This window comes from Enterocloster sp., from assembly GCF_057861365.1.
In genome coordinates, this window is sequence record NZ_DBMACH010000001.1 from 1 (window position 1) to 457,110 (window position 457,110).

The 457,110-nt window shown below is 46.1% G+C and carries 459 protein-coding genes, 4 tRNA genes, 3 pseudogenes and 2 riboswitches (1 of these 468 only partly in view); of the genes and pseudogenes, 393 read left to right on the forward strand and 73 right to left on the reverse strand.

The features are described 5' to 3' along the window. Nucleotides 1-410 precede the first annotated feature (410 nt). From ACZM6M_RS00005 to deoD, 19 genes and pseudogenes are all read left to right on the forward strand, one after another. Nucleotides 411-1,868, forward strand: a complete 1,458-nt coding sequence (locus ACZM6M_RS00005; protein ID WP_489489297.1) for an NAD(P)/FAD-dependent oxidoreductase — start codon at nucleotides 411-413, stop codon at nucleotides 1,866-1,868. A 3-nt stretch (nucleotides 1,869-1,871) separates the two neighbouring features. Next, a complete protein-coding gene (locus ACZM6M_RS00010; RefSeq protein ID WP_337933543.1) occupies nucleotides 1,872-3,134 on the forward strand; it encodes an NAD(P)/FAD-dependent oxidoreductase in 1,263 nt (420 codons plus the stop codon). Then, complete coding sequence (locus ACZM6M_RS00015; protein ID WP_489489299.1) at nucleotides 3,128-3,508, forward strand: DUF1667 domain-containing protein; 381 nt, start codon at nucleotides 3,128-3,130, stop codon at nucleotides 3,506-3,508. The genes ACZM6M_RS00010 and ACZM6M_RS00015 overlap by 7 nt, the downstream gene beginning before the upstream one ends. Before the next feature lie 147 nt (nucleotides 3,509-3,655). Beyond that, on the forward strand, nucleotides 3,656-3,910 hold the full coding sequence (locus ACZM6M_RS00020) for a hypothetical protein (RefSeq protein ID WP_337433365.1): 255 nt from the start codon (nucleotides 3,656-3,658) through the stop codon (nucleotides 3,908-3,910). A 94-nt stretch (nucleotides 3,911-4,004) separates the two neighbouring features. Beyond that, nucleotides 4,005-4,499 carry a deoxycytidylate deaminase gene (locus tag ACZM6M_RS00025; protein ID WP_066545737.1) on the forward strand — a complete coding sequence of 165 codons (495 nt, stop codon included), beginning with the start codon at nucleotides 4,005-4,007 and terminating at the stop codon, nucleotides 4,497-4,499. A 5-nt stretch (nucleotides 4,500-4,504) separates the two neighbouring features. Beyond that, a complete protein-coding gene (locus ACZM6M_RS00030; protein WP_489489301.1) occupies nucleotides 4,505-6,355 on the forward strand; it encodes a B12-binding domain-containing radical SAM protein in 1,851 nt (616 codons plus the stop codon). A 34-nt stretch (nucleotides 6,356-6,389) separates the two neighbouring features. After that, nucleotides 6,390-6,560: pseudogene (locus tag ACZM6M_RS00035) on the forward strand (LacI family DNA-binding transcriptional regulator); the annotation flags it as partial. 8 nt (nucleotides 6,561-6,568) lie between these two features. After that, nucleotides 6,569-6,898, forward strand: coding sequence for an MgtC/SapB family protein (locus tag ACZM6M_RS00040; RefSeq protein ID WP_417045582.1), 330 nt, complete (start codon nucleotides 6,569-6,571; stop codon nucleotides 6,896-6,898). A gap of 198 nt (nucleotides 6,899-7,096) precedes the next feature. Then, the gene (gene nth, locus ACZM6M_RS00045) at nucleotides 7,097-7,783 is read left to right on the forward strand and encodes an endonuclease III (protein WP_418763644.1); all 687 of its coding nucleotides are present in this window, start codon (nucleotides 7,097-7,099) and stop codon (nucleotides 7,781-7,783) included. After that, nucleotides 7,783-8,562, forward strand: a complete 780-nt coding sequence (locus ACZM6M_RS00050; RefSeq protein WP_337433397.1) for a 3'-5' exonuclease — start codon at nucleotides 7,783-7,785, stop codon at nucleotides 8,560-8,562. Before nth ends, ACZM6M_RS00050 begins: the two co-directional genes overlap by 1 nt. Nucleotides 8,563-8,750: 188 nt before the next feature. Then, on the forward strand, nucleotides 8,751-10,430 hold the full coding sequence (locus ACZM6M_RS00055; protein WP_337433373.1) for a VanW family protein: 1,680 nt from the start codon (nucleotides 8,751-8,753) through the stop codon (nucleotides 10,428-10,430). After that, a complete protein-coding gene (locus ACZM6M_RS00060; RefSeq protein ID WP_337433374.1) occupies nucleotides 10,427-11,020 on the forward strand; it encodes an AIR synthase-related protein in 594 nt (197 codons plus the stop codon). Before ACZM6M_RS00055 ends, ACZM6M_RS00060 begins: the two co-directional genes overlap by 4 nt. Nucleotides 11,021-11,063: 43 nt before the next feature. Then, nucleotides 11,064-11,546, forward strand: a complete 483-nt coding sequence (locus tag ACZM6M_RS00065) for an Lrp/AsnC family transcriptional regulator (RefSeq protein ID WP_066545765.1) — start codon at nucleotides 11,064-11,066, stop codon at nucleotides 11,544-11,546. Continuing rightward, entirely contained in the window at nucleotides 11,543-12,712 is a 1,170-nt protein-coding gene (locus ACZM6M_RS00070) for an aminotransferase class I/II-fold pyridoxal phosphate-dependent enzyme (protein ID WP_066545768.1), read from the forward strand. Before ACZM6M_RS00065 ends, ACZM6M_RS00070 begins: the two co-directional genes overlap by 4 nt. Nucleotides 12,713-12,717: 5 nt before the next feature. Next, the gene (locus tag ACZM6M_RS00075; RefSeq protein ID WP_337433375.1) at nucleotides 12,718-13,227 is read left to right on the forward strand and encodes a tRNA (cytidine(34)-2'-O)-methyltransferase; all 510 of its coding nucleotides are present in this window, start codon (nucleotides 12,718-12,720) and stop codon (nucleotides 13,225-13,227) included. Nucleotides 13,228-13,335: 108 nt separating this feature from the next. Further along, nucleotides 13,336-14,595 (forward strand): PTS sugar transporter subunit IIC, encoded by a 1,260-nt coding sequence (locus ACZM6M_RS00080; RefSeq protein ID WP_489489304.1) that lies wholly within the window; start codon nucleotides 13,336-13,338, stop codon nucleotides 14,593-14,595. An 85-nt stretch (nucleotides 14,596-14,680) separates the two neighbouring features. Then, nucleotides 14,681-16,624 carry an HTH domain-containing protein gene (locus ACZM6M_RS00085; protein ID WP_489489306.1) on the forward strand — a complete coding sequence of 648 codons (1,944 nt, stop codon included), beginning with the start codon at nucleotides 14,681-14,683 and terminating at the stop codon, nucleotides 16,622-16,624. A 16-nt stretch (nucleotides 16,625-16,640) separates the two neighbouring features. Then, nucleotides 16,641-16,937, forward strand: coding sequence for a PTS sugar transporter subunit IIB (locus ACZM6M_RS00090; protein WP_337933525.1), 297 nt, complete (start codon nucleotides 16,641-16,643; stop codon nucleotides 16,935-16,937). A gap of 15 nt (nucleotides 16,938-16,952) precedes the next feature. Then, entirely contained in the window at nucleotides 16,953-17,690 is a 738-nt protein-coding gene (gene deoD / locus ACZM6M_RS00095; RefSeq protein ID WP_337433379.1) for a purine-nucleoside phosphorylase, read from the forward strand. A 90-nt stretch (nucleotides 17,691-17,780) separates the two neighbouring features. On the opposite strand, the gene ACZM6M_RS00100 is transcribed toward deoD, so the two are convergent. From ACZM6M_RS00100 to ACZM6M_RS00110, 3 genes are read right to left on the reverse strand one after another with little or no spacing between them, the layout of a single operon-like run. Beyond that, nucleotides 17,781-18,398: a hypothetical protein gene (locus tag ACZM6M_RS00100; protein WP_337433380.1), complete on the reverse strand. Its 618-nt coding sequence runs from the start codon at nucleotides 18,396-18,398 to the stop codon at nucleotides 17,781-17,783. Nucleotides 18,399-18,400: 2 nt separating this feature from the next. Next, nucleotides 18,401-18,721, reverse strand: a complete 321-nt coding sequence (locus ACZM6M_RS00105; protein WP_337433381.1) for a PTS sugar transporter subunit IIA — start codon at nucleotides 18,719-18,721, stop codon at nucleotides 18,401-18,403. A gap of 14 nt (nucleotides 18,722-18,735) precedes the next feature. Next, on the reverse strand, nucleotides 18,736-20,064 hold the full coding sequence (locus ACZM6M_RS00110; RefSeq protein WP_337433382.1) for a 6-phospho-alpha-glucosidase: 1,329 nt from the start codon (nucleotides 20,062-20,064) through the stop codon (nucleotides 18,736-18,738). A gap of 198 nt (nucleotides 20,065-20,262) precedes the next feature. Between ACZM6M_RS00110 and ACZM6M_RS00115 the strand changes: the two genes are divergently transcribed. The 5 genes from ACZM6M_RS00115 (at nucleotide 20,263) to prfA (ending at nucleotide 24,881) form a co-directional block, all read left to right on the forward strand. Beyond that, a complete protein-coding gene (locus ACZM6M_RS00115) occupies nucleotides 20,263-21,321 on the forward strand; it encodes a spore coat protein CotS (protein WP_337433383.1) in 1,059 nt (352 codons plus the stop codon). Between the two features lie 287 nt (nucleotides 21,322-21,608). Continuing rightward, nucleotides 21,609-21,815 (forward strand): 50S ribosomal protein L31, encoded by a 207-nt coding sequence (gene rpmE / locus ACZM6M_RS00120; RefSeq protein ID WP_176254104.1) that lies wholly within the window; start codon nucleotides 21,609-21,611, stop codon nucleotides 21,813-21,815. Between the two features lie 111 nt (nucleotides 21,816-21,926). Beyond that, nucleotides 21,927-22,874, forward strand: a complete 948-nt coding sequence (locus tag ACZM6M_RS00125) for a DUF1385 domain-containing protein (protein WP_296035594.1) — start codon at nucleotides 21,927-21,929, stop codon at nucleotides 22,872-22,874. Further along, a complete protein-coding gene (prmC, locus tag ACZM6M_RS00130; RefSeq protein ID WP_066545782.1) occupies nucleotides 22,871-23,788 on the forward strand; it encodes a peptide chain release factor N(5)-glutamine methyltransferase in 918 nt (305 codons plus the stop codon). Before ACZM6M_RS00125 ends, prmC begins: the two co-directional genes overlap by 4 nt. A 19-nt stretch (nucleotides 23,789-23,807) precedes the next feature. Further along, a complete protein-coding gene (gene prfA, locus ACZM6M_RS00135) occupies nucleotides 23,808-24,881 on the forward strand; it encodes a peptide chain release factor 1 (protein ID WP_066545785.1) in 1,074 nt (357 codons plus the stop codon). A 122-nt stretch (nucleotides 24,882-25,003) separates the two neighbouring features. Here the strand turns inward: prfA and ACZM6M_RS00140 are convergent, their stop codons facing one another. From ACZM6M_RS00140 to ACZM6M_RS00150, 3 genes are read right to left on the reverse strand one after another with little or no spacing between them, the layout of a single operon-like run. Beyond that, on the reverse strand, nucleotides 25,004-26,305 hold the full coding sequence (locus tag ACZM6M_RS00140; protein ID WP_066545791.1) for a TRAP transporter large permease: 1,302 nt from the start codon (nucleotides 26,303-26,305) through the stop codon (nucleotides 25,004-25,006). A 4-nt stretch (nucleotides 26,306-26,309) separates the two neighbouring features. After that, a complete protein-coding gene (locus tag ACZM6M_RS00145; RefSeq protein WP_317438568.1) occupies nucleotides 26,310-26,807 on the reverse strand; it encodes a TRAP transporter small permease in 498 nt (165 codons plus the stop codon). A 15-nt stretch (nucleotides 26,808-26,822) separates the two neighbouring features. After that, entirely contained in the window at nucleotides 26,823-27,854 is a 1,032-nt protein-coding gene (locus tag ACZM6M_RS00150) for a TRAP transporter substrate-binding protein (RefSeq protein ID WP_337933517.1), read from the reverse strand. Nucleotides 27,855-27,948: 94 nt separating this feature from the next. On the opposite strand from ACZM6M_RS00150, the gene ACZM6M_RS00155 reads away from it, so the two are divergent. The 22 genes from ACZM6M_RS00155 (at nucleotide 27,949) to ACZM6M_RS00260 (ending at nucleotide 51,537) form a co-directional block, all read left to right on the forward strand. Beyond that, on the forward strand, nucleotides 27,949-29,241 hold the full coding sequence (locus ACZM6M_RS00155; protein WP_489489310.1) for a serine hydrolase domain-containing protein: 1,293 nt from the start codon (nucleotides 27,949-27,951) through the stop codon (nucleotides 29,239-29,241). Continuing rightward, complete coding sequence (locus ACZM6M_RS00160; protein WP_489489311.1) at nucleotides 29,219-31,105, forward strand: sensor histidine kinase; 1,887 nt, start codon at nucleotides 29,219-29,221, stop codon at nucleotides 31,103-31,105. The genes ACZM6M_RS00155 and ACZM6M_RS00160 overlap by 23 nt, the downstream gene beginning before the upstream one ends. Beyond that, nucleotides 31,074-31,823 carry a response regulator transcription factor gene (locus ACZM6M_RS00165; RefSeq protein ID WP_317438572.1) on the forward strand — a complete coding sequence of 250 codons (750 nt, stop codon included), beginning with the start codon at nucleotides 31,074-31,076 and terminating at the stop codon, nucleotides 31,821-31,823. Before ACZM6M_RS00160 ends, ACZM6M_RS00165 begins: the two co-directional genes overlap by 32 nt. 131 nt (nucleotides 31,824-31,954) lie before the next feature. Next, nucleotides 31,955-33,307, forward strand: a complete 1,353-nt coding sequence (locus ACZM6M_RS00170) for an ABC transporter substrate-binding protein (RefSeq protein WP_317438573.1) — start codon at nucleotides 31,955-31,957, stop codon at nucleotides 33,305-33,307. 24 nt (nucleotides 33,308-33,331) lie between these two features. Further along, nucleotides 33,332-34,279: a carbohydrate ABC transporter permease gene (locus ACZM6M_RS00175; RefSeq protein ID WP_066545806.1), complete on the forward strand. Its 948-nt coding sequence runs from the start codon at nucleotides 33,332-33,334 to the stop codon at nucleotides 34,277-34,279. Between the two features lie 8 nt (nucleotides 34,280-34,287). Further along, nucleotides 34,288-35,130, forward strand: coding sequence for a carbohydrate ABC transporter permease (locus ACZM6M_RS00180; protein WP_207653719.1), 843 nt, complete (start codon nucleotides 34,288-34,290; stop codon nucleotides 35,128-35,130). A 21-nt stretch (nucleotides 35,131-35,151) separates the two neighbouring features. Next, complete coding sequence (locus tag ACZM6M_RS00185) at nucleotides 35,152-37,200, forward strand: hypothetical protein (protein ID WP_418496394.1); 2,049 nt, start codon at nucleotides 35,152-35,154, stop codon at nucleotides 37,198-37,200. Continuing rightward, entirely contained in the window at nucleotides 37,200-38,606 is a 1,407-nt protein-coding gene (locus tag ACZM6M_RS00190) for a family 4 glycosyl hydrolase (protein ID WP_066545812.1), read from the forward strand. The genes ACZM6M_RS00185 and ACZM6M_RS00190 overlap by 1 nt, the downstream gene beginning before the upstream one ends. 197 nt (nucleotides 38,607-38,803) lie before the next feature. Further along, nucleotides 38,804-39,628: a threonine/serine exporter family protein gene (locus tag ACZM6M_RS00195; RefSeq protein WP_337934104.1), complete on the forward strand. Its 825-nt coding sequence runs from the start codon at nucleotides 38,804-38,806 to the stop codon at nucleotides 39,626-39,628. Continuing rightward, the gene (locus tag ACZM6M_RS00200; protein WP_337433388.1) at nucleotides 39,625-40,086 is read left to right on the forward strand and encodes a threonine/serine exporter family protein; all 462 of its coding nucleotides are present in this window, start codon (nucleotides 39,625-39,627) and stop codon (nucleotides 40,084-40,086) included. Before ACZM6M_RS00195 ends, ACZM6M_RS00200 begins: the two co-directional genes overlap by 4 nt. A gap of 2 nt (nucleotides 40,087-40,088) precedes the next feature. Then, the gene (locus ACZM6M_RS00205; protein WP_296035620.1) at nucleotides 40,089-40,820 is read left to right on the forward strand and encodes a copper homeostasis protein CutC; all 732 of its coding nucleotides are present in this window, start codon (nucleotides 40,089-40,091) and stop codon (nucleotides 40,818-40,820) included. Continuing rightward, on the forward strand, nucleotides 40,820-41,683 hold the full coding sequence (locus ACZM6M_RS00210; protein ID WP_418493850.1) for a YitT family protein: 864 nt from the start codon (nucleotides 40,820-40,822) through the stop codon (nucleotides 41,681-41,683). The genes ACZM6M_RS00205 and ACZM6M_RS00210 overlap by 1 nt, the downstream gene beginning before the upstream one ends. Nucleotides 41,684-41,804: 121 nt before the next feature. Then, entirely contained in the window at nucleotides 41,805-42,713 is a 909-nt protein-coding gene (rfbA, locus tag ACZM6M_RS00215; RefSeq protein ID WP_066545827.1) for a glucose-1-phosphate thymidylyltransferase RfbA, read from the forward strand. A 5-nt stretch (nucleotides 42,714-42,718) separates the two neighbouring features. Then, nucleotides 42,719-43,741 (forward strand): dTDP-glucose 4,6-dehydratase, encoded by a 1,023-nt coding sequence (gene rfbB, locus ACZM6M_RS00220; protein WP_066545829.1) that lies wholly within the window; start codon nucleotides 42,719-42,721, stop codon nucleotides 43,739-43,741. A gap of 114 nt (nucleotides 43,742-43,855) precedes the next feature. Next, nucleotides 43,856-44,716: a dTDP-4-dehydrorhamnose reductase gene (rfbD, locus tag ACZM6M_RS00225; RefSeq protein ID WP_066545836.1), complete on the forward strand. Its 861-nt coding sequence runs from the start codon at nucleotides 43,856-43,858 to the stop codon at nucleotides 44,714-44,716. Between the two features lie 61 nt (nucleotides 44,717-44,777). Next, nucleotides 44,778-46,130: a phosphoglucosamine mutase gene (glmM, locus tag ACZM6M_RS00230; protein WP_066545846.1), complete on the forward strand. Its 1,353-nt coding sequence runs from the start codon at nucleotides 44,778-44,780 to the stop codon at nucleotides 46,128-46,130. A 160-nt stretch (nucleotides 46,131-46,290) separates the two neighbouring features. Further along, nucleotides 46,291-47,958 (forward strand): 2-isopropylmalate synthase, encoded by a 1,668-nt coding sequence (gene leuA, locus ACZM6M_RS00235; RefSeq protein WP_340276524.1) that lies wholly within the window; start codon nucleotides 46,291-46,293, stop codon nucleotides 47,956-47,958. 178 nt (nucleotides 47,959-48,136) lie between these two features. Further along, nucleotides 48,137-48,727, forward strand: a complete 591-nt coding sequence (locus ACZM6M_RS00240; RefSeq protein ID WP_337433392.1) for a biotin transporter BioY — start codon at nucleotides 48,137-48,139, stop codon at nucleotides 48,725-48,727. A gap of 13 nt (nucleotides 48,728-48,740) precedes the next feature. Next, the gene (locus ACZM6M_RS00245) at nucleotides 48,741-49,553 is read left to right on the forward strand and encodes a TraX family protein (RefSeq protein ID WP_340276522.1); all 813 of its coding nucleotides are present in this window, start codon (nucleotides 48,741-48,743) and stop codon (nucleotides 49,551-49,553) included. 86 nt (nucleotides 49,554-49,639) lie between these two features. After that, complete coding sequence (gene glf, locus ACZM6M_RS00250; protein ID WP_337433394.1) at nucleotides 49,640-50,737, forward strand: UDP-galactopyranose mutase; 1,098 nt, start codon at nucleotides 49,640-49,642, stop codon at nucleotides 50,735-50,737. Between the two features lie 17 nt (nucleotides 50,738-50,754). Next, nucleotides 50,755-51,318, forward strand: coding sequence for an NUDIX hydrolase (locus ACZM6M_RS00255; RefSeq protein WP_066545867.1), 564 nt, complete (start codon nucleotides 50,755-50,757; stop codon nucleotides 51,316-51,318). Further along, complete coding sequence (locus ACZM6M_RS00260; RefSeq protein WP_340276518.1) at nucleotides 51,319-51,537, forward strand: DUF3791 domain-containing protein; 219 nt, start codon at nucleotides 51,319-51,321, stop codon at nucleotides 51,535-51,537. It abuts the gene before it with no gap. 309 nt (nucleotides 51,538-51,846) lie between these two features. Here ACZM6M_RS00260 and ACZM6M_RS00265 read toward each other — a convergent pair whose 3' ends face one another. Next, the gene (locus tag ACZM6M_RS00265; protein ID WP_489489315.1) at nucleotides 51,847-53,661 is read right to left on the reverse strand and encodes an aminotransferase class I/II-fold pyridoxal phosphate-dependent enzyme; all 1,815 of its coding nucleotides are present in this window, start codon (nucleotides 53,659-53,661) and stop codon (nucleotides 51,847-51,849) included. A gap of 18 nt (nucleotides 53,662-53,679) precedes the next feature. Continuing rightward, nucleotides 53,680-54,636 (reverse strand): glycosyltransferase, encoded by a 957-nt coding sequence (locus ACZM6M_RS00270; protein ID WP_337433530.1) that lies wholly within the window; start codon nucleotides 54,634-54,636, stop codon nucleotides 53,680-53,682. 211 nt (nucleotides 54,637-54,847) lie between these two features. Between ACZM6M_RS00270 and ACZM6M_RS00275 the strand changes: the two genes are divergently transcribed. Then, nucleotides 54,848-56,332, forward strand: coding sequence for an oligosaccharide flippase family protein (locus tag ACZM6M_RS00275; RefSeq protein WP_489489316.1), 1,485 nt, complete (start codon nucleotides 54,848-54,850; stop codon nucleotides 56,330-56,332). Nucleotide 56,333: 1 nt separating this feature from the next. Further along, nucleotides 56,334-57,230 (forward strand): LicD family protein, encoded by an 897-nt coding sequence (locus ACZM6M_RS00280; protein WP_337433532.1) that lies wholly within the window; start codon nucleotides 56,334-56,336, stop codon nucleotides 57,228-57,230. Between the two features lie 81 nt (nucleotides 57,231-57,311). Here the strand turns inward: ACZM6M_RS00280 and ACZM6M_RS00285 are convergent, their stop codons facing one another. Next, nucleotides 57,312-58,823, reverse strand: coding sequence for a L,D-transpeptidase (locus ACZM6M_RS00285; RefSeq protein WP_337433533.1), 1,512 nt, complete (start codon nucleotides 58,821-58,823; stop codon nucleotides 57,312-57,314). Between the two features lie 145 nt (nucleotides 58,824-58,968). On the opposite strand from ACZM6M_RS00285, the gene ACZM6M_RS00290 reads away from it, so the two are divergent. The 10 genes from ACZM6M_RS00290 to ACZM6M_RS00335 all read left to right on the forward strand — a co-directional run bounded on the left by ACZM6M_RS00290 (nucleotide 58,969) and on the right by ACZM6M_RS00335 (nucleotide 68,179). Beyond that, nucleotides 58,969-59,979, forward strand: coding sequence for a glycosyltransferase family 8 protein (locus ACZM6M_RS00290; RefSeq protein ID WP_340276506.1), 1,011 nt, complete (start codon nucleotides 58,969-58,971; stop codon nucleotides 59,977-59,979). A gap of 7 nt (nucleotides 59,980-59,986) precedes the next feature. Further along, entirely contained in the window at nucleotides 59,987-60,946 is a 960-nt protein-coding gene (locus ACZM6M_RS00295; RefSeq protein WP_337932246.1) for a glycosyltransferase, read from the forward strand. A 27-nt stretch (nucleotides 60,947-60,973) separates the two neighbouring features. Then, nucleotides 60,974-61,684, forward strand: coding sequence for a glycosyltransferase family 2 protein (locus ACZM6M_RS00300; protein WP_489489319.1), 711 nt, complete (start codon nucleotides 60,974-60,976; stop codon nucleotides 61,682-61,684). 6 nt (nucleotides 61,685-61,690) lie between these two features. Continuing rightward, a complete protein-coding gene (locus ACZM6M_RS00305; protein ID WP_489489320.1) occupies nucleotides 61,691-62,986 on the forward strand; it encodes a lipopolysaccharide biosynthesis protein in 1,296 nt (431 codons plus the stop codon). Nucleotides 62,987-63,006: 20 nt separating this feature from the next. Next, on the forward strand, nucleotides 63,007-63,963 hold the full coding sequence (locus tag ACZM6M_RS00310; RefSeq protein WP_296035662.1) for a glycosyltransferase family 2 protein: 957 nt from the start codon (nucleotides 63,007-63,009) through the stop codon (nucleotides 63,961-63,963). Between the two features lie 37 nt (nucleotides 63,964-64,000). Then, nucleotides 64,001-64,405 carry a DUF2304 domain-containing protein gene (locus ACZM6M_RS00315; protein WP_066545905.1) on the forward strand — a complete coding sequence of 135 codons (405 nt, stop codon included), beginning with the start codon at nucleotides 64,001-64,003 and terminating at the stop codon, nucleotides 64,403-64,405. A 1-nt stretch (nucleotide 64,406) separates the two neighbouring features. Beyond that, nucleotides 64,407-66,065, forward strand: a complete 1,659-nt coding sequence (locus ACZM6M_RS00320; protein ID WP_489489323.1) for a DUF2142 domain-containing protein — start codon at nucleotides 64,407-64,409, stop codon at nucleotides 66,063-66,065. A 122-nt stretch (nucleotides 66,066-66,187) separates the two neighbouring features. Beyond that, nucleotides 66,188-66,742: a dTDP-4-dehydrorhamnose 3,5-epimerase gene (rfbC, locus tag ACZM6M_RS00325; protein ID WP_066545911.1), complete on the forward strand. Its 555-nt coding sequence runs from the start codon at nucleotides 66,188-66,190 to the stop codon at nucleotides 66,740-66,742. 18 nt (nucleotides 66,743-66,760) lie between these two features. Beyond that, complete coding sequence (locus tag ACZM6M_RS00330) at nucleotides 66,761-67,573, forward strand: ABC transporter permease (RefSeq protein WP_317438592.1); 813 nt, start codon at nucleotides 66,761-66,763, stop codon at nucleotides 67,571-67,573. A gap of 6 nt (nucleotides 67,574-67,579) precedes the next feature. Then, on the forward strand, nucleotides 67,580-68,179 hold the full coding sequence (locus ACZM6M_RS00335) for a M48 family metallopeptidase (RefSeq protein WP_489489325.1): 600 nt from the start codon (nucleotides 67,580-67,582) through the stop codon (nucleotides 68,177-68,179). Between the two features lie 98 nt (nucleotides 68,180-68,277). Here the strand turns inward: ACZM6M_RS00335 and trxA are convergent, their stop codons facing one another. Genes trxA through ACZM6M_RS00350 form a run of 3 tightly spaced genes read right to left on the reverse strand, consistent with a single transcriptional unit; the run spans nucleotide 68,278 to nucleotide 69,872 of the window. Continuing rightward, complete coding sequence (gene trxA, locus ACZM6M_RS00340; protein WP_407408207.1) at nucleotides 68,278-68,637, reverse strand: thioredoxin; 360 nt, start codon at nucleotides 68,635-68,637, stop codon at nucleotides 68,278-68,280. A gap of 60 nt (nucleotides 68,638-68,697) precedes the next feature. Then, on the reverse strand, nucleotides 68,698-69,282 hold the full coding sequence (locus tag ACZM6M_RS00345) for a chromate transporter (RefSeq protein ID WP_066545930.1): 585 nt from the start codon (nucleotides 69,280-69,282) through the stop codon (nucleotides 68,698-68,700). Next, nucleotides 69,279-69,872: a chromate transporter gene (locus ACZM6M_RS00350; RefSeq protein WP_066545933.1), complete on the reverse strand. Its 594-nt coding sequence runs from the start codon at nucleotides 69,870-69,872 to the stop codon at nucleotides 69,279-69,281. The genes ACZM6M_RS00345 and ACZM6M_RS00350 overlap by 4 nt, the downstream gene beginning before the upstream one ends. A 169-nt stretch (nucleotides 69,873-70,041) precedes the next feature. Here ACZM6M_RS00350 and ACZM6M_RS00355 point away from each other — a divergent pair, with 169 nt between their 5' ends. The 12 genes from ACZM6M_RS00355 to ACZM6M_RS00410 all read left to right on the forward strand — a co-directional run bounded on the left by ACZM6M_RS00355 (nucleotide 70,042) and on the right by ACZM6M_RS00410 (nucleotide 81,941). After that, nucleotides 70,042-70,944 (forward strand): LysR family transcriptional regulator, encoded by a 903-nt coding sequence (locus ACZM6M_RS00355; RefSeq protein WP_489489327.1) that lies wholly within the window; start codon nucleotides 70,042-70,044, stop codon nucleotides 70,942-70,944. 186 nt (nucleotides 70,945-71,130) lie between these two features. Then, nucleotides 71,131-71,439, forward strand: coding sequence for a PTS fructose transporter subunit IIB (locus ACZM6M_RS00360; protein ID WP_417046127.1), 309 nt, complete (start codon nucleotides 71,131-71,133; stop codon nucleotides 71,437-71,439). Between the two features lie 28 nt (nucleotides 71,440-71,467). Then, complete coding sequence (locus ACZM6M_RS00365; RefSeq protein ID WP_417046128.1) at nucleotides 71,468-72,568, forward strand: PTS fructose transporter subunit IIC; 1,101 nt, start codon at nucleotides 71,468-71,470, stop codon at nucleotides 72,566-72,568. A 20-nt stretch (nucleotides 72,569-72,588) separates the two neighbouring features. Continuing rightward, nucleotides 72,589-73,473, forward strand: a complete 885-nt coding sequence (locus ACZM6M_RS00370) for a class II fructose-bisphosphate aldolase (RefSeq protein WP_417046129.1) — start codon at nucleotides 72,589-72,591, stop codon at nucleotides 73,471-73,473. A gap of 62 nt (nucleotides 73,474-73,535) precedes the next feature. Further along, nucleotides 73,536-75,500: a BglG family transcription antiterminator gene (locus ACZM6M_RS00375; protein WP_417301258.1), complete on the forward strand. Its 1,965-nt coding sequence runs from the start codon at nucleotides 73,536-73,538 to the stop codon at nucleotides 75,498-75,500. 11 nt (nucleotides 75,501-75,511) lie between these two features. Beyond that, nucleotides 75,512-75,961 (forward strand): PTS sugar transporter subunit IIA, encoded by a 450-nt coding sequence (locus ACZM6M_RS00380; protein WP_417046110.1) that lies wholly within the window; start codon nucleotides 75,512-75,514, stop codon nucleotides 75,959-75,961. Nucleotides 75,962-75,996: 35 nt separating this feature from the next. Continuing rightward, a complete protein-coding gene (locus tag ACZM6M_RS00385; RefSeq protein ID WP_418496401.1) occupies nucleotides 75,997-77,151 on the forward strand; it encodes an iron-containing alcohol dehydrogenase in 1,155 nt (384 codons plus the stop codon). Between the two features lie 10 nt (nucleotides 77,152-77,161). Continuing rightward, complete coding sequence (iolC, locus tag ACZM6M_RS00390) at nucleotides 77,162-78,181, forward strand: 5-dehydro-2-deoxygluconokinase (protein ID WP_417046112.1); 1,020 nt, start codon at nucleotides 77,162-77,164, stop codon at nucleotides 78,179-78,181. Between the two features lie 5 nt (nucleotides 78,182-78,186). Then, entirely contained in the window at nucleotides 78,187-79,176 is a 990-nt protein-coding gene (locus ACZM6M_RS00395) for an aldo/keto reductase (protein ID WP_417046113.1), read from the forward strand. A 33-nt stretch (nucleotides 79,177-79,209) separates the two neighbouring features. Continuing rightward, nucleotides 79,210-79,884 carry an RpiB/LacA/LacB family sugar-phosphate isomerase gene (locus tag ACZM6M_RS00400; RefSeq protein ID WP_418496402.1) on the forward strand — a complete coding sequence of 225 codons (675 nt, stop codon included), beginning with the start codon at nucleotides 79,210-79,212 and terminating at the stop codon, nucleotides 79,882-79,884. Between the two features lie 168 nt (nucleotides 79,885-80,052). Then, nucleotides 80,053-80,823 carry an SDR family oxidoreductase gene (locus tag ACZM6M_RS00405; protein WP_418496403.1) on the forward strand — a complete coding sequence of 257 codons (771 nt, stop codon included), beginning with the start codon at nucleotides 80,053-80,055 and terminating at the stop codon, nucleotides 80,821-80,823. A gap of 29 nt (nucleotides 80,824-80,852) precedes the next feature. Further along, a complete protein-coding gene (locus ACZM6M_RS00410) occupies nucleotides 80,853-81,941 on the forward strand; it encodes an iron-containing alcohol dehydrogenase family protein (RefSeq protein WP_484073851.1) in 1,089 nt (362 codons plus the stop codon). Between the two features lie 96 nt (nucleotides 81,942-82,037). Here the strand turns inward: ACZM6M_RS00410 and ACZM6M_RS00415 are convergent, their stop codons facing one another. Beyond that, nucleotides 82,038-82,523, reverse strand: coding sequence for a helix-turn-helix domain-containing protein (locus ACZM6M_RS00415; RefSeq protein ID WP_489489332.1), 486 nt, complete (start codon nucleotides 82,521-82,523; stop codon nucleotides 82,038-82,040). Nucleotides 82,524-82,694: 171 nt separating this feature from the next. Between ACZM6M_RS00415 and ACZM6M_RS00420 the strand changes: the two genes are divergently transcribed. From ACZM6M_RS00420 to ACZM6M_RS00490, 15 genes are all read left to right on the forward strand, one after another. Further along, on the forward strand, nucleotides 82,695-84,119 hold the full coding sequence (locus ACZM6M_RS00420) for an ABC transporter ATP-binding protein (RefSeq protein ID WP_296035699.1): 1,425 nt from the start codon (nucleotides 82,695-82,697) through the stop codon (nucleotides 84,117-84,119). After that, on the forward strand, nucleotides 84,112-88,134 hold the full coding sequence (locus ACZM6M_RS00425; protein ID WP_489489334.1) for a glycosyltransferase: 4,023 nt from the start codon (nucleotides 84,112-84,114) through the stop codon (nucleotides 88,132-88,134). The genes ACZM6M_RS00420 and ACZM6M_RS00425 overlap by 8 nt, the downstream gene beginning before the upstream one ends. Nucleotides 88,135-88,257: 123 nt before the next feature. Next, nucleotides 88,258-88,965 carry a nucleotidyltransferase family protein gene (locus ACZM6M_RS00430; protein WP_066545948.1) on the forward strand — a complete coding sequence of 236 codons (708 nt, stop codon included), beginning with the start codon at nucleotides 88,258-88,260 and terminating at the stop codon, nucleotides 88,963-88,965. Nucleotides 88,966-88,988: 23 nt separating this feature from the next. Beyond that, complete coding sequence (locus ACZM6M_RS00435; RefSeq protein WP_066545950.1) at nucleotides 88,989-90,059, forward strand: GHMP family kinase ATP-binding protein; 1,071 nt, start codon at nucleotides 88,989-88,991, stop codon at nucleotides 90,057-90,059. 13 nt (nucleotides 90,060-90,072) lie between these two features. Further along, nucleotides 90,073-90,648: a D-glycero-beta-D-manno-heptose 1,7-bisphosphate 7-phosphatase gene (gene gmhB / locus ACZM6M_RS00440; RefSeq protein ID WP_337433544.1), complete on the forward strand. Its 576-nt coding sequence runs from the start codon at nucleotides 90,073-90,075 to the stop codon at nucleotides 90,646-90,648. A 43-nt stretch (nucleotides 90,649-90,691) separates the two neighbouring features. Next, nucleotides 90,692-91,342, forward strand: a complete 651-nt coding sequence (locus ACZM6M_RS00445; RefSeq protein WP_337433545.1) for a D-sedoheptulose-7-phosphate isomerase — start codon at nucleotides 90,692-90,694, stop codon at nucleotides 91,340-91,342. Beyond that, a complete protein-coding gene (locus tag ACZM6M_RS00450; protein WP_489489337.1) occupies nucleotides 91,332-92,117 on the forward strand; it encodes a glycosyltransferase family 2 protein in 786 nt (261 codons plus the stop codon). Before ACZM6M_RS00445 ends, ACZM6M_RS00450 begins: the two co-directional genes overlap by 11 nt. A gap of 15 nt (nucleotides 92,118-92,132) precedes the next feature. Further along, the gene (locus ACZM6M_RS00455; protein ID WP_489489339.1) at nucleotides 92,133-94,514 is read left to right on the forward strand and encodes a hypothetical protein; all 2,382 of its coding nucleotides are present in this window, start codon (nucleotides 92,133-92,135) and stop codon (nucleotides 94,512-94,514) included. A gap of 39 nt (nucleotides 94,515-94,553) precedes the next feature. Then, on the forward strand, nucleotides 94,554-96,416 hold the full coding sequence (locus ACZM6M_RS00460) for a hypothetical protein (RefSeq protein ID WP_489489341.1): 1,863 nt from the start codon (nucleotides 94,554-94,556) through the stop codon (nucleotides 96,414-96,416). A gap of 37 nt (nucleotides 96,417-96,453) precedes the next feature. Then, complete coding sequence (locus tag ACZM6M_RS00465) at nucleotides 96,454-97,926, forward strand: hypothetical protein (protein ID WP_484076327.1); 1,473 nt, start codon at nucleotides 96,454-96,456, stop codon at nucleotides 97,924-97,926. A gap of 13 nt (nucleotides 97,927-97,939) precedes the next feature. Then, on the forward strand, nucleotides 97,940-98,737 hold the full coding sequence (rfbF, locus tag ACZM6M_RS00470; RefSeq protein WP_066545966.1) for a glucose-1-phosphate cytidylyltransferase: 798 nt from the start codon (nucleotides 97,940-97,942) through the stop codon (nucleotides 98,735-98,737). Then, nucleotides 98,734-99,795, forward strand: coding sequence for a CDP-glucose 4,6-dehydratase (gene rfbG, locus ACZM6M_RS00475; protein ID WP_340276481.1), 1,062 nt, complete (start codon nucleotides 98,734-98,736; stop codon nucleotides 99,793-99,795). The genes rfbF and rfbG overlap by 4 nt, the downstream gene beginning before the upstream one ends. Nucleotides 99,796-99,878: 83 nt before the next feature. Further along, entirely contained in the window at nucleotides 99,879-101,228 is a 1,350-nt protein-coding gene (gene rfbH / locus ACZM6M_RS00480; RefSeq protein WP_179297097.1) for a lipopolysaccharide biosynthesis protein RfbH, read from the forward strand. A 23-nt stretch (nucleotides 101,229-101,251) separates the two neighbouring features. Beyond that, nucleotides 101,252-102,094 carry a LicD family protein gene (locus tag ACZM6M_RS00485; protein WP_066545977.1) on the forward strand — a complete coding sequence of 281 codons (843 nt, stop codon included), beginning with the start codon at nucleotides 101,252-101,254 and terminating at the stop codon, nucleotides 102,092-102,094. A 23-nt stretch (nucleotides 102,095-102,117) separates the two neighbouring features. Further along, the gene (locus ACZM6M_RS00490; RefSeq protein ID WP_337932287.1) at nucleotides 102,118-103,074 is read left to right on the forward strand and encodes a glycosyltransferase family 2 protein; all 957 of its coding nucleotides are present in this window, start codon (nucleotides 102,118-102,120) and stop codon (nucleotides 103,072-103,074) included. A gap of 86 nt (nucleotides 103,075-103,160) precedes the next feature. On the opposite strand, the gene ACZM6M_RS00495 is transcribed toward ACZM6M_RS00490, so the two are convergent. Both ACZM6M_RS00495 and ACZM6M_RS00500 read right to left on the reverse strand, forming a co-directional pair. After that, entirely contained in the window at nucleotides 103,161-103,649 is a 489-nt protein-coding gene (locus tag ACZM6M_RS00495; protein WP_337932289.1) for a hypothetical protein, read from the reverse strand. Further along, nucleotides 103,646-103,852 (reverse strand): helix-turn-helix transcriptional regulator, encoded by a 207-nt coding sequence (locus ACZM6M_RS00500; RefSeq protein WP_317438860.1) that lies wholly within the window; start codon nucleotides 103,850-103,852, stop codon nucleotides 103,646-103,648. The genes ACZM6M_RS00495 and ACZM6M_RS00500 overlap by 4 nt, the downstream gene beginning before the upstream one ends. Before the next feature lie 284 nt (nucleotides 103,853-104,136). On the opposite strand from ACZM6M_RS00500, the gene ACZM6M_RS00505 reads away from it, so the two are divergent. From ACZM6M_RS00505 to ACZM6M_RS00520, 4 genes are all read left to right on the forward strand, one after another. Further along, on the forward strand, nucleotides 104,137-104,769 hold the full coding sequence (locus tag ACZM6M_RS00505) for a TetR/AcrR family transcriptional regulator (protein WP_066545985.1): 633 nt from the start codon (nucleotides 104,137-104,139) through the stop codon (nucleotides 104,767-104,769). A 40-nt stretch (nucleotides 104,770-104,809) separates the two neighbouring features. Continuing rightward, on the forward strand, nucleotides 104,810-106,030 hold the full coding sequence (locus ACZM6M_RS00510; protein ID WP_489489344.1) for a TolC family protein: 1,221 nt from the start codon (nucleotides 104,810-104,812) through the stop codon (nucleotides 106,028-106,030). A gap of 25 nt (nucleotides 106,031-106,055) precedes the next feature. Further along, entirely contained in the window at nucleotides 106,056-107,276 is a 1,221-nt protein-coding gene (locus tag ACZM6M_RS00515) for a TolC family protein (protein WP_489489345.1), read from the forward strand. A gap of 295 nt (nucleotides 107,277-107,571) precedes the next feature. Then, nucleotides 107,572-107,811 (forward strand): HPr family phosphocarrier protein, encoded by a 240-nt coding sequence (locus ACZM6M_RS00520; protein WP_489489346.1) that lies wholly within the window; start codon nucleotides 107,572-107,574, stop codon nucleotides 107,809-107,811. Nucleotides 107,812-107,961: 150 nt separating this feature from the next. Here ACZM6M_RS00520 and ACZM6M_RS00525 read toward each other — a convergent pair whose 3' ends face one another. Then, a complete protein-coding gene (locus tag ACZM6M_RS00525) occupies nucleotides 107,962-109,473 on the reverse strand; it encodes a BCCT family transporter (protein WP_242962966.1) in 1,512 nt (503 codons plus the stop codon). Nucleotides 109,474-109,715: 242 nt separating this feature from the next. Between ACZM6M_RS00525 and ACZM6M_RS00530 the strand changes: the two genes are divergently transcribed. Together ACZM6M_RS00530 and ACZM6M_RS00535 are read left to right on the forward strand one after the other, a co-directional pair. Then, nucleotides 109,716-110,267 carry a hypothetical protein gene (locus ACZM6M_RS00530; protein WP_340276473.1) on the forward strand — a complete coding sequence of 184 codons (552 nt, stop codon included), beginning with the start codon at nucleotides 109,716-109,718 and terminating at the stop codon, nucleotides 110,265-110,267. A 13-nt stretch (nucleotides 110,268-110,280) separates the two neighbouring features. Next, a complete protein-coding gene (locus tag ACZM6M_RS00535) occupies nucleotides 110,281-111,339 on the forward strand; it encodes a ComEC/Rec2 family competence protein (protein WP_489489348.1) in 1,059 nt (352 codons plus the stop codon). Between the two features lie 175 nt (nucleotides 111,340-111,514). Here ACZM6M_RS00535 and ACZM6M_RS00540 read toward each other — a convergent pair whose 3' ends face one another. Next, the gene (locus ACZM6M_RS00540; protein WP_489489350.1) at nucleotides 111,515-113,002 is read right to left on the reverse strand and encodes an alanine/glycine:cation symporter family protein; all 1,488 of its coding nucleotides are present in this window, start codon (nucleotides 113,000-113,002) and stop codon (nucleotides 111,515-111,517) included. 197 nt (nucleotides 113,003-113,199) lie between these two features. Between ACZM6M_RS00540 and ACZM6M_RS00545 the strand changes: the two genes are divergently transcribed. Further along, nucleotides 113,200-114,180 carry a zinc dependent phospholipase C family protein gene (locus ACZM6M_RS00545; protein WP_066546002.1) on the forward strand — a complete coding sequence of 327 codons (981 nt, stop codon included), beginning with the start codon at nucleotides 113,200-113,202 and terminating at the stop codon, nucleotides 114,178-114,180. A 136-nt stretch (nucleotides 114,181-114,316) separates the two neighbouring features. Then, the gene (locus ACZM6M_RS00550) at nucleotides 114,317-114,904 is read left to right on the forward strand and encodes a biotin transporter BioY (protein ID WP_407407263.1); all 588 of its coding nucleotides are present in this window, start codon (nucleotides 114,317-114,319) and stop codon (nucleotides 114,902-114,904) included. Here the strand turns inward: ACZM6M_RS00550 and ACZM6M_RS00555 are convergent. Genes ACZM6M_RS00555 through ACZM6M_RS00570 form a run of 4 tightly spaced genes read right to left on the reverse strand, consistent with a single transcriptional unit; the run spans nucleotide 114,858 to nucleotide 118,109 of the window. After that, on the reverse strand, nucleotides 114,858-115,424 hold the full coding sequence (locus tag ACZM6M_RS00555; RefSeq protein WP_337433559.1) for a nucleoside-triphosphatase: 567 nt from the start codon (nucleotides 115,422-115,424) through the stop codon (nucleotides 114,858-114,860). The genes ACZM6M_RS00550 and ACZM6M_RS00555 overlap by 47 nt on opposite strands. After that, a complete protein-coding gene (locus ACZM6M_RS00560) occupies nucleotides 115,421-116,260 on the reverse strand; it encodes a class I SAM-dependent methyltransferase (protein ID WP_484076317.1) in 840 nt (279 codons plus the stop codon). Before ACZM6M_RS00560 ends, ACZM6M_RS00555 begins: the two co-directional genes overlap by 4 nt. After that, entirely contained in the window at nucleotides 116,253-117,065 is an 813-nt protein-coding gene (locus ACZM6M_RS00565; protein WP_483201703.1) for an ABC transporter ATP-binding protein, read from the reverse strand. The genes ACZM6M_RS00560 and ACZM6M_RS00565 overlap by 8 nt, the downstream gene beginning before the upstream one ends. 6 nt (nucleotides 117,066-117,071) lie before the next feature. After that, the gene (locus ACZM6M_RS00570) at nucleotides 117,072-118,109 is read right to left on the reverse strand and encodes a FecCD family ABC transporter permease (RefSeq protein ID WP_337932308.1); all 1,038 of its coding nucleotides are present in this window, start codon (nucleotides 118,107-118,109) and stop codon (nucleotides 117,072-117,074) included. 140 nt (nucleotides 118,110-118,249) lie between these two features. On the opposite strand from ACZM6M_RS00570, the gene ACZM6M_RS00575 reads away from it, so the two are divergent. After that, nucleotides 118,250-119,413 (forward strand): ABC transporter substrate-binding protein, encoded by a 1,164-nt coding sequence (locus ACZM6M_RS00575; RefSeq protein WP_484076316.1) that lies wholly within the window; start codon nucleotides 118,250-118,252, stop codon nucleotides 119,411-119,413. An 86-nt stretch (nucleotides 119,414-119,499) separates the two neighbouring features. Here the strand turns inward: ACZM6M_RS00575 and ACZM6M_RS00580 are convergent, their stop codons facing one another. Then, nucleotides 119,500-120,915: a sodium-dependent transporter gene (locus ACZM6M_RS00580; protein WP_484076315.1), complete on the reverse strand. Its 1,416-nt coding sequence runs from the start codon at nucleotides 120,913-120,915 to the stop codon at nucleotides 119,500-119,502. Nucleotides 120,916-121,196: 281 nt separating this feature from the next. Here ACZM6M_RS00580 and ACZM6M_RS00585 point away from each other — a divergent pair, with 281 nt between their 5' ends. The 3 genes from ACZM6M_RS00585 (at nucleotide 121,197) to ACZM6M_RS00595 (ending at nucleotide 123,309) form a co-directional block, all read left to right on the forward strand. Beyond that, nucleotides 121,197-121,919, forward strand: coding sequence for a helix-turn-helix domain-containing protein (locus ACZM6M_RS00585; RefSeq protein ID WP_296035777.1), 723 nt, complete (start codon nucleotides 121,197-121,199; stop codon nucleotides 121,917-121,919). A 28-nt stretch (nucleotides 121,920-121,947) separates the two neighbouring features. Continuing rightward, entirely contained in the window at nucleotides 121,948-122,331 is a 384-nt protein-coding gene (gene gloA2 / locus ACZM6M_RS00590) for an SMU1112c/YaeR family gloxylase I-like metalloprotein (protein WP_417045267.1), read from the forward strand. Nucleotides 122,332-122,457: 126 nt separating this feature from the next. Next, complete coding sequence (locus tag ACZM6M_RS00595; RefSeq protein WP_417045268.1) at nucleotides 122,458-123,309, forward strand: GTP pyrophosphokinase; 852 nt, start codon at nucleotides 122,458-122,460, stop codon at nucleotides 123,307-123,309. 24 nt (nucleotides 123,310-123,333) lie between these two features. On the opposite strand, the gene ACZM6M_RS00600 is transcribed toward ACZM6M_RS00595, so the two are convergent. Next, complete coding sequence (locus ACZM6M_RS00600) at nucleotides 123,334-124,299, reverse strand: CFI-box-CTERM domain-containing protein (protein ID WP_417045269.1); 966 nt, start codon at nucleotides 124,297-124,299, stop codon at nucleotides 123,334-123,336. A 208-nt stretch (nucleotides 124,300-124,507) separates the two neighbouring features. Here ACZM6M_RS00600 and guaA point away from each other — a divergent pair, with 208 nt between their 5' ends. Further along, nucleotides 124,508-126,049 carry a glutamine-hydrolyzing GMP synthase gene (guaA, locus tag ACZM6M_RS00605; RefSeq protein ID WP_066546037.1) on the forward strand — a complete coding sequence of 514 codons (1,542 nt, stop codon included), beginning with the start codon at nucleotides 124,508-124,510 and terminating at the stop codon, nucleotides 126,047-126,049. 83 nt (nucleotides 126,050-126,132) lie between these two features. Here guaA and ACZM6M_RS00610 read toward each other — a convergent pair whose 3' ends face one another. From ACZM6M_RS00610 to ACZM6M_RS00630, 5 genes are all read right to left on the reverse strand, one after another. Continuing rightward, on the reverse strand, nucleotides 126,133-127,635 hold the full coding sequence (locus tag ACZM6M_RS00610; protein ID WP_268802960.1) for a site-specific integrase: 1,503 nt from the start codon (nucleotides 127,633-127,635) through the stop codon (nucleotides 126,133-126,135). Nucleotides 127,636-127,951: 316 nt separating this feature from the next. Further along, nucleotides 127,952-128,503 carry a helix-turn-helix domain-containing protein gene (locus ACZM6M_RS00615; RefSeq protein ID WP_268802961.1) on the reverse strand — a complete coding sequence of 184 codons (552 nt, stop codon included), beginning with the start codon at nucleotides 128,501-128,503 and terminating at the stop codon, nucleotides 127,952-127,954. 10 nt (nucleotides 128,504-128,513) lie between these two features. Continuing rightward, entirely contained in the window at nucleotides 128,514-129,038 is a 525-nt protein-coding gene (locus ACZM6M_RS00620; protein WP_173878630.1) for a hypothetical protein, read from the reverse strand. Nucleotides 129,039-129,077: 39 nt separating this feature from the next. Next, nucleotides 129,078-129,431 carry a helix-turn-helix domain-containing protein gene (locus ACZM6M_RS00625; protein ID WP_489489353.1) on the reverse strand — a complete coding sequence of 118 codons (354 nt, stop codon included), beginning with the start codon at nucleotides 129,429-129,431 and terminating at the stop codon, nucleotides 129,078-129,080. A gap of 154 nt (nucleotides 129,432-129,585) precedes the next feature. Next, entirely contained in the window at nucleotides 129,586-129,801 is a 216-nt protein-coding gene (locus tag ACZM6M_RS00630) for a hypothetical protein (RefSeq protein WP_489489355.1), read from the reverse strand. A gap of 117 nt (nucleotides 129,802-129,918) precedes the next feature. On the opposite strand from ACZM6M_RS00630, the gene ACZM6M_RS00635 reads away from it, so the two are divergent. From ACZM6M_RS00635 to ACZM6M_RS01010, 76 genes are all read left to right on the forward strand, one after another. After that, complete coding sequence (locus ACZM6M_RS00635; protein ID WP_225084604.1) at nucleotides 129,919-130,128, forward strand: helix-turn-helix domain-containing protein; 210 nt, start codon at nucleotides 129,919-129,921, stop codon at nucleotides 130,126-130,128. Nucleotides 130,129-130,160: 32 nt separating this feature from the next. Beyond that, nucleotides 130,161-130,637, forward strand: coding sequence for an XRE family transcriptional regulator (locus ACZM6M_RS00640; RefSeq protein WP_173878622.1), 477 nt, complete (start codon nucleotides 130,161-130,163; stop codon nucleotides 130,635-130,637). Nucleotides 130,638-130,650: 13 nt separating this feature from the next. After that, nucleotides 130,651-130,866: a transcriptional regulator gene (locus ACZM6M_RS00645; RefSeq protein WP_173878620.1), complete on the forward strand. Its 216-nt coding sequence runs from the start codon at nucleotides 130,651-130,653 to the stop codon at nucleotides 130,864-130,866. 13 nt (nucleotides 130,867-130,879) lie between these two features. Continuing rightward, nucleotides 130,880-131,047: a hypothetical protein gene (locus ACZM6M_RS00650; protein ID WP_268802963.1), complete on the forward strand. Its 168-nt coding sequence runs from the start codon at nucleotides 130,880-130,882 to the stop codon at nucleotides 131,045-131,047. After that, the gene (locus ACZM6M_RS00655) at nucleotides 131,044-131,400 is read left to right on the forward strand and encodes a hypothetical protein (RefSeq protein WP_173878618.1); all 357 of its coding nucleotides are present in this window, start codon (nucleotides 131,044-131,046) and stop codon (nucleotides 131,398-131,400) included. The genes ACZM6M_RS00650 and ACZM6M_RS00655 overlap by 4 nt, the downstream gene beginning before the upstream one ends. Beyond that, nucleotides 131,385-131,624 (forward strand): hypothetical protein, encoded by a 240-nt coding sequence (locus tag ACZM6M_RS00660; RefSeq protein WP_173878616.1) that lies wholly within the window; start codon nucleotides 131,385-131,387, stop codon nucleotides 131,622-131,624. The genes ACZM6M_RS00655 and ACZM6M_RS00660 overlap by 16 nt, the downstream gene beginning before the upstream one ends. 40 nt (nucleotides 131,625-131,664) lie before the next feature. Then, nucleotides 131,665-132,783 carry a ZZ-type zinc finger protein gene (locus tag ACZM6M_RS00665; RefSeq protein WP_268802964.1) on the forward strand — a complete coding sequence of 373 codons (1,119 nt, stop codon included), beginning with the start codon at nucleotides 131,665-131,667 and terminating at the stop codon, nucleotides 132,781-132,783. Further along, nucleotides 132,783-133,199 carry an SAM domain-containing protein gene (locus ACZM6M_RS00670; protein WP_489489360.1) on the forward strand — a complete coding sequence of 139 codons (417 nt, stop codon included), beginning with the start codon at nucleotides 132,783-132,785 and terminating at the stop codon, nucleotides 133,197-133,199. The genes ACZM6M_RS00665 and ACZM6M_RS00670 overlap by 1 nt, the downstream gene beginning before the upstream one ends. Next, nucleotides 133,196-137,038, forward strand: a complete 3,843-nt coding sequence (gene sbcD / locus ACZM6M_RS00675; RefSeq protein WP_489489361.1) for an exonuclease subunit SbcD — start codon at nucleotides 133,196-133,198, stop codon at nucleotides 137,036-137,038. The genes ACZM6M_RS00670 and sbcD overlap by 4 nt, the downstream gene beginning before the upstream one ends. Nucleotides 137,039-137,049: 11 nt before the next feature. Further along, nucleotides 137,050-137,856 carry a phage replisome organizer N-terminal domain-containing protein gene (locus ACZM6M_RS00680; protein WP_268802967.1) on the forward strand — a complete coding sequence of 269 codons (807 nt, stop codon included), beginning with the start codon at nucleotides 137,050-137,052 and terminating at the stop codon, nucleotides 137,854-137,856. Between the two features lies 1 nt (nucleotide 137,857). Further along, on the forward strand, nucleotides 137,858-138,469 hold the full coding sequence (locus tag ACZM6M_RS00685; protein WP_173878606.1) for a replicative helicase loader/inhibitor: 612 nt from the start codon (nucleotides 137,858-137,860) through the stop codon (nucleotides 138,467-138,469). Continuing rightward, nucleotides 138,466-139,308, forward strand: a complete 843-nt coding sequence (locus tag ACZM6M_RS00690; RefSeq protein ID WP_173878604.1) for an N-6 DNA methylase — start codon at nucleotides 138,466-138,468, stop codon at nucleotides 139,306-139,308. Before ACZM6M_RS00685 ends, ACZM6M_RS00690 begins: the two co-directional genes overlap by 4 nt. Beyond that, the gene (locus ACZM6M_RS00695) at nucleotides 139,293-140,264 is read left to right on the forward strand and encodes a Cas9 inhibitor AcrIIA9 family protein (RefSeq protein ID WP_489489363.1); all 972 of its coding nucleotides are present in this window, start codon (nucleotides 139,293-139,295) and stop codon (nucleotides 140,262-140,264) included. Before ACZM6M_RS00690 ends, ACZM6M_RS00695 begins: the two co-directional genes overlap by 16 nt. Nucleotides 140,265-140,276: 12 nt before the next feature. After that, a complete protein-coding gene (locus tag ACZM6M_RS00700; RefSeq protein WP_489489365.1) occupies nucleotides 140,277-142,439 on the forward strand; it encodes a PcfJ domain-containing protein in 2,163 nt (720 codons plus the stop codon). Further along, nucleotides 142,439-142,627: a hypothetical protein gene (locus ACZM6M_RS00705; protein WP_173878598.1), complete on the forward strand. Its 189-nt coding sequence runs from the start codon at nucleotides 142,439-142,441 to the stop codon at nucleotides 142,625-142,627. Before ACZM6M_RS00700 ends, ACZM6M_RS00705 begins: the two co-directional genes overlap by 1 nt. 2 nt (nucleotides 142,628-142,629) lie before the next feature. Then, nucleotides 142,630-142,794 (forward strand): hypothetical protein, encoded by a 165-nt coding sequence (locus ACZM6M_RS00710; RefSeq protein ID WP_173878596.1) that lies wholly within the window; start codon nucleotides 142,630-142,632, stop codon nucleotides 142,792-142,794. Further along, a complete protein-coding gene (locus ACZM6M_RS00715) occupies nucleotides 142,766-143,764 on the forward strand; it encodes a DUF5131 family protein (RefSeq protein ID WP_173878593.1) in 999 nt (332 codons plus the stop codon). Before ACZM6M_RS00710 ends, ACZM6M_RS00715 begins: the two co-directional genes overlap by 29 nt. Beyond that, on the forward strand, nucleotides 143,754-144,062 hold the full coding sequence (locus ACZM6M_RS00720) for a hypothetical protein (RefSeq protein ID WP_226973323.1): 309 nt from the start codon (nucleotides 143,754-143,756) through the stop codon (nucleotides 144,060-144,062). Before ACZM6M_RS00715 ends, ACZM6M_RS00720 begins: the two co-directional genes overlap by 11 nt. Continuing rightward, nucleotides 144,046-144,582, forward strand: coding sequence for a Holliday junction resolvase RecU (locus ACZM6M_RS00725; protein WP_173878592.1), 537 nt, complete (start codon nucleotides 144,046-144,048; stop codon nucleotides 144,580-144,582). The genes ACZM6M_RS00720 and ACZM6M_RS00725 overlap by 17 nt, the downstream gene beginning before the upstream one ends. Next, entirely contained in the window at nucleotides 144,579-145,652 is a 1,074-nt protein-coding gene (locus tag ACZM6M_RS00730) for a DNA polymerase III subunit beta (RefSeq protein ID WP_173878590.1), read from the forward strand. Before ACZM6M_RS00725 ends, ACZM6M_RS00730 begins: the two co-directional genes overlap by 4 nt. After that, on the forward strand, nucleotides 145,649-146,143 hold the full coding sequence (locus tag ACZM6M_RS00735) for a hypothetical protein (protein WP_489489368.1): 495 nt from the start codon (nucleotides 145,649-145,651) through the stop codon (nucleotides 146,141-146,143). The genes ACZM6M_RS00730 and ACZM6M_RS00735 overlap by 4 nt, the downstream gene beginning before the upstream one ends. 16 nt (nucleotides 146,144-146,159) lie before the next feature. Then, a complete protein-coding gene (locus ACZM6M_RS00740) occupies nucleotides 146,160-146,573 on the forward strand; it encodes a hypothetical protein (RefSeq protein ID WP_173878586.1) in 414 nt (137 codons plus the stop codon). Between the two features lie 20 nt (nucleotides 146,574-146,593). Beyond that, on the forward strand, nucleotides 146,594-146,950 hold the full coding sequence (locus ACZM6M_RS00745; protein WP_173878584.1) for a hypothetical protein: 357 nt from the start codon (nucleotides 146,594-146,596) through the stop codon (nucleotides 146,948-146,950). Between the two features lie 15 nt (nucleotides 146,951-146,965). Beyond that, complete coding sequence (locus tag ACZM6M_RS00750) at nucleotides 146,966-147,280, forward strand: hypothetical protein (protein WP_173878582.1); 315 nt, start codon at nucleotides 146,966-146,968, stop codon at nucleotides 147,278-147,280. Beyond that, nucleotides 147,277-147,732, forward strand: a complete 456-nt coding sequence (locus tag ACZM6M_RS00755) for a hypothetical protein (RefSeq protein WP_226973321.1) — start codon at nucleotides 147,277-147,279, stop codon at nucleotides 147,730-147,732. Before ACZM6M_RS00750 ends, ACZM6M_RS00755 begins: the two co-directional genes overlap by 4 nt. Before the next feature lie 262 nt (nucleotides 147,733-147,994). Then, nucleotides 147,995-148,216 (forward strand): hypothetical protein, encoded by a 222-nt coding sequence (locus ACZM6M_RS00760; RefSeq protein WP_268802971.1) that lies wholly within the window; start codon nucleotides 147,995-147,997, stop codon nucleotides 148,214-148,216. Nucleotides 148,217-148,228: 12 nt separating this feature from the next. Then, nucleotides 148,229-148,615 carry a hypothetical protein gene (locus tag ACZM6M_RS00765; RefSeq protein ID WP_268802972.1) on the forward strand — a complete coding sequence of 129 codons (387 nt, stop codon included), beginning with the start codon at nucleotides 148,229-148,231 and terminating at the stop codon, nucleotides 148,613-148,615. A 5-nt stretch (nucleotides 148,616-148,620) separates the two neighbouring features. Continuing rightward, nucleotides 148,621-149,046 carry a hypothetical protein gene (locus tag ACZM6M_RS00770; RefSeq protein ID WP_268802973.1) on the forward strand — a complete coding sequence of 142 codons (426 nt, stop codon included), beginning with the start codon at nucleotides 148,621-148,623 and terminating at the stop codon, nucleotides 149,044-149,046. 15 nt (nucleotides 149,047-149,061) lie between these two features. After that, entirely contained in the window at nucleotides 149,062-149,253 is a 192-nt protein-coding gene (locus ACZM6M_RS00775; RefSeq protein ID WP_416887342.1) for a DUF6011 domain-containing protein, read from the forward strand. Nucleotides 149,254-149,257: 4 nt separating this feature from the next. Beyond that, the gene (locus ACZM6M_RS00780; RefSeq protein ID WP_268802974.1) at nucleotides 149,258-149,437 is read left to right on the forward strand and encodes a hypothetical protein; all 180 of its coding nucleotides are present in this window, start codon (nucleotides 149,258-149,260) and stop codon (nucleotides 149,435-149,437) included. Continuing rightward, nucleotides 149,415-149,642: a hypothetical protein gene (locus tag ACZM6M_RS00785; RefSeq protein ID WP_268802975.1), complete on the forward strand. Its 228-nt coding sequence runs from the start codon at nucleotides 149,415-149,417 to the stop codon at nucleotides 149,640-149,642. Before ACZM6M_RS00780 ends, ACZM6M_RS00785 begins: the two co-directional genes overlap by 23 nt. Before the next feature lie 4 nt (nucleotides 149,643-149,646). Then, nucleotides 149,647-149,922, forward strand: coding sequence for a hypothetical protein (locus ACZM6M_RS00790; RefSeq protein ID WP_268802976.1), 276 nt, complete (start codon nucleotides 149,647-149,649; stop codon nucleotides 149,920-149,922). Further along, nucleotides 149,900-150,481, forward strand: coding sequence for an HTH domain-containing protein (locus tag ACZM6M_RS00795; protein WP_268802977.1), 582 nt, complete (start codon nucleotides 149,900-149,902; stop codon nucleotides 150,479-150,481). The genes ACZM6M_RS00790 and ACZM6M_RS00795 overlap by 23 nt, the downstream gene beginning before the upstream one ends. Nucleotides 150,482-150,690: 209 nt before the next feature. Further along, a complete protein-coding gene (locus ACZM6M_RS00800) occupies nucleotides 150,691-152,079 on the forward strand; it encodes a sodium:solute symporter family protein (protein WP_268802979.1) in 1,389 nt (462 codons plus the stop codon). Then, a complete protein-coding gene (locus ACZM6M_RS00805) occupies nucleotides 152,060-152,842 on the forward strand; it encodes a phosphoadenosine phosphosulfate reductase domain-containing protein (RefSeq protein WP_173878561.1) in 783 nt (260 codons plus the stop codon). Before ACZM6M_RS00800 ends, ACZM6M_RS00805 begins: the two co-directional genes overlap by 20 nt. 61 nt (nucleotides 152,843-152,903) lie before the next feature. Continuing rightward, nucleotides 152,904-153,533: a ParB/Srx family N-terminal domain-containing protein gene (locus ACZM6M_RS00810; RefSeq protein WP_268802980.1), complete on the forward strand. Its 630-nt coding sequence runs from the start codon at nucleotides 152,904-152,906 to the stop codon at nucleotides 153,531-153,533. Continuing rightward, nucleotides 153,524-154,675 (forward strand): phosphoadenosine phosphosulfate reductase domain-containing protein, encoded by a 1,152-nt coding sequence (locus ACZM6M_RS00815; protein ID WP_268802981.1) that lies wholly within the window; start codon nucleotides 153,524-153,526, stop codon nucleotides 154,673-154,675. Before ACZM6M_RS00810 ends, ACZM6M_RS00815 begins: the two co-directional genes overlap by 10 nt. Then, a complete protein-coding gene (locus ACZM6M_RS00820) occupies nucleotides 154,665-155,186 on the forward strand; it encodes an IbrB-like domain-containing protein (RefSeq protein WP_173878555.1) in 522 nt (173 codons plus the stop codon). Before ACZM6M_RS00815 ends, ACZM6M_RS00820 begins: the two co-directional genes overlap by 11 nt. A 100-nt stretch (nucleotides 155,187-155,286) precedes the next feature. Next, on the forward strand, nucleotides 155,287-156,099 hold the full coding sequence (gene terS / locus ACZM6M_RS00825) for a phage terminase small subunit (protein WP_489489376.1): 813 nt from the start codon (nucleotides 155,287-155,289) through the stop codon (nucleotides 156,097-156,099). Then, nucleotides 156,092-157,561 (forward strand): DEAD/DEAH box helicase family protein, encoded by a 1,470-nt coding sequence (locus ACZM6M_RS00830; RefSeq protein WP_268802983.1) that lies wholly within the window; start codon nucleotides 156,092-156,094, stop codon nucleotides 157,559-157,561. Before terS (ACZM6M_RS00825) ends, ACZM6M_RS00830 begins: the two co-directional genes overlap by 8 nt. A 10-nt stretch (nucleotides 157,562-157,571) precedes the next feature. After that, entirely contained in the window at nucleotides 157,572-157,880 is a 309-nt protein-coding gene (locus tag ACZM6M_RS00835) for a hypothetical protein (protein ID WP_173878551.1), read from the forward strand. A gap of 15 nt (nucleotides 157,881-157,895) precedes the next feature. Continuing rightward, nucleotides 157,896-159,278: a phage portal protein family protein gene (locus ACZM6M_RS00840; protein ID WP_268802984.1), complete on the forward strand. Its 1,383-nt coding sequence runs from the start codon at nucleotides 157,896-157,898 to the stop codon at nucleotides 159,276-159,278. Nucleotides 159,279-159,281: 3 nt separating this feature from the next. Further along, a complete protein-coding gene (locus ACZM6M_RS00845; RefSeq protein ID WP_268802985.1) occupies nucleotides 159,282-160,223 on the forward strand; it encodes a phage minor head protein in 942 nt (313 codons plus the stop codon). 5 nt (nucleotides 160,224-160,228) lie between these two features. Then, nucleotides 160,229-160,735, forward strand: coding sequence for an XkdF-like putative serine protease domain-containing protein (locus tag ACZM6M_RS00850; RefSeq protein ID WP_268802986.1), 507 nt, complete (start codon nucleotides 160,229-160,231; stop codon nucleotides 160,733-160,735). A gap of 147 nt (nucleotides 160,736-160,882) precedes the next feature. Beyond that, nucleotides 160,883-162,124 (forward strand): hypothetical protein, encoded by a 1,242-nt coding sequence (locus tag ACZM6M_RS00855; protein ID WP_268802987.1) that lies wholly within the window; start codon nucleotides 160,883-160,885, stop codon nucleotides 162,122-162,124. Nucleotides 162,125-162,139: 15 nt separating this feature from the next. Beyond that, complete coding sequence (locus tag ACZM6M_RS00860; protein WP_272111746.1) at nucleotides 162,140-162,589, forward strand: structural cement protein Gp24; 450 nt, start codon at nucleotides 162,140-162,142, stop codon at nucleotides 162,587-162,589. A 21-nt stretch (nucleotides 162,590-162,610) separates the two neighbouring features. Next, the gene (locus ACZM6M_RS00865) at nucleotides 162,611-163,636 is read left to right on the forward strand and encodes a hypothetical protein (RefSeq protein ID WP_173878540.1); all 1,026 of its coding nucleotides are present in this window, start codon (nucleotides 162,611-162,613) and stop codon (nucleotides 163,634-163,636) included. Between the two features lie 18 nt (nucleotides 163,637-163,654). Then, the gene (locus ACZM6M_RS00870) at nucleotides 163,655-164,098 is read left to right on the forward strand and encodes a hypothetical protein (RefSeq protein WP_173878538.1); all 444 of its coding nucleotides are present in this window, start codon (nucleotides 163,655-163,657) and stop codon (nucleotides 164,096-164,098) included. Then, nucleotides 164,098-164,505 (forward strand): hypothetical protein, encoded by a 408-nt coding sequence (locus ACZM6M_RS00875; protein ID WP_268802989.1) that lies wholly within the window; start codon nucleotides 164,098-164,100, stop codon nucleotides 164,503-164,505. The genes ACZM6M_RS00870 and ACZM6M_RS00875 overlap by 1 nt, the downstream gene beginning before the upstream one ends. Nucleotide 164,506: 1 nt before the next feature. Continuing rightward, on the forward strand, nucleotides 164,507-164,857 hold the full coding sequence (locus ACZM6M_RS00880; RefSeq protein WP_173878534.1) for a hypothetical protein: 351 nt from the start codon (nucleotides 164,507-164,509) through the stop codon (nucleotides 164,855-164,857). Continuing rightward, nucleotides 164,854-165,243 (forward strand): HK97-gp10 family putative phage morphogenesis protein, encoded by a 390-nt coding sequence (locus ACZM6M_RS00885; RefSeq protein WP_268802990.1) that lies wholly within the window; start codon nucleotides 164,854-164,856, stop codon nucleotides 165,241-165,243. The genes ACZM6M_RS00880 and ACZM6M_RS00885 overlap by 4 nt, the downstream gene beginning before the upstream one ends. Before the next feature lie 12 nt (nucleotides 165,244-165,255). Then, a complete protein-coding gene (locus tag ACZM6M_RS00890) occupies nucleotides 165,256-165,531 on the forward strand; it encodes a DUF5026 domain-containing protein (RefSeq protein ID WP_173878530.1) in 276 nt (91 codons plus the stop codon). Between the two features lies 1 nt (nucleotide 165,532). Further along, nucleotides 165,533-166,402, forward strand: a complete 870-nt coding sequence (locus ACZM6M_RS00895; RefSeq protein ID WP_268802991.1) for a hypothetical protein — start codon at nucleotides 165,533-165,535, stop codon at nucleotides 166,400-166,402. Between the two features lie 5 nt (nucleotides 166,403-166,407). Beyond that, complete coding sequence (locus ACZM6M_RS00900; protein WP_173878526.1) at nucleotides 166,408-166,641, forward strand: YqzN/YkzM domain-containing protein; 234 nt, start codon at nucleotides 166,408-166,410, stop codon at nucleotides 166,639-166,641. Then, complete coding sequence (locus tag ACZM6M_RS00905) at nucleotides 166,641-168,056, forward strand: phage tail sheath subtilisin-like domain-containing protein (protein WP_268802992.1); 1,416 nt, start codon at nucleotides 166,641-166,643, stop codon at nucleotides 168,054-168,056. Before ACZM6M_RS00900 ends, ACZM6M_RS00905 begins: the two co-directional genes overlap by 1 nt. Nucleotides 168,057-168,072: 16 nt before the next feature. Further along, a complete protein-coding gene (locus ACZM6M_RS00910) occupies nucleotides 168,073-168,531 on the forward strand; it encodes a hypothetical protein (RefSeq protein ID WP_268802993.1) in 459 nt (152 codons plus the stop codon). 56 nt (nucleotides 168,532-168,587) lie between these two features. Then, on the forward strand, nucleotides 168,588-169,145 hold the full coding sequence (locus ACZM6M_RS00915) for a phage tail assembly chaperone (RefSeq protein WP_173878520.1): 558 nt from the start codon (nucleotides 168,588-168,590) through the stop codon (nucleotides 169,143-169,145). 156 nt (nucleotides 169,146-169,301) lie between these two features. Next, the gene (locus tag ACZM6M_RS00920; RefSeq protein WP_418985617.1) at nucleotides 169,302-174,146 is read left to right on the forward strand and encodes a phage tail tape measure protein; all 4,845 of its coding nucleotides are present in this window, start codon (nucleotides 169,302-169,304) and stop codon (nucleotides 174,144-174,146) included. Nucleotides 174,147-174,158: 12 nt separating this feature from the next. Further along, nucleotides 174,159-174,848: a LysM peptidoglycan-binding domain-containing protein gene (locus tag ACZM6M_RS00925; protein ID WP_268802995.1), complete on the forward strand. Its 690-nt coding sequence runs from the start codon at nucleotides 174,159-174,161 to the stop codon at nucleotides 174,846-174,848. Between the two features lie 15 nt (nucleotides 174,849-174,863). Beyond that, nucleotides 174,864-176,108 carry an XkdQ/YqbQ family protein gene (locus ACZM6M_RS00930; RefSeq protein WP_173878510.1) on the forward strand — a complete coding sequence of 415 codons (1,245 nt, stop codon included), beginning with the start codon at nucleotides 174,864-174,866 and terminating at the stop codon, nucleotides 176,106-176,108. A 12-nt stretch (nucleotides 176,109-176,120) separates the two neighbouring features. Next, nucleotides 176,121-176,465 carry a hypothetical protein gene (locus tag ACZM6M_RS00935; RefSeq protein WP_173878508.1) on the forward strand — a complete coding sequence of 115 codons (345 nt, stop codon included), beginning with the start codon at nucleotides 176,121-176,123 and terminating at the stop codon, nucleotides 176,463-176,465. 13 nt (nucleotides 176,466-176,478) lie between these two features. Next, a complete protein-coding gene (locus tag ACZM6M_RS00940) occupies nucleotides 176,479-176,919 on the forward strand; it encodes a DUF2634 domain-containing protein (protein WP_268802996.1) in 441 nt (146 codons plus the stop codon). 16 nt (nucleotides 176,920-176,935) lie between these two features. Beyond that, the gene (locus ACZM6M_RS00945) at nucleotides 176,936-178,069 is read left to right on the forward strand and encodes a baseplate J/gp47 family protein (RefSeq protein WP_268802997.1); all 1,134 of its coding nucleotides are present in this window, start codon (nucleotides 176,936-176,938) and stop codon (nucleotides 178,067-178,069) included. Between the two features lie 10 nt (nucleotides 178,070-178,079). Then, the gene (locus ACZM6M_RS00950) at nucleotides 178,080-179,087 is read left to right on the forward strand and encodes a putative phage tail protein (RefSeq protein WP_489489385.1); all 1,008 of its coding nucleotides are present in this window, start codon (nucleotides 178,080-178,082) and stop codon (nucleotides 179,085-179,087) included. A 15-nt stretch (nucleotides 179,088-179,102) separates the two neighbouring features. Then, nucleotides 179,103-179,426 (forward strand): hypothetical protein, encoded by a 324-nt coding sequence (locus ACZM6M_RS00955; RefSeq protein WP_173878502.1) that lies wholly within the window; start codon nucleotides 179,103-179,105, stop codon nucleotides 179,424-179,426. Further along, a complete protein-coding gene (locus tag ACZM6M_RS00960) occupies nucleotides 179,426-179,917 on the forward strand; it encodes a hypothetical protein (RefSeq protein WP_173878500.1) in 492 nt (163 codons plus the stop codon). Before ACZM6M_RS00955 ends, ACZM6M_RS00960 begins: the two co-directional genes overlap by 1 nt. Nucleotides 179,918-179,919: 2 nt before the next feature. Next, nucleotides 179,920-180,090 carry a hypothetical protein gene (locus ACZM6M_RS00965; protein WP_173878498.1) on the forward strand — a complete coding sequence of 57 codons (171 nt, stop codon included), beginning with the start codon at nucleotides 179,920-179,922 and terminating at the stop codon, nucleotides 180,088-180,090. Further along, complete coding sequence (locus tag ACZM6M_RS00970; RefSeq protein ID WP_173878496.1) at nucleotides 180,090-180,455, forward strand: hypothetical protein; 366 nt, start codon at nucleotides 180,090-180,092, stop codon at nucleotides 180,453-180,455. Before ACZM6M_RS00965 ends, ACZM6M_RS00970 begins: the two co-directional genes overlap by 1 nt. 3 nt (nucleotides 180,456-180,458) lie before the next feature. Beyond that, on the forward strand, nucleotides 180,459-181,532 hold the full coding sequence (locus ACZM6M_RS00975; protein WP_489489386.1) for an SUMF1/EgtB/PvdO family nonheme iron enzyme: 1,074 nt from the start codon (nucleotides 180,459-180,461) through the stop codon (nucleotides 181,530-181,532). 155 nt (nucleotides 181,533-181,687) lie between these two features. After that, the gene (avd, locus tag ACZM6M_RS00980; RefSeq protein WP_173878492.1) at nucleotides 181,688-182,026 is read left to right on the forward strand and encodes a diversity-generating retroelement protein Avd; all 339 of its coding nucleotides are present in this window, start codon (nucleotides 181,688-181,690) and stop codon (nucleotides 182,024-182,026) included. A gap of 325 nt (nucleotides 182,027-182,351) precedes the next feature. After that, nucleotides 182,352-183,461: a reverse transcriptase domain-containing protein gene (locus ACZM6M_RS00985; protein WP_226973313.1), complete on the forward strand. Its 1,110-nt coding sequence runs from the start codon at nucleotides 182,352-182,354 to the stop codon at nucleotides 183,459-183,461. Beyond that, the gene (locus ACZM6M_RS00990; RefSeq protein ID WP_268803000.1) at nucleotides 183,451-183,669 is read left to right on the forward strand and encodes a hypothetical protein; all 219 of its coding nucleotides are present in this window, start codon (nucleotides 183,451-183,453) and stop codon (nucleotides 183,667-183,669) included. Before ACZM6M_RS00985 ends, ACZM6M_RS00990 begins: the two co-directional genes overlap by 11 nt. Before the next feature lie 165 nt (nucleotides 183,670-183,834). Continuing rightward, nucleotides 183,835-184,389: a hypothetical protein gene (locus tag ACZM6M_RS00995; protein WP_268803001.1), complete on the forward strand. Its 555-nt coding sequence runs from the start codon at nucleotides 183,835-183,837 to the stop codon at nucleotides 184,387-184,389. Between the two features lie 108 nt (nucleotides 184,390-184,497). Then, nucleotides 184,498-184,848 (forward strand): hypothetical protein, encoded by a 351-nt coding sequence (locus tag ACZM6M_RS01000; protein ID WP_268803002.1) that lies wholly within the window; start codon nucleotides 184,498-184,500, stop codon nucleotides 184,846-184,848. Nucleotides 184,849-184,894: 46 nt separating this feature from the next. Further along, nucleotides 184,895-186,661: a glucosaminidase domain-containing protein gene (locus ACZM6M_RS01005; RefSeq protein WP_268803003.1), complete on the forward strand. Its 1,767-nt coding sequence runs from the start codon at nucleotides 184,895-184,897 to the stop codon at nucleotides 186,659-186,661. 105 nt (nucleotides 186,662-186,766) lie between these two features. Beyond that, nucleotides 186,767-187,051, forward strand: coding sequence for a helix-turn-helix domain-containing protein (locus tag ACZM6M_RS01010; protein ID WP_173878481.1), 285 nt, complete (start codon nucleotides 186,767-186,769; stop codon nucleotides 187,049-187,051). A 12-nt stretch (nucleotides 187,052-187,063) separates the two neighbouring features. Here ACZM6M_RS01010 and ACZM6M_RS01015 read toward each other — a convergent pair whose 3' ends face one another. Both ACZM6M_RS01015 and ACZM6M_RS01020 read right to left on the reverse strand, forming a co-directional pair. Next, nucleotides 187,064-187,519, reverse strand: a complete 456-nt coding sequence (locus ACZM6M_RS01015; protein WP_173878479.1) for a gamma-glutamylcyclotransferase family protein — start codon at nucleotides 187,517-187,519, stop codon at nucleotides 187,064-187,066. 16 nt (nucleotides 187,520-187,535) lie between these two features. Beyond that, nucleotides 187,536-188,459, reverse strand: coding sequence for an amidoligase family protein (locus tag ACZM6M_RS01020; protein WP_489489389.1), 924 nt, complete (start codon nucleotides 188,457-188,459; stop codon nucleotides 187,536-187,538). Between the two features lie 192 nt (nucleotides 188,460-188,651). Here ACZM6M_RS01020 and ACZM6M_RS01025 point away from each other — a divergent pair, with 192 nt between their 5' ends. Genes ACZM6M_RS01025 through ACZM6M_RS01035 form a run of 3 tightly spaced genes read left to right on the forward strand, consistent with a single transcriptional unit; the run spans nucleotide 188,652 to nucleotide 189,289 of the window. Then, nucleotides 188,652-188,894: a hypothetical protein gene (locus tag ACZM6M_RS01025; RefSeq protein WP_268803005.1), complete on the forward strand. Its 243-nt coding sequence runs from the start codon at nucleotides 188,652-188,654 to the stop codon at nucleotides 188,892-188,894. After that, the gene (locus tag ACZM6M_RS01030; RefSeq protein ID WP_173878473.1) at nucleotides 188,881-189,093 is read left to right on the forward strand and encodes a helix-turn-helix domain-containing protein; all 213 of its coding nucleotides are present in this window, start codon (nucleotides 188,881-188,883) and stop codon (nucleotides 189,091-189,093) included. The genes ACZM6M_RS01025 and ACZM6M_RS01030 overlap by 14 nt, the downstream gene beginning before the upstream one ends. Before the next feature lie 25 nt (nucleotides 189,094-189,118). Next, a complete protein-coding gene (locus ACZM6M_RS01035) occupies nucleotides 189,119-189,289 on the forward strand; it encodes a hypothetical protein (RefSeq protein WP_173878471.1) in 171 nt (56 codons plus the stop codon). A gap of 341 nt (nucleotides 189,290-189,630) precedes the next feature. Here the strand turns inward: ACZM6M_RS01035 and ACZM6M_RS01040 are convergent, their stop codons facing one another. Then, the gene (locus tag ACZM6M_RS01040) at nucleotides 189,631-190,158 is read right to left on the reverse strand and encodes a helix-turn-helix domain-containing protein (protein ID WP_340277643.1); all 528 of its coding nucleotides are present in this window, start codon (nucleotides 190,156-190,158) and stop codon (nucleotides 189,631-189,633) included. A gap of 323 nt (nucleotides 190,159-190,481) precedes the next feature. On the opposite strand from ACZM6M_RS01040, the gene ACZM6M_RS01045 reads away from it, so the two are divergent. The 8 genes from ACZM6M_RS01045 (at nucleotide 190,482) to dgt (ending at nucleotide 196,839) form a co-directional block, all read left to right on the forward strand. Continuing rightward, nucleotides 190,482-190,661 (forward strand): MerR family transcriptional regulator, encoded by a 180-nt coding sequence (locus ACZM6M_RS01045; protein ID WP_117509452.1) that lies wholly within the window; start codon nucleotides 190,482-190,484, stop codon nucleotides 190,659-190,661. Between the two features lie 20 nt (nucleotides 190,662-190,681). Beyond that, nucleotides 190,682-191,782, forward strand: coding sequence for a site-specific integrase (locus ACZM6M_RS01050; protein WP_340277637.1), 1,101 nt, complete (start codon nucleotides 190,682-190,684; stop codon nucleotides 191,780-191,782). Beyond that, a complete protein-coding gene (locus ACZM6M_RS01055; RefSeq protein ID WP_340277635.1) occupies nucleotides 191,766-192,089 on the forward strand; it encodes a plasmid mobilization protein in 324 nt (107 codons plus the stop codon). The genes ACZM6M_RS01050 and ACZM6M_RS01055 overlap by 17 nt, the downstream gene beginning before the upstream one ends. Further along, nucleotides 192,086-193,216 carry an AAA family ATPase gene (locus ACZM6M_RS01060; RefSeq protein WP_489489391.1) on the forward strand — a complete coding sequence of 377 codons (1,131 nt, stop codon included), beginning with the start codon at nucleotides 192,086-192,088 and terminating at the stop codon, nucleotides 193,214-193,216. Before ACZM6M_RS01055 ends, ACZM6M_RS01060 begins: the two co-directional genes overlap by 4 nt. 96 nt (nucleotides 193,217-193,312) lie before the next feature. Continuing rightward, nucleotides 193,313-193,546: a complexin-2 gene (locus ACZM6M_RS01065; RefSeq protein WP_340277655.1), complete on the forward strand. Its 234-nt coding sequence runs from the start codon at nucleotides 193,313-193,315 to the stop codon at nucleotides 193,544-193,546. 107 nt (nucleotides 193,547-193,653) lie between these two features. Then, nucleotides 193,654-193,857: a hypothetical protein gene (locus ACZM6M_RS01070; RefSeq protein WP_390469313.1), complete on the forward strand. Its 204-nt coding sequence runs from the start codon at nucleotides 193,654-193,656 to the stop codon at nucleotides 193,855-193,857. 169 nt (nucleotides 193,858-194,026) lie between these two features. Next, nucleotides 194,027-195,319, forward strand: a complete 1,293-nt coding sequence (locus ACZM6M_RS01075) for a plasmid recombination protein (RefSeq protein WP_489489612.1) — start codon at nucleotides 194,027-194,029, stop codon at nucleotides 195,317-195,319. A 134-nt stretch (nucleotides 195,320-195,453) separates the two neighbouring features. Beyond that, nucleotides 195,454-196,839: a dGTP triphosphohydrolase gene (gene dgt / locus ACZM6M_RS01080; protein WP_340277630.1), complete on the forward strand. Its 1,386-nt coding sequence runs from the start codon at nucleotides 195,454-195,456 to the stop codon at nucleotides 196,837-196,839. Nucleotides 196,840-197,260: 421 nt separating this feature from the next. Here the strand turns inward: dgt and ACZM6M_RS01085 are convergent, their stop codons facing one another. Continuing rightward, complete coding sequence (locus ACZM6M_RS01085) at nucleotides 197,261-197,899, reverse strand: hypothetical protein (RefSeq protein ID WP_489489393.1); 639 nt, start codon at nucleotides 197,897-197,899, stop codon at nucleotides 197,261-197,263. Nucleotides 197,900-198,181: 282 nt separating this feature from the next. Here ACZM6M_RS01085 and ACZM6M_RS01090 point away from each other — a divergent pair, with 282 nt between their 5' ends. The 3 genes from ACZM6M_RS01090 to ACZM6M_RS01100 all read left to right on the forward strand — a co-directional run bounded on the left by ACZM6M_RS01090 (nucleotide 198,182) and on the right by ACZM6M_RS01100 (nucleotide 204,981). Continuing rightward, a complete protein-coding gene (locus ACZM6M_RS01090; protein WP_489489394.1) occupies nucleotides 198,182-199,396 on the forward strand; it encodes an IS110 family RNA-guided transposase in 1,215 nt (404 codons plus the stop codon). A gap of 197 nt (nucleotides 199,397-199,593) precedes the next feature. Then, nucleotides 199,594-203,694, forward strand: a complete 4,101-nt coding sequence (locus ACZM6M_RS01095; protein ID WP_337434620.1) for a TIGR02680 family protein — start codon at nucleotides 199,594-199,596, stop codon at nucleotides 203,692-203,694. Between the two features lie 3 nt (nucleotides 203,695-203,697). Then, the gene (locus ACZM6M_RS01100; protein WP_337434619.1) at nucleotides 203,698-204,981 is read left to right on the forward strand and encodes a TIGR02679 domain-containing protein; all 1,284 of its coding nucleotides are present in this window, start codon (nucleotides 203,698-203,700) and stop codon (nucleotides 204,979-204,981) included. A 54-nt stretch (nucleotides 204,982-205,035) separates the two neighbouring features. On the opposite strand, the gene mgtE is transcribed toward ACZM6M_RS01100, so the two are convergent. Together mgtE and ACZM6M_RS01110 are read right to left on the reverse strand one after the other, a co-directional pair. Further along, nucleotides 205,036-206,424 carry a magnesium transporter gene (gene mgtE / locus ACZM6M_RS01105; protein WP_337434618.1) on the reverse strand — a complete coding sequence of 463 codons (1,389 nt, stop codon included), beginning with the start codon at nucleotides 206,422-206,424 and terminating at the stop codon, nucleotides 205,036-205,038. Nucleotides 206,425-206,745: 321 nt separating this feature from the next. Further along, nucleotides 206,746-207,597, reverse strand: a complete 852-nt coding sequence (locus ACZM6M_RS01110) for a MerR family transcriptional regulator (protein ID WP_337434617.1) — start codon at nucleotides 207,595-207,597, stop codon at nucleotides 206,746-206,748. Between the two features lie 81 nt (nucleotides 207,598-207,678). Between ACZM6M_RS01110 and ACZM6M_RS01115 the strand changes: the two genes are divergently transcribed. The 5 genes from ACZM6M_RS01115 to ACZM6M_RS01135 all read left to right on the forward strand — a co-directional run bounded on the left by ACZM6M_RS01115 (nucleotide 207,679) and on the right by ACZM6M_RS01135 (nucleotide 213,891). Continuing rightward, a complete protein-coding gene (locus tag ACZM6M_RS01115) occupies nucleotides 207,679-208,218 on the forward strand; it encodes a GNAT family N-acetyltransferase (protein ID WP_066546209.1) in 540 nt (179 codons plus the stop codon). A 220-nt stretch (nucleotides 208,219-208,438) separates the two neighbouring features. Then, the gene (locus tag ACZM6M_RS01120) at nucleotides 208,439-209,473 is read left to right on the forward strand and encodes a transglutaminase domain-containing protein (RefSeq protein ID WP_337434615.1); all 1,035 of its coding nucleotides are present in this window, start codon (nucleotides 208,439-208,441) and stop codon (nucleotides 209,471-209,473) included. A gap of 5 nt (nucleotides 209,474-209,478) precedes the next feature. Continuing rightward, nucleotides 209,479-211,335 carry a DNA helicase RecQ gene (recQ, locus tag ACZM6M_RS01125; RefSeq protein WP_337434614.1) on the forward strand — a complete coding sequence of 619 codons (1,857 nt, stop codon included), beginning with the start codon at nucleotides 209,479-209,481 and terminating at the stop codon, nucleotides 211,333-211,335. 1 nt (nucleotide 211,336) lies between these two features. Continuing rightward, on the forward strand, nucleotides 211,337-212,494 hold the full coding sequence (gene rsmH, locus ACZM6M_RS01130) for a 16S rRNA (cytosine(1402)-N(4))-methyltransferase RsmH (RefSeq protein ID WP_418762646.1): 1,158 nt from the start codon (nucleotides 211,337-211,339) through the stop codon (nucleotides 212,492-212,494). Nucleotides 212,495-212,562: 68 nt separating this feature from the next. Next, on the forward strand, nucleotides 212,563-213,891 hold the full coding sequence (locus ACZM6M_RS01135) for a replication-associated recombination protein A (RefSeq protein ID WP_489489613.1): 1,329 nt from the start codon (nucleotides 212,563-212,565) through the stop codon (nucleotides 213,889-213,891). On the opposite strand, the gene ACZM6M_RS01140 is transcribed toward ACZM6M_RS01135, so the two are convergent. Genes ACZM6M_RS01140 through ACZM6M_RS01150 form a run of 3 tightly spaced genes read right to left on the reverse strand, consistent with a single transcriptional unit; the run spans nucleotide 213,888 to nucleotide 217,963 of the window. Further along, nucleotides 213,888-214,328, reverse strand: a complete 441-nt coding sequence (locus ACZM6M_RS01140) for a MarR family winged helix-turn-helix transcriptional regulator (RefSeq protein ID WP_337434613.1) — start codon at nucleotides 214,326-214,328, stop codon at nucleotides 213,888-213,890. The two genes, ACZM6M_RS01135 and ACZM6M_RS01140, sit on opposite strands and share 4 nt — an antisense overlap. 18 nt (nucleotides 214,329-214,346) lie before the next feature. Continuing rightward, nucleotides 214,347-216,239 (reverse strand): ABC transporter ATP-binding protein, encoded by a 1,893-nt coding sequence (locus ACZM6M_RS01145; protein ID WP_489489397.1) that lies wholly within the window; start codon nucleotides 216,237-216,239, stop codon nucleotides 214,347-214,349. Beyond that, nucleotides 216,239-217,963 carry an ABC transporter ATP-binding protein gene (locus ACZM6M_RS01150; RefSeq protein ID WP_337433677.1) on the reverse strand — a complete coding sequence of 575 codons (1,725 nt, stop codon included), beginning with the start codon at nucleotides 217,961-217,963 and terminating at the stop codon, nucleotides 216,239-216,241. Before ACZM6M_RS01150 ends, ACZM6M_RS01145 begins: the two co-directional genes overlap by 1 nt. Before the next feature lie 225 nt (nucleotides 217,964-218,188). Here ACZM6M_RS01150 and ACZM6M_RS01155 point away from each other — a divergent pair, with 225 nt between their 5' ends. From ACZM6M_RS01155 to thiI, 11 genes are all read left to right on the forward strand, one after another. Then, nucleotides 218,189-221,071: a sigma 54-interacting transcriptional regulator gene (locus ACZM6M_RS01155; protein WP_337433678.1), complete on the forward strand. Its 2,883-nt coding sequence runs from the start codon at nucleotides 218,189-218,191 to the stop codon at nucleotides 221,069-221,071. A 57-nt stretch (nucleotides 221,072-221,128) separates the two neighbouring features. Continuing rightward, nucleotides 221,129-221,770 carry a bifunctional 4-hydroxy-2-oxoglutarate aldolase/2-dehydro-3-deoxy-phosphogluconate aldolase gene (locus ACZM6M_RS01160; protein ID WP_066546243.1) on the forward strand — a complete coding sequence of 214 codons (642 nt, stop codon included), beginning with the start codon at nucleotides 221,129-221,131 and terminating at the stop codon, nucleotides 221,768-221,770. Nucleotide 221,771: 1 nt separating this feature from the next. Then, nucleotides 221,772-222,248: a PTS sugar transporter subunit IIA gene (locus ACZM6M_RS01165; protein WP_066546246.1), complete on the forward strand. Its 477-nt coding sequence runs from the start codon at nucleotides 221,772-221,774 to the stop codon at nucleotides 222,246-222,248. A gap of 3 nt (nucleotides 222,249-222,251) precedes the next feature. Beyond that, nucleotides 222,252-222,530 (forward strand): PTS sugar transporter subunit IIB, encoded by a 279-nt coding sequence (locus ACZM6M_RS01170; RefSeq protein ID WP_066546250.1) that lies wholly within the window; start codon nucleotides 222,252-222,254, stop codon nucleotides 222,528-222,530. A gap of 46 nt (nucleotides 222,531-222,576) precedes the next feature. Further along, the gene (locus tag ACZM6M_RS01175; protein WP_178276073.1) at nucleotides 222,577-223,938 is read left to right on the forward strand and encodes a PTS transporter subunit IIC; all 1,362 of its coding nucleotides are present in this window, start codon (nucleotides 222,577-222,579) and stop codon (nucleotides 223,936-223,938) included. A 31-nt stretch (nucleotides 223,939-223,969) separates the two neighbouring features. Continuing rightward, nucleotides 223,970-225,607, forward strand: a complete 1,638-nt coding sequence (gene ilvD, locus ACZM6M_RS01180) for a dihydroxy-acid dehydratase (RefSeq protein ID WP_066546255.1) — start codon at nucleotides 223,970-223,972, stop codon at nucleotides 225,605-225,607. Nucleotides 225,608-225,967: 360 nt separating this feature from the next. Next, nucleotides 225,968-226,723, forward strand: a complete 756-nt coding sequence (locus ACZM6M_RS01185; RefSeq protein ID WP_081422903.1) for a sulfite exporter TauE/SafE family protein — start codon at nucleotides 225,968-225,970, stop codon at nucleotides 226,721-226,723. Nucleotides 226,724-226,779: 56 nt separating this feature from the next. Continuing rightward, the gene (gene prmA, locus ACZM6M_RS01190) at nucleotides 226,780-227,736 is read left to right on the forward strand and encodes a 50S ribosomal protein L11 methyltransferase (RefSeq protein ID WP_417301113.1); all 957 of its coding nucleotides are present in this window, start codon (nucleotides 226,780-226,782) and stop codon (nucleotides 227,734-227,736) included. Nucleotides 227,737-227,739: 3 nt separating this feature from the next. Next, complete coding sequence (locus ACZM6M_RS01195) at nucleotides 227,740-228,489, forward strand: 16S rRNA (uracil(1498)-N(3))-methyltransferase (RefSeq protein WP_296035007.1); 750 nt, start codon at nucleotides 227,740-227,742, stop codon at nucleotides 228,487-228,489. A gap of 15 nt (nucleotides 228,490-228,504) precedes the next feature. After that, a complete protein-coding gene (locus ACZM6M_RS01200; protein WP_066546272.1) occupies nucleotides 228,505-229,659 on the forward strand; it encodes a cysteine desulfurase family protein in 1,155 nt (384 codons plus the stop codon). Nucleotides 229,660-229,694: 35 nt separating this feature from the next. Further along, nucleotides 229,695-230,876 carry a tRNA uracil 4-sulfurtransferase ThiI gene (gene thiI / locus ACZM6M_RS01205; protein ID WP_066546274.1) on the forward strand — a complete coding sequence of 394 codons (1,182 nt, stop codon included), beginning with the start codon at nucleotides 229,695-229,697 and terminating at the stop codon, nucleotides 230,874-230,876. 63 nt (nucleotides 230,877-230,939) lie between these two features. Here thiI and ACZM6M_RS01210 read toward each other — a convergent pair whose 3' ends face one another. Further along, nucleotides 230,940-231,173, reverse strand: coding sequence for an HPr family phosphocarrier protein (locus tag ACZM6M_RS01210; RefSeq protein WP_066546276.1), 234 nt, complete (start codon nucleotides 231,171-231,173; stop codon nucleotides 230,940-230,942). Nucleotides 231,174-231,311: 138 nt separating this feature from the next. On the opposite strand from ACZM6M_RS01210, the gene mtaB reads away from it, so the two are divergent. The 17 genes from mtaB to ppdK all read left to right on the forward strand — a co-directional run bounded on the left by mtaB (nucleotide 231,312) and on the right by ppdK (nucleotide 251,709). Next, nucleotides 231,312-232,685 carry a tRNA (N(6)-L-threonylcarbamoyladenosine(37)-C(2))-methylthiotransferase MtaB gene (gene mtaB, locus ACZM6M_RS01215; protein ID WP_337433683.1) on the forward strand — a complete coding sequence of 458 codons (1,374 nt, stop codon included), beginning with the start codon at nucleotides 231,312-231,314 and terminating at the stop codon, nucleotides 232,683-232,685. Nucleotides 232,686-232,779: 94 nt separating this feature from the next. Next, a complete protein-coding gene (locus ACZM6M_RS01220) occupies nucleotides 232,780-233,040 on the forward strand; it encodes an IreB family regulatory phosphoprotein (protein ID WP_066546281.1) in 261 nt (86 codons plus the stop codon). Nucleotides 233,041-233,348: 308 nt separating this feature from the next. Then, nucleotides 233,349-233,819, forward strand: a complete 471-nt coding sequence (gene ruvX / locus ACZM6M_RS01225; RefSeq protein WP_066546287.1) for a Holliday junction resolvase RuvX — start codon at nucleotides 233,349-233,351, stop codon at nucleotides 233,817-233,819. A 1-nt stretch (nucleotide 233,820) separates the two neighbouring features. After that, nucleotides 233,821-234,099, forward strand: a complete 279-nt coding sequence (locus tag ACZM6M_RS01230; protein WP_066546290.1) for a DUF1292 domain-containing protein — start codon at nucleotides 233,821-233,823, stop codon at nucleotides 234,097-234,099. 441 nt (nucleotides 234,100-234,540) lie between these two features. Beyond that, the gene (locus ACZM6M_RS01235; RefSeq protein ID WP_489489614.1) at nucleotides 234,541-236,175 is read left to right on the forward strand and encodes a ribonuclease J; all 1,635 of its coding nucleotides are present in this window, start codon (nucleotides 234,541-234,543) and stop codon (nucleotides 236,173-236,175) included. Nucleotides 236,176-236,208: 33 nt separating this feature from the next. Further along, nucleotides 236,209-236,763: an endolytic transglycosylase MltG gene (locus ACZM6M_RS01240; RefSeq protein WP_337433684.1), complete on the forward strand. Its 555-nt coding sequence runs from the start codon at nucleotides 236,209-236,211 to the stop codon at nucleotides 236,761-236,763. A 3-nt stretch (nucleotides 236,764-236,766) separates the two neighbouring features. Next, nucleotides 236,767-237,420 (forward strand): O-methyltransferase, encoded by a 654-nt coding sequence (locus ACZM6M_RS01245; RefSeq protein ID WP_337433685.1) that lies wholly within the window; start codon nucleotides 236,767-236,769, stop codon nucleotides 237,418-237,420. 9 nt (nucleotides 237,421-237,429) lie between these two features. Next, complete coding sequence (locus ACZM6M_RS01250) at nucleotides 237,430-238,656, forward strand: peptidase U32 family protein (protein WP_066546297.1); 1,227 nt, start codon at nucleotides 237,430-237,432, stop codon at nucleotides 238,654-238,656. Between the two features lie 19 nt (nucleotides 238,657-238,675). Further along, entirely contained in the window at nucleotides 238,676-239,500 is an 825-nt protein-coding gene (locus ACZM6M_RS01255; protein ID WP_066546300.1) for a YdcF family protein, read from the forward strand. A gap of 30 nt (nucleotides 239,501-239,530) precedes the next feature. After that, nucleotides 239,531-242,479 carry an insulinase family protein gene (locus ACZM6M_RS01260; RefSeq protein ID WP_489489405.1) on the forward strand — a complete coding sequence of 983 codons (2,949 nt, stop codon included), beginning with the start codon at nucleotides 239,531-239,533 and terminating at the stop codon, nucleotides 242,477-242,479. A gap of 19 nt (nucleotides 242,480-242,498) precedes the next feature. Beyond that, complete coding sequence (gene era / locus ACZM6M_RS01265) at nucleotides 242,499-243,410, forward strand: GTPase Era (RefSeq protein ID WP_489489615.1); 912 nt, start codon at nucleotides 242,499-242,501, stop codon at nucleotides 243,408-243,410. A gap of 14 nt (nucleotides 243,411-243,424) precedes the next feature. Further along, the gene (gene recO / locus ACZM6M_RS01270; protein WP_417045694.1) at nucleotides 243,425-244,075 is read left to right on the forward strand and encodes a DNA repair protein RecO; all 651 of its coding nucleotides are present in this window, start codon (nucleotides 243,425-243,427) and stop codon (nucleotides 244,073-244,075) included. A gap of 164 nt (nucleotides 244,076-244,239) precedes the next feature. Then, nucleotides 244,240-244,884, forward strand: coding sequence for an outer membrane protein assembly factor BamD (locus ACZM6M_RS01275; RefSeq protein ID WP_417045695.1), 645 nt, complete (start codon nucleotides 244,240-244,242; stop codon nucleotides 244,882-244,884). Nucleotides 244,885-244,938: 54 nt separating this feature from the next. Beyond that, nucleotides 244,939-246,327 (forward strand): glycine--tRNA ligase, encoded by a 1,389-nt coding sequence (locus tag ACZM6M_RS01280; protein WP_066546315.1) that lies wholly within the window; start codon nucleotides 244,939-244,941, stop codon nucleotides 246,325-246,327. A gap of 208 nt (nucleotides 246,328-246,535) precedes the next feature. Beyond that, complete coding sequence (locus ACZM6M_RS01285) at nucleotides 246,536-248,032, forward strand: sensor histidine kinase (RefSeq protein WP_337433688.1); 1,497 nt, start codon at nucleotides 246,536-246,538, stop codon at nucleotides 248,030-248,032. Continuing rightward, on the forward strand, nucleotides 248,029-248,718 hold the full coding sequence (locus tag ACZM6M_RS01290) for a response regulator transcription factor (protein WP_066546324.1): 690 nt from the start codon (nucleotides 248,029-248,031) through the stop codon (nucleotides 248,716-248,718). The genes ACZM6M_RS01285 and ACZM6M_RS01290 overlap by 4 nt, the downstream gene beginning before the upstream one ends. A gap of 357 nt (nucleotides 248,719-249,075) precedes the next feature. Next, nucleotides 249,076-251,709, forward strand: coding sequence for a pyruvate, phosphate dikinase (ppdK, locus tag ACZM6M_RS01295; RefSeq protein ID WP_066546328.1), 2,634 nt, complete (start codon nucleotides 249,076-249,078; stop codon nucleotides 251,707-251,709). 272 nt (nucleotides 251,710-251,981) lie between these two features. Here ppdK and istA read toward each other — a convergent pair. Next, nucleotides 251,982-252,977, reverse strand: a pseudogene (istA, locus tag ACZM6M_RS01300) (IS21 family transposase); the annotation flags it as partial. Nucleotides 252,978-253,090: 113 nt separating this feature from the next. On the opposite strand from istA, the gene ACZM6M_RS01305 reads away from it, so the two are divergent. Both ACZM6M_RS01305 and ACZM6M_RS01310 read left to right on the forward strand, forming a co-directional pair. Further along, entirely contained in the window at nucleotides 253,091-253,318 is a 228-nt protein-coding gene (locus tag ACZM6M_RS01305) for a transposon-transfer assisting family protein (RefSeq protein WP_417045696.1), read from the forward strand. An 86-nt stretch (nucleotides 253,319-253,404) separates the two neighbouring features. Continuing rightward, nucleotides 253,405-253,644 carry a hypothetical protein gene (locus tag ACZM6M_RS01310; protein ID WP_418762639.1) on the forward strand — a complete coding sequence of 80 codons (240 nt, stop codon included), beginning with the start codon at nucleotides 253,405-253,407 and terminating at the stop codon, nucleotides 253,642-253,644. A 408-nt stretch (nucleotides 253,645-254,052) separates the two neighbouring features. Here ACZM6M_RS01310 and ACZM6M_RS01315 read toward each other — a convergent pair whose 3' ends face one another. Then, the gene (locus ACZM6M_RS01315) at nucleotides 254,053-254,907 is read right to left on the reverse strand and encodes a helix-turn-helix transcriptional regulator (protein ID WP_418762638.1); all 855 of its coding nucleotides are present in this window, start codon (nucleotides 254,905-254,907) and stop codon (nucleotides 254,053-254,055) included. 232 nt (nucleotides 254,908-255,139) lie between these two features. Between ACZM6M_RS01315 and ACZM6M_RS01320 the strand changes: the two genes are divergently transcribed. From ACZM6M_RS01320 to ACZM6M_RS01385, 14 genes are all read left to right on the forward strand, one after another. Continuing rightward, nucleotides 255,140-256,507 (forward strand): MFS transporter, encoded by a 1,368-nt coding sequence (locus ACZM6M_RS01320; RefSeq protein ID WP_177958409.1) that lies wholly within the window; start codon nucleotides 255,140-255,142, stop codon nucleotides 256,505-256,507. Between the two features lie 58 nt (nucleotides 256,508-256,565). Continuing rightward, nucleotides 256,566-258,464, forward strand: coding sequence for a glycoside hydrolase family 2 TIM barrel-domain containing protein (locus tag ACZM6M_RS01325; protein ID WP_418762637.1), 1,899 nt, complete (start codon nucleotides 256,566-256,568; stop codon nucleotides 258,462-258,464). Then, nucleotides 258,448-259,401, forward strand: a complete 954-nt coding sequence (locus ACZM6M_RS01330) for a beta-galactosidase small subunit (protein WP_489489409.1) — start codon at nucleotides 258,448-258,450, stop codon at nucleotides 259,399-259,401. The genes ACZM6M_RS01325 and ACZM6M_RS01330 overlap by 17 nt, the downstream gene beginning before the upstream one ends. A 210-nt stretch (nucleotides 259,402-259,611) precedes the next feature. Beyond that, nucleotides 259,612-260,427: an AraC family transcriptional regulator gene (locus ACZM6M_RS01335; RefSeq protein ID WP_489489410.1), complete on the forward strand. Its 816-nt coding sequence runs from the start codon at nucleotides 259,612-259,614 to the stop codon at nucleotides 260,425-260,427. Beyond that, the gene (locus ACZM6M_RS01340) at nucleotides 260,424-261,515 is read left to right on the forward strand and encodes an IS66 family transposase (protein WP_418926435.1); all 1,092 of its coding nucleotides are present in this window, start codon (nucleotides 260,424-260,426) and stop codon (nucleotides 261,513-261,515) included. The genes ACZM6M_RS01335 and ACZM6M_RS01340 overlap by 4 nt, the downstream gene beginning before the upstream one ends. A 202-nt stretch (nucleotides 261,516-261,717) precedes the next feature. Beyond that, nucleotides 261,718-261,930: a FeoA family protein gene (locus tag ACZM6M_RS01345; protein WP_066546330.1), complete on the forward strand. Its 213-nt coding sequence runs from the start codon at nucleotides 261,718-261,720 to the stop codon at nucleotides 261,928-261,930. A 78-nt stretch (nucleotides 261,931-262,008) separates the two neighbouring features. Beyond that, the gene (gene feoB, locus ACZM6M_RS01350) at nucleotides 262,009-264,006 is read left to right on the forward strand and encodes a ferrous iron transport protein B (RefSeq protein ID WP_066546332.1); all 1,998 of its coding nucleotides are present in this window, start codon (nucleotides 262,009-262,011) and stop codon (nucleotides 264,004-264,006) included. 321 nt (nucleotides 264,007-264,327) lie between these two features. After that, nucleotides 264,328-264,765 carry a transcriptional repressor gene (locus ACZM6M_RS01355; RefSeq protein WP_081422996.1) on the forward strand — a complete coding sequence of 146 codons (438 nt, stop codon included), beginning with the start codon at nucleotides 264,328-264,330 and terminating at the stop codon, nucleotides 264,763-264,765. Nucleotides 264,766-264,885: 120 nt separating this feature from the next. After that, nucleotides 264,886-265,107, forward strand: a complete 222-nt coding sequence (locus ACZM6M_RS01360) for a heavy-metal-associated domain-containing protein (RefSeq protein ID WP_337433689.1) — start codon at nucleotides 264,886-264,888, stop codon at nucleotides 265,105-265,107. Nucleotides 265,108-265,326: 219 nt separating this feature from the next. Then, a complete protein-coding gene (locus ACZM6M_RS01365) occupies nucleotides 265,327-265,623 on the forward strand; it encodes a DUF6110 family protein (RefSeq protein WP_337932158.1) in 297 nt (98 codons plus the stop codon). Next, entirely contained in the window at nucleotides 265,624-267,711 is a 2,088-nt protein-coding gene (locus ACZM6M_RS01370; RefSeq protein WP_337433690.1) for a heavy metal translocating P-type ATPase, read from the forward strand. Nucleotides 267,712-267,909: 198 nt separating this feature from the next. Beyond that, nucleotides 267,910-268,020, forward strand: a riboswitch (TPP riboswitch). 148 nt (nucleotides 268,021-268,168) lie between these two features. Then, complete coding sequence (gene thiD, locus ACZM6M_RS01375; RefSeq protein WP_066550623.1) at nucleotides 268,169-268,960, forward strand: bifunctional hydroxymethylpyrimidine kinase/phosphomethylpyrimidine kinase; 792 nt, start codon at nucleotides 268,169-268,171, stop codon at nucleotides 268,958-268,960. A gap of 146 nt (nucleotides 268,961-269,106) precedes the next feature. Beyond that, nucleotides 269,107-269,850, forward strand: coding sequence for a peptidylprolyl isomerase (locus ACZM6M_RS01380; RefSeq protein ID WP_489489413.1), 744 nt, complete (start codon nucleotides 269,107-269,109; stop codon nucleotides 269,848-269,850). A gap of 138 nt (nucleotides 269,851-269,988) precedes the next feature. After that, entirely contained in the window at nucleotides 269,989-271,410 is a 1,422-nt protein-coding gene (locus ACZM6M_RS01385) for a L,D-transpeptidase family protein (protein ID WP_489489414.1), read from the forward strand. 65 nt (nucleotides 271,411-271,475) lie between these two features. On the opposite strand, the gene ACZM6M_RS01390 is transcribed toward ACZM6M_RS01385, so the two are convergent. Next, complete coding sequence (locus ACZM6M_RS01390) at nucleotides 271,476-272,699, reverse strand: AfsR/SARP family transcriptional regulator (RefSeq protein ID WP_489489416.1); 1,224 nt, start codon at nucleotides 272,697-272,699, stop codon at nucleotides 271,476-271,478. Between the two features lie 171 nt (nucleotides 272,700-272,870). Between ACZM6M_RS01390 and ACZM6M_RS01395 the strand changes: the two genes are divergently transcribed. The 5 genes from ACZM6M_RS01395 (at nucleotide 272,871) to ACZM6M_RS01415 (ending at nucleotide 277,287) form a co-directional block, all read left to right on the forward strand. Next, a complete protein-coding gene (locus tag ACZM6M_RS01395; RefSeq protein ID WP_489489417.1) occupies nucleotides 272,871-273,731 on the forward strand; it encodes a hypothetical protein in 861 nt (286 codons plus the stop codon). Then, a complete protein-coding gene (gene srtB / locus ACZM6M_RS01400) occupies nucleotides 273,728-274,612 on the forward strand; it encodes a class B sortase (RefSeq protein ID WP_489489419.1) in 885 nt (294 codons plus the stop codon). Before ACZM6M_RS01395 ends, srtB begins: the two co-directional genes overlap by 4 nt. 201 nt (nucleotides 274,613-274,813) lie before the next feature. After that, nucleotides 274,814-275,689 (forward strand): transporter substrate-binding domain-containing protein, encoded by an 876-nt coding sequence (locus ACZM6M_RS01405; protein WP_337932146.1) that lies wholly within the window; start codon nucleotides 274,814-274,816, stop codon nucleotides 275,687-275,689. Nucleotides 275,690-275,737: 48 nt separating this feature from the next. Beyond that, entirely contained in the window at nucleotides 275,738-276,535 is a 798-nt protein-coding gene (locus ACZM6M_RS01410; RefSeq protein ID WP_066546361.1) for an amino acid ABC transporter permease, read from the forward strand. Beyond that, nucleotides 276,535-277,287, forward strand: coding sequence for an amino acid ABC transporter ATP-binding protein (locus ACZM6M_RS01415; protein WP_066546364.1), 753 nt, complete (start codon nucleotides 276,535-276,537; stop codon nucleotides 277,285-277,287). Before ACZM6M_RS01410 ends, ACZM6M_RS01415 begins: the two co-directional genes overlap by 1 nt. An 85-nt stretch (nucleotides 277,288-277,372) precedes the next feature. Here ACZM6M_RS01415 and ACZM6M_RS01420 read toward each other — a convergent pair whose 3' ends face one another. After that, nucleotides 277,373-277,558 (reverse strand): hypothetical protein, encoded by a 186-nt coding sequence (locus tag ACZM6M_RS01420; protein WP_337932144.1) that lies wholly within the window; start codon nucleotides 277,556-277,558, stop codon nucleotides 277,373-277,375. A gap of 208 nt (nucleotides 277,559-277,766) precedes the next feature. Between ACZM6M_RS01420 and ACZM6M_RS01425 the strand changes: the two genes are divergently transcribed. From ACZM6M_RS01425 to ftsH, 3 genes are read left to right on the forward strand one after another with little or no spacing between them, the layout of a single operon-like run. Further along, nucleotides 277,767-278,114 carry a DUF2500 domain-containing protein gene (locus ACZM6M_RS01425; RefSeq protein ID WP_483201082.1) on the forward strand — a complete coding sequence of 116 codons (348 nt, stop codon included), beginning with the start codon at nucleotides 277,767-277,769 and terminating at the stop codon, nucleotides 278,112-278,114. A gap of 28 nt (nucleotides 278,115-278,142) precedes the next feature. After that, complete coding sequence (locus tag ACZM6M_RS01430) at nucleotides 278,143-278,286, forward strand: hypothetical protein (protein ID WP_167544868.1); 144 nt, start codon at nucleotides 278,143-278,145, stop codon at nucleotides 278,284-278,286. Nucleotides 278,287-278,335: 49 nt separating this feature from the next. Beyond that, the gene (gene ftsH, locus ACZM6M_RS01435) at nucleotides 278,336-280,315 is read left to right on the forward strand and encodes an ATP-dependent zinc metalloprotease FtsH (RefSeq protein WP_489489617.1); all 1,980 of its coding nucleotides are present in this window, start codon (nucleotides 278,336-278,338) and stop codon (nucleotides 280,313-280,315) included. Between the two features lie 223 nt (nucleotides 280,316-280,538). Here the strand turns inward: ftsH and ACZM6M_RS01440 are convergent, their stop codons facing one another. Further along, nucleotides 280,539-281,402 carry a helix-turn-helix domain-containing protein gene (locus ACZM6M_RS01440; protein WP_337433699.1) on the reverse strand — a complete coding sequence of 288 codons (864 nt, stop codon included), beginning with the start codon at nucleotides 281,400-281,402 and terminating at the stop codon, nucleotides 280,539-280,541. 172 nt (nucleotides 281,403-281,574) lie between these two features. On the opposite strand from ACZM6M_RS01440, the gene dapF (ACZM6M_RS01445) reads away from it, so the two are divergent. From dapF (ACZM6M_RS01445) to lacZ, 7 genes are all read left to right on the forward strand, one after another. Beyond that, nucleotides 281,575-282,438, forward strand: coding sequence for a diaminopimelate epimerase (dapF, locus tag ACZM6M_RS01445; RefSeq protein WP_066546372.1), 864 nt, complete (start codon nucleotides 281,575-281,577; stop codon nucleotides 282,436-282,438). A gap of 129 nt (nucleotides 282,439-282,567) precedes the next feature. Beyond that, on the forward strand, nucleotides 282,568-283,899 hold the full coding sequence (glnA, locus tag ACZM6M_RS01450) for a type I glutamate--ammonia ligase (protein ID WP_489489423.1): 1,332 nt from the start codon (nucleotides 282,568-282,570) through the stop codon (nucleotides 283,897-283,899). A 30-nt stretch (nucleotides 283,900-283,929) separates the two neighbouring features. Beyond that, the gene (locus ACZM6M_RS01455; protein WP_418926487.1) at nucleotides 283,930-284,478 is read left to right on the forward strand and encodes an ANTAR domain-containing response regulator; all 549 of its coding nucleotides are present in this window, start codon (nucleotides 283,930-283,932) and stop codon (nucleotides 284,476-284,478) included. A gap of 9 nt (nucleotides 284,479-284,487) precedes the next feature. Next, on the forward strand, nucleotides 284,488-285,327 hold the full coding sequence (dapF, locus tag ACZM6M_RS01460) for a diaminopimelate epimerase (RefSeq protein WP_418926488.1): 840 nt from the start codon (nucleotides 284,488-284,490) through the stop codon (nucleotides 285,325-285,327). A 223-nt stretch (nucleotides 285,328-285,550) separates the two neighbouring features. Beyond that, the gene (locus ACZM6M_RS01465) at nucleotides 285,551-286,336 is read left to right on the forward strand and encodes an N-acetylmuramoyl-L-alanine amidase (protein ID WP_337932135.1); all 786 of its coding nucleotides are present in this window, start codon (nucleotides 285,551-285,553) and stop codon (nucleotides 286,334-286,336) included. 144 nt (nucleotides 286,337-286,480) lie between these two features. Then, nucleotides 286,481-288,298, forward strand: coding sequence for a beta-glucuronidase (gene uidA / locus ACZM6M_RS01470; RefSeq protein ID WP_337433703.1), 1,818 nt, complete (start codon nucleotides 286,481-286,483; stop codon nucleotides 288,296-288,298). Next, the gene (gene lacZ, locus ACZM6M_RS01475) at nucleotides 288,288-291,371 is read left to right on the forward strand and encodes a beta-galactosidase, LacZ type (RefSeq protein ID WP_417301098.1); all 3,084 of its coding nucleotides are present in this window, start codon (nucleotides 288,288-288,290) and stop codon (nucleotides 291,369-291,371) included. Before uidA ends, lacZ begins: the two co-directional genes overlap by 11 nt. Before the next feature lie 21 nt (nucleotides 291,372-291,392). Here lacZ and ACZM6M_RS01480 read toward each other — a convergent pair whose 3' ends face one another. From ACZM6M_RS01480 to ACZM6M_RS01490, 3 genes are read right to left on the reverse strand one after another with little or no spacing between them, the layout of a single operon-like run. After that, nucleotides 291,393-293,210: a heparinase II/III domain-containing protein gene (locus tag ACZM6M_RS01480; RefSeq protein ID WP_066546392.1), complete on the reverse strand. Its 1,818-nt coding sequence runs from the start codon at nucleotides 293,208-293,210 to the stop codon at nucleotides 291,393-291,395. A 4-nt stretch (nucleotides 293,211-293,214) separates the two neighbouring features. Continuing rightward, a complete protein-coding gene (locus ACZM6M_RS01485) occupies nucleotides 293,215-294,843 on the reverse strand; it encodes a response regulator (protein WP_418494327.1) in 1,629 nt (542 codons plus the stop codon). Then, nucleotides 294,840-296,699: a sensor histidine kinase gene (locus ACZM6M_RS01490; RefSeq protein WP_417046164.1), complete on the reverse strand. Its 1,860-nt coding sequence runs from the start codon at nucleotides 296,697-296,699 to the stop codon at nucleotides 294,840-294,842. The genes ACZM6M_RS01485 and ACZM6M_RS01490 overlap by 4 nt, the downstream gene beginning before the upstream one ends. Nucleotides 296,700-296,965: 266 nt before the next feature. On the opposite strand from ACZM6M_RS01490, the gene ACZM6M_RS01495 reads away from it, so the two are divergent. From ACZM6M_RS01495 to carB, 10 genes are all read left to right on the forward strand, one after another. Then, nucleotides 296,966-298,318, forward strand: coding sequence for an ABC transporter substrate-binding protein (locus tag ACZM6M_RS01495; protein WP_066546406.1), 1,353 nt, complete (start codon nucleotides 296,966-296,968; stop codon nucleotides 298,316-298,318). Nucleotides 298,319-298,401: 83 nt separating this feature from the next. Continuing rightward, a complete protein-coding gene (locus ACZM6M_RS01500; protein WP_066550637.1) occupies nucleotides 298,402-299,475 on the forward strand; it encodes a carbohydrate ABC transporter permease in 1,074 nt (357 codons plus the stop codon). A 15-nt stretch (nucleotides 299,476-299,490) separates the two neighbouring features. Further along, entirely contained in the window at nucleotides 299,491-300,327 is an 837-nt protein-coding gene (locus tag ACZM6M_RS01505; RefSeq protein WP_066546408.1) for a carbohydrate ABC transporter permease, read from the forward strand. Between the two features lie 42 nt (nucleotides 300,328-300,369). Then, nucleotides 300,370-301,551 (forward strand): glycoside hydrolase family 88 protein, encoded by a 1,182-nt coding sequence (locus ACZM6M_RS01510; protein ID WP_066546410.1) that lies wholly within the window; start codon nucleotides 300,370-300,372, stop codon nucleotides 301,549-301,551. Nucleotides 301,552-301,591: 40 nt separating this feature from the next. Further along, nucleotides 301,592-303,607 carry a heparinase II/III family protein gene (locus ACZM6M_RS01515; protein ID WP_066546412.1) on the forward strand — a complete coding sequence of 672 codons (2,016 nt, stop codon included), beginning with the start codon at nucleotides 301,592-301,594 and terminating at the stop codon, nucleotides 303,605-303,607. Between the two features lie 129 nt (nucleotides 303,608-303,736). Beyond that, the gene (locus ACZM6M_RS01520) at nucleotides 303,737-304,315 is read left to right on the forward strand and encodes a 5-formyltetrahydrofolate cyclo-ligase (RefSeq protein ID WP_296035121.1); all 579 of its coding nucleotides are present in this window, start codon (nucleotides 303,737-303,739) and stop codon (nucleotides 304,313-304,315) included. Between the two features lie 100 nt (nucleotides 304,316-304,415). Then, a complete protein-coding gene (locus tag ACZM6M_RS01525) occupies nucleotides 304,416-305,666 on the forward strand; it encodes a peptidoglycan-binding protein (RefSeq protein WP_417301095.1) in 1,251 nt (416 codons plus the stop codon). A gap of 147 nt (nucleotides 305,667-305,813) precedes the next feature. Beyond that, the gene (locus ACZM6M_RS01530; RefSeq protein WP_337433710.1) at nucleotides 305,814-306,284 is read left to right on the forward strand and encodes a PTS sugar transporter subunit IIA; all 471 of its coding nucleotides are present in this window, start codon (nucleotides 305,814-305,816) and stop codon (nucleotides 306,282-306,284) included. 256 nt (nucleotides 306,285-306,540) lie between these two features. Beyond that, on the forward strand, nucleotides 306,541-307,614 hold the full coding sequence (locus ACZM6M_RS01535) for a carbamoyl phosphate synthase small subunit (RefSeq protein WP_066546429.1): 1,074 nt from the start codon (nucleotides 306,541-306,543) through the stop codon (nucleotides 307,612-307,614). Further along, a complete protein-coding gene (gene carB, locus ACZM6M_RS01540) occupies nucleotides 307,614-310,832 on the forward strand; it encodes a carbamoyl-phosphate synthase large subunit (RefSeq protein WP_337433711.1) in 3,219 nt (1,072 codons plus the stop codon). Before ACZM6M_RS01535 ends, carB begins: the two co-directional genes overlap by 1 nt. 133 nt (nucleotides 310,833-310,965) lie before the next feature. On the opposite strand, the gene arcC is transcribed toward carB, so the two are convergent. Then, a complete protein-coding gene (gene arcC, locus ACZM6M_RS01545; RefSeq protein WP_337433712.1) occupies nucleotides 310,966-311,898 on the reverse strand; it encodes a carbamate kinase in 933 nt (310 codons plus the stop codon). Between the two features lie 151 nt (nucleotides 311,899-312,049). On the opposite strand from arcC, the gene ACZM6M_RS01550 reads away from it, so the two are divergent. Both ACZM6M_RS01550 and ACZM6M_RS01555 read left to right on the forward strand, forming a co-directional pair. After that, nucleotides 312,050-312,499 (forward strand): CPBP family glutamic-type intramembrane protease, encoded by a 450-nt coding sequence (locus ACZM6M_RS01550; RefSeq protein ID WP_419043065.1) that lies wholly within the window; start codon nucleotides 312,050-312,052, stop codon nucleotides 312,497-312,499. A 45-nt stretch (nucleotides 312,500-312,544) separates the two neighbouring features. Next, on the forward strand, nucleotides 312,545-313,564 hold the full coding sequence (locus tag ACZM6M_RS01555) for a glycosyltransferase family 2 protein (RefSeq protein WP_296035152.1): 1,020 nt from the start codon (nucleotides 312,545-312,547) through the stop codon (nucleotides 313,562-313,564). Between the two features lie 79 nt (nucleotides 313,565-313,643). On the opposite strand, the gene ACZM6M_RS01560 is transcribed toward ACZM6M_RS01555, so the two are convergent. Next, nucleotides 313,644-314,309: a phosphatase PAP2 family protein gene (locus ACZM6M_RS01560; RefSeq protein ID WP_066546445.1), complete on the reverse strand. Its 666-nt coding sequence runs from the start codon at nucleotides 314,307-314,309 to the stop codon at nucleotides 313,644-313,646. Nucleotides 314,310-314,541: 232 nt separating this feature from the next. Here ACZM6M_RS01560 and ACZM6M_RS01565 point away from each other — a divergent pair, with 232 nt between their 5' ends. The 3 genes from ACZM6M_RS01565 to ACZM6M_RS01575 all read left to right on the forward strand — a co-directional run bounded on the left by ACZM6M_RS01565 (nucleotide 314,542) and on the right by ACZM6M_RS01575 (nucleotide 318,426). Next, nucleotides 314,542-315,402 (forward strand): MurR/RpiR family transcriptional regulator, encoded by an 861-nt coding sequence (locus ACZM6M_RS01565; RefSeq protein WP_066546447.1) that lies wholly within the window; start codon nucleotides 314,542-314,544, stop codon nucleotides 315,400-315,402. Nucleotides 315,403-315,576: 174 nt separating this feature from the next. Then, nucleotides 315,577-316,497 carry a 1-phosphofructokinase gene (gene pfkB, locus ACZM6M_RS01570; RefSeq protein WP_066546450.1) on the forward strand — a complete coding sequence of 307 codons (921 nt, stop codon included), beginning with the start codon at nucleotides 315,577-315,579 and terminating at the stop codon, nucleotides 316,495-316,497. Nucleotides 316,498-316,500: 3 nt separating this feature from the next. Further along, entirely contained in the window at nucleotides 316,501-318,426 is a 1,926-nt protein-coding gene (locus ACZM6M_RS01575) for a PTS fructose transporter subunit IIABC (RefSeq protein WP_417301092.1), read from the forward strand. Between the two features lie 60 nt (nucleotides 318,427-318,486). Here ACZM6M_RS01575 and ACZM6M_RS01580 read toward each other — a convergent pair whose 3' ends face one another. Beyond that, nucleotides 318,487-318,909 carry a bacteriohemerythrin gene (locus tag ACZM6M_RS01580; RefSeq protein ID WP_066546460.1) on the reverse strand — a complete coding sequence of 141 codons (423 nt, stop codon included), beginning with the start codon at nucleotides 318,907-318,909 and terminating at the stop codon, nucleotides 318,487-318,489. 409 nt (nucleotides 318,910-319,318) lie between these two features. Beyond that, nucleotides 319,319-320,122 (reverse strand): hypothetical protein, encoded by an 804-nt coding sequence (locus tag ACZM6M_RS01585; RefSeq protein WP_489489429.1) that lies wholly within the window; start codon nucleotides 320,120-320,122, stop codon nucleotides 319,319-319,321. Nucleotides 320,123-320,223: 101 nt separating this feature from the next. On the opposite strand from ACZM6M_RS01585, the gene ACZM6M_RS01590 reads away from it, so the two are divergent. From ACZM6M_RS01590 to ACZM6M_RS01615, 6 genes are all read left to right on the forward strand, one after another. Next, nucleotides 320,224-320,391, forward strand: coding sequence for a toxin-antitoxin system protein (locus ACZM6M_RS01590; RefSeq protein WP_489489430.1), 168 nt, complete (start codon nucleotides 320,224-320,226; stop codon nucleotides 320,389-320,391). Between the two features lie 419 nt (nucleotides 320,392-320,810). Next, on the forward strand, nucleotides 320,811-321,137 hold the full coding sequence (locus tag ACZM6M_RS01595) for a hypothetical protein (protein ID WP_489489431.1): 327 nt from the start codon (nucleotides 320,811-320,813) through the stop codon (nucleotides 321,135-321,137). Continuing rightward, nucleotides 321,134-321,877, forward strand: coding sequence for a hypothetical protein (locus ACZM6M_RS01600; protein ID WP_489489432.1), 744 nt, complete (start codon nucleotides 321,134-321,136; stop codon nucleotides 321,875-321,877). The genes ACZM6M_RS01595 and ACZM6M_RS01600 overlap by 4 nt, the downstream gene beginning before the upstream one ends. A 1-nt stretch (nucleotide 321,878) precedes the next feature. Further along, nucleotides 321,879-322,589: a helicase HerA domain-containing protein gene (locus tag ACZM6M_RS01605; protein ID WP_489489433.1), complete on the forward strand. Its 711-nt coding sequence runs from the start codon at nucleotides 321,879-321,881 to the stop codon at nucleotides 322,587-322,589. Between the two features lie 103 nt (nucleotides 322,590-322,692). Next, nucleotides 322,693-323,622: a rolling circle replication-associated protein gene (locus ACZM6M_RS01610; protein ID WP_489489435.1), complete on the forward strand. Its 930-nt coding sequence runs from the start codon at nucleotides 322,693-322,695 to the stop codon at nucleotides 323,620-323,622. A 206-nt stretch (nucleotides 323,623-323,828) separates the two neighbouring features. After that, nucleotides 323,829-325,142: a tyrosine-type recombinase/integrase gene (locus tag ACZM6M_RS01615; protein WP_489489437.1), complete on the forward strand. Its 1,314-nt coding sequence runs from the start codon at nucleotides 323,829-323,831 to the stop codon at nucleotides 325,140-325,142. 61 nt (nucleotides 325,143-325,203) lie between these two features. On the opposite strand, the gene ACZM6M_RS01620 is transcribed toward ACZM6M_RS01615, so the two are convergent. Both ACZM6M_RS01620 and ACZM6M_RS01625 read right to left on the reverse strand, forming a co-directional pair. After that, nucleotides 325,204-325,277: transfer RNA gene (locus ACZM6M_RS01620), tRNA-Met, on the reverse strand. An 18-nt stretch (nucleotides 325,278-325,295) separates the two neighbouring features. Beyond that, nucleotides 325,296-325,368: transfer RNA gene (locus ACZM6M_RS01625), tRNA-Val, on the reverse strand. Between the two features lie 319 nt (nucleotides 325,369-325,687). Here ACZM6M_RS01625 and ACZM6M_RS01630 point away from each other — a divergent pair. From ACZM6M_RS01630 to ACZM6M_RS01695, 14 genes are all read left to right on the forward strand, one after another. Further along, entirely contained in the window at nucleotides 325,688-326,614 is a 927-nt protein-coding gene (locus ACZM6M_RS01630; protein WP_337433715.1) for a diacylglycerol/lipid kinase family protein, read from the forward strand. 76 nt (nucleotides 326,615-326,690) lie between these two features. Continuing rightward, a complete protein-coding gene (ispF, locus tag ACZM6M_RS01635; RefSeq protein WP_296035165.1) occupies nucleotides 326,691-327,239 on the forward strand; it encodes a 2-C-methyl-D-erythritol 2,4-cyclodiphosphate synthase in 549 nt (182 codons plus the stop codon). A 38-nt stretch (nucleotides 327,240-327,277) separates the two neighbouring features. Then, complete coding sequence (cysS, locus tag ACZM6M_RS01640) at nucleotides 327,278-328,687, forward strand: cysteine--tRNA ligase (protein ID WP_337933499.1); 1,410 nt, start codon at nucleotides 327,278-327,280, stop codon at nucleotides 328,685-328,687. Next, nucleotides 328,672-329,127 (forward strand): Mini-ribonuclease 3, encoded by a 456-nt coding sequence (locus tag ACZM6M_RS01645; protein WP_066546474.1) that lies wholly within the window; start codon nucleotides 328,672-328,674, stop codon nucleotides 329,125-329,127. Before cysS ends, ACZM6M_RS01645 begins: the two co-directional genes overlap by 16 nt. Before the next feature lie 14 nt (nucleotides 329,128-329,141). Then, nucleotides 329,142-329,885, forward strand: a complete 744-nt coding sequence (rlmB, locus tag ACZM6M_RS01650; protein ID WP_066546476.1) for a 23S rRNA (guanosine(2251)-2'-O)-methyltransferase RlmB — start codon at nucleotides 329,142-329,144, stop codon at nucleotides 329,883-329,885. A 23-nt stretch (nucleotides 329,886-329,908) separates the two neighbouring features. Then, nucleotides 329,909-330,877, forward strand: a complete 969-nt coding sequence (locus tag ACZM6M_RS01655; protein ID WP_337433717.1) for a transglutaminase-like domain-containing protein — start codon at nucleotides 329,909-329,911, stop codon at nucleotides 330,875-330,877. A gap of 17 nt (nucleotides 330,878-330,894) precedes the next feature. Further along, nucleotides 330,895-331,953: a type II secretion system F family protein gene (locus ACZM6M_RS01660; protein WP_417045603.1), complete on the forward strand. Its 1,059-nt coding sequence runs from the start codon at nucleotides 330,895-330,897 to the stop codon at nucleotides 331,951-331,953. Nucleotides 331,954-332,034: 81 nt separating this feature from the next. Further along, the gene (locus ACZM6M_RS01665; RefSeq protein WP_417301027.1) at nucleotides 332,035-332,298 is read left to right on the forward strand and encodes a hypothetical protein; all 264 of its coding nucleotides are present in this window, start codon (nucleotides 332,035-332,037) and stop codon (nucleotides 332,296-332,298) included. 11 nt (nucleotides 332,299-332,309) lie between these two features. Next, nucleotides 332,310-332,840 (forward strand): DUF4860 domain-containing protein, encoded by a 531-nt coding sequence (locus ACZM6M_RS01670; RefSeq protein ID WP_066546491.1) that lies wholly within the window; start codon nucleotides 332,310-332,312, stop codon nucleotides 332,838-332,840. Further along, complete coding sequence (locus ACZM6M_RS01675) at nucleotides 332,837-333,247, forward strand: hypothetical protein (protein ID WP_419504529.1); 411 nt, start codon at nucleotides 332,837-332,839, stop codon at nucleotides 333,245-333,247. Before ACZM6M_RS01670 ends, ACZM6M_RS01675 begins: the two co-directional genes overlap by 4 nt. 25 nt (nucleotides 333,248-333,272) lie before the next feature. Next, nucleotides 333,273-333,746: a hypothetical protein gene (locus ACZM6M_RS01680; protein ID WP_337433718.1), complete on the forward strand. Its 474-nt coding sequence runs from the start codon at nucleotides 333,273-333,275 to the stop codon at nucleotides 333,744-333,746. Nucleotides 333,747-333,761: 15 nt separating this feature from the next. Continuing rightward, nucleotides 333,762-334,823 carry a type IV pilus twitching motility protein PilT gene (locus ACZM6M_RS01685; protein WP_489489440.1) on the forward strand — a complete coding sequence of 354 codons (1,062 nt, stop codon included), beginning with the start codon at nucleotides 333,762-333,764 and terminating at the stop codon, nucleotides 334,821-334,823. Between the two features lie 78 nt (nucleotides 334,824-334,901). Continuing rightward, nucleotides 334,902-335,846, forward strand: coding sequence for an L-lactate dehydrogenase (locus ACZM6M_RS01690; protein ID WP_296035186.1), 945 nt, complete (start codon nucleotides 334,902-334,904; stop codon nucleotides 335,844-335,846). Nucleotides 335,847-335,966: 120 nt separating this feature from the next. After that, entirely contained in the window at nucleotides 335,967-336,515 is a 549-nt protein-coding gene (locus ACZM6M_RS01695; protein WP_417301018.1) for a Uma2 family endonuclease, read from the forward strand. Between the two features lie 85 nt (nucleotides 336,516-336,600). Here the strand turns inward: ACZM6M_RS01695 and ACZM6M_RS01700 are convergent. The 3 genes from ACZM6M_RS01700 to ACZM6M_RS01710 all read right to left on the reverse strand — a co-directional run bounded on the left by ACZM6M_RS01700 (nucleotide 336,601) and on the right by ACZM6M_RS01710 (nucleotide 337,811). Further along, nucleotides 336,601-336,673 (reverse strand) — tRNA-Thr (locus ACZM6M_RS01700). 95 nt (nucleotides 336,674-336,768) lie between these two features. After that, nucleotides 336,769-337,110: a branched-chain amino acid transporter permease gene (locus tag ACZM6M_RS01705; RefSeq protein ID WP_177271807.1), complete on the reverse strand. Its 342-nt coding sequence runs from the start codon at nucleotides 337,108-337,110 to the stop codon at nucleotides 336,769-336,771. Then, the gene (locus ACZM6M_RS01710; protein WP_417301019.1) at nucleotides 337,107-337,811 is read right to left on the reverse strand and encodes an AzlC family ABC transporter permease; all 705 of its coding nucleotides are present in this window, start codon (nucleotides 337,809-337,811) and stop codon (nucleotides 337,107-337,109) included. Before ACZM6M_RS01710 ends, ACZM6M_RS01705 begins: the two co-directional genes overlap by 4 nt. Nucleotides 337,812-338,023: 212 nt before the next feature. Here ACZM6M_RS01710 and ACZM6M_RS01715 point away from each other — a divergent pair, with 212 nt between their 5' ends. The 3 genes from ACZM6M_RS01715 to ACZM6M_RS01725 all read left to right on the forward strand — a co-directional run bounded on the left by ACZM6M_RS01715 (nucleotide 338,024) and on the right by ACZM6M_RS01725 (nucleotide 342,176). Further along, nucleotides 338,024-339,718 (forward strand): glutamine--tRNA ligase/YqeY domain fusion protein, encoded by a 1,695-nt coding sequence (locus tag ACZM6M_RS01715; protein ID WP_337933962.1) that lies wholly within the window; start codon nucleotides 338,024-338,026, stop codon nucleotides 339,716-339,718. 130 nt (nucleotides 339,719-339,848) lie between these two features. Then, nucleotides 339,849-341,249: a MocR-like pyridoxine biosynthesis transcription factor PdxR gene (gene pdxR / locus ACZM6M_RS01720; RefSeq protein ID WP_337433729.1), complete on the forward strand. Its 1,401-nt coding sequence runs from the start codon at nucleotides 339,849-339,851 to the stop codon at nucleotides 341,247-341,249. Between the two features lie 45 nt (nucleotides 341,250-341,294). After that, a complete protein-coding gene (locus ACZM6M_RS01725; protein ID WP_489489442.1) occupies nucleotides 341,295-342,176 on the forward strand; it encodes a hypothetical protein in 882 nt (293 codons plus the stop codon). 51 nt (nucleotides 342,177-342,227) lie between these two features. Here ACZM6M_RS01725 and ACZM6M_RS01730 read toward each other — a convergent pair whose 3' ends face one another. The 3 genes from ACZM6M_RS01730 to ACZM6M_RS01740 all read right to left on the reverse strand — a co-directional run bounded on the left by ACZM6M_RS01730 (nucleotide 342,228) and on the right by ACZM6M_RS01740 (nucleotide 343,715). Next, nucleotides 342,228-342,887, reverse strand: coding sequence for a hypothetical protein (locus ACZM6M_RS01730; RefSeq protein ID WP_337433725.1), 660 nt, complete (start codon nucleotides 342,885-342,887; stop codon nucleotides 342,228-342,230). 140 nt (nucleotides 342,888-343,027) lie between these two features. Then, nucleotides 343,028-343,363, reverse strand: a complete 336-nt coding sequence (locus tag ACZM6M_RS01735) for a helix-turn-helix domain-containing protein (protein ID WP_417301020.1) — start codon at nucleotides 343,361-343,363, stop codon at nucleotides 343,028-343,030. Between the two features lie 7 nt (nucleotides 343,364-343,370). Further along, nucleotides 343,371-343,715 (reverse strand): AraC family ligand binding domain-containing protein, encoded by a 345-nt coding sequence (locus ACZM6M_RS01740; protein WP_418496603.1) that lies wholly within the window; start codon nucleotides 343,713-343,715, stop codon nucleotides 343,371-343,373. 150 nt (nucleotides 343,716-343,865) lie between these two features. Here ACZM6M_RS01740 and ACZM6M_RS01745 point away from each other — a divergent pair, with 150 nt between their 5' ends. The 4 genes from ACZM6M_RS01745 (at nucleotide 343,866) to ACZM6M_RS01760 (ending at nucleotide 349,313) form a co-directional block, all read left to right on the forward strand. Then, nucleotides 343,866-345,455 (forward strand): glycoside hydrolase family 2 protein, encoded by a 1,590-nt coding sequence (locus ACZM6M_RS01745; RefSeq protein WP_337433399.1) that lies wholly within the window; start codon nucleotides 343,866-343,868, stop codon nucleotides 345,453-345,455. Between the two features lie 198 nt (nucleotides 345,456-345,653). Then, entirely contained in the window at nucleotides 345,654-345,938 is a 285-nt protein-coding gene (locus ACZM6M_RS01750) for a co-chaperone GroES (protein ID WP_066546627.1), read from the forward strand. Between the two features lie 45 nt (nucleotides 345,939-345,983). Continuing rightward, a complete protein-coding gene (gene groL / locus ACZM6M_RS01755; RefSeq protein WP_066546631.1) occupies nucleotides 345,984-347,606 on the forward strand; it encodes a chaperonin GroEL in 1,623 nt (540 codons plus the stop codon). Nucleotides 347,607-347,822: 216 nt separating this feature from the next. Next, nucleotides 347,823-349,313: a serine hydrolase gene (locus ACZM6M_RS01760; RefSeq protein ID WP_337933951.1), complete on the forward strand. Its 1,491-nt coding sequence runs from the start codon at nucleotides 347,823-347,825 to the stop codon at nucleotides 349,311-349,313. A gap of 115 nt (nucleotides 349,314-349,428) precedes the next feature. Here the strand turns inward: ACZM6M_RS01760 and ACZM6M_RS01765 are convergent, their stop codons facing one another. Continuing rightward, nucleotides 349,429-351,195: an acid phosphatase gene (locus ACZM6M_RS01765; protein WP_337933949.1), complete on the reverse strand. Its 1,767-nt coding sequence runs from the start codon at nucleotides 351,193-351,195 to the stop codon at nucleotides 349,429-349,431. Between the two features lie 145 nt (nucleotides 351,196-351,340). Then, nucleotides 351,341-352,282: an AraC family transcriptional regulator gene (locus ACZM6M_RS01770; protein ID WP_081422911.1), complete on the reverse strand. Its 942-nt coding sequence runs from the start codon at nucleotides 352,280-352,282 to the stop codon at nucleotides 351,341-351,343. Nucleotides 352,283-352,455: 173 nt separating this feature from the next. Between ACZM6M_RS01770 and ACZM6M_RS01775 the strand changes: the two genes are divergently transcribed. The 21 genes from ACZM6M_RS01775 to ACZM6M_RS01875 all read left to right on the forward strand — a co-directional run bounded on the left by ACZM6M_RS01775 (nucleotide 352,456) and on the right by ACZM6M_RS01875 (nucleotide 392,589). Then, entirely contained in the window at nucleotides 352,456-355,515 is a 3,060-nt protein-coding gene (locus tag ACZM6M_RS01775) for a glycoside hydrolase family 2 TIM barrel-domain containing protein (protein WP_489489446.1), read from the forward strand. A gap of 19 nt (nucleotides 355,516-355,534) precedes the next feature. Beyond that, nucleotides 355,535-356,689, forward strand: coding sequence for an MFS transporter (locus ACZM6M_RS01780; protein WP_337933944.1), 1,155 nt, complete (start codon nucleotides 355,535-355,537; stop codon nucleotides 356,687-356,689). A gap of 34 nt (nucleotides 356,690-356,723) precedes the next feature. Next, complete coding sequence (locus ACZM6M_RS01785) at nucleotides 356,724-359,942, forward strand: alpha-mannosidase (RefSeq protein WP_489489448.1); 3,219 nt, start codon at nucleotides 356,724-356,726, stop codon at nucleotides 359,940-359,942. Between the two features lie 169 nt (nucleotides 359,943-360,111). Further along, nucleotides 360,112-361,434, forward strand: coding sequence for an ABC transporter substrate-binding protein (locus ACZM6M_RS01790; RefSeq protein WP_066546664.1), 1,323 nt, complete (start codon nucleotides 360,112-360,114; stop codon nucleotides 361,432-361,434). A gap of 234 nt (nucleotides 361,435-361,668) precedes the next feature. Next, nucleotides 361,669-362,772: a beta-galactosidase BglB gene (gene bglB, locus ACZM6M_RS01795; RefSeq protein ID WP_066546667.1), complete on the forward strand. Its 1,104-nt coding sequence runs from the start codon at nucleotides 361,669-361,671 to the stop codon at nucleotides 362,770-362,772. Between the two features lie 24 nt (nucleotides 362,773-362,796). After that, on the forward strand, nucleotides 362,797-363,684 hold the full coding sequence (locus ACZM6M_RS01800; RefSeq protein WP_066546670.1) for a carbohydrate ABC transporter permease: 888 nt from the start codon (nucleotides 362,797-362,799) through the stop codon (nucleotides 363,682-363,684). Continuing rightward, on the forward strand, nucleotides 363,684-364,520 hold the full coding sequence (locus ACZM6M_RS01805) for a carbohydrate ABC transporter permease (RefSeq protein ID WP_066546680.1): 837 nt from the start codon (nucleotides 363,684-363,686) through the stop codon (nucleotides 364,518-364,520). The genes ACZM6M_RS01800 and ACZM6M_RS01805 overlap by 1 nt, the downstream gene beginning before the upstream one ends. A gap of 15 nt (nucleotides 364,521-364,535) precedes the next feature. Beyond that, the gene (locus tag ACZM6M_RS01810; protein ID WP_418496608.1) at nucleotides 364,536-366,179 is read left to right on the forward strand and encodes a hypothetical protein; all 1,644 of its coding nucleotides are present in this window, start codon (nucleotides 364,536-364,538) and stop codon (nucleotides 366,177-366,179) included. A gap of 39 nt (nucleotides 366,180-366,218) precedes the next feature. Next, nucleotides 366,219-367,181, forward strand: a complete 963-nt coding sequence (locus ACZM6M_RS01815; protein WP_337433407.1) for an ROK family protein — start codon at nucleotides 366,219-366,221, stop codon at nucleotides 367,179-367,181. Nucleotides 367,182-367,272: 91 nt separating this feature from the next. Further along, a riboswitch (cobalamin riboswitch) is annotated at nucleotides 367,273-367,482 on the forward strand. 40 nt (nucleotides 367,483-367,522) lie between these two features. Beyond that, nucleotides 367,523-368,557: an ABC transporter substrate-binding protein gene (locus tag ACZM6M_RS01820; RefSeq protein ID WP_296035242.1), complete on the forward strand. Its 1,035-nt coding sequence runs from the start codon at nucleotides 367,523-367,525 to the stop codon at nucleotides 368,555-368,557. 50 nt (nucleotides 368,558-368,607) lie between these two features. Further along, nucleotides 368,608-369,624, forward strand: a complete 1,017-nt coding sequence (locus ACZM6M_RS01825; protein WP_317439153.1) for a FecCD family ABC transporter permease — start codon at nucleotides 368,608-368,610, stop codon at nucleotides 369,622-369,624. Further along, nucleotides 369,621-370,415, forward strand: a complete 795-nt coding sequence (locus ACZM6M_RS01830; protein WP_296035247.1) for an ABC transporter ATP-binding protein — start codon at nucleotides 369,621-369,623, stop codon at nucleotides 370,413-370,415. Before ACZM6M_RS01825 ends, ACZM6M_RS01830 begins: the two co-directional genes overlap by 4 nt. 103 nt (nucleotides 370,416-370,518) lie before the next feature. Further along, a complete protein-coding gene (locus tag ACZM6M_RS01835) occupies nucleotides 370,519-372,108 on the forward strand; it encodes a potassium/proton antiporter (RefSeq protein WP_418496609.1) in 1,590 nt (529 codons plus the stop codon). 358 nt (nucleotides 372,109-372,466) lie between these two features. Then, nucleotides 372,467-373,633 carry an efflux RND transporter periplasmic adaptor subunit gene (locus tag ACZM6M_RS01840; RefSeq protein WP_418496640.1) on the forward strand — a complete coding sequence of 389 codons (1,167 nt, stop codon included), beginning with the start codon at nucleotides 372,467-372,469 and terminating at the stop codon, nucleotides 373,631-373,633. A gap of 2 nt (nucleotides 373,634-373,635) precedes the next feature. Beyond that, complete coding sequence (locus ACZM6M_RS01845) at nucleotides 373,636-374,403, forward strand: ABC transporter ATP-binding protein (protein WP_337433411.1); 768 nt, start codon at nucleotides 373,636-373,638, stop codon at nucleotides 374,401-374,403. Further along, the gene (locus tag ACZM6M_RS01850; RefSeq protein WP_337433412.1) at nucleotides 374,372-375,583 is read left to right on the forward strand and encodes an ABC transporter permease; all 1,212 of its coding nucleotides are present in this window, start codon (nucleotides 374,372-374,374) and stop codon (nucleotides 375,581-375,583) included. The genes ACZM6M_RS01845 and ACZM6M_RS01850 overlap by 32 nt, the downstream gene beginning before the upstream one ends. A 19-nt stretch (nucleotides 375,584-375,602) precedes the next feature. Then, nucleotides 375,603-376,796: a TolC family protein gene (locus tag ACZM6M_RS01855; protein WP_337433413.1), complete on the forward strand. Its 1,194-nt coding sequence runs from the start codon at nucleotides 375,603-375,605 to the stop codon at nucleotides 376,794-376,796. 18 nt (nucleotides 376,797-376,814) lie between these two features. Continuing rightward, nucleotides 376,815-377,945, forward strand: coding sequence for a hypothetical protein (locus ACZM6M_RS01860; protein WP_489489453.1), 1,131 nt, complete (start codon nucleotides 376,815-376,817; stop codon nucleotides 377,943-377,945). A 338-nt stretch (nucleotides 377,946-378,283) separates the two neighbouring features. After that, nucleotides 378,284-390,568 (forward strand): SpaA isopeptide-forming pilin-related protein, encoded by a 12,285-nt coding sequence (locus tag ACZM6M_RS01865; protein ID WP_489489455.1) that lies wholly within the window; start codon nucleotides 378,284-378,286, stop codon nucleotides 390,566-390,568. 290 nt (nucleotides 390,569-390,858) lie between these two features. Then, the gene (locus ACZM6M_RS01870; protein ID WP_066546717.1) at nucleotides 390,859-391,551 is read left to right on the forward strand and encodes an iron-sulfur cluster assembly scaffold protein; all 693 of its coding nucleotides are present in this window, start codon (nucleotides 390,859-390,861) and stop codon (nucleotides 391,549-391,551) included. Nucleotides 391,552-391,578: 27 nt separating this feature from the next. Beyond that, nucleotides 391,579-392,589 (forward strand): GGGtGRT protein, encoded by a 1,011-nt coding sequence (locus ACZM6M_RS01875; RefSeq protein ID WP_066546720.1) that lies wholly within the window; start codon nucleotides 391,579-391,581, stop codon nucleotides 392,587-392,589. Between the two features lie 146 nt (nucleotides 392,590-392,735). Here ACZM6M_RS01875 and ACZM6M_RS01880 read toward each other — a convergent pair whose 3' ends face one another. The 4 genes and pseudogenes from ACZM6M_RS01880 to ACZM6M_RS01895 all read right to left on the reverse strand — a co-directional run. Next, entirely contained in the window at nucleotides 392,736-393,926 is a 1,191-nt protein-coding gene (locus ACZM6M_RS01880) for a tyrosine-type recombinase/integrase (protein ID WP_489489457.1), read from the reverse strand. A gap of 184 nt (nucleotides 393,927-394,110) precedes the next feature. Next, nucleotides 394,111-394,644 carry a hypothetical protein gene (locus tag ACZM6M_RS01885; protein WP_489489458.1) on the reverse strand — a complete coding sequence of 178 codons (534 nt, stop codon included), beginning with the start codon at nucleotides 394,642-394,644 and terminating at the stop codon, nucleotides 394,111-394,113. Between the two features lie 49 nt (nucleotides 394,645-394,693). Next, nucleotides 394,694-395,434, reverse strand: a complete 741-nt coding sequence (locus tag ACZM6M_RS01890) for a S24 family peptidase (RefSeq protein WP_489489619.1) — start codon at nucleotides 395,432-395,434, stop codon at nucleotides 394,694-394,696. A 30-nt stretch (nucleotides 395,435-395,464) separates the two neighbouring features. Continuing rightward, nucleotides 395,465-395,656: pseudogene (locus ACZM6M_RS01895) on the reverse strand (helix-turn-helix domain-containing protein); the annotation flags it as partial. Between the two features lie 133 nt (nucleotides 395,657-395,789). Between ACZM6M_RS01895 and ACZM6M_RS01900 the strand changes: the two are divergent. Then, nucleotides 395,790-395,993, forward strand: coding sequence for a helix-turn-helix domain-containing protein (locus tag ACZM6M_RS01900; protein WP_489489459.1), 204 nt, complete (start codon nucleotides 395,790-395,792; stop codon nucleotides 395,991-395,993). A 37-nt stretch (nucleotides 395,994-396,030) separates the two neighbouring features. Then, complete coding sequence (locus tag ACZM6M_RS01905) at nucleotides 396,031-396,759, forward strand: ORF6C domain-containing protein (RefSeq protein WP_489489461.1); 729 nt, start codon at nucleotides 396,031-396,033, stop codon at nucleotides 396,757-396,759. 106 nt (nucleotides 396,760-396,865) lie between these two features. Here ACZM6M_RS01905 and ACZM6M_RS01910 read toward each other — a convergent pair whose 3' ends face one another. Then, nucleotides 396,866-397,690, reverse strand: a complete 825-nt coding sequence (locus ACZM6M_RS01910) for a hypothetical protein (RefSeq protein WP_489489463.1) — start codon at nucleotides 397,688-397,690, stop codon at nucleotides 396,866-396,868. A 91-nt stretch (nucleotides 397,691-397,781) separates the two neighbouring features. Here ACZM6M_RS01910 and ACZM6M_RS01915 point away from each other — a divergent pair, with 91 nt between their 5' ends. The 41 genes from ACZM6M_RS01915 (at nucleotide 397,782) to ACZM6M_RS02115 (ending at nucleotide 426,274) form a co-directional block, all read left to right on the forward strand. Beyond that, complete coding sequence (locus tag ACZM6M_RS01915; RefSeq protein ID WP_296035305.1) at nucleotides 397,782-398,000, forward strand: helix-turn-helix domain-containing protein; 219 nt, start codon at nucleotides 397,782-397,784, stop codon at nucleotides 397,998-398,000. Then, on the forward strand, nucleotides 397,981-398,205 hold the full coding sequence (locus ACZM6M_RS01920) for a hypothetical protein (RefSeq protein ID WP_489489466.1): 225 nt from the start codon (nucleotides 397,981-397,983) through the stop codon (nucleotides 398,203-398,205). The genes ACZM6M_RS01915 and ACZM6M_RS01920 overlap by 20 nt, the downstream gene beginning before the upstream one ends. A 15-nt stretch (nucleotides 398,206-398,220) precedes the next feature. Further along, the gene (locus tag ACZM6M_RS01925; RefSeq protein WP_489489468.1) at nucleotides 398,221-398,547 is read left to right on the forward strand and encodes a hypothetical protein; all 327 of its coding nucleotides are present in this window, start codon (nucleotides 398,221-398,223) and stop codon (nucleotides 398,545-398,547) included. Between the two features lie 45 nt (nucleotides 398,548-398,592). Continuing rightward, nucleotides 398,593-398,802 carry a hypothetical protein gene (locus ACZM6M_RS01930; RefSeq protein WP_340277912.1) on the forward strand — a complete coding sequence of 70 codons (210 nt, stop codon included), beginning with the start codon at nucleotides 398,593-398,595 and terminating at the stop codon, nucleotides 398,800-398,802. Beyond that, nucleotides 398,784-398,951 (forward strand): hypothetical protein, encoded by a 168-nt coding sequence (locus ACZM6M_RS01935; protein WP_489489470.1) that lies wholly within the window; start codon nucleotides 398,784-398,786, stop codon nucleotides 398,949-398,951. The genes ACZM6M_RS01930 and ACZM6M_RS01935 overlap by 19 nt, the downstream gene beginning before the upstream one ends. Further along, complete coding sequence (locus ACZM6M_RS01940) at nucleotides 398,948-399,739, forward strand: hypothetical protein (protein ID WP_489489472.1); 792 nt, start codon at nucleotides 398,948-398,950, stop codon at nucleotides 399,737-399,739. Before ACZM6M_RS01935 ends, ACZM6M_RS01940 begins: the two co-directional genes overlap by 4 nt. A gap of 3 nt (nucleotides 399,740-399,742) precedes the next feature. Next, a complete protein-coding gene (locus ACZM6M_RS01945; protein WP_489489474.1) occupies nucleotides 399,743-400,336 on the forward strand; it encodes a hypothetical protein in 594 nt (197 codons plus the stop codon). Further along, nucleotides 400,320-400,607 carry a phosphoenolpyruvate carboxykinase gene (locus ACZM6M_RS01950; protein ID WP_418763571.1) on the forward strand — a complete coding sequence of 96 codons (288 nt, stop codon included), beginning with the start codon at nucleotides 400,320-400,322 and terminating at the stop codon, nucleotides 400,605-400,607. The genes ACZM6M_RS01945 and ACZM6M_RS01950 overlap by 17 nt, the downstream gene beginning before the upstream one ends. Nucleotides 400,608-400,701: 94 nt before the next feature. Next, entirely contained in the window at nucleotides 400,702-401,049 is a 348-nt protein-coding gene (locus ACZM6M_RS01955; RefSeq protein WP_489489476.1) for a putative PDDEXK endonuclease, read from the forward strand. A 12-nt stretch (nucleotides 401,050-401,061) separates the two neighbouring features. Continuing rightward, nucleotides 401,062-401,925 (forward strand): hypothetical protein, encoded by an 864-nt coding sequence (locus ACZM6M_RS01960; protein ID WP_417300857.1) that lies wholly within the window; start codon nucleotides 401,062-401,064, stop codon nucleotides 401,923-401,925. Further along, nucleotides 401,915-403,531: a hypothetical protein gene (locus ACZM6M_RS01965; protein ID WP_489489478.1), complete on the forward strand. Its 1,617-nt coding sequence runs from the start codon at nucleotides 401,915-401,917 to the stop codon at nucleotides 403,529-403,531. Before ACZM6M_RS01960 ends, ACZM6M_RS01965 begins: the two co-directional genes overlap by 11 nt. 2 nt (nucleotides 403,532-403,533) lie before the next feature. Then, on the forward strand, nucleotides 403,534-403,689 hold the full coding sequence (locus tag ACZM6M_RS01970) for a hypothetical protein (protein ID WP_296035342.1): 156 nt from the start codon (nucleotides 403,534-403,536) through the stop codon (nucleotides 403,687-403,689). Next, nucleotides 403,664-404,164 carry a DUF551 domain-containing protein gene (locus tag ACZM6M_RS01975; protein WP_489489480.1) on the forward strand — a complete coding sequence of 167 codons (501 nt, stop codon included), beginning with the start codon at nucleotides 403,664-403,666 and terminating at the stop codon, nucleotides 404,162-404,164. Before ACZM6M_RS01970 ends, ACZM6M_RS01975 begins: the two co-directional genes overlap by 26 nt. Before the next feature lie 3 nt (nucleotides 404,165-404,167). After that, entirely contained in the window at nucleotides 404,168-404,860 is a 693-nt protein-coding gene (locus tag ACZM6M_RS01980) for a DNA methyltransferase (RefSeq protein WP_417300862.1), read from the forward strand. A gap of 103 nt (nucleotides 404,861-404,963) precedes the next feature. Then, on the forward strand, nucleotides 404,964-405,149 hold the full coding sequence (locus ACZM6M_RS01985; protein ID WP_489489481.1) for a hypothetical protein: 186 nt from the start codon (nucleotides 404,964-404,966) through the stop codon (nucleotides 405,147-405,149). Then, nucleotides 405,146-405,283: a hypothetical protein gene (locus tag ACZM6M_RS01990; protein WP_489489483.1), complete on the forward strand. Its 138-nt coding sequence runs from the start codon at nucleotides 405,146-405,148 to the stop codon at nucleotides 405,281-405,283. Before ACZM6M_RS01985 ends, ACZM6M_RS01990 begins: the two co-directional genes overlap by 4 nt. 4 nt (nucleotides 405,284-405,287) lie before the next feature. Next, nucleotides 405,288-405,518, forward strand: a complete 231-nt coding sequence (locus ACZM6M_RS01995; RefSeq protein WP_489489484.1) for a hypothetical protein — start codon at nucleotides 405,288-405,290, stop codon at nucleotides 405,516-405,518. Further along, nucleotides 405,515-405,949, forward strand: a complete 435-nt coding sequence (locus ACZM6M_RS02000) for an RNA polymerase subunit sigma-70 (RefSeq protein ID WP_489489486.1) — start codon at nucleotides 405,515-405,517, stop codon at nucleotides 405,947-405,949. Before ACZM6M_RS01995 ends, ACZM6M_RS02000 begins: the two co-directional genes overlap by 4 nt. A gap of 172 nt (nucleotides 405,950-406,121) precedes the next feature. Next, nucleotides 406,122-406,194 (forward strand) — tRNA-Asn (locus ACZM6M_RS02005). Between the two features lie 210 nt (nucleotides 406,195-406,404). Continuing rightward, the gene (locus ACZM6M_RS02010) at nucleotides 406,405-407,241 is read left to right on the forward strand and encodes a DUF2806 domain-containing protein (RefSeq protein WP_489489487.1); all 837 of its coding nucleotides are present in this window, start codon (nucleotides 406,405-406,407) and stop codon (nucleotides 407,239-407,241) included. Between the two features lie 218 nt (nucleotides 407,242-407,459). Beyond that, entirely contained in the window at nucleotides 407,460-408,161 is a 702-nt protein-coding gene (terS, locus tag ACZM6M_RS02015) for a phage terminase small subunit (protein WP_489489489.1), read from the forward strand. Further along, entirely contained in the window at nucleotides 408,154-409,524 is a 1,371-nt protein-coding gene (locus tag ACZM6M_RS02020; protein ID WP_489489491.1) for a PBSX family phage terminase large subunit, read from the forward strand. Before terS (ACZM6M_RS02015) ends, ACZM6M_RS02020 begins: the two co-directional genes overlap by 8 nt. Nucleotides 409,525-409,536: 12 nt before the next feature. Then, on the forward strand, nucleotides 409,537-410,916 hold the full coding sequence (locus ACZM6M_RS02025; protein ID WP_489489493.1) for a phage portal protein: 1,380 nt from the start codon (nucleotides 409,537-409,539) through the stop codon (nucleotides 410,914-410,916). A gap of 4 nt (nucleotides 410,917-410,920) precedes the next feature. Next, nucleotides 410,921-412,714, forward strand: coding sequence for a phage minor capsid protein (locus ACZM6M_RS02030; protein WP_489489495.1), 1,794 nt, complete (start codon nucleotides 410,921-410,923; stop codon nucleotides 412,712-412,714). After that, nucleotides 412,696-412,824 carry a hypothetical protein gene (locus tag ACZM6M_RS02035; protein WP_489489496.1) on the forward strand — a complete coding sequence of 43 codons (129 nt, stop codon included), beginning with the start codon at nucleotides 412,696-412,698 and terminating at the stop codon, nucleotides 412,822-412,824. The genes ACZM6M_RS02030 and ACZM6M_RS02035 overlap by 19 nt, the downstream gene beginning before the upstream one ends. Nucleotides 412,825-412,884: 60 nt before the next feature. Then, nucleotides 412,885-413,151: a DUF6275 family protein gene (locus ACZM6M_RS02040; RefSeq protein ID WP_340278008.1), complete on the forward strand. Its 267-nt coding sequence runs from the start codon at nucleotides 412,885-412,887 to the stop codon at nucleotides 413,149-413,151. 36 nt (nucleotides 413,152-413,187) lie between these two features. Beyond that, complete coding sequence (locus ACZM6M_RS02045) at nucleotides 413,188-413,334, forward strand: hypothetical protein (protein ID WP_489489498.1); 147 nt, start codon at nucleotides 413,188-413,190, stop codon at nucleotides 413,332-413,334. A gap of 182 nt (nucleotides 413,335-413,516) precedes the next feature. Further along, nucleotides 413,517-414,050: a phage scaffolding protein gene (locus ACZM6M_RS02050; RefSeq protein WP_177968365.1), complete on the forward strand. Its 534-nt coding sequence runs from the start codon at nucleotides 413,517-413,519 to the stop codon at nucleotides 414,048-414,050. Nucleotides 414,051-414,063: 13 nt separating this feature from the next. Continuing rightward, on the forward strand, nucleotides 414,064-415,257 hold the full coding sequence (locus ACZM6M_RS02055) for a phage major capsid protein (RefSeq protein WP_489489500.1): 1,194 nt from the start codon (nucleotides 414,064-414,066) through the stop codon (nucleotides 415,255-415,257). A 17-nt stretch (nucleotides 415,258-415,274) separates the two neighbouring features. Further along, on the forward strand, nucleotides 415,275-415,643 hold the full coding sequence (locus tag ACZM6M_RS02060; RefSeq protein ID WP_489489501.1) for a head-tail connector protein: 369 nt from the start codon (nucleotides 415,275-415,277) through the stop codon (nucleotides 415,641-415,643). A gap of 1 nt (nucleotide 415,644) precedes the next feature. Continuing rightward, nucleotides 415,645-416,025: a DUF6751 family protein gene (locus tag ACZM6M_RS02065; protein ID WP_489489502.1), complete on the forward strand. Its 381-nt coding sequence runs from the start codon at nucleotides 415,645-415,647 to the stop codon at nucleotides 416,023-416,025. A gap of 9 nt (nucleotides 416,026-416,034) precedes the next feature. After that, on the forward strand, nucleotides 416,035-416,460 hold the full coding sequence (locus ACZM6M_RS02070) for a minor capsid protein (protein WP_489489504.1): 426 nt from the start codon (nucleotides 416,035-416,037) through the stop codon (nucleotides 416,458-416,460). Beyond that, nucleotides 416,457-416,912 (forward strand): hypothetical protein, encoded by a 456-nt coding sequence (locus ACZM6M_RS02075; protein WP_489489506.1) that lies wholly within the window; start codon nucleotides 416,457-416,459, stop codon nucleotides 416,910-416,912. Before ACZM6M_RS02070 ends, ACZM6M_RS02075 begins: the two co-directional genes overlap by 4 nt. Next, nucleotides 416,913-417,431: a hypothetical protein gene (locus ACZM6M_RS02080; RefSeq protein ID WP_489489507.1), complete on the forward strand. Its 519-nt coding sequence runs from the start codon at nucleotides 416,913-416,915 to the stop codon at nucleotides 417,429-417,431. It abuts the gene before it with no gap. A 12-nt stretch (nucleotides 417,432-417,443) separates the two neighbouring features. After that, entirely contained in the window at nucleotides 417,444-417,905 is a 462-nt protein-coding gene (locus tag ACZM6M_RS02085) for a hypothetical protein (protein ID WP_489489509.1), read from the forward strand. After that, nucleotides 417,880-418,440 (forward strand): Gp15 family bacteriophage protein, encoded by a 561-nt coding sequence (locus tag ACZM6M_RS02090; protein WP_489489510.1) that lies wholly within the window; start codon nucleotides 417,880-417,882, stop codon nucleotides 418,438-418,440. The genes ACZM6M_RS02085 and ACZM6M_RS02090 overlap by 26 nt, the downstream gene beginning before the upstream one ends. A gap of 45 nt (nucleotides 418,441-418,485) precedes the next feature. Then, a complete protein-coding gene (locus ACZM6M_RS02095; protein WP_489489511.1) occupies nucleotides 418,486-422,310 on the forward strand; it encodes a hypothetical protein in 3,825 nt (1,274 codons plus the stop codon). Beyond that, complete coding sequence (locus tag ACZM6M_RS02100) at nucleotides 422,310-422,711, forward strand: hypothetical protein (RefSeq protein WP_489489512.1); 402 nt, start codon at nucleotides 422,310-422,312, stop codon at nucleotides 422,709-422,711. Before ACZM6M_RS02095 ends, ACZM6M_RS02100 begins: the two co-directional genes overlap by 1 nt. Nucleotides 422,712-422,714: 3 nt before the next feature. Continuing rightward, nucleotides 422,715-424,814 carry a hypothetical protein gene (locus tag ACZM6M_RS02105; RefSeq protein WP_489489513.1) on the forward strand — a complete coding sequence of 700 codons (2,100 nt, stop codon included), beginning with the start codon at nucleotides 422,715-422,717 and terminating at the stop codon, nucleotides 424,812-424,814. Next, entirely contained in the window at nucleotides 424,811-425,224 is a 414-nt protein-coding gene (locus tag ACZM6M_RS02110; protein ID WP_489489514.1) for a hypothetical protein, read from the forward strand. Before ACZM6M_RS02105 ends, ACZM6M_RS02110 begins: the two co-directional genes overlap by 4 nt. A 3-nt stretch (nucleotides 425,225-425,227) precedes the next feature. Further along, nucleotides 425,228-426,274: a hypothetical protein gene (locus tag ACZM6M_RS02115; protein ID WP_489489515.1), complete on the forward strand. Its 1,047-nt coding sequence runs from the start codon at nucleotides 425,228-425,230 to the stop codon at nucleotides 426,272-426,274. Between the two features lies 1 nt (nucleotide 426,275). Here ACZM6M_RS02115 and ACZM6M_RS02120 read toward each other — a convergent pair whose 3' ends face one another. Continuing rightward, complete coding sequence (locus tag ACZM6M_RS02120; protein WP_489489517.1) at nucleotides 426,276-426,701, reverse strand: hypothetical protein; 426 nt, start codon at nucleotides 426,699-426,701, stop codon at nucleotides 426,276-426,278. A 63-nt stretch (nucleotides 426,702-426,764) separates the two neighbouring features. Here ACZM6M_RS02120 and ACZM6M_RS02125 point away from each other — a divergent pair, with 63 nt between their 5' ends. From ACZM6M_RS02125 to ACZM6M_RS02150, 6 genes are all read left to right on the forward strand, one after another. Beyond that, nucleotides 426,765-427,100 (forward strand): hypothetical protein, encoded by a 336-nt coding sequence (locus tag ACZM6M_RS02125; protein WP_489489519.1) that lies wholly within the window; start codon nucleotides 426,765-426,767, stop codon nucleotides 427,098-427,100. A 14-nt stretch (nucleotides 427,101-427,114) separates the two neighbouring features. Continuing rightward, complete coding sequence (locus ACZM6M_RS02130; RefSeq protein ID WP_483202221.1) at nucleotides 427,115-427,345, forward strand: holin; 231 nt, start codon at nucleotides 427,115-427,117, stop codon at nucleotides 427,343-427,345. 89 nt (nucleotides 427,346-427,434) lie between these two features. Continuing rightward, nucleotides 427,435-427,602 carry a hypothetical protein gene (locus tag ACZM6M_RS02135; protein WP_489489521.1) on the forward strand — a complete coding sequence of 56 codons (168 nt, stop codon included), beginning with the start codon at nucleotides 427,435-427,437 and terminating at the stop codon, nucleotides 427,600-427,602. A 70-nt stretch (nucleotides 427,603-427,672) separates the two neighbouring features. Next, nucleotides 427,673-429,601 (forward strand): hypothetical protein, encoded by a 1,929-nt coding sequence (locus tag ACZM6M_RS02140; protein WP_489489523.1) that lies wholly within the window; start codon nucleotides 427,673-427,675, stop codon nucleotides 429,599-429,601. A gap of 10 nt (nucleotides 429,602-429,611) precedes the next feature. Continuing rightward, a complete protein-coding gene (locus tag ACZM6M_RS02145) occupies nucleotides 429,612-430,055 on the forward strand; it encodes a hypothetical protein (RefSeq protein ID WP_489489525.1) in 444 nt (147 codons plus the stop codon). A gap of 11 nt (nucleotides 430,056-430,066) precedes the next feature. Continuing rightward, nucleotides 430,067-430,870 carry an N-acetylmuramoyl-L-alanine amidase gene (locus tag ACZM6M_RS02150; RefSeq protein ID WP_489489526.1) on the forward strand — a complete coding sequence of 268 codons (804 nt, stop codon included), beginning with the start codon at nucleotides 430,067-430,069 and terminating at the stop codon, nucleotides 430,868-430,870. Nucleotides 430,871-431,284: 414 nt separating this feature from the next. Here the strand turns inward: ACZM6M_RS02150 and ACZM6M_RS02155 are convergent, their stop codons facing one another. The 7 genes from ACZM6M_RS02155 to ACZM6M_RS02185 form a co-directional block, all read right to left on the reverse strand. After that, complete coding sequence (locus tag ACZM6M_RS02155) at nucleotides 431,285-432,430, reverse strand: helix-turn-helix domain-containing protein (RefSeq protein ID WP_489489528.1); 1,146 nt, start codon at nucleotides 432,428-432,430, stop codon at nucleotides 431,285-431,287. After that, on the reverse strand, nucleotides 432,427-433,056 hold the full coding sequence (locus ACZM6M_RS02160; RefSeq protein WP_489489529.1) for a hypothetical protein: 630 nt from the start codon (nucleotides 433,054-433,056) through the stop codon (nucleotides 432,427-432,429). The genes ACZM6M_RS02155 and ACZM6M_RS02160 overlap by 4 nt, the downstream gene beginning before the upstream one ends. An 888-nt stretch (nucleotides 433,057-433,944) precedes the next feature. Next, nucleotides 433,945-435,075: a tyrosine-type recombinase/integrase gene (locus ACZM6M_RS02165; protein ID WP_489489530.1), complete on the reverse strand. Its 1,131-nt coding sequence runs from the start codon at nucleotides 435,073-435,075 to the stop codon at nucleotides 433,945-433,947. After that, nucleotides 435,062-435,637, reverse strand: coding sequence for a hypothetical protein (locus ACZM6M_RS02170; protein WP_489489532.1), 576 nt, complete (start codon nucleotides 435,635-435,637; stop codon nucleotides 435,062-435,064). The genes ACZM6M_RS02165 and ACZM6M_RS02170 overlap by 14 nt, the downstream gene beginning before the upstream one ends. Further along, nucleotides 435,615-436,019, reverse strand: a complete 405-nt coding sequence (locus ACZM6M_RS02175; RefSeq protein ID WP_489489533.1) for a helix-turn-helix domain-containing protein — start codon at nucleotides 436,017-436,019, stop codon at nucleotides 435,615-435,617. The genes ACZM6M_RS02170 and ACZM6M_RS02175 overlap by 23 nt, the downstream gene beginning before the upstream one ends. Continuing rightward, on the reverse strand, nucleotides 435,931-436,224 hold the full coding sequence (locus ACZM6M_RS02180) for a hypothetical protein (RefSeq protein ID WP_489489534.1): 294 nt from the start codon (nucleotides 436,222-436,224) through the stop codon (nucleotides 435,931-435,933). Before ACZM6M_RS02180 ends, ACZM6M_RS02175 begins: the two co-directional genes overlap by 89 nt. A gap of 41 nt (nucleotides 436,225-436,265) precedes the next feature. Next, nucleotides 436,266-436,631, reverse strand: coding sequence for a helix-turn-helix domain-containing protein (locus tag ACZM6M_RS02185; protein WP_489489536.1), 366 nt, complete (start codon nucleotides 436,629-436,631; stop codon nucleotides 436,266-436,268). 241 nt (nucleotides 436,632-436,872) lie between these two features. Between ACZM6M_RS02185 and ACZM6M_RS02190 the strand changes: the two genes are divergently transcribed. The 29 genes from ACZM6M_RS02190 to ACZM6M_RS02330 all read left to right on the forward strand — a co-directional run. Beyond that, complete coding sequence (locus tag ACZM6M_RS02190) at nucleotides 436,873-437,289, forward strand: helix-turn-helix transcriptional regulator (RefSeq protein WP_117483429.1); 417 nt, start codon at nucleotides 436,873-436,875, stop codon at nucleotides 437,287-437,289. A 43-nt stretch (nucleotides 437,290-437,332) separates the two neighbouring features. After that, a complete protein-coding gene (locus ACZM6M_RS02195; RefSeq protein WP_242989877.1) occupies nucleotides 437,333-437,812 on the forward strand; it encodes a helix-turn-helix domain-containing protein in 480 nt (159 codons plus the stop codon). A 31-nt stretch (nucleotides 437,813-437,843) separates the two neighbouring features. Beyond that, a complete protein-coding gene (locus ACZM6M_RS02200) occupies nucleotides 437,844-438,449 on the forward strand; it encodes a cell wall hydrolase (RefSeq protein ID WP_489489538.1) in 606 nt (201 codons plus the stop codon). 249 nt (nucleotides 438,450-438,698) lie between these two features. After that, nucleotides 438,699-438,953, forward strand: coding sequence for a hypothetical protein (locus ACZM6M_RS02205; RefSeq protein ID WP_270187386.1), 255 nt, complete (start codon nucleotides 438,699-438,701; stop codon nucleotides 438,951-438,953). Next, on the forward strand, nucleotides 438,932-439,162 hold the full coding sequence (locus tag ACZM6M_RS02210) for a hypothetical protein (RefSeq protein WP_489489540.1): 231 nt from the start codon (nucleotides 438,932-438,934) through the stop codon (nucleotides 439,160-439,162). The genes ACZM6M_RS02205 and ACZM6M_RS02210 overlap by 22 nt, the downstream gene beginning before the upstream one ends. Continuing rightward, entirely contained in the window at nucleotides 439,163-440,074 is a 912-nt protein-coding gene (locus ACZM6M_RS02215; protein WP_489489542.1) for a recombinase RecT, read from the forward strand. Between the two features lie 11 nt (nucleotides 440,075-440,085). Next, nucleotides 440,086-440,883, forward strand: coding sequence for a PD-(D/E)XK nuclease-like domain-containing protein (locus tag ACZM6M_RS02220; RefSeq protein ID WP_118389559.1), 798 nt, complete (start codon nucleotides 440,086-440,088; stop codon nucleotides 440,881-440,883). 19 nt (nucleotides 440,884-440,902) lie between these two features. Continuing rightward, nucleotides 440,903-441,682: a phage replisome organizer N-terminal domain-containing protein gene (locus tag ACZM6M_RS02225; RefSeq protein WP_489489544.1), complete on the forward strand. Its 780-nt coding sequence runs from the start codon at nucleotides 440,903-440,905 to the stop codon at nucleotides 441,680-441,682. Nucleotides 441,683-441,684: 2 nt separating this feature from the next. After that, nucleotides 441,685-442,533, forward strand: coding sequence for an ATP-binding protein (locus ACZM6M_RS02230; protein ID WP_489489546.1), 849 nt, complete (start codon nucleotides 441,685-441,687; stop codon nucleotides 442,531-442,533). A gap of 4 nt (nucleotides 442,534-442,537) precedes the next feature. After that, nucleotides 442,538-442,807, forward strand: coding sequence for a hypothetical protein (locus ACZM6M_RS02235; protein WP_489489548.1), 270 nt, complete (start codon nucleotides 442,538-442,540; stop codon nucleotides 442,805-442,807). A 10-nt stretch (nucleotides 442,808-442,817) separates the two neighbouring features. Beyond that, on the forward strand, nucleotides 442,818-443,267 hold the full coding sequence (locus tag ACZM6M_RS02240) for a RusA family crossover junction endodeoxyribonuclease (RefSeq protein WP_117502411.1): 450 nt from the start codon (nucleotides 442,818-442,820) through the stop codon (nucleotides 443,265-443,267). A 10-nt stretch (nucleotides 443,268-443,277) separates the two neighbouring features. Further along, nucleotides 443,278-444,402: a DUF1351 domain-containing protein gene (locus ACZM6M_RS02245; protein ID WP_489489550.1), complete on the forward strand. Its 1,125-nt coding sequence runs from the start codon at nucleotides 443,278-443,280 to the stop codon at nucleotides 444,400-444,402. Continuing rightward, on the forward strand, nucleotides 444,402-445,073 hold the full coding sequence (locus ACZM6M_RS02250; RefSeq protein ID WP_489489552.1) for a hypothetical protein: 672 nt from the start codon (nucleotides 444,402-444,404) through the stop codon (nucleotides 445,071-445,073). The genes ACZM6M_RS02245 and ACZM6M_RS02250 overlap by 1 nt, the downstream gene beginning before the upstream one ends. Nucleotides 445,074-445,075: 2 nt before the next feature. Then, complete coding sequence (locus ACZM6M_RS02255) at nucleotides 445,076-445,387, forward strand: hypothetical protein (RefSeq protein ID WP_489489554.1); 312 nt, start codon at nucleotides 445,076-445,078, stop codon at nucleotides 445,385-445,387. A gap of 1 nt (nucleotide 445,388) precedes the next feature. Continuing rightward, nucleotides 445,389-445,727, forward strand: coding sequence for a hypothetical protein (locus tag ACZM6M_RS02260; RefSeq protein WP_489489556.1), 339 nt, complete (start codon nucleotides 445,389-445,391; stop codon nucleotides 445,725-445,727). Nucleotides 445,728-445,736: 9 nt separating this feature from the next. Continuing rightward, nucleotides 445,737-445,961 (forward strand): hypothetical protein, encoded by a 225-nt coding sequence (locus tag ACZM6M_RS02265; RefSeq protein ID WP_489489558.1) that lies wholly within the window; start codon nucleotides 445,737-445,739, stop codon nucleotides 445,959-445,961. 4 nt (nucleotides 445,962-445,965) lie between these two features. Then, entirely contained in the window at nucleotides 445,966-446,352 is a 387-nt protein-coding gene (locus ACZM6M_RS02270; protein ID WP_173862390.1) for a hypothetical protein, read from the forward strand. Between the two features lie 272 nt (nucleotides 446,353-446,624). Beyond that, nucleotides 446,625-446,831 carry a hypothetical protein gene (locus ACZM6M_RS02275; RefSeq protein WP_012742957.1) on the forward strand — a complete coding sequence of 69 codons (207 nt, stop codon included), beginning with the start codon at nucleotides 446,625-446,627 and terminating at the stop codon, nucleotides 446,829-446,831. A gap of 89 nt (nucleotides 446,832-446,920) precedes the next feature. Beyond that, nucleotides 446,921-447,517 carry a MerR family transcriptional regulator gene (locus ACZM6M_RS02280; RefSeq protein WP_489489561.1) on the forward strand — a complete coding sequence of 199 codons (597 nt, stop codon included), beginning with the start codon at nucleotides 446,921-446,923 and terminating at the stop codon, nucleotides 447,515-447,517. A 279-nt stretch (nucleotides 447,518-447,796) separates the two neighbouring features. Continuing rightward, on the forward strand, nucleotides 447,797-448,312 hold the full coding sequence (locus ACZM6M_RS02285) for a hypothetical protein (RefSeq protein WP_489489563.1): 516 nt from the start codon (nucleotides 447,797-447,799) through the stop codon (nucleotides 448,310-448,312). Between the two features lie 273 nt (nucleotides 448,313-448,585). Continuing rightward, nucleotides 448,586-450,004 (forward strand): putative antirestriction adenine methyltransferase, encoded by a 1,419-nt coding sequence (locus ACZM6M_RS02290; RefSeq protein ID WP_302765536.1) that lies wholly within the window; start codon nucleotides 448,586-448,588, stop codon nucleotides 450,002-450,004. Beyond that, nucleotides 449,953-450,876: a ParB/RepB/Spo0J family partition protein gene (locus ACZM6M_RS02295; RefSeq protein ID WP_012742953.1), complete on the forward strand. Its 924-nt coding sequence runs from the start codon at nucleotides 449,953-449,955 to the stop codon at nucleotides 450,874-450,876. Before ACZM6M_RS02290 ends, ACZM6M_RS02295 begins: the two co-directional genes overlap by 52 nt. A gap of 7 nt (nucleotides 450,877-450,883) precedes the next feature. Beyond that, nucleotides 450,884-451,345 carry a helix-turn-helix domain-containing protein gene (locus tag ACZM6M_RS02300; protein ID WP_161117601.1) on the forward strand — a complete coding sequence of 154 codons (462 nt, stop codon included), beginning with the start codon at nucleotides 450,884-450,886 and terminating at the stop codon, nucleotides 451,343-451,345. Beyond that, entirely contained in the window at nucleotides 451,345-452,793 is a 1,449-nt protein-coding gene (gene terL, locus ACZM6M_RS02305) for a phage terminase large subunit (RefSeq protein ID WP_118389538.1), read from the forward strand. Before ACZM6M_RS02300 ends, terL begins: the two co-directional genes overlap by 1 nt. 11 nt (nucleotides 452,794-452,804) lie before the next feature. Next, a complete protein-coding gene (locus ACZM6M_RS02310; RefSeq protein WP_489489566.1) occupies nucleotides 452,805-454,283 on the forward strand; it encodes a phage portal protein family protein in 1,479 nt (492 codons plus the stop codon). A gap of 184 nt (nucleotides 454,284-454,467) precedes the next feature. Continuing rightward, on the forward strand, nucleotides 454,468-455,160 hold the full coding sequence (locus ACZM6M_RS02315) for a phage minor head protein (protein WP_273391552.1): 693 nt from the start codon (nucleotides 454,468-454,470) through the stop codon (nucleotides 455,158-455,160). Between the two features lie 4 nt (nucleotides 455,161-455,164). Next, on the forward strand, nucleotides 455,165-455,644 hold the full coding sequence (locus ACZM6M_RS02320; RefSeq protein ID WP_489489568.1) for an XkdF-like putative serine protease domain-containing protein: 480 nt from the start codon (nucleotides 455,165-455,167) through the stop codon (nucleotides 455,642-455,644). A gap of 85 nt (nucleotides 455,645-455,729) precedes the next feature. Continuing rightward, nucleotides 455,730-455,942 (forward strand): hypothetical protein, encoded by a 213-nt coding sequence (locus tag ACZM6M_RS02325; RefSeq protein ID WP_117483403.1) that lies wholly within the window; start codon nucleotides 455,730-455,732, stop codon nucleotides 455,940-455,942. A gap of 29 nt (nucleotides 455,943-455,971) precedes the next feature. Beyond that, nucleotides 455,972-457,110, forward strand: partial view of a hypothetical protein gene (locus ACZM6M_RS02330; RefSeq protein ID WP_117483402.1) — the 5' portion only. Its footprint extends 118 nt past the window's final position; 1,139 of the gene's 1,257 nt are visible here — the first part of the coding sequence; it begins with the start codon at nucleotides 455,972-455,974; the stop codon falls past the right edge of the window.

The following is a 457,110-nucleotide window of genomic DNA, read 5'->3' on the forward strand; positions in this document are numbered from 1 at the left end:
TTGATTCTGTGCCATAGGTTTTTCTCCTGTTCTCGTATTGATTATGATTATATATCAAAATCCTTGAGAATAGGGTGTCAACTTTATTTATACACCATCACCTTAATTTTACCACAAATGGATGCTCTTTTTCCGTTCACTTAAAAAGTGAAAAGTAATATGCAATTAAAATACAGTAACTATGTGGTTTTCAGCCATATTCACGGTTTTGCCGTGAATATTTTAGGCTGGTTCAAATATTCTCCCTGCCCTTTGGAATGGAAGCGGCAGGGTTTTTGTTTGCGAACCATATTCATCCTATAAATATTTTGAAATACCTCAAAACACATTGACTTATTCCCGCCAATATGCTAAAAATAAACTATAATTTATAGGATGAATATTCACCCAATAAAAGGAGGAGCAGGAACATGAAAGAACTATATGATGTGCTCGTCATCGGCGGAGGCATAGTGGGGAGCGCCGTTGCCAGAGAGCTGTCACGATATCGTTTAAGGATCGGCGTTCTGGAGAAAAATCTGGATGTCTGCAATGAGACCAGCGGGCGCAATTCTGGCGTGGTTCACGGCGGCTTTGCTTATGACAGAGGAAGTTTAAAGGCAAAGCTCTGCGTAGAGGGAAACCGGATGATGGGAGACCTGGCTAAGGAACTGGATTTTCGCTTTATCCGCTGTGGAAAGGTGCTGGTCGGCAATACGGATGAGGACATGGAGACCTTAAAGCGCACGATCCGCCAGGGAGAGGACAATGGGGCCTCAGGATTAGAGCTCATTGACGAAAAACGTCTCCACGAGCTGGTACCTGCGGTAGTGGGAAAATTTGCCATGTATTCAAAGAACAGCGGGATTGTAGATCCCTTTGGCTATACCATTGCCCTGGCAGAAAATGCCCATGCGAACGGGGCTGAGTATCATTTTGGATGTGAAGTAATGGATGTTTCACGGGACGGAGACGGAAATTACTGTATTTCCACTTCCGGGGGAACCTTTTACAGCCGCTGGGTGGTAAACAGTGCAGGCCTTGGATGCGGAAAAATTTCCGATCTCCTAGGAATTACGGGATACCATATCATCGGCTCCAAGGGCGATTACATTATTCTGGATAAGCGTACCGGCCCGCTGCTTCCTATGCCCGTTTATCCGGTTCCAAGCAATACATATATGGGAATTCATGTGACGAATACCACAGACGGAAATGTTATTATCGGGCCAAATGCGGATCTGGTGACGGATTTCACCTACTATGGAGTGCCGCAGGAAAATATGGATTATCTGGCTAACAGCGCTTCGGATCTGTGGCCCTGTATCCGTAAGCAGGATTATATCCGCAATTATTCCGGTATCCTTCCAAAATGGGTGGATAATCAGGGAGTGATCCAGGATTTTAAGATTGAGATACGGGATGATCTTGCGCCCAGGGCCATCAATCTGGTAGGAATAGAGTCTCCGGGACTGACAGCAGCAGTACCCATTGCGCGGTATGCCATTGAAATGATGAAGGAAAGGGAAAAACTGGAAGAGAATCCTGATTTTAATCCGGAAAGAAAGGGAATCCGCCGCTTTGAGGAATGTTCCATGGAGGAACAGGCCCGATTGATTGAAGAAGATCCAGATTATGGAGAGGTGATCTGCCGCTGTGAGAAGGTTACGAAGGCGGAAATTTTAAAGGCTATCCATAATCCTCTGGGAGTGGATACCATGACAGGCATCAAATACAGGACACGTTCCATGATGGGGCGCTGTCAGGGCGGTTACTGCCAGATGCGGATCGAGCAGCTCATCGAACAGGAGCTGGGTAAACAAGAAACCCAGGTGCAGTATGAGCGGGAAGGTTCACAGGTATTGTTCGGAAAGGTTCGGGAGGTGTAGGATATGGGACAGTTAGAGCATGAGATCGTCTGTGAAGCAGTGGATGCAGTCATAGTGGGCGGCGGTCCGGCAGGATTGGCGGCAGCAGTGCGGCTGTATGAAAAAGGGATTACGAATATTCTGATTCTGGAGCGGGAGAAACATCTGGGCGGTATCCTGCGCCAGTGTATCCATGACGGGTTTGGCCTGACCCGCTTTGGCCTGACCCTAAGCGGCCCGGAATATGCACAGAAATTTATCGACCGGGTGCATGAACTTAAGATTCCCTATCTGACGGACGCCACGGTTTTAGAGGTGACAAAGGAACATGTGGTTACTGCAGCTACGCCTCAGGGCTTAAAGCAGTGGAAGGCGAAGGCAGTGATCCTTACTATGGGCTGCAGAGAGCGCACCCGCGGGGCTCTGGGGATTCCGGGAGAAAGGCCCGCAGGCGTATTTACTGCAGGAGTGGCTCAGGCATATATCAATCTGTATAACCGGATGCCTGCAAAGGAAGTGGTGATTCTGGGTTCAGGTGATATCGGTATGATTATGGCACGACGCCTTACGTTAGAGGGAGCCCATGTAAAGGCTGTATTTGAGATCCAGCCATATCCAAGCGGCCTTCCCAGAAATATTGAGCAGTGCTTAAACGACTATGGAATCCCCCTTTATCTGAGCCATACGGTTACAGCCATCCACGGGGATAAACGTCTGACCGGTGTGACGGTTTCTCAGGTAGATGAGCATATGAAACCGATTCCTGGAACGGAAAAAGAGTATGATTGCGATACGCTGATCCTGTCGGTAGGCCTGATTCCTGAAAATGAGCTTTCCCTGGATGCCGGCGTAACCTTGGATGGAAGAACGAAGGGCGCAGAAGTAGATGAGTATTTCCAGACGGATAGGCCCGGTATCTTTGCAGCAGGAAATGTGCTCCACGTCCATGATCTGGTAGACTTTGTGTCCATGGAGGCGGAACGGCTGGCGGATGCTGCAGCGGAATATGTAGATAAGGGATGTCTGCCGGAGTGTCCCGTTGTGATTCGTACCGATTGTTTTATCAATCACACAGTGCCGCAGCGTATTTCCGGAAAAGAGGACTGCAGATTGTCACTGCGTGTAAACAGGCCATTTAAGGACTGCCGTATCGTAGTACGTCAGGATGGAACGGAGGTGGCTTTTAAAAAGATGAAAAAAGCCATTCCGGCAGAAATGATTCAGATCCCATTAAAGGCAGAGAAGCTGTCAGGCTGTAAAGAACTGGAGGTGAGTGTGGAATGGTAAGAGAATTTACCTGTATTATCTGTCCAAATGGCTGTGAGATCACAGCAGAACTTGAGAAAACGGAGGATGGAGCCTGCCGGATCCGTTCCATAGAAGGAGCAGCCTGTCCAAGAGGGAAAGCTTATGTGGAGCAGGAGCTCACCGATCCCAGAAGAAATATCGCAACCTCCATTTCGGTAGAGGGAGGAGAGCTGCCCCTTACAAGTGTCCGCCTCACGACCCCCATACCAAAGGCAAGGATCTTTGACGCCATGGAAGAAATCCGCAGATGCCGCGTCACCGCACCAGTGAAAGCAGGGACTGTAGTGATAGAAGGACTTTTAGGATACGATTCCGATGTGATCGTGACGAAGACGGTGGAGAAACAGAAATAAAATCATGTATACAGACAGCCGGACCAGTGGTGAAAACGGGTTCGGCTGTCTGTATTTAAGAAGGGTTTTTAAATGAATGCCCTTAACATTCTGGATGAAATATGGTATTTTTTAATGAAAGAACGATTACAGAAGGAGGAGAAATGCATGAGCCTTTTCACTGGAAAGACAGAACTGGTATATTCCACCTCAGACAGCTTCCAGAAGGAACGGGTACAGGAAATTCTGAATGAAAATCATATAGAATACAAGATTCGGGCCCGGGATGATTCAAGACGAAATCCGTTTGATCAGGCCGGACTTGGAAGCCTGGGAAATAACAGGCTTCTGGTTACATATTCCTTTTATGTGGATAAAAAGGATGCAGAGTGGGCAGTGAGGCTGATTCATTCACAGGTGTAGAGCCCATCTACAAACCTTCTCCATCCTTGCATTTTCCCCCAATCTATTATATAGTGGAATGCAGAGAGAAAATATACGAAACAGGAGGAAACGTATGTCGGGAAAGCGCGAGGATTATATTACATGGGATGAATATTTTATGGGAGTGGCCTGTCTGTCGGGGAAACGCTCTAAGGATCCCAGCACCCAGGTGGGAGCCTGTATCGTAAGCCAGGACAACAAGATCCTTTCTATGGGCTACAATGGTTTCCCCAAGGGCTGTTCAGATGACGAATTTCCCTGGGAGAAGGAGCATGAGGCGGACGATCCCTACCATGCAAAATACTTTTATTCTACCCACAGCGAATTGAATGCCATTTTAAATTACAGAGGCGGAAGCCTGGAGGGCAGCAAGCTTTATGTGACCCTTTTCCCCTGCAATGAATGTGCCAAGGCCATTATTCAGGCGGGAATTACAACGATTGTCTATGGGGAAGACAAGTATGCCGATACGCCTGCCGTGCGGGCTTCCAAGCGGATGCTCAATGCAGCCGGAGTAAGGTATTATCAGTATCAGCCTACAGGGCGTAAAATTGAAATAGAGGTTTAGGGAAAATGAAGGTTCTTCTGGCAGCGGTAAATGCCAAATATATCCATTCCAATCTGGGGATCTACAGCCTGAAGGCTTACGGTGAGAAGATGCTGGCAGAGCAGGGCTTTAAAAGAGAACAGATACAGATCGAGCTGGCGGAGTATACCATCAACCACCAGTTAGAACAGATTCTTAAAGATCTGTACTGCAGGAAGCCGGATGTGATCGGTTTTTCCTGCTATATATGGAATATTTCTTATATAAAATGTCTTCTGGCAGATATAAAAAAGGTGCTCCCGGAAGTGAAGATATGGCTTGGAGGTCCTGAGGTATCCTACTGCGGTGAGGAGATTTTAAGGGAACAGCCTGTGGTGGATCTGGTGATGAAGGGAGAAGGCGAGGAAACTTTTGCACAGCTTTTACAGGTTCTGGTGGAAAAGGAGGGATCAGGAGCCTCCTTCAGTGGATATCTGGAAGAAATAAAACAAAAGGGGATTCCCGGACTGGTATTTTTGGACAGGCCGGGCAATAAAGACGGCGCAGCCTGGGGCACTTTTGCGGGCGGTGATAGACAGGCAGGATGGCCCGTTTATGACACCGGTATCCGTCCGCCCATGGATATGAACCGGATCCCCTTTCCCTATGGATTTTTGGAGATGGAACAACTGGAACACAGGATTATTTACTATGAGAGCAGCAGAGGCTGCCCTTTTTCCTGTGCTTACTGCCTGTCGTCCATTGATAAGAGCGTCCGTTTCCGCAGTCTGGAACGGGTAAAGGAAGAGCTGTTCTTTTTCTTAAATGCCAGAGTACCGCAGGTAAAGTTTGTGGACCGGACCTTTAACTGTAAAAAATCCCACGCCATGGCAATCTGGCAGTTTATCCGGAAAAATGACAACGGCATTACGAACTTCCATTTTGAAATCGCAGCAGATCTTCTGGATCAGGAGGAGCTGGACCTCCTTTCTTCCATGCGTCCGGGACTGATTCAGCTGGAAATAGGAGTCCAGTCCACCAATCCGGACACGCTTTCGGCAATCCGCAGAAAAACGGATATCGCAGAAATAAGAAAGATTACTCATCAGATCAACAGCCAGCACAACATCCACCAGCATCTGGATCTGATCGCAGGCCTTCCCCATGAGGATTTAAGCAGCTTTAGAAAATCCTTTAATGAGGTATATGATATGGAGCCGGAACAGCTGCAGCTGGGATTTTTGAAGGTGTTAAAAGGCTCCTATATGGAAGAAATGATTCCTGCCTGTGAGCTGTTATATTCATCTTCCCCGCCCTATGAGGTCTTGTCCACCCGATGGCTTTCTTATGGAGATATCCTGGAGTTAAAGGCTGTGGAAGAGATGGTGGAAGTCTACTATAACAGCCGCCAGTTTACCTGTACACTGGAGCAGCTGAGGCAGGAATTTGATACGCCCTATGAAATGTTTCTGGATTTGGCCGGATTTTACCAGAAGAAGGGATATGGCGGCGTAAATCACAGCCGTCTGGCACGGTATGAGATCCTGTGGGAGCAGGCAGAGGAAATGTTTTCTGACGGCAGCAGAACAGATGCAGAGAGAAAGCGTGAGCAGTACAGAGATGCTCTGATGACCGATCTGTACCTCCGGGAAAATATCAAAAGCCGTCCTTCCTTTGCCAGGAATCTTTCACATTTCAAGGAGCAGATCCGGCGTTTTTTCAGGCAGGAGGAGGACTGCCCCTGCCTGCTTCCGGATTATACGGGATATGATTCCCGCCAGCTGGCAAAGATGGCCCATCTGGAGCCGGCGGGGGACGGAAGTTTTCTGCTGTTTGACTATAAAAACCGCGACCCGCTGACCTATAATGCAAGGATGGTTCGGGTTGAGATTTGCTAAAATGTATTTTTGAGAAGGAGAGACAGAGGCTGATATGCCAACGATTAAAGATATAGCAGCCCGTGCCGGAGTATCCCACGGCGCAGTTTCTAATGTATTAAATAAAAGGGGAAATGTGAGTGCTGAAAAGATCCAGTTAGTGGAGCAGGCCGCCAGGGAACTGGGCTACCAGCTCAATGCCCAGGCCCAGCAGCTGCGGGCAGGAGAACCTATATGCTGGTATGTATGGGAGCCGCCATTGTGATGGCTATGGGCCACTATATGCAGGAGGCGTTTCAGACCGGAGATCCGGCCAGGCTGGGAGCTCAGGTAATCAGCGGCATTGGCTTTTACAGCGCAGGAATTCTGGCTACGCTTGCAGTATATCTGATTATGGCACGGTTTAAGAAGCTGGAATATAAATTTATTCTGGAGGATGTGTACTGCGGCGTCTATGTAGAGTTTAACGGTACAGTGACGATTTCTGATATTGCACAGAGGATCTCGGGTTATGGCCTGGAGATTGAAGAGGTTCAAATGGGAAAGCCGGGATATGGTGCTTAAGCAGATGGAGGCCATAGAGGGCGTCCGGTACGCAAAATACATATTTTAAAGATTATGGAAAAGGCGCTGCCTGTCTGGGATTATCTCAGATGGGTGGTGCTTTTTGCAAAGGCTACAATATAAAAGAAGCTTGAAAAACCGGCATCATATGCCGTATACTGAAATGGACTGAAATATAAGGAATGAGGAGCGTTTTATATGCCAAAGATAAAAAGGGAGACAAAAACGGCCCGCAGCCAGCGGGTTGCTCATATACTGGAAGCCTTGGACCGGGAATACGGCACGGAGCTGATCTGTTATCTGAACCATGAAACACCGTGGCAGCTGCTGATCGCCGTGATTTTAAGCGCCCAGTGTATGGATGCCAGGGTAAATATCGTAACAGCCGACCTGTTTCAGAAGTACCCTTCTCTGGAAGCCTTTGCCGCGGCGGATGTAAAGGAGATGGAGCAGGATATCCATTCCATCGGGTTTTACCATAATAAGGCAAAGAATATCATTCTCTGCGCCAGAGATTTGCTGGAACGGTTTTCAGGAGAGGTACCGGAGTCGCTGGAGGATCTGACCTCCCTTGCAGGCGTGGGAAGGAAAACAGCTAATGTGATCCGGGGCAATGTTTATCATGTGCCGAGCATTGTGGTGGATACCCATGTAAAGCGGATTTCCCGAAAGCTGGGCCTGACCTTGGAGGAGGAGCCGGAAAAGGTGGAGTATGATCTGATGAAGGTGCTGCCAAAGGACCACTGGATTCTGTGGAATATTCATATTATTACATTGGGAAGAACTGTCTGTACGGCCAGAAAACCCAAATGCGGGGAATGCTTTTTAAAGGAATACTGCCCGTCCTGCGAAGAACCGGTGGTTTTTGATGGAGGTAAGGCATGATGATGACTTCTTATATTGCCCTTGATCTGGAGACGACCGGTCTGGAATCAAAGACGGAAAAAATTACAGAGGCAGCGGCCTTAAAGGTGATTGACGGAACGGTGCGGGAGCGGTTTGTGACGCTGATCAATCCTGGAAGGCCTATTTCAGAGAAAATTACGCAGCTTACGGGAATTACAGATGAGATGGTACGGACAGCGCCTCTCATGGAAAATGTGATTGGAGAGCTTTTGGCCTTTTGTGAAGGTCTTCCGCTTTTGGGCCACAATATCCTCTTTGATTACCGATTTTTAAAGCAGGCAGCAGTAAACAGCCGGTTGGAATGTGAGTTTGAGGCGGTCGATACCCTGACGCTGTGCCGTCATCTGATGCCGCCGGATGAGAAAAAGAATTTATCCGCTTCCTGTACCTGGTTTCAGATTCCCCAGTCTGCTGCTCATCGGGCAGAAGCGGATGCAGAATCAGCCCACCTGCTTTATGAAAAGCTTAAGGCCCTTTATGGGAAGGAACGGGAGGAGCTTTTTGTTCCATGTCCGCTGATCCACAAGGCAAAACGGGAGCAGCCCGCTACAAAAAGGCAAAAAGAATACTTGCAGGATTTGATAAAATGTCATAGAATAGACATAACTCTGCAGACGGATACTTTAAGCAGAAGCGAGGCGTCCAGACTGATTGATCAGATCATTCTGCAGCGGGGAAGACTTACAGAGCATTCTCTGTCTTCCCCATATAACGGTTTTGTGGGCGGTTCCGGCAGAAGGAAGGGATCGCAGGATTAAAAGAGGTGAAAAAATGCTGAACATGAGAGACCATAAGACAAAGAAGATCATTTCAACCATTATTGTTGTGATCCTGGTACTGGCTATGATCGTACCGATGGCTTTAAGTGCACTGATGTATTAAAGGATCTGTGATACGGGCCAAAATGCCGGAAAAATGGCTTCCGGAATGAAAAGGATATGTGAGAATGAAAAATAAAATGTGGAAAACAGCCCTGACTGTCCTGGCGGCAGCCGGGGCAGTGTGGGCCTTCCCTGGTACAGCCATGGCGGCTCCTGTACTTCCCGACGGGATTCGTGTACAGGGGCAGGATCTGGCAGGAAAAACCTGTGGGGAGGCCCGTGATGTAATAGAGACTTATGAGGAGGAATTGGGAAACTGTCCGGTTATCCTGACCCTGGACGGACAGGAGAAGGAGACCACGGCAAAGGAGCTGGGACTTTACTGGAGCAATGAGAACCAGATTGAGGAAACGCTTAAGGAGTACGCCGGAGGCAGCCTGATCCGCCAGTATATGGTAAAGAAAGATCTTGCCCGGGCTCCGGTAGAGCTTGCGGTTGAAACAGCAGTAGATCCTGAGAAGGTAACAGCTTTTGTGGATACCCACAGCCAGGATATCCTGACGCAGCCTCAGAATGCCTCCATACGCCGGGAAAACGGCGCTTTTGTGATTACAGAGGCAGTTTCCGGCCGCGCGGTTGATACGGAAGCTACGGTTCAGGCGCTGAATGAGGCGCTGGCTAGACAGCAGGAGGGAACAGTCCGGGCGGACGCGGTGATCACGGAGCAGGAGCCGGAGATCACATCGGAGGAACTGGCGTCCATCCAGGATGTGCTGGGCACCTGTACCACAGACTTTTCCAGCAGCGGAGCAGCCCGTTCCACCAATCTTTCCGTGGGAGCGGCCAAGATCAACGGCAGGGTAATGATGCCCGGAGAAGTGCTTTCTGGCTATGAGTGCCTGCAGCCCTTTACAACTTCCAATGGATACAAGACTGCAGCCGCATATGAAAACGGCAAGGTGGTAGACAGTATCGGAGGAGGCGTCTGCCAGATCGCGACCACGCTGTACGGCGCGTCTCTGGAAGCAGAGGTGGAAATTGTTCAGAGGCAGAACCATTCCATGATCGTTACCTATGTGGAGCCTTCCATGGATGCAGCCATTGCGGGAACCTATAAGGATATTAAAATTAAAAATAATTACAGTACTCCCATCTACGTAGAAGCCTATACTTCCGGGAAAAAGCTGACCTTTACCCTCTATGGAAAGGAAACGCGGCCGGAGGGACGAAAGGTGGAGTATATCTCAGAAACCATAGGTACTACCAGTCCCGGTGAACCTCAGCTGATCGTTGACAATACTCTGGCTCCCGGAGCGAAGGTTCGGGTGCAGTCTTCCCATACCGGACTGCGATCCCGGTTGTGGAAGGTGGTTACGGTAGACGGTGTGGAGACGGAGCGCACGCTGTTAAATAAAGATACCTATAATGCTTCAAAGGCAGTCTACCGTGTGGGTCCGGAAGCGCCGGTCAATGCGCCTGTGCAGACCGATCCCGCAGGAGGACAGACTGCCGGAGCAGGGGAAAATACTTCTCCTGAATCACCCGGTGCAGAAAATGTGGCAGGCGGCCCCGGAATGCCGGGAGAAAGCGGAACTGTCCCGGGAGGCGGCCCGGGAGCACCAGCAGGCGGCACAAGCGGCAGCGGGGCGGCCTCAGGCGGTCCGGGAGCACCGGAGGGTGCAGGAGGAAGCAGCGGAGCAGTTTCCGGTGGAGGCCCCGGAGCATCGCCAGAGGCCGGAGGCAGCGCAGCAGCTCCGGGAGGTGGCCCGGGAGTTCCCGCCCCATCAGGGGAGGTGGCTCAATGAGAACAGCAGGGCAGGGGCCGGGCGGCTTTGAAAAGCGGGACGGCCATATAAATCCGGGACAGGAGCTGATTTTTGCAGGTTCTGCCGGTCTGGCAGGAGCCAGACGCATCCTGGAAGCAAAAAAGGAAATACTTTCCAGGCGATTTGCTCCCTCATTTTTAAGAGAACTGAAAGAAGAGGAATATTCGGTAAAAAGCTGGCTGGATCAGGCGACAGCGGAAAAAAAAAGTCCGGTTACAGCCTGGGAGTTTGCAGGGGAAGGCGGCGTACTGGCAGCACTCTGGAATTTTTCAGGCATCTACTGCACAGGACTGGACGTGGATCTGCGCCTTTTCCCTGTCCATCAGGCGGCAATCGAAGTCTGTGAGCTGTTTGAATTAAATCCCTACCGGCTTTACAGTGAAAACTGTGTGCTCCTTGCGGCAGACAGCGGCAGCCGCCTGGTGCGGGAATTAAAGCAGGCGGGGATTCCGGCGGCAGTGATCGGATGGGCGGAAAAAGGCATTGCAAGAAAGCTCCGCCACGGTGAGGAAGCAGCCGGATATCTGGAGCGTCCCCAGCCGGATGAGCTTTTAAAGCTGGGACTGTAATATATGCCCTCAGGGGATTTTTTTAGCAGAATGGAGGATGGTTATGAGAGAAAAAATTCTTGCGGTGATTGAAAAAAACAGTAGGATCGATATAAAGGATCTGGCGGTTTTACTGGGTGAAAGTGAGATTGCAGTGGCAAATGAGATTGCAGATATGGAAAAAGAGCATATTATCTGCGGTTATCATACCCTGATCAACTGGGATAATACCAGTGAGGAAAAGGTAGTTGCGCTGATCGAGGTAAAGGTAACGCCTCAGCGGGGCATGGGCTTTGACAAGATCGCAGAGCGCATTTACCAGTACAGCGAGGTAAACGCTGTGTATCTGATGAGCGGTTCCTTTGATTTTACCGTATTTATCGAAGGAAAGACCATGCGCCAGGTAGCACAGTTCGTTTCCGACAAGCTGGCTCCCATGGAGGCTGTTTTAAGCACAGCTACACATTTTGTACTGAAAAAATATAAGGATCACGGCACTATTATCAGCGAGCCGGTCCAGGATGAAAGGATGCTGATTACCCCATGAGAAATCCCTTATCAGATAAGATCGTAAGTATCCCTCCGTCTGGAATCCGGAAATTCTTTGATATTGTAAACGAGATGGAGGGAGCCATTTCTCTGGGCGTAGGCGAGCCTGATTTTGACACACCCTGGCATATCAGGGAGGAGGGCATCTATTCTCTGGAGAAAGGACGTACTTTTTATACCTCTAATGCAGGCCTTAAGTCCTTAAAGGACGAGATCAGCCGTTATTTAAGCCGCCGTTTTGATGTAAGCTATGATTCAGACAAAGAGATCATGGTTACGGTGGGCGGCAGCGAAGCCATTGATGCAGCCATGCGTGCCATGTTGAATCCCGGGGATGAAGTCCTGATTCCCCAGCCCAGCTATGTTTCCTATGTGCCCTGTGCCGTGCTGGCGGACGGTGTGCCGGTGGTGATTGAACTGGAGGAAAAGGATCATTTTAAACTGACCCCTGAGAAACTTCTGGAAAAGATTACCGATAAAACGAAAATCCTGGTTCTTCCATTTCCAAATAATCCCACTGGAGCGATCATGGAGCGTCATGAGCTGGAAGAGATTGCTAAGATTGTGGTGGAAAAGGATATTTTTGTAATTTCAGACGAAATCTATTCCGAGCTTACATATACAGATAATCACGTTACCATCGCTTCCTTCCCCGGAATGAAGGAAAGAACGGTATTGATCAACGGCTTTTCCAAATCCTATGCCATGACAGGCTGGCGTCTGGGATATGCGGCGGCTCCGGAGATTATTTTAAAGCAGATGTTAAAGATCCATCAGTATGCCATCATGTGTGCTCCCACTACCAGCCAGTATGCGGCGGTCGCTGCCCTTCGGGACGGGGATAATGATGTGGAAATGATGCGTGAATCTTATAACCAGCGCCGCCGGTACCTCTTAAATGCATTTAAGGAAATGGGGATCGACTGTTTTGAGCCGTTGGGCGCCTTTTACACCTTCCCCAATATCAGCCGATTTGGTATGACCTCTGAGGAATTTGCCACAGCGCTGTTAAAAGAGGAAAAGGTAGCTGTGGTGCCGGGAACGGCCTTTGGAGCGTGCGGAGAAGGGTTTGTGCGTATTTCCTATGCGTACTCCCTTAAGAGCTTAAAAGAGGCCTTAGGCCGCATTGAGCGCTTTGTAAAGAACCATGACGGAAAGGCGTGACAGCTATGATGAATATTGTACTTTTAGAACCGGAAATGCCTTCTAATACAGGCAACATCGGCCGCACCTGCGTTGCAACCAATACAAGGCTCCATCTGATCGAGCCTTTGGGCTTTAAGCTCAATGAAAAGGCCTTAAAACGGGCCGGACTGGATTACTGGGATAAGCTGGATGTAAGCGTATACAGCGATTACCAGGATTTTCTTGAAAAAAATCCACAGGCTGCAGGCAATATGTATTTTGCCACAACCAAGGCCCATAAGGTTTATTCTGACGTAAGCTACAGCCCGGACTGTTATCTGATGTTCGGCAAAGAAAGCGCCGGTATTCCTGAGGAAATCCTGGTGGAAAATGAGGAGCATTGCATCCGCATCCCCATGTGGGGCGATATCCGCTCCTTAAACCTCTCCAATTCTGCCGCCATTGTGCTTTATGAGGCCCTGCGCCAGAATGGATTTGAAAAGATGGAGCTGGCGGGAGAGCTGCATCATCTTTCCTGGAATAGCCAGATCTAATATTTATAAATTTACCTTTTATGTTAGGAATTTAATTATTTGTGATAAAATCCCTCCTATTTTATAATCGCTCTTAGATAAAATACACATCTGAGGAGGGATTCCATTATGAGTGGACTTCAAAAGTGGCTTGAAAAATGGCTGATGCCTATAGCACGTGTTCTGGAGAAACAAAAACATCTTCAGGCCGTGAAAGATGGTATAGTAGGTATTGTGCCAATCATTATCATCGGCTCCTTCTGCCTGGTTCCTACAGGTATTGGCAACCTGGTAGGGGGAGGACTGATGGAATGGGTAAATGCCCACAACAACATTCTTACATTTCCCACATATTTTACAACGAACGTAATGTCTTTGTATGCGGCGCTTTACATTGCCAATTCTCTTGCAAAGCGTTATAAGCTGAAGAATTCGCTGATTGGTGCTTCTGCAATTCTGGTTCATCTGCTGTTATCTGTAACTGTTACAGAGGATGGAACATGGATGGTGACATATTTGGCGGCAGAGGGCTTATTTACTGCTATTATTTCTGCGATTTTTGCTGTAGAGATTACTCGATTCTGTGATAAGAATCACCTGACGATCAAAATGCCCGAGAGTGTACCTCCTATGGTAGCAGACAGCTTTTCTATTCTGGTTCCACTGATTATTGAGGTTCTTGTCGCTACAGGTGTGGCAGCTTTGTGCCAGAATATAGCAGGAATGGTATTTCCGCAGGTGATTATGAAAGTGCTGGCTCCTGCCATTGCGTCCATGGACAGCCTTCCAATGGTGATGCTGGTGGTGTTCCTTACACAGCTTTTATGGATGTTTGGACTTCACGGTCCTGCGATCACATCCAACGTGTGGGCGCCTTTTGCAATCGCCAATGCTACAGCCAATGCAGCAGCAGTAGCTGCCGGACAGGATCCGACACATGTATTTACCTTTGGTTTTTATTACGGATTTTTACAGGTAAGTGGCTCTGGAATTACTCTGGGACTGGTACTTCTTATGATGTTTTCTAAGGCGAAGTCCTTAAAAACCATTGGGCGGGTAGGAATTATTCCTTCTCTGTTTGGAATCAACGAACCGATTATTTTTGGAACGCCAATCATCATGAACCCATTTCTGATGATACCGTTTGTACTTGGCCCTGTACTGATTGCGGCAGTGAATTATCTGGCAATGTCTACAGGTTTGGTGGGACTGCCTCTGTGGGAGGCCCCCGGATTTCTTCCTCCTGGTTTTCAGGCTTTTTTACTTACGCTGGACTGGAAAGCGGCCGTTATGTCTGTGCTGAACGTAGTCGTTATGACGGTTATTTATTATCCATTCTTTAAAATGATGGAGGCAGATGAGCTGAAGAAGGAAATGGCAGGAAAGTGACAGAAACAGCTTTTCAGACAGACTCGGATTTAGTAGTGTGTCCTGAAAAGATATGATATAATTGACAGCAAAGGGAGGGATTCACTTGCTGTCAATACGTCAGAAAACAATCGTACGTTATATTTTGGGCCATCCGGGCGGTGTAGCAGGTCATCAGTTGTCAGAACTTCTGCGTGTCAGCGGAAAAACCATACGCAATGACATTTCAGATATAAACCGTTGGATGAAGGAGTATGAAATACGCATCTGTGCTTCGCAGAAGAAAGGGTATTATATACCAGAGGCATATCGGAATCACATGATGAGCGTTTTGGAAAATCAGGCGGATCCTGATATAAAATGGGAGATACACACGCCTCAGGAACGGCGTCTTGCAATTATGGGCAGAGTTCTGGGGCACCCCGGAATCAGGCTGGATCAGATTGCAGATCGCTTTTGCGTTTCGGAGCAGACGCTATACAAGGATTTTATACATCTTAAAAATACCTTGAGTGAAACCTGCGGCTTTAACCAGTTTGTGATGAAGAGTCATTGTCTGTATGTTCAGGCGGAGGAGTATGATATTTTAAGACTGATCTTTCGCCTGATCTCCAGCTGTATTATGAGCAGCGGTCAGATGATGGATTCTCTTCTCATGCATTGGATGCAGGGGATTGTCAATTTGGGTGAGATATATACATTTTATGGATATACAGTTCAATACTGCCGAGAGAAAAAGCTGATAATTCCTGATCCTGTACTGTATATTTCGTCCTGGCTTATATTTTATGTAAATATGAGACGGGAGGAAGCACATTTTTTGGAAAAGGAAGACAGAAGTCTTCCGGAAGATGAACTTTCCGGTTTTTTGCAGTATATGGATAAAAGTCTGTTTTTGGAACTGGATTCATGTGACTTTGCCTTTCTCTATGATTATTTGAAAGCGATAGGCTTTCCGGCAGAGGGAGGGATGGAGGATCAGGAGGCAGAAGAACTGGCAGCCTGCTTTCAGGAGAAACTGTGGAAGCAGAATCAGATTAAGCTTTCAGAACGGGAAGAGACTGCAGATCTGTATCGATCATTTGTGGGAGATCTGAAAGGTTTGATTCTCAGGATTCATCTGGAAGCGCAATTGTTTGAGTTTACTTCAAAGGCAGAGCAGGATACGCTGAGAGAGGCTTTTGGAGCAATGCTCCTTATGGGTGTTTTGATCAGAGAAAAATATGGCGTGGATGTTACACCGGCAGAATTGAGACGTTTATCCGGTTATATAGAAGCTGGATGCCCCAGTGAACATCTCAGGGTAAGCATTCAGATGGTAACAGGATCTGACAGCAGCTTTTATTATAGTGTATCACGTTGGATCAGAAATAATTTTTCAGAGAATGTTCGCATCTGTGGAGTTTGTCCGGGATATCTTTTGGAATCTTCCATAGAGAAAAATGAACCGGATATTTTAATGGCTGTAACGCCGCTTAATATACAGTCATCGATTCCGCAGATTACCCTTACAATTCCATTTTCGGTGGAGGAGGGTAACAGGCTTTGGAGATTTATAGAGGATCTTTCTCTGAAGAAACAGACAGAGTTTGTTCTGGAAAGTTTTTTTAACCATGATCGAGTGGTGTTTTTGGAGGGCGATCCCTCCTGGGAGGAAATGGCTGGCGCCGGATGTAGAAATTTGGAAAATACGGGGTGTGTCCGAGCGTGGAAGGAGCATTTAAGAGAATTTTCGGAAAAAGAAGCATGGAGTAAAAGTCCTGTGGCAAATGGCTTTTGCTTTTTATATCCCCGCGAAAAAAAAGATCTTAAGGATGGAATCAGTCTCGTGATAGCCAGAAACAGACGGTCTGATATCCGGGTTATGATGGCAGCGGCTTTTGCTCCGGGAAACTATGGAAAGCAGGAAGCTTTGTATGGTTTTTTCAGAAGGTTTTGGAAAGAACAGTTTCTGGCAGAAACGCTTCAGAAAGAAAAAACGGCCTCTGATGTACTGGAAAGAATAAGATCATCTGTTCAGGATGAAATGAAATATAAAATAAAAATTTAGCAGGAGGAAAAAGAAAATGAGGGTTTTAGTTGTATGCAATGCAGGAATGTCAAGTTCGATTTTGGTGAAAAAAATGAAGGATTATGCCGCTTCTCAGGGAGAAGAACTGATGATCAAGGCAGTCTGCAGTGCGGCGGCAGAGGATGAAGCCGGCGAATGGGATGTATGTCTGGTAGGCCCTCAGCTGATGCATGCTGTAGACGAAATTGCAGAAGCAGTAGAAGTTCCTACAGAGGCGGTGGATATGCGTACTTACGCAATGGCTGACGGAGAAGGTGCTCTGAAGCAGGCTAAGGCGCTTTTGGAAAAATAACAGGAGGATAAATCTATGGCGACAATTCATAATGAAGCTGAACCGGAACAGATTGCGCCGGTGGTTTTAATGCCGGGTGATCCGCTTAGGGCCAAGCTGATTGCAGAGGAATATCTGGAGAATTGCATACTGTTTAATCAGGTGAGAAATATGCTCGGTTATACAGGTTGGTATAAGGGCCATAGGATATCTGTTATGGGGGGCGGCATGGGCTGCCCCTCAACTGGTATCTATGCCCATGAACTTTTTTGTAAATACAACGTAGATTCGATTATACGAGTAGGATCATGCGGGGCTTTTTCAGAAGAGGTTGCCATGAGGGATCTGCTTTTGATCCGCTCCTCATGGAGTGAATCATCGTTTGCCAGAGCCTACAGTGGTTTTGAAGGAGATACAGCCTTTCCTTCCGAAGATTTAAACGGACTTTTATCCCAGGCAGCAGAAACATTGGGGCAGTCTTTAAAGCAGGTAAAGGTACATACTGCAGACAGCTTTTACAAAAAGGATAAAGAAGCCAATTTTAAAATCAGGGATCAGTGGGGCTGTGTGGCGGAAGAGATGGAGAGTTTTGCTTTATTTCATGTGGCAGAGGTAAGCGGAAAAAAGGCTGCTGCATTGCTTACAGTCAGCGATCATGCTCTCACCAGAAAGAAGATATCTGCAGAGGAACGTCAGAATTCCTTCCGCTCTATGATTGAAACAGCGCTTTTGGGGGCTGTGCTTAGGTTGGAAGAGATGGAAAAGCGTTTGTAAAATAAAATTCCCATACAAAAACCCGACAGTCCGTCTCAATAGCCGGGACTGCCGGGTTTTATGTAGGTGCTTTCTGCTGCTCAGGCTGTTTTATGCCTGAGCAGGATTATATTTGAAAGCGCCAGGAACATTTTTTGACGGATCATATTCCTCCAAAATTTTGCCGTAGCGTTCTCTATAGTCGTTGTCTACAGGGATTTGTGGGAATACCTTGCAGGCTTCTTCAAAGAAATGTTTGGAACCACGACCCATAGCTTTGCCTCTTACCGTATGTTTGTCAAGAGCCAGATCCATAATTTCAGGCTTTTTGCCCATAGCAGCCTCTTTGATGATAATGTTCTTTAAGAAGTCGCTGGAACGGTCTTTATTGCTGGAACACAGGATGCGGATCGCATGAATGAAGTACATAGGCTGATCGCCATCATCATAAGGGAAATTTTTGCGCATTTCATTCATAGTGTTTACATAGACAGCCGCGTTCAGATTTCCAAAGCCAATGTCTTCAACAGAGATTGTAAGAAGTCTGCGCCAGAGCTTTTCAAGGAAAATAGGGCCAGATACATACAGTTCATAAGCATACTGGCAAGCCTGTTCTTCCATGGCTCTGCGTATGGCTTTCTGAAGACTGGATATAATTTCATCTGCGGCAAAGCCGTTTCTCGTTTGTGATCCGGCCCAGATATTATAATCTTGTGGTTGAATTTCCATAATTAATTCTCCTTTTTCTGATATAATTCAATGAGTTCAATAATAACGGTTTTTAAAGTTTCGGCTCCCATGATCTGATCCTCGGCGTGGCACATCAGAAGAGAAATCTGGGGAGTAAGAGATGTCACTTCTTCTTCCAGAACCCCAATATGGGACTGGTGTGCCTGTGCCATATTGTTATCTCCTTCCTTCAGCAGTTCGCGGGCTTTTTCAAAATTCCCCTTTTTAGCTTCGGAAAGTCCATTCATATAGCAGGATTTAGCCGTGCCTGCATAGGTCACGATGTACATGGCAGTTTCAGCCATTTTTTCAATGTTTACCATTTCAGTACCTCCGTTTATTTTAAGTCAGGCCAGTATCCTTTGTTTGCCTCGATGTATTCATCCAGCAGCTTCTTCGCCACATTAGCGCTGGGAACGGTTTTAGAAAGGGTAAGAGCCTGCCAGAGCTTATGGTAGCTTCCCTCGATCCAGGCATCTACCGTCAGCTTTTCCACAGCAACCTGCTCTTCCATCAGCCCCTTCTGGAAAGTAGGGATTTTTCCGACGGATAAAGGCTCATATCCGTCTTTGCCCACGATACAGGGGATTTCTACCATGGCGTCAGGTGAAAAATTCTCAATAGCGCCGTTGTTTTCTACAATCAGAAGCATACGTTCTCCGGTATTATAGGCCAGAGCAGTAGCCAGATCTACGATAAAGCTGGCATGGATGCCAATTTGCAGGCTGGTTCCTTCGGAGGTTCCTGTCTGAGCAATGCGGGCGCATTCTCCAAATACTCTTTTTTCACGTGTATCAATTACCTGACGGGCTCTTGTGTATTCCGGATCTGTATGTGCTACCATATCATCTGGAAAGAGATAGTACTGAAGATAGGAATTGGGAGAATGGGTTGGATCGAGAGTTACAATGTCCTTGACCTTGCGCGCTGTTTCAAGCCAGCTGTTATCCGTAAAATCTGAGGCATTTTCACTTGCCGCCACATTTCCGTACTTTAATTCATGCTCCAGAAGCTTGTCGATATATTCATTTCCATCCTTATCCTTAATGGAAGTGTACCAGCCGAAATGGTTCAGCCCATAATACCGGATTGTCATATCCTTACGGCTTTCAAAGCCAAGAATCTTTGCAATGCTGTTTTCAATGCCGATAGGCATATCGCAGATATTGATGACTCTGGAGTGGGGACGAAGCCGTCTGCATGCTTCCGCTACAATGGCGGCGGGGTTAGAGTAATTGAGCATCCAGCAGTTAGGAGAGTACTTCTCCATATAGTCAATATTCTCAATAACGCCTCCGATGGAACGCATACCATAGGCAATACCGCCAGGGCCACAGGTTTCCTGGCCTACGACGCCGTATTTTAAAGCGATCTGTTCGTCCTTTTCCCTCATTGGAAGCTGTCCTACACGGATATGGGCCAGACAGAAGTCTACATCTGTATAGGCGGCTTCCGGGTCAGAAGTGGCCAGAAATTCAATTTCCGGATCCTTCTCTTTTACAATGATTTCACAGGCTTTTGCCAGACGATTCTGGCGTTCTTCATCATTGTCATAAAGCTTGATTGAGCGAAGGGGAAGCTTGTCCAGATTATCCAAAAGCATAAGGATAATTTCAGGTGTATAGGTGCTTCCTCCTCCGGCGATTACTACTGAAAATTTTTTCATTGCTGAATGCTCCTTTCTCGTAACATCTGAAGTCAGTATAGCGTGTTTGGATTTTTTCGACAAATCCATTTTTTCCTCTTTATTAGGAAGAAGATTTTAAATATGTAATAATCCCATCTGGCATTACATACGTTAGAATGTGTTTGAAGCTTAGAATAGCGTCTGCCAGGGGGCAGACTTCACAGATGGAGGGGTAGGATGATCGACAGATATTTGGAAGCGCTGGAACAATATGAAATGGAAATCATATCTGTGAGAAAGGGAAGGGGGGCCTGGATCTGCGAGACGGATCAGGGGCTTAAGCTTTTACGGGAATACAGGGGGACTGTGAGAAGACTGGAAATAGAAGACCAGATTCTGGGAATGATAGATACCCGTACAAGCCTGCGGACAGACCGGTACGAGAGAAACCGGGAAGGCGGGCTATTGACTATGGCGGGAGACGGAACACGCTACATATTAAAGGAGTGGTTTTCCGACCGGGAATGTAATATAAGAGACAGCTATGAGGTCCGTCAGTCCATTGCCCGCCTTGCCATGCTCCATGCCCAGCTGGCCCGAATTCCCTTTCAGGAGGAATGGCGCATGGGTTCGGTCTGCAGGGAACAGGCAGGTTCGGAGATGAACCGCCATATCAGGGAAATGCAGAAGGCCAGAAGCTTTATCCGCAGAAAACGGGGAAAGACGGAATTTGAGCTTTGCGTCATTGGAAATTATAATGGCTTTTATGAGCAGGCAAAAGAAGCGGCGGATGAGATGATGAGGCTTTGGGGAAGAAACAGAGCTGCTGCCGGACAACATATAGCAGAGGAAGATGGACAGTTGATGGCAGCAGAGCTGTCCGCAGAGTCTGTTTCAGGCCTTTCTCTCTGCCATGGGGACTTAGACCAGCATCATGTGCTCATGGGGCGGGGATATACGGCCATTGTGGAGTATAACCGGATGCATCTGGGAATCCAGGCATCAGATCTTTACCGCTTGATGAGAAAAGCCCTGGAAAAGCATGGCTGGGATACAGAGCTTGGCCTGTCCATGCTGGATTCCTACCAGCGGGTGCGCCCTATGGACCGGAGGGAGCGAAAGAGTCTGGCCTGTATGTTCCTCTTTCCGGAAAAATACTGGAAGCAGCTGAATTTCTATTACAATACAAACAAGGCCTGGATTCCGGCTAAAAGCACGGATAAGCTCAAAAGCCTGGAGGATCAGGAGCCGGCCCGCCGCCGGTTTATCCGCCGACTGATGGCAGAGTGCGGGTAAGTCCTGAAAATGGTGTGGAAAGCCGGGAAAAATGCAAAAACTCAGCCACATTCCCTCTTGCAATATAAAAAATTCTATGCTATACTGATTAAGCTGTCCTGAATATGGAGAGCAGTTTTAGCGCCTGCGTGAGTCAGGAACTTGCGGTAAGGGCGTGTATAACTTAAAAGATGCTGATATCTGTGCGTTCTGGTGACGGCCCCGGCCGGCTGCCTGCAGTGTACAGAGGCAGATTGGCATACAAGGCCGCGGTCGGAAACCGCAAATAATCAGAGAGGTGAATGAAAATGAGAGAAGGAATCCATCCAAATTACTACCAGGCAAAGGTAGTTTGCAACTGTGGCAACGAGTTCGTAACAGGCTCCACAAAGCAGGACATCCACGTTGAGGTTTGCTCCAAGTGCCATTCTTTCTATACTGGCCAGCAGAAGGCTGCTGCTGCCCGTGGACGTATTGACAAGTTCAATCGTAAGTATGGCATTAACGCCCAGTAATAAGCGAGAAAAAATCAAGGGGTTGAGCCTGAGAGATCAGGCTCAGCCCTTTTGTGTTCTTTTGGCAAAACACAGCCGCAGCTTGCTGCGGCAGGGAGAGGAAATGATACAATGAAATATTCTGGAATCGGCGGTCAGGCGGTGATCGAGGGCATCATGATGCAGAACGGTGACGATTACGCCATTGCAGTCCGAAAGCCTGACGGAGAGATTGAGGTAAAAAGAGATCGGTATGTGAGTCTTACGGAGAAATACCCCATCCTGGGCCTTCCTTTTATCCGCGGCGTTTTCAAATTTGCAGACTCTATGGTGGTGGGGATGCGTGCTTTAACCTGGTCCTGCAGCTTTTTTGAGGATGATGAGGATGCTCAGCCGGGAAAGTTTGAGCAGTGGCTGGACCGGGTATTCGGTGAAAAGCTGGAAAGTATTCTTATGACGGTTGTCATGATTTTTTCTTTTATTATGGCAATCGGCATTTTCATGCTGCTTCCCCTTGGGATCGCCCGTATCTGTAAGCCTTTTATCCCTTCGGAAACGGCGATGGCGGTTCTTGAGGGCGTGATCCGCATTGTGATTTTTATTATCTATATTAAACTGGTATCCCGTATGGAGGATATCCGCCGTACCTTTATGTACCACGGTTCGGAGCATAAATGCATCAACTGTCTTGAGCATGGACTGGCTTTAAATGTAGCCAATGTCCGGGGCAGCTCCAAGGAGCACAAGCGCTGCGGAACCAGTTTTATCATGATTGTAATGATCATAAGTATCCTGTTTTTTATGGTGATTCGTACGGATACAGTCTGGCTGCGCTTTTTAAGCCGGATCGTGCTGATACCGGTGATCGCAGGCGTGTCCTATGAGTTTCTCCGATTTGCAGGCCGCCATGACAGTAAGCTTGTAAACCTTTTGAGCCGTCCCGGCATGTGGATGCAGGGTCTGACCACCACAGAGCCGGATGACTCCATGATCGAAGTGGCGATCGCGGCAGTGGAAGAGGTTTTTGACTGGAAAGCGTACCTGGATGAAAACTTCCCAGGCTGGAAGGAAACAGAATGAGTGCGGAGAGAGTATGGGAAGAGACGACCTTAGGACAGCTTTATGAGTCCGGGAGGAAAAAACTGGAAGAGTCCGGAGTGCCGGACGCTGCGCTGGATGCCAGACTTTTGCTGCTGGAGGCGTTTGATCTGAATTTTGCCTCTTTTCTCACCAGAAGAGACCAGCCTCTTTTTAAACAGGCCATTGGTGGAGAAGAGGAAATTTACAGGCTAAAACAGGCGGCAGAACAGTATGAACAGGCGGTTCTTGCAAGAGCAGAGAGGATTCCCCTGCAACATTTGACTGGCTGCCAGTGCTTTATGGGACTGGAATTTAAGGTAAATGAATGGGTGCTTATTCCCAGACAGGATACGGAAACACTGGTGGAGCGTGTTTTGGAGGAAAACAGAGATAAAAACAGCGCCATACTGGATGTGTGCACCGGCTCCGGCTGTATTGCTATAAGCCTTGTAAAACTGGGGGAATACCGCTCAGTGACCGCTCTTGATATCTCTAAGGAAGCGCTCAAGGTGGCAGAGGCTAACAGGGAAAGGATCCTGGGAGAAGAAAAGGAGCGGCTCCGGCTGATAAAAAGCGATATGTTTGAAGGGCTGGAACCCAAAGCGCAGTTTGACGTTATTGTGTCCAATCCGCCCTATATCCCCTCAGAGGTCATAGAAGGACTGGAACCTGAGGTGCGGGATCATGAGCCGCGGCTGGCTCTGGACGGGGAAGCGGACGGGCTGAAATTTTACCGGATTCTGGCAGAACGTTCCATGGCATATTTAAAGCCCGGAGGGAAGATCTATATGGAGATAGGCTTTGACCAGGGGAAGGACGTTTCAGAGCTTTTTGAACAGGCCGGTTTTGAGGGCCTTAAGGTGATAAAGGATATGGCCGGGCTGGACCGGGTGGTGCAGGCTAAAAGGCCGTGATGATAGGAGAGAGAAGATTATGTTTGATAAACTGGATGATATACTGATCCATTACGAAGAACTGATGCTGATGCTGGGGGATCCTGATGTGACTCAGGATACAAAGCGTTTTACCAGACTGATGAAGGAGCAGGCGGATCTGGCTCCCATCGTAGAGGCATATAAGCAGTATAAGCAGGCGAAACAGGATGTGGAAGACAGCCTTGCAATGCTGGAAGAGGAGAGTGATGAAGATCTTCGGGAAATGGCGAAGGAAGAACTGTCTGACGCAAAGAAGCGCATCGAGGAGCTGGAGCATGAATTGAAGATCCTCCTTCTTCCCAAGGATCCAAATGATGAAAAGAACATCATTCTGGAGATCCGTGCAGGTGCAGGCGGAGACGAGGCAGCCTTGTTTGCTGCCGAGTTGTACCGGATGTATTCCAATTATGCGGACAGCCAGCGCTGGAAGGTGGAGATCGTAAGCTTAAATGAAAACGGGATCGGCGGCTTTAAGGAAGTGGTAGCCATGGTTACGGGAAAGGGCGCATACTCCAAGCTGAAATACGAGAGCGGCGTGCACAGGGTACAGCGTGTGCCTGAGACAGAGTCCGGCGGACGAATCCATACTTCCACAGCGACGGTAGCCGTGATGCCTGAGGCTGAGGATGTAGACGTACAGATCGATATGAATGACTGCCGCATCGACGTAATGCGTGCCTCCGGAAACGGCGGGCAGTGTGTAAATACCACAGACTCTGCCGTGCGTCTTACCCATATTCCCACAGGAATCGTAATCTACAGCCAGACGGAGAAATCCCAGCTTCAGAATAAGGAAAAGGCCTTCCGCCTCCTGCGCTCCAAGCTCTATGATATTGAGCTTGAGAAAAAGCAGAATGCAGAGGCAGCAGAGCGCCGCAGCCAGATCGGTACCGGCGACCGTTCGGAGAAAATCCGTACCTACAATTTCCCACAGGGCCGTGTGACGGATCACCGGATCAATCTGACCCTTTATAAGCTGGATAAGATTTTAAACGGAGATATCCAGGAGATCCTGGATGCCTGCATTGCCGCAGATCAGGCAGCAAAGCTGGCTAAGATGAATGAGAACTGAATAGTTACAACTAAATAAAGAATACGGAACGAACGAATACGAAAGGGCTGGCGCAGAGCTGTGTGGAGATCACCACATAGCTGCGCCAGCCGTCTTTTATGTTATGGAAGAAAAAATATCGGTCAGATCAGTCCGGCCATTGCAGGGAGTCCCAGGCTCACCGCAGGGATATAGGTCACCATGAGAAGCCCTACAAGAATTGCCACATAGTACCAGAGCATATAGGGCATGACGCGGGAAAGGGAACTTCGCCCGACCTTGATGGCTACAAACAGGGTATTTCCCACCGGCGGAGTAATATTTCCGATACAGAGGTTGTATACCAGGATCAGGCCGAACTGAACCGGATCCATGCCAAAGGTCTTAACCACCGGAAGAAACAGGGGAGTGAAGATCAGGATAGCCGGAGTTACGTCCATAAAGGTTCCTGCGATTAAAAGGATGACATTCATGATCAGCAGGATGATAATGGGATTGCTTGTAAGGCCTAAGAGGGCGTCGGAGATGGCCTGAGGGATCTGGGTAAATGCCATGACCCAGCCAAGGATATTGGAAACGCCGATCAGGAATACAACCATACCGCTCATCTTGGCGCTGTCTACTGCGATTTTCCAGAAGGATTTTAAAGTAATGTTGCGGTAGAGGATGCCGAGGATCAGGGCGTAGATTACCGCAATGGCAGAGCCTTCTGTGGCTGTAAACACACCGCCGATGATGCCGCCGATTACCACTACGATCAGGGAAAGGGAGGGCAGGGCTCTGAGGGTGCAGACCCACAGGTTTTTCCAGTCGTATTTTCCAGGGATTCCCTTATAGCCTTTTTTCTTTGAAATGATCACAGCAACTGCCATACAGGCCACCGCCCAGATGATGCCCGGAATATAACCGGCCATAAAGAGTGCTGCCACAGAGGTGCCTCCGGCTGCCAGAGAATAGGTGATCAGGGCATTGGAGGGCGGGATTAGGAGGCCTGAGGGAGCAGAAGCTCCATTGGTGGCAGCACAGAGCGCCTTGTCATAGCCCTGTTCCTCTTCGCCCTTTTCCACCATACTTCCTACGGCTGCTGCGGCGGCAGAGGCCGAACCGGAAATAGCGCCGAAAAGGGCGTTTGCCCCTACGTTTGTCACTAAAAGGGCACCGGGCAGCTTGCCAAGGATTGCCATCACAAAATCAACCAGCCGTTTGGCGATGCCGCCCTGGTTCATCAGGTTTCCTGCCAGGATAAAAAAGGGAATGGCCGTCAGGCTGAATTTGCTCATGCCCACAAAGATACGCTGAGCGCCGGTTACCACCGATACTTCCAAAGGCACGGTCCGCAGGATGGCGATCAGGGCGGAAATGCCGATGGAATAGGAAATCGGTACGCCGACGATCAGGAGCACGGCCAGAACAACAATTATGATAAGCAGAGATTCCATTGCCATAAGTCTATGCCTCCTTTTCTTCCTGCGCCGTAATGACGCCGTTTTTTGAGATATCCACGATGTTGAGAACTGTATAGATCATGTTTAAAATACCGCATAAAGGCATTACCACATAAAACACACCTACAGCAACGCCCAGGGCAGAGGTCATCTGTCCCATGGCGAGGCTTGTGATCTTGATGCCGCCGTATACCAGGATGATCAGGGAAAAGGCAAATGCGATAAGCTCTCCAAAGATTGCGAGGAGCTTCTGGATGCCGGGAGTGAAATGGTCTGTGACAATGGGAATATTCATATGTCCCCGTTCTCCTGTGATGATGGAAGCGCCTAAAAGGCTGGCCCATGCAAAGAGGTAAGCCACAAGCTCCTCAGACCACGGGGACGGATTCTGTAAGATGTATCGGGTAAATACCTGCCAGCAGGTGAGCGCAACCATAGCGATCAGGCTGGCGCCTGCCAGTATATTTAAAAGGGATGTAAGTACATTTCTCAGCTTTTTCATGCCGGTCACCTCCTTTTAGGATTCAGCTGACGGATACTTCTGGTTGTAAGCCTGTATCGCATCATAGATGGGAACAAAATCCGGGTGCTGGCCCAGCATGGATTCATGCATGGGAATAACCGCTTCCTTAAATGGGGCTGTATCCGGGTAGAGGAAATTCACCTTCTGGTCTCCGGAAGCCCGTTTTTTAGCCGCATCCACTGCGATGGTCCATTCCTCTCTCTGGATCTGATTCACGAGGTCAAAGCCCTCATCAAAAATGGCTCGTTCTTCCGGGGACAGACTGTCCAGAAAAGCAATATTTCCGATCAGGATATCAGGGATCATTTGGTGCATATCGTAGGAATAGTATTTGCATACATCTCCATGACCGTTGTCTGTCAGAGCCAGTTCATTATTTTCTGCTCCGTCGATGATCTTGGACTGGAGGGCCGTGTACACATCTCCAAAGCCCATGGGAGTGGCAGAGCCTCCTAAAAGGTTCATCATCTGTACGTTGGTAGGGGACTGCTGGACGCGGATCTTAAGTCCCTTTAAATCAGCAGGAGAATGGATGGGCTTATTTACCGTATAGAAATTCCGGGTGCCTGCATCCAGCCAGGTAACAGCCTCAAAACCAGCTTGTCTGGTTGATTCAAAGATGGGTTCCGTGATGGAAGTATCATCCATGGACGCATGGTAGGCTTCGCTGGAAGAAAACAGATAGGGAAGATTAAACAGAGTGTAGTTCTGGCTGAAGGTTTCCAGAAGAGAGTTGGAAGCCACGCAGAAATTGATGGCGCCTGTCTGCGTCAGCTGAACCATTTCGTTCTGAGAACCTAAAAGCTCGCTTGGAAATACTTCCACATCATATTTGTCTCCCAGCCTGCTTTCGATAAATTCTTCAAAAGCAGCCAATGCTATGTGGGTGGGATGGTTCGTGGACTGGTTGTGACCGATCCGGACGATCATTGTTTCGCCGCCGGAGGCACTGCTGCAGCCGGTAAGCAGTCCGGCAGATAGCGCGGCTGTCAGTGCCAGCGCTGCTGCGCAAAATCTCTTCCTCATAAAAATCTTCCTTTCTGTATTGTATTTTGAGAATCTTCATCACTCCTATTATATCAATTATGGACAGGGGCTTCCAGAAAAATACTGGGAAAATGTGGTAAAATATAGTAAAAATACATTAAGTTCCAGAAGTGGTAAGGTATTAATTAATAGTGGCTTTTTCTTTTGGAATGTTTGTGATAAAATTTATATTAAAAATTCTAAAGCAGTTTTTGGAGAGGGATATATGAAAAGCAGTTTTTGGAAGAAATTAGATACTTATATAGATGAATTATGCAGGGAAACTATTTCGGGATGTTCATGTTTGATACTTCAAAATGGCATAGAACAGTATAGAAAATATGCAGGAAAATGCAATTTGCAAACTGGGGAAGCACCGAATGAGAATACACTTTATCGTATATATTCTCTTACGAAACTTTATACAGCTGTAGCTGCTCTACAACTGATAGAGCAGAAAAAATTACGGCTAGATGCAGCAGTTGCTGACTATATTCCAGAATATAAATATCTTAATGTTAACCATGTTGCGGCAAATGGATGGAATAATATTGAAAAAACCAGAAGCCCTTTGCTGATTTCTCACCTTTTAACTATGCGTTCGGGTATATCCTATTCTTATGACAATGACGGTCCGACTATGTGTCAGACGAAAAGAGAAGTGATCAATTTCCGCCAACAGAAAAAGGATTATACCACTCAGGAATATGCACGACTATTTTCCAGAATTCCTTTAGCCTTTGAACCGGGAACTCATTTTTTATATGGAGCAGGGTATGACGTCCTTGCAGCAATTATAGAAATTGTGTCAGAAATGAGCCTGGGTGATTACTTGCAGCGTTATATATGGGAGCCATTGGAGTTGGAAAATACCATGTTTCGTTTCAGAAGCATAAGGGATAAGGAAAATTTGTGTCAGATGTATCAACGTATGGAAAATGGCGATTTAATACCGGTTGCAGATAAAGATTGGTTTTATCAGCCGGGTCGAAAGTTTGAAGAAGGCGGAGGAGGGGTGCTGTCTACACTGGATGATTATATGAGATTTCAACAATGTTTGCTTGATGGAGGAATATGGAGAAAACATAGAATTTTGTCAGAGGGATATGTAGAAATGATGCATACAAATGTGCTTACACAAGAGCAAATGAGGGATTTTACAATACCAGATTATGGATATGGATATGGAGTAAGAGTGAGAGTGAGAGCGGAGGGAAAGACACCGGTAGGTGAGTTTGGATGGTATGGAAGTTCAGGAAATTATGGATTGATTGATCCGACTAACCGTCTCTGCTTCCTTTATATGCAGCAAATGATTCCGGGAGATGATAAAGAGATTCATCCTAAATTAAGAAGGTATTTATATGAAGATTTTTCAAAAGATTAAACATTCTATTACAAAGAAAATATTTTTACTGATTGTTTTATCAATTGGTGCATCTTTTGCAGTGAGTCTGCTGGTGATAAAAAAATTGGAAAATGCCTATGCTAATTATGTTTATGAAGCAAAGAGGGATTTATTGAACAGTTCTATGGCAGGAATTGAAGATAAACTTGCTGCGTATGAAAATGGAACATATCAGTTTATTACGAATGACCGTATACAGGTATATGCTTCGGCACTGAAGGAAGCATATGATATTCTTGCAGAGATGGAAAGGGCGAAGATGCAGGAAAGCGTTGGTGAAAATCTGCCTTTGATTTTAGAAAAACAGTCAAAAGCAAATCAGGTAAAAACATCCAGTTTGGTTGAAATATTAAAAGAACTGGATACAATACTGGTCAGTGGTTATAAAGTTGATGCAGGATATTTTGTAGATCTGTCAGGGAAGGTATACAATGGCTACGGAGCATCCAAATATAGGATATCGGATAAAAATCTTGAGCTTATTCTTAACAATGCAATGAAAAATAATGGAAGCGCTGGATGCGGAATTATTCAGATTACAGAAAAAAATGGTGAATTATGTAATAAAATATACCTTTCAAGAATTCTTCGTGAAAGAAAGAACCTGAGTATGGAATATTGTGGAACTGTAATCTATCTGATTGCACCAGAGGAATTGGCGGCTTCCCTTTTGATGGAGCATGATGATCTTGTAATTTTAGATGAAAAGAAAAATGTAATATTTTCAAGTTTTCCAATACAGATTGTGCAGAACTTTTTTGAAAATCCACTATCAGAAATAAAAAACTATGAGATTACCGAGTTAGATGGAAAAAAGTATTTTACTACATCTATTCTGTCGCCAAAATTGGGATGGCAGTATTATAATTTTTCAGATTATCTGAGGCAGTTTGCATTTATTCAAAAAATGGATATTTTTTATACAGTAGTTCTTTTAGGGATGTTGATGGTGATAGGGATTCTGGCAGCAGGTGTATCTGTAAATATGGTGCGTCCTATTGTAGAGTTATCGGAACAAATAGATAAAATCAGCCGCGACTCTAATCCGGTAAAAGCACTAAATAATCCGGTAAAAACAAAATTTGAAGAGAGAGATGATGAAATAGGGCACCTTGAGAAAAATTTTGCCAGTATGACAAGACGTCTTGGAGAGCTTATACATGAAAATTATGAACAAAAGCTGTATCTTCAGAATGCGCAACTGTCAGCTCTTCGTTCTAAATTGAATCCTCATTTTTTATACAACACATTAGATACGATACGTTGGATGGCTACAGAGGAAAAATATCATCAGATTCCGGGAATTGTTAAAGCACTGGGAGATATTTTGAGAATTTCTATTAATAGCAGAGAGGCATTAATTCCGATAAAACAGGAAATAGAATATACGAGAGGATATCTTGTTATCCAGAGAGCACGTTTTGGCACACGATTAAATGTTCAAATGGATATAGGAGAAGAAATGATGGAGATTAAAATTCCTGCGTTTAGTCTGCAGCCTCTGGTAGAAAATTCTGTAAAATATGCGATGGAGCAGGTTTCTACTCCCTGTAGGATCAGGATATTCATTAAGGAAATGAAAAATGATATTTTATGCATTGTATCAGATAATGGAAATGGGATGGATTTGGATATTATTAAGAAACTACAAAGTGGGGATATTAAAGCTCAGGGAAATGGAGTTGGATTAATTAATTTGGATGAGCGGCTGAAAAGTCTGTATGGTTTGCATTATGGAGTTATGGTCGAAAAGAATCAGGAAGGTGGAGCGACTGTTTCATTTCGGGTAAAAAAGGAGGCATCTTTGCAAAATGGACAGAATCAGGATTTTATTTGTAGATGATGAGGCAATTGTAAGAGAGGGGCTGAAAAAATGTATTGATTGGGAGGTAAATGGATTTGAAGTGGTTGGTGCAGCGGAAAATGGAGAAAAAGCTTTGGCATATTTGGGGCAATTATCTGTTAACATTGTAGTAACCGATATCAAAATGCCTGTTATGGATGGTTTGGAACTCATTCGAAACAGCAGAGAAAGTGGATATGATTCTAAATTTCTGATATTGTCTGGTTATGATGATTTTCAATATGCACAGAGGGCTCTTAGATATGGAGCAGATGATTATATATTGAAACCAATCAAGGAGGAAGAACTTTTAGACGCGTTAATACGCATCAGGGATTTGCATTTTCCCAAACAGCAGACGACACTTCAACTACATCCCCAAAAGTACTCAGGAACTGTTAAAACAATTATATCTTGTGTAGAAATGAATTTAGATCAGCCGGAATTATCTTTAAAGCAAATTGCTGATGAAGTTTTGTTTATGAGCGGAAATTATTTGTCTAAACTGTTTTTAAAAGAAACAGGATATAAATTTTCTACATTTTTGACGATTAAACGAATGGAGAAGGCGGCGCAGCTGCTTCGGGAAAATTGTGATGTTACGGTTTATGAAGTTGCTGAAAGAACGGGGTTTGGGAATAATCCACAGTATTTTAGTACGGTATTTAAAAAATATTTTGGGAAATCTCCCTCGGAATTACGAGAGAAATCTATATAATTACAAATTATAGAAAACACTTTTTTGCACAAAATAGACATTATTTTGGATTAAAGAAGTGTTTTTTTGTTTGTATAATAAAAATATCAATAAAATCTGTATTTTAAAACAGAGAGAAGGGAAGGTTGTTTATGAAGAAAAGTTTATTGTTTTTAGCAGCAGCAGCGGTAGCAGGAGTGGCAGTGACAGGATGTTCGGGAAACTCGGATGAAAAACCAACGGCTATTCAGAATGAAAATACTCAGGCGGATGCATCAGGGAAAAATGCATCTGCAAATGGAAAGACAGGCGAAGGTATTCGGATAGCATGGTGGGGAAATCAGAAACGGGCAGATGCGACGATTGCGGCATTTGATGCGTTTGCTGAGGCCAACGGTGCTGATTTTACATATGAGTATAACAGTTATGATGCATACTGGGAAACGTTGGCGACACAGTCAGTAGGAAATAATCTTCCTGGTATTGTTCAGCAGGTAACGGATCAGTATGCCGGTTATATTAATAATGGACTTTTACTGGATTTAAATCCATATGTGGAAAGCGGAGCGTTGGACTTAAGTAACTGTGACGATATTTATATTTCCGGAGGAAATTATAAAGATGGGTTTTATGGAGTGTCTCTTGGGGCCAATGTAATGACAATTATGTACAATCAGGATCTTTTTGATGCTGCCGGGGTAAAAACTCCGAAGATGGGTTGGACATGGTCTGAATTTGTATCTGCTGCAAGAGAGATTTATGAAAAAACAGGGGTACAGACAGAGAATGTGGCATTAGGAATGCCGAGATATTTATTAGAACCAATGATTCGTTCCAAGGGACAGGCTTTATATTCTGAGGATGGAAAAGGGTTTGGCTTTGACGATACAACGAAAGCCGAGCTTGTTCAGGTTCTGCAGGATTGCTATGATTTAACACAGGAAGGCGTATTTGTTAATCCGGGAGATCAGCTTTTGTGGAAAGATAATTCAGAAAGAGCGCTCTGTACGGGAGAAGCTGCAATGGGAATGAACTGGAGTTCTCAATTTTCTAACTTTGCAGGCTACTTTGACCAGAATCTGGCAATGACTACACAGCCTTTGTTTGATAATGGGACGGAAAAGGGAATGTATGTAAGGCCGGCTCAGTTCTTTTCCATAACAAAAGATTGTCCTGATCCTGAAACTGCCGCTAAAGCAATCAGTTTCTTTATCAATGATAAGACTGCAAATGAAACATTAAATGGAGAACGTGGAATACCGGCTTCAAAAATAATCCGTGAGGAATTAAAAACCAAAGCAGAGGGAAATGAAAAAAAGGTATATGATTTTATGGATGAGGTAGTGGATTATTGCCGCGATGCAGATCCGGCAGAACCATCTACATCAAGACAGTGTGTAGAGGTACTGAACAATAATGTGAATGAATTGATGTATGGACAGATGACTGCACAGGAATGTGTAGATAGTTGGATGGAGCAGTCGTTGGAAATTCTTGCAAAATAACAAAACAGCCAGGAGGTTAAAGACGTGGAACGTGGCAGAAAAAAATGGTCCATCTATAATGAAAATGTAGTGGGATATGTATTTATTTTTCCATGGCTGGCAGGATTTCTCTGTTTTACATTAGTGCCCTTTATTATGTCCTTTATTTTGTCATTCACTAATTTTAATATTTTGTCTCCGGATACAAAATTTGTTGGATTGGACAATTATGTAAAACTTTTTACACAGGATAAGCTGTTTTTAAAATCACTGTTTGTTACATTTAAATTTGCGTTTATTTCGGTTCCATTAAGATTGATATTCGCTTTGTTTGTAGCTATGATTTTGAACCGTAAAAGCAGGGCAGTTCCAGTTTACCGGGTAGTTTATTACCTTCCATCTATAATCGGCGGATCAGTAGCAGTATCTGTGATGTGGAGAAACCTGTTTACAAAATCAGGTGTTCTTAATAGTATTCTCCAGGCGATGGGGATTAATTGTAAGATAAACTGGTTAGGAAATACAGATACTGCAATTTATGTTTTGATATTGCTGTATGTATGGCAGTTTGGATCGTCTATGCTTATCTTTTTGTCGGGTTTAAAACAGATTTCAACTTCGTACTATGAAGCAGCAGAGGTGGATGGAGCAGGAAAAATAAGGATGTTTTTCTCTATTACGCTGCCCCTTTTAAGTCCTATTATCCTGTTTAATCTGATTATGCAGATTATTAATGGTTTTATGGTATTTACACAGGCACAAATCATTACTGGAGGAGGACCTGTTAATGAAACACTGGTCTATATCCTTTATCTATACCAAAATAGCTTTAAATATTATGAGATGGGATATGGGTCTGCTATGGCATGGATTCTTTTGGTAATTGTAGGATTTTTTACAGCAATGGTATTTCGTTCTTCAAAACAATGGGTATTTTATGAAAATAATACAGATATGGCATCTAAAAAGAAGAAGGGGGTGAGCAGGACATGAAGATGGGAATGAAAACAAAACGCAGATGGAATGCAGTTGTTTTCCATGTGATAGTAGGAGGAATTGCCATTTTCATGTTTTATCCTATTGCATGGATGTTTCTCAGTTCATTTAAGCCCACAGATCAGGTTATGACTACGGCTGCTCAGCTGATTCCGAGTCAATGGACGATTTTAAATTACATAACTGGTTGGAAGGGATTCGGTGGGATCACCTTTGCTACATTCTTCAAGAATTCGATTATAATTACAGTACTTGCAACGATTGGTGCGGTTATTTCTTCAACTATGGTAGCTTATGGTTTTGCAAGAGCTAACTTTACGGGAAAAAGGGGATTGTTTTTTTGCATGATGATTACAATGATGCTTCCGAATCAGGTAATTATGATTCCCCAATATATTATTTTTAATTTGTTAGGATGGGTAAATTCCCCGATGCCAATTGTAGTCCCGGCCTGGTGTGCTAAGCCATTGTTTATTTTTATGATAATGCAGTTTATTGAAGGAGTACCAAAGGATTTAGATGAGGCAGCAAAGATGGATGGATGTAGTCCATATACAATATTTACCAGTATTATGCTTCCGCTTGTAAAACCTGCAATGGTAACGTGTGCGATTTTTGAGTTCTACTGGAAATGGGATGATTACATGGGATCGTTGCTTTATCTTAATTCGCCAGAAAAATATACGGTATCCATTGCATTGAAAAATTTCACCGATCCTATGAGTTCCTCTGACTATGGTGCGATGTTTGCAATGTGCGTACTGTCCCTTATGCCGATTATTATCATTTTTATGCTGTTGCAGAAATATATCGTAGAGGGTGTGGCTTCCAGTGGAATTAAGGGATAAGATGGAGAGAAGGTAACTATTATGAGAAATATATGTCTGTTTTCAGATGATTTTAGGAAATTCCCTATAGGGGAATTTCCTTATGATCCAGATCACTCAGCTGCTGGAGAATATCACTATGTGACACCAAAAGGCGTTTGCGGCGAATGGAAGGATCAGGTATGTAATTACCGTTATAATGGACATGGACCGTCATGGATTGTTACGGAAGAAAACGGAAAGCACTATATGGAACAGAGTCGTATTGAAAAAGGTATTCCACATCGTATTTTTCCAACGCTCCAGACAGGAAATACGGGCTGGAAGGATTATGACGTTTCTGTGTCTATGCGCAGGATTTCAACCAGTGGTATGGCAGGAATTGCATTTTGTATGAATAATAGCATTGATACCCTCGTATTTTCTTTAGAAGAAAAGAAAACAGCAAGACTTGCATGGCGTCACAAGGAAGAAGTCCATATATTAACGGAAAAGAAATTTATGTCTGATTCGGATCAGTGGTATAAAATAAAGGTATCCGTGGATGGGAAAAATGTAAAATGTTTTATAAACAGTACGCTGGTTATGGATATGGATACAGAATTGGCAATGCGTGGAGGAAAGATAGGAATAACGGCCGATTGCCCAACACAGTTTACAGATATATATGTCAGTACGGAAGACAGCACTTTTAGAGAAATTCAATATTTGGAAAAACAAGAGAAGAAACGTTTGAAGAAGCTTCAGGCGTCTTATCCTCATATGAAATTAGTGCGTAAGCTGGATCTTCAGAATTTTGGAACCAGCCGTCAGATTCGTTTTGGACATCTTCTGGGAAATGATGAATGGCAGATTGTAATTCCACAGGCTCAGAAAAGAGTAGATAGAGATGCATATGCTCATATAAGCTGTCTCACAGCTATAGATTTGAATGGAAATATATTGTGGCAGATTGGAGAACCCTCAGAAAACTCAAATATTCTTGGAAAGATCAGCGCGGATCTTCCGTGTCAGGTTTATGATATTGACGGTGATGGATATGATGAGGTAATTACAGCAAAAAATTTTCAAATTCAGATTCTTGATGGAAGGACGGGAAAGATAAAAAAATCAGCAGCTACACCTGTATCAGATGAAGATAACGAAACGTTGATAGGTGTGCCCTATAATCAGTACGCTTTTGATAGAATTAACCCAGATGGAATTCGTATTTGCAATTTTAGAGGTCTGGAAAGGCCGAGTGATATTTTAATAAAAGATAGATATTGCCGTATTTATGCATTAGACAGCAATTTAAATTTATTATGGAAATACCAAAGTCCTAAGAATACAGGCCATTATCCGTTGGCCGTAGATGTAAATGGGGATGGACATGATGAGATTTTAGTGGGTTATACACTATTAGATTGTCAGGGGAATGTTTTGTGGACGTATTCTATAGAACTGGATCATACCGATGAAATTGTGGCTGGTAAATTTAAAAATGATATAGATAAGGGGTATTTTGCATGTGTTTCCGGTACTCAGGGATTTTTTATAGGAGATTTCCAGGGAAATATTTTGAGCAGGGACTATATTGGACATGCACAAAGAATCAGCATTGCCAACTATCTGCCGGAACGTAAAGGATTTGAAATTGCAGTAACTAATTTTTGGGGACATCAGGGAGTGATTTATCTGTATGATTCAGATGGAAATGAGTTATGGGAAAAAGAGAACGAAATGAATGGCAATATACTTGCTCCTGTAAATTGGCTTGGGAATGGAACGGATTTTTTTCTTACGAATGCCGATGCTGAAAAAGGAGGACTGATGGATGGTCATGGAGATATTGCAGTTGTATTTCCAGATGATGGTCATCCAGTTATGTGCTGTGAGGCTATAGATTTACTCGGGGATAGCAGGGATGAACTTGTAGTATGGGATTACCATAGCCTGTATATTTATACACAGGAAAATGAAATAGAAGATAGTTCGTATCATCCAGTCAAATATCCGGTGTATAATGCTTCTAATTATAGAGGCGAATACTCATTTCCGGACATGTCATATATCACATTTAATGAAAATCCAAAGGAGACAAAAGAGTGATGAAACAGCATATAAAAGACTTGAAAATTGCTTATATTGGAGGAGGCAGTCATGCCTGGGCCTGGGTATTTATGACAGATTTGTCCAAAGAAACAAGTATAAGTGGAACGGTACGCTTATATGACATTGACAGAGAGGCGGCTCATGATAATGAAATAATAGGAAAAAGACTGTTTTCACGGGAGGATGTGAAGGGACAGTGGGAGTTTGAAACAAGTGAATCATTGGGAACTGCGTTGGAAGGAGCCGATTTTGTGGTAATTTCAATCCTTCCGGGAACATTTGATGAGATGGAATCAGATGTACATTTACCGGAACGATATGGAATTTATCAATCGGTAGGCGATACTACGGGACCGGGAGGACTGGTACGTGCGTTACGTACTATCCCAATGTTTGCAGAAATTGCAGAGGCGATACATACATATTGTCCTGATGCATGGGTGATAAATTATACGAATCCCATGTCATTGTGTGTTAAGACATTATATCATGTTTTTCCCGGAATAAAAGCGTTTGGATGCTGTCATGAGGTGTTTGGAACTCAGAAGGTTCTGCGCGATATTGTTAGAATGGAAACAGGAATTAAGGAGATAGAAAGAGAAGAAATATTGGTAGATGTGATTGGAATTAATCATTTTACATGGTTTACCAAAGCATCTTACAAGGATATGGATTTATTTCCTGTTTATCAGAATTTTATTGAGCGTAATTTTGAAGAAGGATATCATGATCCGGATAGAAATTGGATGAATGGTACATTTAACTGTGCACATCGGGTGAAGTTTGATTTATTCCGCCGGTATGGCGCAATTGCTGCTGCAGGAGACAGACATCTGGCAGAGTTTATGCCTGGGGAGATGTATTTGAAAGATCCAGAAACCGTAAAGAAATGGAAGTTTGCATTAACTACAGTAGCGTGGAGAAAAGAACGACAGGAACAGAAAAATAGACAGGCGGAGCGACTTGCTGGCGGTTTAGAAAACTTAGAATTAAAGGATACAGGAGAGGAGGGATTGCGTTTAATAAAAGCTTTATGTGGTTTAGAACGTTTTGTAACCAATGTAAATATTCCTAATTTTGCCGGTCAGATTCCAAATTTCCCCAGAGAATCTGTTGTAGAAACGAATGCGGTATTTAGCAGGGATCATATTGCACCAGTTTACGCTGGAGTATGTCCGGAAGAAATCAGAAGACTTACAATGCCTCATATTGAAGGTTATGAAAAAATTTTGCAAGCTGCAATGGAATGTAACTTTGAAAAAGCCTATGAAGCTTTTATGAAAGATCCTTTGGTTCATGGGCGTATCAGTTTTGGAGATGGAGAAAAACTTCTGAAAGAAATGATTGGTAATACCAGAAAATATCTTCCTGAAGAGTGGGAAAAAGTATTTCTTAAAAAATGATATGAAGTAAACAAAAAGGAGTATGATTCAGTTCGTACTCCTTTAATTATTATATTGTGGTATATGTTTTCTTTAAATGCAGCATGAAAAAGGATAAAAGTAATATTCGGATATCCGGATTGCAAGGAATGGTTGTTTTCATGGGGAATTCAGAGTACAATAAAAATATGTGTTTAATAAGCAGGAGATAATATAAAATGATCGAACAGAAACGACTACAGTCCCATCCCCACATCTGCACCGTCCCTGAAGAACAGAAAGAAAAAATCATGGAAATCGCCATGCGTGCCGGGCATATCCTTTTGGAAAATGGGGCGGAGATCTCACGGGTGGAGGAAACTATTGACCGGATCTGCCGTCATTACGGGATTGAATCCGCCAATTCCTTTGTACTGAGCAACGGTATTTTTTCTACCATGGGGAACGAAAGGGAAAGCTTTTTTGCCAGGGTACAGCACATTCCTGTCAGCGGGGCGCACTTAAACCGTGTGGCGGCTGTAAATCAGCTTTCCAGGGAGATTGAAGAGGGAAAGCATACGGTAGAGGAGCTTGGGAGATGCCTGGATGATATTGAACAGATGCCCGGAAAGAGAAAGGGCGTTCAGATCGGGGCTTCGGCGGTGGGAAGCGGGGCGTTCTGCTATCTGCTGGGCGGTGATCTGGCAGACAGCGCAGCTGCTTTTCTGTCCGGCCTTGTGCTGTATGTCTATATTTTATATATAGGGAAAAATCTGTCAAAACTGGTGCAGAATATTCTGGGAGGAGCTCTGGTAACCTTCTGCTGCGTGGTGCTTTACCATCTGGGGCTGGGCCATCACATCAGCTCCATGATCATCGGTTCTGTGATCCCCATGATTCCGGGAGTGGCGTTTACAAACGGGATCCGCGATATTACGGATGGAGACTACATTGCCGGTTCTGTGCGGATGATGGATGCAGGGCTGGTGGTTTTAAGCATTGCCCTGGGAATGGGATTTGTACTTACCATGTACTATAGATTGACAGGAGGAAATCTTTTATGAATGCGTTTCCATGGGGAGAACTGGCAGGGGAAATGGCTGCCGCCGCAGTAGGAACGGCTGCTTTTTCAGTCCTCTTTTCTGTGCCGAAAAAATATTACGTGCTTTGTGCTGCCTGTGGTGCCATCGGCTGGCTGGTGTATTTCTGTTTTCACTGGGACGGACTTTCGCCCGCAGAGTCTACGTTCGTTTCCGCAGCTGCCGTAATCTTTCTGTCCAGGCTCTTTGCGGTCTGGGAGCGCTGTCCGGCTACCCTGTTTATGATTCCAGGTATTTTCCCTATTGTTCCCGGAGCCGGCATCTACTGGACTGCCCACTACATTGTCACCGACCAGCTGGCGCTGGCAAGCCGCACGGGATTTGAGGCCGTGAAGGCAGCGGCAGCCATTGTGCTGGGAATTATATTTGTATTTGAAATCCCCCAGAGGTTTTTTGGGAGGATTGCAAAGAGAAAGGAGTAGTTATGATAGAAATATGCTGCGGAAGCTATGAGGATGCCCTGGCCGCCTGGAAGGGAGGCGCAGAGCGGATCGAATTAAACAGTGCGTTGTATCTGGGAGGCCTGACGCCTTCCATCGGCAGTCTGCGGCTGGTAAAGGAAAATACGGGATTGAAGGTGATTTCCATGGTACGGCCCAGAGGAGCGGGATTTAGCTACACAGAAGCGGAAACAGAGCAGATGTTTGCAGACGCCCGTATTTTGATGGAAAATGGAAGCGACGGGCTTGCTTTTGGCTTTTTGACATCTGAGGGAAAAATTGACAGTGAAAGGACAGGCCGTATGATCCGCCTGATCCATGAATTTCATGGGGAAGCCGTATTCCACAGGGCTTTTGACTGTGTGGAGGATCCATATGAAGCCATTGAGGAGCTGATCCGCCTGGGAACAGACCGTATTCTCACCAGCGGGCTTAAGGAAAAGGCAGCTGCCGGAGCCGGTCTTTTAAAGGAGCTTCAGGAAAACTATGGAAACCAGATCCAGCTTCTGGCAGGAAGCGGCATCAACGCAGATAATGCAAAAGCGCTGTTGGAGGAAACCGGCCTTACCCAGGTTCATTCCTCCTGCAGGGACTGGAAGCGGGATGAAACTACCACAGGCCCTTGGGTGAATTACTGCTTTGCTCCGGTGCCTCATGAAAATGATTACGATGCAGTAAATGAAACGCTGGTAAGAAAGCTGAAAGGGAGTGTATGATGAAAAAGAACAGTAAAACGCTGAGGTATCTGATGACAGCGGCGGCCGTAACTCTTTCCGCTCTTTTGCAGGCCTTTGCTATGAATGTTTTTTTAACGCCTACGGGGATTCTTCCCAGCGGCTTTACGGGAGTGGCCCGTCTGACGGAGCAGATTACAGGCCTGTTGGGGATTCATTTTTCTACTTCCCTGGGAATGATCGCTTTAAATGTGCCGGTTGCCATTTTCTGTTACCGCCACATTGGAAAGAAATTTGTGATTTTCTCTATGATCCAGGTTTTTTTGGCCAGCTTCCTTTTGAAACTCTCCCTGTTTGAGCCTTTGTTTGAGGATGCGCTTTTAAATATCTGCTTTGGAGGCTTTATCTACGGTCTGGCTATTGTGGTTGCATTAAAAGGAAACGCTTCTACCGCAGGGACGGACTTTATCGCCCTTTATGTGTCAAACCGTCTGGGAAAGGCCATCTGGCAGTATGTATTTGCCTTTAACGCAGGAATGCTTTGTGTGTTCGGTTATCTCTTTGGCTGGAAATACGCGGGCTATTCCATTATGTTTCAGTTCATTTCCACAAAGACCATTGACAGCTTTTATCATCGGTATAAGAGGGTAACGCTTCAGGTGACAACGGAGGAGCCGGAAGCGGTGGTAAAGGCGTATGTAGGTCAGTACCGTCACGGAATCTCTGTCCTGGACGGCCACGGAGGCTACAGCGGAAAGAAGATGAGCCTGCTCCACACCGTTGTCTCCGCGTATGAGGTTCAGGATATTGTCCACCTGATGCGCCAGGTGGATCCCCATGTAATTGTAAATGTTCTGCCCACAGAAACATTTTTCGGCGGCTTTTATCAGAAACCCATTGAATAAAAATCCTTAATATTCCCAAAATATTGCTTCCAGTATTTGAAAATCAGGGGATTGTATGGTATAGTGGGGAAAGAAATAATGGTCGGATCCGCTGCGCGGCGGATCTGCAAGGAGGAAATATATGAAGGGAATCATACTTGCCGGAGGAAGCGGAACCAGACTGTATCCGCTGACAAAGGTTACATCCAAGCAGCTTCTGCCTATTTACGATAAACCCATGATCTATTACCCGCTGTCTGTGCTGATGAATGCAGGAATCCGGGATATACTGATCATTTCCACACCGGAGGACACGCCCCGGTTTAAAGCGCTTTTGGGAGACGGACATCCCTTTGGCATCAATTTAAGCTATGCGGTTCAGCCAAGCCCCGACGGACTGGCTCAGGCCTTTATCATCGGGGAGGAATTTATCGGCGGCGATTCCGTTGCCATGGTTTTAGGCGATAATATTTTCCATGGACAGGGTCTTACAAAGCGGTTAAAGGCTGCGGCTGCCAGGGAAAAGGGCGCAACCGTGTTCGGCTACTATGTGGACGATCCGGAGCGTTTCGGCATTGTGGAGTTTGATGAAAAGGGAAAGGCTATTTCCATCGAAGAAAAGCCGGAGAAGCCAAAGTCAAACTACTGTGTCACAGGACTTTATTTTTACGACAATCGTGTGGTAGAGTACGCAAAGAACTTAAAGCCTTCTGCCAGAGGAGAGCTGGAGATCACAGACTTAAACCGCATCTATCTGGAAAACGGCGAGCTGGATGTGATCCTTTTGGGACAGGGCTTTACCTGGCTGGATACGGGAACCCATGAGTCTTTAGTTGAAGCTACCAATTTCGTAAAGACCGTAGAAACCCACCAGCACAGAAAGATTGCCTGCCTGGAGGAAATCGCCTACTTAAACGGCTGGATCACGAAGGAGCAGGTTCTTGAAACCTATGAAGTGCTTAAGAAAAATCAGTACGGAAAGTATTTAAAGGATGTTCTGGACGGCAAATATGTGGATAAGCTGAAGGAACAGCAGAGTTTGGAGGAATAGAATCAATGAAGATCATCGTTACCGGCGGAGCCGGATTTATCGGAAGTAACTTTGTACACCATATGGTAAATAAATACCCGGATTATGAGATCATCAATCTGGATCTTCTGACCTATGCAGGCAATCTGGAGAATTTAAAGCCGGTTGAAAATAAGCCCAACTACAAGTTCGTAAAAGGCGATATTGCAGACAGAGCATTTATCTTCGATCTGTTTGAGAAGGAAAAACCGGATATGGTGGTGAACTTTGCGGCTGAGAGCCATGTAGACCGTTCTATTACTGATCCGGAAGCCTTTGTGCGTACCAATGTAATGGGAACTACTACACTGCTGGATGCCTGCCGTACCTACGGTATCAAGCGCTATCATCAGGTGTCAACGGATGAGGTGTACGGAGATCTGCCATTAGATCGTCCGGATCTCTTCTTTACAGAGACGACCCCTCTTCACACATCCAGCCCTTATTCTTCCTCCAAGGCAAGCGCAGACCTTTTCGTGCTGGCTTACCACAGGACCTACGGGCTGCCTGTGACCGTATCCCGCTGCTCCAACAACTACGGTCCCTATCATTTCCCGGAGAAGCTGATCCCCTTGATCATCAGCCGTGCTCTGGCAAATGAGGAGCTTCCCGTATACGGAACCGGTGAAAATGTCCGTGACTGGCTCCATGTGGCAGACCACTGCGAGGCCATTGATCTGGTGATCCACAAGGGCCGCGAGGGCGAGGTTTACAATATCGGCGGACACAACGAGCGCACCAATCTGGAGGTTGTGAAGACCATCTTAAAGGCCCTGGACAAGCCGGAGAGCCTGATCCGCTTCGTTACAGACCGTCCGGGTCACGATATGCGCTATGCCATTGACCCCACCAAGATCGAGACAGAGCTTGGCTGGAAGCCAAAGTATAACTTTGACACAGGCATTGAACAGACCATCCAGTGGTACCTGGACAATCAGGACTGGTGGAAAAATATTTTAAGCGGCGAGTACAGCAGCTATTTTGATAAAATGTACGGAAACCGCCTGTAAATAAGAGAAACAAACGTATGGCTGACGGCGGCAAAGGCACTTAAAGAGAGTACATTTGCCGCTGCCAGCCTTTGTGCCATAGTAGAGATTCTAAAAGAATGAGGAGTTAAGTATATGAGAGTTCTGGTGACAGGTGTAAAGGGACAGTTAGGCCATGATGTGATGGATGAGCTGGCAGCAAAGGGAATCGAAGGCATTGGCGTGGATGTGGAGGAAATGGATATCACAGACGCAGATGCCTGCCAGAGAGTGATAAAGGAAGCAAAACCTGACGCAGTGATCCACTGTGCAGCATATACTGCAGTAGATGCGGCGGAAGACAATGTGGAGCTGTGCCGGAAGGTCAATGCAGACGGAACCAGAAATATTGCAAAGGTCTGCAAAGAGCTGGATATCAAGATGATGTACATCAGTACAGATTATGTGTTTAACGGACAGGGAGAACGGCCCTGGGAGCCGGATGACCACAGAGAGCCTTTAAATGTCTATGGACTGACAAAATATGAGGGTGAGATTGCAGTAGAGCAGAATGTGGAGAAATTCTTTACTGTCCGCATTGCCTGGGTATTCGGCATTAACGGAAAGAATTTCATCAAAACCATGCTGCGCCTGGGAAAGGAACGGGGAGCGGTGAGTGTAGTGGACGACCAGATCGGTTCTCCTACCTATACCTATGATCTTGCAAAGCTTCTGGTGGAAATGATACAGACTGACCGTTACGGCCGCTACCATGCTACCAATGAGGGACTGTGTTCCTGGTATGAATTTGCCTGCGAGATCTTTAAGCAGGCTGGTATGGATGTAAAGGTAAGTCCGGTGGATTCCTCCAGCTTTCCGGCTAAGGCAAAGAGACCATCAAACAGCCGTATGAGCAAAGAAAAGCTCACAGAGAATGGCTTTGACCGCCTTCCCTCCTGGCAGGATGCTCTGGGACGATATTTAAAGGAGCTTAAGAAGGAAGGACAGGAGATTTAGTATCGGGGAAGGCAGCCTGCATGATGCAGGGAAAATCTGAGACAGAGAGGACATAAAAGAAATGGGAAAATATTTTGGAACAGATGGCTTTCGAGGCGAAGCCAATGTGGATCTTACAGTAGAGCACGCATATAAGGTGGGCCGCTTTTTAGGCTGGTACTACGGACAGAAAAATCCGGGAGAGCGCTGCCGGGTTGTGATCGGAAAAGATACCCGCAGAAGCAGTTATATGTTTGAATACTCTCTGGTATCCGGTCTTACAGCTTCCGGAGCAGACGTATTTCTCCTTCATGTAACAACGACTCCAAGCGTTTCCTATGTGGTGCGCACAGAGGGCTTTCACTGCGGCATCATGATTTCTGCCAGTCACAATCCTTATTATGACAATGGTATTAAGGTCATCAATGAAAAGGGAGAGAAGCTGGAAGAAGCAGTGATTACGGAGATTGAGCGCTATCTGGACGGGAAGATGGAGGAGCTTCCTCTTGCAAAGCGGGATATGATTGGACGTACTGTGGATTTTGCAGCCGGAAGAAACCGCTATATCGGATATCTGATCTCGATTGCAACACGTTCCTTTAAAAACAGGAAGGTGGCATTGGACTGTGCCAACGGAAGCGCTTCTGCCATTGCAAAGAATGTATTTGACGCTCTGGGCGCTCAGACCTTTGTGATAAACAATGAGCCCAATGGCCTGAACATCAACACAGACTGCGGCTCTACCCATATTGAACACCTTCAAAAATTTGTAGCAGAGCAGGGCTGCGATGCCGGTTTTGCCTATGACGGTGATGCGGACCGCTGTATTGCTGTGGACAATGAGGGAAATGTAGTAGACGGCGACCGCATTATGTATATTTGCGGAAAATACATGAAAGAGCAGGGAAGCCTGTTTAACAATACGGTTGTTACGACCGTTATGTCTAATTTCGGACTGTACAAAGCCTTTGACAGAGAAGGGATTTCCTATGAAAAGACAGCAGTAGGCGATAAGTATGTGTATGAAAACATGGCGGCTACGGGAAACTGCCTGGGAGGCGAACAGTCCGGCCATATTATTTTCAGCAAGCATGCGACCACAGGAGACGGTATCCTGACATCCTTAAAGGTAATGGAAGTCATGCTGGAAAAGAAGCAGTCTCTGGCAAAGCTGGCTTCTGAGGTGGAAATCTATCCTCAGGTTCTTAAAAATGTAAGAGTAAAGGACAAAATTGCGGCTCAGGAGGATGAGGCAGTTCAGGCAGAGGTGAAGAAGGTAACAGAAGCTCTGGGAAGCGACGGACGGATCCTCCTGCGTTCCTCCGGCACAGAACCCCTGGTTCGCGTCATGGTGGAGGCGGCTGATATGGAAACCTGTGAGAAATATGTAGATCAGGTGATTTCGGTCATGAAGGCTCAGGGGCACTGCATCTGAGACGGAAATCAGCATCGCTGCAATAAAAAACAGGAATATCAACCATAACTATTATGAATAGTAAAAAGCCTTCCCTTGCTTGTAAGTTATAGCTCACTATGCTATAATAAAGTAACATTCAAAAGCCTTGAGGAAAATGCTGGAAGGGAGGACATGGGAGATGTTAAATTATAAGAGATATAAGAGAGTGCCGGTGGTAGATTTTCCGGAGCGCACCTGGCCCAATAAAGAAATCATGAAAGCGCCGGTATGGTGCAGCGTAGACCTGCGGGACGGGAACCAGGCTCTGGTGGAGCCCATGGTAGTAGAAGAAAAGGTGGAGATGTTCAACCTTCTGGTGAAGCTGGGCTTTAAGGAGATTGAGGTGGGGTTTCCTGCGGCGTCTCAGATCGAATACGATTTTCTGCGTACTCTGGTAGAGCGCAGGCTGATTCCCGATGATGTGGAAGTTCAGGTTCTGGTACAGTGCAGAGAGCACCTGATCCGCCGGACCTTTGAGGCATTGGATGGCGTTAAAAAGGCCATTGTGCACATTTATAATTCCACCTCCACTCTGCAGAGGGATGTGGTGTTCCACAAGGATATGGAGGAGATCAAGGATATTGCCATTGTAGGCACTAAACTGGTACAGCGCTATGCGGCAGACTGTGATACGAAAATCCGTCTGGAGTATTCGCCGGAGAGCTTTACGGGCACGGAACTGGAGTTTGCCCTTGATATCTGTACTGCCGTTCAGGAAACCTGGGGCGCTACAAAGGAAAATCCCATTATCATTAATCTGCCTTCTACGGTGGAGATGACAACTCCCAATGTATATGCGGATCAGATTGAATGGATGAATACTCATTTCAAAAACAGAGAAAGCATTATCTTAAGCGTACATCCTCACAATGACCGAGGCGAAGGCGTGGCTTCTACAGAGCTTGCCATGCTGGCGGGGGCAGACCGTGTAGAGGGAACTCTGTTTGGAAACGGCGAGCGTACCGGAAATGTGGATATTCTGACCGTTGCTTACAATATGTTCTCTCAGGGTATTAACCCGGAGTTAAACATTGAAAATATCCGTGAGATTGCCGAGATCTGTGAGCGGTGCACCAAGATGGACATTCCTCCCAGACATCCTTATGCAGGAAAGCTGGTATTTACCGCTTTTTCAGGCTCCCATCAGGATGCCATCAACAAGGGAATGCAGGCTCTCAGAGAGAGAAACAGCAAGTATTGGGAGGTTCCCTACCTTCCCATTGATCCTTCCGATATCGGGCGGGAATACGAGCCGATCGTCCGCATCAACAGCCAGTCCGGAAAGGGCGGCGTAGCCTTTGTAATGGATACCTTCTATGGCTTCAAGCTGCCAAAGGGCATGCATAAGGAGTTTGCGGATGTGATCCAGAAGATTTCAGAGAAGCAAGGTGAGGTAGCTCCCGAGCAGATCATGGATGAATTTAAGAAGGAATACTTAGAGCGCAAGGAGCCGATCCATTTCCGCAAGTGCCGGATCACGGATACGGAGACGGCAGACGGCGAGTTTGCTACTCTTGCAAAGGTCGTTTATACGGATCATGGCATGGAAAAGCATTTCGACGGCATTGGAAACGGCCCCATCGATGCGGTTCAGCGGGGGCTGGAGGATGCTCTCGGTATCCATATCAAGGTTCTGGATTATACCGAGCATGCCATGGCCTCCGGTTCCGGAGCGCAGGCAGCCTCCTATATCCATCTGGTAGACCAGACCACAGGAAAGGCAACCTACGGCGTAGGAATCAGCTCCAATATTACCCGGGCGTCGATCCGCGGTATTTTCAGTGCGGTGAACCGGCTGTTTTATTAATAACCGGCAATATTCAGGATTGCAGCAGCGGCGGCTTCCACTCAAAGGAAGCCAGCCGCTGTTTTCTATGGAAAAAAATCCTCTTTCCACAGGAGCTGATTCCTGATAGAATAGGAGGGTGACTGAAAATCAGACTTAATAAAAGGGGCTTTTCCGGCCCGGACTTGGAGGAAATATAATGCAGGAAATACATTTAGAGGGACGCCAGAGGATAAAAAGCCAGGAAATGGCATTTACCGGCCTGTTTGCGGCTTTGATCGCAGCAGGAGCCTATATGAGGATCGATATTCCGGTTCAGCCATTTCCCATGCATTTTACGCTGCAGTTCTTTTTTGTGCTTCTGGCAGGCTATGTGCTGGGGGCCAGACGGGGAGCTGCCTGTGTGTGCGTTTACCTGGCAGTGGGATTGGCGGGGATTCCCGTATTTGCAGCAGGCGGAGGGCCGGCGTATCTGATCCGTCCTACCTTTGGTTTTTTGATCGGCTTTGTGGCTGCGGCCTGGATTACAGGAAAGCTGTGCTGGAAGCGTCCGGGGGGAGGGGTGGCCTGGCGGCTTTTTTCTGCCTTTTGGGGCATGATGGCGTACTATCTGTGCGGAATGGTATATTTTTATGTGATCAGTAATTATGTGATCCATATGCCGGTAAGCTGGAAACTGGTGGTAATTAACTGTTTTCTGATTACGGCGGCAGAGGACTTTATCCTGTGTGTGATGGCGGCTGTGGTTGCCAGACGGCTGATGCCTTTTGCACTAGGGCAGTATCGATAGAAAATGGATATTTATGAAAAATAAAATCACGCATGTTACCTGGACGGAACGAGTATGGCCGGAGAGAGGGCTTAACGGAGCGGCCCTTAAATGGATTGCCATGTGCTCCATGTTCATTGACCATATAGGGGCTGTGGTCCTGGAGTATGGACTGTATTATCAGGGCGGAGCAGAACGGATGGATTTCCTTCTGGAACAGTCATGGGGAGTATTTTTATATCCGCTGTCGCTGCTTCTGAGGATTCTCGGCCGCCCGGCCTTTTTGATTTACTGTTTTCTTCTTGTGGAAGGCTTTGTACATACAAGGGACAGGAAGAAATACGGCAGAAACCTTCTTCTGTTTGGTCTGATATCGGAGATCCCGTTTAATCTGGCAGTGGCAAACAGGGTGTTCGATCCCATGTATCAAAATGTGTTTTTTGAGCTTTTTATCGGCTTTTTAATCCTTTGCTGGATAGAACGGGCGGAGAAGAGGACATATGGACCAAAGGAAATGGATCTGGTCTGTCTGTACACCTTTATCGGCTGCGGAGCTGCGGTTCTTGCAGGAGCGGATTATAATGCCGTCGGCATACTGATTATTGTATTTTTATACCGTTTCAGGAACAGCCGGAGGAAGCAGACTGTGGCAGCAGGAGTGCTGGGTTTTATAGAGACGCTGTTCCCTACTCTGGGAGCAGGGGCGCTGGCAGCGGTGCCCATATGGTTTTATAACGGAAAACGGGGAAAGCAGCAGGCAAAGTTTTTGTTTTACTGGTTTTATCCCCTTCACCTTTTTGTACTTTTTTTGATCAGATGGTATTTTCTGGGGATTCCTCTGGCGTAGGAGCGTGACAGCCAGGAAGATAACTGATATAATGCGGGTATAGGATCAATGGTTCGATCACGGATGGGAAAAGGAGCGGCAATCATATGAAAAAATACGATTATATTCTGGTAGGAAGCGGTCTTTATGCAGGCGTATTTGCCTGGTATGCAAAAAAACAGGGGAAAACCTGTCTGGTTCTGGAAAAACGGGATCACATAGGGGGAAATATTTACTGCGAGGATGTGGAGGATATCCATGTACATAAGTATGGAGCCCACATTTTCCATACAAGCAATAAAAAGGTGTGGGAGTTTGTCAATTCCCTGGCAGAGTTTAACCGGTATACCAACAGTCCGGTGGCAAATTATAAGGGCGAGATGTATAATATGCCCTTTAATATGAACACCTTCAGCAAGATGTGGAACATTTCCACTCCTGCCCAGGCGAAGGCGATCATTGAGGAACAGAAAAAAGAAATCCAGGGAGAGCCGAAGAACCTGGAGGAGCAGGCTATCAGTCTGGTAGGCCGGGAAATTTATGAAAAACTGGTAAAGGGCTATACGGAGAAGCAGTGGGGCAGAGACTGCAAGGAGCTTCCTTCCTTTATCATCCGCCGTCTGCCGGTGCGTTATACTTATGACAATAATTATTTCAACGATCTCTATCAGGGAATCCCCATCGGCGGATACAATGTGATGATCCATAAGCTGTTCGAGGGATGCGAGATTGAAACCGGAGTGGACTATCTGGAAAACAGGGAGTATTACAACAGCCTGGGCGGCACGGTGGTCTATACGGGAACCATTGACGGCTTTTATGATTACTGCTTCGGACGGCTGGAATACAGGAGCCTGCGGTTTGAAACAGAGGTGCTGGAGGAAGAAAATCATCAGGGAGTGGCTGTGGTAAATTACACAGACAGGGAAACTCCTTATACCAGGATCATTGAGCACAAGCACTTTGAGTTCGGCACTCAGCCAAAGACTGTGATTACCAGAGAGTACCCCGTATCCTGGCAGGAGGGAATGGAACCCTACTATCCGGTGAATGATGAGAAAAACCAGGCATTATACCAGAAGTATGCAAAGCTGGCAGAGAAAGAGGAGAATGTAATCTTTGGAGGCCGTCTGGGCGAGTATAAGTATTACGATATGGATAAGGTGATCGAATCTGCCATGAAGAAGGCGGAAGAGATATTTTAAAAGAGGGGGCAGACAGGATGGATGAGTTAAGGCAGCTGGTAGAAGCGTATGTTCCGTATAATGAGCAGGAAGAAAGAGATCGGGAGCTGATATTAGAGCAGATTGATTCCGGACGGGATATATTGACGAGAAATAATAAAAATGCCCACATAACCGTTTCCGGCTGGGTGGTAAGCCCGGATCGTAAAAAGGTCCTGATGGCCTACCACAATATTTACCGCTCATGGGCCTGGCTGGGAGGCCATGCGGACGGAGATGAGGATGTAAGACGGGTTATCAAAAAGGAAATACAGGAGGAAAGTGGGCTTACAGAGGTGAAATTCCTTTCGGATGAGCTGTTTTCGCTGGAAATCCTCACCGTGGATGGCCACGAAAAAAGAGGTGAGTATGTATCCTCTCATCTGCATCTGAATGTGACCTTCCTCCTGGAGGGGGATACAGAGGCGCCTCTGGCTGTAAAACCTGATGAAAACAGCCGTGTGGGCTGGATTCCGGCAGATGAGATAGAAAGCCGGTGCAGCGAACCGTGGTTTGCGGAGCGGATTTATTCTAAGTTGGGTGAGAAGGTGAAGAGGATTTGAATGAGCGAACAGAAGGAGAAGATAGGTTTTACCGTTGCCTGTGTAAGTGAATTTGCCCAGCAGCATAATATCAGTTTACAAGAATCATTTCGCTATCTTTTTCAATTTAAGGGCATTGCTTTTATAAAAGAAAATTATGAAGTGGAGCATACGTTAGATTTTGGAACAATCGTGGAAGATCTGGAAATACTGTGCCGTAAAAACGGAGGTATGCTGTGAAAGTGAATCGAAAAACAGGCAGACCATTTTTCGGGCGGATTTTCTATGTATAGAATGGGGGTCGGGAAATAGATAGCCTAAAACAGGGGGGCATTGTGACTGGACAAGTCACAATGCCCCCCTGAAACTTTTCTCTTAAAAAGAGAAAAAGATGGCTAACGATAACTACCTTTCTCTCCGTTCCGTGTTATAATGGAACTATGCTAAAGCAAAATTATTATAACGATTTTTGAAATTGGGAAACAAAAAATTAACTTCTGTTTCTTCAAATTGCATTTACCTGATGACGATTCTGTAAAGAGTTCTTTTTTACACCAAAACCGCTCTCAACGCATCCACCAGAACATCATCCTCTTCCTGGTTTCTCACTGCCAGCCGCAGGAACTGGCGGTTATCAGCAGAGAGTTTGGAGGACAGATCCTTTACCAGACAATGGTACTGATTTAACAGCCGTTCTGTGACCTGGCCGGCGCTGTGGCCGCCTGTAAGCTCGATCATCAGATAATCTGCCTGGGAGGGGATTACACGGATTCCGGGGATTTCGCCCAGGGCTTTCGCGAAGCGTTCCCGTTCTGCCTTTACCTTTACCAGAGCCGCGGCATAATCGTTTCTGTACTTTTCTTCAATCTGCATATAGAACTCCCCTAAGGAGTTGATATTCCAGATCGCTACCTCTTTTTTCAGCAGGCAGATGCGGTCTTTATTGCCGCTGGCAGCAATCCCTAAGCGCAGTCCGGGGATACCGTAGGATTTGGAAATGCTCTTTATAACCGTAAGATGGGGATACTCATCTAAAAGCTCTTCCTGTAAAAGGGTGGCATTTTCCTCATCTGCAAAGTCAACAAAAGACTCATCTGCAATCATATGAATGTTTCGCTCGCCCGTCCATCGGATCAGCCGCAGCATATCCTCTCTGGGAATGTAGTTTCCGGAGGGATTGTCAGGATTGACCACGGTCAGACAGCTGATATCCTTATCCTCAAAAAAGTTTATCAGATCGTCAGCCGTATAGGAAAAGTTATCGTTATCCGGATAATATGGAACAACTTTGTCTGACTCATACCGGTTGGCATATTCTTCAAAGGTCGGACGGATCACGCCAAGTTTTCCAGTTGTATGACCGATGAGAGCCTTGATCAGCTCGGCGGCTCCATTTCCCACCAGAATCTGATCCTGGCGGAGAGAGAAGTTTCTGGCAGCCAGAAGGGAATTTACATACATTCCGGAAGGATACTGGCGGATCAGTACATCAAAATTGGATCGGATTTCATCCAGCATCTTTTTGGGCGGATAGTAGCTGTTTACCAGATAACAGAAATCCAGCATGCCGGGATAGCGCCAGTAGCCTCCGAACCGGCGGCTGATTAAGGCGGTGCGCTCTTTTTCAGGGGCAAACATGGATTCTGCAATATCCAGATCCTGAATATCGTCAATTTCGTACCATTTCTGGTCAGGGCTCAGACGTTTGGCCTTGATGCCGGGATCATCCAGAGCCACCAGCACCTTTAGTACCTGCTCATAGTATTCGTTGTTTCCCAGAGCCTTTGTGTATGCTTCCAGGAAAGGAACGTAGTGGGTACGGGAAAATTCACGGCTGAATTTATAAAGATTTACCGTTTTATAATAATCCTCGATCACTGAGAAACGGAACTGCTTTTTGGAGATCATATCTACGATGTCATCCTGCTCAGACAGGCGCACGCAGGTTCCGTCCATCCAGGATTCGTATTTTGCCACCAGAGCCAGACTGTCTCTGGAATCATTTACAAGACAGTCCAGGACAGAATCCTCAAAGATCACATCCGATTCCAGAAGAAGGGTATCCTCCTCCAGAAGATAGTCCTTTGCCAGAAACAGGGAATAGATATTGTTGGTCTTATTATAAATGGGGTTGTCTACAAAGACCACAGGAGTTTTGATATCAAGAGTGCGGATATGCTCTATGAGTTTCTGGCCTTCATATCCCACCACGATCACGATCCGGGAAAGGGAGCAGCGCTCCAGCTGGCTTAAGGTGCGGTTGATCATGGGAACCCCGTTTACCTTTACCATGCATTTTGTGTTATTTTGTGTCAGCTGCTTCAGGCGTTTTCCCATACCTGCAGCAAGAATTATTGCCTGCATAGTGTTTGTTCTCCTTCGTTATATTCGTTTGCCGCTTCCGGGCAGATAGTCTTTACAGATCCCATTGGGCGTTTGGCGCAGGCCCTTTAATACCGCTTTATAGATTCCGGCCCGGTACCGCCGCATGGCAGGCTGATTTCCCAGAAGGGCCAAAAGGGAGTCCAGCACAATATGAGCCAGATGATTTAAAATAATATAGGCCATATAGAGGAAGGGATGCCGGGAATAGGTTTTCCCGATGTCAATGGCGTTGCGGAAGCCGTAGTAATTTTTCCAGCTGACCGTGGGAGCATCCCCAGGTGGAGCGGTACGGTGGTTTAAAACCGCGGTATTTACATTCAGGATCCGGGATCGGCTGTGAAAGCGCATGCAGTACTCCGTATCGTCAAACCAGATAAAATATTCCGTTTTTGGAAGGCCGATTTCCCGAACCAGAGAAGCCTTTACAAGGAGGCCGCAGAAGGTACTGATATCGTATTCAAAGGAAGGTGTTCCATAGGATGCTTCAGGAACCGGTTTATAGAACATAAACGTGGGGCATTTTAAAAAGCGCCGGTGGCTGGTATCAATGGCTCCCTTTGTGGTGACGGTGCCGGAGTAGGCCAAGTATTCGTGACTCAGGATGGCCTTTTTAAGCTCGGCTATATAGTCAGGTGCGATCATGGCGTCATCGTCAATAATTAAAATCCAGTCGCAGTCCGTGGCAGACAGACGTTTCATTCCATAAGCAAAGCCTCCTGCGCCTCCCAGATTTTCCTTAAGACGGCAGATATCAAAAAAAGGCCCGGTACAGGAGTCGGTTTCAGCCTGAAATGAGGCCGGCAGGTTTTTCAGCCAGTCTGCTGTCCCGTCACTGCTGTGGTTGTCTACAATACATATATTGGAAAATGGTTCGGTCTGGGACAGAACGCAGCTTACGCATTCCTTTAAGAGTGCAAGGCGGTTATAGGTTACAATGATAACTCCGAATTTCAAGGGCTCCTCCTTCCATGATCTGCCGATCCGATTATGGTTCTGATTATAAGTCATTTAAGGGGGTATGTCAAACGGGATTGCAGGCGGCAGCTTCCGCAAGGGGTACAGCACATTGCAAAAGCGGATGAGCTCCAAATCGGATTGCACCCTGCCTGCGAATATGCTACAATTTCAGAAGGCAAATAAATGGAGAGATTGGAGCAGGATCCATATGAATAAAAACAAGTCCGGCAGGACACACAGGATGCCCAGTATCCGTAAAAATTATACCTATAATCTGATTTATCAGGTTATGACGCTTTTGACCCCCTTTATTACCACTCCATACCTTTCAAGGGTTTTAGGGCCGGACGGAACGGGGATCCAGAGCTATACCAATTCCGTGGTTCAGTATTTTGCCATTGCGGCGGCTCTTGGAACAGCCTCCTACGGGCAGAGGGAGATTGCCATGCACCGGGATGATAGGGAAGCGCTGAACCATCTGTTCTGGGAGATTGAGCTTCTCTGCGCAGGGACGACGGCAGTCTGTCTGGTGTTCTGGCTGGGCGTGATCGGATGTTCAAAAGAGTATGCTCCCTATTACGCTGCATTGTCCATGACGCTGATTGCAGTGGCCTTTGATATTTCATGGTTTTTCGGAGGTCTGGAGGAATACGGGCTGATCGTTCTTCGGAATATGGCTGTAAAATGTGTGGGCATTGTCCTTCTGTTCCTTTTTATCCGCACTAAAAATGATCTTCTCTTATATGTGGCTTTAACGGCAGCAACCGGACTTTTGGGAAATATTTCCATGTGGGGCTATTTAAAACCCTTTGTGGGAAAACCGGATATCCGCCAGCTTAAGCCTCTGAGCCATCTAAAGGAAACGCTGGTGTATTTTATCCCCACCATAGCCACCTCTGTCTATACGATCCTGGATAAAACCATGCTGGGATGGTTCACAGATGGGGACAAGTCCCAGAATGGCTACTACGAATACGCCACAGGGTTTGTGAATATGTCAAAGATTTTGATCATGTCCTTTAATGCGGTTATGTCTGCACGGATGTCCTATCTGTTTGGCGCAGGGAAACTGGATGAGGTGAGAGAGCGTCTTCGCGGTTCTCTGGATTTTGTGCTTCTTTTAGCCATTCCGATCACACTGGGACTTTCAGGGATTGCCGCAGGCTTTGTACCCTGGTTTTTAGGTGATGCTTACCTTCCGGTGATCCCTCTGATGTATGTCTGTGCGCCTCTGGTTTTAGTGGTGGGTCTAAGCGACTGTCTGGGAAGCCAGATTTTGACACCGGCAGGGTTAAGGGCTCAGAGCGGCCGTGCGATCGTAGGAGGGGCTGTGGTGAATTTTATCCTGAATTTTATCCTTATTCCTAAATTTCAGTCCTATGGAGCCGCTGCGGCTTCAGTGGCAGCGGAGTGCTTTATCACGCTTTTATATCTCCGGCTTGGCAAAGGCTTTGTAACACTGCCGCTCTTATGGAAATACAGCTGGAGACGCCTGATTGCGGGCGTTTGCATGTTTATAAGCGTAGCTGTGCTGGGCCGTACACTTGTAAAGCTTTGGGGCTATAGTCCGGCAGTGACCTTCTTGCAGATTGGAGTCGGCGCCGTGGTGTATGGCATGATTCTCCTGGTGCTTAGAGATCCCTTTATATGGAAGCAGGTGGAGCGCATTATAAAAAAACAGGAGCATGTTTAAAATGGAAACAGCAGAATTTTATAAAGAAGAAATCCGCTGCGGCTGGAGAGTGGATGAAAAGACAAAGAGGATCTGGGCTGTCCAGCTGGAAATGCTGGACGAGGTGGAGCGGATCTGCAAAAAATACGGTTTGAAATATTTTGCAGACAGCGGTACGCTTATCGGCGCGGTGCGCCATCAGGGATATATTCCCTGGGATGATGATATTGATCTGGCAATGCTCCGGGAGGACTATGAAACATTTCTTAAGGTGGCTCCGGGAGAATTAAAGGAGCATCTGGTGCTACAGACGCCTTACAGGGAGAAAAATTATCTGCGGGCCCATGCCCAGCTGCGAAACAGCCGTACCACAGGCTGCAGCAGGGAGGACAGGAAAGCAGGATATAACTGTGGGATTTTCATTGATATTTTCCCCCTGGACGCCATGCCTGAAGGCCGTGTTCTCTCCAGGATCTGGGCTTTTTCCATCCAGACATTGTGGACGATGCTTTACACCTGGTATCGGTTTGACTATTATGAAAATGCCACGGTATTTGGGAGGATTTTAAACAGGCTTGGAGCCTTCCTTTCGATTCCTATGGAACGGGCTGTTTCCTTTTATGAAGCAGTCTGCAGGAGGTTTAATGGTACGAATGCCACAAGGGTCTGCGATACGGTATTTATCCGCCATCTGGAAAAAAATACCTGGAAGCGCCAGTGGTTTGATGAAATGGTGTATCTTCCCTTTGAAAACCGCCGGATTCCTGCCCCGGCAGGCTATGATGGACGGCTGAAACAGGAATATGGGGATTATATGAAGCCTGCGAAAGCCCCAACCATGCATGGAAGCCTGTTTCTGGATCCGGATGTTTCCTATGAGGAGTATCAAAAAAACAACTGGAGAGGTGCAGAAGAGTGAAGCTGTCGTCTCATTGAAAATGGGCATAAAAATACCGGAGATCTGTCCTGCATCGGCGCGGACAGCCTCCGGTATTTTGTGTTATCTCAGCCCATTTTCCGGAACATTTACATCGGTAGGATCATAGGTCTGTGTTTCAGGGATCATCTTCTGGATGGCCGGACGGTCAAAGGGCCCCGGTACATCTGAATTGTATACATTTACAGTTGTCCCCAGAGCGCAGTGGTCATAAATCCACTTGGCATCCTCTGTGGTATAGCGGATACAGCCATGAGAGGGAGTCGCGCCCAGGTAGTTGTAGGTTACAGGCTTTAAGGTATAGGGATCCGGTCTCTCATAGATAACAGAGTGGAGCAGGATCGGAATTCCCTGATCCAGACGGGTGCAGTACTGGCAGTATTCATCCGTGTTCATCAGTCTCCAGCGGTATTTCTCAGGCGTCTTGTGATCGCCCAGAGGCGTGTCGTCGCCGGTTGAACAAAGGAATGTCTTGTAGGGGATGATAAAGCCGTTTGTACCGTCCTGTATGTAAACCGTGGTACAGTTCATCTGCTTGTTGATCTTAAGCATAAAAGGCCCCTGAGCGTTCAGATAAGGCTCCAGATCCTGTACCAGCTTTCCGTCTGCTTCAAAATAATACTTGTATCCGTCAATGTACTGCCAGCCGGTAACGATCGCGTTGTCTACCACATAGTAGCGGTCTCTGTCATTCCATACCCAGCCGGTGAACAGATCTCCGGTACCGTTGCTGAATACGGGGGTGCCGTTTACAAACTGGATGCCGTCCGGTGCGGCAGATACAAGGGGAGCGTCCATTTTATAGACAGCGCCTTCCGTGCCTTTGCCCCAGAGGGAAAAACGCAGGCCGGTAATGTAGCGTCCGCAGGCCATGGCTCCGTTCGTTCCGCCGTTTTTTGACCAGTCGCAGACCGTTCCATCCGACAGGGTTGCGCAGTAGTATACGTCAAAGCTGTTTCCGAATACGCCGTTTAAACGGATCTGGATCGCTTCAATGGGGCAGTCTGCAGCCCAGGATGTGTGGCCGCCGTTCATGGCCCAGTTACTCCAGCCGCGGGGAGCGCTGTAGGTGCGGTAAAGTACGTCGCCGGGAAGATTATTGGCGTAAATGGACATACTAATAAAGCCGCCTTCACCGGGATAAATGGTGGTATCGTCACGGATGGGATCGGTCCAGGTCATATCCGGACGGAGAAGCTGCACCTGTAAAAAGGCCTGATTGGAAGGAACCTGGGTGCTTTCCTCCGGGGGGACTTCCTGAGCCTGTCCGGCTGTTTCGCCTGAGGCCTGTCCCTCTGTTCCTGCTTCTGGAGCTGGGGTTTCCGTTTCCGGAGAGGCAGTTTCAGACTGGGATGATTCCTGCCCGCCGGTTCCGCTTCCCGGCTCTACGATGATGCCGGGGCCGTTCTGGGTGGTGTCGCCGGAAACGCCGGGAGCCTCCTGCGAAACCTCGGGAGCCTGTGAAACGCCGGGGCCATGGTTGACGTCCTGATCCGCCAGAGCTGTAAGGGCATTTCCTGACAGCAGGGAAGCGGTAAGAACTCCCAAAGCCATATATCGAAGGGATCTTCGCATGATAAAAAACCTCCTGAATGGATGATGTACTGTAACCTAATTTAACATATTTAAAGGAAAAATGCCATAGATGATTTACTTTTTTAAGCTCTTATTGTAAAATCGTAAATAAAATGACCGGAGAATGTAAGAAACAGGTGATCGTATGGCAGAAACAGACTCACGCATCAATATCATATATGCTTCCAATGACGGATACGCAGGCCATCTGGCGGCTTCTCTCTGCTCTCTGTTAGACCATAACCGCAGGGCAGAGCACATCGACATTTATGTTTTGTCTGTAGGGATGTGCACAGAGTATCAGAACCGCCTTAAAAGCCTGGCAGCTTCCTTTGGGCGGAGCCTGAGCGTAGTGGAGCTGGGAAATTTAAAGGAGCGTTTTCCTTATAAAATAGATACAAGAGGCTTTGATATCAGCGCCATGGGTCGTCTGTTTGCACCCAAGGTTCTGCCTGAAAGCGTTGAGCGGGCGTTGTATCTGGACTGTGATACCATTGTGTGCGGTTCGATTGAGCCTCTCTATGAGACAGAGCTGGGGGAATGCCTGACAGGAATGGTGATGGAGCCGACGGTATATCAGGAAATGAAAGAGACCATAGGGATGAAGCCGGAGGATGCATACTTTAATTCCGGGGTGATCCTGATGGATCTGGCCAGATGGAGAGCTGAGGATGTTTTAAAAAAGCTCCTTGATTTTTACGGCGCCCATGCAGGGAGCCTCTTTGCCTGCGATCAGGATACCATAAACGGCGCGTTAAGGGGGAGAATCTGTTCCCTGCCGCCCAAATACAATTTTTTCACCAATTACCGCTATTTTCGCTATCAGACTCTTAAAAAGCTCTGCGCCGCTTATGAAGAGGTGGGAGAGCAGGCGTTTTATGAGGCGAAGCGTGCTCCGGTGGTGATCCATTATCTGGGGGATGAGAGGCCCTGGATCAGGGGAAACCATAATCATTATAAAAAATATTATAAAAAGTATCTTATCAGGACGCCCTGGAAGGATATGCCTCTCACAGAGGGAAAATTCCTCTATATGCAGCTGTGGTGGTGCTTTAACCAGATGACGCGGCTGTGCCCCGCCCTTCGTCTTGCCATAAGCAGACGGCTTGGAATGCGGGTGATCGATGCAAGAAAGACAGGAAAGGAAAGAAAGTAAGTTTACAATGGATAGTGACACGGACAGGGATAAGATCTGCTGTATTATTTTAAACTATAATGATGCAGAAACTGCAGCAGGACTGGCAGAGGAGTTAAAGGAGAGCCGTCTGATTGACGATATCCTTCTGGTGGATAACTGCTCCACCGATGATTCATGGGAGAAGTTTAAGAAGCTGGAGCTTGGATGGAAAAAAGAGGAAAAGGAAGATAAAGAGGATATTCTTCCCAGCCTGTGGCTGATACGGACGGATGAAAACGGCGGCTATGGCAGCGGAAACCAGGCAGGGATTGATTATGCCATGGAGTATCTGGAACCGGATTATATTATAATTGCCAATCCGGACGTTCATTTTTCCGATGACTGTGTAAAACGGCTGAAAGAGGTTCTTGAGGCCAGAGAGGATGGAGCCATAGCATCAGCCATGGTGACAGATCCTGAGGGCCGGGAATTGTTTTCCTACTGGGACCTGCAGCCTATGTGGAAGGATCTTCTGGATACGGCCCCGTTAGCCAGACGGATGTTTGCGCCTGTATTAAAAACGCCTCTTTTGGAACTGCCTGAAGGCGGGGACGGCAATACGCGGATCGTGGGCGCACTGCCCGGGTCTTTTTTTATGATAAAGACAGGCTGCTTTACACCGAGTGATTTAGAGGAGCTGTTTGACAGAAATGTGTTCCTTTACTATGAGGAAAAGATTTTAGGGCAGAAGCTGAAAAACCTGGGTTTAAAGGCACTTCTGGCAGTGGATGCCAGATATGTCCATGCCCATTCAGTAACCATTGATAAATGCTATAAAAAGGCGGCTGACCGTCAAAGGCTGCTCCATGAGAGCAAGCTGTATTATTATAAACATTATCTTCATAAAGGCCCGACTTCCCTGACAGCCGCCGGGATGTTTCTGGGACTTGTACTGGCAGAGGTAAGTGTTTTGACCGGCCTTCTAAGGATTAAGGCCGGAAGATAGGGATTTGAGAAAAAGAGGATGACACAGATGGATAAGGTGCTGCTTGTAATACCGGCATATAATGAGGAAAAGAATATAGAGCGGGTGGTAGATCAGCTTACAGAAAGTTTTCCGGAGCTTGACTATATCGTAGTCAATGACGGCTCTAAGGACCGGACTGCAGAGATCTGCAGAAAACGGGGCTACCGTCTTTTGGATCTTCCGGTCAATCTGGGACTGGCCGGCTGTTTTCAGGCCGGGATGAAATACGCCTGGGAAAAGGGCTACCGCTATGCGATCCAGTTTGACGGAGACGGGCAGCACCGTCCGGAATTTATTAAAACCATGAGAGAGAAGATGGACGAGGGCTACGATATTGTGATCGGTTCCCGGTTTGTGACAGAGAAAAAAGACTGGTCTTTTCGCATGCTGGGCAGCCGTATCATCGGCGCGGCAGTCCGGCTGACTACGGGGGCACACATAAAGGATCCGACCTCCGGCATGCGTTTGTTTAACCGGAAAATGATCGGGGAATTTGCCCTCAATCTGAACTACGGGCCTGAGCCGGATACCATCTCCTTCCTGATCCACCAGGGGGCCAGAGTGGCTGAGGTTCAGGTGACGATTGATGACCGGACTGCCGGGGAAAGCTATCTTAAGCCGGTTACGGCTGTAAAATATATGGTTCGTATGCTCTTATCCATTCTGGTGATCCAGAATTTCAGGAAACGGCAGCAGGATGCAAAAACGAAAGGATAAATGAGAATGAAACGGATGACGCAGGCTCTGTTATATAAGGGGGATCATATAAACCGGGCAAATGTGGTATGGAATATTGCAGGAAGCTTTGTCTATGCATTTGCAAGCATGGTTTTATCCTTTCTTGTAATCCGGCTGGCAGGAGAAGAACAGGGAGGAATTTTTTCCTTCGGCTTTTCGACTCTGGGCCAGCAGCTGTTTTTAGTAGCCTATTTTGGCATCCGCCCCTTCCACATTACAGACGGAGCCGGCGAATATACCTTTGGAGATTACAGGGAGCACAGAAATATAACCTGCCTGATCGCTCTGGCTGCCGGAGCTGTGTTTATGATGATCCGTCACGGGGCGTATCTTCGGGGAGTCGGTGATTATAATGGAGAAAAATGCACCATTCTGCTCCTTTTGGTGGTCTATAAGGTGATTGACGGATACGCGGACGTGTATGAATCGGAGTTTCAGCGCCAGGGAAGCCTGTATCTGACGGGAAAATCCAATTTTTTCCGAACCATTCTTTCCGTATCTGTCTTTACGGTCATACTGGCTGCCTTTGAAAACCTGCTTTTGGCTTGTCTGGCAGCAGTAGCGGCCCAGATCGGAGGAGTCATCCTTTTTAATCTGGATGTGATCCATGCTCTTTCCGCTGTGAAATGGGAGGCAAAAAAGGGACAGTACAGAAAACTGTTTTTAAGCACAGGCTTTCTCTTTGTGTCTGTATTTCTTGATTTTTATATCTTTTCCTCTGCCAAGTACGCCATTGACGCCAGGATGAACAATGCGGCTTCCGGGTATTTTAACTTGATTTTTATGCCTACCTCTGTTATCTATATGGTAGCGAATTTTGTGATCCGCCCCTATCTGACCGTCCTGACAGAATTTTGGGGGAAGGATGACAGGAGGGCTTTTTTTAATACCCTTAAAAGGATCAGCGCGGTGATTGCCGGTCTTACGGTGCTGGCAGTGGGAGGAACCTTATGTCTGGGAAAATGGGTTCTTTCTGTGATGGAGCAGATCATGGGAGGGGATCCGGGCGTGCTGACGGCACATTTCTGGGCATTTACAGGAATCGTGCTGGGAGGCGGTTTTTATGCCTTTGCCAATCTGATGTACTATGCTCTGGTGATTATGCGCAGGCAGAAAACCGTATTTTTCGTATACGGCGCAGGCGCTCTGGCAGCAGCGGTCTTATCAGGCGCTCTGGTAGGAGCCTTTGGGATCGGCGGAGGCGCACTGTGCTATCTGCTTCTTATGGCGGGCCTTTGCGCAGGCTTTGGCATCTGTACGGCAATCGGGCTGAAAAAGTGAGTGTTTAATAAGGAGGGCCTATGGAAGATAGAAAAAAGGTGGATGTGGTGATCCCCACTTATAAACCGGGAAAGAAATTTTCAAGACTTTTGAAAATGCTGCAGCGCCAGACCTGGCCTGTGGGGAAGATCATCGTGATGAATACGGAGAAATCATTTTGGAATGAACACGGGTTTGAGGGAATTAAAAACCTGGAGGTTCACCATCTGACAAAAGAGGAATTTGACCACGGAGAGACCAGAAACAGAGGAATGCGCTTCAGCCGGGCAGACATTGTGGTATTTATGACAGATGATGCGGTCCCTGCAGATGAACACCTGATCGAGGCGCTGGTGAAGGCCTTTGAACAGAGAGGACCTGAGGGAGAGGCTGTGATCATGGCTTATGCGAGACAGCTCCCGGATAAGGACTGCCCTTTGGCAGAGCGGTATACAAGGAGCTTTAATTACCCGGAGGAAAGCTGTGTAAAGACAAGGGCAGATCTGGAGCAAATGGGAATCAAGACCTTTTTTGCCTCTAATGTGTGCTGCGCTTATGACCGGGAGAAATTCTGGTTTCAGGGCGGCTTTATCCGCAGGACGATTTTTAATGAGGATATGATTTTTGCGGGAAAGGCCCTTTTGCAGGATGACTACGCAGTGGCTTATGCTGCCGGCGCCCGTGTGATCCATTCCCACAACTATAACTGCAGGCAGCAGTTTAAACGCAATTTCGATCTGGCGGTGTCTCAGGCAGACCATCCGGAGCTCTTTGGCTGCGTGCGGTCGGAAAGCGAGGGAATCCGTCTGGTGAAATCCACAGCCCATTTTCTGATCCGCCGGGGAAAGCCCTGGCTGGTGCCGGGACTGGTGGTAAAGAGTGGTTTTAAATTTCTGGGTTACCGGGCAGGAAAATGTTACCGGCTGCTGCCAAAGTGGCTGATCTTAAAGCTTACCATGAACCGGGAATACTGGAAAAAGGCCTGTGACAGAGCGTAAAAGGGCGTGAGGACAGGCCTGGAAAGCGGGGTTTTTGATGATGACAGTTATGCTTCGTGTTGCATTGATTTTTGTATCAGTATTTACCATGACATTTATGATGAGGAAGATACGGCAGGCAAAAATGGAGATTGAAGCTGCCCTTTTCTGGGTGATCATGGCTCTTATGCTGGTGGTTTTCGCCGTTTTTCCCTCTGTGGCAGATTTCTGCGCCAGACTTTTGGGAATCTATGCCACAACGAATTTTCTGTTTCTGTTTATGATCTTTCTGCTGATCGTAAAGCTTTTCAGTATGACGGTCCATATTTCCCAGCTGGAAAGCCGCCAGAGGGAGTTGATACAGAAGATGGCTCTTGAAAAGCGGTTCAAAGAGGAGGAAGAGGAAATGAAGGACGGAGATGAAAGGCGGACGGCCGGGACTGTTTCGGAGCAGGTGCAGTAATATGGAAAAAAAAGGGAATATTTTGGGGAATAAGTGGGCGGCCGGGCCTTTGGCGCTGCTGTTTTTCCTGCTGTGGCACAGCCTGGATCTGAAAGCCTCTGTGACAGAAACAGGAAATACCTGGCTGTTTGGCTGGTATGCAGGGCTTGGGGCTTTGGTGCTTGCAGCGGCGGTTTTTCTGGGGTATGAGCTGTTTATCCGCAGGAAAATGACGCTGGAAGCCCTGTTTGCGGTTTCGGTGCTGTGTCTGGGCGGGATTTATTCCCTAGTGCTCCCGCCTCTTTCTGCGCCCGATGAGGTAAGCCACTATATCAGCGCCTATGAGTGTTCCAATCGTCTGATGGGGCTTCCTTCGGTCAATGAAAAGGGGCTGATCCAGATCCGGCCGGAGGACGCCTGGCTTGAAGATGTGGCGGATGTGCTGGCAGATGACGGAAGTGCTGAGGGCGGGGATGAAAAGCCCGTGATTTTAGGACAGAGCTTGACAGAAGAAACCTACAGGCGGATCCATGAAGAACGTTCCGGTGAAAACGAAGCTGTTCATCGGGAGAACGTTCAAAGTTCTTCTTCTCAGGGCGCGGGTCAGATGGCAAGCTCCTATCAGTTTTCTGTGCGGACCACTCCGCTGGCCTATTGGCCTCAGGCTCTTGGTTTTGTCCTTGCAAGGCTTCTGGGACTTGGAAGCCTGATCCTTTTGTATCTGGGACGTCTGTTTAATCTGCTCTTTTTTGCAGCCACAGGCTTTTTGACCTTAAGGCGGCTTCCCTTTGGAAAGACAGCCGTATTTGCCGTATATCTGCTGCCCATGAACCTCCATCTGGTGTCTTCTTTATCGTATGATGTGCTGATTACGGCCTTCTGCGGGTATTTTACGGCAGTCTGCATGGATTTAGCCTATAAGGCGGATAGGGTAAAATGGAAAGATGTGGTTCTTCTGGCATTTTTACTGGCAGTCATGGGACCCTGCAAGATGGTATACGGAGTGATCGCGGGGCTGTGCCTTCTGATCCCGGTGAAAAAGTTTGGGGGCTGGGGCCGGTGGACGGCTTCTGCGGCAGGGGTGCTGGGAGCCTTTGCGGCAGCCATGGCTGCAGTTAATCTGGGAACCGTTTCCATGTATACTCAGGCAGAGGACAGCTATATTGCCTGGGCCGGAGAGACGGGATATACCTTTGCGGAGCTGCTCCACCGTCCTCTTCATGTGCTGAAAATGTGTTATGACACGCTGGCGTGGAAGGGAACGCAGCTGTTTGAAGGAATGATCGGCGGCTCTCTGGGAAATCAGGATCCTGTTTTAAATACACCGACCGTGATCATATTGGCTCTGTGTACCATTTTAGTGGTGCTGGCGTTAAAAAAGCCGGGAGAAGAAGTGATGTTTTCCACAGGAAACAGGCTGTGGATCTGGTTTCTGGCGCTGCTGCTTTTAGGGGCGCTGATGTTTTCCATGCTGTTAGCCTGGACTCCCAGAAGCGCGTCCATGATTGAAGGCGTTCAGGGAAGATATCTGCTGCCCTTCCTTCCGGCGGTTCTGCTTACATTCCGCAGCAGCCGGGTGGTACGGACGGGAAGCGACGACAGAGGGCTGCTTTATGCGGTGATGATGATGGATCTGTATGTGGCGGTGCGGATTTTTGCGGTGGTGTGCCTGCGGCTTTAGAGAGAAGCAGCATAAACAGTTGCACCCTTGTGGATAACGTGGTAAAATTTCCTGATAGATGTGGAAAAGCGGCTTTCGGGCTGCTGAATGACTCAGGATGGATGAAAGAAGGAGAAAGAATCATGGGAAAGATCAAAGTGACAACATGTGAAATTGAAGGACTTTATGTAATTGAGCCTACGGTTTTTAAGGATGAGAGAGGCTATTTTATGGAAACCTATAACCAGAATGACTTTAAGGAAGCAGGCCTTAATATGACCTTTGTACAGGACAATCAGTCCATGTCCGTAAAAGGCGTTTTAAGGGGCCTTCATTTCCAGAAGCAGTATCCTCAGGGCAAGCTGGTACGTGCGGTAAGGGGAACGGTCTTTGACGTTGCCGTAGACCTGCGTTCCGATTCCAAAACCTATGGAAAGTGGTTCGGCGTGACCTTATCTGCTGAAAACAAGAAGCAGTTTTACATTCCGGAGGGCTTTGCACACGGTTTTCTGGTTCTCTCCGATGAGGCGGAGTTTGCCTACAAGTGCACAGACTTCTATCATCCGGGCGATGAGGGCGGCCTTCTCTGGAGCGACCCTGAGATCGGCGTAGAGTGGCCTATCGAGCCGGGAATGGAGCTGATCATTTCCGAGAAGGATAAGAAATGGAGCGGTCTTAAGGATACCTTTAAATTCTGACAGTGAAGGATACGGATTATGAATTATGCAGTTTCTCTGTTAAAGGAGATTATTACAAAGCGAAAGCTCATATGGGATCTTGGAAAGGCTGATTTCAGAAAACGGTTCGTGGGTTCTTACTTCGGTATTGTATGGATGTTTATTCAGCCCATTGTGACCGTAGTCATTTATGCGGTGATTTTCGGAATCGGTTTTAAGTCTCCGCCGCCTGTTCCTGGAGTCAGCTATGTGGCATGGCTGGTTCCGGGCATTGTACCTTGGTTCTTTTTCAGCGAGGCGTTAAACACAGGAACGGGCTGTCTTCAGGAATACAGCTATCTGGTCAAAAAGGTGGTTTTCAAAGTAGAGATCCTGCCGATCATCAAGCTGATTTCCTGTCTGCTGGTCCATGCCTTTTTCGTGCTGATCATGGCGGGAATGTACCTGATCGCCGGGATGCCGGTGCGCGTTACCTGGATCCAGGTTCTCTATTATACCTTTGCAGCCTCTGTGCTGGCGCTGGGACTGGGATATTTTACAGCTTCTGTCAATGTATTTTTCAAGGATATGGCTCAGATCGTGGGAATCTGCCTGCAGTTTGGCATCTGGCTCAGCCCCATTATGTATCATGAATCTATGTTTACAGACCGTATGCCCTGGATGGAACCGATTTTTAAACTGAATCCTTTTTACTATATCGTCACCGGATACAAGGACAGCATGATTACAGGCAACTGGTTCTGGGAGCGGCCGAAGCTGACGCTGTATTACTGGGCCTTCACCCTGATCGTACTTCTTTGCGGACTTAAGATGTTTAAAAAGCTCAGGCCTCATTTTTCCGATGTTCTGTAAGCGGATATGATAGGAAAGATAGGGATTGGCTGGAGACAGGGAGAGCGGGAAGGAACGATCGAGGCACAGGTGGTCTATTCCCGACGCCACAGTCTGGCACTGGAGATAAAGACGGATGGTCAGGTGATCATCCGTGCGCCGGAGGGCATTTCGGAAGGAGCGCTGATGGAGTTTGTACGAACCCGGCAGGAATGGATTCTGAAGAAATGGTTCGATTCGGAAACAAAGAGACGAAATCTGGCTCAGGTATTTCCACATGACTATGAGGAAGATCCAAAGCTTGAGGCGGCTTACCGCAGGAAGGCACGGGAGCGGATTGGGCAGAGGATTGCGTATTTTGCGGCTTTGATGGGAGTAACCTATGGGCGGATTTCCATCCGCAGCGCCAAAACACGCTGGGGAAGCTGCAGCAGTGAGGGGAATTTAAATTTCCACTGGAAGCTGGTGCTGATGCCACCGGAGGTTCTGGATTATGTGGTGGTTCATGAGCTGGCTCACCGAAAGGAGATGAACCATTCCCGGAAGTTTTGGGCAGAAGTAAAGAATGTGCTTCCCGATTATGAGAAGAGAAGAAAGTGGCTGAAAGAATTTGGAGGATACGTGTAGGTACCCTGATTTCCGGCTGCAGGACAATAAAAGAGGATTGAATGCTTCGTTTGACAGATATCGCAGCGAAGGGTTCAATCCTCTTATGTGTTTATGGTTTATTTGGATTTGGCAATGGCATTTTCCAGATCAGCAGGAGAAATGAGTCCTACGGTTTTATTTACGATCTCTCCTCTCTTGAAGTAGAGAAGGGTGGGAACGCTCATGACTCCGAAACGGGATGCCAGATCCATTTCTTCATCAATGTCTACCTTGTAGAAATGTACCTCCGGATGAACCTCTGCCATGCGTTCTACTGCGGGAGCCAGCATTTTGCAGGGACCGCACCAGGTTGCAAAGAAATCAACGACTACTACGTCGTCACCGGCATTTACTGCCTGGTCGAAATCAGCGGATGTGAGATGTGAAAGTGCCATATATATTACCTCCTGTAAATGTGAATTCGTTTTCTGTTGTATATAGGATACCACAGCCGCCCCTCTTTTTATGTGATAAAAGTCACGAAACAGAAAAAATATTTACAGAAGCTTCATAATGAGCTGCATGACAACTTCCGCCCCTCCGGAAAGAAGCATCACATGGATGGGATCCATTTTGAATCTTGCAAGAAGAATCAGGGAAAGCAGAAAGATTCCCACAGCTCTTATATTTGTACTGGAGAGAATGGCATCCAGATGGAGGGAGGAAATGTCATTTCCCCAGAATGCGGTAACCAGAATGCTGACTCCGGCAGCTGCGATCATGGCGATTACGGCAGGACGGAGGGATTTTAAAATGCCTTGAAGAAGGCTTAAACTTCGGTATTTTAAGTAAATTTTTGCCAGAATCGTTACAAGAATGCAGGAAGGGAGCACACAGCCGATGGTAGCTGCCAGCGCTCCGGGAACTCCGGCAATGCGGGTGCCTACAAAGGTTGCGGAATTGACTGCGATCGGGCCGGGGGTCATCTGGGAAATGGTGATCAGATCCGTAAATTCGGACTGGGAAAGCCAGGGATGAAGCTGTACTACCTGATTCTGGATCAGAGGCATTGCCGCATAGCCGCCGCCGAAGCTGAAGGCGCCAATCTGCAGAAAGCTTAAAAAGAGCTGTAAATAGATCATAAGGAACCGCCTTTCTTCTGTTTTTCACGGCTTAAGGTAGTGACGATACCAAGGCCGATGCACAGCAGGATAATGATAATGGCGCTGACGCCGAAGAAGTAGTTGGCAATAAAGGCCGCGGCCATGACAAGAAGGGGAACTGTCTGCTTTTCTTTTATAATGCCAGAGGACATTTCCCAGACTACCTCCATGATTACGGCTCCTACTCCGGCCTGCATTCCGTTTAACATCCAGCCCACATACTGATTGGAGCGGAAGGCGGCATAGCAGAGTGAAATCAGAGAAAGGATGGCAAAGGGAGGGATGACCGTTGCAAGAACGGAGGTCATGACTCCGGGAAGGCCTGCCAGCTTGTAGCCTACCACGATAGCCCCGTTGACTGCGATGGCGCCGGGGCAGGACTGGGCAATGGCTACCAGATCCAGCATCTCTTCCTCATCGATCCAGTGGTACTGATCCACAAAGGTTTTTTTCATCAGTGTTACAATTACATAGCCGCCGCCAAAGGTAAAGGCGCTGAGATAAAAGGTAGAAATAAAAAGCTTTTTTAAGATGACAGACCGCTTTTCATGATGGGATACAGCTTCCATGGGTGAACTCCTTTTAAAACGGGAAGTATTCCCGGTTATTTTGCCGGAAAATCCATCCGGCATTCCTACTATACGCCTTGCAGATACATATGTAAAATACTATAATATTATAATATATATAATGAAAATATTATGAATATACGAATCAGTGAAAGAAAGGAGAAGGATCATGACGCTGCGTCATTTAAGGATTTTTGTCACGGTCTGCGAGACAGGAAGCATGACTGCGGCAGCCCAGATACTCTATATTGCCCAGCCCGCTATCAGTCTGGCTGTTTCAGAGATGGAGGAGCATTACAAAGTTCGGCTCTTTGACCGTATTTCACGCCGTTTGTATCTCACAGACAGCGGGCGGCAGGCCCTGGAATATGCCAGACATATTATCGCGCTTTTTGACGAGATGGAGCAGGGGGTGGGAGGTGGCCAGGCGGCGAAAGAATTGCGGATCGGTACCAGCATTACCATCGGCTCCTGCCTGCTTCCCGGATATATCAGGGAGCTGAAGGAACGTTTTCCGTCGCTGACCGTACAGGCGGCGGTGGGAAATTCAGAGGCCATTGAGCAGAAGCTGCTTGAAAATCAGATCGATATCGGTATCATTGAGGGAATGGTTCACAGTCCCTATATCCACTGTAGGACCTTTCCCGGCGATCGGCTGGTATTTATCTGCCCTCCGGCCCATCCGTTTGCAGGGCATACCTTAAAATCGGCCGAAGAGCTGGCAGGACAGGATCTGATCCTGCGGGAGCGGGGCAGCGCGGGGCGAGAGGTTCTGGACGGGATTCTGGCAGCAGGGGAAATTTCTGTGAAGCCCTTATGGGAGAGCGTCAGCAATGAGGCGGTGCTGGAAGGGGTAAAAGCCGGTCTGGGCTTGTCGCTTCTTCCTTATTATCTGGTTCGGGACAGCCTTGAGAGCGGGCAGATTCAGGAGTTTTTTATAAGAGGGCTTGCACTGTCACGGAAGTTTTCCATTATTTACCATAAGAATAAATTCCTGACAAAGGAGGCCCGGGCTTTGATTGGGCTGGCGGTGGGGGAGGAAGAAGGAAAAGATAATACATCAGGCTATTGACAAAGCTGGTGCTGAAGTTAATCTCCGGCATCAGTTTTTTTGATAAAGATACACAAATAAATGAATGAATTCAGATGGTGTTTTGATGATTTGGCAAAAATTACCGTAACTATTTGCCGCAATATGTTTACTATTTGGAGGAAATAGATGTTATTGTAAATACATCAAAAGAGAGGAGGCTTTTATATGAAAATTTTAGCTATCACAGCATGTACTGCGGGGATTGCCCACACCTACATTGCAAAAGAAAAGCTGGAAAATGCAGCAAAGGAGCTGGGAGACAGTATAAAAGTAGAAACACAGGGATCTATTGGGGTAGAGAATGAACTGACTCCAGATGAAATCAGGGATGCAGATGTGATTCTTATATCTGCAGATATCCGGGTGAATAAGGAGCGATTTAAGGGAAAGGCTGTTGTGGAAATCCCGATCAGCACAGTTATGAAATCGCCTAAGGGAGTTATAAGCAAAATTCACGAAAAGTTGGGAAAATAGAATTGCATACAATAGGGGGAAAACGATAATGGCAAAACAAAGAAATGCGATGAAACATGTTATGACCGGTATTTCCTACATGATCCCGATCGTTGTAGCAGGAGGTATCTTAGGTGCACTTGCAAAAGCGTTTGGAGGCTGGAACATTGGCAGTGCGGTAGAAGCAGGAGCTACTCCATTTTCTAATTTAAATCCGTTCACATGGGTTGGATTCTGGTGGGGTGTAAATAAGCTGAGTTCTTATGCAATGGATTTTGCAGTGGCTGTTATGACAGCCGGTGTGTCATATTCAATTGCAGGACGTCCAGGCATTGTACCAGGTCTTGTGATTGGCTATTGTTCAGCGCAGTCGAAAGCCGGATTTTTGGGCGGACTGCTGATGGCATTTATCATCGGCTGGTTTGTTAACTGGATGAAGACCTGGAAGCTGCCGAAGTGGTGCGAGGGTCTCATGCCTGTTATGTTCATTCCGGTGTTGTCAACGCTTGTATGCGGCATGATATTCCTGTGCGTATTTTCTATTCCTTTGGCCTGGATCATGGATGTGTTCCAGAAGTGGATCATCTCCTTAAACGGCGGAGCAAAATCTGTTATTGGAGGGGTAATCGGCGCGTGTATGGGATTTGATATGGGCGGTCCTGTTAATAAGACGGCATCTATGGCGGCAAATGCATTGGGTGCAGATGGAATAAACGGACCGATGTGTGCAAAGATCATTGGCGGCATGACTCCGCCTATCGGACTTTTTATTGCAACTTTGATCAAAAAGAATAAATTTACGAAGACAGAACTTGAAACTGCCAAAACGGCTCTTCCGATGGGACTGTGCTTTATCACAGAGGGTGTACTTCCTTTTGCAGCGGCAGACCCCGCAAGATTTATTCCGTGCAGTATGTTAGGCTCTGCAGTAGCAGGTGCGATTGCAGTAGGAGCTGGATGTGAATCAGTAGCAGGTCATGGCGGGATTTTTGTAGTACCGATGATGACAAATCCCGGAATGTTTATGGCAGCTCTGTTTGCAGGTTCTATGGCAACAGGCATTGCTTATGCGTTCCTGAAAAAGGATAAGACTCCTGAGACTGTTGAGGAAGAAAATGTGGATATTGATCTGGACATTAACATTATATAAGAAAGAATGAGGATAAGATTATGCTGGTATCTATGAAAACAATTCTTGATGATGCAAATAAGAATTATTACGGCGTTATGGCCATGAACAGCATCAACATTGAAATGGCAAGAGGCGGCATTATGGCGGCGGAAGAGGAGCATTCTCCGATTATCATCCAGTTTGGCCCTGGTCAGATGAAAAATCACGCTCATATGGAGGAAATGATTCCGATTGTCAGAGAACTGGCTGCTAGAGTTCATGTACCGGTGGCGCTGAATCTGGATCATGGTTCAGATTTTTATGTGATCACAGACTGTATCAATGCAGGCTTTACGAATGTAATGTTCGACGGTTCCTCTCTGCCTTATGAGGAGAACGTCAAAAGAAGTGCGATCATCAGCGCTCTGGCTCACGGAGCAGGCTGCTCTGTAGAGGGGGAACTGGGACATGTGGGTCAGGCAGCTGCCTCTGATGATACGGATGTAGATCTGTATACTAACCCAGATCAGGCACTGGATTTTGTGACAAGAACCGGTGTGGATGCTCTGGCCGTGGCGATTGGAACGGCACATGGTGCATATCCAAAGGGAAAAATTCCCAAATTGGATTTTGAACGTCTGCATCTTCTGAAGGAGACATTAAAGATGCCTCTGGTATTGCATGGCGGCTCCGGTTCTGGAGAAGAAAATTTAAAGAAGGCAGTTGCAGGAGGCATTAACAAGATCAATGTTGCAACAGATGCATTTGAGGCAGCAAAGCAGGGGATGGTGAATGCTTTGCAGGAGGATCCAAAACTTGATTATTTGCACTTATGTATGGCGGCAGAGGAAAGTGTAAAGCAGTTTGTAAAGGCATATATGAAGGTAATTGGTTCCAGCGGACGTTATATATACGGAGAGGCTGTGTCAAAAAGCCGCGAATAAATGGGTAAGCCCGGGATTTCGGGCTTACAGTCTTACAGGCGAAGATGGGTTATGGTGGATAGATGAAGCAGGATAAAAATTTACTTTACAATAATCGGATACTTAACTGTCTTTTGAATGAGAAAATCTATACCACGTTAGAAATTGCCAGTAAGGTGGGATTATCTGAAAAAACAGTTCGGACCAGACTGAATGAGATCAATGGCTGGATGGAACAGAATGGTTTTGGGAAAATTCAAAAAAGGCAGGGAGCAGGGATCTGGCTGGAGTGCAGTGAAGAGGAAAGACAAAATCTGGAGAAATATCTGGACGGAAATGGCAGCCTGCCTTGCGAGTTTTCCATGAATGACAGTAAAAAACAGCTGATAGGGACTCTTTTAAAACTGAAGCCCGGAGAGATAACGACACTTCAGTACATAGCAGACAGTTTGTATTTAAGCTCGCCTACTGTAGGAAAGCTTTTAAGAGAGGTTTCCTGCTGGTTTGAGGAACGCGGTCTTAAGATTGTTTCCATGCGCAGAAAAGGCTTTTGCCTTGAGGGAAGTGAATACAGCTTTCGGATTGCGATACGGGATTATATGATGGATATGATGCCTGGAGCATGGGATGCGCTGCTTGAAACATTTGCGCCGCGGATTGATACATCGCGCATCTGGCGGATCATTGTGGAGGCGGAAAACGCATGGCGAATCGAACTGGCGGACAATTCATTTAAAATGGTCTGGCTCATGACCTGTCTTTCACTGGCCAGGAACGGTTCGGTAAATATGGGGTTGTCTCCGGCTGATATGGAGGATATTCAGAATCATAATGAATATTCGTTTGCAGAGTCGATCTACCAGAGAATTGAAAAAGTATACCAGATCGGCATTTCGGAAGAAGATGTAATGATTTTGGCAATTCTCCTTCTGACTGCAAAAAAAATAAAGAGCTTTACAGGGCTTCAGAATCGTGAGTATACAAAAAAGTATGACAGGGATTTAGAGAAATTTGTGAAAATGGTTATCGATATGATCGGTACTGTTTTAGCAGTCGATCTGTCGGATGATGAAATTTTGCAGGAAAGTCTTCTTTTGCATATGAGATCAGCGATTTTTAGAATGAAGTATTCTACAGCAGCAGGAAACAATATAAGCAAATATGTGAAAGAGGAGTATAAGCAGACATTTCTTGCTACCTGGTCGACCAGCAATCTGTTTGAAGAATATTATGATATTCAGGTGACGGAAGATGAACTGGCGGGGATTGCACTTTATATTCAGGCAGCGATTATAAGGCAGAAGAAAGGATTCCCGCTTACAGCCCTTTTATTGAGCGATAAGGGATTGGCGTCCAGTCAGCTGGCTGTGGAGATGGTAAAATACAATATTCCAGAAATCTCAGATATTCAGGTAGCGGGTTCTCATGATTTTTCTTTAGCTATGTACAGGGATAGAGATATTATTATCAATATGTCTGATATGGAAGTGGATGACGAGCGGGTTGTTTGTGTTGGAGGCCGTTTGAATGAGCAGGCTGTTAAGCTGGTTCGTCAAAAGGCGAAGCATATCTTCAGTTATAGAGAAAAACCGGAATTTCATTTCAGCAGTTTATGCCATCAGTTGTTTGAAGTGGATTTATTTTTTATTCATCCGAAGATAACAGATAAAGATGAGCTCATTACTATGATGGTAAAAAAGATGGAAGAAAAAGGGGATGTTACGCCTAATTACCTTTCCAGTGTGTTTGACCGGGAACGGGCTACAACAACCTGTATCGGACGGGGTGTTGCAATTCCCCATGGAAATATGGCAGAGATTAATGAGCCACGGATCGCGGTAGCTATATTGGATACGCCGATTCCATGGTATGAGGATATGGTCGATGTAGTGTTTTTACTGGCAGTAAAAATGACGTCAAATTTTGAGGTAAAGCGGACGAAACAGTTTTATAAGGATTTCCTTCGTTTGACAGATGACGATGAAACGCTGGCGGCGATGAAGACCAAGAACTCTGCATTTGAGTTATATCAGTATTTTATAAAGTGAGGAGAAGCAGTATGGCAGTAAAAGAAATCCTGGATAAACGTGTGATTGACTTAGACATGGATGCGATAGATAAGGATGGTGTTATCCGTCATCTTGCAGGGCTGTTAAAGGCCGCGGGATATGTAGAGGATCTGGAAGGATATATCAGGGATGTATATCTGCGTGAAAGTGAAGGGATTACAGGAATTGGAGGACATGTGGCGATTCCTCACGGAAAATCTGATTATGTAGATCAGGTGGGGATTGCTGTGGGGAGAACCAGAGAGAGGATTGAATGGGAGTCCTATGACGGAGAACCTTCCCAACTGTTTTTTTTATTTGCGGTTCCATCAGACAGCAAAGGGGCTAAGGATCATTTGAAACTGATCGCAGAGCTGGCCGGAAAGCTGGGAAATGATGAAATAATGAAAAAACTGCAGAATGCTTCTACCTATGAAGAGTTGGTTGAGGCATTTTCATAGAGCTGGAACGTTTCAGCAGATAAGGAGAACATACTATGGCAGCTTCATTTATGATGCCGGGGAAAATTATCAGTGGAAGAGGGGCTCTGAAAGCAGCGGGAGAACTGCTTCCTGCTGTTGGAAAAAAGGCGCTGATCGTAACAGATCCAACAATGGAAAAACTTGGGAATTTAGAAAAAGTCACGGATATACTGGATCAAAAAAAGATTGCATATGCTGTGTTTTCGGGGATTTATGGAGAGCCGGATGATGGGATGATAAAGGAGGGGCTGCTCTGCTACCAAAAAGAAAACTGTGATTTTCTGATAGGACTGGGAGGCGGAAGCCCTGTAGACGCCATGAAAGCAATTGCGATGCTGGCTGTGTGCGGCGGGAATCCAATTGATTATATGGGTATGAATATAGATCAGCCGCTTCCCTTTATGGCAGCAGTGCCGACAACTGCGGGAACAGGATCAGAAGCAACCCAGTTTACGATCATTACAGACCGCGCAACGCAGGTAAAGATGCTTTTGAAAGGGCCGTCTCTGATTCCGGATCTGGCAGTTATCGATCCGCAGTTTACCATGACGGTGCCGCCCAAAATTACCGCAGCAACCGGCATAGATGCATTGACTCATGCGATCGAGGCCTATACTTCCAAAAAGGCGCAGCCTTTGTCGGATACATTTGCACTTTCTGCATGCCGAAGGATTTTTGATAACCTGAGAACTGCATGGGAGCAGGGAGATCATGAGGATGCACGGATCCAGATGTCACTGGCTGCATTGGAAGCAGGGATTGCATTTAACAATTCCTCGGTGACTTTGGTTCATGGCATGAGCAGACCGATTGGGGCGCTGTTTCATGTTCCCCATGGAATTTCTAATGCAATGCTTCTGAATATATGTCTTCAGTATGCGGCAGAGGGAGCAAGGGAACGCTTTGGAGCAATTGCAGTAGCCTGCGGCTTTGCCGGAGCGGAGGAAACAAGGGATACAGCCTGTGAGAAACTGCTTTCTCAGGTAGAAATGCTTCTGCATGATATAGAGATTCCGACTTTGGAAGAATATGGGATCGATCGGGATTGTTTTATGGAGTCAGTTCCCAAAATGGCTTCCGATGCAATGGCCTCAGGAAGCCCTTCCAATACCCGAAGGAATTTGGATGCAGATGCCCTGGAGAGGCTTTACCGAAAGCTCTGGCAATAAGGAGGAAACTATGCAGTATATAACATTTGATGAATCAAAGCCATTAGATCTGATTCTGCTGGGGCGTATTGCCATTGACTTTAATCCTTTAGATTATTATAAAACTCTGGCAGAGAGTGAGACTTTTAAAAAGTATGTGGGCGGTTCGCCGGCGAACATTGCGGTGGGATTGTCCAGGCTTGGCAAAAAATGCGGTTTTTTTGCCAGGGTGTCAGATGACAGGTTTGGAGAATTTGTAACAGATTATTTTAAGCGGGAGGGAATTGACGTATCTCATGTGAAAACATGTGAGAACGGAGAGAGCCTTGGGCTTACCTTTACAGAAATCCTGAGCCATGAGGAAAGCAGTATTTTGATGTATCGGAATGGTATTGCAGATCTGTCGCTTAGCCCGGAAGATATTGATGAGGAATATATCAGGCAGGCAAAAGCGGTTCTGATATCAGGCACTGCTCTGGCGGCCTGCCCGTCCAGAGAGGCTGCATTAAAAGCAGTATATCTGGCCAGAAAAAATGGGGTTCGGATCATTTTTGATATTGATTACCGCGCATACAACTGGAAGAACATGGACGAGATTGCGTTGTATTATTCATGTGTAGCCAGAGAAAGCGATGTGATTCTGGGCTCCAGAGAAGAATATGACTTAACGGAACGCTTTCTTGGTCTGGATGGAACGGATGAGTCAACTGCCAGATACTGGAGTTCTCAATGTGCATCAGTGGTAGTAATCAAACATGGAAAATCAGGCTCAACAGCTTATACCGGGGATGGAAAATCCTATTCGATCCGTCCGTTTCCGGTAGAGGCGCTGAAGGGGTTCGGCGGAGGTGATGGATATGCGTCCAGTTTCCTCTATGGCCTGTTTCAGGGATATGAAATTATGGACTGTCTGGAACTTGGTTCTGCGTCTGCCTCCATGCTGGTTGCATCTCATGGCTGCAGTGCAGACATGCCTGTGCTTTCGGCTCTTCAGGAGTTCATCCGCAGGGAAAAGGAACAATATGGCGATATGGTTGCGAGAGTAGAGTGACAAATATGGAAAAGAAAATGATAGGAAAATCCGGACTGGAAGCCAGTGCGTTGTCTTTGGGGTGCTGGGCCATTGGAGGAGGAGAATGGTGGGGAAACAATGATGACCAGATATCCATTGATACCATATGCCGGGCAGTACAGCTGGGTGTAAACTGGATTGATACCGCCAGGGTATATGGGTTTGGACACAGTGAGGAGGTAGTCGGAAAAGCACTGAAATTATTACCGCGCAGGAAAATGATTCTTTCTACAAAGTGCGGGATTCAGTGGTATGACGACGGCGGAGAGCTTCATTTTATGAAAGAAGGACACGCCGTACGGCGAGACCTTGCGCCAAAGGCCATCAGGCGTGATCTGGAACTCAGCTTAAAGACCATGGGAACGGAATACGTGGATGTCTATTATACACACTGGCAGTGCAAAACCTACGGACTGGTTCCGATAGAAGAGACGATGGAAGAACTCCTGAAAATGAAACAGGAGGGAAAGATCCGTGCGATTGGCGCATCTAATACTGATTTGCAGATTTTAGAGGATTATATTCGCGCGGGACAATTGGATGTGATTCAGGAAAAGCTGAGCATTTTAGACCGCAAGAGCGAAGAATTGCTTCCTTTCTGTGAAGAGCACGGCATCATGCTTCAGACATACTCCCCTATTGAACAGGGGCTTTTGGCAGGAAAAGCATCTGATAATTATGTTCCGAAACCGGGAGAAGTGCGGGATGGGAAAACATGGTGGCGTCCAGAAAATATACGCAGAGTGAATGGGATGCTGGCCGGATGGAAGGACCTGACGGAAAAATATCAGTGTACATTGGCGAACCTCTGTATAAAATGGAATTCCATGCTTTCGTCAAATATCAATGTGCTTTGCGGCGCAAGAAAGGTTTCTCAGATTGAGGATATTGCCAGCTCGCTTGATATTGCCCTTTCAAAAGAGGACTTTGAGCGGATGAAGCAGGATGCAGACGCAGTGAGAAAACAACAGTAATTTTATGAAAATAATAAAAGTGAGGAAAACGATATGAAAATTGCAGTTTTAAACGAATTCAGTCAGGCGCCAAAGAACAATATTATTGTAAATGAACTGAAAAAAGTAGTAGAGCCAATGGGGCATGAAGTTTATAATGCGGCTATGGAAGTTCCGTTAAGTACCGAAGACGTACCGGAAGCATACACAGAAGAAAATCCCCGTTTGACTTATCTGCATTTAGGAATCCAGGCAGCTCTGCTTTTGAATTCCGGAGCAGTTGATTTTGTCATCACCGGCTGCGGTACCGGACAGGGAGCCCTGATGTCTTTGAATATGTATCCAGGCGTTGTATGCGGATACTGTATTGAACCGACAGATGCATATCTCTTTTTACAGATCAATAACGGTAATGCATTATCAATTCCCTATGCGAAGGGATTTGGGTGGGGAGCAGAACTGAATTTAAACAATATTTTTGCCAGAGCATTTGGATCTCCCAAGGGAATGGGATATCCAGATGGCAGGAAAGAGGCACAGAACAGAAATGCAACTCTGCTGTTTGATATGAAAAAACAGGTTGCAAGACCGCTTCTGGACGCATTAAATGCTGTGGATGTACAGCTTGTAAAAGAATGTATGATCCCGCGTTTTCTGGATTGTTTCTATGCAGGCTGCAAGGATGATGAACTGAAGGCGTTTGTGGACAGGATTGCAGCAATGAAATAAAAAGCATTCTGTAAGGCGCGATTGTTTTCACAGATGTTTTCTCAGCAGCAGATACACATCATGACGGGGGATCTATTGCACCAGAAAAGCCGGGCGCATAGGCTCCCGTCTGTTTTATGAAAAATGCAAATTTGTGTTTTCACGGCAGATATTTAAGGGGAGATTATCATGATAAAAAATTTTACGGATCTGACAGGAAAGAAAGCAATCGTAACAGGGGGAGCACAGGGACTGTCACGCGGGATGGCAGAAGGATTGATGCAGGCAGGTGCAGAGGTGTGCATTATTGATATCAATCCGCGCACAGAGCAGACGGTACAGGAACTGAAGTATCAGGGATTTTCCTGTTGGGGAGTTCGTGCAGATCTCGGAGATGCAGAGAGTTTAGAGTGTGGTTTTCAGTCAGCCGTAGAAAAATTAGGCGGTCATCTGGATATCCTTGTGAATGGCGCAGGTGTTCAGAAGCGCCATCCTTCAGAGCAATTTCCGTATGAGGACTGGGAATTTGTAATAAATATCAATCTGAATGCAGTATTCCGGCTTTGTCAGATGGCAGGGCGCCAGTTTATGGAACAGAAAAGTGGCGGAAAAATTATAAATATTGCGTCGATGCTGTCTTTTTTTGGCGGTTATACTGTTCCGGCATATGCGGCGTCAAAGGGCGGAGTGGCGCAATTGACAAAGGCATTGTGTAATGAATGGGCTGGAAAAGGGATTCAGGTCAATGCTTTAGCGCCAGGATATATGGATACAGAAATGAATACCGCATTGACTGATAAGACAAATCCAAGATATAAAGAAATTACAGACAGGATTCCCGCTCATGTCTGGGGAACTCCGGAAGATATGAAGGGACCATGCGTTTTCCTGGCATCTTCAGCGTCTGATTATCTGAACGGTGCGATCATTCCGGTAGACGGTGGATATCTGGTAAAATAATTATACAAACATGAGGGGAGAAATGATACATGTCAGTTGCAGCATCCATTTATTTACCGCAGTTTACGATCGGAGAAACTGCTTTTGATGGATTTAAAAATGAAATGGGGAAATTTGGGAATCGTGTAGCGGTGATCCATGGAGAGCGGGCGTGGAAGGCCTCCAGTCAGTACATTTTACCGGCTTTGGAAAAGGCGGAACTGTCAGTAACAGGGACTGTGCTCTATGGTCATGAAGCGACCCATAGGAATGCAGAACGGATTACAGAAGATCCATGTGTAAGAGAGGCGGATATGCTGCTTGCTGTAGGCGGAGGAAAGTGTCTGGATACGGTGAAGCTGGCAGCAGACCATTTGGGCAAACCTGTTTTTACAATTCCGACAATTGCTTCTAACTGTGCTCCAATCACCAAAATCAGTATAATGTATCATGAGGATGGTTCTTTTTGCGATATCCCACGGTTGGCTCAGGTTCCGGTTCACTGCTTTATTGATCCCAGAGTGATATTGGAGGCACCTGTTTGCTATTTCCGGGCCGGAATCGGAGATGCCATGGCAAAATTTGTGGAATCTCAGTGGTCTGCAAAAGCAGGGGAGCGGCTGGACTATGGAAGTGAACTGGGCATTACATCTGGAAGCATGTGTTTCTATCCGATGCTGCGGGATGGTGAGAAGGCCCTGCATGATCTGGAAAAGAAGCAGGTGACAGAGGAACTGGAAAATGTAATTTTAAATATTGTAATTTCTCCGGGAATTGTTTCTGTGTCTGTTCACCCACATTACAATGGAGGAATTGCCCATGCATTATTTTATGGTTTGACCAGCAGAAAACATATTGAGGAAAATCATCTGCATGGGGAGGTTGTTTCTTACGGGACGCTGGTCAGTCTGATGCTGGATAAAGATTTTGAAAAACTTTCAAACGTTTATGAATTTCATCAGGCGATTGGTCTTCCGGTATGCCTGGCGGATCTGGAACTGGAAAAGGAGGATCCCATGAATGATATTCTCAGTGTGACCATGGCGAATCAGGAACTGACACATACGCCTTATCCGGTGAATGCAGATGATATACGAAATGCAATGCAGAAACTTGAGGTTTTTCCTGCTGCACATTAAAATTTTCGGTACACGATAGTGGTGTGCTACCCATCAGGAAGACAATGAAAAATAATAATTTTTCTTCCGTCAGCCAGTAACTGGCTGGCGGTATTTTTACGCTGCCTGCAATGCGAGTTCATGGAATTCCATTGGATCATTATCAACACAGTGTGCCACTCTGGATATACTCTGTTTCATAGGGTGCTTTTTCAGATGGTTGCAAAACGCCGGGCTTGTATATTGAAATCCTCTATCCGAATGAAAAAGCGGATGCGCATCCGGTTCTGAAAACACCGCCTCGTCAAACGTATCCATTATAAGGGCATTATCATCACGGATTTGTCGGTATCCCATATCTGTCTGGAGGTGATGAATCCTTTTGATCAAATCTACAATCGGTTTATTTTTATGCTCGCTTTCACCCTTCGGATACCTCAGCCAATGATAATAGGCAGAACGGCTGATCCCAAGGCAGCGACACATCTGTCTGACCGGATATCCTTTTGTTTCAGCCAGTTTCCTGACTGCCTGATATTCACATAATTTATGTATTAGCGAAAACGATGCCCCCTTTCTAATTCCCTTATTTTTTCCGGACATAAAATACCCCCAAGTAGGTTTTTATATATTTTAGTGTCTTACTTGAGGGTATCATATCACTGTTAAGGCGGTTTTTATTCTTTTTACCAGTATAAAAATTTGCCATTGTATGATATACTTATTCTTAAAGTGGAAAACTATGCAGTTATGCGACTAGATATGGAGAACGATATGGAAGTAAGAGAACAGGAAAATGCCATCAGCGTCCGGGACGTGACCAAGGTCTACCGGCTGTATGACAAGCCCATTGACCGTTTAAAGGAATCGATGAGCATTTCCCATAAAAATTATCACAGGGACTTTTATGCTTTAAGCGGACTTTCCTTTCAGGTAAAGAAGGGGGAAACCGTAGGGATCATCGGTACAAATGGTTCCGGAAAGTCTACCATTTTAAAGATTATCACCGGAGTGCTGACGCCAACCACCGGGCAGGTGGATGTAAACGGCAAGATTTCCGCCCTTTTGGAGCTGGGAGCCGGTTTTAATATGGATTATACGGGAATTGAAAATATCTACATGAACGGCACCATGATGGGCTATACGAAAAAGGAGATGGATGCAAAGCTTCAGGATATTCTGGATTTTGCTGAAATCGGAGATTTTGTCTATCAGCCGGTAAAGACCTATTCCAGCGGTATGTTTGTCCGTCTGGCCTTTGCTCTTGCGATCAACGTAGATCCTGAAATTCTGATCGTAGATGAGGCTCTGTCGGTAGGAGATGTATTCTTCCAGTCCAAATGCTACCGCCGGATGGAGGAGATCCGCAAAAAGGGCACGACCATCCTGATGGTTACACACGATATGGGAAGCATTATCAAATACTGTGACCGGGTGGTTCTGCTTCATAAGGGCGAATTTATCGCTGAAGGGCCTGCGGGCAAAGTGGTGGATATGTATAAGAAGATTCTGGCCGGAAAGCTGGAGGAGCTGAAGGCGGAGCTGGCAGCAGGAGTCCATAAAACGGATCAGCAGTCCGGCACAGAGGATGACCTTTCAGATTTCTCAGGCGGTATGGACGTAGACGGCCTTGTTGATGCACAGCTGGCAAAAAAAACATTTCTTGACAACCATGAGAGCGCCGGAACAACAAATCAGCATCCCAAGGGGCTGATGCGCGACCAGATGACGATCAATTCAGACCGTACGGAATATGGCGACGGACGAGCAGAAATCTATGACCTGGGTCTTTTAGACGCCAGAGGTAATATTACAAATCTCCTGTTAAAAGGAGAGATGTTTACTATCCGTGAATGCATCCGTTTCCATGCGGATATTCAGTCGCCTATTTTTACCTATACCATTAAAGATAAAAAGGGAACCGAGCTTACAGGCACCAACACCATGTTTGAGGGAGCGGATATTCAACCGGTGAAAAAGGGCGAGGAATATGTGGTGGAATTTACCCAGAAGATGACCCTTCAGGGCGGTGAGTACCTGTTAAGCATGAGCTGTACCGGCTTCGAGGCCGGAGAGCATACGGTATACCACCGTTTATATGATGTGACAAATATTACTGTTATTTCCAATAAAAACACTGTGGGCGTTTACGATATGGAATCCCAGGTGAAAGCGGAAAAGAGGAAAGCAGATGAATGATATAAGCTATGAGATTCTGGATCTCTTAAAAAAATACGGCTCCGATCCGGAGGGGATTCAGAAAATCCTTGAAAATGACAGCCGTCCGGAGGTGCTGTATGCTCTTTCCGATGTCCGGAAAAATCTTTTCGACTGGATGGAGCTGGAAAAATGTGAAAATGTACTGCAGCTGGATTCCGGCTATGGGGTTCTCACCGGATTGTTTGCAGAGCGCTGCGCCCATGTGACTGTAACGGACCGCAGGGATGAAAATCTGGTGGTGAATGAGCAGAGAAACAGCAGTGCGGACAATATTTCCTATATAAAAGAAATCGATTGGAAGAAGGAAGACCACAGAGCAGCTTACGATCTTGTGGTTTTAGAATCTTCCCGCCCGGACATGGACTTAAAGGCCGTTGTAAAGGAGGCTTCTCAGTATGTAAAACAGGGAGGCCGTCTGGTGTTTTCCTGTGAAAATGCCCTGGGACTGTGCTTTTTATCTGGTGCTGTCCATGATGAGGATGAGAGTGCATTTACCAAGGGAGAACTGGAGGCGGCTTTTCGTGAGGCAGGCCTTGAAACCGTAGAATTTTATTATCCCATGCCGGAGTATAAGCGGGCTCAGACGGTGTATTCCGACCGGTATCTTCCCGGAAAGGGCGATATTCCCCATGTGACCGCAGTCTATGACCGCCAGCGCTGGGCCTGCATCCATGAGGATGAGATTTCCGATAAGCTGGTTCAGGAAAAGGCCTTTGGACTTTTCGCCAATGCCTATCTGGCAGTGGCCTCTAAGGAGCAGGAGCCCTTTGATACGATTTTTGCAAAATATAACCGGACCAGAAAACCTCAGTTTCAGATCCGCACCCGCATTTTAGAAGAAAATGGAAAGCGATATGTGGAAAAGGCTGCTCTTACAGAGGCATCCGGAGCACATATTGGTTCTATGGAGGAAAAGCATGAGAAGCTCTCCAAGGTAAATCCTGAAGTTCGTGTGCTGGAACCGCATTTTTCTGAGGATAAGCAGGCGGTACGGTTTGAGTTTCTTACAGGAAAGACGCTGGCAGAGGAGCTTGGCGGGCAGATCCGGGGAAAGAAGGCTCCGGTTGAGGCAATTCAGGCAGCGATGGAACAGGTCTTCTCAAAGGCAGCCCTGCGCCCGGAGTCCTTTTATGTGACACCGGAATTTCTGGAGGTGTTTGGAAGGAATCCGGCAGAAGATTCACAGGACAGCGCTTCGGGAGAATTGGAACAGCAGCTGTCTGCCCTGTCGGATGCTTCCTATGCAGTCAGCAATATTGACGGCCTGTTTGAAAATCTGATGGTAAGCGGCGGCAAGCTGTACTGCCTGGATTATGAATGGGTCTTTGATTTCCCTGTTCCGGCAGGTTTTGTCTGCTATAGGAATCTGGTTTATTTCTATTATAAATATGAAGGCCTGATGGACTATGAAAATGCAGCTGATTTCCTGAAGGAATTCGGAATCGGGGAAGAACTGTCCGGGCTGTATGCTGCCATGGAGGAATCCTTCCAGTCCTGGGTACACGGAGACGGCACTCAGGGGTATATGGGTAATTATAAACAGCGTCTGGTGACCTTAGAGGAATTAAAGGCCCAGGAAAAGGAACTGGATCAGGCCAGAGAGCGGATCAACCAGCTTCAGGAAGAGGTGGAGGAGCGCAATATTCAGGTGAAAAAGGATCAGGAGATTCTGCGCCTTACCAATAATCATGTAAAGAACCTGGAAATCATGATTAAGGATCTGCGCCATGAGATTGACGAGCTGGGTAAGCTTGCCACCTATTTGAATGGTCATGAAGCGGCTGTATACAAGCTTCGCAGAAAGCTGGGTGTTCAGGTCAATAAGGCATTCCCAAAGGGAACCAGAAAGCGCAAGGTATTGAACTACTGCTTCCATACGGTGCGCCACCCTGCAAGATACATGAAGATGTATGCCACCAAAGAGGGCCGCAACCTGATTGAGGGTGATTTTAAGATTGGCGAGGGCTATCTCACCGGAGGCCACCTTTCCTTCCCGCAGTATCCGGGAGAGGGAAAAGAGGGAAAAAATGGCTGGGAAGGGCCCTTAGTCTCCATTGTGATCCCCTGTTATAACCAGATCCACTACACCTATGCCTGTCTTCAGTCCATTCTGGAATATACGAAGGACGTGACCTATGAGGTCATCATTGCAGATGATGTGTCAACAGATGCAACGGCGGAAATCAGCCGTTTTGTGGACGGGCTGGTGATCTGCCGCAATCAGACCAATCAGGGCTTTTTAAGAAACTGCAACCAGGCGGCAAAGGCAGCCAGGGGCAAATATATCATGTTTTTAAATAATGATACCAAGGTGACGGAAGGGTGGCTATCTTCTCTGGTGAAGCTGATCGAATCCGACCCGTCTATCGGTATGGTAGGCTCCAAGCTGGTGTATCCGGACGGACGTCTTCAGGAGGCCGGAGGCATTCTGTGGAGCGACGGCTCCGGCTGGAACTATGGGCGGCTGGATGACCCAGATAAGGCAGAGTACAACTATGTAAAGGACGTGGACTACATTTCCGGCGCCGCCATCCTTTTATCCGTTCAGCTCTGGAAGCAGATCGGCGGCTTTGACGAGCGGTTTGCTCCTGCCTACTGTGAAGATTCTGATCTGGCCTTTGAGGTGAGAAAAGCCGGATACCGGGTGGTATATCAGCCTCTATCCAAAGTCATTCATTTTGAAGGGGTGTCCAACGGTACGGATGTAAACGGTACGGGCCTGAAGCGGTATCAGGTGGAAAACAGCAAAAAGCTTCGGGAAAAATGGGCGGATGAGTTTAAGCGTCAGTCTGTCAATGACGGAAATCCCAATCCATTCAGGGCAAGGGAGAGAAGCCAGGGTAAAAAGGTGATCCTGGTAGTGGATCACTATGTGCCTACCTTTGATAAGGACGCAGGCTCCAAGACCACCTATCAGTATCTGAAAATGTTCCTGAAAAAGGGCTATGTGGTAAAATTCCTGGGAGACAACTTCCTCCATGAGGAACCCTATTCCACGGCTCTCCAGCAGATGGGAATTGAGATCCTCTACGGGGATGACTGGGCTTCCGGTATCTGGGACTGGCTGAAACGGAATAAGGATGAAATTGATTTTGCCTATTTAAACCGGCCCCATATTGCCACAAAATATGTGGACTTTATTAAGGAAAATACGAATATCAAAGTGATTTATTACGGCCATGACCTTCATTTCCTGCGTCTGGGACGGGAGTATGCTCTTACAGGCGATATTTCAATCAAGCGTGAGGCTGATTACTGGAAAGCCATTGAGCTGTCCATGATGCGGAAGGCGGCCATTTCCTATTATCCGTCCTATGTGGAGGTAGATGCCATCCACAAGATTGACCCGGAAATCCCGGTAAAGGCCATTACAGCCTATGTATACGATGAATTTCTTGCCAATATCCAGGAGGACTTCGCAAAGAGAGAAGGACTGCTCTTTGTAGGCGGATTTGCTCATCCGCCCAATGCGGATGCAGTGCTGTGGTTCGCACAGGAGATCTTCCCGCTGATCCGGGAAAAACTTCCGGAGATAAACTTCTATGTGGTAGGCTCCAAGGTTACGGATGAGATAAAGGCCCTTGAGCAGCCTGGAAACGGAATTATCATAAAGGGCTTTGTAAGTGAAGAAGAGCTGGCTGAGCTGTATGCCTCCTGCCGCATCGTAGTCGTTCCCCTGCGGTACGGGGCCGGCGTAAAGGGCAAGGTGGTAGAAGCCATCTACAACGGAGCGTCCATTGTCACAACCGGCACTGGAGCCGAAGGAATCCCGGAGGTAGAAACCATACTGGAAATCGAGGATGATCCGGCTGCATTTGCAGAAAAATGTGTATCTCTCTACAACGATCCTGCCCGCTGCCGGAGTATGTGTCACGCCACTCAGGACTATATCCGCAGACACTTCAGCCTCGAAGGCGCATGGAAGGTGATAGAGGAGGACTTTCGCGACAGCAGTGAGCAGTGCAGCCATGCAGAATTTCACGTTGAAAAGTAAGCTCGCTTACTTTTCGACGGGGAAAGCTGCATGGCTATAGGGCGAACGCCCGCGACCGAGGAAACGCGCAGCGTTTTCGAGGTCAGCACTGAGGAATTTAAGTATACATTTAAGGAGAACAAAATGCAGGCAATACTTCTCGCCGGAGGTCTGGGCACCCGTTTACGCAGCGTAGTAAGCGACCGTCCCAAGCCAATGGCTCTCATACAGGAAAAACCATTTATGGAGTACGTTACCAGAGAACTGGTGCGAAACGGCGTCAGGGATATTATTTTTGCCGTAGGCTATAAGGGCTCCATGGTGGAAGAATATTTTAAAGACGGCAGCGATTTTGGCTTTCATGCAGCTTACGCCTATGAGGAAACTCTCCTAGGCACCGCAGGGGCCATTAAAAATGCCGGAAAATTCATTACAGAGGATCGTTTTTTCGTTCTCAATGCAGATACCTTTTACCAGATTGACTATACAAGACTGGTAAGGCAGCAGGATGAGCAGCAGCTGGACATGGCGCTGGTGCTGCGCAGAGTGCCGGACGTATCCCGCTATGGTCAGGCTGTTTTAGATGAAAAGGGCATCCTTACAGGCTTTAATGAAAAGACACAGGAGGCAGAATCCGGCACCATAAACGGCGGTATTTACCTTATGAAAAAAAGCCTTTTAGACGAGATTCCGGAGGGAAAGGTATCTCTGGAAAATGACAGGATTCCCTGCTGGCTGTCAGAGGGAAAGCGGCTGGGCGGCTTTGTAAATGACGGTTATTTCATTGATATCGGTATTCCGGAGGCTTATTTCCAGTTCCAGAGGGATGTAGAAACAGGCGTTGTCCGGTAGGTAAGAAACGGAAGGAGAAAAATATGGTAATCAGAGGCAGAGCACCCCTGCGGGTCAGCTTCGGCGGAGGCGGCACGGATGTAGCCCCTTTCTGCGAGGAGCAGGGCGGCGCAATTATTGGGAGCACCATCAATAAATATGCCTACTGCTCTATCGTACCCAGAGAGGACGATCAGATCATTGTCCATTCTCTGGATTTCGATATGACAGTAAAGTACAATACAAAGGAAAACTACGTCTATGACGGCCGTCTGGATTTGGTAACAGCGGCTCTTAAGGCGATGGAGATCAGCCAGGGCTGCGAGGTATATTTACAGTGCGACGCGCCTCCCGGCTCAGGCCTTGGAACCTCCTCTACTGTGATGGTAGCCATGCTTACGGCTATGGCAAGATGGAAGGGGATCATGATGGACGCCTATGCCATGGCGGATCTGGCCTATCAGGTGGAGCGGCTGGATTTAAAGATTGACGGCGGCTATCAGGATCAGTATGCGGCGGCCTTCGGCGGCTTTAATTTTATTGAGTTCCACGGCAGAAACAACGTAGTTGTAAATCCCTTGAGAATCAAAAAGGACATTATCCATGAGCTGCAATACAACCTTTTACTGTGCTATACGGGAAATATCCATGTATCTGCCAACATTATCAGGGATCAGGTACAGAATTACGAGAAAAAGGATGCCTTTGAGGCCATGTGTGAGGTAAAGGCCCTGGCTTATGCCATGAAGGACGAGCTGTTAAAGGGAAACCTCCACAGCTTCGGAAAACTCCTTGACTATGGATGGAAAAGCAAAAAGCGCATGAGCAGCAAGATCACCAATCCTCAGATTGATATGCTTTATGACGAGGCGATCAAGGCCGGAGCCCTGGGAGGAAAGCTCCTTGGAGCCGGCGGTGGCGGTTATCTTCTCATGTACTGCCCATACAATGTGCGCCACAAGGTAGCGGCCCGTATGGAGCAGGCAGGAGGCCAGCTGGCAGACTGGAATTTTGAACTGCGCGGAGCCCAGAGCTGGGTGGCAGACGAGGAGCGCTGGAAGTACGATCAGGTAAAGGTCCATATGCCAAATAAGATCTATACCTTTGATCTGTAAGCAGGAATGAGATATGGAAAAAATTGTATTTTTGGACCGGGACGGCACGCTGAATGAAGAGGTAAATTATCTGCACCGTCCGGAGGATATGCATCTGCTAGCCGGGGTGCCGGAAGCTTTGAGAAGGCTTAAGGAGGCCGGATTTAAGCTGGTGGTGGTCACCAATCAGGCCGGGGTAGCCAGAGGATATTATACGGAAGAGGATGTAAAAGTCCTTCATCGGTATATGAATGAGCTGCTGGCGGCAGAGGGGGCCGAAATAGACGGCTTTTATTACTGTCCCCACCATCCGGTTCACGGAATCGGGAGCTATAAAAAGGAGTGCAGCTGCCGGAAACCGGGAATCGGTATGTTTTTGCAGGCAGAAGAGCGGTTTACAGCAGATAAGTCCCATTCCTATATGATTGGAGATAAGCTTTTAGACACGCAGGCGGGGAAGAACTACGGTGTGACCTCCATTCTGGTAGGAACGGGATATGGGAAGGAGCTTTATGAAGCCAGTCGGGCGAAGAAGGATGAAGCGCCCTCATATGATTATTATGCAGAGAATCTGCCCCAGGCTGCGGACTGGATTTTAAGGCGGCAGTAAAGCAGAGACGTGATATATTTCAGGAAAAAAGAGAGGTAACAGGATGAACGGCAGTAAGGTAGATTTGATTCTTAAGGAGTTGATGGAGCGCTATCCGGTACTGATGCCTGTAAAAGAGGACATTTTTAAGACATATGAAATTCTCAGGGATGCCTTTTTGCAGGATGGAACGCTTCTCATAGCCGGAAACGGCGGAAGCTGTGCGGACAGCGAGCATATTGTGGGGGAACTGATGAAGGGGTTTGTAAAACGGCGTCCGGTGACTTCTGCCTTTGAACAGAAGCTTAAGGAGGCAGAGCCGGAGCTTGGAGAGGAACTGGCAAAGCGGCTTCAGGGGGCTCTTCCTGCCATTGCCCTTACGGGTCATCCCGCCCTTTCCACAGCCTTTTTAAATGATGTGGACGGAAGCATGGGCTTTGCACAGCAGGTCTATGGTTACGGAAGAAAGGGAGACGTATTTTTAGGAATTACCACCTCCGGAAATTCAAAGAATATCCTGTATGCAGCAGCTGTGGCAAAAGCAGCAGGCTTAAAGGTCATTGGCCTTACAGGAAGGGATGGCGGCCGTTTAAAGGCGATGACGGATGCCTGTATTGTGGTTCCGGAGCAGGAAACCTTTAAGATACAGGAATTTCATCTGCCGGTTTATCATGCCCTGTGCCTGATGTTAGAGGAGTATTTTTATGAGGTATAAGCACGTGTTTGCCATTCCGGCCTATGGGCAGTCGCCCTGGCTGGAAACCTGTATCCGCTCTTTAAAGACTCAGAGCCAGCCGTCGCCGGTTATCCTCTGTACATCTTCTCCCAGTGAATTTTTAGAGCAGATGGCAGAGAAGTATGAGCTGCCCCTTTATGTGCGCCGGGGAGAGAGCAGCATCCGGGATGACTGGAATTATGCCTATGAAATGGCAGATGGGGAATATGTGACGATTGCTCATCAGGATGATGTGTATCATAAGGAGTATGCGGCAGAGCTTTTGAAGGCAGCCGGAAAATGGCCGGATATGACGGTTTTCACAACGGATTACGTGATTACAAAGGGCGGAAAAACCATTACAGGAGACAGGCTTTTGTGGGTGAAACGCATCCTGCGCCTGCCTCTTCGCTGTCCTGCGTTTAATGGCTTTACCTGGGTAAAACGCCTGCCTTTGATGCTTGGAAACTCCATCTGCTGCCCTGCGACCACCTACCACAAGTCCCTGTTGGGAGAACCTCTTGTGCGTTCTGAGTACAGCTACGCGTTAGACTGGGATAATCTGGTGCAGCTTGCAGAGCGTCCGGGCCGTTTTATCTGCCGTGAAAAACCTCTTATGTACTATCGGGTTCACGACGGGGCGGCGACAAAGGCCTGTATGGAGGATAACCGGAGGGCAAAGGAGGAACGGGAAATGTTTGCCCGTTTCTGGCCGGAGCCGGTGGTCCGGTTTTTGATGCGGGGATATGCCTCTGCATATAAGGAATACGAGTAAAGGAAATGTTTCAGGATGTGCGGCATCAGACGAAGAGAGATGAAAATGGTCCTGGTTCTGCTCTGGGCAGCCGGGGCCATTGTGCTGGGAATCGGAGTATTTGAGCTGTTTTTAACCGGTTCTCTGGGGGAGATACTGAAAAAAGAGGAAACAAAGACCATGCTGGCCCAGGTGCTGGCCGTATTTTTATGGAACCTTCTGTGGCTTTCCAGAGTAAAGAACCGTAAAGCCCAGATTTTGGGAATCAGTGTGGGAAGCCTTCTGTTTGCCTGGTGTCATCAGATGCTTGTTCCTGCTGTTATATCAGGAGTGTGGATTGCAGTTTTAATCTGTCTGGGAAGATGGCTGAACGGGTGGCTGATGGGAGGCCGGAAAAGGATGCAGGATCTGACCAGGAAAGAATGGGAGAATATCCACTGGGCAGAGACTCTGGCTCTGGGCCTTGTAACAGGAAGCGCCTTATGGATGGTCATTGTCTGCGTGATTTCCCTTACAGGCCATGGAGGAGTTCCCTTTTGGCGGATTCTGGCCCTGATCCTTACTGCGGGAACACTGGCGGTATGTGCGGCAATCCAAATCAGGAGAAAAAATGAGAGCAGAAAGCAGCAGGAAAGAAAAGCGATTCCGAACAGAGAGGCCTTCTGGCAGGCTGTGCTTCCGGATACCTTCCCACAGGCTCTTTTATGGGCGTTTATCCTTACCATGGTTCTTTTGCAGGCAGGACGGCTGAATATAGAGCTGGATTATGATTCCCTTCACTACGGCCTGCGTTCCGGTTTTGTGCTGGATAATGGGAAGGGAATTTATGAAAACCTGGGAATGAATAATCTGGTGTACAGCTACAGCAAGGGGCTGGAGGTTTTAAACCTTCCGCTGTCAGGTACTCCTACCTATGGTTTCGTCCTGGCTTTTTCCTTCTGGACAACTGTGGGAACAGTGCTTCTGGCTGGACATATAGGCGGGAGAAACGGCGGAAAAACCATGGCTTTGTGGACAGCCGCTGTATGTGCTGCCATTCCGGGCATTATGAATATGGCAGTGTCTGCAAAGAGCGACAGCATTACCCTTTTGTACCAGCTGATCATTTATGATTTCCTCTGCCTTGCCATTGGTAAGAAGGAGCAGGGGAAACAGGCGGTTCCATGGCTGCTCTTTGCAGTGGCGGCTTATATTGTGACCCTTGTTTTCAAGCCTACCGCACTGGTGTTTTCTACGGCACTGGGCGCGGCAGGACTGTTATGCCTGCTGCTTGGGAAAAATTTAAAAATTGGAAATAAAAGGGGAGTTTTCCTCTGGATGCTTCCGCTTATGGCTGCAGCCGGATTGTGGTACCGCACATGGAGGATCACGGGAGTACCGATCACTTCTATTTTTGCCGGAATGTGCGAAAAGATCGGTTTTGAGGTAAAATATCCCTTTAATTTTTCACGGGTCATCGGGGATCCCTGGGCTCTGTCGGCAGGTGAGAAGGCAGAAAGGCTCATGGAGCGTCTGAAAGGGATTCTTCTTGCACCTGTGGGAGAAGATATGGATCATGTGATCATTGCCTGGGGAACGGGGCTTGTGACCATCCTTCTCATTTTGTGGTGCATAAACCTTATTTTCCGGCTTCGCTCAGGAAAGCAGTCCGGGCTTTTTATGAACAGTCATGACCGGTTTGACGGCGTTCTTACAGGAATCCTTCTGGCAGGCTCTGTTTTAAGCATTTATACATTGAGCCAGGTGGACGGAAATTATTTTATGCTGGTATATGCGGTTCTTGGAATCAGCGCAGTGCGCATGACAGGGGCGTGGATAAAAGCCCGGAAAGAGGCAGGGAATCAATGGGCTCACAAAAGCCTCTGTTTTCTGGCGGTTCCATTTTTTCTATTCAATACGCTGGTATCCTGCACCACCAGCTGGGCCGGCACACCGGGCTTTACCCCTGTGAAATGGACCGGGCCGGGCTGCTATAACCACAGGACAGAACAGAACGAGCGGAAAATACGCCGGGGCTATGAAGCGCTGGCAGCCAGCTTTTCACCCAGAGACCGGGTACTGGCTTTTGGATACCACCCTGAGGTGCTGGATTTAAACTGCTGTGTTCAGAGCTATTATGATGTGACCGGCAGCGGGGGAGATGTTTATCTGGTAAAGAAGCTTGCGTATTTTGAAGAATTTCTGGAATATGCAGGGGTTGACTATTTCTTTGTCCAGGCTGGATATCTGGCCGATCGGGCAAGGGCCTTTGAAATCGTTGAAGACATGATCGAAGAGGGAACCCTGCGGGATCTTACCTTTGAGTGGGGAAATATGAAAGCCCGTGTGGCTTTAGATGAAAAAACAGAGGAGCTTCAGACAGAGGAGGCGGAGCGCTTCCGCCAAAACTACTGTATGAGAGAGAACGGATTCCGGTAGGCGTCCGGCAAACACACCTGAATAAAGGAGGCAGAAGCATTGGAAGCAAAGGACAGAATAAAATTCAGGATCGGATTTTCCAGAATGGAGAAAAAATATGAGTGGAAGGATCATCTGATCTTTATGGGACTGCTTTTCGGGCTGGCTGTGTGGGTCAACCGGGGAATCGAGATCAAGGGCCTTTATATGGATGACCTGTATTTCTGGTCCTGCTACGGAGAGCAGAGCTTTCTGCAGTATGTATTTCCCATGGGAAGTACCCGTTTCCGCTTCCTTTATTATCTGGCAGCCTGGCTGGAAATGGCTGTGGTGGGAAATCATGTGTCATGGTTCGTACCCATTAACATCCTTTTAAACGGAGCTCTGGCCTGCTATCTGTATGGAATTGCCTGCAGGCTTTCCGGAGCAAAGGCCATTGGATTTTTTACAGGCGTCATGTTTTTATCCAGCCGTATGGCCTATTATCAGATCGGACAGGTGCTGGGGCTGATGGAAACCATGGCGCTGTGGATGGCAGCGGCAATTTTGTGGAATCTGTACCGGTATATCAATGAAGATCACAGAGACAGCCTGTTTTTAAAGGCCTGTCTGCTGTATTTTGGTGTCTGCTTTGTCCATGAGCGTTATATGGCTCTCTTTCCTCTTCTCATTCTGGCCTTGATCGCGGTCCGGTGCAGACGGCCTGTCTGCATTGTGGGAGCGGTGGGAAGCTTCGGGCTGGTTCAGCTCATCCGGGCCTTTACCATCGGTACGGTGCTTCCGGCAGGAACGGGAGGCACTCAGGTGGCAGAAACATTAAATATCCCTCAGGCCATTGGCTTTGCCTTCAGTCAGGCAGCTTACATTTTCGGGATCAATGCGGGATCGGAGCACTTAAACGGCTGCCACTGGGGCCAGAGCCCTTTTTGGGTTAAGCTTTTGGTGATCCTGGCAGATCTGGCGGTTCTTGCCATTGTGCTTGGTTTCCTTGTAATGTTGTTTGGAAGAAAAAGGAAAGAAAAACGGGCGGCCCTTTGGGTAAATGTCCTTTTATTTACGGGCTTTATTGCGCTTAATGTGGCATCCTCCAGCGTTACGATCCGTGTGGAACTGCGCTGGATCTATGTATCCTTAGCGGGTGCATTGCTGTTTCTGGCCTGGATGTACGGCGAGCTGACAAATGGAGTGAAAAAAGAGCTTTATCTGAAGCGCATCTGGCCCTGGGGCGTGCTCTTTGGAGCCTATGTGCTTTTCATGTTCCCTGTGGAGCTTTTTTACAGAGGCTGCTATCCAAAGCTTTATCTCTGGCCAGATCAGCTGCGCTATAATTCTCTGGCAGAAGAAACTTATGAAAAATATGGGGATGAGATTTTCGGAAAAATCATCTATATCATGGAAGACACCTATGAGATGAGTGATTTTACAGCCAGAACCTTCTTTAAGGTCTTTGACAAAAAGAGACTGGCCGAGGGAACGCAGGTAAAGAAGATTGAAAGCATCCGCGACATCGGACTGGTGGATGACAGTATGCTGGTGCTGCGGGAGGATCCGGAGCACAATGGTTTTCAGGATATTACAGATTTTGTAAGGGATTTAAAGCTCAAGGTGGATTACGGCTACTATGAGGACGGCTGGATGGATGAACACGCCTCTCTGACCGTGATGGCGGGAGAAGAAGGGATCATTGATCTGGAAATCATGTATCCCGGCATTATGAGCGGCGGAGAAATGATTACCATTACAAAGGATCAGGAGGAGCCCTTAAAGCTTCCCCTTCACTTCAGTGTGGTGGATGCGCGCCTTACGGCCAGCCCCTGGCAGCTGGTGCACCTGACCTTTGACTATAATTTTTATATGCAGAATGCGATGGAGCAGAGGGGCGAAGACCGGCTGGCAGCTATTGTTCACATTTCGGCAGAATAAAGCCGGAAATAGCCGGGAATTTTGGAGGTAACGAATCATGAAGGCAGAAACAAACAGAAAAGACGTATACAGAAAGGCGCTCTGCCTTCTGATTCCCGCAGTGGGGCTGGCGTTTCTTTTATGGTACATCAAAAATGCCACCTGCGATGTGGTTTATTCCGATTATATCCGCCTGGTAAACAGCTACCTGCCGGATGTCTATGATCCGGACCGCTTTTTTGTGCCCGATGTCCTGACAAGAATTCCTATTAACTATCTGGGACGGATCATCAATGTGGAGCTGTTTGGCTTTTCCATTACCTTTGACCGGGTTCTGGGGGCTGTAAGCACAGCGCTTGCGGCCTGGGTATTCGGCCTGTATTTTATCCGTCACAAGCTGGGGAGCATATGGCTTTTCCTTATAATGGCCGTGACATTCAGCCTGAATCAATGGGAGATGCTTACAAATGGAAGCGGCTGGTCCCACTTTTTTGCCTTTGCCTGTTTTTATTACCATGAATTGGTTTTTGACCGGGTGTGGACGGGACAGGAGAAGAAAGGAGATACCCTTCGCATGATCCTGCTGCCAGTACTTATTATCCTTGGAACTGCAGGGCCGTACTGCGCAATCTATGCGGTGGTAATGATCCTGGCTTCAGCAGCGGGAATTGTAAGAGACCTGTGGAGAAAAAAACAAAAGCAGTCAGAATGTTCCGCTTTGGAAGGGGAAAAAGGGTTGGGATCTAAGGGGGATTTTCGCAGGTATCTGACATTTCTTTTTGCAGTTTTGATTCCCCTTCTGCTTTATATCCTCAGCAATTCCTTTGCGGTGGAGGAGCACGCCGGAGCGACGGGCCGTTCCCTGGGAGAGCTTTTAATGGATGCGCCCTCCTTTCCGGTGCGTTTTCTTTTAAAGTCTCTGGCGGGAATGCTGATCGGAGGAGAGGAGCTGATCCAGTGGATTTCAGACGGGAAAATCACAGATGGGTTCTGTTATCTTTTGGGGCTTTTTGTGGCGGCAGGCTATCTGTGGGCTTTATGGATGAATCTGCGGCACAAAATTTATGAGAGATCCCTTTTCCCTATGATGCTCCTTACGGGAGGCGCCTTAAATCATGTGCTGATCTTTTTATCCAGATACATTTTTGAAAAGGAAAACTATGCGTTAAGCTCCCGGTATGCCCTGCAGTTTCAGGTGGGGATTCTGGGAATTATCCTGACCTTTGCCCTGGCAGTACAGATGAAAAGCAGGCTCTCTGCAGCCGGCCGCATCTTTGGGGCCGTATTCTGTATTGCAATCCTTCTGGGAAATGGTTATACTACATATCGTGAGATAGAAAAAGCGCCTTACCGGGAAGAACGGTTTGAGATGATGAGGGAGCTTGCCCCCCTGATGCCGCACCTGACCGATGAGGAGATGATGGAGATGAATCCCGCAGCCCCGGATCTGTATGAATACCGCAAGGGAACGGACAAGCTGCGAAAGGCATTTGAGATATTGGAAGAGAATCAGTTGAATGTATTTCGCTAATGGAGGAGATTCGATGAAAGTTGTAATATTAGCAGGGGGCTTCGGCACCCGTATCAGTGAGGAAAGCCACTTAAAACCAAAGCCCATGATCGAGATCGGTGAAAAGCCCATCCTGTGGCACATTATGAAGTATTATTCCGAATTCGGCTACCATGATTTTGTGATCTGTCTGGGCTATAAGCAGTATGTGGTAAAGGAATTTTTTGCAGACTATTTCCTTCACACCTCAGATGTGACCTTTGATCTGGCAAATAACCGGATGGAGGTTCACAATAATTATTCCGAGCCGTGGAAGGTAACTCTGGTGGATACGGGACTTAACACCATGACAGGAGGCCGTGTAAAGCGGATTCAGCCCTATATCGGAAACGAGCCCTTTATGCTTACATACGGGGACGGGGTTTCTAATGTGGACTTAAAGGCCCTGGCAGACTTTCACAAATCCCATGGAAAGATTGCCACGATTACGACCGTAAACCTGGGCCAGTCAAAGGGTGTTTTAAATATTGATGATAATGACAGCGTACTTTCCTTCAGGGAAAAGGATGACAATGACGGAGCGCTGATCAACGGCGGCTTTATGGTGCTGAATCCGGAAGTATTTGAATATTTAAAGGATGATACTACAGTTTTTGAGAGAGAACCCATGGAGCGGCTGGCGGCAGAGGGACAGATGAAATCCTTCTATCACAGCGGATTCTGGCAGTGTATGGATACACAGAGAGAGATGAAAAAGCTGGAGGCCTTATGGCAATCGGGAAATGCGCCTTGGAAAATATGGAAGGATGACAGAAAGGATCTTAAGCCATGACAATTGAGGAATTAAAGGAATTTTATGGAAATAAAAAAGTTCTGATCACCGGACACACGGGCTTTAAAGGTTCCTGGCTTACCCGCATCCTGACTCTTTCCGGGGCAGAGGTTACGGGCTATTCCCTGACTCCGCCTACGGATCCCAGCCTTTTTGAAATTGCCGGTCTGGAGGACACTATAAAGAGTGTGGTTGGAGATATCCGCGACCTGGAGCATTTAAGCCGCGTATTTGAGGAAACCCGGCCGGAGATCGTATTTCATCTGGCAGCCCAGCCCATTGTGCGGGAATCCTATCAGGAGCCGGTTTACACCTATGAAACAAATGTAATGGGTACGGTAAATGTATTAGAGTGCGTCCGCCGGACGGAGAGCGTGCGTTCCTTTTTAAATGTGACTACGGATAAGGTTTATGAGAACCGGGAGTGGGAGTATGGCTACCGGGAGTGTGACAATCTGGATGGCTATGATCCCTATTCCAACAGCAAATCCTGCTCCGAGCTTGTGACCCACAGCTATAAAAAATCCTTTTTTGAGGACGGACGTTGCGCCATTTCTACCGCACGGGCGGGAAATGTGATCGGCGGAGGCGATTTTGCCGCAGACAGGATCATTCCGGACTGTGTGAGGGCAGCTGCGGCAGGAAAGACCATTATTGTCCGCAATCCCTATTCCACCCGGCCGTATCAGCATGTGATGGAGCCTCTGGCTGTTTATCTGGCCATTGCCATGAAGCAGTATGAGGACAGAACCTTTGAGGGGTATTATAATGTAGGCCCGGACGACAAGGACTGTGTGACAACGGGAACGCTGGCAGATCTGTTCTGCGCAGCCTGGGGACAGGGACAGACCTGGGAGAACCGCTGGATGGGCGGCCCCCATGAGGCGAATTTCCTGAAGCTGGACTGCTCAAAGATCAAGCATACCTTTGGCTGGACGCCCAGATATGGCGTAAAGGAAGCAGTGGAGAAAACTGTGGAATGGTCAAAGGAGTATCTGGAGGGAGCGGATATGACAGAGGTGATGGACCGCCAGATCCGCGAATTTTTCATTTCATAGGAAAGGGCGTCCTATGGAATAAAAACGCTCCGCGGGGAGTGCCCTGCGGCGTTCCTATGAAATAGAATCAAGGAGGAAAACATATCATGTTTGAACATATGACCGAAGAACAGGCAAGAGCGCAGATTCTGGAGCAGGTAGCCGGATACTGCGATACCTTTCATAAAAAGGCGCCATACAGAGAAGGCGACAGGATTCCCTATGCGTCCCGCGTTTATGACCATGATGAGATGGTAAATCTGGTGGACAGCGCTCTGGAATTCTGGCTGACTTCCGGACGTTATACGGATGAATTTGAGAAAAAGCTGGCAGGATATCTGGGAGTAAAATACTGCTCGCTGGTAAATTCCGGCTCATCTGCCAATCTTCTTGCCTTTATGACCCTGACCTCTCCGCTGCTTGGAGAGCGCCGCATCAAACGTGGGGATGAGATCATCACCGTAGCCTGCGGCTTTCCTACCACCGTGGCTCCGGCTATTCAGTACGGCGCCGTTCCTGTATTCGTGGATGTAACCATTCCTCAGTATAATATTGATGTAACCATGCTGGAAGCGGCCCGGTCTGAAAAGACAAAGGCAGTGATGATCGCCCACACTCTGGGAAATCCATTTAACCTGAGGGCGGTAAAGGCCTTCTGCGACAAATATGATCTGTGGCTTGTAGAGGATAACTGTGATGCTCTGGGAACCCAGTATACCATGGAGGAGGATGGAAGCGAGGTTACAAGATTTACGGGAACCATCGGAGATATCGGAACCTCCAGTTTTTATCCGCCCCATCACATGACTATGGGTGAAGGCGGAGCTGTGTATACAGACAACGGACTTTTAAACCGCATTATGCGCTCCTTCCGTGACTGGGGACGGGACTGCGTATGTCCTTCCGGCCGCGACAATATGTGCGGACACCGTTTTGACCGCCAGTACGGCGAGCTGCCTTTAGGCTATGATCACAAATATGTATATTCTCATTTAGGCTACAATTTAAAGGCAACCGATATGCAGGCTGCCATCGGCTGCGCCCAGTTAGACAAGTTCCCGTCCTTTGTAGAGCGCCGCCGCCACAATTTTGACCGCTTAAAGGCTGCTCTGGCAGGCACGGAGGACAAGCTGATTCTTCCTGAGGCCTGCGAGCACGCAAGACCCAGCTGGTTTGGCTTCCTCATCACCTGTAAGGAAGGCACAGACCGCAATCAGGTGGTTCAGCATATTGAGAAAATGGGCGTACAGACCCGTATGCTCTTTGCAGGAAACCTGGTAAAGCATCCCTGCTTTGACGAGATGCGAAAGAACGGGGAGGGCTTCCGCGTTGTGGGAAGTCTGGAGCATACGGACCGGATCTTAAAGGATACCTTCTGGGTAGGCGTATATCCCGGTATGACGGACGAGATGATCGACTATATGGCAAAGACCATCCGTGAAGCCATTGCCTGACAGGAACGGAGGTCGAGGACAGTATGGCACAGACATACGATATGACAAAGGTCCATGAGGCCAATTTAAAGATATTAAAGGAGCTGGACCGGATCTGCAGAAAGTATAAGATCCGGTATGCCCTGGATGCGGGAACCCTGATCGGCGCAGTGCGCCACAAGGGCTTTATTCCCTGGGATGATGATGCAGATGTGGTTCTGATCCGGAGCCAGTACGAGGCGTTAAAAAAGGTTATAAAAAGGGAACTTCCCGATACCATGGAGCTTTTGGAGCCGGACAGCTACCGGGGCGGCCGGGCATTTTATGACTTTACTCCCCGTATTATTTATAAAAACAGCCAGGTTCATCCGGACAGCGACCGGATGGACTATTATGAGGGAAAGTTAAACCATCTCTGGGTAGACCTCTTTATTCTGGATAAGCTGCCCGAGGGAAAGCTGGCGTCTGAGATGACCCGCTTTATCCACAAGGCCATCTACGGCCTGGCTATGGGGCACCGCCATGATCTGGATTATAGCAGATACAGCCTGCTTCACAAAATTTTTGTAGGAGGACTTGCCACAGCAGGAAAGCTGATTCCCCTAAAGTGGATCATTTCCATGCAGAAATGGGCTGCCTTAAAAGACAGAAAGAGCAAAGGAAGCCGGTGGTATTACAGTAATTACCAGCCGGATTACCTCTATGTAACTCTGGAGGATGACTGGTGCACCAAGACGGAGGATGCGCCTTTTGAAGATACGCAGCTGATGATCCCAAAGGGGTATCATCAGGTACTTACAGAGGTTTACGGCGACTATATGCAGCTGCCTCCTGAGGACAAGCGGGTTCCAACCCATTCCAGCCAGCAGATCCGGGTATTTGACTGAATATGATAAAGGAGAACCATCCTTTGAGTGAAGATAGAAGCAATCTGAAAAAAAAGATTCTTTCCGTGGTCGTGTCTGTTTACAATGAGGAACAGGCGCTGAAGGAATGTTATACAGAGATGAAGAGAGTGCTGGATACTCTTTCCTGGGATCATGAGCTGATTTTTGTAAATGACGGAAGCTCAGATGGCAGCCTGGAGGTGCTTAAAGCCCTGGCTTCAGAGGATCAGAAGGTAAAGCTTATCAGCTTTTCCAGAAATTTCGGACATGAGGCAGCCATGATCGCGGGTCTGGATTACAGCACAGGCGACGGAGTGGTCTGCATGGATGCAGATCTGCAGCATCCCCCGGAATGTCTTCCCCGGATCATCAGGGCCTTTGAGGAGGGAAACGAGGTAATCAGTATGGTGCGTACCCGAAACAAAAGCGCAGGCCTGATCAAAAATATCACCAGCTCCGGATTTTACTGGCTGATCAACTGCATTTCGGATGTTCACTTTGAGCCTAATGCCTCTGACTTTTTTGCGGTCAGCCGTTCGGTGGCAGAGGTTTTAAAAGGGAATTACCGGGAAAAGGTGCGTTTCCTGCGGGGCTATGTCCAGAACGTGGGCTTTCAGAAAACTACTCTGGAATATGAGGCAGGCGTGAGGGTGGCAGGAGAGAGCAAGTACAGCTTAAAAAAGCTGTTTATCTTTTCGGTTAATACCATCCTCTGCTTTTCCAATATGCCCTTAAAGCTGGGAATTTACGCTGGAATCTTATCGGGAGCAGCCGGGATGGCAGTTCTGGTCTATACGCTCTTTACCCGTCAGGGAGCTCCCAGTGGATATGCTACCATTGTGGTGCTGATCTGCTTTATGTTCGCCATGATGTTTCTGCTCATCGGCATCATCGGAGAGTATATCGCCATCCTTTTTACGGAACTGAAGGATCGTCCGGTATATATTGTGAGGGAGACGGCGAATATAGAACACAATTAAAGATAAATACAAAATACCCTGAAAGCCGTTCAGCCCTTCAGGGTATTTTGCCGTACGGGCCAGTGAGCAGGACGCCCGGTCTACAGCTACATCCTTCGTGAAAGGATCATTCTCCAGATGATAAGGAGACCGGCAAAGGCTGCCATGATGCAGAGCAGAAGCTTTACCATCAGGACGCTTACAAAGCCGGACAGGAGGATCATCACATACAGAAGGATAAACAGGGAGTATCCCGCATAGGCCCAGCTTTTAGTACCGATGGCTTGGCTGCGTTCGTCAAACTCCCGGATTTCCTGCTGCCTTCTGCGCTCCGGATCCTTCAGATAGGAACGGTTTCTTAAAATCAATAAAACTCCGGCAATGATCAGCCCTAGGCCGGTGCCGTAATAGAAGCTTGTCATGAAGCTGCGGCTTTCCGGTTCCAGATAGAGAATGGGAGACGCTCCGGCCGAAGAAGCCAGAGCCGCTGTGAGAGCGGCCGCACCTAAAATCAAAGCAGCTGCTCCAAGAAAGATCCGAAGCCTGCATCTGCGTACCAAACGGGTCTGACCGTTGTTTTTCATAGATTCTCTCATATGTCGTCCTCCTCTTCAAAAATAAAAATTTCTTCGATGGTTCGTCCGAAATACCGGGCGATCTTGTGCGCCAGTCCCAGAGAAGCGTTGTATCTTCCGTTTTCTAAAGAAATGATCGTCTGACGGGTAACGCCGACTGCTTCTGCCAGATCCTCCTGACGGATCCGTCCGGTCCGGCGCAGTTCCTGGATCCTGTTTTTCATCTGTGATCGATCCCACCCTTCTTTTTACTGACAGTATCTTTCATTAATGGTTCCACTTTTACGGATAGAGTGAAATGTAAAGCTAACTGTACAAAATAAGTATAGGAAACTTTACATAAAAAGTCAAGTTCATTTTACATTTTGTGCTTTTTTCAGATACAGTATACAAAATGTTTGGAGAAATTTTATAATTGGGTCATTGACTTTCCGACCTGTAAGTGTTTATAATTTGAAAAGTGACAATATGTCATGTTTACCATTGACTCAAGGAGGCCTTGATTTCTATGCCAACCCAGCGGTTTTTTAAATTAAAGGAAGAAAAAAGACGGCTGATTTTAGAAGCGGCGGCCCACGAATTTTCCCGTGTGCCCTATTCGGCGGCTTCGATCAATCAGATCATAAAGGAGGCGGATATTTCCCGGGGAAGCTTTTATACATATTTTGAAGATAAGGATGATCTGATGCGTTATATGCTCCGGGGAATGCGGGAGCATTTCAGAGAACGGGTGATGCTGCTCTTGAAAGAAATGGGGAGTCCTTTTGCGGTCTGTTTACAGATGGTGCGGGAGTGGATGGATAAGGGAAATGACCATATCTTTTACAAGATCCATAAAAATCTCCTGTCGGATCTGAGCGTTTCCAATCAAAATCAGATCTTTGGCTTCAGAGGATTTACATTAAAGGATGACCCTTATGAGGGTTTTATCAAAGATATTTATGAACACATGGATCGAGAGCATTATCCTATGAGCCTGGAGGCTCTTATTTACGGGGCGGATGTAGCCGCTATGGTATGTATTCGGGCGATGAGCCTTTACTGCCAGAAGCCGCAGGAAAAGGAATCTATTTTACAGGCAACCGAAACAGAGATGAGGATTTTGGAAAAAGGCGTCTGCAGTCTGCAGGCGGCAAAATAGGATGAAACGGATATAAAATCGTATTAGAGGAGAATGAATCATGAAAAATCAGAAAAGAAAGACAGCCGGCCGTCATATGGCCGCGATCACAGCTGCTATTTTGACTATGTCATTTCCCATGAACATCCTGGCGGCATCTAACCGTCCGGATGACAATACCTATCAGGCTCCGGAGGCACCGGCCCCCAATTATAATAAGGATATGAGCCCTGAATTTGCCTACACGGAGGAAAAATGGGCTTCTCTCAGGGATAACGTGATGGAGTATGGGGAGCTGAAGGATCTGATCCATGAGTATAACCCTACAGTCCGCAGCAACCGTTCTGCCTATAAGGATCAGAAGGGAAAAGACTTAAATGACGTATATGAGCAGTATATGAACGATATCGATGATATCTGGGATCAGGCAGATGCGGCTGAGGATGATGTTACCTGGGCGTCCATGCGGTTTTCCGCAGGCCTTCTCACCAAGCAGGCAGACAACAATTACCAGGATGCAGATATGGAAAAGATCCAGTATGACCAGCAGGAGACTGCTCTGGTATATCAGGCACAGCAGATGATGGTATCCTTACAGCAGGCAGAATACAATATAAAGAATCTGGAAAATACAAAGGCTCTTCTTCAGAGTCAGTATGAATTTACCAGGGCTCAGGCTGCCGCAGGCATGGCGACCCAGATAGATGTGCTTACTGCTCAGAAAAGCGTCCAGGATCAGGATACAGCCATCCTTGCTGCCCAGAAGAATAAGGAAAATGTCCACAGAAATCTCTGCCTGATGCTCGGATGGGACGCAGACGCCCAGCCGGAGATCCTTGCAGTACCGGAGCCGGATATGTCCCGTATTGATACCTTAAACCCGGATGGGGATGCCGAGGCAGCGCTTGCCAATAACTATGATGTAAGATATTACGAAAAAAAGGCAGGAAATCTTTCCAGCCAGGATCTGATCGAATCCAATCAGGCTTCCATTCAGAATGCAAAGGATACGGCTGTGCGATCCTTAAAAACGCAGTATAATACTGTACTTACGGCAAGAGATGCCCTGAATGCCGCTCAGTCTCAGCTTGCTGCTGAGCAATCCAAATTAAACAAGGCTTCTGCCAGTCTGGCAGCAGGACAGATTACAAATCTTGAGTATCAGACCACGCTGAATGCTGTAATGACAGCGGAAAGCGATGTAAATACGAAAAAGCTTCAGCTGTTAGTGGCATTAGAAGGCTATGACTGGAATGTGAAGGGCCTTACCACCTCCAATTAAGCAGGATGAAAAGGAGACGATGAACATGAAAACCACATTTTTAAAACGAACGGCAGCAGCGTCCTTAAGCGTGGTTCTGGCAGCATCTGTGCCCTTTACTGTGCTGGCAGATCAGACAGATCCAAATGTGGCCTATGAACAGGAGCAGCAGCTTCTCTCAGACGGACATCTGGATTACGGTGAGATTGAGGAACGTGTAAAAAATTATTACGGACCGATGAAAAGCGCCTATGATATGGCAAAGGGCATGGTAGAGGATCAGGCTGATATTGCTGTAAATGAACGTATTATGGCAAATGACCTTCTGTCCCAGGCGGATGTGGCAGAGGATATGGCAGAGGAACAGACCGGGATGGATCAGGCGATTTCTGCGGCAACTGCCAAAGCACTGCGCCAGTCTGCCAGACAGATGAGAAATGCGGCATCCATGATGGGTCAGTCCTTAAAAAAGACCTCATCTACGGAACGTCAGGTAGACCGCCAGGCCAATTCCCTGATCATGAATGTCCAGTCCATGATGAATCAGTATGAGCAGCTGGTCTCCCAGCGTGCCATGGCTGCAAAGGGAGTGGAACTGGCCCGGACAGCCAGAGCGCTTCAGGATACCATGCAGTCTCAGGGGATGGCGGTGGACAGCGATGTTTTATCCGCAGCGGCTTCTCTTTCCTCTGCGCAGTCCCAGCTGGCCAGTCTGGATGCGGGAATGGAGCAGATCTATAAGCTTCTCTGCAGCTTTACAGGATATGACCCTGCCTCCGGCGTTACCTTTGGAGCAATCCCCTCTGCAGATCTGGCGGCCATTGACGCCATTGACGTAAATGCAGATAAGGAAAAGGCAGTAAATAACAACTATAACCTGATCAGCTTAAGAAGCTCTACCGGAGGCGGTATGACCGATTTTCAGGCCCGTACTACAAAGACGACTACACAGACTGAAAACCGTTTAAGAAATGTAGAGTATTCAGAAAATGCAGTCCGTTCCGATATTCAGGCACTGTACGATCAGATCCTGGAAAAACGCGCTGCCTATGATGCTGCAAAAACCGCTTATGAAAGCGGAAAAATGGTCTGGGATGCGGCTCAGATCCAGAAGCAGAACGGAAGTTTAAGCCAGATCCAATACCTTCAGCAGGAACTTGCATGGCTGACCGCAGAATCAGGATACCACTGTGCAGGTCTGGAACTTCAGCAGGCAATCCAGAATTACAGATGGGCTGTAGCCGGCGCAGCTGTGAGCGTTTCATAAATACAGTTAATAATTAAAAAATCCCTTTGGGAACCGCACTGCGGCGGAGTGGGATTATGCCGCTGATGCGGCCCGCCGCAGGCGGAGAATCCCGCTTGTGGGATTCTTTTGTGTAAACAGAGAAAAAAGAATGAAAGTTATTAAGACTGCATAAAAATATAAATGACGTCATTGATTTTGTTGTGAAAAGATGCTATTATGATTTATAAGAGGAATATATTTTAAGTTAAAGGAGGAAGGTAACCTGCACGTTTTGTTTCTTGTGAATTGAGGTGAGTCTATGGTAACACGGCGTATGGACATAAGGAAAGGAGGAGTTAATCCGATTCCGATTTCTTATCTGATTCAGACAGCGAATCAGTTTGACTGCGACATCTTTGTAACCAATGAAAGTACGACAGCAAATATGAAACATTACGATGAAATGAAGAGATTAAATATGTGTGGTTTTCTTACATTCTGCTTTAAGGGAAGCGACGAGAATGCGGCAGAAAACAGGATACATACCATTTTATGGCAAAATACTAACGGATAAGTAAGGAAGTGTAGCATTTCATGCACAAGACAGAATGACAGGAGGCTGTGTGACCAGGCCTCCTGTTTTTGTGTGGTGGTGCGCCTAGCGGCACATAAAATAAAAGAAAGAGCAGGTGATATGTCAGTTTTTCCTGCTCTTTTTTGTTGCTTATTTTTTTGTTTCATTCAGATAGGATCCCGCATCTTTAAAGAAACTCCATATAATAAGAAGAATGATAAAGCTGATGGGAAAGGCTGCAATGATGGATACGGTCTGCAGGTTGTTCATGGAGTTTTCTGAAAAGATCAGAGCAATGGGAAGAAGCATCAGCGTTACAGCCCAGAAAAGCTTGATGAAGCGGTCCGGTTCCTGTTTCTCATCCAGAGAATGGTAGGAGTAGGAGGAAGCGACCATAGTTAAGGCATCAAAGCTGGTAGCGTAAAAAGCGATCATGGTAAGGGCCAGGAGAAGAAGGCCTGCTTTGGCGAAAGGCATGGTTTCAAAAACCGCCATAATTGCTTCATAGAGGTTCTGGGATTGAACATAAATTGCCATCAGATCCAGCCTTCCATGCATTTGAAGGGACAGCCCGTAATTTCCAAGAATGATAAAAGAAGTAAAGGTGCCGGACAGTCCGAAGAAATATCCACCCAAAACGGTCTGCCGTATGGTACGTCCCTGGCTGATGCTGCCGATAAAAAACGGAGTCGCCACGCACCACACCATCCAGTAGGCCCAGTAAAAAATAGTCCAGTTCTGTGGAAAGGAGGAGGTGCGCAGGGCGTCGGTCCAGGTTGCCAGAGGAATGAAATTCTGGCTCAGGTTTCCCAAAGAGGTAAGACCTGTTTCTACGATATAGCGCATTTCCCCGCCGCCAAAGAAAAAATAGGCTAAGAGGACGAAAAAAAGTCCCACACAGGAAGAAGCCAGGCGGGCCACCCCTTTCATGCCAAAGTACACGGCCATTGTATATACAATGCAGATGGCGATCAGGATCGCAATCGTAAAGGCCGGCGTTTCCGGAATCCCCGTTACACGGCTTAAAGCCATGGATAAAAGGGGCGTTGCCAGAGAAAAAGTGGTAGCTGTTCCGGCTAACAGGGCAAATACGGCAGTGAGGTCAATGATGCGTCCCAAAGCTCCATCTACCCGCTTTCCCAAAACAGGACGGCAGGCTTCGGAGTATTTCTGACGGTTCCGTTTCCGGACATGGAGCATAAAGCCAAAGGCAACAGCTAAAATGATATAAAAACTCCACGGGATCGGTCCCCAGTGAAACAGCGGGTAAACAGAGGCCCAGTCCTGCACAGAACCCATATCGGAGATATGAGGTTCTCCCGCATAGAGCATCCACTCGCAGAGGGAATAAAACAGGATATCGGCTGCCAGGCCGGCAGTAAACATCATGGAGCCCCACTGGAGATTGGAATACCGGGGGGATTTGCCGCCTAGGCGGATGGAGCCAAAACGGGAAAATGCAGCATAGAGAGAACAGAAAAGCGCTCCCAGCCCCATTAAAAGATAAAAGCTTCCAAACTGGTCTCCGAGAAAGAAGCGGATGGATCCCAGCACAGAAGAGGAGTCTTCAGGAAAGGCAATAAAAAGGATACACAAAAAAAGGATGCACAGAAAAGGAACAAGGGTGGTAAGCCAGTCCAGCCTTTTTGTAAGGTGCTTCAAAATGATAACCTCCTTTGATGATACAGGCTTGTATCGTTTTTTTGTTCAAAAATTAAGTAATATAAAGCATATTGAACATAATACCACCGCATTTTGGAAAAATCAAGAAGTTTTTCAAAAAAACTGTATGTGTATACAGAATCCTTTTTCGAATGTGTAACAATTTTGTAAGAAAAAAGGTCTGTTAAATTTTCAGTTTGTCCGTTATAATAGTAACGCTATGAACAAAGGAGGTTTTTGAAATGTTTAACTGGAAGAAAATGTCTCTGGTCCTTTTAGCGGCTGCTTCACTTTTAAGCGGATGTACCAAGAGTAATATCGTGTCTCCTGAGGGAGGTACAAGAGCCGATGACGGACAGCCTGATACAGAGATCGATAAAAATATTAAAATCGACTGGCTGGAAGTGCGGGAGGAGCTGCGGGATCAGTATCTGGAGCCATATGGTGCGTTTGCTGATTATGTGATGGATCTGGATGCACGCTATAATGAAGAAACAGGCGTTCTGACGGTACTGCTGCCTGTAACGCACCAGACAACGCCGGAGGCCGCAGTCGCTTATGCGCAGGATGTCCTGGCTACCATCGGCACTTGTGTACATACCCAGAATTTCTATTACACGGAGCCTGAGACAAACGAAGAAGGCTACACCACCGACTACGGCAGCTTTTTTGATGAGCATGATGTGCTGGTTCAGGTATTCCCTTATGATAAAGAGGGAGAGGTATCCGAGTATATTATCAATGACACCCTAAAGGCGGGAGATGTAAGAGCTCTTGAGCCTGTGAAGAAATAAGGAGGCAGACGCCATGAGAAGGATCGACCGATATTGGAAACGCTGCGCGGCCGGCATGATGGCTGCTCTTATGCTTATGACGGCGGGAGAGGGAGGTTTTACCAGCTTTGCGGCCCAGAGCCTCAATTCCCCTTCCAAGATTGTGATCAGCAATACACAGACCCAGGAAGGAAACGTTTCTGCATTACAGAGCGCACCGGTAACTACGGCAGCTTTTGGAACGGTAACTACACCGGTGACAGACGCATCCTCCTACTTTGGAGCCGGACGCATGACCATGCTGGCAAACCATGACACAAGAGCCCAGCAGCTGGCTGTAATTATCGAAAATGGAGCTGGCGGACTGATCGTGGTAGACGGAGGCTGGCAGGAAAACAGTGCCTATGTATTGGATCAGATCAAGCAGAGGGGCGGTCATGTGGCGGCATGGCTGCTTACCCATCCGGATTCCGATCATGTGGGAGCGCTGGCAGATATTCTTTATAACCACAGCAGTGAGATTACTATTGACGGTATTTATTATTCCTTTTTAGAGGACAGCTGGTATGCCGAGAAGGAGCCGGCGGTGGCTGCCATGGTATCTCATTTAAAGGGAGCCTTTCAGAAGGTAGACCCATCTGTTCTTCACGGAAATATTGCGGCAGGACAGGTGATCGAGGCAGGCCCTGCCAAAATCCAGGTATTAAACCAGGCATATGCGGCAAATAATGACTTTGTCAATAACAGCAGCGTGGCCTACCTTGTATCCTTAAATGGTACGAATGTCGTATTTTTAGGCGATATGGCCAGATCCGGCGGTGAAAACCTGATGGCCAATGTAGATCTGGGGGCATTAAACTGTACCATGGTACAGATGGCTCACCACGGTCAGAACGGTGTTGACTACGAAGTTTACAAGGCGCTCCGTCCATCTGTATGTCTGTGGCCCACACCTCAGTGGCTTTGGGATAATGATAACGGCGGCGGAACGGGAACCGGACCGTGGAAAACCCAGGAAACCCGTAACTGGATGGTCCGTTTGGGCGTAAAGACCTATTTCTGTACAAAGGACGGAGATCAGGTAATTGAGTAGGCGAATAGGGATATTCACATTCTGTTCATAATTCATTCAAAAAGGTTTTACACAATGAACATTTTTTCTTCATCTTTCATGGGTATACTTTAATCATAGATGAGAGAGAAACATTCATCTATCCCCAATATGCTTACAAGATTTTTTTCATAATACTCGAGCTGATAAGTGATTATCAGCTCTCCTCCCTTTTAATAATACTTTTTTCCAGAAAGAGCGTATCATCATCCGGTGATGCGCTTTTTCTGTTATACCGAAGCCTGGATCCTGAGTGCGTCTTTTTCCAGGTTTTGGGGAGAGAGATTTCCCTGGATAAAAACAGAAGGGCAGTCAGATTGGGAAAGGCCATCAGGCCGTTCCAGAGGTCGGAAAAAAGCCAGACTGCTTCAGACTGTATGATCCCTCCGGCTAAAATTGCAGATAAAAAGCACAGAGGATAGAGAAAACGGGAAAAGAGGGCAGGAAGGGAGCAGCGGATCGTAAGATAGGTGAGCGCCTGCTTTCCAAGGTAAAACCATGCTATCACAGTAGCAAAGGCAAATACTGCCATGGAGGCGCTGATAAAGGCTTCTCCCAGATTTCCCAGATGGCACTTAAAGGCCCAGGCGGCCAGGGCAGAGCCTTCATAGGGAAGAGAAGCCAGCCCCGGTGACGCAGCTTCTGCCATACAGAGGATGACAAGGGCAGTGAGCGTGCAGAGGATCACGGTGTCGAAAAACACCTCAAACATGGCCCACATCCCCTGTTTTTCAGGCGTTGTGTGTTCGGCGGGGCCGTGGAGCACGGCCAGAGTTCCAAGGCCGGCCTCGTTGGAAAATACCCCTCTGGCAATACCGTACCGCACGCTGCGGCTGATGAGAAAGCCTCCTGCTCCTCCTGCGGCAGCCCGTATATGAAAAGCAGAGTCGAAAATATCCTTTAATACGCCGGGAAGGACAGGAAGAGAGGAAAGGATCACGGTGAGGGAAAAGAGGACATAGATTGCAGCGGCTGCCGGGACGAGACGCTCTGCTGTACTTCCGATGCTCCGGATCCCTCCCCGGATGACGGCTCTTGTAAGGAGCGTGAAGCACACAGCCGGGAGCCAGAGAGGAAGGTTAAAGGTAAAGGACAGGGCAGTAACAGCAGAGTTCGCCTGGACCATGCTCCCCATGCCAAGGGCGCACATAACGCAGAGTATGCTGTAGAGAACGGCCATAAAAGGGACATTAAGCCCGTGCTCCATATAGAGAAAGGGGCCGCACAGGAAGCGGCCGTCCGGTTCGCGGAGCCGGAAGCGGATCCCCAGACAGGTTTCCCCATAGGCCGTGATCATACCGATAAAAGCAGAAACCCACATCCAGAACAGGGCGCCGGGGCCTCCGGCAGTAAGTGCAGTAGCAACACCGGCAATATTTCCTGTTCCAACGGTAGCAGCCAGGGCCGTGCATACAGACTGGAACTGGCTGATGGTTTCCGGGGAATCTTCATCTGGCGTCCTTTCGTTTGTCGCGTTGTTTTTTTTACCCCGGATGATGCTTCCGGCGGTGGCATCCCACCAGAAGGAAAATCCCCGGAACTGAAAAAAACGGCATTTTACCGTGAGAAATAATCCTGTTCCCAGAAAGATAAGAAGCGTCCATGGTCCCCAGACCATCCCGTGCAGCAGCTTGAGCCATTTCATAACAAAACCTCCAAGAGATATACCCAAAAACAGACTCCGGGTGTTTTAAACAGGCTTTATACTGTGTATTCAGAGCGGGGGAAAAGTATGACAGGAAGAAAATGGAGCAGATTTCCGCCTCGCATTTCCAAATAGAGTGTGATAGAATAAGAGTAACAGCAAAAACTACTGCCCCACAGGCAGAAAAGAGGTGTCTCATGCCGGGATTTACAACCCATTATATATTAGGAATGAAGGCATATAATGACCTTCCTGCCAACTATCTTAAGTTTGTCATTACAAAGTACCGCTGGCTGTATCAGCTGGGACTTCAGGGGCCGGATATGTTTTTTTACAATCTCCCTATCCTGCGCCACAGAGACCACAGAAATGTAGGCTCCTATATGCACGAGCATCGTGTAAATGATTTTTTCCGCTGCGCCTTTGACCGCCTTTCCAGGATTGAATCCAAGCAGCAGAAGGAAGAGGGAATGGCTTTTCTGTGCGGTTTTATCTGTCATTATATTGGAGATTCCATCTGCCATCCTTATGTCTATGGACGGATCGGCTATGATGTACAGAATCCGGGGGGATACTACCATGGCCTTCATGCCAAGCTGGAAAATGATATTGACGCCCTTCTTCTGAAAAAATATAAAAAGAAAAAGCCCTCCCAGTTTAATCAGGCAGCCACGATCTGTCTCAATGGGATGGAAACACAGTTTATTTCCGTATTCCTTTCCGATTGTATCAATGATGCGTTTTACCGTCTGAGCAGCAAAAATCATTATCAGGTAACAGCAGGAATGATCCACCGGTCGATTCTGGCCATGCGCTTTGGCTGCCGCACGCTGGCCGATCCCAACAGCCGGAAAAAGGACCGGATTGAGTTTTTTGAGTCGCTGTTCCTTAAAAATCCCATTGCTTCCAGCAAAATGGTTACAGACGTGGTAGAGGATCCGGTTTGGAGTTTAAATCTGCGTCATGAAATCTGGTGCAATCCCTGGGACAGGAGCATTGCCTCCAGAGCGTCTGTGCCGGATCTGCTGCGACGGTGTCTTGGGAAACTGAGTACGATCTTCTATATGATCAATGAGATCATAGAGGGGTCAAAGGTTCTTCGTCCGGTGGCATTTGAACGGCTTTTGACAGAACTTGGAAATTATTCCTACCACAGCGGCCTGCCATGCAATGATTAAAAACAATGTCAACCATAAAATACAATTGGTTGACAATTGGGACATCCTGTGATATACCATTCCTGTAAGATAAAACAGGTTCCGTTTCAGGCAGATGAAATATCTAAAACGGAACCGGAAAAAGGAGTGGATGGAAATGGATTCAGTTTCTGCAAAAAAATCGAAAAAAATAAGACATAACACTGCTTTTACGACAAGAGAAATGGTATTGGCGGGAATGTTTGCAGCTGTTCTGGCAGTCATCTCCCAGCTGTCAATCCCTACGCCCGCAGGTGTTCCGGTGACGATCCAGGTATTTGGAGTGGCTCTTGTAGGGGCGGTTCTGGGATGGAAGCTGGGACTTTGTTCGGTACTGGTTTATATCCTGATCGGGGCAGCGGGGCTTCCGGTGTTTGCTAATTTTGGCGGCGGCATCCGGTCGCTTATAGGGCTTACGGGAGGTTATATCTGGGCCTGGCCGGTGATGGCGGTGCTTTGCGGGATCCGTCCAGGACTCAAAAACCGGATTTCGGATCTGGCGGTGAGGATTTTGCTCTCTCTTATCGGTCTGGCGGCGGTGGAACTGATCGGCGGTCTCCAATGGGCAGCTCTTTCAGGAGACATGACCACAGGCGCTGTATTTGCCTACTCTATGGTGGCTTTTGTGCCAAAGGATATTGTGATCACCATATTGGGAGTTATTGTAAGCGAGCCGGTAAAACAGATGACTGACAGGATAGGGTAGGCAGAAGGGAAGCGAGCTGTTTTAAAAGTTCCGGTTCATTCCGGTTTTCTTCGGTGATCCGCAGGACGGTCACATCAGGCCTTTGGGCAATTTCCTGCAAAAAGGGAGAGGGGGCCTCCTGAAGAACACCAAGAACGGGAACAGGACCGTCCAGGACTTTAAGAATCATCTGACGAAACCGGACTGCTTCTGCTTCATGGGGGCCCAGTTCATCCATGAGGATCAGATCCTTTTGAAGAAAATCAGACAGCGCATTACAGCCCAGGCGGTCAAACCGTCTGGGCGTTTCATTTGATGAAAGCGGCGAAGACGTGCCGCAGATAAAGAGAAGGTTGGTTTCATCCGGATCTGCAGGGACAGCGGCGGGAAGAAGATGGACAGAAAAGCCGGTTTTTAAATATTCACAGGTACGCAGAGTAAAAAAGCCGCCGATCTGTCCGTCAAACGAGCGTAGTGTTTTTTTTAAAAGGGTGGATTTTCCCACCTGTTTTGCACCGGTTAAAAATACATGGTGTGTCATTGGTTTGTTACCTCCCAGAGAAGACGTCCATAGCAGGAGTCGGTGATTTCCGTTATGGTGCCATCTGTTTCAGTATGATCGGTTAGCCAGGTCATGACAGCGTTTCTGTTTGCATCAGTACGATCGTCAGGCAAAAACATTTTTTCCATAAGGAAATCCAGATATTCCTCATCCGGAACGATCTGTTTTTCACTGTGTCTTGGTTCATAACTGGTTTCTGGTTTGTATCCCATAAGAAACAGCATATTAAAAGCGGCATAAAACCATCGGCCGCTATTTTCATGCCTCATGGCTTTTTCGGGAAAGACTTCGTTCATAATCTGTTCCATGAGCCGGTTTTTGCGGTACAGATGGGAAATGCAGCAGCAACGACCCCGGCTCATTTCCATGGCCTTTAAAAGCTGGCTGTGGCTGCGGACTGCGGGGGTTAAGGAAACGAATACCAGATCGAAAGCCCGTTTGAAGCCTTCTTTTTTCAAATCCAGAGTATCAAAATCACAAAGATGGAACTGGAGATTGGTAAGTCCCAGGCTTTTGGCATATTCTTTTCCCTGAGCGATCATTTCACCGGAAATGTCCAAGGCTGTGACAAAGCGGACTCTGGAAGCGAAGGCAGCTGCAAAGCGGCCCGGTCCGCAGCCGATATCCGCCACTGAGAAATCTTTTTTCAGAAGCCCATGGTTCTCCAGAAAAAGGAAATCTTTTTCCAGACGCTCATCCGTTTTTCGATTGTTTTTTCGCTCATGAGCCCAGGAACGGGCTCGGCGGTCCCAGATATTGGGAGAAGGCTCAGTCTCCTTTTCCATTAAAGAGATAAAATAGGCCAGATCATTCAAGAGAAGTCCGCTCCTTTCCGACAGGTGCTTTTACGGGCATACAGATGGTTCGGGAACGTCCATACCTGTCTTTTACAGTTACAACATCCATTTCAATGCCATAAACGGCCTGAAGATTTTCGGGAGTAATTACCTCTTCGGGAGAGCCGAAAGCGGCCACAGAGCCTTGCTTCATCATAAGCACCCTGGTACCGGCAGAGGCGGGATGTTCGGGACTGTGTGTAGACATAATGATACAGTAGCCCCTGGAAGCAAGATCCTTGATCACATCCATAAGGAGCTGCTGGTTGGCGTAATCCAAGCTGGCAGAGGGCTCGTCCATCACAAGGATTTTAGCAGACTGGCAGATCGCACGGGCGATCAGCGCCAGCTGGCGCTGTCCTCCGCTGAGGGAGGTGTATTTTTTATTGGCAAGCTCCAGGGCATTGACCTTATAAAGAGCCTCAAAGGCTGCATCACGATCGACAGCCTTAGGACTGTCAAAGGCAGAAAAATGGGAGGCACGGCCCATGAGCACCACATCCAGCACGGTATAGGAAAAGACGGGAGAATGGTACTGTGGAATATAGGCGATACGGTTTGCAAGCTCTCTGGGGGAAAGCTTTAAATGATCCTGTCCGTCTATGAGGATACGGCCTCCGGAAAGAGGAATTGACCCCATTATCAGACGGAACAGAGTGGTTTTTCCGCAGCCATTGGGGCCGGCCAGACAGAGAATGTCTCCTTCGTCTGCTTCGCAGCTTACATTTTTTACAATATCGCCTTTCCCATATCCGCCGGAAACATTCTGCAGTTGTAAAAGCATGGTCGTTTACTCCTTTTTCTGAATGATAAGAGATACAAAAAAGGGCGCTCCCATAATAGAAGTTACAACGCCCAGGGGCAGTTCCATGGAAAGAAGGGAACGGGCCAGATCATCCATGAGAACCAGATAGGTGGCTCCCAGCATGGCGCTGGCAGGAATCAGACGGCCGTAGTCGGCTCCGACCAAAGCCCGTGCCATATGGGGGATCATCAGTCCGACCCAGCCGATGAGGCCGCCCAGACAAACGGAGGCAGCGCTGAGGAGCGTAGAAGCAGCAATGAGGATCAGACGGTAAAGACGGATATTGATCCCAAGGCTTTTGGCTTCCTCTTCATCCAGAGTGAGGAGATTGATGCGCCAGCGCAGAAGAAAGATGATGACCAGTCCCGCAGACATGGGGATCAGGCTCCATAAAAAGGAGCGGGTATCGGTTTTTGTAAGGCTCCCCATGAGCCAGAAGGTGATCTGCTGAAGCACATCATTGGGATCTGCCACATATTTGATCATGGTTACACCTGCATTGCACAGCGCCATGATCATGGAGCCGGTGAGAACCAGGCTGAGGGTTATGGAATGGACGGATCTGCGGCTGATCAGATAAGAGGCAGCGACCGCTGCGGTGCCGCCTGCAAAGGCGGAAAGCTGTATAAGCCAGTTAGAGGCGCCGAAAAGGATTGCAAAAGCGGCTCCCAGACTGGCTCCGGAGGAGACTCCCAAGATGTCGGGGGAGACTAAAGGATTGCGGAACATTCCCTGATAGGCTGCGCCCGCTGTGGACAGCGAGGCTCCGATAAAGACTGCGGACAGAATCCGGGGAAGACGAATATTCCAGAAAATGGTAACGGCCTGGGGAAGGATTTCTCCCTCATACCCGAACCGGGATAAAAATGCCGTTACGACCTGAGAGGGGGACAGGGGATAGTAGCCCACCCAGAAGGATAAAAGGACTGCGGTAAATAGAAAGATAAGCAGTCCGGTGATAAGAAGGCCATACCGCCTTCTCTGGGCCGCTTCCTGCTTTACTTCGAAATGATGATTCAACATGGACGTTTCCGCCTTTCCTGATGCTTGACAAAAAAAATTTGCCGTGCTAGTATGAAAATACCGTTATATTTTATAAAAAAGTACGATATTTAAAAATATAACGCATAAAGATCAGAATGTCAATTAAGAGGAGAGGAAAAATGGGACGAGGAAAAAAGATTTTACCGGCAGTGATGGCGCTTACCCTGGCTGCGGGAAGCATTACAGGATGTTCTGCTTCTTCTGCAAAAACAGAAACGGCTAAAGAAAGCATGCAGAGCCAGGCTGAAACGAAAACAGCTGAACAGAGCACTCAGGCAGAGAAAACATCTGAGGCAGCCTATGCGGCGGGAGAGCGGGAGATAACGGATATGGCAGGCCGCACGGTTGTGGTGCCGGATGAAATTGAAACGGTATTCTCTTCCAGTACTGTAACGGCTATTTTTATGTATACGCTGGCTCCGGATAAGCTTCTTGGCTGGAATTATGAGCTGAATGAGCTGGAAAAGAGCATTATTTTGGAAGAATATCACGATCTTCCTAATTTTGGAATGGGCGATTCCATCAATTATGAAGCGGTTATTGCAGCAGACCCCACCATTGCAGTCAATGTGGGAACCATCAATGATAAGATGATATCAGACTGCGATAAGCTGTCAAAGAGTCTGGGAGTTCCGGTTGTGGCTGTGGACGGAAATCTGTCGGCTTCCGCAGAAGCTTACCGCTTTATGGGAGAACTGCTGGGGGAGGAGGAACAGGCCGAAAAGCTCGCTTCCTATGCGGAAAAGACCTTTGCAGATATTGAAAAAATGGAGGTTCCTGAGGACAAAAAGGTACGTATTTATTATGGAAACGGAGAGGATTCCCTGGAGACCGCTCCGGCCGGCTCTGCTCACGGACAGATCATCGATATGGTAAATGCAGTCAATGTGGCAGATCTGGAAATGGGAGAAGGCTCCAGAGTGCAGATTTCTGCCGAGCAGCTTCTTGCCTGGGATCCGGATGTAATTGTGGTAAACGGAGAGCCAAAGGCGGATACGAGCGGCGCTTCGGCTGCTGAGGCAATTCTGGCCAATCCGGATTACGCATCTTTAAAGGCAGTGCAGGATCAGCAGGTATACGGTACGCCAAATACGCCCTTTAGCTGGATGGACCGTCCTATGGGGCCAAACCGTATTGTGGGAATCCGCTGGCTGTCCGGCCTCATCTATCCGGAGTATCTGAATTACAATGTGGATGAAGAAGTAAAGGAATTCTTTGATCTGTTCTACCATGTACAGCTTACAGATGAGAAACTGGAAAATATTTACAGTGGAACGGTATAAAAACGTATTTGACAGAAAATAAAAAAGTCCCTTCCGGTTTTCGTCACAGGACAGAGCGGAAGGGACTTTTTTGCTGATGGCATGAATCAGTCAAACATGTTTTTTATTATTTCAAATACACCGGCAGACTGTAAAAACAGCATAGCCATGATGATCGGAGTCACATACCGGATCATAAAGGCATACATTTTTTTGCGCTTAAAGGTATGTCCGCTGGCTTCCATTTCCTCGCAGATCCACGTCGGCCTGATGATCCAGCCTACAAAGATGCAGGTGAGGAGGGAAATGAATGGCATGAGAAAGCTGTTGCTGATATAGTCCATCAGATCCAGAAGCTGGGCGGATGCTCCGTTTGGCAGCTTCATTTCAAAGTAGAATACGTTATAGCCCATACAGATGATCACGGAGGCTGCCGCAGAGAGTAGTGCGATCACAAGGCTGGTTTTTTTTCGTGTGGAGTGGAAAATCTCCATACAGTTTGCAACCAGTGTTTCCAGAATGGATACAGAGGAGGTAAGAGCCGCAAACACAACCATAAGGAAAAATATCATTCCAAGGACTCCGCCCAGGGGTCCCATGGCTTCAAATACCTTGGGAAGGGATACGAACATCAGGCTGGGACCGGAGGCCATTCCTTCTGTGCCGAAAAATACATAGACCGCAGGGATGATCATAAGTCCGGCCAGAAATGCAACCGTTGTATCGAAAATCTCAATCTGGCTTAAGGATTTGCTTAGGTTTACATCCTTTTTTACATAGGAGCCGTAGGTGATCATGATTCCCATAGAAACACTTAAGGAAAAGAACAGCTGGCTCATGGCATCCAGAAGGATTTCCAAAAATCTGGCAGGAGTAACTCCGTCAAGATTCGGCATAATGTAGACTGTCAGTCCCTGAAGGCCGGTCCGCTCTGTTCCGTCTGCTCCGGTACTGCTTAATGTGAGGGAAAAAAGGCCGATCCCGATAATCATTAAGAGCAGTCCCGGCATGACGATCCGGGAAAATTTTTCAATGCCCTTTTCTACCCCGCGGTATACGACCAGTGCGGTAAAACATAAAAAGATCAGCATGAAAACCACAGGTGATACGGGTGAGGTGATAAAGTCTGTAAAATATCCGTCCTGGGCGGCTGCCTTTCCCGCTCCGGTAAGATAGACAGCCAGATACTTTAAAATCCATCCGCCGATGACGGAGTAATAGGTCATGATAATGGCCGGAACGCAGAAGGTAAGATAACCTAAAAAGCTCCATTTTTTCTGCATTTTCCCAAAGGCGTGAAGGGCGTTTGTCTTGGTGCGCCGTCCGATGGCCACATCTGTGACAAGAAGGGTAAAGCCGAAGGTAAGTACCAGCGCCAGATAGATGATCAGGAATAGTCCGCCTCCGTCCTTGGCGGCCAGATAGGGGAACCGCCAGATATTTCCTACTCCTACTGCGCTTCCTGCTGCTGCCAGCACAAAGCCTAAGGAGCCTGTAAAGCTGCTTTTTTTCTTTGCTTCCATGTTTTGAATACCTCGTTGTCTTGTTGGATTGTAAAAGGGGCCAAATCTGTTTTGACCCAAACAGTATGATTATATCGGTTTGCAGAGAAAAAGCAACCGCCGAAAAGTTTCGTTAAATGAGAAAATATAATATAAAAATTGAATATAACTAGAAAAATACCGGAAAAAGAGGTATAATAGCGGAAATATAGTTGGATAAAATGTAAAATGTATATTTATATGAAACATTTCCCTATTTACCGGGAGAAGGGAGGATAAATACAGATGGGGAGGAAAAAAGGGTGGAGCAGGTGAATCTGTACGTGGGAGCACAGATCCGCAGATACAGAAAAAACAGACAGATGACGCTGCAGCAGCTGGCTGACAGGATCCATAAGAGCCGGGCCAGTGTGAGTAAGTATGAGACGGGAGAGGTTTCTCTGGATATTGTCACGCTGACCGAGATTGCCAGAGTTCTGGAGGTACAGCCGGGGCAGCTGGTGGATCTTCCGGTTCAGGAAGAGGAGGGGGCCAGGCTCCCTTCCGCAAACAGCGGGATCAGCCCGTTTTTTCAGGCGAGACGGCTGTATTTCTATTTTTATGACGGCCGTTATAAACGGCTGAAGGACGGGATCATCGATATCCGGGAAACGAAAGAGGCGGGGAGTTATGAGGCAGATCTGTCGGTGAGTGCTGTCAATCCCTCCGGGCGCAGCAGCAAGCTGTATTACACCGGAAAGGTGATCTACAGTGATATGCTGATCCGTTTTTCGTTTGTAAACCGCTATAATCCTCTGGAGGAGGATCTGCTTTATATTTTTAACCCCTTAGAGCTGCGCGATTCAACGGACGGCCTTCTGTGCGGGATTTCCAGTGCAGATCTTATGCCCTGCGCGTTTAAATGCCTGGTGACGCTGCATCCTCAGGAGCACACAGAGGAGTTTAAAAAGCGCCTTTTGATCACAAGAAGGGAACTGCAGCAGTGGCAGAAACTGAATATGCTGATGGTAGATAATATTGGATAGGAATTTGTTATATGGAGAGAGGAGATATATGAAATTTTCGACCATACATCACATTGCGATCATTGTTTCCGATTATGAAAAATCAAGAGATTTTTATGTAAATAAGCTGGGATTTTCCGTGATACGGGAGAATTACCGGCCGGACAGAGGAGACTGGAAGCTGGATCTTCGGATCAATGACACTACAGAACTGGAAATTTTTGGAGTATCAAATCCTCCCAAACGAGTGACCAGACCGGAGGCAGCCGGACTGCGCCATCTGGCCTTTTATACGGAGGATATAGAGAAAGATGTGAAAGAGCTGAAGGAAAAGGGGATTTTTGTGGAATCCATCCGGCTGGATGAGTTTACGGGAAAGAAAATGACATTTTTTGCAGATCCTGACGGGCTTCCTCTGGAGCTGCATGAATAGAGAAGTGAATTTTTTCCTTGCAAAATACGCTTTGTTTGCAGTATCATAGAAACGGATTTTGCAGTACAGAGCATGAGCATTTCAAATGAAACGTAAATTTGATTTAGCCTGGAAGGAAGTGAAAACGTGTTCGAACGGAACGCATTTTTAAGAGCTTATAATATTGATGAGGCGGATTTTAAGGCAGCCAATGTCCCATGGGAGGAGCTGGCTGCTATTTATGATGACTATTTGTCCATTGAGGGGAAATTAAGGGGAATCGGAAAGGAGTTTGTAAATGATTACCTCTATGATATCGAACGGGCGGGAATCCATTCCTATCGTTACCGCACGAAAAGCCCGGGCCATCTGCTGGAAAAGATTATCCGCAAGCGCAGCGAGCACCCGGGGAGATTTGATCATATTGACCGGACTAATTATCACAAGTATGTTACCGATCTGATCGGAATCCGCGTATTTTTTCTGTACCGGGAGGACTGGATTTATTTTCATAATTATATTACAACGGTGTTTGAAAATGATCCTGAGAACTATGTAGAGGATCGTATCCGGGATTTTGACGAGGATCCGGAGCATTTTTACATTGCCGAACGGCCAAAGGTTTACCGGAGAAACGGAGATACCCGGATTTACGATGAAGAGCTGATCGACATTAAATCGGATGGAATTTACCGGTCGCTTCATTATATTATCAAATACAGGGGCTACTATGTGGAGATCCAGGGAAGAACCCTGTTTGAAGAGGGGTGGAGTGAGATCGATCACGATATCGTATATCCCTATTTTAAAGATGATGAAATGTTAAAGGATTTTTCCACGCTGTTAAACCGCCTGTCCGGAATGGCAGATGAAATGAGCTCCTATTTCCGCCGGATGAAGAGCGTCCGGGAAGAGCCGGGGAAGAACCGGAAGGAGAGACGGGCTCTTACAGGCGGCGGAAATATCTGGACGGAGCAGGAGGAACGTGAGAGAAAATAGGGGCCGGATTGTCTTGTTTTGGTTTTATCTGCCGGATTCCAGCCGGCGGATCAGGGAGTCAAGAATGTGTCTCCAGAAGACATGAAAGGCAGGATTTTTTCCAAAGCAGCGGACCAGGACTGGGCTGACGGCATAGTATAATCGTATAAAGATACGTCCGGCAGGAGTTTTCTTCATATGTTCGTCTCTGAAACGGCGAAGGAGCCGGACCTGAGGGCAGTCATAGGAGCCATAGACGCAGGTTGCGATGTAGCAGCCTTCCTTTTGGGAGGCGGGCTGCGTCTGTTTGTTGGCGGAGGTCTGAGGCTGCTTTGATGCAGCGTGGCTGGATGAAGCAGCAGATGCTCCCGGCAGAGGCGATTCTAAAACCGGCTGTGCAGTCTCTTCGTGTACAGGGGCAAAGTGGTGGATACGCTCAACGGGAAGAGAAGCAAGGGTTTGTGTGATTTTCTTTTTTATATACTCTTCATTTACGCCGTAGGAGGTCCACAGGTTGATCAAGGGGATTCCGGCTTCTTCACAGATGCAGGCCACCTTTTTGTCCCGTTCCCTCCGCTCAGGCAGCCGGTGGGTCTGGTCATTGATCTCTATTACAAGAAGAGGCCGGTATGACAGATCTGTAATGATGAGATCTACATTTCGAAAGAGCTCATTCTGATATTTGGCCCCATCCGTTCTTCTGATAAATGAGGCCAGATTGGCCTGAGCCTGGATCAGGCAGGTATCGGGAAGAAAGGATTTAATACAGTTTAAGTATGCCGTCTCAGTTTTCGTCACAAGAGATGGTTTTGCTTCATATAAAAATGAAAGCTCCGCTTCGGAGGAGGTCCGGGATGCCTGGAAGCCTTCTTCACAGTGGCAGGGGGAGCCGGCAGAGTGCCAGCTTCCGCATTTGACGCATTTTATGATCTCACCAGCTTCCCGTTTGGCATAGCAGGTCCTGCATAAGGGATAGCTTCCGCTTTCACTGCCGCATATTTTACATTTCATAGGCACAGCCCTCCTTATATTTTATAAGAAAATTTTACCACAGTCGGGAAAAAACTGCCAGATCAGGGGAAAAAACTTGAGAAAATATCTTGCTATTTAATCCTCCATCCTTTATAATGTGTGTGTACCAAAGATAAAAGGAGATTGTACTTTCAATGTACAATCTCTTTCGATTTATAAGGAAATAACAGATAGAGGAGATAATCTCATGGCAAGAGAGATGATTATTGTTTTAGACTTTGGCGGCCAGTATAACCAGCTGATTGCCCGCCGTGTCCGTGAATGTAATGTTTACTGCGAGGTACATCCCTATAACATGAGTCTGGATCAGATTCGGGAGATGAATCCCAAGGGAATCATTTTTACCGGCGGTCCCGATGTGGTATTTGAGGATGGAGCACCCCGCTGCTCTAAGGAGATTTTTGAACTGGGTATTCCGGTTCTGGGAATCTGCTATGGCGCTCAGCTGATGAGCTACCTGTTGGACGGCGTTGTTAAAAAAGCCGTTGTAAGCGAATATGGACATACAGAAGTAGACGTGGATACAGCCTCTCAGCTTTTTGACGGTGTATCTCCCAAAACCGTCTGCTGGATGAGCCACGGCGTATATATTGCTGAGGTTCCTGCCGGTTTCCGCATCACTGCTCATACAGAGTCCTGTCCGGTAGCAGGTATGGAGTGTGCCGAGAAGAATTTCTATGCAGTTCAGTTCCATCCTGAGGTCGTTCACACGAAAGAAGGCACAAAGATGCTTTCCAACTTTGTATATAATGTCTGCGGCTGCTCCGGCGACTGGAAAATGGATTCCTTCGTAGATACGACAATCAAGGCTCTTCGGGAAAAAATCGGTTCCGGTAAGGTACTCTGCGCTCTTTCCGGCGGCGTTGATTCCTCTGTTGCGGCTGTTATGCTTTCCAAGGCCATTGGAAAGCAGCTGACCTGTGTTTTCGTAGACCACGGTCTGCTCCGTAAAAACGAAGGCGACGAGGTAGAAGCGGTATTCGGTCCCGAAGGTCCTTATGACTTAAACTTCATCCGCGTGAATGCACAGGAGCGTTTTTACGAGAGATTAAAGGGCGTGGAGGAGCCTGAGGCAAAGCGCAAGATCATTGGCGAGGAATTTATCCGCGTATTTGAGGAAGAAGCCAAAAAGATCGGAGCAGTGGACTATCTGGTTCAGGGAACCATTTACCCCGATGTGATTGAGTCCGGACTTGGAAAGTCCGCAGTGATCAAATCCCATCATAACGTAGGCGGCCTTCCGGAGCACGTTGATTTCAAGGAGCTGGTAGAGCCCTTAAGACTGCTCTTTAAGGATGAGGTACGCAAGGCAGGACTGGAGCTTGGCATTCCTGAAAATCTGGTATTCCGTCAGCCATTCCCCGGCCCCGGTCTGGGCGTGCGCATCATCGGAGAGGTAACGGCAGACAAGGTGCGGATCGTACAGGACGCTGACGCTATCTACCGTGAGGAGATTGCAAAGGCAGGAGCAGACAAGAATCTGGGCCAGTACTTCGCCGCCCTTACCAATATGCGCTCCGTTGGCTGCATGGGAGATGAAAGAACCTATGACTACGCCATCGCCCTCCGTGCCGTGCTCACAAGCGATTTCATGACCGCAGAGTCCGCACAGATCCCCTGGGAAGTCCTGGCAAAGGTCACCAGCAGGATTGTAAATGAGGTCAAAGGCGTGAACCGCGTGCTGTATGACTGTACGGGGAAGCCGCCGGCGACGATTGAGTTTGAATAATAAGCAAATCCCGAGAACCCTTGAAAATAAAGGGCTCCCGGGAATTTTTCCATCCTCGTGATGTTAATGTGATGTTAAAACTTCTATTTTCCACCTATTCCATACAGTTTGCTGTATTTCGGAATCGTTGTATCAACCATAAACTGATCAAGATTTTTTAAGCTTCCCTGCGACAATTCACAAGATGATATGGCATCAGAGTACATGGCCATAATAAGATCTTTGAGAGTTGCCGAAGGTTTAAAAGAAGAAATAGTCTGTATAATTGCATCCCCAAAAGCTATCAAATCCAGATACGTTTCCAGTTTATATCCGTAAACCATTTCTGATTCAATATCAATCCCATATTTTATAAAGATGTTTTTGTTGTTTTTTCGTATATGTTCGTTTCCTTGCTGCTCAGCCGTTGTCAGAGCGTGTTGGCTGATCTGGCCAAGCGGCGAACCAGGTACCATATCTACAACAATGCCATCGTCTTCATTTTCGGCGACGGATGAAGCCTCCTGTTCCTTTTTAATAACAACTTCTATTCGTTGCGCTAACTCCCTGTCTGTTCCGGGATAAAGGTGTGAATAAGTATCCCATGTGGTTTTTATTGAATCGTGTCCGAGGCGGCGGGAGATCTCTTCGATTGCAAACCCCATATTAACCAGCATGGCCACATGGCTGTGTCTCAGATCATGAACTCTTATCTCTTTGTCTCCAGAACGCTTGATCATCCTTTTGAATTCGCTGTAAAGTCCGCCCTTTTTGAAATAGAATATACGTTCTTCTGGTTCAAGGCACATACTGTCTATGAATTCAAGAACTTCTGCATGTATAGAATCTGGTATTGTGATTTTCCGTATGCTCCGCTTTGTCTTTGGAGTTAAAAAATATTCAATACCATCTACTACGGCATAGTTCTTATTTACATCTACAATTGCGGTATCTCGTGGAAAATCTTCCGGTGTAAGCGCAAGCAGCTCCCCCTCCCTCATGCCGCTGTAAAAAAGCAGCTTGAAAGCAACTATATAAGACGGTTTCTGTTCAAACTGCATAACGTGCTCAAATTCTTCTTTGGTCCAGAAATTCATTTCTTCAGCCCGGCTTTTCCCGATGCTTCCTGCGACATAACATGGATTTATTCCAAGTTTGTAGTATTTGACTGCATAGTTAAACACAGCCGAAAGCTGTGAGTTTATTGAGTGCAGATATGTTTCGGCATAAGCCTCACCTTTTTCATTACGATAATCAATTAAGCTATTCTGCCACCTTCTAACAAGATCTGCATCAATGTCGCATATCTGCATTTTCCCAAAGTAAGGAAGCAGCTTTGTTTCGACAATATATTTCTTACCCTTTAATGTTGTCGGCTTCAGTCTGGATTCCATATCTTCCATATAATTTCCGGCCAAAGAGGAAAAGAGGATTGTTGGGCTTTTGGAATACTTATCCAAGAACAGCCGTTCATACTCTTTGGCAGCTCCTTTTGTATCAAATCCACGTTTGCATTTATGCTTTTTTTCGCCGAGCCAGTCTGTATAGTAAAAATTTGCATACCATTTTGTTTTCCCGTCCTTTGTTTGATATTTATATGCAGGCATAACATTTCTCCTTGTTGCATAGTATTTGACAAACGGGAATGTATTGGATATAATGTACTTAACAAGGGAATCGTTGGTCAGTGTACACCTGACCGCCGGTAAAATGTGTAACTATAAAAATAGCGCCTTATCTTACCAGGACAGGGGCGCTATTTTTTGTGCTTCATTATCGTTACGACAAGGGTAATTACAGCACAAAGCATGATGACAAAAGTAAACAAGTCACTGTATGTAACCATAAGCACCAGCCTCCTTTCTTTCGTCCGGCGGCTGTATAGCACCTCAACGGTTCCCCGGTTAAGTACATTATATATTCCTATCTGTCTTTCAGTTTTTCCAAATCTCCCATGAGCATTCGTTTCCCGCTTTTTGACATTCCCCTGTAATAAAGAATAATATCTTGCTCTTCCTCGGAGGATATGATTGTCTGAAACGGGACGGCGCCGATCAAGAAATCAATAGAAGTGTTTAGCACTTTAGAGATCTTGGCCAACACGTCTATATTTGGAGTTATTGCTCCGCTTAAAATTTCCAGAGCAGTTTGTACGGATATTTCTACACGGTTCGCTAGATCTTCCGGAGACATATTCGCATCCTGCATCAGATCAGAGATACGTGATCCGATGCAAGGCATCCTCGTTTCCGGATCAAGCGCAATCCACTGAGATTTTGATTTTCCCAATAAATAATCTGAAGGAACATGGAAAAATTCTGCTATCTTATTTAAAACCTGTGCGGACGGATTTGTATATCCTCTTTCAATGTTTGAAATTACCTGTCCTGAGCACCCGGCATACTCACCGAGCTGCAACTGGGTGGCCCCGGATTCTATCCGCAATTCCTTTATCTTTTCTCCAATATTACTCATACAACCATACCTATTTTAAAGCGTTGTTTAAATACGGAACAATTTTGTTAAAATCTTCTAAGTTTACCATAGAGGTATTTTGTTTGAAGGAACCGTCAGCACCCTTTAATAATTGGAACGAAATCATGTCCAGACCAGTTTCTTCTTCAAGCACAATTATTGTCACGGAATCATACGGAAGCTTTTCTGGATTCTCGCGATAGTAATTACCATATAGTGACAATGAAGATTGTATGTCACTCCATAGAGCCTCAATAGACTTTTCTGATAGAGTATATCCAGTATCAAGAGTAACGTATAAATCATTATCTGATATAGAATATTTTGCTTTTTCTCCAAATGATTCTAAAACCCAAGCCTTTGCTCCAGCTTGCGACATATCTTCTTGAGCCTTTTCTTTTTTTAATTCGGTTAATTCTTTTTGAACCTTTTCTAATTCGCTAACTTTTGTGTCATAATTCTCTTGAGAAACGGAAGATGCACATCCAGTCAACATAGTGGCCGAAATAAACAACGCAATTAAAATCCTTTTCATATTATTTCCTCCTCCCCCTTCGGTACCACTCGAAGGGTATTATTTTGCTTCTTTCAATTTTCTCGAACCCTCATTTTCTTGATTCATTCTCTTAATATATCCTTTTAATTCTCCTTTGAATTCTAATTGGGCGTCCATTGGCAGCTGATGTATTAAAGAAATCCAATCAGCATCAGATTGAGAAATACAGTTATTATGTCGATTTTTTCCATATACGAGAAAATCTAATGAAACCCCAAAATGTTCAGAAAAACGCACAAGCATTTCTCCGCTTGGCAATTTCCCGGATTTCCAATTAGCCATAGAACCTTTGCTCATGCCAAGTTCTGTAAGTAATGTTGTTGGTTTTATGTTCTTTTCTTTACATAGTTTTAAAAGTTGATCGTAAAACAAAAAAACTCCTTTCCTAAAAAAGTTCAAAAAAATGCACATAACTATTGACAAGTGCATTTTAATGCACTATTATTAAAGTGTAATAACCAAATGTTTAAAACATTTTTCAAAAAAGAGTGACGGCAATCACTCAAGGTGTAATGCAACTGAATAATTATTGATTGGCTTCTACTAAAAGAGCCTTGTTATTTTCTTCAATCATAACAGATACAGCTCTTATTATTGCTTCTGCGGAAGCTTGCAATATTGAAGCGTCATTTAGTTTAACGCCGCTGTTTTCGATACTGGACAGAATCTTACGGTTGGCATCTGAAAATTCTGTCAATCCAATATTTTGAAGTTGCTCGGCCCATGATGATGAATTATTCATATCTGATACTCCTTTCTGTGATTGTTAACGTATAACGTTATTCTAAGACAAAATTGAACGAATGTAAACAACAAATGTAATTAACAAATGTTTAAAGACGATAAGGGGGTGGAAAATGTGAAACGAACTCTTCCGACATGGTGCAAAGAAGTTAAAAAGTCCATGATTGATGATGATATAAACATGACGGAACTGGCTGAGCGTGTTGGTATGTGCCGGAATTATGTATCTGGTGTTGTTAATGGTCGAGTTTATGCACCGGAGATTGCGAAGAAGATAAGCCAGGACAGAAATATCACAGTTCCATATACGGAAAATATCGTTTGATTATATTTTAGCTTAGCGAGGAGGAAAATTAAATGGGAAAGCATGCTACGAAAGCGGGGGAAAACATATTTACCCAGGCACGTTACAATGCGGCAAAGTTCAATGACCGCCTAAACAGCAGAGAAGGTGCATCGGAAGAACTTGGAATAGATAGAAGTCGTCTGGCACGCATAGAACTTGGAAGCAAGAATCCATTTCCGGACGAGGTGCTGATGATGTCAGATATTTACAACGCACCAGAGCTGAAATCTTATTACTGTAAAAATATGTGTCCGCTTGGAAAAGATTTTCCGGAAATTAGGGTAGAGGCGTTGGACAGGATTAGTATTAAGGCCTTGTCATCGTTCAGAAAAATTTCTGCTGCGAAAGAACTTCTTCTTGATATTACTGAGGATGGCGTAATAACGGAAGATGAAAAGGAAGATCTCAACAAGATTATCAAGACATTGGACGAGTTGAATAAAATTACACAGAGCTTAAAAATTTGGGCTGAAAAAAATTTAGAGTAAAGGAGGCGGTTGTATGGCTGCTGGCATCGTAAAAGAAATTAACAGTACAAACCGTTCATATTACATGGTAAACGACATAACTGAATTGCTTGGAATAAGCCGGTCAAAAGCGTATGAAATGATTCGCACGATGCGAAAAGAGTGCATCGCATCCGGTAAACTTACAAAGGCTTATCCGTCCGGAAGAATTCCAAAAAAATATTTCAATGAACATTGCATGATTGAGTAGGAGGTGGAAGAAAATGTATTATCGTACATGTCCGGAATGTGGAAGTAATCTGGATCCGGGAGAACAATGTGACTGTAATGAGGAAAAAGAGTTCAGGAAAGAAGAGTCAAAGCGTGTTTCTAGGATGTTAAAAATTGAGGAAAGCGGTCAAATGAGTATTTTATTTGAGGAGGCAGTATGAAGGTACTTAGATTATACGATCTGATAAATGATAAAGAAACAATTATTATTTGCTATAGGTATCCAAGAACTGCCGTCCTTAGGCAGATGGATGCCGAGAAAATAGAGAACGAAAGGAGGAAAAGGAAAAGACAGATTTTCGTAAGAAAGATAAAGGAAGCGGCAATTTCTGCCATTGAGATTGCTGTATCCATAGTAGCTGGTTTGGCATTTTTGCATATCATATCCGAAAAGCTTCTTGAAATACGAGGGTATGAAGCTCTTGGTGGAGAAGTAATAGCGGCAGGATTTATCACATTTTTTACATTTTATGTTTTCGAATGGATAGGAGATCGGATATGGACAAGAAGATGATTGATGATGCAATAGGATTTGAGATACCAGAAGAGCTTTATGAAAACGCTGTGATTTCGGCAAGAAAAAAACTCCAATCACTAATACAGCGTTTTGGCGATTGCAACGGTGTTAGACGGACACCGGGCTATCTGGCTGAATTAGTGATTGAAGCCATTAAGTCAGAACTTTTAACCAAATACACTCTGACGATGGCGATTGCCGATCAGGCGCATGAGAATTAAAAGCAATTTTATTTTAGCACATGAAAGAGAGGAAAGCAATATGAAAGATGTAATGGCATCATTGCCGGAAGTAATAAAAGAGTACAAAGGTTATAATCTGTTAATCCCGACAGCGACAGATGTTCAGCTCAACCCATTCTATAAATTCCATGTGGAAGAAGTTGCGGTGGATTTGAGTGAAACAAGTGGAGATATTTTCAAAGTCGGATCCGTTGACACTGGCAGAAAAGACGACAAAGGAAACAAGATATATGCGGACGCCTTCTCCCTGTCCAAACCGTTACTAAATAAAATGGCTATGGCGGCTGGTATTCAGTTCAATCCCGAACAGACATATGGGGAACGGATCAACCGGGTGACGTACCGGGCACATGCACAGGGTGCTATGCGAAAAGCCGATGGAACCTGTCGAACCGAAACGGACCAGAAAGAAATTTGTCTTGAAGATGAAGAGGAAAAATACAGAATCGAATTCTCTGATAAAGCTGCAAGAGGGATAACCGATGATAAACAGGCAAAAGCCGCAGCTGAGATCTTTAAAGGAACGTGGACTAAAGCAAAGAATAAATGGGGGAAAACAGTTGATGCCTATGTGATTGATGAGGTAGACCGTGAGAAGTACATTGAAAGATCAGTCATGGTAAATATGGCGTTACTAAAAAAGACTTGGGCGGAAAAGGCAATCACAGGAGCAAAACTACGAGTAATAAGAGCCTTGCTTGGCGTAAAAGGTACGTACACAAAAGAGGAACTGAAAAAGAATTTCGCAATTCCTACAGTAGTTTTTTCTCCAGATTACTCGGAGCCGTCGGTAAGACAGGCGATGCTTACCCAAGGGATCAGTTCTGTAAATAATATGTTTGGCGTTGGGGCCCTTCCGGTAAAAAGAATGGATTTTGAAAACGAGGATACATTCGATGCAGAGGCATTTGAAAACAATCCAGCATTTCAAAGTGACGCTTCGGAAGATGACGTAATGGATATTCCGGAAAACATTCCTGATGAACCACATACAAAGGAGCCGACATCTCCGTCGGAGAATGAAGGATATTTCTGTGACGGATGCGGAATTGAAATTAATGAGAGGGTGTACGAATATTCACTGAATAAATACGGACGTCCGCTGTGCATTAAATGCCAGAGAGGGGGCAGCAGGTAATGAATATGATCAAGATTACTACTGGCAATCAAATTTCTGTTCATGACTTTCCGGATGGGAGCATTTCAGAACAAACGAAGTTGCTGTGCAAGTACATAGGACCGGAATGCGAGCTGGTAGAACACGTAATGCCAAAACGATTATATACAGAACTCAATGCTCCTCGTAAAAGAGGAAATTGTGTAAGCATGTTGGTAGATGAAGATGGATATTATCATGAATTATCCCCGAATATAGTCGATTCATGGCTTTATGAAACAGATCAGAATGGTTGCCCAATACTTGGAAACATATTGATTGTAGGCGAACAATGGATAAACGAAGGAATTTCTTTTTGCGGATTAACAGAAGAGCAGTTCTCCCTGCTCTTTCCACAGCTTAGAAATTTAACAGAGAAAGCGAGGAAAAACGGATGAAAATATTACACACAGCAGACTGGCATATAGGACAGTTTAAAGGACCTGTTGAGGATGGAGTAAATCTCCGTTCTCTTGATACCATTAAATGCCTTGAGTATATGGTTAAAGTTGCGGAAGAAGAGAAGCCGGATATGGTGTGCATTAGCGGGGATATCTTCCACCAAGAGCAGATAGGACCGGTTAGGTACTCTGATGAAATGGTTACGGCCACGAGGATTATCGAGGGATTGGCAGAGCGCTCCAAGTTTGTAGTTGTGATGCGTGGAACACCGAATCACGATGGAGCCGGACAGTTTCGGGTTCTGGAAAAGATGCTGTCGAAGAATAAAAAAATTGCAGTTGTCACTACACCGCAGGTTATCTCTACTCCAATAGCGGATGTTGCCTGTATTCCCGGGTTTGACAAACAGGAATTTCGAGCGAAATTCCCTGGCTTGTCTGCAGAGGAAGAAAATCTGACATGGACCAAGTATATATCAGATATGGTTATGGGGTTAAGGGCGCAATGCTCAAATACAAATATCATACCAGATATGACTCCTGCAATTTTGATGGCACATTATACAGTGCCAGGATGCAACATGGAATCTGGACAAACCTCATTCTTTTCAAATTTTGAACCTGTTATTCCAAGAGAAGCCATACAAGCGGCGGATTATTCGGCAGTTCTTTTAGGACACATCCACCGTCCGCAGACCATAGAGGGACTGGAAAACGTATTTTATTCTGGCGCAATAAATGCAATGAATTTTAATGATGAGGGACAAAGCAGAGGGTTCTGGATACATGAATTTGACGGGAGAAGACTTAAATCCAGAAAGCGATATGAGACTCCGTACAGGAAGTTTCAGACGGTAACATGGGCACAAGAGGATGTTGAGAATTATCTCTGCCGGGGAAAGGAGTTTCTCTTTACAGAGGGATATCCGTTCCTTGTATCAGATAAAATTGTCAGAATCAAATATAGCTGTACTGTTGAACAGAAAAAGGCACTTAATATACCGGTTTTGCAGTCTGATTTATATGAGATGGGTGCATTCTATGTAGCTGACATTGAAGCGGAAAGTATGGTTGATGTAGCAAACAGAGGTCTCTTGTCAGAGGAAAGCGATCCGTTGCTCAACTTGAAAAAATGGCTCTCTGAGAAATGTGTAAAAGATGCGGACAAGATCGTTGAACTGGGCGAACCAATTATTTCAGTTGCTATGAAGTCGGAAACGACATCAGAGAACCATGGAGTTTTCCGTCCGGTATCAATCTCGGTTAAGAACTATCGAAATTATAAAGAAGAAGGTTTTGATTTTTCTGATGTTTCATTTTGCTCTATCAATGGTGTAAATGGAGCGGGAAAGAGCAGTCTTTTCATGGATGCTATTGCTGATTGCCTATACGAAGAAACAAGAGAAGGGGATAACAAAGCATGGATCCGAGGGACGGAAGATGCAAGAAGTGGCTCGATAGAATTTGTGTTTGATATTGGGGATAAGCGTTTCCGGGTTGTGCGGACAAGAACGAAGTCAGGCAGGGCAACCTTGAACATTTCGCAAAAGGATGGAGAAGAATGGCTGAACCTGTCTGCAGAGAGAATAAAAGATACACAGGCTGAAATAGAGAAAATCCTTGGTATGGATTCAATGACATTCCGCAGCTGCGCTTTAATCATGCAGGACCAGTATGGGTTATTCTTGCAGGCTAAGAAAGAAGATCGCATGACTATCCTTGGAAATTTATTGGGGCTTTCGGTTTATGGTCTGATGGAACAGGAAGCAAAGAAGCTTCTGGCAGATACAAAGCGGAATCTTCTTTCTAAGAAGGAAGCTGTAAAAGTAAAATCCGAGTTCGTTGCAGAAAAAGGAAATCCGGACGGAGAACTTGAGAATTTGGAAAAAGAGGCTTCTGAATTTGACCAGATACGTAAGATGACAGAACAGGACATTGAGGTATGCAAAAAGCAGATTGCAGACCGTAAAGAGGCACAGGATAAAAGTACTGAACTTTTGCAATCTACTGATACAGCGAAAAAAGAGCTTCTCTCAATACAATCCGAGAAGGAAGCAGCAGAGAAAGAAATGGAAACGTGCGATGTTTTTCTGAAAAATTCTGAAATCATCATGGCGAAAGCGGCGGAATATGAAGCTGCGGAAGAAACCGTAAAAAAACTGGCTCCCGATGTAATGGAATACGAGTCGTGCAAGCGATCTTTGGAAGAAAAACAAAACCAGATCCTGCGTTATGAAAATATTATTAACACAACTCAAATTCAGAACCGATCAATAGAGGAACAACTTTCTAAGATTGAGACTGCAGAGGAAGAACTTATTTCGCAGAAGCTTTCTGAGCTTGAAGACAAACGAAAGGAACTTGCAGAAATACGGGAGAAAAAGGACCGGTGTTCAGCCGTATGTGCAGAGGTAAATAAGAAGCATGGAGAAGTAACCGAAACTGTACATGGTCTTTCTACACAATTGCGGCTCGCAGAGTCGGATCTTGATTCGTACAAGAAACAGCAGGAGTTTATGGATAATTCCGGATGCCCTGATATTGAAAATGCAACATGCAGATTTCTTGAAAAAGCCAGGGAAGATGTTGCGAAAATCAAAAAGACGGAAGAAGAGATAGCGGAAATAAAAGAAAGTATCCGAATTGCCAAAGAAGATTACGCAACGTATGCAGCTGAAAAGAAAAAGGAGATTGCAGAAATCGGGTATTCAGAGGAACAGGAGAAGAACGTTCTTAGTGAAATCACTAATCTGGAGACTTACCAAAAGCGGAAAGATGAGATAGACAGACTGAAAGCTTTAAAAGCCCGTTTAGAAGGGGAGAAAGCCTCTAATGATAAAACAATAGTTTCATGTACTGAAAATGTCTCTACGGTCAAATTAGAAAGCCATAAGATAACGGAAAACGTTTTAAAGCTAACTGAAACAGTTGAAAGATATCAAGAAGCAAAACGAATATCGGAAGAACTGCGGATATATGCAGATCAGAAAACCAATATTCCGGTTTACGCAGAGAGAAAGAAGCATATAGCCGAAAAGCTGAAAGATCTTGAAGAACGGGAACGGCTTAAAAATGAAGAGTGGTCTAAGTTGTGTGCCGAATATATCCGTTTGAACGAAGAACTTGCTGGATTGCCGGAAGGAAAAGAAGAAAAACTTTCCGAGCTGGAAAGAAAGAAGATGGAATTGGAGGAAAAAGCAGCTTCCATGCAAGTCAGAAAAGGGGTGCTGCTTCAGCGGATAGAGGATACAAAAAAAGCAAATGAAGAAATCAACCAGCTTAAAGCAGAGATTTCCCGGGATGCAGAGAAAGCGGCTCGGTATGAGGTGCTGAAACAGGCATTCTCCCAGGACGGAGTGCCGCATCAGATTGTCAGAAATATTATTCCTCATATCACTGATACGGCGAATAACATCCTTGGTCAGATGACCGGCGGAACCATGGGAGTTGAATTTGTAATGGAACGCACCGTAAAAGGAAAGGATGGAGATAAAGCTACTCTGGATGTACTTATCAACGAATACGGAAAAACGACACTGCCGTATGCTTCAAAGTCTGGAGGCGAAAAAGTAAAGTCTTCCCTTGCTGTTATTCTTGCTCTTTCGGAAATTAAGGCGACTGCAGCCGGTATCCAGCTTGGGATGTTGTTCATTGACGAGCCCCCGTTCTTGGATGATGATGGAGCACAGGCCTATGTGGATTCTCTTGAAACAATCCGTAGCAGGTATCCGGATGTAAAAGTGATGGCAATCACACATGATGATGCGATGAAAGCAAGGTTTAGTCAGAGTATCACAGTTATTAAGACTGACGAAGGATCAAAAGTAATCTGCTAGGAGGAAACATAATGGGAAAACGATACTATTGGTTAAAGCTGCCGGAGGGATTCTTCCGGCAGAAGCCGATAAAGAAATTACGGAAGATTGCTGGCGGGGATACCTACACAATCATTTATCTGAAAATGCTGCTTATTGCGATGAAAAATGATGGCAAGCTTTACTTCGAAGGCGTAGAAGATGATTTTTATGAGGAATTGGCACTGGATCTTGATGAAGATTCGGAAAACGTAAAAGTAACGGTCTTATTCCTGATTCGACAAGGGTTAATGGAGTTGGTTGATGAAACAGAGTACCGCCTAACGGAATGCGATAAAATGGTTGGTTCAGAAAGTGCAAGTGCTGAACGAGTAAGAAAACATAGAGAACAGAAAGCGTTACAATGTAACAGCAATGTAACAGGAGTGAAACGCATCGGTAACGTAGAGAAAGAGATAGAGAAAGAGATAGAGAAAGAGATAGAGAAAGATACTATATGTCCGGAGGTAATAACCTCCAGACCGGAAGTGTTCATTTCACTTCCTCTGGTTACTGGATCAGGATCTTTTGATGTCACCTTGGACTACCTCAATTCTCTTAGAAACTTATATCCAGCCATTGATGTTGAGCAGGAGTTTCGGAAGATGTATGCGTGGCTTGACAGCAATCCTAAGAACCGAAAGACAGAAAGAGGGATAAAGCGTTTCATAACTGGATGGCTCGGAAGGGCGCAGGATAAGGCACCGATCATAAAAGCAGGAGGAATGCAGGACAACCGTAGAATGACAACGGGGCAATACATGGAATCTACGGCAAATTGGTATGGAGGTGGAAACTAATATGACACCACAGGAGTTTGATGTGATAAGAGCTGCGATCAAAAGTGCATATCCAACGTTTAACATCATGCCTGACAGGTACAGTATTCAGTTGTGGTACCGAATGCTTGGAGACATCGACTTCAAGATCTGCGAGACAGCACTTCAAGAACTGATCGCAACACAGACGTATCCTCCGCAGATTGCAGAAATAAGAGCGAAATGTGCGGATTATACATCGCCACAAATAAAAGATTCCGGAGAAGCCTGGGGTGATGTACAACGTGCAATCCAGAAATACGGATATTACCGGTCAGACGAGGCGGTGGAAAGCCTGTCTGGTCCGACAAGGGAAGCTGTAGAACGGATGGGCTTCCGGGAGCTGTGCCTGGGAGATAATCCAGTTGCGAACCGAGCACATTTCTTCAAGATTTATGACGCTATTGTACAGCGCAAGATCAATGACAGCCTACTTCCGGAGCTTGTATTGAAAAAGAAATCAGAGTACATGCTTAGCAGCAGGGAACAGGAGAAGAAGACACCGAAAATCGAGGATAAAGACCCAGACTCTGCAAGAAATGTATCAACCCCTGAATTCATAGATAAGCTCATGAGGGAGAAGGGATTGCGATGAAGGCGAAGAAAGAAGTGCAAGAGATACAGGGGACAAAGCAGGAATTCTTAAAAGTCTTTCGGGAAATGTGCTACAGCCGGAGTGCATGGCAGGTTTGGGCAGATCTCATTAGCATGATAGCGTGCTCTCTGGCGAATTCCACAGATCCGGACAAGGCGGGTGTTCGATATTTGGAGAGGGAGCAGGAGTACAAACAATGCGCAGAGCGTCTTGGCGGTGTAGATAAGCCGTCACGGTGCATGGCTGTAATCGTTGAAGCTCTCGAAAGAAACCCGGAACAGGATTTCCTCGGAGAATTGTTCATGGAATTGAAGCTTGGAAATCATTGGAAAGGACAATTTTTCACGCCCTATTGCGTATGCAAGGCAATGTCAAATATGGTTACGGGCGATGTGGACGAGCAGATAGAGCAAAGGGGATATATAAGTGTTTGCGATCCTGCCTGCGGGGCGGGCGCAACACTGATTGCCACCGTAAGTGAGATGAAGTTGTCAAAATATAATTTTCAGAACCATGTCCTGTTCGTGGGGCAGGATGTTGACCGGGTGGCGGGAATGATGTGCTACATACAGCTTTCGCTGCTTGGATGCGCCGGATATATTTGCATCGGAGACACGCTGACAAATCCCGTAACAGGACATGTGCTTTTTCCACAAGAGAGAGAAGGGCAGGAATTTTGGTATATGCCTATGTTTCGGATGGATGTGTGGTCGCTGCGACGGATGTTCCATTGTATCGGAGCCATGAGCGCACCAACAAAGAAGAAAGAGGAGAAATCCACAAAGTATTATATGTTTTTTGATTTTAAGAAGGAGGAAACACAATGGGAGAAAATGTAAAACATTTTTCGTTGGAAGAGAAAAACGACAATACCTACGGCTGGCCATGGAATGAAGTTGTAAAAACATTTCTTCAAAGCCATTACAACGACGAAGAAAAACAGTGCTCAATAAAAATCAGAAACAAAGAGTACAAGATTTTAAAGAGAGAAAGCGTCACAGTATTCTATGACGCTGATGGCAACACATTGTTTGATGTAACCAATGACCGTCTGGAAAAGGAGTACGAATCCGGAGTATCCGATGCAGAAGAGGAATTGGAGAACAATGTACCTGTAGAACCTATGGGGGAAATAATTGAAGAAACCAAGCAGGAAGCATTCGAAGCAGTTATATCCGAAGGAGAAAAAAATACAAAAACTGAGGATTTTGTTCTGATGGGAACCGCATCGCTCGCTGATATAGTGGGTGGTTTACCGACTCCGACGGATGAAACAATAAAGAAAGCGGAGGCTGAGAATGCAAAACCATTAAAACAGAGAGCTAAGGAAAAGCTGGAAGGAGAATTAAAGAACGCCAAAGATAAGAATTTTGCCGATCCGGTTATAACCTATTTGCTGAAGCGCTGTGAAGAAGATGACGGTCTTGCGGAAGACGTTCTTCAAAATCATAAAACATGGGAAAAGTGCTATGGCTATATTTACGAGCAGGCGAGAAAACAGAAAAGTGGAAATTGTGCTGTGGTTCGGGATGATGTGGTTTACGAATGGGCAGAAGATTATTTCCATTTGGATGATAAAGCCATTGAAGAAAAGAAAAAGAAAGAGGAAAAAGAGCGGAGAAAGAGTCAGAAGCAAGAAACTGAGAAACGCAAGCAACAGAACTCCAAACAGAAGCCTGGCAAAGAAAAGACATCGGAAAAGACACCGGATGCGAAATCGGTAAAAGAAGTCAAAAAGAAGACTCCAAAGAAGAATGAGCCAGAAGGACAAATGTCATTATTTGATTTGTTATAGGGAGGGATAGATGTGGAAAAAAGAAAATTATCTGCTATTCCAAGACCAAGCGCAACTAAGGAAATGATAGAAGTTGCAGATCGGCTTGGAGGCATGAGACATATTGTGACAGCAGATCTGGTTGATGATAAAAAGATACTGCTTCTGAATTTCTTTGAGATTAAGGCCCTCAAGAATGGAAAAACAGAAGCAGCTTTCCGGACATTTCTGTCGCACGATGATTATATCACGCAGGATTTGAAAACGTCAAAGGTTAAATGGATTACAGGTTCATTTGATAGGATGGATAACTTTTCTTTAATGGATTATGCGTATAATCAGCAAGAACATAAAAGCTCATATCGGCTCAATGTATTCATGAGATCTGACGAAGAGTTAAAAATAGTAAAGTATTTCTTTAGAGAATACTCCAGGACCGATGATAAATACAGCCCCTGGGTAGAAATACATAGATTTCAGCAAGAGGTTTTAGATAAGCGTTTGGCAGAAAAGCATAAGAAAGAGACTGACAAGATCGATGTGGTAATGAATCCAATAAAGGACGCACCGAAAGAATTTTTCGATTGGGTGTGGAATACAGGAATGAGCTTTGCACGATACCTAATCTACAAGGAAGTGGAAAAAGGTAAGGCATTATGTGAGTGTACACATTGTAAGAAAATCGGAATTGTGGACAGAAAAAATATCCGTCTTCGGAATAACGAGAAAGGAATCTGTCCGTTCTGCGGTAGCAGGGTAACTATTAAGGCAAAAGGACGAATGCCTGCTCGGACACACGATGAACGGTGGTTCGCATATGTGGATCCTACGAAAGACGGTTTTGTCTTCCGGTACTTCAAAGCACATCAATCAATGAGAAGCGACAGATATGTGGACATGTTAATAAATAAAGGCAGAATTGAAAGGTATGTTTCTGAGTACAGTAGGGCTATTTATACGTTCCCGAAAGGAAAACCAAAATGCGAATCATATGAGTGGGGAGTGTATAAGCAGAGAGGAAATTGCCGCTGGTGTCCAGATCAGGGAAAGATCTCCTGCATGGAATGCATATTATATCCCGGAAATCTGCCGCAGGCGTGGGAACACACTCCTATGAAATACTCGGCATTGGAAGTGCTTTCAACCAATATTCCTACAGTTTCCATGAGATATGAGGATGCAATCAAAAAGTATATAGAATTTCCGAAAATGGAATGGATCTGTAAAATGGGGCTCAATAAGATTGCAAAAGGCATTATCAATTCTCGATATAGTGGTTATCAGACCGGTAAGGTCAATGTTAAAGGAAAGACCATATATGAGATTTTAGGACTGACAAAGGTAAATACCAGAGTATTGCAGGTTGTTGATGGAAACCACGATGTACTTCGGCTGTTGCAGGTAGCACAGCAGATTGGCTTGCAGTTTAAACCGGAGCAGATCCAAGAGTATTACGAAACGTTCGGATGTAATACGGATTTATTGAAACAGGCAAACCGGAAGACGACGCTTCATAAAATCGTGAAGTACATTACGAAAGAAAGCGAAAACTATCCAATAGGTGAACAGGGGGTGTGCTGGAGATACTCATACATAAGGTACAAAGAACGGGAAGATCCTCGAATCGAAAGAAAAAGGAATATGGCAAAGGATTGGCTTGAATATTTAGACTGGTGCAAAGATCTCAAGTACGATTTGAATAACATGTTTATTTATATGCCAAAGAATTTCAAAAAGGTACATGACAGGACTGCAGAGGAATTCCAGATTCTTCAAGATAAAAAAGCGGCAGCGGAGAAAAAGAGAAAGGAACAGGAGGCTAAAAGAAGGATGGAGAAGACGAAGAAAGCGTTAGCAGAAATTCTCGGTCAGAACGAAGGGGTGGATGCGTTTTCGATAAAGGGAAAGGGCTTGATACTTGTGGTTCCAAAAACAGGGGATGAGATAAGAGCAGAGGGAGCTGCGCTTCACCATTGTGTCGGAACATATGTAGATCGTGTTGCAAAAGGAGAAACAAGCATATTCTTTATCCGGAAAGCAAAGGAACCGGACAAGCCATATTTTACCATGGAGTGGAAAAACGGAGATATTGTCCAGTGTCGTGGATCACATAACTGCGGAATGCCACCAGAAGTAAAAGCGTTTACGGAAGCGTTCAAGGAGAAAATGACTACACAGATGAGGAGGTGTGGATAATGGATCGCAAGATTATAAGGAGCATTAGAAAAGGATCTGCACAGTGGAATGAAGAAGATAGACTGCAGCTGGTTACTCTGCTTGTGAAAGCGGGGTATTGCGTAAAGATCGGGCGGCGGCCTGTTCCAGGGCAGGAAGATAAGAAAAACGGACAGATGGAGTACACCGTTGAATACTGGGAGGAATGATTATGAAAATTGGAGAAGTTGTGGAGATCTTAATAAGAGTCAAGGATGACTATGGATATTTTGATTACCGAAGACAGGCCGTAGAAGAAGCATGCAATCTTCTCGACAAGCTGCCAAGAATGGAGGAGGCGAGAGAATATGAACCGGTCGAAAATAGAGTGGTGTGATCATACGTTGAATATCATTACCGGATGCCGCCATGGATGTGAATATTGCTATGCAAGGAAGATTAGTCAGCGGTTTTGCGGAAATGTAAAACTGAATAAAACAATGAAAGACAAATACCGGGAAGATGAGGGAGGATACATTCTGGACGAGCCATTCATTGGAGAAAACGGAAAGCAGATCATATATCCGTTTGGTTTTGAACCTACGCTTCACAGGTACCGTATAAACACGCTGGATAAATTAAAGATGGGGCAAAATATTTTTGTCGGCGCTGTGGCCGATGTATTTGGAGATTGGGTGCCGGAATCTTGGATTAGGGAGGTTTTTGAGTGCTGCGAAGAGCATAAGCAGCACAACTACCTGTTCCTTACAAAGAATCCGGAACGGTATGCAGATCTGGATCTTCTGAGTGCTGACAATATGTTTTACGGAACGAGCATAACCAGGGAAGACGAAATGCACAGGTTCAATTTTCTGCCGGCTTTCAGAAACAGATTTGTGAGCATTGAGCCGATACTGGAGGATATGCAGCCAGAGAAACACAACTTGTTATTCCGACAAGTTGACTGGGTAATCCTAGGTGCAGAAACGGGGTTGCGCCGCGGGAAGGTAATACCGGATGCGAAGTGGATCTGGAAAATAGTTGAATTGGCAGATCGTGAGCATACGCCGATATTCATGAAAGACAGCCTCATAAACATTGTTGGGGAAGAAAATATGCGGAGAGATTTCCCAGAGCAACTGCTTGTCAGAAAGAAAAGCGAGAAGGTGCTGAAGAAGCTGATGGGAGAATGTGTGGAGTGCCATGATGAAATGGAGAAAAATAAAATGGTATCTTTGTCAGCCAGATCGAAGCGAGGAGGAAAAACAAGCAGCTTCGCTTATATGTGCCGGCCATGCTTTATCAAATGGTGCAAGGAACATGGGGTTGAAATACCAAAACTGGAAGGATTAGAAAATGAAAAGTAAAGGAGCAGACATGGGTAAGAGTAAGAGAAATTGTAGAAGAACTGAAGATGAGGTGCGGATTCACGAAAAGGCCGTAAAGATGAGGAAAATGACAGATGAACAGCTTGTTCACTATGTCGAGGATAGAGTGGAAAAAGCCAGAAGCGAAGGATTTAATAGCGGGAAGAAGGAATCTGGAAGCGGTAAGGGCACAAGGGAATTCCTTGAAGAACTGCAGACGTCCAAGATTGCGGGAATTGGAGCAGTTACAATCAATAAATTATTAAAGGTGGCAACAGAGCATGGATACATACAGTAGGGCATTAACGGGAAGTAGATCTCGGGCATCGGGAGAATATTTTGAAGGAATGATTAGTGCAGCTTGCCGATTTTATGAAGAAAGAGGGATTTCCGTAATAGAGAAGACGCCAGAACCGATGAAAGTCTTGAAGCCATATGACAGAAGAAGAGGGCAGTTTATCTGCTGTTTTGCAAAACAGGCACAGCCGGATTTTAAAGGTGTATTGATGGATTCAACAATGGTCTTGTTTGATGCAAAACACACCGATAAAGAAAAAATCATGAGAAGCGTAGTTACTGAGGAACAGGAGGAATGCTTTGAAAGATATATGAAACTTGGAGCAATGTGCTTTCTGGTGGTTTCGATAGGGCTTGATAAATTTTATCGTGTTCCATGGGTGGTATTCCGCGATATGAAAAAAATCTATGGACATAAATACATGGACGAAAAAGATCTTGAAGCATACAAAATTAAATACTTAAATGGAGTTCTGCGATTTTTGGACGGCATAGAACTTCGGGAGGGAGAGAAAGAATGAAACTGAAAAAATATGAGTTGGTAAGAGCGATTGACAAAGTAAAAAGTGTTGTTCAGAAAAATCCACAGAGACCGGCTTTGGGAGGGGTTCTGATCAAAGAAGGTTATGTAATAGCTGCGAACAACGAAATAACGATACAGGTCAAGGTAGAGGGTGCTGATGAGGAATCATTCATACTTCCTGCAAAGGCGTTTGATTTGATAAAGAATCTCCCGGAAGGCGAGGTTGAAGTAAAGTGCGATGAGAAGTATGTTGTAACGATACAGATGGAAAAGATTAAGAATAGTTACCAGTCATTTCCTGCGGAAGATTTTATGTATAGCAAGATAGAAACTGGAGAGGAAAACGGGATAATCCTTCCGGGAAAATTATTGATAGAATCGTTTTCTCATGTTCTATATGCAGCTGCAGATAAGTCACCGGGACACCAGGAGTTAGAGGGAATATATCTTGAAGGTGGAGAAGAATGCATGAATCTTGCGGCGACGGATGGGCATGTAATGTGTTGGGACCAGATCAAAGCCTCTGGAGTTTCTGATCTGAAACTGATAGTACCTAAAACAGCAGCTAAAAAACTTACCTCTATGGGAATGGATGATGATGTGAACCTGTCTTACGACAGCAATAGTGCGATTTTCAAGACGGACAATTATGTAATTCACACAAGAATTTATAACGGTAAGTACATACCATATCAGAAGATGTTTATTGAGATGGATAACTACACTATTGTAAATCGTGATGAGCTGATCGGAGCCATGACACGAGCGAAGATGTGTACAGATGAAAATGTTCCGGCTGAATTTGATGTGTCTGACAGAGAAATAAACCTAATACTGAAAGATAAAGTAACGAACTACCAAGAAAAAGTAGCTTTGCAGGAACCGATTAGAAATCCGATACGAATCGGCTTTGATTCTCGGCTTGTTCTGGAGACGATAAAAGCATTCACATGCGAAAACATTACATTGAACTTTTCGGGATCTAAAACTCCGATGATTGTACAGGCGGAGGATTCAGATATGAAAGCGTTGGTTCTTCCGGTAATGCTGAAAGGGGCATCAAAATGAGTAATATAGATGAGAAGGTAAAAAAACTTTTGGAATATGACTTGCAACCTACTCTGCGAGGTGGATGGAAAATAACAGAAGAAATGAGAGCGTTAATCCATGAAATTGCTGAGGAGTGTAACAGCTTAGAAGTAACGCAAAAAATAAATACGGATATACCGGAGTGGCTTGAAGAGGCTGCTCCGGAGGAAATCTATATACACATGCTCAAGAAGATCGTTTCCGCTCCAACAAGGATGCATATGATTTGCGTTCCTCGCGTCTTGATACCGATTATAGATCAAAAGCTTTGCAAAAACGAGGAAATTTTTCCGCATGTTGTCGGGCAGGAAGCGGAGATGTTTGTTAATGGAGAATGGAAAAGGGGAAGAGTTGTTGAAGGGTACAGGTTTAAAGATGGGATTGTGACGATTGAAACTCCGGAAGGGGAACGGATATGGTGTGGGGAAGATAGAAAGGATTTATACCGGCTAGCGAAAGTGGAAGATTAGTCGAGAGGATAATGAGATGGAAGACAGAGAAGATAGATTGTGGTTCCTTTTCCAGTTTCTTCATGATGTTGAGGAGAAAATGTCAAAAGAAGAACAAAAGCAGGTGATGATAGAGAAAGCAATAAACCTAAAGCTCATGTGCGATTATGTTGTAAGCTGCTCCTATCTCGACATAGTGCTGATCATATGCATGTTAAGGGATTACGTCCGGATGGTTGACGAAATAAGAAGAGACGACATTCAATGGTCTGCATATTACCGGGATAAATTCACTAGAATGGCAGATCGGCTTTCGGAACAGATTGAATATAACTATGATGCGGCGAAAGAGAGGTGTCTGGCGAAGCGTCAGAAAGAGGAAACCGCAAGAGATATAGGCGAAGATGCAATGACACTGGCCGTTAAGTACGGAAAAGGAAAGAAAAAATGATGATTTAGGAGGAAAATAGTATGCACAGATTATGTTTTTACGGATATAGCGATGATACATTTGGAGAATATGGTGTGACTGGCGATGATATTGATAACTGCGGAAACTGTGAACCCATTCAGTGTGTGATCGATTGTGGGCAGAATGGCAGACTGATGGTAATAGGACAGTATTCAAGGGCTTCCGCTGACAACGGCTGCTGGATGGTTGGGGTGAGTAAAGTTGATGAATATGATGAGTGGCCGGATTGGGCTATTTCAACTGAGTCCTGCAAAGAAGTAGAATATTCGCCAAAACTTGTTATCGATATTCCGGCTGGAAGGTTTGAATTTACCTGGTACAAAAACGGTGAGAAGGTTGGAAAAACTGACATTTAGGAAGGGGGGACTGACATGACAGTATCGGAGAAGATAAAAGTAAAAGACGTTACAACGCACAGCAAAAACGACAAAGACAGGAAGCCGAGAATTGTTGAACTGGAAGTATGTGGAATCAAGTTCAGAGTTCATAGGTACATACATATTCCGGGGACGTGGTTTCTTTCTTGCAATGAATTCAATATTGATAAAGAGGACATGAAAACGGATGATCTGAAAGAAGCAATACACAATGCAAGAGCATTTCTGGTCGGATATTTGGATGCAATGATTATTCAGTTGCAAAGCGCAAGCAAGATTCTTCAAGAAAGCGAGGAAATTGAAATATGACAACAATAGAAAAAATATTACAGGAGATTGAAGAAATGAAATATCCAATTGATGGCATTGGATGTGGATTGGAAGATGCCGGAATCACAGATAGGTATGAATCGGCTGAATATGGATGGAATGAGGCTGCTGACATGGCATACGATGTAGTTAAAAATCATTTATCTGATACGGAAAATGAAGGATGGATTCTCGTAGAAGATGGACTACCAGAAGAAAGAAACAGTATGTTCGCAAAATGGAAAGGAACAGATAAATGGTCTGAATCCATGTTTGAAAAAATCTCGAGTGATGTGAATGTGACTGTTGAATATGAAGATGGAACAAGACAAACGATAACTGCTCACACATTAGACGGAAAATGGGCGCTTCCGAACAGAGTTGTTAAGCAAAAGGTTATTGCCTGGCGACCGCTTCCAGAATCCTACAATCCAGAGAAAGGATGTGGTTAAAATGAAGAGGGGACATAGAAGGATGCCTGCATATGGAGAATGCGAACATGGAGGACGATATATTTTGGATGATTATACATGGTCAAGAAATCACACCAAGGCTGAAACTATCCGACGGTGGAAAAGAAATCTGAAGAAAAAAGCCAGAGCTGCAAATGCAAGGCTGTCGAGGGAGAGTGAGGAATGAAGTGAAAGATGAATAGTGCAGAGTGTTTGATACGTGCTCAGGGAGAACAGATATTAAGAGGGGAGGAAGGAAAAAATGCCAGACAACATGGGAAAAAACGGGGAAGGATATCCGGATCCTACAGCCGGATTGGCATGGAGAAATATCCGAAAAGAAGAGAATCGGCGGGAGATGGAGAGAGCAGCGGTAATCAGTAACCTTATACCGATTATGAAACAGACTGCGGAGCTGGCGGGATTTGAGGTTGTCGGCCGGATTGTCCTAAAGGACAAGCATACTGGAAAAGAATACAGATAGGAGCGTGGTATTGTGAATGCAAGATATCCGAACTTGGAACTGCTTGAGTACAAAGCAAGAGTAGCATTATCTCAAGATGAAGAGTTTTTGAAGATCTTCGAAGAGAAGAAAAGGAACAATAAATATGCATATGCGGAAATAGATGCCGTAATGTTTCCACAAGTATGGGGGAGCACTTGTACTGGATTTGACGTTACTGAAGATGGAAGCCCAGCCATTGGCGGATGCGCTATGACAAAAGAGTACACTACGGTATTTCACGAATTGCTGACAGATACATATATTATATTTTTTGGCGAAAGGATATGCTATAAGGTCACGAATGCGAATGCGGAATTTTATGAAGATCTGCAAAAAAGGAATATGGCAAGTTTGAGTGAGGCAAAGAGGAGGTATTAACGGATATGAAAAGCAATATCACATTACAGCAGCTTGCTGAGTATATGAGAAATCTTGCGTATGATGATTTTTCGAGGAAAATTAGATGGAGCCTTGGAGTTATTCATCCAAAGACAAATGATGGAGACGTTGGATTTTCTGGAGGGATATGGAATGATCCGCAAGAGGCAACAACCTATATGAGTATCAGTTTCTGTTTTAGCGAGACAAGAGGGATTTATAATTTTAAATCATGGGTAAATAAATCAGAGATTAGATGGGTTTTTGGAGAAACTCCTACGTTCGATGAGTTTAAACAGGCATCGGAAAAAATCTTTATCGAACAAGAATTTTGTACCAAACCAATGTCGCCATACGATAGGACAAGCTCTAAAGTGTATGCTACGGGAAATAAATGGGCAAAGGAGAATTTTGATGCCACTCATAATTAAAGGGAGGGCTGTGTTGTGTACACAAAGTGTCAAAAGTGTGGGAAGAAACTTACGGATCCGGAAAGTATGAGACGCGGATATGGACCGGAATGCTGGTCGCAAGTAAGCGGCTTAGAGAATACTTTTGGAAAAAATGAAATGAATGAAGAAATCCCTGGCCAAATGAATATTTTCGATTTTCCAGAAGCTCTCCCGGATGGAGTGTAAGGATATGGCAAAGATAATATTGTTTCCCACGCACGAAAATTACTGCAGACAGTGCATATATGATGGGAAAAATGGTGAATGCACCAATGAAGAATATATAAAAAATGGATACAAAGTGAATTGTGTATGGAAGTATTGTCCATACAGGAAGGAGAAAAGAGATGGAAGAAGAGAAGGATGTTAAGAAAATAGTGATACATTATGAGGATGGTACAGAAAAGGTTATTGATAAAGGGTTTTTCTGTAACATGAAAGAGGAAGATGGAAGTGCAGTATTGGAATTTACAATGTGTCATGTGTCGGGCAGAGAGATTGAACTGATCGTTGAGGGGTGTCTGCAGCTTGGGTTTAAACTCGGAATGTTTGATAGCAAGAAAGAGGAGGATTGATTCTATGGAAGACCATTGCGTAGCGTGTGGGGAAGTGATACCAGAGGGGATACAGGTATGCCCGATATGTAATAGAAAATATGAGGGAATACCGGCATTATCGAGATTGGACAATAAAACTTTAATTTGCCCGGAGTGCGGGACAGAGCAGGCGCTGGATGCTGCTCTTGGCGATAGCGGTATGTCGGAAAAGGAGAAGGCGGAATTTAAGGAAGGCGTCATACAGGCAATACATAGGCAAGAGGAGGAAATGAACCATGGACACAAAAAGCGGAGTTGAATTTGTTGCTCTTACAAAAGAGGAAATTGAGGATATTATCGCAAAGGCAGCGTTGGCCGGAGCCTCGGTGGCGGCTGAAACAATGGAAAAAGAGCATAGGAAAGCGCAGAAGGAATTGAAAGACAGACGCTTACATAATACCAGATTGCTTCTTAGAAATTACAGGGCTCTGAAAGAAAGTTGTACGAAGGCTGTGTATGAGAGAGAACATGCTGAAAAGACCACCGCAGAGGTGATAGAAGATCTTATGTCTATGAAGGCGAGCGATGGAGTGATTGTAAATTCAATCAAAGAATCCTCTGAAAGAACAAGTATTATCATATCCCATGTGGATAGAATGCTTGATGTGTATCGGATGTATTGCGGGAAGTTTGGGGAAAAAGAAAAACGTCAGTACAAGGTGATCAAAGCTATGTACATAACAAAAGAGCATGCATCGGTAGCAGAATTGGCAAGAAAGCATGGTGTAAGCAAAGTAACAATTTATGATGACATTAAGACGGCAGAGGAAAGACTTTCAGCTTTATTTTTCGGAATAAATGGATTGCATTTTTATTGATTCTATAAGGTTTTTCTAAAAATAACGGATATGGTTAAGTTAAACTTGACTTAATAACGGATAGCGAGTATGATAAGGGAGTAAAATCTTATCATAAAGCCATGAGCCACTGGGGATGCCCGGTGGCTTTTTTCAGTTATTCTGGGGAGGGGGAAGAGAAAAAGAAGATGAGAGAATGCTCCTTTTAAAAAGCGAAAGGAGATTTTACGATGAATGGATTTGCAATCTTAGCAATCTACGCAGTGGTTATGATCACTGCAACACTGATATTTACCAAAAAGGAAAAAAACGTGGAAAGATTCTGCGTTGGAAGCCGTAAGGAAAATTGGATAATGTCTGCTTTAAGTATAGCAGCCACATGGATCTGGGCACCGGCACTGTTTGTATCTACGGAAAAAGCGTATGCGAATGGATTTGTCGGTCTTTTTTGGTTTTTGGTACCAAACGTATTATGCTTGATCCTTTTCATACCGTTTGCGAAAAGGATACGGAGGGAAATGCCAGAAGGAATTACATTGTCTGGCTACATGAGGGATAAGTACAAATCGGACGGAGTTAAGCGTGTATATCTCTTTCAGCTCATGGGGCTTTCTGTATTATCGACCGGAGTGCAGCTCTTGGCCGGAGGCCAGGTTTTAAGCGTGGCGACCGGAACACCGTTTGAACTTGTTACGGTCTTATTGGCTATCATTGCTTTGTCTTACTCCCTCTTTTCGGGAATAAAGGCCTCCATGCTGACGGACGCTATACAAATGGCCTTTATGCTGGCGGCAAGCGTGGCGTTCCTGATCATGGCAATCAGAGCCGGCGGAACTTCTGGAATACTGGAAGGAATACACGGAATATCTGGAAATTATACGTCATTTTGGTCGGAAGACGGTATAGATGTGTTCCTCGCATTTGGACTACCGACTACAATCGGCCTGCTTTCTGGTCCGTTCGGAGATCAATCATTCTGGCAGAGGGCGTTTGCCGTCAAGAGCAATCGAATCGGCCGCGCGTTTTTTGTTGGAGCGATACTATTCGGACTGGTGCCGTTCTCTATGGGTATTCTCGGATTCACCGGGGCAGGGATTGGATATCAGGCGAAAGATCTTGGTGTTATCAATTTTGAGCTGATTCAAGAGATGTTCCCGGCTTGGGCGGTGCTGCCGTTTCTGTTCATGATAGTGTCTGGACTTTTATCAACGGTAGACAGTAATTTATGCGCAGCATCATCGCTTGTGACAGATATGAGTGGTGGAAAGGAACTCAAAAAAACAAAGTTGGCTATGATCTCCCTGCTTTGTGCGGGTATCCTGATTGCCAATATACCGGGGATGACAGTCACGCACCTGTTTCTATTTTATGGAACGTTGAGGGCGTCAACGTTGTTGCCGACCGTCATGACATTGAAGGGAGTAAAGTTTACGCCGAAAGGAATACAGTACGGAGTTATATCTGCCTTGGCCGTAGGACTCCCTATTTTCGCCTACGGAACGGTTTTGAACAGTGGACCATATAAAACCCTTGGAAGCCTTGCAACAGTGCTGTTGGGCGGAATTGTAGGGATGATAGTTACAAAGGTGGAGGTGCGGCATGGAAAGAGTGCTTGGTAAAAAGCAATCAATACAGAATGAGGAATGGTTGAAAGCTGAAAAGCGCATTGAAGAACTGGTTTCAAGAGAGGTACTGGATGAAAAGGTGCGCTCAACCGTTGAGGAAATCCGGCAGATGACTGACGGGAAGAAAGCTGCATACGCATGGTCCGCCGGAAAGGACAGCCTCGTCCTTGGAGAAATATGCCGGGACAGCGGAGTTACTGATTGCATGATGGCGATCTGCAACCTAGAGTACCCGGCTTTTTTGAAATGGGTAGATCGGTACAAACCGAAAGAACTTGAGATTATCAACACAGGGCAGGACCTTGAATGGCTGTCAAAACATTTGAATATGCTGTTCCCGCAGGACAGCGCCACGGCGGCGAAGTGGTTTTCAATCGTTCAACATAGAGCGCAGGCAAAATACTATAAGGCGCATGAGCTGGACTTACTCCTGCTCGGCCGGCGCCGCGCAGATGGAAACTATTGCGGAAGAGGATCGAACATCTATACCGATGGAAAGGGCATCACCAGATATAGTCCTTTAGCTGCATGGAGCCATGAAGAGATACTTGCTTATATCCATTACCATAAACTGGCAATTCCTCCGATTTACGGGTGGAAAAATGGCTTTCTCTGCGGAACGCATCCATGGCCAGCGAGACAATGGACTGGATCCATAGAGAATGGATGGGAGGAAGTGTATGAAATAGACCAAGATATCGTAAAGAAAGCGGCAGAGTTTATAGAAAGTGCCGCAGAATTTTTAAAATCGCTTTAAAAAGGCTATTTGCAGGTAGCCTCATTGCTCCTTCAAATTTTGAGATTTGGAGGAAAATACAATGAAACAATTAACCATGAAGCTGAAAGATCTTATCCGACCGGAACGCAATATTAGAATCCATACAGAAAAGCAGTTGCAGGAGTTTGAAAGAAGCGTCAAAATGTTTGGTCAAATCAGACCTATTGTTATTGATGAAAATAACACGATCTTGGCCGGAAATGGATTGTATGAAACTTTGCTAAGAATGAACCGGGAAGAAGCATTGGTTTACAAGTATGAAGATTTGACGGAAGCACAGAAGAAAAAGCTGATGATTGCTGACAATAAAATCTTCTCTCTTGGAATAGAAAACCTGGATACATTGAACGAATTCTTGGAAGAACTGAGCGGAGATTTGGACATTCCCGGATTCGATGAAGAAATTTTAAAGCAGATGGTCGCTGATGCGGACGAGATCACAGAAAAAATATCTGAGTATGGAACTCTGGATGAAGAAGAGGTAAGAAAAATAAAAGAGGCAAATGAGAAAAGGGAACAAAGAGAAGCATTTGAAAACAAATCCCATCCGGAAGAACCGGTTGAGCATATTGCGGAATCAGAAGAGTGTAATGCGGAATCCAATCAAGCGCCGGCTGAAGCAGGAAGGTTTGTGATATGTCCAAAGTGTGGTGAGAAGATATGGCTGTAAAACGCTGCGAATCCAATATAGATGTGGTAAAAGCTGCTGAGATACGGATAAAGAATGTGTTTAGGAACGGTCTTCCGGTATTCTTTTCATTTAGCGGAGGAAAGGACAGCCTATGTGTCGCTAAGTTAATCATGAATCTTGCAAACCGCGGGGAAATAGACATAAGGCAGTTGACCGTCCAGTTCATAGACGAAGAGGCAATCTTTCCGTGCATGGAAGAAATGACGAAGAAGTGGAGACGTAAGTTTATGATGATGGGGGCAAAATTTGAATGGTTTTGCATAGAGGTAAAACATTTCAACTGTTTCAATGCCCTGTCGAATGATGAGACATTTATATGTTGGGATTCCACGAAGAAAGATGTTTGGGTAAGGCAACCACCGAAGTTTGCTATTAGAAATCATAAATTATTACGGCCAAGAATAGATGCGTATCAAGATTTTCTTCCGAGAACATGTGTTTCCGGAATCACAATGGTAGGCATCCGCACCGCCGAATCATTGCAGCGTTTGCAGAACATCGCAGCAATGACACGGGCCGGGAAGACCATGACGAACAAAAGACAGGTCTTCCCTATATATGACTGGACCAACAATGATGTATGGCTGTACTTAAAACAGGAAAAGGTTGATGTTCCGGAAATATACCTGTTCTTGTGGCAGTCGGGGAGTTCAAAGCAACAGCTTAGAGTGTCACAGTTCTTTTCCGTAGATACGGCCAGATCACTGGTAAAGATGAATGAGTATTATCCGGATCTCATGGAACGGATCATACGCAGAGAGCCAAATGCATATCTGGCGGCACTTTACTGGGATAGCGAAATGTTTGGCCGGAGTAGCAGGAAACGGAGGACGATGGAAGACGGATCCCAGGAAAAAGATTACAAGAAAGAACTCATATACATGTTCTCGAATATGGGCGTGTTCTTTGATACACCGCATAAAAGACATATTGCGGAGAGGTACCGGAACTTTTTCCTTCAGGTATCATCCATTGCAAAACCAGAGGACTTCAAGCACATATACGAAGGTCTCATTTCTGGCGATCCCAAAATGAGGACATTCCGTGCGTTATATCATCGGATTTATGGGAAATACATATCTGAGGCAAAGAAAACGGAGGAAAGCAGACATGGAAAATAAATTATTCGCCCCGCTTGGTACACTGCAATGGATACCGCGGAGCAGATTAAAACCAAATGATTACAACCCGAACAAAGTTTCAAAAGAAAATTTAAAGTTGCTCACGCAGTCCATTCTTACCAATGGATGGACACTCCCGATTGTTGTAAGACCGGATTATACGATTATAGACGGATTCCATCGATGGACTGTTTCTGGCGAAGAGCCGCTGCTGTCTATGCTTGGCGGGAAGGTGCCTATTGTTATCGTTGAACATTCGGAGAGATCGGAGGACATCTATGGTACCGTAACGCATAACAGAGCGAGAGGTACCCACTTGTTAGAGCCTATGAAGGCGATTGTAAAAGAACTCATGAATGAGGGAAAAACCGTAGATGAAATAGGGAAACAGCTCGGAATGAAGCCGGAAGAGATCTTCCGATTATCTGATTTCACAAAGGAGGATTTCTTAAACATGATGACAAAAGGAGTTTCTGGATTCTCGAAAGCAGAATTTGTGACAAAAGTTTGATTTTTGTTATAGAATACATAGAACAAAATCGGCGGGAGGTGAATGAGTGCCTCCCGGTTTTGTGCTATCCGAAAAAAATACGAAAAGGGAGGTGGTGGCTGTGCCGAGAGCAAGAAGCCCTGACAGTATCGAAGCGGAAAAGCTGTTTCATGATGGCATGGCTCTTGTTGATATTGCAAAGAAACTCGGCAAGCCAGAGGGAACAGTCCGTCGGTGGAAATCAACTCAGAAATGGGAAGAGAGTAGTAAAAAAAAAGAAGGCGAACGTTCGCAAAAGAAAGAGAAGGAGAAAACGAACGCTCGCAAACGAGGTGGACAGCCTGGAAATAAAAATTGCAAAGGCAAACAGAATGCAAAAGGACATGGAGCTCCACCTGGAACACAGAATGCTCTGAAGCATGGAGGATATTCCGCAGTCTACTGGGATACGCTCGATGATGAGGAAAAAGAGCTGATTGAAACTATGCCGCAAGATGAAGAGGAAATGCTTCTGAATCAGATTATGCTATTCACAGTTAGAGAGCGCAGAATTATGAAGGCGATCAATAAGTACAAGGACGCAAAAGGCGGTGTATATGTGTCTGGAGTAACGAAGTTTGAGGAGAAGAGGACATTTAAAGATGATGCCGAGAAAGAGCTTTATGAAAGCAGAGTGCTTGATAAAGTGAATAAAGGAGATAGACTTCCAGGAGAACATTACAGTATGCAAACAATGACTGCCTCTACTACCGATCTGGTTGCAAGGCTTGAAAAGGAATTAACATCTGTACAGGCCCAGAAAACAAAGGCGGTGGACGCTCTTGCCAAACTAAGAATGGAGAAGAGGAAAGAAGCCGGGGAGAGCAAGGGGAACGAACTTGTTCGAACCTGGGCGGAAAGCGTCATAAAAGCAAGGAGGGAGAACGATGGATAGTATGAATTGGCTGTCGGACTTCCTTGATGAAAGCATGCCGATATGGAGAGATAATCCTGTCATCTATTTCCGGGAGGTATTGCAGTTTGAGCCTGATGAATGGCAGGCAGAGGCGGCCATGGACTTGGCACACAATCCGAAGGTCAGTATTAAATCTGGACAGGGTGTTGGTAAGACAGGTTTAGAAGCTGCTGTGTTCCTGTGGTTTATCACTTGCTTTCCGTATCCACGTATCGTAGCGACAGCTCCTACAAAACAGCAGTTGCACGATGTCCTCTGGTCTGAGATTTCGAAGTGGATGAGCAAGTCTCCTTTGCTCTCTCAGCTTCTAAAATGGACAAAGACCTATGTTTACATGGTCGGTAATGAAAAGCGTTGGTTTGGAGTTGCTAGGACTGCTACAAAGCCAGAAAACATGCAAGGATTCCACGAGGACAACATGCTGTTCATCGTTGATGAGGCATCCGGTGTGGCCGATCCGATCATGGAAGCTATTCTCGGTACACTCTCTGGAGAAAACAACAAGCTGCTCATGTGCGGAAACCCTACAAAGACTACCGGAACATTCTATGACAGTCATACGCGGGATAGGGCATTGTATAAATGCCATACAGTAAGCTCGGCAGAGAGCAAACGAACAAACAAGGAGAACATTGAATCTCTGATCCGGAAGTATGGGTGGGATTCTAATGTGGTCAGGGTTCGTGTTCGTGGAGAATTCCCCAATCAAGAGGATGATGTGTTTATCGCATTATCTACTATTGAGCAATGCGGCAGTAGGTTGTTTGAATTGGATGATGGGAAACTGCTTCCGTATATTATTTTCGGCGTCGATGTGGCACGATTTGGAGATGACGAAACGATTATCTACCGCAATGCCAGAGGAAAGTTGAGAATCGTAGCGAATAGAAGAGGGCAGGATCTGATGAGAACTGTTGGCGATATTGTACGGCAGTATAAAAAAGCTATCAAAGAGTTCCCAGATTATCATGGAAGAATTTATGTAAATATAGATGATACGGGACTTGGAGGCGGGGTTACGGACCGGTTGCGGGAAGTCAAAAGAGAACAGAAGCTTAACAGGCTGTATGTTATACCCATCAATGCCGCAGAAAAGATCGAGACCGACACAAAAGCTGGAAAAGATGCGGCCGAGCATTACAACAACCTTACAACTCATATGTGGGCTGTGCTAAAAGACCTCATGGAGAACAAAGAAATTGAAATGGAAGAGGATTCAGAAACATTTGCACAGCTTTCTTCACGAAAGTATTTCCTTGCCAGCAATGGAAAGCTGGAGCTTGAGAGCAAAAAGGAAATGAAGAAAAGAGGGCTAGATTCTCCGGATAGAGCTGACTCAGCAGCGTTATCAGTATATCTTGGAAAAATCAAAAAATACACAGGCAGTGCTCCAAGTGCAGATAGTGGACTTGGAAAGAGCAGCTATTGGAAAAATAAGTAGGAGGAATATCATGGGATTGCTTAGCAAAAAAGAGGCATATGTCACAAAAGGTATGCGCTTAATAGAAGAAAAGAGAACTCCAGAAGCAACGATAGTTGTGGTGGATGGGTTGAATGATTACCAGAACAGAATTATTAAAGCATTGAACAGACACCCGGTGGCAGATACGGCACTTGTTGTTGTAGCATTGAGAAATTTGGCTGATTCACTTGAAGAGCAGGAGCCGAGTTGTAAAGGATTGGTTGACTGGCTTAATAAGACGGCTACGAAGCCAGAGTTTCAAAACAGCAAGAGGATTGAAAAAACGAGAAAACGATAGAAAGGGGTGAGAACGATGGCGGAAATAGGACGCATAGGACAAAAGCGATATAACGGTGTGTTCTATGAAGAGTTTCTGAGGGAACTGCAGGGAATTCGTGGCGTGGAAGTGTATCGTGAAATGGCAAACAATGACGATACCGTTGGGGCGATCCTATTCGCCATAAAAATGCTGATACGCCATACCCAGTGGAATATCGAACCAGGAGGAGATACGGCGAAGGATAGGGAAGCGGCAGAGTTTGTGGAGAGCTGCATGGATGATATGCAGAGTACATGGACTGACACGATATCAGAAATACTGTCTTTTCTTGTTTATGGATGGAGTTACCATGAGATCGTGTATAAGCGTCGCATGGGAAAGACAAAAAATCAGAAGACTAAGAGTAAGTATTCTGATGGTCTTATTGGATGGCAGAAACTTCCGATAAGAAGCCAGGACACTTTGTATAAGTGGGAGTACGATCAACATGACAATCTGGTTGGGATGACGCAAATGCCGCCACCGGATTATGGATTTATTACCATACCGATGAAGAAAGCGATGTTGTTTCGTACGGAAAGTGCAAAGGATAATCCGGAAGGCCGTAGTATTCTGAGAAATGCTTACCGCCCATGGTATTTCAAACGCCGGATACAGGAAATAGAGGCAATCGGAATTGAACGTGATCTCGCAGGACTTCCGGTATTCCATGCCCCTGATGGGACAGATATCTGGGATGAAAACGACGATGATATGATAAAGATAAATGCAGCTCTTACAAAGATGGTGAAGTCTATCCGGCGCGATGAATATGAAGGACTGGTGCTACCGCATGGATTTGAGTTTGAGCTGGTAAGTACCGGGGGTGCTAGGCAATTCGATACAAACTCAATCATAAACAGGTATGATACCAAGATTGCAATGACGGTTCTTGCTGACTTTCTGATGCTTGGACACAATAAGGTGGGAAGTTTTGCACTTAGTTCTGATAAAACAGAGCTTTTTTCTGTTGCCATATCTTCGTTCTTGGATGTTATATGCGAAACATTCAATAATCAAGGCATTCCTGCACTTATTGACATCAACGGAGATTATTTCAATGGTATAACAGACTATCCCAAAATGACGCATGGAGAGATTGAAGATGTAGATGTGAAAGCGGCAGGGCAATTCATTAAGGATATGACGGGAATTGGCGTAATTGTACCGGATGATGGACTTGAGGATTATGTACGAGAAATTGGTCATTTGCCGGAAAGAACAACCGACAGCAGGGGAGAAAATCCGGCCAGAACAAAACAACAAAACCAAAATCAACCGCCGGAAGAAGAGCCTGACTCATCAGAAGAAATTGATGACGAAGAAGATGAAAAGAATGCCATGGCGGCGAAACGAAGGCTTGGAAGGGAAGGGTAACAGGTGTATATCTTTAAAAAACCAAAGCCTCTCGGGAAGGCGAAGAAGCGGAGCAAAGAAAATCTCCGATTGTTGAATATGCTTAATAGGTATATTACGGACACGTCCGCTGTTCCGGTTTCTATACTAACGAGATTTTGGGCGGATCAGGCAGCGGCTATTACATACAAAGAGATACGGAAACTCATAGAGGATGAAGAAGTATCGGAAGAAGATCTTCTGAATTGGTCAAAAGACTATTCTTCGTTTGTTACGGACACACTTGAACCTATGTGGCTTGAAGCGATTATCGTAGGGCAGCTTAGTTCTGCGATATTAAATGAGGCAAAGGAACAGGGATTTGAATTTGATGCAACCGATGTTGGTATAAGGAATTGGATAAAGGACCGAGGAAGTGAATTTGTAACAAATGCTGTGCAAGAACAGAAAAAAGCAATACAGAGGCTTGCCATGAAAGCAGTAAGGGAAGAAATGTCACCGGGAGAGCTGGCAAGGGTTATACGGCCATGCATCGGGCTTACTGAACGTCAAGCGCAGGCAAACCTACGGTATTACAACAGCATTAAGGAACAAATGCGCAAGGAGCATCCAAGGATGAAAGAGGAAACGATTGTTAGGAGAGCTCGGGATAAGGCGTTGAAATATGCTGAAAAACAACATAGATACAGAGCTGAAACTATAGCGCAAACTGAATTGGCTGAGGCATACAGTGCCGGCGCTCATAACGGGATAATACAGGCTCAGGAAAAGGGCTATATAGGTCATGTGAGGAAAGTGTGGGTAACGGCAAGGCAAGAGAATGTGTGTAGGTTTTGTGAGGCTGTAGAGGGCGTTAGCAAGGAAATGGAGGAGTATTTCGACGTAGGAAAATGCGGAACAGTTTTATTCCCTCCAGCGCATCCGAGATGTAGATGCGTTGTAAAATATGTGGAAGTGAAGGAGTAATGGAAATGCAAACCATGTATGAGTTGCTTGGAATCCACAAAAAAGTGGACAAGGAAAAGCAGAATGTGGAAAACTCTAAAAACAACAACCAGTCAGTGTTGAAAGGTCGTTTTAAAATCCAAAAATCAGAAGATGACAAACATCTTGCTTTTGGTTGGGCGAGTATATCAATAGATGAGGCCGGAGAACAGCTTGTAGACTGGCAGGAAGATATGATTGATCCGGAAGAATTAGAAAACGCAGCTTATGATTTCGTGCGATTATACCGAGAAGGAGGAGAGATGCACGAAAGAGGAGACTGTGCAATTTTGGTTGAAAGTGTAGTTTTCACAGAAGAAAAAATGGAAGCCATGGGCATTCCTGTTGGGACTATTCCTGTGGGATGGTGGATTGGTTTTCTTGTCACAGATGAAGATGTGTGGGAGAAGGTCAAGGATGGAACTTACTCTATGTTCTCAATTGAAGGAGAGGCAGAAAGAGTGGAGGTAAAAGAAGATGTGGATTCTGATTGATGTTGGGATTTTCTTTCTTGGAGCGTTTATAGGATTTGCTTTAGCTTGTGTGGTAATCGCTGCAAGAAACGATTGAAAAATGGTAATTCAAGAGGCGGTATTACCGCTTTTTGTTTTATAAAAATAAGCGAAAGGAGGAAAGGAAACTTGGCAACAAAGTTAAAAAATTTACATGTAAAAAAGGTGGATTTCGTTGATGAAGGCGCTAACCAACAAGCCGATATCAAGATTTTCAAGAGGAAGGAACAGAGCGCACCTGTTGTGACGGATCTGTTACAAGATCCTATGAAAGAGCAAAAGAGCCTTTTCAAAAGACTTATGCACTCAATCGGGAAAAGCCTTGGATTTAAAGATGAAGAAATTGACGGCTTTTCGGAATTGTCATCTGAAGGGATTATTCAGAAAGGGAATTCGCAAACTTTTGGAGAAAAGATGACGGAAGTTAAGCGGCAGAAGGTGGCTGATGAGATGTGGAGCATTTGTTATGCCCTTCAGTCCTCGCTGCAGTCGATTCTTTACGATGAAGATCTTGACGGAGCAACAGCACAATCCATGATGGAAGAAAGTGTTTCTGAATTCGATGAGATTATTGCTGATGCAATTAGTAGTTGGTCGGCAGGAAAGGTCAGTGGAATCAAAAAGGATATCGGGAAAACGGATGTTGAATCATTGAAAAAGTTTAGAGACCATCTGAACGAAAATATTGAAAAAGCAGCAAACATTGAGAAAGGAGAAGTTGAGGAGATGCTAAAAATTGACAAGAGTAAAATGTCACCGGAGGAAAGAGCCGCTTACGATGAAATCGTAAAGAAATATGGATTTGAAGAGGAGACTGTTGAGAAATCCTCTACAGTAAAACCGGGAGAGAATGACGACGGAGAAGAAGATCTGGACGATGGAAAGAATGGTAAAAAGACAACAACGAAGAAATCGGCAGCATCAGAAGTGGGAGACGATATTTATAAGGGTCTGCATCCAGCAGTTAAGGCAGAGATTGAAGCTCTTAGAAAGTATCGCGAAGCTGCGGAAAACAAAGAATTCATGGAAGTTGCAAAGAAATATGAGATTATCGGTAAAAAACCAGAGGAACTGGCGCCTGTTCTGAAAAGTCTTAGAAATGCTGGTGGTACAGCTTATGACGATATGATTTCAACGCTGGATTCCATGGTTGCCATGGCAGATAGTTCCGGTGTATTTTCTGAGATTGGAAAATCTTGCCGCGGATCTGCCGGAATTGTTGCGAAAGGGAAAACGGAGTCACGTGTAGAGTCTATTGCAAAGGGCTACATTGAAAAAGACCCGTCTCTGAGCTACACAGATGCAGTTGCAAAGGCATGGGAAAACAATCCTGATTTGCTTGCGTCTTATGATGATGAAGCGGGATTTTAAGAAGGAGGAATAAAAATGGGAAAGAATTTTAATGGAACGCTGATTAACGGCTCTCAGACAATTACCGAGAAAGCGGGAGCAGAAATCGCAGATTGTCGCAATAGAATTGTCAAATATGATTCAAACGGAGATGTGGTCCTTGCTACTGCTGGAACAGATATACCCGTTGGTATTGCAATTATTGAGGCTGGATACAACGATATCACTGGAACAGAATCTGGAAAAGTGGCAAAAGGTGATGATGTAGATATCCAGGTCAAAGACATCGGATATGTCATTGCTGGTGCGGCAATTAAGAAAGGACAGGAAATTACATCCGGAGCAGACGGGCTTGCGGCCGTGGCAGCAGCGGGAAATTATATTTTAGGTATTGCTTTAAGTGATGCATCAGCAAATGGATATGTAAGAATTCAGATTTCAAAATATCAGAAAGCAGATGGTGTAGGAGCCGGAGTTGGCGCATAACAAATAAGGAGGAATAAATACATGAGAAATTCAACAAAAGGTATTGCGGCAGAAATTGCAAAAGGGGCATTTAGACCTCATACAGCACTTACAAATATGGCGCTTTCATATTTTCAGAACCCGGGAAATTATTTTGCAAAATCAATTTTCCCGATTTGTCCTGTAGATTTGTCAAGTGATAACTACTATGTTTTTGACAAAGCAGATCTTTTGAGAGACGGATGGAAGAGAAAACCTGCGTATGGAAAGGCAGATCCGACGGTTGTTTCTGAATACACGGAAACATATAACTGCAAAGTTGATCAGATGATTATGGGAGTTGATAATATTCGCCAGACAGATCTTCAGCGTCGCATGGGACCGGCAATTAGAGATCCGCGAATTCAGAGAACAAGAACTATTGCAGAGCAGGCAAACATTCATCAGGATTATTTGTTCGCAGAACATTTCTTTAAAGCTGGTGTGTGGTCTCAGGAGTACACAGGGGTTGATAATACAAGTCCGTCTGGTGGCCAGTTTATTAAGTTCTCAAATGATAACTCCGATCCTGTAAAATTCTTTGATGAGAAAGCAACAGAAATGCAGGAAAAGACTGGAAGAAGACCGAATCGTATTGGTCTGGGGGCAAATGTTTACACTGCTCTTAAAAATCACCCAGGTATTCTTGAGAGAGTAAAATACGGTGGAACTACTGCGAACCCGGCAAATGTAACTTTGAATGTGTTGTCACAGTTATTTGAGATGGAGAGAGTTGTGGCCATGCAGTCTATCGTGAATAAAGCATCGATGGGTGCGGATGCCGATATGGGATTTATTGGAGATCCGAACGCAATCTTACTTGCATATGCAACGAATAATCCAGCTATCGATGAACCGTCTGCAGGGTATATTTTTACATGGGATATGCTTGGGGATGGACAGCTTTTGCCGATTCTTAGCTATCCGGGAGAGCCGGGAACTCATTCTGATTATGTAGAGGGGCTTATGGCAAGTGATATGAAGAAAACAGCGGACGATCTTGGAATGTTCTTCAAAGATGCAGTTTAAAAGTTAAGGAGGTTACGTATGAGGTTAATTGCTAAAAAGCCTTGTTCGTTTGGTGGACGCACATTCTATATCGGAGAAGAAATTCCAACCGAATTTGTCTTAAATCCTAAAGCGCAAGAGAAGCTTGGTGTCATTGCCATTGTTGCTTGCGGAGGAGAAGTAGGAATGAAACAGGAAGATATGGTGGCACAAGTAGGAGAAGTCGAATTCGGCGTACCGATAAGACAAAAAAACGGAAACATGACATTGTATTTGAGTGAAGAGCAGATATGCTCTGCTGTAGAAATAATGCAAATGAGCCCGGCAGAAGCGAAAGAAGCGATTAAAGGCATTGCGTCCGAGAATATCCTGATTCTTTTGAACGCATGCGATTCAAGAAAAGCAATAAAAGAAGCAACGGAGGCTGCAGCCTCCGGGCTTACCGCCGAGGAAGGAGCGGATGAAAGCGAAGGTGATGAGTGATGGCTGGCACCTATACCTACGATCCGTCAAAACTGTCTGATCGAGGAAAAGACCTTATGCGTTTTGAACTCGGAGATACCATGGTGGAGGGGCGTGAGAAAACTTCTGCACTATCAGATGAGGAATATGAGGCATTATTGGAGATGAACAAGAACTGGAAGAGAGCAAAGCTTGCCTGCATAGAGTCTATTTTTAGACGGTTTTCGTACGAACCAGATACCCAAACAGGACCTTTGTCGCTTCAATTTGGAGCAAGGGCAAAACTGTGGCAAGAGGAGTATGAAAAATTAAAAGCATCCATATCAAAGAGCTGCCTGTCTGAATCAGCAATTAAAATGCAAGGGGATTCCTATGGAAGCCCTTATTTTTATACCGGAATGATGTCAATGGAGAAAGAGGGCAGATGAAATGATGTATCTTCGACCAGGAAATTTGTACAAGGATTTTCTTGTAAAAAGAATGAAGAATGATGTTTCTGAGATTGGACTGCCCATTAAAGGCTATACGGATACAGGAGATTTGATAAGCGGTGTGTTGGCGGAAGCTGATACAGATGACAGTGAAAGGAAAAAGCACTTATGGGATCAAAATCAGCATTCGCTTACGCATACGATTGTAAGCGAAGGAAGTCCGCTGGCAAGAAAAGGAGATCTTCTTGTTATGGGCGAGAGAATGTTTCTTGTACTTGTTGTAGATGATGCCGGAGGACTTGGTGTAGCGACAATTTATTATGCAGAAGAAAGGAATGATTTAAGATGACAGCAGGAAATGCATCTGAATCTATTCGTCAGGCGGTGAAAGAGGCCGTAAGAGAGGTAAATCAGCAAACAATGGGAAAGGCGTTCCGTGTATCGAATGCAATGAGAAATAGCGCGATTGAAGTTCTCACCAATCCAAGTCCTTCAGCTCCGGGGAATCCACCTGGAGTAAGAAGTGGATTTCTTCGGAGGGCATGGAAGACTGGAGTGAGAATGAATGGAGGGAATTCATATTCCGGCATATCGGTAACAGCATATGCGGATTCTATGGCTTCATATGCCGGATATTTGCAGGATGGTACAAAGAAAATGGCGGCAAGACCATTTGTTGATCCGATACTTGACGATGTAGAGCCCGAGGTCGATTCTATTTTTTCTGAGTTTTAAAAGGAGGTATGTATGCTGATTATAAGGAATCCAACAAATGTTTTTGATGTAAATGAGGTGCATAGAGGCACCTTGATATATGCAAAGCACAAAACTTGGAGCGATCCGGAAATGGGATTTGTAGTTTCCGTAACTGGAAATAAGCTTATTGTCCAATATCCACCACGAATCGGAAATGTAACAAATCACTTTTTTGTGTATGCTGACGAGGTGGCAAACGGGGATTGGGAAATCCGCTACAGTAATGATCTGCAGGTGATATCAAAACATCCGGACGGAGGAGAATAGGATGAATCTAATAAATCTGATTTATAAAAGATTGCTGGAATCCGAGAAAATAAAAGCGCTGTGTGCTACTTATGCAGGGAAGCCAGCCATATTTAACACAGAAGCCCCAGACGATAAGCAGGAGGGGTGGGGTGGAAAAGTCCAGTACCCAAGGGTTACCTTCTCGTGCGATATGCAGGCGAATGAGGAACGATCAAGCGTAGGCACTCTTAATATCGTAGCTTACACAGAAAGCACCTCTCTGGTCATTTTAGAGATTGAAGCGGCTATTAAGGAGTGCTTTAGGGATATCCTAATTTATCCGGAAGATGGTGGTCCGTATAGCTTTGCGTGGGCGAGGACAGATCCGTTTTTATTGGAGGGGAATATCATAGGTCAAGAGGTTTCCATTGATCTAATGGAATACTCTCCGCAGGAGACTACCGATCCGGATCCGGTTGTTGCATTAAATCAATACATAAAGGAACTTTACCCGGAATCCATTATTATTGGGATGGACAGGTTGAAAGAATTTACAGATACGGCAGAAACCCCGGTGTTTTACAGTAGACTTTGCACCTTAAATAAAGTGGCCGGACATAACATGAATACGGTTGCGTGGATGGACTGCAGAATAGCGGTCCATCTTTTGTGTCCGGATAAGTCAACGAATATAAAGATGATCGCAGCTGTTGCGCAACGGATTTCCGCAGATGAAAGAATTATCTTACTTGACGGTTCTCCAATGAATGTATCGGAGGTTCAGTTGGATAGACAGGCAGACTATCTGAAAACTGGACAATTATACATAACAGGAAGATACGGAATACTGAAATATAAGGCAAAACAGCATGCGATTATGAAAAATATCATTATGAGTAAGGAGGAATAAGCAGTATGGCAGAAACAAAAACGGCGAATGCACAGGCATCAACAAAAGAAAAGGCGCCCAGAAAGAGGGAAGCGGTAGAAACGGTATATACCGCAGAAGAGCTTTCGAATGCGTCAGAACGTTTCGGGACAAGAAAAGAATGTGTCGCAGCAGCCCTTAAATATTACGGGAAAGACAAGGCGACACTTAAAGAGGCAAAAGAACTCGTGAATAAATTTTTGAGTAAGGAGGTCAAATAATGGCTGGTACATTTATTGCTGGTGAAACAAAGATTCGGCCAGGAACATATTTCAATATTCAGAAGGTCGGTGACAATCAGATCGCAGGGGCATCAGATGGAGTTGTCGCTATCTTTTTTAAGGCAGATTTTGGTCCGCTTGCACAGGCTATTGAAATCACACCGTCAGAAGGATATGAAAAATTGTTTGGAACTGCGGGAACAACTAACGCAATCCGTGAGGCAATCAAAGCTGGTGTAACAAAATGTGTTTGTGTTCGTGTTGGAAAGGGCGGTACGCAGGCAACGATTACAATCAAAACAGCCGCTGAAGAACAAGTGGAAGCACTTAAAATTACAGCGAAATATCCGGGAGAAAAGGATTTTGCGATTACAGTAAGAGAAAAACTTTCTGATTCAAAAACGAAAGAGTGCATCATCTATTCCGGTGCAAAAGAATTTGAAAAACTGGAATTCCCTGCCGGTGACGATGAGGTTAAGTCGCTTAATCAGGCTTTTATAAACTCAAGATACTTTACATCTGAAGTTATGGCAAGTGCAACGGGGATTCTGGCAGATGTAAGTGAAGAGGTATTTACTCCAGGAACTGCACCAACCGCAACAAATACTGAATACAGTGATGCTTTTGTTGCAGCAGAAGCGTATCGGTTTAACTGTGTTTGTGTGGATACGGAAGATACGGCAGTACATCAGCTTCTCGCATCCTTTGTTGATCGTATATTTAATGCTGGTCAGCTTGCAATGGCTGTTGTTGCTGAGAAGAAGAATGTCGCACTCACAGAAAGAATGGCACACGCTGCGGCATTCAACAGCGAGAAAATGCACTATGTATTGAATGCATCTGCGGAAATTTCCGGTGAGCTTGTTGAAGGATACCTTGTTGCTGCAAGAATAGCAGGAATGATTGCGGCGACTGCTTCAAATAAGTCCTTGACACATACGGTGATGGAAGGATACACAAAACTGAATGATGCGCTAACACCAACGGAAATTTCAACGGCGGAACAGAAAGGCTGCCTTGTTTTGAGTACGAATACAAACGGCCAGATCTGGATTGACAGTGCAATCAATACGCTGGTAAGTCCGGCAGATAATCAGGATGATGGTTGGAAGAAAATCAGAAGGACGAAAACAAGATATGAGTTGATTACGAGATGCAATGATCAGGCAGATGCCCTGATTGGAAAGGTTGACAATGATGTAAACGGAAGAGCTACTGTTGTAAGCCAGCTTCAAAGTGTAATCAATGCAATGATCAATGAAGGGAAACTGGTGTCCGGAACAGCCTCTGAGAACACAACATATCCGTCTGATGGGGATTATGCATATTGTGACATCGAAGTGATCGATAAGGATTCTATCGAGCACCTGTATCTGACATATAAATTCCAGTTTTCAAGCAGAGTAACAGAATAAGAAGGAGGGAAAATAAATGGCTATTAACGAAAGAGCATCATCAGATGCACGTCATGCTCGTACCGGTAAAGATGCCGGTTTGTATAACGGTACCGGAGATCTTCTCGCCTCCATGGAATCATTTCAGGCGAAGGCTACGTACAACAATGTGAAGTATAAACCGATGGGAGATCCGCAAGAGCATGAGACAAGCGACTCGTACGGTATTACAATAACCGTTACAGAAATTGTAATTGAGGATATTGATATGTTTAGAAAGCTCATGGATTCAATGAAATCCGGAAAGACGCCACAGTTTGTATTCCAGGGCGTACTCCAAGGGCTTAATGGATCTGAAGAACGGGTGGTTTACAGAGAAGCTATTCCTTCTGGCGATATTGATTTGCAGAACATTGCAAATGGGGATGTTATCAAACGTACATGGAATTTCTTTGTAAACGGGAAACCGGATCTTCAGAAGGAACTTACAATTTAATTGAAAATGCAATGAAGGGGGCGAAACGTCCCCTTTTTATTTTAGGAGGATGAACAATGGCAAGATTATCAAGTGTAGAAAACAAGGGACAAGAAGTTAGAGAAGAGAATTTTTCCGAGAAAGAAACCCAGGGACAACTCCTTACTGTTGAAAATGATTTTATCTCTGGAATGCTTGCGGCAGCTGCTTATAAGAACGATGAATTGAGGCAGATTAACATCACCCGTGACGGAAAACTGTATTTTTCGTTTAAAGTGCATGCACTTGGCGAGGAGGAGGCAAACAAATGCCGCAAAAAGTACACCAAGTATGTGCGTAACAAACAGATTGGTATCAAGTTTGCTGAGGAAACGGATACGGCGAAGTTCCGTAGCTCGCTTATTTATCACGCTACTGTCGAAGAAGACAGAATAAAGCTTTGGGACAATCAGCAGGTTTGGGAAGGACTGAGAAAGCAGGGAGTCCTTGTTGTTACTGCTCTCGATGTTATTGAGGCTGTACTTCTTGGTGGAGAGAAAGACCGTGTAATTGATGAGATTAACAAGCTTAGTGGATTTGACTCCGAAAATCTTGAGGAAGTTGAAAACAAGATGGAGGAAGCTGCAAAAAACTAATTTTGGCAGGAGGAAAAACAACCCTCTTGCATCAAATTTTTCAGCGGCTTGGTATAACCCCGGATGAAGTATATGCAAAGCCTGCTGGTGTGCGTGCGTTTATGTTCGCGTCAATGAGAGTACGTCTGGAAGATGACGAGAAAGGAGGAAGATCGGGTGGCGACTAAGGTTATAAAGATAGAGATTCCTATCGAAACAAAGGATAATACTGGACCGGTTGTAGATAGCATATCTGAAAAAATGGAAAACCTTGATTCGGCTGCGAAAAAGGCACAAAAGAGTATGGAAAATACTGTAAATAGTGCAAATAAAGCGGCGAAAGGTTTTGAAAATGCATCAAGACGTGTTTCTGGTTTTGAAAAATCCGTTGGAAGTGGCTTTGATAGTGCATCAAAGAAAGCGTCCGGCTTTGAAAAATCTGTAAATAAGACACAAAAATCGCTTCTTGCTATGATGAAAGAAAAGTATCAACTTCTGCTCGAGGCGAAAGACCGGATCACACCAACTGTAAAACAGGCCATAACTTATGTAAAAAGCCTGACAGGAAAGACGTGGAAGGTTACATTAAAAGCTGTTGATCTAGTAACATCCCCTGTGAGACGTGTATTTGGCCTATTGAAAAGCCCACTCGTGGCGGCTGGCGTTACAATCTCGGCAGGCGCCGGTATTGCTGATACGGTGCAGACGTATGCGGATTTTGAAGCTGCTATGTCTGAGGTAAAGGCAATATCAGGCGCAACAAGCCAAGAGTTTGAGCAGTTAACAGAAAAAGCAAACCAGATGGGGGCTGTTACGAAATTTACGGCATCTGAATCTGCAGAGGCATTTAAATACATGGCTCAGGCGGGATGGGATGTAAGAGAAATGATGGATGGTATCGACGGACTTATGGCTCTCGCAGCGGCATCCGGAGAAGACCTTGGTATAACGGCTGATATCGTAACAGATGCTCTGACAGCATTCGGATTATCTGCGAAAGAAAGCGGAAGGTTTGCGGATGTTATGGCGCAAGCAGCGAGCGCAACTAATACAGATGTGGCAAAAATGGGAGATACATTTAAGTATGTTGCTCCTGTTGCCGGTGCACTTGGATACAGCATTGAAGATACAGCAGTAGCTATTGGCCTAATGGCAAATAGCGGAATCAAAGCTTCACAAGCCGGAACAAGTCTTCGCAGCCTGCTGACCAATCTTACCAGACCAGTTGGACAGGCAGAAGATGCGATAAATGCACTTGGAATAAGCATAACGAATACTGACGGATCCGTAAAACCTCTTTCTCAAACATTACAGGATTTACGAGCGAAATTTGGTGCTCTGACCGATTCGGAAAAGGCTCAATATGCGGCCATGCTTGCCGGACAGGAGGGAATGAGTGGACTTCTTGCTATTGTAAATGCATCTGATCAAGAGTTTGAAAGTCTGACAGAGCAAATAAATAATAGTTCTGGTGCGGCACAGAAAATGGCGGACGTTATGATGGATAACCTTTCTGGTAAATTTGAACTTTTTACGGGCGCATTAGATTCAATGAAAATGTCACTTGGCGAAAAATTTAAACCATATTTGATTGAAGCTCTTGAATGGATGACTGACAAAGTTCCAGATGTGGAGAATGCGTTGCTTACGGCAATGAATTCGTTTGATCATTTTGTTGATAATGCGAAGGCGAAAATAGATGAATTTACTGCTACAGACGAATGGAAAAACGCAGATCTGTTTGGAAAAATCGAAATAGCATGGGATGAACTTGTGGCGGAGCCGTTTTCAGATTGGTGGAATGGGTCTGGAAAACTGAAAGTAGCTGGTGTTGCAAGAGATATAGGCACCGGAATCGGAAGCGCAATTTCTGCTGGTATCTTGGCATTGATGGGAGTAGATGTTTCTTCTGTAATTGACGAAGGAAGTAGCATTGGCCGTCAGTTTGCAGAAGGTTTTTCTGAAGGCATGAGTGGCGTGGATGTATCAGCAGCTCTTGGTACAATGGTAAGCGGAGCGTTTTCGAGTGCCGGAAAACTTCTTCCTGGAGGGACAGCTCCGGATATTGGTTCTCTCTTGTCTGCGGCGGCAATAGCAAAGATCGCGGGACCGTTGATGAGCTTTGGATCTGGAGCATTCAAAGTAGGAAAGGGAATATATAAAAGTGCTACTGGAGGAGTGTTAAAGAAAGCGATAGGAAGTTTCTCAGTGGCAGATGAACTTGCCGGAGTAGGAAATGTTTCCGGAAGCGGACTGATGGGTCTTGCTGGAAAAGCAGGTATGGCACTTGGATCAGGAGCATCGACAGCAACCGGATTGGCGGCTGCCGGAGCTGGCGGAATAGCCGGAGGAATAGTCGGAGGAGCCGCACTTATAAGTGGTGGAATGGATGCTTTTGATGCTTACAATTCCTACAAAGAAGGAAATAAAGACGTTGCGAAAGCGCAAGGAACATCTGCCGGACTGAAAGTCGGCGGAGTAGCGGCCGGAGCAGCAGCAGGAGCCGCTATCGGAAGCGTTGTTCCAGTATTGGGAACAGCAGTCGGAGGATTGATCGGAGCAGGAATCGGCGGTCTCGCTGGCTGGTTTGCCGGAGATAAGGTCAAAGAGGATTATGAGGAAGCAGCGGCAGCGGCGGAAAACCTTGAACAAAAAAGCAAGTACGCTCTCGAAGGTGCAAAATTCGACAGCAAAGAGCTTAAAGAAGCTTTTGATGACACAAATGTATCTGCTGAACAATTTGGTGCTATGATGCAGGAAGCAACCTCAAACAAGATAAGGGATGCCTTTGGTGATATAAAGCTGACCATGCAGGAAATTGAAGAGGCAGCCAAGCAAATTGTTTTTGCGGATCAAGCGGAGGCTCTGAACAAATTCTCGGCAGCTGCGGAGACAGCAGACAGTTCTCTTGCTACGCTACAGAGCTCGTTCCAGACGATGGACAAGCTGAACTGGAAGGCGTCGCTCGGCATGGAACTTGATGAAGGAGATATGTCGGAATATATTTCGGCTGTTGACGCCATGATCGAAAGCTCGAAACAGTATCTCGAAGATAAACACTACGAGGCAACTGCGGCCATAGATCTTTTGATAGAGCCGGGAAACGAAACCGATATGACGTCTGGATTAAACCAGATGTATTCGGACTTACAGACTAAGATCGAGAGCCTTGGGGGAGATCTGAAAGCGAAGGTTAATGTGGCGCTGGAAGATGGAGTAATCACTCTTGACGAACAGGCGGAGATCGCGAATCTGCAAAACCAGATTGCGGATATTACGAACCAGATTAGCCAAGCTGAAACAGAGGCAAGTTTCCAAAGCTTGAAAATCAAGTATTCCGGCGCGTCATTAGATGCGGACTCGTTCGCATCTTTGGTGTCTGAAATCCAGGCAAATGTGCAAGATGCAGCGTCTCAATATGATGAAGCTTTGCAGGTTTCCTTGACGAATTTAAACTTACAGCTTCAAAACGGAGCTATCTCTCAGGAGCAGTTCGACGAGCAGCTTCAGGCGCTTACGGAAGGTTATCAGGCAAAGATTACAGATCTGTCCGTCAGAGTAGAAAGTTTTGAGCTACAGTCGATAGCGGATTCTTTTGGTAGTGAATTGGATGGGATACTTCCGGAGTTAGAAGGAACGGTAGCTGAACGGCTTGGAACTGCCATGCACAATGCAATGGCTAATGGAGTGGATGTGGAAAATTGGGATGTATCTACTGCATCAGAGTGGCTCGATTTGGATGGATTGTCTGCTGAAACGCAATCGGCTATTACTGAAATGATGAGTCAGGTTGCGGCTTCTATGCCGGATCAGATGACATCTGCCCTGGAAGGTAGTGGAGCGAATTTGAGCGAAAGCGTAAATAATATGGTGAAGAGTGGAATAGAAAATGCAGATTTTACAGAAGCAGGGGCAGCCATGAACCAGAAGCTTGGCGAGTCATTAACTCCAACGGATATGTCAGAATCATCTGCCGGATTACAAGATGGATTGCAATCATCTCTCATGGCTTCAGTAGAAAACATTGATCTTACGGAAGCCGGAAGTCTTATGAACCAAAAACTTGGGGAAGCAATGTCTTCTGTGGATATGTCTGAATCTGATGCGGGACTTCAGGAAGGGTTACAGAATTCCTTGACCGCTGCGCTTGAAGGAATAGATTTATCGGAAAGCGCACAGATGATCAATACCTCTATTGTAACGGCGCTATCATCAACCGAAGGGATTGACATGAGTGGCTTCACAGCTTCCATGCAGAGCAGTATTACCTCTTCGATAGAGGGATTGGATTATTCCGGCGTCACGACTGCTGTTGGTTCTGGTATATCGAATGCGATTACTGCAACTATGGGAACCATTCAAGGGGCAATAGACACCCTTTACAGCAACGTTGGATCTGCAATCAACACGGCATTTTCGGCAGGATTTTCTACCACAACAACCGTCACAATTACGGCGAATTATAAGCTCGCAAATCCATCAGCCACTATCAGCTTTAGTGGTGGCGGAACTGGAACAGCTACGGTCAGCGGAAGCATTTCAAGCCATGCGAATGGTGGTTTCGCTTATGGTCCGGAGCTTACGTGGTGGGGTGAGGACGGACCGGAAGTGATCATCCCGCTTGGAAGTAAGAGGCGGCAAAGAGGTTTGGAACTGTGGGCGCAAGCCGGAGAAATGCTCGGAGTTGGAAAGCATGCTGACGGCGGCATTATCGGCTCCGGAGGGGGTACAAGTAAAAATATATGGGATAACACAGAAAGGCTCATAGAGCCAATATCCGAGGGAGACAGCGGCACATCTGATGTATCAACGGTTATTGACAGCGAAAGGAACTCGGATACAAAAGAAGTAAACCTTAGCGTGACTGTAAATCCGCAGTTTGTGATATCGTCAACAAGTCAGAGAGAAGACGATATCCTGCAAATTATCAAAACGCACATGAAAGAACTGGCAGACGACCTTGGCGGAGAGCTTGCTGATCGCCTGGGTGAAGTTTTCTCAAACATGCCGATAAGTAGTTAAGGGAGGCGCTTTATGGATGTTATTTTAACTGAAGTTGAAAACGGTAAAAGCAAATTTATCTTTCCTAGCCTCCCAGAGGAGGTAAAGGGGACGAATCGGACCAATTATCAGTCTTACGATATTCTGTCCTATGGTGAGGTAAAAATCCCAAAGGGGATGAAGCTTACAGAGATTTCATTCGATGGAATATTTTTCGGAGCAGCGAAAAGGAATGAGTCCATTGTAAAACAATGGGTTAAGCCGGCAGAGTGCGAAAAAATTCTGAAAAACTGGCAGGAAAAAGGAACTGTTCTGCGGCTGATGGTCACTGAAACTAATGTCAATATCGATGTTACGATTAGTAGCTTTGAATGTACTGATTACGGCGGATACGGAAACAAGAAGTATTCGCTGGAGTTCGTACAGTATCGATCGCTGAAAGTTTATACGACAGACGAGTTGAAAATCGTAAAGTTCGTAAAGAAGACAATAACGAGACCAGCGGCAGCCTCTCCGTCGAATAAAGGAAGCTACACTATACGGTCGGGCGATACGCTGTGGGCCATTGCCCGAAAATTTTACGGTGGTTCTGGATCGAACTGGACAAAGATATACAGTGCAAACGAATCGACCATTGAGTCCACCGCCAGAAGATACGGGAGATCGAGCAGTGACAATGGACACTGGATTTACCCTGGAACTGTCTTGGTTATCCCGAACTAGAAAGGAGGCGGACACTTGATTGATTTGTCGAAAATCCAATACCGATTTGTCATTATGGACGAAAAGGGAAATCAGTACAATATAAAAGATTATGTGGAAAATCTCGGGTGGGAGCAAGGTGAAGACGAACTCTCCACCCGAATTTCATTTACAACTAAAAATGAAAAGTCGTCAAAAGAGGTGTTCTCGGATATAGCGAAACTTGGATGTTTAGTGGGGATATTCGCCTCTGATGGGGTTGCGGATGAAGAGGTGGCCAGAGGAAACATTATAGACTGGAAACCAGCATATTCTTCAGACGCATATAAGTTTGATGGTAAATGCTACGATAATTTGTATAATCTGCAAGAAAGTCAGGACAACATTTACTATCCCGCGGGTACCGGTACAAAGTCTGCTGTAACGAAGATTTTTGATGACTGGGAAATTCCACTCGGTTCGTATGAAGGACCGAATGAAACACACGCAAAGTTGACTTTTAAGTCACAGGATCTTGCGAATGTAATTGCAGAAATACTGGACGATGCCTACAAAAAAGGCGGCGTGAAATGCGTCGTGCAGGACAGAAAAGGAAAAGCGTATGTGGTTCCGTATGCGAATAATAAGACGGTATATCACTTCGCAGCCGAGAATGTGATCAATGCCACACACAAAAGAAGCACTGCAGGCATGATTACCCGGGTGAAAGTGATAGGTCAGGAAGATGATGACGGTAAAAGCTCGGTGGAAGCTGTGCTGAACGGCAGCACAAAATATGGCGTACGGCAGAAAATTGTTCGCAGAGGAACAGATGAAAGTTTAGAGGATGCAAAGACATCGGCACAGACAATTCTCGATGAAGAAGGAGAAGTGCAGGAGGAGATGACCGTAAAGGCGCCCGATATACCATGGGTACGGAAAGGAGATCTGGTTCACGTAACGGTTGGAACTATGAATGCATACTACTATGTTATCGGCATAAGACATGATGTGGATAGCCACAGCATGACATTGGATCTTCATGTGCCATTCAAAGAATACGAGAAGAAAGCGCAACAGACGGTACAGAAAAAGTCTTACAACGTGGGCGATATTGTGAATTTCCACGGTGGAACGCATTACGTCAGTTCTTATGCGGGATCCCGCGGATATAACGCAAGAGCCGGACGGGCAAAAATAACCATTAAGAATGGATCGGGAAAGATCCATCCGTGGCACCTGATACATGTGGATAGCTCAAGCAATGTATATGGATGGGTAGACGATGGTACATTTGATTAAGGAGGGATGACAATGGCGTTTGATGGGCATGCTGGAGCAAACAAACTGGCAAGGACGCTTCATAAAAGGATGAAAAGCATGTCGGACTTTCCTCTTGTCCTTGATTTTGGGAAGATAGAGTCTGACTATGGGCTGATTACGAATACCTTTCCGGTAAAAATCCCAAGGGGAGATTATACAGTGTGCCGGCATGTGACGGGCATATCACTAGGAACTTCGGGAGGAAACCATGGCGGGCATGAATATGGCGATGGTTCGCATTCGCATTCTATATCGGTTCCAGGATTATCTCCTGGAAATCATGTACTTGTGGCATGGGTACAGAATGAGGCAGTAGTCATCGATGTGATCAATTAGTGGAGGTGGAAGCATGGACGAAGAGAATACACTATTTCCGGTAGAAGAATCCCCCGAATTTATCGATGACGGAGAACGATTAGATCGGGATTACCATTATACGGTTGCGTGGGATGTTGAGAAACAGGATTTTGTCCTCAACGGTAAAGGACAGATGGATCAGTGCGATGGTGTGGAAGGGTATAAAGTGTGGTGTTGCAAAATGGCTCTTACACAGCGCTATGCCTGCGCAGCTTATCCGGACGAAATTGGTACTGAGTTGGATGAGGCTCTTGCAGAGGACAGTGAAAAGGCAGTTGAGTCCGCGATAGAGAGAACGATATCAGAGGCACTGTTGGTGAATCCGAGGACGGAATATGTTAGGCAATTTGAATTTGTTTGGAATGGTGATGCTGTAAGTGTTTCGTTCGTTGTTAAAGGCGTGGATATTGACGAGTTTAAAGTTTCTATATAGCGAGGAGGTGAAATGAGTGAATGCATGGAGTAAAGAATTTACGCCACCGGAATTCGTGGGTTATAGCGAGCCGGAGGAAATACAGCAGAGGATGATGAGTGAACTTCCAGAAGGTATTGATGATATGCCGGGAGGATTCCCTTATGATTTTACAATGCCAACGGCGATTGAAAAGTCAGAACTGATTCAGTTTCATATGGTTCGGACGCTCATGCTCATGTTTCCGATGTGGGCGTGGGATGATTGGCTTGATCTACACGCAGCAGTGGCAGGCATAGAACGCCGTCCGGCTGGTTATGCAAGCGGTAAAATCGATGTTACCGGAGATCCGGGAACCATAATTCCGAAAGGAACAATTTTTTGTACGGAGGCAACAGATGTATCTCCGGCGTTGGAATATTCATCCGATGAATCCATGGCAATACCAGATGATGGGATAGTTGAAATCTCAGTGATTGCTGTTGATCCTGGAAAAGGGTCTAATACAAATGCGAACACAATAAAATTTTTGCTGAATAACATAAAGGGTGTTTCGTCAGTAAAAAATTCTGAAGCGATTACTGGTGGTACGGACATAGAAAGTGACGAGTCTCTGCGGCAGAGAATAGAAGAAAAATGTACGCAGGAAGGAGTAAGCTATATTGGAAATGATGCTGATTATATCCGATGGGCCAAGGAAGTGGTTGGGGTGGGGGATTGCATTGTAGATGCAACATGGAATGGTCCAGGAACGGTTAAACTTATAATTGTAGACTCAAATGGATCTCCGGCCAATGAGAAATTGATACAAGATGTATATGACCATATTGTTTCTCCAAATGATCGTTCGCAACGATTGCTCCCTACAGGAAGCGCAGAGCTGACCATAGTTCCGGCTACTATTAAAAATGTGTCATATACATGTACCGGCTTAGTTTATGATGAAACGACAGACATACCTACTATTATAAGTGCTTTCAAAAATCTTGTCCTGCAGGAATACTCAGAATCAAAATTTGATGGAGTCCTGATTTATAACCAGATTCGCCCTTTTATTACGGATATTCCTGGAGTGTCTGACTTCGATACGTTTTTGATAAACGGGAGCGATGAAAACATTGTCTTAGATAAGGGAGAGTACCCAGCGACAGAAAATGTGGATTTCAGTTAGGAGGGATCTTATGAATATAGAAAATTTCCCGACATCTCAATCTGCCAAAAGGATGATGGGATACATAACAGGAAATGAATTCTATGGAAAATCCTATGTGGGAAAATGGATCTTTCAGGCAATGGGTAAAGAGATGGACGATGCGCATCTTCGCATTGAAGAGGAACTCCCATATCAGGCATTTCCTGAGACGGCAACATGGGGGCTTCGGTATCATGAGGAGAAATACGGCCTTCCGGTAAGAGAGAATTTGAGTTACAAAGAACGTAGAAAGCTCATACTGGAAAAAAGGAATACTAGAGCTCCCATGAATCCATATATGATGGAAAAAATACTGGAAAATATAATAGGAAGAAAGGTTTATGTAAATGACGAAGATACACCTATCAATACTTTTACAGTCGAGATTGAACCTGGAGATAATGCGGTTGATGTTATAGCTGCGATAAAGAAATTAAAAGAAATCAAACAGTCTCATGTGGCGTTTACGTTTTCGTTTACATCGCTTGCCAGAATAGAGATATGTGGTCACACACAAAAATGGAAGACATCGTATGCTCAGTGCGGTACAACACCGATGGTAAGCAACGGCCTTGGACTTGCAGAAACAGGAATAGATGTAGTTCCGTCAACTGATTATTACAAAACAGAAGTACCTCTAACCGGTGAAATACATAAATCCGGTCAATATCCTATCACAAGCGTTGGAATGGAATTGGTGGATAATAATATTTATGTATCAGGACAAGGAAAAGGACTTTCAGTTGTATATCCAAACACGGGTGAACATGTCAAAACGGGAATGTATCCAAATACGCAGGATAGTGTTAGGTATTCTGCCGTGGAAATTGATGCAGAAGCAGAAGCAGAAGGACACATTTATTGCAGTAAATTAACAGGCACAGATCCAAAAGTAAGTGTCCGGTCGGCAGAATCCGATAACGGAGTGGTTCCAGAGGTTTCCACAGAAGCATATCAAATCAGATACAAGCTTTGTGGAGATGCCTTTGAGATATAAAAAGGAGGTATGCAGATGAAACTATTGACAAGCAAGGCAATCCAGGGATATCGCGATTACACGAAACGTACGATTGCCTATGCGAAGTACAAAGTCGGTTCGACTTATCACAAGACGAAGATTGAATCGGTGGATGTAACGGAAGAGGGGATTGTAGAAGTTCGATTTAAGATCGAAGCAGCTACCACAGGTGCCGCTACTGTTACGGAAATCCAATTGTATGACACGAATAATGACTTATGGCTCTCTAAACAGGAATTCTTAGAAATGAATTCTGTTGCAGAGGGCTTTTATTATGTCTGCCAGTTGGAAATCAGTGAAAGGGAGGTTGAAGAATAATGCGAGAACTTGTGAACTGGAAAGATCATGTGGTTCAGTATCCCGGAAGGTTCGAAGAACAGGTTTTGGGCGGAGGGCTTGTGCAACATACACCATCTCCGGGAAAAGTAGAACAACAGGGAACTCCACAGAATGCTACGAATTTGAACACGATGGATCTGGCAGCGTTGGAGGCTATGCTGATGGCATCGGAAAACAGTAGAAATATTCTTCTTATGGGAAGAATCATGGAAGGACTGTCTGGTGACAAAATTCAGGTTACGCTCACAAATTCCCAGGTATATCCGCATAATAACTCAAAGAAGACAGTTCAGCTTCCGGTGACGAAAAATAATATGAAATATACAGTCAGTTGTGAAGTTGTGGAAGTAGAAGGTGGAGCAGTTGGAGAATTTGAGTTTAGCGATAAGCTGCTCAATGGATTCAAGATTGCATATACCGGATCAGCAACCAAAGTTATTGTGAATTGCTATGTGAGAGGAGGTGTATAGGTATGGCGAATGTGATTATCAAAAATGAGAACCGAAAAGCTGATGCAGAACACATCATGAAAGCCTATGGCGTGGACAGAAGAGATTCAGCTATGAGGGAGGCGGCTGAAATTGCAGCGGCAAGAACAAATGAAGCAGTTAGAATGTCACAGAACAGAAGGAGGTATTTCTGATGAAAGTAGTATATCTGCCGGAAGACGGCACAAATTTCATTCCCTACGAAGTAATGGGAAAGAACATTGATTTCAATGATGGAGATTTGATGTTCAATGTTTCAAAGAAGGAAAGGGACTACGAAGTTGTGATTGATATTTGCCAGGATTACACAGGAGCATTAGTTATGGGTACTGATTCCGGCGAAAGATATGTGGCACAACTTATTGTACCGGCAAGAGAGTACATTGAGACAACCACAGTAAATCCGGACTATGATCCGGAAAATGAGGAGAGCATGGAATCTCCGACTATTACAAACAAAGAACCGGTTCCTTTTGATATTAACAAATGCGAACTGAGATTATGGGATATGGAGGTATAAGAGATGCCAAATTTTGATGATTTTAAGTTAGCGATTGAAGCGATGACGGGCGGTAAAAATACCGTCCTTTTTGATGACATGGAAATGCCGTCTGTTATGGTTCCGTTTCCAAAAATGAAAATTGCAGAAATTATGAGCGGCGGCAGTCAGAATATTCATCCGGCTTTTTCTGTGGGTGGCGTAGAGAAGGACGTTCTGTATATATCTAAATTCCAGAATATCGTACTGAATGACAGAGCTTACTCCCTTCCTATGCGTGATCCGAAGGTTTATGTTACGTTCGATCAGGCATTATCGTTTTGTCGCAATAAAGGAAAAGGCTGGAGTTTGAATCCGTATTCGCTGTGGAGTGCGATTGCTCTCTGGTGCAGAAAAAATGGAACTATGCCAAGAGGAAACAATTTCTGGGGTAAAGATTACACATACCAGCATGAAAAAGGTGTTCCCTGTGCATGGGAAAGCAAGGAAGCGGAATCACATCCAGGCGAACCAGTACGTTGCCTTACCGGATCCGGACCAGCCACATGGTATCACAACTGGATGCCAGATGGCATTGCTGATTTGAATGGAAATGTGTGGGAATGGTGTGCTGGTATGCGTGTAAAGAATGGAGAAATCCAAATTATTCCGTATGCGAACAGTATGCTGGCAGAGACAAACATGGGAGATAAGTCAACGGAGTGGAAAGCTATCAAGAAGGACGGAACTCTTGTAGAACCTGGAACAGCAGATACATTGAAGTGGGATTGGGTATCAGGAAAGATTCAGCTTACTTCCGGTGCAGTATCCTACAAGACGGATCAGGGCAATGGTTGTCAGTATAAGGATATGACTCTCAACTCTTCTGTATCGGCAGCACCGGAAATTGCGAAGGCATTGTTGCTCTATCCGGATGAGCCAGGCGGCGATTATGGTAGCGACTATCATTGGGTAAATACTGTCGGCGAGCGGCTGCCGTTATGCGGGGGCAGGTGGTACAGTGGTGCCTCCGCCGGCGTTTTCGGCGTCTATCTGAACTATCCCCGTTCCTACTCCAACTCCGGCGTTGGCTTCCGCTCCGCTTTTGTAGATCTGTAATCTGCTTTACTGTGTTCTGCCCTCTCCCACGATAGTGGGAGAGATATTTTGATATTTGAAGTAATAACAGAATACGATATAAGATAACTTATACAGATTAAAAAGGCTGAAATATGATAATATCGATAAGAAAATGGCATACCGGAGGTTTCCAAGTGGAAGATCTTATTATTTTGCAGAAGGCGTTTGAAATGATGGAATATGGATACACAGCGCTTGCACAGTACCCGAAATCAGAAAAATTTGCTCTTGTAGTAGATATAAAACGCTGTATGCACAAAATATTGGAAAAAATAATTGAGGCTAACAAGAAGTATTACAAAAAGACTACGCTCCAGGAGTTAGATGTGGAAATAATGAAATTAAAAGCTTATTTGCGATTATCGTATAATTTAAAGTTTCTTCCTTCTAAAAAGTATGAAATCTGGAGCAGCAAGTCTGTTGAGTTAGGACGCATGGTCGGCGGATGGATTAAAAGTACCAAAAAAGATTAGTGTGTTTTGGGAATAGGATACAGCGGCTGCCGTTATGCGGGGGCAGGTGGAACAATGGTGCCAACGCCGGCGTTTTCAACGTCAATCTGAACAATCCCCGTTCCAACTCCAACTCCAACGTTGGCTTCCGCTCCGCTCTACCTTCGTTGGTCAGATGTTGCAAACTCAAGGGTTTGCATCCAGAACAGAAGGGTAAAGGATTCTATTTCCATGCTGAATAAGCAAAAAAGGAAGGGACCTGATCCGGCCCCGTTGGATGCGGAATGCCGAGAGTAAGACAATCTGAAATTCGCAATGCCTAAAATTTAAATAATGGAGGGATAGTGTGTCCATAAAAAATATTTATTCAGAAATCTGTTCGTTTGATACATTGCTGCGGGCTGAAAGAAATGTAAGGAATGGAAAACGGTATGGTAGGAAAGAGCTAAGCTTCTGGGCGAATCTCGAAGAGAATATATACCGCATTTCCGAATCAATCAAAAGCCTCGATTTTCCTCCGGACTGTTACACATCTTTTTATGTATATGAACCCAAATTGAGAAAGATTGTGTCAGCAGATTACACGACCAAGATCATACAAAGGGCAGCTTACGATGTCATAAACCCTTTGGTGTGCAAGGGGTTTATATCAGATACATATGCGTGTATAAAAGGCAGAGGGCAGTTAAATGCCATGAAGCGCCTTGCGTCATGGGTGGACTATGTTCACGAAAGTGGAGATACTTGGTATTATCTGAAGATGGATATCGAAAAATTTTTTTACAGAATAGACCACGAAATCTTAATGAAGATCATACGAAAGAAAATAAGTGATAAAAAAGCACTAAGGTTGATGGAACATTATATTTGCGAGGCATCAAGCCCTTTTGGACTTCCGCTTGGAGTCACGAATCCTATGGATATCCCGGAAGAAGATATGCTATGGGACGTTGGCATCACAATAGGAGGCGGATTGTCGCATATGTATGGGAATATGTATCTGGATCCTGCAGATCAGTTAGCAAAAAGAGAGCTTGGAATACAGAAGTATATCAGGCTGATGGACGACTCTGTCATTTTGCATCGGGATAAAGAAAAATTACATCAGTATAAAAAAGAATTTTCCGATTTTTTTGGAGATGTATTGCATTTAAGACTTAATGGAAAAACAGCGATACGCCCAATTAATCAAGGAATGGAATTTGTTGGATATCGTATTTGGCCACATAAAGTGAGACTTAGAAAATCAACGAGTCTGCGAATGAAACGTCGTCTTAAACGAGTGCAGGATGATTATCGAGATTACAGGTTGTCGTTTGAAAAGGCGAATGACACAGTGATGAGTTACGCCGCATTAATGAAACATTGTGATTGCGAAGCCCTTAAAAAGAAAATTTTTGATAATTTTGTCCTTACTCATAATCCGAAGGAGGTAATAACAAAAAATGGGCGATAGCAATTTACTTGAGCTGCTGGACATGTATATTGATATGGTCGAAAAGCAGGACGAGGCCATACATCAATTGTCTGAATTGGTAAAGAAACAGGCTTTTGAAATCGCACATATGAAAAATATTTGCGGATTTGCAGATGAAAAAGCACTAGAACAAACGGAAGGAACTAAACTTGTTCAAGAAGTCTTAGTAAAATATGGAAAACTTTAAATATGGAATGAGGAGAAAAAAGACTCATCAGATGTTAGAGAAAAGATCGGGAAACCGATCTTTTTCTTTTGCGGAAAGGAGGGGGGGATATGAATCTAATAAGGGCAAGACCTGTTTATTATTCATCGACTAAAAATAGACGATAATTTGTAGGGGAGAGTAACTATGGAATATTTGCTACAAGTATTCGGTGGTATGAGGCTTGATACAGCGGTTCTCTTAATTGCTGCCTTGATCTTTATGTGGAAGATATACAAGAAGGTCGAGATGTATTTCAAGGATAAATACGTGATTGAATTCGAAAAAGAAAAGCAGATGAAAGATATTCTGGGGCAGGTACAACAGTATCCTAAGTGGAGAGAACAGAGTATTGAACGTCAGAAAGAGTTTTCGTCTGAAATCAACGATTTAAGAAATACGCAGAAAGAGATAATTAAAGAGCTAAAAGACATCGAGGAGAGAAGAAAAAAGACGAAGAGAAATGAATTGCGTGATAGGTTACTTCAGAGTTACCGCTATTATACCAGTAAAGACAAGAATCCACTGCTTGCGTGGTCAGAAATGGAATCAGATGCTTTTTGGAAAATGTTTGGCGACTATGAAGAAGCGGGTGGAGATGGTGATATGCATACTACAGTACAACCTGCAATGAGATTGTTGGATAAAATTCCTATGCATGAAGAGGAAAGACTATCTGAACTGATGCAGAGTCGCAAATAGAATAGGGTATCTTACGTATTATATTTGATCAGAAAGTGACCAATGACGCAAAAAAAGGAACACAAAAATCTTTAAAGCTCACAGAGCTACATATGAGAGGAGAATACTATGGAATTATTAGAATTTTTGAAACAGATACCACTGCCTATTTTGATTTTGGTTGTCGCAATCTTGCTTATTGTTACGATTGTGATTGCCGTTCAGTATATGAAGGCTAAGGGATTGGATGGAATCAGGGAAGATGTATATCAGCTTATTTTAAAGGCTGAGCATATGTATAATGAGTCTGGAACTGGAAAACAAAAATTACAATGGGTAATTCAGCAGGCAAGAGGGCTGCTTCCGAAGTGGCTACAAGTTCTTGTACCGGAAAAAGCCATGGAGAAACTTATACAGAAATGGTTTGAGGGAGTGAAAGATCTTCTGGACGATGGGAAAGTAAATAATTCACAGAAATAATGAAGAAGCAGTCGGAGAAATCCGACTGCTCTTTTTGGAGGAAACTATGACAGAGAGAGAATTTATTGACAAGATTGGTTCACTTGCGGCTCAAGACATGAAACAGAGCGGTATTTTGGCATCCATTACGGTGGCGCAGGCATGTCTGGAATCGGGATATGGTAGCACAGAACTTGCGGTTAATGCAAATAACCTATTTGGAATGAAATGTTCCCTATCTGGCAATACATGGGACTCTGTGTGGGATGGTGTGAGTAAATATACAAAACAGACACAAGAGCAGAAACTGGATGGAACAATATATACCATTATGGCAGATTTTCGGAAGTATCCAGATATTCTTGCAAGCATCAAAGATCATTCGTGCTATTTGAACGGAGCCATGAACGGGAATCAAAAAAGGTATGAAGGGCTTTCTGGAGAAAAGAACTATCGGAAAGTTGCAGAACTAATTAAAGCTGGAGGATACGCAACAGACATTTCTTATGTTGATAAACTCTGCAGTTTAATTGAAAGATGGAATCTTACACAGTATGACAAGGAGGATAAAGGTATGAGTAATAGTAGTTTAGTAAATTGTGTAGTAAAAAGTCCTAATCACAGTGGAGCGAGGACGCATTCGATTGACCGCATTACACCGCATTGTGTGGTTGGACAATTATCGGCGGAAGGAATTGGATCTTGTTTTCCGGACGGCCGAGAGGCAAGTTGTAACTATGGCATTGGATCCGATGGTCGTGTATGTTTGGTGGTAGATGAGGCTAATCGGAGTTGGTGTTCTTCCAGCAATGCAAACGACCAGAGGGCGGTAACAATTGAGTGCGCAAGCGATATGTCACACCCATATGCTATGACAAATGCAGTGTATGAGAAGTTGATTGCCCTTTGCGTTGACATTTGCCGAAGAAATGGAAAGACAAAGCTACTCTGGTTTGGAGATGAGAATACGTCTCTAAATTACGATCCGAAGCCAAATGAGATGGTTCTGACTGTACATCGTTGGTTCGCAAATAAATCTTGCCCAGGTGACTGGTTGTATTCTAGACTTGGAGATGTGGCAAATAGGGTAACTGCTCAGCTGAGTGGGAGTACCGGTGGTGGAGGATCAACTGGTGGAGGAAGTGGATCCAGCAGCTATAAAACAGGAATGTACAAAGTCAATGTCGGAGACCTCAATATCAGAAAAGGACCAGGAACAAATTACGGAACTAATGGGGTTATTACCGACAAAGGAACTTACACAATTACTGAAATCCAGAATGGCTCATGGGGAAAGCTTAAATCAGGGGCAGGTTGGATTAACGTCAGCGCAGCATATTGTTCTTACGTTGGCGCCTCATCAGGTGGAGGAAGTTCTTCTGGCGGCGGTTCTTCTTCTGGCTCTTCTTACAAGACCGGAACGTACAAGGTTAATGTGGAGGAACTCAATATTCGGAAAGGTCCAGGAACAAATTATGGAATTAATGGATCAATCAAGGACAAAGGTGTCTACACAATTACAGAAATTAAAAATGATTCTTGGGGAAAATTAAAGTCCGGCTCTGGATGGATCAATGTCGATAAAGCATATTGCACCTATAAAGGTGCATCTTCTGGAGGAGGATCTTCATCTGGAACAGGAAACTTTATGGTACAGGTAAATATTTCAGATCTTTATATCAGAAAAGGACCTGGCACTAATTATGGAACAAACGGCTTTTGCCCAAAAGGCACATATACTATTGTGGAAACAAAGAATTCCGGTGGACATACATGGGGAAAACTTAAATCCGGTGCTGGTTGGATTGCCCTTGAATATGCAAAACGGGCATAATAAATTATACAGTAAAAAACGCCATAACCTAATTTGATATAATCTATCAAAATCCACTATGAATTACCATATTATGGTATTTTATAGCGGAAGGAGCAATGGCGAATGATAAAGATTTTACTGTCGAAAAAGCTTGGCGAGTTGCGGCTTACACAGGCGGATTTGGCACGAGCTACCGGCATACGTCCGAATACAATCAATGAGTTGTACCACGAACTCGCGGATCGTGTGAATCTGGAACATCTGGATCTTATATGTGAGGCATTGGACTGCGAGTTAGATGAATTGATTGTACGTATTCCGAACAGAGAATCTAACATTACTCACACAAGGCGTGGAAATCAAAAAACGCAGGGAAAGTGTCGCTGCAACGGCATCACCAAGAAATGAAAAGAGAGAGGCTTAACCCCTCTCTTTTTTCGTTTCTTGAATATTTGTTAATAAGGACGTTCTCAGAAAGTCATAATCAAGTCCAAAGTCCTTGTATCCTTGATATATGGTATCTATATATCTCTCGCTTGGTTGTCCTGGCTTCGCGCCTTTAAACATAATATAAACCATGGCCTTTATGTGCGAATCGTCCGAAATAGTCACGTAGACGTTTTGCTTAGAATAAAACCGAGGATAGCCCTCATATATATCAAGGTTTCTTTCGTCTGAGTGCTGAATGCCCCATACTACAACGGGAACCCGATACCCCTTTTTTCGACGTATTGTTGCGTATGATCCTGTCTTACTTCCCCTGTAAATCAACTCCCAGTTATTCAGATAACCGGTATATACCGGTTTGGCACTTGGACAACGGTGCCTCATTTGTTGTTTGTTCAGATTACTCCCATAAGCTACATATAATTTCATAATTAATCCTCCTCTCTTACGCTGCTATGGTTGCGGTGTTTTCTTTAAGATTCTTCATCATGTGGAATCTGCAAGTTTTAAATTCATCTCCGTACAACCCAAGCCTGTTTGTTAAAATGTGGTACATCAAAGTTACTTTCTTATCAGCAGAGTACCCAGAAACGCTTCTGAAGACAACTTTGCCGGTTGACTCTATTGACCATGCGGACAAAGCGAGACAAAACTGGATGTATGCTTTGATTCGACCAGCATGCAATGTGCTATTGAAAAGCCTAAATTCTACAGTCCCTTTTGAAAAAAAGCTGTGAAGATTAAGTGCATGATATCTTGTTTCATTGTAATGGTTGTGGTTTACGCCGCCCCAATAATGATCGTTCGCCTCGCTATACCAAATTTGCTCTGCTTTATCTTTTGTGAGATTAGATTCCTTTTTCATTGTATCGTAAAGGCTCTTGCAGATTGGTTTGCACCAGCGATTTTTTCTTTCCCCAACTCCCAATGCTTCATATATGATTTCTTGTCTGGATAACATGAAGTTTACCATTCTACGAAGTGATGTGGCTGTGTGGTTTGCACCGTCAATATGGATATGAATACCGCAGCTGCTATGAGGAACGCCGCCGATTTCTTTGAATTTTCGAATGATGTTTTGTAAAGTCTCAATGTCCTCATATTTAAGAGGCGGTGTAACGAATTCGACTCTGTATTCATCTATATTTGCGGTTCCGACATTTGTCTTTGGCGAAATTGAACTATCTCGCATCACTTTCCATGTTCTTCGTTGTGAATCCTTTATGGTTCTTGTGTAGTAAGCATCTCTTTTTGGACCGGAAATTGTTCCGCCAACGATTTCTTGAACAGCCTTTGCGGCCATTTCTCTTGTTATACCGGTGAATTCTACTTCAACTCCAAATTTTTGCTTTTTTAAAAGTTCTGACATAATGCTTCCTCCTTATTCATTCGCCGTCTACGAATGTATGTTCTTGTTTCTGTGGTTGTATATTAACATATGGACAACGAGTGTCAATAGAAAAAATAAAAAAAGTTAGAAAAAATATTTAATAAGTTAGAAGAAATATTGATAATTATAGAAAATATTTGTATTCTATAAAAAAGAGAAGGAGGAGATAAAATGTATATACCAAAAATTCGTTATATCAAAGGAGCACCAAAATCTTATCCTTTATGGGATGCAATAACTCCGGATGCAGAGAGAAGGATTAAGGGATATCATTCGTACCTGGAGGAAAACGGGTATAAGGTAAAGGCGGTTAATATAGCTCAAAAAGGAAAGGAATTATATTGGATACTTTTTGACAGTGAAAAATGCTACTTAGAAAAATACGGGGAGGTGATTGAAAATGATAACGTATAAGCCTCTCTGGAAAACACTAATCGAAAAGGGCATAAAAAAGACGGAGCTGCGAGAGATGGCAGGGTTCAGCAGTGGCACCTTAGCGAGAATGGGGAAGGATCAGTACGTTGAGCTGAAGCATATTGACAAGATCTGTCAGGTCCTGGATTGCGAGATCTCGGATGTAATAGAGGTTGACAATAGCACAACTAAAGAATAAACTACTTTTATAGTAGAGGTGGGAAATGTACAAAATAACTGGGCGCCTGATAGGCGGAGAACCAACTGTAGACGGAACTGGAATAAAAGAAATAGAAAAGGTATATAAAGCAAGGTGGAAACTTACGTTAATCTTTAAAGTTATATATGCTAAATTTTTCTATGATTGGGTAAAAGTTGAAGAATACAAAGAATAAGAAAACAGTATTTGTTTGTGATGTTATTATGATGTTAATAATGAAACGAAATGACAGGAATAAAAAAAATAGAAGAAAAATAATGCAGAAATGCGGACTGCAAAAATAAGAAATTACAAGAAATACTCTGATGAATCTTGAGTTTGAGTGATGAAATGGACTTGGAAAAGCCTTTATTTATGAGGGGTGCAAGCAAATTTATTTAAGTGCTGGCAACGATTTGGCAACATTTAGAGTATCACTCACTGAATAATAGAATACTTCAATAACAGAAAACCTTACTGATTTTCAGAAATAAAGCTGAAAGTCGGTAAGGTTTTTGTACGTTTCGAGGTCGAAAATTAGTCGGATTTGGGTTTCAAGTCCTGTAAGATAAGGTCGCTGAGTTCTTGTGAGGGAATGACCTTTCTCCATTGTTTTGAGGTGTCTAATTCGGGATATTTGTACCGCCACTGGTCGTATTCTTCTTCGGTTATCTCGCCCTGTTCCAGACGGGCAGCCTGTTCCTGCCATGCATGGAACATATCAAACATAGTGGTGTAGGTTGTTCCGGCAGATTTATCTAACCGCAGACACACTTCTCCGTCAATCTCTCCGATTTTTAAGCCATACATATCTTCCAACGCAAAAAGTGTGTGCATAAGTCCGATATAACTGTCTATTTCCGGCACAGTGATTGCACGAGGACTTACATCGAGGAGATGTGCCATTTCTTTTACAAGGTCTTGTTTCGGTGTTCTGGATTCTGATTCGTATTGTGCCATACGGACATCAGAGGTCTTTCCTAGAAAACCGAGGAGTTCGCCTAACTGTTTCTGTGTCATGCCTTTCCGGTTGCGGAAAAAGCGGATTCTTTTGCCGATTGCCATAATAAAACCTCCGATACTAAACATTTCTGTTGAAGTTAGTATAACATGATGAAATAGGAATAGCAAGTGGAACTTAAATAAAAAAAGTTAAGATTTTTCTGCAAACCACTTGACTTAACGGAATTTATTTAGTATCATAAAAGCGCAACTTAAACAAATAGAGTTAATAATTGAATGACCGTCCGAACCGAACAAACGCCATGACCTTTAAAGAAGAAGCGAGCGTCCCTTATGTAGAGGGACTGGCACAGCGCCGAAAAGGGTTGCCTGTCAGAACGGGAAGGAGAGAACGGCAGGAATTTTAGGGAAAGGAGAGGATATAGATGGCAGAAAAATCATTTATGACGGTGGAAGAAGTGGCAACAGAATTAAGGGTATCAAAGTCCAAAGCCTATCAGGTTGTAAGGGAATTGAACACAGAATTGCAGAAACAAGGGTATATGACAGTAGCGGGGCGTGTAAATACTACTTTTTTTCATAAGAAGGTCTGTTACAGTGATTAAGTTGGAAGGAGATGATGGAAATGGCTGTATATAAAGACAATGCTACGGGAACGTGGAGGGTAATTTATCGTTTCACGAATTGGAAAGGGGAACGGAAACAGACACAGAAACGTGGGTTTGCAACAAAAAGAGAAGCACAGGCATGGGAACATGAGGTTATGCTGAAACAGAACTCCAAACTGGATATGACATTTGCCAGCTTTTTTGAACTTTATGAAGCAGATAAAAAGCAGCGTGTCAAAGAAAGTACATGGGAATCTAAAAGCCATGTAATACGCACAAAGATTTTACCTTATTTTGGAAATCGGAAGATTGCAGAGATTGAAGCAAAAGACATTATTGCATGGCAGAATGAATTCATGGCGTATCAGGATGAGAAAGGTAAGCCCTATTCAGCAGATTATCTGAAGACAATACACGCACAGCTTACAGCAATTTTTACCCATGCTGTAAATTTTTATAATCTGCCTTACAATCCGGCAAGACGGGCTGGCACAATGGGAAATGAAATTCCAAAGGAGATGGACTTCTGGACAAAAGAGGAATATCTGAAATTTTCAGAAGCCATGATGGATAAGCCACGTTCCTTTTATGCTTTTGAAATGCTTTACTGGTGCGGTATCCGTTCCGGTGAGCTGTTGGCTCTTACTGCTGCTGATTTTGATTTCCAGAAGCAGACAGTCACGATCAGCAAGACGTATCACCGTTCCAAAGGGCGTGATATTATTACAAGCCCTAAAACAGCAAAAAGCAACCGTACCGTAAAAATGCCCCCGTTTCTCTGCGAAGAAATGCAGGAGTATATCAAAATGTTCTATGACATCAAGCCAGATGAACGGCTGTTTACGGTTACAAAATCTTATCTCAACCATGAGATGGAGCGAGGTGCAAAACAGGCGGGAGTGAAGAAGATTCGGGTGCATGATATTCGGCATAGCCATGTATCGCTGCTGATAAATATAGGATTTTCAGTGCTGGCGATTGGGGAACGGGTAGGACACGAAGCAGAAAAAATCACTTACAGGTATGCACATTTATTTCCAACTGTTCAGACAGAAATGGCAGAAAAGCTGGAAATGGAGCGAATGGAAAAGGAGAACAGCAATGGAAAGAAGTCTTGATTATAAAGGGCGTTGGAGAAATCATACCGTAGCATTTCGGGTATCGGATGAAGAAGCGAAGCTGCTTAATAATTTGGTAGCATTGTCTGGTTTGACAAAGCAGGAATATATCATAAGACGACTGACGTGCAGGGATGTGGTTGTACAGGGAAATCCGAGAGTTTATAAGGCATTAAAAAATCAGATGGCAGCTATTCATGAGGAGTTAAAGCGTCTGGAAACAGTAAGCCCGGATAATGATGAACTGCTTTATACGTTGCAGGTAATTGCAATTACGTTAGAGGGACTGAAAGGAGAAGATGAATGATGGGAAAAATGAAAACGACTGCTCCCGTATCATCTGTTGGCGCAGATGGGGTGCAGCCGAATGAAAAAAATCACAATGAAATTATAGCAAATCCGCAGAAACAAATCAATCAGCAAGCCACCAAAAAACCGGAGAAATCCGGGCGTGGCGGACTGCAAACTATGTCCATGCCGGAATTATACGACACCGTTTTTGTGCCGAGAATACCGATTGTAGACGGCTTTCTCTATGGCGGCATATATCTCTTTGTAGGTGCGCCAAAGGTGGGAAAATCGTTCTTCATGGCGCAGCTTGCCTATCATGTAGCAATGGGGATTCCTTTGTGGGATTATCCGGTACGGAAAGGGACAGTGCTGTATCTGGCATTGGAAGATGATTATGCAAGACTTCAACGGCGGCTGTCCGGTATGTTTGGTATGGAATGTGCGGATAATCTGTATTTTGCAACACAGGCAAAGACCTTGAATGAGGGGCTGGACAAGCAGTTGGAGGAATTTTTGAAAGAGCATAAGGATGCAAGGCTGATTATCATTGATACGCTCCAGAAAGTGCGTGAAGTCGGTGGGGACAGGTACAGCTATTCCAGTGATTATGAGATTGTGACAAAACTGAAATCGTTCAGTGATAAATATGGTATCTGCCTGTTGGTAGTTCATCATACACGCAAGCTGGAATCTGAGGACAGCTTTGATATGATTTCCGGCACAAATGGACTGTCGGGTGCGGCAGATGGAGCGTTTATCATGCACAAAAAGAAACGGACAGACAATGAAGCTGTGATGGACATTGTGGGACGTGACCAGCCGGATCAGGAACTGACCATAGAGTTTGACCGTGAGCGTTGTGTCTGGAAATTCAAGAAGGCAGAAACAGAGTTGTGGAAACAGTCGCCAAACCCTCTTTTGGAAGCAATCAATGCGTTTCTGACAGAGGACAGGCAGGAATGGGAGGGGACTGCAACAGAGCTTGTAAATCAGCTGCCGGATATGCAGCTACAGGCGAATGTGCTTTCCAGAAGGCTGAATACCGTCAACAGTCAGCTACTCAATGACTATGGGATTTTCTATGATAATAAACGGGGACATGAAAGAAAAATCATTCTGAAACGCCTTGAACCAAAGGAGTAAAAGCGACGATATGCGTCGGTTGCGACGGTATTTTTGATAGCAGGCTGGTAAAATATCGACGCTATCGACGCAAACCGACGCAGAAAGGGTGAAATGATGAAGAATGTGCAGATTCCTTATGAACTGTTTATGCTGTTGCTCCGTTATCATCTGATGGAAGATGATACCTGTTTGGAGGAAATCCGGCAGGGATTGGAGAAGAAATTGGATTCCTTGGTGCAGCATGAATTATATGGGAAATATAAGACTGCTCCCACACAGGAGGAACGGGAAAAAGCCAGACAGGAATATTTGGATAGACGTGGAGTGCCGGACAGTTTCCGCTGGTAGTTTTCCTTGATGATAATAGACAGGAGCGTGTCACGCTCCTGTGGATAGCAGACAAAGAGAAAGGTGTGATTGGATGATAATTCAGCCGGAGTGGGGGAACTCGGAACGTGAACAAATATTTTTACGAAAGTGAAACCCGGAGGATAGCTACCCTCAATGAAATATTTGGAGAGGTAGAGGTGACAGAAGATGAACAGCGAACATTGATATGGCTTGCCGGATGGGACGAATATACGATAGAAAATATACTATCGGCTATCCGAAAAGCTATGGCGGTGGAAGCAAAGCGGCTGGAATCCGCCCGTCCGTAGGACGGAAAAGCCCCCGGCAGGGCGCAACAGCACCTTTTGATGGACAGAACGGCTGTCAAAAGTGCTTTTGCGTTACTTTCGACGAAAGTAACAAAGCTTATGCGCCGTATCCGGCGCTGATTACCCGAATAGGGAGAAAGGATATAGATTGAAGCGAACGATTAGTTTTATGATAGGAAAAGGCTCTGTCAATCATAACAGCAGGAAATTTCATGCAAAGAATACAGACCCAGAAAGAAGTTATCTGAATGTGCAATACTGCAACGAAAATGTCAAAGACGTATATCACGAACTGTTTGATGAGGCCCTTGCCCGATATAATGAGAAGCAGACCAGAAGTGACCGCAGGATTGATAATTACTATGAGAAAATCTTATCCGGTAAACAGGAAAAACCATTCCATGAAATTATTCTGCAAATCGGGGATAGAGACAACATGGGTGCAACAACCGAAAACGGACAACTTGCGGCAAAGGTGCTTGATGAATATATGCGTGATTTTCAACGGCGAAATCCTACGTTGTGGGTATTTTCAGCATGTCTCCACATGGATGAAGCTACGCCACATCTGCATATAGATTTTGTGCCATATATGACAGGGAGCAAACGAGGACTTGATACAAGAGTTTCTCTCAAACAGGCATTGTCGGTTCTTGGTTTTAAGGGTGGTACAAGGAGGGAAACAGAATTAAATCAATGGGTATTGTATGAGAAAAAGCAGCTTGCGGCTGTTATGCTGGAACATGGGATTGAGTGGGAGCAGAAAGGAACACATGAAAAGCATTTATCGGTTCTGGACTTTGAGAAGCAGGAACGAGCAAAAGAAGTTGCAGAATTGGAAGCGAAAAAAGAAAGTCTGGAAGAACATAATGTTGCAATACTGGAAGTCAGTGAAAAATGGATGAATGAATTGGAAAATCTTGAGCATGAGATACACTCCGCACAAGAAAATCGTGAGGAAGCAGATAAACAGGCAGAAAAAGCTAAGGAAGAAGCAGAACGATATGATAAAAAACTGACAGAAATTGCTCCTATGGTAAAGGATATGGAACGATTTGCGGTTAAATATTCGTATGATCCAGAGGAAGTGCTGCCGGAAGCTGGAACGCTGGAAAGCGGAAAGACTTACAGAGAGAAAAAGGCAAAGCCGCTGATTGGGAAAATTGTAACAGTTCTACGGTCTGTGTATCGGGAGTATCTGAATATTTCCAACCGATATACAAAACTGCAAGTTGCGTATAGTAGAGGGCGAAGCGGAAATGAGCGGCTGACAAACAGACTGGAAGAAGTTTTAGAAGAAAACCGGGAATTGAGGACGATTGCAACGGATTTTGGACGTGTAAAGTCAGTGGTTGGTGTTGAACAGGTAAACGCAGTTATTGACCGGGCAAAGCAACAGGAACAGATAGAAGCGGAGCAGAAACGGGCTGCAAGGAGAAAGTACAGTAGGGAAGCCCGGTGACAGTTTAAAGGGTTACTCAAAACGCTCTTGGTAACTAGCTGGTAACTCTTTAGATAAAGATATACTTGCAAATAGTAAAAAGAGGTGTTAGAATATTTTTTCTTTAAAATATTAATTTGTGGGAGATGATAATTATGCAGTGGAATGAGCTGTTGTCAGAAAAACATTTTTATATAAACCAGGAAGAAAGTATTATATATGAGAATGATTATGACACAATTATTTGTAGTACATTGTTCCGAAGACTACAGGATAAAGCACAGGTTTTTCCACTAGACGATGATGACTATGTGCGAACACGTCTGACGCATTCTCTGGAGGTTTCAGCTATTGGAAAAAAGATAGGAGAGTATGTATTTTATAAGTTGAGAAAACAGAAAATGGATAGATGGTTTGAAGAACATACAGAGAAAGAATTTTCGGATGTACTTCTATGTGCGGGGTTAGTACATGATATTGGAAATCCTCCGTTTGGGCATTTTGGAGAATACGCAATTCGAGAGTGGTTTATAAAGAATTTAAAATATTTATCACTAGGGGAAAAGAAAGTGGTAGATATTTTGTCTGATTGGCAACAACAGGATTTATATTCTTTTGAGGGAAACGCTCAATCCTTACGTTTGTTGTCGAAGACCCCGCATTTGGGAAGAAAACAAGGGTTTAATCTTTCCTATAAAGTATTAGGAACTATTATAAAATATCCTATCTCATCAGCTGACTTGAAATACAATAATCCAAAACATTATAAGAAAATTGGTTATAACTACTCAGAATGTGAGTTGTTTCAGGATATAAATTTAAGTATGGGGTTGAATGGAAGCCGTCATCCATTATCTTATCTTTTGGAAGCTGCTGACGATATTGCATATCGTACTTCGGATTTAGAGGATGCTATGGTGAAAAAAGTCATAAGTTTTTCTCAGATAATGGGAGCATTTCAAGAGGATAAGAAAGAAGAACCGTTAGGGGACGAAGCAAAAATATATATGGGTAAATTGCAGGAAATGTATCAAGAGGAGCTATTAGCTGATGAGAAAAAGCCTGAATTAACATCTATACAAAGGTGGACTAGGTATATACGGGAAGTTATGATACAAGACGCAGGAAATGCTTTTATTCGATATTACAAGGACATAATGGAAGGCAATTTTAACGGAGAGTTATTTGATAATAGTATTTCGGGGTGTATTATTGATACAATTGCAAAATTGAGTGAGCGATTTATTTACACCAGTTCGATAAAAACACGAACAGAATTATTCGGTCGAAGGGTTATAGATTCCTTATTAACTCAGTTTATGCCAGCAGCTATCGTGTATTCTACAGAAGAAGAAACTACTTTTATAGAAAAAAGAACGATAGATACGGTATCAGAATTTTATAAAGTAATGTATTATAGTGAGTCTTATGGAAAAAGCGAACAAGAGAAACTGTATTTGCGTATCCTTATGATTACAGATTATATAAGTGGAATGACAGACAATTATGCGAAAAAGTTATATCGAGAGCTTTTTATATAAAATTTTTGATGGCACTGCTACGCTTTGGGTATTTTAAAACTTTATTTTTTAGAGACTTCAGGACGTAATGAGTGGGTTTGCGATACCTTATATTTATATTTTTGAAAATGGACTTTTATTGCGTAACATTTTGAAATGTATTGTCAATCTGCGAGGATTTGTTTATAATAAAGGCATGGCAACATTTTGGCAACAGAAAATCAGTAAGCCAGAATAAATGATGTAATTGAAGTAAAAACAGGTGTGTCTTTGTATAAAGCTTAAACAAATATAGTTAGCAACAGCAAAGAACACGCCGAGTTTGAATAACAGTAAAGAGAGAGCCGAGAATCCGTTTAAGCAGCGGATTTCTCGGCTTCTTGAGTGTGAGTGATCTTTTTAGATAGTCGTGTTTTGGTAATGCAATCAATACAGCCATTTATTAGGATTTTAAATCGTTAATACGACAACAAATTTCCGGCATATCCTCATCTTTCAACGAGGAATATTTCAGAATGCTCCATGAGCTTTTCAGCAATATCGTATTCATTTGAATAAGTCCTATGATAGGTGATGCATCTTTGCAGATAATATTATTAAGAATGGACGGTGGAATTAAAATTTCCGGCACTAGTCTTTTCATGGCATGATGCCATAAATAATATCGGGTTTGTAAAAACTCACATGCCGCGATATGAAGCATAGCTGCATATTGCCCAATGTTATTTTCATACCAATGATCACATAATTCTTTAGAAATAGCGGCAATCCAGATAGCAGCGAGTTCTTCTTCGTTTTTTGCAGTCACTAATATTTCAACGGTTTGAATGGTTCCTTTATTTGTAGGCTGGGTAAAATATAGAAATCCCAGAGGGTTCTTTTGTATCAGTTCTTTCCTTGCCTGTGCTGTATTATTTTGAAGCCAGTCAAATCCGTAGATATAACCGTCCCCATCGTATTCCACAAATACTGTTTTGGCAGTCATGGGATCGGAGAGGATTTTAGGAAAATTATAACTTTCATTATTCCAGAGTAAATAAACATCTTCCCATTTCAGTTTCCCAATCATATTAATCTCCATTCCGCCGCCTTCGGCTGGCGGCACAAATAGTAATGAAAGTGTTCCAACTCTCTATACTGTGCTGTAAAATAGTTTGCAAGAAGCTACACTACAAAGCACGGGAGGAGGAGTTGTAATAACTTCCTTCGTTTTAGACAGCATATTAATCAGTGTAAGTTCTGCCTTTTCAAGCACAAATAAGTGGCATCATGAATCTGTACACTAAGAATTGTTTAAGCCTTTCGTTTAATTGTGTGGCAGTTCAGTCAATGGCTTCTTATCATTCACGAAAGGAGTCTGACTATGAAAGTTACTTATCAAACCTGTTGTGGTGTCGATGTTCACAAATCTTTTCTCGTTGCCACAATTGTAAAAACTACCGGCGGCATTGAGCCTTCTTACCAAAAGAAGCGTTTTTCCACCTTTAACAATTCAATTCTTGAATTCAAGCAATGGCTTCTCGACAATGATTGCCATGATGTCTGCATGGAATCCACAGGTAAATACTGGGTTCCTGTCTTTAATCTTCTGGAAGATGATATCAATGTTGTCATTGCCAATCCTAAATGGGTAAAGGCGGTGAAAGGCAACAAAGATGATACAAAAGATTCTAAATGGATTGGGGATTTGTTCCGTCTTGGACTTGTCAAAGGCAGTTATATTCCCTGCAAGAAAGTCCGTATTCTCAGGGAATACACTCGCTATCGTTACAAGCTTGTTTCCTGCCGTTCAAGTGAAAAGAATAGATATCAGAATGCTCTTACTGTTTGCAATGTTGCATTAGATTCTGTTGTTTCCGATATCTTTGGGAAGTCATCCACATCCATTATCGACTATCTGTTTGAACAATCGGGTTCATCCATTAACCACGAAGAAATCGCATCAAAACTTCTTCGGAGCCTCAAATCCAAAGAAGATGCTGTTATAGAATCCGTCGAAGGATATCAGATGACTGATGCCCAAAAATACCGTATGCGCCTTGTCCGCGCACATATGGATTATATCACAGCCGAAATCAATGATGTTGATAAAATGATAGAAAATATGATTTCTTCTAACACTGATTTTGAAAATGCTGTCCAGTTCCTCTGTACCATTCCGGGTGTCAAACGTGATAGTGCAATCACTATCATCTCCGAAATTGGCACTGATATGTCTCAGTTCTCAAGTTCCAGACGTTTATGTTGCTGGGCTGGTTTAACACCTGGCAGCAATGAATCTGCTGGTAAGAAGAAATCTGTCCGGATTACACGTGCCGGAGTCTACCTCAAACCTGCATTAGTACAGTGTGCTCATGCAGCCGTAAAATCTGACAAATCTCCTTACTACAAAAAGAAATATGAATCTCTTGTTAAACGTCGTGGCAAGAAAAGAGCCATTATCGCTATTGCCCGTATGATTCTTACCGCCATCTACCAGATGCTGTCTACTGGTGAGCAGTGGAATCCGAGCGATCTTTACAAAATCGACATGCCTGTAGCTCTTGTTGAAAAACAAAAGGCGAAGGCTATCAAATAAGCCAGGAAACTATTGCAACGAGAAGGATTACTTCCTCCTGATGAACCATTAGCTTCTTGAACTAATTTCCTAACTCTATAACACTTCAAAAAGTTGCCTGCTTTAGACAGCTTATTCAAGTGCGCCAATCTATGGCTTTCCTCTACTTTCTTTCACACTAAAATATCCGGAAGATTTTGGAAAAGAGGACAAAGGCGATGAATAGTGGAAAGTGGCAGATAAACAGGGCAGGACTGGTGGATTTTTGGTACTATGATGAGGAAACGTTTGAATTTTCGGAAGGCCGTATGCTTTTAAGAGGTTCAAATGGTTCGGGAAAATCAGTTACCATGCAGAGCTTTATTCCTCTTTTACTGGATGGAAATATGCGTCCGGAGAGGCTGGACCCATTTGGCTCCCGTGCAAGGAAAATGGAGAATTATCTTTTAGAAGAAAATGATGACCGGGATGAGAGAACCGGATATCTTTATATGGAATTTAAGCGTCTGGGAAGTGAAGAATATCTGACTTTGGGGCTGGGAATCCGTGCAAGAAAGAATAAAAAGCTGGAATCCTGGTATTTTTGTATTACAGATAACAGACGGGTGGGATATGATATCTTTTTGTATAAAGATCTGGAAAATAAAATCACCTGTTCTAAAATTGAGTTAAAAAACAGGATTGGCGATGGCGGGAAGGTGATGGAGACTCAAAGCGAATATGCAGCCTGTGTGAATCGCCTTCTGTTTGGATTTGAAACCCAGGAAGAGTATAAGGAACTGCTGGAGCTTTTGATCCAGCTTCGTACGCCAAAGCTTTCTAAAGATTTCAAGCCTACCGTTATTAATGAAATTCTGAGCAGTTCGCTGCAGACCTTATCGGAAGATGACTTGCGGCCCATGTCTGAGGCGATTGAAAATATGGATAATTTGAAAACAAATATGGACAGCTTAAATGAGAGCATCCGGGGGGCCAGACAGATTGAAAAAATCTACGACCAGTATAACCGGATCGTACTTTATAATAAAGCCCGTATGTTTGCAGAAGCTGGAAACGCCTATGAAGACTGTGAACGTATGGGGAAAAGACAGCTGGAAGAACTGAATGAAAAAACAGTGATGCTGGAAAAAGAAAAACAGCGGTATCAGGAGCTTGCGCGGGAGGAAGAAGTTTTAAAGAAGGAAAAAGAATCCCTCACAAAAAGCGATGCGGCAAAGTTAAAGGAACAGGAACTGAAATTAACGGGAGAACTGCGGGAAAAGGCAGAGGAAAAGTGTGTAAAAGAGAGACAGGAGCAGGAGAAAAAGGATAAGCTGCAGGAAACGGAGAGACGGCTGAAACGGGGAGAGGAAGAAAATGAACGCATCTGGGGAGAGATAGAAACCTGCATTGAGGAAATGGAGGATGAGCTGGAAGACGTACCGTTTGATGAGTTTTCCTTTTTGAAAAAAGAACTTCTGGAAGATAAAAATCCGGATTATTCGTTTGAGTCCCACGTACAGCTTTTGAAAAGGTATACGGAGCAGGCAGAGCGGGGAAAAGAGGGATTGACGGAGGAAAAAAACTGCCAGGAAAAATATGATCGTTATTTAAAGGAACTGGATTTATGCCAGGCAGAACGAAATGGGGCAGAGAGGGAGGTGCAGCAGTATGAACGTCTTTTGCAGGAAACAAAGGCAGAGCTGACAGAACAGGTATATCTCTGGGAACGCAGCAATGAAGAACTTTCTCTCACGCCGGATGTGATGCAGGAGATTTCCAGAAAAATTCAGGGGTATGAACAGGGGAGCGATTATTCTGAAATACGGGAGCTGGCGAAACAAACATTATATGAAAAGGAAAGCGAATTTACCAGAGAACGAATGCTGCTGGAGCAGGAGATGGAAAATGAGAGCGGTGAATTACAGCGATTAGAGGAGGAGCTGACCGAGTGGAAGACGCAGAAAGAGCCGGAACCGGAGCAGCCGGAATGCGTACAGAAAAACCGCAGTCTTTTAAAAGAAAAAGGGATTCCCTATCAGCAGTTTTATAAGACCATAGAGTTTGGAACAGGGATGGAATCACAGCAGGCAGACCGCCTGGAAGAGGCTCTTCAGCAGATGGGAATACTGGATGCATTGATCATTTCGGAAGAATACAGAGACAAAGTGTTAGAACTGGACTGCGGCGTATGCGACAGGTATATTTTTGGCGATGTTTCTCATGTACGGGAAAATTTGACAAAGGTGCTGGATGTAGATAACGGAGAGAATGATATCCTGTTTTATCAGAAGATTTCAGGAATTTTATCTTCCATTGGATTTGGCAGAAGCAACGATCAGGGAAGAACCTGGATTGATGAACGGGGAAATTATCGTCTGGGAGTCCTGGAAGGAACGATTACCGGAGAATACCATGCCAGATTTATCGGTATCAGAGCCAGAGAACAATACAGGAAGGAAAAAATAGAAGAACTGGAAACGCTTTGTCATAACAAAATGCAGCAGGTGGAAACAATAAAGGCTGCATTGGAGAAGAATGGCCTGCGTTTGGAGCTTATTTGGAGAGAGTGGGAGAAATTTCCAAAAGATGAAGATTTAAAAATAGCCGCAAAAGAGCTTGCAGGCTGGGAATACCGTCTGGAACTCGCGGTCAGGCGGGTAGGAGAGCAGCAGGCGCTCACGGAAACAGAACGGAAAAAACTGGATGAAATTCGTATCAAAGTAAGGGAGCTGTGCGCGAAATGTTACCTTTCTCCCCGTCTGGATCTGTTTGTTTCCGTTTTGGAATCGCTGCATAAATATAAAGATCTGCTTGCCGGGCTTCAGGTGTCTTATGGCAACTATCAAAATGGAGTCCTGCATGTGAAAAGCCAGCAGGAGTACAGGGATGATATAGAGCAGGATCTGGATGATATCCGCTATGATTTGAGCAGAATCTTAATAAAGGTCAGGGAACTGGAAGAATTTCTGGTTTCTGTACGAAAACAGCTGGATCTTACCGATTACGAACAAATAAGAGAACGTCTGGATTATTGTATGCAGAGGCTTATTCTTCTGCCCGGTGAGAGAGAAAGCTGTGTAGGAAGGCAGAATCGATTAGAAAATGAAGCAGCTGTACTGCAGGATAAAATACGGGAAAATGAAACGAAAAAAGAACAGCTTTCAGATAAAAAAGAAACATACGGAACCGTGTTTAAGCTGGAATATGGTTTGGGATATACGGAAGATGTAATTGAGGAAACCGACGATATGGACGGATTGGCAAAGGCAGTCTGCGGACAGCTTTCAGGAAGCTGCGGAAATAAAAAGCAGGAGGATGTTTTTGGCAGTTTGCAGGAGGTTTATCATCAGAACCGTGGATTTCTTCTGGATTATCAGATTACACTGTCCTCTCTTTTTGAAGACCTGAATGATGAAAATTCCTTCCTGGATATGAGCGCAAAGAGAATTGATATTTCAGCGAAATACAGGGGAACCGCAGTAAAATTTAAGGAGCTGCTGCAAAAACTCTGTGAAGATGCGGATGGGCTGGCCAAGGTTTTAAGTGAAAGAGACCGGGAACTGTTTGAGGATATTCTGGCGAATACCATCAGTAAAAAAATACGTGCCCGAATTCAGGCAAGCAAACGCTGGGTAGAGAAAATGAACGGACTGATGGAATCCATGCAGACTTCCAGCGGATTGAAACTGAGCCTGCGGTGGAAAAATAAACGGGCAGAAAAAGAAGAACAGCTGGATACCAGAGCTTTGGTGGAATTACTGCAGAAGGATGCCGAAATCATGCGTCCCGAAGAAATAGACAAAATTTCGCTGCATTTCCGTTCCAAGATTGAGGAAGCAAGGAAGCTTGCGGGAGATACAGGAGCAGTGCAGTCCTTCCATGCGACGATGCGGGAGGTTCTGGACTATCGGAAATGGTTTGAATTCCAGCTGGAGTGTCAGAAAACAGGAGAGAAGAAGAAAGAACTTACAGACCGGGTATTCTTTACGTTCAGCGGAGGCGAAAAAGCCATGTCCATGTATGTACCGTTGTTTTCCGCAGTGGCAGCCAAATATGCGGGAGCCCGTGAAGACGCGCCGAAAATGATTTCTCTGGATGAGGCCTTTGCCGGTGTGGATGAAATGAATATCCGCGATATGTTCCGCCTTATAGTAGAGTTTGAATTTAATTTTATGATCAATTCTCAGATTTTATGGGGGGATTATGATACAGTTCCTGCATTGGCAATCTATCAGCTCATCCGGCCGGAAAATGCCAGATTTGTTTCTGTGATCCGCTATCTGTGGAATGGAAAGAAGAAGGTAATGGTAACAGATCAGATGGCTCAGAAAGGATAAAATATGGATGAAACCGGACAGAAAAAGCTGAACGAATGCCTGGATTATTTCCGGCAGCGATCTGTTTATGAAAAGCTCTTTCAAAAATTTAAAGAAAAATATGCCAGCCTGGGACATATGGGAGGAAAAGCAGTTCTGTCCGGGCTTACTTTGGCAGAAAAGCAGGACTTAAGCGGATTCTTACAAAAGGATTATACAGAAAACAAAACAGTAACCGTTTCCGCCGGATTGCTGGAAAAATGTCTCGCTGAAAGCCGGTTTTCCGGGATTTCCGGGGAAATGCTCCTTGAGGCTTATTTTGGAGAAAAATTGACGGTAAAGAAAGAAGAAAAAGAGAAGGAAGAGAAAAAAAGAAAGGATTTCTTTGCTGGGCTGCTGAATGGAAAGGAAGAAGATCCGGTGGGAATGTGGCTGAAAGAGGTTCTGGAAAAACATAGCAATGGCTATGAAATTCTGATGCAGCAGTATCGGGAAAATCCGGAAGGACTGAGGGATATTCTGAAAAATATTATGAAAGCCTATCAGCAGATCTGCATTATAAGAAAAAAACAGCTTCTGGCGGTGTTTGCAGCGCAGGTAACAGGAAATCCCCATTATTTTGACGCCGGGAAAACAGCGGAAAGACTTCTGATTTTATTTCTGAAAGACCAGTTTAAAAGCAGCTTCAGTGATGAGATGTCTCCGGCAGAAGAGAAGAGCTGCCTGCTGTATCAGGCAGGTATTTTAAAGGATGATCTGTCTAATGAAACACTGGCTTATGGTTTGCACGCCTGGAAACAGGATGGATGCATACATAAAGGAATTGAAGGATTTTTAAAAGAGAAGGAGCCTGTTCGATTGACCCTGCGTACCCTTGGAGAACTGGGTAAAGTTACTGCACAGAAGCGGGAAGTATATGTGGTAGAAAATCCGGCCGTATTTTCCATTTTGACAAGCCGGAATCCATCTTGTGCGGCGGTCTGCATCAATGGACAGCCAAGACTGGCATCCTTCCTGCTGTTAGATTTTCTGAGGGAAACGCATCAATTCTTGTATGCAGGAGATTTTGATCCGGAGGGACTTCTGATTGCCCAGAGATTAAAAGAACGGTATGAAGATTCGCTGTATTTATGGAAATATGAGGCAGAGTGGTATAAAAAGTATCTGTCCGGTGTAAGGTTAAGCGGCAGCCGGATCAAAAAGCTGGATCATGTATACAGACCCGAACTGCTGGAAATAAAAAAATGGATGCAGAAAGAGCAAAAAGCCGCTTATCAGGAGGCTATGATCGAGATTTATCTGGATTAGGAATAAACGGTAAGGCCGAAAATGCGGATATACATTTTCGGCCTTATGTTTTTCCTATGGAAGCTGCATAATATTGATTAAAATAATCCAGGACAATCCATAGTAGGAAATGACGGCCACCAGATCGTTTACCGTTGTGATAAGTGGGCCGGATGCTACTGCCGGATCCACTCCTATTTTCTGGAAGAAAATAGGAATGATTGTACCGGATAAAGAAGAGATAAGCATGGCAAGTACCATAGCTGTGCCAAGGCATCCGGAAACCGCAAAGGCAAAGGAGACGGTATTTCCCTTTAGAACCAGATAACCTCCGATTATGAGAAATGACAGGGCACCAAGGATTAAACCGTTGGTCAATCCTACCCGTGATTCCTTTATGATCAGCGCCAGTTTCTGCTTTCCTGAAAGCTGCTTATCCATAAGTACACGGATCGCAACAGCAAGAGACTGGGTTCCTACATTACCTGCCATGTCCAGAATCAAGGACTGAAAACACATAATAACAGGAAGCTGTGCGACGATGGATTCAAAGAGGCCTACGGTTGCCGATACGCCAAGGCCCATTCCAAGCAGGATAAAAAGCCAGGGAAGGCGTTTTTTTACGCTGAGAAAAATGGGTTCCTCCAGATCCTCTTCAGCAGAAAGACCGGCAAACTTTGCGTAATCCTCATTTAATTCGTCTCCAACGACTTCTACCAGATCGCTGGCAGTGATAACACCGATTAGTTTGTTGTCATTATCCAGTACCGGGATAGAATCTTCAGAGTAATCTCTAAGCTGAGGGATACAGTCTTCGATGGATGCACGCGCATAAATGTATGGATAGGAACAGGTCATGATACCTTTCAGATCCGTTCCTTCTCTGGCTATGATCAGATCCTTTAAATCAATAGCTCCATAAAATATATTATATTGATCGACAACATAGATGGTGCTGATATTGTCATTTTCCGCTGCCTGACGAACCAGCTCAGACATGGCTTCTTTGACAGAGGCGTGATCGGAAACAACGATGTAATTAGTAGACATAACGCTTCCGATTTCATCCTCATCAAAGGAACTCAGTAATTTTACGTCGGAGCGTACCTCAGGATCCAGTAAGTCGATGAGCGTTTCCCGTTCCCCTTTTTCCAGGTGCCGGAGTACATCCACTACATCAGAGGTTTCCATACGGGAAAATACATCGACTTTTTTTCGGATGCTTAATTCCTGGACGTATTCTGCAATATGGTCGGAATATTCTAATATATCCGCCAGTGCTTCTGAATCCAGGATCTGATATAATTTTGTGCGTTCTGTTTTATTTAAAAGATCCAGAGCCAATGCGATATCATTTTCATGGTAGGAAGATAATTGTTCCTGCATTCTCTTTGGAGTCAGATTGCTGCGGATCAGCTCTGCGATTTCCAGGCTGTATCCTGCTGCTGTTGTGTTTGCTGCCATTTCATTGTCCTCCTTTACAAGCTGATTTGGGCAAAGGCGGGTACAGAAATTCTGTTCGCAGCAAAAAGGGCATAAAAAAACCACTGCCGGCTGCAAACAAAACAGACTGCAATCGCTTTTGCTTATGTAGTGCTGTGTTGGAACAGACAATGGTATTCACTCATATATACAGACGAAATCAGGCCATGGACAGTCGGAAGCTGTCTGTGTATGTAAATGGTTGGAATACCTTATCCGTACTTCGACTATCACTACCGTCCATGATCTCACCTCACTTTTAATTGTTTTATTATATGACTAAAATGACCTGTATATTATAACCTATTTTTCTGGGAAGCACAACCTTTTTTCTGTTAAATCAGAAACGCTGCATGGAATCGTGATCATGGTGATGTAATCTGCCTGATTTTTAAGTGCCATTTCATTTAGCCCCTCTTCATAGGCATAGCCGGTAAGAAGCAGATGATGCTCTTTGGCATAGGAAAGGATTGACCGGTATACCTGAGGAAGCTTATCCCATGTCCCAATACAGAAGGAGCGCAGATAGGTTCCCGCCGGCAGTATTTCGTCGTATGCCTCGGAGGTATGAGGGCAGTAAGCAAAAAAGGAACTGTAGCTGTTAAAATGCTTTCTTCGGATAGAATCCATAGAAATACGGCTTCCGAAGCTGTCATAAAGATGAAATGTCTCTTTCAGCCTGAGAGAAAAATCAGCAGCAACTGAAAAATCCGCCTCATCATATTTTCCCGTAATGGCAGAAGAAATAAGAATTTTTTGCTGAGCAAGCGAGCACAGCTGAATGGAGCCGTGTTTTGCGTTCATAGCAATTTTAAGACGTTCCGCTTTTTGTTCTAAAAATGACTGTTCAGATAAAAGCTGCTGAATGGATTCTTCAATCCATAATTTCCTTTTCTCCATTATCCGGGAAAAGGAATCGTCCGATGGACTGGAAGCATATTCCCGGATTTCTTCAATGGACAGGCCGATTTTTCGCAGTGTCAGGATCATTTCCAGCTGTGCGAACTGAAAGCAGGTGTAATAGTGATAGCCATTTTCTTCAATGACCTCAGGACAGAATAAGCCGATATCGTTGTAGTAATGAAGAGTTCGTTTGTTGACTCCGGCACGTTTGGCAAATTCTCCGGAGGAGTATAGATAGTGTTTTTGCTCCATAAAAACTCCTTGACTGTACACTTACTGTACATTATATGATAGGGCATATAAGAATAATGTCAATAGGAAGAAGGAGATTGTATGGAATTTACATCAGTTAAAAAGCAGCAGTGGTCGGAAATAAAAGAAATTTATATGGAAGCATTTCCAAAATGCGAAAGAAAGCCCTTTTTTTTACTGCGCCAGTCAATTAAGAGAAAAAAAGCCGTGCTGGCGGTGGCAGCAGAGGGAAATCAGCTTCTGGGATTTACAGTTTTTGTTGTATATAAAGATATGGTTATGATAGATTATCTGGCAGTGTCATCGAAAATACGGAGCAGAGGAACGGGAAGCCGGATTCTGGAACATATATGCGGGCAGTTTCCGGATAAAAAAATCGTGCTGTTAATTGAACGTGTGGACGATATGGCAGAGAATTGTCAGCAGCGGACTGCCCGCCGGAGGTTTTATCTGAAAAATGGTTTCACTTCTTCCGGCATTTTTATAACGGGTGCAGGCGGAGACATGGAAGTTTTAAATTACGGAGGAACTGTTTCGCAGGAGGAATATATGGATTTACAAAGATATGCGCTTGGGAAGCTGTTTTTCCGTTTGTCGCGGATTCAGCTGGCAGAGGTGTGAGTATTTATTTATGATGCAGGAAGGGTGCTTTTAACAAATAAAATATATCAAAAATCTGCAATTCAGTGTTATAATAGGGGTACTGAACTCATTTGACAGGCCGTACGGTAAAATAAGCGGCAAAGGGCTGCAGACCGGTGATGTCATGTCGGCCTGATTCCCCGGCAGGGGGATGACGTTGGACCATTATAAGAACAGAAAGGCCATATAAAACTCGAAAATGGAACCATATTACTACACAAAACTACCCAAACACCATCAGTCCGTCTACCATGCCATTTTCCAGGGGCTTATGAATCTGGAGGATTCCTTTTTAGTCCCCAGAATTGACGGCAGGGAGCTGACAGACCTGTTTTTCCGTCTGCGTCTGGATCATCCGGAGATATTCTGGGCCAGTGGATTTCATTATAAATATTATCAGGATTCGCCCAATCTGATTTTTGAACCGGAGTATCTGTTTGAAAAGGGAAAGATAAAGGAGCATAAAAAGGCACTGGCGTCCCGGGTGGAGAAGCTGATCCGGCCGGCGGCAAAGCTTTCCGAGTGGGAGAAGGAGAAGTATATTCACGATTTTATCTGTGAAAATGTCCGCTACGATAAGCTGAAAAAGGCCTATTCCCATGAGATCATCGGTCCTTTGGGCCAGGGTGTGGGAGTATGTGAGGGGATTGCAAAGGCAGTGAAGGTGCTCTGCGATGGCCTTGGGATCTGGTGCATGATTGCAATCTGCGGAAATAATCCGGAAAAAGGCATCAAGTACCGTCATACCTGGAATATTGTGCAGATCGGAGGCGTGTATTATCATCTGGACACTACCTTTGACAATACGCTGGGAAAGCATAACTGCGCAGAAGGCGGGATCCGGTATGACTATTTTAATCTGGATGACAAGGCAGTATTTCGAGATCATGAGCCGTTAATCGCTCCGGCGCCGTCCTGTACAGACGGGGATCATTTTTATTATAAAGAAAAGAAGCTGTCATTTACAAAGGCAGAGGATGTCTATAAGAGAGCCTGTCAGGCAGCGAAAAAGGGAAAGCCCCTTACTTTTCACTGGAGAGGCGGTTATCTTACCAGGGCTGTGCTGGAGGAACTTTTAGATTTAATGAAAAAAGCAGGAGAAGAACGGGAAAAGACAGCGCGGATTGCGCTTAACTGGCCTCAGGCGGTGATTCGCCTGACCTATGCGGACGGCAGGGCGGAGAGCAGTGTTTCCGTAGACGAGGCTAATGAGGGAGAGCAGGAAGGTACATAACATAAATGACACAACAGGAAATTTTAAAGCATTATTTTGGCTACGACAGCTTCAGGGAAGGGCAGGAGCGTTTAATTGAAGCAATCTTAGAAGGCAGGGACGTATTGGGAATCATGCCTACGGGGGCCGGAAAGTCTCTTTGCTACCAGATTCCTGCCCTTATGATGGACGGGATTACCCTGGTGATCTCGCCTCTTATTTCTCTGATGAAGGATCAGGTGAGCAACTTAAATCAGGCGGGAATCCTGGCAGCTTACTTAAACAGTTCCTTAACCTACGGCCAGTACAGAAAAGCGCTGGAGTTTGCCAGAGCAGGGCGGTATCCTATTATCTATGTGGCTCCGGAGCGGCTGATGACAGAGGAATTTTTACAGTTTGCACTGGATCCTCAGGTAAAGATTGCCATGGTGGCTGTGGATGAAGCCCACTGCGTATCCCAGTGGGGACAGGATTTCAGGCCAAGCTATTTAAAAATCGTGGATTTTATCCGGCAGCTTCCGGTGCGCCCGGTGGTCAGCGCTTTTACAGCTACGGCTACGGCGGAGGTACGGGATGACATCATGGATATTCTGATGCTTCGCCAGCCGGAGGTCCTTACCACAGGCTTTGACCGCGGGAATCTGTATTTTGGCGTGCTGTCCCCTAAGGACAAGTATGCGGCTCTGGTGAATTATCTGGAGCGCCATAAGGGGGAAAGCGGTATTATTTACTGTATTACCCGCAAGGTAGTGGAGGAAGTCTGCGCCAACCTGATCCGGGAGGGCTTTCCTGTGACACGGTATCACGCAGGGCTTGGCGATGAAGAGCGCAGGCACAATCAGGAGGAGTTTATTTACGATCATTCCCCTATTATGGTGGCGACGAATGCCTTTGGAATGGGCATTGATAAGTCCAATGTGCGCTTTGTGGTTCACTATAATATGCCGAAAAATATGGAATCCTATTATCAGGAGGCGGGACGCGCGGGCCGTGACGGAGAACCGGCGGAGTGTATCCTTCTCTATGGAGGTCAGGATGTGATTACCAATCAGTTTTTTATTGACCATAATCAGGAAAATGATGCCTTAGATCCCATGACGCGGCAGATCGTGATGGAGAGAGACCGGGAGCGCCTGCGGAAAATGACATTTTACTGCTTTACAAATGATTGTCTCAGGGATTATATCCTGCGGTATTTTGGAGAATACGGCAGCAATTACTGTGGAAACTGTTCCAACTGCCTGACTCAGTTTGAAACTGTAGATGTGACGGAGATTGCAGAGACGCTCATCCGCTGTGTGCAGACCAGCGGACAGCGCTATGGGATCAATGTGATTATAGATACGGTTCACGGAGCCAACACGGCAAAGATCCGCAATTACCGCATGGATGGAAATATCTGCTACGGAAAGCTGGCAAAAGTTCCCGTATACAGGCTGCGTCAGGTGATGAACCATCTGCAGCTGTCCGGTTTTCTCACCGTTACCAATGATGAATATGCCATTGTGCATCTTACAGAAAGCTCTGGAAGGATTCTTGCAGGAGAAGAGACGGTTATGATGAAGATGGCAAAGGAGCAGGAGCACACAAAGACCGATACGGGAAGCAGAAAGAAGAAGGCAAAAGGTGTTTCGGCAGGTATGGCAGAGGCAGATATGCCCTTATTTGAGCGGCTCAGGGAGCTCCGCGCCCAGACGGCAAGGGAGGAAAAGGTACCGCCCTATATTGTATTTTCCGATAAGACTCTGGCTCATATGTGCGTTTTAAAGCCTGAGGACAGGGAGAAAATGCTGTCTGTTTCCGGCGTGGGCGAATTTAAGTATGAAAAGTATGGAGAGCGTTTTCTGGCCTGCATCAGAGAATGGAAGGAGAAAGAAGCATAAAATGGATCAGGATAAGAGAAAAGAGATCATAAACAGTTCAGAGACACAGGAGGATTTGGGTGTACGGGAGGATGGCGTACAGGTGACAGGTGTACAGGAGTCCGGTATACAGAGTGAATCCGCCGTTCCTCACAAACGCCGTGTCCGCTACAAGGGTACCCACCCGAGGAAATTTGAGGAAAAGTATAAGGAACATCAGCCGGAAAAGTACCGGGATACCATTGAAAAGGTCATCAGTAAGGGCAGCACTCCTGCAGGTATGCACATTTCCATTATGGTAAATGAAATCCTGGATTTCCTTCAGATCCAGCCGGGACAGACCGGGCTGGACGCTACTTTGGGCTACGGAGGCCATACGGGCCATATGCTGGAGCAGTTAAAGGGACAGGGCCATATGTGGGCGCTGGATGTAGATACCATCGAGATGGAAAAAACAAGAAAGCGGCTGGCAGACAGGGGATTCGGACCTGACATTTTGACCATAAAGCATCTGAATTTTGCAAATATTGACCAGGTGGCAGAGGAAGCCGGAGGCTTTGATTTTATACTGGCAGATCTGGGAGTTTCTTCCATGCAGATCGACAACCCGGAGCGGGGATTTTCCTATAAAACCGATGGCCCTCTGGATCTGCGCCTGGATTCTTCCAGAGGGATGACGGCAGCGGAACGATTAAAAGAGCTGGACGAGGAAGAACTTGTGGGGATGCTGGTGGAAAATTCCGATGAACCTTATGCGAAAGAAATTGCCAGAAGGGTGATGCGCGAGCTGAGAAATGGAAATGCCGTTGACACAACTACCCGCCTTCGGGAACTGATTGAGGAAGCCCTGGTATTTCTTCCTGTGGCTGATCGGAAGGAGGCTGTGAAAAAGTCCTGCCAGAGATGCTTTCAGGCACTGCGTATTGACATTAACAGCGAATTTGAGGTGCTGTATTCCTTTTTGGATAAACTGCCGGGAGCCTTAAAGCCCGGAGGAAGGGCTGCGATTTTAACCTTCCATTCCGGAGAAGACAGACTGGTAAAAAGGGCATTTAAAGACGGAAAGAAGGCAGGGCTTTACAGTGAGATTTCCGCTGATGTGATCCGTCCCTCGGCAGAGGAGTGCATAAAGAACGGACGTGCCCGTTCTACCAAGCTTCGATGGGCGATCCGGGGATAAGGTTTTATACGGACCAATTGACTGCAGGAGGTTTTTGCAGAAGGAGAAGGGAGGCATGCAAAATGGACATGGAACAGCTGTCGCTGTTTGATACGGAAGCAGTTTACGATCCGCTGGCAAGCCGGATGCGTCCGGAGGATCTGGATGAGTTTGCAGGCCAGACGAATCTTTTGGGAAAGGGGAAGCTTTTGCGCCAGCTCATTGAGCAGGACCGCATCCCGTCTATGATTTTCTGGGGGCCTCCGGGGGTGGGAAAAACCACGCTGGCAGGGATTATTGCAAAGAGAACCCATGCAGAATTTGTGAATTTCAGCGCTGTCACCAGTGGAATCAAGGAAATCCGCGAGGTGATGGCCCAGGCAGAGGGCAGACGGCGCATGGGCGGAAAAACCGTGCTTTTCGTAGACGAGATCCACCGCTTCAACAAGGCACAGCAGGATGCCTTTCTTCCTTTTGTGGAGAAGGGAAGTATTATCCTGATCGGGGCAACCACGGAAAATCCTTCCTTTGAGATCAACAGCGCTCTTTTGTCACGGTGCCGTGTATTTGTCCTTCACAGCCTTTCAAATGAAGAACTGGTGCAGCTGATCCGAAGGGCGCTCACATCCCCAAAGGGGCTTGGGTACCTGAAGGTGGATATAAGCAGTGAGATGATTGAGAAAATTGCTGCCTTTGCAAACGGAGATGCCAGAACGGCCTTAAATGTTCTGGAGATGGCAGTGGCAAATGGGGAAATTACCGGGGAAAAGACCATTGTGACCATGGATACTCTGATGCAGTGTATCGGGAAAAAGAGCCTGCTTTATGATAAAAAGGGAGAAGAGCATTATAATCTGATCTCGGCTCTTCACAAATCCATGCGCAATTCTGACCCGGATGCTGCGGTATACTGGCTGGCTCGGATGCTGGAGGCAGGAGAGGATCCCCTTTACGTGGCAAGAAGGCTGGTTCGGTTTGCCAGTGAGGATATCGGGATGGCAGACAGCAGCGCCCTTCCTCTGGCAGTGGCTGCTTATCAGGCCTGCCATTTTCTGGGAATGCCGGAGTGCAATGTCCATTTAAGTCATGCGGTCATCTACCTGTCCACCGCGCCCAAGAGCAATTCTTCCTATATGGCCTATGAGGCAGCCAAAGAGGATGCAAAGGAGATGCTGGCAGAGCCGGTTCCTCTTGTGATCCGCAATGCGCCTACAGACCTGATGAAGGAGCTGCATTACGGAGACGGCTATGTGTATGCCCATGATACAAAGGAAAAAATCGTGCGGATGCAGTGCCTGCCAGACAGCGTAAAGAACCGTGTCTATTACAGGCCGGGAATTCAGGGGGATGAAAAGGTCATAAAGGACAGAATGGAACGGATCAAACAGTGGAGAAATAAAGGAGTGCCGGAGCATTAAAGCCCCGGACACTCCTTTAAATTTTTCAGGATACGTTCCAGATTTTTTTTAAGAAGCTCTTGTTCTTCCGGATCCATTCCCTCACAGATTACATCATTAAGACGGTCAAAGCCCTGATGGATCTGGGCCGCCTCTTCACGTCCTGCCTTGGTGAGGCAGATGAGAAAGGATCTTCGGCAGTCCGGATCACGTTCCCGTACCAAATATCCGGATTTTTCCAGCTTATCCAGACTCCGGGACATGGTGGTTGTATCCATACGGCAGCGCCCCGCCAGCTCTGTCTGGGTCAGATGGTCTTCCTCCAGAAGGCAGTTTAAAATCCTGGCATGTCCCTGGCCCAGAGTAAGTCCCAGATTCTGTAAAAATGGCTGTACCAGCCGTTTTCGGGCCTTTTCAATCTGTATCATCAGATCTCTTATATCTGTATTTCCATTCATAATAGAGGGTCCTTTCTGTCAATCCAATTCAAATTGTCCGGTATAAAGCTGATAGTACCGTCCCTTCTGTTCCAGCAGCTCGTCGTGATCTCCCCGTTCCATGATTTCCCCGTGCTCTAATACTATGATCGCCTCGCTGTGGCGCACCGTTGAGAGACGATGGGCGATTACAAATACAGTTCTGCCCTCCATCAGGGCGTCCATACCCTGCTCGATGAGCTTTTCTGTACGGGTGTCAATGGAGCTGGTAGCTTCATCCAGAATCAGAACCGGAGGCCGTGAGATGGCGGCCCTGGCAATGGCTAAGAGCTGTCTCTGCCCCTGAGACAGATTGGCACCGTCGCTGTGGAGCACCGTGTCATAGCCCTGGGGCAGACGGCGGATAAAGGAGTGGGCGTTCGCCACCTGGGCAGCGGCCCGTACATCCTCGTCGCTGGCATCCAGACGTCCGTAGCGGATGTTGTCGGCGATGGTGCCTGTAAATAAATGGGTATCCTGAATGACCATGGACATGGAACGGCGCAGATCATCCTTTCGGATTTCCCTTATATCAATGCCGTCATAGGTGATAGAACCGCCATTTACTTCATAAAAACGGTTTACCAGGTTAATAATGGTAGTTTTTCCTGCTCCTGTAGATCCCACAAAGGCGATTTTCTGTCCGGGCTTGGCATACAGGCTGATGCCGTTTAAGATGGTCTTTTCAGGCACATATCCAAAGACAACATCATTGAAACGGACATCTCCTTTCAGGGGAATAAAGGCAAAGCCATCGGAAACAGGAGCATCCAGTCTGGTTCGTTTTACCATTTCCTCAGGAACCTTCCAGGCAAAGCGGCCGGTAAATTCGCTGCATTCCTTAAGCTGTCCCATCGGATTTTCCCGAACCTGGCATAAGCGTACGTTTCCCTCGTCGATTTCCGGTATTTCATCCATCATGTCAAAAATTCGTTCTGCACCCGAAAGGGCAGACAAAAGAAAGTTAATCTGCTGGGTAAACTGGTTCATGGGCATGGCGCTCTGGCGCACATAGACCAGATAGGAGGCCAGTGTTCCCAGATCCGTCAGGCCGGCCAGTGCAAAGAGGCCTCCCACACAGGCAGAAACGGCGTAGTTAAAATAGGAAAGGGAAACAATGGTGGGGATCGTCATGCCGGAATAGGCTAAAGCTTTTGTTCCGGCATCCCGGAGGGCTTCATTTCTGCGGCAGAATTCTTCAAAATCCTGCGGTTCATGGTTAAAGACCTTTTCCACCTTCTGTCCTGCCACCATTTCCTCTACAAAGCCGTTAATGCTTCCAAGACACTGCTGCTGCCGGATAAAATATTTCCGGTTGCGGCGGCTGTTGTATCGGATGAACAGGGTCATGCAGGCAAGGAAGAAAATGACGATCAAAGAAAGACGCCAGCTTAAAATAAGGAGCATGGTAATGGTACCGGTAATGGTAATAAAGCTCTGGATCATCATGGCAAAGCTGCCGTTTAAGGCCTCTGTCAGAGTGTCCACGTCATTGGTAAAGCGGCTCATGAGCTCGCCGTGGGTATGAGCGTCAAAGTAGGATAGGGGAAGCTTTTGGGTATGCTCAAACAGATCAGAACGGATTTCGCTTACTACCTGCTGGGACATATGGACCATGAGCTGGTTATAGGCCAGACAGGCTGAGGCGCCGAGTGCATACATAAGCCCCATGAGGGCGATCATGCGGATGAGTCCCGGAATATCTCCGGGGAGAATGTAGTTGTTGATCACAGGCTTTAGAAGGTAGGTACCCATGATATTTGCCATGGCGCTTGCAGCTACTAAAAGGGCAATGGCAAACATATACCATTTATGCCGTCCCAGATACCCAAACATCTGCTTGATTGCCCGTCTGGTGTTTTTTGGACGGCTGAAATTTGCTATTCTTGCCATTACAGATTCGCTCCTTCCTGCTGTGAATAATAGATTTCCTGATAAATGGAGTTGTGTTTCAAAAGCTCCTCATGGGTTCCGCACCCGGCCAGCCGGCCGTCCTCCAGGATAAAAATCTGGTCTGCGTGGAGTACCGAGGAGATGCGCTGGGCAATGATGATCTTGGTGGTGTCCGGAAGGCTTTTTGCCAGCCCTTCCCGGATCTTTGCCTCAGTGGCAGTATCCACAGCGCTGGTGGAATCGTCCAGGATCAGAACTTTGGGGGCTTTTAAAATAGCTCTGGCAATGCACAGGCGCTGTTTCTGTCCGCCGGACACATTGACGCCTCCCTGGCCCAGCTCGGTTTCGTAGCCCTTTGCCAGCCGTCCGATAAATTCATCCGCACAGGCGATCCGGCAGGCGGCATCAATTTCTTCATCTGTGGCTGTTTCCTTTCCCCATCGCAGGTTATCCTTTACGGTGCCGGAAAAAAGCGTGTTTTTCTGCAGCACCACAGCAATGGAGTCACGCAGCTCTCTGAGAGGATATTCCCATACGGGATGGCCGTCTACCAGCACCGTTCCTTTTGTAGCCTCATAAAGCCTTGGGATCAGCTGTACCAGTGTGCTTTTGGCAGCTCCGGTCTGTCCGATGATGCCTACGGTCTGTCCCGCCTTAATATGCAGGGAAATGTCAGAAAGCACATCCTCAGAGCTTTCCTTATTGTATTTAAATGACACATGGTTAAATTCAATTTCTCCCCGTTCTACCCGGATGTCTGTTGCCCGGTCTTCTTTGATATCAATGTCTTCATGCATCACTTCCATGATCCGGTGCCAGGACGCCATGGCTCTCGTAATCATTAAAAACACATTGGAAAACATTATCAGGGAATTTAAAACCTGAAGCACGTAGCTTAAAAAACCGGTCAGTTCGCCAACGCCGATGCCTCCGATGGTAAGGATATTTCCACCGAACCACAGGATGGAAAGAATGGTGCCGTACATTACAAACTGCATGGCAGGCATATTTAAGGCTGCCAGCCGGAAGGCCTGTTCAGAGGCGGTCCGGAGCTCGGTGTTTACCTGCTCGAATTTGGCGGTTTCGTAATCTCCGCGTACATAGGATTTTACTACCCGGATGGCAGTCAGATTTTCCTGGATGATCCGGTTGACCTGATCCATGGCACCCTGCATCCGGGAGTAGAGCGGCCGTACATGGCTGATGATGAAAAACAGCATAATGCCCAAAATAGGGGCAGCCACTAAAAAGACCATAGCCAGCCTGGGATTGATCAGAAAGGAAGCGGTCATGGCTGTGAGCATCATGATAGGGGAGCGCAGTCCCGGCCTCAGTCCTGTAGCGACCGAGTTCTGGATGGCAGTCACATCGCCCGTAAGGCGGGTCACCAGAGAAGAGGTGGTAAAATGGTCGGTGTTTGCAAAGGAAAATTCCTGCAGACGGGCAAACTCCGCCCGGCGCAGTTCGGCTCCCAGCCCATGGCCGAACCGGGCGGAAAAAATGGCAGAACCCTGGCCCAGGATCAGGGCGATCAGAGCAAAAAGGATCATCTGTGCGCCTTTTGCCAGAATATAACGCCGGTCTCCGTTCGCCACGCCTACATCCACGATCGAAGCCATTACAAGAGGGATCACCAGCTCAAAAATGGTTTCTGTGACAATGCAGAACGCAGCCAGAATCCCATCCCGGCGGTAAGGGCGCAGATAAGACATAAATTCTTTCATAAATCGTAAGCCTCCTGTTTATGGGTAATAGCAATAGTTGCATATACAACTATTGTAAGGCTGAGGATGGGAAAGGTCAAGATTATTTGGGAAAGTAAGGAAATATATGAAAGCATAAATGAAATCTAATGTGAAAAAGACAGGGGATATGGTATACTTTTATAAAAGACAGGCGTACAAAGGGCGATAGTGACAGCATAAATTACAGAAGTGGAGAGTTCCAATATGAAAGACAAGATCATTCATCTGATTGCATCAGAAGACAGCAGAAATCCCATGACAGATGAGGAAATAGCGGAGACTTTGGGAATTTTTAGAGAAACAGTTACAAATATAAGAAAAGAGGCAGGACTGGGAGATTCAAGGGAACGAAGAAAAGCGGCAGTGTTTCAGGATATGAAGGAGCTTCTCAATATGGATCCGGATCTTACAGAGCGGGGATTAACACGATGTTTGGCTGAACGGGGGTATGTAATTGGAAAATACGCAGTGGGAAAATTAAAGGAAGAGCTTTTAAAGGAGTGGCAGCCTGAACCGGAATATGGGAAAACAGGAGAAGAAATTCAGGATGGGAGCCGCTTTTTTTCAAAGGTGATCGGTTATGCGGGAAGTATGAAAAGCCAGATCAAGCAGGTACAGGCAGCAATCTTGTATCCGCCTAAAGGTCTTCATTGTCTTCTTTACGGTCCTTCCGGCGTAGGAAAGAGCTATCTGGCAGAAATCATGCATGAATATGCAGTGACAACGGACAATTTTGCTTCGGATGCCCCATATTTTGCATTTAACTGTGCAGATTATGCAGACAATCCCCAGCTTCTTTTGTCACAGCTGTTCGGTTATTCCAAAGGTGCCTTTACAGGTGCATCTGAGAATAAAAAAGGAATCGTGGAACAGTGTGACGGGGGAATCCTCTTTTTGGATGAGGTTCACCGGCTTCCACCAGAAGGACAGGAAATTTTGTTTTATTTGATGGATAAGGGGAAATTCCGCCGCCTGGGAGAGACAGAGGCACAGCGGGAAAGTCATCTGATGATTATTGCAGCAACAACGGAAGATCCAAGAAGCTCCCTGCTTCTTACATTCAGGAGACGTATTCCCATGATGATTGAAATTCCATCCCTGAAAGAACGGCCATTAAAGGAAAAGCTGCAGTTTATCCGTCTGTTTTTCTGGATAGAATCGAGACGTTTGAATGCGCCTGTGCTGGTTCGGGCAGAAGTGATCCGCTATATGGCAGATGAGGAATACCAGGGAAATGTGGGGCAGTTAAAGGCAGATATACAAGTCTGCTGTGCAAGAGCCTTTCTGGACGGCAGAACAAAAAGAAGATCAAAGATGATTGTGGGAATGGAGGCTCTTTCTGGAAACAAAACGGAGCCTATATCTTCTGGAGAACATTCCCGTCTGGCGGAGCTGGTACCGGAAGATGAGATATTTACACCGGATATGCCGGCAGTTACGACAGCTGAAACGGATAATGGCTGGGATATTTACCGTGATCTGGAGGAACGCTACAGTGCTTTGACAAAAGAGGGATTAAAAGAAAATGAAATTGAAGAAAAGCTTTTGAGAGAAATTGAGAGCAGTTTTCAGCTCCATATCCGCCAGGTGGAGGAAGCGAGCTTAAGCCTGGAAGAACTTTCTCACATTACAGGAAGCGACGTAATGGAGATGGCAAAAGAAGTGTATGAACTGGCCAGTCAAAGGCTTCCGTATCTGAAGCGGGAGATGATTATTCCGCTGGCAATCCATCTGAAAATGGCCTGTGAACGGTTAAAACAGCAGGAGCGGATCGTAGAGAAGGGAATTAAGAATCTGGGAGAACTTTACAGGGATGAATATGAGGCTGCAAAAGAAATCCTGAATTATATCTGCAAAAAATACTATGTTTGTTTTTACAAAGAAGAAGCCGGATTTTTAGCAATGTATTTTCACCGCTTTCAGGAAAAGCACAGGAAGGAAGGCTGTGTGGGTGTTGCGGTAGTTTCCCATGGGCCTGTAGCCAGCGCCATGGCAGAGGTAGCCAACTCTATTATGGGAGTCAGTCATGCGGTAGGAGTGGATATGGGGATCAAAGATACGCCGGTTCAGATGGCGGAACGAACAATGGAAGCCGTGCGCCGGATCGACCAGGGAAAAGGCGTTTTGATTCTGGCGGATATGGGTTCCCTTTTAGATATGGAAGAAAAGGTGAAAAAGGAAACAGGAATTACTGTAAAAATTGTAGGAAGAACGGATACAATGATGGTTATTGAAGCAATCCGAAGAACCTACTGGACAGATGAAAGCCTGGAAACAATTGCAAAGGTACTTGACTGGAAGCAGTTCTCACCTGCAAAGCGTCAGACGCGTAAACCCAGAGAAAAAGCAGTTCTCTGTTTGTGTATTACGGGCGAGGGAGCTGCCAGAATGTTAAAGAGCTATCTGGAAGAGCGTTTAAAAAGCACTCTGGGGAACGTGAGGATCATTACAAAAGGATATATTGAAAATACGGATATTACAGAGCTGATCCGCGCATCCGAAGAAGAATATGAAATTTTAGCTATTGCGGGAACCATTGACCCAAAGCAGACGCAGTACCCGTTTTTATCGGTTTCAGAAATTTATGCAAAAGAGGGAATCAGGACACTGCGTCAGATTTTGAAACGCCATTTCTTCAAAGAGCAGAATTGCCTTCAGGATGTGATTTTTAGAGATCTCATTTTTATACAGGAAGATTTTGCTTACAAGGAGCAGATTTTAGATCAGTGTGTGGAAGCAATGGCTGAAAAGGGATTGGTTCAGTCGGAGTTTCTTTTAAGCGTTTATAAAAGAGAGGGCATGATGCCTACATTTTTGAAGGGAGGGATCGCAATTCCCCACGGTGCGGGAAATCTGGTTACAAAACCAGTCATATGCATTACAAAATTGGACAAACCCATTGTCTGGGATGGATTTAATACGGTAGATCTTGTATGTGTTCTGGCTTTAAATGAAAAATCGACAAAATATTTTGAGCAGTTTTATCAGGTTATTTCTGATGAAATCATGGTTTCCAGAATACGCTCATGCCATACCCCAGATGAGATATATGGAATTTTGTGTAATTATACAAAAACAGTCAAATAAGTTGGCATCATTCTTGCTCATATATAAGGTATAACGAGCAGGAAAGGAGCTGATTAAATGAAAGTAAATGATTTTCCCAAAGTAACTGTTATCTTAAGAGGCTATACCTACGATCAAATACATACCGTTGTAAAAAATCTGATAGGGACAGAGCTTAAGGCGGTTGAAATTACCATGAACACGCCTGGAGCTTTGGAAACGATTCGGAAAATCCGTGAGGAATTTGGAGATTCCATTCTGGTAGGAGCTGGAACGGTTCTTACATACACGGAAGCGCAGCAGGCAATTGATGCAGGTGCAGCCTTTTTACTTTCTCCAACTGTATTTGATAAGGAAATACTGGATTTGTGCAGAGAAAGAGGTGTTATATCAGTTCCGGGAGCATTCTCACCATCGGAAATATGGAAAAGCATTCAGGATGGAGCAGATATCGTAAAGGTATTCCCGGCAGGACGACTGGGAAGCAGGTTCTTTTCAGATATCCAGGCGCCTCTTGGCAGACTGCCTCTGATGGCAGTAGGAGGAGTAAATGTGGAAAATCTGGAAGAATTTTTTAATGCAGGAGCATCATTTGCGGGAATCGCTTCCGGTATTTTTAACCGTCAGGATATCATTGAGCAGAGAGAAGAACACTTAAGAACATCAATCAGGGAAGCAGAAAAGAAAATCAGGCAGTTAAGGGAAGCACAGGAGGAATGAAATGAGTGCAATTATATTTGATGAATCGTTTATTTTAAGATTCGACACCCATTTAACGAATACAGAGGTATTATCGGCTATGGCCGATAATCTCTGCAAAAGGGGAATTGTAAAAGAAACATATAAAAAGGCAATTTTAGACCGGGAACAGGAGTTTCCAACAGGGCTTAATACAGGGGGAATTAACGTGGCAATTCCTCATGCAGATATCAGCCATGTAAATAAAGCGGCAATCTGCGTCGGTATTTTAAAGGAGCCCGCAGCCTTTCATGCAATGGATGAGCCGGATTATGATGTTCCGGTAAAGCTGGTTATTATGCTGGCTCTTACAGAAGCTCACGGACATATTGAAATGCTTCAGAAGATCGTTGGCCTGATTCAGGATCAGGCAGCAGTAAAAGAGATTACAGAAACAGATGATTCAGAAAAAGCAGGAGAGTTGATCAGCAGATTTTTATTAGAGGAAAAGGAGAATTAAGAGATGAAGAGAATATTAGTGGCATGTGGAAATGGGATCGCAACATCAACCGTAGTAGCAACAAAGATCCGTGAGAAATGTGAGGAAAACGGCATTGCTGTTACAGTCACACAGTGTAAGCTTTTAGAGGTAAATGCCAAGGCAGATAATTTTGACCTTTTAGTAACAACAGGAAAGTTCACAGGAGGAAATGTAAATATTCCCGTTGTAGGCGCTATTTCTTTATTAACGGGAATCGGAGAAGAGGAAACTCTGGATCAAATTCTTGACTATGTTCGATAAAAAACATACTGGGGAGTATTACAGATAGAAAAAGAGGAATGCAGTTATGCAGATTATTTACAATATATTTAATGTGATTCTGGATGCAGGGGCGGTTGTAATGCTGCCGATTATCATCACAATCGTAGGACTGATTTTTCAGGTAAAATTATCAAAAGCGTTCCGTTCCGGTTTGACAATCGGAATTGGTTTTGCAGGCATCAATCTGGTTATCAATATGCTAAAAAGCAATCTGGGTCCTGCTGCTCAGGCAATGGTAGAAAATTTCGGCATTAAGCTGGATATCCTGGATGTGGGATGGGGAGCGATCGCGGCAGTTACATGGTCTTCTCCGATTATTGCAATTTTAATTTTCTGTATTCTGGCTACCAATATCATTATGCTGGCATTAAAGGCTACAGATACGTTGGATGTAGATATCTGGAACTACCACCACATGGCGATTGTGGGAATCATGGTTTATTTTGTGACAAAAAATGTGGCTTTGGGAATTGCTGCTACCGTTGTAATGGCTATCGTCACATTTAAAATGTCCGACTGGACTGCACCTTTAGTAGAAGAATATTTCGGGATTCCCGGAGTGTCCCTTCCAACTATGTCTGCATTGTCATCCATCGTAATTGCAGCACCGTTAAACTGGATTTTAGACCGGATTCCCGGAATCAATAAAATTGATTTTGAGATTAAGGACGCCCAGAAATACCTTGGCTTTTTCGGTGAGCCAACCATGATGGGCCTGATTTTAGGCTGTATCATCGGTGTACTTGCAAAATATAATCTTGCCTCCATCCTTTCTCTGGGCGTAAATATGGCGGCTGTTATGGTTCTCATTCCAAAGATGACTTCTCTGTTTATGGAAGGACTTATGCCGATTTCAGAGGCAGCCAAAAACTTTACGCAGAAGAAATTTAAGGGAAGAAAGTTCCTCATTGGTCTGGATGCTGCTGTTGTAGTAGGAAATCCGGATGTAATTACAACTTCCTTAATCGTGATTCCGATGACTATTTTAATGGCAGCCGTTCTTCCGGGCAACCGTGTTCTTCCTTTTGCGGATCTGGCTGTGGTGACATTCCGTGTAGCCCTTGTTGTAGCTGTCACAAGAGGAAATCTTTTCAAAAATATCATTATGGGCCTTGTCTGTACGGGAGCTATCCTGCTTGCAGGAACAGCAACTGCACCGGTTTTAACTGAGCTGGCTCTCAGCGTGGGACTTGATCTTGGAGAAGGACTGATTACGTCCTTTGCTGCAACCAGCCTGACTGTAAGCTTTCTTGTCTACAAAGCATTTATCAGCAATTTGTATATCAGTGTTCCTCTTCTTGTGCTTGTTGTGGGAGGTACCTGGATGGTTATGAGCCGTATCAATAAAAAGAAAGCAGAGATGGCAGCACAGGGAGAACAGGCCTGAATATCACAATAAAACAGGGAGGAAATAAGTAATGCAGAGAGCCATTGACCGATTAGAGCCATTTCAGCGGGCCATATCAAAAGCACATTTAGCAGCAGCCGGTGTTTCTGTTGATGCGCTGGAAAAGAAACCGCTGATTGCCATTGCAAACAGCTGGAATGAGATCTGTCCGGGACATGAACCATTAAAGAAGCTGGCAGAAGAGGTAAAAAAAGGGATTTTAGAGGCTGGGGGAGAGCCTGTAGAATTTAATACAATTGCGATGTGCGACGGGATTGCGCAGGGACATTCAGGGATGCGTTACTGTCTGCCCCACAGAGAGATTGTTACAGATTCCATTGAAGCAATGGTAGTAGGAGAAGGAGTGTTTGACGGTGTTGTTTACATGGCGTCCTGTGACAAAATCATACCAGCCATGCTGAATGCAGCGGCACGTATTGATCTTCCGTCCGTGATCGTTACCGCAGGCCCCTGTTTTGCTCAAATAAAACCCAATGAGTCAAAGGAATTAAGACAGCGCTTCTTAAGGGGAGAGATTACGGAACGCCAGCTCATCGAGGGAACGCTGAAATATTATACAGGGCCGGGAGTCTGCCCATTCCTGGGAACTGCCAATACAATGGGGGCTCTGTGTGAATCTCTGGGAATGATGCTTCCCGGAAGCAGCCTGATTCCATCCAGTACCAGCATGAGAAGATTTTCAGCCAGAGAATCAGGAAGTACGGTTATGAAGCTGGTAGAACAGCAGATACGTCCTTCACAGATTATAACAAAAGAAGCTCTGGAAAACACCGTGACGCTTTTAAGCGCAATCGGCGGATCCTTAAATGCCATGATTCATCTTCCGGCTCTGGCAGCAGAACTGGGGCTGGAGCTGGATTGGGATGATATAGCAAAGATCACTTCCAAAACACCGGTGCTTTGCGGAATCGTTCCAAATGGGAATCTGACAGCTGTAGATCTTCACTATGCAGGAGGAATACCAGCTGTTATGAAGGAACTGCGGGACAAACTTCACGGGGAGTGCCTGAATGTGTGCGGCCTGTCCTTAGGAGAGATTCTGGAGCAGACCAAGGACGGAGACAGAACCGTGATCCATACGGCCGGAGAGCCCTTGGAAAAGGCAAATGGAATCCAGGTTTTATATGGAAATCTGGCGCCTCAGGGAGCTTTGGTAAAAACATCGGCTGTGCCTGAAAATGTAAGGGTATTTGAAGGCACTGCGAAGGTCTTTGATGGAGAGGATGCCTGTTATGCTGCATTCAGAGATCATGCTATCCATGAGGGAGATGCGGTGATCGTGCGTTATGAGGGCCCCAAGGGAGGCCCTGGAATGAAGGAACTGCATCGAATTACGGAGATTATAAAGGGAATCCCCCGGACAGCTGTGATCACGGACGGACGTTTTTCCGGAGCGAGCGGAGGCTTAAGCATCGGCTATCTCTGTCCGGAGGCAGAGGAAGGAGGTCCAATCGCTCTTGTAAAGAATGGTGACAGGATTCAGGTGGATTTATATAAGGGAATGATTCATTTGGATGTTTCTGACGAAGAGCTGATTTCGCGCCGCAATGCATGGGAGCATGGCGAAAAGAAAAAAGAAAAGGGCCTTCTTGGAAGATATGCAGCAATGGTGGGAAATGCAAGGCAGGGAGCCACATTTCATATTTAAAAACTAGCTGTTTCGAGCAAAGACTTATAAAAAATGCCGCAGCCTGTAAGCGATTCCGATGGGAATCCTACAGGCTGCGGCTCTTTTGTATCTCACCTTTCCCCTCTGCCATCCCCGTGGCCCCGCAGGGCCTGTATGTGTGATGGAGTGTAATGCAATCAGGGAATTTCATACTTTGTTTTGTGATTTCTCTGCCGGGTAACGCAGCAGGGGAATGGTTTTTCTTCTGTTTCATCCGTTCATAAGGTTAATGCACAGGCAGCCTGTTTTATTGCAAAAAAAATTTGCCTCTTATTGCCAGTCCTATGTTTCTGTGCTAATATATAGGTTGCTTTATTGCAGGAAAAGAGGAATAAAAACGTGATGCAGTATTTAATTGTCTGCCCCCTGGTATTTTTAGCAGGTCTGGTAGACTCCATTGCAGGGGGAGGCGGACTGATCTCCCTGCCCGGCTATATGATCGCAGGGGTGCCGGCCCACATGGCTCTGGGAACGAATAAGATGAGCTCTACCATTGGTACTCTGGTTTCCACAGCCCGTCTTTTAAAGCACGGATATCTGAAAGGAAAGATTGCTGTTGCCGCTGTTTCGGCTGTGTTTGCCATGACAGGCTCTGTGCTGGGAGCGCAGATTGCCCTCCGGGTACCGGATTCGGTGATCCGGAGCATGATGATCGTGATCCTTCCCATTGTAGCCTACTATGTGCTTCGCAATAAAAATATGGGAGACAGTGAACGGACGGGAACCATTTCCAAAAGGCGCGTCTGTGTGATCTCACTGGCAGCCTCCTTTGTGATCGGAACCTATGACGGCTTTTACGGCCCAGGTACGGGAACCTTTCTGATCCTGGTGCTTACGGGAGCAGCCCGGATGGATATGCGCACAGCTGCAGCCCAGACCAAGGTGATCAATCTGTCGTCCAATATCTCCGCACTTGTCACATTTATCCTTACGGGAAATGTGTATTATACATTGGGAGCAGCCGCTTCTGTCTGTTCGGTAGCAGGCCATTATCTGGGAGCAGGACTGGTGGTCCATGACGGCCAGAAGATTGTCCGCCCCATGGTACTTGTTGTGTTAGGAATTTTGTTCCTTAAGATCATTGCCGGAGCATAAAGAGGAAGGCCGGAAAACTGTAACTGAAAACCTTATTTGAATCAGGAGAAATGCTTATGAAATGGAAGAAATTTACACTTACAACTACCACAGAGGCCGTAGATCTGGTCAGCAGTATGTTTGATGACATCGGGATCGAAGGAATTGAGATCGAGGATAATATTCCGCTTACAGAAAAAGAGACAAAGGGAATGTTCATCGATATCCTTCCGGAGCTTCCGCCGGACGAGGGCATTGCCAAAGTAAGCTTCTATCTGGATGATGATGCGGATGTGGCGGAAATGCTGAAAAAGGTCAATGAGGGACTGGACGAGCTGGCTTTATTTACCAATCTGGGAGCACGCACCATTGAGGCTTCTGAAACAGAGGACAAGGACTGGATCAATAACTGGAAGCAGTATTTTAAGCCCTTTACCGTAGACCATATCCTGATCAAACCCACCTGGGAGCCTATCCCTGAGGAGCATAAGGACAAGCTTCTGGTTCAGATCGATCCCGGCACAGCCTTCGGCACGGGGATGCACGAAACCACCCAGCTTTGTATCCGCCAGCTGGAAAAGCACGTTCACGGACAGGCTGAGATTCTGGACGTGGGAACAGGCAGCGGCATTTTAGGCATTACAGCCTTAAAGCTGGGAGCAAAGGAGGTCTGGGGAACAGATCTGGATGAAAATGCCATTACGGCAGTGGGAGAGAATCTGGAGGCTAACTCCATTTCCAGCGACAGCTTCCATGTGCTTCAGGGAAATATCATTGACGATCAGGCGGTAAAGGACTGGGCCGGATATGAGAAATACGATATCGTGGTTGCAAATATCCTTGCAGATGTAATTATTCTCCTTGTAGATGAGATTCCGGCTCATCTGAAAAAAGGCGGATATTTTATCACCTCCGGAATTATCAATATGAAGGAAGAGGCAGTAAAGGCGGCCTTTGCGGCAAATCAGGAGCTGGAAGTAACCGAGATCACATATCAGGGCGAGTGGGTGTCTGTCACAGCCAGAAAGAAGTAAGAGATGCATCATTTTTTTGCCGATCCGACCCAGGTGGCAGAGGATACCATCTTCATTACCGGGCCGGATGTAAACCATATGAAACATGTGCTCCGCATGAAGCCGGGGGAAGAAGTTTTGATCAGCGACGGCACAGGCCGCGACTATACCTGTGAGGTAGAGGCCTTTGAGCCGGATCGGGCTGTGGTGAGAATCCATTCTGTCTGTGACAGCCGGATGGAGCTTCCTGCCGAGATTTGGCTCTTTCAGGGCCTTCCAAAAGCAGATAAGATGGAACTTATCATCCAGAAGGCAGTGGAGCTGGGAGCTTCTGCCGTGGTTCCTGTTGCCACGAAAAATGCGGTGGTGCGGCTGGATGAAAAGAAGGCGCAGGCCAAGAAAAAGCGCTGGCAGGCCATTGCGGAAAGTGCAGCCAAGCAGTCAAAGCGCAGCCGGATCCCCCAGGTGGAGCTGGTGATGACCTTAAAAGAGGCATTTTCCTTTGTTCATGACAGGGAATTTGGCCTGTGCCTGATCCCATATGAGCAGGAAAAGGGGATGGACGCCATGAAGCAGGCTTTGGAGAAGACAGCTCCCGGCCAGAAAATTGCAGTATTTATCGGTCCGGAGGGGGGATTTGACGAAGGGGAGATCCGTCAGGCTCTTGAAATGGGCGTCTGTCCGGTGAGCCTTGGAAGCAGGATTTTGAGGACAGAGACAGCAGGGCTTGCCATTCTTTCGGTGCTTATGATGAAGCTGGAAGGGGCATTTTGAGAAAGGATCAGCAGTATGGAAGTATATTTTGACAATTCAGCCACCACCAGGGTTTTAGATGAAGTAAAGGACCTGACGGTGAAGCTTATGACAGAGGATTACGGAAATCCCTCTGCCCGCCACAGAAAGGGAATGGAGGCAGAGCAGTATGTAAAAAATGCCGCTTCCCAGATCGCAAAGACCCTGAAGGTAAAGGAAAAGGAAATCCTCTTTACCTCCGGTGGTACGGAGTCCAACAATATGGCTCTGATCGGCACAGCCCTTGCCAACCAGAGGGCGGGAAAACACATCATCAGTACACGGATCGAGCATGCTTCCGTGTATCAGCCCCTGGCATTTTTAGAGTCTCTTGGCTTTGAGGTGACTTATCTTTCCGTGGACAGTGAGGGACACATTTCCTTAGAGGAACTGGAGCAGTCCATCCGTCCCGATACGATTCTTGTATCTGTGATGTATGTAAACAATGAAATCGGGGCCATTGAGCCCGTAGAAGAGATCGCATCTCTGGTACACGGAAAGGGAAAAAACATTATTTTCCATGTGGACGCTATCCAGGCTTATGGTAAAATAGTAATCCGGCCCAAGAAGCAGGGAATTGACCTTTTAAGCGTCAGCGGCCACAAGATCCACGGGCCAAAGGGCGTAGGTTTTCTCTATATAGATGAAAAGGTAAAGATTAAGCCCCTTCTTTACGGCGGCGGCCAGCAGAGGGATCTGCGCTCCGGCACGGAAAATGTTCCGGGTATTGCGGGTCTGGGGCTTGCCGCTCAGGAGATGTACCGGGATCATGAGGCTAAAATTGGGAAAATCACCGGTTTAAAGGATTATTTCATTGACCGTGCGTTGGAGCTTGAGGATGTAACCGTAAACAGCCAGAAGGGCGGTTTAAGCGCTCCCCAGATCGTCAGCCTAAGCTTTAAGGGCGTCCGCAGTGAGGTGCTTCTCCACGCCCTGGAGGATAAGGAAATCTATGTATCCTCAGGCTCTGCCTGCTCCTCCAATCACCCCGCTATCAGCGGCACCTTAAAGGCTGTGGGAGTAAAAAAGGAGCTTTTGGATTCTACCCTCCGGTTCAGCTTCGGCCTTTTTAACACAAAGGAAGAGATCGACTATTGCATGGATGTATTAAAGGAGCTGCTTCCGGTTTTGAGACGCTATTACAGAGCGTAGCTGTCAGTTTGTTCGTTGTTTAGAAAGAGGTATATATGCAGTATCAGTCATTTTTAATTAAATATGCGGAGATCGGCACCAAGGGCAAGAACCGCTTTATGTTTGAAGACGCCCTGATCAAGCAGATCCGTTTCGCCCTCCGGGAGGTAGACGGAAGCTTTGAGGTGACAAAGGAATCAGGACGCATCTATGTAACCGCTGAGGGCGATTATGACTATGATGACACCATTGAGGCCTTAAAGCGGGTATTCGGTATCGCAGATATCTGCCCCATGGTGCAGATTGACGACAGGGATTATGAGAACCTGAAAAAACATGTGGTAGAGTATATGGATAAGGTCTACCCTGATAAGAACCTTACCTTTAAGGTGGTGGCAAGAAGAGGCGACAAGCGTTATCCTGTGTCCTCCGACCAGATTAACCGTGATATGGGAGAGGCCATTCTTGAGGCGTTTCCTCAGATGCGCGTGGACGTGCACAACCCGGATGTGCTCCTGAGAGTGGAGATCCGCCAGAAGGTAAATATCTTTTCCCTGATGATCCCGGGGCCGGGTGGTATGCCTGTCGGCACCAACGGAAAGGCCATGCTTCTTCTTTCCGGCGGCATCGACAGCCCGGTGGCAGGCTATATGATCGCAAAGAGAGGCGTAAAGATCGATGCGGTTTATTTCCATGCACCGCCTTACACCAGCGACCGTGCAAAGCAGAAGGTAGTAGATCTGGCCAAGCTGGTAGCCCGCTATTCAGGCCCCATGGATCTTCATGTGGTGAATTTTACGGATATTCAGCTGTATATTTATGAGAAATGCCCCCATGAGGAGCTTACCATCATCATGCGCCGCTATATGATGCGGATTGCTCAGGCTATTGCGGAAAAGAACGGAGCCATCGGCCTGATCACGGGAGAGAGCATCGGGCAGGTAGCTTCTCAGACCCTACAGTCACTGGCAGCTACCAATGAGGTCTGCACTATGCCCGTATACCGTCCGGTGATCGGCTTTGACAAGCAGGAGATCGTGGACGTGTCAGAAAAGATCGGAACATATGAAACATCCATCCAGCCCTTTGAGGACTGCTGCACCATCTTTGTGGCAAAGCATCCGGTGACAAAGCCAAATATCAACGTGATCCGCAATTCCGAGCGCCATCTGGAGGAGAAGATAGACGAGCTTGTAAAAACAGCGCTGGAGACAACAGAGGTAATCCGCTGTCAGTAAAAAAGGACGAAAAAACGCCGCCTGCCAAAGCAGACGGCGTATCCTGTTAAAAGCGCTGTTTCATCAGTCGATGATGTAGGGAGCCAGTGTAGATAAGATGTCCTCAACACTATTTTCAGCGTGGATATTTAAGTCGATGGGCTTGGAAAGATCCAGGCTGAAGATGCCCATGATGGACTTTGCATCGATCACATATCTTCCGGATACAAGATCAAAGTCAACATCAAATTTTGCCAGGTCATTTACAAAGGATTTGACCTTGTCAATGGAATTTAAGGAAATACGAACAGTTTTCATATTGAAGAACCCTCCTTGCGGTATGTATAATCTGATTTTATACTAAAGGAGAGACTCATAAAAGTCAATAGTGAGTTTGTATGAAAAAAACCGGAACAAACTGTAAAAAGTTTAAACGGCAGGAAAGGAGATTAAGTTATGCCGAAAGCGGCGTTTCACAATTTGGGCTGCAAGGTAAATGCCTATGAGACAGAGGCCATGCAGCAGCAGCTGGCACAGAGGGGCTATGAAATTGTCCCCTTTGATGAGAAGGCAGATGTATATATTATCAATACCTGCTCTGTCACCAATATCGCGGACCGGAAATCACGCCAGATGCTCCACCGGGCAAAAAAGCTCAATCCTCAGGCACTTGTGGTGGCAGCGGGATGTTATGTCCAGGTGGCCTCAGAGGAGCTTAAAAAGGATGCCAGTGTGGATCTGATCATTGGAAACAACAGAAAAGCAGAGCTGGCAGATATTCTGGATGCCCGTCTGGCAGAAAAAAATGAGGAAAACAGGGTGTATGTGCTGGATATTGCCCATACCCACGAGTATGAGCGCCTTCATCTGGATCGTCTGGGAGGCCATACCAGGGCTTTTATCAAGGTACAGGACGGCTGCAACCAGTTCTGCAGCTACTGCATCATCCCCTACGCCAGAGGAAGAGTCCGCAGCCGCAGCCATGAGGATGTGGCAGAGGAGGTAAAAGGACTGGTAGCAGGAGGGTATAAGGAAGTGGTTCTCACGGGAATCCACTTAAGTTCCTACGGCATTGAGCGCATGGAGGAAAATCCGGTGAGCCATGGCGACTGGAACCACAGGGAGCTGCTGGCGCTGATAAAGGAAGTTCACGCCATCGAGGGGCTGGAGCGTATCCGTCTGGGATCTTTGGAGCCAAGGATCATTACCAGAGAATTTGCAGAGGAGCTGGCAAAGCTTCCCAAGTTCTGCCCTCATTTCCATCTGTCTCTCCAGAGCGGCTGTGATGAGACCTTAAAACGCATGAACCGCCATTATACCACAGAGGATTATGAGGCCAGATGCCGTCTGTTAAGAGAGGTCTTTGACCATCCGGCCATTACAACCGATGTGATCGTGGGCTTTCCGGGGGAAACGGAGGAAGAATTTGCTCTCACAAAAGAGTATCTGGAACGGATCCATTTCTATGAGATGCATATTTTCAAATATTCCAGAAGAGAGGGTACAAAGGCAGCTGTGATGAAGGATCAGATCCCTGAATCCGTGAAGGCAGAGCGCAGCGACGTGCTCCTTTCTCTGGAAACGAAGATGTCTGAGGAATACAGAAAGCATTACGGGGATTCTGTACTTTCCGTACTGTTTGAGGAGATTACAGTCATAGACGGAAAGGAATACCTGACCGGCTATACGCCTCAGTATGTGAGGGCTGCCCTGCCTGTAACGGACAGGGAAATCTGCAGCCGCATGGCAGGAAATATCTTTGAAGTACAGGCGGAAGGCTTTGTAACAGATGAGGCTCTGCGGGTAAAATTGCAGGAAATAACTGTATAAATTAAACAAAAAACAGGGCAAATCAAAAATACTCTATTGCCGAATGGGGAAATATAGGGTAGAATATAGAAGAATACTTAAAGGACGTGATAATATGGGCAATATAAGAGAAACACAATATTTTCAGGCTGTTCAGGACAAAAAGATGGAAGTGAGCGATGTGCTGGAGCAGGTGTATATTGCCTTGACGGAAAAGGGCTATAACCCTGTAAATCAGATCGTGGGTTATATTATGTCCGGAGATCCCACTTATATCACCAGTCATAAGGGCGCCAGAAGCCTGATCATGAAGGTGGAAAGAGATGAGATCCTGGAAGAGCTGATGGCTGTTTACATTGATGCCCGTCTGAAATAACAGTGCCGGTCAGACTGCGGCTGCAGGCGGATACAGGCAGCACTTTGCTGCTTCGGATAAAATACCGTCAGGAGACTGGGAACGGTCTCTTTGTTTGATGACGGTACAGTATAATACAGGAATATGAAACGGTCATTTTCCTGCTGCAACGTCCATTGAGGTCTTCTAAAATGGGGAGCCTGATGGACGTTGTATTGTATATGGAAATAAAGCAGAGGAGGACGCTTTTTAAGTCCGCTCCTGCTTAAAAATGGCGGCTGCCAAAGCCGAAATCCGGCAGCTGCCGTATAGATGTGGAGGAATTGAATATGAGAATCATGGGTCTTGATTACGGCTCTAAGACTGTGGGAGTAGCAGTCTGCGATCCTTTAGGTATCACAGCCCAGACCGTGGAAACGATCACCCGCAAGGATGAGAATAAGCTGCGCCAGACCCTGGCCAGAATTGAAGCTCTGGCTTTAGAGTACGGGGTAGAACGGATCGTTCTTGGTTATCCTAAGAATATGAACAATACGCTGGGAGACCGGGCTAAAAAATCCGAGGAATTAAAAGAAGCCTTAGAGCGCAGGACAGGCCTTCCTGTGGTGCTTTGGGATGAACGTCTTACCACAGTGGCTGCAGAGCGCGTGCTGATGGAAAGCGGCGTGCGCAGAGAGCACAGAAAGGAATCTGTGGATCAGATCGCAGCTGCCATGATCTTACAGGGATATTTAGACCGCATGGCGATGGAACAGAAAAAGGAAGAAACAGCCGGTGATATGCCGGAGAGCGGAGAATAAGATGGAAGAAAGAACAGACTGCATTACCATGGTGACAGAGGATGGAGACGAGGTGGTGTTTTCCGTACTGGAGGAGACCAGGATCCATGGGAAGGATTACCTTCTTGTCACAGACGCCCCTGAGGATGAGGATGGAGAATGTTATATTTTAAAGGATGTATCCGGAGAACAGGAGCCGGATGCGGTTTATGAGTTTGTGGAAGATGACAGAGAACTTGACAGTGTAATGGGGATTTTTGAAGCCCTTTTGTCTGATGCAGATGTGGAAATTGAAAAGTAAAAATAAGGAAGAAAGATTGGAGGAATCAGTTTGAGTTTAGAAGAAAAAGAAAATGGAATCGAGCAGGAAAATAATACGCCTGAACCAGCAGGGCATACAGGAGAAGCCGGTTCAGAAAACAGTGCGCCGGTAAAAAGACGCCCTCAGAACCGCCGGCCGGTTCAGAGAAGAACGGCGAGACCGAAAAATACATCTGAAGAAGGAAGGAAGGCTGAGGGAGCGGAAAGTACGGTACAGACAGAAGGCGCACCGGAGGCCGCAGAAAAGAAGGAACAGAACAGACGGGCTCCCAGACGCCGCACTCCGGCTCCCAGACAGGGACAGGGTACCGGCAGAAGACAGGTTCCGGCTCCTTTAAGAAATACAGATGAGACAGCGGCAGCTCTTCCTGCAAAGCGCAGCACACGGGGAACAAAAAAGGACGGAAAAGGCAAGTTAAAGGTGATCCCCTTAGGCGGCTTAGAGCAGATCGGCATGAATATTACAGCCTTTGAATATGAGGATTCTATTATCGTAGTAGACTGCGGACTTGCCTTCCCGGGGGATGATATGCTGGGAATCGATCTGGTGATCCCGGATGTGACCTATTTAAAACAGAATATTGACCGTGTAAAGGGCTTTGTGATCACCCATGGACATGAGGACCATATCGGTGCTCTTCCTTATATTTTACAGCAGGTAAACGTGCCGGTTTACGGAACCAAGCTGACCATTGCGCTCATTGAACACAAGTTAAAAGAGCACAATCTGTTAAAGACCACCAGGCGCCGTGTGATGAAGCATGGCCAGTCTGTGAATCTGGGCTGCTTCCGGGTGGAATTTATAAAGACAAACCACAGTATTCAGGATGCGTCTGCTCTGGCAATTTTTTCACCGGTCGGCATTGTGCTCCACACTGGCGACTTTAAGATTGATTATACACCTGTATTCGGCGATCCCATCGACCTGCAGCGCTTTGCAGAGCTGGGAAAGAAGGGCGTCCTTGCCATGATGGCAGACAGTACCAATGCCACCCGTCCCGGCTTTACCATGTCCGAGCGCAGCGTGGGAAAGACCTTTGATGCGATTTTCGCAGAGCATACGAATCACCGCATTATCGTGGCTACCTTTGCTTCCAATGTAGACCGTGTGCAGCAGGTAGTAAATACGGCTTATAAATATGGCAAAAAGGTAGTAGTGGAAGGCCGCAGCATGGTAACGATCATTGATATTGCCAGTGAGCTGGGATATATCAATATTCCCGACGGAACGCTCATTGACATTGACCAGCTGAAAAACTATCCGCCTGAGTCCACCGTGCTGATCACCACAGGAAGCCAGGGCGAGTCCATGGCCGCTCTGTCCCGCATGGCAGCCAGCATCCATAAGAAGGTGTCCATTATGCCGGGAGATGTGGTTGTATTAAGTTCCAGCCCTATTCCGGGAAATGAAAAAGCAGTGGCAAATGTGATCAATGAGCTTTCCACCAAGGGAGCCAAGGTGATCTGTCAGGATACTCATGTATCCGGCCATGCATGCCAGGAGGATTTAAAGCTGATCTACTCTCTGGTACATCCCAAGTTTGCCATTCCCGTACACGGCGAGTTCCGTCACAGGGTTGCGCAGAAGGAACTGGCAGAGTATATGGGCGTTGCCAAGGATAACGCGATCCTGGTTAATTCAGGCGATGTAGTGGCTCTGGATGAGGACAGCTGTCAGGTGATCGACCATGTGACAGCAGGCGGTATTCTGGTAGACGGTCTGGGTGTAGGCGATGTGGGAAATATTGTCCTGCGTGACCGTCAGAATCTGGCTCAGAATGGTATTATCGTGGTAGTGCTTACGCTGGAGAAGCATTCCAACCAGCTGCTTTCGGGCCCGGATATTGTATCCAGAGGCTTTGTCTATGTGCGGGAGTCTGAGGATCTTTTGGAGGAAGCTCATAATATCGTGGCAAATGCAGTAGAGGACTGCTTAGACCGCCGCGTAAGCGACTGGGGCAAGATTAAAAATATCATCAAGGACAGCTTAAGCGAGTTTTTATGGAAGCGCATGAAGCGCAATCCTATGGTCCTTCCAATTATTATGGAAGTATAAGCCTTTGATATACAGCAGGAGGAGCGACAGGCCATGAGCAGACGGACAAGGGAGATCAATCGAATAACCACAGCCATTATCACCATTTCCATTAAGCTTATGGTGCTGGCTCTTCTTATCCTGCTTTTATACGAGGCCGTAGTCCGGGGATTTGCCTTTGGCCATGAGATTTTTTATGCAGAAGCGGCAGAGGCGGCTCCGGGGAGAGAAATCACGGTCGAGATAAAAGAGGGAGAGACAGCAAAAGAGGCCGCGGGAGAACTAAAGAAAAAGGGACTGATCACGAATGATTTCGCATTCTGGTTTCAGAGTATTTTCTATGATTACCAGGACATTTATCCCGGGATCTATACGCTTAACACCTCCATGACTTCCAAGGAGATTTTAAGAGAGCTGAATGTAAAACCTGAGGAGGAAAGCGAAGCGTCCCCCGAAGCCCGCACGGTGAGCGGGGAGGCGGATCTCTCAAAAGATGCAGATTCCTCAGAGAACAGGAAGACCAGAGCGGTTCAGGCAGAGCTGGACGGAGAGGATATCTATATGGAGGAAGAGGAATCCGGCGGCTGGATCGAAGAGGCAGAGGAATAAGACATGATTGTAAATGACAGAATCACAGACTATATCCAGTCCCTGGAAACCAGTCAGGGACCGGTTTTGGATGAAATAGAAAAAGAGGCTCTGGATCAGTTTGTGCCTATCATCAGAAAGGAGACGGCAGCTTTTTTAAGAACCATGACGGCAGCCCTTAAGCCGTCGGCCATACTGGAGATCGGCACGGCCGTCGGGTATTCTGCTTTGCAGATGTGCCGGGTGATGCCGGAGCACTGCCGCATTACTACCATTGAAAAGTATGAGAAACGCCTTCCCATCGCCAGAGAGAATTTTCATCGGGCAGGAGAAAGCGGACGGATCACACTTTTAGAGGGCGATGCAGACGTGCATCTGAAGGAGCTGGCAAAAAAAGGCTGTCAGTTTGATCTTGTGTTTATGGATGCAGCCAAGGGGCAGTATCTAAACTGGCTTCCCATGGTGCTTGATCTTATGCCCAAAGGCGCGGTGCTCATTTCCGACAATGTGCTTCAGGACGGCGATATCATCCAGTCACGGTTTGCCGTGGAGCGCAGAAACCGCACCATCCACAGCCGCATGAGAGAGTACCTGTATGAGTTAAAGCACACAGAGGAACTGGAAACCTCCGTGATTCCCATTGGAGACGGAGTGACAGTCAGTACAAAGGTTAGATAGGAGAACGATATGAGAGAAACAGAGCTGCTGATACCGGCAGGCAGTCTGGACGTATTAAAGACTGCTGTGGTTTACGGAGCAGATGCCGTATACATCGGCGGAGAGGTCTTTGGCCTCAGAGCCAAAGCGCACAATTTTTCCAAAGAAGAAATGAAAGAGGGAATTGCCTTTGCCCATGAGCGCGGGGTCAAAGTCTATGTGACTGCCAATATTCTGGCGCACAATGACGATCTGCCGGGGGTAGAGGCTTATTTTGAAGAATTAAAAGAAGTGGGGCCGGATGCCCTGATCATTTCAGATCCCGGCATCTTTGCCATTGCAAAGAGAGTTCTTCCCCAGATGGAGCTCCATGTGAGCACTCAGGCGAATAATACCAATTACGGCACCTATTTATTCTGGCATCAGCTGGGAGCGAAACGGGTAGTTTCTGCAAGAGAGCTGTCCTTAGAGGAGATTAAGGAGATCCGGGCCCATATTCCGGAGGATATGGAGATCGAGAGCTTTATCCACGGAGCCATGTGCATTTCTTATTCCGGAAGATGCCTTTTGAGCAATTTCTTTACCGGACGGGACGCCAACCAGGGGGCCTGCACCCATCCATGCCGTTGGAAATATTCGATTGTGGAGGAGACCAGACCGGGAGAATATATGCCTGTTTATGAAAATGAGCGCGGCACCTATATCTTTAATTCCAGAGATCTGTGCATGATCGAGCATATTCCGGAGCTGATCGATGCGGGAGTTGACAGCTTTAAGATCGAAGGCCGTATGAAGACAGCTCTTTATGTGGCAACGGTGGCAAGAACCTATCGAAAAGCCATTGATGATTATAAAAAGGATCCTGCCCTCTATGAGCAGAATATGGAGTGGTATAAGGAAGAAATTGGAAAATGTACCTACAGAGAGTTTACCACAGGCTTTTATTTTGGAAAGCCGGGAGCAGATGCGCAGATTTACGACAGCAATACCTATGTAAAAAATTACACCTATCTGGGAACGGTAGAGGAGTCCGAAGGCTGCCGGTTCAGAATCGAGCAGAAGAATAAGTTCTCTGTGGGAGAAACCATTGAGATCATGAAGCCCGACGGACGAAACGTACAGGCCCTTGTAAAGAGTATCTGCGATGAAGAGGGCAATGCTCAGGAGAGCGCTCCCCATCCCAAGCAGATCTTGTGGGTGGAGCTGGATGCGCCGGCAGATGTGTATGATATACTGAGAAAGAAAGCGGAGCAGTAAAAGACAGGAGGCGGTAAGTTTGGTGGATGGTATCCTGCTGATCCTGGCAGCATTGTGTGCGGTTTACTTTGTGATCATTGTGATCTATGGGGGAATCGGCACTTCTTTTGCCTTTATATGGCTGTTTTTTGCGGCTCTTTGCGTATTTCTTGTTTATGGAAAATGGTATTACAGCCGTCATATGTTTGACATTCCCAAGTGGGTGCCTGTGAGTATCGTTACCACCTGTGTGATGGGAGTGACCGTCATGGCAATGATATGTACTCTGGTGTTTTTGGGCGTCGCTTCCGAGGAAGAACCCGGACTTGATTATGTGATCGTTCTGGGAGCTAAGGTAAAGGAACATACGGTGAGCAATTCACTGAAAAAACGGCTGGATAAGGCCATTGACTATGCCCAGAAAAATCCGGAAACCTATCTGGTGCTTTCAGGGGGAAAGGGAGCGGATGAACCCATAAGCGAGGCTCAGGCCATGTACAAATATCTGGTCTATAACGGTGTCCGTCCAGAGCAGCTGCTCCTTGAGGATCGGTCTGCCAGTACGGTGGAAAATATTGCCTACAGCAGACTTGTGATCGAAGGCCATCGGGAACGGCTGCGTCTGGAACGGGAGCAGCAGGAGAAAAAACGCAGGGAACCTTACCTTATGGTAGATGACAAGCCTGTGGAAATCGGTGTTCTCACCAGCAATTTCCATGTATTCAGAGCCAGGATGATTGCCCGCAAATGGGGTTTTGAGCATGTTTATGGCATCAGCGCCCAGTCGGATCCTGTGCTTTTTATCCATCTGTGCGTTAGGGAATGTGCGTCGATTATAAAAGACCGGCTTATGGGAAATATGTAGGATAGAATGACTGCTTAAAGGAGGACTGAAATGATTGACAAAAAAATGTTAGACCGCGTAAAAGAGCTTTCACAGTACCGTCTTGTAGATGAAAGACCTGTTGAGGAGATGAACTCATATGGAATGGTGCTGGAGCATAAAAAGAGCGGAGCCAGGATTTTTTTAATGAGCTGTGAAGATGACAATAAAGTATTTTCCATTGGATTCCGCACTCCGCCCCAGGACAGCACAGGACTTCCCCATATTCTGGAACACAGTGTTTTGGAGGGGTCTGAGAAGTTTCCCGTAAAAGATCCCTTTGTAGAGCTGGTAAAGGGTTCTTTAAACACATTTTTAAATGCAATGACCTATCCGGATAAGACGGTTTATCCGGTCGCCAGCTGCAATGACAGGGATTTCCAGAACCTGATGGATGTGTATTTAGACGGCGTGCTCCATCCTTCCATTTACCGTGAACCGAAGATTTTTTTACAGGAGGGCTGGCACTATGAGATGGAGGAGACAGACAGCCCCTTAATCATCAACGGCGTGGTTTACAATGAAATGAAGGGCGCTTTTTCCTCACCGGAAAGCGTGCTGGACCGGTATACAAAGGCGGTTCTCTTTCCGGATACCCCATACCGCCATGAATCCGGCGGCGATCCCGCCTGTATTCCGGATCTGACCTATGAGCAGTTTATTGCCTTCCATAAAAATTACTATCATCCGGCCAACAGCTTTATCTACCTTTATGGAGATATGGATATGGCTGAAAAATTAGAGTGGCTGGACAGAGCGTATTTATCCCAATATGACAGGGCAGATTTTACCCGGGATTCCCGGATTCCCATGCAGAAGCCTTTTAAGGAGCCCATTGAGCGGGAAACTACCTACTCTGTAACAGCGGAAGAAGGGACAAAGGGGCGGACCTATCTGTCTTTAAATACCGTAGTGGGAACGGATCTGGATCCGGAGCTTTATGTGGCTTTCCAGATTTTGGAATATGCGCTGATCGATGCTCCGGGAGCACCCTTAAAGCAGGCGCTTATTGACGCCCATATTGGTCAGGATATTCTGGGAGGCTACGACAACGGGATCCTTCAGCCCTGCTTTTCCGTAATCGCCAAAAATGCAGAGCGGGAGCAGAAGGGGGAATTTCTTGCTGTGGTTAAGGGAACCCTGCGCCGTCTGGCAGATCAGGGCATTGACAGAAAGAGCCTTCTTGCAGGCTTAAACTACTACGAATTCCGCTACAGGGAAGCAGATTACGGCTCTGCGCCCAAGGGACTTATGTACGGTCTCTGGTCTATGGACAGCTGGCTTTATGACGGAGATCCTATGCTCCATCTCCAGTATCAGAAGACCTTTGACTTTTTAAAGAAGGCAGTATCCGAAGGATATTTTGAGAATCTGATCCGCGGATATCTTCTGGACAATCCCCATGAGGCTTTTGTGATCGTAAGCCCCTGTACAGATCAGACCGCCAGAGAGGATGAGGCTCTGGCAGAGCGGCTTAAGGCTTACAGGGATTCCCTTTCAGAAGAAGAGAGGAGCGAGATTGTCCGAAAGACAAAGGAATTAAAGGCATATCAGGAGGAGCCGTCCTCTCAGGAGGATCTGGAAAAGATTCCCATGCTCCAGAGATCCGATATTGAGAAAAAGGCAGAAGGCTTTTCTTATGAGGTAAAGGAGGAGAGCGGGATTCCTGTCATCCACAGCCCGTTATTTACCTCTGGGATCGGCTACCTGAAGGTGCTCTTTGACTTTTCTGTCCTGCCGGATGAGGATATTCCCTACGGAGCTCTTTTAAAGTCCGTGCTGGGCTATGTGGATACGGAGCATTACAGCTACAGCGATCTTACCAGCGAGATTTATTTAAACAGCGGCGGCCTGGATTTTTCCGTAGGCGGCAGCCAGAAAATGGGAGAGCCTGGAAACTTTACCGGTACCTTTACAGCCAGCGTAAAGGTGCTCTATGAAAAGCTGGATTTTGCTTTTGAGATGCTGGAAGAGATCCTCCTGCGCTCTAAGCTTACAGACGAAAAACGTCTGGGAGAGATTTTGGATGAGACTATGTCCAGAGCCAGAATGCGTCTGGAGAACAGTTCTCACAGCTCCGCTGCCATGAGAGCTGCTTCCTATTATTCGCCCCTGTCTTCTTTCTATGACCGCACCGGCGGTATTGGCTTTTATCAGTTTTTGGAGAAAATTACAGAGCGCTGCAGCAAGGAAGAGGGATATCGTCTCAAACTGGGGAAAAAGCTTATGGAAGTTGCAAAAACGCTCTTTACTGCTTCCAATATGACCGTAAGCTACACGGCGGATGAAGAGGGCTATGGCAGGCTTCCGGCTGCGCTGGCTGCCTTTAAGGCGGTTCTTCCGGAAGGGAATGGGATCCGTTACCCCTATGAATTTAAGCCAGAGCTTAAAAATGAAGGCTTTCGGACTGCATCGCAGGTCAACTATGTGGCCTGCTGCGGCACCTTCGGAGAGAGTGCTTATACAGGCGCATTAAAGGTATTAAAGGTGATTTTAAATTACGAATATCTCTGGGTAAACCTGCGTGTAAAAGGCGGAGCCTACGGCTGTATGAGCAGCTTTGGGCGAAATGGGGAAACAATGTTAGTATCTTACCGGGATCCCAAGCTGGGCGAGACAAACCGGGTTTATGAGGGAATCCCGGAGTATTTGAGAACCTTTTCCATTGACGACAGAGATATGACAAAATACGTTATCGGCGCCTTCAGTGAGCTGGATGCTCCCTTAAATCCTGCGGCAAAAGGAGCCAGAAACCTGGGAGCATGGCTTTCCGGCGTTACGGACGAGATGATCCAGAGAGAGCGGGATCAGGTTCTGAATGTGACCCAGGAGGATATCCGAGCACTGGCCGGACTGTTAGAGTCTGTGTTAAACACAGGCGCTCTCTGTGCCATTGGAAATGACCAGCAGATTGTGAATGAACAGGAACTCTTTAACGAAATAAAGCATCTTTACCACTAAATGAGCAGGAGCAGAAATGATGGAAGAAAATGTACAGAAGAAATCAGGCTTTGTCACACTGATCGGCCGTCCCAACGTAGGAAAATCTACGCTGATGAATCATCTGATCGGCCAGAAGATCGCCATTACCTCTGATAAGCCCCAGACCACCAGAAACAGGATCCAGACGGTGTATACAGATGAAAGAGGCCAGATCATTTTCCTGGATACTCCGGGAATCCACAAGGCGAAAAACAAGCTGGGCGAATATATGGTAGATGTGGCAGAGCACACCTTAAAGGAAGTGGATGTGATCCTCTGGCTGGTGGAACCCACCACCTTTATCGGGGCCGGGGAACGCCACATTGCAGAGCAGCTTTCCAATGTGAAAACACCGGTGATTCTGGTGATCAACAAAATTGATACCTTAAAAAATCAGGAAGAAATTTTAACATTTATAGATGCCTACAAGGATGTGTGCAAGTTTGCAGAAATTGTGCCTCTTTCCGCACTGAAGGAAAAAAATACCGATCTTTTGCTGGAGCTTCTTTTTAAATATCTGCCCTGTGGCCCCATGTTTTATGATGAGGACACAGTTACGGATCAGCCCATGCGCCAGATTGCGGCAGAGCTTATCAGAGAAAAAGCGCTTCGCCTTCTGGATGATGAGATTCCCCACGGGATAGCAGTTACTATCGAAAAGATGCGCGAAAGGAAAAACGGCATCATGGACATTGAAGCCAGCATTGTCTGCGAACGCGAGTCCCACAAGGGAATCATTATCGGAAAGGGCGGCTCTATGTTAAAGCGCATCGGCACCAATGCCCGCAGGGAAATTGAAAATATGCTGGAGATGCAGGTCAATCTGCAGCTGTGGGTAAAGGTACGCAAGGAATGGAGAGACAGTGAGCTGTATATGAAAAATTACGGCTATGACAAAAAAGATGTATAAGGGGAGCGAGCAGGGTGAGAGAAGCAGTTAGCCTCACGGGCATGGTGCTTTTGGCTGCATCCTTTGGGGAAGCAGACCGGAGAGTGGTGCTTTTGACCAGAGAACGGGGGAAGATCACAGCCTTTGCTCACGGAGCAAGAAGGCCGGGAAGCGCCCTGATGGCAGTTACCAGACCCTTTGTGTTCGGCACTTTTAACGTCTTTGAGGGCCGCAGCGCCTATACCCTTCAGAGCGCCCAGCCGGTATGCTATTTTGACGAGCTTTCTGCAGATATGGAGGGGGCCTGTTACGGAGCTTATTTTCTGGAAATGGCCTCCTATCTGGCTCAGGAAAACATGGACGGAACCGAACTTTTAACACTGGTTTACCAGACATTAAAGGCCCTTTTAAATCCGTCCCTTCCAAACCGCCTGGTCCGGCGGATCTTTGAGCTGAAAGTCATGGTTATAAACGGAGAATACACAGAAAATCCCCAGGGAAAGGTATCCGAGTCCTGTACCTACACCTGGCAATATGTCATTTATTCCCCTGTAGGAAGCCTCTATACCTTCGTACTAAAACCCGAAGTCCAGGCCGAATTCGAGCACCAGGTAGAAAATGCCAGAACCACCTTCATCCGCCACAACTTCCGTTCTCTGGAAATTCTGGAACTGATGACCAGGTAGAACAGATGGAAATGTTTTGGTTTTACCTATAGAAACAACCTATGGCCATTGGCGACCACAACAAATACTTGCCGATAAGGCTTGAAATTATACGCATCAGAAGATATAATAAGCGGTATATTGCTCCCGCGGATGCAGGAGAAGCCTGGAAGAAAGGAAGAAATATGAAGAAAAGCATAAGAGGAATCCTGCTTCTTGCAGCCTGCACCGTCTTTTTTGCCGGCTGTGCCAGATCCAAAGGGAGCTGGGAAGCCTTTACGGAAAATACCCTTTATGTAGCCGGCGATGGAAGCGTTTCCTGGGCTTCTGTCGAAAGCTTCGGGGAAGGCGATTACAAAGAAGAGGAGTTAAAAGCCTTTGCCGGAGAGAGAATCAGCCAGTTTAACCAGTCTCAGGGCGAAGAGCCAGCCTTTGAAAATGAGAAGGGGGCAGAAAAGCTTCCGGTTGCTCTTGATACAGTGAGTATGAAGGATGGAAGGGCAGTTCTGGTGACGGAATACGATACCCCTTCCCGGCTGGTGGAGTTTTCACAGGACATAGGAGATGAGGGGATGCCCTTTGATTCGATTGATATAGGCAGTCCTGCGTCCCTGGCTTTGAAAGAACAGACTTCTTATCTGGATATAGAGGGAAAAGCGGTAGATCAGCAGGAAATTTTAAAGGAAACAGGTCTTGCGGTCCGTGTTTCGGGCCAGGGGGTCATTTCCGCGGAAAAAAAGATCCGCTATATAAGTGAGGGCTGTACCCTTCGGGATGTTCATACAGTGGAAACCGCGTCTGAGGGAGTAAGCTGCATTATATTGGAGTGATGCCCTGAAAGGGGCTTGCTGACAGTAAGTATATAAAAAGAGAGGACATGGATCATGGAAAAGACAATGGAAAAAATCGTAGCTCTTGCCAAGAACAGAGGTTTTGTATACCCTGGTTCTGAGATCTACGGCGGTCTTGCAAATACCTGGGATTACGGCAATCTGGGTGTTGAGCTTAAAAACAATGTAAAGAAAGCCTGGTGGCAGAAGTTTGTTCAGGAAAGCCCATACAACGTAGGAGTGGACTGTGCGATTCTGATGAATTCCCAGACATGGGTAGCCAGCGGCCATCTGGGCGGATTTTCTGATCCATTGATGGACTGTAAGCAGTGTAAGGAGCGTTTCCGCGCAGACAAGCTGATTGAGGATTATAATGATGAGCACGGTATCGAGATCGAAGGCTCTGTAGACGGCTGGTCTCAGGAAGAGATGAAGCAGTATATTGAGGATAAGCACATCTGCTGTCCAAGCTGCGGCGCTCACGATTTTACAGATATCCGTCAGTTCAACCTGATGTTTAAGACCTTCCAGGGCGTAACTGAGGATGCTAAGAATACCGTATACTTAAGACCCGAGACTGCACAGGGTATTTTCGTAAACTTTAAGAATGTTCAGAGAACCTCCAGAAAGAAAGTTCCCTTCGGTATCGGACAGGTTGGAAAGTCCTTCAGAAATGAGATCACTCCCGGAAACTTTACCTTCCGTACCAGAGAGTTTGAGCAGATGGAGCTTGAATTTTTCTGCAAGCCGGGCACCGATTTGGAGTGGTTTGCATACTGGAAGCAGTTCTGTATTGACTGGCTTCAGACCCTTGGCATCAAGCCGGAGGAGATGCGTGCAAGAGATCATTCACCGGAGGAACTGTGCTTCTACAGCAAGGCTACCACAGACCTTGAGTTCTTATTCCCCTTTGGCTGGGGTGAGCTGTGGGGTATTGCAGACAGAACCGATTATGACCTGACCCAGCATCAGAATGTATCCGGACAGGATATGGCATACTTTGATGACGAGAGCAAGGAAAAATACATTCCTTATGTAATCGAGCCTTCATTGGGTGCAGACCGTGTTACACTGGCATTCTTATGTGCTGCTTATGATGAGGAAGAGATCGGAGAGGGCGATGTGAGAACTGTTCTTCATTTCCATCCGGCGCTGGCTCCTGTAAAGATTGGTGTTCTGCCTCTTTCCAAGAAGCTTAACGAGGGCGCTGAGAAGGTATTTGCAGAGCTTTCAAAATACTATAACTGTGAGTTTGATGACAGAGGAAATATTGGAAAGCGCTACAGAAGACAGGATGAGATCGGTACTCCGTTCTGTGTAACATATGATTTTGATTCTGAGAACGATCAGGCAGTTACTGTCCGCGACCGCGACACCATGGAGCAGGTACGCGTACCGATTGCTGAGTTGAAGGCTTACTTTGAGGATAAGTTCCGTTTCTAGGGAATATGTAAAATGAAAGAAAACAGCATCTGGGAAACCGTTAAAAACGGTATTTCCGGGTGCTTTTTTCATATGCCTTTTCCAAGCGGCGCGTAGAAAAGTTTAGAATGATTTTATAAACGCCCCGCCATAAGTATGGTATACTTAAACTATATGTAAATTGCCTGTCTGCGTGCTGCGCCGGGGGCAGTGGAAGGAGGATGAAAAGGTGAAGATAAGGACACGGCTTGCGGTAGCATTTATTATCATAACCGTTTTTCCGATGCTTATGATCTACCTTTCTGTGATCGCCCTCAGCGATTATCAGGAAAAGTCCTTTAAAGAAGCATATGGTCTTACAGAGCAGATTGAACTGTTAAACGGCAATTCCCTTCAGGTATTTAACCGTTTGACCAGACAGTCGCAGAAAGATATCCGAAAGGTGTTGGATGAAAAACCGGATAATTACAAGGATCCGGCATATCTGGATAAAGTGAATGCAAAATTAAATGAACAGTATGCCTATCTGATTGTCCGCCGTGAGGATACGATCATTTATTACGGGGCGAACGGAGAACCGCAGGATGCGTCTCTCTGCGCTCAGCTTCCGGATTTTGATGTGATGAAGGGACGCATGGAAGGTGGGATCTATCTGGACGGCGAGAGTCAGCATCTGATCAAGCAGATGGATTTTCAGTTTTCGGACGGTGCCGAGGGAAGTGTGTTTATTGTTTCCAATGTAGACGATCTGCTTCCTGAAGTAAAGTCCATGTTTCGAGAAATGCTGTTTTTGGGCGTGGCGATTCTGGTGGTAGCGGGCTTTACCCTTACGGTTTGGGTATACCGTTCGATTTTAAGCCCCTTAAACAAGCTTCAGGAGGCTACCAAGCAGATACGGGACGGTAATCTGGAGTTTACCCTGGATGTAGATGCAGATGATGAGATAGGCCAGCTTTGCCAGGATTTTGAAGAAATGCGGATCCGTTTAAAGGAAAATGCAGAGGAAAAGCTTCAGTATGATAAGGAAAGCAAGGAGCTGATCAGTAATATTTCCCATGATCTTAAGACTCCCATTACAGCCATTAAGGGGTATGTAGAAGGGATTCTGGACGGGGTTGCTTCCTCACCTGAGAAGCTGGACAGATATATCCGCACGATTTATAATAAAGCCAATGATATGGACCGGCTGATCGATGAGCTGACCTTTTACTCCAAGATTGACACAAATAAGATTCCTTATACCTTTGCAAAGATCAATGTATCCCAGTATTTTAAGGACTGTCTGGAAGAGGTGGGTCTGGATATGGAAGCAAGGGGCATTGAGCTGGGATATTTCAATTATGCGGATGAGGATGTGATGGTTATTGCAGATGCAGAGCAGATGAAGCGTGTGATCAATAACATTATCAGCAATTCCGTCAAATATCTGGACAAGAAAAAAGGAATCATCAATATCAGAATCAAGGATGTGGGAGACTTTATCCAGATTGAGATTGAGGACAATGGAAAAGGCATTGCGGCAAAGGATCTTCCCAACATATTTGACCGTTTTTACCGTACAGATTCCTCACGAAACTCTTCTCAGGGCGGCAGCGGGATCGGACTGTCCATTGTACGCAAGATCATTGAGGATCACGGAGGACGCATCTGGGCCACCAGCAAGGAAGGCATCGGAACGGAGATCCATTTTGTATTAAGAAAATATCAGGAGGTTATGCAGGAATGAGCAAAATACTGATTGTAGAGGATGAAGAAAGCATCGCAGAGCTGGAAAAGGATTATCTGGAGCTGTCCGGCTTTGAGGTTGAGATCGAAAATAACGGAACCGATGGTCTGGACCGTGCTTTAAAGGAAGACTACGATCTCCTGATCCTGGATCTGATGCTTCCGGGAACGGACGGATTTGAGATCTGCCGCAGGGTAAGGGAGATTAAAAATACCCCTATTATTATGGTTTCTGCCAAAAAGGAGGACATTGACAAAATCCGCGGTCTGGGCCTTGGAGCAGATGATTATATTACAAAGCCGTTCAGTCCCAGCGAGATGGTTGCCAGAGTGAAAGCCCACATGGCCCGCTATGAGCGTCTGATCGGAAGCGGCCAGCCCGCCAATGAGATTATTGAAATCCGCGGTTTAAAGATCGACAAAACAGCCCGCAGAGTATGGGTGGCAGGAGAGGAAAAAACTTTTACAACCAAGGAATTTGATCTTCTAACCTTTTTAGCCCAGAATCCCAACCATGTATTTACAAAGGAGGAACTGTTCAGCAAAATCTGGGATATGGAATCCATCGGCGATATTGCCACCGTTACAGTGCATATTAAGAAGATCCGGGAAAAAATTGAATTTAATACAGCCAAGCCTCAGTACATTGAGACCATCTGGGGAGTTGGGTATCGGTTTAAGGTATAGGGAAAATCCTCCGCTTGTGCGGGGGATTTTTCATATGCAGAAAGGAATGGCACATTTCTTTGTTAATAGTTACTATAAAATATTAGTTCGCATATACGAACAATAAATGAATATACGAAAATGACAGAAAATGAAAACGCTTACAGTAAATTTTGCTGTAAAATAACCAAATTTTTTCAAAATTTTGTCGGTAAAGGACTTTACTCCCCCAATCTTTGTGATATAATAAACGAGGTGGACGGATAAGGAGAACCATTGATTCCGTCTGATAGGCGGGCACAGGAAATTTCCCGGTATGTCCGGTTAAAGAGCGGCAGAGTCCTGAGGGAATCTGCCAGAATGAGGAGGAAGAAACTTATGGCTACAAAGTGGGTTTATTTATTCAGCGAAGGCAATGCGACCATGAGAAACCTGTTAGGTGGTAAGGGCGCTAACCTTGCGGAGATGACAAATCTGGGATTACCTGTACCACAGGGATTTACGATTACAACAGAGGCCTGCACCCAGTATTATGAAGATGGCAGAAAAATCAATGACGAGATCATGGGCCAGATCATGGAGCATATTGGAAAGATGGAGGAGATCACCGGCAAGAAGTTCGGCGATAAGGAGAATCCGCTGTTGGTTTCCGTTCGTTCCGGTGCAAGAGCTTCCATGCCGGGTATGATGGATACCATCTTAAACCTGGGTCTGAATGAGGAAGTAGTAGAGGTTCTGGCTGCAAAGTCCGGTAATCCGCGCTGGGCATGGGACTGCTACAGAAGATTCATCCAGATGTTTTCCGACGTTGTTATGGAAGTTGGAAAGAAGTATTTTGAAGAGTTGATCGATAAGATGAAGGCTGAGAAGGGAGTAACCCAGGACGTGGAGCTGACCGCTGAGGATCTTCACGAGCTGGCAAATCAGTTCAAGGCTGAATATAAAGAAAAGATCGGAAAGGATTTCCCAACCGATCCCAAGGAGCAGCTGATGGAGGCCATCAAGGCTGTATTCCGTTCCTGGGATAACCCAAGAGCAAACGTATACCGCCGCGATAATGATATCCCTTATTCCTGGGGTACTGCTGTAAATGTACAGATGATGGCATTCGGAAACATGGGCGAGACTTCTGGTACAGGCGTTGCATTTACCCGTGACCCAGCTACCGGCGAGAAGCACCTGATGGGCGAGTTCTTAATGAATGCTCAGGGTGAGGACGTAGTTGCAGGTGTCCGTACCCCTCAGAAGATTGACCAGTTAAAGGAAGTTATGCCGGAGGTTTATGAGCAGTTCGTAGGCATCTGCCATACTCTGGAGGATCATTACAGAGATATGCAGGATATGGAGTTCACCATTGAGGATAAGAAGCTTTATATGCTGCAGACCAGAAACGGAAAGAGAACAGCTAAGGCTGCTTTAAAGATTGCCTGTGATCTGGTAGATGAGGGCATGATCGATGAGAAGAAGGCAGTTCAGATGATCGATCCCCGTAATCTGGATACCCTGCTTCACCCACAGTTTGATGCAGAGGCATTAAAGAAGGCTGAGCCGGTTGCAAAGGCTCTGGCTGCATCCCCAGGCGCTGCCTGCGGCAAGATCGTATTTACTGCTGAGGATGCAAAAGAGTGGAAGGAAAGAGGCGAAAAGGTCGTATTAGTACGTCTTGAGACATCTCCTGAAGATATCGAAGGAATGAAGGCTTCTCAGGGTATCCTGACAGTCCGCGGCGGTATGACCAGCCACGCAGCTGTAGTTGCCCGCGGTATGGGTACCTGCTGTGTATCCGGCTGTTCCGAGATTATCATGGACGAGGCAAACAAGAAGTTCGTTCTGGCCGGAAAAGAGTACCATGAGGGCGACTGGCTGTCTATCGACGGTTCTACCGGTAAGATCTATGACGGCATTATTCCTACGGTAGATGCTACCATCGCAGGCGAGTTCGGCCGCATCATGGCATGGGCTGACAAATATAGAAGACTGAGAGTCCGCACCAATGCAGATACTCCAAGAGACGCTGCAAAGGCAAGAGAACTGGGCGCAGAGGGTATCGGCCTTTGCCGTACGGAGCATATGTTCTTCGAGGGCAACCGTATCGACGCATTCCGCGAGATGATTTGCTCCGAGACAGTAGAAGAGAGAGAAGCAGCCTTAGAGAAGATCCTTCCTGAGCAGCAGGGAGACTTTGAGAAGCTTTACGAGGCTTTAGAGGGCAATCCTGTTACCATCCGTTTCCTGGATCCGCCTCTGCATGAGTTTGTTCCTACCGAGGAAGAGGATATCAAGAAGCTGGCAGAAGCACAGGGCAAGAGCGTTGAGACCATCAAGGCAATCTGTGATTCTCTCCATGAGTTCAACCCGATGATGGGACATCGCGGCTGTCGTCTGGCTGTTACCTATCCTGAAATCGCAAAGATGCAGACAAAGGCTGTCATCCGTGCAGCAATCAACGTAAAGAAGGCTCACGCTGACTGGAACGTTTGCCCGGAGATCATGATCCCTCTGATCTGCGATATCAAAGAGTTAAAGTTTGTTAAGAAGGTAGTTGTTGAGACAGCTGATGCTGAGATCGCAGCATCCGACATTGACTTAAAGTATGAAGTAGGTACCATGATCGAGATCCCAAGAGCAGCTCTGACAGCTGACGAGATCGCAAAGGAAGCTGAGTTCTTCTGCTTTGGTACCAATGACCTGACACAGATGACCTACGGCTTCTCCCGTGATGATGCAGGCAAGTTCTTAAATGCTTACTATGATACAAAGATCTTTGAGAACGACCCATTCGCAAGACTGGATCAGACCGGCGTAGGAAAACTGATGGAAATGGCGATCAAGTTAGGCAAGAGCACCCGTCCTGATATGCATGTAGGTATCTGCGGCGAGCATGGCGGCGATCCTACTTCTGTAGAATTCTGCCACAAGATTGGTCTGGACTATGTGTCCTGCTCACCATTCCGCGTTCCGATCGCAAGACTGGCAGCAGCTCAGGCAGCGATTGCCAATGCAGGAAAATAGAAAATCGCAAGTATTTCTACTTCACAACGCTGGTTGTTACAAGGAAAGATGTGCAAGAATATATGAAACATCATTCTGAGTATACAAAGGCGAACCGATTTAAAGACATTATTTGCAAAATCTATATATAACTCGAAAGGGAAGCATTGTTTTGGCTTCCCTTTCCTTTCCTTATATCTCAATTAGGGCTAAATCCTAAAAGCTATGGCTTTAAAGGACTTAGTCCTTTTTATATGCAAAAAATTAAAATAAGGAGTGATATTGTCAATATTGGTGGCGGTCTTCCAGTCACTCAGTTCAAAGCGGGTAGCAGGTAATGGCGAAAGTAATGGCTTTTCATCTTCAAGGAATAAGTCCAACCGGCTACCCTCTTTCTTTTGAAAGAGCTTTCGATTGAATTGTTCCAGTTTTTCTCTGATTACACGATTTAATTCGACAAGGGAAAAGAACTGCTCATTCCTAAGTGCTGCTGTTATCCAAGTAGAGATATTTCCTACCGTTCCTTCAGCATTCGGCTTATCCTTTGGTGTTCTGACACGAGCAGGGATGATAGCTGTACCATAGTGCTCAGCCATTTCCTGATAAGTTTCATTGATCTGCTGGTCTTTCCATCCACCATTATGGACAACTGCAGTCTTGCAGTTATCCAGTACAAGTATTCTGGCAACACCGCCAAAAAACTCGTACATATGGACATGTGCTGTAATCCATGATTTCTGCTTCATATCCAGAAATGCTTCTACATATGCATACTGGCTGTAAGTCATTACGCCAACGAATATGTAAACCTTTAAGATTTCACCGGTATCTGGGTCAATGATTGTTGCAGGATCCCCTGCCCAGTCAACTTCAACCTGCTCACCGGGTTTGCGATTGATGTGCATGGTAGCGCGTCGTTTCTGTTCATCCTGTTGGATGTGATAGCAGAATTGTGAATACATAAGCGGTTCATCGCCGTTAGCACGGCAGTCCTCCATGTATTCCGTCCACAGAAGCTTTTTACTGACTCCGTTGCGGAGCAATTCTTTGTGGATGTAGTCGTAGTCAGGCATGCGTTTGTTTTTCGATACCAAACTTTCCTTAGCAAACATAAGTCTTTGAAGTTCAGTATCCGTCATAGATTCATCAAGAGGCCAAGAAAGATTTAATTCTCTGGCACGTTTTTGAACCTTGACTACAGTTTTCTGAGCAACACCACAGCTTGCCATGATGTTACGTTGAGAGAAGCCCAATCCAGTAAGACGGATGATTTCTCGATATTTGGTCATAATCGTGACCTCCTTGTAATGAATTTACACCATAGGGTGCATATCTTCATTATAAGGATTTAGTAATAAAATGATTTCCTTTTTGACAGAATCGTGATTTCCTGCAAAACGTAATGGTGATTTCCAAGCACCGGACAAGTGATGGATTTTACCCCGGATTATTCAACTTAATCAGCATTTTTGATGGCAAAAGGCGAAAAGCAGTTATACAGAGTATTTTAGAGGTAAAGAAATATTTGGATGATATGGAAATGTTGGAAGTGGTGTCAAGAGTACTTGAAAAATTGGACAGTATGTCAGATGAGGAATTTGAGGCAATGGAATTCGTAGCGGCAGAATAAAAACAGAATTTACGATACAAATAAAATGTAGTATAATTGAAATAGAAAATAAAATTTAAAATTAAGCAATCTGGAGGTGTATAATAGTGAATGATAAAGGCGTAGGTGCTATTTTTTGTTTGATATCATCAATTTTAATTTCAGCAAAATACTTATCAGCGGCAATATTTGTGAGTAATACATCTAATAAGGATGCAATTTTATTTTCTGCGAGTTTGGAATATGTGGGTTCTTTTTTGACAATAGCTTCTTTGATTGCATTGATAATTGGACTTCTGTTTTTGGGATTGAAAATTAGTCGTTCTTTTTTCTATGGGTATACATGATAAAATGCGGAGCTGAACAGCAAAATATAGAAATTTGCTGTTCAGTCCTGTTTATTCTTTACTTAAATCTAATATTTGTTCATCAATCTAAGCGGTTTACACAGAATGATTTAGAATATTTCTTTCTTATTTATAATAACTGGCGAGGTTAAATAATTTAAGAAAAGGAAAAAAGTTTTTTCTGCGGGTTACCGCACATAGCTTGTCGGATGAAGAAATACTGGTTTGTAAAAATTAAGTACTTCATCAATGAAATTAATTACTTTCTGTTTCATATTTCTCATCTCCTTTTGTTTTTCTGAAGTAATCATAACCCCAAATAGGATATATTGCTCGCCAAATTAATTTGAAAAGTGGACAAAAATTGCAAGATAAAGAAATATGTGCAGGTATGACTTTTTAGTAATGCTACGATTCAATACTGTTTCGATACTCAGAAGGAGAAATACCCTTCAATTTTTTGAATGTTCTGCTAAAATATAATGGATTATCATATCCAACAATACTGGCTACTTCTGTGATATTATATATATTGTTTTTTAACAGGGCTTCTGCGTTATATATTCGAATGGATAATATATATTGTAAAGGAGTAAATCCTGTGTATTGCTTGAAGTTACGAATAAACCAACTTGTACTCATATTGTGGCTTTGTGCGTACTTTTCAATGTTTATCTCTTGGTTATAATGTTCGTTAAAATAGAGTGTTGCAGAGTCCATGTCTTCTGCAATCTGGCTGTTACCCATTTTTGAACTTGTCTGAAAATGTCTGTGTGTCATGATAAATATTTCTCTTAAATGCATTTCTAATATTCCATCATAATGTTCCCGGCACATTTGAAGTTCTTGAATCATTGTTTTAAAGTGATTCTGATATTCTAATCTCTTACCACAGTAATATACATGTTTGCCTTTTGTGAAACCGTAATAGCGAAGGATGTTCGTTACATCGTTTCCTGTAAAGTGAACCCAGTATACTTCGGTTTGATCTTCGCCATAGTACTCATACTTTTGCGGCTCTTTTGGTCTGTAAAGAACTATATGACCGGCTGTAACAATCTCTTCTTTTTGGCTGAAATGAAAGTGGGCTTTTCCAGATGCAATGTACAGTAGCTGAAAGTCACGACGACCACGTGGTCGCCAGGTTGGTAATTTAGGGCGGGTAAACAAGTGATAAGTACCGCAACTGGTTACAATTAATGGTTTCGATTTATCTTTTATGTCCATAGTTGTATTGTTTAGGTAGGCATTGTTGGTGTACATATTTACTTTATCCCCCCCATTTTTCTGACTTGGTTCATTTTTTTGATGTGCACTTTGATGAAAAAATAGATAAAACTTACGTTATTTTAGAAATTGTATCATTTTGTGCATGTTTTGTCAAATTCTTGATATGTATTTTTCAGAGTCGATTTAGTATAATTTCTTACATAAGAAAGACATGGTTTGCAACGGCGAGGTTACAAATTTATCAAAAGAAAAGGAGATTGTTATTATGGAGCAAAAAAGGTACCTAAAAATGCGAAACATTGTCGGATATGGAACAGGTGATATTGCAGGTAATGTGGTTTATGCATTTTTATCATCGTTTGTAATGATTTATCTGACAAACACGGTAGGATTAAATGCGGGTATTGTAGGAACATTGATTGCAGTATCAAAGCTGTTTGATGGAATCTCAGATGTATTCTTTGGTTCAATGATTGATAAGACAAAGAGCAAAATGGGTAAAGCAAGACCGTGGATGTTCTGGGGCTTCTTCGGATGTGCAATCACATTATTCGGAGTATTTGCAATCCCTACTAATATTGGAAAAACAGCACAGTATGCTTGGTTCTTTATTGCGTATACATTATTGAATGCTGTGTTTTATACGGCTAACAATATAGCATATTCGGCACTTACAGCACTTGTAACAAAAAACAGTAAAGAACGAGTGCAGATGGGGTCTTTCAGATTCATCTTTGCATTTACTACAAGCTTATTTATTCAGACAATTACAGTAAGTGCGGTTGATGTATTAGGTGGTGGAGCAGTAGGCTGGAGAAACATAGCTATTATTTACTGTATTTTAGGTGTTATTACAAATACTCTTGCAGTATTTTCTGTAAAAGAACTTCCGGAAGAAGAACTGAAGGACTGTGAAGATGCAGAGGAAAAAAAGGATGACAAACTTACTTTAATTCAGTCGGCAAAGTTACTGTTCAGCAATAAGTATTACTTAATGATTTGTGGGGTATATATTCTTCAACAGTTATATGGAGCAATGATTAACATTGGAATCTATTTTATGACATATGTGCTTCTTAATAAAAATTTGTTTGGAGCATTCTCCTGGGCAGTAAATATTCCGTTAATTATAGCATTGGTGTTTACACCTAATTTGGTTTCCAGATGGAAGGGAATGTATAAACTCAATAAGTACAGCTATATGGTAGCAACAGCAGGTCGTTTGCTGGTAGTTGTAGCAGGATACATGGGAAGTGTACCCTTGATGTTACTCTTTACAGCAATCGCAGCTTTAGGACAGGGACCTTGGCAGGGCGACATGAATGCGGTTATTGCATCTTGCTCAGAACATACATATTTAAAGACCGGAAAAAGAGTAGATGGAATCATGTATTCATGCACTTCATTAGGTGTAAAACTTGGCGGTGGTCTTGGTACAGCAATTGCAGGTTGGCTGCTCGAAATGAGTGGATTTATCAATGGTGATGCTGCGGTACAGCCAGACAGTTGTATTAATATGATGTATTTTATGTACCTCTGGCTTCCGTTCATTTTTGATTTGGTTATTACAATCATTCTTTCATTTATGAATGTGGAAGAGGCTAATGAAAAATTGAAAGCAGAAAGACAGTAAATAAAAATGGCCTTTAGAGTAAAAGCTTTAGAGGCTATTTCAGAAAGCGAGGAATATTATGCAGGCAGATATTAAATGGTTAGATAATCCGGAAGTGTTTCGTGTAAATCAGATAGAGGCTCATAGTGATCATAATTATTATCTGAATTATGAGGAGTTCAAGAGCGGTAAGAATAAACTGATGCAATCATTAAATGGCGAATGGGATTTTAAATTCAGCATCAATGTTATGGAAAGACCGATGAATTTTTATCAGACAGATTATGATAGAAGTGGTTTTGACAAGATTCTAGTTCCCGGTCACATTGAGCTTGCCGGTTATGATCAGATTCGGTATATCAATACGCTGTATCCTTGGGAGGGGAAAAGATACCTTAGAGGTGCACATAGCATAGATGGTGCTGGTGATGGAGCTGGAATGTTCAGCAAAGCAGAGTATAATCCGGTAGGCTCTTATGTAAAACACTTTGATCTTGATGAGAATCTGGTTGGTAAAAGAATCCATATTTGCTTTGAAGGTGTGGAAGAGGCAATGTATGTCTGGTTAAATGGGGAATTTATCGGATATGCAGAGGACAGTTTTACACCATCGGAGTTTGATTTGACCCCATATATTAAAGCAAAAAATAATGTGCTTGCGGTACAGGTTCACAAGATGAGCACAGCAGCTTTTTTAGAGGATCAAGATTTCTTCCGCTTCTTTGGTATTTTTAGAAATGTGACATTGAAGGCGATTCCGGATGTTCATGTACAGGATATGTGGATTAAACCTACTTTGAACGAGGATAATACAAGTGGTGCAATTAGAGTAGATGTAAAGATTTCTGCTGTAAAGGTAGGAGAAAAGAGTGCAAAATTTATACTTGCTGACAAGAGCGGAAATAAACTTTTATGTAAAGATATCGCTTTAGAAGATACCGAAGGTATGGTACAAGGCTCTATGATGGCAGAAGTAGAAAAAGTAATTCCTTGGGATAATCGCAGCCCTTATCTTTATGAGGCATTTATTGAAGTTTATGAGAATGGACAGCTTGCAGAGGTTGTATTTTACAGAGTTGGGTTTAGAAGACTTGAGATTATTGATAAGGTAATGTACTTAAATGGAAAAAGATTGATTCTGACAGGTGTGAACAGGCATGAGTGGAATGCGAAAACCGGACGAGTGATCGGAATGGACGAGATGATTTCTGATATGAAATGTGTGAAACGGAATAATATCAATGCAGTGAGGACATGCCATTATCCGGATCAGATTCCTTGGTACTATATGTGTGACGAAGAAGGAATTTATTTAATGTCAGAAACAAATCTTGAAAGTCATGGCTCATTTCAGAAACTGGGAGCCATTGAGCCATCCTGTAATGTACCGGGTTCTATTCCGCAGTGGAAAGAAGCGGTTATTGACAGAGCAAGAAATAACTTTGAAACATTTAAAAATCATACATCGGTTTTGTTCTGGTCTTTGGGAAATGAGTCATATGCCGGAGATAATATTGAGGCGATGAATCAATATTTTAAAGATAAGAAGGATGGAAGATTAGTTCACTATGAAAGTTCTTACTACAACAGGGCGTATGAAGATACCATTTCTGATATAGAAAGCCGTATGTATGCAAAAACGGCTGATGTTGAAGAGTACCTGATTAACAGTGCTAAAAAACCGTATATCTTATGTGAGTTTATGCATGATATGGGAAATTCTATGGGTGGTCTTGGTTCTTATATGGAGCTGATCGATAAATATGAAATGTATCAGGGTGGTTTTATCTGGGACTTCATTGACCAGGCAATTTTAGTAAAAGATGAGGTTACAGGGAAAGAAGTACTAAGGTATGGCGGAGATTTTGATGACAGACCGGCAGACTATGAATTTTCAGGAAACGGAATTCTATTTGCTGACAGAAAAGAAAAACCGGCAATGCAGGAAGTGAGGTATTACTATGGGTTGTACATTTAAAACATTGAGAGTAGTATATGGAGATTTTACACTTGGTGTTCATGGGGAAGGATTTGATTACATTTTTTCTTATGTACAGGGTGGTCTGGAATCCCTTGTGAAAAATGGATATGAGTGGCTTTATCGCTGTCCGAAACCGACTTTCTGGAGAGCAACCACGGATAATGATAGAGGCAGTAAGTTCCATATTAAGAGCGGAAGCTGGCTTGCAGCAGATATGTTTATTGAATGTAAAGATGTTGAAGTAATTACCGATGGTAAATCTCAGGGAAAGCCCTGTGCTCCGGAAAACAACAAGTATGGCGGTGATGTATTTGCCGAGAATGTAATTGTAAAATATGTATATGAAACGATAACAACACCTGCTACAACCGTTGAGGTGGTATATAGTGTGGATAACAAGGGAAAGATTGCTGTAAATGTTTCCTATAAAGGAGCAAAGGGCTTGCCGCAGCTTCCAGTATTTGGACTTCGTTTCATTATGCCAACACTTGCAGACAAATATACATATGAAGGACTTTCTGGAGAAACTTATCCGGATCGAATGGCGGGAGCTGAGAAGGGAATCTTTGAGATAGACGATATAAGCCTTACAAATTATCTTGTTCCGCAGGAATGTGGAATGAGAATGGGTACAGAGTGGCTGGAGGTAACAAGGCATACAAGCCTTAATAACTGTAGAAAAGGAAATTCCAATCAGATTCTTAGAATAGAGAAGAAAGACAAAGGGTTCGCATTTTCCTGTCTGCCTTATACAGCTAGTGAGATTGAAAATGCAACTCATCATGAAGAACTTCCGCCGGCAAGAAGAACTGTGCTTTGTATTTATGGAGCGGTAAGAGGTGTAGGCGGAATTGACAGTTGGGGCAGTGATGTGGAAGAGGCTTATCATATTAGTGCAGAGGACGATATAAAATATTCTTTTGTGATTTGTTAAAAAAGAAATGCCTGCTTTAGCATCATAACTACATTGGATGGTAGCATTTATAGTAGTCCTTATAGAAAAACATAACATATTTTAAGTAACTGATAAGTTTTTTCATGGTTATATACCTCCTTTTCTGTTTCCATTATATATAAGAGTGAATTGGAATTCGTGTCATAATAGAATAATATGTGGACAAAAATTGCAACAGGAGTGATTTGATTGATATTAACATACGAAAATAGAAATACGGAAATATCATATGAACGCAAGAAATCTATCCATGTTCCACCACACTTACATGATGCAATAGAAATGGTTTTTGTGACAGAGGGAAGTGTTGAACTAGGAGTTGGAAAGGAATTATATCATTTGGAAAAGGGAGATTTTGGAATTGTTTTTCCAAATGTAATTCATCATTATCAGGTATTTGGAAGTGGAAGAAACAGAGCAATCTATTTGTTCGCAAACCCTACATTTTTTTCATCCTATATTGAAGAATTGCAGAGCAACTGTCCGAGAATCCCGATTATAAAAAAAGATAATATTTCTCCTGATATAGAATATGTTATCAATCAACTGATCAAACAAGAAAAATATAATGGGAGATTGGAAAAGGCATATATGCAAGTGATTTTGGCTCATGTCTTTACAGATATGGAAATTATTCCAAGGGAATCTTCCGGAAAAGATGATGTTATTTATAATGCTGTCGAATATGTTGCAAAGAACTTTAGGGATGAGATTACATTAGAAAAAATGGCTTACGAGTTGTGTGTGAGCAAATATGTATTATCCAGAATGTTTGCAAAGACATTTCACTGTAATTTTAGTAAATATGTCAATGGCGTCCGTTTGAATTATGCTGAAGCTTTGTTACAGGATTCAAAGGAATCTATTATAAATATTGCATTGGATTGCGGTTTTGAAAGCCAAAGAACTTTTAATAGAGTATTCAGGAAACGATATAAAATGACTCCGAGAGAGTTCCGCAATAGGGCAATGAAGTTACGTGCTGGAGAAGATGGATATGATTGATCCGCAAACAGCGGGTTGTAATTGAAATGTCCGTAAAAGTAATTGAATATACGGCAAAAGAATACCGCAGCCGTATTACCGGTGCCCGTGTACATGCCCCATTCCCGCCAGGCTATACCAATGAGGTGAATTATGACGGGACGGTAAAAGCCCTTGCTTTCCTTCTCAGTAATGAATGCAATGTCTCACATGGAAGAATAAGGACGCTGCTTTCAGAACTGACTGACGGAAAAGTGGAACTATCTGACGGAATGCTCAACCACCTGAGTGAGGAATTCGTATTAAAATCCGGAACCGAGAAAAAGGAGATCATAAGCAGGCTCATGTCTTCTCCGGTCATGAATGCAGATTTTACAAATGCAAATGTAAATGGACAGAGTGCCCAGGTACTGGTGCTTGCATCTCCTGTTAACGGAGCGGCATTGTATATAGGCAGGGAGAAGAAAGGGCATGAAGGGGTCAAAGGGACGCCCCTGGAAGACTATACGGGGACTGTGGTGCATGACCATGACCGTACTTTTTACAGTTACGGGACCAGGCATCAGGAATGCACACAGCACGACTGCAGATATCTGATCGGGAGTAAGGAAAATGAGCCTGATCTTGAATGGAACCACAAGATGCATGCATTATTTCAGGAAATGCTCCATTACCGTAACGGGCTGTGCGAAGAGGAGGGGCCTGATCCGGTTATCGTGGCAGATTTTGAAACGAGATACGATGAGATCCTTGATAAGGCGAAGGAGGAATACGAAGCCAGTCCGCCAAGTAATTATTACCGGGAAGGATATAATCTGTCTGTCAGACTGCGGGAGTATAAAGAAAGCGAACTTCTCTTTCTGCATGATAAACGGGTACCTGCCAATAACTCCCTTTGTGAAAGGCTTGCCCGGGTTTATAAAAGGAAACAGAAACAGGCAATGGTTCTGCGGAGCCAAAAAAATTTAGGATATATCTGTGACGGCCTGAGCACAGTTCATTTGCTGCGCACAGATGCCAGAAATGTATATCAGGAAATCGCAGCCATTTTTGAACGTAAAAGCCCACAAAAACCAAAGAAAGAAGTTGAAGCCGGTGCCCTGACATGATTTATCAGGACACTGGCTCTTTTTAGTTATTGGAGTGGGTGTGAAAAGTAACAAATTAAATGTTTGACGATAAAAAAACTCAATAATGGACTTGACAAAATATAAAAATTAGGATAAGCTAACTTGCGTGAATGAAGAATAACTTATCTGATACATAAAATAAATATATAGATATAAAAGGAATGGAGTGTGCCAAAGGTTTATGAATTTATCAGAGGCTAAAGAAGGAAAAGAATATATTGTCAAAGATATATTGACAGATGATGAAGAATTAAATGAATTTTTGTTTTCTCTGGGATGTTACAGCGGAGAGCCGATTACTGTGATCACGCATCGAAAAGGCGGCTGCGTGGTATCTATCAAAGATGGCAGATATAATATTGATACTGATTTAGCGCAGGCTATTTCAATATAAAAATGGTGATTTTGATCACTGTTTTTTTAAAACGATGGGTTAGCTTATGCTAATCTGAGTATGAAGGAGGAAACATCAATGAGAATTGCGTTGACAGGAAATCCCAATAGCGGAAAAACAACCATGTACAATGCGCTCACAGGAAGAAATGAACGTGTGGGAAACTGGGCTGGAGTTACAGTAGAGAAAAAAGAGAGTCCGATCAAGAAAGGATATTACGGCGGTTCGGAGGAACTGATCGCGGTAGATTTACCGGGAGCCTATTCTATGTCTCCGTTTACATCGGAGGAGAGTATTACCAGCAGTTATGTAAAAAACGAAAATCCGGATGCGATTATTAATATTGTGGATGCAACTAATTTGAGCAGAAGTTTGTTTTTTACAACGCAGCTTCTGGAACTGGGAATCCCGGTGGTAGTTGCTCTTAATAAAAGCGATATTACGGAGAAGAAAAAAACAGAAATTGATGTAAAGAAATTAGCGGATAAATTAGGCTGTCCAGTTATTCAGACTGTATCTATAACCTCAGGACATGAAGGATTAAAAGAGGTTGTAAATCATGCAGCAGCATTAAAAGGACGTGTGCAGAAAGCGCCATATGTGCAGGCGGATATTGATCTGCAAGACAAAGCGCAGGTTGAGGCAGCCGACAGGAAGCGCTTTGAATTTGTAAATGGGATTGTAAAAGCAGTAGAAAAAAGAAAAGTTTTAACAAAGGATAAAAATAAGCAGGACAGCATCGATGCGGTGCTTACCAATAAATTTGTTGGAATCCCAATCTTTGCAGTGGTTATGTTTGGCGTGTTTTACATATCCCAGTCTACGGTTGGAACATGGATTGCGGACTGGTTAGTTGGCTGTATTGAAGCTTTTCAGGGCTGGGTTGCAGGTTTGGTGGAAGGAGCAAATCCATTCCTTCAGGCGCTTTTGGTGGATGGCATCATTGGAGGCGTAGGCGCAGTAGTCGGTTTCCTGCCTCTGGTAATGGTTATGTATTTCCTGATTGCTCTTTTGGAAGACTGCGGATATATGGCTCGCGCTACTGTGGTTTTAGATCCGATTTTTAAGAGAGTTGGTTTATCAGGAAAGTCTGTAATCCCTATGGTGATCGGAACAGGATGCGCTATTCCGGGTATCATGGCATGCCGTACCATCCGGAACGAAAGAGAAAGAAGAGCAACCGCCATGCTGACGCCGTTTATGCCGTGCGGAGCAAAGCTCCCGGTGATCGCGTTATTTGCAGGGGCGTTCTTCGCAGACGCTTCATGGGTAGGGCCGACCATGTATCTGGCTGGAGCTGTGTTGATTTTCCTGGGCGCATTATTGGTAAAAAAGATTACCGGATATAAATTCCGTAAATCGTTCTTTATCATTGAACTTCCGGAATACAAAATTCCGAGTTTAAAACGGGCAACCCTTTCTATGCTTTCCCGCGGTAAGGCATACATTGTGAAAGCAGGAACGATCATTTTGGTATGTAATACTGCAGTGCAGATTATGCAGAGTTTTAACTGGCAGTTCCAGGTAGTGGAAGAGGGAATGGAACATACGTCTATCCTTGCCTCGATTGCTTCTCCTTTTGCAGTACTTCTGATCCCGCTTGGATTTGGCGTATGGCAGCTTGCAGCGGCAGCAATCACAGGTTTTATTGCAAAAGAGAACGTGGTCGGCACCCTGGCAGTTGTTTATGGACTTACGAATTTTATTGATACGGATGAGCTGGCGTTAGTTGGCGGAGCAAATGAAGTGGCAATGGTTATGGGACTTACGAAAGTCGCGGCACTTGCTTATCTGATGTTTAATCTTTTCACGCCGCCTTGTTTTGCAGCCCTTGGTGCGATGAATTCTGAAATGCAGGATAAAAGATGGCTGTGGGGAGGAATTGCATTGCAGTTAGCTACCGGTTATACAGTTGCATTTTTCGTATATCAGGTAGGTACGCTGATAACAACAGGAACCCTTGGAAACGGTTTTGTTCCGGGACTGATCGCAGTGGCTGCATTTGCCGGGGCATTGCTTGTGCTGATCCAGAGAAATGAGAAAGCTTTCAGCGCCGAGTATCGTCTCCACGCATAAAAAAGAAAGGATAGCGACGTATGGCAGATTTGTTGGTAACAGGTATCCTGCTGTTGATTATAGGCGCTGCGGCTGTTTATATATGGAAAGCAAAGAAGAGAGGCGTTAAATGTATAGGCTGCCCATCTGCAGGAAAATGTTCGGGAAAAGAAGGACATACAGTGTGCAGCTGCGGATGCCATAGTGCAGAAAAATAGGAAATTTCAGGGAAAGCCCGCACTTTGGAAAAGGTGTGGGCCTTTTATATAAAACACAGGAAATGGAGTGAGGTCTGTGAAAAGCTGCCAGAAAAATGAAAATCCGGATTTTTCCAGGACACAAATGGAAAAAGAAACAATTTTCCGTAAGTTAAGAGCGTGTGGAGGCCGTATTACGGCACAAAGGAAAATTCTTCTGGATATTATTTTGGAAGAAGAATGTGTCTGCTGTAAAGAAATTTATTATAAAGCGATAAAAAAAGACCCTGCGATCGGAATAGCGACAGTCTATAGAATGGTCAGGTCGCTGGAAGATATAGGAGCGATCCGAAGAAACAAAATGTATGAGATCCAGTATGGAAAGGAGAGGATTGAAGAAAATGCATTGGCGGACAAAATACTTGCCAGACACTCTTTTTTTCTAAAAATCCTGGTAGAGGCGGGAGTTGATCAACAGCAGGCAGAAAAAGAGGCCAGTATGCTGGAATATATCTTGTCGGATGAAAGTTTTGATAAACTGAAAGTATATATGGAGAAAGGAACGTGGGAAAATGGTAAATGAGATTATAATTGCTGTACTTTTGATTCTGGTATTTACAGGAATCCGTTCCGGCACAAAGCACTTTAAGGGGCAGGGAGGATGCTGTGGCGGTTCTTCGCAAATCAGGACAAAAAGAAAAAATTGAAAAATATCATAGGTCAGAAGAGGGTACAGATCGAAGGCATGACCTGTGAACATTGCAAAAATCGGGTTGAAAACGCATTGAACCGTTTGGAAGGGGTATCTGCAAAAGTGAATCTGAAGAAAAAAACGGCAGTTGTATCTATGGAAAAAGAGGTAGAAGATATGCAGCTCCAGAAAGCGGTTGAGCAGGCGGGGTATAAGGTAATACAAATACGGTGATATGATTGCGGCACGCCATTTGTTGAGAAAATATTTCATTAAAAGAAAAATACTTTGACTGTATATATATGAGAGAATATAATAACAAACCAGAGAAGAGGTGACAGAATGAAACAGCATAGGTTATGGGCATGGGCAATGATTGTTTGTCTCGTCATGTTATTCTATACCGGAAAAAAACACAAATAAAATCGCACAAGACAGAAATGGAGGATATTTATGGATAGTTTAAAATTAAAGAACCTTGCATTGTTTGCAGGCGGAGTATTATTTGGAACGGCAGGTGTGAAAATCCTTTCCAGTAAGGATGTGAAAAAAGTATATGTGGAAGGAACAGCAGCAGTTCTTCGAGCAAGAGATTGTGTGATGAAGACCGCTGAGACCGTTCAGGAAAATGCAGAAGATATCCTGGCAGAAGCAAAGCAGATCAATGAGAGGCGCGCCGCGGAAGAAGCTGCCTCTGTACAGGAAGATACAGTAGAGGATCATGCTGATCCTGAAATAGAGGAAGCGTAATTGAAATTCACTATAAAGCATGAGATTCCGGGAAGAATCCGTATTCATATGGAACAGAAACAAATGTCTTATAAAGAGGCCGATACATTACTGTATTATTTGGATACGCTGGAATATGTCACGCAGGCAAAGGTTTATAGAAGGACGGCCGATGCCTGCGTTTGCTTTTCAGGAAAACGAGAGCTGTTGATTCAGGCTTTAAGAAAATTCCGATATACGTCTGTAAAAGTTCCGGATGAAGTGTTAACAAATTCTGGAAGACAGTTGAATGATATTTATCAGGAGAAACTGATTGGTAAAGTTCTTTTTCATTATGCCGGTAAAATCTTTCTGCCATATCCGGTCAGAAAAGCAGTGGTTTTATGGAAGGCTGTACATTATTTAAAAGAAGGCTGGAAGAGTCTTGCAAGGCGGAAGCTGGAAGTCGCAGTGTTGGATGCATCAGCTATTGGCATTTCTGTTTTGCGAGGTGATTTTAATACGGCTGCTTCCGTTATGTTCCTGTTGGGAGTTGGAGAGACCTTGGAGGAGTGGACACATAAGAAATCGGTAGGAGATCTGGCACGCAGTATGTCTTTGAATGTGTCGAAGGTTTGGCTGAAAAGTGAAGAACAGGAAGTACTTGTTGATTCCAGAAAAATCAAAGAAGGGGATAATATCGTAGTTCACATGGGGAATGTTATTCCTTTTGACGGGGTGGTATGCGAAGGCGAAGGAATGGTAAATCAGTCTTCTCTGACCGGTGAACCGCTCCCGGTTTTGAAAAAGGCAGGAGGATATGTATATGCCGGAAGCGTTCTGGAAGAAGGGGAACTTACTTTTACTGTAAAAAAAGCCGGGGGTTCTTCTCGGTATGAGAAGATTGTTGAGATGATCGAGGAGTCTGAAAAGCTGAAATCTTCGTTGGAAGGAAAAGCAGAACGACTTGCAGATCGATTAGTTCCGGTGACCTTCGCAGGAACAGCTCTTACATGGCTCTTTACGCGAAATATCACGAAGGCTTTAGCTGTGCTTATGGTAGATTTTTCCTGTGCGTTAAAACTCACAATGCCGATTGCGGTATTGTCTGCAATTCGTCAGGCAGGCTCTTATGATATTACGGTAAAGGGCGGAAAATTTTTAGAAGCGGTTGCAGAAGCGGAAACGATCGTACTGGACAAAACAGGCACGCTTACAAAAGCTATGCCTACCGTGAAAATGATCGTTCCATTTTGTGAAGCAGGTGAAAATGAACTGCTTCGTATAGCGGCCTGTCTGGAAGAGCATTTTCCGCACTCTATGGCGAAGGCAGTAGTATCTGCGGCAAAAAAAGCAGGACTTGAACATGAGGAAATGCACTCGAAAGTGGAGTATATTGTAGCTCATGGTATTTCTTCCAGTATAGAGGGAAAACGTGTCTTTATAGGCAGTGCACATTTTATTTTCGATGATGAAAAATGTACTGTTCCGAAGGAATATCAGAAACAGTTTGAAAGCCTCCCGGAAGAATACTCTCATTTATATCTGGCGATAGACGGAGTTCTTGCAGCAGTGATCTGTATTGAAGATCCGTTGCGGGAGGAAAGCGCGAGCGTAGTGAGAGCATTGAAAGGGGCAGGATTTCAGAAGGTTGTTATGATGACGGGAGACAATGAGCGTACAGCAGCGTTCATTGCCCGAAAGGCAGGTGTTGATGAGTACTACTCAGAGGTATTGCCGGAAGACAAAGCCATGTTTATTGAGAAGGAAAAAGCCAAAGGAAAGAAGGTACTCATGGTAGGCGACGGGATCAACGATTCTCCGGCACTTTCAGCGGCGGACGCAGGGATTGCAGTCAGCGATGGGTCAGAACTTGCCAGAGAAATTGCAGACATTACGATTCCGGCTGATAATTTATATCAGATTGTGCGATTGAAGTATCTCAGTCAGGCATTGATGAGAAGAATAAACAGGAACTATAAAGAAATAGTGGGTATTAACACATTACTCATTCTTTTAGGAGTGGGAGGAATGATACAGCCTACGACTACTGCAATGTTCCATAATATGTCTACGATAGCAATCAGTTTGCAAAGTATGCAAAATCTTTCGGAAATAGAAGAAGTTTAAACAAATGTGATCCGCTGTCATACCGGCAGTAAAAATGGTTTAACAGAGATTCTGGGAAGCTGTTGCGGATAAAATAGTTTAGGAGGATTTGGAAAACTCTCCGCTGACTGCTGAAATGATGTGATATGAGAGAGGGATAACTGGTTTAAGGCCGGTTATCCCTCTTGCTTTTTAGGACAGAAGGATTATAATAAAAAGTAATATAAAAAGGGGAGCTCGCGCAAGCGGGCTGAGAGTAAGCTGACAGCGCTTAGACCCGTGAACCTGATTTGGATAATGCCAACGTAGGGAAGCTTTTAAAGAGAGAGTGCACCTGCCGGGGTGGGATTATGTCGCTGATGCGACCCGCCGCAGGCGGAGAATCCTGCTTGCGAGATTCGTTTTTATGGCAGCCGAAGTATGTTTTATCGCTGTGAGTCTTGATCGTTCCCTTTTTGTAAACAGAAAGGAGATTCAAATGAAAACGGTATTGACGATAGCAGGCAGCGACAGCAGCGGAGGAGCAGGAATCCAGGCGGATTTAAAGACTATGCTGGCAAATGGAGTATATGGAATGAGCGCCATCACGGCTCTCACAGCACAGAATACAACCGGTGTAAGCGCTATCATGGAGGTGGCGCCGGAATTTCTGGAGAAGCAGCTGGATGCAGTATTTACGGATATACGGCCGGATGCGGTAAAAATCGGCATGGTATCTTCTGCACAGCTGATCAAGGTGATCGCAGAGCGCCTGAGCTTTTATCAGGCGGAACATATTGTAGCAGATCCGGTGATGGTAGCCACCAGCGGAGCTAGACTCATAGGAGAAGATGCGGTGGAGATGCTGAAAGAGCGGCTGCTGCCTCTGGCAGCTTTGGCGACGCCCAATATACCGGAGGCAGAGGTGCTTTCCGGCTGTGAAATCCGGTCTGAAGAGGACATGGAAACAGCGGCCAGGATCATTTCACAGACATATGGCTGCAGTGTGCTCTTAAAGGGAGGGCACCGGATCAATGATGCTAATGATTATTTATACAGAATGGGCCATGGAATCTGGCTTTACGGAAAAAGGATCAACAATCCCAATACCCATGGTACCGGCTGTACCCTGTCCAGCGCCATTGCTTCCAACCTGGCAAAGGGAATGGAACTGGAGGCTGCAGTCGCTCAGGCGAAGCGGTATCTTTCTGCTGCCCTGGAAGCACAGCTTGATCTGGGAAGGGGAAGCGGCCCCATGGATCACGGCTTTGCTGTCAGGGGAGAATATTAAGCACAGTGCTTTAGGCAAATTGTGACTAAACTGTGATATTTTTATAAAGTCCTTTACTTGTGGATATCCGGAATGGTACAATGATCTGGCTGCCTCTTATCAGAAAAAAGGGGCAGATGAACGGACGGGAAAGGAAGGAATACAGGATGAAAAAATGGATGACAGTCTGCCTGGCCGCAGTGACAGCAGCAGTATTTATGGCCGGATGCGGCAGTACACCAGATGCAAAGGAAACAGCAAAGGAGACAGCAGCGGCTTCTTCAGAGGCAGAAACCACAAAGGCAGAAACAGCAGCAGAGTCTGAGAAAGAGACAGCAGCGGAAGACGGAACAGCCCAGGCAGATGAAAAGAGTACAGCAGGTCATAAGGAGAGTCTGGATCTGCAGGCTGCAGCCGGAAAGCACCATATAGAGATCAATGTAAAGGATTACGGCACCATTTTCGTAGAGCTGAACGGAGATAGCGCCCCGATCACAGTGGCAAATTTCATGGATCTGGCAGAACAGGGATTTTATGACGGACTTACCTTCCATCGGATCATCAGCGGATTTATGATTCAGGGAGGAGATCCCATGGGAAATGGTATGGGAGGCTCAGAACGGGAAATCAAAGGAGAATTTTCCTCCAATGGTGTAGAGAATGACTTATCTCACACAAGAGGCGCCATTTCCATGGCACGTTCCCAGATGAAGGACAGTGCAAGCTCCCAGTTTTTTATTGTACATGAGGACAGTACGTTCCTGGACGGTGAATACGCCTGCTTTGGCTATGTAACCGATGGTATGGAGGTTGTGGACGCAATCTGTAAGGATACTCAGGTAGAGGATAATAATGGTACAGTTGCAAAGGATAATCAGCCGGTGATCGACAGCATTAAGGTCATTGACTGATCAATTTCAAAGGAGATCTTTCGGGAAGGGGGGTCTCTTTTACATTTTTTAATAAAAATTGTAGGCAATTGTAAGATGCACAGAAGGAAAAGTATGCTAGAATAAAATATGAGATTTTATATCAGAAAGGATGTTTTTATGCGTAAAAATAAAACTGCTCTTTTTCTGGCAGCCGTTTCTTTGTCTGCTTTTTTTGCCGTTTCTTCCCCGGGAGCTCAGGAAGACGCTTCGCGGTTTGTGGACGGTACCAGGATCAACAGCGTAGGTGTGGGAGGACTCACACCGGAGGAGGCCAGAGAACGGATCCAGGGATTTTATGCCGGCGAATACGAGCTTTCTGTCATAAAAAAGGACGGGAGCAGGGAGGTGATCCGGGGAGAAGCAATTGATTATCAGGTTGCGTTGACAGATGATCTGGATGCTATCCTGAAGGCTCAGAACGAAGGGGGGAGGCAATCCGGCCCCTCGGTAGACAATTCACATCAGGCAGCGCTTGCTCCCTCCTACAGCCAGGAAAAGCTGGATCAGGCCATTGAAGCACTTTCCGTATTAAACAGCAGCGCTGTTACAGTTACAAAGGACGCTTCGATTTCACCCTATGAGGAAGGAAAGCCATTTTCCATTGTTCCCGCAGTACAGGGAAATGATGTGGATCGGGAAAAAACGATTTTGGCAGTAAATGAGGCTGTAAAGGCAGGAAGAAATGAATTGGATCTGGAGGCAGAAGGCTGCTACCGAACCGTCAGCCTGTGGGAAAGTGATGAACATTTGAAGAATCTCTGTGATGCCATGAACAGCCGGAGAGAAAAAAAGCTCCGTTATGTATTCGGAGAGGCAGAGGAGTTTTTGACAGGAGAAACCATGGCCAGCTGGATCACGGGGGTATCAGAGGGAAAGATTACGGTTGATCAGGAAAAGGTAGCAGCTTTCGTAAAGGATCTGGCTTCCCGATATGACACAGCTGGAACAGCCAGAACCGTAACAAAGGCAGCAGGAGGTCAGACAGAGATCACAGGCCCCTATGGCTGGAAGATCAATCAGGCAGCAGAGACGGCAGCCCTTATGGAGCTGGTTTCTTCGGGAAGCTGCTGGAGCGAAGGACAGGCTCAGGCCGACAGAGAGCCTGTTTACAGCCAGAAGGCTGCGTCCAGAGAGGGAATGGATTGGGGAACTACCTATGTTGAGGTCGATCTGGGAGGCCAGCACGTTTATATGTTCAAAGAGGGCCAGATCGTATGGGATGCTCCCTGTGTCACAGGAAATGTGTCAAAGGATTATACCACTCCTTCAGGAATCTACAGCCTGACCTATAAGGAAAAGGATCGGATACTCAGAGGAAAGAAAAAGCCTGACGGAACCTATGAGTATGAGAGCCATGTAGATTACTGGATGCCTTTTAACGGCGGGATCGGCCTTCATGACGCATCTTGGAGAAGCAAGTTTGGCGGAACGCTTTATCAGACCGGAGGCAGCCACGGCTGCATCAATCTTCCTACCCAAAAGGCTCCGGCGCTGTATGATCTGGTGTATAAGGGGATCCCGGTACTCTGTACTCCATAAAATGACCCGCCCGGAGATCAGAAGCATTCTCCGGGCGGGTGATAAAAATTGTATGGAAGGCAGGATCAGAACCCTTCATCCCGATTCAAGGGCTTTAAGGGCTGTAAACGGAATTCAACAGTCATGTCCTTTCGGTTGTAAACTTTCCGGAAATTGGTGATGATCCGTTTCAGCACCATCTCAGCCATTTCTGAAGTAATCGTAGGAAGAAGGATCAGATATTGGCTGATGCTGTAACGGGTAAATACATCACTGCATCTTAGGGAACCTCGGATGGATGCTTCCAGATGCTCCATTGCTTTGTTTAAGATCAGGGTTTTAAGTGATTTTCCATTCAGACCGGTTACGGTAAGCATACACAGATAGATGGAATCGCCGGTGCGGTCAATGGCCCGCCGCTCCAGCTGAAACAGATCACGGAAGACAGGGTATTCGCAGTAAAAGGCGCCGCCGGAGCTTTCTTCGCTGAGAGCGTGCTGGATATGATCCAGATTCAGGTTGACACCCTGTTCGTCATCACGGATGATCTTATACAGATCCTTAAAATGATCAGAGGGGGAGATGGAAAACTCACTGTAAAAGAGATCCAGAGTGTTGTTGTATTCTTCCAGCGCCTGATGGGTGTGGCCGTCCCGATACAGAGAATAAACCAGCTGATAGCGGAATTCTTCGTCAAAGGGTTCAATGGCAATAGCGGTCTGACACAGGGCGGTGATCTGGGAAAAGGCTTTCTTTGCAGTCAGAAGATGAATGGTATAGTGGATCAGCTTTTGATACAGCGTATGGTAATAGGTGCTGATCGGGATGACCCAGGATTCGTACTCCGCTCTTGGAAGAAAATCTCCCCTGTAAAGTTCAACGCCGGCAAAACAGAGGGAAAGGGCTTCCTCCTCCGGGAGAGATTCATTTAACACACAGGTACAGATCGTTTCAAATTCATCAATATCTAAAACAGTAGTATATTCTTTGGTCCAGGCATAGGTTCCGCGCTGTTGGACTAAAAGCTTCTGAGGCGGAATATCCAGAGGCTCTAAAAGCTTTCTTGAGCGGAACATCAGGGTTTTAAGCGCTCCTGCAGGATTAACACCCGGATCATCCGGCCATATTACCTGGATCAGTTCTGCCGGACTGATATCCTTTTTCTGGAAGATTGCCAGATATTCTAAAAGAACCCATGGCTTTTTTGACTGATTGCTGCTGTCGTTGATTACCTTCCCCCCGGCTTCGATTGAAAAGCCTCCCAAGGTATGTATATAAATTGTAGGATTTAAGTCAAATGCTGATGGCATCTTTTGTAACTCCTTCATACTAATATATGTTAAGTATAACCATATAAGGGGAAAATGTCTACATCTTCTGCCGGAAAGAAAAAGAAAAATGAGAAAATAGCCCGATTTGTAACCGGATTGTAACCGGAAACTGATATACTAGAAAAAAGTGACAGAAAAAGGGGATGAAAAATGCCAATGACCAAAAAAGGTTTATTGCCGAATGCATACCGGTTTATCCATATTGCAGCAGACGGATTTGAAGACCGTATACTGAAGGGGAGACTCTATCATGACAGCCGGGAAGGCGGTATGCCTTTCATCGGCCTTTCGGAGATGATACTGATCCTGGAGGAATTATTCGATGAGATCCACTATCCAATAAAGAGCGTTGACTATAGAAATTTTTCAGGAAAAAGCCGGGAGCTGAAGGCCGAGACCGGAGAAATGGAGGCTTCACAGCTTTTGCCGGAGCGAAAGGGAAAAAAAGCTGATTTTACGCTGCATGTAAAATACAGATACAATGCTACCTGGCAGGGGAGCATTACCAATCTGGGAACAGGGGAACGGAAGTCGTTTTTAAGCCTGATGGAGCTTATGGATATTCTGGCAGTTTCCTTAGGCTGCCAGATCCGTCCCGGAGGAACCGGTCTTGGAAAGCGGATGTGTGAGGTAACGGTACGAAATTATGAGGGCTGTCAGATGGGAGGCGATGTATCACACCCGGCAGTAGCAGACCGCAGAACCTTTATCAACGAATTTGATCTGAAGGAGGAGATCGCGGCCATGCTGGATCCGCTTCCGGAGGGAAGCCGGCCGGATGGCATCATTATCCCCCGAAGCTTTCATGTGGCAGTTGGAAATTACGGCCCTGCAACATTTGTGGTTCGTATTCTGTTCCGGCGCAATGCTACCTGGCAGGGAACTGTCAGCTGGAGGGAAAAGCGTTCACAGGTAAATTTCAGAAGCTTTATGGAGCTTCTTTTGCTGATGCAGGAGGCCGTGGGGCGTACTGGTGAATGGAAACAGCAGGAAAGGAACATTTCAGTATGAACGAGAATGAAAGGAAAAGCGGCGGAAAGCGGCGGGTGCTGATGTTTATTCTGCTGGCTGTATTTCTTATAAGCGGCGCTTTGACCGTACATCAGTATTTAGAGGATAAGCGGATCCAGGAAGAATATGAACGACTGGCAGAGGAAGCGGCCAGACAGACAACAGAAGCTCCTACAGAGCCTGAAACGGAGGAAACAGAGCCGTTAGAGGAAGCGTATGTCTCTCCTATTGATTTTGAGGCGCTGACTGCGGAAAATCCGGACACCATAGGATGGATCAGGATCCCTGATACAAATGTGGATTATCCCATCGTGCAGGGAACGGATAATGATTTTTATCTGGATCACGATTTTTATGGGAAGGAAAGTGCGGCAGGCTCCATTTATCTGGATTTTGAAAGCGAAGCGGATCTGCAGGGACGCAATCAGATCCTCTACGGCCACAATATGAAGAATGGAAGCATGTTTAAGGATATCAACCGCTACAAGGATCCGGAGTATTTTAAGGAGCATCAGTATTTCAGCATCTACACGCCGGAGCGTGAGATCCGCTTAAAAGCTGTGTCCTGCTACTATGGAGAAGCCAAGCCCATTGTACGCATGACGGGCTTTAAAACCCAGGAGACATTTGATGAATTTGTAAGGACAATGGTGGAACCCTGTTCCTATAAGGAAGAGGTGGAATATCCGGCCAGAAGTATTTTCACTCTGGTAACCTGCAGCTATGAGATCAATGATGCCAGAACCTTTCTTTTTGCCGTAGAGGTGGATGAGGAGGGCAATCAGATCCCCATGGATGAGGAATATAAAGAAAAGATGGAGACTGTTCTGGAAAAAAAGCTTAAGACATCGGAAAATATTTCCGATGAAAATGGAAAATAAGGTATTGGAAAACCGGAAATGTTATGATATACTACGCATCAGAAACATGCAGAAGTATGTGTGCAGTATTAAAAATGGTTCGTGACAAAGAAGTCATACCTGAAGGGATGGGTGTGACTTTTTTGTCTGTTTTCCATTTTTTGGTATATGCATCAGATTTGATCATGCTTTAGAAGAAAGAAAACAATGAGGAGAGAAAATATGAAGAAGAATGTAAAGAGAATGATGGCACTTGCAGCAGCAGGCATTCTTGCAGCAGGGGCGCTGACCGGCTGCGGCGGCGGAGCAGATACGGCAAAGGCAGAAGGAGCAGCAGCTTCTGGTGAAAAGAAAATCCTTAAAGTGGCTATGGAGTGTGCCTATGCTCCTTACAACTGGACACAGCCCGATGATTCCAACGGCGCAGTTCCGATTTCCGGAAGCAATGAGTATGCTTACGGTTACGATGTTATGATGGCAAAGAAAATCTGTGAGGAGCTGGGATATGACCTTGAGATTGTGCGTCTGGATTGGGATTCTCTGATTCCAGCCGTTACGACCGGACAGGCAGACTGTGTGATCGCAGGACAGTCCATTACTTCCGAGCGTCTTCAGGCCGTTGATTTTACCGTTCCCTATTATTATGCAAGTATTGTTACCCTGGTAAAAAAAGGAAGCAAATATGAAAATGCCAAGAGCGTAGCCGATCTGGCAGGCGCTACCTGTACCTCCCAGCAGAGCACCATCTGGTACAACACCTGCCTGCCCCAGATCCAGGATGCCAATATTCTGGCAGCCACTGCCAATGCTCCTGATATGCTGATGTCTCTTAACGCGGACAAGTGCGATCTGGTAGTGACGGATCAGCCTACCGGCAAGGGCGCTCTGATCGCATACCCTGACTTCAAGCTCATAGAGTTTGGCGGTGGAGAGAATGATTTCCAGGTAACAGATGAGGATATCAACATCGGAATTTCTCTAAAGAAGGGAAATACTGAACTGAAGGAAGCCATTGACAGCGTGCTTTCAAAGATGACAAAAGAGGATTTCTCCAAAATGATGGATGAGGCCATTTCCGTACAGCCTCTTGTAAACTGATGATCTCTGCCGGCAGATCCCGGCAGCTTTACAAATAAGGAGAATATTATGCCAACCGATTTTTTTGGCCGTGTGATGGCTGTGTTCAGCCGTTACGGCGTATCCATGCTTCAGGGCGCAGGCGTCAGCTTACAGATTGCCCTGGTGGGAACCATTGCAGGCTGTGTCATTGGCTTTGCAGTGGGCATTGTCCAGACCATACCCTCAGAAAAGGGAGATAATCCGATCAAACGGGGAATCCTGTGGATAGTGAAGCTTATTTTAAATATATATGTGGAGTTTTTCAGAGGTACTCCCATGATGGCTCAGGCCATGTTTATTTACTATGGACTGATGCCGCTGTTAAATATCAACAGCTCTATTTTAAATGCCGCTTATTTTATCCTTTCCATTAACACCGGAGCATATATGGCGGAGACTGTCCGCGGAGGTATCCTTTCGATTGATAAGGGACAGACCGAGGGAGCCATGTCCATCGGAATGACCCATGTGCAGACTATGCTGTATGTGATCCTGCCTCAGGCGCTGAGAAACCTGATGCCCCAGATTGGAAATAACCTGATCATCAATATCAAGGACAGCTGCGTTCTTTCCGTGATCGGTGTAGCAGAGCTGCTTTATAAGACAAAGGCCGCAGCAGGCGCGCTGTATATGAACTTTGAAACGTACACCATTACCATGGTTATGTACTTTATCATGACCTTTGCATGCTCCCGTCTGCTGCGCCTGTGGGAAAAGAAGATGGACGGCGCGGACAACTTTGATCTGGCAACAACGGATACGCTGGCATATACCAGCGGTATGTACCGTTATCCCGACGACAGAGATAAAAAGGAGGGGGTATAATGAGCGAGAAGATACTTGAAATCCGCCATTTAAGCAAGACCTTCGGCACGAATCTGGTCTTAAAGGATATTGATTTTACCGTCAATAAAGGCGATGTAACCTGTATTATCGGAGCCTCCGGTTCCGGAAAATCCACCCTCTTGCGGTGTCTGAACCTTCTTGAAACGCCAACCACGGGAGAGATTCTGTACCATGGAAATAACATTGCAGACCCAAAGGTAAATGCAGCCAAATACAGATCAAGAGTGGGAATGGTATTTCAGAGCTTTAACCTGTTTAACAACATGACAGTTTTGGAAAACTGCGTGGTAGGACAGGTAAAGGTACTGAAAAAGGATAAGGAAACCGCCAGAAAGAATGCTCTTTCCTATCTGGAAAAGGTTGGAATGGCTCCCTATATCAATGCAAAGCCAAAGCAGCTGTCCGGCGGACAGAAGCAGAGAGTCGCCATTGCCAGAGCGCTGGCTATGGAGCCGGAACTTCTGCTGTTTGATGAGCCCACCTCAGCTCTGGATCCGCAGATGGTAGGAGAGGTTTTGGAGGTTATGAGAAAGCTGGCCTCTGAGGGACTGACTATGATCATCGTGACCCATGAGATGGCCTTTGCAAGAGATGTTTCCAGCCAGGTCGTATTTATGGCGGGAGGCGTGATCGTGGAGGAAGGCGAACCGGCACAGATTTTCGGAGCTCCGAAGGAGCATCAGACGAAAGAGTTTCTGGGGCGGTTTATGCATGAGAGAGCCGCTTTATAACTGAATAGTAAAGAGAAAGCCCGGATGAAGGGCAGCCTTAGGCTGTCTGTTCGTCCGGGCTTTTTGGCTGTCATCCCTATGGAAATTACCTGGCCTTTGTGATGTAGGGATAAATCTCTTCATAAGCCTCTCTCTGGGCCTCATCCTCAGGAAGAGCCGGGATCAGACCCGTACAGTCCATGGAAGAACAGGCCTGAATATCAATGTCATAATTGTTTTTATGGACCTGAGTTTCTGAATGTCTGCCGGCTGGATGTCTTGTTTGCTCCATTTCTTGTCACCTCCTGACACGCATCACCATGTTCTTTTGATAGTGTGGATTTAAGAGCGGTTTTTATGCGGAAAGGCAGAAAGATAAGGTGGAAAAATGGGGAAGAAACGGGGAAAAATGTTTATGGAAGCGTAAGCAAAATGTAAAAAAGACAGGGGGATTTTATGATATAGTAAGAGTAGGAATACATGGGGAGGTACGGCATATGATGGAATATTTTTTTATGGGCGGATTTGAGATCATGTTTTTGATGGTATTTGTGCTTATTTTCGGGATGATCCTTGTGATGATCGTGCGTGGAATCGGAGAGTGGGGGAAGAATAACCGGTCTCCCAGGCTGGACGTATCTGCAACGGTTGTTTCCAAACGTACACATACCATGAGAAATCAAAACCATACAAGCTCTTCCAGCTACTATGTTACCTTTCAGGTGGAAAGCGGAGACCGGATGGAACTCAGGCTGGGCGGAAGAGAGTATGGGCTTTTGGCAGAGGGAGATAAGGGAAAGCTTCATTTTCAGGGAACGAGATATCTGGGGTTTGACCGGAGCTGGTAGAGCGGGGAAATGGATATGGATGAGGAAAATGACCCATCTTAAGGGAAATTTTATACTTCTGCTCCTTGATTTATGGATGGACTGCCACTATAATAGAAAAGAATGGGTTTTGGCACGTTTTATGCGTGTGAAGGCAGCCTGTTCAGAGGGAGAAATAGCACAGTATGGATAATAACAAGAAGCAAAACCAGAATATGAACAGTAACTGGCAGACTATTGCCATGCTGGTGGTGGCTGCTCTGCTGACGATCATGATCGTGAGCTGGATGAATTCCGCAGTGGAATCCAGACAGCGCAAGGAACTGTCATACAATGAATTTGTACAGATGGTGGAAGACGGCAAAGTGGAATCCATCCGGGTAAAGGATGCTGTTATTGAAGTAATGCCAAAGGCAGAGGCAACGGAATATTCCCAGCAGATGAAATACTATGTAGTCCGTATAGAAGGGGATTACCAGTTTTTAAATCGTGTGCTGGAGAACAATGTTATAACCAATCGGGAAAATGGCAGTACCAACGCACTTCTTATCGCTCTGCTTAACTATGCAGTACCGTTCCTGATCCTTTTGTTCCTTATGAACTTCACCATGAAGCGCATGGGCGGAGGCGGCATTATGGGCGTTGGAAAGAGCAATGCCAAGATGTATGTCCAGAAGGAAACCGGCATTACCTTTAAGGATGTGGCCGGAGAGGACGAGGCGAAGGAGTCCCTGACAGAAATTGTAGATTTCCTTCACAATCCCGGAAAGTACACAAAGATCGGTGCAAAGCTTCCAAAGGGAGCACTGCTGGTGGGGCCTCCAGGAACGGGTAAAACCCTTCTGGCAAAGGCGGTGGCAGGAGAAGCACATGTGCCCTTTTACTCCCTGTCCGGTTCCGATTTTGTGGAAATGTTTGTGGGCGTGGGTGCGTCCCGTGTCCGTGACCTGTTTAAAAATGCGACAGAAAATGCGCCGTGTATCATCTTTATCGACGAGATTGACGCTATCGGCCGCAGCCGCGACAGCCGCATGGGCGGAAATGATGAGAGGGAGCAGACCTTAAACCAGCTTCTTTCTGAGATGGATGGCTTTGATTCTACAAAGGGACTTCTTGTTTTAGGAGCTACCAACCGGCCTGAGATCCTGGATCCCGCGCTCCTTCGTCCCGGACGTTTTGACCGCCGGGTAGTAGTAGATAAGCCGGATCTGAACGGAAGAATCAATATTTTAAAGGTACATTCCAAGGAAGTGCTTTTGGATGAAACCGTTGATTTCAAGGAAATTGCTCTGGCCACTTCTGGCGCTGTGGGCGCTGATCTTGCAAACATGATGAATGAAGCTGCTATCAATGCAGTTAAAAACGGCAGAAGTGCTGTTTCACAGAAGGATCTCTTTGAGGCTGTGGAAGTGGTTCTGGTTGGTAAGGAAAAGAAAGACCGGATCATGAGCAAGGAGGAGCGGCGGATCGTATCGTATCACGAGGTAGGACACGCTCTGGTAAGCGCCCTGCAGAAGCATTCGGAGCCTGTACAGAAGATCACCATTGTTCCAAGAACCATGGGTGCATTGGGATATGTAATGAATGTTCCGGAAGAAGAGAAGTTCTTAAATACCAAGAAGGAGCTGGAGGCCCGTCTGGTAGAGCTCATGGGCGGCCGCGCGGCAGAGGAGATTGTATTTGAGACTGTTACTACCGGGGCTTCCAATGATATCCAGCAGGCCACCAATCTGGCAAGAGCCATGGTAACCCAGTATGGTATGTCTGAGAAATTCGGCCTCATGGCCTTAGAAAGCCAGGAGAACCAGTATCTGACCGGCCGCGCCGTATTAAACTGCGGCGACGCCACAGCGGCTGAGATCGACAAGGAAGTGATGAAGGTCTTAAAGGACGCTTATGAAGCGGCAAAGAGCCTGCTCAATGAGAACCGTGACGCCATGGATCAGATCGCAGACTTCCTGATTGAAAAGGAAACTATTACCGGAAAAGAGTTTATGAAGATATTCCGCAAGGTAAAGGGAATCTCGGAGCCTGAGGAAACGCCGGAGGAGGAGAATGGACTGCCGGATACGGAGCATCTGAAGGCTGAGGATGATGCGGCTGGGGCAGTAAGGGAAAGTGAGCCTGAAGCCAGACCGGAACATTCGTCTGAATCAGAGGCAATGGATGTTACAGAGCCTGCAGAGGAAAAACAGGCAGAGGATACCCCATCTCAGGAATAAAACATAATATGTGACAGGATGAAGATTCTGTGCAAAAGGAAAAAAGCTGCTTTCAAGCCGTAATCCCCTTATGAGGGGAATGGCTTTGGAGCAGCTTTTCAATTTTCAGCGCCTTGACCAGTAATATCATGGGACTGAGCAGCTCATCCTCCATTCCGGGGAACTCCATCATTTACCCTTTCGGCTGCGAGCCATAGCTGCATATTAAAAAACAATCGTTATCCTACCGAAAATCCTTCGGAAGCTGCCCATACCGCCGCTTGTAAGCCCGCAGAAAGGTAGAATAATTTTGAAATCCGCACTGATAGCAGGCGGTGGTGGCATTTACGCCCAGAGCCAGAAGTTCTCTTGCTCGGGCCAGTCTCTTTTCTGTGATATAGCTCCCAATCGTAAAGCCGGTTTCCTCCTTAAAAACACGCATCATGTGGTAGGGGCTTAAGCTGCACACAGAGGCCAGGGCAGGGATGGAGAGGTCTTCTTCCAGATGATTGTTAATATGGGCCATAAGTCCGGAAACCCGGTAGTCCAGAGAACTGGTGGTGACATAGGGGCCGGAGGAGGAGAGGCAGGACCGGTTGAGTAAAATAAGAAATTCCAGGCACAGAAGCCGGGAAAAAAGGGGGGATGCAAAGTCTCCTTTTTGGCTGTTTGTTTCATTTTCAAGCTGTTTTAAAAGGACAGCCATAGGGCGGAGCTCTTCTTTTGCAAACCGCAGAACCTGAGAGTGGCGGTAGCTGGCTGTGCTGAAGCATAGGGCCAGATCGCTGTCTGCGTGTTTATGAGCTTCTAAAAAGGCAGGTGAGAGATATAGGATCAGGCGTTCATAGGGACAGGAAGGATCCGGTTCAGGACGGTGGATCTGGCCCCGGTCCACCAACACCATATCCCAGGGCATGAGGCGATAGGAGCGGCCCTCGATGGAGTATGAAACGTTTCCGTTTATCAGGATCAGTATTTTCAGAAAATCGTGGTGGTGGTATTCATAAGGTCCTTTTCCCAGATCCTTAAGGTGGAAAAAGCGGAATTCTTCCTTTAAATATCCCTGGGGGCGGGAAGTCTGGGATGACGGCTGAGTTTGAGAAGTCACGGTTGGTATCCTCCTTTTTGACGGATGGAATTCTTTCTTTTAATATAGCATTATTTGCAATATAAAACAGCATAAAATTAATATTATTATAAAATAATGCCTGATAAAATAGAATTATAACATGAATACGGCAAAACCGCAGAAAAGTATCTGTGGGGAAAGAGAGCAAGCTATGAGACTGACCATTGAAAAATATCACGGACTTGGAAATGACTATCTGGTATATGATCCCAATAAAAATAAACTGGCCCTGACCCCTTCGCGGGTTCAGCTTTTATGTAACCGAAATTTCGGCGTGGGAGCGGACGGCATTTTGGAGGGGCCTGTGATGGAGAATGACAGGATTTCCATGGTGATCTGGAATTCGGATGGAAGCCGGACGGAGAACAGCGGAAACGGCGTGCGTATTTTTGCAAAATATTTAAAGGATGCAGGCTATGTGCAGAAAAAGGATTTTACCATCCATTCAGAAGGCGGAGAAATCGACATCCACTATCTGAATGAAGAAGGAACAAGGTTAAAGGCCTCTATGGGAAAGGCGTCTTTCTGGAGCGATGAGGTTCCGGTAACAGGGCCAAGGAGGGAGATTATCAATGAGACCATGGTCTTTGGACGGATTCCCTATCCTGTTACCTGCTTATCGGTAGGAAATCCCCATCTGGTAATCCTTATGGATGAGATTTCAAAGGAGCTGGTGTGCCGGATCGGAAAGTATTCGGAGAATGCCAGACAGTTCCCGGAAAAGATCAACACACAGATTATGAAGGTATTAGACCGAACCCATATTCAGACTGAGGTGTATGAGAGGGGCGCAGGCTATACGCTGGCTTCGGGAAGCGGCTGCTGTGCGGCTGCTGCGGCTGCCTACCGTTTGGGCCTTACGGATCCGAAAATGATCGTCCAGATGCCGGGAGGAACTCTGGAGCTGGAAATCCGGGAGGACGGAAATGTGCTGATGACCGGAGATGTGGGATATGTGGGAAGCATAAAGCTGGGAAATCATTTTACAGAGCAGCTTCGGGCGCTTGACAAATAAAAAAACTGCGTTTATAGTTTTTTACAGATACAGGCAAAAGGGCGGGGTATCGCATCAGATCCCCGCCCTGATACATTTTACAGGGATTGGAAAGGGTTTTTGCCATCCCTGGGAGAGGGTGGTTAAACCATGAACAAATACAGCAGAGAGGATATCCTCAGGATCGTCCGGGAGGAGGATGTGGAGTTTATCTGCCTGCAGTTTACGGATCTGTTTGGAATAATGAAGTCTGTGACCATTACAGCCGGACAGGTGGAAAAAGCCCTGGACAACCGATGTATGTTTGACGGTTCTGCTACTCAGGGCTATGTGAGGCTTCAGGAATCGGATATGTATCTTTATCCGGATACGGATACCTTTGAGATATTTCCCTGGCGTTCCAGACAGGGGCGGGCAGCAAGGCTGATCTGTGATGTGTGCCATCCCGACGGAACGCCCTTTCAGGGAGATCCGCGCTTTGTGCTTAAAAAGGCCGTTAAGCGGGCGGCAGATATGGGATATGTGATGGAGGTAAAGCCAGAGTGTGAGTTTTTCCTTTTTCATTCAGACGAGGAGGGACGGCCCACGATCCAGACTCATGAGCGGGCAGGATATTTTGATACGTTCCCTATGGATCTGGGAGAGAATGTATGCAGGGATATTGTGACAAATCTGGAGGAAATGGATTTTCAGGTGGAGTCCAGTCATCATGAGATCGCTCCGGGGCAGCATGAGATCGATCTGGGGTTCATGGATGCCTTGAGGGCTGCAGATCAGCTTCTCACCTTCAAGATGACAGCCAAAACGATTGCAAAGAGCCACGGGCTTCACGCAACCTTTATGCCAAAGCCAAAAGAGGGAGTTAATGGTTCAGGGATGCATCTTGTTTTGTCGCTGAAAGACTCAAAGGGAAAGAACCTGTTTGCAGACCCGGCAGATCCTTTGGGACTAAGTCTCACGGCCCGGCATTTTATGGCAGGAATTTTAAACCATATGAAAGAAATGACGCTTCTTACCAATCCGACGGTTAATTCCTATAAGCGGCTGGTTCCTGGATATGATGCCCCGGTTTATATTGCCTGGTCGCCTTCAAACAGCAAAAGCTTCCTGATCCGCATTCCGTCTCCGGGAGGAGAGGGGATTGAACTGCGCTGTCCGGATGGGGCCATGAATCCATACCTGGCACTTGCAGCCTGCCTTCAGGCGGGACTGGAGGGGATTGAAAAGGAGCTGGAGCTGCCTCTCTGTGCAAAAGAACCGATATCGTTGGCTGATCAGGAGGAACTTAATAACTGCGGGATTGACCGGATCCCAAACACTCTGGGAGCTGCCATTGAGGCATATGCAGGCAGTCTTTTTGTGAAAAATGTTCTCGGAGAACCGATTTATATTAAATATCTGGAGGCCAAAGAGAAGGAATGGGGAGAGTTCGGCATTCAGGTGACGGACTGGGAGATCGCCCAATATCTGTATCAATATTAGTGTGCAGCCTGGCAGGAGGAGGTGGGAAGGATGGCAAGTATAATCGCGGCATTTTCAAAGCCACAGGATGCCGGAAATATCCGGGCCATACTCAGGAAGAATGGCTATGAACCAGTTTTTGCGTGCACCTCCGGGGCTCAGGTTCTGGCAGCGGTAGAGAGTTTAAACGGCGGGATCGTAGTCTGCGGCTTCCGCTTTGAAGATATGGTCTGCGAGGAGCTGCGCCGCCTGCTCCCATCCTCCTTTGATATGCTTCTCATTGCTTCCCCGGCAAAATGGAGCAAACGGGATACGGAGGGAATGATCTGCCTTTCCATGCCCTTAAAGGTACATGAGCTTTTAAGCACCATAGAAATGATGCTTGAGGCCAGAAAACGGCGAAAACGCAGAAAGAGGACCCGTCCTCAGAAGAGAAGTGCCAAGGAAAAGGAACTGATTTTAAAAGCAAAAGCTCTCCTGATGGAACGAAATACGATGACAGAGCCGGAAGCCTACCGATATATACAAAAATGCAGTATGGATAATGGCACCAGCCTGACCGAAACTGCTCAGATGATCATCAGCTTAATACACATGTGAGGTAGAACCATGAATTTTGTAAAAATGCAGGGAATTGGAAATGACTATGTATATGTAGACTGTTTTAAGGAGAACGTAAAAAATCCAAGTGCAGCAGCCCGCTTTATCAGCGATCGGAGGTTTGGCATCGGTTCAGACGGCCTGATCCTGATCAGCCCTTCTGATGTGGCAGACTGCCGTATGGAAATGTACAATACAGACGGTTCACAGGGGAAAATGTGCGGAAACGGCATCCGCTGTGTGGGAAAGTATGCCTATGACCATGGGATTATTTCCCCGGATCGGAGAAGCCTGACCGTAGAGACTCCGGCTGGGATTAAGGAGTTAAAACTGGAGGTCGAAAACGGCAGGGCAGTGATGCTCACTGTTGACATGGGAGAGGCAGTTCTCACTTCCCAGCTTCCGGAAACGATTTTGGTAGATGGAAAACAATGGGAGTTTACGGGAATTGATGTAGGAAATCCCCATGCAGTGTATTTTATGGATGAAATAGACAGCCTGGATCTGGAGAAGATGGGACCGTCCTTTGAGTTCCATGAGCGTTTTGTGCCGGATCGTGTAAATTCAGAGTTTATCCGCGTGATCGACCGTACACATATCCAGATGCGGGTATGGGAGAGAGGCAGCGGAGAAACCTGGGCCTGCGGCACAGGAGCTACGGCCAGCGCCATGGCAGCTATTTTGCTGGGATTAACAGAGGATGAGGTGCTTGTAAGCCTTAAGGGCGGCGATTTAAGGATCCGTCTGGATCGGGAAAGCGGCCATCTGTTTATGACAGGGCCTGCAGTGGAGGTGTTTAACGGAGCCATAGAGCCTTTGTGGGAGGACGGGGAAGAAGGCAGCCTTTAAGAGTACGATGGAACTGGACGGCTTTATCGGACAGTTTCAGAAGCTTGGAAAGCCCAGTCCCCAGATTGTATTTTCTACTCATCTTGGGCCAAGAGGTGTGGATGTGGATCACGCATATCAGATATAGACGGTATCCTGGCCGTTTATCCGCCGGCGCCAAGGAAACATCCGTCTCATTTTTACATATGGTATAAGGAAATGAAGTATGTAAAAGGAGCTGCTTATGGAACAGCAAAAAAGTGTGATCATAGACGCCGGACACGGCGGGGCAGAGCCGGGAGCCATGTTTGAGGGGCGCAAAGAGAAGGATGATACGCTCCGTCTGGCATTGGCTGTAGGCGAGATACTGGAAAATAATGGGATTCGTGTGATGTATACCCGTACCACGGACGTATATGACACGCCTCTGGAAAAAGCCATGATTGCGAATGGATCGGGAGCTGATTTTTTCGTATCCATTCACCGGAATGCCATGCCTGTTCCGGGAACCGGAAAGGGAGCATTGAACCTGGTATACGAAAATACCGGTCCGGGAGCATTGATGGCAGAAAATATCCAGAAAAATCTTGTGAAAGCCGGATTTGACGATCTGGGAGTTCAGGAACGTCCCGGAATCATTGTGCTCAGGCGGACTAAGATGCCGGCTGTGCTGGTGGAGGCGGGATTTTTAGATCACCCGGAGGACAACAGGATTTTTGATGAACAATTTGATCAGATCGCCCAGGGGATTGCAGACGGGATATTGACCACCTTTTCCCAGCTGAAGAAAGAGACGGAAGAGAAGCGGTACTATCAGGTTCAGGTGGGAGCATACAGGGAACGGCCGCGGGCAGAGTTTCTGGTAAGGGAGCTTGCAGCCAAGGGATTTCCGGCTTTTCTTGTATATGATGACGGGCTTTATAAGGTGCGGGTCGGCGCTTTTTTGCAGATGGACAATGGAGTCCGGATGGAGCAGAGAGTAAGACAGGCCGGATATCCTACCATGCTGGTGAGGGAAGAGGAAGTGTAAAAGATTGCAGATTATTTGAGATAAAGTATATGTAATGTGAGAAATTCTTCCTGTATAATGATGCTATAAGAGCAAACACCTTTTTGTGCCTTTTGGTGGCAGTGGGATTTGCGTATGGCGGTATAGAGGAAGGAGAAGAGTGATATGTTATATCCGAAGATGAACAGAGCAAGGACCGTGATGGATCTTTCCGGCCTGTGGGAATTTAAGCTTGGAGATTATGAGACGCCGGGGGATAACTGTGAGCGTCTTGCAGGAGGGGAACGGATTGCTGTCCCTGCATCCTATAATGATCAGAAGGACGATCCGGCTTATAAGAATCACTATGGATGGGCCTGGTATGAAAGAGAGGTCACGGTTCCTGCCTTTTTTAAGGGGCAGAGGCTGTTTCTGCGTTTTGATGCCGTGACACACAGGGCAAGGATCTATATAAACGGAACCTTTGTAATGGAACATAAGGGAGGATTTCTTCCTTTTGAGCTGGAGCTTACGGAGCTTGTGGTTCCGGGAGAAACGCTGCTGCTTACCGTTGCGGCGGACAACCGGATCAGCCACAGCACGCTTCCAGTGGGAAATGAAGGCGGAACCGCTTTTTTTGGCTCCGATAATCCAGGTGTGCCTTCGGTTGAAGCAGCCAAGGTATGGCGAAAACAGGGCAATCTTCCCAATTTTGACTTTTTTAACTATGCAGGAATCAACCGTCCGGTACGGCTGTATACAACACCTGTTTCCCGCATCTGCGGTCTGACCCTGATACCGGACATAGACGACACCGATGGGATTCTTCAATATGAGGCTGAGACAGAGGGAGAAGGCGCCGTTCATGTGGAAATTTTTGATGTGGAGGGGAATAAGGTAGCAGAGGCAGAGGGAGCTTCTGGAACCATTACCATACCTGATGCCAGATTGTGGTGGCCCTGGCCGGGAACGCCTTATCTGTACCGGGCTGTATTTACCTTTGGAGAAGATATCTATGAGGAAACCTTTGGCATCCGTACAGTGAAGGTAGAAGGAACCCAGTTCCTGATTAATGGAAAGCCATTTTATTTTAAAGGCTTTGGAAAGCATGAGGATTCCCCATTTCATGGAAGGGGGCTGGATCTGTGCCTGGATGTAAAGGATGTGAACCTGATCCACTGGCTTCATGCCAATTCCTTCCGCACTAGCCATTATCCCTATGCGGAGGAGATGTATCAGCTCTGTGACAGAGGGGGAATTGTGATCATTGATGAAACGCCGGCTGTAGGAATCGGAGCTGGCGAGCACTGCGATCCTTATCAGACATTTCCTATCAGGGAGCATCACGAGGCTGTGCTCCGTGATATGATCGAGAGGGATAAAAATCATCCCTGCGTGGTAATGTGGTCTATGGGAAATGAGCCGGATACAGAGCATTTTCCGGAATCAGCCTATGAATACTGGCACAGCCTGTATGAGTATACGCACACCCTGGATCCGCAGGACCGTCCAGTGACCTTTGTCTGCTGCCAGAATAATTATGAAAAGGATCTTGTGACCCGAACGATGGATGTAGTATGCATCAACCGGTATTACGGATGGTATAACTTGTCGGGAGATCTGGATGCAGCCTGCTATGCTCTGAACATGGAACTGGACTTCTGGGAAAAAATAGGAAAACCTGTGATGATTACAGAGTATGGGGCAGACGCTGTGGCGGGCATCCATCAGTGTGTACCGGAAATGTTCAGTGAAGAATATCAGATGGAATATTACAGGCGGCAGAATGAGGAATTTGATAAAAGGTCTTTCTTTATGGGAGAGCAGGTCTGGAATTTTGCGGACTTTGCGGCATTTCAGGGTTGCATGAGAGTGGACGGCAATAAGAAGGGCCTGTTTACAAGAGAAAGACGGCCAAAGCTGGCAGCACACTATTTCAGAAAGCGTTGGGAGAACATTCCCAATTTTGAGTATAAAGCAGGAGGAAATACGGATGAAAAGTAGAAATCCAAGGATTTCCTGGCTGGATAATCCGGAGGTTTTTGAGGTGAACCGGAACAATGCTCATTCAGATCATGTATATCCTTTTTTTCAGGAGGCAGGATCAGAGGGAATCGGTTTTATGCTTCTGGATGGTGTCTGGGATTTCTGCTGGGAGGAGCAGCCACCGGAATATGCGCTCAGGGGAACGGAGGATTCAGACGGAGTTGCTTTTTATAAAGCTGCTTTTGAGGAAAAGGACTGGGGAACGATCCAGGTTCCCGGCCATGTCCAGCTTCAGGGGTATGACAACTGCCATTATGTCAATACCATGTATCCATGGGATGGAAGGTCAGAGATCCGTCCTCCGGCCATTGACTGGGAGAATGCTCCGGCCGGGAGCTATGTAAGGGAATTTATTATCACAGATCAGGAGAAAGATTTTCTGGAAAAACGGGTGTTTGTGTCGTTCCTGGGAGTGGAAACAGCCTTTTATGTGTGGTGTAACGGTCAGTTTGCAGGGTATGGCGAGGACGGTTTTACACCGTCGGAGTATGAGCTTACGGGAGTTCTTCATCCTGGCGTAAACCGGCTGGAGGTGCGCGTTTACAAGCGTAGCAGTGCCAGCTGGATTGAGGATCAGGATTTCTTCCGTTTTACAGGGATTTTCCGGTCGGTATATCTTTACTGTATACCGGAAATCCATGTGGAGGATCTGTTTATAAAGGCGTATCTGACGGATGATTACAGAGATGGCTTTCTGGATGTAGAATTTACCATGGAAAATCCAAACGGATACAGCTATGAGATAAGGCTTGCGCTGGAGGATGCAGGCCGGATCATAAAAACAGGGGCTTTAAAAGGAAGGATGGAAAAAAGCTGCGCCGTATCACTGGGAAAAATCCCCAATGTACATCCATGGAGCGCAGAAGATCCCTTCCGATATCTGCTTCATATAGAACTGTGGGGAGAAGATGGCTGTAAGGAGTCTTTTTTGCAGCCAGTTGGATTCCGAAGCTTTGAGCTGAAGAACGGGCAGATGTGCTTAAACGGATGCCCCATTGTTTTTCACGGCATAAACCGCCATGAATTTGACTGGCACAGGGGAAGGGCTGTCACAGCCGATGATATGCTTTATGATATTCGTTTTTTAAAGCAGCATAATATCAACGCCGTCCGTACCTGCCACTACCCCAATCAGTCCCTGTGGTATGAGCTCTGCGACCGTTATGGTATTTATGTTATGGATGAGGCAAATCTGGAAAGTCATGGTTCATGGCAGAAAATGGGAGCCTGTGAGCCGTCATGGAATGTACCGGGAAGCCTGCCACAGTGGAAAGCCTGTGTAACAGACCGTGGAAAGTCTATGGCGGAACGGGATAAGAATCATCCGTCTGTGCTGATCTGGTCCTGCGGAAATGAGTCCTATGCCGGAGAGGATATCCGTGCGATGAGCCGCTGGTTTAAGGAGAGAGATCCGGGGCGTCTAATCCATTATGAGGGCGTTTTCTGGAACCGGGAATTTGAGGATATCAGTGACATGGAAAGCCAGATGTATACGCCTCCGGAACGTGTAAGGGAATTTCTGGAAAATAACACGAAAAAGCCTTTTATTATGTGTGAATATATGCATGCCATGGGAAATTCCCTGGGAGGCATGGACCGGTATATGGCGTTGGAATATGAATATCCTGCCTATCAGGGAGGCTTTATCTGGGATATGATCGATCAGGCGGTTGCCAGACAGGGAAAAGACGGGAAGGAATATCCGGCATACGGCGGTGATTTTGGAGACCGTCCCACAGACTGGCAGTTCTGCGGAAACGGAATTTTGTATCCGGATCGTTCCATATCTCCAAAGGCTGCTGAGGTAAAGGCTCAGTATGCTGCGGTGCGTTTGAAGATTTCTCCGGAGAGACGGCAGATACAGATTGAGAACCGGCAGCTTTTTTCAGACCTTTCGGGTCTTGCGTTTGTGCTGACAGTGTTAAGAAATGGAAAAAAATGGAAAACATTTCCGTTTAAGGCACAGGCTGCTCCGGGAACGTGCGCCGTATATTCCTTTGATGAGACAGGCTTTACAAACGATACCGCGTTGGAAGATGGAAAGGAATATATCCTAAGAGTAAGCGTCCATTTGGAAAAGGATACGCTGTGGGCAGAAAAAGGATATGAACTTGCTTTTTCGGAAGCAGTTCTTCCAGGAAACTGGAAAATGGAAAGAAAACGGTTCATTCCGGCCCGAATGATTGACGGCGATGTAAACCTGGGCGTTATTCTGGGAGAGATGCAGCTTATGTTTTCCTATCAAGACGGCGGTCTGGTATCTTTAAAGAGAAAGGATGGCATACAGTGGATGATCCGTCCTCCTGTGCCTGTATACTGGAGGGCGTCTACAGACAATGACCGGGGAAACGGTTTTGCAAAGGAAAGCAGGCTGTGGCTGGCAAAGACATTATTTCCGGAAATTTGCAAAGGAAAGGCAGAGATCAGAGAAACAGACAAGGAAGCAGAGCTTACATTTACATGGGAGGATACTACTGTTACATACAGGATGCGAAAGGACGGTATGCTTGGGGTGAGAGCGCACTTCCATGGAAAGAAGGGATATCCGTCCCTGCCTGTATTTGGACTGGCCTTTGAGCTTCCAGAGCAGGTCAGCCGTTTTTCCTGGTATGGAAGAGGGCCGTGGGAGAATTATCCTGACCGCAGGGCCGGAGCAGGGCTGGGAGTTTACGAAAGCACAAAAAAAGAGCAGCTTGCTCGGTATTTAAAGCCTCAGGAATGCGGGATGCATATGGATACCCGGAGGTTGGTTCTGGAAACAAAAGACGGAGAGAAACTTTTGTTTGAGGCGGAGAAAAAGCCGTTTCACTTCAGCCTGCTTCCATACAGTCCCATAGAGCTCGAAACGGCTCTCCACAGGGAAGAGCTGCCCGCACAGAGCCATACCTGGGCAGTGATCGCAGGAGCCATAAGAGGCGTGGGAGGAAATGACAGCTGGGGAGCTCCGGTATATCCGGAATATGAGATACCGGGAGACAGGGATATTATATTTGAGTTTTCTATGGGTTTTATCAGTAATCATGAGGAATAAAAAAAGAGCTGGCGCTCAGGATCATATGATCCGAAGCGCCAGTTCTTTTTTGGGGTTAAATGTGATGCGGGTTCTCCATAGGTCATTTTTCCAGCTCAGTTTCAGCCGCGGATCTGTAATGGGGAGACATTCCACAGAAACATCCGTCAAAGCTCCTGTTATCTTGCAGACGGCCAGAGTTCCCAGGATCAGACAGCTTTCTTTATACAGAGGTTTTTCTGCGGTTATAAGGTTCAGGACAGGAGTAAGCCCCGGACAGCAGACCTGATCGGTAATAAGGATTTCCTGGCTGCGTTTAAACACAACGCTGCGTTTAAAGGAGGTGATACAACCCTTGGGGTATGCGTTTTTCAGCTCCATTGAAATATGGGCTTCCTGTGCTTCAAAGCCCCAGTCTACATGTTCCGCTTTAAAATCCGGACCGTTGTGTTCCATTTGTTCATGGCCGTCTGCGGTGATAAAGGAGGGGAGGTTATGGTAAGCAGACTGCATGGTCCAGATTTCATATCGCTGTGGTGAGAAAGTTTTGGCCTGATAGGTTTCCACTCCGATATCAGCAAAGAGCGGCTTTCCGTCTTTATAAATGGTGAAGCTTCCCGTATCATTGTGATTGTGGCTGTCATCATTATCCCCGGCTTTTACAGCCAGACAGAAACGGCTGTCTCTTGCAATAAAAAGGCCGGTACTGGGATAGAAAATATCTTTTTTTTCTGTATTACAGCCCTGAGGGATAGAAAGGATTTCAGGCAGTGCAAAAAGATTTTGAATCCGGTAAAAAAGATTATGCTCCTGCGTTAAAAGGGGATCCTGTGTTATGCGGCAGTCGCCAGCAGCCAGTTCCATCAGTTCCTTCTGTTCGGTGCGCTTTCCGAAGAGGTATTCTCTGGCACTGCACAGGCCTGCGACAGCGGCACAGTCTGAAAAATTGATGTAGTAGGGTCCGCAGGCATGGACGTTGGAGAGGTAGGCGGCTATATTGCAGATTTTGGGTTCGCGGTAAAGGGAGGAAAAGGAATGATCCGTCATACCGTTCATGATTTCTATGGTGTTAAAGAGGCAGAGGCCTGCATGACGGTAATATTGAGGCCCTTCATCACAGCAGCCGTCGTCTCCGTATTCGGCAAGGAAAAAATCAGCGCTTTTGGCCGCTTTTTGAAGAATGGCCCGACTGATTTCTTCATCCTCTTCCCACAGAGCTGCTGTCATAAGCACATTCTGGGTACACCAGATAGTCCAGTTGTTCATAGGGCTTACCCCATCGCCCATCCACCAGAAATGCTCCTTTAAATAAGGCTCAAGGATGCGTTCCTTCAGACAGCGTACCACTTGTTTTTCAATCAGGGGACTTACGGCGCGAAGTTCATCCCTCAAAAGCCATACAGCTACAGCCAGCACGGCCCCTGTTTCAGCAGCAAAAAGATCGATGACAGGACGTGAGGGATCAGGCAGAGGAAGGGAAGGCGTATCACGGATGTAGGAATTATGGGGGGGAAGCTGCCATGCAGTTTCTTCGCAGATAAGATAAATTCCGTTTATGATATCATCCAGAAAAGTTCCCTTATAGTCACATGCTTCTGCCAGAACCAGGGTTCCGAGGGCAGTCCGGCGGGCAAACTGCTTATCCTCAAACCGGATCCTGTTTCCAGAACGGGTGTATTCTAAAAAGTCACAGGCCAGGATTTGAGGCCATACTACCGGACAGAGGGCCTTTGCGTCTTCCACGGCCCTGTTTTTAAGGGAAGAAGGAAGAGCCTCCCAAAATTCCCGGCAGCGTGCAGGGGAAAAGGGGATAAAGGGGGTAAGTGGCAGCTTGGGTGAAGCGGCAATTTCATAAAACATAGTGTTATTCCTCCAAAATGATGTGGGTGTTTGGTTCGTTCATATGAGCCTGGACAAACTCTCTGGGAGAGATTCCTTCTACCTTTTTAAATACCTTGCTAAAGTAAAAGGCGCTTTCAAAGCCGAGGCGGTCAGCCACCTCATAGATCTTTAAATCCTGTTCTAAAAGCAGGGGTTTGGCCCGGGAGATCTTGCGCTGGGTGATATATTCGGAAAAACCCATGGAGCAGGTCTTTTTGAAAAGAGTGCTCAGGTAATTAGGACTCAGCCCAAAGACCGCGGCGATTTCATTAAGAGAAAGATGCTCCTCAATGTGGTTTAAAATATATTTCTGCACATTTAAGATCACATGGTCTTTATAGGTCTTTCGGCGGGTTTTTAACGCTTCGCAGAGTCCATCTCTGAGCTGCTCTAACCACCGGACAATCTGGAACACATCCTTCATCCGGTAAATAGAGCGGTAGCCGTCAGGACTGGCAGAAAAGATGCCGCTTAGTATTTCCTCACCTTCCGGAAGAAGAGAGAGAGCCAGATATAAAATGCTGCAGGCTCCGTCCATAGTCTGGAGCAGCTTTTGAGGATTCGCTGCAAAGAGCTGAGAGATCACGGTCAGGGTGTCATACAGGGCGTCTGTATCAAACTCTTCAAAGGCCCTGGTCAGATCTTCTTTAAAAACAGCCAGATTAAAGGAATCTCTTATGGAAGAAGAGGCAGTCTGGGTAAAAGGTACAAATGGGGCGTCAGGAGAGCAGAGATTAAAGGCCTGTCTGGCCTCCTGATAAGAAATGCTGATCTTTAAGGGATCATCCACCGGTTCTCCGATCCCGGCGCTTAGTTCAACATTAAAATAATTACGGATCATGGAACGGCCGTTATTGAGCGCTTCCAGCACGGTTTCCATTTCCGGCTGTTCATCGGGGAAATGAAAGATCAGGGCAAAACGTGTTTTATCCAGGGCGATCGCATAACAGCCCGCATATTTTGTAAGGATTTCCCGCATCATCTGCAGGCTGCTGGAATAAAGGTTTATCTGGCCTTCCGGATCCAGAGACTCGGAAACACAGCTTAGCAGCTCGCCGTGACAGGCCAGATACTGTCTGGCAGAAAAATCCAGTCCCAGATCCCTGGACTGAATGGAAAACTGATCCCTGTTTTCAAAAAGGTTATGAAGAAGACGCATGAAAAATTTATCATGGTAGCTTAAAAGAGTAGGGCGCCCCTGATTTTGACGGAAGGATTCCTTGGCTTTGAGCTCCTCCAGACGTTCGGATGCCTTTTCAATGGACGATTTAAGCGATCCGGGATCCAGCTCCAGCTTGATCAGATAGTCGACTGCCTGATAGCTCATAGCTTCTTTGATCAAAGAAAATTCTTCAAAGCTTGTAAGGATGATGAATAGAGGGATGGGGCCAAACTCATCTCTGCATATTTTGACCAGCTCCAGTCCGTTCATAACAGGCATTTTGATATCGGTAATCACGATATCAGGCCGGTACTGCCGGATCATTTCCAGAGCGGCTTTTCCGTTCATGGCAGTGCCGCAGACCTCTATGCCAAGCTCATCCCAGCGGAGCATGGATTTTATTCCGATCTGAACTAGAGGTTCATCGTCAACAATCAGTAATTTTATCATAATATCTCTCCCTGTGCCGTTTCGTATGGCAGCGTAATATGCATACATGTGTATTCTCCCGGTACGCTTTCAATGGAAATACCGTATTCCGGGCCGCAGTCGTAGCGGATCCGCTGGTTTACATTGTTGATTCCCACCTGCCGGAAAAAGTCCGCAGTGGGCTTTTGGGTGCCGGAAAGAACTCGTTTTATGGTTTCCGCATCCATGCCGATCCCGTTATCCCATACCGATATGATCAGACGGGGCTGTCTGGCAGCTTCTCTGTCCAGATTAGCGCTGATGCGGATTTTTCCTGCACAGCCCTTTGGTTCAATTCCGTGGAAAAGAGCATTTTCTATGAGAGGCTGCAAGGTAAAACGGTGGATCAGGCAGTCATAGAGGGCTTCTTCCGAAATTTCACATTCCAGAGAGATACTGCCGCCGTAACGGTACTGCTGGATCAGAAAATAGTCCTTCACCAGATTCAGCTCTTCCCTCAAGGTAATCCTATTATGGGAACCCTTGGAAATGCTTTTTAACAGCCGGGCCAGAGCCGTAGTCATCTCGCTGATACCGGATGCGCCCTGGATGGTAGCCATCCATTTGATGGAGTTTAATGTATTGTAAAGAAAATGGGGGTTAATCTGGCTTTGAAGAATCCGGTATTCCAGATCCTTGCGTTCCTTTTCGTCCTGTATCCGCTTCTGGATCAGAGCAGCCAGATCCTGTGACATACGGTTGATACCGGTACCAATGGCTCCAAATTCATCCTCCCGCTGTATGGAGGGATCCAGAGAAAAATCGCCTCCAGCAATGGCCTGGATCCGATGCTGCAGTTTTTTTACAGGACGTCCGATGGAACGGTTTAACAGTACAAAAAGCAAGAGACCGATGAAAAGGATGAAGACAGCAATACCGGAAAGAATGACCGCATAAAGGGTGCTCTGAGCCTTCATAGCGCTCTGGGATAAAAGCAGAGAGATGCTCCAGCCATAATTTCCAATGGGGCAGGAGAGCAGTACGCGTTCGGATCCATCCGGAAGACGGCAGAGCGAAACGGAGGTATCACTGTTAAAGGCATTTTCACTTAAGTCCTTTACCGGCTCAAATTTCCAGTCACAGGACTTTAAACGGTCATTTTCATAAAGCCAGGTTCTGCCTCCGATGGTAAGGCAGAGAAATGAATCCGGATTTAAGGGGAAAGATTTTAAGTAGTCAAGGATCAGCCGGTCTGAGATCGACATATAGATCCAGCCGGCCTGATGGGAGCTGTAGCGTCCGGACAAGGCGGAGACAGCTGGAAGGACCATTAAACCGCTTCCGGGAAGAAATGGATCCTCCATAAAGGTGCTGTTGTCCATCCCATCTTCTGAAAGGATGGTCTGAAACCAATCCGTGCCTGTAAGGTCAGATAAAGAATGTGCGGAAGACACAGCGGTGGTATCAGAAATCTGCATATAATTGCAGCTGTTTAAGGGAGATATGATAACCCGGTTTATGTAGGAGGAAGAATGAGTATTGTAATACTCTTCCTTCAGACGGTCATAGGTACGAAGTGCCACACTGCGTAGGCCGGAATTTTTGGAAGAGATCGAGGGCATCTGGGACAGATTTTCAAAACCGTCCAGATAGGCGGCGATATCTGTGTTAAAGGAGCACCATTTATAAAAGGAAAGGATATTTTCCAAATCGGCCGCTGTACTGTTACAGATAACCTCAAGACTGTATTCGGAAGTCTGTATCTGATTTTTCTGGAGAAAGGACTGAAAAACAAAGGAACAGATGGTTACCGTAAATACAGCAATGGAGCAGGTTACGGCAGCCGTATAGAGTATGATTTTTCCGCGTATGGTTTTTGGAAATACGGATTGCAGCATGAAAAATAGTCCCCCCTCTGGTATGTATTATCCATAAAATACTATAATAGGAAAGCTATTTTTTGTCAAATGAATACAATTATAAGAAAAGACTGCAAATCATAGAAAAGTACAGCTTTTTTACGGGAAGAATGGAAAAGAGAAAAATTACAGAAAAAATCACAGTTTTTTTGGTTGTTTTTACATTCAGTCTTAGGGAATCTGCCTGTATAATAAAGGCACAACATCAGGATAAACAAAAAATATGATGGATCAAGGAGGAGAAGATGATGAAAAAACGTATTGTAAGTTTAGCGTTGGCAGTTTCCATGGCGGGTAGCCTTACAGCCTGCGGGGGCGGAGCAGCAAAGACAGAGAACAAGGAGACAGAGGCAGCAGCGGATACAACCGCAGCAAAGGCAGAGGAGACAGAGGCGGCAGCAGATGGAAAAACACATTTAAAATGGGCTATGTGGGATAAAGACCTGACCGTATACTACAAAGCTCTGGTAGAAGCCTATGAAAAGGCGCACCCGGATGTGACGGTAGAACTGGTAGATCTGGGAAGCTCTGATTACAGTACGGTTCTTACGACACAGCTGACCGGAAACGGAGCAGATTTCGATGTGGTTTCCATTAAGGATGTACCGGGATATATGGCTCTGGTAAATAAGGGAGTGTTAGAGCCTCTGGATCCTTATATTGAAAAGGATGGCGTGGATCTCAGCGGCTACAAGGGGTTGACCGATCAGGTAAAAGTAGACGGAAAGATGTATGAGCTGCCATTTAAGAGTGATTTTTGGGTTGTATATTACAACAAGGATGTATTTGACAATGCAGGGGTAGAGTATCCCACCAATGATATGACCCTGGAGCAGTATGATGAGATTGCAAAGAAGCTTACAAATACAGAGCCGGGACAGGAGGTATATGGATCTCACTATCATGTTTGGAGAAGTACGGTTCAGATGTTTGGCATGATTGACGGAGAGCACACGATCCTGGACGGCAATTATGATTATTTAAAGCCATACTATGATATTATTTTAGACGAGCAGGAAAATGGCGTATGTCAGGATTATGCAACCTTAAAGACCTCAAATCTTCATTATTCAGGCGCATTCTCCCAGGGTAATGTAGGTATGATGAATATGGGTACCTGGTTTATCTCTACTCTGATCGATAAGGTAAAATCCGGCGAGTATATAGACTGTGCAAACTGGGGTATTGTAAAGTACCCTCATCCGGAAGGCGTAGAGGCAGGTTCTACCGCTGCCCAGATCACTTCTTTAAGCATTCCTACAAGCGCACCGAATAAGGAAGCTGCATGGGATTTCATGAAGTTTGTCTGCGGTGAAGAGGGAGCGGCAGTTTTAGCTTCTACCGGAAACTTCCCGGCGATTATGACAGAGGAAACCATGAATACGATCGCATCCACAGAAGGGTTCCCGGAAGATGAAAACAGTAAGGCTGCTCTTGAAACAGTGAACCTGTATCTGGAGATGCCGGTTGATGTAAAGAGCCCTGAGGTAGAAACTGTATTAAATGAGGCTCATGACAATATCATGGCAGGCAACATGACCGTAGAAGAAGGAATTGCAGATATGAATGAACGTGTAGCTGCAGTTCTGGGTGAATAAGAAAAACATATACGGACAGACAGAGCTGAAAACGAGGCAGACGGGATTTACCGCCTGCCTCATTTAAAGAAAGGTAGATGAATATGGGAAAGACAAAAGCCGTTGATCCTGCAAGGGTCAGGGAAAAACTGGATATTCTGGAGCCGCGGCTTGCAGCTCTTTTGAAGCAGGCAGATGAAGAAACGGATATGAAAAAAAAGGTAAAGCTGGCAAAAAAGGCGGATCAGATCCGTGATAAAATACGTCAGGCAAAGACAGGAGAGCGGTTCAGCCGTCAGACAAAGCGGGATTTGATCGCGTACTCCTTTATCGCTCCTAACTTTATCGGCTTTGCCGTTTTTACTCTGGGCCCTGTGCTGTTTGCTTTTATACTGGCATTTTTCAAATGGGATGGCAATAACCCGATGGATTTTGTGGGCCTGGACAATTTTATGCAGATGGTGGGAAACAAGCGTTTCCTTGCTTCCCTTAAAAATACAGTTGTATACTGCGTGGCTACGGTTCCCTTTACTCTGGCAGTAGCCCTTGGGCTGGCAGTTCTTTTAAATCAGAAGGTAAAAGGACGCAACTTCTTCCGTACGGTAAGCTTTTTCCCCTATGTAGCTTCTCTGGTTGCAGTAGCAGCTGTGTGGAATATGCTGTTTTCCCCTGCCAAAAGCGGTCCTGTAAATATGATCCTTTATAATCTGGGCGTTGCGGCGAAGGAGCTGCCAAAATGGTCTGCAGACAAGGACTGGGTTATGTTCACCGTAATCCTGTTCTCTGTATGGAAAAATATGGGATACTACATGGTGATCTATCTGGCAGGCTTACAGGGGATCAACGGAGAGCTTTACGAAGCATGCAGCTTGGATGGAGCCAATACATGGCAGAGATTCCGCTATATCACCTGGCCCCAGCTTCAGCCGACCACCTTTTTTGTTACCATTATCCTTACCATCAACTGCTTTAAAGTATATGACATTGTATATATGCTGGCAGGAGGAAGCACGGGCGTATTAAATGAGTCTGCCATTGTCCTGGTATACCACATTTACGAGGAAGCCTTCCGCAACTGGAATCTGGGTTACGCAAGCGCTGTAGCCATGGTACTGTTCCTTATTGTTCTTGCCATTACCCTGGTACAGTTCCGTGGGGAAAAGAAATATGCAAATTAAAGGAGGAGGCCTCAAATGAAGATAAAAAATACAAAAACAAGGATGATGAGGGCGGCTCTCTATATTGTGCTTATTGTTCTGGCATTTCTGATGCTGGTACCTTTTGCCTGGATGCTTTCAGCTTCCTTTAAGCTGGATAAGGACGTATTTATTTTCCCGATCCAGTGGATTCCAACTAATCCCAGATGGCAGAATTATGTAGATATCTGGACCAGGATCCCGCTGCTTAAATTTGTGCTTAATACGGTGAAGCTGACGCTGATCGTAACCTTTTTACAGCTTCTTACAAGTAGCTTTGCGGCATATGCCTTTTCAAAGCTGAATTTTAAGGGAAAGCACGTTTTATTTCTGGCGTATATTGCAACTATCGCTGTTCCCTGGCAGGTTTACATGGTTCCGCAGTTTATGATGATGCGTTCCATGGGACTGGCAGATACGCATCTGGCAATTATCTGTCTGCAGGCATTTTCCGCCTTTGGCGTATTTATGATGAAGCAGTTTTATGAAGGGATTCCCACAGAACTTTGCGAGGCAGCCAGAATTGACGGCATGAGCGAGTATCGGATCTGGTACCGGGTGATGCTTCCACTTGCAAAGCCTGCTCTGTCAACCCTGACGATCTTTACCTTTGTAAATACATGGAATGATTTCCTGGGACCATTGATCTATCTGACGACAGAGTCAAAAAAGACCCTGCAGCTGGGACTGCGTATGTTTATCAGCCAGTTTGGTTCTGAATACGGTCTGATCATGGCTGCTTCTGTGCTGAGTCTGATCCCTGTGCTGATAGTATTCCTGTCTCTGCAGAAATATTTTGTTGAGGGCGTAGCAGCTTCCGGCGTAAAGGGATGATACGGGATTAAAATAATGCATAAAGCAGGAAGGAAACAGATTATGAGCTGGATATCATGGGATGCTCTGGAAAAAATGCCGGAGCTTACAAAAGAAGAGGCAGGCCGGGCTCTGGATGCGGCCTGCAGTCAGGTAATAAGAAATCTGGATCAGTTTACAGACCATTTCCAGAAGGCGTACAGCGAAAACGGTTTTTATGCGCCTACTGAAAATGTGGACTGGACGCCGGGATTTTGGACCGGGGAAATATGGCTTGCCTATGAACATACGGGCAATGAGGCTTTAAAAAAGGCGGGCGAGCTCCAGATGGCGAGCTTTTTAAAGCGGATCAATGAAAAACAGGATGTGGAAACACATGATCTGGGCTTTATGTATTCCCCTTCCTGCGTGGCAGGCTACAAGCTTACGGGAAGCAGAGTGGGACGGGAAGCCGCTTTGAAAGCAGCTGAGGAGCTGATTACACGCTTTCACGAAAAGGGCCAGTTTATTCAGGCATGGGGGCCTCTTGATGCTCCGGATAATTACAGGCTGATCATTGACTGCCTTTTAAATCTGCCGCTTCTTTACTGGGCTTCTCAGGAAACGGGAGATCCCAGATATAAGGAGATTGCGGAGCGTCACATCCATACGGCCCTTTCCAATGTAATCCGTCCGGATTTTTCTACCTGGCATACGTTTTTCTTTAACCGTGAAACAGGAGAGCCGGATCACGGCGCTACCTGTCAGGGATACCGGGACGGATCCGCCTGGGCCAGAGGGCAGGCATGGGGGATCTACGGGACGGCTATTGGCTATAAATATACGAAAAGGGAGAGCTATATACCCGTTTTTGAGGGCGTGACGAATTACTATCTGGAGCATCTTCCTGAGGATCTGGTTCCCTTTTGGGATCTGGAATTTGGTGATGGGGATGACCAGCCAAGAGATTCCTCCTCTGCTTCGATTGCAGCCTGCGGCCTGCTTGAAATGGCAAAGTATGTAGAGCCGGAAAAGGGCGCTCTGTGCCGCTCTCTGGCAGCCAGATTTATGAAGTCCTTAACGGAAAAGTATGCAGTAAAGGATTTTGACAGCTCCAACGGCCTAGTGCTTCACAGCACCTATTCTAATCACTCGCCTTACAATACCTGTAACCACTATGGAGTGGATGAGTGCAACCTGTGGGGTGATTACTTCTATATGGAAGCGCTGACAAGGATGTATAAGGACTGGAACGTATACTGGTAAAATATCATATACGGCATGAAACGGCCGGAAAGGAATAAGGATGACAGCAAAGAAACTTTTTGAGAGAGGAAATGAATACTTTTTCTTTGATGATCCTGAAAAAACAGCTGCAGTCTGCCGGGAAAGATATCCGGAGGACTGCGCCCATATTATACGGGTGGCAGATGAGGTCTGCAGGAATTATTTTCTGTTTGATCTGGATCATGACTTAGAGCGTACCTGGGAGCCAGTGACATTTCCGGAGGATCGCCCCATTGATTGGGAGTACCGCCCGGGAAATGACCCGGAATTTACCTTTCAGTTTAACAGGCACCGTTTTCTGATCTGTCTGGGACAGGCGTACTGGCTTACAGGAGACTCAAAATATGAGCATCATTTTTTCCGTCTCCTTATGGATTTCATTGACCATGTAAAGCGCACATCGGAAACAGAGCAGACTACATGGCGGATTTTAGAGGTGGGGATCCGGGGCGAAAACTGGGTTAAGGCGCTGCGGTATTTTAAAGACAGTCCTTTAATGACGGATGAAAGGGCGGAAAAGATTGAATGCTGTCTCAGGGAGCACGGGGAGTATATTATACAGATGCATTCGCCCTACCGCTATATCAGTAACTGGGGAGTGATGGAAAACCACGGCCTGTTTGAGATCGGAATCCAGATGCCGGATCAGGAAACAAGGGATCGTTTTACCTCTATTGCATTGGAACGTCTGGAAACAGAGGCAGCAATGCAGATTTTTGACGACGGCGTACAGTGGGAGCAATCTCCTATGTATCACAACGAGGTTTTTCACTGCTATGAGGATGTGCTCCTTTTGGCAAAACGGAATGGGATTGCTGTTTCAGAACGGATCTGCGACGCCGTAAGAAGGATGGCTTATGCAAATCTGGCATGGATGAGGCCGGATCACCGCCAGATCATCATGGGTGACAGTGATGATATGGATTTAAGAGATTATATGAGTATTGCAGCCTACCTGTTAAAAGATCCGGTACTGAAATTCGGAGGTTTTAAGGAGCTGGATTTTGAAAGTCTCTGGGATGTAGGGGTGAACGGCGCAGCGGAATACAGCCGTATGGAATGCCGGAAACCGGATTTTGTATCAGCGGCTTTGGAGGACAGCGGAAATTATTATATCCGGAGTTCCTGGAATGAGGACGGAGATCTGCTCCATTTTCACTGCGGAACCATGGGAGCAGGCCATGGACATTCTGATAAGCTTCATGTGGATCTTATTCTGGGAGGCGAGGATATCCTGACCGATTCCGGCCGTTATACCTATGTGATGGATCGGGGAAGATTTGAATTTAAAGATCCGGATGCGCACAATACAGTTACGGTAGATGGCGAATTTTTTACACAGTGTAAGGATTCCTGGGAATGCTCTAAGCTTTCTCAGCCGGTCAAGCAGCAGTATAAGCAGAAAAACGGATACAGCCTGGTTCAGGGCGGAAATCTGGGATATATGCACAAGGGCGTATTTGTAAACCGCAAAGTGATTTCTTTAAAAGACGGCCTTTTTGTGATAGCAGACGAGCTCTATGGACAGGGAAAACATACCTTTGAGCAGTTCTGGAATTTCAGTGAGACAGGAAAGGCAGTTTATGAAAATGGCTGTGCCTGCTTCACAGGAGAAAAGGCACAGGTAAAGCTTCTCTTTATCAGCCCGGACTGCGAAGGAGAAATGAAGCAGGGAAAGATCGCTCGCCATTATAACCGGTATGAAACCAGAGACCGCCTCTGTCTGCAAAAGAAAGGACAGGGCTTTCAGTCCATGATTACTGTAATCGGAGGCGGAAAGAAGGGAAAGGAAAGACAGCTTCACGCATCCCTGGTTCCGGTAACGTCTGTTCTTAAGGGAATCACCTATCCGCCGTCTATGGCTGAGGCTGTGGAGATTGTTGACGGAAGCAGAACGCTTGTAGTCATCCTCTGCCATCAGGAGGTTAATTCCCCCACAGATCTTACGGAGGCAGCGGGCTGCATGGGATATGGAAATGTAATTGTCTTTGATAAAGCAGAGGGAAGCGTGGGGGGAACGGTTCTTTGTTACTAAAAAGGCGGATGAATTGACACATCTGGATTTCTTCCATATAATAACTAAATAAATGGATAAAGGAGATCCTGTTATAACGCGGGGGCTTCCGGCATACATTCACGTAAAAATAAAAAGGGGTTTCAGCCAATGGAAACTCAGAAGATAAATACCAAAAAACAGATTCTGCGCAAACAGATCAGAGAAAAAAACGCTCATCTGGATCCGGAGTACTGCCTTTGGGCAGATAAGCGTATCCGGGAATGGATTTTAAACTGGAAATATTTTCAAAAGGCAGAAACGATATTCTGCTTTGTGGGAACTGCCGGGGAGATTCATACCAAACCGCTGATTCAGGCTGCTTTGGATCAGGGAAAGCGGGTGGCTGTGCCAAAATGCATTTCAAAGGGGATCATGGAGGCACGGCAGATCCGTTCTCTTGGCGAATTGTATCCCGGAAGCTATGGCATTGAGGAGCCGGAGAAAGCTGCCGAGATCATAGAGCCGGAAGAAATTTCGCTGGCACTTGTTCCGTGTCTGACCTGCTCTGAGGACGGCCGGCGTCTGGGATATGGAGGCGGTTTTTACGATAGGTTTCTGCGATCCGTTCCCGGCCCTTGGGCCGTGCTTTGCAGAGGGCGTCTGATGGAGGCGGAAATCCCCTGGGAAGCCCATGATCTTTTAATGGATGTCGTCATCTGGGAAGAAGGAATCTTGGAGTTGAAATGAGGACAGGACAGAAAAAACAGAGCGGTTTTTCTTATTTGAAGTCATAATCAGGAAAAATTTGCTTATATTGTAAGTAAGCAAGGATTTTTTGAGGTTTCAAATGGTAAAAGCTCAGGAAACAAATTCCAGAGGTTTCTTACAGGTCAATGTAGTCAATATTCAGAACAACTTTCCAATTAAAAATGCAACTATAAGTATCAGCACAAAGGGAGAGCCGGATCGGGTGATGGAGGAAGTAAGCACCAATTCCTCCGGACAGACAGAACAGCTCTCCCTTCCTGCGCCTCCGGTGGAATACAGCCTGAATCCAGGAATCATCCAGCCCTATTCAGAGTATGATCTCATCGTCCGCGCAGAGGGATTTGAGCCTCTGGCGATTTCCGGCACAGAGATTTTAGCAGATTCCAATGCGATCCAGCCTGCGGCTATGACACCCTTGGCGCAGGAGCAGCCTCCCGAAGATCCGGTAGTGATTCCGGATCATACCCTTTACGGTAATTATCCGCCCAAGATTGCGGAGGATGAGGTCAAACCGGTCAATGAAAGCGGAGAAATCGTATTAAGCCGTGTGGTAATTCCCCAGACCATAGTGGTTCATGATGGCGTTCCTACTGACTCTACCGCTAAAAACTATTACGTTCCCTATCGGGACTATATTAAAAATGTAGCCTGCAGTGAAATTTACTCTACCTGGCCGGAAAGCTCCATTACCGCTAATGTACTGGCGATCATGTCCTTTACCTTAAACCGTGTGTACACTGAATGGTACAGAAATCAGGGCTATGATTTTACCATCACCTCATCTACAGCTTTTGACCATAAATGGATTTACGGCAGAAATATTTTCCAGAGCATTTCTCAGGTAGTGGATGAAATTTTTGACGCCTATCTGTCCCGTCCCGGCGTCCGTCAGCCGATTCTGACCCAGTACTGCGACGGAAGGCAGGTCAGCTGTGAAGGCTGGATGACGCAATGGGGATCCTGTGATCTGGGAAAGCAGGGCTACAGTCCTATAGAGATTTTACGGTATTTCTATGGAGACTCTATTTATATCAATACTGCCGAGCAGATTTCAGGCATTCCTGCCTCATGGCCCGGTTCTGATCTAAGTCAGGGAAGCTCCGGCTCCAAGGTGCGTCAGCTTCAGGAACAGCTGGACGCCATAGCCACTGTTTATACAGCGATTCCCAGAGTAGCGCCCGACGGCATCTACGGCCCCCGCACTGCGGCTGCAGTGCGGGAATTCCAGAGCATCTTCGGCCTTCCCCAGACAGGAGCGGTGGATTTTGCTACCTGGTACCGGATTTCCCATATTTATGTGGGAATTACCAGAATGGCGGAGCTGGTGTAGGGACAGTTGAACATGTGAAGAATTTAGGAAAAATTAACTACCCATTCCTCCCAAAATGAGTTATACTGTTAAGGAACGAATAAAGGGAAATGATTCCTGCAGGGTGCGCTGCATCCGTTGGAGCAGGAGATCAGGAAAGGGAGCAATATGGGATTTTTATTTGGAAAAAAGAAATCGGAGTTTGTATCACCGGCAGGAGGAACACTGATGGATATCACAGCAGTGGCAGATCCGGCATTTTCTTCCAAGATGATGGGAGACGGCTTTGCCATTGATCTGACAGAGGGCGAGGTAGTTGCACCCTTTGACGCAGAGGTAACGGCAGCTTTTCCAACGGGTCATGCATATGGCCTCAGAAGAAAGGACGGGGTAGAGTGCCTGATCCATATCGGTATGGATACAGTAGAGTTAAACGGCGAGGGCTTTGACGTAAAGGTAGAGCAGGGCGCCAAGGTAAAGCAGGGCCAGACTCTGGTAGTGGTAGATTTAGAGGCAGTAAAGGCAAAGGGCAAATCTCTGGTGACTCCGGTGATCTTCCCAAGCGGAGCCGCATTTACTATGAACAAAAAGGATGGAATCGTTGCAAAGGCTGAGGAGAATATTCTGAAATTTTCATAAGAAATCCAAAACAGGGCAGAGACGTTAAAACAGTGCGTTCTGCCCTGTTTTTCTGCCTTGATCTGTACAAGCAAGTTTCATGCCAAAAAAGATTAGATTACCACAAAAAAATTTAGGATTCCAAGCCATTGAAAAATAAAATGAAATAAAGTATAATCTTTACAATTTGGGCTGACGCAGAAATACGGTCCCTGGAGATGCTTAACACATTTCCAATCCCCAACAAACACACATAAGAAAGGACAGGTACCCCCATATGAAAGCATACCTTATATTGGAAGACGGCACTGTGTTCACCGGCACCAGCATTGGAGCAGAGCGTGAAGTGATCAGTGAGATCGTGTTCAACACTTCTATGACCGGTTATCTGGAAGTGCTCACTGACCCGTCTTACGCAGGCCAGGCAGTAGTTATGACCTATCCACTTATTGGAAACTACGGAATCTGCCGTGAAGACATGGAATCAGAGAGAGCATGGCCGGACGCTTACATTGTCCGGGAATTATCCAGGATCCCAAGTAACTTCCGCAGCGAAGACACCATTCAGAATTTCTTAAAGGAGCAGGATATCCCAGGTATCAGCGGCATTGATACAAGAGCACTTACAAAGCTTTTGAGAGAAAAAGGAACCATGAACGGCATGATCACGACTAAAGAGTATACAGACCACTCTGAGGTTTTAAAGCGGATCAGAAATTACTCCGTAGAAGGTGTTGTTTTAAAGACTACCACAAAGGAAAAATACGTTCTTCCCGGAACCGGAAAAAAAGTGGCTCTCATGGATTTTGGAGCAAAGAAAAATATTGCCCGTTCCTTAAATGAGAGAGGCTGTGAGGTAACGGTTTACCCGGCGGACACACCGGCAGAGGAGGTGCTGGCAGCAAACCCGGATGGCATCATGCTTTCCAACGGCCCCGGCGATCCAAAGGAAAATACGGCTATTATTAAGGAAGTAAAGAAACTTTATGACTCCAATGTGCCGATTTTTGCCATCTGTCTGGGACATCAGCTCATGGCCCTTGCAAACGGCATGGACACCTATAAGTTAAAATACGGCCACAGAGGCGGAAACCATCCGGTGAAGGATTTGGAGACAGGACGAGTTTACATTTCTTCCCAGAATCACGGCTATGCGGTTGATAATGCAACTATTTCCCCTGAAATCGCAGAACCTGCATTTATCAATGTCAATGACGGAACAAACGAAGGCTTAAAATACACAGGAAAGAACATTTTCACCGTGCAGTACCATCCGGAGGCCTGCCCAGGCCCCTTGGATTCCGGATACCTGTTCGACCGTTTCCTGAAAATGATGGAGGTAAATGACTGATGCCAAAGAATCCTGAGATCAAAAAAGTTCTGGTGCTGGGCTCCGGCCCTATCGTAATCGGCCAGGCGGCTGAATTTGACTACGCAGGCACACAGGCCTGCCGCTCTTTAAAAGAAGAGGGCATTGAGGTTGTGCTCTTAAACTCCAATCCCGCGACTATTATGACAGATAAGGATATTGCAGATCGGGTATATATTGAACCCCTGACTGTAGAGGTGGTAGAGCAGTTAATCTTAAAGGAGCAGCCGGACAGTATTCTTCCTACTCTGGGTGGCCAGGCAGGCTTAAATCTTGCCATGGAGCTGGAAGACGCAGGCTTCCTTAGAGAGCACAATGTGCGCCTGATCGGAACTACAGCCCTGACCATCAAAAAGGCCGAGGACCGTGAGATGTTTAAGGAAACCATGGAAAAGATCGGTGAGCCGGTGGCTCCTTCTGATATCGTGGAGGATGTAAAGACAGGTCTTGAGATCGCAGCAAAGATCGGCTATCCGGTAGTGCTTCGTCCGGCTTATACCCTGGGCGGATCCGGCGGCGGTATTGCCCACAATCCGGAGCAATGTGCGGAAATCCTTGAAAATGGCCTCCGCCTTTCCCGCGTGGGACAGGTGCTGGTAGAGCGCTGCATCGCAGGCTGGAAGGAAATCGAGTATGAGGTTATGCGCGACGGAGCCGGAAATGTGATTACTGTCTGCAACATGGAAAACATTGACCCGGTAGGCGTACACACCGGAGACAGTATCGTTGTGGCTCCTTCCCAGACACTGGGAGATAAGGAGTACCAGATGCTTCGTACCTCTGCTTTAAACATCATCAGCGAGCTGGGGATCACCGGCGGCTGTAATGTACAGTATGCCTTAAATCCCGACAGCTTTGAATACTGCGTCATCGAGGTAAATCCCCGTGTGAGCCGTTCTTCTGCCCTGGCTTCCAAGGCGACCGGATATCCCATCGCAAAGGTGGCTGCAAAGATAGCTCTGGGTTATACTCTGGATGAGATCAAAAATGCCGTTACAAAGAAAACCTACGCAAGCTTTGAACCTATGCTGGACTACTGCGTAGTAAAGATGCCGAGACTTCCATTTGATAAGTTTATCAGCGCTAAGCGTGCTCTGGGAACCCAGATGAAGGCAACGGGCGAGGTTATGAGTATCTGCACCAACTTTGAGGGCGCCCTGATGAAGGCCATCCGCTCCCTGGAGCAGCATGTAGACTGCCTTCTGTCCTATGATTTTACAGAGCTTTCCTATACGGAGCTGGTAAATGACCTCTATAAAGTGGATGATATGCGGATCTGGCGAATTGCCGAGGCGCTGCGCCGTGGCTTCCCATACGGCCTGATCCATGAGATCACCCGCATTGACTTCTGGTTTATTGACAAGCTGGCGATCCTGGTAGAGATGGAGAAGGAGCTTCAGGCAGTAGGAGAAAGAAAGAAGGAGCTGACTCCTGAGCTGCTTGCTGAGGCAAAGCGCATTGAGTATCCTGACAATGTGATTGCCAGACTAACAAAGATGGAGCAGAGCGCTGTCAAGAAGCTGCGCTATGACAATAATATCCGTGCTGCCTATAAGATGGTAGATACCTGTGCCGCAGAGTTTGCCGCAGAAACTCCATACTACTATTCCTGCTTTGGAAGCTTCAATGAGGCAGAGAGAACAGAGGGCAGAAAAAAGGTTCTCGTTTTAGGTTCCGGTCCCATCCGTATCGGACAGGGAATCGAGTTCGACTTCTGTTCCGTACACAGCACCTGGGCGTTCAGCAAAGAAGGCTATGAGACCATCATCATCAACAATAACCCTGAAACCGTAAGTACGGACTTTGATATTGCGGATAAGCTGTATTTTGAGCCTCTGACACCGGAAGATGTGGAGAGCATTGTTGATATCGAAAAGCCAGACGGAGCAGTGGTTCAGTTTGGCGGACAGACAGCCATCAAGCTCACAGAAGCCCTGATGAAAATGGGCGTTCCGATCCTTGGAACAGCGGCTGAGGATGTAGACGCGGCTGAGGATAGAGAACGCTTTGACGCCATCCTGGAGCAGTGCGGTATCCCGAGACCTGCTGGCCATACGGTATTTACTGCCGAGGAGGCAAAAGAGGCTGCTCATAAGCTGGGGTATCCAGTTCTGGTCCGTCCCTCCTATGTGCTTGGCGGACAGGGAATGCAGATTGCCATCAATGATGAGGATATTGATGAATTTATCGGCATCATCAACCAGATTGCTCAGGAGCATCCGATCCTGGTAGACAAATATATCATGGGTAAGGAGATTGAGGTAGACGCTATCTGTGACGGTACAGACATCCTGATCCCCGGCATCATGCAGCATATAGAGCGTACCGGTATCCATTCCGGCGACAGTATCTCTGTTTACCCGGCACAGGATATTACAGAGAAAAATGTGGAAACCATTGTGGACTACACAGCCAAGCTGGCAAGAGCCCTTCATGTAAAGGGAATGATCAATATCCAGTTTATTGTAGACGGCGAGGATGTATATATCATCGAGGTAAATCCACGTTCCTCCCGTACGGTGCCTTATATCAGTAAGGTAACAGGTATCCCCATTGTTCCTCTGGCAACCCAGATCATCTGCGGACATACCATTAGAGAACTGGGCTATACGCCGGGCCTGCAGCCTGCAGCTGATTATATCGCCATCAAGATGCCTGTATTCTCCTTTGAGAAGATCCGGGGCGCAGATATCAGCCTGGGACCTGAGATGAAGTCCACCGGAGAGTGCCTCGGTATTGCAAAGACCTTTAACGAGGCTCTGTATAAGGCATTTGAGGGTGCAGGAATCCGCCTGCCTAAGTATAAGAAGATGATCATGACTATCCGTGAGAGCGAGCAGGAAGAGGCTGTAGAGATTGCACGCCGCTTTATTGCAGTGGGATATCAGATTTTCGCCACCAGAGGCACCGCCCGCACCTTAAATGCCCACGGAGTAAAGGCATATGAGATCCGCAAGCTGGAGCAGGAATCTCCGAACATCCTGGATCTTGTACTGGGCCATCAGATCGACCTGATCGTGGATATCCCGGCTCAGGGAGCAGAGCGCAGCCATGACGGCTTTATCATCCGCCGCAATGCCATTGAGACAGGCGTAAATGTCCTGACTGCCCTGGATACGGCAAGAGCACTTGTAACCAGTCTGGAGAACCGGGCCAAGGATCTGACACTGATTGATATTGCAACAGTGAAGAACGCTTAAAATTTTTAAAGGATGCTGCAGAAACAGAACATATAAGTTTTGTTTTGCAGCATCCTTTTGTTGTATGGTAAAATTCTAAAGCAGAAAATAAAGGGAGCCCTATGGGCTCCCTCAGAATTGACAGTATATCCAGTTATCCGTTTATAGTCGTTCCTGCCTCGCCCTTCAAAGCCTCTTCGGCCTTGTCAAGAGAGGTGATAATTGCCTTGCGTCCCTTTCCGCACTCTAAAAAGTCTACGGATGCGGAGATTTTTGGAAGCATGGAGGCAAATTCAAACTGTCCCTGACTGATGTAATCCTTCGCCTGGTCGATGGTCATGTTTTTGATGGGCTCTTCATGGTCTGTACCGTAATTTAAGGTAACATTGTCCACGCTGGTAAGGATCATCATTACATCGGCATCGGTTTCCTTTGCCAGAAGGCCTGTTGCCAGATCTTTTTCAATGATCGCGCTGGCACCCCGGAGATTGTACCCCTGTTCCATAACCGGAATACCGCCGCCGCCGCAGGCGATGACGATCTGATCAGCATCTAAAAGAGCCTTGATGGCGTCGATCTCTACAATGGCTACAGGATGGGGAGATGCCACGATACGGCGGAAGCCTCCTTCCACCTCCTTCACATGATTTCCCTTTGCCTCTTCCTCATCTGCCTCTTCACGGTTCATCACTCTTCCGATCACCTTTACAGGAGTATAGAAGGCTTCATCATAAGGATCTACCGTTACCTGAGTTAAAACAGTGCTTACAGGCTTATAGATGCCCCGGCGGATCAGCTCGGCGCGGATGCCGTTCTGCAGATCATAGCCGATATAGCCCTGGCTCATGGCGGAGCAGACAGACATGGGGGCAGAACTGTAGCCGTCATGCTGGCGTCCGAACTCGTTCATCGCAGTGTGGATCATGCCGACCTGCGGGGCGTTGCTGTGCACGATAGCGACCTGCCAGCCCTCCTGGATAAAGTCGGCGATCACCTTTGCAGTGCGCTGTACTGCTTCCTTCTGTTCCGGAAGATTAGTTCCCATATCCTTGTGGCCAATAGCCATTACAATGCGTTTTTTTGCCATATTCAGTCCCTCTCTTTGTATGCGATGTTGTTATATCTATTTTAATTTATTATCTCTGAAAATGCAACGAAAAAAGATACTGGAAAAAGAAATGCACCCGTGATATACTGGCATCATGCAGCAAAATACAGACATACTGAGGAATACACAGATGGTGGAAAAGAAATCATTTCTCCCTCCGGGGTGGCAGAGGCTGCTCCTTGGGACGGTGCTTGCTGCTTTGGCAGGAAATATACTGGTACGCCTGATCCCCTGGCCTGAGAGCTGGCTGATTTCTTATGGGGAAGTACAGACAGCAGAGCGTATGAGCCAGTCGTATTATCTGGCGCTTACCCTGGCGGCGGCGCCGGTGATGGAGGAGGCGGTATTCCGGCTGGGCATTTATGGACTTCTAAGAAGAAAGCTTAGGCCGAAAGCAGCAGCTTTTCTTTCAGCTTTGGCCTTTGGCTTTTACCACGCAAACATGATTCAGGGCCTTTACGCCTTTTTACTGGGCTTTGTTTTGGCACGGGGATATGAGAAATGTCCCTGGGGAAAATACGGGATGGCGGTGCTGATGCACGCGGCTGCCAATGGGGCAGCCCTGCTGGCCTTCGGCTAAAGCTGCCTGCCGTCCTTATCTGCATACACGCAAGGAGGAAAAAACGTGAAATTACTTTCAGTAGCGATACCCTGTTATAATTCAGAAGCTTATATGGAGCACTGCATCCGTTCTCTTCTCACTGGAGGGGATGAGGTGGAGATTCTGATCGTAGATGACGGTTCCACAAAGGACCGGACGGCTGAGATCGCAGATGAATATGAAAAGCGCTATCCCGGTATCTGCCGCGCGATCCATCAGGAAAACGGCGGTCATGGCGAAGCTGTCAATGCGGGATTGAGAAATGCAACGGGCGTATTTTTCAAAGTCGTAGACAGCGACGACTGGGTAAATGAGGAAGCATATCAGAAGGTTCTGGAAACCCTGCGCCGGTTCGTTTACCGGGGGGAAGCTCTGGATATGCTGGTGACCAATTTCGTATATGAAAAAGAGGGAGCAAGACGTAAAAAGGTGATGAAATACCATACCGCCTTTCCAAAGGACTGCGTCTTTGGATGGAAGGATGTAAAATTTTTCATGATCGGTCAGTACATACTCATGCATTCCGTAATTTACCGGACACAGCTTTTAAAGGAATGCGGGCTGGAGCTTCCCAAGCATACCTTTTATGTAGACAATATTTTCGTCTACCAGCCCCTTCCCCATGTAAAAAATATGTACTATCTGGATGTGAATTTTTACCGCTATTTTATCGGAAGAACGGATCAGTCTGTCAATGAATCCGTGATGATCGGCCGCATTGACCAGCAGCTCAGGGTTACGAGGCTCATGCTCGGTTACTATGATGCCACTAAAATATCCAATCCAAAGCTGCGCCATTACATGATCCAGTATCTGGAAATTATGATGACTGTCTGCTCCGTTTTAGCGATCAAGTCAGGGACTGCGGAGAATCTGGCTAAAAAGAAGGAGTTGTGGAATGAGCTCAAAAAGCAGAATTTCCCTCTGTGGCTGCGTCTGCGCTGGGGATTTCTGGGACAGGGCTGTAACCTGCCGGGAAAGGGCGGAAGAGAGCTGCTGATCCTGGGATACAAGATCACACAGAAGTTTTATGGATTTAACTAACTAAAGTAAAAGAGCCGCCGGGGAAGCGAAATGATATGCTTTCCCGGCGGCTTATTTGGTTTATTTGCAGCCATGATCCTTATTCTAAAATTTTTTCCACAATCTTTTTTTCTTCTTCCACAGGGCTGCAGGCATAAACAAGATGATACATCATAGCAGCCATAATTCCTGCGCCGACTCCGTCGATCACGGAATGCTGCTTTAAAAATACAGTAGAAAGACAGATCGCTGCGGTTAAAATGGCTGCGCCTGCCTTTAAGGCAGTTTTTCCCTGAAACAGAGGGCTTTTATGGATGGCAATATAGGTACCGATGGAATTGTATACATGGATGCTCGGAAATACGTTTGTACAGGTATCGGTACGGTACAGAGCAGCCACGGCAGCAGTAAAAATATTTTTATCGGGGTCAAGAATCGGACGCAGACTGGTACCATTTTCAAAAAAGGTACAGATGATCAGGCTGATGGTCATGCCTGAAAACAGAAAGGTGCACATCCGGTAATAATCCTCTTTGCTTTTAATAAGGAAGTAAATCAGCGTCACTCCTACAAAAGCAAACCAGAGAAGATAGGGAATGATAAAATATTCATTAAAAGGAATCAGATCATCCAGAGGGGCGTGCATGAGATGATAATCGCGTGTCACTGTTTTTTCCAGATAACAGAACCAGGGAATATAGATAAAAAAATAACTTAAAAGCCATATATGGCTGTATTTGCGGAAGAAATCACAAACTCGTTTCATAGAACTGTTTCCCTTTCTAAGAGTTTAAAACGAATGTAAAGGAACTGTTAAAATTTGTAGATGTGCAAAATTATAGCACGGTAAAAATGGAAAAACAAGAGCTGGACAGAAATCTTAATAAAGTTTCGAGAGCTTTAAGAAGTTGCCCTGCAAACTGCGTCTTTTCATTTTATGTATCTTGTGTTATCATTATTATATGAAATAAATTTACATGTAAATGAAAGGACATGGCATGAGTGAAGCACGAAGCGTATTAGGCGTGATCTGTTCTTTCTATGACAGCTTTTTTGAGGCGGAAAAGAAGATTGCGGATTATATCATGGAGCACAAGGCCCAGGCAGTAGATATGACGGTGGGGGAGCTGGCAAGAGCCAGCGGCACAAGCGACGCTACGGTATCCAGATTTTGTCGCAGATGCGGGTTTAAGGGATTCCAGAGCCTAAAGCTGGCTTTGGCCAGAGAGGTGCTCAGGGAAGAACAGGACAGCCGGAAGGTGACAAATGATATTGACCGGGAGAATCTGTCCCAGTCACTTAACAATATTCTGGCAAATAAGGTTGCGGAGCTGACAGAAACGGTCCGTATGATGGATATACACAGCCTGGAAGAAATCCTTAAAAAGCTGGAAAAGGCCCGTATGGTTCAGCTGGCTGCAGTGGGAAATACGATCCCTGTGGCTCTGGACGGCGCTTTTAAGTTTAATCAGCTGGGTATTCCGTCTGTGGCCGGAGACATCTGGGAAACGCAGGCAGCTTATACCTTTAATCTGGGGCCGGAGGATGTGGTGCTCCTTATTTCCAATTCCGGTTTTTCCAGGCGGTTAAACACACTGGCTCAGGGAGCAAAAGAAAATGGGAGTACGCTGGTGCTGATCACGAATAACCCGGATTCGCCTCTGGCTTCGATCTGTGATCATAAAATTATTACGGCCACCAGAGAAAAGCTTCTTACAGAAGAATTCTGGTTTTCACGGGTCACAGCCACGGCGGTGATTGAAATTTTATATCTTCTTTTGCGGGCGGGAAAGAAGGATGCTATGGAACATATCCGCCGCCATGAGGAAGCTATTTCCTCGGATAAAAACGAAATATAGGTAAAATGTACAAAAAAGAGACGGTATCTGACAGGCAGAGGCCGTCTTTTTGTTTGAAGTGATGAAAATATAAGAGAAACAAAATTTCGTAAGAAATAATATTGACGAAAAATAAATATCGTACTATAGTATAGATGTGAAATTAAATTTCTTATAAACAAGGGGAGATGACATATGATTTACACAGTTACCTTTAATCCGGCTCTGGACTATGTGATCGCTGTGGATCATTTTGCTCAGGGAAAGGTCAACCGTACAGTAAAGGAAGATATTTTCTGTGGAGGAAAAGGGATCAATGTTTCTGTGTTGCTGGCAAATCTGGGAGTTGAGAGCACAGCTCTGGGGTTTGTGGCCGGATTTACGGGAAAAGAAATTGAAAGGGGGTTAAAAGCATTTGGGATCTCATCCGATTTTATCCATGTAAAAAGTGGAATGTCACGTATCAATGTGAAACTGAAATCGGAGGAAGAAACGGAGATTAACGGGATGGGCCCGGATATCCGGCCTGAGGATGTGGAAGCGCTGTTTGAAAAGCTGAACCGTTTAGGGAGCGGGGATGTGCTGGTGCTTTCCGGAAGCATACCGGCTGCTGTGGGAAATGATATTTACCGTAGGATCATGGAACAGTTAAAGGATCGGGGCGTGTGCATTGCTGTAGACGCAGAACGGGATCTGCTGACAGAGGTACTTCCATTAAAGCCTTTTTTGATCAAACCTAATAACCATGAGCTGGGGCAGATCTTTGGAAAGGAACTAAAGACGGAGAAGGAGATCATCGATGGCGCCATGAGCCTAAAAGACCGGGGAGCGGTCAATGTGCTGGTGTCCATGGCAAAGGACGGAGCAATCCTGGTCGATGAAAATGGAAAAGTCCACAGACTGGGAGTGTGCCGTGGAACGGTGAAAAATTCCGTAGGAGCAGGCGATTCCATGGTGGCGGGATTTCTGGCAGGATATTTAAAAACAGGAGATTACGATTATGCGCTGCGTCTGGGAACGGCCAGCGGAGGAGCGACGGCATTTTCAGATGGTATGGGAAGCAGAAAAATGATCATGGAGCTGTTTGCACAGCTTACAGAAAATGGAGGGAAGTAGAGGATGCGGATCACAGAATTGTTGAAAAAGCAAAGCATTGAACTGGGAGTGAAGGCAGCTTCCAAGGAGGAGGCTATTGATCGTCTCATCGCCCTTATGGATGCAGGGGGGAGGCTGAATGACAGAGCCGGTTATAAGGAAGGGATTCTTGCAAGAGAAAGCCTGGGGAGCACAGCAATCGGGGAAGGGATTGCCATTCCCCACGCAAAGGTAGAAGCAGTAAAGGAACCGGGGCTGGCAGCCATAACAGTGCCTGAGGGTGTGGATTATGAGGCGTTTGACGGCTCTCTGTCCAATTTGATTTTTATGATCGCAGCTCCGGCAGGAGGAGAAGACGTACATCTGGAGGCATTATCCCGGCTTTCCACCCTGCTGATGAATCCTGGTTTTAAGGAAGCTCTGATCCATGCAGGATCAAAGGAGGAGTTCCTGGAGGTTATCGATCAGGCGGAAACGGAGCGGTTTGGGAAGAAAGAAGAAATGGATGAACCGGAAAAGGCAGCAGAACCGGAAAAAACAGGCTTTCGCGTGCTGGCAGTCACTGCTTGTCCCACAGGAATTGCCCATACCTATATGGCTGCTGAAAATCTGGAAAATACAGGGAAAAAACTGGGGATTTCCCTGAAAGCAGAAACGGATGGTTCCGGCGGCGCTCAGAATATTCTTACGAAAGAGGAAATCAGGGAGGCAGAAGCAATCATTGTTGCGGCAGATAAGAATGTGGAAATGGCGCGTTTTGACGGAAAGCCCGTTATCATGGTTCCGGTGGCAGACGGCATCCACAAGGCAGAAGAGCTGATCCGGAGAGCAGTCAGCGGTACAGTGCCGGTATATCACCATGAGGGCGGAACCTCCGAGGCAGAAGCGGAAGGAGATAAAAGTATTGGAAGAACCATTTACAAGCATCTGATGAACGGCGTATCCCATATGCTTCCCTTTGTGATCGGTGGCGGCATCCTCATTGCGTTAGCGTTTCTGCTTGACGATTATTCCATTGATCCGTCCAATTTTGGAAAAAATACCCCTCTGGCTGCATATTTAAAGACCATCGGCGAACAGGCCTTTGGAATGATGCTCCCGATCCTTGCAGGCTTCATTGCCATGAGTATCGCAGACCGTCCGGGACTTGCAGTAGGAATGGTAGCTGGTATGGTGGCGAAAATGGGCTGTACCTTTGCAAATCCTGCGGGTGGTGATGTAAATGCAGGCTTTCTCGGAGCTCTCTTTGCAGGCTTTGCGGGCGGTTATCTGGTGTTGGGGCTTAAAAAGATTTTTTCCAGACTGCCCAAATCCTTAGAAGGTATCAAGCCGGTGCTTCTTTATCCGGTGCTTGGGATTTTTGTGGCTGCTGTAATGACTACACTGATCAACCCATATATGGGTATGATCAATGATGGACTGACACATTTCTTAAATGGAATGGGCGGTGCCAGCCGTATTGTGCTTGGAATGGTACTGGGGGCTATGATGTCTATTGATATGGGAGGTCCCTTTAATAAAGCGGCCTATGTATTTGGTACTGCCCAGCTGGCAGAGGGGAATTTTGAGGTAATGGCTGCAGTGATGGCCGGTGGTATGGTTCCGCCGATCGCGATTGCCCTGTGCACTACATTTTTTAAGAAGAAGTTTACAGAAAAAGAACGCCAGTCCGGCATTGTAAATTATATTATGGGACTATCCTTTATCACAGAGGGAGCGATTCCCTTTGCAGCACAGGATCCCCTTCGCGTGATTCCTGCCTGTGGGATCGGAGCGGCGGCTGCAGGAGGCCTTTCCATGGCATTCGGCTGTACCTTAAGGGCGCCTCACGGCGGCATCTTCGTACTCCCTACCATTGGAAATCCTCTTATGTATCTGGCTGCTGTGATGGGAGGAGCTGTCGCAGGATGCCTGATTCTTGGGCTTCTTAAGAAAAATACAGAAGAATAACAGATAGAAACAAGCCCGGCTGATCAGGTATGGCCGGGCTTTTGCTGTGCAAAAATTCAGTTAGATGCGGTCGGCGCTGTCGCGCATATACTTGTACTCTGCCACAGAACGGTCAAAGCCTTTGATGTGGTAGTAGAGCCAGTCTCTTACATTTTCTGCCACCTTGGAAACAAAGGCGTCAGAAGGGCCTTCTTCGTCTGTAAGCATATCGTGAAGCTCCTGTACGGTACGGCGCAGCTCCTCATGCTTTTCAAGATGCTCCTTCAGGCCCGGATATCCGATTTCCTTCTGGAATGCCTCTTCCTCTTTGAAATGGAAATCCGTATAGTCTGCCAGATAATTTAATAATCTGGCAGCTCCGCTCTGGTTGGAACGGTTCTCACAGCTGACTAAGAGGTCATTGATCCGGCTGATCAGCTCTCTGTGCTGGCTGTCGATCATTTCATTTCCTGTGATCAGGTCATCTGTAAATTCTGCATACATGGCTTAAATCCTCCTGCTTTCATGGTATAGCAAAAGTATACCACGGGGAGGCGGGAAAGTCTACGAATGATTTGAGGTACTTAAACCAAAAACAAAGAAACCCTTGATTCTTCAAGGGTTTCAGAGTAGCGGAAGGGAGATTCGAACTCTCATGGTCGCTCTCAAATACATAGAAAAGAAAGGGTTTGCACATCCTCTCATGCCAAGGTACTCAAAAAGGTACTCAAATCTATTTTTTCAATATCTAGTGGGTTAGAAGAAAAATCTGTCAAGAATTTGTGGTTACAAACGAAAGCCTGTTCTTGACAGATTTTTGTATGGTTGAGAATAACTCATAATACTAAAACGAGGTTGATAGACGCTTGTGTCCATCAACCTCTTGATTACTACTTAGTATCGTATTTGCATGTTAAGACTCATATCTTTTAAAAACTGTTTTTTCCATCAATTCTTTTCCAGCCAGTTCATTCATTGGATGCCCTTCATTTATTAATTTTCCAGTGTATTTGTTGATAAGAGAAAATGCATCCTGTTCGAATCCAATGATACCCCATTTTACAGCTTCTTCATAAATAGTAATCTCTTTCGTATCTATATTTCGATTTCCTATACGAATCCATTCATTTCCTTGTAATTCATAGATATAATCACCATAGATGTCATCAATATATTCTATAGTACCATTTTCAGCGTTCTTTATTTCAATAAAACAACTAAAATCTCCTCCTACTCCTAATTCATATCTTTCATCTAAAACTGCATCATAACCTGTATAATCTCTCTCTTCATGCACTGGTGTTTCAGCATAAAGCTCATATGACTGTGTCGCTTCATTCTTTACATAGAGTTGTGTTTTGTAATAAGCATATTTCCCTGCCATATTCTGAGTGGGTTCGTTATCGTTCATAACCTTTTTGCTTTGAATTGTTCCATTTTCCACCCATGCGCCATCTCCGTTCACAGTGTACCCATCCGGTGTGGTAGTGTTAGTCAATAGCCATCCATTATAATCAAAATAATAGCACTCTGCTGTTCCGTCTCCATTTCCATCAATCCACTGCCAGCCGTTGCTGGTATAGGAACCATTGCCATTGTCATACCACCATTTTCCTTGATTTTCTCCGGTTCCCGTCTGCCATGTTCCAGCAAATGCACTTGTTGCCATAACAGAAGTTAATGCTGCTGTGACTACTACTAATTTTGTTATTTTCATACCTGTCCTCCTAATGGTTTTATATGTAATCTTACTTTATCCTACTTGTCAATATTGAGTATGACAAAATGATATATTGTAGTAAAAGGAGTTGCTTAAATATGAAACCTTTAAAAACAAAAGTAAGTATTACTTTGGATTCTACCGTTGTAGAAACAATCAGAGAACTGGCAGATAATGATGATCGCTCTTTCTCTCAATTTATAAATTTGATATTAAAGGACTATCTTTCCCAAAAGGAACTTTTTGGTGAAACAAAAAACTTATGATTTTATAGAATTTTTATGTTTTTAGACTTGCTTCCAGAAGATTTTTGTGATATATTTTTCATACCAAAGAAATTTATTCTTTGTGTAGGAACTGCCACTATAGGTGTGGTAGTTGTATACTAGCGGCTTACTGCTTACTGGTTGAACAAGGACAACAATCACAAATGTCTTCGCCATGCAAATCATCATATTTTTTAAGAGAAGGGATTTTTCGGATTTGTAAATTTCGAAGAACAACGATTAAATAACCTTTGCGGACTCCACAGGTAATGCTGAGTAGCTCGAACGAGCATTTGCTAACATCTTATGATGTTTTCTCAGATTACCGTAGGATTCTGCTTTTTTATTGGAATAAATAGGCTTTTTCCGGAGGTTTCTGGGAATGGCCTATTTTTTTGTTTTCTAAAGGAGGTGAGAAATTGAAAATTTATTTAACTTGGGAACAGGTGTTCCCGAAAGGGGCAATTTTGGCGGAAAGCCGACCCTGGTATGAGTACAATGGCAACCAGAGAACTGAAAAGTTGCTCGGAACGAATTATATTTTGATTCGACGACCGGAATACGAGAAAGTTTCAGTGAAAGTTCCTACGCCTGCTCCCATAATAACAAATGACGAGATTGAAAATGCTGACGATGTCATTTATGTTGAAGCAGAAGGTTTTGTGGGGGTATACTACAAATCAGACAATGATTTTAAGGTTTCTGGCAAGGCGGAAAAGCTGATAATTAAAGGAGGACGCTCATGAATCTCTGGAATCTCTGGATGAAATACATTGAGTATTTATGCGATTTATTTAACGAAAAAAAGTTTTGGAAACTGACAATGCACGCCTTTCTAATGCTGTTTGGACTATTCTCGCTCACAACAGTTTTAAGCGGAATTCTATATCTGCTTTCCGCAAATTGGGAAACCATAACAACAGCGGTCGGCTGTATTGTTATCGTGGCACTGTTTGTATTAGGCTTCTTCCCCAAGAAAAAAGCTGCTCCTGCTCTGCCAGAGGCAACACAGACTGGCTACGACCCTGTATTTCTGAATAGCACTTACAATTTATTAAGGACGAACATGGTTTCCATACTTGCGGAGACCGCCGATATGCTTCATTTGCGTATCCCCTCTACTCCCAGCCAGATTGAAGCCCCCGTTCATCATGACATTGTGAGCAATGCGGCAATTTTTCATTTTCTGTGCGGAAAACAAGAGCCGTCTGTCAAAACAGACCCGTTTGAGGCTATGGGAATCATTCAGAGCGTGTTGGAACGACGCTTGAACAACCGTGAACTAATGGGGATAACTCAAACTACCACCTTTTACAACGGAATGGCTTATCCTGCAATCATGGTAGATGGGGTTCAAGATTTGGGGCGCTATATCCAGATTGACGTAGCCATTACAAACGAAAGCTACTTGCGATATAGGACAACTCGGCTTTACAGCAACATGAACGACAGTAATGCCTTCAACCCATACGACCGGAATTTCTAAGATGAAATGTGAGCTGTTTCTAAACGAAGCATATCTACAATACGGCATAGAAAAATATATCCTCTGGGATACGGATGTGGCCCCTCATGGGGCCATATTCGGAACCACAGGTAGTGGAAAAACCTATGCTGAAAAGATTTTACTGGCACGGATTTCCCTCAAATGCCCCAGCAGTCAATTTTTTATCTGCGATTTCAAAGGGGATTCGGATTTTTCCTTTCTCGCAGGTGCAGAAAGATTTTATCGTTATGCAGAATGTAAAAAAGGACTGGATAATTTTTACAACTGTTTTCTGAACCGGCAATCTGGCAAAGATAATAACCGGAATTTTCTATTGCTGGTATGGGATGAATGGGCGAGTTATATCCTCAGTTTAGATAAGAAGGTTGCTGAAGAAGAAAAAAAGAAGCTGGCTATCTTGTTGATGCTGGGGCGTTCTTTTAATGTTCATGCGCTTCTATGTATGCAACGGCTTGATGTAGCCTATATCCAGTCAAGAGATTGTATCAACCTTGTAATGGCTATGGGAAACCTCTCAGAAGAAGGCAAAGAAATGATGTTCCATGATTATAAAAAGCAGATGGAATCAAACCGCCGACAAGGTACAGGCTATTTGACTATCAACGGAACAAATTTTACTCCCTTTGTGGTTCCGCAAGTAAGGAACCATGAATTATTAAATGAGTATATTCAAAAAGCAGTACAGAGATAACTGCCGCCTGCGTGCGAAGCGTAAGCAAGGCGGCATGGTGGGCGGCTCTGCCGCCTGCCTTCTACTTGACTTAATATCATAAAGTGACAGAAGGTATATCAAAATGGACAAAAATACATTCTATCCCATTTATGAAGGTACAAGGCCATATCAAAATAACATAGCTATTTTAAAGGACTATAACGGACAAAGACAAAAGCTGACCTACTGTTATAAGGTGCGCCAGAGTGGTGTTTGTGATGGAAGGGCGGCTCCTGCTGAAAAGAACACTGTCAACGAAAAGAAACTGGAAAACAATTTGATTCGAGCCAGAAATACAGTGTATGAATTGGCATTGTGCAACGAATGGGATTGGTTTTTAACAATTACCCTTGATCCAGAAAAATATGACAGAGAAAATCTCCCTAAATTTAGGACGGATTTTTCACGGTTTATACGAGAGTATGGAAAAAAGCAGAGATTGAATATCAAGTATCTGGTAATTCCAGAACAGCACAAGAAGGGTGGATGGCATATGCATGGATTTTTAAAAGGTATTCCACCGGATTATTTAAGATTATTTTCCTTAGAAGAAAAACTCCCTCAGTATTTACGAAAAAAATTGAAACAGGGTATGCATATTTATGACTGGCCAGCCTACCGCCAAAAATTTGGATTTTGCGATATTGAACCGGTAAGAAATTTACAGGCGGCCTCAGCTTATGTTACTAAATACATTACGAAAAGTTTCGGTGCAGGTGTCCAAAATCTGGGAGGTCATTTATACTATGCTTCTCAGGGATTGCAACGCGCAAAAGTGGTAAAAAGGGGAAAAATGAATCCCGATTCCATTTACTGGGATTTTGAAAATGAATATGTCAAAATCAAATGGTTTGATGGTGGGGATATAGGGATTTCAAATCTGGTACAGGAAGATACCCATATCAAAGAACTTCGGCAAAAAAGAGATGTTCTGTATGAATACAGAAAATGGGAACCAGAAGTAGACATAGAGACAGGGGAGATTTTATTTGACTCTCCATTCAAAGATTAAAAACAGGGTGTAGGGCTTCACTTAAATAAAACAAACAATTATAAAAACTACAAAAAATAACACAAAACAACAATTATATTGAAAACATATATTATTCCAAAATATTTTACATATAAAAATTCCAAATCAAAAAATCAATCAAAAATCTAATCATAATTCCAAAATCAAATATTATTGAATCCTTACACCACCAAAAGGTGGCGTAAATGAATAAAATAAGTGCAAAGGATATGGCGGTCTTGCAAGAGGCTCTTGCCAGTGGTATATTAAACATCGAGGATGTGCAACAGGTGCTCAACATGAAGAAGGAAGAATATTATTTATCGTTGCACAGATATGACATATATGAGGGGAAGGACGGTAAATGGTACACATATCTGCCAGACAAGCCCCAGAAGCAAGGGAGGCGAAAGCTGAAAAGAACTTCGGAAACAGCAATCAAGCAGGCTGTCATTGACTTTTATAAAGATTGGGAAAAGCAGGAAAAAGGGAAAGAATTGACCCTTAGAGAATTATATCCCATCTGGATTGAATGGAAAGGCGCTCATACACGCGCCACAGCGTCCATACGGCGTTTTAATTGCGATTGGAAGAAATTCTATCTCCCATATCCAAAACTCATAGACAAGCCTATTATAGAGCTTACAGTAACAGAATTAGACCTGTGGGCGCATAAGATGATTAAGCAACATGATATGACAAAGACCTGCTACTATACCATGACAATTCTGATACGGCAGATGTTAGACTATGCCGTTGATCCTCTTGGAATTATTTCGGAAAATCCATTCCGTCAAATTAAACTGCAAAAGAAAATGCTTAGAAAAACTGTCAAGAAGAATGATGAATCACAAGTATTTCTCTTAGATGAGACACCCAGAATTATAGAGGCAGCTTTGCAGGATTTTAATAATAATCCTCTGAATACTGCTCCCCTTACGGTTCCTCTTGGATTTCTGACAGGTCTCCGTTTGGGAGAGATGGCGGCTATCAAGGATTCGGATATAATAGGCAATGTTCTCTATGTTCAAAGGATGGAGGAAGAAGTGTATGATTACTCCGATTTAGAACATATTCGCCTAATAGAGCGGACGGTTGTGGATAATGCAAAAACTGATGCCGGTATCCGTGAGGTTCCTTTGGTTCCGCAGGCCCTCAAACTCATTGAGGCGATTCGGGCATCCAACCAGATGAACGGCTGGTCTAATAAAGAATTTTTGTTTCTGAATAATGGAGAAAGAATGACTACCCGTACAATCAAGTACCGGATTTCAAAATACTGTAAACAATGCGACATTATGGAAAAGAGTTTTCATAAGGTGCGGAAAACATATATATCCGCATTGATTGACAGCGGTATCAATATCAATGAAATTCGGAAAGTAGTAGGACATACGGATGAGCGTACAACATTTTCCAACTACTGCTACAATCGGATGGGGAAACAGGAGACAGCACAACTTTTTGAAAATGCGCTGGTTAATGAAAATGGAATTGCAGATTGCAGGATAGCGATTTGAGGTACTCAAAGGTACTCAAACCAAAAACAAAGAAACCCTTGATTCTTCAAGGGTTTCAGAGTAGCGGAAGGGAGATTCGAACTCTCGACACCACGGGTATGAACCGTGTGCTCTAGCCAACTGAGCTATTCCGCCATATTTAATTGAAATGGATGGGGCCTACAGGGCTCGAACCTGTGACCCTCTGCTTGTAAGGCAGATGCTCTCCCAGCTGAGCTAAGACCCCGTATCCAGTGTGTCGCTTGTTTGTTTTTGTCTCACTCGCGACTGCTTGTACAGTATATGATAAATTGTGGTAATTGTCAACACTTTTTTGAATTTTTTTTAAAAAAGTTTTTTTGCCCTTATTTTTGCTGGTTTTCCGGCATTTTCAGAGATGGGAGAGCATTTATTTTTTCGATATTTTATAGAAAATTTTTTAATGGTTTATATTCATTTGGGGGCGGGCGTGGTATACTTATTCCAGAGTAGATGCTGCCATCGGCGGACGGGCGCAGGCTTGTGCTTTCCGCTGTGTGGACGAAAGGAAAGGACCCTACGCCCCTATGTACTATTTTATTGTAAATCCCAGTGCAGGCTCCGGCAGAGGCAGGAGAGTGTGGAAAGCCATTGCCTGCTATATGGATCTGCACAATATTGAATATGAAGCGGTACTTACCGGCAGCGTCGGTGATGCGAGGATTGCTGCCAGAGAACTGACGGAGAAGAAACGCCAGCCAGGCCTGTTGATCGTGGTCGGCGGAAGCGGAACGGTCAATGAGGTTCTTGATGGAGCTGTCCTTCATGGGATTTTTGATCTGGGTTATATTCCGGCAGGCACGGGAAATGATTTATCCCGCTGTCTCCACATTCCCAAACGTACCGTACGCTGTCTGAAAAAACAGCTGTATCCCAGACATTTTTCAATGGTAGATTACGGGGTGCTCTCTCTTGGTTCCAGTGAGATTTCTCATCGGAGATTTATGGTAAGCGCCGGTATGGGATTTGATGCTGCTGTGTGTTGTGCGGCATCCGCTTCCAGGCTGCGGGGCATTATGGGGCGGCTGGGTCTTGGAAAACTTTTTTGTTTTCTTCTTGGACTCTGCCAGGCGGCAGGATGCCGGTCCAGCCGGGGATATATCCTTTTGGATGGTGTAAAAAAAGTGGAATTTAATCATATCCTGTTTATATCCTGTCACATTCAGCCATCAGAGGGAGGCGGTTTTGTTTTTGCTCCCAGAGCAGACGGAAGCGACGGCAGGATGAATGTCTGTGTGGTAAGCCATTCTTCCAGAAAACGGCTGATCCCTGTGATGCTGCAGGCTTTGACCGGCCGTTTTAAGAAGCATAAGGGAGCACGGATGTTTGAATGCAGAGAGGTTTCCATTCACACAGACGCCCCTCTTCCCATTCATGTGGATGGAGAATTCTGCGGTACTCAGACAGATCTGCGGGCAGAGTGCATTTCGCGGCAGATCCGAATGGGGATATAATACGGCTGTTCCGGCCGGTAATATGAACTGTTAAAAAGAATTGTGATCAAAAGAACGAAATAGAGGAGACAGAAACATGAGAATCGGACAAGGCTATGATGTTCACAGGCTCACAGAGGGCCGTAAGCTTATTCTGGGAGGCGTGGAGATACCTTATGAAAAGGGGCTTTTAGGCCATTCGGATGCAGATGTGCTGATCCATGCCGTGATGGATGCGCTCTTAGGGGCAGCGGCTCTGGGAGATATCGGACAGCATTTTCCGGATACAGATCCTGCTTATAAGGGGATTTCCAGCATAGAGCTTCTGGGTAAGGTAGGTGCACTTTTGGAGGAAAAGGGCTATGTGATTGAAAATATTGATGCTACGATCATCGCTCAGAGGCCAAAGCTGGCCTCCTACCGTCCTCAGATGGAAGAGAATATTGCAGAGGCCCTTCATCTGGATCCGTCCAGAGTCAGCGTAAAAGCCACTACAGAGGAGGGGCTGGGATTTACGGGAAGCGGAGAGGGAATTGCTTCTCAGGCAATTACATTATTGACGGAAACAGCGGATTACTGCTATGATAATAAAATAATGACAGAAGGCTGTCCGGGCTGCTCAGGCTGCGGCTGCGAGCAGAAGTGAACAGTGTTTCTGAATGATCATAAGCGAGGAGAAATCGTATGAAAATATTTAATACATTAACCAGGAGAAAAGAAGAATTTAAGCCGATTACACCGGGAGAGGTGAAAATGTATGTGTGCGGCCCTACGGTATACAATCTGATCCATATCGGAAATGCCCGTCCCATGATCATGTTTGACACTGTGCGCCGGTATTTTGAATACAAGGGATATAAGGTGAAATTTGTTTCCAACTTTACGGATGTGGACGACAAAATCATCAAAAAGGCCAATGAAGAAGGCGTAGATGCCCATATTATTTCCGAGCGCTATATTGCAGAGTGCAAAAAGGATATGAAGGATATGAATGTGGAGCCTGCTACGGTACATCCGCAGGCAACTCAGGAGATTCAGGGAATGATCAATATGATCCAGACCCTGATCGACAAGGGACACGCCTATGTGGCAGAGGACGGCACGGTGTACTTTAAGACGCGTTCCTTTGCAGAATACGGCAAGCTGTCCCACAAAAACCTAGATGAGCTTCAGTCTGGCTTTCGTGAGATTAAGGTAACGGGTGAAGAAGGCAAGGAAGACCCTAATGATTTTGTGCTCTGGAAGCCCAAGAAAGAGGGAGAGCCTTACTGGGAGTCTCCATGGTGCCAGGGCCGTCCGGGCTGGCATATTGAGTGCTCTGTGATGGCAAAGCGCTATCTGGGAGATTCCATTGATATCCATGCAGGGGGCGAGGATCTGATCTTCCCTCACCATGAAAATGAAATTGCACAGAGTGAGTGCGCCAATGATAAGCCCTTTGCCGCATACTGGATGCACAACGGCTTTTTAAATATTGATAATAAGAAGATGTCCAAATCCCTTGGGAATTTCTTCACTGTCCGGGATATTGCGGAGAAATATGATCTGCAGGTACTGCGTTTCTTCATGCTCAGCGCCCATTACCGCAGTCCTCTTAATTTCAGTGCCGAGCTGATGGAGGCTTCCAAAAACGGCCTGGAACGCATTATGACCTGCATGGATAAGCTGCGGGAACTGAAGGCAAAGGCTCAGGCCGGTGATATGACAGCAGCCGAGACAGAGAAAATGGCAGAGGCTGACAGGCTCAGAGAGAAATTTGAGGCTGCCATGGAGGATGATTTTAATACGGCGGATGCGGTTTCCGCTGTGTTTGAGCTGGTAAAGCTTGCTAACTCTACAGCAGATGCTGATTCCACCGCAGCTTATGTAAAGGGCCTTGAAGATCTGATTTCACGTCTGTGCGAGGTGCTTGGTATTATCACAGAGCGGAAGACAGAGGTGCTGGACGAGGAGATCGAAGCCATGATCGCAGCCAGACAGCAGGCCAGAAAAGAGAAAAACTTTGCTCTTGCCGATGAGATCCGCGGAAAGCTTCTGGATATGGGAATCGTGCTGGAGGATACCAGAGAGGGCGTAAAGTGGAAGAGAGCATAACATTAAAGGACTTCCTTGCATACTATAAAAAGACCATGAGACTGGAACCGGTAGATGCCGGTTCCTATTCTCCGTTGGTTCTTGCTTACATTGGAGATGCGGTGTATGAGGTGATGATCCGCGCCAGAGTAATTAACCGTGGAAGTATGCAGGTAAATAAGATGCATAAACGAAGCGCGATGCTGGTAAACGCAGGCACGCAGGCACAGCTTATCCGCTCCATTGAAGAGGAGCTTACGCCTCAGGAGCACGCGGTCTATAAACGGGGGCGCAATGCCAAATCCGTTACCATGGCAAAACACGCTACTATGGCAGATTACCGTACTGCTACAGGCATGGAGGCTTTGGTGGGCTGGCTGTTTCTGGAAGAGAGATTTGAGCGTCTTGCAGAGTTGATCAGCCTGGGGCTTGAAAAAATAGGAGCCTTTGAGGAAATATAAAGGAGAAACATTTCATGAGATACGAAGAACTGACCATAGAGGGACGCAATGCAGTGCTGGAGGCCTTTCGTTCCGGAAAGACCATTGACAAGCTGTTTGTTCTGGATGGCTGCCAGGACGGCCCGGTGCGCACCATCGTAAGGGAAGCGAAAAAACACGACACAATTATCAACTATGTGGCTAAGGAGCGTCTGGATCAGCTTTCTGAGACGGGAAAGCATCAGGGAGTGATTGCTTATGCGGCTGCCTATGAATACGCCCAGGTGGAGGATATGCTTAAGCTGGCAGAGGAAAAAGGAGAGCCGCCCTTTTTGTTTTTGCTGGATGGCATTGAGGATCCCCATAATTTGGGAGCGATTATCCGTACAGCCAATCTGGCTGGTGCTCACGGCGTCATTATCCCAAAGCGCAGGGCAGTGGGGCTGACTGCCACGGTGGCCAAGACTTCAGCCGGTGCGCTTAATTATACCCCTGTGGCAAAGGTGACGAACCTTACCGCAGTGATGGAGGATCTTAAGAAAAAGGGGCTGTGGTTTGTCTGCGCCGATATGGGCGGGGACGTGATGTACCGCATGAATCTTACAGGCCCCATCGGCCTTGTGATCGGAAATGAAGGCGAGGGCGTCAGCAAGCTGGTTCGGGAGCACTGTGATATGACAGCTTCCATTCCCATGAAGGGAGATATTGATTCGTTAAATGCCTCTGTGGCAGCAGGTGTTCTGGCCTATGAGATTGTCCGCCAGAGGCTGGCAAAATAGCAGTTTGGAAAGAGGAAGAAAGAATGGAGAGAATCCGAAAAAACAGAAGAAACATTTCCGGGGCAGCGGTTCTGACAGCCGCTGTGGTAGGTGTCTGTGGCCTTTTTGGAGCATTTCCGGCAAAAGCGTCTCAGACAGCAGTGATCGAGGATACACAGGTGCCGCTGTATGATAAGCCTGCCGGAAGCTATGTGCGTACTCCCATTGCTTCCGGTGTGACGGTATATAAAAATGATAAGGCCACTCTGGATGCGTCCAATACATCTGAGGGCTATCTAATGGTGAAATATACCGGCAGTGTAGGAAAAATTAAGGTTCAGATTTCCAAAAACGGTTCAGAAACATATACATATGATTTAAATAACAGCGGTGTTTATGAAGTTTTTCCTCTTTCGGAGGGAAACGGCTCCTATCAGGTAAAGGTGTTTGAAAATATTCAGGGGAATCAGTATTCCCAGGCCTTCAGCCAGAATCTGGACGTATCCATTTCCAATCCCTTCGGTCCTTTTTTGTATCCCAACCAGTATGTGAATTTTAATTCTGCCAGTGCGGCAGTTCAAAAGGGAGCAGAGCTTTCGGCAGGCGTTACAGATCAGCTTGGCGTGGTATCGGCTGTTTACAACTATGTGGTTAAGAATCTGACTTATGATACGGCAAAGGCCAGTTCCGTACAGTCCGGCTATCTTCCCAATGTGGATCTGGTGCTGGCCCAGAAAAAAGGAATCTGCTTTGACTATGCGGCTCTTATGACGGCTATGCTCCGTTCTCAGGACATTCCCACCAAGCTGGTGGTGGGATATACAGGAAACCTGTATCACGCCTGGATCAATGTATATCTGGAAGGCCAGGGCTGGGTGGACAATATCATTTATTTTGACGGAACCAGCTGGAAATTGATGGATCCGACCTTTGCATCCTCCGGCAACCAGAGCCAGGAGATTATGCAGTATATAGGAAACGGAGCCAATTACCAGGCGAAATACAGCTATTAGTCAGGAGGACAGAGAAAATGGAAAAACAGGGGGAGAAATACGATCGGTATTCCTATGAGGAGCTGTCCGCCTTCTGCTTACAGATTGCCCTTTTGCTGGAGGCGGCTGTGCCTTTGGAGGAAGGGCTGACGATCATGGCAGAGGATGCGGCAGAGGAAAAAGAAAAGGCCATGCTTCTTTATATGGCAGAGGGCGCAGAACTTGGAGATCCTTTCTTTAAGGTGCTGGAGGATACAGGCGTGTTTCCCCCCTATATCGTCCGTATGGCCAGACTGGGGCAGCAGACAGGTACGCTGGATCAGATGATGAAATCCCTTTCTGATTATTATGAGAAAGAAGCCAGGCTTTTAAAGGCGGTAAAAAATGCGGCCACTTATCCCGCAATGATGATTCTCATGCTGTTAGTGGTTCTATTCGTGCTTTTTACAAAGGTAATGCCGGTGTTTTCAAGGGTATATGAGCAGCTGGGAGCCAGCCTTCCGCCTGCGGCTGCAGCAGCAATCCGTCTGGGAGGTATTTTAAGCGGCGCAGCATTGGTTCTGGCAGCTGTAACTGGTGCAGCTGCGGCCGTGATATGGATTGCTGCCCGTTTCGGAAAGCGTTTTTCACTGGTGGAAAAGGGCGTCGCAGCAGTAAAAAACCGCAGCCGTATTGCCAGAGCAGTTGCGCTGCGCCGCTTTACCTCTGTGCTGGCTCTGACCTTAAAGAGCGGGCTGGAACTGGAAAAGAGTATGGAATTAGCCAAAGAGCTGGCTGAAAATGAAACAGTGGCCGGTCAGATCGATGACTGCTCCAGACGTCTGGAAGAGGGAGAAAGCTACTATGACGCCATGAAGGCAGCAGGGCTTTTTTCCGGTTTTTATATTCAGATGATTAAGGTGGGAAGCCGCAGCGGCCATCTGGATCAGGTAATGGAGGAAATTTCCGGGGATTATGAGGAAATGGCGGATTCTGCCATTGACGGAATGATCACCCGGTTTGAGCCTACGATCGTAGCTGTGCTGGCTGTATCAGTGGGACTGGTGCTGCTTTCCGTGATGCTGCCTCTGGTAGGCGTGCTTTCTGCAATCGGTTAGGAGGAGCTGGATATGAGAGTAAAACGCGGGCAGGACCGAAGAGGACGGGGCCTTGCGGGCATGATCGGCTCGATGCTCCTTATGATGGCAGCAATCCTGTTTTTTACCCTGTTCTCTGTACAGTTTGGAGAGAGAACCACAGCCAGAGATCAGGAAACCCTGAAAAAGGCCATAGCAAGAGCAAGTGTACAGTGCTATGCCATTGAGGGGAGATATCCGCCAAGTATCGAGTATCTGGAGGAGCATTACGGGGTAATGATCAACCGGAAAAAATACAATGTGTTTTATGATGGCTTTGCCTCCAATGTGATGCCGGATATCACAGTAGTGCCTGTTATGGAATAGGAGGGAAACGTATGGAGCGGAAAACGGGGAAAAGAGGTCAGCTGATGGGCGGCCTTTTTACCATGCTGCTGTTTCTGGTATTTATTTTAAGCGCTCTTTTTACCGTGCTGACAGGAAGCCGCGTGTATGAAAATATCACTGCCAGAAGCGATAAAAATTTCAGCAGCTCCACTGCCTTAAGCTATATAGCAAATAAGGTGCGTCAGGGAGACCGTGCCGGGATGACAGACATAAAAGAAATAGAAGGAACGCAGGTGCTGGAGCTTCGCCAGCAGATTGGCGGGACAGATTATGTGACCTGGATTTACTGGCTGGACGGCAGTATCAGGGAGCTTTTTACTGATACCGGCAGCGGCCTTGGACTGGAGGATGGTCTGGAAATTTTGGAATGTGAAGGACTGTCTTTTTCCAGAGAGGGAAATGTTCTCCATATCCGTACGGAAGGGGAGAACGGGGGAACTCTGTCTCTTTCTCTTAGAAGCGGCAGTCTGGCTGAAAATCCTGTTTTTGGTGAGTCGGAAAGCGGGGGGATAGAAGGATGAACAGAAGAAGCGGGTCCGGTTCAGGACCGTTTTTGATGGAGATGCTGGCAGTCGTCGGTTTTTTTATTGTCTGTGCCTCCATCTGTGTTTCTGTATTTGCAGGAGCAGACCGGTTGAGCCGGAAGGCAGATGATCTGAATCATGCTGTGCTTGCGGCCCAGAGCCTGATGGAAGAGCTGAAATCCGGGAAACGAGAGGAAGAGCTTCAGACGGTCTGGGATAAGGACTGGAAGGCATATACGCAAAGGGAGGCGGCAGAGTCAGGAGCTGTTTTGGCCTATGAGGCAGAGATCACAGTAGAAATGGATGATTCTATGAAGCAGATCCGGGTGGATGTGACAAAAAGGGATAAAGAAACAGACGGTACTGTGATCTACAGCCTGGAAGGCAGCCAGTATGAGCCTTGAAAAAAGAAGCGGGAGGAAATAAGCCATGGCGGAACAAACATCCAGAAATAAAGTGAATATAGGGCTGTCATCGCTGATCCTGATCTTTATCGTGCTTTGTCTGTCTACCTTCGGCCTTCTTTCTTTAAGCAGTGCCAGAGGCGATCTGGAGCTGGCAGAGAGGGGCGCTCAGGCTGCAAAGGAATTTTATGAAGCAGATTCCAAAGGACAGCAGTGGCTGGCTGGATCAGACCGGATGCTGCAGCAGATGGCAGGGCGGTCTTTAGAGGAAAAGTTGGAGGCTCTGGCGGCCAAGCCGGGAAATGGTTATGATGAGCAGACCGGCCTTATTTTTACAGAAATTCCCATGGAGCGGGGAGAGTCCCTGCACATTGATCTGGAGTTAAAAGAGGGGGACAAACGGTATGAGATCCGGTCCTGGTATGTATATGACAGCGGTGAATATGAAATTGATGATACAGTGAAGGTCTGGGACGGCAAAGATCGTTCGGGTACATAATAAGGAGGAAACGATATGAAGGTAATGGAGCTTCTTACAGCGGCAGTGGAGCAGGAGGCAGCTGATATCTTTTTGATACCGGGCCGTCCTTTTTCCTATAAGATTGGCGGCAGGATCATCTGCGAGGGAACAGAGAAGATCATGCCGGATGAAATGGACGATATGATCCGTCAGATCTATGAGCTGGCCGGCGGCCGGAGCGAAGAACGTGTATTAAATGAGGGAGATGATGATTTTTCCTTTGCAGTACCGGGGGTATCGCGTTTCCGCGCCAATATTTTCCGTCAGAGAGGTTCTCTGGCCGGCGTTATCCGTGTTGTGCGATTTGAGCTTCCGGATGCGGATGCGCTGCATCTTCCAAAGGAGATTATGGATGTTTCAAGGATGACGAAGGGAATGGTGCTGGTTACAGGGCCGGCGGGAAGCGGCAAAAGCACCACGCTGGCCTGTATCATTGACGCCATTAACGAGTCAAGAGAAGCACATGTGATTACCCTGGAAGATTCCATTGAGTATCTTCACCGCCACAAAAAGAGCGTAGTAACGCAGCGTGAGATCGCTACGGATACAAGCAGCTATGTAACCGGCCTGAGAGCTTCTCTGCGTCAGGCTCCGGATGTGATCCTGCTGGGAGAAATGCGTGACTATGAGACTATCAGCATCGCAATGACGGCTGCAGAGACAGGCCATCTGATCTTGTCTACCCTTCATACCATCGGCGCGGCCAATACCATTGACCGTGTCATTGACGCTTTTCCTCCGGCTCAGCAGCAGCAGATCCGCACCCAGCTTTCCATGGTTTTAAATGCGGTCATTTCCCAGCAGCTAGTACCTACTGTAGATGGAGGCGTACAGCCTGTTTTTGAGATCATGTTTTTAAATAATGCGATCCGCAATATGATCCGCGAATCCAAAATCCATCAGATTGACGGCATTATCGCCACTTCTCAGGAGGAGGGAATGATTTCCATGGACAACAGCCTGATCCGCCTGTTCCGCCAGGGAGTTATAAGCAGGGAAACGGCTGTGACCTACAGCAGCAACGGAGAACTAATGGAACGAAAGCTGTCCAGATAAGCATAAAATCATTATGAAAAGGAGATACCATTTATTGAATGAGGTATCTTCTTTTTTAAATCTGGAAAGGAGCTTTGCATGAGGTCGGATAAAAGAAAAGTGGCAGTTGTCGGAACGGGAATGGTGGGTATGAGTTATGCTTACAGTCTTTTAAACCAGTCTGTCTGCGATGAATTAACGCTGATCGATATCAACAAGACAAGGGCGGAGGGAGAAGCCATGGATTTAAACCACGGGCTTGCGTTTGCAGCTTCCAATATGAAAATATCAGCAGGAAATTATGAGGACTGCCGTGATGCAGATATTGTTGTCATAGCGGCGGGAGTGGCCCAGAAGCCGGGAGAAAGCCGTCTGGATCTTTTAAGGCGAAATACAGAGGTCTTCCGTTCGATTATAGAACCCGTGATTTCCTCTGGCTTTAACGGTATCTTTCTGGTGGCTACCAATCCGGTGGATATTATGACAAGGATTACCTGTGTACTGTCGGGATTTAATCCCGGAAGGGTTCTGGGAAGCGGAACGGCTCTTGATACGGCACGTCTTAGGTATCTGGTGGGAGGATATTTGAGGGTTGATCCCAGAAATGTCCATGCGTATGTAATGGGAGAGCATGGAGACAGCGAATTTGTTCCCTGGAGTCAGGCCTTTCTTGCAACCAAGCCTATTTTAGAGTTGGGAAAAAATGGGAAAAATGAGTTGAGAAGCTGTCTGGATCATATTGAAGAAGAGGTGCGGACGGCAGCGTATCGGATTATCGAGGCAAAACAGGCCACCTATTACGGCATTGGAATGGCTCTTACCAGAATTACCAAGGCTATTTTGGGAGATGAGCACAGTGTCCTTACCGTATCTGCTATGCTTCGGGGAGATTACGGTCAGAGAGACATCTATACAGGCGTTCCCTGCATTATCAATCAAAATGGAGTCCAGCGTGTTTTGGAGCTTTCATTGTCGGAACAGGAGATGGAAAAGTTTGGGAAATCCTGTAAAACCCTGAGGGAAAGTTTTGAGGGGATTGTGTGAGCAAAGCAGGCCGCGGCATATGCAGCGTTTGGGAAGGGCATACCTGTACAATATGCAATGTTTATGTTATTGTATAGAGGTATCAACATCATTGTCTTCCCATAAAGAAAGGATGGTTTTATGCCATTATTGAAAGAACGGTATACCTCAAAGGATTACTGGGCGCTGCCTGAAGGATGTCGGTCTGAACTGATTGACGGACAGCTCTATGATATAGCTCCGCCAAGCAGGATTCATCAGGAGATTGTTTCCGGTATTCTCTATCTTTTAAAAAAACATATTGAATCAAAAAAGGGCGGCTGTAAGGTCTATCCCGCTCCATTTGCAGTTAATCTGGACGCTGATGATAAAAACTGGGTGGAACCGGATATTTCCGTCATCTGTGATCCCGACAAGCTGACAGACCGCGGATGTTCTGGAGCTCCTGACTTTATCGTAGAAGTAGTATCACCCGGAAGCCGTCGGATGGATTACGCCCATAAGGTTTCCCTGTATCTGGAGTCTGGAGTCCGGGAATACTGGATTGTTGATCCGTTAAAAAAATGTACGACAGTATATCTGAATGAACAGGATCCGTCAGAGTTTGCTCCCATTATTTTTCCTTTTGAAAGTAATATCAAGGTGGGAATCTACGCCGATCTGTCTATCAACATCAGTCAATTACTGTGACGGCTGCCGATGGGAATTTTGCCCGGTTTTGTACCGGGAATTTTTGATAAAAGAAAAAACCCTTGCAAACACAAGGGTTTTTCACAGCTACTGACGGGAATCGGACCCGTGACCTCCGCACTACCAATGCGACGCTCTACCGACTGAGCCACAGTAGCAACTTTCTTTTTCTGTCCCGTAAGAACTCTTGTCTCACGCGACTTCGATATAATATCATATGTTTTTGTATTTTGCAATACTTTTTTTAAAAAAATTAAAAAATTTTTTGTATCAGGATCATATAGCATAAAGTTCCTGTAAAAATGCTGATTAAAGTATTCTTTTTCCAAAGGTGTGCACCTGCTGTCACAGCGGATGCGATCAGCTCAGGAAGCCCATGGGGCCAGGTTAGGGGAGTGACGCCTTTTAAGCAGTAGACGATCAGGACCGCCATGATGGCCGGAGGAAGCACGGTTCCCAGATAGCGGATCAGTTCCGGAAGCTGCCGTTTCCCTCCAAAAAGAAGAAAAGGAAACCAGCGGGTTGCCTGGGTGCACAGAACACAGATCAAAAGGGTGATGATTATATAGGAAGTATTTTGCGAAGAATGTATCATGAGAAATCCTCCATATTTCTTTGTATGGTATGCCTGAATATAAGAAGCAGGGCTGATACGGCAATAAGGGGCGGCAGGATAAAGCCGGAGGGGCCGAAAAGAGCCAGACAGAGCATACCGCAGAAAAAACCTGTTTTAGCCGGCAGATGACAGCGTGTTTCCCGCCACTGGTTGACACAGATTACAATAAAGAGAGCAGTCATGGCAAAATCAATGCCTGTGGTGTCAAATGGAAGAAATTGTCCGATGAGGGCTCCTGCCAGCGAACCGGCCACCCAGTAACAGTGATTAAAAAGGGAGATAAAAAGGGACGAAAGCTTCCATTCACGGTCTGTAAAATTATCCGGCTTTTTGGCGGAGCATAGGATGGAATACGTTTCGTCTGTAAGGGAAAAGATCATATAGGGGCCGGCTGCTTTCATTTTACGAAAACGTTCAATAAAGGTCAGGCCATAAAATGCGTGTCGGCTGTTGATCAAAAGCGTTATGATGGCTGTTGCGGCAAAACTCAGCCTTTCTGTGAGAATCCCTATAAGGGCAAACTGCATGGAACCGGCATAGACAAAGAGACTGATGAGAAAGGCCCAGCCGGCTCCAAGACCGGCCTTTTGGAGAAGGAGGCCAAAGGCAATTCCAAGAAAAATATATCCCAGAAAAACAGGGATTGTTTTTATCAGGGCAAATCCAGCTGCTTTTTTCATAGATGCTCCTTTCCGGATTGAAATAGTTCAATCACTTTTGCACGTTGATTTAGTATAGCAGACGAAAGAAAAAATTTCCAGTCTTAAGTGTCAGGGATTCTTATTTCTTAACGTTTCCCTCTTTTCTCCCTGAAAAAAATGTGATATGATTATTCAATACACGGGAATCATTTGGGTTCCATGATGGAAGAGAAATGTACGGAGGAGCAATCATGGCAGAAAAAGACATGGTATTGGAGACAGAGGAGAAAGAAACTGTTTCCAAGAATTTTATAGAACAGGAGATTGACAAAGATCTGGCAGAGGGCGTTTATGATAATGTCCATACCCGTTTTCCGCCGGAGCCAAACGGCTATCTTCATATCGGACACGCTAAGTCCATTCTTTTAAATTACGGACTGGCTCAGAAGTACGGCGGCACCTTTAATCTCCGTTTTGACGATACCAATCCTACAAAGGAAAAGGTAGAGTTTGTAGAATCCATCAAGGCGGATGTGAAGTGGCTGGGTGCTGATTTTGAGAACCGTCTGTTTTTTGCATCCGATTATTTTGAAAAGATGTATGAATGCGCTGTCTTCTTGATTAAGAAGGGAAAGGCCTTTGTATGCGATCTTTCCGCAGAGGAGATCAGAGAGTACCGCGGCGACTTTAACAATCCCGGTAAGGAAAGCCCCTACAGAAACCGTTCCGTTGAAGAAAACCTGCGCCTTTTTGAGGAGATGAAGGAAGGAAAGTACAAGGACGGTGAAAAGGTGCTCCGTGCCAAGATCGACATGGCTTCAGCCAATATCAACATGAGAGACCCGGTTATTTACCGTGTGGCTCATATGGAGCATCACAATACGGGAAATAAGTGGTGCATTTATCCCATGTATGACTTTGCCCATCCCATTGAGGACGCCATTGAGCATATTACCCATTCCATCTGTACACTGGAATTTGAGGATCACAGACCTCTTTACGACTGGGTCGTAAAGGAATGCGAGTTTGAGAATCCGCCCCGCCAGATCGAGTTTGCCAAGCTGTACCTTACAAATGTAGTTACAGGTAAGCGTTATATCAAGAAGCTGGTTGAGGATCATATTGTGGACGGCTGGGATGATCCCCGTCTGGTATCCATTGCAGCGTTAAGAAGAAGAGGATACACACCGGAGTCTATCCGCCGTTTTGTGGAGCTGGTAGGCGTTTCCAAGGCAAACAGCTCGGTAGATTATGCGATGCTGGAATACTGCATCCGTGAGGACTTAAAGCTTAAAAAAGCCCGTATGATGGCTGTGCTTGACCCTGTAAAGCTGGTGATCGACAATTATCCTGAGGGTCAGATGGAAGAGCTGGATGTGCCGAACAATCTGGAAAATCCTGAGCTTGGCAGCCGTAAGGTTCCCTTTGGCCGTGAGCTTTATATTGAGAGAGAGGACTTTATGGAAGAGCCTCCGAAGAAATATTTCCGCATGTTCCCCGGAAATGAAGTCCGCCTGATGGGCGCTTATTTTGTAAAGTGCACCGGCTGTGAGAAGGATGCAGATGGAAATGTGACAGTGGTACATGGAACCTATGATCCTGAGACAAAGAGCGGTTCCGGTTTTGAGGGAAGAAAGGTAAAGGGAACCATCCACTGGGTAGCCGTTCCTACTGCAAAGAAGGTAGAGTGCCGTCTGTATGAAAATATTGTGGATGAGGAAAAGGGCAAGTTAAATGAAGACGGAAGCCTGAACTTAAATCCCAATTCACTGACCGTACTGCCGGACTGCTATGTAGAGCCTGCACTGGGAGAGGCAGAAAGCTATGACAGCTTCCAGTTCGTGCGCAATGGTTACTTCTGCGTGGACTGCAAGGACAGCACAAAGGAAAAGCCTGTATTTAACCGGATTGTTTCATTAAAGAGCTCCTTTAAGCTTCCCAAATAATGCAGCAGCTGTGTGAGAAACGATAAGATTTTATAAAAAGAATAAAATCGGCTTTGCCGGAAAAAGCAGGAGGAGGCTCTCTGGAAACAGGGGGCCTTTTTCTGTACGTCCCTGATGAAAGGAGAAAATGATGGAACTGATGGTGCCTATTGATAATCAGAGCAGACTTCCTCTGTATGAACAGATTTACCAATATATGAAGGAAGAGATACAGAGCGGGCGGATTTCTGCAGGAAGCAGGCTTCCTTCTACACGGATTCTGGCAGAAAATCTGAAGGTCAGCCGCAGTACCACTCAAATGGCTTATGAACAGCTTCTTTCTGAGGGGTATATCGAAGCGCTGCCCTGTAAAGGATACTTTGTATGCAGGATCGAAGAACTGGTTCGGGTGGAAAAAAATGCAGATGAGGAATTTGCGGAAAACAGATCTGAAAAAGAAATGCCGTATGCTGTGGATTTTTCCACCAGAGGTATTGATCTGGACAGCTTTCCCTTTAATACCTGGCGCAGGTTAAGCCGCAATACGCTGGTGGACGATAATAAGGAAATGTTTGCCGTGGGGGATCCGCAGGGAGAATATGAGCTCAGAGCAGCGATCCGCGATTATCTTCACTCGGCCAGAGGGGTAAGCTGCCGTCCGGAGCAGATCCTGGTTGGAGCAGGAAGCGAGTATCTTCTCATGCTGCTGTCGCAGCTTTTGGGGAGAGAGACGGGAATTGCCCTGGAAAATCCAACCTATCGTCAGGCTTACCGGGTACTAAAGAGCCTGGGACATCTAGTTGTTCCCGTAAAAATGGACCGGTATGGCATGGATGTTTTGGATCTGGAACAGAGCAAAACTCAGGCTGCTTATGTAATGCCGTCCCATCAGTATCCCACAGGGATCGTCATGCCTGTAAAGCGCAGACAGGAGCTTTTAAGCTGGGCTTACAGAGGAGAAAACAGGTATGTGATCGAAGATGATTATGACAGTGAATTCCGCTATAAAGGACGTCCGATCCCCGCACTTCAGGGCATGGACCAGGGGGGGAGGGTCATTTATATGGGGACATTTTCACGTTCCATTGCCCCGGCGATCCGCGTGGGATTTATGGTGCTTCCTGGAGAGCTCCTTTCAAGGTATCGGAGCCAGGCCGGATTTTATGCCTGTACGGTTTCACGGATCGATCAGAAGGTGCTGTATCATTTTATTACAGGCGGGTATTATGAGCGCCATTTAAACCGGATGCGGGCCGTGTATAAGGGGAAGCATGACGCTCTGTTAAGCGGTCTTAAAGAACTGGAAGATATGTTTTGGATCAGGGGAGAATATGCGGGGATCCATGTGCTTCTCACACATAAAGGGCAGATGCCGGAAAAAGAGCTGATCGAACGGGCTGCCGGTGAGGGCGTACGGGTTTATGGCATGTCGGAAGCCGTGATAGGGGAAAATAAGGATCTGGTGCCGTCTACAGTGATTTTGGGATATGCCAATTTAAAGGAAAAGGAAATACAGGAGGGCTGTATGCGTCTGGCAAGAGCCTGGAAATGAGTACATGGACAGAGAGCCTGAGGAAAGCAGAGAAAGGAGCGCAAGATGAAGAGAAAGAGAAAGGAACGATACAGGTTATGGGCTGCTGTTGCAGTGCTGTATGCAGTGGTGCTGCCGGTAAGTGGACTGATGGGAATGACAGAGAATCGCCAAAATGCCCGGATGCAAAGCGAATCGGTCAGAGAGGTGGAGCCGGTAAATAAGCAGGGCGCAGTGAAAGAGAATGAAGAAAATCCGACCGGTTCGGAGACTGTTTTTGGAGAACTAAGCCTTACGGCAGAGCAGCTTGACGCGGCAGAGGCGGTTTTTTCTTCCCTTGAAAGCCTGGATCTGGAACAGGCGGCCCGGCTCATGGACAGAGAGCAGGACGTTCTGGCAGACCTGTTTTATGAGACAATGGGAGGAACACGGTATCTGTACACACCATCTGGCTTTACTGCTCAGATCGAGGGAGAAGGAATGGTATTTACCATGCCGGGAACGGTATTTTATGGTTATTTTAAAGATGGAAAGCCCAGGGGGGAATGTCTGGCTCTTCAGTTTATCAATGTAGACAGCCCCCGTTACAATTATTCCTATGGAATCTGGAGAGACGGCAGGATGACGGGCTATGGAAGCACAGGATACTGTTATTATGAAAATGTGCCTCAGGGAGAGATGGCTAAAACAGTAAAGCAGGGGAATTTTAAAAATGATTTATTAGAAGGGGAAATTTCCTATGAAACTACCGGTGCAGACGGAACGGTATCCCACTGGTATATGGCGGCATCAGAAGGGGCGACAGTGATCAATACCCGCTGGATCTGGATGGAGGAGGAGAAAGAGTATCAGCTTATGTCTGCCGATGCCCAGAGCCATGGCTATCTGATCAGCGAGGAACAGGCTGGTCAAGTGATGTGGATGAACCTGCTGGGGTGGGAAGTATAAGGGGAAAATAAAGGGACAAAGCCTGAAAATAGCTTTGTCCCGTATATAAACCTAAACCAGCGACTCATCATCCTCAGTGAGAATGGTTCCCTCTTCATCTTCTGCAAGTTCTACTGAAACTACATCCTCTGTTTCATCATCTTCTTCGGAAGAACCCCCATCTTCGGTCTCAGAAGGCTGTTTTTCCGTATAGACTGGTTCGGCATCCAGACGTTCATAGTCATAGAGATCATCATCGTCTACATAATCGTCATCCAGGAAGCCGTCCTCCTCCATGTGTACCTCTTCGGGCTCATCCTCCTTTTCATGCTCCTCCTTCCATTCCTCTTTTTTTGACTTCATGGAATTCAGTGCTATATGTGCGGTGTCCACAGCGGCAGATACAGCCTCATGGGCCGTATCAGAGAACAGGCTTCCTGCGTCTCGGAGCACATTTTTTGTAGCCTGAGCCATATCCTTGGCAGCTACTTTAAATTCGTCTTTGCTGGAGGTAAGAGAAATATAATTGCGGTTTACTTTCGCTGATTCAAAGGTACTGTCTTCAGATCCATCTTTTTTTAATTCACTATCCTCATCTTCTTCAAATTCCCTGAAATCCTTTTCCAGCTCTTTGTGATAGGTCTTATACTGGAGTACATAGGAAACACCGGCTGCCACAGCTCCGGATACGGCGGCTAAAGCGACCAGTTTTCCCCAACCTTTTTTTGCCATATAAATTCCCCTTTCTTTGATAAGTTGTCTGATTATGACTGTTTGCTATTATTGTAATACGAATGGGAAAAAAAATAAACATGAAATCATAAAAAAAATATTAAATTACAGGAAAATCATCCAGAGAAAGAAAATTTTTATCAGAATAAAACGGTTCTGAATTTTAAAGGCGGGATGCCCTCCTGTTTTTTAAAAAAGCTGATAAAACTGGATTCTCCTCCAAAGCCGCATTGGCAGGCGATTTCGTGAACGGGAAGTTCGGTGGTTTTTAAAAGCTCTTTTGCTTTGGAAAGACGAAGAGACAGCAGGTATTCATAGGGCGGAACACCGGTCTGGCGTTTAAACTGTCTGGAAAATTGGGAAGGACTCAGGCTGACTGCCTTTGCCATATGTTCAACCGTTATTTTTTCGGAATAATGTGCCTTCATATAGCGGACCGCTGCAAAGGACAAACTGTTTTCTCCCTCAGAATCCATGGTTTCTTCAAACAGGCCTGTGATCAGTGTATATCCTGGAGGATAAGCGGCTGATGCTTATGGCTTCTCTGGCTTTTATAAGCTCAAAAAGCTCACAGATATGGGCAGGAATTACAGAAGCTGGGGAAATAATGCAGCCTCTTTTGATCATGAGCTCACGTCCCTGATATAAAAAAGAAAAGGTACCGCGGACGATGTAAGCGATTAAAATACTGTCAAAGGAGCTGCGGTCTACCCGGTATCCACTGGTACAGTAAAAATGGCCTGCGCTTAAAGGGTAAAAAAAGAGCCTGGGATTAAAAGCGCCGGAATAGAAAAAAAGCTCGGATGACTGTAAGATACCTTTTTGCATATTCCTCCTACTCTGCCATACAGCAGGATTTTGAAATTATTCGGCGATATTTCAAAAGAAATTTCCGCTGCTTCATTGTATACTAAAACAGAACAGGGGTCAATCAATCAGCCTGTGAATCTTTAAGTCTATATAACAGAGGTGGCAGAGATGAAGTGTATTACAGAATTAAAGGATTGGGATTTTAAAATCCCGGAGCTTGGATTTGAAAAAAGAGTGACGCTTCCTTATACATGGAATGTGGAAAATGAGCGGCCGGTACAGCTTTACAGAGGACCGGCAGAATATACAACAGAAATTGAACTGGATGAAATGCCATGGGACAGGGCAGTGCTGTATTTTGGTTGTGTATTTCATACGGCCAGGGTATTTGTAAACGGAATACCGGCAGGAGGCCATACAGGCTCTGGATATACGCCCTTTGAGTTGGATATAACTGATTTGGCAGTACGGGGGAAAAACCAGATCTGTGTAGTCGCAGACAACAGTAAAAAAGAGGATATGCTCCCTCATGGACTGGATTATGACTGGGCGGATGACGGAGGGCTGCTCCGGGATGTATGTCTGATCCGGATGGAAAAGGACGATATTATGGAAATGAAAACAGGGTATGCCATTGAATCCATAAGCGGACAGACCTGCAGCGGTTATCTGGAGTTTTATATAAAAGGAACAGCGAAAGAGGCCCTGGTTCAGGTGTCGGAGTACAAAACCGGACACATAGTGCTGTCTGAAACGATCCATACAGACACGCTGGTCCGTATCCCCTTTGAGGGCCTTAAGCTATGGGCGCCGGAGCATCCCCGGCTTTATGTGGTGCAGGTGCGCACAAAACAGGATATGGCTTCTGAACGGATCGGCCTGCGCACCATAGAAGTAAAGGGAGCGGGCGTATATCTGAACGGAAAGCGAATTTTTATGAAGGGCTGTGAGTGGATGCCGGGTTCTCATCCGGATTATGGCATGGCAGAGCCCTTTGAGCACAGCAGAAAATGCCTGTCTCAGTTAAAACAGGCTGGCTGCGTATTTACCCGTTTCCACTGGCAGCAGGACAGAAGGATCCTGGACTGGTGCGATGAAAACGGACTTATGGTTCAGGAGGAGATTCCTTTCTGGGGACAGCCAAAGAAAGCCGGATCAGAGCAGCTTGCGCTGGCAAAGCAGCAGGCCGGGGAAATGGTGCATTATCACGGCAGCCATCCGTCCATTATCTGCTGGGGCGTTGGAAATGAGCTTGGGGGAGAACTTCCGGAAACCATTGCGTATGCAAAGGAGATGTACCGGTATTTTAAAGAACTGGATGGCAGCAGGCTGGTGAATTATGTTTCCAATACGGTTTCCAGAGATGCAAATGTTGATTTGGATGATGCGGCCATGTATGGCGATATTGCCATGTGGAATGAGTATCTGGGTCTCTGGCAGCCCTGTGAGGATGTAGAAGGGGTGATCCGAAGGACGTATGAGAAGTTTGGCGGTATGCCGTCCATGGTTACGGAATTTGGATTGTGTGAGCCCGCTTTTGAAGGGGGCGATGAGAGAAGGGCGCAGATCTTAAGAGAGCGGATCCCGGTATATAAAAGCCTCGAAAATATGGCAGGCTATGTATGGTTTTCCTTAAATGACTATCGAACTCACTATGGGGAATATGGGGAGGGGAAAATGAAGCAGCGGATCCATGGGTCGACGGATCTGTATGGAAATGAAAAGCCTTCCTATGAGGTGTTCTGCGAAATTGAGTAAAATGGCGTTGTTTTAGTCATATTTGAGTAAGCGGAGCTGTATGATCTAATGATACTTCACAAATATTTTAGAAAATATTAGCACTCAACTCTTGACAGTGCTAATAAGCAGTGGTATAACTTACATTGTGAACAAAAGAAGCAGGAAACAGCAAAAGCTGAGAGAAAATAATGAATGATCACAAGGAGGAATCCAGATATGAAGTTAGTACCATTATTTGACAAGGTCGTATTAAAGCAGTTAGTTGCAGAGGAGACTACCAAGTCCGGCATCGTTCTTCCGGGAGCAGCAAAGGAAAAGCCACAGCAGGCAGAGGTAATCGCAGTTGGACCAGGCGGCGTGGTTGACGGCAAGGAAGTGGTTATGCAGGTAAAGGCCGGCGACACTGTAATCTATTCCAAGTATTCAGGAACAGAGGTAGAGCTGGATGACGAGAAGTATGTGATCGTTAAGCAGAGCGACATTCTGGCAGTAGTAGAGTAATCATTAAAAATACGGACTTATTTATAAATTTGGAGGTTGATTGACATGGCAAAGCAGATTAAATATGGCGTAGATGCCCGCAAGGCACTGGAAGCAGGCGTAAATCAGTTAGCAGATACCGTTCGCGTAACCTTAGGCCCTAAGGGACGCAACGTAGTTCTTGACAAGTCCTTTGGCGCACCGCTGATCACAAATGACGGTGTTACTATTGCAAAGGAAATCGAGCTTGCAGATCCATTTGAGAACATGGGCGCACAGCTGATCAAGGAAGTTGCTTCCAAGACAAATGACGTAGCAGGCGACGGTACTACCACAGCAACCGTTCTGGCACAGGCTATGGTAAATGAAGGCATGAAGAACCTGGCAGCAGGCGCTAACCCGATCATCTTAAGAAAGGGTATGAAGAAGGCCACAGACGCAGCTGTTGAGGCGATCAAGGCTATGAGCAAGCCTGTAGGCGGCAAGGCTCAGATCGCAAGAGTAGCAGCTATCTCTGCATCGGATGATGAGGTAGGTACAATGGTAGCTGACGCCATGGAGAAGGTTTCCAAGGACGGTGTTATCACCATCGAGGAATCCAAGACCATGAAGACAGAGCTGGATCTGGTAGAAGGTATGCAGTTTGACAGAGGCTACCTGTCCGCATATATGTGCACCGATATGGATAAGATGGAAGCAAATCTGGATGATCCATACGTTCTGATCACTGATAAGAAGATTTCCAATATCCAGGATCTGCTGCCTCTGTTAGAGCAGATCGTAAAGATGGGCGCAAGACTGCTGATCATCGCTGAGGATGTTGAGGGAGAGGCATTAACAACTCTGATCGTAAATAAGTTAAGAGGTACCTTCAATGTAGTTGCTGTCAAGGCTCCGGGCTACGGCGACAGAAGAAAAGAGATGCTTCAGGATATCGCAATCCTGACCGGCGGTACCGTTATTTCCGAAGAGGTTGGTCTGGATCTGAAGGATGCTACCTTAGATCAGTTAGGCCGTGCAAAATCTGTTAAGGTACAGAAGGAAAACACCATCATCGTTGATGGTGAGGGCGATAAGGAAGCGATTGCAGCAAGAGTGGCTCAGATCCGCAAGCAGATTGGTGAGACTACCTCTGAGTTCGATAAGGAGAAGCTGCAGGAGCGTCTGGCTAAGCTGGCAGGCGGCGTAGCTGTTATCCGTGTAGGCGCTGCTACCGAAACAGAGATGAAGGAAGCCAAGCTGCGTATGGAGGATGCATTAAATGCAACCCGTGCGGCAGTTGAGGAAGGCATCATCGCAGGCGGCGGTTCTGCATACGCACATGCTACCGTAGATGTTCAGAAGGTAGTAGACGGTCTGGAAGGTGATGAGAAGACAGGCGCTAAGATCATCTTAAAGGCTCTGGAGGCTCCTCTGTTCCACATCGTTTCCAACGCAGGTCTGGAAGGCGCTGTTGTTGTAAATAAGGTAAAAGAGTCTGAGGTTGGATGCGGTTTTGACGCATACAATGAGAAATTTGTAGATATGATCGAGGCTGGTATCCTGGATCCTGTAAAGGTTACAAGAAGCGCTCTGCAGAACGCTACCAGCGTTGCATCTACTCTGCTTACAACAGAGTCTGTTGTAGCAGCGATCAAGGAGCCGGCTCCCGCAGCTCCTGCAGCACCTGACATGGGCGGAATGTACTAATTTCCCTGTCAAAACTGGTAAAATATAAAACTACGGATTCCCTCTGGATCTGGGATTTATTCTCAGAACCAGGGGGGATTCTTGCGTAAATGAGGGTTTTTGAGAAAAGAAACGGGTACAGCCTTAATGAAAATGTAATACTTCTGTGCTTTTTTGTAAAAGAAAACTGTGATATACTGGAAAAATACATTGGATAGAAAACGAGGTACTTGATATATGAAACCATACAGATGGAAGCGGGTTCTTGGTATATGTACAGCTGCGGTCTTGGGGCTGTCTTTTCCGGCTTATGCGGTAACGATTACGCCTTTAAATCCGGGAACAGGACAAAGCTCTTCCTCAGAGCCTTCTGGAACGGGAGCACCTGCATCACAGGAAAATACAGAACGTTTAAATATTGCCCAGCCGGTTGTGTCCTCTGAGGGGGCGGTGCTCATGGACGGGGCTTCGGGAAAGGTGCTGTTTTCCAAAAATGGAGACACCCGCTATTATCCGGCCAGTATTACAAAGCTGATGACGGCTCTCTTAGTGGCAGAAAACTGTAGCCTGGATGATACGGTGACATTTTCAGCATCAGCTACTACAAATCTGGAATCAGGAGCTGTTTCCATCGGTATGGTGGAGGGCGATACCATGACGGTCCGCCAGTGTCTGTATGCCCTGCTTTTAAAGTCTGCTAACGAAGTAGGAAATGCGCTGGCAGAACACGTTTCAGGCAGTGTCCAGGCATTTGCAGACAGGATGAACGAGAAGGCGGTTAAACTTGGCTGTACCAACACCCATTTTACGAATCCCCATGGATTAAATGATCCGGAGCATTATACCACGCCAAAGGACATGGCGCTGATCGCCAGAGCTGCTTTTCAGAATGAGGTGGTAAGGACAGTAGCGTCCACCAGGACATACAGTCTTCTGGCTACGAAAAAGAATCCTTCCGGGCTTACGGTCACAATGGGACATAAGATGTTAAATCCCAATGATTCCCGTTATTATGAGGGGATAATCGGGGGGAAGACGGGTTATACCTCCAAGGCAGGAAATACACTGGTAACGGCGGCAGAACGGAATGGAGTCCGCATGATCGCGGTAGTGATGAAGAGCCGTTCCACCCACTATGTGGATACAAAGGCCATGCTGGACTATGGATTTGAGCTGGCAAAGGCAGGAGCGCTTGAAACAAACCAGACTGGGGGACAGAATGCAGGTTCTTCCCAGACAGGAGCGGGAAGCGGCGGTCCCGGAGCTGGTGCCGGCCCATCGGGAGCAGCCGGTGCTCCCGAAAGTACAGGAGCATCAGGAGTAACGGTTGTACCGGGAAATACGGGTGCTCCCCAGAACTCGGGAAGCACGGGTGTTCCGGTCACAGGTACAGAGGGCGGACCTGGTGTTTCTTCTCAGCACGGCTGGGCAAAGACGGAAAAAGGCTGGAATTTTGTCAAGGATAACGGAGCAAAAGCCAGTGGGGAATGGGTTTCTGATGCAGAAGGAACCTATTGGATCGATGAAGATACATTTATGGCAAAAGGCTGGCGCCAGATTGATGGAAAGTGGTACTATCTGCGTTCCAACGGTGCTATGGCAAAAAACTACTGGGAAGAAAGCCAGGATGGAGTTTGGTACTATCTGGGAGCAGACGGTGTGATGATGACAAATGCCACAACCCCGGACGGATACCGGGTAGGAGCGGACGGAGCCTGGATCCGGTAGGGGATATTTCTGTATACAGGATGATCAACTGGCAATCGATTATAAAAATGCGGCAGACTGTTTGTGTGGGTCTGCCGCATTCTTCATGCAGTGTGCCTGATGGCATGCTGTTTTATTATTTTACGATAACTGCCTGATCAGTTACTTCTACGGTCTTTCCATCCGCCAGTCCAACGATCTTTACAGAAGCAAAGCTGCCATTGATCTGATCGGCAGTCAGAACGGTCATGCCGGAAGCTGGCTGGGAATAATTGGTGAAATCAAGGATCAGGTCGCCGCCTGCATTTACAGTTCCGCCTACTGCGAGCATATCTTCAGGACCGCTGATCTTTAAGGTTAAATCACCCTCAGCGCCCTGTGTAAAGTCGCCCGAGATATTAAGCGCGCCGTTTACATTTTCTGTAATGGCTGCATGATTGTCTACAGAGCTGTATCCGAAGGCGTAAGGAGAGGCTGCGGTGAGCGTTCCTCCGTTTACATGGACGCCGCCGGTATAGCTGTTATTTCCCCACAGTTCCAGAGTGCCGGAGCCGTTTTTCGTAAGGCTTCCTTCTCCGTCGATGTCATTTTTCCACTGGTCAAAGGCATCAAAGCCGCCCTTGGAACTGTCCATGGTTACGGTTACGTCTGTATCAAAGGAGCCGTAGCCGTCGCCTGCTTCATAGAGGTTTAAGCGTCCCCAGCCCTCGGCGTCATCCAGAAATACATAGCCGGAGGGGAGGCCTGTGGAATACAGAACCCATCTGCGCTGGTCTGCATTCAGATAAGGGAATCTTGTTTCCAGAAGAACTTCTGCTCCCTTTGGAACACGCATAGGCTGTGTGGGATCACCGGTCTGAGGCATATTGTAGGTCATGCGTTCATTGTATCGGATGGCGTTTAATTCTTCATCATCATAGTAGGTTACTTCCTTGGCAGAAGGATTCTTAAGAAGGATTTCTTCTGCTTCTTTGCGTGCGTCTGCCTTTAACTGGGCATTGTCCGGATCATTTAAGGCTGCGGCTGCCAGGGCCATTGCCATGGTGCGTCCGCCCATTACGTCCATAGGGGAGTGCATGCCTGCGATGATGCGGTAATTCCCGATCTCAGAGGCGTTGGTGAGACACTCTTTAAACTGTTCCGGAATTGCATACGCCAGAGAAAGGGAAGCCAGATAACCGGCGTTTGTATGACCGCTTGGAAAACCGCCGTCCTCCATGGGATTTGAGGATACACAGGGCTTTAAAGCCGGTACGAGGGATACGTCGCTGCTCCAGCGGAAGGGGCGCATGTACTGAAAATAAACCTTGGCAGGATTGCCGCTGGCATGAGGGCCGCGGACTGTATTTACAAGCTCTACCATGCTGCCGAGAGAGGAGGTTTCATCGGCCCAGGCTCCATTTTCATTGCCCTTATCACTGTATTTTTTCGTTTCTGCATCAGCAGGGATGGCATCCGGCAGAGAGGTTTTCGCATTTGCCAGGTTTTTAAACGCGGTTTCATAGGAACCCAGTCCGTCCAGTGCGGACCAGTTCTGGTTCTGGCGGTCGGTGAGATAAGCCTGAACTTCCTGCTCCAGCGTGCGGTTCTGGGTCATGGTAATGCAGGTAAAGATATTCTGGTCCAGAAGACGCTTTCCGTCCTCGCCAAGCTTGGTTCCGTTATCCCAGCTGGATCCTGGCTCCCAGATGTTTAAGAAGGGGGAGAGAACCCCTACGACTGCATTAGACTCAGGGGACTGGTTTTCCATGGCATTTGTCTTGTAGGTATCTACAAAGTAGCCATGGGGGCCCGGAACTGGTTCGATGGCAGCTGGATCAGTGGCAGCCATAACTGGTGTGGCAGTCATTGCCAGCGCTGCTCCAAGAGCACCTGCCTGCTTGATGAATTTTGAACGTTTCATAGAAAAAAAATCCTCCTCGCGAATCAATTTTAAATTCATCATAACAAAGAAAAACAGACAAAGACTACTCATATTTTGCGTGTTTTGAGAAGGGGAATATGCATTTTATGCGTTTTGGTAATGCCGGGGTAAAATTACGGTAAAATTACTGTTGTTCATCTGGGGCCGTAGGACGGTAGGAGGAGTGGTGGGAAGTCAGCTTGTAGTCCGAGGGAGACATACCGCAGAACTTTCGGAATACCCGGTTGAACTGTGAAAAACTGGAAAAACCAGTGGATTCTGCTACCTGCGTAATACGCATAGGTGAATTGAGCAGGAGATACTGGGCATTTTTAATCCGTGTCAGCTGGATGTACTGTACCACCGTGTAGCCAGTGACATTTTTAAACTGGTGGGACAGATAGTAGGGACTGATGTAAAATGTCTCTGCCAGAGCGGCCAGAGAAATATCTTCCGTGTAGTGGGTATGGATATAGTTGGTAATAGTATAAATCTTTTCTTTCACACCGTTTTCCACGTTAGGAACGTAATGGTTTAGCCCCTGCATTTCATACAGGAGAAAGAGAAATTCCGTAAATTTGGTGTGTATCAGAAGATTGCGGATATTGACATTGGGCGTATCTTTGGCAATCATTACGATTTCATTGAGCTTCTGGTATAAACGGTTCTGTTCCTCTTTGTGAAAACGAAAAATGGGTACAGAGCTGTTAAAAACGGAAAGGATTTCCTTATAGCCGGAAGCACCGTAATTCATCTGTTTTGGCAGCATAAATCCAATGATGATACGATCGCTGGGCGGGCCGGGCAGATATTCGGACTGATGGAGCACCGATGGAGGGAGCAGCACCAGATCATTGGCAATGATATCATAGCGTTTTCCCTCTACGAAATGGTATGCCTTTGGGCTTAAGAGGATCATCAGTTCATAAAAGCTGTGAAAATGTGGAAAATCCATGTTGATAGCGTGACTTCGTTTATCGTAGTCAAAGTAATAAAAGGTAGAGTTTTCAATGGGTGTGGCTACCTCATTGATAATAATGGAAAAGCCTTCTTCGTAGAGAAGCGGAGAGTTGTGGTAGGTTTTCATAAGTGTGTTCCCCCTGAACATAGTAAACAGTTATATTTCATTCAGTAAAACACAGAAAAACAAAAAATGCAATACCCAAATATCATAAAGACAAAATTGAAATAGTTATTGCTTTAAAAAGCAGGTATACTGTAGTATAATGTTAAAAAATAATAATCATAGGAGACACCATAATGCAGATACCAGGCTATTTTGAGGATATGAATTATTTACATGTAAATACAGAGCCGGATCGGGCGTATTATATTCCAGCTTCTGGCAAAGGCTGTTACTTTCTGGATCGGGAGAAATCAGACAGGTTTCTCCTTTTAAGCGGTTCCTGGCAGTTTCAGTATTTTGAAAGCGTATACGATCTGCCGCAGGAGTTCTGGAAGGAGGGAGCAGGAAAGGGAAAAGAGGTGCAGGTTCCTGCCGTATGGCAGAGTTACGGCGTGGATGGAAACCAGTATATCAACACCCGGTATCCATTTCCCTTTGACCCGCCCTATGTGCCGAGGGAAAATCCCTGCGGGCTGTATGAACGAAGTTTTGAGTACAAATGCTGTCTCGATGCTCCGGAGGCATTTTTGAACTTTGAGGGTGTGGATTCCTGCTTTTATGTGTGGATCAACGGAATCTTTGTGGGATATTCCCAGGTATCCCATTCCACCAGTGAATTTCACATTACCCGGTATCTGAAAGAGGGTGAAAACCGCCTGACCGTACTGGTGTTAAAATGGTGTGACGGAAGTTATCTGGAGGATCAGGATAAATTACGTATGAGCGGCATTTTTCGTGATGTGTATGTGCTGAGACGTCCTAAGGAGGCAGTCCGCGATTACTTTATCCGTCCTTATATCCGGGAAAATGGGGCAGAGGTTTGTATGGAGCTGTCCTTTTATGGCAACAGCCGTCCTGATGGCCGGATCCGTGTGCTTGACCCGGAGGGAAAGGCAGTCTGGGAACAGAGCTGGAACGAAACAGCAGATAGGGATCAAATACGGTTTTATCTGGAAAACTGCCGTCTGTGGACCGCAGAAACGCCCTGGCTTTATACCGTTGAGATCCAGACCGAAAAGGAATGGATCACCGACCGATTTGGCATCCGTGAGATTTCTGTGGAAAACGGTGTTCTGTTTATCAACAAAACACCGGTAAAGTTCCACGGAGTGAACCGCCATGACAGTGACCCTGTTACTGGCTATGCCATAAGCAGACAGCAGATGGAACGGGATCTTAAGCTGATGAAGGAGCACAATGTAAATGCCGTCCGTACCAGCCATTATCCAAACAGTCCCCAGTATTACCACCTGTTTGACGAGATGGGTTTTTATGTAATGGATGAGGCGGACAACGAGAGTCACGGTACGGATAAGGTATTTAAAAAGGTGGATGACTGGGATACCCATGTAAAGAAGTGGAACCGTCCGATTGCAGATAATCCTGCATATACGGAGGCGGTTCTGGACCGTACAAGACGCTGTGTGGAACGGGATAAAAACCATGCCAGCGTACTGATGTGGTCCATGGGAAATGAAAGCGCCTACGGCTGTGCCTTTGAAGCAGCCATGGCCTGGACGAAGGAGAGAGACGATACCAGGCTGTGCCACTATGAGGGCGCCAGATATGTGCCGGATGTAAAGAAATATGATTTTTCCAATATGGATCTGTACAGCCGGATGTACCCGGATCAGGAGGAGATCATACGGTATTTTGAGGAGCAGGAAAGCCGTACGTTTTCTGAAAATCGTCCCTTTATGATGTGCGAATATGCGCACGCTATGGGAAACGGACCGGGAGACCTGGAGGATTATTTTGAATTGATCCACCGATATGATGGAATGTGTGGCGGCTTTATCTGGGAATGGTGCGATCATGCAGTAAAAACCGAATCAGGCTTTCTTTATGGCGGAGATTTTGGGGAAGAGCTTCATGACGGAAATTTCTGTGTGGACGGACTGGTGTCTCCGAACCGGATTCCACATCCGGGCTTAAGGGAATTTAAAAATGTATACCGCCCGGCCAGGATTCAGAGCGCAGATTGGGAAACGGGAGCGATTGTCTTTAAAAACTATATGGATTTTACAGACCTTAAGGACTATGTGTATCTGAAATGGGAAGCGGTTCAGGATGGGATCATCATAGAGGAAAGTATACAGAAGGAGCTGCCGTCCGTACTGCCTCATACGTGCGGTACGGTGTATTATACAGGGAAGCTCCCTGAAAATGGAAGCTGCTTTTTGAGAGTGAGATATCTGTTAAAATCTCCGGTTCCAGGACTTAAGGAAGGCTGGGAGCTTGGCTTTGATGAGATCCGGATGCCGGAGACTGCGGCTGGAAGGCAGGAGAAAGCTTTGGGATGTGAAAGCCGGCCTGCAGCCTGCTTCGGCGCACTCACACTGGAGCAGACAGAGCGTCGGATTACAGTAACCGGGGCGGATTTTACCTATGTGTATGATACCTTCTCAGGAGCTTTCTCCGGGATCAGAAAGGGAGAAAAGGAATACCTCATCCGTCCCATGGAGTACAATATCTGGCGTGCCCCAACGGATAATGACCGAAAAATCCGGCTGGAGTGGGAGAGAGCTGGCTATGACCGCACCAAGGTGCGTACCTATACCACAGAGGCTCGTTTGAGAGAAGACGGCTCTGCAGAGCTTGTGACAGAGCTGTCTCTGTCGGCCGTTCATATCCAGCGTATTTTAAATATAAAAGCCAGCTGGCTGATCCATAGGGATGGCTGTATCCAGGTGAAGCTGGATGTAAAAAAAGATATGGAATTCCCATTTCTGCCAAGATTCGGCCTGCGCCTGTTCCTAGATCAGAGTCTTGACCGGGTACGATACTGCGGAATGGGGCCGGATGAAAGCTATCCGGATAAGCATCAGGCGTCCTGGCACGGTATTTTCGAGGGAGATGTGCGCGCTATGCACAGGCCTTATCTGAAGCCTCAGGAGTATGGTTCCCACTGGGACTGCAGCTGGTGTGAGCTTTCAGGAGAAGAGATGAGCTTTCAGGCTTCATCGAAAGAAGGCTTTATGTTCCAGGCCTGCGAGTATACTCAGGAGGAACTGTCCGAAAAAGCACATGACTTTGAACTTAAGGAGGCAGGATGCACCGTTCTCTGCCTGGATCACAATCAGAGCGGCATCGGATCCGGAAGCTGCGGGCCTCAGCTGCTGGAAAAATATCAGTTCAATGAGCCTGAATTTTCCAGAACCTGGGTTATAACTCCGGGAAAGCGCAAAGAATAAACAGGAGAGAAAACAGAAAATGAAACGAACAAAGTGGATTGCATTTTTATGCTTTGCTTTTTTAATGGCAGGTCTTGGAGCAAATGACGCCCTTCGGGGGATCTTTGCCCCTGTGTTCCAGGAACGGTACGATTTAAACGGGAGCCAGCTTTCGTTGATCGTCACCATCAGTTATGTGGGAAATTTGCTGTTTTTAAGCATCGGAGGGAAGCTTCTGGATCTGTTTCCCAGAAAGAATGTGGCTGTGGCGGTAACGGCTGTCTGGGCGGGAGCAGTTGCCCTAAATCTGGTGTCCGACAGCTATATATGGATTCTGGTATCCATGTTTTTTGCTCTGGGAGCATCCACCCTTTTAAATACTACGGTCAATATATTGACTCCGGCGGTGTTCGCAGGATATGCGGGCCTTATGGTAAATGTGCTGTTTTTTATCCAGGGGATCGGTACCAGCGGAAGCCAGCTTCTGCTGGGAAGATACGCCTTCCACTATGCAGGATGGAAATGGATTAACGCTGCCCTTTTGGCAGTGGCCTTTCTGGTAATTGTCCTGTTTTTCTTTTTAAAGATCCCAAAACAGGGAGAGGAAAAGGAGCAGGAGAAGGAAATTTTTAAAAAAGAGCCGGATTCAAAGATATTCTGGATTTTTATTGCCATGATGGGCTGTTATTTTATTGGGGAACACGGCATCATGAACTGGCTGATGTCCTACTGTATCTCTGCATTTTCCATGGAAGCCTCCAGCGCTTCTGCAAGCCTGTCCCTGTTCTGGGGCGGCATGACGGCAGGACGTCTGATGTTTGCTCCCGTGGTTCAGAAAATGGGCGCGGTAAAGAGCATGAAGCTCTTTGGCGGCATCGGAACGGTGATGTTCTGCGCCGGCTGTATCCTGGGAGAGAGCGGCGTATGGGTTCTGGGAGCATCAGGCTTTGCGCTGGCGATTTTGTATCCCACCATGGTGCTTTTGATCCAGCAGATTTATCCGGTTCAGACCGCAGCCACCCGTACAGGCGTTATCATCAGTGCAGCTACGGTAGCAGATATTGTGTTTAATCTGCTCTTTGGCGCAGTTTCCTCCAAGTGGGGGTATGGCAGCAGCTTTATGATCCTTCCTGTGGCTATGGCTGTTTTTTATGGTTTGTATCTGAGGCTCGCAAGAAGTTTGAAAAGAAATTGAGGAAAAATGAAAATAGAAAAGGGAGAACGGGCAGATGGATGTAATGAGAAACAGAATACGGCCGATTTTAGACAGTTTGAGACAGTGGCGCTGCCGTTTCAGTGAAGAACTGACAGAGGTGGAAATCCGTCCGGGCGATTATCATTTTTCAGAGAAGCTGGATGCAGATCAGCTGAAAGACGGATGGATGTCTTTTGGAGCTTGTGAAACATGGGGAGGAAGGGACCGACATTTCTGGTTCAGGACAAAGGTTGTGATACGAAAGGAATGGGCGGGAAAAGAAGTACGGGTGACTCTGAACACGGGTGCAGATGATATATGGAATACAGATAATCCTCAGATTATGGCATATAAAAACGGGATTTTATCGGGAACCATGGATATGAACCATCAGGATTTGATCTTGGCAGAAGAGGCGGAGGAGGCAGAGGTTTTTGAACTGGTATTTTATGCCTATTCCAACAGTGAAAATTCGACAAACTTTTTCCATCTGAAAGCCGCTGTTTATGACAGGGAAATCGCAGATCTGTACTATGATTTAAAGGTTCCTTTTGAGGCGGCAGAGCTTTGTTTCGAGGAGGATCTGGATCGCATTGAGGCCATGAAATTTTTAAATACCGCCATTTCCGGTCTGGACTTGAGAAAGCCCGGTTCAGAGGAATTTTATCAGTCTGTAAGGGAAGTGCGGGAATATGTGAAAAAAAATTTGCCAGATATATGCCGCAGCAGTCGGGTAACCGTTCACTCCATTGGACATACCCACATTGATGTGGCGTGGAAATGGCCTTTGAGACAGACCAGGCAGAAGGCAGTCCGCAGCTTTCAAACGGTACTGAATCTGATGGAACAGTACCCGGAATATAAATTTATGTCCAGCCAGCCTCAGCTTTATGCGTTTGTAAAGGAGGAAGCTCCGGAGCTGTTTGAGAAGATCAAAGAAAAGATTCACGAGGGACGCTGGGAGGCAGAAGGAGGAATGTGGCTGGAACCGGACTGTAATCTGGCTTCCGGTGAGTCATTGATCCGCCATATTCTCTACGGAAAACGTTTTTTTGAAAAGGAACTGGGAGCTCAAAAACAGGAAGTGCTCTGGCTGCCTGATGTGTTCGGCTACAGTGCAGCCATGCCGCAGATCATGAAAAAATCAGGCCTTTCCTATTTTATGACAACAAAGCTTGGCTGGAATGAGTACAATGTATTTCCCTATGATACCTTTATGTGGAAGGGAATTGACGGAAGCCAGGTTCTGACCCATCTGATCACAACCAGAAATTATCTTCCCGGATGCAGTCTTAAGGATATGCCAAACGGAAGCACCACCTACAACGGACTTCAGAATCCCAGCCAGATTAAGGGAACCTGGCAGAGATACCAGAACAAGGAAACAAGCTGTGATGTTTTAACCTGCTACGGATATGGGGACGGAGGCGGAGGTCCTACAGAGGAAATGCTGGAGCAGAGCCGCAGAATGGAAAACGGCGTTGTGGGTGTACCCTGTGTACGTCAGACCTTTGTAAAAGACTTCTTCCATATTTTGGAAAACAAGATGGACCGAAACTGTCTTCCTTCCTGGAGCGGAGAATTGTATCTGGAATTTCATAGAGGAACATATACCTCTCAGGCAAAAAATAAGAAGTATAACCGGATCTGTGAATTTATGATGGCAGATGCAGAGTTTTATTCCGTTTTGGCAAATGGATTGGGAAATGGATATGAGTATCCTGAAAAAGAGCTGGAAAAGAACTGGAAGCTTTTGCTTTTAAACCAGTTTCACGACATTCTGCCCGGTTCATCCATAAAGGATGTGTATGAGGACTCAGCTGTCCAGTATGAAGAAATCCTCAGATCAGCCGGAAGAATTGCAGAAGGGGCAGGAAAAGCCATTTTGTCCTCATTAAAGGAAAATGGAAATAATAAAGAGGGATTGGCTGTCTTTAATCCATTAAGCTTTCGCCGGACTTCTGCAGCAGAGCTTTCGGCAGAAGAGGCCCGATGGGCAGAAAATGGTCTGAAAGGGGGTTGTCCGGAGGGAATGATCATACAGAGAACAGGGGAAGGCGGTATGCTGATTCTGGTAAAGGATGCTCCTTCCAAAGGCCTTGGAGTATATGAAAACAGTGTATTCGATATACAGGCAGAGGAGCCGGTGATCCGCAGTCTTGTAACCGATGAACGGGGCTGGCCCATCAGTCTGGATACACCCTTTTTCCATATGGAATTTGACCCACAGGGAGAGATCAGCTGCATACGGGATCTGAGAGAATCCAGAGAGCTGTTAAAAAAAGGTGCTGTGGGAAATGAGCTTATTGTATATGAGGACCGTCCCATGGAGTTTGATGCCTGGAATATTGACGCTGGATACAGAGAAAAGAAATGGAAATTCGGAGGGGTTACGGAGTTTTACCTGGAAGAAAACGGGCCTGTGAGAGGCAGCCTTTTGATCCGCCGTCATTTTCTGGATTCTGTTTTAGAGCAGAGGATCTGTTTTTATTCCCATACCGCCAGGATCGATTTTAAGACAAAGGCAGACTGGAGAGAGAGCCAGCTTCTTTTAAGAACTTCGTTCCCCCTTGATATACAGAGCAATGAGGCAGATTTTGAGATTCAGTTTGGAAATGTGAAGCGTCCGGTTCATCAAAATACGACCTGGGATCAGGCACGTTTTGAGGTATGCGCCCATAAGTGGATGGATCTGTCCGAGTATGGGTACGGAGCCGCTGTTTTAAATGACTGTAAATATGGATGTGACATCCATGATTCCGTCATGAGCCTGACTCTGATCAAATCCGGAATTTTCCCGGATCCCCAGGCAGATCAGGGACTGCATGAGTTTACATATTCCCTCTATCCCCACAGGGGAGATTTCAGAAGAGGACGAGTGATTCAGGAGGCGTACGACTTAAATTGTCCTCTGACCGTACAGAAACAGAGCGGAATCAAAAAGGGAGAATGGTCCTTCCTTCAGATTTCCGAGGAAAATATTTTTGCAGATACAGTAAAGAAGGCAGAAGAGGGCGATGACCTGATCATTCGGCTGTATGAGGCATATGGAATGCGTACCAGGGTACATCTGGTATTTCCGTTATTTTCTGATTTTGATGCGGCAGTCTGTGATCTGATGGAGCAGACGGATCAAAAGACACAGTCCTTTGTTTCAGAGACAGAACTGGTGCAGAAGGGACAGACTCTGGAGTTTGAGATGAAGCCATATGAAATTTTCTCTATTCGCCTTACACCAAAGTGCTGCAGGTAAAACCAGGATTATAAGAGCAAAGATAGAACTAAAAAGCAATATATACAATATTATATATCAAAAAAGGCAAAAACAGTGTTGAAATTGATGGATTAAAATGATACTATGGGTTTATCAAAAGCAGTTACGAGGAAATGCAAAAACAAGAAGTATTAAGGAGGACATTATTATGAAGAAGAAAGCAGCAAGAGCATTGGCAGGCGTTCTTACCTTGTCTATGGCAGCAGCGCTGACAGCCTGCGGCGGTTCTGATTCCGCAAAAAAAGGAGGAGAGACAGCAGCGGCAGCAGAAAGTTCAGGCCCTATCACAGGACAGACTCTTTCTGTTATGCTTTCTGAGGAGCCGGGAGAGCAGGATGCTCTTGGAAACGTTTTAAACCATTGGGCGGAGGAAAGCGGGAACACGATCAAAAAGATCATTATTTCCCATGATGATATGAGAAGCAAGTTCCCGGCTATGGCTAAGAATAAAGACCTTCCGGACATTGTTTCCACTACTTTCCTTCATCAGATCTATCCGGATGAGTTCGTAAACATGGAAGATGTGGTTGATCTTTCCAAATTTAACCAGTCTGCGCTGAATATCGTAGGCAAGTCCTATTCTTCCGACGCGATTACAGGTATTACAGAGCAGTTTACAACGACCTGTGTCTTCTATAATAAGGATGCTTTTGCTGCAGCAGGCATTGAAGCTCCTACACCGGAAAATCCATGGACCTGGGAGCAGCTGTATGAGAATGCCGCAGTGCTTCAGGAAAAGGGCGGCGTAAAGTATGGCTTTGCAGCTGACGTATCAAGAGCACGTTACGATATCATGATGTATGCAAACGGCGGTTCTCTGGTAGAAAAGGATGGGGACAGCTTTAAGGTAACCGTAAACAGCCCTGAAAACATTGCAACCCTGGAGCGTTTTGTGCAGGCGAACAACGAAGTAATGCCAAAGGCAATCTGGGCAGGCGGCACCACAGATAACCCGGTTGAGTACTTCAAGAACGGAGATGCAGCGATCCTGTTATCCGGTTCCTGGAACTACAACACCTTCACAAATGAAATTTCCAAGTTTGATTTCGGCGTAATGCCTTCTCCAAAGGGAAGCGAGTGCCAGTCTTCCATCATCGGCGGCGCAGCTCTTGCAATTCCTCAGAACGGAAAGAATTCGGAGCTGGCAAAGCAGTTCGTACAGTGGCTGTTTGAAGAGGAACACTACAAGGAGTACCTGCAGCTTCACAAGGGTCTGTCTGTTATGAACGATGTTGCTTATGAGCCTGAGACTGACAAGGCAAAGGAAGACTTTGCGCTGATGCAGGGCGAGACCGCTTATGTAACCGATACATTTATGACAGATGAGAGTTCTTCCTGGAGAAATTACAAGGATAATGAGTACAGAGATGCATTAAAGCGCGCTGTATCCGGAGAGATCACAGCAAAAGAGGCTCTGGACGGATTTGCAAAGCAGCTGTCTGAGGCTTCCAACTGGAGTATGGCATACTAATTATACCAGACGAAAAACGGTCCATTCTTTTTTGGGGAATGGGCTGTTTTTTTGTTGCAGAGAGGATGGATTGCTGGTAGAATAAAAAAGCAAAAACCTGCGCATAAAGCAAAATATGCGATATTATTATACCTAAAAGACAAAATAAATGTAGAAATTGACTTATCAAAGTGTTAAGATAAATCCAGAAAGTGATGGAAGCGAGGAACGCCTTCCGATGAAAGGAGCGAGAGGATGAAATACACAGCAGCAGATATTGACCGTTACATTGATCTGTATCTTAACAGCTTTGAAAAGGTTCTTTACGAAGAGGATTCCCAGTTTATGGAGGGGATGAAGACACGGAGTCTGGCCGGCGATGATATCAGGCGGTATCAGTTTTGGGAGTGGACTCAGGGCGTAGGCCTTTATGGAGTATGGAAACTCTACAAGGAGACGAAAGATGAGAGATATATGAATATCCTGACCTCTTATTATGAGAGGCAGTTAAAAATCGGGCTTCCTTCCAAGAATGTAAATACGGTGACGCCTCTTTTAGCCATGTCTTTTGTGGCAGAGGAAACAGACAACGAGCGATACATGGAGGTCTGCCGGGAATGGGCAGCATGGATCTATGCAGATTTTCCAAGGACAAAAGAGGGAGGCCTTCAGCATATTACTTCAGATACCTTAAATGAGGGTGAACTGTGGGATGACACATTATTTATGACGGTTCTGTTCCTGGCAAATATGGGCCGGATCCTGGGAGAAAAGAAATATCAGGATGAGGCAGAATATCAGTTCCTGCTTCATATCAAATATCTCACGGACCGCAAAACAGGCCTCTGGTATCACGGCTGGTCCTTTAAGGAAAAGAGCCATTTTGCAGCAGCCTTCTGGGGCAGAGGAAACTGCTGGATCACAGCGGCGATCCCGGAGTTTTTAGATCTTTGTCCCTGCAGTCCAAGCGTGGAAAAGTTCTTAAAAGAAACCTGGAAGCGCCAGGCAGAAGCTCTGATCCAGTATCAGGAGCCTACAGGAATGTGGCATACGCTCATTGATGATAAGACCTCTTATGTAGAGTCCAGTGCTACCTGTGGATTTGCGTATGGCATTTTAAAGGGGGCTGAACTGGGACTGGCAGAAACAGACTGGGTGGAAGCTGCTCTTAAGGCTCTTGAACCCATTATGGAATACACCGATGAGACCGGCGTTGTAAACCAGGTATCCTACGGAACACCTATGGGACGTGAAACAAAGGATTTCTACAAAGAGATTGAGCTTAAGCCAATGCCATACGGACAGGCTCTGGCCATGCTTTTCTTTATGGAATGCAGGAAGCATATAAGTGATTTTTAAGGAAGGATCAAGGAGGAAATCGATATGAAAAAGAGTAGAAGGCAGTCATTCTGCCATACGCACAGCTTTTGGCTGTTCGTACTTCCATCGCTGGCATTATTTGCAGTATTTTTCTTGGTGCCTCTGGTTTTAAGCATCTGGTTTTCATTCACTAATTATGATGGTTGGAAGACCATGGATGTAATTGGTTTAAAGAACTATACGGATATTTTAAAGGATGGAGATTTTTATAAGACAGTAGGACGGACTCTTTTATATACAGTCTGCAACCTGCCCTTTAAGATTGCTATTCCCCTGCTTTTAGCAGCACTTGTTACCTCCAGATTGGTAAAGGGAAAGACACTGATGCGTACCCTGATCTACATCCCGGTTCTTTTATCGGCTCTGGTAGCAGGTATTACAATTAACTGGATGTTCGGACAGGAATACGGTCTGATCAATTTTATTTTACAGAAAATGGGAATCGATCCTCTTCAGTGGTCTTTAAATCCCATTTTGGCAACAGTGGTGATCAGTGTGGCATCCAACTGGATTTCAGCAGGATACTATATGCTTTTATATGTAGGCGGTATCAATAATATCAACCGGGAGCTGTATGAGGCAGCAAGTGTAGACGGTGCAAAGAAGATCCAGGCATTTACCAATATCACACTTCCCCTTCTGATGCCCACTACTTTTATCGTACTCCTTCTTTCTACCGTATCTCTTTTAAAGGAATACGCGCTGGTACAGGGTATTTCTCTTGGAGGACCCGGCTCCTCGACTACATATATGGTACAGTACATTTTTGATCAGGGCTTTAATCAGTATAAGTACGGATACGCTTCCGCAGCAGGCATTCTTATCAGCCTTCTGTTTATCGTGATCGCAGTGATACAGTTTAAAGCAACCCAAGGCGGAGGTGAAGTATAATGGAAGGATCAGCAAAGCGCAAAGTAGAAACCATCTGTATGACCGTTTTAGGACTGGCAGTAGCAGGACTCATGGTTTTCCCGATCATCTGGCTGGGATTCAGCTCATTTAAGCCTTCTTCCGAGCTGTTTGCCTATCCCTTACATCTTTTCCCGCAGGCTCCTACCGGTGAATCCTATATCAGCGTAGTGGCAGACGGATTTTTTAACTATGTAAAAAACAGTCTCTTTCTGGCAGTGGTAGGTACCGTGATCACTGTTGTGATCAGTGCCATGTGCGGCTATGCTCTTGCCATCTACCGCAAGGAGATCCCCTATGTGAATAAGGTATTTGCCGTATTCCTGTTAGGAACCTTGATCCCCGGAGAGATCCTGACCATCGCACAGTTTACCGTAGTCAGTGAAATGGGGCTTTACAATAATATCTGGGGCTGCATCCTTCCGGTTGTAACCACCACAACAGGTATTTTCATGTACAGACAGCACTATATGTCCATTCCCTTGGAGCTTGCAGAGTCTGCAAGACTGGACGGCGCTTCCGAGTTTCGGATTTTCCGCTCCATCATGCTTCCCCTGGGATCTTCAGTTACCATTACATTGACGATCTTCTCCTTTATGTGGCGTTGGAATGATTATATTCTGCCTCTGATGGTGCTTTCCGATCAGGAAAATTTTACCATCCAGATCGCGATCAAGAGCTATATCGGAACCATGGGTGTGGACTGGAACTCCATTTTGGCAGCTTCTATTTTATCTATCCTTCCTATTATCGTTATTTTCATTATCTTACAGCGTTATATCACCGGCGGCCTGGCTGCCAGCGGTGTAAAGGGCTAAAAACGGAGGCTTATAATGGAACGTTATATGGCGCATCTGCTGAAGGGAGCAGAATACAGAACAAGACAGTTTATGGGAAGTCAGGTGAAAAATCCTGCCTCCCTGCAGTACGGAGGGATCAAAGGAGATATCTGGGAGGCAAAGCCGACGATCTATGCCCTGGCTTCTGCCCTGGCTGTGTATTTCCATGAGGACAGCTGCTTTTATAAGAGTAAGGAGCTGTATCAGGCAGTGGATCTGGCCCTTGATTTTATTGCCAGAACCCAGAGAGAGGACGGAAGCTTTGACTATCCCTCCTGCAACTTTAAATCAGCAGCAGATACTTCCTTCTGTTTCAAACGGCTGATTGCAGCCTACCGTCTTCTGGTAAAATATGGGAATCCCGCTGATGAGGCTATTACAGTTTTAAAGGAAAAGTATTTAACCATTATGCATAAGGCTCTGGATGCAATCCGTGAGGGGGGCTTTCATACGCCGAACCATCGATGGGGGATCGCAGCGGCTCTTCTTCAGGGCTCCAATCTCTTTGCCGCAGAAAAAGAGTTTGCCGCAGGGCTTAAAAACCGGGCAGAACAGTATCTGGCAGAGGGCATTGACGGAGACGAGGACGGAGAGTATGCGGAGCGGTCCACGGGAAATTATAATGCAGTGGTAAACAATGCCATGATGGCCATGTATCAGGAAACAGGTGACGAGGCATTTTTAGGCTATGTGGAGCGCAACCTTTCCATGATGCTGACCTACATGGATCCGGACGATACCATTTTTACCCAGAATTCTACCAGACAGGATCAGGGAAAGTTGGAATATGCGGATAAATATTTTTACCAGTATCTCTATATGTGCAGCAGAGAGAAAAATCCTGCCTTTGACGGGGCTGCCCACAAGATTATAAAGGACAATATGGAGCGCGGAGATCTGGCTCCCGACTGTCTGCACATTGTGATGAACCATGATGAAATGATGGGATATCATTTTGAGGAATACGGATTTTTGGAGGAATACCGCAAGTTTTTCCGCCATGCAGGCGTACTCCGGGTAAGAAAGCCCTCTTATACTTATACTGTGTTAAACGGAAAGAGTGCATTTTTGTATTTCAAATCCAAAGGAACCACACTCTGCGTAAAAATTGGAGAGAGCTGCTGTGACATCCGCAATTTCATTCCTCAGACCATAGAGGAGCTGCCCGATGGCTGCCGCCTGGAGGCGGAGGCACAGAGCTGGTATTATCTGCCCTTTAAGGAAAAGCAGGATACCTCTGACTGGTGGAAAATGGATCAGAGCAAGCGGGAAAAGCTTATCAGCAGCCGGTTAAAGACAACTCTTGAGATCCGGGAAAAGGAGCAGGGTCTGGAGCTTAACTTAAAGGCAGAGGGCCTGGATCGTCTTCCCTTACGGCTGGAAATCTGTATTCCGGCAGGCGTTTCCATCGAGCATCCGGCCTTTGCACTGGAGGCAGGTGCCGGAGAGAGCATGATATTAAAGGATGGGTATCTGGAAATTCATGACGGTTTAACAACCGTGGAGATCGGCCCCGGTTTTGGAGAGCACTCTTTTAAGGGGCATTATTCAGGAGAAGAGATTAACAGCGCCGGTTATACGGTGTATGCAAACGGCTATACCCCTCTTGAAAAGCATTTCTCCCTTATGGTAAAATAAACCAGATCATAATCTATGAATACATAAAGGGGAAACAATATGCTGAGAATCGGAATTGATCTTGGGGGAACAAAAATCGCTGCCGGACTGGTAGATGAAAACAGAGTGCTGGGGCCGTCCATTCAGGAACCCACGGGCCTGCCAAGGCCTGCCGGAGAGCTGGCAGAGGCTATTTACCATCTGGCATACCGGCTTTTAAAGGAACAGGGACTTACCTTTCAGGATGTGGAAAGTGTGGGGATCGGCATTCCGGGAACGGTAAATAAGGAAACGGACTGTATCGAGTATGCCAATAACTTTGGTTTTGAAAACGTTCCTTTTCTTAAAATGTTAAAGGAGCTTTTCCCATGCCCGGTTTATGGGGAAAATGACGCCAAGGCAGCCGCCTGGGGCGAATATCTGGCCGGTGCGGGACGGGGAAGCCGTTCCATGACAGCCGTAACCCTGGGAACCGGAGTCGGCGGAGGCATTATTTTAAATGGAAAGATTTTAGAAGGCCACAATGGGGCAGCCGGAGAGCTGGGCCATATGGTGATCCATCAGAATGGACGCCCCTGTACCTGCGGGCGGAGAGGCTGTCTGGAGGCCTATGCTTCTGCTACCGCTCTGGTGAGCCGTGCAAAGGAGGCAATGGAGCATTGTGAAACATCTATGCTTTGGAACCTTTGCGGAAGAAATCTCTCAGAAGTAAATGGCAGGATCATCTTTGAGGCTTCTAAAAAAGGAGATCCGACGGCCTGTGAGGTATTGGACAGTTTTACAGAGGATTTATCGGACGGAATTGCCAATATCATCAATATCCTTCAGCCGGAGGTGCTTTGCATCGGCGGAGGCTTAAGCGGAGCCGGGGAAGCCCTCCTTGCTCCTGTAAGGGAGAAAACAGCTCCGAAGATTTATTCCAGAGCTTCAGAGAAAAACACCCGTATCGTGTTAGCAGAGCTTGGAAATGGGGCAGGCATCATAGGAGCGGCCTGCTTAAATGAGCAGATGAGCAAAAACTAAGGAAAAATTTTGACATATGATGAAAAGCTGATATAATAGCTTTGACCCGTACACGGCCCTGTTTACATACCGTTTTAAGGTTGTAAACAGGGCTGCTGTTATATATGGCAGTGCCTGAAAAGGCCTGACAGGGAAGCCGGACCTAGAAGAAGCAGAGCCGACAGCTTCTTAAAAAACGGCGCAGCCCCCGCTACTGTACTGAAGGACGAAGTCTTTAGATATGTCACTGGCATAAAAGCTGGGAAGGCAAAGACGGAGGATGAATTTAAGCCAGGAGACCTGCTGCCATGAGAGGATGCATAAAATGCATACGGGATCATATACTTTCGGAGGGAAAGAACATGAAACAGAAAAAACTGGTAAAAACAGTGATCCTTGTCCTGAGTGCTGCCATGATAGGCGGCTGTGGTGCACAGGGAAGCAATCAGGGTGATTCTCAGGCAGTACAGGAAACGAGTGCAGCCGTTTCAGAATCCCAGAGCAGCTCTGACGGAGCTTATGAGCCTGTAACCATTGTAAATGGAGAACGGGAAATCACATTTACAAAGATGCCGCAAAAGGTACTTTGTGCGAATCTTTATGCAGCAGAAAATATGGTTATGCTGGGGTTGGGAGACCGTGTAGTTGGACGTATTGCTCCGGCGAATCCGGCAGAGCGCCCTCTTCCGGAGTTGGAGGACGAATTTGCTGCGATTCCGGAGGTGGAGAAATCCCATGAAAATGCAGTGGCTTTAGGAACGGATCTTGTGATTGGTCAGGTAAGTGCTTTTAAGGAATCTGCCTGGGGAAGCTATGACCAGTTAGAAAGCAAGGGAATCCAGTGTCTTACAATTACAGGTACGATTGTACCGGATGAAACGGTAGAACATATTTATACAGATATAGAAAATCTGGGAAAAATATTTAAGGTAGAGGACCGGGCGGAAGAACTGATAGAGGATATCCGTTCTCAGATTGAAGAGACACAAAAAGCAGTTTCTTCTGTACCGGAGAATGAAAAACCGAAGGTATTTGTTCTTGATACATTTAAGGGAAATGAAATTTACACAACCTCAAAGGGACTGCAGAGCAACCTGATTGAGCTGGCGGGAGGGATCAACTGTACCCGTAATATGGATGAAGCCAGATGGTTCAATACAAGTGTGGAAACGCTGGTGGAAACGAATCCCGACTGGATTATCATCAATGATTATGGCGCTCAGACGGTAGATGAGAAGAAAGAATTTTTAGATACGAATCCGGCTTTATCCGAGATTCCGGCAGTAAAAAATAAAAAGTATCTTGTGATTCCGCTGGTGGAAGTAATGCAGGATGTACGGGCTGCCAAAGCCTGCCGTACATTTGCTGAAACCTTCCATCCGGAATGTTTCCAGTAGGACGGCAGGGAAAGAGGGGGAGACAGCGCCTCCTCTTTCCTGTGCTGACAATGGTTCTTTTAGGATCTGTTCTGTGGACGATTCATATCGGATCTACAGAGATTCCGATAAAGGAAGTTTTTGAGATCTGTATGGATCAGTTTTTTTACGGAGGAGAAGGTTTAAAGGCAGGAAAATGGTCCGTACCTCATTTTCAGATTGTATGGAATATCCGGCTGCCCAGAGTTCTGTTCGGTCTTCTTTGCGGAGCAGGTCTTTCTGTCTGCGGAGCGGCTATGCAGGCTCTGGTGCTGAATCCTGTTGGCGATCCTTATATTCTGGGGATTTCATCAGGAGCATCTGCAGGAGCTGCCTGTGCGCTTTTGCTTCCGATTTCACTACTTTCCGGTCCCTTTCAGACGACTGCGGCGGCTTTTTTGGGCGCGCTTTTATCTGCCGGCACTGTTTATTTTATGGCGAAAACGGCAGGGGGAGGAATGATACGGCCTGTGCCCCTTATTTTGTCGGGAACGGCTGTCAATGCGGTGATGAGCGCAGTAACCAGTTTTGTTATTTTTCTGGCAAAAAGCCCGGAGAGTATTGCTGCTGTATATAACTGGCAGATGGGAAGCATCGCGGCGGCACAGTGGAAAAATCTTGCTCTTCCGGCAGCTGGCGTTTTATCTGGAACAGTGATATTTACTGTTTGCAGCCGTTATTTTGATATGATGATGATGGGAGATGAGGATGCGGCCGCTCTGGGATTATCTGTAAAGCATTTCCGTTCTCTGATGTTTGGGTTCTGCTCGATTGTAGTGGCATCGCTGGTGTCTGTTACGGGAATTATCGGTTTTGTGGGACTCGTGGTACCTCATATGGCCCGTATTCTTTCCGGAACCAGCACGAACCGGGTGATTATACCTTTAAGTGCTCTGGGAGGAGGGATTTATCTGATCTGGGCAGATGCTCTGGCCAGAAGTCTTTTTGGCGCTGCTGAACTGCCCCTTGGTATTGTAACAGCTTTTGCAGGAGCGCCTTTCTTTTTATACCTTATGATACGAAATGGATATGGGGGTGGAAATACATGATACTTCGTTTTGATGGAATCCACGTGCGTATTGGTGGAAAAGAGATTGTAAAAGGGGCAGATCTGTGTACAGAGGAAGGAAGGGTCACAGGAATTATAGGACCCAACGGATGCGGAAAGTCCACCCTGATAAAAACAGCGATGGGACTGATAAAGCCAGCGGAGGGTAAGGTTTTTATCGGAGAATGGGAAGCGGCATCTCTTTCTCACAGGAAACTGGCGTCTCTGATCGGCTATGTAGGTCAGGAAGCAGGCTGCGTATTTGATTTTTCTGTGTGGGATGTGGTATCTATGGCAATGTATGCCAGATCTGAAAACAGAGACAGAAAGCGGCCGGCAGAATCGAAAACTGCACAGACAGTGGTTTCAGAGGCATTAGATGAGCTGGGAATTCTGCATTTAAAGGACAGAAGTATCCTTTCGCTGTCTGGCGGGGAGCGGAAAATGGTATTTATTGCCAGAGCCATTGCACAGGGAGCAGAGACGCTGATCCTGGATGAACCGACCAATCATCTGGATATCTGTCATCAGCTGTTTCTTATGGAATACCTCAGACAGTGCAAAAGGACGGTTCTGATAGTACTTCATGATCTGCGTCTGGCCTCCCATTATTGTCAGAAGGTATGTCTGATGAAGGATGGGAGAATTCTGGAGGCTGGCGATCCTCTGAATGTGCTGAATTCTGCTCGGACCCGTGAGGTCTTTGGAATAGAAGGAGAAGCCCATATGACAGCGAACGGTGAGAGGGATTTCAGGCTGTTTGATGGGAGTGCTCCGTTAATAAGGCGTTAAAATTGCAGTAAGGTTCCTTTTTGACCGCTGGAACATTTGATGGCTTTTTTTCCGGCTGTTATAATAAAACCCATTATACTGCTGGGAAAGGATTCTGATTTCTATGAATGAACTTTTGCTTCTCACGGGAATTGTGATCATGCTCTGTATCCTGACGGACCGGTTTACGGATCGTCTTGGCATACCGTCCCTTCTGGCATTTATTGCCCTTGGCATGTGCTTTGGAGTGGACGGTATTTTTAAAATTCCTTTTGATGATTATGAGGCATCAGAGATGATCTGTTCCGTCAGCCTGGTGTTCATTATGTTTTACGGAGGCTTTGGAACCAACATTAAGGAGGCAAAGCCGGTGATTGCCCGGTCTGTGGTATTGTCTACCGCAGGCGTAGTTCTTACTGCAGGGCTTACGGGTCTTTTTATTCATTTCGTTTTAGGGCTTTCTCTGCTGGAAAGCCTTTTGACCGCATCTGTCATCGGCTCCACGGATGCAGCTTCGGTGTTCGGCATCCTGCGTTCTAAAAATCTGAACTTAAAGGAGCATACGGCCTCTTTACTGGAAATGGAATCCGGTTCCAATGATCCTATTTCCTATATGCTCACAGTGATCTTGACAGGGCTTCTCACGGGCGCGTCCATCCGTGTTCCGGCTATGCTGTTTCAGCAGCTTTTTTTCGGTCTGATTTTTGGGGTTCTCTTCGGAAAGGGAGCGGTCTGGGCCTTAAACCGCCTGCAGTTTCAGATTACAGAGGGAAAGACCATTTTTGTATTTGCCGCGGCTGTTCTTGCCTATGCCGTTCCTGTGCTTTTGGGAGGAAACGGGTATTTAAGCGTGTATCTTTGCGGAATCATTATGGGAAATTCTTCCATGCCTCATAAAAGGAATATGGTACAATTTTTTGATGCGCTTACAGGAATTGCACAGATGATGATCTTCTTTTTGCTGGGGCTGTTAGTGACTCCATCCAGACTGGGCGTGGTGTTGCTGCCTTCGGCAGTGATCATGGTATTTCTGACATTAGTCGGACGTCCTCTGGCTGTGACAGCGCTTCTGGGCGGTTTTAAAGCATCCTGGGGTCAGATCGGAATTGTTTCCTGGGCCGGGCTTCGGGGCGTGGCATCCATTGTATTTGCCATTTACGCTGTGCTGCGCGGAGTACCGATGAAATACGACCTGTTTAATCTGGTATTTTGTATTGTTTTGTTATCCATTTCCATTCAGGGAAGCCTGCTGCCATGGGTTTCCAGGCGTCTGAACATGATAGATGAAAAGGCGGATGTGCGCCGTACTTTTACGGATTATCAGGAAGAGGGCAGCATCAGTTTTGTGAAATTCCATCTGGATAAAAGCCACCCCTTTATAGGAAAGACGTTAAAGGAGATCGTTCTTCCTCCGGAACTCTTAGTAGTTTTGATTATCCGCGGGAAAGAACTTCTGGTTCCAAACGGAGGTACTATATTGGAGCAGGGGGATCTTCTGATCGCCGCGGCGGAGGAATTTGAAGACCGGAGAAATATGACCCTTCAGGAAGTAACGGTGGATAAAAATTATAAATGGAACGGAAAATATCTTCACGAAATTACAATTCCTGGGGGGACGCTGATCGTTATGATCCGAAGGGGCACTTCTACCATTATCCCGGCAGGAGATACAAAGGTCTGCGAGGGAGATGTGCTTGTGCTGGCAAAGTTTTGAGGCAGGATATCCTGCCTTTTTGCGTGTTTAGAAATTCTTTCATTTTCATTTAGAAAGAATTGGAAGTTATCAGAGGTAAATATTCGGGAGGCTTTGGTATGATATGAGACAGGAACGGCAGTGAAAAGGACAGGGCTGCCGACAGAGCGGGTGAGGAGGAGTTATGGAACAAAGAGACGAAGAAATGGGGAGACGGGAAGAAAACAGGGGGCCGGAGCGGGCATCTGAAAGTGAGGAAATTGACCGCACACTGGAACAGATAATGGACAATCAGAAACAGGAGAAAAAGAAACGGCCCGGAAAGAAAAAATGGATCCTGGCAGCGGGGATTCTCGGTTTGGGGATTTTAGGTATAAAAATGGTTTCCACGGGAGGCAGCCAGACTCCCGTGGTAGCTGTGATTCCTCTGGAAAAGCAGGATATACAGGAAAAGCTTTCCATCAGCGGGCCTGTATCCGGTACGGACAGCGTGGATGTTGTGTCGAATATCCATGCAGAGATTCTTCAGATGAACGTAAAGGAAGGGGATAAGGTTATAAAGGGGCAGGTTCTGGCCGTGCTTGACCGCACAGAGCTGGAACGGGAGGTAAATATTGCCCGCAATGCCTATGAGCAGGCAGTGGCCAATAAGGAAGCCCAGGATAAGGAAGCGGCGCTTGGATATGAGAAGGCGGTGCAGGATTTTCAAAAAGCAAGTACGGATCATGACAGAAACAGCCAGCTGTTTGCAGCCGGAGACATTTCACAGGCAGATATGGAGCAGAGCGCAAATGCCTTAAATGACGCCAGACGGGCGATGGAGAAGTATACGGTGGAAAACGGCCGGGGCGTTTCGGATCGTTCCTACGGCCTTCAGGTGGAAAATGCGGCTTATGAGCTGGAAAAGAAACAGGAGGAGCTGGAAAAGACAGAAATTAAAAGTGAGATTGACGGTACAGTAGTTCGGGTCAATTCCAAGGTAGGCCAGTTTGCCGACAAGGTGGAGGATGATAAGCCCATATTCAGCATTGAAAATCTGGATCAGCTGGAGCTGGAGGTTAAGATCAGTGAGTTTTCCATCGGAAAGGTAAAGGAAGGCCAGAAGGCGCTGATTGGAGCGGATATATTAAACGGCAAAAAAGAGGAGGGAGAGGTGATAAAAATCTCTCCTACCGGTGAAGAAAAGGGAGGCGGTTCCACAGAACGGGTCATTCCCACGATTATCCGCGTCAATACGCCGGATACAAAGCTGATGGCAGGGATTACGGCCCGTGCAGAGCTGCTTGTCAGGGAATCAAAGGACGCGTTTGCAGTTCCTGTATCAGCGGTATTTGACAGCGGAGAAGTTTCTTATATAGAGATTGTTGAGAATGGAAAGATCTGCTGGATTCCCGTAACCATTGGAGCGGACGGGGAAACAAAGGTAGAGGTGCTCCCGGCAGATGGAACGGTTTTGCAGGAAGGAATGGCTGTGGTAACATCTCCGGACCCCGGCTTGACGGAGGGGATGGAGGTTATGGTTTCCGGGAGTCAGGAGGGCAGATAAGAATGAAATATGAGGAAAGAGAATCTGCACAAAGGCCCCTTATCCAACTGGAAAATCTTGTAAAAGTATACGATACGGGAGCACTTAAGGTTTTGGGATTAAAAAAGATCAACCTGACGATTCACCGGGGAGAATTTGTGGCTGTCATGGGACATTCCGGTTCAGGAAAGTCCACGCTGATGAATATTTTAGGCTGCCTGGACCGGCCTACCCTGGGACATTATTATCTGGATGGAGTGGATACGGCGGACATGACGCCGGATCAGCTCTCTGAAATCCGCAACCGGAAGATCGGCTTTGTGTTTCAGTCCTTTAATCTGATCTCCCGTACGTCGGCTCTTAAAAATGTAGAGCTTCCCATGACCTATGCGCGGATTCCCAGAGCTGCACGAATCAGGCGGGCCAGAGAGCTGTTAGTCCGGGTGGGCTTAGAAGGGCGCATGGATCATTTCCCCAATGAGCTTTCCGGAGGACAGCGCCAGAGAGTGGCCATTGCCAGGGCTCTTGCAAATGAACCGCCGCTGATCCTGGCAGATGAGCCCACAGGCAATCTGGATACGGCTTCCTCCATCGAGATTATGGAGCTTTTTACAAAGCTTTATCAGGAGGGAGCTACGGTGGTTTTGGTTACTCACGAGGAGGATATTGCTGCCTTTGCCAGACGGATCATCTGTTTTGGAGACGGGAAAATCTTAAGCGACCGGATCAATCATCCGGTGTGGGAGAAAGGAGACGTCCATGTTAGCGGAAAACATGATGATGGCTTTTAATGCGATCCGGGCCAATAAGCTCCGTTCGGTTCTTACCATGCTGGGGATCATTATCGGCATCGGATCTGTGATTGCCATTGTTTCCATTGGAGATACCATGCGGGGAATGTTTGCTGAGCTCTATAAGGATGTGGGTATTACTCAGGCTTATGTGGGGATCGGATACTGGGTAGAGGATGTAAGGGACAGCGATTATTTCAATCTGGATGAAATGGAGCGGGCAAAGGAGGCATTTTCGGATGAAATTGCCTATATTGACAGCAATGCCTATACGACGGCAGATGCGGAATATAAGCGCACCTCCATCAGCTTTGATTTTCAGGGGATTGATTCCAATTATAAAGAGGTACAGCCGGTGAATATGGTTTACGGACGGTATCTCAATGAGGGGGATGTGCTTGGAAGGAGGAAAAATGTGGTTATGGATACGGACAGCGCCAAGCTTTTGTTTGGCACGGAAAATGCAGTGGGAAAGACCTTCAGGACCACCATTTACGGCAATACGGATGAATACACCGTGGTAGGAATCTACCAGAAGGAAGTGAATGCATTTCAGGCGCTGATGATGGGAGGAACGAAAGATACAGGCTCTGCCTTTCTTCCCTATACCCTTCTTACCTGGCCAAATGACCGGTTTTATATGCTCCATGTATTTGCAGAGGAAGATGTGGATCTGGACCGTTTTTTTGAAGAATTTAAGGCATATACCGCAGGGCTTCACGGCAGGGAGCCGGAGGATATGTATATCCAGACAGCCATGGATGAGATGAACAGCGTGGATTCTGTTATGGGAGGGCTGTCTGCGGCAGTAGGCGGGATTGCGGCCATTTCATTGCTGGTAGGCGGCATCGGCATTATGAATATCATGCTGGTATCGGTGACGGAGCGCACCCGTGAAATCGGCATCCGAAAGGCCTTGGGAGCAAGGACAAGGGATGTGCTGATCCAGTTTCTGACCGAATCGGCCATCCTGTCTGCCTGCGGAGGAATTGCCGGAGTGATCCTGGGAACGGGCGTTGTGGCGTTGGGAGGAGCGGCTCTGGGCTTAAAAACAGTGATAAAGCCTTCCGTGATCCTTATTGCGGTTACATTTTCAGCGGTTGTTGGAATTTTCTTTGGATTGTATCCGGCTTTAAAGGCTGCAAAGGCAGATCCGATTGACGCTCTCAGGTATGAATAACAGAAGGGAGAGAAGGAAGATGAAAACACAGGGGCTATGCTGCGGCCGGAGGGGCTGCATGAAGATCATCGGCCTGACATTTCTCTTTGGCTTTGCTGCGGCTCAGACTGTTTTAGCCAGCCCTGAATTTGCCTACCCGCCGGAAAAATGGGCGTCCCTGCGGGATGATGTGCTGGAATATGAGGAACTGGCAGATCTGATCCACGAATACAATGCAGAGGTGATCAACAGCCGTCTGGAATATGATGATTACCGGGGAAAATCCAATGACGATTTCCGCAATACGTATTCTGAAATGGCGGATCGTTTAGAGGACTCCAGTGACCGGATGATGGACGGGATAAATGAAGATGAGCCCGGATATGGAGCCGCAGAGGCATCGGCCATGAGTATACGGCTTCAGGCAGAGCAGGCCAGAGATCAGGCAGATATGGAAAATGAAGACGGCAGGGTAAAAAAACTGGAGTACGACAGGCAGGAGGCTCTTTTAATCCAGAAGGCCCAGGGGCTGATGATTGAATACTGGAAAAAAGAAAAGGAGCGTCCGGTTCTTGAGGGAACCCTGCAGCAGGCGGAAGCAGAAGTTCAGACAGCCAGACGGAAGGCAGCCCTTGGAATGCTTTCACAGCCGGAGCTTTTAGAGGCAGAGGCAGCCGTCTGTACGGCTCAGGCAGCAGAAGCCTCAGGGAAGACTAAGCAGGAGGAGCTGCGCCGCCAGTTGATTGTTATGACCGGGTGGCAATATGATGATATGCCTCGTCTGGGAGAAATTCCCATTCCTGAGGAAGCATTGCCTGAAAAAACAGACCCGGAGTCAGACCGAACACAGGCATTAGCTGCGAATTTCAGTCTGGCAGCAGACCGCCGCAGACTGGAAAATACAGATTCCGGTACCGCAAAGGATGTGCTTAATCAGAAGGTGGAAGCCGGGCAGCAGAAAATAGAAGCAGATATAGAGGCGAAATATAACAGCCTGATGCAGGCTCAGACGGATTACGGTCAGGCAAAAGAAGAATACCGCCTGGCAGAGGAAAAGCTAGAGGCTGATGAACGAAGATATCAGCTGGGGCTGTTGTCTGCCAATGACCGGATGGCGGCTCAGGCAGAGCTGTCATCTAAAAAGGCAGCCTGGGAGATAAGCGGCCTGTCTTTTCGGCAGGCATACGAGGACTACCAATGGGCAGTCGAAGGGCTGGCAGCGTATGAGGGTTGAGGAAAGCAGGGGATTTGGATGAAAAAAGAAGCGGGAAGGCGGACGGTTATCAGGGTGATGGCTGTGCTTTTTGTGGGAATAATGGCCGGTACAGTGGCAGCTTCCGGCGTGAGCAGAGGGGAAGAAACGGAAATGGCGCTGTGTTATGAGAATCTGGAGAATCTGGTAAAGGAGTCCTGTCCGCAGGTGGAAATGGAGCGAAGGCAGTTTGAAGAGCGTCTGGGCCGTCTGGAAGATGCAAGGGAAGAACTCTTAGAGAGCCGGAGGGCTTTGAGAGAAGAGGCCTCTGATCGGGAAAAGGACGGCGATGCGGCAGGAGCAGAACATTACAGATGGCAGGCGGAGGCTCTTTTGGATGGTGCAGACAGCCTGAAAGAGCAGATCCGTCAGGCGGGAAATGCCGCAGGACGGATGGAACTGCGCAGGATGGAGGATACCATGCTCTGGACGGCTCAGAACCTGATGGGAACGTATCACAGTCTGGAAGCGGAGCAGGCTGCGGCCAGCGCCAGGGCAGAGGCACAAAAGCATTTATCTGAGAAAGTTAAAGATCAGGAAATGCTGGGAAGCAGCACCTCTTACCATTCACAGGAGGCTTATCAGAAATGGCAGTCCGCCCTAAATGAATATGAACGGCTTAAAAAGGAGCAGGAGCGGGTCCGTCAGGAGCTTTTGCTGCTCACAGGCTTTTCACCGGACAGCCCGGTTGTTTTAGAAAAAATGCCCCTGCCCGATGTATCAAGAGCTGCTCTTGTGAATCCACAGGAGGACAGGCAGCAGGCTTTGGGAAATAATTATGAGCTTCGCAGCGGACGCATGGGAAATGCAGGAAGCAATCAGGAGCTTCACAAAAAACAGAGACAGACAGAGCTGGATGAAAACCAGATGTTCGCTTCCCTTGAGACTCTGGGGAATCAGATCCGTTCCTGTCAGGCAGAATGGGAGGCAGCCTGTGCGAAGGAACAGGCGCAAAGGGCAGTGTGGCAGTCTGCGGTCAGAAAAAGGGAACTGGGGACAATGGCTGAGGGAGAATATCTGGAGATTTACAGCCAGTATATGGAAGAAAAAGGAAATCAGGCACAGGCATCCATTCGTTTCCTTCTCGCAATGGAGGAATATGACTGGGCGAAAAAGGGATTGATGGATTAGGACAATCAGGAAAATCGGTTACAAAATTTCTGTAAAAACAGGACAGGAGAGTTGACTTGTCCTGTTTCTTATGCTATTCTGTAAGAACCGATACGGAATTCTCTGTATCATTTATCTAAATTTCATTTTATTGGCTGTTTCAGCCGCATTTCAGAACAAAAACAGAAAAATTGAATCAGAACAGAGTCTGGAAAGACGAGGCGTATTTTGCGCACCCGTAATTGCGGATCGTATATCCGGGGACTGTATGAAAAGGGGGAATGTCCATATATGGCCTGGTAGGATTATTTTATAAAACAAATGTAACTGTTCAGGAGAAACCAAGGGGGACATAACAAGTGAATAAAAGACATTGGAGGCGTTTTTGCGCCCTTTTTCTGGCAGCCGCTATTCTCATTACGGGGATTCCCTTCCAGTCGGCGGCAAAGGAGAACACGGTGGAAATGATCATCCGGGGAGATGCATTTCAGAACCGTCCCATCAATATTTTCGGACACAGCCACCGTTCGATTACATGTTACTATGTAAATCCGGTGGAAGGCCATGTGCCGGCCTTCTGCCTTCAGCCCGGAAAAAAGCTGCCCAATCATACGGTGTCATCCTATACCCGGTATGACGCAGAGCCGGGAGCATCTGTGCCTGTCATCGGAAGCTTTGACCGGTATCTTCCTATGACATTAGCTTATGAGTGGATGGTGTCCGGGAATTATTATGATAAGACCCGATATGCTATGGTGCAGACCTATCTCTGGGGGTGCCTTGCAGGCTATGAGGAGGCCTGGGATGTGCAGGAGGAGATGATGCACAAATTAGAGAGCGTGATCCGGGATGGAAAGGTGCTCCCATTTTTCCATGAGATGCGGGAATATGTGGAAAATGGTCTGGAGGAATACGAAAATCAGGGAAATTCGGACCTTCCGGAGTGGAACGGACGCCAGCAGAGAATGGAGCTCAAGGATGGGAGATATGAGCTTACTCTGGATATCAGCAGCTGCCCCCAGCTTAAGAATGCAGTGTGGCAGTTTCCGGACGGGAACTGGATCTATGAAATAGGAGCAGACGGAACTTCTGTTACCTTTATCTATCAGGGAGAAACACCTTCTGGACGGATTTCTTCCGGGCCTTTAAGCGGAATTAAAACACGGTATTACGCTTATATTTTTCAGCCGGAGGAGAAATACCAGATGCAGATGGGATGGCTGGATATGGCGGATACGGATGCAGAGGTCTGGTTTGAAGCAGGCCTGTCTTTGGACTCTCAGGAAAGTCCGGGACTGGAACTTTACAGGCGTAAAGAGGTATTTGAGTCCAATTATAAGGTGCAGGTGGAAAAATACTGCGCAGAAACAGGAAAGCCCTTAGAGGAGGCTGAGTTTAACGTATGGGAAACCTTTGATTTCGGTCAGGTCAATGAACACGGCTATGAGGAGGGAAATCCGGACGGAAGCACAGGAGAGGTTTATGTAAACTGCATGTCTCCAAAACCGGAGGAACGTATTCTCTGTGATGTGATTTCCACAGATGAAAACGGAACGGCTTCCCACAGCGATATCCGTAGTTATCATTACAGCAAAACCTACTGTATGGGCCATCCTGCGCCGGAATGGGTTGAATGCGACCATGAGGGAGAGGGGGAAGGAGATGAGGCAGAGGACTGCAGCTGTGAGGAGGAAAATGAAAGACTGCGCAGCCAGTGGCTGGCAGAGCAGGAACTTTGCAGCAGAACCTGTGACTTTCATGTGGGAAATGAGGACGAAGACAACCATAGCCAGAGCACAGAAGCCATGGAAGCAATGCTGGAGGACAGGGATGAGACGTATGAAAATTTTATCCGTCTGGAGTATGGGTACACCGCAGAGGAGAAAAAGGCCAGAAACGGGTATACCATTCACGGAACGCACCGCGATGACCCCATGATTGAAACCGTAGTTCTTATGTCTGCCCAGGCAGAAAGCAATGTACGGCAGGGTGAGATGGAGGTTTCCGGTGAAATGGGGCTTCCAGCTTTAAAAACGTATGGAGAGAGCTTAGAAGCGCTGGGAGAGGAGCGGGGATACCGCTGTCTGCTCCCGGAAGGGGAGAAAATAGATCTGGAAGAGCTTCGGAGCATCCTTGAAATCCGGGAACAGGAACGTACAGAACCGGCAAAGAAGGAAAGTGCCGGGGAAACGACTGGTGTTCAGGAGACCCAGAGTGCGTCAGGTCAGGAGCAGGCCGGCGCACAGGAACCGGATAAGGAGGGACTGGAAAGTTGGCCAGACAGTCAGCAGACTGGTGGAGAAGCCGGGAATAAGGAAGAGGCGGGAGGACAGTCAGGATGGAATGAGACGGAAGGAGAAGGGGCCGAAAATCCGTCGGAAGATGAGAAAATGGAAGGAACAGAGGCCGGAAATCCGTCAGATAAGCAGGAAACCGGCGGAGAAGTAAACGGAAATTCGCCGGAAGGGCAGGAAAGTAGTAGAGAAAGTTCGGGAAATCCGTCAGACAAGCAGGACAATGTCGGAGAAGAAGCTGGAAATCAATCGGGCGGTCAGGAAGTCGGTGGAGAAGTCTCAGAAAATCCGCCAGACAGTCAGAAAACTGGCGGACAAGAAGCCGGGAACCAGCCGGGCAGCCAGGAATCCGGCAGCGTAGCAGAGAAAAGGGATCCGGATATTGCCGAAATTGCCATAAGTCCTCATTTGCGCAGCCGTCTTTTAAGTCCATTTTCCTCTGCTCCGATACACTTTTTGGCTACATCCAATGATGCACAACGGGAGGAAGAGCTGCCAGAGAAGGGGGAACAGGAGGAAGGACTGCTGCCGGAGGAGGAAGATATGCCGGTTACGGAGCAGTTTGAATACATAAAACATCCCGTTGCCCCCTTCCCTCTATCCGAACCGGAATATACCTCTGCTCCCAGAGAAAAAATCAGAGAGGATCAGAAGAAACACCCATTCAGCTTAAAAGCACTTTTTTCATTTCTGTCAGAGGATGAGGAGGAGGGGGACAGTCTTTATGCTGTACTTCCGGATTTCATAGATGATGATCTGGAGCCAATGGATCCTTCCGATTATGGGGATCCTCTTCGCTGTCTTTATCGTTTCAAAATCTGGGATCACCGGACAGAGGGACGGATTCATATCAATAAGCGGGATTTGGAGCTTTATAAAGGAAATCCCGAAGGAAGTTATGGAAAAACTCAGGGAAATGCCACGTTAGAGGGAGCGGTATACGGTCTTTTTGCTGCTCAGGACATTATTCATCCGGATGGGAAAAGCGGTGTCGTATATGGCAGGGATCAGCTGACAGCCATCGCTGCCACAGACAAGGAGGGGAACGCCTCATTTTTAGCATACACTGAATGTCCGGGTACGTTGTGGAATGGCAGCGGTACAGAAGTTTCTGCGTTTACGGGGCCTGAAAATCTGTATCAGGGCAGTCAGATTACCTCATCCGATCATGGCTTTGGAACGAAAATCTATCCGGATTATAAGTCAGAAAACGGCTCGGTCTGGATTGGACGTCCCCTTCTCATGGGCAGCTATTACGTTATGGAATTGAGCCGGTCGGAGGGATATGAGCTTTCTGTGCAGGGCCTTAATAAGGCAGAGACAAACCGGGAGGCAGATGAGAGCGTTACAGTGATTTCTTCCGGTTCAGCCTGGGTGAAAAATGGCCTTTCTGATCACAACAGTATGGAAGCGGACGGCTCCTGGAATGACTTTACCATCGAATCGTATGATGCAGAAAATGGCTATGATATTACAATTACAGGCTATCCGGAGCATACGCGGTTTTACCGTTTGAGTTCGGAGGAGCGCAGGGAAAATGTAAAGCAGATTGTAAATACAGTACCGCAGCAAAAGGTGGATGAACATGGAACGCCTGTTTATAAAAAGGCTGCAGGCGGTGAACTGAAAACAGACGAGCATGGAAATCCTATATTAAAAGAAGATAGTTCAGAAGAGGAAAAGCTTCCTTTAAAAGAGACGCTTCCCTACCGTTTCCGCACAGCTCCCTATCCTTTTGGCACAGCAGAGCCGGAGGATCTCTCCTTATGGGATCAGCCTGTGGAAGAGGATTATTTAAAGGAGCAGGCAGAGGCCATGCTGGCTCAGCTTGGCTATCATCTGACAGCGGAAGAAATGGGTGCTCCCTGGGTCAATATCCCGTTGAAAAAAGAAAATTCTTTTCTGGATAATTCCACAGCGGCCAGTCAGATACTGGACTGGTATACAGAGCATGGGTTTTATGACTGCGCCGGAGTGGGAGCGGTCTATGAAAAAGAGGGAGAGTGGTTTGCCCGTCTGCATTACGATCATTCGGGAAACATTCCTCCTATGAGCGGTATTTATGACCGGGCAGATCAGCGGATGTATGTAAAAAAGGAAGCGGAGCAGGGAATTTACTGGCTGGAATACGAAAAGGGAACCTACAGCCTCAAAAGCCGTACAGTGACGCTGAAAGAAAAGAGAGAGCTTGAAGGCGAGGTACTTTTAGAGGAAAACACCCTGGATCATGCTGCAGTCTGCTGTCAGCCGGTTTATGAGTGTTATAAGGAGGGGGAAATCCTGCTTGACGTTCAGGGAAATCCGATTCCTGAGATGGAGCAGGTGCCTGTTTATGAAGAAAAAGAGGTCGTATACCAGACTCTGGCAAAGGAGCCTGTGGAGGCCGTGTGGGATGCATCCGCAGGCAGCTATACGATCCATTTTATTCCGAAATCGGTCAAAGGACAGAACGTACAGGATGTATTTCGGGCGGTTACGGATAAAAAGACCATCGAGCTTCACGGAACAGCAATCCCGTATAATCAGTATCTGATCCATGAAATGGGAGCGGCTGTGGATGTGGCTTCTTCTATCATAAAACAGGATCCGGGAAGCTATATAAAGCCGGTGCTGCTGTCTTATCCGGGCCAGAATCAGCCGGTACAGGATGGGGAGACGCAAAAAGAACCGGTTCAGGTGTTGGAACGGGCGATTAAACAGTCTGTGAGGGTTTCCAAAGACATTTCACAGGAATCCTATGAAAATGTAAACACATACGGTTCGGTCCACAATGATCCCATGACAGCGCTTTTGGGACTTTTCGGTGGTTCCGGAAGAGGAACAAAGCTTTTGGATCAGTTTAAATTCCGGTTATATTTAAAGAGCGATCTTGTAAATCTCTATGCAGATGAGGCAGGAAATCTTTTGTCAGAGGATATCAGCAGCAAAGATTTTACAGAGGCAGTTCAGGCTCATTTTCTGCCGCCAAAGGATGGCGGCGGGCAGAAGCTTTTAGAGAAAAAAGCAGACGGAAGCTGGAATTATAAAAAGTTTTTTGATGCATTGTATGCGGCAGACCAAAGGCCGGGAACTGAGGCAGCGGAACAGAAGCTGACAGAATTTGCATTGTCTTATGTGGATGTAAAAGCATATAAGGAGGAGATTTTAAAGCAGCAGCCAGATCTGAACGAAGACAGGGCCTACAGGCAGGCTCTTGCACAGGCCAAAGAGGAGGCCAAAGCTTATACAGAGCGTTTTAAGGGACTGGATGAGAAGCTTTCGATTGCCTGGGATCGGGATCCGTCAGGGGGGGCAGACCGGGATAAAAAGACCCTTCAGTGCAGCACACGGAATGGGAAAGATGATTATTTTGATACCTCTATCATGCTCCCTTACGGGGAATATGTGATGGTTGAGCAGCAGCCTTCTGCCTTTGAAGGGGAGCTGGCAAACCGTCATTATCGGATTGAGGAACCAAAAGAAATTACGCTTCCTTTTGTGCCTGAAATCGTGGAAAATGAGCAGACCGGGGAAGAAAATGTTCTGGATGAAACAGGAAGTTCCTATTTCCGTTATAACAGTACAGATTCTGCCGAGGAACTGGTTCGTAAGTATAAGATCCGTTTTAACGGAGAAAGCCATGTGATCCGGGCGAACGGTCAGGATGGGGAATTTGAGGTATATAAATACGGTCTGGATCTAAACAGCCGTCCCGGTCACAGCCTTACTTCCTCACAACCTTATGAAGAAGAATATATGGATGGAGCCAATCCGGCGGTAAAGGCTTATTACAGTGGCTATACCAGTGAAAGTGAGAATAAGGGAATCATGGATGGGGTCGTCTATGATGGAAATGAAACGGAAAACGGACAGGTGCAGATCCGGGATCAGGTTCCTGTAATGGAAGGGGAAGGCACTGCAATTCACGGTAAATTTGCTCCCATGCTTGTACCCTGGACGGTTCTTGCCCCTGCCACAGACCGGGTCAATCCGGATACGGGAAGCATTGAAACGCTTTATCCGTCAGGAAGCGGAGCCAATTTTAACTATGTTTCCTTTGCTCAGGAGGATGTTGAAAATACCTATTTCAGCTCCAGGCTGCGGATCGAAAAGATGGATGCAGAAACGGGAGAAACTATTTTCCATGACGGGGCTCTTTTTCGTATCTATGCTGCCAAGCGGGATGTAAAAAAGACAGGAACCGGCACGGCAGGAGGAAGCGGACAGGTCCTCTTCGGTTCGGCTGTGGATGCAGAGGGAAAGCCGGTGAAAGATGAAAACGGGAAGCAGATTCTTTACCCAAGAGTGGGAGCAGACAATAGTTCTGAAAGTGATGTTCCCATCCGGCTGGATGAGGATGGGATTCCCCTTTATGATGAAAGCCAGAGGATCAGCCAGCTAGATGAAAATGGGATAAAAAAGGGAATTTTCAGATCCTATTCTACCTTAAAGGAGCTGGTGATTGACGGACGACTGTGTGAGGTACCTGTGGGCTATATCGAAACGGCGCGTCCTCTGGGAGCGGGAGCCTATGTGCTGGTAGAGGTTCAGGCCCCGAAGGGATATACAAAGAGCCGGCCCGTAGCCTTTGAGATTTACGGAGACCAGGTCGTTTACTATGAGGAAAACACCTTAAAGGAAGGGAATGGCTGGGAGAGAAAAACGGCCAGACAGTATGAATATGCCATTCCTGTAACCGGGGAGGAAAACCGCAGAGGCACTGAGAAGGTAAGTGAGGTACCTGTACAGGATTACCCATCAGAGCTTTGGATCTACAAGACGGAGGACGGCGATTCTCTGGTTGGAAATGGGAACGGCCTAAAAAAGACAGATGCTCAGGGAAAAGAAGAAGCAAGCGGAGGCTTTACAGGAAATCAGGAGGAAATTTATGTAAATGACAGGGGCGATCTTCTCCTCTATAAAGTAAGCGGGCGAAAGGAAAAGCTGGAGGCCAGAGGGGATGTTAGGGAAATTACCTTTGATCAGGAAAAGCAAATATGGACCGGCTATGTAACAAAGGCCTTTGACTCATATTCCGAACACGTAATAGAGGGAACAGAGCAGGAATTAAAGGCTATGGACCGGGTGAAGCTTCTGTATGAGCTGGATGGTACATTTACGGGAAAAGGCATCCGTTTTGACCGGCCGGTTTCCGGGGCAGAACTGGTGCTTTATGAAGGAAGCTGTCTGGAGCCAAAGAAAAACGGCGGGTATGAGGGTGTTACAGTCCTGAGCCGTGAGGGAAGGACAGAAAAAATAGTAAATACGCATACAGGTACCCACAGGGAGCTGTTAAAAAGCGGTACAGATCTGGGGCCGGGCAAGCTGGATCTCTGGGAGGATCAAAAGCAGCCCAATGAACCCATAGAGCTGTATTTTTACGATTTAGAGAAGGAGAAGAGCCAGGGACGGCTGCGGGAGGATATCCACACAGGAGAACTGCAGGTACTGGATGAGAGAGGAAATGTTATATGCTTTGCAGATAAAGCCTCCGGTATGGCCTATGTCAGGGATGATTATGGAAGGATCATTGCATATCAGGCAGATGAAAAGGGAGAAAAAATCCCGGTGCGTTCGATCTGCGTGGGAGAAAACGGAGGAGCGCCTTCTATTTATAAGGACAAGCAGAGCGCAGATGATGAAAACGGACTTCCGGTATATTATAAAAACGGAGAGCCGGTATGGAAAGAAGAACGCTGGGTTACAGGAGAAAGCACAGGCCCGGATGGAAAGGAAGAAGGGATGGATGAAGCTCATGTGATCGCCCGCCTTCCCTTTGGAGCGTACATTTTACAGGAGGAAGGTGTTCCGTTTGAGCAGGGATATGTCCAGGCTCCGTATCAGGGATTGATCCTTGAGGATAGGAAAGGACCTCAGAAATATTTCCATCAGGATGAATTTACAAAAGCTGCCTTTGCAAAAATTGATATCCGCACACAAAAGGAGATCAAAGGGGCAGAGATGACCCTTTACAGAGCTCTTTTGGATAAAAATGGGAGACCGGAAACAGAAGAAAACGGTATTTACAAAAAGGGGGAGCCCTGGGCCGCCTGGATCAGCGGATATGCGTATGATGATAAAGGCGTGATGAAAAAGGATTCACAGGGAAATCCCATCCCTACGGATGAACCTCACTGGATCGACCACATTCCCGTTGGATTTTATGTGCTGGAGGAAACGCTTTGTCCTTATGACCAGGGCTATGTACAGTCGGAGTCTGTCAATGTGGAAATACAGGAAACAGGCCATGTTCAGAGCTTTGAAATGGAGGACGATTTTACAGCCATTGAGGTTTGGAAACTGGATGGAAAGCGGGACGAGGTGCTCTGCGGTGATACAGAAACAGGACTTACCCTTTACAGAGCCCTTCTGGATGCAGAGGGAAGGCCGGTGATGGAAGAGGGCCATCCGGCCATTCGGGAGGATCTGGCTGTATTTACCTTCCGGGCAGCTACATGGGAGGATGGACAGAAAGTGGCAGCTACCGGACGGGTGGAAACGGATGCAGCAGGACTTTATCCTATTATGAAATATGATTATCAGTATAATGATATCCCTGGAACCTTTCAGGGAAGGTATTATTATACAGAGAATGCATCGGTCCGGATGGAATATCTGCCGGTGGGAAGCTATGTACTGGCGGAGACTCAGACGCCGGAAGGGTATGCCACAGCAGATCCAATCCTGATTGAGATTCCCGATAAGGGTCATATGGTGTCCGTAGGACAGTGGTCTATGAAGGATGAGCCATTAAAGCTTTCTGTGTCCAAACGTGTGATTTCCGGCGGGAAAGAGGTGGCCGGAGCGGAGCTTTCCATTTATCCGGTATCAGAAGATGGAAGGATATCCAGTGAAGCGCTGATCCTCCATATCCCGGAAAAGGATGGGAGCTGCCGTGAGGAAGAAGCAAGGTGGATTTCAGGAAATGATGGAAAATATACACAGAAAGAGGCAGAGGCGGGAACCATCCCGGAGGATTTTGAAGAAGGGGATTTAAAGCCGCATTTGATTGAGTATATTCCGGACGGGGATTATATTCTCAGAGAAGAAATGACGCCCTATGGTTTTTTACAGTCCGTAGATCTGCCGTTTTCCGTTATAGATTCCAGAGTAATTCAGAAACTGGAAATGAAGGATGAAATCCCCGATGGGGTGCTGCAGGTTATCAAGCATGATGGAGACGACCATGAACTTTTACTGGAAGGAGCAGAATTTGAGCTCTTTAACAAAACGCTGGGAATTTCCTGTCAGAAGGCAGTCACCGATTTCAGAGGAAGGGCTGTGTTTGAAAAGCAGCCTGCCGGGTATCTGGCCTCTAACGGAAGCTTTGCCCCCTATATCTATGTGTGCAGAGAAATAAAGGCAGCTCCCGGCCATATGCTTTCAGCTCCGGACTTTGAATTTCAGTTTGAATATAAGGATGAAAGGACGAAGATCCTGAACGTGCAGCATGATCCGGAAAACGACAGTAATCGGGTGAAGGTGGAAAAACAGCTGGGAGATACGGGAGAACGGTTAAAAGGCGCCCTGCTTCGGTTAGAAAGAAAGATATCTGCGGAGGACGGAGGCCATACGGGGAAAATCCGCTGGGAAACAGCGGCAGAGTGGATCAGCGGAGATCAGCCTCATTTAGAAAAGGGGCTTAAAGAAGGAGAATACCGCCTTACAGAGCAGAAAGCTCCGGAGGGCTGCAATGTTTTGGCAGAGCCTGTTTATTTTACCATTGCAGACGGTATGAAAGAGGCTTTGCAGCTGGTGATGAAAAATTATACAGTCATTGTACAGATTGCCAAGACGGATCGTAGTTCCGGAGCTTTTCTGGCAGGAGCCAGGCTGCAGCTGATCCGAACGGATACAGGGGAAGTGATAGAGGAGTGGACCTCTGAAGAGCACACCCCAAAGACCTTTGTGGGGCTTAAGCCGGGAAGCTACCGGATCCATGAGCTGTATGCGCCTGAGAGCTATGAAAGGGCAGAGGATATGGAAATTGAAATAGAGGATCAATCCGCTGAAATTCAGACATTTTCCTTTGCGAATACGAGAATCACTTCTTCCGGCGGCGGAGGCAGCCACAGGCCTCAAAAGGAGTACATTTCCTTTAAAAAGACAGATGTTAATCATTTGCCTGTACCAGGAGCGGAATTTACGTTTTATGACCAGTGGGGAAATGAGATGGATCGGGCAGTAAGTGACGAAAAGGGATATTTTTCCATCCCGAAGCCTTCTGATGGAACCTATACCTTCCGGGAAACAAAAGCGCCTCAGGGCTATGGACTGGATCCGGTACTTCACAGCTTTACAGTCAGCCAGGGGGAGATATACCGGGGGGATTATGAGATAACAGACAGGGAAATGAAGGTAATTATAAGAAAACTGGACGGAGATACAAAGGAAGCTCTGGATGGAGCCGCTCTGCAAATCCGAAGCGTGGAAGGGCAGACGGGCGCAGAGCATATCGTACAGGAGGGAATTTCAGGAGAAAATCCAGAAGGAAAGGGTACATTTGTGTTCCATGCGCCCCATCCCGGCACGTACCGTATTTATGAAACAATGGCGCCTGACGGCTATGAGAGAACGGAAAGCTATTGTGAATTTACCATAAAAGAGGACGGAGGTACAGAGGGAAGTCTTACGGTTTATAATTTTAAGAGAAAGAAGACCCTGGGACAGATACGGGCGGTGTATCAGCCGAAAAACCGGTTTGGCAATTTTACGTATGGTTCAGGCAGCGGCTCAGGGAGCATACGCACCGGAGATACCATGGCGTACAGGGAATGGATGGTTCTGTCACTGTTGTTTTTTGCAGGAATGTTCCTTACTCTGCCTGAGCGTGAAGGAAAGAGAAAGGGACGCTTTGGAACAATGAAAATGCTGGCAGTGATTGGCGTTTTGACGGGGGCCTGTCTGCTGTTTTCTGTTTCCGCCCATGCGGAGACGGTCTGTGAGGGAAATACGGAGAATATTTCCCAGACGATTCTGTATGAAGCGGTAGAGAAAAGGGAAATTCTTCCGGAAACGGCCCGTATATCAGTGAAAAATCCTCAGACAGGTAAAACAGAAGAGAGAATTTTTCCGGAGATCCGCAGAGAATATGGCAATGAGCGCTGGCAGGAGGATTTTGAACTGGAGCTTTCTGTTTTAGGAGAAAATGTTCAGGGATATGTACTGGGAGAGGAAGTAATCTGGGATGGAGAGCCGGAGGGCTTTCTGTCCCGGGGCGGACAGCTCCTTAAGGCAGCCGGACTTTCAGAGGCAGATTATGAGATTCAGGGGATCCGAAGAGAAGATACGAGCTCAGGGGATGAAAACAGGAAGCTGACTGCTTATGGAAAAAGGAAGGTTTGGGACTGCCGGGTGGAGTACGGCGGTTTGGTACATGCCGGGCAAAATGGAGCGGCTGTTAAAAATCAGGGGCAGAATTTAGCAGAAAACAGTGTGATAACAGAAGGAATCAGAGCAGGAAAGTCCATTTTTTTGATGGATTTGCTACTTTTGGGAGCGGTTGCCCTTTTTTGGGGGCTTTGTGCGCGGAGATTTTTTCTAAAAAAACAGCCGTGCAGGAGATATTTTGTTCCGATACTGTTTCTGGTTGTTTCCGTCGTATGTTTTTTTCAGTTTCTTTCGGTATCAAAGCTTTATCATCAGGCCAGGAGGGATTATGAGATTCTCCGGAATAACGCATTTGCAGAGAAAGACGGGGATTTAAATATCGTTCTGGCAGATGGAAACGGCATTTCTCAGAAAGGGGAACAGAATGGGGGAGTGCCGGATGAAGAAATGCTGCGGATGATGAATCCAGAGTATTCCTTTTGGCTCCATATTCCGGAAACAGAGATGGATTATCCTGTAGTCAGGGGAAAAGACACTTCCTTTTATCTGAACCACAGCTTTGAGGGGAAGGACAGCGTATCGGGAGTAATTTTTACAGATCCGTTTACGGAACCGTTTGCGTCCGGCCACACGGTTCTCTATGGCCATAATATGAAAGACGGCTCCATGTTTGGAGGCCTTAAGGCCTATATGGATTCGGAGTTTTTTAGAAAATCGCCCTGTATTCGGATTTTCAGGCAGGGAAAATGGATTGTCTGCCCTATTTTTTCCTGCCATGTGGTTCAGGAAAATGATCATTCACCGTATCAGGCAGGGATGACAAAAACAGAGCGGGAAGCCTATTTTACTGCGATGTCCCAACAGTCTCTTTATGATACGGGGATTAAAAAATATGAAAATGAAGATTTTCTGACCCTTTCTACCTGTCACGGTTGGGGAAAGCGCCTGGTTTTGCATGCCATCATTCCCCATGAAGAGTCAGAAAAGGGAAGAGAATCTATAAAAATTGCTGATTTTTCTGTAAAAAAGAGTCAAAAATAGGCAGTTGCAACAGGGATAAATCACTGGACAAATGTCGTATTTTGTGAGAAAATAAACACGAGTATAACGTGATAAAATTAACAAGGAACACGATACTTATTAAACTGTATGGAGCAGGACGGCATCCTTCAGCCGGATGTTCAGTCCGGCTGAAGAAATCGGATGTCCATCCGATGTGAAGGCAGGGGAAAAATTGTGCGTACAAGCAAGTTTGACGTCTGTTTTTGTTTCTGCTATCACGCCGTCCTAAACTGTTACATCAAATTTCAATTTGAAAGGAGTTTTAACACATGATTTATTCACATGAAGTAGAAGAAATGTGCACAGTTGCACAGGGCGTTCATCATGGCGCTGCTCCAATTCCAGAAGAAGCAAAATGGGTAAAGTCAAAGCAGATTACAGACATTTCCGGTCTTACACACGGTGTGGGCTGGTGTGCTCCCCAGCAGGGCGCATGTAAGCTGACTCTGAATGTAAAAGAGGGTATCATTCAGGAGGCTCTGGTTGAGACCATCGGATGTTCCGGTATGACACATTCAGCAGCTATGGCATCTGAAATACTTCCGGGACTGACCCTGCTTGAGGCACTGAACACTGATCTGGTATGTGATGCGATCAATACTGCTATGAGAGAGCTGTTCTTACAGATTGTTTACGGAAGAACACAGAGTGCATTCTCTGAGGATGGACTTCCTGTAGGCGCCGGCCTGGAGGATCTGGGCAAGGGACTGCGTTCTCAGGTTGGTACTATGTATGGAACTCTTAAGAAAGGTCCGCGTTATCTGGAGATGGCTGAGGGTTATGTAACAGGCATCGCTCTGGATGCAGAAGATCAGATTATTGGTTACCAGTTCGTAAACCTTGGAAAGATGACCGACTTCATCAAGAAGGGCGACGATCCTAACACTGCATGGGAGAAAGCAAAGGGACAGTACGGCCGTGTAGATGACGCTGTTAAGATCATTGACCCACGCAAAGAATGATGAGGACCAATTAGGAGGATAAAGAAGATGGCATTATTTGAATCATATGAGAGAAGAATTGATAAGATCAATTCCGTATTAAACAGCTATGGCATTGCTTCTATCGAGGAAGCTGAAAAGATTACAAAAGATGCAGGCCTTGACGTTTATGCTCAGGTTAAGAAGATCCAGCCGATCTGCTTCGAGAATGCATGCTGGGCTTACACTGTAGGCGCAGCCATCGCGATCAAGAAGGGCTGCAGAAGAGCTGCTGACGCTGCTGCTGCCATCGGCGAGGGCCTTCAGGCATTCTGTATTCCCGGTTCTGTAGCTGACCAGCGTAAGGTTGGTTTAGGCCACGGAAATCTGGGCAAGATGCTTCTGGAAGAGGAGACTGACTGCTTCTGCTTCCTGGCAGGCCATGAGTCCTTTGCAGCTGCTGAAGGTGCAATCGGTATCGCAGAGAAGGCAAACAAGGTTCGTCAGAAGCCTCTGCGCGTTATCTTAAACGGTTTAGGAAAGGACGCTGCACAGGTTATCTCCAGAATCAACGGCTTTACATACGTTGAGACAGAGATGGATTACTACACAGGCGAGGTTAAGGAGCTGTGGAGAAAGTCCTACTCTGAGGGCTTAAGAGCAAAGGTTAACTGCTACGGCGCTAACGACGTAACAGAGGGCGTTGCTATCATGTGGAAGGAAGGCGTTGACGTTTCCATCACTGGTAACTCCACCAACCCAACCAGATTCCAGCATCCGGTAGCAGGCACCTACAAGAAGGAGTGCGTAGAGAAGGGCAAGAAGTACTTCTCCGTAGCATCCGGCGGCGGTACAGGCCGTACCCTGCATCCTGACAACATGGCAGCAGGTCCTGCATCCTACGGTATGACCGATACCATGGGACGTATGCACTCTGATGCGCAGTTCGCAGGTTCTTCCTCCGTTCCGGCTCACGTTGAGATGATGGGTCTGATCGGTATGGGTAATAACCCAATGGTTGGCGCTACTGTAGCTGTAGCTGTTTCCATCGAGGAAGCTGCTAAGGAAGGCAAGTTCTAATAAAAAACCTTGGATTTACAAGGAAAAATGAACTTTTAAACAGAAAGGGGAATCGTCTTTTGACGGTTCCTCTTTTGTGGCTTTTGGGATATAGATGCGGTTTTGTCTACCATTTGTCAACCCTTTTTTGAGTGGTAGACAAATGATTATTCGATTTGATTTAAAATATCAATCGTATGTGCGGCCATGCGAGGGGTTGCATGGCTGTATATATCAAGAGTAACATCAATATGTTTGTGCCCTAATCTTTTCTGAACGTCTTTTATATCGGCACCGGCCTCCAGCAGCATAGTTGCATGAGTATGCCTGAGGGAATGGTAGTCAAAATCTTTAAAGCCAAGATTGTAATGAATCACACGGCAGCAGTGCTGCATAACTCTGGGTTGGATATAAGTACCATTTTCACGACAGTTTATCATATGAATAGGCTTTCCGCGTTCATCGGCATTCAGGACGCATTGATCGTCCACATAGAGTTGAGTATAATACTGTTCATAAAATTCTTTTGCTTTAACTTGGTGGTTGTATGTATTACGCAACAGACTGAGCATTTTTTCATCTAATTCAATCGTTCGGAAACTATCATATTTCGGATTACTGAAAACCCAAGCGCCGTTTACATTCTGAATTTGCTGATTGACACTCAAAGTGCTGTTCTCAAAATCAATATCGTCCCAGGTAAGCGCGAACGATTCCCCAAGCCGTAAACCGCATCGGTATGCAAGCTGTAGAGGGATATGGCAGGAATGCCCTTCCGGGAATCTGCCGATAATAATGCTCCATTCCTCAGCGGATATAGGAGTACGAATCTTTTTTCGTGTAGGTATCTGGGAAGTTGCCCTTTTGGGTGGCAATTTTGCGCTTTTGGCAGGATTGTATTTAATGAATTGCATAGGCTCTACGGCATAGTCAAGGGCACCTGTCAGAAGCCCTTTGAGCACGGATAGCGTATTTCGGCTATACCCTGCATTGAATTTATCATTTATGAATCCCTGTATAATGGCAGGGGTTAGAGATTTTAAATAATAGCTTCCAAGAATCGGAGTGATGTGGAGAGATACTTTTTTCTTATAATTCAAGTAGGTATCTATTTTGAGATTTGTTTTGCAATATTTTTCCAACCAAAGTTCATAGAAATCAGATACAGATATCTCAGATGGTACAAAGTGGGATCCGGCATTATCATACTCCGCCTTTGCCTGTGTTCCAGCGGCCAGAGCTTCCGCCTTAGTGCGGTATCCGCCCTTGCTGATGGAATTACGTTTGCCATTGATTCGTGCTCCCTCAAAAGACCACTCCCAGGTTGCTCCGCGCTTGCGTGTTCTTAATTGTCCCATAATCATTCCTCCTATTTGTTGCGACGTCGCACATTTTTGGGTATAAAAATACACCTGTACAGGTGTGTGGAGGTATGGTACAATGTAGGTGGTTAAGCTATATTGTATCAGACCTACGGGCCTGTACAGAATTTATCTAAAGCCGTTCCTGTTGGCGCAGGGGCGGTTTTTGTGTTATAAAGAACTATCTCCAAGTTGCATGACGGGCATGGAGAAGACCATTTTTAAATGTAATTCGTATACTGGACTCTGCATCTTGGGAATACCAACGCACTTGTAAATAGTCGTAGGTTTCACTTCCTATTTGTCTACGTTCAGTATTTCTAACTTCATGTTCTTTGCCTAAGATAGATATTACTTGATCGTAGGTCATGCCTTCTTGAAGCTGATTGTAGAGATCTTCTGAAGCGTATTTTCTTCCATCAATAGTCATGTCAATATATTTGCCGGTTGAATCATATAAACATCCATCGGTTGCTACGCCGGGCCAAGATGGTAATGTTCCGCCATTATCTATCCAATACCATGTACCACCTTCATCTTGAATCCATTCATTTTCAGCATACTCACCATTATCTTTTACATAGAACCAAAGATTATCATAAGTGTTAATGCTGCTGTCAGTTTCATGGGTATGTGTCCACGTCCCTGCTAAAACAGTATTGGCTAAAATGGTTGACATCATAAGCGTTGCTAAGAATAATTTTGTCTTTTTCATACCAATCTTCCTCTCTTCTTTTGGTTTTTATTAAACCGCCTTTGGCGTTTTAATAGAGTACTTTTCCGATCACTTTTCCCATACAGACTACGTTATCCCCTTCATGAATGGGAATATTTTTATACTTTTTGTTTCTGGAAATCAGTTCTTTTCCCCCTAATTCCTTAATAAAGGCATCCCCATTTACTATGAATACGCCAATATCGCCGATATGCATTTCCGCGTCCCGTTGCACCAGTGCAATATCCTCATGAGAGAAATCCGGTTCCATGCTGTCGCCGTTTACGTCAATGGCAAAGTCAGCTGCTTCATACTCTGGCAGATTGGGTAACTCTATTTCGTCCTCTGCCTCATTGCCAAGGATGAAAATACCCGATCCGGCAGATACTCCGGCACGGAAGTAGGGAAGGACAAGAATTTTGTTCTTTGGTTTAGGGTGAAATTCTATGATAGTTGTATGACTGGTATCTCTAGCGTTTAAATCCTGATAATCAGGTATTTTAGTTAATAATGTCACCTGCTCAATGGCCTTGTCTTTCCCTACGCTGTTTAGCAGAACAAAATTTTTAAGTAATTCGTTGGCTTTTTCAACTTCATATGGAGAGGATAATTTATAAGAAAAATTATCCAAAGCCTTTGTTGCACGTTCCATTACTGAGGGGAGCCTTTCTTTAAGGGCCTCCTGTTCCTCTTGGGTTAGAGAATAATCATTGTTCTGTAATTTAGCCAATGCAGAATTAAAAGGGCAATCATCGGGCTTTGTCGGAAAGTTTAGAGAACGGTATTCCATAGGGACATTCTGTCCGGATACCCATGAAGGATTTACTCTTAATGATTTTGCAATGGATTCTAATACAGGAATTTTCGGCTTACCTATTAAACCATTTTCGTATCGTTGTATAGTGGATTTTGTAACTCCAATATCATTTGCTACGTCGTCTAATGTACGATTACGCAAAGATCTGGCATATTTAATTCGTTCACCTATAAGTTTTACGTCCGTGTGACTCACCTCCTATGTATAATATAGCACAGTTTATTGCACTGTGCAATAGAAGAAATGAAAAATAATAAAAAAAGTTGCATAACGCTATTGACAACTAGGTTGCACAGTGCTACAATGCAGTAGAAAGGAGGGGAGACCATTGATAAATAGCAACAAATTAAAAGGACGCCTTGTTGAAAAAGGTTTGACGCAAAAAGATGTTGCAAATATTTTGGGAATCGCTCAACCAACGGTAAATCAAAAAATCAATAATGTTCGTCCAATGGATTTGAATGAAGCCGAAAAGTTAGCAGAATTATTAGATATTAAGCCGGAGGAATTTCAAATATATTTTTTTGGCTAATGGTTGCATAGCGCAACAAAAAAGGAGGTTACACAAAATGCACGAGTTAATGATTTTTAATAATGAGGAGTTCGGCCAGATCAGAACGGTTGAGATCGATGAAAAGCCGTATTTCATGGCAAGTGATGTGGCAAAAGCGTTGGGATATACAAATCCTAATAAAGCAATCAATGACCATTGTAGGGCTATAACGAAACGTTCTACCCCTATCAGTGGTAAGATGCAAGATGTTAACTTTATTGGTGAAGGTGATATGTACCGTCTTATTACTCACAGTAAGCTGGAGTCCGCAGAACGCTTTGAAAGTTGGGTATTTGATGAAGTTCTTCCCACCCTCCGCAAGACCGGTTCCTATGAGATGCCTAATATGTCCACCGAGATGAAAGCCATTCTGATGATCGATCAGAAACAAGTCAAGATGGAGCAGCGTATGGATAGACTTGAGTACGACATCCCTCTGTACGGTTCTGAAGCAGATGAGCTTTCCAGTCATGTAAAACGCAAGGGCGTAGCCGTATTAGGAGGAAAGCAGTCGGAAGCTTATAAGGATACAGAAATCCGTTCCAAGGTGTACCGAGATATTTACGATCAGGTCAAGAGGGAGTTCGGAATTTACGATGATAGTGGCCGGCCCCAGTCATACAAAGCGCTGAAACGGAAGTACATAGCAGACGCCCATGAGCTGATTGACTGCTATGAGGTTCCCACTTATTTAGAGGAGCTGATTAGCGAAGCAAATTCTCAGATGAATTTAGGGATAGCGTAAGGGTGAGGAACTATTAAAAGAGACTGAGGACGGGAGGTGAGAGAGATGGTAGAAAAAAATAAACCGCATATCACTATGGTTTGGATAGCAATAGCGGTTATATCAATTAATCAGGCTGTTGGGGCGTATCAAGATTTTCAGATTCACCAGCAGTTGCGGAATCAGATTCAGCTGCTGCAGGAACAGCATTTGAATTTGTTGCAACACTTGAACATGAATCTGGAGACAACTTTGACTGAGATACTAAATAATCGTTGAGTGCAGATACAGAGTCATTAAGGCGATTCAACGATTCAGTGTAACTTTCGAACATAGCGGCTTCAGCTTGTGCAGAGGTATTTTGAGAAGATGCATCTATGTTGTGATAGTAGATGGTCAGCCACACGCTGAATAAAGCAATTATATTCGGTAATATACAACTTAAAAAGAACTCCAGCGTTATACGTCGTTTTGGAAGTGGGGTCTCAACGGTAAGAGGAATTTCTTGTGGATATTCATTCTCATGAATAGTCAAAGAGTATAAATATTCAGGCACTTCTACATATTCCTGATGAAATGAAATATTTTCCAATATCGAAGAAAAAGCAGTTGAGATATGGGAGCTAAAATTAACAAGGTTCTTCTGAATATCTTTTGTTAAATCTTGGATAACAGAGTCGTTAGCAGTTAAAGAATTAGCAATACTATTTGCAATTGATACATTCACAGAATACTGCATTTCATGAATAGGTATCAGCAAAGTATTTAACATATCTTGCATTCGAGTGGTTAAGATTGCCTGTGGATACATGGCAGAAGCAAGTATACTTTGCATTTGTGAAATGGATTGAATTATGGGGGAGTAGGCAGCGGTCAAATCCACATTCATTTTTTCTAAAGAATTTTGAAATGCGGAAATTGCGGCTATGAGAGATTGGTAATCTGTGTTCATAATAATGCCCTTTCTTTTGTACTTGGCCTGGCGGGGCCTGTGAGTACAGTATAGGGCAGAGGGGAAGAAATGACAAGGGAGGTGAAAAAAGATGGTAGCACCCTATCAACCATTATATACGGTCAAGGAAGCGTCCCAGGTTTTACGGGTCAATACCTCAAAGGTATATGAACTGATAAACACCGGACAGCTGCCGTACCTGTTATTAGGGCAGAAAAAGATCCGGGGTTCGGATCTGGAACAATTTATAGAGAAGTATCCGGTGGCACAGCCGGAAGAAGGAGGGAATCATGCAATCAGAAGTAATTAAGTATCAGCCCCCAGTGGAGGGCGTTGTAGTTACTCAGGAAGAGGAACAGCAGATCCTGAAGCTGGGCCGGATCATGAGGGAACAGCTGGATCAGAGCCATAAGGATGTGCGCCTGTTTGGCAGACTGTCTACGGTGATGGCGTTCCTGCTGGGGATGGAATCAGCGGTGCTGTTTTTGATGGCCGCCGGAATCATAGCACTGTGAGAGGAGATAAAATGTATGAATCAGAGATTGAAGCGTAAGATCGAGAAGCGCAGGAGACAGCAGATCTGTGAGGCGCTGGATCTGTGTTTGCAGATCAATGGGCTGCAGGAAAGCAAGAAGGAGCTTACAGGAAACCATCCCACAGCGATTATGCATTTTTGGGGACATATCGGCATGGTAGATGGGGATTTTTATGCATCTGGATGGAGCAGAGAGGCAGTTGTTACCCGACATTTTGAGGAGCGGCTGGACAGGCCTGGGAAAATGGATCAGATCCTTTGTGAACTCAGGCAACTGAAAAAGGACCTGCACAGCGGCAACTGTGTTAGGTCCGGAAACTAAAAATCAACACCCTCTATTATGAGGGAGAACCGAGGGAAAATCAAGATGGCAAACCGAAAAAACGATGTTTTTTGCGCAGACAACCAGTATGAGGAAGCCCTGATGCTTATGGGGCGGGTCAATGCGCTGGCTGGAATCATTAAGGCAAGCAGGTATACGATGATCGAATGTGAGACTGTGGCGGCAGTATTGGGGTTCGATTTGGGTGCTGAATGCGACGAGAAGAAGGAGAAAGAATGTACTACAAAGGAATAGGCCCTGAGGCTGGGACGATCGTAGAAGAAGATCAGGCATATCAGTACGCCTTGGAACGGTGTGCAAATGCCACTCTGGAAGAGAAGCAGGAGTTTGTGGACTGGTATTATTCCGGGAATTGGGCTGAAATGGAGGACTGGGAAAAATGAAAAAATTCAGAACGTTGAGGGCAGATGAGATTGATTGCAGGGTAGCCACAGTAACAGAGAAAGGCATCACCCTTTTGCTGTATAAGGACGCCCGATGTGATATGAATATCCTGGACGAAGCTGTGGGGGCGGAAAATTGGCAGCGCCACCATTCCAGAGATAATGCAAACTGTACAGTAGCTATCTGGGACGATAGCAAGAATCAGTGGATCGAGAAAGAAGATACAGGTACAGAGAGCAACACAGAAAAAGAAAAGGGATTAGCTTCTGATTCTTTTAAGCGGGCCTGCTTTAATTGGGGAATCGGCCGGGAGCTGTATACAGCGCCGTTTATTTGGATCCCATCCGGGAAATGCAAGATTGAGAAGGCAGAAGGTAGCGGAAGAGCAAGATTCACCTGCCGAGATCGGTTTTCAGTGAGCCAGATTGGCTATGACGCTGAAAATAATATTAATGCATTGGTAATTAAGTGTAAGAATAAGGTGGTTTTTACGATGGGGCAGCTTGAACCAGATGAAAATGCAGAGGTCTCAGAAGCGCAGGGGACGATACTGGTAGAAACAGCGCATATCAATACGCTGTATCTGGAATTATCCAGAACGGGAGTGGGCTTAAAAGGGATTCTAAAGAATTATGGTTTGAATAATATTCACGAGATGAATATAGACCAGTTCCGGGACGCAATGGATGTTTTGAAGGGAAAGCAGGATAAGCCAATAGACCCTGCCACAATTCCTCCGGAAAATGGGGCCGATGGACTTCCGTGGAATAATCCGGAAAGGCAGTAGTTTATGGAATTTACAGGGAGGTTTGTAGGCGGCCTACGTATTGATCTGGAATCCCACAGAATAGAACTGACAGTGCAGTGTGACCGGGATGATATCGGCCCGGAATGGGATGATTTAAGAAAAAATGAAAAGCTGGCTTTTACTGTGAAACCATGGAAGAAGAAACGCAGTTTGGATGCAAATGCTTATTACTGGCAGCTGGTGACAAAACTGGCGGACAAGCTCAACATTTCCAAGCCGTACCTGCACAACATACTCTTGAGGCGGCACGGTCGTCCGGAGGTCATTGACGGGCAGATGGTATTTCTGGTTCTTCCAGATAGCGAGGAAGGGACTAAAAAGGCGGATGAAGCTGAGACCTACCATATCCGACCTACGTCAGAAGTAAAGACAGGGAAGGACGGGAAACTGTACCGTACATATGTAATGCTGCGTGGATCAAGCACCTATGATACCGCAGAAATGTCTGCATTGATTGACGGGCTGGTGTCAGAGTGTAAGGAACAAGGGATTGAAACAATCCCGCCTCAAGAGCTGGAACGTATGATGGAAATGTATGAGAAGAACTGGAGGAAACGCCATGAAGAAACTGCATAGTGTACTTACAGATGATCTGCACCACTGTATTATCACAGGGGACTGCAATATTGCTATCCACCATGTATTTAATGGGCCGAACCGGCCTTTATCAGAGAAATACGGTTTTCTGGTCCCGCTGCGTCCAGATTGGCACAATATGGCTCCTTACAGTGTGCATATGGATCAGAAGTTTGATGAGTCATTAAAACGTAAGGCTCAGAAATATTATGAGGAGCATTATGGAAGCCGGGGAGATTTCCGGCAAGAATTTGGAAAGAGTTACCTCTGATGGCAGGATAATATGTCACGATATTAAATGTCATTTGGTTATAAAAGTCCTAAGACCGGCATGGCTGACCGTCCGCCGGTCGGGAAGGAGGCACATGGGAAGATCACAAAGAGAAAAAGGCAAGCGTGGGGAACGTGAGCTGGCAGGGCTTTTGAGGGAGTACGGTTATGACTGCCGCAGAGGCCAGCAGTACTGCGGGGCCTCCGGTGATGCGGACGTGGTAGGACTCCCGGGTATCCATATAGAGTGCAAGCGGGTGGAGCGCCTGAATCTTTTAGATGCGGTATCACAGGCAGTCAGAGACGCCGCTAAGGGGCTTCTTCCGGCGGTGTTCCATCGGAGAGACCGCTGCGAATGGCTGGTGACGATGCGGTTCGTGGACTGGATAGAGTTATACAGGGACGCTCAGGCCTGGAGGGAATTAAAAGCGAAAGAGAGGTAGGTGACAGCCTACATGGAGATCAATTATCTGGCAGAGATCATAGCCTTCGAACGATGGCTCGAAACTAACTACTTACCGATCCCGTCGCAGTTGTTATGGTACAAGATGATGAACTATTTCAACCGGAGCGGGTGGAGCGAGTGGGTTATAGTAGATAACCTGAGATTGATGGCAGCCATGTCAATGGGTCGAGAAGCCACATTCATCAAGGCGAGGGACGAACTCATAAAGGCTGGCCGTATCATCTACCAGAAGGGCAGAAAAGGAAGCCCTAATAAATACAAAATGGTGTATTTCACTTTCAAAAACGTAGTAAAAAGTGAAGTATATAGCGAAGTAAAAAGCGAAGTATTTCCCGTAGTAGAAAGCGAAGTACAAAGCGCAGACATATATAAACATAAACAAAAACAAAATAAAAAGAGTACCTCTGAAGAGGTACCAGAAAAGCCGGACGACTTTTCCTCCCAGATCACCACGATTCGAGAATTATATAATTCCGTTTGCGGGTCGTATCCCCGCCTGGTGAAGCTGTCGGAAGCGAGGAAGAAGGCGATCCGTGCGAGACTGAGGGCAGGATATACCGTTGAGGACTTCCGTCGGCTTTTTGAGACTGCGGAGGAAAGTGACTTTTTGAAGGGCAAAAACCGCAGGAACTGGTCAGCTACGTTTGACTGGCTGATTGCTGATGCCAATATGGCAAAGGTGCTGGATGGGAACTACCGGAACCCGACAGAGGGGAAACCTGCCTGCGAAAAGACTCCCGGTCCATCGTCCAACCGGTTCCACAACTTTGAACAAAGGGATGTGGACTATGATGCGATCATGATGGAGCGGACGAGGGAGTTTTTGAGAGAGGGGGAGACAGATGGAAGATGAGAATACCATGGTTCCTGAGACAGGAACCATTGACCATACAGGCCCGGAGTGGTACCAGATGGAGATCCCGCTGGATGAGATCGGGCGGTATATACATACAGACCTTAAGACGGCCGCCAGAAGTGTGATATCCATCGGGTACTGGCTGATGTATGTGCGGGATCGTAATCAGTTCCAGGAATACGGATACAGCGATATCAATGAGTATGCTGCCAGGCAGTTCGGTTTCAGCCGGTCAACCACCAAACGCTATATAGACCGGTGCATCCGGTTTTCCAAGGGAGGCAACAGCCCCATACTGGATGACCGGTACAGGGATTTCAGCAAAGCACAGCTTCAGGAGATGCTTGGGCTTGATGATGAGCAGTTGGAGCAGGTAACTCCAGATATGACCGTGCGCCAGATCCGAGCCATGAAACAGCCTAAGGAAATCCCATATGTGGAGCTTCCGGGGCAGATCAGTATTACAGACTTTCCGGGGATTGAGCCGGAGGCCGCTCCAGATGTGACGGATGTACCGCCGGAACCAGAAAGAGCAGCTATGCAGAGCTGTGAGATATCGGTGGAGGACCTTATGGAGCCTCTGTCAGTGGAAAGCGTTGCGACGTCGCAACAGGAAAACCGTCTGGTCCCTCAGCTATCGGCCTATGGGACACCCAAACGGGAATACCCGGCAGACAGTCTGATCGTAACAGAAGGATGTGAGGGAGGTCATTGCTGTGATTCCTGCGCTATGGAGTGTGGAATCCGGCAAAAAGACCGGTGGTGCGTAGAGGCACCTTGCGGGAATCCATTTCCGTGCGAGATTAGAGATCTGGATGAGATCCGGGAACTTGTAAGGGATGATTGCGAGTTCGTGAACCACGATCTGGCCTACCACCGGGCCGGAGACGGGGAGCCAAGCCCATGCTGTAAGCATTGCAAGAATCCTTGCGAATATATTTGCGGGCGGGCTATGAGGGCGTTGGATCAGGAACTGACTGCTGCGGAAGTGCAGCAGAATGAAGAAATCCGCTGCGAAAATAGCAGCGGGGAAGAAATAGAGGAAGTTGCGACGTCGCAACCGGAGGAGGCCGCTGAGCCTACAGATATGGAACTACTCCGAGAGATGTTAGGGAAGGAGAAGAAGTATCTGGAGGAAATGATAAAGGTTGATGCAGTGGAAGGATTCCCGAAAAAGTTGCTCCAGAAGAAGAAAATACTGGTGGCAGCCCTTGCAGGTATGCTGTGCGACCTGGAAATGCCGGAACAGGAAGAACAACGGCCAGAACTCCCTATCATGAAGAACAACGATCAGCGTAAGGAATGGCTTAGGGATTATAAATCATGGGGTCTGTGGTATACAGATGAGCATATCGGGGCCAGGTATTACAAGTATGATTTTGACAACGGGGCACGGTTGATCGCAGAGGTATACACACAGCATAATGAATTTATCGGTCAGGATTATGAATCCTCATACCTGCATCTGGTCGGCGGACCGGAGCCTGAAAAGCATCCTACTGGGGCCTATGGAAGATGGCAGCGTCATGAGACATACAGTCGGTATCCGGATAGCGAGACGGAGCTGGTGGAGTTTTTGAAGGCATTGCAGAAAGGAAAATAGATATGGCTAAGATATGGATGCAGGGCAAAGAAATGTTTATGTGCCCGGTATGTGAGAATGAGAGGATTGAGCCGGGGCAGAAATACTGCCAGATATGCGGTGAGGCACTTGAGTGGGAGGAGGAAGGCGAGAATGAAGAGATTAACACAGAAAGATGAGCAGGGAAATTGGTGCTTGAAGGGTGTGTCATGGGAACAGCTGCATGAAGGACAGGTAATCACCAAGTCTTTACGGGAGCGGCTGTATGGAGCTCTCTGGAAGCTGATGGAGTACGAGGATACCGGGCTGACACCGGAAGAAATCGAACGGCTTAAGGAGCAGCACCGCTGGATTCCCGTGGAGGAGAGGTTGCCGGTGCAGGGAGAACCAGTTTGGGCGACTATAAAACACTCTGAATGGATCAACGATTATGACACTGATTGGCTTCCGGAAGAAGAGAAGAAATATCATCCAGAAAGCTACGGTGTGTATAAGGCGGAATATATAGGCGGAGGGATCTGGCAGTATTCGGATGATTATAACGAATGGATATACTGTGATGCAGTGGAGAAAGAGGAAAGGAATTTGGCAAATGTGTATGACACAGTGACCGCCTGGATGCCACTGCCGGAGCCGTACCGGAAGGAGGAGTGAGTTATGGATTATGGTTATTATAACATGGACTGCATGGAGGGCATGAAACAATTCCCAGATAAGTATTTCGATATTGCTATCACGGATCCTCCTTACTTTTCCGGCCCGGAACGCAGAGGGTATTATGGTCGGAAAGTAAGTCCGATAGGCGTACAGAGGCACTACGAACCCTCAGAAAACTGGGAAGTACCAGGAGAAGATTACTTCCGTGAACTGGAACGTGTTTCCAAACATCAGATCATATGGGGCTGTAATTATTTTGACTGGAATTTTCCAACGGGAAGGATCGTATGGGACAAGTGCAATGGCTCCAACAGTTTCTCGGATTGTGAGATAGCCTCCTGCAGTCTGCATGATTCTGTCCGCCTGTTCCGGTATATGTGGAATGGGATGATGCAGGGAAAGAGCATCGAAGAGGGCTGGATCCAGCAGGGAAATAAGAAGCTTAACGAGAAACGGATCCACCCAACCCAGAAGCCAGTTAATCTCTACCGCTGGCTGGTCCAGAAATATGTACAGCCGGGATGGAAGGTACTGGATACCCATGTAGGGAGTGCCAGCAGCCTAATCGCATATGAGGAAGCAGGGATTCCGTATGTTGGATTTGAGATTGATCCTAAGCGGTATGAGCTGTCGAAACAGAGGCTTGAAGAGCATAGGGCACAGCTGACATTACATGGTTTGGGGATGGTTTAAGATCCAGTTGTAGTAAACAGTTGTGGTATTAAACAGATAGTTGTTGTATCGAGTTAAAACGAATTAAAGTCGAGTTAAATTGACATTTAGAGGAGAAAACATAATGTACAAGAATCATGAAGGATATCCAGATCCAGCCGCAGGAGCTGCGATCCGGGAAGCGGACAGGCCGCCGGAAGATTACCACAAAGCCGTCCGCATGATGCTCTTCACCGCGAAGTGTATGGGCTACCATGTGGAGGATACGATCAGGTTAAGAGACGAGAAAACAGGGAGGTTGTGGCCGTGAATGTACTTAAGGGCGTGGTAATTATTCTGTGGGCCATAACAGGGACGGTCAATCTGATACGGCATAACATTGACCGTTGGGATTACCTTATGGTCTGGGGCTCTCTGATGGCGGTGCTGATGATTTGGAGGTGATGTTATGCCGGGGCCAGTATATTATGACCTGTATGATTGCGGGAAGCTTGTGGGGCGGTACAGTGGCATTGAGCTGCAAAAGAGATTCGGCTGGAAATGTAGGCCTCAGGTCGACAAGTACAGCGACATGGGAATCCTGTACCAGAAGCGGTACCTGATTGTCCGAGTGGATATGGAAACCTGGGCGGATGAGTGGAATGAGGCCAGACAGAGGATTTTGAGGGCGAGGAGGTGATACCGTTGGACAAGCAGATTTTGGAGCAGTACATAGATGCCTGCGAGCTGATTAAGGATACCAAGGATGAGATCCGGAAGTTGAGGAAGCACCGGAGCCAGATCCAGCAGGACAGCGTTAAGGGATCGTCGCATGAGTTCCCTTACACCTTACAGACCTATCATTTGGAGGGGCTTGGATATGCAGCTGTTAAGGATCCGGATGAGCTGGAACGTATGGAAGTGCTGCTGGAGGAGCGGATCCGGAACGCAGAGAAGATTAAGCGTCAGGTGGAAGCATGGCTTAATACAATCTCACCCAGAATGCAGCGGATTATCCGGTATAGGATATTTGAGGAATTGACTTGGGCGCAGGTAGCTGTGAAGATGGGGCGGAAGGCTACAGAAGCAAGTGTAAAAATGGAATTTCAAAGATTTATGTCTGCGGCATAAAGTTTGTTACGAATGTTACCAATGTTACGAATCAAAATGTTATAGTGTACCATGAAGCCAAAGGCATAACGCCGACGGCTTACACTTAAATCGACGGTCGCCAGGGTGCTACAGCCGGGCGGCCGGTTCGTCTGGCTCTGGTTCCATCCCAGGGCTGGACGCCCCCTTCTTCGGATCCTTAGCTCAGTCGGTAGAGCAGGTGGCTGTTAACCACCGTGTCCCAGGTTCGATTCCTGTAGGATCCGTTGCCTGGTTTAGGGATCTCCACCCAGACGTTCCAGGTACAGAGAGACATCCTTGAGAGAGGGTGTCTTTTTATTATATTAAGTTATTTTACAAAACAGAGCGTATGTTCTGTGATGACAAATCAACAAAATAGCGCTCCAAACTTTGGCAAGATTTTCCTTTTCAATGTGTGATATAATGTAGAAAAATGTCGGATTGGAGAGTGCGATATGTTTGATAAAATTTCGCCTTTGGAATTGATGCAGTTTTTAGTTACCCCTCGTGGATCTAAAAAGGATTTTGAAGATGCTGTTGAATACTTAAAAGAGGAATATGAAAACGATGCAGAAATGCCGCCATTGATAAAGGCGATGAAAATTAGTAAAGTTAGAAGGGAATTAAAAGAATTCACAAATATGCATGATATTATTCAGCATGCTATTAGTTTTGGAATGTCTTATGAGAATATGAACCAGGGATTCTTAGATGATGATTGGTGTGCATTCTTTTTAGACAAAGCTAAAAATATTTGCCGCGATGATGCTAAAATATTATGGGGGAAATTATTATCAGAAGAAAGTAAAAATAATGGGTGTATTCCAAAACAATTGGTTCATATATTGAGCATAATGAGTGCTGATGATGCGGCTGATTTTGATAATGTATGTAAATTTGCGGTTAATAGAATATTCGATTACGGCTTAGGAAAGGGAATGTTAATAATTGCGGCAGATGAAAGTACGGAAATTCTCAAAAGTGTAAGAGTGTCGTATCAGAAATTGAATGATTTACAATCGTTAGGATTGTTAAAAGTAAATGCGATAGATGACAGATTGATTCTTAAAAACTGGCATTTGGAACAAGCGTGTATTGGATTTGAATATCATGGTAATATTATTGAAATCGGGAACTTAAGGGAACAGGTTCCGATTGGGTACGTTTCACTTACTGAAGTTGGTCGGATCCTTTCGAATATTGTGGTTAGAAAATCCGTTGATGGTTTTTTAGACTATATAAAAAATTATTATGAGAAAAATGGTTTTACAGTAAATATTAAGATAGTTTAATGTTTGAAGCAGGAGAATATGAAATCTTCTGCTTCGTTTTGGATATGGAGGGGTATGGCATATGAAATGTTTGTGCCAAACAGCTATTGTATTTTTAGCAGTATATATGGCAGTTAATTATGGTATTGGATGGTTGTGGTTACTGGTATTGGTCTTTTTAGGGTAGCTTCGGCTATCTCTTTTCTTTTACCAAAACCGACGAATCGAGGTGAGACAGCATGGCCAGAGCGCCGGATCCGAGAATAGAGCAGGCCAGGGCCATGTATCTTGAAGGTCAGAAATTAGTTGAGATTGCAAGTCAACTAAACCTGCCGGAAGGAACGGTCCGCCGATGGAAATCTACACATAAGTGGGAAAGCGAACGTTCGGAAAGAAAAAGCGAACGTTCGCATAAACGAAAACGGGGTGCGCAGCCGGGAAATCATAACAGCGCAGGCGGCCCGCCAAAGAATAAAAAAGCTGAAAAATATGGTTTCTTCTCGAAGTATCTTCCTGAGGAGACCGTTTCTATTATACAGGAAATGCCGACAGATCCCCTTGATATTCTCTGGGATCAGGTACAGATTGCTTACGCTGCCATTATCCGGGCCCAGAAGATCATGTATGTGCGGGACCGGGATGATAAGACCATCGAGCGGGTAGGCATCAAAAAGGGGAAAATATCCGGCGAGGAATGGGAGGTACAGCAGGCGTGGGATAAACATGGAAATTTTCTTCAGGCGCAGGCCAGAGCGCAGAAGACTCTGGAAAGCCTGGTTAAGCAGTACGATGAACTGCTGCATAAGCGCTGGGATCTTGCCAGCGAGGAGCAGAAGGCCCGCATTGCCCAGCTTCATGCCCAGACAGACAAGCTCACAGGCAATAATCAGGAGATTGAGGACATGGACGAGATAGAAGGTGATATTTACGGCAGTGAGTAACTATACCCGTAAAAAGAGCATCCCTTTTAACTTCGGGGAGAAACATAAGGAGTATATCCGTAAATGCCGTTCCTGTTCCTACAACGTGGCTGAAGGGGCTGTCCGGGCAGGGAAGACAGTAGATAATATTTTTGCTTTTGCCTACGAGCTGAAAACAACGCCGGACCGGATCCACCTGGCAACTGGCTCTACAGTGGGAAATGCGAAACTGAATATCGGTGATGCAAATGGTTTCGGTCTTGAATGGATCTTTCGCGGCCAGTGTCATTGGGGAAAATATAAGGACAATGAAGCCCTGTTTATTAAAGGCCCGGCTACCAAAAACAAGCAGAAAATTATCATTTTTGCCGGAGGCGCCAAGGAAGACAGCTACAAGAAGATTCGTGGTAATTCCTACGGGATGTGGATCGCAACAGAGATCAACCTGCACCATGATAACACCATCAAAGAGGCATTTAACCGCCAGCTGGCTTCTAAGCGTCTGAAAATCTTCTGGGACCTGAATCCGGATAACCCCAGGGCTCCGATCTACTCTGAATACATAGACAAATACCAGAAGCAGGCAGACGCAGGAGACTTTCCCGGTGGGTATAATTATATGCACTGTACCATTTATGATAACATAAACATTACCCAGGAGCGTCTGAGGGAGGTTGAAAGCCGATACGATAAGAACAGTATCTGGTATCTGCGGGACATTAAAGGAATGCGGGTAGTGGCGAATGGCCTGATTTACCGCCGGTTTGCTGATGATGTTAGCACGAAGCAGTATTCCTTCCGGCTTAAGGGTAAACCGAAGGACATCATGGAGATCAATCTGGGGATTGATTTTGGTGGAAGCAACTCCGGCCACTCCTTCACAGCGACGGCCATTACCAGAGGGTATCAGAATGTAATCCCTCTGGCTTCTGAGTGGATCGGCTGCAAGGATGAGAGAGGAAACCAGATTGAGATCGATCCGGATATGCTGGGGAAACGGTTCTGCGATTTCTGCCAGAAAATCATCAGCCGGTATGGGTATGTGACGATTGTATATGCAGACAGCGCAGAACAGACGCTGATCGCCGGGATCCGCAGCAGCCTGCGTAAGCATGGCCTTGGATGGGTCCGGGTGGAAAATGCGCTGAAGACAGAAGTAAATGACAGGATCAACGCTACCGCCATTCTGATGGCACAGGGGCGTTTTTATTATGTCCAGGATGAGTGCCAGAGCCTGGTAAACGCTTTGAGTACAGCGGTATGGGACCCTAAGGAGCTGACAAAGAATGTACGGCTGGATGATGGCACCAGTGATATTGACAGCCTGGACAGCTTTGAATATACCTTTGAGCGGCTGATCAGCCGTCTGATCAAATATGGATAGGAGGTGGCAGCAATGCGGTTTACAAAGATGCTGAGCCTGATTACAGACGTTTTAAATAAAGATGCAGATACGCAGGTGGATGTGTGCCTGACCTCCCAGATGGCCTCGGCGATTGAGTTATGGACAGCCATGTATGAGAACCATGCTCCATGGGTTGACCGGCAAAAGACAAAAAGTGCACAGATACCGGCAGCAATCGCTTCAGAAATTGCCCGCCTGGTCACCTTGGAGATGAAATCAGAGATCACTGGAGGGACCGGGGCCCTGTTTTTGAACCGGGAATATCAGAAGAAAGTCCTGGCTGATCTGCGCCGGTATGTAGAGTATGGCTGTGCAAAAGGCGGGCTGATCCTGAAACCGTATGTGACAAAGACAGGGCTGTCCATACAGTATGTGCAGGCAGACAGCTTCTTCCCGCTGGCATTTGACGATTCTGGCAGGATCCAGCAGTGCGTATTTACGGAGCAGTTCCGGAAAGGAAAAAAGATCTATACCCGGCTGGAAGTACATACCCTGCAAGGGGACAGGATCCATCTCACGAACCGGGTATTTGTGGCTACGAATGATTACAGTCTGGGGACTGAGATAGAAATAGGCAGTATAGAGCGATGGTCTGAACTGGCGCCTGAGCTCACCCTGGAAGGGGCAGACCGGCTTCTGTTTGGATACTTTAAGGTCCCTATGGCGAATGCGGAGGATTCTGACAGCCCTCTGGGGGTGTCTGTGTATTCCAGGGCGCCGGAGCTGGTCGAGGAAGCGGACCGGAGATATTCAAATATCTGCTGGGAGTATGAAGGGACGCAGCTGGCCATTCATATTGCCACATCTTTATTAAAATATAATAATGATCGCAATAAGTTTGAATATCCCGGGGGCCAGGAACGTCTGTACCGGAACGTAGAATATAATGCTGGTGCTGCGGACAAGCCTTTTATCGATACCTTCTCACCAGAGATTCGAGATACCGCTCTTTTCAACGGTTTTAATAACCAGCTAAGGCTGATTGAGTTTGCCTGCAATCTGGCATATGGCACCCTGTCAGATCCCCAGAATGTCGATAAGACGGCTACAGAGATCAAGGTCAGCAAACAGCGGTCTTATACATTCGTATCTGACACGCAGATGGCTTTACAGAAGGCTTTGGAGGACCTGGTGTACGCAATGAACTTCTGGGCAGTGCTGTATGGCCTTATCCCGCTTGGGAACAAGTATCAGGTATCCTTTGTCTGGGATGACAGTATTATTGTGGATGCGGAAGCTGAGAGGCAGACAGACCGGCAGGATGTGGCTATGGGCGTAATGTCTCTGGCTGAGTACCGCAGTAAGTGGTATGGCGAGACGCTAGAAGAGGCTGCTAAGAACCTGCCAGAGCCAGCACTGATAGAGGAGTGATATCATGACACCGGAAGAACTGGAGAAGCTACCAAAGCCATTAGAGCGCACTATGACAGCGTTGGAGCTGGCTGTTATGTCTGAAATCATACAGCGCATAAAAGAGGTGTCCCAGATTACTCCGGTGATTGACTGGCTGCTGATCCGGATGGACGCCATTGGCAAGAGCCGGAAAGAAATCAAGCACCTGCTTCGGGAGGGGATAGAGTCTGCAGGGCTTGATATTGATCAGATCTACGATCAGGCGGCACAGTCTGATTATATCCGCAACAAGGCTATCTATGAGGCCGCAGGCCGGGACTATTTGCCCTACGAAGAAAACCAATGGCTCCAGCAGGTTGTGGAAGCGGTCAGGGAACAGACTAGAGACAGCCTGAGGCCGATGGAAAACATCACCCAGACAACCGGGTTCAATGTGCAGATGGGCGGAAGGCAGGTATTCACGCCGCTGTCAGAGTATCTGGAGCGTAGCCTGGACAAGGCCATGCTGGGGATCACCACCGGCACAAGGACATACAGCCAGGCCATAGGGGAAGTCATTGACGAGATGACAGCCAGCGGCATACGGACTGTGGATTATGCGTCTGGAAAATCCGACCGGATTGAGGTGGCTGCAAGGCGAGCGGTGATGACCGGAATCGCCCAGATGGTTGACAAGGTGAATGAGAAGAACGCCGGAGAGCTGGGGACAGATTACTGGGAAGTAGACTGGCACATGGGGGCCAGAAACACAGGAACCGGGTACCTGAATCATCAGAGCTGGCAGGGGAAGGTTTATTCCTCTGAGGAGATGCGGACAGTCTGCGGGCTGGGGGAGATGCTGGGATTTGCCGGCATTAACTGCTACCATATCCGTTTTCCCTTCCTTCCCGGTATCAGCAAACGGAGGTATACAGATGAGTGGCTGGAAGAACAGAACCGGAAAGAAAATGAAAAAAAGCTGTTTAACGGGCACGAATATGATACATATGGAGCCTTACAGTATCAACGGCGCTTGGAGCGCACAATCCGGAAACAGAAGCAGGATGTTAAGCTTTTAGAGGAGGCTAAGGCTGACCCGGATGATATTACAGCGGCTAAGAGCAGGCTGAGGCTGACTAACAAGACCTATGTGGAGTTTTCAAAGGCAATGGGGATTAGGCAGCAGCGGGAACGGCTGAGGATCGCAAAAAATATATCCGGGAGAGAAAAGACTTTTATTCGTACAGAAACAGAAAGTGCGAATATTGAGAATCTTCGTAAGGGCAGCAATATTGTTGACTTAAAGAAGATTGAAACGGATCTGTTCAGAAGTAAATTTACACAACTTACTGGAAATTCAACAGTAAATGATTCTTTAAGGAAATATGCAAGATCCATGCTTGTCCATAGAAATGGAAGTGACGGAGAAGATCTGTATATTATCAGTGCGAAGAGCGGAAAAAGGCTTTTTTCTAAAACAAGCGGATCTAATGACCTGGGAGTGGAATTATCCAAAGAAGAGATCGAGAAGATTCGGAGTTATGCTAAAACAGAGGGGATTATAGGGATGCACAATCACCCAACAAATTTATATCCTACAGGAGGAGATTTTGTATCTGCTGGAGCAAGAGGATATGTATTTGGAGTAGTAGTCACCCATGATGGAAGAGTGTTCCAGTATAAAGCCGGAGATAAACCATTTCGCAGTGAATATTTTAATAAGACCGTTGACAAATATGTTTCCAAGCCATACACTTATGGCATAGAAGATGCACAGCTGATTGCATTAAAAGAATTTGAAAAGGAGTTTGGAATTGAATGGAAGGAGTTAAAATAAGGGGTAAGGATGCCATAGTCCATGAAGAAATGACAGAAGAGGAAAGAAATGCAGAATTAGAACGATTGAAAAAGGAAAGTGAAGATTTAACCGAATGGGAAGAAGAGTAGATACCACCAGTCAGTAATGGCCGGTGGTATTTTTATACGCAAAATTAAGGAGGAATCACAATGGGAAGTCAGGAATTTTTAAACATCTGCAAGGCCAAGGTAGCAGAGTATCACAACCAGAAGAAGGATAAGACAGACGCAACTCCGACTATGACGGTGAATGATGTGTTTGTGGTCTGGTACAGCAAGAGCCTTCAGAATCACAAGGCTCTGCTCAGTACGCCTGTATCTGATGGTATGTATTATGAGCTGACTTACAACGGCGATAAGAATGAGCTGTACTTTGATGCCTATAAGAAGTGGGAAAATATCTGTTATCCCATGTAATGGGCGTTGCGACGTCGCAACAGGAAGGAGCACACAATGAGTAGATTGTTAAGATGGCTGAAACAGTTCTTTTGCAGAACAAAGCCTGGATGTGAACATCAGTATAGAAAGCACTGGTGCCGCCGTCATGGCCCTTATGGCGGCTATGTGAGGCGGTGCGTTAAGTGCGGAAAAATTGAATAAGTCATAGAAAGATTTAAGATAGTCATAGAATTAGTCATAGACACGCAGGCAGAGGCTTGGGTGTTATTTTTACGCCTTTTTTCGGTCAGATGATGAGACCTAAAACAGTCATTCGTTTGGTGGATGGTTACACACCTATAAATAACCTAATGGCGAATCAATACAAAGAAAGGACACAGGGAATGAAAACAGAAGATTTACAGGCAAAGGGTCTGACGCAGGAACAGATCGATTATGTAATGGCCGAGTATGGTAAGGAGCTTAACGGGATTAAGCAGGACCGGGACAACTACAAGACCCAGCTTGCGGCGGCCCAGACTACGCTCAAGAGCTTTGAGGGAGTAAATGTCCAGGAACTTCAGGGCAAGATTACCCAGCTGACTGCTGATCTGGCAAACAAGGAGACAGAGTATCAGAAACAGATTGCCGACAGGGATTTCAATGACCTGTTAAAGGCAACGGCAGAGGGCTATAAACCAAGGAATCTGAAAGCCGTCATGCCATTCCTGGACGTTGAAAAGCTGAAAGGCAGCAAGAACCAGGAAGCAGACATCAAGGCCGCCCTGGATGCGGTGAAGAAGGACAATGCATATCTGTTTCAGGACGTCAGTATTCCCAGAGTGGTGTCTTCTACGCCTGGCCCGGGCGGTGCAGCGACGGAGGACACAAAAGCCAGAGCCAATGCAGCATTAAGAAACATTTTAGGAAGAGAATAAGGAGGCAAACAATATGGCAGTACATATTACAAGCAGGGCCGATGCAGAGGCCATTATCCGTGAGCAGGTGGTATCCACTATTTTTCAGGACGCGCCCAAACAGTCGGTATTTATGTCTTTAGCGCGCAAGCTGCCGAATATGACAAGCAACCAGACCCGTATCCGCGTACTGGATTTCCTGCCAACTGCTTACTGGGTAAACGGTGATACCGGTATGAAGCAGACCAGCAAGCAGGCATGGGATAATGTGTATATCAATGCGGCAGAGCTGGCAGTCATCATTCCGATTCCGGAGGCGGTACTGGATGATGCAGAGTTTGACATTTTCGGAGAGATCACTCCGAGGGTGAATGAGGCGATCGGCCAGAAGGTGGACAGTGCCATTATCTTTGGTGTGAACCGTCCGGCAGAATGGCAGAACGATATTGTTACTCTGGCACGTCAGGCAGGGAATAACGTAGCGCCTGGTGGCAGTCCTGATTATTATGATCTGATTCTCGGAGAAGGCGGCGTTATTTCCAAGGTAGAGGAAGATGGCTATATGTCCACAGGTGCTCTGGCTTCCATGGGAATGAGGGCAAAACTGAGAGGGATTAAGGCTACGGATGGAACCCCGATCTTTAAGTCAGATATGCAGGGATCCACAAACTATGCACTGGATGGTGCGCCTATGTATTTCCCGCAGAACGGTGCATTTGACAATACGATTGCTCAGCTGATTATTGGTGATTTCAAACAGGCTGTATACGCGATCCGTCAGGATATCACTGTAAAGATCCTGGATCAGGGTGTTATTCAGGATCCTGCTACAAAAGAAATCGCTTACAACCTGGCTCAGCAGGACATGGTGGCGCTGCGTGTCGTATTTCGTATGGGATGGGCGCTCCCGAACCCTGCAACCAGGATGGATGAGGATCGTGTGGGCTGTCCGTTTGCTTATCTGGAGCCAGCGACGGCAATGACCACCCAGAAGGTTACATTTACAGTCAAGGACAACAACAGTGAGCCGAAAGCGGTTGAAGGTGCCATTGTAGACGTCAATGGTTCCAGACTGAAAACCAATGCTTCCGGCGTGGCAGAGTTCCATCTGCGTCCGGGTACCTATCCGGCAAAGATCAGGAAGAGCGGGTATGGCACTGTGACAGAAACAGTGACTGTGGACAAGTCCGCAGTACCTAAAGCAGTTACCCTGATCCCGAATGCGTAGAAAGGAGCTGGGCGCTGATGAGTTATGCAGATGAAGGATTCTATACAGACCGATATTTGTTAGGCCGTAAGCCGGTCATCAGCGCCGGCTTTGACTTCTATTCCCGTCAGGCCAGCCAGGTGATTGACAGTTATACGTTCGGACGTTTAAAGCAGACGGCGAAGATTCCGGAGGCGGTGCGCCTGTGTTGCTGTGAGCTGGCAGAGGCTGAGTTTTCCAGAGAAAAGCAGAAGATGGATTCTGGCGGAAAAACATCTGAGAAGATCGGAACCTATTCCATCAGCTTCGCCTCTTCGGGAGAGAGTGATTCTGCATATGCCGGGGAACAGGAGGCCATCGTGATGAAATGGCTTGGAGGTACCGGCCTGTGCTATCAGGGGGTGTGAGATGTATACCAACTCAGACGCAACGCTGTATCTGTACAGCAAAGAGGGCAGGGACGTACGATATACCCGTGTTCCTATTGAGGGAGTGTACTGGGAGGATGTGCAGCAGTCCACATTCCTGAAGACAGGGCAGAAGGATGCAGCTTCTGTCCTGCTGGTAATCCCATATGAGAGCCTGAATCATCCATTGCATATTACCAGAGGAAAGGATCTGGCTGTCAAAGGAAATATCACAAATGAAATCGACAGCAGCACGCCGGAGGCCTTGTCAAAATCATTGGCAGCCTTAAAGGCGGCCCATGATTATGTGACCGTTACTACAGCAGATGAACGGCTGTATGGCAGTGAATCTGTGTGGCATTATGAGCTGTCCTGCAAGTAAGGAGGCAGTATGGAGGTTGAATTTGAAATGAAGTCCACCGAGGCTCTTCTGAGAACCCGTGGCTTGCAGAAAAATGGGCCGGTACAAAAGCTGGTAGACAGTGAGTGCATGAGGTACATGTCCCCATATATGCCCCGAAGACAGGCGGGGGAGTTGGAGCACATGATGGTTATGGCGACTGTGGTCGGATCCGGGCAGATCGACATTCCTGGGCCTTATGCTCATTACCTCTATGAGGGGGTTCTGTATGTGTCACCTACCACAGGAAGCGCGTGGGCGAAAAAGAATGAGATTAAAGTTCCGACCGGGAAGGCGCTGACCTATGCAGGGGCTCCCATGCGGGGAAAAAAGTGGTTTGAGAGGATGAAGGCAGACCACAAGGATGATATCCTCCAAGCGGCGCAGGCTCTGGCAGATAGGAGGGGAAGTTCATGACCATCATAGACTATATGCGTCAGACATTGACGGAGTATCCGAAGATATCTGAGTTTCTGGCTGGAGATGAGATCCACATTGATTTTACGGAGCCTGATCCGGTCAATTATGGCCTGACCAGCAACGGGGACAGACTCGTAAAAGAGGATGTGCTGGGAAACCAGATCCGGCAGCATAATTTTGTTATGTATGCAGTCGGTCAGTCCTTTACGGACTATAACCGGCTGGCAAACAGTAACTTCCTTCTGGAGCTGTCACTCTGGCTGGAGCGTCTGCCTTCCGGGGATGAGCTTACATTTCAGGCCGGAGAACAGGAACTAAAGGGAACTTTTTTAAAGGCAACCGCAGCCAATGCAATGAGCATGGGACTGATGGGGGACACCATTGACAGCGGCGTAATGTATCAGCTACAGATCTACGCCCAGTATAAAATAGAAAGCGAGGAATTTTAAATGCCAGGAACAGTAACAGGGAAAATCAAACGTAAATTCATGGCGCACTATATTGATTCGGCAGCTCCGGGAGCGGGATCAGAGACGGCAAAATATGTCCGCTTAGGCAAGGATCTGGAAGAGTTCAATGTGGAAATGAACGCCAATGTGGAAACTAAAAACAATATTTTAGGTGAAACCTCTGTAAATCTGGACAGCTATCAGCCTCAGGCATCCGCTGAACCGTATTATGCAGAAATTGGCGATCCTCTGTTTGAACGGTTGCAGGCAATCATTGATGAGCGCCAGACTTTGGATGACCTGAAGACTTCCGTGGTGGAAGTGCATCTTTGGGACGAGGATGAGTCAAAGACTGGCTCCTATGTGGCATATAAAGAAGATGCCATTATTGAGGTTTCCAGCTATGGCGGTGATACAACCGGATACCAGATCCCGTTTAATGTACATCACACGGGCAACCGGATCAAGGGGCTGTTCGCATTGACTACAAAGACATTTACAGAAGATGGGAAAGAATGAAGAGGAATCCAAATGAGAAGTCTTAATTTTAATGATGGTTATGAGAGTTTTATGGTTAACGATGATCCGAACCGGGTGATCCGGTTTAACCCGGCTGATCCGGAGATTATCAACCGTGTTTTGAGCGTCCAGAGTGAATTTGGCGCTTACCAGATCCCGGAAGGGATTGAGCTGAATCCGGACGGAAGCCCTAAAACGGATTTGGAAAAGAACGGGGCATATGTGGCTGAATTTACGGCTGCCATGCGTAAGGCCTTTAATGGCATTTTCAATGCAGATGTGTATGACACGATTTTTGCAGGCCAGTCCCCGTTATGCATTATCGGTCAGAATTATCTTTTTGAAGAGGTTTTAAATGGATTGCTGGAACTGATGCAGCCGGCTGTAAAAGCCTATAACGAAAAGAACCGAGAGAAGATGAACCAGTATTTAAAGGACGTGGAAGCCGATGAAGTTCCTGCCGGACAGCCTTGAAGTGGGCGGAGTTACATATCCGATTGAAACAGATTACCGCAATATCCTGATCTTTCTGTCTGCCTGTACAGATCCGGGTCTGACAGCCGCCCAAAAGCTTGAAATACTTCTAAGAAGGCTGTACAGGAAGGGATACAGCCAGATCCCTCAGGAACATATAGGGGAAGCTGTCTTGCAGGCGAAATGGTTTGTGGACTGCGGCAGGGAAGATGATGATAAAAGACCGGCTAAAAAGATGATGGACTGGGAGCAGGATGAGGCGATCCTGTTCCCTGCGGTCAATAAAGTAGCCGGCATAGAAACACGAGCTGTCCCCTATCTTCACTGGTGGACGTTTGCTGGGTATTTCATGGAGATTGAGGAGGGAACGTTTTCCACGGTTCTGGGAATCCGTCAGAAAAAGGCCAAGGGGAAGCGGCTGGAAAAATGGGAGGAGGAATTTTACAGAAATAACAAAAAGCTGTGTGATCTGAAGACCCGATATACAGAAGAAGAACAGAAAGAGATTGATTATTGGAATAAGCTATTGGGTTAGGCACCGGAAGGTGTCTTATTTTATGCCCGGAAATGAGGTGAGAGCATGGCAGCAGATGGAAGCCTGAGATTTGATACTGCGGTCAATACAGAGGGGTTCAAGGACGGAACGAGTTCTATCAAAAAAGCAGCAGACAGATGCGCCAAAGCTGTGGGGGCCGCAGGCCGTGAGATCAATAGTCTTTTTTCAAAACCGATACAGATCTCTAGTGTAGAAAATCAGATAGCACGGACAGAGGCAAGGATAAAACAGCTTCAGGCAGAAATACAGCATATAGGTGAAACGGAGATACCGACCGATGAGTATAATACGCTGTCCAATGCAGTAGAGAAAACAAGTAAAAAGCTAGACGGACTTCTTGAGCGGCAAAACAAAATGGAGGAACAGGGTGTTAAGAAAAATTCCTCCAGATGGAAAAACTTGCAATATGATATTGATGAGACAAGCCAGAAACTTAGAATATATCAAGCTGAGTTGCAGGATACCATCAACAGAGACCGGGCTTTTACATCAGGGAAGGAAAGCTCATCATACCAAAAGAAGGCCTCTGATCTGGAGTATTTAAACAATCAGCTGTATATACAAAAGCAACGCCTGATGGAGCTGATTGGAAAAGAAGGGAAGGCTGCAAAAGAAGCCTCAAAATTATCAGCTATAGCAGAAAGTGCGGAAGTTAGTAACCAGAAGATCGTGGATCTTACCAGAAGACTGCAACAGCTTCAGGCAAGACAGAAAGAACTTAAATCTGCTGGAGTAGGACTGGGTTATGCCGAATATGACCGAAATGCTTCTGAGATTGCACGGATGACCGCTGAATTAAAGAAGTACGAGGCTTCACTGGTAAACACAAAAGCCCAGACACAGCAATATGTAGGAGTGGTCGCATCTGTAAAAGCAGCATTTGCACATTTACCTGTTTTTTTTACTGTATTAGGAGCAAAAATTGCAAATGGATTTAAAGTCGCTCCGATTAAACTGTTTCACCTTGCACTAAATGGCGTGTTAGGCATGGCCCGAAAAGTGGCTGTGACAATGGGGACTCTTGGATTAAAGGGAATTAAGGCCGCAGCATCCAGTGCGACGAAAGCATTGTTAAAAATGAGTAAGGCATTTTTAGGATTAGGGAAAAGTGCCAAAAAAGGGAATAAAGGTTTGTCCATGTTCAGAATGTTGGGACAGAGCATCATGTTTTCGGCTGTGTTTCGAGGGCTTTCGGCAATAACGAGAGCATTTAAAGACGGTATTCAGGGCATGGCTCAATATTCCTCTTCGTTTAATGTGGTCATGAGTTCGTTTACTTCATCCTTGAGCCAGTTTAAATATTCATTTGCGGCTGCATTTGCACCATTAACCAGTGTTGTAGTTCCTGCTTTGGATATTCTGATTCAGAAGTTGATTCAGGCTATTAACGTAATCGGTCAGTTTTTATCAGCCATTACAGGTAAAAGTACGTTTACTAGAGCCAAACGAGTAAATAAAGATTATGCAGCCAGTCTGAAAAAGACCGGAGGTGCAGCAAAGCAGGCAGGAAAGGATGCGAAAAAGGCACTGGCTCCGTTTGATGATCTGGTGCAAATTCAAAGAGAAGGGGCTGACGGTTCCTCCGGTGGATCAGGTGGAGGTATAGATCCCTCACAGATGTTTGAAACTGTAGCAATCGATCAGGGAATCAGTGATTTTGCAAACAAGCTGAAAGAACTGTGGCAGGCCGGAGACTGGGAAGGTATTGGGCAGTTGATTGGTCAGAAGGTCAATGAATCAGTCCAGAAGTTTACGGACTATATAAGTTGGGACAATGTAGGCGTTAAGATCACCGCATTTGTGACAGCATTTACTACGCTGTTTAACAGCCTGGTCGCAAATATTGATTGGTATTCGATCGGTATCATGATGGGGACAGGGATCAATACGTTAGCGAATACACTATATCTGCTTCTTACTCAGATTGACTGGCTTATGCTGGGATCAGCTTTAGCAACGGGGCTTAACGGTATGGTCGCTACGGTTGACTGGAATTTATTTGGAGCCACTCTGGGAGCATTTTTCCAAGCAAAAATTTCGGGTCTGTATGGTTTTGTGGACACTGCTGACTGGCCCTTGATCGGACAGGCTATTGGAAATGGACTTAACGGAATCATATCACAAATTGACTGGGGAATGCTTGGGCTGCTATTTGCCACAGGATTGAGCGGATTATTTGCTATTGCCGGGAATTTTGCTCAGACGTTTGACTGGACAGGATTCGGTAGCTCAATCGCCTTGAGCCTAAGTACGTTTTTCCAGACATTTGATTGGGCCGGATCTGGTACAGCCATCAGCGATTTTGTTCTGGGATTGTTAAATGCGTTTGTAACATTTATAAAAGAAACGGATTGGACAGCCTTAGGAACTGGCGTTGCTGAAATGGCTTTAGCGATAGACTGGTGGGGAATCCTGTTAGCTGTTATTGATGCTGTGCTCCAGACATTGAAGGCTGTAGTTTTGGCTTCTTGGGGTCTTTTATCCGAAATAGGAAAGAGTCTTTGGGAAGGATTCTGCAAGGGAGTGAAAACATTCTTTTCTGATCCGAAAGCATTTATCAGAGATAATATAGTGGATCCTTTTGTGAAGTATTTCAAAGAACTTTTCGGAATCCACAGCCCTTCTACCGTTATGGCTGAAATGGGTCAGTATCTCTGGGATGGTTTCTGTAACGGTATTAAAGAGTTTTTCTCAAATCCCGGAGCATTTATTAAGGCAAACATTACAGATCCATTTGTGAACGGCTTGAAGAGCCTACTTGGAATCCATAGCCCGTCTACTGTTCTGGCAGGGATTGGCTCCTACACAGTGCAGGGATTTAACCAGGGCGTGACGAGCGAACAGACTGCTTCCCAGAATGTGGTACAGTCATGGGCTTCTGGCGTGGCAAACTGGTTCTCAGAAAAGTTTGGAATAGGAACAGGGGATTCCGTAGAATCCAAGAAGTGGGCCAATAGTATTATGTCAGGATTTAACAATACTGTAAGGAAGAATTATACCCAGTCCCAGACGGTAATGGAAACATGGGCCGAAAACGTAAGGAAGTGGTTCGTGGGTGTTGACGAAAACCAGGGAGTAAATGAGCTTTCCTGGACGAAATTCGCAGACCTTATTATCCAGACATTTAAAGCCAAAATAGAAGGTAGCCATTCCGAAACTCAGGGGCCTGTAGAAACGTGGGCCAGAAATGTCAGGGAATGGTTCTGGGGAGACAGTGATCCTCAGGGAACTGGCGGAATGTATGCAGCATTCTACGACATGGCAAAGCGGATCAACGAGGGCTTTGCAAATGGTATCAGCGATTTTGCATATATGGCAAAGGATGCGATCCGGAAGTGGGCGGCTGAGGCAATGGAAGAAGCTGAGGAAGAGTTTGACATCAATTCTCCCTCAAGAGAGTTTTACAACATTGCAGAGTATGTGGTCCGTGGATTCAACAATGGTATTGCTGATATGGCAAGATCGTCCCGTAGTATTGTGCAGGACTGGCTGGATGGTGTTATGGATGTATTTGACGGCGTACAGATCCGTCTTCCTATAGGGATTGATATCCCTAATGCGGCAGCATATCTTCCTAAGATGGCAAGAGGGAGTATTGTTCCGCCACGGGCTGGAGATATGGCCGCGTCTATGCGGAGCCGATCTTATGCGGAGGAAGAATTATTGTCTAATCTGATTGCAAGGCTCGATACTTTGCTTAGCCAGCAACAGGGAGACCGCAGCCAGCCAATCCAGATCGTATTAAATCTGACCGGAAGTATGGCGGCACTGGCAAGAGCATTAAAGCCAGAGCTTGACCGTGAGGCGGCGCGTAGAGGCGTAAGCCTGGTAGTGATAGGAGGAACCTGATGGCGGACAGTGTATTTTTAATGGATGGCAGAGCGTATAACGTGGAAGTGGAGTCTGATTCTCTGGAACGGAGTTTTGCAGTGACAGACACAGACCAGTCAGGGCGTACCATGGACTACACTATGGAGCGTGATGTAATTGGCACGTTTTATAATTATGCTATGAAGGTATACCCAAAAGATGGGGATACAGCCTCCTACGATGCATTTTATGACGCTGTTTCAGATCCTAATAGGGACAGCCATGAAATGACGTTCCCATATGGACAGGAGACATTAACCTTTCGTGCTTACGTCACCCAGGGCAAGGACAAGCTCCGTATCCGGAACGGGAAGAACCTGTGGGGCATGGATGGCCTGTCATTGAATTTCACGGCAATGGAACCGCAGAGGAGGCGATAGGAAATGAAATGGGATATCAGGGTGGAGAGCAATGGACAGCAGCCATATGCGTCAGTCGAGGATCTTGCAAATATGGAGCAGCAGCTCCCACCTTATGCTCTGTGCCTTCCGAGGTATGCAAAAATGGACAGCAACTATCCTAATGCCCCAGACCAGATAGAAAAGGGGCTGTATGGTTACATCAGTACAGCCCTTAGCGGCCAAGATGGAAGGTTTGAAAATCCTCCGGTAATCACGGTGACATTTGACCGTCTAAAGACAAGTAATGGTATATATCTGGTTTTTAACCGATTAAGTGGCGACTATGCATCCAGTATTCAGATCCGATGGAATAAGGACGGGGAGCTGGTGCATGAGCAGAATTTTGAGCCGGACGGGACAGAGTATTTCTGTCGAGCCAAAGTGCCGCTGTTCAATCAGATCGCAATTACATTCCTTAAAAGCAGTAGGCCCTATCGTTATCTATGGCTAGCTGTTATTAAAAACCAGAGGATGACGGATGCAGGCGGCTTGAAAATCGTTTATGACGATATCGCTCTGGGAGCAGCAGAGAATAATACAGCAGAGACACCGGACAAGGATTATTATGTAAATTTGCAGGATTTGAAAGAAGGGGTTGAGTTTCCGGATTATGCACTGTGCCTGCCGCGTTATGCAAAGATGGACGGAGGTTATTCCAACGCTCCGGATCAGCTGGAAGAGATGGGGTATGTAAGCGACAGTATATCCGGCCCTGATGGTGCATTTGCAGTACCGCCTGCAATCACATTTTCTTTCAGCCAGAATTATTCCAGCGTTGGGGTTACGCTGAGATTCAACGATTATACAGAAGACCGGTGCAGCCGGATCAATATAAAATGGTATCGTGATGAGGAACTGTTAAAGGATCAGGATTACGAGCCGGACAGTTATAATTATTTCTGTTACGGAGTAGTGGATTATTACAATAAAGTAGTCATTACGTTTTTGGAAACCAGCAAGCCATATCGTAATGTGTTTTTGACTCATATTATATGGGGGCTGATCCGGGTATTTAAGGATGATGAAATAGAGGACATTAACTGCCTGATGGAACTCAATTCAATCTCTGAAGAGGTCAGCATAAATACGATGGATTACACGATCCGAAGTAAAACAGAGTATGCGTTTGAGTTCCAGAAAAAGCAGAAACAGACCCTGTATTTTGACGAGGCGATTCTGGGGATTTATTACCTTAAGGACGGAAAACAGATCGGGGAAAAACGGTACTCAGTGGAGACACAGGATGCGGTCGGGATTTTGGATAACAATCCGTTTATGGGTGGAATCTATGAAAATATGTTGGTGTCTGAGATTTTGGACAATATTATGGAAGGTGAAGGCATTGCATATTTTTTAGATGATGCCTATAAGGAGACCAGAATAAGCGGATATTTACCCGTTACCAGTAAACGCAGCGCCCTGCAGCAGCTTGCGTTTGCGATTGGTGCTTTGGTAGATACAAGCTATGACCGCCAGCTGTATGTATATCCGGAGCAGACAGAAGTGACGGCAGAATTTACTGGACGGGATATCTTTCTGGGTCTCACTGTGGATCACAGTGAAATGGTGACGGGAATCCGGCTGTATGCACACAGCTATATACCGAGCCAGGAGTCAGCAGAGCTGTATAAGGGAAGCTTAACAGGAGAAACTAAGCTGGAGTTTTCCGAACCGTATCATAGTCTGTCGATCATAGGCGGTACTATAGAAAAGCATGGGGCCAACTATGCGTATATCACTTCCAATGGCGGCGGAGAGGTTGTCTTGACGGGGCTTAGATATAACCACAATACGATCACTCTTTTAAAAGAGAACCCTAAGATTACCCAGAATAAAAATATTGCCGAGGTAAAAGAAGCAACCCTTGTCACCATGGAAAATGCGCAGGCGGTATTAAACAGGGTATATGATTACTACAGCAATAATGAGAGTGTCAGCTTCCGGGCAGTTATCAACGATCAGGAACTTGGAAATCGTGTTCGGGTAACAACAGGATTTAAAGGCACAATGGAGGGAATGATCCGGAAACTGGATATGAAATTTTCACGGAGAAAAATCACAGCGGAGGTGACAGTGGGATGAGTACAGTGCTGGATACACTGATTACAGACCGGACCAGTGCAGACCTTGCAGCAGATCTGGATAAGGTCTATGCAGATTATATCTGCCTTAACCGGGTAGAGCAGGCCTGTGCTCTTCTGGCACAGCGGTTTGGCGTAGATATAAAAACCAAGGAATGGAAGATGGAGGACTACCGTACAGATACGGAAATGGCCCGACTGCTCGAAAATATCAAAAAGGTGAGAACGGCATATTTTGTAAAGTCCAGCACCCCGCCAACTCCGGTAAAGATCACATATGATAACATCTACCAGGCCAATGATATTGAGCAGATATTAAAGGATCTGGGAGATATGTATGACAGTATGATATCGGGGCAGAGGCGGTTAGGCTTTCATCTGGGGCGGAAGATGATGGGAAACAGGAGGTAAGACATGGCATTAAAAACAGATTTCAAGGATGATATTTTTGAGGGAAACAGGAAGTATAAGCTGTCCCAGGATGGTACGGGAAATACTGAGATTCAGGATGTGACGGTCTATAGTCAGGAAGGCGACCTGTTCACAGCTGAACATATCAACGCCACCAACGAGGCAGTAAACGGTCTGTCAGAGGATATGGTAGACCTAAAAAAATCTGTCAGTGATGGAAAAGCACAGGTTGCCGCAGCCATCACTGCGAAACGGGTACCTACAGCGGCAACCGCAACATTCGGGGAGATGGCGGCCAATATCGGAAAGATTGTCCTGGGAAGCGGCAATGCGGTGCCGTCGGATGTTCTGGCAGGTAAGACGTTTACGAACAACGATGGTGTAGAATATACTGGCACCATGCCCAACCGTGGCGACTACAACGGCTGGGGCAACAGCAAAGGCAATGATGCAGACAATCAGCGGATGTGGGTTAAAATACCACAGGGATACTATAACGAGAACGCCAATGTGTTCCTGTCATGGGCGGATATCCGCAACATGGCGGGGATTACAGCGGTGAAGATCAAAAAAGGCGAATCGATAATGGGTATTATCGGAAGTTTTGAGGGGTGGGTACCAACGCCTCAGGATCTATATTATAACGGTGTAAATGTTGGGGGATTGCAAATCAACTTGTTTGCGCAAGAGAATACCAGACTACTTATGAAAGGCGACTACTCAACATGGAACCATAGAGCTATTGTTTTCCCAAACACGATTGATGTACGAAGTTATAGTAAGTTGATTTTTGAAGGACAATTTCTTAGATATTGGAAAAATGATCCTGATAATGGCATCCCTCCGTCATGGATCAGTCTTTGTCGATATAAGACGTATAATAGTGATGAGGAGATTGCAAAAGTTAAGTGGGATGGAGGATATGGAGCCTCTATTGGAAATTTTCAACTTGACATTTCACAACTCACTACTTTTGAAGCCAATAAATATTATATCAGTATTGGTTATATTGCCAAGGGGACATATATTACCCGCATTAGATTGGAATAAATTAAGCTATATAAATACGAGTAATAGAACCTCTCCAACCATTGGCAGCGTATGGAAACGAGATTTGCGGTGTAAATGTTACATTTCTATTTATAGAAAATGAAAAACCATTAGCTATAGATACATCCCCCAGTTTTATTGAGGAAATAATATTATAATTACTGGTATCTATTAATTGAATGTAACGGGCAGCAGAAGATTGACCAGCTCCGAAACTGGCATTTATATCTATCCCTTGTACATACAATTTCTGAGAAGTTGTTATGGTATAACTTCGTGTTGCTTTGAGATGTGGTGTACCGGATAAGGTTATTCGATCCTGAAGAAAACCACATTCTTTCGAGGTAAAACCTGCGTTATTCGCACCATTAATATATAGATCACCTGCGTCGCCAACCCAACCTTGGAAACTTCCGATAAGACCCATTATCACGACTATTGCGAAAGGAGATGATTCAAATGATTACAAAACCAGAAAAGGAGCCAGATGATGGATGAATTAACAAAAGCAGAGCTGGCCCGCATCCGTGACGAGGATCAGCGCCAGAACCGGCGCATTGAGCTGCTGGAGGACATGAGTAAGGTGATCCAGGATCTGGTACTCTCCATCCATGGCCTTGCAAAAGATATGGAACAGATGCTCCAGGAGCAGAAAGAGCAGGGGAAGCGCTTGGACAACCAGAGTAAGCGTCTGGACGCCCTGGAACGGGAACCGGGCAACACCTACAAGGACATTAAAAAAACAGTAATCACAGCGATAGTAAGCGCGCTTGCCGGATCACTGGCAACTGGGCTTATTTTAATTTTGTCGCAGACTATCCATTGAGAGGAGGTGAGTATATGCTTAAGAACTGTGTATTCCGTGCCGACGTGGATACCATCCAGTGGGTCAAGGCCGCAGGTATCCGTGCGGTCAAGACTATGGCGCAGACATTTGTCGCCACCATCGGCTCAGCAGCGGTCATGGGTGAGGTCAACTGGCCTATGGTAGCCAGTGCATCCGCGCTGGCAGGTATCCTGTCAGTGGCAACGTCCATCGCAGGACTTCCGGAGCTGCCAGCCAAGACCTGAGAGGGGGTGATCCAACATCTCCCGTCCGGCAGGGTCAGAGCCGGAGCAACTACTATTACATATCAACAGTGAAAGAGAGGACAAAGATTATGGCAAACGCAACAGGTAAGAGAGCAGACAAGAGAACAGCAGAGCAGAGAAGAAATGACGCAGCACAGAAGAGAAGACCCAAGGGTGCACAGGATACCACTTTTGCAACCACCGGCCCTGCAACCGGCAAGGAGGACGAGAGAGCGGTAGGCACGGAAGATAAGTAAGCTGTGCGACGTCGCAACGCAGACAGGCCCCGGGGGAAACTCTGGGGCTCTTTTTAGTTGGAGGTGACTGATGGTTACAGCAGTATTTACAGATAACGATGATTATGCCCGCACCTACGGCCTATGGCAGTGGGATTATGGTCAGCAGCTCAGGATAGAGGGATTACATCTTCCGACGGCGGTTGAGATTCACTTTGCATTACAAGAGATGGGCGGCGAGGCTATACCCCGTGTGGGTACCACCAAAGACGGCGTAACAACCGTCACGATCCCGGACAGTATGCTGGAGGGCAACAGTACAGTATGGACGGCCGAAAAGATGTACAACATCCACGCATGGATATACCTGTCAGACCGGACATCCGGTGAGACGATCAAGCGCATTACCATGCAGGTCAAATCACGCCCCAAGCCGAAAGCCTTTGAGGCACCGGGAGATGGGGAGATCTTTCGGGAGGCCATCGAGGCCGTGAATGACGCTGCCAAACGTGCGGAAGAGGCCGGTGACAAGGCTGTAGCCGCTGCGGATGAGGCCAAGGCAGCAGCCACCCAGACAGCGGAGCATTTGGAAGCCGTACAGGGGCTTGCAGAGCAGGTAGAGATCAATGCCGATACCGTGGCACAGGATAAGCAGGCAGTAACAGGGATGCTCTCTCAGGCACAGCAGGAGGCCTCAGACGCGGCGTTATCGGCACAGGCAGCCAAGTTATCAGAGACAGCCGCAGCACAGGCACAGACGGGCGCTGAGGCGGCTGAGGATACAGCAAGACAGTACGCTGAGGAGACGGAGGCAGACCGGCAGGCAGTTGCCAATGATAAGCAGGTAGTTAGCCAGATGAGGGAAGCAGTGGCGGCAGACCGTCAGGCGGTAGAGCAGACCGCTGCGCAGTTTGGACAGACCGCCCAAGACGCCCTTACAGCCATAGGACAGGCTCAGAGCACAGCTGTGGGAGCTGTTAAGGCCGAGGGCAATAAACAGACCACAGCGGTACAGGAGGCAGGCACACAGGCGGTCAGTGAGGTTGCTGAGGCTAAGACTACAGCAGTACAGGCAGTCACCACGGAGGGCGATAAGCAGACCAAAAGGGTTGAGGATGCGGCTGCTGGGATTATAGCGGATAGGGAGCAGATCAGCCAGAATAAGACTGATATAGCCGGTCTGGTGGAAGGGATGACCGATTTGGCACCGGCAATCCATAGCACGGCTTCCGGCTCCGTCATTACCGCCAATGATGCCGCAGAGGGTCGTCCGTTCCGGAGGCTGAGGGTGTTTGGGAAGAGTACGCAGGATGGGGCACCGAGTGTGGAAAATCCAGTGCCGATTGTGAGTGCTGGTGAGAGCGGCACAATCAACGTCTCTATTTCCGACAGCGGAAGTCAGAGCCAATCCCTCACCCTCGCCACTCCTAACGGTCTCCCCGGTGTGCCAGTCAGCAAGGACGGCAACTACACAGATTCCAACGGTCAGCAGTGGGTGTGCGATGAGATTGATCTGGAGCGCGGAAAGTATGTGCAGAGAGTTAAAGAAATCAATCCTGCTGATTATGATCGATGGATTTCAGATAAAACAACTGGGAACTTAAGATTCAAAATTATAGGAACGGATGCTGCTAAGAAAACAGTACGATCTGAAATTTTAAGTAACAGATTTACTTTTCTTTCTTCTGGGCATATGCTTGGAGGTTCTTTTACTTATAATAGCGACGTCTATTTTTATCTTCCATCCACAGTAACTACAGTTGAGGAATGTAAACAATGGTTTGTTGATAATCAGACTACGATTTATTATCAATTAGAAACCCCCATCGAGCGTGATCTTACCCCCGAAGAGATTGCCGCCTACAAGGCCCTGCGGACATATGGCCCGACTACCGTGATTACCAATGACGCAGGAGCAGGAATGGAAGTGACGTATGTAGCGGATACCAAGGCTTACATCGACAAGAAATTTAAGGAATTAAATCAAGCTATCGTGAACACTCAAATTGCATTGTTATAGGAGGTACATAATGTACGATATCATTAAAAATGTAATCACGTCCGGAAGCTATGAGCTGACGGACATCCTCAAAAAGATTGACACTATCTGGCTCCAAGGCACCCTCACTGAGGAGCAGCGCACGGAATTGATTGATCTGGCCCGCACCGGTGCAGACCCAGAAAACAGTTATGCGCCACTCCAGAAGCAGATTGACACTCTGTATGCCAATATGACCGAAATGGGTAAGACGATCCTCAGTCTGACAGACAAGGTCAGTAAACTGGATGGCGGCAGCGTAACCCCGCCAGAGACAGAAGAGTATCCTGCATGGGTACAGCCCACAGGGGCGCATGATGCTTATAACACAGGGGATAAGATGACATACACAGACGGCAAGCGGTATGTATGCCAGATGGATAACTGTGTATGGGGGCCGGATACATACCCGGCAGGATGGAAACTGGCAGAATAATGGAGGAAACTATGGAAATACGAAAAGAAATCAGACAGATTAACTGTTATGCAGGTCAAAACCGCCCAGCATGGATCGTGATCCACGAGACGGACAACTACAAGATGGGTGCAGGTGCCCTTAAACACTCCGAAGCCCATCGAAACGGCAACCTGTCCACCTCTGTCCACTGGTATGTAGATGATAAAGCGGCAGTGCAAACCTTAGATTACAGAGACGGTGCCTATGCAGTAGGTAGGCAATACGGTACGCCTCTGGTGGCAGGAGTCACCAACACCAACAGCATCAACATTGAGATCTGCGTCAACCCGGACTCCGATTATGATACCGCCCGCGCAAACTGCGTGGAGCTTGTACGCCAGATCGTGGCGGAGACAGGGATCGGGGCCGATCATGTGATCCGGCACTATGATGCAAAGCGTAAGCATTGCCCCCGTAAGATGCTGGATCAGCCGCAGCTGTGGATCGATTTTAAGGTGGCGTTGACCGAACCGCAGAAAAAGTCTGGCTGGCAGCAGGAAGATGGTGGCTGGAGATACTACCTTGGTAACGGTCAGCCAGTCCGAAATGATTGGTACTGGTACGAGAGCAAGTGGTACTGGTTCGACGGCTCCGGCATAATGGTGCATGATACATGGTACAAGTATAAAGACCACTGGTACTACCTGGGTGCTGATGGTGCTATGGTAACAGGACAGCAGACGATAGACGGTAAGTGGTACATCATGGATACTGAGGGCCGCATGATTGTGGAGCCGGTGACGCTTACACCGGATCAGGATGGGGCGCTGAGATGGCCGGGGCTGGCGGAATAAAAAGGTAGAAAAAGAAGTAGCAGGGACAATATGGATGTGATATAATGCTGATGTTACCGCCTCCTATACTGGTAAGGAAGGGAGGTGCTTACTATGGAATTTATTATATCCTTTATCGTCGCTGTCGCGGCTGGTGTGGTTTGCCACTACATCATCAAATGGTTGGACGGCGATAAATAACCGGTAACCAGCCTGTGGGGTTAAGCCTTCCCACTCCAAAAATAGGAATAGAAAAACCCGAAGGTCTCGCACACCTCCGGGTTTTTTGTTGTCGCTCACTATGGAACAACTATATCCTTTATTGCCTACTGGCATTATAGCATATGCAATTCTGAAATGCAATATCCCTGAAAATCTTTTGATTCTATGTTTTTGGCAGTCACCCCTTATATAGGAAGAAATATCATAATATTCTTAGCTTTTTACCAATCGCAATATTGGTTTGCGCCGCTGATTGAAATCGTCAAAAAATTCATCTGGCAATCCACAGATACATTTTAAATCATCAATAGATAATCCAGATGCATTGATAAATGCAGTTTTAGTAATTATCCTATTATCGATCAAAAGATAGACTGCGTCACGTATCATTTCGGGTTCGGCAATTGTTAAAATATCATCTAACGGCTCTTTATGCCAATACTTTTTTGTGGTCATTTGTCGCTTTAAATAATTTATTTGATTTTCCGTTAGCAATTCAAGTGTCTCACAACGCTTAATAATGGTGGACATAGCACATCCCCATTTTTTTTTAACAGCCTCTAATGAAATTAGAGAGGTGCTTCGTATATCTTTTGGGAATGATGTTGCCGGAAGTAAAAATGCTGCTGCAAATCGATCTGCCTGCATATCTGCTAGATCAACGATTTCTTTTTTAACAGAATCATCTTCTGCGATAGAACTATGCATTATAAGATGTCCTAATTCATGTAAGATGCTAAATCTAGTACGTACAGCACTCTTAGGAATCGAATGGTACAAAATATATGGTGTCCCATCTTTCCAACAAGAAAAAGCATCTATACCTTTGAAAGCACAGAAACTATTTGTGGCAAATTGTGTTACGATAACACCTTTATTTTCCAATAATCCTATTAAATCATTGATCGGATCATCGTCTATATCCCAATCTTTGCGAATAGTTAGTGCTATTTCCTCAATATCTTCAAAGGATAAATCTTCGTAGTTCTTGTCGATTGTCGGAAGATCCCGTTCAATAAAATCAACATATTTCTCGAGTTGTTTTTTTATTTCGTCAGTCCACTTTATCTGATATTTGCATGCTGTTTTAACTTTTTTAGCAATATTAGATTTAGAGCGAAAAAATAATGGACTACTACCAGCATTGATTTTTGCTTCTGATTTATAAAAAAACTCTGTAGGAAACCCAAGACTATATGAAATGGCCTGTAGCATTTCCGGCGAAGGACGCACTATACCTCGTTCATATTTTGAAATAGATTGCCTTGTAACGCCAATGTCACTAGCTAAATCTTCCATAGATTTAGCACGAGCTTCCCGAGCTTCTGTTATGCGGGAAGATATAATTGTGCTAGTCATGAAATATTCTCCTCAATTCCATGCGCTAAGAACTCTTTCTTTAATACAGCTTTTTTTCGTTCAAATACTTTCATGTTTTCATTTTCAGTGGTTAGACTAATTTGAGGAAGGGGTAAACATTCTGCAATACCAGTATATCCAGGTTCTGGAAACTGAACAACAGAAAACGTCTGATTGCGTCCTCCAAATGCTAAAATAGCATAATAAGGTTCATTGCTATAAGGAGGTGTTTCATCAAAGTCAATAACCATCTGTCTCTGTAATGCATGATTATTGTTTGATAGTCTGATCTTGTACTTTGAAGCATAAGGTAATAAATCAGGTGCTGAACTACGTGCAACATGAAGGATTACATTTTTATTTCTGAGTTCTGGTATCAGTTGCTTGCATCGAAACTCACGTTGAATAAATTCAAACGGAAATTTCGGGTCATGGCTCTCAATCTCACATTGCATTTGCACTAGTTTTGTCCGTAACCGTCCTCTTGTGTCAGCAAAATAGGGGTGTCCCAACATTGGGCGTTGCGTTTCCATAAGCTCACGATAGGTTACATCGCCGACCTGCACGATTGATGCCAGTGTTTTAAGTTCACGAGAAGTAAAAATATCTTTAAACTGAGTAAGCATATGTCCTCCTATATTTTTAATCATGAGCCTATTTTACATTATTTATATATTTTTGTCAACCGGAGTAAAATACACTATTAAATCAATATTTACGGAAATAAAGAAAGAAAAAAGCGGCTACCAAATAAAAGGCAGTCGCTTTTTTGGAAAAAATCCGCATATGAGTCGAAACTCAACATAACAAAAAATATAATAAAGCTTAAATCCACGATACATTTGCATCGACAATGTACTTAAAGTATAATACCTATCCTCGCAAGTGTCAAGGGTGGATTTGCAAATATGGATGGACAGACGATGAACAGGCGGCAACAGCCTAAACGGATTGGCTCGCCGTAAAGAGCAAGAAAACCCCAGAGCGGCAACTCCGGAGGCTTTAGTTTTGTCCTGTGGAAAATCATAAAAGATAAAAAGGTAGGCAGTGTCAACCATTTGTCTACCTTGAGCAGATTCGTCTATAATATATATGATGATACTATAGGTTTACAGATTTTCGGAAATGTAGATATATATTAGTAAATAAAGGGCTGTAGATGATTCTATAGCATACATAAATCATGCAAAATGTTACAGCTAAGCTTGGGTAATAACCCAATGGTTGGCGCTACTGTAGCTGTAGCTGTTTCTGTTGAGGAAGCAGCCGAGGCAGGCAAGTTCTAAATAGACCTTACAATTTGAAAAGACGTTAAACCCAGGAAGTACCGTAATCACAGCGATTGCGGTACTTTTTTGGTGCCTGGAAACGAGAAAATGAAATGTGGTGTGAGAAGTGCTGAAAAGTAGTGAAAATTGGAAAGTAGGAAACCGGTAGGTAACAAGTAGGAAACATGGAGAAGGTAACACTTTTTGAAGCATCTGCAGAAAGCAGAAATACCGCAACCACGTGGGTTACGGTATCTTTTCCAGCTCAGCTCTGAGCCATTCCAAGTCACGGTCTGTATAAGCAGCTTCGGTTATGTCGGTGATTCTGTGACCGACAAGTTTCTTTATGGTGTATTCGTCAACCTCAGCTTTCTTTGCCATTGTGATGAATGTCATTCGGGGATCATGCGGTCTATGATCGTCACGAAGTTTGAGAGCGTCGATAACCTTATCGAAACGGCCGGCATATTTGTCGTAAGTGATCGTCATGCCGCCTTTGGGAGAATCCGGATCGTTAAAGAGGCGGGTGCTGCCAAGTTCAACGGCGTAGTCGTAGTTCTTCTTTACAAGGTCGAACACTTTAGGGTGTATTGGTACCATGCGATGCCGTCCAGCCTGGGTTTTCATTCCGCCGACAATGTAGCGTTCGTCCAGGTGCACGTCCTCTAATTCCAGTATGGCGAGTTCTTGTGGGCGCCATCCCATGTAGCACTGTATGAGAATCCAGTCTACAAAGCGGATCTTGCCGAGGTTGTCCCAAAGGGTCTGCATTTCGGATTCCTGGAAGATGATGTGGCCACGTTTCGCCTCTTCCTTTTCTTTGATGATGTCGTCCGACAGTTCAAATGTCCGGGCGTAGTTCTTATCTACAAGCTCATATTCGAGAGCATAGTCCAGCATGAGATTGAACATAGACTTGATCCTGGATTTGGTACCAGCAGATGCAAGCACCTTTTCGCCTTTGTTGGCTCCACGTGAAGGGATAATATAGCCGTCCTCCATAATTCCTTTGATATGGCGGGCACGCAGGTCCTTGACGCGCATACCGGCAATGGCGTGGCAGTAGCTCCATGCCGATTTGATGGTACGGCAGGAAGATTCGCTTTCCAGGGTAGCAAAGTATGCTGCAGTCCATTTTTCGTAAAGCTCAGCGAGAGTCATTGAGGCGTTCTGTATATCGTAAGGGTTGGCTCCGTACTCAGCGAGTGCCTGCAGAGCTTCCCTTTTGGTTTTGAACGTCCCCAGGGGTACACGGTTCTGTACTGTCTTTCCGGTTTGTTCGTCTGTAGTCCAGCCAAGAGTGACACGGGCCAGGTACGGCTTACGCCTGTTTCCGGAAAGTTTGGTTACGCTGCCGTAACCGTTAGGGAGTTTCATCCGGTAACCTTACTGATTCCACAGCCGCAGGCAGGCCTGAGAAATCTGTTTTGATTGGTTCCAGTTTGAGAAGAGAGGGCAGAGAGATTTTCTTCTGTTCCGGTACCCTCTCATTAAGAACCGATGTAGGGAGTACATAAAAGTCCCAGTAGTCCAGGTCCAGGATTGAAACATCACGTGTACGAGCGGTAAAGACGCAGAACACATACAAATCATTATTACGCATAGCTTTAGAGGCGTAGGTAGCTCCATCCCAGGCAAGTTTCTTTGAGATGTCGAAGATGATCTGCGAAAACACATCTTCCGGAGTCCATGCCTGCAGGTAGGCAGACGACTTGACCTCAATCCGTAGACCGGATGGAGAGGTAAGGTCGAACGGCAACCAGTCGGCACGTGCGACATCCTTTGTTCCGAGAGCGGAGTGTACGAGAAATTCCGCAAGCACTCCACGGTGAGTATTGTTGAGCAGATCAGAATACGCCCAACGCCAAAAGTCCTGCAGGATGATAGAAGTATCGGAACCGTGCAGGGTAAATGGTTCATTTCCGTTTAGTTGTACCATGATTTCCTCCGTATCTTTCCAGGAGCGTCCACAGGACACGCTTATCGTCGCTGGAAGCGATTGAATACAAGGACACGAGTATTTTATCGTCCGGGACATTATGAAGTCCGAGAAGGTAGTCTACGGAAACGTCGAGTGCATCTGCAAGGAGAATGACATTATCGACAGTAGGCGTTCGCAGTCCGTTAAGGTAGCGTGAAATTGTAGCTGCAGTCACGCCGGAAAGAGTAGCCAAGTCGTTACCGTTCAAGTGGCGTTCCTGCATACATTGAGACAGACGCTCTGAGAATCTGTTAATATCCATAGGCGTAACCGGACAGACCGGCACCACGTATGGAGTAGTCCAATAGTTTCCTGCACTCCGAATCCGAAAGCGGACCATAGGAGCGGATCAGTCCGAACAGCTGCAGATCAGTAATCATAAGTTTACGCTGCAGGAGACGGATTTTTGCAACAGTACCGTAGGAAGTATTCCTGGTACCATGATTACAGCTGTCACAAAAAGAGGAGAGATACAGAAGCAATGCAGCGGCATCGTTCCCGGACCTCTCCTCATTGCGTGCCAGCTCAAAGTATTTGTTATTCATAGGCACATCTCCTCAATACCGGCCGTAAAGTCGGTACCATTCTAAACTGATAATCTTTTTTCCTTATCGAGATATTTCTGAGATTCTGTGTAGGCTTTCAAGAAGCCTTTGAGTTCCCCGATAAATTCAAATTTTTTGTTCTCCGGCAACGCCCGGTACAATTCAAGAAGTTCATCCTCTTCTGCAGTAGTGAGCTTGCGGGCAGGAGCCTCTTCGCCGGTGAGCAGATAATGAACGGATACGCCCAGGAAGTCAGCAATAGGCTTGATGTACTTTGCTGGCGGGTCGCTATTGCGAGTTTTCCAGGTAGACATAGTGGACGTGCGTATGCCGAGGCGATCACACAGGTCAGTGGCTTTTTTGTCCCGTTTTTCAAGGGTTTCTGTGATTCTTTCAATGATTTCCATAGGCAACCTCCGATATAAAAATAATACGCAAATAAGAGTAAAAACATTTACAAACTCGCATATACGTGTTATAATAAATACATGAAATACAAAACAATTCAAAGTTGCGAGCTGAGATATTGTGCGTGTATTTCGTGCGTCTGTTTGCGAGTTTGTAAAGAGGTTTACTTACATTATAGCACGCAAATCAGAAAAGATAAATAGTTTTTACACAAATGCGAGAAAGGAGTGAAACGCAAGCATGAAGCAGGAAACATCACAGTGGGGCAAAGCTGTTAAGAAGGCAGTGATCGACCACAACATGACATTGAAGCAGCTGGCCGAAAAAATCGGTTACAGCAATGCAACTGTTTCCCAGGTCGTCAATGGCAGATATTCCAATTCAAGCTACAAGATGATTGCTGAGAAGATCAACAAAGTGCTTGGAACGGAGGGACTGCCGGAGAGGACCGAGACACCTTCCGATGAATGGTGCCAGTCAGTGAAGATCGAACTGGTGAAACAGAGCATGACCGTCAATGAGCTGGCGAAGCAGCTGGATGTCTCCAGGGATCGGCTGTCACTGGTAATTAACGGCAAGATGATGAACGAAGCAATCGTTGGCGGGGTGAACCGCCTGCTCAGAATCAACACGGCCGCTGTTCCAGCTGATAAGTAAATTATAGCGGAAGGGTAGGTAACAAGAAATGGGAAGAGGCCCTATGAATGAGAACCAAAATGTATATTTCCAGGCGAGAAAAAAGGCCGCAGCATACAACGAGAGGCTATGGAGCCGTGAAGGAGCAGCGGAACTGTTAGGAATATCGGTATCGACGCTGGCTGATTATGAGCTTGGCAATACGAAAGTGGTTCCAGTGGATAAGGTAGTTCTTATGGCGGACCTCTATAAAACGCCGGAACTGATTACTGGGTACTGTATGCGAGAATGCCCGGTACACGGATTCCTACCGCTGGCAACCGAAGAAAAAAGTTTAGAAGGAATTGCATTAAGGCTTTTGCAGAGCTTCAACGAGGATTCATTGAAGGATATGCGGGACAATCTGATCGAGATAACAGCAGATGGGAAAATCACAGAGGACGAATTACCATCCTTGAAGAAAATCATCGACCAGCTCGAAAAGATGGCAGAGGTAATAAGCGAAATGAAAATTGCCGGAGAGAAGTACATGAACGGTAAGTAAGCCGGAGCAATGCCGGAAAGGAGTTTCAGAATTGAAGAAATCGAGTAAGCGAAGAGTATTGTTTGCGGTGCGAACAGCGACAATGATCGGAGCTGCCTGGTTCGCTGTCAATGGCATTACAGATACGCTCGGACAGGAGAAAGAAAAAAGCCGGCCGGTCTACATAGCCACAGAAGGGGTGGCAGAGGCAACGTACACACCGGAAGCAGGAGCGACAGAAACACAGCCAACAGAAACAGCGAAGGCAACAGAAGAACCGCTGATTGCAAGTATGGATTGGGATAAGGACGATTCCTATATGTTATGCAAGATAGCGATGGCCGAAGCTGAGAGCGAAGGCGTAGAGGGAAAGGCGCTGGTAATGCTGGTGGTCCTCAACAGAGTTTGGAGCGAAGAGTTCCCGGACACAATCGAGGAAGTGATTTTTCAGAAGAACCAGTTCAGTCCAGTAGCAAACGGAAGATACGATGAAGTAGAGCCGGATAAGGAATGTTACGAAGCATTGGAAATGATCCAGGTTGAGCATTGGAACGAAAGCCAGGATGCTTTGTATTTTGAAAGTAAGAGTGACAGTAAATGGCACAGCGAGAATTTGGAATTTCTTTTCAAGTACGGCAGACATTACTTCTACAAGTGAAAGGGGTATACGACATGAAGAGAATCAAGAGAAAGGTGAGACGGTTCGTAAGACTGTATTGGTTTTGGGTAAGCCTGGGACTGATTCTTACGAAGGTGTCCGTAGAAGCGGCATACGCAGAGAGAGGATATAAGGCATACGGAGGTGAATGGCTGATGCTTCCGATAATGCTGATTGTCGGATATTTCGTGAATGAGGCGAGAATGTATCTGCCGAATCTCATTGAAGAATGGAGAGAGGAGAAAGCCTATGAACGAAGAATTGAAAGAAATCGTAGAAGGGTACAGGACAGAAGGAATACACATATCCGATGAAGAGGTAAACGAAATCCTTTGGCTGTGCAACAGAAAAATGGAGATCAGCAAGATCGAGGACAGAGAAGAGTACCTGCCGTTGCTTTTCAAGGACGAGGTAAAAAACTATCTGTTCAGACGAGGAGTAAATGCAGTGACACTTTTAAGAAGTTTGGAGGCGAAAGGAATATGTGTTCAGTATGCGGAATGAATCCATGCCATCCAAGTTGTCCGAACGCATCGGAACCGGTACCTGTTTATGAGTGCTGCAGGTGCGGGTACGGAATCTTAGAAGGTGACAAGTTTTGGGATTCTCCGGAAGGGTATATGTGCGAGGATTGCGTAGATGAAATGGACGCAAAAGAGATATTAGAAATGTGCGGCGAAAGCCTCACAGAAGCGAAAAAGGAGGAAATGTAAATGGCAGAGCAGAATGCAGTAGCAACACAGCAGCAGAACACGCAGTTAAGTGTGACCGTGCAGATTAAGAATATGATTTCCCAGGATGCGGTCAAGAAAAAATTTGCTGAGGTACTGGGACAGAAAGCACCGCAGTTTTTGGCATCTATCACGAACGTAGTGGCAGGATCGGCACAGTTGAAAAAATGCCCGGCAAACTCAATTATGAGTTCGGCATTTGTGGCAGCGACGTATGACTTGCCTATTGACAGCAACCTTGGGTTTGCGGCAATCGTTCCATACAACAACAGCAAGTACAATCCGCAGACGAGACAATGGGAGAAACATCCGGAAGCACAGTTTCAGATGATGTATAAAGGGTTCATCCAGCTGGCAATTCGTTCCGGATATTACGAGAAGATGAACTGCTCAGTAGTCTACAAGGACGAGCTGGTGTCTTACAATCCGATTACCGGAGAGGTTGAGTTTGTGACAGATTTCTCTCAGTGCAAGAACAGAGCAGAAGGCAACACAGAGAATATCGTCGGTTACTATGCCTGGTTTAAGCTGTTGACCGGATTCAGAAAAGAGCTGTTTATGACGGTAGCTGAGGTTGATAACCACGCAAGAAAGTATTCCCAGGCGTACCGCTATGATATTGACCAGGGAAAGAAGGCCAGCAAATGGACGACAGATTTTGAGGCAATGGCATTAAAGACGGTTATTAAGCTGCTCCTCAGCAAGTGGGGCATTTTATCGGTGGATATGCAGAGAGCAATCCAGGACGATCAGAAAGTGTACGACGAGGAAGGCGAAGGAACCTATGGAGACAACCAGCCGGACATCATCGAAGCAGAAGATCCGTTCAAGATTGAGCAGCACGACGAGGAAGAACAGCAGATTGGCGGTTTGGATTTAGAAGAGGTTGAATAGGAGGAAGAGAAATGCAACTGACATCAGAGAATTATTATAGCCAGGAGGCTAACAAGGAGTACATGAGTGTATCGGGATATAAAGACTTCGCAGGAACATATGGGAAGATGCCTTGCGAGTTCTATGGTATGGAAAAACTCAACGGACGCTGGGAGGACGAGAAAAGCACCGCATTGTTGGTAGGAAGCTACGTTGACAGCTACTTTGAGGGAAGCCTGGAACAGTTCAAGAAAGAGAATCCGGAAATCTTCACACAGAAGGGCGAGTTAAAGGCAAACTTCAAGCAGGCAGAGGAAATCATCGCACGTATCGAGAGAGACGAATATTTCATGAAGTTTATGAGCGGGCAGAAGCAGGTTATTATGACCGGTGAGCTGTTCGGAGCAAAGTGGAAGATTAAGATGGATTCCTACATTCCGGACGTGGCAATCGTTGACTTGAAGGTTATGGCATCCATTACGGACTTAAAGTGGGTAAAGGATATTGGCTATCTCGATTTTGTAAGATATTGGGGTTACGACATCCAGGGAGCAATCTACCAGGAGATCGTAAGACAGAATACTGGAAAGAAGTTGCCATTCTATATTGCGGGAGCAACAAAGCAGGCAGAGCCGGACATCCGTATCATCCATGTTACAGACAACTACCTGCAGGAGGCACTTCACATGGTAGAGGCAAACATGCCGAGAATCCTCAGAGTGAAGAGCGGAGAGGCAGAACCGGACAGATGCGAATTGTGCGATTGCTGCAGACATAACAGAGTGCTGACACGTCCGATTTCGATTATGGATTTGACAGCAGGTATTTAATACGACAGGCGGTGGTTTAGTGGCAGACAACAGAAAGTATTACTACTTGAAGCTGAAAGAAGATTTTTTCGACAGCGACGAGCTGAAAATATTAGAGAGTCAGAAGGACGGCTACTTATATAGCAACATCCTCTTGAAACTCTATCTGAAAAGCCTGAGCAACGCAGGAAGATTGATGTTCCGGAATGTAATACCGTACACGCCGGAGGTTTTGGCAACACTCACAGGACACCAAGTAGGAACAGTCGAAAAGGCATTAGATGTATTCAAGAGACTGGGATTGATAGAGGTGCTGGATAACGGAGCAATCTACATGATGGATATTCAGAACTTCATAGGCCAGTCGTCAAGCGAAGCTGACAGGCAGAGAGAATATTACAATCGCATGAAAGCTGAGAAGGATGCACTGGCTGATCCTGGAATACCAAAGGCATTGCCGGAAGCGCCGGTTGAAACACCGGCACCAGCAGAACCGAAGTCCAATAAGGCAATCAAAGGTTACACACCAGACTTTGAGGAATTTTGGCTGATTTATCCGAGAAAGGCAGACAAGGCACAGGCATACAAGAAGTACAAGGCAAGACTGGAAGATGGCTTTTCACATGAGCAGTTATGCGAAGCCGCAAGGAATTATGCGGCACAGTGTAAACAAGACAGAACGGAAGATAAGTACATAAAGCACGGCAAGACATTCTTAGGAGAGTCAACGCCGTTCCTGGACTATCTGCCGAAAGAAAAGCCGGTACAGAACGAAGCCGAGTACGACGACAACGAGAATCCGTTCGGAAGGAGTGAGTGACAATGGATTTGCAGAGTATTTTACCGGCAGAGGCGTTTAAGACAGAGAAGAATAGCGGCGATTACATCGGCGAGGACGGACTTCTCTACTGCGGAGTCTGCAGAACAAAGAAGCAGACCAGGTTGCCAGCGTCGGATATTACGCAAGGGAAGGAGCTGATCGTTCCCTGCATCTGTAAGTGTAAGGTGGAAGAGAACAGACGAAAGGAAGAGGGTGAAAAGAAGAGACAGGAAATGCAGCGTTTGGAGAGGCTGAAAGCCAGCAGCCTTATGGATGCAAAGCTGAAATCGGCAAGGCTGGACGGGTACCAGGTTGATGCGGATAATCAGAAAATCTACAACCTGGCCGGAAAGTATGTGAACAGGTTCGATGAAATGTACGAGAAAAGGCAGGGATTGCTTTTTTGGGGCACAGTCGGAACAGGGAAAAGCTACACTGCAGCCTGCATTGCAAACGAGCTGTTGGATAAGATGATTCCGGTGGTTATGACATCATTTGTGAAGATTCTGCAGAACATCCAGGGCAATCAAAACGAAGAAGAGAGAATTATGGCAGGACTGAATGCGGCGAAGCTGCTAATTATCGACGACTTAGGAGCAGAGCGAAGCACAGACTACGCATTGGAGAAAGTGTATAACATCATCGACAGCCGGTATTTATCCGGAAAGCCGTTGATCCTCACTACGAATATGACATTGAAAGAAATGCAGGAGTCTGAGGACATCCGGTATAGACGCATCTACGACAGGATATTTGAGATGTGTTTTCCGGTAAGGTTTGCTGGCAGGAGTTGGAGAGAAAAAGAGGCGTCCAAGAGGTTCGATGCCATGAAGAATTTAATGGAGGAATGACAACATGGGTTTGATTAAGGTGGCAGAAATCAGCATTGACAAGCTGGACGACAGAAAGACGGTTACGGCGATCCTGCATGAGAACGGTTATACCGTCGGGCCAGGAAAGAGAGCAAAGACGCCGACAGGCAAGCAGTTAGATTATTACTTGAAGGTGTATGTGGAAGAAGGCACCGATAAAGCAGAGCTCTACAAGACTACAAGCGGAAAAACGAAGATTACAGCCAAGAAGGTGACGGATAAGATGTCAGCAGAGATTGGTGACAAGGCATAGGAGGCAGAAAGTGGATGAAGATATGAAGCAGATTCGTTTCACAATACCGGGACAGCCATTCGGGAAACAGAGACCGAAGTTCTCAAGAGCAGGGGCGTATGTTAAGACGTACACTCCGAAAGAGACCACCAGTTATGAAAACCTGGTGAAGCTGTTTTATAACGAAGCAGCCAAAGGAAAGATGTTTCCGGAAGGGGCAATGCTGGATGTAAGGATAATTGCATATTACGAAATTCCGAAGTCCACCAGCAAGAAGAAGCGCAGGGAAATGTTGGAACACAGGATCAGACCAACCAAGAAGCCGGACTGGGATAATATCGGCAAGATTGTTTGCGACAGTCTAAACCTGGTAGCGTACCACGATGATTCGGCAGTCGTGGATGCACAGGTAAGGAAGTTTTACTCAGAAACGCCGAGGGTTGATGTGATGATAAAGGTCGTAGGACCGGATCAAATTTAGGAGGTAGACAATGGCAGGAAGAAAGAAAACTGAAACAGTGGAAGCAGAAGTTGTTGAGACAGCGGTAGTACCGGCAGGGAAAATGGAGTTCAGACTGATTAACCCGACAGAGGATGGCTTTCTCAGACGTATTCAGTGGAACAAGGAAGAGTTGGAGGCTGCAGTTAGAGCCAAGATTGCTGGTTACGAGAATGTGGTTTATACCGAGGAAAACATTAAGGCAGCGAAGAATGACAGGGCAGAGCTGAACAAGCTCATTAAGGCTATTGAGGAGAGAAGAAAGCAGGTAAAGAACATCATCAATAAACCTTATGCAGTGTTCGAGGCAGAGTTAAACGAAATCACGGCACTTATCAATGAACCGGTCGCACTGATCGACCAGCAGGTAAAGGCGTTCGAGGAGAAACAGAAGGAAGAAAAGAAAGCGGCTATCAAGGCTACCTACGATGAAAATATTGGAGATTTGGCAGAGGTATTGCCGTTTGAAAAGATTTTCGACAGCCGTTACCTTAATCAGACATATAAGTTGGCAACCGCACAGAAGGAAATCGTGGACAAGATCGACACGGTTAAGACAGATTTGGAGACTATCGACAGCCTGGATAGCAAGTATAAGCTGAATGCGAAGGATGTGTATATTAAGACCCTGGACCTCAGCAAGGCCCTGGCAGAGAACAAGAGGCTGGCAGACCTGGAAGAAAAACTGGAAGCGGACAAGCGCCGTAAGGCTGAGGAAGAGGCCGAGAGAAAACGCCAGGAAGAAATCCGCAAGCAGAAGGAAGCTGAGGAGCAGGCAAAGCGTGAGGCAGAAGAAGAGGAGCGTAAAGCGGCAGAAGCTAAGAAAGCACAGGAAGCCGCCGCAGAAGTCGAACAGACAGAACCTCAGTCCGAAATTGGTAAGGTAATCGAGTCCATCGAGAGATCGGCATTCTCCCAGGCAATAGCTAGAGAGGCGCAGGCGGCACCGACAGAGCAGGCAGTTGATCCGTTCGCTCCGAAGGAAGAACCTAAGCAGGAAAAGAAGTACAGAGTACGTTTCTTTGCAGACGGAACCAAGGAACAGTTGGAAAAACTGATTGCTTTTATGAATGAGAACAATATCAAATACGGCAAGATTGCAAAGGAGAGTAAGTGATGAATGATTTTGACAAGAAATTGGATTTCGACAGCAATACCTTCGAGAATATGAAGCACGATATGAATTTTGTTCTGCAGAGACTTCTTGGAAACATGATTGAGAAGCAGTCCAACGAAGGAAGTATGACAATTAAGATTGACGTTACCATGGTGAAGGAATTTATCCCGAACTACGACCCGAATATCAAGGGAGAGTCCAGGGAGATTAGCAAGCCGCAGTTCAAGCACAAGGTCACATCTGCAGTAAAGATTACCGACGAGAAAGGTGGAAATCTCAACAACGAGATGGAGATGGTTATGGATGAAGAGACTGGCTGCTATGTATTACAGCCGATTGCAAACACACAGCAGAGAACGATTTTTGACTCAGACTTTATGCAGGGTCAGAAGCAGGAAGGCGAAGGCAATGAGGATATTATCGACGGTACATACATCGATGCAGATGTAAGACCGGCGTTACCTGGACCGGCAGACGAAGAGAAGCCTGCGGAGACAGAGGAAACAGACACCCAGCCTACAGAGGAAGAAACACAGTCGGAAGAGAACGGCGAAGAGCCGGGAGATATACCAGCCGAGGAACCTAACGAGGAAGAGCCGGAGGATATTACCGACGACATCCTGGGCGGTGCAGACACAGAAGGTTACGATTACGAAGATCCGGAGGAGTAGATATGGGACTGATGAAACCAAGGGTGAGTAGTTATGTAGACAGAGGCAATGAATTGATTGCAAAGGGCAAGACCAAGCAGGCAATGAACCTGGTGAGCCACGGTCTGCAGTATTACTCAGAGAGGGTTATCGACAGCATATCTCCATACGCCAAGAACGACGCGGGACTGATAGTTTTAGTCCTGCGCCACCTGGCAGATGAAGTCGAGAAGAACAACCCAGGAGCAAAGGAACTGGCGGCTGGCATGGAGAAGTGCGTAGGTAAACCTTCCTTGCAGGAAATTGAGAAAATCAAGAAATCGAATAGGAGATAATATGCTATCTGAAAAAAGAATACGTGCAATCGTCAAAGACGAACTTAAAGAACAGATAAGGAAGCAAACGATCAGGATGCGAGTGCTGGATTCCTGCAACAGAGTGGCAGAAAGGTTCGGGAATCCAACCGGTGACAGCTACTACAGTAAATCGGAAGAAATAAAAGAGGCTATAGACAAAGAGTTAAAGTATGTAGGCAAGGTGTATGGGATAGAGATAAGGTCATACATTAGCACAAGGTACACGGATATATTAGGAGCTGAATGCAAACACGACGAGTATCATTTTGAAGTCAAGGAAAAAAATACGGATAAGTGGATAGACATTGATGAATGGTAAGGAGGCAATATGAATACATCGGAGAGTGATATGGAACAGGCAAAATTTGCGAGAGAGTGGGTACGAGCGCACGCTGCAAAGAAGATGGCAAAGTATGAGAAAAAGCTGAGAAGAGCTGCAAAGGATTTCTTTGGACATCCGGTAGCAATCGCATATTTGAAGCCTGGCGTGATGTTTGAGATCAAAGGTACCGGAGAAAAGGCAAAGATTGTAGCGGACGAAGAGAAAGGATAGCGATATGGCAAGAGGTTTCTTATACGTGTATGAGCGGATATACAAAGGAGAGACTGAGATGCAGACTGAGTTCCGGAAGATACCGGTCAACGGTAAGCGAACCTCAGTAGCAGATCAGAAGAGAGTCCGGAAGATTATCTCAGATAACGCATATAGAATAGCGCAGGAATGCTCGGTGCTGGTGAGCTATCCCAAAATGAGAATTGAAGGTACTGCAGTCAACCTGGGAGATGCGAACATCATGCTCCCGGACTGCAGAATCATCAGCATTGAAGAATTGAAGAAAATTGAGCGGGGGGGTGAAATAGGTGCGAAGGCACAAAGAGACCGAAGAGGAAGCGGTAAAGAGGCGGCAACAAATGTATGGATGCAATGGAAAGTGTTGCGATAGAGTAATTGATCCGGAAACGTGCGAAGGCCAGTATTTCATATGTGGTGGTATAGATACCTGCGACGAAACAAGGGTAGGCGAGTTTATAGGAACGGTAGGAGCAGTACTGTTTATCGTCCTGGCACCGATCATGTTTATAGCGGGAATAGTAGCTTTGATAGTGTTTGGAATATAGGAGAGCAATAATGGAATGTGATGTAAGAAAGGAGTGATAAAATCCCATGAGGTCCCATGATCCGTTCGGGACTTGCAGGAACTGCGGGTGTCATATTATGTGGGTTAAGACAAAGGCTGGAAAGAATATGCCGGTAGACCCTACGATGATCAGCTACCGCAGGCCAGGAGCAGGAGTGAAGGCAAAGGAGAAGATAGTTACGCCGGAAGGCGAGGTCGTATGTGCTGATAAGGTATCATCCGAGAGCGCAGAAGGCTTTGGCTACATATCACACTTTGCCACCTGCAAGGCAAGAAACCGTTGAGAAAAAGAAAAGCCGCCCCTTTGATAGGAACGACTCGTGACTGAGAATATTATACTCGCAAATGCGAGAAAAGTCAAGGAGGCGACATTATGGCAACGGAGAATAAGGAGAAGGCAAAGGGCGAAGCAATCTTCCCGCTAACGCAGGAACAGATCAACCAAATAGCTGCTATCGGTGCCAAGGAAGGTGTAAGGGCATACAAGGAAGAGCAGAAGAAGGAAGAGCGTAGGAGAAAGAAGGAAGATAGCAAAGTCAGAAAGACAAAGAAACTGCTCAGCTCGTACAGAAGAATCAAGGCGACATTATCGGATGGAGAGCAGTTTACTCCGGAGGAGCAGGCAGAACTGAGATGGAAGTTCGTTGAGGACCTTATGGGAAACACAAGAGAGATAGCAGGAAAGTCCGAGAGGACAATCAAAGATACGGAGCGCAAGCGTGAAGAAGATTTATACTGTGTGTTCCGGATAGAAAAAGCGACCGAAATGTACCGTGAGGAGTGCGAAAAGAGTGGAAGCGAAGAGGCGAAGCGTCGTTATAGGGAGTTAAGCATGATGTACCTGGACGAAAAACCTTACACGGTGCAGGAGATTTCGGAAGCAGAAAACATAAGTGATAAGACCGTCTACAAGGACATAGGAATAGCTTGTGGCATTGTGGCTATTTACTTACTGGGTGCGGATTTCTAAACGCTCCCTGTGGCTGCAAAACAACCTGGTAGAAAATGAGTAGGTTGCATAAAGAATTACCAAGTGGTAATATGCTAATTAGCCGATAACCCAAATGTCACCCCTAAAAATAGCCAGTTGTATTTCTTCCCAACGGCAGGCACGGCAGGGCGAAATCCCTGCCAGTTAGCCGAAGAGGAAATATGAACAATCGGTTAAATAAGGCTATTTCAGTGTACTTAGGCAGGTCTGTATAGTATAATAAAACTATAAACAACCAGCATAAAAGGAGTGATTGAGATGGCAATTTGGATTAGCAGGTATAGCAACAAGGAATTACAGAGTGGTAAGTATTACCCAGTAGGAATAAGCATCGGAACACCGAAGTTTCCGCTGGGGTACACGCTGAGAAAGCAGTGCTACTCGTTGGCACCGAAAGGCTATATGCTGAATATGGAGCTTGACAGATTCAAGCCTGCATATTACGAGAAGTTGGAAGGTATCGGCACAGACAGAATCATCGATATGGTCGAGAAGATGAATGCGGAGGCAATGGCAGAAGGGAAAGAACTTGTGCTTCTCTGCTACGAAGATGTGAGAGTTCCAGGAGACTGGTGCCACAGAACCGTATTCGCTGAATGGTGGGCGGAACAGACCGGAGAACTGATTGAGGAGTTATACGATCCGTCAGAGCCGAAGGTCAAGAAGCCTGCAGCCAAGAAAGAAAACAAGGAACCTGTCAAGAAGGTAGTCGAAACCAGGAAGGAAGAACCTGGTTACGAGCAGCTGAGTTTGTTTGGTTTGGCAGGGATTTAATCATAACATCCGGAACTGGTGTAAGTAGCACGTGGCTATTCCATAGTTAAGGTCCTGTTCATCGCAGGGTTCCGGTCCAAAAACAACGGCATCGCATCCGAAAGGGTACGGTGCCTTATTTGTTATCACGGAACGTACCTCAGTGTCCTTCGGGTCTGAGGTCTTTTTTGTGCAATATGCTGAGGCAGGTATCAAAAATCTCCGGGTCAGTACCAGGGAACCGCCTCGGCTTTTTGTATATATTGAACAATTTTTAGGGAAGGAGATAAGGATATGGCATTTTTTATGGACCCCGGAGCGATGTTCCTGGGGTGTTTAGGTCCGTCGGAGCAGAAGTTTCTCGTTACTCTGATAGAGACTGCAGCAAAGTCCGGATATACAAGGTTCGTTGAGCCGTGTGCCGGTACCTTTGCAATGGCGAACCTGGCAGTACAGAATGGGTTTAAGCCGGAGCAGATCGAGACCAGCGACGTCAATATGATGTCAACAGTCCTCGGGTATGCGATTACCGGCCAGTCATTAGAGCCGCTGGAAATACACGCACAAGGCTTTAGTGACGAAGAGCTTCTTGACCCGGCAACGGCATTGTATGCGCAGCTGTACCTCAGAACCTCGAAGAATGCGGGCAATGATTATTTCTATCAGATACTCACAGACCTACGCCTCAGACGAGAGGAACACATTGAGAGTATCAATCGGCAGATAGAGGTAATTAAGAACCTGCTCGGTGGCATGAGCTACAGACCATTGGATATGTGGGAGCATCTGAAAGAGGTGCTGGATGATCCGCACGCTTTGGTTATTGCAAACCCACCGACCTACTTCTCCGGCTATGAGAAGTTCTACGACACACAGGGCAAAATGACCTGGAAGGAACCGCCGTATGAACTGTTTGACCCGGAGACAGGGCACCAGCAGTTCTACGACCTCTGCATGGATGCGAAGGCATTGGTTATCTGCTACCAGGAGAAGAGAGTAGGCGAAGCCGTAGGATATACGATATACGCCCGCTCCGGCACGAGAGCAGATTTGAATGCTTACATCACTACGAACCGGGAGGAAGAGGCAACCGCCCTTGCAAACGGCAAGAAGATAAAGCGTCCAGCAGAGAGTAAGTTACAGCCGTTAGACTGCAGTATGCTTCCGAGAGATTATGTGATCCAGGAAGATAGCAAGGCACAGGTTATCCCGATCAAGTCGGCAGAAGCTCAGTATTACAGAGAGTTATGGACTCACAATTTTGTCGGTTCATCGGCGACGTTCAACAGGGCATTGCTGATTGATGGCTATGTGGCTGGGGTATTCGGCATCTCGAAGATGGCGGCAAACAGCGTATTCGTTTGGTACGTGATGAAGGTGCCACACAAGACATACCGCCTCGGCAGGCTGTGTTATATGCTGGCGCAGAACAGAGAGTTTGTAGATACGCTCCTGGACAATATCGAGCAGGAGAAGGTCACAAAGATGCGCACCGCAATGCTTACCAGGTACCCGGAGAATAAAGAGGTACGAGGCATCATGAAACTGGTAAACAGGGTTGAGGACAAGAAGAACGGCTACAAGCTCACGTATGAGGCTGAGCTGGTAGAGGGAAGAACTGAACAGCAGACGCTTCAAGAATGGCTAAGGAGGGAAAACGAATGGCAGAAGAACAGAGCAAAGGCATCCAGCAAATCGAAGGATGCGAAGTAATCTATGATATGGGTTCCGGCTTGGTGATCGCCAAGGTTCCACTGGATAAGGTTAAGGAGCAGGACATCAACGCCAGGATAATGAAAAACGAGATGCAGGATCAGTTGACCGCCAATATCAAGAAGCGAGGACAGCTGGAAAGCCTGCCTCTTTTTGTTTTGGTGGATGGCAAGCTGGAAATCATCAGCGGCCACCACAGAGTAAAGAGCGCACGTGCTGCAGAGATGAAGGAAATCATCGCTATTGTCGATGTGTCCGGTCTCTCACGAAGCAAGATTGCGGCAAAGCAGCTGGCACACAATGCAATTTCCGGTTTCGACGACGACAGTACGTTGAGAGAAATCGTGAAGATGATAGACGATGTGGACGATATGATTGAGTCATTCGTCGGCAAGGAGATCATGGAAGAACCGCTGGAACAGTACGACAAGATGCTGAGTCCTGCGGTTCAGTTTGATTTTAAGAATGTGACGTTTACGTTCCTTCCGCACCAGGTAAAGGATATGGACGCACTGGTTAAAGACCTGGAATCAAAGGCTCCGGACATTGTGGGCGTGGCATCCTACGAGCAGTGCAAGGGATTTGTGGAGACACTTAGCAAGTATCAGAAGTTTACGGACATCCGGAACGTCGGTGCGGCTATCCACTCCATGATTGAGAACGCCGCTCAGAAGATGGACGACTGCGGTTTCACAGAGGAAGGAGAATGGACCTACCTCGCTAAACTGTTTGGCAGTAATGCGGTACCGGGTGAGTCCGCTTCCGTTATTCAGCAGGCAATCAAGAAAGCTGAGAAGGAAGGGACAATCACGAGTAAGAACAGGTGGCAACTGATCGAGTACCTATGTGCCGACTACCTCAGTGGCAGGTAGTTAATGTATGGCAGCTAAGCCAAAATACAATGCCCCTTACCACGATAACTGGGCGTGGTCTTTGGCTGCAATGGGTGCCACCAATGAAGAGATCGCCCTTGCCATGGGAGTCTCCGAACGAACCATTATGCGATGGGCCAAGGAACACGAATCATTCGGCAAGGCGCTTGGAGAAGGTAAAGGCGTATCAGATGCGAAGGTAATAAGGAGTCTCTACGAGAGAGCTACCGGCTATGAGTACGAGGAAGAGAAGAAAATCATTGAGTATGACAAGGACGGCAATGTGAAACCGGTCAAGATCGAAAAGACCAAGAAGCACGTACCGCCGGATGTCACGGCTCAGATATTTTGGTTGAAGAACCGTCAGAGAGACCGCTGGCAGGATAGACCACAGGACTATGTGGATCAGACCGGCGACAATGACGCAGAGGTTCAGATTTACCTTCCGGATAATGGGAGGGACGATTGATGAAAGAGAAAATCGTATTAGCTCCGCAGAAAGGACCGCAGGAAATGTTCTTAGCGACCTCTGCGGATATTTGCATTTATGGAGGCGCTGCAGGCGGAGGAAAAACCTTTGGACTGCTGTTAGAGCCGCTTCGATACATGAACAATCCGGACTACAACGCGACTATCTTCCGACGTGACTACACGCAGGTAACATCTCCAGGAGGCTTATGGGATAGTTCACGAAAGATTTACCGCTACGTGAAAGGTTCCCAGCCGTTAAAGACACCAAAACTACACTGGACTTTCAAAAGAGGCGCATCGGTCAATTTCGCCCACCTCGGACGTGATGAAGATTGCGACGACTGGCAGGGTTCACAGCTCACGATGATAGGATTTGACGAGCTGACGCACTTTAGCGAGTACCAGTTCTTTTATATGCTGTCTCGAAACCGTACAGATTCCGGTGTAAAGCCGTATGTACGAGCAACCTGCAACCCGGACGCAGACTCTTGGGTTGCTGAGTTTATTTCCTGGTGGATAAACCAAGAGACTGGCTACCCGATACCGGAACGGTCGGGAGTGATCCGCTGGATGGTGCGACTGAATGAGGTCGTTACCTGGTTCGACAGCAGGGAAGAGGCAGTGCAGGGAGCCATCGAGAACGGCGTCAAGCCGGAACAGGCTGAGACGATGCCTAAGAGCGTGACGTTCATTGCGAGTACGCTGCATGACAACAAAATTCTGATGAAGAATGACCCGGGATATTTAGCCAACCTGCAGGCAATGGCTCTTGTGCAGAGAGAGCGACTACTGCATGGCAACTGGAAGATTAAAGCCGCCGCAGGCTTGATGTTCAAGCGAGTAAAGGTAAATATGCTGGAAGAGATACCGCCAGATGTTATCAAGTGGGCAAGAGGCTGGGACCTTGCGGCAACATCTGAGGATGAAAAGGGAGACCCGGCATACACAGCGGGCGTGCTGATCGGAAAGAGAAGAAACGGACGGTACATTGTGGCCGACGTTATCAATCGCCGGTTGAGTTCGTCCGATGTGAGAGAAATTATAAAGCAGACCTGCATAGCTGACAGGGCGAAATACGGAAGGGTAGCAACAAGGCTTCCGCAGGACCCAGGCCAGGCAGGTAAAGACCAGGCACAGAGTTTTATGAAGCTCTTGGCTGGTTTTACTGTTAAGTGCATTCAAGAGTCCGGAGACAAGGTAACGAGAGCAGAACCGTTCTCGGCACAGTGGTTAGGACTTGAAGGCATGGATAAGGGCAATGTTGATGTGCTGATCGCACCGTGGAATGAAGAGTATTTCAACGAGTGTGAGAACTTCCCACAGTCCAAATTCAAGGATATGGTGGACGCAAGTTCATCGGCATTTACGGAGTTAGAGAGTGGTGCTACATACTCAGCACCGCCTAAGGATAGCCAGTTAGGCAAGAGCAGTTATTGGAATAAGTGAGGTGAGAACAGATGGCTAACAAAGAAATCGGTCGCATAGGTCAGCGACGCTACGGAGGAACAATCTACGAGGAGTTCCTTCATGAACTGAGAGGCACACGAGGAATAGAGGTCTACCGTGAAATGTCAGAGAATGACGATGTGGTAGGTGCGATCCTCTTCGCTATCGAGATGCTGGTAAGACAGTGCGACTGGAATGTAGAGCCGGGAGGCGATACCGCAAAGGACAAAGAGGCTGCAGAGTTCATAGAAAGCTGTATGCACGATATGCAGGACACCTGGACGGACACAATTTCGGAAATCTTATCTTTCCTCACTTACGGTTGGAGCTTCCACGAGATCGTGTATAAGCGCCGCATGGGAAATACGAAGAACCCAACCACGAAGAGTAAGTACACGGATGGCTTGATTGGATGGAAGAAATTGCCTATCAGAGCGCAGGAAACGCTCTACCGATGGGAATACGACAACGAGGACAATCTGCTGGGAATGACTCAGATGCCGCCTCCGGACTTTGGTACCTACACGATACCAATGAGTAAGGCTTTGCTGTTCCGTACAAAGAGCAGGAAGAACAACCCGGAAGGACGAAGCATTTTGAGAAATGCTTACCGATCCTGGTACTTCAAGAGAAGAATCCAGGAGATTGAAGGAATCGGCATTGAAAGAGACCTTGCAGGACTCCCGGTAATGCACGGACCGGAAGGGTTAGACCTTTGGAACGATGATATTGAGGACAACAAGCAGACACGAATTGCGCTGGAAAATATGGTAAAGAGCATCCGTCGAGACGAGATGGAAGGCGTGGTACTTCCGGCAGGATATGAGTTGGAACTGTTAAGTTCCGGCGGCACCCGACAGTTTGACACGAATGCGATCATCAACCGCTACGATACCCGAATTGCAATGACGGTACTGGCGGATTTTATTTTCTTAGGGCATTCAGAGACCGGTTCCTGGGCGTTGAGCTCCGATAAGACGGAGTTGTTCGCTATGGCAATCGGTGCATTCCTAGACATGATCTGCGAGACATTCAACAGCCAGGGCATCCCGCCGTTGATCGATATTAACGGTGAACATTTTGCAGGCATCACGGAGTACCCAAAGATGTCCCACGGCGACATTGCAGATGTGGACGTAACGAAGGTTGCGGCATTCATCAAGGATATGACCGGCATCGGAATCCTGGTACCGGACGACGGACTGGAAGATTACATTCGCCAGGTCGGACACCTGCCGGAGAGAACAACGGACGACAGGACGATAGACCAGCGGCGTAAGCAACAGGCAGAGCAGAACCAGCCACCGGAACCTGAGACAGCCGCAGGAAGCGATGGAAACGACGAAGGCGAAGAAATACCCGACAATGTGGTAGAAGCCGCTAAAAGGCGATTAGGAAGGAGCGGTACAAATGGCAATAAGGTTCATACGGCCAAAGCGAATACGCAAGGCAAAGACACCGGGCAGTCAAGAAGTCCTACGCAGACTTGAAGAGTACCTGCAGAGTGAATGTGACGAACCGGTTGAAATCCTATGCGGGTTTTGGCAGGATCAGCAAGACGCCATCACGTACCAGGAACTCCGAAAGGCAGTAGCGGACGGAAGCCTCAGCAAAGAGACGTTAGAGGCTTGGCAACAGGATTACTCAGTGCTTGTTGCCGAGAGATTGCAGTCAATGTGGACGCAGGCAATAGCGGCGGGACCAACCGGGCAACCAATCCTGGACGGTCTCGCTTTTGAGTTTAACACTCAGACACCTGGCGTTCTTGACTGGATCAGTGAAAGAGGAGCTGAGTTTGTTACCCGATGCACAGAAGAACAGAAGGACGCAATAGCGGCACTCCTGGAAAAGAAAATGAGAGAGAGCCACACAGTAGATGAACTGGCAAGGCTCATTCGCCCGTGTATCGGTCTGACAGAGGGTGACGCAAGAGCAAATGCCCGGTATTATGACAATATCGTGGCTACGATGCGAAAAGAGCATCCGAGAATGAAGGTTGAGAGCATCCGCAGGAAGGCATTGGACGCTTCTCAGAAATATGCAGAGAAACAGCACCGGGCCAGGGCATTTACAATCGCTCAGACCGAGAGTGCTTTTGCTTATAACCGTGGAGCAGATGAAGGCATACGCCAGGCACAGGGCGAAGGGTACCTTGGGACAATGGTAAAGCGGTGGAGTACATCCGGAGACGATTCGGTGTGCGACATCTGCAATGCACTGGAAGGTACCGAGGTAGATATGGACTCCGACTTTGATTTCAAAGGAAAGGTTCTGTTTGCAGGGCAACATATGTTACCACCTGCACACCCAAGATGCGCCTGCGCTATCGAGTATATCGAAGTGGCTGCGCCGAGAGGAAGGAAGTGAGAAAGTGAAGAAGTTCTCTGATTTCATCAAGAAGTCTGCAGAACCGCAGAGGAAAGAGCCTGCCGGTAATGTGATTAAGGGCAGGTTTAAGATTGCCAAGTCCGACGACGACAAGCACCTGGCATTTGGCTGGGCGAATGTTGCTATCCGTGCTGACGGAGAAGAAATTGAGGACTGGCAGGAGGACATCATCGAACCGGAAGAACTGGAAAACGCAGCATATCAATACGTGTTGCTCTATCGTGAAGGCGGAGAAATGCACGAAAGAGGCGGTGCTGCAGTCCTGGTTGAATCCGTGGTATTCACGGAAGAGAAAATGCAGGCAATGGGAATCCCGGCAGGAACCCTTCCGATTGGTTGGTGGATCGGCTTCAAAGTAACCGACGAGGATGTATGGGAAAAGGTTAAGGATGGCACATATCCGATGTTCTCAATCGAAGGAGAAGCCGAGAGAGTCGAAGTAGAAGATGAAAACACCTTGTAAAAATGGGGCGTATTGAGTTTTTCAGCAGTCTTAACCTTATAATTCCACATACGAGAGTGTAATAAGGGCATAGGTAGTTCACATTATGGAGACAAATCTAAGCAAAAAGAACAAATTGATAAAACAGATCAGCAAGGCATCCGATATGGTGCCTTTTTCTGATTTCCTGCTCGAATTTATGGACCGCTACGGTTTGAATAACCTGCGAGAGTCCACAGTAGAGCAGTTAGAAGAGTTTATCAGCAACAGAAACATCATTCCGTTATTAGGAGAGGCACCGCAAAGGTGTCTTTTTTAATATAAATCTTGCGGAAAGGAGGAAGCAAAGTGGCAACAAAGTTAAAAAATCTCAGAATCAGCAAGGTTGATTTTGTAGATGAAGGTGCAAATCCGGATGCTCACATTAAGCTAACAAAGAGTAAAGGCGAAAAGGGGCAGTCCACAGGAGAGAATGGCGATAAGAATGGTTTTGTCAGCCGATTGTTCGGTTTCATCGGCAAAAAGGCCGGCATGAACCAGGAAGAGATCGACAGTGCAGTAGAGGAAGTTCTGAAAGGCAACTCTGTTAGTTTCAACGAGCGTTTCAATGAAATCAAGAACAGAAAGATTGCTGATGAAATTTGGGATATATGCTACGCACTGCAGGCAAGCCTCTGTTCGATTCTGAATGACGAGGAGCTGGATAGCACCGGCGCAGCAACAGCGATGAATGAGAGCCTTGACGAGTTCACTGCAGTAGTGAAGGAAGCGATTAGCAACTGGTCCGGCGGAAAGGTAATCAACATCGTAAAGAGTGACGAGGTGACGGAGAGTGACCTGGCAATGATGAAGTCTGCGGCTGCAAGGCTGAATGACAACATCGAGAAGGCACAGACCGCCGCTGGAAAGCCTGCCGGAGAAGGAGACGATCCGGAGGTAGACACAGAGGACAAAAAGGACCAGGGCAAAAAGAAACAGTCGAAAGGAGACAACGAAGATATGAAGATCGACAAGAGCAAAATGACCCAGGCTGAGCTTCTCATTCTCGAAGATATTGAGAAGAGATACGGCGTGGCAGACGACCCGGCTCAGACAGAGCAGACTCCGGAGGGAAAACCTGCGGTAACAAAGTCTGTTGAGAAGCCTGAGCAGAACCAGGAAACACCTGCCGATGGCGAGGACATCTACAAGGGACTCAATCCTGCTGTTAAGGCAGAAATCGAAGCACTCAGAAAGTTCCGTGAGGATGCTGAGAACAGAGAACTTGAAGCCGTAGCGGGCAAGTATGAAATCATCGGCAAGAAGAAAGAGGAGCTTGTACCTATGCTCAAATCTCTCAGAGCTACCGGTGGAACTGCATACAACGATATGATCGCCGTTCTTGATGCCACCGTGGAAGCGGTCAACAAGTCCGGCGTTTTTTCCGAGGTAGGCAAGTCCGGCCACGGCTCTGTGCACGTAAGTGATGCAGAGGGCAAGATCGAAGG

What these genes read in the sequence shown, in the direction of transcription:
- ACZM6M_RS00005 (WP_489489297.1), top strand. Translation starts at nt 411, where the DNA reads ATGAAAGAACTATATGATGTGCTCGTCATCGGCGGAGGCATAGTGGGG.
- ACZM6M_RS00010 (WP_337933543.1), top strand. Translation starts at nt 1,872, where the DNA reads ATGGGACAGTTAGAGCATGAGATCGTCTGTGAAGCAGTGGATGCAGTC.
- ACZM6M_RS00015 (WP_489489299.1), top strand. Translation starts at nt 3,128, where the DNA reads ATGGTAAGAGAATTTACCTGTATTATCTGTCCAAATGGCTGTGAGATC.
- ACZM6M_RS00020 (WP_337433365.1), top strand. Translation starts at nt 3,656, where the DNA reads ATGAGCCTTTTCACTGGAAAGACAGAACTGGTATATTCCACCTCAGAC.
- ACZM6M_RS00025 (WP_066545737.1), top strand. Translation starts at nt 4,005, where the DNA reads ATGTCGGGAAAGCGCGAGGATTATATTACATGGGATGAATATTTTATG.
- ACZM6M_RS00030 (WP_489489301.1), top strand. Translation starts at nt 4,505, where the DNA reads ATGAAGGTTCTTCTGGCAGCGGTAAATGCCAAATATATCCATTCCAAT.
- ACZM6M_RS00040 (WP_417045582.1), top strand. Translation starts at nt 6,569, where the DNA reads ATGCTGGTATGTATGGGAGCCGCCATTGTGATGGCTATGGGCCACTAT.
- nth (WP_418763644.1), top strand. Translation starts at nt 7,097, where the DNA reads ATGCCAAAGATAAAAAGGGAGACAAAAACGGCCCGCAGCCAGCGGGTT.
- ACZM6M_RS00050 (WP_337433397.1), top strand. Translation starts at nt 7,783, where the DNA reads ATGATGACTTCTTATATTGCCCTTGATCTGGAGACGACCGGTCTGGAA.
- ACZM6M_RS00055 (WP_337433373.1), top strand. Translation starts at nt 8,751, where the DNA reads ATGAAAAATAAAATGTGGAAAACAGCCCTGACTGTCCTGGCGGCAGCC.
- ACZM6M_RS00060 (WP_337433374.1), top strand. Translation starts at nt 10,427, where the DNA reads ATGAGAACAGCAGGGCAGGGGCCGGGCGGCTTTGAAAAGCGGGACGGC.
- ACZM6M_RS00065 (WP_066545765.1), top strand. Translation starts at nt 11,064, where the DNA reads ATGAGAGAAAAAATTCTTGCGGTGATTGAAAAAAACAGTAGGATCGAT.
- ACZM6M_RS00070 (WP_066545768.1), top strand. Translation starts at nt 11,543, where the DNA reads ATGAGAAATCCCTTATCAGATAAGATCGTAAGTATCCCTCCGTCTGGA.
- ACZM6M_RS00075 (WP_337433375.1), top strand. Translation starts at nt 12,718, where the DNA reads ATGATGAATATTGTACTTTTAGAACCGGAAATGCCTTCTAATACAGGC.
- ACZM6M_RS00080 (WP_489489304.1), top strand. Translation starts at nt 13,336, where the DNA reads ATGAGTGGACTTCAAAAGTGGCTTGAAAAATGGCTGATGCCTATAGCA.
- ACZM6M_RS00090 (WP_337933525.1), top strand. Translation starts at nt 16,641, where the DNA reads ATGAGGGTTTTAGTTGTATGCAATGCAGGAATGTCAAGTTCGATTTTG.
- deoD (WP_337433379.1), top strand. Translation starts at nt 16,953, where the DNA reads ATGGCGACAATTCATAATGAAGCTGAACCGGAACAGATTGCGCCGGTG.
- ACZM6M_RS00100 (WP_337433380.1), bottom strand. Translation starts at nt 18,398, where the DNA reads ATGGAAATTCAACCACAAGATTATAATATCTGGGCCGGATCACAAACG.
- ACZM6M_RS00105 (WP_337433381.1), bottom strand. Translation starts at nt 18,721, where the DNA reads ATGGTAAACATTGAAAAAATGGCTGAAACTGCCATGTACATCGTGACC.
- ACZM6M_RS00110 (WP_337433382.1), bottom strand. Translation starts at nt 20,064, where the DNA reads ATGAAAAAATTTTCAGTAGTAATCGCCGGAGGAGGAAGCACCTATACA.
- ACZM6M_RS00115 (WP_337433383.1), top strand. Translation starts at nt 20,263, where the DNA reads ATGATCGACAGATATTTGGAAGCGCTGGAACAATATGAAATGGAAATC.
- rpmE (WP_176254104.1), top strand. Translation starts at nt 21,609, where the DNA reads ATGAGAGAAGGAATCCATCCAAATTACTACCAGGCAAAGGTAGTTTGC.
- ACZM6M_RS00125 (WP_296035594.1), top strand. Translation starts at nt 21,927, where the DNA reads ATGAAATATTCTGGAATCGGCGGTCAGGCGGTGATCGAGGGCATCATG.
- prmC (WP_066545782.1), top strand. Translation starts at nt 22,871, where the DNA reads ATGAGTGCGGAGAGAGTATGGGAAGAGACGACCTTAGGACAGCTTTAT.
- prfA (WP_066545785.1), top strand. Translation starts at nt 23,808, where the DNA reads ATGTTTGATAAACTGGATGATATACTGATCCATTACGAAGAACTGATG.
- ACZM6M_RS00140 (WP_066545791.1), bottom strand. Translation starts at nt 26,305, where the DNA reads ATGGCAATGGAATCTCTGCTTATCATAATTGTTGTTCTGGCCGTGCTC.
- ACZM6M_RS00145 (WP_317438568.1), bottom strand. Translation starts at nt 26,807, where the DNA reads ATGAAAAAGCTGAGAAATGTACTTACATCCCTTTTAAATATACTGGCA.
- ACZM6M_RS00150 (WP_337933517.1), bottom strand. Translation starts at nt 27,854, where the DNA reads ATGAGGAAGAGATTTTGCGCAGCAGCGCTGGCACTGACAGCCGCGCTA.
- ACZM6M_RS00160 (WP_489489311.1), top strand. Translation starts at nt 29,219, where the DNA reads ATGAAGATTTTTCAAAAGATTAAACATTCTATTACAAAGAAAATATTT.
- ACZM6M_RS00165 (WP_317438572.1), top strand. Translation starts at nt 31,074, where the DNA reads ATGGACAGAATCAGGATTTTATTTGTAGATGATGAGGCAATTGTAAGA.
- ACZM6M_RS00170 (WP_317438573.1), top strand. Translation starts at nt 31,955, where the DNA reads ATGAAGAAAAGTTTATTGTTTTTAGCAGCAGCAGCGGTAGCAGGAGTG.
- ACZM6M_RS00180 (WP_207653719.1), top strand. Translation starts at nt 34,288, where the DNA reads ATGAAAACAAAACGCAGATGGAATGCAGTTGTTTTCCATGTGATAGTA.
- ACZM6M_RS00185 (WP_418496394.1), top strand. Translation starts at nt 35,152, where the DNA reads ATGAGAAATATATGTCTGTTTTCAGATGATTTTAGGAAATTCCCTATA.
- ACZM6M_RS00190 (WP_066545812.1), top strand. Translation starts at nt 37,200, where the DNA reads ATGAAACAGCATATAAAAGACTTGAAAATTGCTTATATTGGAGGAGGC.
- ACZM6M_RS00195 (WP_337934104.1), top strand. Translation starts at nt 38,804, where the DNA reads ATGATCGAACAGAAACGACTACAGTCCCATCCCCACATCTGCACCGTC.
- ACZM6M_RS00200 (WP_337433388.1), top strand. Translation starts at nt 39,625, where the DNA reads ATGAATGCGTTTCCATGGGGAGAACTGGCAGGGGAAATGGCTGCCGCC.
- ACZM6M_RS00205 (WP_296035620.1), top strand. Translation starts at nt 40,089, where the DNA reads ATGATAGAAATATGCTGCGGAAGCTATGAGGATGCCCTGGCCGCCTGG.
- ACZM6M_RS00210 (WP_418493850.1), top strand. Translation starts at nt 40,820, where the DNA reads ATGAAAAAGAACAGTAAAACGCTGAGGTATCTGATGACAGCGGCGGCC.
- rfbA (WP_066545827.1), top strand. Translation starts at nt 41,805, where the DNA reads ATGAAGGGAATCATACTTGCCGGAGGAAGCGGAACCAGACTGTATCCG.
- rfbB (WP_066545829.1), top strand. Translation starts at nt 42,719, where the DNA reads ATGAAGATCATCGTTACCGGCGGAGCCGGATTTATCGGAAGTAACTTT.
- rfbD (WP_066545836.1), top strand. Translation starts at nt 43,856, where the DNA reads ATGAGAGTTCTGGTGACAGGTGTAAAGGGACAGTTAGGCCATGATGTG.
- glmM (WP_066545846.1), top strand. Translation starts at nt 44,778, where the DNA reads ATGGGAAAATATTTTGGAACAGATGGCTTTCGAGGCGAAGCCAATGTG.
- leuA (WP_340276524.1), top strand. Translation starts at nt 46,291, where the DNA reads ATGTTAAATTATAAGAGATATAAGAGAGTGCCGGTGGTAGATTTTCCG.
- ACZM6M_RS00240 (WP_337433392.1), top strand. Translation starts at nt 48,137, where the DNA reads ATGCAGGAAATACATTTAGAGGGACGCCAGAGGATAAAAAGCCAGGAA.
- ACZM6M_RS00245 (WP_340276522.1), top strand. Translation starts at nt 48,741, where the DNA reads ATGAAAAATAAAATCACGCATGTTACCTGGACGGAACGAGTATGGCCG.
- glf (WP_337433394.1), top strand. Translation starts at nt 49,640, where the DNA reads ATGAAAAAATACGATTATATTCTGGTAGGAAGCGGTCTTTATGCAGGC.
- ACZM6M_RS00255 (WP_066545867.1), top strand. Translation starts at nt 50,755, where the DNA reads ATGGATGAGTTAAGGCAGCTGGTAGAAGCGTATGTTCCGTATAATGAG.
- ACZM6M_RS00260 (WP_340276518.1), top strand. Translation starts at nt 51,319, where the DNA reads ATGAGCGAACAGAAGGAGAAGATAGGTTTTACCGTTGCCTGTGTAAGT.
- ACZM6M_RS00265 (WP_489489315.1), bottom strand. Translation starts at nt 53,661, where the DNA reads ATGCAGGCAATAATTCTTGCTGCAGGTATGGGAAAACGCCTGAAGCAG.
- ACZM6M_RS00275 (WP_489489316.1), top strand. Translation starts at nt 54,848, where the DNA reads ATGAATAAAAACAAGTCCGGCAGGACACACAGGATGCCCAGTATCCGT.
- ACZM6M_RS00280 (WP_337433532.1), top strand. Translation starts at nt 56,334, where the DNA reads ATGGAAACAGCAGAATTTTATAAAGAAGAAATCCGCTGCGGCTGGAGA.
- ACZM6M_RS00285 (WP_337433533.1), bottom strand. Translation starts at nt 58,823, where the DNA reads ATGCGAAGATCCCTTCGATATATGGCTTTGGGAGTTCTTACCGCTTCC.
- ACZM6M_RS00290 (WP_340276506.1), top strand. Translation starts at nt 58,969, where the DNA reads ATGGCAGAAACAGACTCACGCATCAATATCATATATGCTTCCAATGAC.
- ACZM6M_RS00295 (WP_337932246.1), top strand. Translation starts at nt 59,987, where the DNA reads ATGGATAGTGACACGGACAGGGATAAGATCTGCTGTATTATTTTAAAC.
- ACZM6M_RS00300 (WP_489489319.1), top strand. Translation starts at nt 60,974, where the DNA reads ATGGATAAGGTGCTGCTTGTAATACCGGCATATAATGAGGAAAAGAAT.
- ACZM6M_RS00305 (WP_489489320.1), top strand. Translation starts at nt 61,691, where the DNA reads ATGAAACGGATGACGCAGGCTCTGTTATATAAGGGGGATCATATAAAC.
- ACZM6M_RS00310 (WP_296035662.1), top strand. Translation starts at nt 63,007, where the DNA reads ATGGAAGATAGAAAAAAGGTGGATGTGGTGATCCCCACTTATAAACCG.
- ACZM6M_RS00315 (WP_066545905.1), top strand. Translation starts at nt 64,001, where the DNA reads ATGATGACAGTTATGCTTCGTGTTGCATTGATTTTTGTATCAGTATTT.
- ACZM6M_RS00320 (WP_489489323.1), top strand. Translation starts at nt 64,407, where the DNA reads ATGGAAAAAAAAGGGAATATTTTGGGGAATAAGTGGGCGGCCGGGCCT.
- rfbC (WP_066545911.1), top strand. Translation starts at nt 66,188, where the DNA reads ATGGGAAAGATCAAAGTGACAACATGTGAAATTGAAGGACTTTATGTA.
- ACZM6M_RS00330 (WP_317438592.1), top strand. Translation starts at nt 66,761, where the DNA reads ATGAATTATGCAGTTTCTCTGTTAAAGGAGATTATTACAAAGCGAAAG.
- ACZM6M_RS00335 (WP_489489325.1), top strand. Translation starts at nt 67,580, where the DNA reads ATGATAGGAAAGATAGGGATTGGCTGGAGACAGGGAGAGCGGGAAGGA.
- ACZM6M_RS00345 (WP_066545930.1), bottom strand. Translation starts at nt 69,282, where the DNA reads ATGATCTATTTACAGCTCTTTTTAAGCTTTCTGCAGATTGGCGCCTTC.
- ACZM6M_RS00350 (WP_066545933.1), bottom strand. Translation starts at nt 69,872, where the DNA reads ATGGAAGCTGTATCCCATCATGAAAAGCGGTCTGTCATCTTAAAAAAG.
- ACZM6M_RS00355 (WP_489489327.1), top strand. Translation starts at nt 70,042, where the DNA reads ATGACGCTGCGTCATTTAAGGATTTTTGTCACGGTCTGCGAGACAGGA.
- ACZM6M_RS00360 (WP_417046127.1), top strand. Translation starts at nt 71,131, where the DNA reads ATGAAAATTTTAGCTATCACAGCATGTACTGCGGGGATTGCCCACACC.
- ACZM6M_RS00365 (WP_417046128.1), top strand. Translation starts at nt 71,468, where the DNA reads ATGGCAAAACAAAGAAATGCGATGAAACATGTTATGACCGGTATTTCC.
- ACZM6M_RS00370 (WP_417046129.1), top strand. Translation starts at nt 72,589, where the DNA reads ATGCTGGTATCTATGAAAACAATTCTTGATGATGCAAATAAGAATTAT.
- ACZM6M_RS00375 (WP_417301258.1), top strand. Translation starts at nt 73,536, where the DNA reads ATGAAGCAGGATAAAAATTTACTTTACAATAATCGGATACTTAACTGT.
- ACZM6M_RS00380 (WP_417046110.1), top strand. Translation starts at nt 75,512, where the DNA reads ATGGCAGTAAAAGAAATCCTGGATAAACGTGTGATTGACTTAGACATG.
- ACZM6M_RS00385 (WP_418496401.1), top strand. Translation starts at nt 75,997, where the DNA reads ATGGCAGCTTCATTTATGATGCCGGGGAAAATTATCAGTGGAAGAGGG.
- iolC (WP_417046112.1), top strand. Translation starts at nt 77,162, where the DNA reads ATGCAGTATATAACATTTGATGAATCAAAGCCATTAGATCTGATTCTG.
- ACZM6M_RS00395 (WP_417046113.1), top strand. Translation starts at nt 78,187, where the DNA reads ATGGAAAAGAAAATGATAGGAAAATCCGGACTGGAAGCCAGTGCGTTG.
- ACZM6M_RS00400 (WP_418496402.1), top strand. Translation starts at nt 79,210, where the DNA reads ATGAAAATTGCAGTTTTAAACGAATTCAGTCAGGCGCCAAAGAACAAT.
- ACZM6M_RS00405 (WP_418496403.1), top strand. Translation starts at nt 80,053, where the DNA reads ATGATAAAAAATTTTACGGATCTGACAGGAAAGAAAGCAATCGTAACA.
- ACZM6M_RS00410 (WP_484073851.1), top strand. Translation starts at nt 80,853, where the DNA reads ATGTCAGTTGCAGCATCCATTTATTTACCGCAGTTTACGATCGGAGAA.
- ACZM6M_RS00415 (WP_489489332.1), bottom strand. Translation starts at nt 82,523, where the DNA reads ATGTCCGGAAAAAATAAGGGAATTAGAAAGGGGGCATCGTTTTCGCTA.
- ACZM6M_RS00420 (WP_296035699.1), top strand. Translation starts at nt 82,695, where the DNA reads ATGGAAGTAAGAGAACAGGAAAATGCCATCAGCGTCCGGGACGTGACC.
- ACZM6M_RS00425 (WP_489489334.1), top strand. Translation starts at nt 84,112, where the DNA reads ATGAATGATATAAGCTATGAGATTCTGGATCTCTTAAAAAAATACGGC.
- ACZM6M_RS00430 (WP_066545948.1), top strand. Translation starts at nt 88,258, where the DNA reads ATGCAGGCAATACTTCTCGCCGGAGGTCTGGGCACCCGTTTACGCAGC.
- ACZM6M_RS00435 (WP_066545950.1), top strand. Translation starts at nt 88,989, where the DNA reads ATGGTAATCAGAGGCAGAGCACCCCTGCGGGTCAGCTTCGGCGGAGGC.
- gmhB (WP_337433544.1), top strand. Translation starts at nt 90,073, where the DNA reads ATGGAAAAAATTGTATTTTTGGACCGGGACGGCACGCTGAATGAAGAG.
- ACZM6M_RS00445 (WP_337433545.1), top strand. Translation starts at nt 90,692, where the DNA reads ATGAACGGCAGTAAGGTAGATTTGATTCTTAAGGAGTTGATGGAGCGC.
- ACZM6M_RS00450 (WP_489489337.1), top strand. Translation starts at nt 91,332, where the DNA reads ATGAGGTATAAGCACGTGTTTGCCATTCCGGCCTATGGGCAGTCGCCC.
- ACZM6M_RS00455 (WP_489489339.1), top strand. Translation starts at nt 92,133, where the DNA reads ATGTGCGGCATCAGACGAAGAGAGATGAAAATGGTCCTGGTTCTGCTC.
- ACZM6M_RS00465 (WP_484076327.1), top strand. Translation starts at nt 96,454, where the DNA reads ATGAAGGCAGAAACAAACAGAAAAGACGTATACAGAAAGGCGCTCTGC.
- rfbF (WP_066545966.1), top strand. Translation starts at nt 97,940, where the DNA reads ATGAAAGTTGTAATATTAGCAGGGGGCTTCGGCACCCGTATCAGTGAG.
- rfbG (WP_340276481.1), top strand. Translation starts at nt 98,734, where the DNA reads ATGACAATTGAGGAATTAAAGGAATTTTATGGAAATAAAAAAGTTCTG.
- ACZM6M_RS00485 (WP_066545977.1), top strand. Translation starts at nt 101,252, where the DNA reads ATGGCACAGACATACGATATGACAAAGGTCCATGAGGCCAATTTAAAG.
- ACZM6M_RS00495 (WP_337932289.1), bottom strand. Translation starts at nt 103,649, where the DNA reads ATGAGAGAATCTATGAAAAACAACGGTCAGACCCGTTTGGTACGCAGA.
- ACZM6M_RS00500 (WP_317438860.1), bottom strand. Translation starts at nt 103,852, where the DNA reads ATGAAAAACAGGATCCAGGAACTGCGCCGGACCGGACGGATCCGTCAG.
- ACZM6M_RS00505 (WP_066545985.1), top strand. Translation starts at nt 104,137, where the DNA reads ATGCCAACCCAGCGGTTTTTTAAATTAAAGGAAGAAAAAAGACGGCTG.
- ACZM6M_RS00510 (WP_489489344.1), top strand. Translation starts at nt 104,810, where the DNA reads ATGAAAAATCAGAAAAGAAAGACAGCCGGCCGTCATATGGCCGCGATC.
- ACZM6M_RS00515 (WP_489489345.1), top strand. Translation starts at nt 106,056, where the DNA reads ATGAAAACCACATTTTTAAAACGAACGGCAGCAGCGTCCTTAAGCGTG.
- ACZM6M_RS00520 (WP_489489346.1), top strand. Translation starts at nt 107,572, where the DNA reads ATGGACATAAGGAAAGGAGGAGTTAATCCGATTCCGATTTCTTATCTG.
- ACZM6M_RS00530 (WP_340276473.1), top strand. Translation starts at nt 109,716, where the DNA reads ATGTTTAACTGGAAGAAAATGTCTCTGGTCCTTTTAGCGGCTGCTTCA.
- ACZM6M_RS00535 (WP_489489348.1), top strand. Translation starts at nt 110,281, where the DNA reads ATGAGAAGGATCGACCGATATTGGAAACGCTGCGCGGCCGGCATGATG.
- ACZM6M_RS00540 (WP_489489350.1), bottom strand. Translation starts at nt 113,002, where the DNA reads ATGAAATGGCTCAAGCTGCTGCACGGGATGGTCTGGGGACCATGGACG.
- ACZM6M_RS00545 (WP_066546002.1), top strand. Translation starts at nt 113,200, where the DNA reads ATGCCGGGATTTACAACCCATTATATATTAGGAATGAAGGCATATAAT.
- ACZM6M_RS00550 (WP_407407263.1), top strand. Translation starts at nt 114,317, where the DNA reads ATGGATTCAGTTTCTGCAAAAAAATCGAAAAAAATAAGACATAACACT.
- ACZM6M_RS00555 (WP_337433559.1), bottom strand. Translation starts at nt 115,424, where the DNA reads ATGACACACCATGTATTTTTAACCGGTGCAAAACAGGTGGGAAAATCC.
- ACZM6M_RS00565 (WP_483201703.1), bottom strand. Translation starts at nt 117,065, where the DNA reads ATGCTTTTACAACTGCAGAATGTTTCCGGCGGATATGGGAAAGGCGAT.
- ACZM6M_RS00570 (WP_337932308.1), bottom strand. Translation starts at nt 118,109, where the DNA reads ATGTTGAATCATCATTTCGAAGTAAAGCAGGAAGCGGCCCAGAGAAGG.
- ACZM6M_RS00575 (WP_484076316.1), top strand. Translation starts at nt 118,250, where the DNA reads ATGGGACGAGGAAAAAAGATTTTACCGGCAGTGATGGCGCTTACCCTG.
- ACZM6M_RS00580 (WP_484076315.1), bottom strand. Translation starts at nt 120,915, where the DNA reads ATGGAAGCAAAGAAAAAAAGCAGCTTTACAGGCTCCTTAGGCTTTGTG.
- gloA2 (WP_417045267.1), top strand. Translation starts at nt 121,948, where the DNA reads ATGAAATTTTCGACCATACATCACATTGCGATCATTGTTTCCGATTAT.
- ACZM6M_RS00600 (WP_417045269.1), bottom strand. Translation starts at nt 124,299, where the DNA reads ATGAAATGTAAAATATGCGGCAGTGAAAGCGGAAGCTATCCCTTATGC.
- guaA (WP_066546037.1), top strand. Translation starts at nt 124,508, where the DNA reads ATGGCAAGAGAGATGATTATTGTTTTAGACTTTGGCGGCCAGTATAAC.
- ACZM6M_RS00610 (WP_268802960.1), bottom strand. Translation starts at nt 127,635, where the DNA reads ATGCCTGCATATAAATATCAAACAAAGGACGGGAAAACAAAATGGTAT.
- ACZM6M_RS00615 (WP_268802961.1), bottom strand. Translation starts at nt 128,503, where the DNA reads ATGAGTAATATTGGAGAAAAGATAAAGGAATTGCGGATAGAATCCGGG.
- ACZM6M_RS00620 (WP_173878630.1), bottom strand. Translation starts at nt 129,038, where the DNA reads ATGAAAAGGATTTTAATTGCGTTGTTTATTTCGGCCACTATGTTGACT.
- ACZM6M_RS00630 (WP_489489355.1), bottom strand. Translation starts at nt 129,801, where the DNA reads ATGAATAATTCATCATCATGGGCCGAGCAACTTCAAAATATTGGATTG.
- ACZM6M_RS00640 (WP_173878622.1), top strand. Translation starts at nt 130,161, where the DNA reads ATGGGAAAGCATGCTACGAAAGCGGGGGAAAACATATTTACCCAGGCA.
- ACZM6M_RS00645 (WP_173878620.1), top strand. Translation starts at nt 130,651, where the DNA reads ATGGCTGCTGGCATCGTAAAAGAAATTAACAGTACAAACCGTTCATAT.
- ACZM6M_RS00650 (WP_268802963.1), top strand. Translation starts at nt 130,880, where the DNA reads ATGTATTATCGTACATGTCCGGAATGTGGAAGTAATCTGGATCCGGGA.
- ACZM6M_RS00655 (WP_173878618.1), top strand. Translation starts at nt 131,044, where the DNA reads ATGAAGGTACTTAGATTATACGATCTGATAAATGATAAAGAAACAATT.
- ACZM6M_RS00660 (WP_173878616.1), top strand. Translation starts at nt 131,385, where the DNA reads ATGGACAAGAAGATGATTGATGATGCAATAGGATTTGAGATACCAGAA.
- ACZM6M_RS00665 (WP_268802964.1), top strand. Translation starts at nt 131,665, where the DNA reads ATGAAAGATGTAATGGCATCATTGCCGGAAGTAATAAAAGAGTACAAA.
- ACZM6M_RS00670 (WP_489489360.1), top strand. Translation starts at nt 132,783, where the DNA reads ATGAATATGATCAAGATTACTACTGGCAATCAAATTTCTGTTCATGAC.
- sbcD (WP_489489361.1), top strand. Translation starts at nt 133,196, where the DNA reads ATGAAAATATTACACACAGCAGACTGGCATATAGGACAGTTTAAAGGA.
- ACZM6M_RS00680 (WP_268802967.1), top strand. Translation starts at nt 137,050, where the DNA reads ATGGGAAAACGATACTATTGGTTAAAGCTGCCGGAGGGATTCTTCCGG.
- ACZM6M_RS00685 (WP_173878606.1), top strand. Translation starts at nt 137,858, where the DNA reads ATGACACCACAGGAGTTTGATGTGATAAGAGCTGCGATCAAAAGTGCA.
- ACZM6M_RS00690 (WP_173878604.1), top strand. Translation starts at nt 138,466, where the DNA reads ATGAAGGCGAAGAAAGAAGTGCAAGAGATACAGGGGACAAAGCAGGAA.
- ACZM6M_RS00695 (WP_489489363.1), top strand. Translation starts at nt 139,293, where the DNA reads ATGGGAGAAAATGTAAAACATTTTTCGTTGGAAGAGAAAAACGACAAT.
- ACZM6M_RS00705 (WP_173878598.1), top strand. Translation starts at nt 142,439, where the DNA reads ATGGATCGCAAGATTATAAGGAGCATTAGAAAAGGATCTGCACAGTGG.
- ACZM6M_RS00710 (WP_173878596.1), top strand. Translation starts at nt 142,630, where the DNA reads ATGAAAATTGGAGAAGTTGTGGAGATCTTAATAAGAGTCAAGGATGAC.
- ACZM6M_RS00715 (WP_173878593.1), top strand. Translation starts at nt 142,766, where the DNA reads ATGAACCGGTCGAAAATAGAGTGGTGTGATCATACGTTGAATATCATT.
- ACZM6M_RS00720 (WP_226973323.1), top strand. Translation starts at nt 143,754, where the DNA reads ATGAAAAGTAAAGGAGCAGACATGGGTAAGAGTAAGAGAAATTGTAGA.
- ACZM6M_RS00725 (WP_173878592.1), top strand. Translation starts at nt 144,046, where the DNA reads ATGGATACATACAGTAGGGCATTAACGGGAAGTAGATCTCGGGCATCG.
- ACZM6M_RS00730 (WP_173878590.1), top strand. Translation starts at nt 144,579, where the DNA reads ATGAAACTGAAAAAATATGAGTTGGTAAGAGCGATTGACAAAGTAAAA.
- ACZM6M_RS00735 (WP_489489368.1), top strand. Translation starts at nt 145,649, where the DNA reads ATGAGTAATATAGATGAGAAGGTAAAAAAACTTTTGGAATATGACTTG.
- ACZM6M_RS00740 (WP_173878586.1), top strand. Translation starts at nt 146,160, where the DNA reads ATGGAAGACAGAGAAGATAGATTGTGGTTCCTTTTCCAGTTTCTTCAT.
- ACZM6M_RS00745 (WP_173878584.1), top strand. Translation starts at nt 146,594, where the DNA reads ATGCACAGATTATGTTTTTACGGATATAGCGATGATACATTTGGAGAA.
- ACZM6M_RS00750 (WP_173878582.1), top strand. Translation starts at nt 146,966, where the DNA reads ATGACAGTATCGGAGAAGATAAAAGTAAAAGACGTTACAACGCACAGC.
- ACZM6M_RS00755 (WP_226973321.1), top strand. Translation starts at nt 147,277, where the DNA reads ATGACAACAATAGAAAAAATATTACAGGAGATTGAAGAAATGAAATAT.
- ACZM6M_RS00760 (WP_268802971.1), top strand. Translation starts at nt 147,995, where the DNA reads ATGCCAGACAACATGGGAAAAAACGGGGAAGGATATCCGGATCCTACA.
- ACZM6M_RS00770 (WP_268802973.1), top strand. Translation starts at nt 148,621, where the DNA reads ATGAAAAGCAATATCACATTACAGCAGCTTGCTGAGTATATGAGAAAT.
- ACZM6M_RS00780 (WP_268802974.1), top strand. Translation starts at nt 149,258, where the DNA reads ATGGCAAAGATAATATTGTTTCCCACGCACGAAAATTACTGCAGACAG.
- ACZM6M_RS00785 (WP_268802975.1), top strand. Translation starts at nt 149,415, where the DNA reads ATGGAAGAAGAGAAGGATGTTAAGAAAATAGTGATACATTATGAGGAT.
- ACZM6M_RS00790 (WP_268802976.1), top strand. Translation starts at nt 149,647, where the DNA reads ATGGAAGACCATTGCGTAGCGTGTGGGGAAGTGATACCAGAGGGGATA.
- ACZM6M_RS00795 (WP_268802977.1), top strand. Translation starts at nt 149,900, where the DNA reads ATGGACACAAAAAGCGGAGTTGAATTTGTTGCTCTTACAAAAGAGGAA.
- ACZM6M_RS00800 (WP_268802979.1), top strand. Translation starts at nt 150,691, where the DNA reads ATGAATGGATTTGCAATCTTAGCAATCTACGCAGTGGTTATGATCACT.
- ACZM6M_RS00805 (WP_173878561.1), top strand. Translation starts at nt 152,060, where the DNA reads ATGGAAAGAGTGCTTGGTAAAAAGCAATCAATACAGAATGAGGAATGG.
- ACZM6M_RS00810 (WP_268802980.1), top strand. Translation starts at nt 152,904, where the DNA reads ATGAAACAATTAACCATGAAGCTGAAAGATCTTATCCGACCGGAACGC.
- ACZM6M_RS00815 (WP_268802981.1), top strand. Translation starts at nt 153,524, where the DNA reads ATGGCTGTAAAACGCTGCGAATCCAATATAGATGTGGTAAAAGCTGCT.
- ACZM6M_RS00820 (WP_173878555.1), top strand. Translation starts at nt 154,665, where the DNA reads ATGGAAAATAAATTATTCGCCCCGCTTGGTACACTGCAATGGATACCG.
- ACZM6M_RS00830 (WP_268802983.1), top strand. Translation starts at nt 156,092, where the DNA reads ATGGATAGTATGAATTGGCTGTCGGACTTCCTTGATGAAAGCATGCCG.
- ACZM6M_RS00835 (WP_173878551.1), top strand. Translation starts at nt 157,572, where the DNA reads ATGGGATTGCTTAGCAAAAAAGAGGCATATGTCACAAAAGGTATGCGC.
- ACZM6M_RS00840 (WP_268802984.1), top strand. Translation starts at nt 157,896, where the DNA reads ATGGCGGAAATAGGACGCATAGGACAAAAGCGATATAACGGTGTGTTC.
- ACZM6M_RS00850 (WP_268802986.1), top strand. Translation starts at nt 160,229, where the DNA reads ATGCAAACCATGTATGAGTTGCTTGGAATCCACAAAAAAGTGGACAAG.
- ACZM6M_RS00860 (WP_272111746.1), top strand. Translation starts at nt 162,140, where the DNA reads ATGGGAAAGAATTTTAATGGAACGCTGATTAACGGCTCTCAGACAATT.
- ACZM6M_RS00865 (WP_173878540.1), top strand. Translation starts at nt 162,611, where the DNA reads ATGAGAAATTCAACAAAAGGTATTGCGGCAGAAATTGCAAAAGGGGCA.
- ACZM6M_RS00870 (WP_173878538.1), top strand. Translation starts at nt 163,655, where the DNA reads ATGAGGTTAATTGCTAAAAAGCCTTGTTCGTTTGGTGGACGCACATTC.
- ACZM6M_RS00875 (WP_268802989.1), top strand. Translation starts at nt 164,098, where the DNA reads ATGGCTGGCACCTATACCTACGATCCGTCAAAACTGTCTGATCGAGGA.
- ACZM6M_RS00880 (WP_173878534.1), top strand. Translation starts at nt 164,507, where the DNA reads ATGATGTATCTTCGACCAGGAAATTTGTACAAGGATTTTCTTGTAAAA.
- ACZM6M_RS00885 (WP_268802990.1), top strand. Translation starts at nt 164,854, where the DNA reads ATGACAGCAGGAAATGCATCTGAATCTATTCGTCAGGCGGTGAAAGAG.
- ACZM6M_RS00890 (WP_173878530.1), top strand. Translation starts at nt 165,256, where the DNA reads ATGCTGATTATAAGGAATCCAACAAATGTTTTTGATGTAAATGAGGTG.
- ACZM6M_RS00895 (WP_268802991.1), top strand. Translation starts at nt 165,533, where the DNA reads ATGAATCTAATAAATCTGATTTATAAAAGATTGCTGGAATCCGAGAAA.
- ACZM6M_RS00900 (WP_173878526.1), top strand. Translation starts at nt 166,408, where the DNA reads ATGGCAGAAACAAAAACGGCGAATGCACAGGCATCAACAAAAGAAAAG.
- ACZM6M_RS00905 (WP_268802992.1), top strand. Translation starts at nt 166,641, where the DNA reads ATGGCTGGTACATTTATTGCTGGTGAAACAAAGATTCGGCCAGGAACA.
- ACZM6M_RS00910 (WP_268802993.1), top strand. Translation starts at nt 168,073, where the DNA reads ATGGCTATTAACGAAAGAGCATCATCAGATGCACGTCATGCTCGTACC.
- ACZM6M_RS00915 (WP_173878520.1), top strand. Translation starts at nt 168,588, where the DNA reads ATGGCAAGATTATCAAGTGTAGAAAACAAGGGACAAGAAGTTAGAGAA.
- ACZM6M_RS00925 (WP_268802995.1), top strand. Translation starts at nt 174,159, where the DNA reads ATGGATGTTATTTTAACTGAAGTTGAAAACGGTAAAAGCAAATTTATC.
- ACZM6M_RS00935 (WP_173878508.1), top strand. Translation starts at nt 176,121, where the DNA reads ATGGCGTTTGATGGGCATGCTGGAGCAAACAAACTGGCAAGGACGCTT.
- ACZM6M_RS00940 (WP_268802996.1), top strand. Translation starts at nt 176,479, where the DNA reads ATGGACGAAGAGAATACACTATTTCCGGTAGAAGAATCCCCCGAATTT.
- ACZM6M_RS00950 (WP_489489385.1), top strand. Translation starts at nt 178,080, where the DNA reads ATGAATATAGAAAATTTCCCGACATCTCAATCTGCCAAAAGGATGATG.
- ACZM6M_RS00955 (WP_173878502.1), top strand. Translation starts at nt 179,103, where the DNA reads ATGAAACTATTGACAAGCAAGGCAATCCAGGGATATCGCGATTACACG.
- ACZM6M_RS00960 (WP_173878500.1), top strand. Translation starts at nt 179,426, where the DNA reads ATGCGAGAACTTGTGAACTGGAAAGATCATGTGGTTCAGTATCCCGGA.
- ACZM6M_RS00965 (WP_173878498.1), top strand. Translation starts at nt 179,920, where the DNA reads ATGGCGAATGTGATTATCAAAAATGAGAACCGAAAAGCTGATGCAGAA.
- ACZM6M_RS00970 (WP_173878496.1), top strand. Translation starts at nt 180,090, where the DNA reads ATGAAAGTAGTATATCTGCCGGAAGACGGCACAAATTTCATTCCCTAC.
- ACZM6M_RS00975 (WP_489489386.1), top strand. Translation starts at nt 180,459, where the DNA reads ATGCCAAATTTTGATGATTTTAAGTTAGCGATTGAAGCGATGACGGGC.
- ACZM6M_RS00990 (WP_268803000.1), top strand. Translation starts at nt 183,451, where the DNA reads ATGGGCGATAGCAATTTACTTGAGCTGCTGGACATGTATATTGATATG.
- ACZM6M_RS00995 (WP_268803001.1), top strand. Translation starts at nt 183,835, where the DNA reads ATGGAATATTTGCTACAAGTATTCGGTGGTATGAGGCTTGATACAGCG.
- ACZM6M_RS01000 (WP_268803002.1), top strand. Translation starts at nt 184,498, where the DNA reads ATGGAATTATTAGAATTTTTGAAACAGATACCACTGCCTATTTTGATT.
- ACZM6M_RS01005 (WP_268803003.1), top strand. Translation starts at nt 184,895, where the DNA reads ATGACAGAGAGAGAATTTATTGACAAGATTGGTTCACTTGCGGCTCAA.
- ACZM6M_RS01010 (WP_173878481.1), top strand. Translation starts at nt 186,767, where the DNA reads ATGATAAAGATTTTACTGTCGAAAAAGCTTGGCGAGTTGCGGCTTACA.
- ACZM6M_RS01015 (WP_173878479.1), bottom strand. Translation starts at nt 187,519, where the DNA reads ATGAAATTATATGTAGCTTATGGGAGTAATCTGAACAAACAACAAATG.
- ACZM6M_RS01020 (WP_489489389.1), bottom strand. Translation starts at nt 188,459, where the DNA reads ATGTCAGAACTTTTAAAAAAGCAAAAATTTGGAGTTGAAGTAGAATTC.
- ACZM6M_RS01025 (WP_268803005.1), top strand. Translation starts at nt 188,652, where the DNA reads ATGTATATACCAAAAATTCGTTATATCAAAGGAGCACCAAAATCTTAT.
- ACZM6M_RS01030 (WP_173878473.1), top strand. Translation starts at nt 188,881, where the DNA reads ATGATAACGTATAAGCCTCTCTGGAAAACACTAATCGAAAAGGGCATA.
- ACZM6M_RS01035 (WP_173878471.1), top strand. Translation starts at nt 189,119, where the DNA reads ATGTACAAAATAACTGGGCGCCTGATAGGCGGAGAACCAACTGTAGAC.
- ACZM6M_RS01040 (WP_340277643.1), bottom strand. Translation starts at nt 190,158, where the DNA reads ATGGCAATCGGCAAAAGAATCCGCTTTTTCCGCAACCGGAAAGGCATG.
- ACZM6M_RS01045 (WP_117509452.1), top strand. Translation starts at nt 190,482, where the DNA reads ATGGCAGAAAAATCATTTATGACGGTGGAAGAAGTGGCAACAGAATTA.
- ACZM6M_RS01050 (WP_340277637.1), top strand. Translation starts at nt 190,682, where the DNA reads ATGGCTGTATATAAAGACAATGCTACGGGAACGTGGAGGGTAATTTAT.
- ACZM6M_RS01055 (WP_340277635.1), top strand. Translation starts at nt 191,766, where the DNA reads ATGGAAAGAAGTCTTGATTATAAAGGGCGTTGGAGAAATCATACCGTA.
- ACZM6M_RS01060 (WP_489489391.1), top strand. Translation starts at nt 192,086, where the DNA reads ATGATGGGAAAAATGAAAACGACTGCTCCCGTATCATCTGTTGGCGCA.
- ACZM6M_RS01065 (WP_340277655.1), top strand. Translation starts at nt 193,313, where the DNA reads ATGAAGAATGTGCAGATTCCTTATGAACTGTTTATGCTGTTGCTCCGT.
- ACZM6M_RS01075 (WP_489489612.1), top strand. Translation starts at nt 194,027, where the DNA reads ATGATAGGAAAAGGCTCTGTCAATCATAACAGCAGGAAATTTCATGCA.
- dgt (WP_340277630.1), top strand. Translation starts at nt 195,454, where the DNA reads ATGCAGTGGAATGAGCTGTTGTCAGAAAAACATTTTTATATAAACCAG.
- ACZM6M_RS01085 (WP_489489393.1), bottom strand. Translation starts at nt 197,899, where the DNA reads ATGGAGATTAATATGATTGGGAAACTGAAATGGGAAGATGTTTATTTA.
- ACZM6M_RS01090 (WP_489489394.1), top strand. Translation starts at nt 198,182, where the DNA reads ATGAAAGTTACTTATCAAACCTGTTGTGGTGTCGATGTTCACAAATCT.
- ACZM6M_RS01095 (WP_337434620.1), top strand. Translation starts at nt 199,594, where the DNA reads ATGAATAGTGGAAAGTGGCAGATAAACAGGGCAGGACTGGTGGATTTT.
- ACZM6M_RS01100 (WP_337434619.1), top strand. Translation starts at nt 203,698, where the DNA reads ATGGATGAAACCGGACAGAAAAAGCTGAACGAATGCCTGGATTATTTC.
- mgtE (WP_337434618.1), bottom strand. Translation starts at nt 206,424, where the DNA reads ATGGCAGCAAACACAACAGCAGCAGGATACAGCCTGGAAATCGCAGAG.
- ACZM6M_RS01110 (WP_337434617.1), bottom strand. Translation starts at nt 207,597, where the DNA reads ATGGAGCAAAAACACTATCTATACTCCTCCGGAGAATTTGCCAAACGT.
- ACZM6M_RS01115 (WP_066546209.1), top strand. Translation starts at nt 207,679, where the DNA reads ATGGAATTTACATCAGTTAAAAAGCAGCAGTGGTCGGAAATAAAAGAA.
- ACZM6M_RS01120 (WP_337434615.1), top strand. Translation starts at nt 208,439, where the DNA reads ATGGAACCATATTACTACACAAAACTACCCAAACACCATCAGTCCGTC.
- recQ (WP_337434614.1), top strand. Translation starts at nt 209,479, where the DNA reads ATGACACAACAGGAAATTTTAAAGCATTATTTTGGCTACGACAGCTTC.
- rsmH (WP_418762646.1), top strand. Translation starts at nt 211,337, where the DNA reads ATGGATCAGGATAAGAGAAAAGAGATCATAAACAGTTCAGAGACACAG.
- ACZM6M_RS01135 (WP_489489613.1), top strand. Translation starts at nt 212,563, where the DNA reads ATGGAACAGCTGTCGCTGTTTGATACGGAAGCAGTTTACGATCCGCTG.
- ACZM6M_RS01140 (WP_337434613.1), bottom strand. Translation starts at nt 214,328, where the DNA reads ATGAATGGAAATACAGATATAAGAGATCTGATGATACAGATTGAAAAG.
- ACZM6M_RS01145 (WP_489489397.1), bottom strand. Translation starts at nt 216,239, where the DNA reads ATGGCAAGAATAGCAAATTTCAGCCGTCCAAAAAACACCAGACGGGCA.
- ACZM6M_RS01150 (WP_337433677.1), bottom strand. Translation starts at nt 217,963, where the DNA reads ATGAAAGAATTTATGTCTTATCTGCGCCCTTACCGCCGGGATGGGATT.
- ACZM6M_RS01155 (WP_337433678.1), top strand. Translation starts at nt 218,189, where the DNA reads ATGAAAGACAAGATCATTCATCTGATTGCATCAGAAGACAGCAGAAAT.
- ACZM6M_RS01160 (WP_066546243.1), top strand. Translation starts at nt 221,129, where the DNA reads ATGAAAGTAAATGATTTTCCCAAAGTAACTGTTATCTTAAGAGGCTAT.
- ACZM6M_RS01165 (WP_066546246.1), top strand. Translation starts at nt 221,772, where the DNA reads ATGAGTGCAATTATATTTGATGAATCGTTTATTTTAAGATTCGACACC.
- ACZM6M_RS01170 (WP_066546250.1), top strand. Translation starts at nt 222,252, where the DNA reads ATGAAGAGAATATTAGTGGCATGTGGAAATGGGATCGCAACATCAACC.
- ACZM6M_RS01175 (WP_178276073.1), top strand. Translation starts at nt 222,577, where the DNA reads ATGCAGATTATTTACAATATATTTAATGTGATTCTGGATGCAGGGGCG.
- ilvD (WP_066546255.1), top strand. Translation starts at nt 223,970, where the DNA reads ATGCAGAGAGCCATTGACCGATTAGAGCCATTTCAGCGGGCCATATCA.
- prmA (WP_417301113.1), top strand. Translation starts at nt 226,780, where the DNA reads ATGAAATGGAAGAAATTTACACTTACAACTACCACAGAGGCCGTAGAT.
- ACZM6M_RS01195 (WP_296035007.1), top strand. Translation starts at nt 227,740, where the DNA reads ATGCATCATTTTTTTGCCGATCCGACCCAGGTGGCAGAGGATACCATC.
- ACZM6M_RS01200 (WP_066546272.1), top strand. Translation starts at nt 228,505, where the DNA reads ATGGAAGTATATTTTGACAATTCAGCCACCACCAGGGTTTTAGATGAA.
- thiI (WP_066546274.1), top strand. Translation starts at nt 229,695, where the DNA reads ATGCAGTATCAGTCATTTTTAATTAAATATGCGGAGATCGGCACCAAG.
- ACZM6M_RS01210 (WP_066546276.1), bottom strand. Translation starts at nt 231,173, where the DNA reads ATGAAAACTGTTCGTATTTCCTTAAATTCCATTGACAAGGTCAAATCC.
- mtaB (WP_337433683.1), top strand. Translation starts at nt 231,312, where the DNA reads ATGCCGAAAGCGGCGTTTCACAATTTGGGCTGCAAGGTAAATGCCTAT.
- ACZM6M_RS01220 (WP_066546281.1), top strand. Translation starts at nt 232,780, where the DNA reads ATGGGCAATATAAGAGAAACACAATATTTTCAGGCTGTTCAGGACAAA.
- ruvX (WP_066546287.1), top strand. Translation starts at nt 233,349, where the DNA reads ATGAGAATCATGGGTCTTGATTACGGCTCTAAGACTGTGGGAGTAGCA.
- ACZM6M_RS01230 (WP_066546290.1), top strand. Translation starts at nt 233,821, where the DNA reads ATGGAAGAAAGAACAGACTGCATTACCATGGTGACAGAGGATGGAGAC.
- ACZM6M_RS01240 (WP_337433684.1), top strand. Translation starts at nt 236,209, where the DNA reads ATGAGCAGACGGACAAGGGAGATCAATCGAATAACCACAGCCATTATC.
- ACZM6M_RS01245 (WP_337433685.1), top strand. Translation starts at nt 236,767, where the DNA reads ATGATTGTAAATGACAGAATCACAGACTATATCCAGTCCCTGGAAACC.
- ACZM6M_RS01250 (WP_066546297.1), top strand. Translation starts at nt 237,430, where the DNA reads ATGAGAGAAACAGAGCTGCTGATACCGGCAGGCAGTCTGGACGTATTA.
- ACZM6M_RS01260 (WP_489489405.1), top strand. Translation starts at nt 239,531, where the DNA reads ATGATTGACAAAAAAATGTTAGACCGCGTAAAAGAGCTTTCACAGTAC.
- era (WP_489489615.1), top strand. Translation starts at nt 242,499, where the DNA reads ATGGAAGAAAATGTACAGAAGAAATCAGGCTTTGTCACACTGATCGGC.
- ACZM6M_RS01275 (WP_417045695.1), top strand. Translation starts at nt 244,240, where the DNA reads ATGAAGAAAAGCATAAGAGGAATCCTGCTTCTTGCAGCCTGCACCGTC.
- ACZM6M_RS01280 (WP_066546315.1), top strand. Translation starts at nt 244,939, where the DNA reads ATGGAAAAGACAATGGAAAAAATCGTAGCTCTTGCCAAGAACAGAGGT.
- ACZM6M_RS01290 (WP_066546324.1), top strand. Translation starts at nt 248,029, where the DNA reads ATGAGCAAAATACTGATTGTAGAGGATGAAGAAAGCATCGCAGAGCTG.
- ppdK (WP_066546328.1), top strand. Translation starts at nt 249,076, where the DNA reads ATGGCTACAAAGTGGGTTTATTTATTCAGCGAAGGCAATGCGACCATG.
- ACZM6M_RS01305 (WP_417045696.1), top strand. Translation starts at nt 253,091, where the DNA reads ATGGTGATTTCCAAGCACCGGACAAGTGATGGATTTTACCCCGGATTA.
- ACZM6M_RS01315 (WP_418762638.1), bottom strand. Translation starts at nt 254,907, where the DNA reads ATGTACACCAACAATGCCTACCTAAACAATACAACTATGGACATAAAA.
- ACZM6M_RS01320 (WP_177958409.1), top strand. Translation starts at nt 255,140, where the DNA reads ATGGAGCAAAAAAGGTACCTAAAAATGCGAAACATTGTCGGATATGGA.
- ACZM6M_RS01325 (WP_418762637.1), top strand. Translation starts at nt 256,566, where the DNA reads ATGCAGGCAGATATTAAATGGTTAGATAATCCGGAAGTGTTTCGTGTA.
- ACZM6M_RS01330 (WP_489489409.1), top strand. Translation starts at nt 258,448, where the DNA reads ATGGGTTGTACATTTAAAACATTGAGAGTAGTATATGGAGATTTTACA.
- ACZM6M_RS01345 (WP_066546330.1), top strand. Translation starts at nt 261,718, where the DNA reads ATGAATTTATCAGAGGCTAAAGAAGGAAAAGAATATATTGTCAAAGAT.
- feoB (WP_066546332.1), top strand. Translation starts at nt 262,009, where the DNA reads ATGAGAATTGCGTTGACAGGAAATCCCAATAGCGGAAAAACAACCATG.
- ACZM6M_RS01355 (WP_081422996.1), top strand. Translation starts at nt 264,328, where the DNA reads ATGGAAAAAGAAACAATTTTCCGTAAGTTAAGAGCGTGTGGAGGCCGT.
- ACZM6M_RS01365 (WP_337932158.1), top strand. Translation starts at nt 265,327, where the DNA reads ATGGATAGTTTAAAATTAAAGAACCTTGCATTGTTTGCAGGCGGAGTA.
- thiD (WP_066550623.1), top strand. Translation starts at nt 268,169, where the DNA reads ATGAAAACGGTATTGACGATAGCAGGCAGCGACAGCAGCGGAGGAGCA.
- ACZM6M_RS01380 (WP_489489413.1), top strand. Translation starts at nt 269,107, where the DNA reads ATGAAAAAATGGATGACAGTCTGCCTGGCCGCAGTGACAGCAGCAGTA.
- ACZM6M_RS01385 (WP_489489414.1), top strand. Translation starts at nt 269,989, where the DNA reads ATGCGTAAAAATAAAACTGCTCTTTTTCTGGCAGCCGTTTCTTTGTCT.
- ACZM6M_RS01390 (WP_489489416.1), bottom strand. Translation starts at nt 272,699, where the DNA reads ATGCCATCAGCATTTGACTTAAATCCTACAATTTATATACATACCTTG.
- ACZM6M_RS01395 (WP_489489417.1), top strand. Translation starts at nt 272,871, where the DNA reads ATGCCAATGACCAAAAAAGGTTTATTGCCGAATGCATACCGGTTTATC.
- srtB (WP_489489419.1), top strand. Translation starts at nt 273,728, where the DNA reads ATGAACGAGAATGAAAGGAAAAGCGGCGGAAAGCGGCGGGTGCTGATG.
- ACZM6M_RS01405 (WP_337932146.1), top strand. Translation starts at nt 274,814, where the DNA reads ATGAAGAAGAATGTAAAGAGAATGATGGCACTTGCAGCAGCAGGCATT.
- ACZM6M_RS01410 (WP_066546361.1), top strand. Translation starts at nt 275,738, where the DNA reads ATGCCAACCGATTTTTTTGGCCGTGTGATGGCTGTGTTCAGCCGTTAC.
- ACZM6M_RS01415 (WP_066546364.1), top strand. Translation starts at nt 276,535, where the DNA reads ATGAGCGAGAAGATACTTGAAATCCGCCATTTAAGCAAGACCTTCGGC.
- ACZM6M_RS01420 (WP_337932144.1), bottom strand. Translation starts at nt 277,558, where the DNA reads ATGGAGCAAACAAGACATCCAGCCGGCAGACATTCAGAAACTCAGGTC.
- ACZM6M_RS01425 (WP_483201082.1), top strand. Translation starts at nt 277,767, where the DNA reads ATGGAATATTTTTTTATGGGCGGATTTGAGATCATGTTTTTGATGGTA.
- ACZM6M_RS01430 (WP_167544868.1), top strand. Translation starts at nt 278,143, where the DNA reads ATGACCCATCTTAAGGGAAATTTTATACTTCTGCTCCTTGATTTATGG.
- ftsH (WP_489489617.1), top strand. Translation starts at nt 278,336, where the DNA reads ATGCTGGTGGTGGCTGCTCTGCTGACGATCATGATCGTGAGCTGGATG.
- dapF (WP_066546372.1), top strand. Translation starts at nt 281,575, where the DNA reads ATGAGACTGACCATTGAAAAATATCACGGACTTGGAAATGACTATCTG.
- glnA (WP_489489423.1), top strand. Translation starts at nt 282,568, where the DNA reads ATGAACAAATACAGCAGAGAGGATATCCTCAGGATCGTCCGGGAGGAG.
- ACZM6M_RS01455 (WP_418926487.1), top strand. Translation starts at nt 283,930, where the DNA reads ATGGCAAGTATAATCGCGGCATTTTCAAAGCCACAGGATGCCGGAAAT.
- dapF (WP_418926488.1), top strand. Translation starts at nt 284,488, where the DNA reads ATGAATTTTGTAAAAATGCAGGGAATTGGAAATGACTATGTATATGTA.
- ACZM6M_RS01465 (WP_337932135.1), top strand. Translation starts at nt 285,551, where the DNA reads ATGGAACAGCAAAAAAGTGTGATCATAGACGCCGGACACGGCGGGGCA.
- uidA (WP_337433703.1), top strand. Translation starts at nt 286,481, where the DNA reads ATGTTATATCCGAAGATGAACAGAGCAAGGACCGTGATGGATCTTTCC.
- lacZ (WP_417301098.1), top strand. Translation starts at nt 288,288, where the DNA reads ATGAAAAGTAGAAATCCAAGGATTTCCTGGCTGGATAATCCGGAGGTT.
- ACZM6M_RS01480 (WP_066546392.1), bottom strand. Translation starts at nt 293,210, where the DNA reads ATGTTTTATGAAATTGCCGCTTCACCCAAGCTGCCACTTACCCCCTTT.
- ACZM6M_RS01485 (WP_418494327.1), bottom strand. Translation starts at nt 294,843, where the DNA reads ATGATAAAATTACTGATTGTTGACGATGAACCTCTAGTTCAGATCGGA.
- ACZM6M_RS01490 (WP_417046164.1), bottom strand. Translation starts at nt 296,699, where the DNA reads ATGCTGCAATCCGTATTTCCAAAAACCATACGCGGAAAAATCATACTC.
- ACZM6M_RS01495 (WP_066546406.1), top strand. Translation starts at nt 296,966, where the DNA reads ATGATGAAAAAACGTATTGTAAGTTTAGCGTTGGCAGTTTCCATGGCG.
- ACZM6M_RS01500 (WP_066550637.1), top strand. Translation starts at nt 298,402, where the DNA reads ATGGGAAAGACAAAAGCCGTTGATCCTGCAAGGGTCAGGGAAAAACTG.
- ACZM6M_RS01505 (WP_066546408.1), top strand. Translation starts at nt 299,491, where the DNA reads ATGAAGATAAAAAATACAAAAACAAGGATGATGAGGGCGGCTCTCTAT.
- ACZM6M_RS01510 (WP_066546410.1), top strand. Translation starts at nt 300,370, where the DNA reads ATGAGCTGGATATCATGGGATGCTCTGGAAAAAATGCCGGAGCTTACA.
- ACZM6M_RS01515 (WP_066546412.1), top strand. Translation starts at nt 301,592, where the DNA reads ATGACAGCAAAGAAACTTTTTGAGAGAGGAAATGAATACTTTTTCTTT.
- ACZM6M_RS01520 (WP_296035121.1), top strand. Translation starts at nt 303,737, where the DNA reads ATGGAAACTCAGAAGATAAATACCAAAAAACAGATTCTGCGCAAACAG.
- ACZM6M_RS01525 (WP_417301095.1), top strand. Translation starts at nt 304,416, where the DNA reads ATGGTAAAAGCTCAGGAAACAAATTCCAGAGGTTTCTTACAGGTCAAT.
- ACZM6M_RS01530 (WP_337433710.1), top strand. Translation starts at nt 305,814, where the DNA reads ATGGGATTTTTATTTGGAAAAAAGAAATCGGAGTTTGTATCACCGGCA.
- ACZM6M_RS01535 (WP_066546429.1), top strand. Translation starts at nt 306,541, where the DNA reads ATGAAAGCATACCTTATATTGGAAGACGGCACTGTGTTCACCGGCACC.
- carB (WP_337433711.1), top strand. Translation starts at nt 307,614, where the DNA reads ATGCCAAAGAATCCTGAGATCAAAAAAGTTCTGGTGCTGGGCTCCGGC.
- arcC (WP_337433712.1), bottom strand. Translation starts at nt 311,898, where the DNA reads ATGGCAAAAAAACGCATTGTAATGGCTATTGGCCACAAGGATATGGGA.
- ACZM6M_RS01550 (WP_419043065.1), top strand. Translation starts at nt 312,050, where the DNA reads ATGGTGGAAAAGAAATCATTTCTCCCTCCGGGGTGGCAGAGGCTGCTC.
- ACZM6M_RS01560 (WP_066546445.1), bottom strand. Translation starts at nt 314,309, where the DNA reads ATGAAACGAGTTTGTGATTTCTTCCGCAAATACAGCCATATATGGCTT.
- ACZM6M_RS01565 (WP_066546447.1), top strand. Translation starts at nt 314,542, where the DNA reads ATGAGTGAAGCACGAAGCGTATTAGGCGTGATCTGTTCTTTCTATGAC.
- pfkB (WP_066546450.1), top strand. Translation starts at nt 315,577, where the DNA reads ATGATTTACACAGTTACCTTTAATCCGGCTCTGGACTATGTGATCGCT.
- ACZM6M_RS01575 (WP_417301092.1), top strand. Translation starts at nt 316,501, where the DNA reads ATGCGGATCACAGAATTGTTGAAAAAGCAAAGCATTGAACTGGGAGTG.
- ACZM6M_RS01580 (WP_066546460.1), bottom strand. Translation starts at nt 318,909, where the DNA reads ATGTATGCAGAATTTACAGATGACCTGATCACAGGAAATGAAATGATC.
- ACZM6M_RS01585 (WP_489489429.1), bottom strand. Translation starts at nt 320,122, where the DNA reads ATGAAAATAACAAAATTAGTAGTAGTCACAGCAGCATTAACTTCTGTT.
- ACZM6M_RS01590 (WP_489489430.1), top strand. Translation starts at nt 320,224, where the DNA reads ATGAAACCTTTAAAAACAAAAGTAAGTATTACTTTGGATTCTACCGTT.
- ACZM6M_RS01600 (WP_489489432.1), top strand. Translation starts at nt 321,134, where the DNA reads ATGAATCTCTGGAATCTCTGGATGAAATACATTGAGTATTTATGCGAT.
- ACZM6M_RS01605 (WP_489489433.1), top strand. Translation starts at nt 321,879, where the DNA reads ATGAAATGTGAGCTGTTTCTAAACGAAGCATATCTACAATACGGCATA.
- ACZM6M_RS01610 (WP_489489435.1), top strand. Translation starts at nt 322,693, where the DNA reads ATGGACAAAAATACATTCTATCCCATTTATGAAGGTACAAGGCCATAT.
- ACZM6M_RS01615 (WP_489489437.1), top strand. Translation starts at nt 323,829, where the DNA reads ATGAATAAAATAAGTGCAAAGGATATGGCGGTCTTGCAAGAGGCTCTT.
- ACZM6M_RS01630 (WP_337433715.1), top strand. Translation starts at nt 325,688, where the DNA reads ATGTACTATTTTATTGTAAATCCCAGTGCAGGCTCCGGCAGAGGCAGG.
- ispF (WP_296035165.1), top strand. Translation starts at nt 326,691, where the DNA reads ATGAGAATCGGACAAGGCTATGATGTTCACAGGCTCACAGAGGGCCGT.
- cysS (WP_337933499.1), top strand. Translation starts at nt 327,278, where the DNA reads ATGAAAATATTTAATACATTAACCAGGAGAAAAGAAGAATTTAAGCCG.
- rlmB (WP_066546476.1), top strand. Translation starts at nt 329,142, where the DNA reads ATGAGATACGAAGAACTGACCATAGAGGGACGCAATGCAGTGCTGGAG.
- ACZM6M_RS01655 (WP_337433717.1), top strand. Translation starts at nt 329,909, where the DNA reads ATGGAGAGAATCCGAAAAAACAGAAGAAACATTTCCGGGGCAGCGGTT.
- ACZM6M_RS01660 (WP_417045603.1), top strand. Translation starts at nt 330,895, where the DNA reads ATGGAAAAACAGGGGGAGAAATACGATCGGTATTCCTATGAGGAGCTG.
- ACZM6M_RS01665 (WP_417301027.1), top strand. Translation starts at nt 332,035, where the DNA reads ATGATGGCAGCAATCCTGTTTTTTACCCTGTTCTCTGTACAGTTTGGA.
- ACZM6M_RS01670 (WP_066546491.1), top strand. Translation starts at nt 332,310, where the DNA reads ATGGAGCGGAAAACGGGGAAAAGAGGTCAGCTGATGGGCGGCCTTTTT.
- ACZM6M_RS01675 (WP_419504529.1), top strand. Translation starts at nt 332,837, where the DNA reads ATGAACAGAAGAAGCGGGTCCGGTTCAGGACCGTTTTTGATGGAGATG.
- ACZM6M_RS01680 (WP_337433718.1), top strand. Translation starts at nt 333,273, where the DNA reads ATGGCGGAACAAACATCCAGAAATAAAGTGAATATAGGGCTGTCATCG.
- ACZM6M_RS01685 (WP_489489440.1), top strand. Translation starts at nt 333,762, where the DNA reads ATGAAGGTAATGGAGCTTCTTACAGCGGCAGTGGAGCAGGAGGCAGCT.
- ACZM6M_RS01690 (WP_296035186.1), top strand. Translation starts at nt 334,902, where the DNA reads ATGAGGTCGGATAAAAGAAAAGTGGCAGTTGTCGGAACGGGAATGGTG.
- ACZM6M_RS01695 (WP_417301018.1), top strand. Translation starts at nt 335,967, where the DNA reads ATGCCATTATTGAAAGAACGGTATACCTCAAAGGATTACTGGGCGCTG.
- ACZM6M_RS01705 (WP_177271807.1), bottom strand. Translation starts at nt 337,110, where the DNA reads ATGATACATTCTTCGCAAAATACTTCCTATATAATCATCACCCTTTTG.
- ACZM6M_RS01710 (WP_417301019.1), bottom strand. Translation starts at nt 337,811, where the DNA reads ATGAAAAAAGCAGCTGGATTTGCCCTGATAAAAACAATCCCTGTTTTT.
- ACZM6M_RS01715 (WP_337933962.1), top strand. Translation starts at nt 338,024, where the DNA reads ATGGCAGAAAAAGACATGGTATTGGAGACAGAGGAGAAAGAAACTGTT.
- pdxR (WP_337433729.1), top strand. Translation starts at nt 339,849, where the DNA reads ATGGAACTGATGGTGCCTATTGATAATCAGAGCAGACTTCCTCTGTAT.
- ACZM6M_RS01725 (WP_489489442.1), top strand. Translation starts at nt 341,295, where the DNA reads ATGAAGAGAAAGAGAAAGGAACGATACAGGTTATGGGCTGCTGTTGCA.
- ACZM6M_RS01730 (WP_337433725.1), bottom strand. Translation starts at nt 342,887, where the DNA reads ATGGCAAAAAAAGGTTGGGGAAAACTGGTCGCTTTAGCCGCCGTATCC.
- ACZM6M_RS01735 (WP_417301020.1), bottom strand. Translation starts at nt 343,363, where the DNA reads ATGGATTCTGAGGGAGAAAACAGTTTGTCCTTTGCAGCGGTCCGCTAT.
- ACZM6M_RS01740 (WP_418496603.1), bottom strand. Translation starts at nt 343,715, where the DNA reads ATGCAAAAAGGTATCTTACAGTCATCCGAGCTTTTTTTCTATTCCGGC.
- ACZM6M_RS01745 (WP_337433399.1), top strand. Translation starts at nt 343,866, where the DNA reads ATGAAGTGTATTACAGAATTAAAGGATTGGGATTTTAAAATCCCGGAG.
- ACZM6M_RS01750 (WP_066546627.1), top strand. Translation starts at nt 345,654, where the DNA reads ATGAAGTTAGTACCATTATTTGACAAGGTCGTATTAAAGCAGTTAGTT.
- groL (WP_066546631.1), top strand. Translation starts at nt 345,984, where the DNA reads ATGGCAAAGCAGATTAAATATGGCGTAGATGCCCGCAAGGCACTGGAA.
- ACZM6M_RS01760 (WP_337933951.1), top strand. Translation starts at nt 347,823, where the DNA reads ATGAAACCATACAGATGGAAGCGGGTTCTTGGTATATGTACAGCTGCG.
- ACZM6M_RS01765 (WP_337933949.1), bottom strand. Translation starts at nt 351,195, where the DNA reads ATGAAACGTTCAAAATTCATCAAGCAGGCAGGTGCTCTTGGAGCAGCG.
- ACZM6M_RS01770 (WP_081422911.1), bottom strand. Translation starts at nt 352,282, where the DNA reads ATGAAAACCTACCACAACTCTCCGCTTCTCTACGAAGAAGGCTTTTCC.
- ACZM6M_RS01775 (WP_489489446.1), top strand. Translation starts at nt 352,456, where the DNA reads ATGCAGATACCAGGCTATTTTGAGGATATGAATTATTTACATGTAAAT.
- ACZM6M_RS01780 (WP_337933944.1), top strand. Translation starts at nt 355,535, where the DNA reads ATGAAACGAACAAAGTGGATTGCATTTTTATGCTTTGCTTTTTTAATG.
- ACZM6M_RS01785 (WP_489489448.1), top strand. Translation starts at nt 356,724, where the DNA reads ATGGATGTAATGAGAAACAGAATACGGCCGATTTTAGACAGTTTGAGA.
- ACZM6M_RS01790 (WP_066546664.1), top strand. Translation starts at nt 360,112, where the DNA reads ATGAAGAAGAAAGCAGCAAGAGCATTGGCAGGCGTTCTTACCTTGTCT.
- bglB (WP_066546667.1), top strand. Translation starts at nt 361,669, where the DNA reads ATGAAATACACAGCAGCAGATATTGACCGTTACATTGATCTGTATCTT.
- ACZM6M_RS01800 (WP_066546670.1), top strand. Translation starts at nt 362,797, where the DNA reads ATGAAAAAGAGTAGAAGGCAGTCATTCTGCCATACGCACAGCTTTTGG.
- ACZM6M_RS01805 (WP_066546680.1), top strand. Translation starts at nt 363,684, where the DNA reads ATGGAAGGATCAGCAAAGCGCAAAGTAGAAACCATCTGTATGACCGTT.
- ACZM6M_RS01810 (WP_418496608.1), top strand. Translation starts at nt 364,536, where the DNA reads ATGGAACGTTATATGGCGCATCTGCTGAAGGGAGCAGAATACAGAACA.
- ACZM6M_RS01815 (WP_337433407.1), top strand. Translation starts at nt 366,219, where the DNA reads ATGCTGAGAATCGGAATTGATCTTGGGGGAACAAAAATCGCTGCCGGA.
- ACZM6M_RS01820 (WP_296035242.1), top strand. Translation starts at nt 367,523, where the DNA reads ATGAAACAGAAAAAACTGGTAAAAACAGTGATCCTTGTCCTGAGTGCT.
- ACZM6M_RS01825 (WP_317439153.1), top strand. Translation starts at nt 368,608, where the DNA reads ATGGTTCTTTTAGGATCTGTTCTGTGGACGATTCATATCGGATCTACA.
- ACZM6M_RS01830 (WP_296035247.1), top strand. Translation starts at nt 369,621, where the DNA reads ATGATACTTCGTTTTGATGGAATCCACGTGCGTATTGGTGGAAAAGAG.
- ACZM6M_RS01835 (WP_418496609.1), top strand. Translation starts at nt 370,519, where the DNA reads ATGAATGAACTTTTGCTTCTCACGGGAATTGTGATCATGCTCTGTATC.
- ACZM6M_RS01840 (WP_418496640.1), top strand. Translation starts at nt 372,467, where the DNA reads ATGGTTTCCACGGGAGGCAGCCAGACTCCCGTGGTAGCTGTGATTCCT.
- ACZM6M_RS01845 (WP_337433411.1), top strand. Translation starts at nt 373,636, where the DNA reads ATGAAATATGAGGAAAGAGAATCTGCACAAAGGCCCCTTATCCAACTG.
- ACZM6M_RS01850 (WP_337433412.1), top strand. Translation starts at nt 374,372, where the DNA reads ATGTTAGCGGAAAACATGATGATGGCTTTTAATGCGATCCGGGCCAAT.
- ACZM6M_RS01855 (WP_337433413.1), top strand. Translation starts at nt 375,603, where the DNA reads ATGAAAACACAGGGGCTATGCTGCGGCCGGAGGGGCTGCATGAAGATC.
- ACZM6M_RS01860 (WP_489489453.1), top strand. Translation starts at nt 376,815, where the DNA reads ATGAAAAAAGAAGCGGGAAGGCGGACGGTTATCAGGGTGATGGCTGTG.
- ACZM6M_RS01870 (WP_066546717.1), top strand. Translation starts at nt 390,859, where the DNA reads ATGATTTATTCACATGAAGTAGAAGAAATGTGCACAGTTGCACAGGGC.
- ACZM6M_RS01875 (WP_066546720.1), top strand. Translation starts at nt 391,579, where the DNA reads ATGGCATTATTTGAATCATATGAGAGAAGAATTGATAAGATCAATTCC.
- ACZM6M_RS01880 (WP_489489457.1), bottom strand. Translation starts at nt 393,926, where the DNA reads ATGGGACAATTAAGAACACGCAAGCGCGGAGCAACCTGGGAGTGGTCT.
- ACZM6M_RS01885 (WP_489489458.1), bottom strand. Translation starts at nt 394,644, where the DNA reads ATGAAAAAGACAAAATTATTCTTAGCAACGCTTATGATGTCAACCATT.
- ACZM6M_RS01890 (WP_489489619.1), bottom strand. Translation starts at nt 395,434, where the DNA reads ATGGAATACCGTTCTCTAAACTTTCCGACAAAGCCCGATGATTGCCCT.
- ACZM6M_RS01905 (WP_489489461.1), top strand. Translation starts at nt 396,031, where the DNA reads ATGCACGAGTTAATGATTTTTAATAATGAGGAGTTCGGCCAGATCAGA.
- ACZM6M_RS01910 (WP_489489463.1), bottom strand. Translation starts at nt 397,690, where the DNA reads ATGAACACAGATTACCAATCTCTCATAGCCGCAATTTCCGCATTTCAA.
- ACZM6M_RS01915 (WP_296035305.1), top strand. Translation starts at nt 397,782, where the DNA reads ATGGTAGCACCCTATCAACCATTATATACGGTCAAGGAAGCGTCCCAG.
- ACZM6M_RS01920 (WP_489489466.1), top strand. Translation starts at nt 397,981, where the DNA reads ATGCAATCAGAAGTAATTAAGTATCAGCCCCCAGTGGAGGGCGTTGTA.
- ACZM6M_RS01925 (WP_489489468.1), top strand. Translation starts at nt 398,221, where the DNA reads ATGAATCAGAGATTGAAGCGTAAGATCGAGAAGCGCAGGAGACAGCAG.
- ACZM6M_RS01930 (WP_340277912.1), top strand. Translation starts at nt 398,593, where the DNA reads ATGGCAAACCGAAAAAACGATGTTTTTTGCGCAGACAACCAGTATGAG.
- ACZM6M_RS01935 (WP_489489470.1), top strand. Translation starts at nt 398,784, where the DNA reads ATGTACTACAAAGGAATAGGCCCTGAGGCTGGGACGATCGTAGAAGAA.
- ACZM6M_RS01940 (WP_489489472.1), top strand. Translation starts at nt 398,948, where the DNA reads ATGAAAAAATTCAGAACGTTGAGGGCAGATGAGATTGATTGCAGGGTA.
- ACZM6M_RS01945 (WP_489489474.1), top strand. Translation starts at nt 399,743, where the DNA reads ATGGAATTTACAGGGAGGTTTGTAGGCGGCCTACGTATTGATCTGGAA.
- ACZM6M_RS01950 (WP_418763571.1), top strand. Translation starts at nt 400,320, where the DNA reads ATGAAGAAACTGCATAGTGTACTTACAGATGATCTGCACCACTGTATT.
- ACZM6M_RS01955 (WP_489489476.1), top strand. Translation starts at nt 400,702, where the DNA reads ATGGGAAGATCACAAAGAGAAAAAGGCAAGCGTGGGGAACGTGAGCTG.
- ACZM6M_RS01960 (WP_417300857.1), top strand. Translation starts at nt 401,062, where the DNA reads ATGGAGATCAATTATCTGGCAGAGATCATAGCCTTCGAACGATGGCTC.
- ACZM6M_RS01965 (WP_489489478.1), top strand. Translation starts at nt 401,915, where the DNA reads ATGGAAGATGAGAATACCATGGTTCCTGAGACAGGAACCATTGACCAT.
- ACZM6M_RS01970 (WP_296035342.1), top strand. Translation starts at nt 403,534, where the DNA reads ATGGCTAAGATATGGATGCAGGGCAAAGAAATGTTTATGTGCCCGGTA.
- ACZM6M_RS01975 (WP_489489480.1), top strand. Translation starts at nt 403,664, where the DNA reads ATGAAGAGATTAACACAGAAAGATGAGCAGGGAAATTGGTGCTTGAAG.
- ACZM6M_RS01980 (WP_417300862.1), top strand. Translation starts at nt 404,168, where the DNA reads ATGGATTATGGTTATTATAACATGGACTGCATGGAGGGCATGAAACAA.
- ACZM6M_RS01985 (WP_489489481.1), top strand. Translation starts at nt 404,964, where the DNA reads ATGTACAAGAATCATGAAGGATATCCAGATCCAGCCGCAGGAGCTGCG.
- ACZM6M_RS01995 (WP_489489484.1), top strand. Translation starts at nt 405,288, where the DNA reads ATGCCGGGGCCAGTATATTATGACCTGTATGATTGCGGGAAGCTTGTG.
- ACZM6M_RS02010 (WP_489489487.1), top strand. Translation starts at nt 406,405, where the DNA reads ATGTTTGATAAAATTTCGCCTTTGGAATTGATGCAGTTTTTAGTTACC.
- terS (WP_489489489.1), top strand. Translation starts at nt 407,460, where the DNA reads ATGGCCAGAGCGCCGGATCCGAGAATAGAGCAGGCCAGGGCCATGTAT.
- ACZM6M_RS02025 (WP_489489493.1), top strand. Translation starts at nt 409,537, where the DNA reads ATGCGGTTTACAAAGATGCTGAGCCTGATTACAGACGTTTTAAATAAA.
- ACZM6M_RS02030 (WP_489489495.1), top strand. Translation starts at nt 410,921, where the DNA reads ATGACACCGGAAGAACTGGAGAAGCTACCAAAGCCATTAGAGCGCACT.
- ACZM6M_RS02035 (WP_489489496.1), top strand. Translation starts at nt 412,696, where the DNA reads ATGGAAGGAGTTAAAATAAGGGGTAAGGATGCCATAGTCCATGAAGAA.
- ACZM6M_RS02040 (WP_340278008.1), top strand. Translation starts at nt 412,885, where the DNA reads ATGGGAAGTCAGGAATTTTTAAACATCTGCAAGGCCAAGGTAGCAGAG.
- ACZM6M_RS02045 (WP_489489498.1), top strand. Translation starts at nt 413,188, where the DNA reads ATGAGTAGATTGTTAAGATGGCTGAAACAGTTCTTTTGCAGAACAAAG.
- ACZM6M_RS02050 (WP_177968365.1), top strand. Translation starts at nt 413,517, where the DNA reads ATGAAAACAGAAGATTTACAGGCAAAGGGTCTGACGCAGGAACAGATC.
- ACZM6M_RS02055 (WP_489489500.1), top strand. Translation starts at nt 414,064, where the DNA reads ATGGCAGTACATATTACAAGCAGGGCCGATGCAGAGGCCATTATCCGT.
- ACZM6M_RS02060 (WP_489489501.1), top strand. Translation starts at nt 415,275, where the DNA reads ATGAGTTATGCAGATGAAGGATTCTATACAGACCGATATTTGTTAGGC.
- ACZM6M_RS02065 (WP_489489502.1), top strand. Translation starts at nt 415,645, where the DNA reads ATGTATACCAACTCAGACGCAACGCTGTATCTGTACAGCAAAGAGGGC.
- ACZM6M_RS02070 (WP_489489504.1), top strand. Translation starts at nt 416,035, where the DNA reads ATGGAGGTTGAATTTGAAATGAAGTCCACCGAGGCTCTTCTGAGAACC.
- ACZM6M_RS02075 (WP_489489506.1), top strand. Translation starts at nt 416,457, where the DNA reads ATGACCATCATAGACTATATGCGTCAGACATTGACGGAGTATCCGAAG.
- ACZM6M_RS02080 (WP_489489507.1), top strand. Translation starts at nt 416,913, where the DNA reads ATGCCAGGAACAGTAACAGGGAAAATCAAACGTAAATTCATGGCGCAC.
- ACZM6M_RS02085 (WP_489489509.1), top strand. Translation starts at nt 417,444, where the DNA reads ATGAGAAGTCTTAATTTTAATGATGGTTATGAGAGTTTTATGGTTAAC.
- ACZM6M_RS02090 (WP_489489510.1), top strand. Translation starts at nt 417,880, where the DNA reads ATGAAGTTCCTGCCGGACAGCCTTGAAGTGGGCGGAGTTACATATCCG.
- ACZM6M_RS02095 (WP_489489511.1), top strand. Translation starts at nt 418,486, where the DNA reads ATGGCAGCAGATGGAAGCCTGAGATTTGATACTGCGGTCAATACAGAG.
- ACZM6M_RS02100 (WP_489489512.1), top strand. Translation starts at nt 422,310, where the DNA reads ATGGCGGACAGTGTATTTTTAATGGATGGCAGAGCGTATAACGTGGAA.
- ACZM6M_RS02105 (WP_489489513.1), top strand. Translation starts at nt 422,715, where the DNA reads ATGAAATGGGATATCAGGGTGGAGAGCAATGGACAGCAGCCATATGCG.
- ACZM6M_RS02110 (WP_489489514.1), top strand. Translation starts at nt 424,811, where the DNA reads ATGAGTACAGTGCTGGATACACTGATTACAGACCGGACCAGTGCAGAC.
- ACZM6M_RS02115 (WP_489489515.1), top strand. Translation starts at nt 425,228, where the DNA reads ATGGCATTAAAAACAGATTTCAAGGATGATATTTTTGAGGGAAACAGG.
- ACZM6M_RS02120 (WP_489489517.1), bottom strand. Translation starts at nt 426,701, where the DNA reads ATGGGTCTTATCGGAAGTTTCCAAGGTTGGGTTGGCGACGCAGGTGAT.
- ACZM6M_RS02125 (WP_489489519.1), top strand. Translation starts at nt 426,765, where the DNA reads ATGGATGAATTAACAAAAGCAGAGCTGGCCCGCATCCGTGACGAGGAT.
- ACZM6M_RS02130 (WP_483202221.1), top strand. Translation starts at nt 427,115, where the DNA reads ATGCTTAAGAACTGTGTATTCCGTGCCGACGTGGATACCATCCAGTGG.
- ACZM6M_RS02135 (WP_489489521.1), top strand. Translation starts at nt 427,435, where the DNA reads ATGGCAAACGCAACAGGTAAGAGAGCAGACAAGAGAACAGCAGAGCAG.
- ACZM6M_RS02140 (WP_489489523.1), top strand. Translation starts at nt 427,673, where the DNA reads ATGGTTACAGCAGTATTTACAGATAACGATGATTATGCCCGCACCTAC.
- ACZM6M_RS02145 (WP_489489525.1), top strand. Translation starts at nt 429,612, where the DNA reads ATGTACGATATCATTAAAAATGTAATCACGTCCGGAAGCTATGAGCTG.
- ACZM6M_RS02150 (WP_489489526.1), top strand. Translation starts at nt 430,067, where the DNA reads ATGGAAATACGAAAAGAAATCAGACAGATTAACTGTTATGCAGGTCAA.
- ACZM6M_RS02155 (WP_489489528.1), bottom strand. Translation starts at nt 432,430, where the DNA reads ATGACTAGCACAATTATATCTTCCCGCATAACAGAAGCTCGGGAAGCT.
- ACZM6M_RS02160 (WP_489489529.1), bottom strand. Translation starts at nt 433,056, where the DNA reads ATGCTTACTCAGTTTAAAGATATTTTTACTTCTCGTGAACTTAAAACA.
- ACZM6M_RS02165 (WP_489489530.1), bottom strand. Translation starts at nt 435,075, where the DNA reads ATGAAACTCCCTAACGGTTACGGCAGCGTAACCAAACTTTCCGGAAAC.
- ACZM6M_RS02170 (WP_489489532.1), bottom strand. Translation starts at nt 435,637, where the DNA reads ATGGTACAACTAAACGGAAATGAACCATTTACCCTGCACGGTTCCGAT.
- ACZM6M_RS02175 (WP_489489533.1), bottom strand. Translation starts at nt 436,019, where the DNA reads ATGGTCCGCTTTCGGATTCGGAGTGCAGGAAACTATTGGACTACTCCA.
- ACZM6M_RS02180 (WP_489489534.1), bottom strand. Translation starts at nt 436,224, where the DNA reads ATGAATAACAAATACTTTGAGCTGGCACGCAATGAGGAGAGGTCCGGG.
- ACZM6M_RS02185 (WP_489489536.1), bottom strand. Translation starts at nt 436,631, where the DNA reads ATGGAAATCATTGAAAGAATCACAGAAACCCTTGAAAAACGGGACAAA.
- ACZM6M_RS02190 (WP_117483429.1), top strand. Translation starts at nt 436,873, where the DNA reads ATGAAGCAGGAAACATCACAGTGGGGCAAAGCTGTTAAGAAGGCAGTG.
- ACZM6M_RS02195 (WP_242989877.1), top strand. Translation starts at nt 437,333, where the DNA reads ATGAATGAGAACCAAAATGTATATTTCCAGGCGAGAAAAAAGGCCGCA.
- ACZM6M_RS02205 (WP_270187386.1), top strand. Translation starts at nt 438,699, where the DNA reads ATGAACGAAGAATTGAAAGAAATCGTAGAAGGGTACAGGACAGAAGGA.
- ACZM6M_RS02210 (WP_489489540.1), top strand. Translation starts at nt 438,932, where the DNA reads ATGTGTTCAGTATGCGGAATGAATCCATGCCATCCAAGTTGTCCGAAC.
- ACZM6M_RS02215 (WP_489489542.1), top strand. Translation starts at nt 439,163, where the DNA reads ATGGCAGAGCAGAATGCAGTAGCAACACAGCAGCAGAACACGCAGTTA.
- ACZM6M_RS02220 (WP_118389559.1), top strand. Translation starts at nt 440,086, where the DNA reads ATGCAACTGACATCAGAGAATTATTATAGCCAGGAGGCTAACAAGGAG.
- ACZM6M_RS02230 (WP_489489546.1), top strand. Translation starts at nt 441,685, where the DNA reads ATGGATTTGCAGAGTATTTTACCGGCAGAGGCGTTTAAGACAGAGAAG.
- ACZM6M_RS02235 (WP_489489548.1), top strand. Translation starts at nt 442,538, where the DNA reads ATGGGTTTGATTAAGGTGGCAGAAATCAGCATTGACAAGCTGGACGAC.
- ACZM6M_RS02245 (WP_489489550.1), top strand. Translation starts at nt 443,278, where the DNA reads ATGGCAGGAAGAAAGAAAACTGAAACAGTGGAAGCAGAAGTTGTTGAG.
- ACZM6M_RS02250 (WP_489489552.1), top strand. Translation starts at nt 444,402, where the DNA reads ATGAATGATTTTGACAAGAAATTGGATTTCGACAGCAATACCTTCGAG.
- ACZM6M_RS02255 (WP_489489554.1), top strand. Translation starts at nt 445,076, where the DNA reads ATGGGACTGATGAAACCAAGGGTGAGTAGTTATGTAGACAGAGGCAAT.
- ACZM6M_RS02260 (WP_489489556.1), top strand. Translation starts at nt 445,389, where the DNA reads ATGCTATCTGAAAAAAGAATACGTGCAATCGTCAAAGACGAACTTAAA.
- ACZM6M_RS02265 (WP_489489558.1), top strand. Translation starts at nt 445,737, where the DNA reads ATGAATACATCGGAGAGTGATATGGAACAGGCAAAATTTGCGAGAGAG.
- ACZM6M_RS02270 (WP_173862390.1), top strand. Translation starts at nt 445,966, where the DNA reads ATGGCAAGAGGTTTCTTATACGTGTATGAGCGGATATACAAAGGAGAG.
- ACZM6M_RS02275 (WP_012742957.1), top strand. Translation starts at nt 446,625, where the DNA reads ATGTGGGTTAAGACAAAGGCTGGAAAGAATATGCCGGTAGACCCTACG.
- ACZM6M_RS02280 (WP_489489561.1), top strand. Translation starts at nt 446,921, where the DNA reads ATGGCAACGGAGAATAAGGAGAAGGCAAAGGGCGAAGCAATCTTCCCG.
- ACZM6M_RS02285 (WP_489489563.1), top strand. Translation starts at nt 447,797, where the DNA reads ATGGCAATTTGGATTAGCAGGTATAGCAACAAGGAATTACAGAGTGGT.
- ACZM6M_RS02290 (WP_302765536.1), top strand. Translation starts at nt 448,586, where the DNA reads ATGGCATTTTTTATGGACCCCGGAGCGATGTTCCTGGGGTGTTTAGGT.
- ACZM6M_RS02295 (WP_012742953.1), top strand. Translation starts at nt 449,953, where the DNA reads ATGGCAGAAGAACAGAGCAAAGGCATCCAGCAAATCGAAGGATGCGAA.
- ACZM6M_RS02300 (WP_161117601.1), top strand. Translation starts at nt 450,884, where the DNA reads ATGGCAGCTAAGCCAAAATACAATGCCCCTTACCACGATAACTGGGCG.
- terL (WP_118389538.1), top strand. Translation starts at nt 451,345, where the DNA reads ATGAAAGAGAAAATCGTATTAGCTCCGCAGAAAGGACCGCAGGAAATG.
- ACZM6M_RS02310 (WP_489489566.1), top strand. Translation starts at nt 452,805, where the DNA reads ATGGCTAACAAAGAAATCGGTCGCATAGGTCAGCGACGCTACGGAGGA.
- ACZM6M_RS02315 (WP_273391552.1), top strand. Translation starts at nt 454,468, where the DNA reads ATGTGGACGCAGGCAATAGCGGCGGGACCAACCGGGCAACCAATCCTG.
- ACZM6M_RS02325 (WP_117483403.1), top strand. Translation starts at nt 455,730, where the DNA reads ATGGAGACAAATCTAAGCAAAAAGAACAAATTGATAAAACAGATCAGC.